Source organism: Amycolatopsis endophytica (assembly GCF_013410405.1).
Classification (GTDB): Bacteria; Actinomycetota; Actinomycetes; order Mycobacteriales; family Pseudonocardiaceae; genus Amycolatopsis_E; species Amycolatopsis_E endophytica.
The window spans coordinates 618337-1076589 of the sequence record NZ_JACCFK010000001.1; the positions used below are offsets into that span (position 1 = coordinate 618337).

A 458253-nucleotide genomic window follows, 5' to 3' on the forward strand; every position below is an offset into this window, starting at 1 on the left:
CATGGTATTTGCGCCTCCGGTCGCGGCGCCCTCATCCGTGCGGGATCGCCAGCTCCGCGTAGACCTTCACCTGCTGGAACTGCTCCAGCGCGCGCGGCCCACAGAGGAAACCTCCGTTGCCGCTCGCCTTGTAGCCGCCCTGTTCGAACTTCTCGTTCAGCAGCCCCCACGTGTTGATCCACACACCCGCCGCCTGCAGTGCCCGGCCCAACGCGCGTGCACGACCGGTGTTCCGCGTGAAGATCGCCGCACCCAAACCGTATTCGGTCGCGTTCGCCCGGCGCACCGCCTCGGCGTCCGAATCGAACACCTCGAAGGTCTGCACGGGACCGAACAGTTCCTCCTGGACCACCGGAATGTCCAGCCGCTCGACCTCGAGCAGGGTCGGCCGGTAGAACGCCCCGGCGGCGAGCGGGCCGTCGGTGATCAGCCCGCCCCGGACCAACGGCATTGCATCCGGCAGGGCGTCTTCCACCAGCCGGTCGACCCGTTCGGCGCTTGCCCGGTCGATCAGCGGGCCGATCTGGCTGCCGGGCTCGTCACTCGGGCCGGGCCGGACCGCCGACAACGCTTCGCTGAGCCGCTCGCGCGCTTCGCCGGCAATCGCACGATGGACCAGTACCCGTGATCCGGTCACGCAGAACTGCCCGTTCAACATCGTCACCGCGGACACCGCAGTGGGGATCGCCACGTCGAGGTCGGCGTCGTCGAGCAGGATCAGCGGGGTTTTGCCGCCCAGTTCGAGATTGAGCCGCTTCAGCGTGGCCGCGCTCGCTTCGACGATCTTCCGGCCGACCGCGGTGCTGCCGGTGTAGCTGAGCACCGCCACGTCCGGTGACGTCGCCAGCAGTTCGGCGCCCTCGCTGCCCGATTCCGTGAAGACGTTCACCACCCCGGGCGGAATTGCCGTGCAGTGCGCGATGATCTCGGCGAAGAACGAGTTGGTCAGCGCGGTTTGCGCCGGCATTTTGACAACCGCTGTGCATCCCGCGGCCAGCGCCGGGCCCAATGCCCTGGCAGTCAACGTGATCGGCGCGTTCCACGGCGTGATGATTCCCGCGACTCCGAGTGGTTCGGGACTGGAACGGAAGTGTATCTCCTGGCTGATGTCGGCATGCCGTCCGACATCGGAGCCGACGAGGCCCGCCGCGGCGTTGTAGCGCAGCCATCGCACCGCGGTGCCGACCTCGAACACCGCCTGCCACCGCAGCTTGCCGCTCTCCCGGCTGATTCTCGACGCCAGCTCCTGGGCGTTCGCCTCCACGCCGTCCGCGATCTGCGACAGGGCCCGTGCTCGCAGGTCGACGTCGCGGGCCCAGTCGCCCGCGGCGAACGCCGTGCCGGCGGCGGCGATGGCAGCCGACGCCTCGTCGGCACCACCGTCTTGGTAACGGCCGACCACCTCACCTGTCGACGGATTGATCGATTTCCCGGTCGCCGGTGCCTGCGCCCACTCGGCATTGATCCAGTGCCGGCCGGGAACAGCCGAACCGGTCGCGACCTCGGTTGTGCTCATGTCAGTACTCCTGCTGTCATTGGCGAGGCGACGGTGCACTACTCCGTGGCCGTCGGGCTTTCGAGAAGGCTCCGGACTGCCTTCTTGTCCGGCTTCCCCAAGCCGGTCAACGGAATCGAGTCCAGCACCACCACCCGCTTCGGGGACTGCACTGGCCCCTTCCGGTTGCGCACCGCGGCCTGGATCTCGGCAGTCAGCTCCTCGACGAACCCGGCGGCACGGCGGGCGGCTGAACGCACCACGACCACCGCGGTCACGGCTTCTCCCCATTTCTCGTCCGGCGTCCCCACCACGCAGACCTGCTCCACGTCGGGATGTTCGGAAATCACGTCCTCGACCTCCCGCGGGAACACGTTGAACCCGCCGGTGACGATCATGTCCTTGATCCGGTCGACGATGTACCAATAGCCGTCCTGGTCTTCCCGAGCGAGGTCTCCCGTGTGCAACCAGCCGGCACGGAACGTTTCCCCGGTCACCCGAGGTTGATTCCGGTAGCCGTGACCGAGCAGCGGTCCACTGACGCAGATTTCGCCCACCTCACCCGGGCGCACCAGCTCTTCGTCATCGCCGAGGATCGCGCAGCGGGCGAACTGCGTCGGCCGTCCACAGGAAGTGTGCCGAGGCCCCTCGTGGCGGTACGTGGGCAGGTACGTGATGGCCATCGGGGCTTCGGACTGGCCGTAGTACTGGGCGAAGATCGGACCGAAGTGCTCGATCGCCTCTGCCAGCCGCGCGGGGTTGATCGCCGCCGCTCCATAATAGACGATCTGGAGCGACGACACGTCACGAGTGCGCAGGTCGGGATGATCCAGCAGCGCGTAGATCATCGACGGAACCAGCATGAGTGCGGTGACCCGCTCCTTCTCGATCGTCTCCAGTACCGCGGCCGCATCGAACCGCGGCATCAGAACCAGCGTCCCGCCCTTGACCAGCACGGGGGTCACGAAGGCCGCCCCGGCGTGCGAGAGCGGCGTGCAGCTGAGGAACCGCGGCCGGTCCGGCCATTCCCATTCGGCCAGCTGGATCGTGGTCATGGTGAAGTAGCTGCCCGCCGAGAGCTGCACGCCCTTCGGCCTTCCCGTGGTGCCGCCGGTGTACACGAGGCTCGTGATGTGCTCGGGTGGCAGGGCGGCGGCGGCCGGCTGCCGCGGCGTGAACGTCGCGGCGTGCGCGACGATGTCGGTTGCGCTGTGCGCGAGCTCCGGCGGCACCGGACCGAACGTCAGGATCTGCCGTAGGGCTGCGACCCGGTCGAGGAGGGCCAGTGCGCGCTGCACGTACTCCGGGGTGGGTTCGATGATCAACGAGGTGACGCCGGCGTCGTCGAGAATGTAGGCATGGTCGTCCAGTGAACCCAGCGGATGCAGCGCCACCCGCTGGTACCCGCCGATGTGCGTGGCAGCGATGTCGATCACCACTTCGGGGCGGTTGCCGGAAAGGATCGCCACGGTCGACCCGGTTCCGGCCCCCAGATCCTCGAAGCCCTGCAGGTACCGGCTGACCTCGTCAGCCAGCTGGGCACCGGTGTAGGTACCGGACCCGGACGAGAGCACTGTCCGGTCCGCATGCCGGCGCAGCGACTCGGCGATCAGGTGCCCATTGTGGTTGGGCCGGTGCAAGCCGTCGGTCTGCATAGCGTTTCGAACTCCTCCAGAAGCGTGGCGAGCCGCTCGTGATAACGGTCCGCACTGTCGACTTTGATCTGTTCATAACCGCGGATCTCGTCCGGAAGCTTCGCCATCTCCACCGCGACAGGGTGATTGCGGGAGGTCAGCCCGGCCGACAGCTTGCGCAACATCGTGCTGTACTCGCCGATCAGGTCACGTTCCAGTCGGCGAACCCTGGTGTAGCCGAACAAGTCCAGTGGTGTCCCGCGCAGCCGGCGCATCGCCTTCAACACCCGGAACACCGGTGTGGCCCAGCTGCCGAGCTTCAGCTTGTTCCGCACGCCCCACGCGCGCAGCATGGGCGGATGCAGGTGAACGTACCTCTTGGCGCCGGTGCCGAACTGCTCTTCCACCTGCGATCTGAACTCGCGGTCCAGCGCGAGCCTGGCCACTTCGTACTCGTCCTTGTAAGCCATCAGCTTGTACAGGTACCGTGCCGCCGCCTCGGTCAGCGCGGTCGAATCCGGCACAGCGCGACTTTCCGCCTCGCGCACCTGATCGACCTGCCTGCGGTAGCGTCCGGCGTAGGCGGGGCTCTGGTACTCGGCGAGATCGGCGGCCCGCAACTCGATGAGGCGCTGGAGGTCGTCGCCGGAGGTGCCGTCGTCGGGTTCTGCGGCACTGTCCGTAGCCGAACCCGTGTTCGCCATCTGCCACCGGCCCAGCCGGAACGCCTGGCGGTTGCGGTCGACCTCGACCCCGTTGATGTCGATGGCGCGTTCGATCGCCTCGCTCGATACGGGCAGCCGGCCGGTCTGGAACGCCGCGCCGAGCAGGAGGACGTTGCTGAACTGCTCGTCTCCGAATGCGTCGAGGGCAAGCCGGCCGGCGTTCAGTGCGACGCAACGCCTGCTGTCCTGCGCGATTGCCGAGTGCAGGTCGGCGAAGTCCGGTAGCTCCAACGATGTGTCGGCGACCATCTGCCCGGTCGGGATCCGCGCCGACGAAACGATCGCCACCGTCCGCTGTGGGCTGAGCACGTTCAGGTTCGCGGGGTCGGCTCCGGCCAGCGGGTCGGACACCAGGTAGACATCGCAGGAACGTGCGCTGAGCTTGCCCGAACGCGGAACAGGTTCCGTCGAGATCTTCAGATCGGAGACCACGGCGCCGCCTTTCTGCGCCAGCCCGGTCTGGTCGAGACTTCGCACGTGCTTCTCGTCCAGTGCAGCGGCCGTCGCCAGTAGCTGGGCGATGGTGACGATTCCGGTGCCGCCGATGCCCACGATGCGGACCTGCGCTTCGGCGGGCGGTGCGCCGGTGGGCGACGGGATGGAGCCGGCATCGATGACGCTCGGTACTGCCGCCGGGTTTCCGCGCTCATCCGGGACCACCGTGACGAAGGAAGGGCAATCCCCGCGCAAGCACGAGAAGTCGAGGTTGCAGGAAGACTGGTGGATCTCGGTCTTACGACCGAACTCGGTCTGCACCGGCCGGACCGACAGGCAGTTCGACTGGACGCCACAATCACCGCATCCTTCGCAGATGCGCTGGTTGATGACGACGCGTTCGGCCGGGGACGGGGCCAGCCCGCGCTTGCGCTTCCGGCGCTTCTCCGCCGCGCACTCCTGATCATGAATCAGCACGGTGACGCCGTCGATGGAGGCCAGGCGCGCCTGCTCGGCGTCGAGCTCGTCACGATGCTTGACGGTGACGTCGCGGCCGAGCCGAGCCTCCTTACGGGTCCGCCGGACATCGTCAGTGGTGACGACGACCTCGGCAACTCCCTCCGCCCGGAGCGAATCGATCACGCGGCGCAACGCCATTCCGCCGGCCGGATCCTGTCCGCCGGTCATCGCCACGGCGGAGTTGTACAGGAGCCGGTAGGTGATGTTGGTGCCGGACGCGACCGCGGCACGCACCGCGAGGCTGCCCGAATGCGTGAAAGTGCCGTCCCCGATGTTCTGCACGAGCCGGTCCTGGTCGATGAACGGCGCCATGCCGAACCACTGGGCGCCCTCCCCGCCCATCTGTGTCACGCCGAGGACGTTCCCCGCCTGCTCCTCGTTCATCACCATCACGAGACCGTGACAGCCGATTCCGGCACCGACCAGGGTTTCCCTGTCGGTGCGAGTGGAACCGTTGTGCGGGCAGCCGGAACAGAAGTACGGTGTGCGCGCCATCACCGGCAGCTCGATCCGAGCGGGCGGCCGTGATTGCCCGAGCCATCGCCGGACCGGCTCCACCTCGTGGATCTCGCCGAGCCGCCGGGCCAGTCCGGTGATCACCCGGTCCACGTCGAGCTCGCCGGACGGGGAGAACAGTGTCCGTCCCTCGTGGTCATGCTTCCCGACCACGACGGGAGCGGCCACACCCGCGTAGAGAATGTCCTTGACCGCGGTCTCGAGGAAAGCGCGCTTCTCCTCGACCACGATGATTTCCCGGAGACCCTTCGCGAAGCGCCGGACGATCAACGGATCGACCGGGTTGACCATGCCCAGCTTGAGCAGCCGGATTCCGTGCCGGGCCAGTGTTGCCGGATCCCCCAGCCCCAGTCGCGCCAGCGCTTCCCGCACATCGAGGTAGGTCTTGCCTGCCGCGACGATGCCCAGGCGATCCGCACCGGTCGTCTCGGTGATGGCATCGAGTCCGTTCGCGCGTGCGTAGTCCAGGGCTCTCGGGAACCGCCGGGTGAGAAGACTGTGTTCGAGCGCGGCGAGGTTCGCCCCGATCAGCTTCGCGGACGGCCGGTGCCTGCTCGGCTCCAGATCCGCCACCGTCGGGCTCACTCGATCGGGGTGGACGACAGCGGTGCTCGCGCCGTCGGCGACCGCGGTGGTGATTTTGAGCGCCGACCACGTCCCGGTGAACCGGGACAGATGAGCGGCGTGGATGCCGTAGTCCAGGATCTCCTGCGAATCGGCGGGATACAGCGTCGGCAGGTACAGATCGGCGACGGCCGCCTCTGATGAACAGGGATAGGTCGAGGACTTTCCCGCCGGGTCGTCGCCGATGAGCGCGACCGCGCCACCCTGCGGGTCGGTGCCGATCAGGTTGGCGTGCCGGATGGCGTCGGAGGCACGGTCGAGCCCGGGGGATTTGCCGTACCAGTATCCGGTCACGCCGTCCGGACGCAGCGCACCGGCCTGACGGGCGAGCTGGGTGCCGGCGACGGCGGTCGCGGCCAGCTCTTCGTTGACCGCCGGGCGGTGCACGACCTCGACATCGTCGAAGAGCTCGAGCCGCCGCGCCAGCTCCAGATCGTAACCGGCGAGCGGGGACCCTTCGTAGCCGGTCACGAAGCTCGCCGAGCGAAGCCCCCGGCGGTCGTCGATCAGTGCCCGGTCCCGGATCATCCGAACCAGCGCCTGGATACCGGTGAGGTAGACGACGCCGTCGGAAGCCAGATAACGATCGTCCAGCCGCCACCGCGAATCCGCCGCGGCGCCCCGCCCGCCGCTCACCGTGCGAGGACCGTCTCGACGGCTGCGGCGAGCGTCACCGCAGGCTGGTCGTCACCGGACATACTGCGCCACGCGACGTGGTTGTCCGGGCGGACGAGCACGGCACCGTCCTCGCCGATCTGCCGCACGGCCTCCCATTGGCCGTCCACGTCGTGGTGCGTGTTCCCGACCTGAGCCGTCGCGATGGTGATGCCCAGTTTCTCCGCGACCTCCGCGGCCGCGGCAACCCATGCGCCGCCCCGGCTGCCCGTGATCAGAGCGACGGTGTCGTCGGCACCGACGAGGTCATGGGTCGACGACCGCTTGCCTTCCTTCTCCAGCCAGGCGTGCGGCAGCCGATGGCCCGGGCGGGTCGTGGGCTGGTAAACCTGCCCGAGCGGGTCGCCCGCGGCAGGCACCGACCCGTCCGGAACCACTGCGCCGCTCTCATACGCGAAGCCCATTTCGAGTTCCTGTGCGCAGAACTCGATGCACTGGGTTTCGACGACCTTTCGGAACCGGGTTCGCCGGGCCTGGCCCACCAAGCCCTCGGCGAAGAAGCCGCCGATGAGCAGCTGGTCCACTTCGGGCGGCAGGGGGAACGGGATGCGGCCGAATCCCGCATCGATGGCGAGGTGGTTCTGGGCCGCGAACATGGCCCACTCGACGTTGCGCAGACCGACCGGCTGCCGCTCCGCCCCATAGCTGTCCAGCAGGCGCGCCGGCGCGTGTCCTCGAAGGACGGTCGCGAGTTTCCAGACGAGGTTGTGCACGTCCTGGATGCCGCTGTTGAGGCCGAGACCGGTCGTCGGCGGCACTCGGTGCGCGGAGTCGCCGACCAAGAGAACCCGGCCGTCCTGATACCGCTCCGCAAGCACCGACTCGGCCCACCAATGACTGATCTTCTTGACCACGATGTCGACATCGGTGCCGATCAGCGCACCGATCTTCCGCACGATTTCGGCGTTGTCGGGCACGGGATCACCGGGGAACACCGCGAAGTGCGCCACCCATTCCTGCGAGCCCGCGCCCCAGGTGGGGCCCATCGGCACCAGTCGTCCACCGCTGGGCAGGAAGTGGGAAATGATCACCCCCTCGGTCCACCAAGGGGACAGATCGGCGGACACGTGGGCGGTGATCGTCTCGAAGACCTTGGATGCGCCGACCATGCCTATTCCGAGAAGCCTGCCGAGCGTCTTGCCACCGTCCGCGCCGACCATGTAGTCGGCGTGCACCGAATGCACCTCGCCGGTGGCGATCTCGCGTACCGACGCGTCGACTCCCTGATCGTCCTGGACGAATTCCAGGAGTTCATGACCGAACTTCACCGCATCGGCGTTTCGGTCCCGCGCTGCGGCGAGCAGCAGCGGTTCGAGGCGCAGCTGGGGCAGGTTCGTCGGTGGGCACACCGAGTGACGCCGGTACTCCACGGTGGAGTCGCCGGCACCGAAGCACTCCATTTCGAAGAGCTGCTTGCCGTCGAAAGGGCCGTCTCCCGCCAGCGTGGTACGCCACTCGACCTTCGACATGTCCTTCAGCGGAATGCCCTGCGCATAGACCGCATCGGCCAGGCCGAACTGCCGGAAGATCTCCATGGTGCGCGGATTCAGGTAATGTGCCTTGGGCAGTTCGGACGTCGACTCGTGGCGCTCGACGAGCAGATGGTCGATTCCGTAGCCGGACAGCATGATCGATGTCATCAGCCCGGTACCGCCGCCGCCGACGATCAGTACCGGTACCTCGAAGTGCGCCACTGCATTCTCCTTTTCGCACGCCGGAACGGACTCGCTGCCCGGCCGGTCACCGAGTCGTGGGCCTCAGAACTCACCGATGACGAAAGCCGGCGTCAGCGTCCGTTCGGCGATCCGCCAGTGTCCGTCGTCGCCGAGCCGGTACCGGTCCTCGACATCGGCGACGACCACCTGGGGAATCCCGGCGTCGCCGACCCGGCGGTAGACGGTGAGGATGATCGATCCGCGCACCCGGCCGGGGCTCTCGGCGCGCAGCCGGGTGTTGGATACGACGTGGCGGGAGCGAATGTCCCGATTGCGCGCCCGTTCTTCGAGGTGGCGGCGGATGTCGATGATCCCGCTGACCACCCGGTCCCCGGTCGACAGGATCGCGTCCTCGGTGAACAGCTCCGCCGCCCGGTCGGCGCTTCCGTGGTCGACGAGCCAGGAGTACTCGGTGGACAGTGCTTCGATCGCACGGCGCGTGTCACCGTCGAGGACGGCATCGGATCCGACAGCCATCGTCGCGCCCTTCACATCGTGCGGACGGCGTCGAGCCCGCCCGTCCCGGTCTCGGGCCGCTTGCGCAACTCGGTTTCCGGTACGCCGTCGTGGAATCGGCGGACGAATTCGTCCGCGTCGAGATTCACTCCGATCGGGTTCTTGGGGAATTCCGCGGTGAGGAACTCGTTGGTTTCCTCGATCGTGGCGAAGTTGTCGACCTGCAGCTCGAGCTGGTTGTTGTCCGGGTCGCGGTAGTAGAACGAGATCGTCGGCCCGTGGTTGATCGTCCAATACGGTTCGATGTCCAGTTTTTTCAACCGCTCATAGGTCGCCACGAGGTCGCCGAGCGTGGCGTAGGTGAAGGCGATGTGCTCGAGCCCGGCCGCCATGACCGGGCGTTCCGCCAGCGTCGGCACGCCCGCGATCGCCACGCGGTGGTGCTCCTCGTCAAAGGTCAGAAAGCACATGGCGCCCGGAGCCTCGAACGACGTCCGGGCGCCCAGCACTGTCCGGTACCACGTGACCATGTCGTCGTATCGCGTCGTACGCAACACGACGTGTGCGAGCCGGTCCGGACTGACGGACGCCCCCGCCGTCGCCGGTTGCGGCGACCTCTCCTGTGACACTGCGACCTCCCGATCTCCGTGTGGGGTTTGTCTGTCCTATCATTGTTCTTGATAGCAGTATCAAACTAGGATGTCGTCGTAGCCGGTGTCAAGCCTCCGGCCCGCACTCCGCGCCGGAGCCGGCGATCGTCAACCACAGGAAGGGCAAGGAAAAAGATGCACCTTTACCGGACGTCGCGAGGACTCGCTCGTCGCGACGGAGATGACCTGCTACTGCTCGACCTGCCCTATCCGGACGTGGCGGCGCTGTGTCGAGCCGGTGTCGACCAGGCGTCGACCGCGCCCGTCCTGGCGCGCGTCATGGTCGACGAGGTCGAATTGCTCGCGCCCGTGGAGAGGCCGTGCCGCATTGTCGTGGTCGGACTCAACTACCGCAGCCACGCGGCGGAGACCGGCGCCGAGATTCCCGCTGAGCCCACATACTTCTGCGTGGACGGTGGACCGACGGCCGGACCCGGCGACCCGATCGTCCTGCCGCCGGCCGCGCCGGACTTCGTGGATTACGAAGGTGAAGTCGGCGTGGTGATCGGACGTGCCGCGTATCGGGTACCGGTCGGCGAGGCGTGGAAGTTCGTCGGCGGGCTGACGTGCGTCAATGACGTTTCGGCCCGGGACCTGCAGGCGGCCGCTTTCGGTGAGCCGGGATCACCGGGCCTCGGCCTTTCGAAGGCGCTGGACACGTTCAAACCACTCGGCCCGGCAGTCGTCACCACCGATTCGTTCTCGTCGCCGCTGGACCTCCGCGTGACGACCTCGGTGAACGGCGAAATCCGGCAGCGGTCCAGTACCGCTGATCTGATCTTCGACATCCCGCAGCTCGTGTCGACGATCTCGCGAATGGTCACCCTGCTGCCGGGCGATGTGATCTGCACGGGCACGCCATCCGGGGTCGGGGCGGCGACGGGCCGCTTCCTCCGGTCCGGTGATGTCGTCGAGGTCGACGTCGAGGGCATCGGCACCCTGCGCAACCACGTCGTCGACTACCAGCCGGTGACCACGCCGTCGTGATCAGTCCGGCCGGGAGGTCAGCAAGCCGCCCAGCGTCAGGTCGATGGTGACCCGCGCGTGAGTCTCGACGGCATCCGGGTCCGCGTTGTCGATGCCGTGCATCCGATCCATCAACGCACCGGTCATGAAGAACGACGAGGCGCTGCCGACGAGGAAACGGGCGACGTAGGGCGTCGGAAGGTCGTCCCGGATCCGGCCCGCTTCCTGGCCGAGTTCGATCAACTTGGCGAAATGCCGCTCGAGCGGTGCGATGTAGGTGTCGGTCAGCCAGCGGACCCGGTCCGTCGCGAACTGCGATTCACTCGCCAGCACCGGGGCGACGCTGGGATGCCGGGCGAGGAACGAGATGTGCCGCCGGATCAGCACCTGCAATGCCGATACCGGGTCCAACTCCTTGAGCTCGTGATTGAGTTCCTGCTGCACCAGCAGTTCGCTGAACGCCTTGCCGATCGCCTCGCGCCAGAGCTGGTCCTTTGACTCGAAGTAGTAATGCATCAACGGCTGCGCGACCCCGGCGCTGCGTGCCACGCCGGACATGGACGTGCCTTCGTAGCCGGAGCGGGCGAAGCAGTCGATCGCCGTCTCCAGAATCGCCTCTCGGGTGGCCGCGCGTCGCTGCGGCACTTCGGTGGACTTGGCCCCTTTGCCGCCGCGACGTGGTGCTGCAGCTGACATAGCCCCTTCCTCCTGGTATTTCGGCCTTCGCGCGAATCACTGCTCCGCCGTCCCGGCCAGGTGTGGCCACCAGCTAATCACGGTAGGCGGACGCGCCGGGCCGACGGTGCCCGGCGAGCCCCGGCAGCATCTTGCTTGCGTAATAAATATTTTGTATTACGCTATCAAACATGGAGTCATTGCGCGTCATCACGGTCGAGGAGCACTTCCACCATCCCGAGGTCAGCGCCGAGGTTCGTGCGCTCTCGGGGCCGCTGCCGGTGACGCCCGACGAAGGGTTCGCCACGTTCGTCCAGGACGAGTTCATGCCCGATCAGGACTCTGCCGAGCGCCTCGGCGGCAGTCGCCTCGCGCACATGGACAAGGCCGGGATCGACGTCCAGGTGGTGTCGCACGGCGCGTTCAGTCCCACCAACCTCGACCGCCCGGAGGCCGTCGACCTCTGCCGCCGGGTGAACGACCGTTTGGCACTGCAGATTTCCGAACATCCGACGAGGTTTCGCGGGTTCGCCACCATCCCCCTGCACGATCCGGCCGCGGCAGCCGACGAGATGAAACGATGCGTGCACGAACTCGGTTTCGTCGGCACCCTGATCACCGGAACCTGCGGCGGCCGGTTCCTCGACGACGAACGTTTCGACCCGGTCCTTTCCGCGGCCGAAGCGGTGGACCTGCCGATCTACGTGCATCCGGGCTTCCCGGACAACTCCGCGGTGGCCGGCTACTACGCGGGAAACTGGCCCGCGGCAGTCCAGTTCACGTTCGCCACGCACGGTTTCGGGTGGCACATGGAGGCCGGTGTCCACATCCTCCGGCTCATCCTGTCCGGCGCGCTGGACCGGCACCCCGGCCTGAAACTGCTGAGCGGGCACTGGGGCGAGTTCGCAGCGGGATGGCTGGACCGCTTCGACGGGACGTTCGCGAAGACCCGCTACCTCGAGCGCGATGTGAGTGACTACTACCGCGACCACGTCTGGATCACGCCTTCCGGCATGTACACCCACAACCAGCTGAACTATCTGCTGGGCGAGGTCGGGGCCGACCGCATCATTCATTCCGAGGATTTCCCGTACCTCGTGCGCGACGACGTCGCGGGCTTCCTGGCCGACGCCGATCTCCCGGACGACCAGCGGCACGCGATCGCGCACCGCAACGCGGAGCAGTTGCTGCGGATCTGAATCCGTTCCGCATCCCGCTGTGCATGTGAAACGAACAGGAGCCAACCCATGAAAGCAATCCAGATGACCGAAACCGGTACCGCCGACGTGCTGAAGCACGTCGAGCTCACAGACCCGGTTCCGGCGGCAGGCGAGGTGCTGATCCGCGTCGAGTCGGCCGCGGTGAACTTCGCCGACGTCGCACGTCGACGTGGGGATCGGTATCCCGATCCGACGCCACTGCCCTTCACCCCCGGCGCCGAGGTGGCCGGCACCGTCGCGGCCGTCGGCGACGATGTGACCGGGGTCGGAGTCGGGACCCCGGTGTTCGGTTCGGTGGGACCCTACGCCAACGGCGGTTACGCGGAATTCTCGCTGGCACGACAGTCCAACGTCATCCCGTTGCCCCCGGGCGTCGATCCGGATCTGGCGGCGGGCCTCCTGGCGGTCGGACTGACCGCGACGTTGATCCTGACCGAGACGGCCAACCTCGCCGAGGGCCAGTCCGTCTTCATCCCGGCCGCGGCCGGCGGAGTCGGCAGTTACGCCGTCCAGATCGCCAAGACGCTCGGCGCGAGCACGATCATCGCCGGCGCGTCGACCCCGGAGAAACGGGAAATCGCGCTGCGCCACGGCGCGCACCACGCCATCGACTACCGCCAGGAGAACTGGCCCGCACAGGTTCGCGAACTGACCGACGGCAAAGGCGTCGACGTCGGATTGGACATGATGGGCCCGAAGCACCTTCCGGCCACGCTGTCGGCCCTCGCCCCCTTCGGCCGGCTGGTCACCTACGGAGCAATCACCGGGCTGGACGGGCAACACCTCGACGGAGACGCGCTGACTCCGCTGATCTACGACCCCGCGCCCGGACAGTCGCTGACCGGGTTCAACCTGGGCGCCTGGTTCGCACTGCGCCCCGAGAGGGCGATCGGTGGGCTGGGCCGGCTGCTCGGCTGGATCTCCGAGGGCAAGGTCACCGGCCCGACGATCCACCCCATGCCACTGGCCGAAGCCGCCGAAGCCCATCGGCTGCTGGAAAGCGGTTCGGCGACCGGCAAGCTCATCCTGAAACCGTGACTCCGCGAGCACGCCTACTACGGCGACACGCCGGCCGAAGCCGCTTCCACGTTGCCAGGGCCTGCACGCGCGGCTCACAGCTCGGGGAAACGCCCCGAGCGCGTCGGCCCGGCCGGGTTCACCGCCCAGCAGCCGTCCATGCCCACCGCATGCCCGGACTGCTTAGCACTCCGCCTGTTCAGGTGAGACGAGCGACCCCACCGAGCAGCACGGCGGCGGCCTGGTCCCACCGATCAGTGCGGTGATGCGGGAGCGGGTGCCAGTCGGTCGCCCGAACCAGCCCCGGCGATACGAGTTCGGCGTCGCCGAAGAGCGCTGCCGCTATGTCTGGGCCAGTTCGGCCTGCTGCCTGCGTGCGCGCTCGTCTTCACGGGCGTGACGTGCGTAATCGCAAAGCCGGGGACGAACGGCAGCACCGATACCATCGGGAGCCCGACCTCGCCACAGCCGTCCACGACGCCGGCATGCGAATGGTCGCGGCGATGTCGCCGCCAGACAGCAGCCATCGGCGTACCTGTTGTTCGCCGCCGGAAACCTGACCCTCACTCATGTCCACGACCGCGAAGCCGCCACGACACCAGGCGAGACCGCGCAGGGACTCCAGGGTTTCGAGGACGAGGCCGAAGAGCGTGCGGGCGTCGCGGCGAAGCCCGGTTGCGCGAACGGTTCCGGCGCGGCGCTCGCCGGGCGCGCTCGTGCGGACGATCGCAGTGCGAAAACCGAGGTCTGGGTGCTGGCCAGGACCGCACGCGGTCGCCGCGCGTGCGCCTGCCGGCACTGCGGGGGTGTGCCACACCCAGTGACGCGGCGACCTGCCTCCCGGCCGCGGCCGACCCTAGCATCGATCGCGTACCCCCCACGAACCATCAACCGCTACGAGGAAAACGAATGCCGTACTCCGCTCGGGAAAACACCAACATCGAGCTCGTGAAGGCCGCGCTGAACGCCGGTGCAGCGGACTTCACGAAATTCTTCACCGAGCTCTTCACCGATTCCACGGAATGGACGATCGCCGGACACGGAGCCGTCGCCCGTACCTACAACGGTTTGCGGGACCTCCACGAGAACGCGGAAAAAGCGCTCTTCGACCGGCTCGACGGACCACTCGCCATCACACCGCGCGGGCTCTGGGCCGACGGCGACGACGTGATCGTCCGTATCGACAGCACCGGAAGGGCCATCGACGGCAAGCCGTATCACAATGGCTATCTCTACATTCTGACGATGAAAGAAGGAAAGGTAGCCGCGGGCATCGAATGGCTCGACTTGCACGCCTACTACGAGATCGTCGAGCGTGTGACGATCTGATTGGGTGGGCCCGCCGCGGCTACTCGCCGGGCAGGTCCCCGCGGGCCTGTCCCGGCCGTTGTCGGGACGAGGCGGCGATGCTGCCGAGCAGCCGCAGGGCCTGTTCGGCGTGGCTGCCGGCCTCGGCCTGGCACACGAGGAGGTACTGGCCGCTGACCCCGGCCACCTCGAAGGCGTGATAGTCCAGCTCGAGCGAACCGACCGCGGGATGGTCGAGGCTCTTCGTCTCGTGCGACTTGCCGGCCACGACATGCGAACTCCACAACCGTGCGAACTCGTCGCTGTGCGTCCGCAGCTCGTCGATCACCGGCTGGACCCGTCCTCGTGCCGCCGGCCGCCCCCATGTCTGTCGCAGCGTCGCGACCGTGCCGGCGGCGACCTTCTCCCATTCCACGAAGAATCGAGGCCCCTGACGGTCGAGAAACACCATCCTGGCGAAGTTGTCGGTGTGCTCGAATCCCGCATGCAACGCCACGCCGAGGGCGTTCGCGGCGAGGATGTCCTGAACGTCGTTGAAAATGAACGCGGGATTCACCGGCCACTGGTCGAGCAATCGGCGTAACGCCACGGGAATCGTCCTGCTCGTCGGCGCGGCAGCGCCCGTGGGATCGACACCCGCGAGCCGATGCAGGTGCAGCTGCTCGTCCGGACTGAGGCGAAGGACCCGGCCGAGCGCGCTCAGCAACGACGGCGAAGGGTGGTTCTCACGCCCCTGCTCGAGCCGGGTGTAGTAGTCCACGCTCACGCTCGCCAGCGTCGCGACCTCCTCACGACGTAGCCCGGCGACGCGTCGCCTGCCACGGGGAAGACCGACGCCCTCGGGATCGACCGCGGCACGCCGAGCGCGCAGGTAAGCTCCCAGCTCGCTGGAGTAGGTCGTGGGCATGCCTCCGATGTTAGCCTCCGGTCACGCCGCGATACGCCGTCACGGTCATGATCGCCGGTCCGGAAGCACCCGGGACGATCGGCCGCCCGTGTTTGTCCCGACATCTCGGCGGCGATGGTCCTCGATGGACCGCTGGGCACTCGCCGCGACCTCCGTCGGCCGGCGGGGCGCCGGACTGTTCCCGCTCAACCAGGTCCAGGTCAGGAAGCGAGCGGGGCTCAAGGCAAGCGCTCACCGCGACGGGAGGTCGCGATCGGCGCACCGCGTCGCCTCGCCTCGGAGGGTCACTACGACCTGTCCCGGACCGTCGTCGGGCCTTGTCGCTCGGGGTCCGAGCACATCGCGCGGTAGGAAGTGTGGGGTGTGGTTGCGCTGGGCGCTCGGCGGTGATCGGGAGGATCTCGTCGAGTCCCGTCAGTCGCAGGGGGCGCAGGACGCTGGCGGTGTTGGCGAGGAGGAGCAGTGACCGGCCTGCGCGGCGGCAGGTGCTGGCGGTCGACGGTCGCGTCGTCGGCCAGGTCGAGGGTGTCGCGGTAGCGGGCCGTGCGGCGCAGGATCGCGGGCGGGACGTGGGCCGCGGGCAGGTCCCGGCTGTCCCGCATGGCCTCGATGAGGATGTCCGGCCTGTCTTGGGGCGCGCCGACGTGGCTGTAGCCCCCGTCGCTGACCACGATCAGCCGGTCACCGGGTCGGAGCTGGAAGTGCTGGCTGTGGTACGGGTGTTTTCGAACATGCCCAGGGGCAGTTGCCGCTCGAACTTCACCGGCTCGACACCCTCCTCGCGGAGGAGCCACAGCTGGGGCGATCCGGCATCGACGACCTCGACTCTGCCGGTGTCCAGTTCGAACCGCAGCAGCAGGGTGGCGTAGGCCTGCTGCAGTAGCGCATCGATGCGGTATTCGGGCCGGGAACAGGACCGGCCGGGCAGCAGCTGCCACTGCAACTCGGCGGCGAGGGTGAGCCGTTGCGGTTTCCAGCCGACCCTCGCTAGGGCCTGCATACCGAAGTCATACCGCGCAGTCAGTCCCCGGCGGCGCCGCCAAGACGACCGGAACGGCAGGGCTCGTTGGTGCTGCTCGTCGAAGACGTCGGCGAGGATGTGCCCGACGGTGTCCTGCAGGCTGAAGGTCGGCGGGACGAGCTGCTCGCCGTCGAGTCCGAGCAGGTCCCGCTCGCGGTACCACTCGCGCATGTGTTCGGGACCGACTCGGCTGCGTGCGAACGGGTCGCGTGCCGGCGCAGCGACTCCTCGAACGAGACGTCAAAGTAGTAGACGCCGGTGCGGCCGCGATGATCGGCGGCGAGGTCGGCGAGCATGTCGCCGTAGCGCTCGGCGTGCAGGATGCCTTCCACGATGACGTGAAAGCCGTTGTCGAGGGCATGGCGCGCCACGGTCGAGACGAGTCACGCCTCCGGGCACGTCACGTTCTTTGAGGATGGTCCGCCGGACGACGTCCTGGGCCACGACGGCGCAGGTCCGGCCGAGGCGGGACCGGACGGCCAGCGCGACGGAGCTCTTGCCCGATCCCGAGTTCCCTCGCACGATCGCCAGGCACGTCGACTTCGATCCGGTAGGTGCCATCGGCAGCAGTCTAGGCAGCGGAACCGTCGCGACAGCCGCCGCGCGGGATGTGTCGCTTTCGCTGTATGTCCGCGCGGGGCCACCAGTGCACGGTGCCGTCGATGAGGTCGGCGGTGTGTTCGGGTGCGTCGTCCGGGTAGTTCTCCCAGTGGGATTCGCCCGGTCCGTCGTGGACGCGTATGCCTTCGGCGTAGATGGCGAACAGGAAGGCTCCGGCCGTGCCGTGAGGGCGCTGGTGGACCCAGTTTGGCATCGCGGCGGTGGGAAGGGTCTGCTCGATCCAGCAGCGGGCCTCGTCCTCAGTGGCGGCATCGTGTTCGGCGACGCAGGCGACGTTGTCGTCATCGCCGATGCCCAGCAGGATCGCTGCGCCGAATCCGGTGCGGACCTCGGCGGTGGTCGCGGTGCTCAATGCGGTTCCCCCTCGTGTGCTTCGGCAGGGACTTTGAGCATGCGCCCGTTCCGGTGATCCCGCCAACCACGCCCACGGGCTTGTTCTCGGCATTGTCGCCGGTCAGCGCGGGCGGGACACCGTCCACGCCGACGGTACGCGGCAGGTCACGGGGCGATTCCGCCGACGCAAAGCCGCTGGCCACAGTGCGGCGCCGGTGTCCGTGCCGGGATAGTCCTCGACAGTGGCCCGCCTCAGCTTCCAGCCGGTTTCGGGCCGGGTCACCGTAAGATTTCGGCAGGAAAGTCGGGATCGTCGAGCGCGATGCTGATCGCTGAGATGGCTTGGGCAACGGCGATCGCAGCGTGGGTTGTGGGCAAGCCGTCGAGTGCCCCGGCCGGTTCGCCTTCATCTGCCACTGCCGACTTGAACAGTGCTGCTCCCGGGTCGGGGCACGGTGGCTGTTCGCGGAGGAGTGCGGGCAGGCGCCGAAGGACCTCGACGGTGCGGCTCCACCAGATATTGATCTCGTTGCGGAGGGCAGGTTCGTCGCGGGGGTCGTTGCTGCGCAAGGCGGGCAGGTCGGCTGCGAAGCTTCCGGCGACGGCGGGGTCGAGAGCGGTTGCGGCGATGAGGATGTAACTGCGCAGGCGCTGCACTGTCCGGTTTTCGTCATCGGTGGAAAGCAGGACGCAGGCTGTTGCGGCGGGATCGAGGAACAGCTCGCGAGCGATCCGAGCCGGCGTGTCGGGTTGGGCGGCCGCCGCGGCCGTGATCAGCGACAGGACATCGCGAGCCTGCCGGACACGCTGGCTGGCGCTGCCCGAGGGCGGGAGTAGGTGCTCAAGCACGAGGTAGAGGTCGCTGTAGGGGTCGCCGTCAGGACCGTCGTCGTCCTCGCGGAGAGCTTCGATGGCCCGTAGCGGGGGCAGTAGAAGGCCCGCGATTCTGCTTTGCTTCTTGACGTCGGCTGCTTTCGCGATGGCGTCGGCGCCCAGGGTGATTAGTGCGTGGTGGACGACGTGGTGCAGCGGCCCGGCAGTGACTGTGATGTCGGAAAACGGTGACCCGGGTTCGTTCAAGGTTGGGCCGTCGAGCAGGTCGGGACGCAGCAGCGCTGCGCGGACGAGCACATGCGCCTCGGCCGCGGCAGCGAGCTCCTCGTCATCGTCTTCCGCAGCCATGGCGAGGCGTTCATCGTCGAGTTCGGCGAGGACGCCAACGGCGGGGCTGAGGTCGTCGCATTCCAGCTTGGCGAGCCAGAGCCACGGAGATTCGGCGTGGTCGGCGAGGTCGTGGGTCAGGGTCGCCAGGACGCGCAGTCCCGACCACAACAATGCCCGGAGCTGCTCGCGGCTACGCCGTTCATCTGCGTCATCGTCGAGGTCGTCGCTGCGGCGGTTCCATTGCAGGTCGTGGCGCTCCATGAAGTCTTCGACGAGCACATGGCCACGCATCCGGTCGTCGTCGTAGCCGATGGCCGGCTGGTCGATCTCGGCGCGGATCGCCTCCAGCAGCTGCTGCGCCAGTGCGGAATCGCCGCCGCCGTGGGGGGTCAGGGATCGTCTGGTGCCGGATACGGCCTCGTGGCGGCCGGCGGCGATCAGGAGGGTGCCGAGTTCACCCGCCAGTTCCCGACCCCAGGGGTGTTGCTCGGCACCGGCAACGAGGTCGGCTGCATCGACCGCTTCCGGGGTATAGCGGCTTTCGCCGGTAGGGTCGTGCAGCTCGCGCACGGCGCCAGCGATCAGGAACTGGGCGGCCATTCCGAGTAAGTCGTCGCGAAGGTGTTCCGCGACTGAGAATCGCGGACCGTCCTCGGGCAGCGGCGGTAGCCAGTCACCGTCGGCGTCCGGGGCGGCCAGTTTGACGGCGCGTAGCGATTCGGTCGTCCAGCCCAGCAGTGCGGGTGCAGCGTCAGCGAGGTGACGGCCGAGGCTCGCCCCGATGGCCGTGGCGATCTCCAAGACATCGGTGTCGACCGCGAGACCAATCATGGCGCCGTCGCGATATCCCACCACCCGCATATCGAGAAGGCCGGGACCGTCGTCAGTGTCGTCCTCGTCGGCAAGGGAAGGGTCGTCTTCGTGGTCGAGCCATGGGACCGCGGGTACGTCCCAACCGGCCTTCAGCAAGTCGACGATCAGCCCCGGCAGTTGCGCCCCGGCCGCCGCGTCCGCAATCGGCTCTGGTGCTGTCATTTCCAGCCACACGGCGTATGGCACACCCTCACCCCTCCACCCACCGGTTTCGCTGACCGGTGCCAGTTTAGGGCGAGAGCCGTATGCCACACGCCTACGTTTTCGGCGATGCCGGATTCGTGTGGAGCGGCTGGTCAAGCCCGGGCAGCGACGATCAGGGGCGGCAGGACTAACCAGGTCAGCCCGTGTCGCGCCCCCGATTGAGCACAGCAGAAAGAACGGAGACATAACGAAGCCCAGACTAACCGTTCGCAAACGCAAACATGACCTTGAATTCGCCGAAGTCGCAGGTAGAAGCCCTGCAAACAAAGAACGCTTCAAGATCACCACGACCGAGCCCGTGGGCTTTCAATCCCTGGGTTTCGCGCACCAACGGTGTCAGGTAGTGCCGCGCAAGGTTGTCTGCGCAGGCCAGGCTGAATTTCTCGCGATCGTTAGTGGCGAACAGAGTCGCGGCGTCGTGTCGAGTGCTGCGTGAGCAACGGGGCTCAATCGGAGACCTGGATCGGCCTGCGCGCGTACGTCGAAACGCGCGACTTACCCCGTTCCAAGCGGGACTACGCGGCACCCGAGCATGGCGGTTAGATCAGTCTGCGGCTGTTCCTCATTCGCTTCGGTGACCCGCGTTCGCCCCAACAGGTGCAACTCGACCTCGGCGAGAACCGTGGGGGCACTCAACGCCCGCTCCGGTTCGATCGGTCCTGACCACTCCGCGAACCACACGCCCTGCGTTGCCAGCGGCCGCCCACTCAGATGCTGACCGTCGACGTGACCGCGGCTGTCCCCGGACCCTCGCTGGCTCCGGCCGCAACCGAAACCAGCCGACGCCGAATCGAGACTGGACAAGGATGCCCGGCTGCCACAGGCCCGCATCAACCGGGCGCCACCAGAAGAAACCTTGACAACAACACCCGAATGGGTGAACAACCTGGGGCAGTTCGCGTGACCCCATTTCGCCCAAAATCAGCCACTGCCCCAGTTTTGCCCCAGTTACTGAAGGGTAACTGAAGCGAGATCCACAATGGACAAAAGTTTGGGCTACCGGAAAAAGACGCCTGACCTGCGAAAACTCGCAGGTCAGGCGATCTTGAAAACTGTGGAGCTAAGGGGACTCGAACCCCTGACCCCCACACTGCCAGTGTGGTGCGCTACCAGCTGCGCCATAGCCCCGGAGCGAAGGTGAACTCCGCATCTCGTCTGCGACTACAGTACATGACCCCCCGATGGCTCGTGCACGGGGGGTCGACCGCCTGGGGCCGACCCCCCGTGCACGTCAGCCGGCCTGGTTGACCAGGTTCGTCAGCCAGTTCTGCTGCGTCCAGTCGACCATGGTGCCGTTGTGCAGCACCGTCGGTGTGCCCTTGAAGTTCGGGTCGTTCTCGACCTCGGCGAGGGCCGCGTTGAGCTGCTGGTCGTAGGTGCCGCCGTTCACGCACGTGGCGAACTCCGGCGCGGTGATGCCCAGGTCCTGGCCCAGTTTGATCAGCTGCGCGTTGTCGTAGCCGCGTTTGCCCTCTTCGGGCTGGGACGCGAACAGGCTGTCGTGGTACGGGGTGAACTTGCCCTGGTCGGCCGCGCACAGAGCGGCGTTCGCCGAGGCCAAGGAGTAGCCTGCCGGGTCCGACTGGTTCACCAGCAGCGGGATCATGTGGTACGTGACCTGCACGGTCCCGGCCTGGATCTGCTCCTCGATCTGCTTGCCGGACTGCTGCTGGAGCTGACCGCAGTAGGGGCACAGGAAGTCGGCCCAGATGTCGAGCTTCACCTTGGCGTCGGCGTTCCCCGAGACCACCACGGCGCCCTGCCGCTCGTCCGCGGTGTCCAGCGCCGCCGAGGCCGTCTGGGGCGCGATGGTGGTGCCCTCGGTCTTGTTCTTCGACGCGTTCGTCCAAACCACCCCGCCGATGATCAGTGCGGCGAGCACCACCACGGCGATCACCGACACGATCGTCTTCCGGCCGGGGCCGCCACCACCACGGGCCTGCGTCACCGCCCTGGCCCCCGCGTTCTGCTGCTGGCGGCGCTTGCGCGCGGACCGTTCCGCTCCACCCACGTTCTTCAGATCCTCTCTTCCTCGGTCTCGAGCCGCGGCGCCCCGCCGCGCAGCCAGCCGTCCAGCGCGAACCGGGTCGACGGGCGCACGATCAGCCAGGTGGCCAGAACCAGGAAACCGACGTCACGGGCGATTTCCTGGGGGTACTGGGTCTGCCCCGCCGCCACCTCGCCGCCGCCGCCGAAACAGCCGCAGTCGATGGTCAGGCCCCGCGCCCACGACTGCGCGACCCCGGCGATGAACACCACGAGCAGCGCGGCCGAGGCGACACCCACCCAGCGCGTGACCAGCCCGAGCAGCAGGAAAGCGCCGAGGGCCAGTTCGAGCAACGGCAACGCCGTCGCGACCGGGTGCAGCAGCGCCCCGGGCAGCACGTCGTAGGCCTTGACGGCCAGGTACGTCTGCCCCGAATCGCTGATCTTGGCGACCCCGGAGACCAGCCAGACCGCGGCCAGACCGAGCCGCACCAGGGTGCCGACGGCGTCGAGCACGGAGGGGGACGGGCGGAACACGGTCCCAGGCTAACGGCCCGCCCTGAGAAACCTGTGAGGTCCGCCGCTCGCGGGCGAACGCCATACGACCGGGTGACCAGGAACGTGATGTCCGGCCGCGGGCTACGGTGGCTCCCGCCATGAACCTGCCCGATCTTCCCGTCCGCGCGGTACTCGGCGATCTCGCCACCGCACTGGACGCCCACGGCACAGCGGTACTGGTCGCACCGCCCGGAACAGGCAAGACGACGGTCGTCCCGCTGGATCTGATGACCCGGGCGGACGGCCGGATCGTGGTCGCCGAGCCGCGCCGCCTCGCCGCACGCGCCGCGGCCGCCCGGATGGCCGCGCTGCTGGGTGAACCCGTCGGCGAAAGCGTCGGCTACTCGGTCCGCGGTGACCGGAAGGTGTCCCGCCGCACGCGCATCGAGGTGGTCACCTCGGGGCTGCTGGTCCGGCGCGTGCAGAACGACCCCGAACTACCGGGTGTCGCGACCGTCCTGCTGGACGAGTGCCACGAACGCCACCTGGACGCCGACCTGCTGCTCGCGCTTCTGCTCGACGTCCGCGGCGGCCTGCGTGACGACCTGCGGCTGCTCGCGACCTCAGCGACCGTCGCGTCCGGACGCCTGGCCGAGCTGCTCGGCGGCGCCCCGGTGGTGACCGCACACGCCCGGACGTACCCGGTCGAGACCACGTACGTCCCGCCCGCGCGAGGCGAACGGGCGGAGGCGTGCGTGGCCCGCGCGGTGCGCAAGGCGCTCGCCGAGGGGGACGGCGATGTTCTCGCATTCCTCCCCGGCGCTGGTGAGATCGCGCGGGTGGCCGGAATGCTCGACCTTCCCGGTGTGGACGTCCTGCCACTGCACGGTCGGCTGTCACCCAGCAGGCAGGACGCGGCGTTGCGGCCCGGTGACCGCCGCCGGGTGGTGCTGGCGACGGCGGTGGCCGAATCGAGCCTGACCGTGCCGGGTGTGCGGGCCGTCGTCGATTCGGGGCAGGCCCGTGTTCCGCGCGTGGACCACCGCCGGGGGTTGCCCGGCTTGGCGACCGTACGGGTCTCGGCCGCGGTGGCCGAGCAGCGCACCGGGCGCGCCGGCCGCGAGGCGCCGGGACGGGCGTACCGCTGCTGGCCGCGACACGAGCAGGCGGGTCTGCCCGCCTACCCCGAGCCCGAGATCCGGACCGCCGAGCTGTCCCGGCTCGCACTGGAGCTGGCCTGCTGGTCGACGCCCGACGGCGCCGGGTTGTCCTGGTGGGACGCACCGCCGGCCGGGCCGTTGGCGGCGGGCCAGAACCTCCTCCGCACCCTCGGCGCCCTCGACGGCGACACCGTCACCGACCGGGGCCGTCGCATGGCCGAGCTGGGCCTGCACCCACGCCTGGCGCGTGCCCTGCTCGACGGCGCCGCCGAGGTCGGCCCCCGCCATGCGGCGGAGGTGGTGGCACTCATGGATGCCGGCGGCACCCTGGCGGACGTGGACGCCGAGCTGCGCCGTCTCCGTGACGACCGCGGCTCCCGCTGGCACACCGACACCCGCCGCCTGGAGCGGCTGGTGACCGCCCGTCTCGGCTCCGCGTTTGGCCAGCCGATCGCGGATCGGTCCCCCGCCAACCCGGTGGCTTCGTCGACACGTTCACCGCGAACGCCGAACGCGCCCGATCCGGCGCTCGTCGTCGCGCTGGCGCATCCGGAGCGCTTGGCACGTCGGCGGAGCCCGGACTCGCCGGTGTACCTGATGGCCGGTGGCACCGCGGCCGAGCTGCCGTCGGGGAGCGGGCTCGGCGACGCGGAATGGCTCGCGGTGGCGGAGGCGACCCGCGACCCCGGCCGCGCGCACGGCATCATCCGGCTGGCCGCGCGAGCGGACGAGGAGCTGGCCGTGCGGGCCGCACCGAATCTCGTCACCGAACGGGACGAGGTGACCTGGTCCGGCGACGTGGTCGCGCGGCGAGTGCGGAGGTTGGGAGCCATCGTCCTGCGTGACCGGCCCTTGCGCGAACCGGATCCCGCGCTCGTGCGCGAGGCGCTGGTCGTGGGCCTGCGCGATGGCGACATCCTGACCTGGACCGCGGACGCGGATCGCCTGCGGTCGCGGATGGCGTTCCTGCACGCCGTTCTCGGTGCGCCTTGGCCCGGGGTCGGCGACGACGCACTGCTGTCCAGAGTGGACGACTGGCTCGAACCCGAACTGTCCCGGGCCCGCCGCCGCGCTGACCTCGCCCGCCTCGACACCGCGGCCGCGCTGCGGCGGCTGTTGCCGTGGCCCGAGGCGGGCAGGCTGGACGAACTGGCACCGGACCGGATCGAGGTGCCCTCCGGGGGCCGCTTCCGCATCGACTACTCGACCGGGAGCCCGGTGCTGGCGGTGAAGCTGCAGCTCGCGTTCGGCTGGCGGGAAACCCCGAAGGTCGCGGGCGGGCGCGTGCCCGTCGTGCTGCACCTTCTCTCCCCCGCCGGACGGCCGGCGGCGGTCACCAGCGATCTGGAATCGTTCTGGGCGAACGGCTATCCCGCGGTACGGGCCGAGCTGCGCGGGCGCTATCCCAAGCACGCCTGGCCCGCGGACCCTCATGCGCCGTAGGAACGCTCCGGCGGCGACGGCAGTGTGCCCTCCAGCTCCTCGTCCTCGTCCTCGTGCAGCCCGAGGACGACCGCCTGGCGGATCTGTTCCCGGTTCTCCCGCACGACGTGGGCGAAGAACGCCTCGGTGCGTGGATCGATCAGCACCTCCAGCATGACACGCATCGTGGTGTCCACAAGGGACCTGAGGACCTCGTCGTGGAAGGGCAGGCGGGACAGGCGGCCCGCCTGCCGGTCGGCCTTGATCTTCTCGGTGACGATGGCGCGCAGCATCTCCTGATTTTCGCCGAGCGAGCGGGCCAGGTTCTCCGGGTAGTTGCCGGTCTCGATGACCTTGACGACCTCGTCGAGCACCGCGATGGTGATCGGCTTCTTGATGGCCAGCACGATCGGCCGGGACATCCGCTCGACCAGACGCTGGGTGAACAACTCGCCGAACGCCCTGTCCGCGGTGCGGGCCAGCCGCACGGCCACGATGACGATCCGCAGCAGACGGAAGCTGCGCAGCGCTGGGTGCGCGATCGGGATCATGCCGAGGATCTCGTACCAGTTCCGCAGGGGAAAGCGCTTGTCCCATCGGGCGCGGGACCACCGGTACAGGAACTCGATCAGGAACACCCCGCAGATCGAGGCGTCGATGACGAAGATGCGGTGCGCGGTCTGCGGTGAGTGCGGAAAGAACGTCACGTAGACGACCAGGCCGACGGAGACGACGGCCAGCGTCAGCATGGCCAGGTCGAGCGGGCTCACCCTGCGCCGAAAACTCATGCGCCGCATTCTGCCCTGCCGAAAGTGCAGGTGGCCGGATACCCTTCGGCAGATGTGCCCGGGCGTGTCCGGAACCTACGTTCGAGCGCATGATCACGGTAAGGGCGCTGACGAAGCGCTTCGGCGAAAGAATCGCCGTCGACCAGCTCACCTTCGCGGTCGAGCCGGGCAAGGTGACGGGCTTCCTCGGCCCGAACGGGGCGGGCAAGTCGACCACCATGCGCATGGTGGTCGGCCTCGACCGGCCCACCTCCGGCGAGGCACTCGTGGACGGCACGCGGTACGCCGAGTTGCGGTGGCCGCTGCGCGCGGTCGGCGCGTTGCTGGAAGCCAAGGCCCTGCACCCGGGCCGCTCGGCGGGCAAGCACCTGCTGGCGATGGCACGCAGCAACGACATTCCCGACCGGCGGGTCGAGGAGGTGCTGGCCACCGTCGGCCTGTCCGATGTGGCCGGCAAGCGTGCCGGGCAGTTCTCGCTGGGCATGGGCCAACGGCTCGGCATCGCCGGGGCGTTGCTCGGCGACCCCGGGGTGTTGCTGTTCGACGAACCGGTGAACGGGCTCGACCCGGACGGCGTGCGGTGGGTGCGGCAGTTGGTGCGGTCGCTGGCGGCGGAGGGCCGCACGATCCTGGTCTCCAGCCACCTGATGAGCGAGATGCAGCTGACCGCGGACCACCTCCTCGTCATCGGACGTGGCCGCCTGCTGGCCGACGCGCCGCTGAACGAACTACTCGCCGGCGGTTCGAGCGTGCGGGTGCGCTGCGCGGTCCCCGGCGACCGTCGGCGGCTGGCCGGGCGACTTCCCGGCGCGCACGTCGAGGGCGATTCGCTGCTGGTGCCGGGCGCGTCGGTGGAGTCGATCGGTGACCTGGCCTTCGAGCTGGGTGTCCGGCTGCACGGCCTGAGCGAGGAACGGGCCTCACTGGAGCAGGCGTACATGGAACTGACCGCGGACGCGGTCGAGTACGGCGCGGACTCCGCGCGGACGGTGGGTGTGCGATGACGACGACCGCGGCGATCCGTTCCGAGTGGACGAAGTTCTGGTCGGTCCGCTCGACCGGGTGGGGCCTGGCCGGGGCCGTGGTGCTGATGCTGGTGGTCGTGGTGCCCTCGGCTACCTCGCTGGCCTACAACCGCGACACCGAGGAGTCGGCCGCGGGGCTGGTGGCAGGCGGGACCTTCTTCCTCGCGCAGTGCGCGGTGATCGCGCTGGCGAGCCTGTTCATCGCGGGCGAGTACGCGACGGGCAGCATCCGCGCGACGCTGCAGTGGGTGCCGGTGCGGCACCGGATGCTGGCGGCGAAGGCGTCGGTGCTCGCGCCCGTGTTGTTCGTGCTCGGAATCGTCGCGGCAGCGGTGGCGATCGCGGTGGCGACACCACTCATGGACGGTTACGGCCGCCCAGCCTCTGCCGGTGAGGTCATCCAGGCATGTGCCGGTAACGGGGCCTACTTCGCGCTCACCGGCGTGCTCAGCCTCGGTATCGGCACCGCGTTGCGGAGCGTCGCGGTCAGCATCACCGTGTCGTTCCTGGTGATGCTGATGTCGGCGATGGTGTTCGGTTCGCTGGGTCTTGGTGTCGCCGACTACATGCCTGGCGTCGCCGGAGCGAGCGCACTGGTGGCGTCCGGGCAGCCGAACCCGGTCTCCGGGTCCGTCCCGCCCTACCCGTCGTGGGCCGGGCTGCTGATCCTCGCCGCATGGACCGCCGCGGCGCTCGCCGTGGGCCACGAGGTGCTGCGGCGCCGTGATGCGTGAGTTCACGGCACTATCCCCGCCTCGTAGGCGATGATCGCGGCCTGGACCCGGTTACGGACGCCGAGCCTGCCGAGAATGGTGCTGACGTAAGCCTTCACGGTGCCCTCCACTACGAACAACTGCTCGGCGATGTCCGCATTGGACAGTCCCGCTCCGACGAGTGCGAGCACCTCGCGTTCACGGGCGGTGAGGACGGTGACGCGGTCCCGGGCCGTGCTGGCCCGGGACACGCGGTCACCGGACAGCTGGGCGATCACCCGTTGCGCCACCTTCGGCGACAGGAAGGCCGCCCCGTCCGCGACCGCGTGCACCCCGGCGAGCAGTTCGCGGGGGTCGCCGGACTTGAGCAGGAACCCGCTGGCACCGCCCGCGAGCGCGCGCTCGATGTAGGCGTCCTCGCCGAACGTGGTCAGCATGATGACTCCGGTCTCGGGGAGCAGGCCCCGGATCTCCTCGGCCGCCGCGAGCCCGTCCAGGTGGGGCATGCGGATATCGACGAGCGCGACGTCCGGCCGGGTGCGCCGGGCCTGCTCGACGGCCTCCCGGCCGTCCCCGGCCTCGGCGACGACCTCGATACCGTCGTCGGCGGACAGGATCGCCGCCACGCCGGCCCGGATCATGGCCTCGTCGTCGGCCAGCAGTACACGGATCACGACAGTCCTTTCCTCACGTGGCCTCTCGCACGTCGGTCAGAAGTTCCTTGTGCACGAGTCGGTCACCGGCGAAGCAGAGCCGGTAGGCGTCGAACCGCAGCTGCAGGATGCTGCGGCCGGTGCCGTAGTACTCGCAGGTCACTCCAGGTGGCTCGGGCGCCTGGACGTGGGGGTCGCGTTGCCGCTCCGGGAGAACCGCCGCGACTTCGGCGCGGGGCTGCCCGACGCGCAGTCGCTCGTAATCGGCGGGTTCCAGCACGGAGGTCTGCCACTGGTAGAGGTTGACGGTCCCGACCACGCCCAGGAGCCCGGCCATGATCGACGGTGGCACGACGAGCGCGGCGACCAGGCGCCGTCGCACCTTGCGCCGGGCCTGACCGTGCTGCCGGGCCGACTCCGACTCGGTGGTGTCGACCGGCGCGGGCCCGGCCGCGTGCGGGAGGCGGGCCACCACTTCGAAGCCGCCGTCGCGGGGACCGGCGTGAAGCGTTCCGCCCAGGAGCCGTACCCGCTCCCCCAGCCCCGCCAGGCCCCGGCGACCGGAGACGGTGCCCGGAAGGGGCCCGGCCGGTGGCGGGCCGTTGCACACCTGGACGACGGTTTCGTCCGGCGCTCGTGCGATGCGGACGGTGACCCGCGCGCCGGGAGCATGTTTCGTGACGTTGGTCAGTGCTTCCTGGATCACCCGGTACGCGGCGCGCTCGACCATGGGCGGAGCCGGATCCTCCGGGACGGACCCGGGTGGAACCACCACAGCGCCGGAAGCACCCCGGCCATCCGGAGACGGATGGCTACCGGCGAAGACCCGTGCCGACGCAGGGGAAAGCACCGCGGTGCTGGACGAAGCCCGCTCACCCGGCGCAGATGGCTCTTCGTCGAACGCGATGTCCACACCGGATGCCCGGGCGCGTTCGACCAGCCCGGCAACGCCACCCTGCACCGGTTCGACCGGGACTGCGGCATCCTCGCGCAGGACGCCGATGATCTCGCGCAGACGCTCGGTCGCCGCGGCGGCGTTCTCGCGCAGGGCCTTGGCCTCTGCGCTACCCGACATCTCCAGCGCGGCCGCGCGGAGTGCGATCAGACTCAGCTCGTGCCCCAGCGAATCGTGCATGTCGCTGGCGATGCGTGCCCGCTCGCGCAGCCGCGCCTCCTCCGCGACGATCCGCTGCCGCAGCTCCAGCTCCTCCGCGCGCTGCCAGCCGGACCGCACCAGGTCCTCCCGCGTGCGCATGTACCGCCCGAGCTGCCACGGCAGCACCCCGGCGAACAACAGCACCCCGGCCATCGCGCCCCAGTCCGCCATGGCGTGGCGGCCGATCGCGAGCGACATCGGCACGGCGAACCCCGCCACCGACAGGAAGGTCACCAGTGCCGGACGCACCGACTCCATGCGCCTGCCCGCCAGGTAGGCGAACGGCACCATCAGCAGCACCGGCCACGCCGGGACACGACCGCCGAAGTTGAACAGCATCGCGGTGCTGGACGCCACGGCAGCGGTCAGTGACAACCACGGGCTGCGGCGCGCGACGCCGACCGCGACGACGATCGCGACCACACCGCCGATCTGCTCCCACGGCTGCGCGTTGTGCCTGCTCTCATAGAGCAGCAGTGCCACCACCGGCGCACCGGCCAGCACTTCGAGCGCTCGTCCCCAGACTCTCCCCATGTCACGGAACGTTACCGGCGGCCGTGGGCGAGCGGTATCTATCGAAAGTCAGATTTCGTGGTCGTCCGGACGAAGTCGAGCACCTGCGGCCAGGACAGCGCGAACGCCTCGGCGTTGACCGGGTTCCCGTGCCGCGTCTTACTGGAGAAGCCGTGTTCCGCGTCCGGGTACACGTGGATCAGGCTGGCGCCGGTCGCGCGGCCCTGCAGCGCTGCCTGCAGCTCGTCGAAGCGCGAGCGTGGCACCAGGTCGTCCGCCGTGGGGTACAACATCATCACGGGCGCCTTGATGAGCCCCGCGTGCGCGACGGCGTCCATCGTGTGATTCGGCGGGGTCTCGCCGGGCACCGTCGGGTGGTAGGCCACCACACCCGAGAGACGGTGATCCCGGCCACCCAGGATGAGCGCGAACCGCCCGCCGAGGCACCAGCCGATCACGCCCGCGCGGGTGCAGCCGAGGTCGCCAAGGAGGTGGTCCAGCAGCTGCCCCTGCTCGTCCATCGCGACCGCGTCGTCGAGTTCGGGCATCTTCGCCAGCAGATCGGGGATGGAGGTGTCGTCGCTGCTCACACCGTGCCACGGATCCCACACGAGTGCGGTGACACCGGTCGCGGCGATCGCCTCCGCCCACTCGCGGACCTGCTCGCCGACACCGGTGACCATGGGCAGCAGCAGCATGCCGGATTCGCTGCCGCCGACGGGCCGGGCGAGGTGGGCGCCGAGGCCGTTGACGGTGATCCGCGACGTTTCGATGTCCTGTGTCATGCCGCGACATTAGGCATGATGATCGGCATGGCCGAACGCACCCTGGCCGAGCAGCTCGGCGCCGAACCGCCCGCGGGCGTCGCCGCGCTGGACCCGGCACACCAGCAGGACCTGGCGGACGCGCTGCGCACCGCCCGGCGACGGCAGGCGGCGGCGCTGGCCAAGGCCGGCAACGACGCCCTCAAGTTCGTCCCGGCGCTGCTGCGGCCCGCCATCCGGAAGGCCGTCGGACTGTGACGCCCGCGGAAGCCGAGATCCGCAAGCTGGCCCGTGTGCTCGGCGTCGGCGGGGAACGACTGGCCTACCTCGCCGACGTGCCCGTCGAGGACCTGCGTGAGCTGCGTGAACGTGCGACGACCGTGCTCTTCGACGCGCACCTGGGCGTGCTGGAACGCATGGCGGGCGCGAGCAAACTGCTGCCGACGCCGGTGCTGGCGAAAATGGCCGAGCGAGTGTTCGGCCCGCTGCTCGCCGCGCGCATCGCCGGTCTGGTCGAGGCCTCGCGCGGAGCGGAGATCGCCGGCCGCCTGTCACCGGTGTTCCTGGCCGACGTGGCCGCGGAACTGGATCCACGCCGGGCGCGCGGGATCATCGCGAAACTGCCGGCGCCGGTGGTCGTTTCGGTGGCTCGTGAGCTGACCCGGCGGCAGGACTGGGTCACCATCGCGCGGTTCGTCGACCACCTGCCGGATTCGACGATCGTGACCAGCCTGGAGTTCATCCCGGACACGGCGCTGCCCGAGGTCGCCGCCCTGCTCGACGATCCGTCACGCATCGCGAAGGTGCGCGACCTGCTGCCGCCCGACCGGCTCGCCAAGCTGCCCGGACACCTCCGCTGACGCGCGGGTTCCGGTTCTTCCAAGACCGCGACCCTGGCCGCGCGGGACGATGTCGTGGTGATCAGGAGAATCTTCCCGTACGTCGAAGGAAAAGATCCCGCCGCCTCGCGTGACTTCTACGTCGAAGTCCTCGGGCTCGAGGTGGCGATGGAGGATCCGGTGCTCGGCCTGCGTGCCCCGGCCAACCCGTCCGCGCAGGTCCTCATCCCGCCCGCCGGGATGGACGAAATCGTGCCGCGGGTCGGCATCGACGTCGGGGAACCGGAAGCGGTCGACGCGGCACATGCCGAGGCGCTGCGCCGGGGCCTGCGGATCGTCTATCCGCTCACCGACGAGCCGTGGGGCGTGCGCCGCTTCTTCGTGGAGGATCCGGGCGGCACGGTGGTCAACGTGCTCGCGCACCGCCCTCAGGCGGCCACGATGAGGTAGATGCCGTACCCGACCACGGCCGCGCACACGACGAAGCACGTGCCCGCCGTGACCGCGCCCGCGGTGCCCGTCCCGCCGTTCTCGCGCGCGTCGGCCCGTGCGGCCACTCCGCGTACGCCGACCGCGAACAGCCCGGTCACCACCGCGACGGCGGCGAGGGCGACCACGAACACGCTGCCGAGTGAAGCCCAGTCGATTTCCATGGCGCTCCTCCTCAGGCCGCCGCGGGAACGGCTCGGTCGGGTTCGGTCATGGACTTCGCGGTCACCGGATTGCGCCGCGACCACATCCAGATGCCCAGCGCCGCGGCGAGGAGCGCGGCGACCACCACGACGGTGCCGACCGTGCCACGGGTCGCGATTTCGGCGGCGACCGCCCCGACCGCGGCCGCGGCGGGCAGGGTGAGCAGCCAGGCCAGCGCCATCCGGCCCGCGACGCCCCACCGGACCTCGGCCAGCCGTCGTCCGACGCCAGAGCCGATGATGCCGCCTGAGCACACGTGCGTGGTGGACAACGCGAAGCCGAGGTGCGAGGACGCGAGGATCGTGGCGGCCGCGCTGGTCTCCGCCGCGAAGCCCTGTGGCGTCTGCACGTCGGTGATCTTGCGGCCCATCGTCTGGATGATCCGCCAGCCGCCCAGGTAGGTGCCGAGCGCGATCGCCAGACCGGCGCTGAGCACGACCCACAGCGGCGGCCCGGATCCCGGGGCCAGCGAGCCGGACGAGATGAGCGTCAGCGTGATCACGCCCATGGTCTTCTGCGCGTCGTTCGTTCCGTGCGCGAGCGAGACCAGCGAAGCCGACAGCACCTGTGCGCGCTTGAACGACTTGCCCACCACGTCCTCCCGCACCTTCGCGGTGATCCGGTAGACGAGGTAGGTGCCGACGACCGCGACCAGCCCGGCGACGACCGGCGAGGCGACGGCGGGGATCAGGATCTTCTCCACGACCTCGGCGAAGTGCACCGCGTCGGCGCCGGAGGCGACCCACGTCGCGCCGATCAGCCCGCCGAACAACGCGTGCGACGAACTGGACGGGAGGCCGAACAACCAGGTCAGCAGGTTCCACAGGATCGCGCCGACCAGGCCGGCGAACACCACCACCGGGGTGATCCTCGTGTCGTCCACGATCCCCCCGGAGATCGTCTTGGCGACTTCGACCGACAGGAACGCGCCGACGAGGTTCAGCACGGCGGAGATGCCGACGGCGACCTTCGGTCTGAGGGCGCCGGTGGCGATGGAGGTCGCCATCGCGTTGGCGGTGTCGTGGAAGCCGTTGGTGAAGTCGAAGGCCAGCGCGGCGATGATCACCACGAGGACGATCAGGGAGAGGTCCACGATGCGAAGGTAACCGTCCGGGTGAACACGTACCCGGGAACGCCGATGAACTCTCGGTGAACGCGTTTCGCCTTACGCCACAAGCTTTCCCTTTCGCCACACTTGCCACGTCAACGGCACTCCCGGGCGATATGCGAGGTCTGTCCGGGATTTCGCTGCGAGCACGTGGAGATCAGCGCGTGCGCCGGGACGGATGACGCCGACGTCTCCGCGGCGAAGAGCCTGCGCACCCCCCAGCGTCGCGGCGCGGACGGCCTCTTCGACCGACAGTCCCATCTGCAGGACCGCCGTCGCCACGCAGAAGTTCATCGACGTGGTGTAGGAGCTGCCGGGATTCGCGTTGGTGGCCAAGGCGATCTTCGCTCCCGCGTCGAGAAGGCGCCGCGCCGGGGCGAGTGGTTGGCGGGTGGACAGGTCGCAGGCCGGGAGCAGCGTCGCCACCGTGCCGGATCCGGCGAGCGCTTCGATGTCCGATTCGGACAGATGAGAGCAGTGATCGACGCTGGCGGCGCCGGCCCGCACCGCCAGCCGGACCCCGGGACCGGCGCCGAGCTGGTTTCCGTGCACCCGCAAGCCCAGACCGCGCTGCTTCGCCGCGAGCAGGACCCGTTCGGACTGGGCCTCGTCGAACGCTCCGGTTTCACAGAACACGTCGGCCCAGTGCACGGAAGACGCGACCGCGTCGAGCATCTCGCCGCACACGAGGTCCGCATAGGACTCGGCGTCCGCGCCCGGCGGCACCACGTGCGCGCCGAGGAAGGTGACCTCGTCGACCACCTTCGCCGCGATCCGCGCAGAGCGCGCCTCGTCGGCGACCGTCAGGCCGTACCCGGTTTTGGTCTCCAGACAGGTCGTGCCCTGGCGCGCCGCCTCGGCGACGTGCCACCGCAGGTTCGCGGCCAGCTCCGCGTCGCCTGCCGCCCGGGTCGCTTCCACCGTGACCGCGATGCCGCCAGCCGAGTACGGCTCACCGGCCATCCTGGCCTCGAACTCGGCGGTCCGGTCGCCGGCGAACACGAGGTGCGTGTGGCTGTCGACCCAGCCGGGCAGCGCGGCGCGGCCCTCGACGTCCACGCGCTCGTCCGCGTCCGGTGCGCGGCTCGCCGGGCCGGCCCAGGCGACGACCGGACCGTCCACCACGATCGCCGCGTCGTGCACGGTGCCGAGCACTTCGTCGTTGGTGGTCAACTCGCCGATGCCGGTGATCAGGATCGCCACAACGCCTCCACCTCGTCCGCCAGCGCCGCCGCCGGGCGCTCGACCAGCTGGTGCACCCCGTCCCGCACGATCCAGCGACCACCGACCAGCACATCGGTCACGTCGGCGGCGGAGGCGGCGAACACCGCCCCGCCGGGCGCGGTTCCGGCCGTGCGCACCGAGTCCAGCGCGATCACGACCAGATCGGCGGGGGCTCCGCCGGTCAACGCGGCCGGGGGCTGCCCGATCGCGCTGTGATCGCTGGCCGCCGCCATCAACTCGCCGACGGCGAAGCACCCGCGTTCCTCGGCCGCGAGCCGTTCGTGCAGTTCGAGCGCCCGCAGTTCGGCGAACGGATCGATCACGGCCTGGCTGTCGCTGCCCAGGCACAACGCGGCACCCGCGTCCGCCAGCCGCCGCGCGGGGCCGATTCCGTCGCCGAGGTCCCGTTCGGTGGTCGGACAGAAGCAGACCCGGGACAACGAGCTGATGTCCGTGTCCGTGAGATGGGTGGCGTGCACGGCGACGGTGCGCGGTCCGAGGACACCGGCGCGGTGCAGCAGTTCGGTGGGCGTGCATCCGTGGCGGGCGCGGCAGTCGTCGTTCTCGGATCGCTGCTCGGAGAGGTGGACGTGCAGCGGGCCGTCGTAACCCGCGAAGAACGGCAGCTGCGCGGCGGGAACGGCGCGGACGGAGTGCACGGCCGCGCCGACCACCGCTGTCCCGGGCTTCAGCGCCGCGAGACGTGCGGCCCAGCCGTCCACGTCGCCGTCGCCGAACCGGAGCTGCACGCCGGACAGCTCACGGTCGAAACCGCCTGCCAGATAACAGGTGTCGAGCAGGGTGAGGCGGATACCCGCCTCGGCGGCGGCCTGGATCAGGGCGTGCCCCATCGCGTTCGGATCGTCGTAGTGCCGTCCGCCGGGCGCGTGGTGCAGGTAGTGGAACTCACCGACGGCGGTGTACCCGGCGAGCGTCATCTCGGCGTACACGGCGCGGGCCAGCCGGAGGCAGGAGTCCGGGTCGAGTTTCGCGGCCAGCTCGTACATGCGGTCGCGCCAGGTCCAGAACGTGCCGCGGTCGTGGTGCGTCCGTCCGCGCAGGGCACGGTGGAAGACGTGCGAGTGCGCGTTGGCGAAGCCGGGCAGCACGAGACCGCGCAGCACGGTCCCTTCCCGTGGCACGTTCGGTGTGACGGCCGTGAGCAGACCGTCCGCGGTCTCGATCCGCACGTCCGAGGCGACTCCGCCCGGCAACCACGCGTGCTCGGCCCACAAGATCGTCATCTCGACAACGACTCCAGAACCCGGGTCAGCGCGACCACACCCGCCTCGATGTCGGTGTCCTCGGCGAACTCCTCCGGCGCGTGGCTGATGCCGGTCGGGTTGCGCACATACAGCATCGCGGTGGGCGCGTGCGCGGCCAGGACCGCGGCGTCGTGCCCGGCACCGGTCGGCAGCTCGGGTGCGCCGAGCAGGTCCGTCAGACGGTCCCGCAGCGTCGGGTCGAACGTGACTGTCCCGCTGTAGGACTCCTCGGTGACGGTGAGCGTGCACCCTTCGGCGGCAGCAGCTCGCTCGGCCACTCCGGTCAGTTCCGCCACCACGTCGCGACTGTGCCCCCGCGCGTCCAGCCACAGGTCCACGGTGGACGGGATGACGTTGGTGCCGCCCGGATGCGGGACCAGACGACCCACTGTCGCGCGTGCGTCCACAGTAGACGCGATGCGGCGCGTGGCGAGAACGGTTTCGGCGGCGGGCAGCATCGGATCGTGGCGGTCGCCCAAAACTGTCGTACCCGCGTGGTTCCCTTCTCCCATGAACGAGAACCGCCACCGCCCGTGCTCGATCACGGTGCTGCCGACGCCCACCGGCACGTCCAGGCCCCGCCCCTGCTCGACGTGCAGTTCGACGAACGTCCCGATGCGGCTCAGTGCCTCCTCGTCCCGTCCGATGTGCACCGGATCCACTCCGGCGGAGGCCGCGGCCTCGGCGAGTGTCACGCCATCCGCGTCGCGCAGAGCCCGCGCGCGGTCGGGCGCGAGAGCACCCGTGAGGAGGCGCGAGCCGAGGCACGGCACGCCGAACCGGCCGCCCTCCTCCTCGGTGAACACGATCACGGCGAACGGCCGCGCCGGACGGTCCATCCGGGACACGGCTTCCAGCGCGCTGATCACGCCAAGCGGGCCGTCGAAGGCGCCACCGCCGGGAACGGAGTCGAGATGACTGCCGGTCACCAACGCGTCCGGCCCCGGTGTACCCCACCACGCCCAGAGGTTGCCGTTGCGGTCGGTTTCCACGTCCAGGCCACGACGCCCGGCCTGCTCGCGGAACCAGTCCCGCATCTCGGCTTCGGCCCGGTCGAAACCGTGCCGGGCATAGCCGCCGCCGGGAGCGCGACCCACGTCGGCGAGGTCGTCGAGCAGGCTCACGGCTCCTCCCGCATCGGCACCCGCATCCCGCGCTGCGCCGCGACCTCGGAGGCGCGTTCGTACCCGGCGTCGACATGCCGGAGCACGCCCATGCCCGGGTCGTTGGTCAGCACCCGCTCGATCTTCTGTGCGGCAAGCGGAGTTCCGTCGGCGACGCACACCTGGCCGGCGTGGATCGAGCGGCCCATGCCGACGCCGCCGCCGTGGTGCAGCGACACCCAGGTGGCGCCGGAGGCGGTGTTGACCAGCGCGTTGAGCAGTGGCCAGTCCGCGATGGCATCGGAGCCGTCGGCCATCGCCTCGGTCTCGCGATACGGCGAGGCGACGCTGCCCGCGTCCAGGTGGTCGCGGCCGATCACCACCGGCGCGGACAGCTCGCCACTGGCGACCATCTCGTTGAACCGCAGCCCCGCAAGGTGCCGTTCGCCGTAGCCGAGCCAGCAGATCCGCGCCGGAAGTCCCTGGTACGCCACACGTTCACCGGCGAGCCGGATCCATCGGACGAGAGAATCGTTGTCCCCGAACAGATCGAGGATGGCGCGGTCGGTGGCGGCGATGTCGGCCGGGTCGCCGGAGAGCGCGGCCCAGCGGAACGGTCCCCTGCCCGCGCAGAACAGCGGCCGGATGTAGGCGGGCACGAAACCCGGGTAGTCGAAGGCCCGTGCACAACCGCCCAGTTTCGCCTCACCACGAAGGGAGTTGCCGTAGTCGAAAACCTCTGCACCGGCGTCGAGGAAACCGATCATCGCCTCGACGTGCTCGGCCATCGATTCGCGTGAGCGGTCGGTGAACTCGTCGGGTTTCGCGGCCGCGTAGTCGGGCCAGTCGGCGACGTCGACACCGCGTGGCAGGTACGCGAGCGGATCGTGGGCCGAGGTCTGGTCGGTGACGATGTCCGCTTCGAGTCCGCGCCGCAGCAGCTCGGGCAGGACGTCGGCGGCGTTGCCGATCACGCCGACCGACACGGCTTCGCCGGCCTTCCTCGCGGCGGTCACCCGCCGGACCGCCCCGTCCACATCGGAGGCCAGCTCGTCGAGGTACCGGGTGTCCAGACGGCGCCGCGCCCGCGCCGGATCGCATTCGACGACCAGAGCCGTTCCCCCGTTCATCGTGATCGCCAGCGGTTGCGCACCGCCCATTCCGCCCAGTCCGGAGGTGAGAGTCAATGTTCCGTTCAGCGAACCGCCGAACCGTTTCGCGGCCACCGCCGCGAAGGTCTCGTAGGTGCCCTGCAGGATCCCCTGCGTGCCGATGTAGATCCACGAACCGGCGGTCATCTGCCCGTACATGGTCAGGCCGAGCTTCTCCAGCCTGCGGAACTCGGGCCACGTCGCCCAGTCACCGACGAGGTTCGAGTTCGCGATCAGCACACGAGGTGCCCACTCGTGCGTGCGCAGGACGCCTGCCGGCTTGCCAGACTGCACCAGGAGCGTCTCGTCCTCGGTCAACGTGGTGAGGCAGCGGGTGATCGCGTCGAAGCTCGCCCAGTCGCGGGCGGCCTTTCCGGTGCCGCCGTACACGACCAGGTCCTGTGGTCGTTCGGCGACATCGGGGTCGAGGTTGTTGTGCAGCATCCGCAACGCGGCTTCGGTCTGCCAGTTCCCGGCCGTCAGCGTGGTTCCGCGGGCGGCACGGACGGTGCGGCTCATGCTTCCTCCAGTGCGGTCAGGACGGCTCCCGAACGGACGAGTTCCTCGGCGGCCGCGATCTCCGGTGCGAGGTGGCGGTCCGGGCCCGGCGCGGGCACGCGTTCCCGGAGCAGGTCGCGGGCCGCGGCCGTCACCGGCGCGGGGCGCAGCGGCGCGCGGAAGTCGAGCGCGCGGGCGGCGGTCAGCAGCTCGATCGCCAGCACGGACGTCAGCCCGTCGACCGCGCGACGCAGCTTGCGGGCGGCGGACCAGCCCATCGAGACGTGGTCCTCCTGCATGGCGCTGCTGGGAATCGAGTCGACCGAGGCGGGCACGGCGAGCCGCTTGAGTTCGCTGACGATCGCCGCCTGCGTGTACTGGGCGATCATGTGCCCCGAGTCGACGCCGGGGTCCTCGGCGAGAAACGCGGGCAGCCCGTGCGAGCGGGTCACGTCGAGCATGCGGTCGGTGCGGCGTTCGGCGATGCTGGCGACGTCGGCGATCGGGATGGCCAGGAAGTCCAGGACGTAGGCCAGTGGCGCGCCGTGGAAGTTGCCGTTCGACTCCACCCGTCCGTCGGCGAGGACGACGGGGTTGTCGATCGCCGCGGCCAGTTCCCGGTCGGCGACCGCCTCGGCGTGCGCGACGGTGTCACGGGCGGCGCCGTGCACCTGGGGCGCGCAGCGCAGTGAGTAGGCGTCCTGCACGCGGGTGCACTCCGGGCCGCGGTGGCTGGCGACGATCTCCGAACTGGCGAGCGCGGCGAACATGCGGCGCGCGGACGCGGTCTGACCCGGGTGCGGGCGCAGCGCCTGCAGGTCGGCGGCGAAGGCTCGGTCGGTGCCGAGCAGAGCCTCGACGCTCATCGCGGCTGTGAGGTCGGCCGTGTCGAGAAGGCGGTGGAGGTCGTCCAGGGCGAGGACGAGCATGCCGAGCATCCCGTCGGTGCCGTTGGTCAGCGCCAGGCCCTCCTTCTCGGCGAGGGTGACCGGTTCGAGGCCCGCCTCGGTGAGCGCTTCGGCAGCCGAGCGGCCGTCGACAAGCTCGCCCTCACCCATCAGGGCGAGCGCGACGGCCGCGAGCGGCGCGAGATCGCCGGAACAACCCAGCGAGCCGTATTCGTACACGACCGGAACCATGTCCGCGTTGAGCATCGCGGCCAGCGCTTCGGCGGTGGCCGGACGGACACCGGTGTGCCCGGAAGCGAGCGTGCGCAAGCGGAGAAGCATCAGGGCGCGCACCACTTCCGGCTCGACGGCGGTGCCGGTGCCGGCGGCGTGTGAGCGGATGAGGGACCGCTGCAGTGCGGTGCGCCGGCCGGCCGGGATGTGGCGGATCGCGAGGGCGCCGAAGCCGGTCGAAATGCCGTAGGTCGGCCGGTCGGCGTCCGCGAGCGCGTCGATGTGGCGGCGGATCTCGCCGAGGTTCTCGCGCACCTCGTCGGACAGCTCGACCCTCGCACCGTTCCGTGCGACCGCGACGACCTGCTCCCGGTCGAGGGGCCCGTGGTCCATCCGCACTGTGCGCGTCATGTGCCTATTGGACCTCGCCCGGCGGGTGACCGGAGGTCACCGCGGAGTGGTTGTGTCTGGTATTCCAGACAGATGAGCGACGTCCCCGCCCTGCGCCGCGGTCTGGCGGTACTGCGCGTCCTGGCGACCCGTCCAGGGCCGATCTCGGCCGTCGCGCTCGCCCGCGATCTGGACCTGCCGCGCTCGACGACCTACCACCTGCTGGCGGAGCTGGAAGCGGCGGGTTTCGTCGTGCACCTGCCGTCGGAACGCCGCTACGGGCTGGGCATCGCCGCGTTCGAGCTGGGATCGGCCTATCTCCGGCACGACCCGCTGGAGCGGCTGGCGGCACCGTTGCTGCGGAAGCTCGCCGACCGGACGGGGCACACCGCGCAACTGGGGGTCCTGCACGGGAACGAGCTGGTGTACCTGCTGAAGGAACGCCCGCCGGCGCCGGAGACGCTGGTGACCGACGTCGGTGTCCGGCTGCCCGCGCACCTGCCTGCCAGTGGGCTGGCGCTGCTGGCGCATCTGCCGCACGCGCACGTCCGGGCACTGTACCCGCGTGCGTTCGTCACCCGGACCGGGCGAGGCCCCGCGTCACTGGCCTCGCTACGACGCGCACTGGCCGCGGTGCGCGCCCGGGGCTGGGCGGTCGAGGACGGCCACGTGACCGCCGACTTCGCCTCGGTGGCGCACGCGGTGTTCGACCACAACGCCCACCCGATCGCCGCCGTGGCCCTGACCTTCCGGCACCACTGCGACCCGCCGTGCGACGGCACCTGGCCCGAGCCGGCGGCACAGGTCATCGCCACGGCGCGGACGCTCACGGACCGGATCGGTGGCCGCCGGCCCGGTGCGTGACGATTTTCCCACCGCACAGCGGAACCTCGAACGTCCAGGACGGAGCGACATGACGGCGGTTCTCCATCAGCCCCTCGCGCCGACGCGGTCGCAGGTCCTGGCCCGGGAGCGCGAATCGCCCTGCACCGGCACGAGGAACACCAGGTGATCTACGCGAGCAGTGGGCTGCTCGCGGTCACGACGGCCGCCGGTTCCCGGGTGGCACCACCGGATCGTGCGATCTGGGTGCCCGCCGGAGTCGATCATGAACACGACGCGTACGGCATCGTGTCCCTGCATCTCGTCGCGACACCCGAGGACATCGACGGACCCGACCCGGGTCCTGCGGGTCACCCCACTGTTGCGGGAGCTGCTCAAGGAGCCCGCGGGAGCCGTGACCACCGACGCGGAGACCCAGCAGCGCCTGCACGCGGTCCTGCGGGACCAGCTGCGCATGGCGCAGCACATGCCGGGTTTCCTCCCCGCGCCGACCACACCGCTGCTTCGCGACGTCGCCGCGATCTTCCTCGCCAACCGGCCGACACCCGGACGCTGGCCGAGCTGGGGCGAAGCGTCGGGGCGAGCGAACGGACGCTCTCCCGTCTGTTCCGCACCGACCTCGGGATGAGCTTCCCGCAGTGGCGGGGCGGCTGCGGCTGCATCACGCGCAGGCCCTGCTCGCCGAAGGTGTCCCCGTGACGACGGTGGCGCACCGGTCTGGCTGGTCCTCGGCCAGCGCGTTCATCAGTACGTTCAAGGGGACCTTCGGCTACACGCCCTCGCTGAGTGAGGCGCAGGGCGCTCACAGCTCCGACGTTCCCCATTCCCGGACGGTCACCGCGTCCCCGACCGACACCGTTCCCGGGCGGAGAACAGCGAATTTCGCGCCGAAGGCCACACCGCCGCTGGTCCGCCGGTACCCGGCGAGCGTGCGGAGCGGCTCCGGACCACGCTTGCCGGCCGTCTCCTGATCCACGGTGATGACGACACAACGCAAGGCGAGCTTCGCGTAGCCCAGTTCGCATCCGCCGATGGTCACGCTCCGCACCAGGTCTTCGACATGGGCGTCGGCCCAGCCGTCGACGACGATGTTCGGCCGGAACCGGTCCATGGGCACCTCGGGTTTCCCGGCCGCCCGCAGCTTCTCGTTGAGCAGGTCCACGGTGCGCCGCGACAGGACGTGGACGGCGCAACTGTCGGCGTACCCCGACGTTCCCGGCGTGTGCCCGTCAGTGACGCGCTGGTGGTCCGGCGGCACGCGAACCAGCCGGCAGCGTTCCCCGATCGCCTCGGAAAGCCACTCCGCCGCGGCCGCACCCTGGTCGATCCCGCGGAAGGGCGCGCCGAAGAGGTCCACCGGCCGTGTCGGCCCGGTCGCGTCCACGGCGAAGGTGATCGGCTCCAGGTCCGGATGACGCAGCGACATCTTGGCGCCGTCCGCACTCACGTCCGGCGCGATGAGCGCCAGCCGCGGGTGGCGGCGCTGCGTCCGGTAGACGCCCTCCTCGCTGATCACCAGGAAGCCGCGGTCATGCGTGAGCCCAGCCGGAGTGACCTGCGCGGTGGCGGGGTACGTCGCCGCGCACCCCTTGATCGGGTAGTACGCCAGCTGGGTCACCCGTGCCGTGTCGGGTGCCACGGAGTCAGTCCGTGACCAGCGCGAGGAGGAAACCGTCGTGGCCCTTGTCGCCGACGGTCTGGACCGCGGTCGCCGACAACCCGCTCTCGGCGGAGACCATCTCCGTGAACTTCCGGACTCCGCGCACGCGGGGATCCGTGTCACGGGCGTCGGCGACGGCGCCGCCCCGCACGACGTTGTCACCGACGATCACGCTGCCTGGTGCCGTGAGCCGCAGCGTCCACTCCAGGTACCGCGGGTTGGACGGCTTGTCCGCGTCGATGAAGACCAGGTCGAACGGCGCCAAACCCTCCTCGGCGAGCGACGGCAGCGTGGTCAGCGCGTTGCCGACCCGGACCTCGACCCGCGGCGCGAGATCGGCGTTCGCCAGGTTTTCGGTCGCGACTCGCGCGTAGTCGGCATTGGCCTCCAGCGTGATCAACCGCCCGTCGGCAGGCAGCCCGCGTGCGAGGCAGATCGTGCTGTACCCGCCGAGTGTGCCGATCTCCAGTACGGTGCGCGCGCCACGGATCCGCACGAGCAATTCCAGCAGCTTCCCCTGGTTCAGGGCGACCTGGTGCGCGGGAAGCCCGGCTTCCTCGCTGCGCCGGGCCGCCGCCGTCAGCACCGGGTCTTCGGGCAGGAGGAGGTCGTTGAAGTAGCTGTCGACGGCGGTCCATGTCGCCAAGGTCACCGGCGGTGTCCCTTCACTGTGCGGTCAGAGCGGGTCCATGACCCGTGATCATCCTGTGAGTGGCACCGGACCCGCGCTTTCAGGAATCCGACAACGCGTGTCGCGAACCCGCCAGATCACCGCCGGGGTGTCGCGCCGCCCGTGCTGTTCCGGGCAGGCTGGCCGGACCGCCACACGAAGGAGATCAGGTCCATGGGACGTGTCCACCCCCAGATCACCCCCCAGCTGCGGGACTTCATCTCCGCACAGCACGTGTTCTTCGTGGCCACGGCCCCACTGGCGGACGACGGGCGCGTCAACGTGTCGCCGAAGGGCGTCGACGGCACGTCCCTCGTCGTCGACGCGCACACGTTCGCCTATCTCGACATCACGGCCAGTGGCGCCGAGACGATCGCGCACCTCAGGGAGAACGGCCGGATCACGGTGATGTTCTGCGCCTTCGAAGGCAAACCCAAGATCGTGCGGCTGCACGGGCGCGGCAGGGTCGTCCAGTCCGACGCCCCGGAGTTCGCCGCGTGGGCCTCGCGGTTCGAGGGGGTGGCCGCGTCTCCCGCTCACCGCGCGGTGATCGTCGTCGATGTCGCCCGCGTGAGCGATTCGTGCGGGTTCGGGGTTCCGTTCATGAGCTTCGAGGGCGAGCGCCGGATGCTCGTCGCCCATGCCGAACGCCACGGCGCCGAGGGTGTACGGGCCTACCAGCGACAGAAGAACCTGACCTCGATCGACGGCCTCCCCGCGCTGAACCTGCCCACGCCCCACCCCTGACAGCAAGACCGCACCCGCCCGGCCCGAGGGCCCCACGCCCGAAACACACGACGAAGGCCGAGCCCTGCGAACGTTCTCCGCGAGCAGCCCCCGGCACGACAACCACCCAACGCAACCACCCACCCATGGGGGTCCAGGGGGCGAAGCCCTCCCGGCGAGGGCCCGGGGGTCCGACCCCCGGGAGACACGACGAAGGCCGAGCCCTGCGAGCGTTCTCCGCGAGCAGGACTCGGCCTTCGGCCGAGTGGAGGTGCCGGGAATTGAACCCGGGTCCTCTGGCGCCTTGCCTAGGCTTCTCCGTGCGCAGTTCGCTGTGCCTCTACTCGGCCCCACCGGTCACGCGAACAAGCCGGTGTGACGGGCCCAGCCGCTGTGGGTGTCCCGTCCGGACCCCGCGGCCGGGTCCGGACAGTGAGCCTCCTAGCTGATGCCGGCTACCGGGACGGAGGCTCTCCCGGGCCGACAGACTCGCACTCGCTCAGGCGGCGAGGGCGAAGTCGCGCTGACTATTAGTCTTGGCGCTTAATTGGTTGCGGCGACGCTTACGGTGGTCTCTCGCCTGCACCGGCACGCTTCCCTTGACTCAACGTCCAGAGTCGAAACCGTTCACCCCCTTGATGGTGTTTCGCAACCAGCATAACGCCCTCGGCAACCGCATTTGTTCCCGCCGGGTGGGGCTACCCCCACCCCGGTGACGCCCGCGCACCCCATGGTCCACCAGCGTGAACGCGACGATGCTGGTCAGGTGCTTCACAGAGAGGAACGGACCATGGCGGCGACCTTTTCCGACGGCACCCGGCCACATCCGCCGGTGCTCGGCTCGCTGGGGTACCTGCTGTCGAACCTGCCGCTGGGCATCGCGGGGTTCACGGCGATGGTGACACTGTTCACCGTCGGGGCCGGCACCGCGATCATCTGGGTGGGTCTGCCGGTGCTGGCCGCCGCGATCCTGCTGGCGCGTGCCGGTGGCCAGTTCGAGCGGGCCCGGGTGCACCGGATGCTCGGCGCCTACATCGCGAACCCGTACAAGCCACTCCCACCGGAGGGCGCCAAGGCCCGCTGGAAGGCCAGGGTCAGCGACGGCGCGACCTGGCGGGACGTCCTCTACCTGGTCCTGCTGCTGCCGCTGGGGATCGCGGACTTCACGGTGGTGGTCACGGTGTGGTCGGTCGGTCTCGCGGCGACCTTCCTGCCGTTCTACTGCACCTACCTTCCCGGTGGGGCCTACTTCTTCCCCGAGTACGACCTGCGCTGGATCGTCGTCGACTCACCGGTCGACGCGCTGCCGTGGGCCGCGCTGGGCCTCGTCATCCTCGCGCTCGCGGTCGCGCTGACCCGCGGCCTCGGCACCCTGCACGCCCACTTCGCCCGTGCCGTGCTCGGCCCCGGCCCGCGGGCCCGCCGTCTCGCCGAAGAGCCCACCGGGCACCTCGGCGCGGTGGCATGATGAGCGTCGTGGCCAGTGAGCAGGCGCCGATCGAGCAGCCGCGACCGGGGGCCGCGAAGACGATCGCCTTCATGGTCACCTCTTTCGCGCTGCGCCTGGTCCAGTTCGTGCTGATCGTGACGCTCTCGCTGGTCGGCATCGCGACCACGGTGATCTGGGTGGGCATCCCGATCCTGCTGTGGACGACGAGCATGGTGCGCGGCTTCGGCGACCTGGAACGCCGCTGGGTGCGCACGATGCTCGGCACTCCCCTGCCGCCCGCCGATCGCGCGCCGGTCGACGGCGGTGTGCTCCGGCGTTGGCGGATGCGCCTGGTCGACCGCACGACGTGGCGGGACCTGGCGTATCTGCTACTGGCGTTCCCGCTGGGTGTCGTGGAGTTCGCGGTGGGCCTCGCGTCGATCATCCTGGTGCCGATGGCCATCTGGGTCGCGCCGTGGATCGGCTGGATGCATGGCGCGCTGGCGCTCTCGTTCCTGGGCCCGGACAGCAATGAACGGCTTCGCGTGAAGGCTCAGCAGCTGCAGGCGTCGCGGGCCCGCGGGGTGGACGCGGCGGAGGCGGAACGGCGCCGCATCGAGCGGGACCTGCACGACGGCGCCCAGCAGCGGCTGGTGGCCGTCGCGCTGAACCTGGGCCGGGTGAAGAACAAGCTGGACCGCGAACCGGACGCGGTGCGCGCGCTGATCGAGGAGGCGCACACCGACGCCAAGCTCGCCGTCTCGGAGTTGCGGGACCTGGCTCGCGGCATCTACCCCGCGGTGCTCGGTGACCGCGGCCTGGACGCGGCCCTGTCCGCGCTGGCGGCGAAGACGCCGATCCCGGTCGAGGTGACGGTCGACATCGAACCGCGCCCACCTGCCGCCGTGGAGACCACCGCGTACTTCATCGCCGGTGAGACGCTGACCAACGTCGCCAAACACTCCGGCGCCACGGAAGCACAGGTCAAGGCGTGGCGCACGGACGACAAGGTGGTCATCGAGATCACCGACGACGGGCACGGCGGCGCCGAAGTGCGTCCCGGCGGCGGGCTGGCCGGACTGGCCGACCGCGCCGCGACGATCGACGGCGTGATGACCGTCGTCAGCCCGCAGGGCGGCCCCACCGTGGTCCGGGCCGACCTGCCCTGTACCTGGTGAACGGTTCGTGAGTGAATAAGGCGGATTCACTCACGAACTGGGGGTTGCGGGATGCGGGTGGTGATCGCGGAGGACGCGGTCCTCTTGCGGGCGGGGGTCGAGCGGCTGCTCGGCGACGAGGGCATCAAGACGGTCGCCGCGGTCGACAACGGTGACGCACTGGTCGGTGCGGTCACCGAGCACCGTCCGGACCTGGCGATCGTCGACGTCCGGATGCCGCCGACGTTCACCGACGAGGGCCTGCGGGCCGCGCTGGCCGCCCGCGAAGCGGTGCCGGGACTGCCGGTGCTGGTGCTTTCGCAGTACGTCGAGGAAAGCTACGCGGTCGAGCTGCTGTCCGGCGGCGCGGGCGGCGTGGGCTACCTGCTCAAGGAACGCGTCGCCGACGTGGCCGACTTCCTCGACGCGGTCCGCCGTGTCGCACGGGGTGGCACGGCCATCGATCCGGAGGTGATAGCGCAGGTCATGGCTCGCGGCCGGAAGAACCCGCTGGACGCGCTGACGGCGCGGGAATCCGAGGTGCTCGGGCTGATGGCGCAGGGCCTGTCGAACTCGGCCATCGCCGCCTCTCTGGTCGTCTCGCACGGCGCGGTCGAGAAGCACATCGGCAACATCTTCGCCAAGCTCGGGCTGGAGGCCAGCGCCGAGGAACACCGCCGGGTCCGCGCGGTCCTCACCTACCTCGGCCGCCCCTAGCGGTAACCCGTGCACCCGTTGTGGTGAACCATCCCTCACCCGTTCTGACGGCGGCGCGAGGTCGAACGGTCACCTACCATGGGCGGACGTCGATATCGTTTTCCCGGATCGAGGAGGGCTCCATGACCGAAGAGAACGTCCGGTTCTTCGGCGGCCCACTCGACGGCCGGGTCCAGACCCTCGACGACCCGGTGTCCGGCTCGGTCCTGCGGCACGTGCACCTGCACGAGGGGCCCAAGATCGAGACCTTCTACCAGCTCGGTTTCACGACGGAAACCGGCTGGGAGTACCGCCTCTGCGGCGTCCCCTCCCCCGCGAACGACGAAGCCCGCGAGCACTAGGTAGGGACAGCCCCACCACCTTCCTGCACTGGTCCCCCGCCCGAAGACGGCGGTCTGCCTCGCTGTGCCGGAAAGCCGTTTCGACCAGGCTGAACGCATGCGATCAAGCCTGCGGCAGGCCCCGGCGGGAGCCCGCGACACCTTCCTCGACGTGGTCCGTGCGACGGCCATCCTGGCGGTCATCGGACAGCACTGGCTGATGCCGGTGCTCAGCTACGACCACGGCCGCCTGGCCACCGGCAACGCACTCACGACCCCCGGCTGGTGGGCGCTGACCTGGCTGTCGCAGGTGATGCCGATGGTCTTCTTCGCCGGCGGCGCGGCGAACCTGATGTCCCTGCGGCGTGCGGCGTCCACGCGGGACTGGCTGTCCGCGCGGCTCAAGCGCCTGCTGATCCCGGTGCTGCCGCTGTTCGCGGTGTGGCTGCTCGCGCCGGACCTGTTGCGTGATCTGGGCGCACCGGAACAGCCGGTGCAGATCGCCGGGGCGATCGCGGGCCAGCTGCTGTGGTTCCTCGCCGTCTATGTGCTCACCGTCGCCGCGACGCCGCTCATGCTCGCCGCCCACCGCCGGTGGGGTCTGGCGGTCCCGCTGGTCTTCACGGGGCTCGCGGTGATCGTCGACTTCGGACGGTTCGAGGTGTTCGGCCCGATCGGTTACGTCAACGCTGTGTTCGTCTGGCTCGCGGTGCACCAGCTCGGCTTCCACTACGCCGAGGGCCGTCTCGGCACACTGAGCCGCCGCGGCGCGGCCGGGCTGGCGGCAGCCGGGTTCGGCGTCACCGCGCTGGCCGTCGCATTCGGTCCGTACCCGGCCAGCATGATCGGTATGCCGGGCGCGCCGGTTTCCAACATGAGCCCGCCGACCGCGGTGATGATGAGCCTCGCGATCGGGCAGATCGGGTTCTGGCTCGCGCTCAAGCCCACACTGACCGCGCTCGCCGAACGCCCCGCCGTCGCCGCCGTGCTGCGCTGGAGCGGGCCGCGGTTCATGAGCCTGTACCTGTGGCACATGCCGGCGCTGGTCGTCGTCGCGGGCGTCACGGTGCTCGGGTTCGGCTACGCGACCCCGGACCCGGGCAGCTCCGACTGGTTCGCCGTCGCGCCGCTGTGGGCCGGCACGGCCGCGGTGGTGCTCGCCGGGCTGCTGAGGGCGTTCGGGCGGTTCGAGACGAAACCGGGCTCGGGCAGCTCCGTTCCGGTGAAGCAACTGGTCGCGGCGACCGTGCTGGCCTCCGGCGGGCTGCTCGGCCTCGCGGCGCGCGGGTTCACCACCCCGCTGGACGGCGGCCTGCTGTCCGGTCCAGTGCCGTGGGTCGCGCTGGTGCTGGCGGGGCTGCTGTTCGCGACGAAGCCGGTGAGCGTGCGGCCGTTCGTCAGAGGTTGAGCAGCTTCGCCGGGGTGTCGTGCAGGACGGCCCGCAGGAAGTCGTCCCCGAGGCGGTCGTCGGCGGCCCAGTCGGCGACCGCCCGCAGCTGTGTCGCGTAGGAGTAGGGGATGTTCGGGAAGTCGGTGCCGAGCACGATCCGGTCGGCGATGTCGGCCAGCCGGTCGGTCCAGTACGACGGCAACGGCATCAGCGCCTCGGTGAACGGCACGCCGACCATCGTGGTGTCGAGGTGCACCCGCGGGTACCGCTCGACGAGTGCGAGAGCCTCGTCGTACTCGGGCATCCCGGCGTGGGCGAGCACCGCGGTGAGCCGTGGATGCCGGGCCAGGACCTCGCCGAACACGTCCAGCCCGGTGTGCGGGCCGCGCTCGGGCCCGTGCCCGGCGTGCACGACCACCGGCACCCCGGCCTCGGCGAGCGCGCCCCACGCCGGGTCGAGCAGCTCGTCCCGTGGGTCGTACGCGCCGACCTGGACGTGAGCCTTGAAGCAGCGGGCACCGGCCCGCAGCGCCTCGGCGACGTACTTCCCCGCCGACGGTTCGGGGAACAACGTCGCGGTGTGCACGGCGGCCGGGACGCGCTCGGCGAACTCGCTCAACCAGCCGTTGAGCCACTCCGCCATGCCCGGCTTGTGCGGGTAGGCCAGCGGCGCGTACCGCAGCACACCGAACGACTCGAGCAGCGCGACGCGCTCGTCCTCGGCCACGCGGTACTGGATGGGCCAGTCGTAGCCGGTGCGCTCACCGATCCGGTCGAAGTAGGCCCAGACCTTGACCAGCATCCGCTCCGGCAGGAAGTGCAGGTGCAGGTCGACCAGGCCGTCCAGCCCCAGCGACCGCACCCACCCCGGGATGTCCTCGTCCCGCTCCGGCCCCACCTAGCGGCGGCCCTTCAGGGCGCGGCCGAAGGCGCGGCTCATCTCACGCTGGGCGTCGCGTTTGGCGAGGTCCTGGCGCTTGTCGTAGGACTTCTTGCCCTTGGCCAGTGCGAGTTCGACCTTGACCTTGCCGTCCTTGAAGTACAGGGACAGCGGGACGAGCGAGAGCCCGCCCTCCTTGGTCTTGCCGATCAGCTTCTCGATCTCGCCCTTGTGGAGCAGCAGCTTGCGCTTGCGCCGCGACTCGTGGTTGGTCCACGTGCCGTGCTCGTATTCGGCGATGTGGACGTTGCGCAGCCACACCTCGCCGTCGTCCACCGTCGCGAACGCGTCGACCAGCGAGGCGCGGCCCTCGCGCAGGCTCTTCACCTCGGTGCCCACCAGCGCGATACCGGCCTCATAGGTGTCCAGCACCGCGTAGTCGTGCCGCGCGCGGCGGTTCGACGCGATCACCTTGGAGCCTCGTTCCTTGGGCATACGTCCAGGTTATCCCACACGTCCCGGCTGGAGCACGGCGTTAATGCCGCACGTAGAGCCGCAGGGTCGCATACCCGGTGGAAGCCGAGATGATGATCGACGCCAGCAGCAGCCACGGCGCCACCACGACCACGTCGAGCACCTGGATGTTCGGGATGATTCCGCCGGTGACGGACAGGATCCGGTCGATGAACGCGAACTTCGCCGCGATCAGGCCGCCGACCGCGATCGCCCAGCCGATCACGCCGGTCACGACCGCTTCGAGGAGGAACGGCAGCTGCGTGTACCAGCGGGTCGCACCGACCAGCCGCATGATGCCGACCTCCTTGCGGCGCGTGAACGCCGAGATCTGCACCGTGTTGGAGATCAACAGCAGCGCGGCGAGCGCCTGGATCAGGGCGATGACGAACACCCCGTCGCGGACGCCGCCGAGTACGCCGAAGAACCGGTCGAGGAACTGCTTCTGGTCGTCGACCCTGGCCACGCCGGGACGGGTCCCGTAGTCCTGGGTGATGACGTCGCTGCGGCTGGGGTCGTGCAGCTTGACCTGCAGCGACGCGGGCAGCGCCTCGGGCCGGGCCGACTGGACGAGGATCGGGTTGTCCTGGAAGAGCTTCTTGAACCGCTCGTAGGCCTGGTCACGGTTTTCGAACACGACGGACTCGACGGCCGGGTTGCTGTTCAGGTCGGCCAGCAGTCCGCGGCACGGGTCCTGGGCGCAGGTCTTGTCGTTGGCGCTGACGTCCTGCGTGAGATACAGCGAGACCTCGACGTCGGCCATGTAGTTGACCTGCATCTTGTCGATGGTCCGCACGATCAGCAAACCACCACCGAGCATGCCGAGCGAGATGGCCGTGGTGATGATCATCGCGATGGTCATCGTGATGTTGCGGCGCAGGCCGGTGAAGACCTCGCTGAACACGAAACTGGCGCGCATCGGGGGGTTGGTTCCTCAGGTCGGGGGCAGGCGGAGGTGGGGTGCTTATCGGCCGACGCCGTACACGCCCCGGGCATCGTCGCGGATCACCCTGCCGAGCTGGAGCTCGACGACCCGGCGTCGCATGGAGTCCACGATGGAGTGGTCGTGGGTGGCCATCAGGACGGTCGTGCCGGTGCGGTTGATCCGCTCCAGCAGCAGCATGATGTCCTGGCTGGTGTCGGGGTCGAGGTTTCCGGTGGGCTCGTCGGCGAGCAGCACGAGCGGCCGGTTGACGAATGCTCGGGCGATCGCCACCCGCTGCTGTTCACCCCCGGAGAGCTCGTTGGGCATCCGGTCGGCCTTCCCTTCCAGCCCGACCAGTTCGAGGACCTCCGGCACCACCTTCTTGATGGTGTGCTTCGGCTTGCCGATGACCTCGAGGGCGAACGCGACGTTCTCCGCGACGGTCTTGTTGCCGAGCAGCCGGAAGTCCTGGAAGACGCAGCCGATGGTCTGACGCAGTCGGGGAATCCTGCGGCGGGCCATCTTGGCGACGTCGAAGTTGGACACGAAGACCCGGCCCTTGGAGGGGACCTCCTCGCGCAGCAACAGGCGCAGGAACGTCGACTTGCCCGACCCCGAGGGACCGATCAGGAAGACGAACTCGCCCTTGTCCACGTCGACCGACACGTTCTCGAGTGCGGGACGCGTCGACGTCTTGTAGACCTTGGAGACACTGTCGAGCCGAATCACGGTGCGCCATCCTACCCATGAACCGGGTTAAGCCCGGGTTGGCCTATTGCCCACGCCACGGTGATTACTCCCACCGTCGCCCACCCCCACCCACACAAGGAGGCGCTCCGCGCCGCTGATTACGCAGCGTTGACTTGCTTGCGCCAGCGGATCCCGGCCTCGAGGAAGTCGTCGATCTCGCCATCGAGCACGGAGCTGGGGTTACCGACCTCGTGCTCGGTGCGGAGGTCCTTGACCATCTGGTACGGATGCAGAACGTAGTTGCGCATCTGGTTGCCCCAGCTGGATCCGCTGTCCTTGAGGGCGTCCAGCTCGGCGCGCTCCTCTTCCTTCTTCTTGAGGAGCAGTTTGGCCTGGAGGACCTTGAGCGCCGCGGCCTTGTTCTGCAGCTGCGACTTCTCGTTCTGGCAGGAGACGACGATGCCGGTCGGGATGTGGGTGAGGCGCACCGCGGAGTCGGTGGTGTTGACGCTCTGCCCGCCGGGGCCGGAGGAGCGGAACACGTCCACGCGGATGTCCTTCTCCGGGATCTCGACGTGGTCGACCTCTTCGACCTCGGGCAGCACCTCGACGTGGGCGAACGACGTCTGGCGCCGGCCCTGGTTGTCGAACGGCGAGATGCGCACGAGCCGGTGGGTGCCCTGTTCGACGGAGAGGGTGCCGTAGATGTAGGGGGCCGCGACCTTGAAGGTGGCGGATTTGATGCCCGCTTCTTCCGCGTAGGAGATGTCGTAGACGTCGGTCGGGTAGCCGTGGCGTTCGGACCAGCGCAGGTACATGCGCAGGAGCATCTCGGCCCAGTCGGCCGCGTCGACACCGCCCGCTTCGGCGCGGATGGTGACCACCGCGTTGCGGTCGTCGTACTCGCCGGAGAGCAGGGTGCGGACCTCGAGGGCGTCCACTTCCCTGGCGAGGCGGACGAGGTCGTTCTCGGCCTCGTCCTTGCTGGCGTTGTCGCCCTCGGCCTCGGCGAGTTCGTGGAGCACCTCGAGGTCGTCGACGCGCTGGCGCAGGTCGGTGACCCGGCGTAGTTCGGACTGCCGGTGGGACAGCTGGCTGGTGACCTTCTGCGCGGCCTCCGGGTCGTCCCACAGGTTGGGGTTGGACGCCTGCTGTTCGAGGTCTGCCACCTGCGCGCGCAGGCCGTCGAGGTCCATGACGGACTCGACCTGCGTCAGCTTGCCGGCGAGGTCCTTGAGGTCGGCTGCGAAGTCACCACTCACAACCTTCAAGGTTACGGCACGGGGCGCGGCCGGTTCCGGGAACCGGCCGCTTGCGGCCTCGTGGCCGTCCGAGCTGCCGGTCAGGCGTCCGGGATCGCGTCGATCAGCTTCAGCGCCGCGCGGGCGTGCGCCTGGCCGAACTCGGCGATGGCCTTGCTGTAGGGGTCCCCGGCGGCCTTGACGGCGGCCTTGGCCTCGTCGAGGTCCTCCTGGTAGCTGCTCCGTGCCGCGTCGACGAGCGAGCCGCGTTGTTTCGCGGTGAGCGAGCCGGCGTGCACGAGGCGCAGGATGAGCGGGCTGCGCAGGTGGTCGGGGCCGGCGTCGGAGGTGAGCCAGCCCTTGAAGGCTTTTTTGCCCGCGGCGGTGATCACGTACTGCTGGCTGGAGCGGGGTCCCTGCTTGCCGAGCCGGACGAGCCCTTCTTTGGCGAGGGCGGGCAGCTCACGGTAGACCTGGCTGCGGGTCACGCTGAAGAACGTCCCGAACCGCTCCTCCGCCGCCGCAACCAGCTGCCCCCCGGTGGCCGGGCCGTCCTGGAGCAGGCCGAGCAGTGCCGCTGCTGTTGCATTGAGTTCAGACACCCCTACACGGTGCCACTCTTCCGGCGTTCTGTCCACTGTGGTCACGCTCAATGTCCACAAAGGTCATTACCTTCCCCCGTCCGGCCCAACGGCGGGTGCCCCAAGCGCACGAAAAAGGCCCGGTTCGGATCGAACCGGGCCTTTTCCCTGTAGTAGCGGGGACAGGATTTGAACCTGCGACCTCTGGGTTATGAGCCCAGCGAGCTACCGAGCTGCTCCACCCCGCGCTGTGAGTACCACTATACACACCCCACTCTGACCCCCACAGCGCCCCCTTTCAACGTCCCGATTGGACCCCGACCCGAATTGGGAAGCACGCCGACACCACAAGGCAGGCTCCGCCCACGCCAGGCACACCAGCCCACCAAACCCGCACCGAGAGGGAGCGCAGGGGCCTCACCCACGCCAGGCACACCAGCCCACCAAACCGGCACCGGGAGGGGGTGCAGGGGGCTCGCCCCCTGCCGGGGGCCTGGGGGTCGACCCCCAGAAGACACGCGAAAGAGGCCCTGTATCCGCGCTTTCCGCGGATACAGGGCCTCCCGACTCTGTAGCGGGGACAGGATTTGAACCTGCGACCTCTGGGTTATGAGCCCAGCGAGCTACCGAGCTGCTCCACCCCGCGCTGTGAGTACCAGTTTACGCGTTGGTTGCGGGGCGGTGCACACCGGGTGCCGGATCGGGTCCGGCACCCGGTGTGCCCAGGTCAGCCGCCTGGCTGGGGCGGTGCGGACGTCGTCGTCTCGGATTTGGCGTTCTCGTAGGCCCTGGCGGCGGCGTCGAGTGCGGCGAGCGCGGCACCCTGGGCCTGGAAGTCGCCGTTCTGCTGGGCCTGCCGGAGCTGTTCGAGCGCCGACTGGATGCCGGCGACGGCCTGGTCGAGCACCGGGCTGCTGCCGGTGCCGCCCGTGGCCGGCGGTGTGGTGGTCGGCGTTGTCGGGGTGGTGGTGGGCGTGGTCGGCGGTGTGGTGGGGTTGGTCGGCGAGGTCGCCGCCTGTCCCGCCTGGTCGCCGAACACCTGTTTCAGGGCGTCGCCGAGTGTGGAGGCGAATCCGACCTTGGAGCCGTAGGACACCAGCACGCGGGCCAGCTGCGGGTAGCTGTTCTGGTTGCGTTGCTGGATGTAGACCGGTTCGACGTAGAGGAAGCTGCCGCCGACGGGCAGGGTGATCAGGTTGCCGAAGATCACCGTGACGCTCTGGTTGCTGAACAGCGTCCGTTCCTGCGCGAAGCGCGAATCGCTCTGGAACCTGTTCTGGACCTGCACGGGACCGTCGACCTGACTGTTGCCCGCGGCTGTCGTGGGTAGTCGGAGGACCTTGATGGCGCCGTAGTCCTTCGGATCCGACGACACCGTCATCCAGGCCGCCAGGTACTGCCGTTGCAGCGCGGTGAGCGGACTGGTCAGCTGGAACGTCGTGCCGGTCTGTCCCGGCGCCTCGGCGAGGACGTAGTAGCCGGGCTGGTTGGCCAGCCCGGAGGCGTCCAGGTTGGTTCCGCCCTCCTGGGTCGGATCCTGGGGGACGTTCCAGAAGGTGTTGGTGGTGTAGAACTCCTGCGGGTCGGTGACGTGGTATCGCGTCAGGAGTTCCCGCTGGATCTTGAACAGGTCCTCCGGGTACCGGAAGTGCGCCTGCAGGTCGGGGCTGATCTCGCTGCTCGGCTTCACCAGGCCGGGGAAGACACCCTCCCACGCCTTGAGCACGGGGTCCTGGTTGTCGACCGAGTACAGGCTGACGGTGCCGTTGAACGCGTCGACGGTCGCCTTCACCGAGTTGCGAATGTAGTTGATGTTGTTGTTCGCCTGCCTGGCGACACCGGCGAGGGTGTCCTCCGTGGCCGCGCCCAGCTGGGTGCGCTGGGAGTACGGGAAGTTGTTCAGCGTGGTGTAGCCGTCGACGATCCAGACGATCTTGCCGTCCACGACCGCCGGGTACGGGTCGCCGTCCACGGTGAGCCACGGCGCGACCTTGCTGACGCGCTGGCGCGGGTCGCGGTTGTACATGATCTTCGAGCCGTCGCTGATGGCGTCGGAGAAGAGGATGTTGCGTTCGCCGTACTTCGCGGCGAAGGCCAGGCGGTTGAACCAGTTGCCGAGGTTCACCCCGCCGGCGCCCTCGTAGCGGTAGTCGTTGCTGCTGGCGCTGTCGTACTCGCCGGGCGCCTTGCCTTCCTGGCCGCCGACGATCGCGTAGTCGTTGGTCAGCTCGCCGTAGTAGATCCGCGGCTCGTCGACCGCGATGCCCGCCGCGGTCGGGTTGGCCGGGTCGATGCCGGCGCCGGTGGGGTTCTGGGTGTCGCTGGTGACCGCGATCGGGTAGCCACCATCGCTGTTGGCGCTGCTCACGGCGCGGTCGATCGTGTTGGCCGGCGCCGCCACGAACCCGTTGCCGTGGGTGTAGACGAGGTGCTTGTTGATCCAGTTCGTCTGGTTGCCGGTGAGGTTCGCGGTGTTGATCTCACGGGCCGCGACCACGTAGTCCTGGGTCTTGCCGCCGATGTCGTAGCGGTCGATGTCGAGCTTGGCGGGGAAGCCGTAGAAGTTCTCCCGGCCGACCCGCTGCGTGAACGTCGGGGCCAGCACGTTCGGGTCGAGCAAACGGATGTTGGGCACGGTCGAGGTGTCGGCGCTGATCTGCGCGGCGGTCGCCTGTCCCGTGCCCGTGTAGTCCTCGTACTGGACGTCGTCGAGCCCGTACGCGGACTTGGTCGCCTCCATGTTGCGGCTGATGGAAAGCGCTTCCTTCTGGTTGGCGTTCGGCTTCACCGAGAACTGCTCGAGGATCGCCGGCCACGCCACCCCGACCAGCACACCGGACAGGATCAGCAGCACCAGCGCGATCGCGGGCAACTGGATGTTGCGCAGGAACGCGCCCGCGAAGAACGCGACCGCGCAGATCGCGGAGATGCACAGCAGGATCAGCTTCGCGGGCAGCACCGCGTTCAGGTCCGTGTACGTCGCGCCGTTGAACAGCGGGTTGCGGTCGGAGAAGAGCAGGTTGTACCGGTCGAAGTAGTACTCGACCGCCTTCAGCAGGACGAACAGGCCCGCGGTGACCGCGAGCTGGACGCGCGCCGATCCGGCGAGCTGACCGCCACGGCCCGCGAGCCGGATGCCGCCGAAGAGGTACTGCGCGATCAGCGCGCCGATGAACGAGATCGTCACCGCGACGAACAGCCAGCCGAGCAGCCACTGGTAGAAGGGCAGCGTGAAGGCGTAGAAGCCGATGTCGTTGCCGAACTCGGGGTCGGTCTGGCCGAAGCTCGTGCCGTGCAGGAACAGCTGGATGCGCTGCCAGTCGCCCTCGCCGGTGGCGCCCGCGATGAGGCCGGTGACCACCGGGATGCCGATGCCGATCAGCCGGATCCGGCCGACCACCGCCGAGCGGTAGCGCGCCAGCGGATCGTCGGCGCCGGAGACCGGGACGAACACCGGCCGCGTCCGGTAGGCGATCCACAGGCTCAGCGCGAGCGACCCGCCGACGAGCAGGCCGATCGCGAAGAACAACACGACACGGGTCAGCACCATCGTGTTGAAGACCTGGCGTGCGGCGACCTCGCCGAACCACAGCCAGTCGACGTAGGTGTCCAGAAGCCGCGCCCCGAGCAGCAGAGCCAGCACGACCACCGCGGCGATGATCAGCAGTATCCGGCTGCGTTTGGACAGCTTCGGCAGGCTCACTGGGGGCCGACTGGCCACTGCGCACGCTCCTGTTGTCGTGGTCCGCTGGCGAGGGGGCGGTCATGCACGCCACCCCCTGAACCCCTAACTCTAGGAGGGCCGCTCCGGGTTCCCCGACCGGCCCGAATCGGACATGCCCGGCGGGCACCTGACACGATGAGGAGATGGCATCGGAAGTCAACCCCGCCGCTGGTCCGGCGATCGCCGCGCTCGCCCGCGAGGTCGAGGAGTTCGTGGCCGCCGCCGGGTGGGACCAGCAGCCCCAGCTGTTCGCGCTGGTCCCGACCGAGGCGCTGCTGCGCGAGCAGCCCGAGCTGGCCGGGCAGCTCGATCCGTCGAGCGCGCTGACGCCGGTGGCGCAGGAGCCGCTGCCGGAGAGCGATCTGGCGGAGGCGCTGGGGCGGATCGCCTGGCCGGACGCGGTCATCGGCTGCGCGCTGGCCCAGGAGATCATCATCCTGCCGCCGAGCGCGGAGTCCGAGCTGCCCGAGTCCGAGGCCGGCGACGTGGCGCGGCTGCGCCAGGCGGCCGCGGACCACCCCGATCGCACGGAGGCCCGGCTGGTCGCCGCCGTGCTGCGGGACGGCCCCGCCGCGTGCGTCATGCGGCTGCGCGGCTACACCCAGACCGAGGACGCCGAGCCCGCCGACGAGATCGTCGAGCACCCGGACCTGGCGCCGAACCTGGTCGAGGCCCTGCGCGCCACCCTGACCCCGTAACCCGCGAGTCCCCCGCTCCCGTCGGCGAGTCCCACCCTCCCGCGCCCGAGTTCCGCGCTCGGCGTCAGCAGGACGGGGTCGGCTGCCCGGCCTTGAGCGCGTCCAGCGCGGACAGGGCGCTGTTCAGGTCGGTCACCTTGACCAGCTGGAGCCCGTCCGGGGCCGCGGCCGACGCCTCGGCGCAGTTCGCCTCCGGCGTGAGGAACACGGTGGCGCCGGCCTCGCGGGCGGCGACGACCTTGAACGAGATGCCGCCGATCGGGCCGACCACGCCCTTCTCGGTGATCTCCCCGGTGCCCGCGACGTGCTCGCCGGCCACCATCTCGCCAGGAGTGAGCCGGTCGACGATCGCCAGCGCGAACATCAGCCCCGCGGAGGGGCCGCCGACGTCCTGCAGGGAGATCTTCACCTCGAAGGGCACGTCCGCGCGGTCGATCGGCTGCAGGCCCATGAACCCGTTCTTCTTGTCCGGGTCCGGGTTGGCGGCGAGGGTGATCTGCTCGGTGCGGGCCGGGTCGGTGCCGTGCTGGAAGGTGATCGGCACGGTCTGGCCGGGGGTCGTGTCGGCGACCGCGGCGGTGACGTCGTCCTCGTTGGTGATCGTGCGGCCGTTGACGTTGAGCAGCCGGTCGCCCGCGGCGAGAACCTTGCTGGCCGGCGTGTCCTCGACGATCGTCTGGGCGAGCACCTTGATCGGGAAGCCGAGGTGACGCAGCGCGGCGACCTCGGCGTTGCTCTGCGAGTCCTGGAACTGCTGGACGTTCTCCTGCTGGACCTGCTCGTCGCTCTCACCGGGACGGAAGTACTCCTCGCGGGGCGCGAGCGCGTAGCGGCCGCTGACCCACAGCCCGAGCGCGCCGAAAAGGCTGATCTCGTCGTTGAGGGAGACCGTGGTCATCCGCAGCTCGCCCGCGGTCGGGTAGGTCTGCTGGCCGTCGATCTCGACCACCTGGGCGCCGTCGACCTGGCCCAGGGTGTCGTAGGTGGGACCGGGCCCGATCGCGACGTAGGGCACCCGGACGAACGCGCCGATGAGCCCGAAGACCACGATGAGGACACCGCTGACCACCACGGTCCAGCCGCGCCGGCTCATGCGGACGCGCGGAGGCTGCCGTGTCGCGCGGTGACCGTTGCGGTCCTGGTCGGCGCCATCGGGCTTGGTGCCCGTCGCGGCGCCGGGAGCAGTGCTTTCGTCGCGGGACTCGCTCACGGCCCACAGCGTACGGTGACCGGCCCGTGCCACCGATCACCAGGCCATGATCGCGTCGAGCGAAATCGGACACCTCTGGCGCGGTCACGGCAGCCCGGTCCGCGTACGGTGGTGATATGAGCAATCCCCCGTTCGGCTTCGGGCCCCCGGATCCCGACAAATCCGGCGACAACGGGCCGTCGGAAGGCGGCCAGCCGTCCGGTGCCGAGGCGTTCAACCAGCTGGGCCAGATGCTCAGCCAGCTCGGGCAGATGATGAGCCAGGCGGGCAGCTCGTCCGGGCCGGTGAACTACGACCTCGCCAAGCAGATCGCGCTGCAGAAGCTGGGCAGTGGTGGCGGCGGGCAGATCGGGTTCGCCGCGAGTGGCGACTCGGACAGCGCCGTGCGCGACGCCGGCCACCTCGCCGAGCTGTGGCTCGACGCGGCGACGATCCTGCCCGCCGGCGCGAGCGTCACGACGGCGTGGTCTCCGCGCGACTGGGTGCAGAAGACGCTGCCGACCTGGCAGCGGCTGTGTGATCCGGTGGCCCACCAGGTGTCCGGCGCGTGGGTCGAGGCGCTCCCGGCGGAGGCGAAGCAGGCGGCCGGGCCGCTGTTGTCGATGGTCGGCCAGATGGGCGGCATGGCCTTCGGCTCCCAGCTGGGCAACGCGCTGGCGCAGCTGGCGGCCGAGGTGCTGACCTCGACGGAGGTCGGTTTGCCGCTGGGCCCGGAGGGCACGTCGGCGCTGCTGCCCGCGAACGTCGAGAAGTTCACCGAGGGCTTGGAGCTGCCCAGCAGCGAGGTCCTGGTGTTCCTGGCCGCGCGGGAGGCCGCGCACCAGCGGTTGTTCTCGCACGTGCCGTGGCTGCGGCAGCGGCTGCTGGCGACGGTCGAGGAGTTCGCGCACGGCATCAAGGTCGACACGTCGGCGCTGGAGCAACTGGCGGGCCAGGTGGACCCGTCCAACCCGGCGAGCATCGAAGAGGCGCTGTCGTCGGGCCTGCTCGAGCCCCAGACGACGCCCGAACAGCAGGCGGCGCTCAACCGTCTGGAGACGTTGCTCGCCCTGGTGGAGGGCTGGGTGGACGTGGTGGTCGCCGAGGCGGTCGGCGACAGGCTCCCCGGCGCCGACGCCCTGCGCGAAACGCTCCGCCGCCGCCGCGCGACGGGCGGCCCGGCCGAACAGACGTTCGCCACGCTGGTCGGGCTGGAACTGCGCCCCCGCCGGATGCGCGCGGCGTCCGCCCTGTGGAAACTCGTGGGCGACCAGCACGGTGTCGACAAAAGGGACGGCCTGTGGTCCCATCCGGACCTGATGCCCTCCGCCGCGGACCTCGACGACCCGATGGAGTTCTCCGACCGCCTCGGCAAGCCCGGGGAGCTGGACGGCCTGGACCCGCTCGCCGAGCTGGAACGCACGGACGCCGAGGCCAAGGCCGACCGCGAGGACAAGCCCGAGGACGGCGACGCGAAGGAGTAGGCGACTCCTGGTCGATGCCGCACCTGGACCGGCGCCCGTGCGGGGTGCATGTTCAGGTGTCGGTGGGTGTCGGTAGGCGTTCGGCCCCGGTCGGGGTTCCGGCAGGCGGTTAACGCCAACAGGGTCTTCGGCGACAGCCGGATGCGGCGGCCGCTCGGCACCGCGCCACACAACCGACGCTTGCCGGCTCCGGCAAGCGTCCGGCGCCGGTCGGTCCAGCAGGCGCCCGGCTGGCGCCGGACCGGGTTCCGGCAGGGGCCCGGACCGGCCCGTACCCGATGTCGGTCGAGTTCTGACAAGGCGCCCGGATCCGGGCCCGTCCCCTTCCCCGACCCGATCCAGCACGTCCGCCCACCCAAAGGCGGGTGCCGCGTCGAGGCCGGCGCATCGGGTCTCGCGCCGCTGCCGACCCGGCCCGGACGCAACCGGGGACCACACCCAACGGGCACGGCCCCCGGCTCGACCGGACTGCTCAATCTTCGTCCAGCTCGCTGATCCCCCATCCGGCAGCCGCGGACAGGCCCTCGAGGTAACCGATGGCCCGCTCGGTCTTCGGATACCGCCGGACCAGCTCCCAGAACTCCGCGTTGTGCGCTGCGACCCGCAAGTGTGCCAGCTCGTGCACCAGCACGTAGTCCAACACCCATGCGGGCACGTTCTGCAACCGGTCACTCACCCGGATCGTCCGGTCGACCGGCGTGCAGGACGCCCACCTGGTCCGCATCGGCGGGACCCAGCGGACACTCGCCGGCAGCGCCTGCCCGTCCAGATACCGCGCGGACAGTTGCGCGCAGCGCGCGAGCAGCGCAGCATCCGATTCGCGCGCCGGAGACGCCCGTTTGGTCTCCGTGCGCTGGAGCTTGCGCTCCATTTCTGCCACCCAGTGTTTCTCCTCGGCTCGGCTCATGCTCGCCGGGATGAGCACCACGAGGGTGTCGCCGTCCCGGTACGCGCTGACCGTCCGCCTTCGTCGTGCACTACGCCGTACTTCGACCTTGAGCTGCGGGTTCGATGACTGCCCGGTGTTGTCCCGGTTCCTCAGAGAGGGCACCCGTGCGTTCGCCACCCGTCCACGGTAAGGCCAGGCACCGACAAGTCGGGAGAGTCGGCTTCGAGATCGCCCGAGTTGTCCACATGTCCACGCACCTGTGGATAACTCGGGGTTGCGGTTAGCGGATTCTTAGCCACCTTCCGTCACTCTGTGCGCCATGACGAACACAGCGATCACACCGCGCCCGGTCTTCCTGCCCGAACGGCCCTGGCTCCGGCCAGGGCTCGAGATCTTCGACCGCGGTCCGGGCGAGATCCAGATCGGGGTCGACCCACGCCACGCGATGATGGCCCGGGACTTGCCGCCGGACGTGGTCCGGGTCCTGCATCGCCTGGACGGGAGCCTGCGCCTGGAGAGCCTGTTCGCTCTCGCCGAGAGCGAACACGTCGAGCTCCTCCGCGATCTGCTCACCCAGTTGACCCACCTCGGTCTGGTGGAAGAGGCGTGGGCGCCTGCCGCGTACAACCGCATCGCCAACGAAGCCGGTCTCTGGTCGCTGTCGGCGAGGCAGAGCCACGGCGAAACCGTCGCGCGTCGCCGCCACAGCGCGATCGTGCTGTACGGGTCGGGGCGGGTGACGGTGGCCATGGCGGTGCAGCTCGCCGCGGCCGGTGTGGGACACGTCCGCGTCGAGGCCGCGGGCAAGGTCGCCGACCACGACACCGGTAGCGGCTACACGGACACGGACATCGGCCGGTCGCGGACCGCCGCCGCGGCCGACGCCATCCGACGGGCGAATTCGGCGACGGTGACGCGCAGGCTGCGCGACGGGCGGAACCCGGAGCTCGCCGTCCTCGCGGACGCGGTCGTTCCGGCCCCTGAGCTGGTTCGGCAGCTGATGCAGGAGAAGATTCCGCACCTGGCCGTCCGCGTCCGGGAGGGCATCGGCATCGTGGGCCCGCTCGTCTATCCGGGCCGGAGCAGCTGCCTGGGCTGCGCCGACCTGATCCGGCGCTCGATGGACGAGCGCTGGCCGACGGTGGCCGGCCAGCTGGCCGGGCGCAGCCAGCCTGCCGACCTGGTGAGCGTGCAGGCCACCGCGGCCCTGGCGACCGGGCAGGTGCTTCGGGCGCTGGGTCGCGCCGACGGGATCCCGCCGGGCTGGAACACGACGCTCGAAATCGATCCGTACGAATGCACGATCTACCACCGTCCGTGGCCGCCGCACCCGTCCTGTTCCTGCGGCGCCCGCCCGGAGCCGCTGGTCAGGGGCGTGGCTCCGCGGACGGCTGCGGAAGGCGCGGTCGGCAAGGCACAATCGCAGGAGTGACCGACTTTCCCGAAGAGACCGACGACCGTGCCGATCCCGGGATCCCCCGCCGCACCGCCGCCCGCGCCGCCAAGCTGGCGAGCCTGCCGCTCGGCATCGCCGGCCGCGCGGTGGGCGGCTGGGGGCGGCGGCTGACCGGTCAGAACGCGGAAGAGGTCAACGCGAACCTGTCGGCGAAGGCTGCCGAGCAGCTGTTCGAGGTGCTGGGCACGCTCAAGGGCGGCGCGATGAAGTTCGGCCAGACCTTGAGCGTGTTCGAGGCGGCAGTGCCGGACGAGATGGCGGCCCCGTACCGGGACGCCTTGACGCGGCTGCAGGCCGCGGCGCCGCCGATGCCGGCGAAGCAGACCCGGCGCGTGCTGGCCGAACAGCTGGGCCGGTCGTGGGAGAAGCGTTTTCTCCAGTTCGACGAGGCGCCCACGGCCGCGGCAAGCATCGGCCAAGTGCACCGCGCGGTGTGGCACGACGGCCGCGAGGTCGCGGTCAAGGTCCAGTACCCGGGGGCGGATGAGGCACTGCGCAGCGATCTGCGGCAGTTGCAGCGCTTCAGCAGGCTGTTTCAGGCACTGGTGCCGGGGACCGAGGTCAAGCCGCTCCTCGCCGAACTGTCCGCGCGGATGGACGAGGAGCTGGACTACCGCGGCGAGGCCGACAGCCAGCGCGAGTTCGCGAGGGCCTTCGACGGCGACGACCACGTCCTGGTGCCGAAGGTCGTCGCGAGCGCGCCCAAGGTCCTCGTGACGGAGTGGGTGACCGGCACTCCCCTGGCAAAGGTCATCGCCGGCGCGGACGCCGAAACCCGCAACCACGTCGGCGCCCGCCTGGCCGAGTTCCACTTCTCGTCACCGGCCCGGGCGAAGCTCCTGCACTCCGACCCGCACCCCGGCAACTTCATGCTGCTCGACGACGGGCGCCTCGCCGTCATCGACTTCGGCGCGGTAGCCCGCCTGCCCCACGGCATCCCCCGCCAACTCGGCGAGATGACACGCCTCGCCCTAAACCGGCGCTCGGACGACCTCATGGATCTGCTGCGCTCGTCCGGGTTCATCCGTCCCGGAACGGAACTCAGCGCCGAGGACGTTCTCTCGTACCTGGCCCCGTTCACGGAGCCGCTGGCCACCGAACGCTTCCACTTCACACGCCGCTGGATGCAGCGTCAGGCGATGCGAGTCGGTGACACGCGCGGCCGGGACTTCCGCACGGGCCGGTCCCTCAACCTTCCTCCGGAATACCTGCTGATCCACCGCGTGACGGCGGGTTCCACCGGCATCCTCTGCCAGCTCGACGCGGAGTTCCCCGTGCGTGCGATCGTGGAACGGTGGCAGCCGGGTTTTGCCGACTGACTCGATACCCCCTTTCGTCCTGTCTTCTTCTGGCCCATCGCCGCGTCTCCGAGCATCCGGCACCCCGCGGACAGCCGGGTTGATCCACGCCCGGCCACACACGCGAGTCCCGGTCAGCCGCGAGGACGTCTCGCCAGGCACCTGATTCCGGCCGAACGGCCAGCATCCCGCCCCAGGATCCTGACCCGACACCGGCATCGGCGCTCGCGCTACCCAGCGCTCGTCGTGCGATCCGCCAGTTGACACCTTCCGCCGTCACAACATCCCCGTCACTCCCTCATCTCCTCGTCATTGCCCGTCGCGCCCCGGCCTCGTCCGATCTCCAGAGTGCCGCAAACCTGCGACTTCCGGGTTCACGGGAGACGTCAACCGGCCCAGTTATCCACAATTTCGCCGCAAACGACACGAGATCGCCATTCGCACCACCAAGTTGTCCACAGTTGCCGGTCACACCTTCCCCCATCGGCCCTCCGGTTCCACAGTGGAACCATGACCGAAACCATCGACGCCACCACGACGCGAGACCGCGCCCACGAGGACGGGGTCACCACCAGCATCCGGCTGCGCAGAGCGGGACTCAGCCAGCACGTCATCTCCTCCCGATGCCGCCCGGGCGGCCCGTGGCGCAGGCTCCTGCCCGGCGTGATCCTGCTGAGCAACCGGGAACCCAGCCGGGACCAGCAATTGCGTGCGGCCGTCTACCATGCGGGCGACGGCGCGGTTGTCAGCGGAACGGACGCCCTGCAGGCACAGGGAATACCGCTGTCCCCGTCCCGGCGCGTGCACGTACTGATCCCTGTGGGACGACGCATCGCCTCACACGAGTTCACCTGGCTCGAACGCACATCGCGGGTTCCCCCTCCGGTCGTCGTCGACGAAATTCCCTTCGCCCCACCGGCTCGCGCCACCATCGACATCGCACGGCACGAGAGGGATCCGGACAGGTTGCGCCGGCTGCTCACCCTGCCGGTCTACTACGGACTGTGCACCGCTGAGCAGTTGCGCGACGAGCTCGACGCCGGCAACCAACGCGGCACCTCGGCAGTTCGGCAGACGTTGCGGAGCCTCGGTTCTCTTCGGGACACCTACCAGCAGGGTGTGGCGCGGGAGCTGCTCGGCGGTGTACCGCTGCCGCCGCCGTTGTGGAACGTGACCGTTTGCGATTCGCGAGGAAGGCGACTCGGAGTGGTCGACGCGTGGTGGGACGAAGTGGCGTTCGGCTGGATCCTCGATCCGATGACCGCGCGATCGGACAGCCCTGTCGTGAATCACCTGCCACTCACCGGCGCCGGGGTGACGTTGGTCCGCACCACGCCGAGCCGATTGCGAGGTGACGCGGACAGCGTCGCGCGCGAACTCACCAGTGCCTTCGCGGCCGCGGCTCGCCGACGTCGGCCGAAAGTACAGGCGCTTACGGAGGTGGCTGCATGAACGACGATCACCAGTACTCGGTCGGCAGTTTGCCTTCGATGTCACGGACGTGCTCGCGGGCGCAGCGAGGACACAGCCAGCGAAGAGCGCCCCCCTCACGCTCGCTGACCCACGCCAAGGCCACGACCGGATCTTCGTCCGACTTTCGGTGCGCCCCACACCGAGAGCACACGACGGGCTCGGTCACGGGAGAAATCCGAGGTGGACGGTCCGCGCACCGAGCACGTAGACATCGTCCCGAAGGCCGAGGTACGCCGGATCCACGGGATCGAGCAGGACACGCAGGGCGTCCCGATCCTCCTGCGTGACTAGTTCGTCGACGGTCGAGCCCAACCAGGCGATGTGCTGGACGACGTAGTCGCGGACGGCCGCATCCAGTGGCGCAGGGAAGTCGACAAGGCGACTGAAGGACGCGGTCCGCTCCAGCCCCGCCTTACCGAGCGCCAGGTTCCAGCCATAGGGCATTCGGACGGCATCTGCCATCCCAGCGCGCATCTGTCCGAACCAGTGATCCCGAGCCGCGAGCAGGCGGCGTTCGAGCCCCGGGGTGCCGACGCCCAGGTCCCAGGGCAGGCAGTGAGTGGGCGGGCTCCCCTCGACCAGGGCGAGCATGCCGCCCGGTTTGAGGGCGCTGACGAGACCGGCGACGCCGGCTTGCTGATCAGGGAGGTGATGCACCATCGAAGCGGCCCACACGAGATCCGCGCGCGGCACGACTTGATCGAGTGCCACGGATGCGACATCCGCTAGCACGCTGTCGATCTCGACCGTCGCCAGTGCTGTGGGCGCGGCGCCTGGTCCGGGGTGCCCGCGTCCGACAGTCGCGGCTGCGGCGGCGCCGTCGATCTCCGCGCGCGCCTGCTCGACCTCGGCCTGCTCCGTGCCGAGCGAGACCGACGCCGAGGGTGCGACCGAGACGCCCGGCGAGTCCGAGAGCGCAGAGACCGCCTCCGCAGGGGGACCGGTCGCCTCGGCGGCGGGAGCCTGCTCGATCGCGACCCGCGCAGCGGTGCAGGCGACATCGAGCAGCTCCGGTACGGCGTCGACCAGCACGAGTTGCCCACCACCATGGCGCGCGAGCGCGACGGCGAACGCGGCGCTCATCCCGCCGGCTCCACTACCCGCATCGACGATGACCGGCGTTGGGCCGAGCTGCTCGACCAGCCGTGCGGCGATCTCCTCGTGGATCGGCGCGTGCAACTCGTCGGCGCGGCGCAGGGCCGTGATCCGCCCGGCCCAGTCGATGTCGTCATGCGTGTGCGCGGCCATACCCGCCATTCAAACACCGGAGGTGAAAACACGCCGAAGCTTCCGCGATGAGCAGCCGCCACTCGACGCCGGCCCGAATCGCTGAGGACGCGCCTGTTTGAGCAACAGCGGAGCCGCTTGGTGGGGGCAGGAGCGTTCAGGCTGCGCTGCCGCACGTGCAATCGCTTGCGGACCGACCGCGGCCGGAGAGCGGTGCGGCGGCCCAGCCACGCCGCCAGCGTGGCCGTAAACAGGAGCGCGGCCGCGCGGGCAAACGTGGCAACGCGGGCAACGTGGCAGCGCGGGCAACGCGGCAACGCAGCACCGCGGCAACACGGTCAACGCGGCAATACGGCAACGCAGCACCGCGGCAACGCGGCACTGGGGCAACGCGGCACTGCGGCAACGTCAGCACGGGCTCACGTGCCCGACCAGTCAGCTCTCGGTGCGGCGGCAGCGCGCCTCATTTCGGAGCGGGCCTCGTTTCGCGAACGTGGCTCGAAGAGGGGGTAGCCGGCGAGGGTGACGCAACTTGGCTTCCCGCGATCACGACCGATCGCCAGCGTCAGCCGGCGATCGGTCGGGTATGACGGCGGTCGGGTCCTGCACTACGGGCAACCACCGGTCGGCCCCTGGCGCCAGTTCAGGCCGGTGATCGTCGAGCCGACAGCCAGGCGCGCCCGGCGCCGCCCGGCTGTGACCATCGAACAGGCACGGTGATCACGCCAGACGACACCAGGCGGCACCCGGCGACCGGTCAGGGGCGGTGACGTCCGGCGCGTTGGGAGGCCCATCGGGCGATTCGGTCCCAACGGCGGGCCGCCCTGGGGTTGCCGCGCGGCAGCCGCGGGCGGACGTCGTCGTGCAGAGATTGTATTCGGGCTCTCGCCAGTTCTTCGTTGAGCAACATTCGGATGGTCTCCTTGGTCATGGGCGCGACCCCGGCGCGGGGACGCGGCGTGCTCGGATGCTTCGTCCAGCTCACCGGGACGAAAGGGGCTTCAGTACTCATGCGGCTGCACTCTGCTGGTCAGTGCGGTTGCGGCGCTCGAGGCGCTTGTCCGCGACGGGCGTTTCCACCGGGTTCTTACGAGGGCGTCCCCGCGGGCGCTTCCGCGCGACCACGGCACCGCGCTCGAAGATCTCGCCTCCCCAAACCCCCCAGGGCTCCCGCCGGGCGAGCGCGCCGGACAGGCACGCACTCCGGATCGGGCAGTCGGCGCACCGGCTTTTGGCCAGTTCCAGATCCGCCGGTGACTCCGCGAACCACAGGTCGGCGTCGCCCGACCTGCAGGGCAGGTCCGCCTCCGGCGAGGCCACGGCATCGAAAAGCTCACCGATCCCGGATCCCGAGAGGGCGGCGAGTGCGTCGGGTAACGCCTTCTCTGACGCGAAGGCGGTTGCCGATGACATTCCCGTTCTCCTTTGTGTAGTAACGGTTCTTCGGTTGTGAGGTGGGTACAAAAACACGAGGGCCGCGGATCCGAAACTCGGTTCCGCGGCCCTCGTGAGACCTTGCTCTGACTTGTGGTCAGAGTCTGAGCTCCGGAGGAGCCTGCGGAACATGGAGTCGGGTCTGCTGCTTGACGGCCGGGAAGTACGCCGGCTTGACGGCGGACACACCGGTCCCCTGAACACGGTCACGCAGCCGGGCGAGAATCGGCAGTTCGGTGCCGACCAGCACGGCACCCCAGCCATTCGCGCGCGCCATCGCCGAGCGGGCGAAGGGCAGAGCGGTGCCGGGGTTCGTGACCGTCGTCGAAATGTTCACGTTCCAGCACCTCCTCTCTCGACCTTCGCTCATCGCCGGCGGGCGATGAGGCCTTGCGCTCGCGGGCACTTCTCACCCGCTCCTGCAGGCTATTCGCCCTGCCCAGCGCCGTGCAACTCATTTTTCGCAGAACTTTCCCCAGCGACGAAGATCGTCCCCATGCAGCGGTTCCGCCGCGCGAAGCCGCCCTCCGGCGCGGTCAACCGTGCTCGCCGCGGACGACCGCCAGCACGTCGTCCCCGAACCGCTGCACCTTCGTCGGCCCGATACCCGAAATCGCCACCAGCCCGCGCTCATCGTCCGGCCGCTGCTCGGCGATCGCCACCAACGTCGCGTCCGTGAACACCACGAACGGCGGCACCCGCAGCTCCCGCGCCCGCCCGGCACGCCACTCCTTCAACCGGTCCAGCAGACCCTCGTCCAGATCGGACGGGCACCGCGCGCACCGCCCGAGCTTGACCTCCAGCGTGTTCGCCAGCTGCTCACCACACATCCGGCAACACGGCTTCGTCCGGGTGGCCTGCTGACGTCGCGGCACCCGCGCCGCCGGGTGCTCCTCCGGGATCAGCCCGTACAGGAACCGGCTCCGCCGCCGGTGCCGCCGCCCACCAGGGTGCCGCGACAGCGACCACGACAACCACAGGTGCTCCCGCGCCCGCGTCACTCCGACGTAGAACAGCCGCCGCTCCTCCTCGATCGCGGCCTCGTCCCCGTCCGCGTGCTGGATCGGCATCGTGCCCTCCGCCAGCCCGACGAGGAACACCGCGTCCCACTCCAAGCCCTTCGCCGCGTGCAGCGACGCCAGCGTGACGCCCTCGACCGTCGGCGGGTGCTGTGCCGCCGCGCGCTGCTCCAGCTCCGCGACATACCGGCCGATCGACGCGCCCTCGACACTCGACGCCAGCTCCTCGGCCAGCTCGACCAGCGCCAGCAGCGCGTCCCACCGCTCCCTCGCCGCGCCGCCCGACGGCGGCTGCTCGGTCAGCCCGACCCGCGCCAGCACCGACCGGACCGTCGTCACCAGATCGGACGACGGCGGATCACCCGCCGCCGTGCGCAGCGCCATCACCGCCTGCCGGATTTCCCGCCGCTCGAAGAACCGCTCGCCGCCGCGCACGAGGTAGGGCACTTCGAGATCGGTCAGCGCCTGCTCGAAGACCTCCGACTGGGCGTTGATCCGGTAGAGGACCGCGATCTCGCTCGCCGGAACCCCGGAGTCGAGCAGCTGCCGCACGCGCCCCGCGACCGCGCCGGCCTCCGTCGGCTCGTCCTCGAACTCCCCGAACCGCGGCTGCGGACCGGACGGCCGCTGCCCGGTCAGCTTCAGCCGTGATCCCGCCGGACGTCCACGCGCCGCGCCGATCACCTTGTTCGCCAGCTCCACGACCTGCGGCGTCGAGCGATAGTCGCGCTCCAGCCGGACGACCGTGGCCTCCGGGAACCGCCGGGTGAAGTCCAGCAGCGGCCGCGGCGACGCCCCGCCGAACGAATAGATGGTCTGGTTCGCGTCGCCGACCACGGTGATGTCGTCCCGCCCGCCGAGCCACGCGTCGAGCAGGCGCTGCTGCAGCGGGGTGACGTCCTGGTACTCGTCGACCACGAAACACCGGTACCGGTCGCGGAACTCGCGCGCCACGTCCGCGTTGTCCTCCAGCGCCGCGGTGGTGTGCAGCAGGAGGTCGTCGAAGTCGAGCATCCGCGCCGCGTTCTTGACCTCTTCGTACTGGCGGTACACCTCGGCCACCTGTGCCGCCTGCATCGGCGTGTCCCGCTGCAGGCGGGCCGTCTGCGCCGGGTAGTCGTCGGGGCTGATCAGCGATGCCTTCGCCCATTCGATCTCGCTCGCCAGGTCCCGGAGGATGTCGGTGTCGCTGGTGACGCGCGAGCGCTGCGCCGCCTGGGCGACCAGCCGCAGCTTGCGGTCCAGCAGGTCCCACATCCGGTCGCCCACCACCCGTGGCCAGAAGTACCGCAGCTGGCGGCGCGCGGCCGCGTGGAACGTGAGTGCCTGTGCACCGTCGACCCCCAGCGACCGCAGCCGCGTCCGCATCTCACCCGCCGCGCGCGCGGTGAACGTGACTGCCAGCACCTGACCTGCGGAAACGTGCCCGGACGCGATCAGGTGCGCGATGCGGTGGGTGATTGTGCGGGTCTTGCCGGTGCCGGCACCGGCGAGGACGCAGACCGGACCGCGCGGGGCTGCTGCGGCGGCACGCTGCTCGGGGTCCAGCCCGTCCAACAGGCCCGTCGGGGACTTGGTCACAGGTGCGCTAGCCACCCCGGCATCCTCGCAGAGGGGACCGACAGGATCGCGCCGCCCTGCCCGGCCGTATCCTGGTTCATATGGCGGGAAAGCAGGACAAAGAGGCTGCCAAGCAGGCCAAGGCGGAACGGCGCGCCGCGGGCAAGGCCCGGCGCGGTCAGATCTGGGAAGCGTTCAAGATGCAGCGCCGCGACGACAAGGCGCTGCTGCCCTGGATGATCGGCGCGTTCCTGGTCGTGGCAGGCGTGTTCGTCGTGATCGGGCTACTGCTGGGCATGCTGTGGGTTCTGCTGCCGCTGGGCATCGTCCTCGGCGCGCTCGCCGCGGTGATCATCTTCGGCCGCCGGGTGCAGCGCAATGTGTTCGCGAAGGCCGACGGGCAGCCCGGAGCCGCGGGCTGGGCGCTGGACAACCTGCGCGGGCGCTGGAAGGTGACCCAGACGGTGGCCGCGACCACGCAGCTCGACGCCGTGCACCGGGTACTCGGCGGCCCTGGCGTGGTGCTCGTCGGTGAGGGCGCGCCGCACCGGGTGAAGAACCTGATCACGCAGGAGAAGAAGCGGGTGGCCCGCCTGGTGGGCGACACGCCGATCTACGAGGTCGTGGTCGGCAACGAGGAGGGCCAGGTCCCGCTGCGCCGCCTCTCGAACCACATGATGAAGCTGCCGCGCAACCTCCGCCCGCCGCAGGTCGACGCGCTGGAGGCCAAGCTCGCGGCGCTCGGCAACCGTGGTGGCGCGGCGCTGCCGAAGGGCCCGATGCCCCAGGGCGCGAAGATGCGCAGTGTGCAGCGTGTCATGAAGCGCCGCTGACCGGACACGGAAATGGCCCCGACCGCGTGGTCGGGGCCATTTTTTGTGCACTCAGCGGGTTCGGATGACCACGGTTCCGGTGGCCCGGTCGAGCCAGCTGCGGCCGTCGGCATTGCGGATCACCGCCGGAATGATCACGAACGTGAGCGCGCCCCGCACGATGGCCCGTGGCACACCGACCATCTGCGCGCCGTCCAGCCGGGCAACGCGGATTCCCACCGCCGCCATTCCGAGGGTGAATCCGAAGAACGACACCGGAATGACCGTGATGACCGCCCACACCGCGACCGACCACAGGTTGTAGGTCTGCATCGTGGCGGTGTCCTGCAGGTCGGGACGGATGAACAGCGACGTCAGCAACGAAGCGGCGACGAGGTCGAGCACCAGCGCGAGCAGGCGCGCTCCGCCCCTGGCGACCGATCCGCCGCCCTCCTCGGGCAGCCCGAGCCGTTCCCCTCGCCAGCGCGGCGGCTCTTCCGCGCCGGGACGGGGATCGGACAGCCACTCACCGGTCCATCTCGCCACCCGACCAGGGTATGCCGGTGGCGCACACCACGTTCGCCCTGGTCTGCTGGGGGATATCGCCCCGCCCGTTAACCTCCGCGAAACATACGGGTGACGGTCGGGCAACACCGCACTCTTAGCGTGAGCCGAAGAGAGTACTGCCACCGGCAATGCACATGAAGGAGTTACAGAGGGTGTCCACTACTCCAGACGATATCCAGCGTCTCATCGCGGATGAGAACGTGCAGTTCGTTGACGTTCGGTTCTGTGATCTGCCGGGTGTGATGCAGCACTTCACCGTTCCCGCGAAGGCGTTCGACGCCGACGCGTTCGAAGAGGGCCTCGCTTTCGACGGTTCCTCGGTGCGCGGCTTCCAGTCGATCCACGAATCGGACATGCTGCTGCTGCCGGACGCCGAGACGGCGCGGATCGACCCGTTCCGCAAGGAGAAGACCCTCTCCCTCAACTTCTTCGTGCACGACCCGTTCACCCGCGAGGCGTATAGCCGCGACCCGCGCAACATCGCGCGCAAGGCCGAGCAGTACATCGCCGAGTCGGGCGTCGCGGACACCGTGTTCTTCGGTGCGGAGGCCGAGTTCTACATCTTCGACTCGGTGCGCTTCAACTCCGCCGAGAACGGCTCCTTCCACGAGATCGACTCGGTCGAGGGCTGGTGGAACACCGGCCGCGAGGAAGAGGGCGGCAACCGCGGCTACAAGACTCGCTTCAAGGGCGGCTACTTCCCCGTCCCGCCGGTCGACCACTTCGCCGACCTGCGTGACGAGATCAGCCAGTCGCTGATCGGCTCCGGCTTCACCCTCGAGCGCGCGCACCACGAGGTGGGCACCGCGGGTCAGGCCGAAATCAACTACAAGTTCAACACGCTGCTGCACGCTGCCGATGACCTGCAGCTGTTCAAGTACATCGTGAAGAACACCGCGTGGAACGCGGGCAAGACCGCGACCTTCATGCCGAAGCCGCTGTTCGGTGACAACGGTTCCGGCATGCACTGCCACCAGTCGCTGTGGAAGGACGGCGCGCCGCTGTTCTACGACGAGTCCGGTTACGCCGGCCTGTCGGACATGGCTCGCCACTACATCGGCGGCATCCTGGCGCACGCGCCGAGCCTGCTGGCCTTCACCAACCCGACGGTGAACTCCTACCACCGCCTGGTACCGGGCTACGAGGCGCCGGTCAGCCTGGTGTACTCGCAGCGCAACCGCTCGGCGTGCGTCCGCATCCCGATCACCGGCAGCAACGCGAAGGCCAAGCGCATCGAGTTCCGCTGCCCGGACTCGTCCGGCAACCCGTACCTGGCCTTCGCCGCCATGATGATGGCCGGCCTGGACGGCATCAAGAACAAGATCGAGCCCGCGGAGCCGATCGACAAGGACCTCTACGAGCTGCCGCCGGAGGAGGCCAAGGATGTCAAGCAGGTCCCGGCAGACCTGGGCACCGTGCTCGACAACCTGGAGGCGGACCACGACTTCCTCACCGAGGGCGGCGTGTTCACCCCGGACGTCATCGACACCTGGATCTCGCTGAAGCGCGAGACCGAGATCGACCCGCTGCGGCTGCGCCCGCACCCGTACGAGTTCGCGCTGTACTACGACGTGTGATCTCGTAACAACCCTGAGCGCGCCGGCGGCGAGGAGCGGAAAACGCCCTCGCCGTCGGCGTTCGTTATTCGCCGGGCCGGTACCCCTGCTTCGCCTGCTGGATGCGCTCGTACACGTGCGCGCGCAGTTCGGCGAACTTCGGGGTGGACCGCGTCGACAGCTGGTCGCGTTCGTCGGGCAGGTCGACCGGCACGTCTTCGAGTACCACCGTGGGCCGGTCGGACAGCACCAGCACGCGGCGGCCGAGGTAGATCGCCTCGTCGATGTCGTGGGTGACGAACAGGATGGTCACCCCGAGGCGGTGCCACAGGGAGCGGACGAGGTCTTCGAGTTCGGCGCGGGTCTGGGCGTCCACGGCGGCGAACGGCTCGTCCATCAGCAGCACCGTCGGTTCGTAGGCGATGGCGCGTGCGATGGCGACCCGTTGTTGCATGCCACCGGAAAGCTGCCACGGATGCTTGGCCGCGCTGTCCGCGAGCCCGACCGCCTCCAGCGCCTCGTCCACCTTCGCCGCGCGAGCGGCGCGCGGAACCTTCTTCTCCTTCAACGGGAGTTCGACGTTCTGCCGCACGGTCATCCACGGGAACAGGCTGCGCCCGTACTCCTGGAAGACCACCGCCATCCCCTCCGGGGGTCCGGTCACCTTCGTGCCGTCGAGGACCACCTGGCCGCCGGTGAGGTCGAGCAGGCCGGCGATGCAGCGCAGCAACGTGGTCTTGCCGGCGCCGGAAGGGCCGACCACACAGAGGAATTCGCCGCGCGGGACCTGGAAGGTCAGCGTCCGCACGGCTTCCACGTCGTCCCCGTGCCCACGGTAGACCTTGTGCAGGTCGCGGACGTCGAGGGCGACTTCGTCCGTACCAGGCATCAGTTCTCCTTCTCGGCCCGGCGCAGGCCGCGGTACCACGCGAGCGCCCGGTGCTCGACGACACGGAACAGGACGGAAAGCACCACGCCGAGCAGGCCGAGCAGGATGATGCCCGTCCACATCTGCGGGATCGCGAAGCTCCGCTGGAACTGCACGATCGACGCGCCGAGGCCGCGGTTGGCGCCGAACAGCTCGCTGATCACCATGAGGATCACCCCGATGGACAGCGCCTGTCGCGCGCCGGCGGCGATCTGCGGGCTCGCCCCGTGCATCACCACGCGCACCAGGCGGGTGCGGGCGCGGAACCGGTAGGAGCGCGCGGTGTCGAGCAGTACCTCGTCCAGTCCGCGTACGCCCTCCACGGTGTTGAGCAGAATCGGCCACAGGCAGCCGAGTGTGATCGTAACGATTTTCGGGACCACGCCGGTGAATCCGGTGAACAACGCGATGATCGGGACCAGCACCGGCGGCGGGATCGCGCGGAAGAACTCCAGCACCGGTTCGCACAGCGCGCGCACCGTGCGGGACAGCCCGATCACCGTGCCCGCCAGCACCCCGACGACCAGCGCCAGGAGGTAGCCGGCGAGGAGGTTCCCGAGGCTGGGCAGTACGTCCCCGGTCCACTTGTCCGCCGTCCACGTCTCGCCGAACGCCTCGACGATGTCGGTCAGGGGCGGCCAGAAGTAGTTTTCGCTGCCCGCACTGGCGAACCACCACACGATCACGAGGATGACCGGCAGCGCCAGTGCGAAGGCGATCTGTTTCGCCACGCTCCGAAGGCTCATCCGACGTCCTTCCGTACCGAACTGTGCCAGCGCAGCACCCGCCGTTCGACGAGGCGCGCCAGCACGTTGACCGCGACACCCACCAGCCCGACCACGATGACCAGCGCGTACGTCAGCGGCACCGCACCGGAACTCTGCGCCACCCCGATGTCGCGGCCGAGGCCGGGCACGCCGATGATCAACTCAGCGGTGATCTCCAGGATCAACGCGACCGCGGCGGCCAGCCGGAAACCCGTGACCACGTAGGGCAGGGCGGTCGGCCAGATCACCGTGCGGATCATCGACCAGCGGGAGAACCGGTACGAGCGCGCGGTGTCGCGCACGACCGGATCGACGTCGGCGACCCCGTACAGCACCTGGACGAGCACCTGCCAGAACGACGCGTACACGACCAGCACGAGCGCGGACTGCGGTTCGCTGCCGTAGATCAGCACCACCAGCGGGATGAGCGCCACCGACGGGATGGGCCGGAGGAACTCGATGGTGGACGCGGTCAGCGACCGCAGGAACGGGACGCTCCCGATGATCACCCCGACCACGGTGCCCGCCACCATGGAGAGGGCGAGCCCGGTCGCCCAGCCGAGCAGCGTCTGCCCGAAGGATGTCCAGAACGCCCCGTGCCCCAGCTCGGCCCCGAGCTCGCGGGCGATTTCGCTTGCCGGAGCGAGGAAACGCGCGTCGATGATGCCCGAGCGCGGCAGGATTTCCAGCAGTGCCACCACGATCACGAGCCCGGTGACACCGAGCACGGCGTCCCGGCCGCGGCGGATCGAAAACCCGCCGCGCCGGGATGTCGCGACGTCGGTCGTCAAGGCAGCAGCGCCTTGACGTCGGGGCGTTGGTCACCAGGCCGTCCTGCTGGGCGAGGGTGGCGAGCTTCTGCACCGCGTCGGCGTCGATGTTCGCCGTCCACCGGGGCAGGACCATCGCGGCCTGCACCTCCAGGGCGATCTTGGTGTAGCTGGCGAGGATCGCGCGCGCCTCGTCCGGGTGTTCCTGGGCGTAGGTCAGGGACGTCCGCATCGCGGCGGTGAACTGCTGGACCACCTGCGGGTTCTTCTGGATGTAGGACTGCGAGCTGAAATACATCCCGACCTCCAGGTCCGGGTCGGTGCCCGCGTAGTTGGACGCCACCTGGCGATCGCCCTGCCGGGTCGCGATGGTCAGGAACGGCTCCACGACCTGGCCCGCGTCGACGTCGCCCTTGGCCACCGCGGCGGCGATGTCCGGGAACGCCAGCTCCACGTACTGGATCCCCGACGGGTCACCGCCGGCCTGCCGGACGACCTCGTTGATCGTGGTGGTGTTGATGTTCTTCAACGTGTTGACCGCGACCTTCTTGCCCGCGAGGTCCGCCGCGGTCCTGATCGGGCTGTCGGGTTTGACGACGACGGCACCGAAGTCCTTGCCCTGCATGCCGGTGGAGGAGTTGCCGGAGCTGACGACCTTCACCGGCAGGCCCTGGGACTGGGCCAGCAGCAGCGACGTCGTGTTGCTGAAGCCGAACTGGAACTGCCCGCTCATCACGCCGGGCACGATCGCCGCACCACCCTGCGCAGTCTCCAGTGTCAGGTCGAGGTGCTGCTCCTTGAAGAACCCCTTGCTGACTCCGAGGTAGATGGGCGCCACGTCGACGATCGAGATGACACCGACCTTGAGCGCCGTGTCGCCCTCGGCGTTGGTGGTCGACGTGCCGCCACCGCCGCCGCAGGCTGTCGCGGTCACGGCCAGCGCGAGCGCGGCCGCCGCGGCGATCACGCGTCGCGCGAGTGGGCCGCGGCTGAGGAACCGGTGCACATGGTGACGCAGGTTACAGCGATTGTGAACAATTGTGAAGCCAATCATGATCACAAAAATCCGCAAGATCCTCGCCGGTCACTCAGGAAAACCCCACGTCACCCGACCGGATGCTCCGACAAGTAACGATGTTGTGCACAATTTCGTTCGCGTTTACGCTCACCGGACACGGCACCGAGGAGCCCACGTGAGCACCAGCACGAGCGCGGCGGGGCCCGGCGACGTGGCCGAGCGGATCAGGACCGCCATCGTCGCCGGTGACTTCGCCCCTGGCCAGCGGCTCGTCGAGGCGGAGCTGAGCGAGTTGTTCGGCACCACCCGCGGAGTGGTGCGCGCGGCCCTGGTCGACCTGAGCCACCAAGGCATCGTCGAGCGGATCGCGAACCGCGGCGCGCGGGTGCGCGAGGTGACACCGGCCGAGGCCATCGCGATCACCGAGGTGCGGATGGTGGTCGAAGGTCTGTGTGCGGCGAAAGCGGCCGAGCGGATCACCGACGCCGAGATCGCGGAGCTGCGTGAGCTGGGCCGGCGCATGGAGGACTCCGTGCGCTCCGGCGAGGTGATGACCTACTCCCAGCTCAACACCGCGCTGCACGACCGGATCCGGGACATCGCCGCGCAGGAGGTGGCCGCGGAGGTGCTGGTGAACCTGCGGGCCCGCAACGTGCGGCACGCCTTCCGGCTCGCGCTCCGCCCGGGACGTCCGCAGGTGTCGCTGCCCGAGCACCTGGCCATCATCGACGAGCTGTGCGCGCGCAGCCCGGAGGGCGCGGAACGCGCCGTCCGCCGTCACCTCGGCAGCGTGATCACCGCGCTGCGCGAGGCGGAAGCTTCCGGGTGAACGGCTATTCGGCTCCGAGGACAGACAGGTCGACGCCGGCGCGCTCGAAGCGGCCGCGCGGGTCCTCGACCAGCTTGCGCAGTTCGAGGTCCATCAGACCCAGCGTGGAGCTGATCTCGGCGGACAGGGTGCCGTCCGCCTTGTAGATGTTGTTCGTCATCTGGAAGGTCTTGCCGCTGCCGAACTTCGCCTCGCAGGCCACGTAGACGGTTTCACCGGCGCGGATCTCGCGGCGGAAGACGATGTGTGACTCCAGAAGCACCGGCGAGACGTTCTCCTCGCGGAGCTTCGCGCTACCCGCCCGGTCCATCGCCTCGATGCGGGCGACCTCCCCGTACGAGTGGTAGACGGCGTGGTTGAGGTGGCCGAGCGTGTCCAGCTCGTAGTGCCTGACCTTGATCTCCACCCGGAACGGTTCGCGCTGAGTCACCGATTCACTGTAAGGCCGCCTTCCACGTCGACGAGTGCCCGCGCCGTGGGAGATTCGCCACGTCAGACTTCGTAGAAGAGCCTCTCGACGATGGCGTGCGCCCGCCGGGTGGTGCGGCGGTAGGAGTCGAGGAACTCACCGGGATCGTCGTCGGCGCTCTGACCGAGGATCCGGGCCACCGCGGCCAGGTCACGGCCGGAACCGGGAACCTGGTCGACCGCCTTGCCGCGAACCAGCATCGCGGCGTTGCGCACCCGGGTCGCGAGCAGCCACGCCTCGGTGAGCGAGGCCGTGTCCTCGACGTCGGCCAGACCCGCTTCGGCCAGCGCGGCGAGCGCCCGCGGCGTCGAGGTGGTGCGCAGGTCCGGGACCTCGAAAGCGTGCCGGAGCTGGAACAGTTGCACGGTCCATTCGACGTCGGCCAGACCACCGCGACCCAGTTTGGTGTGCAACGTCGGGTCCGCGCCCCGTGGCATCCGTTCGGTGTCGACCCGCGCCTTCATCCGCCGCACCTCGCGCGCGCGGCCGTCGTCGAGCCCGCCGCCGGGGTAGCGGATCGGATCGATCATCTCGATGAAACGCTCCCCCAGGTCCTCGTCACCGGCGATGAACCGGGCCCGCAGCAGAGCCTGGCTCTCCCACACCTCGCCCCAGCGCGCGTAGTAGGCACGGTAGGAGTCGAGCGTGCGTACCAGCGGCCCGCCGCGGCCCTCGGGCCGCAGGTCGGCGTCGACCTGGAGGGGCGGATCGGCGCTCGGCGCGCCGAGCATCTTGCGGACGGTCTCCGCGACCGACGACGCGTACCGCACGGCCTCGCCGTCGGACACCCCCTCGGCCGGTTCACAGACGAACAGGACGTCGGCGTCGGAGCCGTAGCCGAGTTCCGCGCCGCCGAGCCTGCCCATGCCGATGACGGCCAGCTTCGCCGCTTCCCCGCCGAGCTCCGCGGTGCGCTTGCGGATCGCCGCGGACAGGGCACTCTGCAGAACGGCGACCCACACCGACGACAGCGCCTCGCACACCTCGCGGACATCCAGCAGACCCAGCAGATCCGCCGCGGCCACCCGCAGAACCTCGTGACGCCGCAACGATCGCGCGGCCGCCACGGCGGCGTTGAGTCCCGGCTGCCTGCGCACGGTCGCCCGCAACGACTTCGCCACCTCCGCCGGCGCGCGACCGGCGAGCCGGGCCGGGTCACCGAGGAGCTGCAGCACCTCCGGTGCGCGCACGAGCAGGTCCGGCACCAGTTTCGAGGTGCCGAGCAGCAACGCCAGCCGCTCGACGACCGCGCCCTCGTCGCGCAGCACCCGCAGGTACCACGGGGTGCCCTCCAGCGCTTCGGACACCTTCCGGTACGCGAGCAGGCCCCCGTCCGGGTCGGGGGTGTCGGCCAGCAGGTCCAGCAGTACGGGCAGCAGCGCCTTCTGGATCGAGGCGCGGCGGGAAACCCCGGCGGTGAGGGCCCGGATGTGCTGCAGCGCGCCGTCGGGTGCCCCGTAGCCGAGCGCGGCGAGTCGTTGCGCCGCCTGCTTCGTGGTCAGGCGGAGGTCCTCTGTGGACACGTTCGCGACGGACTGCAGCAGCGGGCGGTAGAACAGCTTTTCGTGCAGCCGCCGGATGCGCTGGACATGGCGGCGGAACTCGACCAGGAGGATGTCGCCCTCACCGCGGCTCATCTCCGGGCGGATGCCGATCGACCGCCCGAGCACGCGCAGCTCGGCGGAGTCGTTCGCGTCGGGGAACAGGTGGGTGCGGCGCAGGCGGCGCAGCTGCAACCGGTGCTCGACGGTGCGCAGGAACTCGTAGGACGTCTCCAGTTCGGTGGCGTCACTGCGTCCCACGTAGCCGCCGGCGCCGAGGGCAGCCAGCGCCTCGACGGTGGACGCCGAGCGGAGCCGGGAATCGGCGCGGCCGTGGACGAGCTGGAGCAGCTGGACCGCGAACTCGACGTCACGCAGACCGCCGCGGCCGAGTTTGAGTTCCCGCTCCGCCAGCTCGGACGGGACGTGCCCCTCGACGCGCCGGCGCATCTGCTGGACGTCGGCGACGAAGTTCTCCCGCTCCGCGGCCGCCCAGACCATCGACGTGACCATTTCGGCGTACTGGTCGCCGAGTTCCCGGTCGCCCGCGACCGGGCGGGCCTTGAGGAGTGCCTGGAATTCCCACGTCCGTGCCCACTTCTCGTAGTACGCGGTGTGACCCTCCAGGGTGCGGACGAGCGCTCCGGCCTTGCCCTCGGGGCGCAGCGCGGCGTCGACCTCGAAACACGCCTTGCCGACGGCGCGCATCATGGTGCTCGCGAGGCGGGTGGCGAGCTGAAGATCGCCCTCACCGACGAAGACGACGTCGACGTCGCTGACGTAGTTGAGTTCGTGGCCGCCGCACTTGCCCATCGCGATGACGGAGAGCCGGGTGTCCCCCAGCCCGTCCGGGGCGAGTTCGGTCCGCGCGATCTCGAGACCGGTGATGAGCGCGGCCTCGGCGAGGAGCGTGAGCTGTTGCGCGACCTGGGCGTAGCGGGGCCGGTCGAGACTGGTCTCGACGAGGTGACCGAGGTCCGTGCCCGCGATCTCCAGGAGCAGGCCCCGGTAGCCGGCTCGCAAAGCCGTTTCGGCCTCGGCGCCGGTGTGGACCTTCTCGCCGTGACGGACGGCGTCCCGTAGAGCGTCGGCGTAGCAGGCGGCCTCGGTGCACTGGTCGGCGGTGAGCCGCTTCCACTCGTCCGGGTGGCCGACGAGGAAGTCGCCGAGCGCGCTCGACGTACCCAGAACAGCGACGAGTCTGCCCCGCAAGATCTTGTTGTCCCGCAGCGCTGTCGCCAGTTCGGGCCAGCCCTGCTCGTCGGCTTCGCGGATGCGGTCGAGGCTGCGTAGCGCCAAGTCCGGATCGGCACTGCGGGACAGCGCGACGAGGACGTTCCGGGCTTCGGGATCGGGTCCGGCGTCGGTCCACCAACCTGCCGCGCGAAGTTGTTCCTCTGCCCGGTCGTCGGTGAAGCCATAGCGCGCTGGGGACGCCGCCCCTCGTGACTGGTCTGCCATCAGCGTCCACCGTATCCGTTGTCGGGCGGGATGTTCTCGTTCAAGTCAGCGGAAGTGACGGCGGCGGCGCGACTTCGAGCGCGCCGTTGGCCAGCTGCACGAACCTGGCCGCGAACGGGCGCCAGGTTTCCTCGAGGTCGGCGTGGTTGCGGTCGAGGGTTTCGGTGTCGAAGGCGCTCGGCGGGCGGGTGGCCGCGATCTCGGGCGCCTCGTCCGCCCAGGTCTGGACGATCTGCGTGGTGGTCTCGATGTGGAACTGGACGGCGTAGGCGCAGCGGTGCAGGCGGAACGCCTGGTTCTGGTACCGGGGTGCGGAGGCGAGCAGGACGGCGCCACCGGGGAGCCGGGTGATGGTGTCGGTGTGGAAGTGCATGACGTCCTGCATGAGGGGCAGGTCCGCGAAGAGCGGGTCGCTCCAGGCGGCGTCCTTCTTGGCGACGAGGGACGCCCCGACCTCGGGTCCGGCCTCGCCGGTTTCGACTCGTCCACCGGTGGCGACGGCAAGGAGCTGCGCGCCGAGGCAGATCGCGAGGGTAGGCACGTTGGTGCGGGCGGCGGTCGCGAGGAGCCCCCGGACGTCGGCGAGCCACGGGTGCTGGGTGTCGTCCTCGGCGCCCATGCCGCCGCCCAGGCAGATCACCCCTTGATGATCGTCGAGTGTGGCGGGGAGTGGGTCTTCGGGCAGTCGGCGGATGTCCAGTTCGGCGCCCGCCTCGGTGAGCCAGTCGCCGAGGGGCCCTACCGGGTCGGTGGGATCGGGTTGCAGGACCAGGAGGCGTGCCGTCGTCATTCAGTCAGGATAAGGGCATAAAAAAAGCCCGAGGCCCCGGGAGAACTGTGACGGTTCTCGACCGGGGCCTCGGGTGTGAGATTGTGTTCGGCGGTGTCCTACTCTCCCACACCCGCGGGGGTGCAGTACCATCGGCGCTGGCAGGCTTAGCTTCCGGGTTCGGAATGGGACCGGGCGTTTCCCTGCCGCCATGACCACCGAAACTCTATGAAACAACCACACAACCACGGTGTGGTGTTTCAGAGTTGCAGAGCGGATGCGTAGCAGCTTTGTGGGCAAGTCCTCGGCCTATTAGTACCAGTCCACTCAAAAACACATTACTGTGCGTCCATGTCTGGCCTATCAACCCAATCGTCTCTTGGGGGCCTTAACCCACAAAGGGGTGGGAGACCTCATCTAGGAACAGGCTTCCCGCTTAGATGCCTTCAGCGGTTATCCCTTCCGAACGTAGCCAACCAGCCATGCCACTGGCGTGACAACTGGCATACCAGAGGTTCGTCCGTCCCGGTCCTCTCGTACTAGGGACAGCCTTCCTCAAGTCTCCTACGCGCGCGGCGGATAGGGACCGAACTGTCTCACGACGTTCTAAACCCAGCTCGCGTGCCGCTTTAATGGGCGAACAGCCCAACCCTTGGGACCTACTCCGGCCCCAGGATGCGACGAGCCGACATCGAGGTGCCAAACCATGCCGTCGATATGGACTCTTGGGCAAGATCAGCCTGTTATCCCCGGGGTACCTTTTATCCGTTGAGCGACATCCCTTCCACCAGGAGATGCCGGATCACTAGTCCCTACTTTCGTACCTGCTCGACCTGTCAGTCTCACAGTCAAGCTCCCTTGTGCACTTACACTCAACACCTGATTGCCAACCAGGCTGAGGGAACCTTTGGGCGCCTCCGTTACTCTTTGGGAGGCAACCGCCCCAGTTAAACTACCCACCAGGCACTGTCCCTGAACCCGATCAGGGTCCTAAGTTAGATTCCCAATCCGACCAGAGTGGTATTTCAACAACGACTCCACCAACACTAGCGTGCCAGCTTCACAGTCTCCCACCTATCCTACACAAGCCGAACCGAAAACCAATACCAAGCTATAGTAAAGGTCCCGGGGTCTTTCCGTCCTGCCGCGCGTAACGAGCATCTTTACTCGTAGTGCAATTTCACCGGGCCTGTGGTTGAGACAGCCGGAAAGTCGTTACGCCATTCGTGCAGGTCGGAACTTACCCGACAAGGAATTTCGCTACCTTAGGATGGTTATAGTTACCACCGCCGTTTACTGGCGCTTAAATTCTCAGCTTCGCCCCACAAGGGAGCTAACCGGTCCTCTTAACGTTCCAGCACCGGGCAGGCGTCAGTCCATATACCTCGTCTTACGACTTCGCATGGACCTGTGTTTTTAGTAAACAGTCGCTTTCCGCTGGTCTCTGCGGCCAACTCACCCTAGCCCGCACGGGGCTTCAAGTGCTTTGGCCCCCCTTCTCCCGAAGTTACGGGGGCATTTTGCCGAGTTCCTTAACCACAGTTCACCCGACCGCCTTAGTATTCTCTACCTGACCACCTGTGTCGGTTTGGGGTACGGGCCGCACATGTTCTCGCTAGAGGCTTTTCTCGGCAGCAGAGGATCACCCTACTTCGCCTCAACGGCTACGCATCACGTCTCAGACTCCATGAGTGACGGATTTACCTACCACTCGTCCTACACGCTTACACCAGTACAACCACTCACTGGCGGAGCTACCTTCCTGCGTCACCCCATCGCTTGACTACTACTGGTTCAGGCTCCACGCTCACCGCCCTTGGCCCGAAGGCCGCCGACAGCTCGGGTGGTTAGTATCACCAGCCTCGTCATGGGCGAACATACGCGGGTACGGGAATATCAACCCGTTGTCCATCGACTACGCCTGTCGGCCTCGCCTTAGGTCCCGACTTACCCTGGGCAGATTAACTTGACCCAGGAACCCTTGGTCATCCGGCGGCAGAGTTTCCCACTCTGCATTCGCTACTCATGCCTGCATTCTCACTCCCACACCCTCCACGACTCGCTTCCACGGCCGCTTCCCTGGATGCAGGACGCTCCCCTACCCAACAACACCACTACACACCACTCCCGAAGAGTGATGCGGATGTATCTGTGTCATTGACACGGCTTCGGCGGTGTACTTCAGCCCCGCTACATTATCGGCGCAGGACCACTTGACCAGTGAGCTATTACGCACTCTTTCAAGGATGGCTGCTTCTAAGCCAACCTCCTGGTTGTCTCGGCGACCCCACATCCTTTCCCACTAAGCACACACTTAGGGGCCTTAGCCGGTGTTCTGGGCTGTTTCCCTCTCGACGACGAAGCTTATCCCCCGCCGTCTCACTGCCGCACTCTCACGTGATGGTATTCGGAGTTTGGTTGACTTCGGTAACCCGGTAAGGCCCCTAGGCCATCCAGTAGCTCTACCCCCACCACGAAACATGCGACGCTGCACCTAAATGCATTTCGGGGAGAACCAGCTATCACGGAGTTTGATTGGCCTTTCACCCCTACCCACAACTCATCCCCCAGGTTTTCAACCCTGGTGGGTTCGGCCCTCCACACCGTCTTACCGGCGCTTCAGCCTGGCCATGGGTAGATCACTCCGCTTCGGGTCTAGACCACGCGACTCCATCGCCCTCTTCAGACTCGCTTTCGCTACGGCTACCCCACACGGGTTAACCTCGCCACGCAGCACTAACTCGCAGGCTCATTCTTCAAAAGGCACGCCATCACAAAACATAATGTTTGCTCTGACGGCTTGTAGGCACACGGTTTCAGGTACTCTTTCACTCCCCTCCCGGGGTACTTTTCATCTTTCCCTCACGGTACTCGTCCGCTATCGGTCACCAGGAAGTATTTAGGCTTACCGAGTGGTCCCGGCAGATTCACAGCAAATTCCACGAGCTCGCTGCTACTCGGGAACACCACCACACCACACCAACACAGCTTTCGCGTACGGGACTCTCACCCACTCCGGTCCACCATCCCAGGTGATTCCACTAGCCATGCAGTAACTGATGCCAGAAGTGTCAGCTTCTGGAAGGCAGGTCCCACAACCCCGCACACACAACCCCTGACAGGTATCACATGCGCACGGTTTAGCCTCCTCCGCTTTCGCTCGCCACTACTCACGGAATCACTAAAGTGTTTTCTCTTCCTACGGGTACTGAGATGTTTCACTTCCCCGCGTTCCCTCCACACCAGCTATATATTCACCGGCGGGTAACACCTCATAACAGGTGCTGGGTTTCCCCATTCGGACACCCTCGGATCACAGCTCGGTTGACAGCTCCCCGAGGCTTATCGCAGCCTCCCACGTCCTTCATCGGCTCCTGATGCCAAGACATCCACCATGTGCCCTTAACAACTTGACCACAAAGATGCTCGCATCCACTCTGCAATTCTCAAACACCACACCCAGAAACAACACACCGTGTTGCCTCAGGACCCAACAGCGTATCAACAAGCACCCACCATCCGGTCTCGATGACTCCGTTCCACGCCGTTGCCGGCAGTACTAGACAGTCACCTCCACCTTCCGATGAGCATCAAACCAGTCGTCCACAATTCCTTGAGCAACCGAGCAGCACCACAGTCGGGCACTAGACTCAGCCACTCCACCCGCCAGGGGCGGGTGGATGTGTTGTGCTCCTTAGAAAGGAGGTGATCCAGCCGCACCTTCCGGTACGGCTACCTTGTTACGACTTCGTCCCAATCGCCAGTCCCACCTTCGACCACTCCCTCCCACAAGGGGTTGGGCCATGGGCTTCGGGTGTTACCGACTTTCATGACGTGACGGGCGGTGTGTACAAGGCCCGGGAACGTATTCACCGCAGCGTTGCTGATCTGCGATTACTAGCGACTCCGACTTCACGCAGTCGAGTTGCAGACTGCGATCCGAACTGAGACCGGCTTTAAGGGATTCGCTCCACCTCACGGTATCGCAGCCCTCTGTACCAGCCATTGTAGCATGTGTGAAGCCCTGGACATAAGGGGCATGATGACTTGACGTCATCCCCACCTTCCTCCGAGTTGACCCCGGCAGTCTCCCGCGAGTCCCCGCCATTACGCGCTGGCAACACAGGACAAGGGTTGCGCTCGTTGCGGGACTTAACCCAACATCTCACGACACGAGCTGACGACAGCCATGCACCACCTGCACACCGGCCACAAGGGGGCCGACATCTCTGCCGGTTTCCAATGCATGTCAAGCCCAGGTAAGGTTCTTCGCGTTGCATCGAATTAATCCACATGCTCCGCCGCTTGTGCGGGCCCCCGTCAATTCCTTTGAGTTTTAGCCTTGCGGCCGTACTCCCCAGGCGGGGCGCTTAATGCGTTAGCTACGGCACGGACAACGTGGAAGTCGCCCACACCTAGCGCCCAACGTTTACAGCGTGGACTACCAGGGTATCTAATCCTGTTCGCTCCCCACGCTTTCGCTCCTCAGCGTCAGTATCGGCCCAGAGACCCGCCTTCGCCACCGGTGTTCCTCCTGATATCTGCGCATTTCACCGCTACACCAGGAATTCCAGTCTCCCCTACCGAACTCAAGCCTGCCCGTATCCACTGCAGGTCCGGAGTTAAGCCCCGGATTTTCACAGCAGACGCGACAAGCCGCCTACGAGCTCTTTACGCCCAATAATTCCGGACAACGCTTGCACCCTACGTATTACCGCGGCTGCTGGCACGTAGTTAGCCGGTGCTTCTTCTCCAGGTACCGTCACTTGCGCTTCGTCCCTGGCGAAAGAGGTTTACAACCCGAAGGCCGTCATCCCTCACGCGGCGTCGCTGCATCAGGCTTCCGCCCATTGTGCAATATTCCCCACTGCTGCCTCCCGTAGGAGTCTGGGCCGTGTCTCAGTCCCAGTGTGGCCGGACACCCTCTCAGGCCGGCTACCCGTCGTCGCCTTGGTAGGCCATCACCCCACCAACAAGCTGATAGGCCGCGGGCCCATCCCGTACCGCCGAAACTTTCCACCCAGAACCATGCGGAACTGAGTCATATTCGGTATTAGACCCCGTTTCCAGGGCTTATCCCAAAGTACAGGGCAGGTTACCCACGTGTTACTCACCCGTTCGCCACTCATCCACACCCGAAGATGCTTCAGCGTTCGACTTGCATGTGTTAAGCACGCCGCCAGCGTTCGTCCTGAGCCAGGATCAAACTCTCCAACAATGTCAGAAAATCAAACCCAGCTATACATGATAGCCTCAAAGGAACCCACAAAGGGTTCTAACTCATCAACTGGCTTTTAGCTCATCAATACACTGTTGAGTTCTCAAACAACACGAAGCTGCCGCTTCTTTCAAGCTTTGTTGTGCTCACGGAGGGCGTCAGCAACCCTACTGGTTTAGTAGTAGTAGTTGGCGACCCACCCGCGAGCCGACCAAGAACTTTACCCGGTTCGGTTCGCGGTGTCAACCCGCCCGACCCTGGTCCCGTCCGCCGGGGCTTTTCGGCCCCGTCGGCCCGGTCTCCCTGGCGACGAAGAGAAGATTACATGCCCTGGAACCCCCCTGAAACAGGGGGGTCCGTTAAGTGCGAAACCCCTGCTCAGAGCACCGGGAGGAGCGTGCGGAGCTCGTAGGGCGTGACTGCCCGCCGGTAGGCGTCCCACTCCGCGCGCTTGTTCCGGAGGAAGAAGTCGTAGACGTGCTCGCCCAGTGCGTCGGGGAGCAACTCGGACTTCTCCATCTCCGCGAGCGCCTCCCCGAGGTTCTGCGGCAGCTGCTCGTAGCCGGCGGCCTTGCGCTCGGCGTCGTTCATCGACCAGATGTTGTCCTCGGCCGCCGGTGGCAGCTCGTAACCCTTCTCGATGCCCTTCAACCCGGCGGCGATGATCACCGAATACGCCAGGTACGGATTGCACGCGGAATCGAGCGTGCGGATCTCGACCCGGCGCGAGGACGCCTTGCCCGGCGAGTAGTTCGGCACCCGGACCAGAGCGGACCGGTTCGCACGGCCCCACGAGACCGTCGTCGGGGCCTCTCCCCCGCTGATCAGCCGTTTGTACGAGTTCACCCACTGGTTGGTCACCGCGGAGATCTCTCGGGCATAGTGGAGCAGGCCCGCCACGAACGCCTTACCCGTTTCCGACAGTTCGTACGGGTCCTCGGGGTTGTGGAACGCGTTGCGGTCACCCTCGAACAGCGACACGTGCGTGTGCATCCCCGAACCGGGCTGCTCGGTGAACGGCTTGGGCATGAAGCTCGCGCGCACCCCCTGGGTCAGCGCGACCTCCTTCACCACGTACCGGAACGTCATGACGTTGTCGGCCATGGTCAGGGCGTCGGCGTAGCGCAGGTCGATCTCCTGCTGCCCCGGCGCGCCCTCGTGGTGGCTGAACTCGACCGAGATGCCCATCGCCTCGAGCGCTTCGATGGCGTGGCGGCGGAAGTGCGTCGCGGTCGCGTGGCTCGCCTGGTCGAAGTACCCGCCGTTGTCCGCGGGCTCCGGTTCGGTCCCGTCCACCGGCATCGTGGACAGGAGGAAGAACTCGATCTCCGGGTGGACATAGCAGGTGAACCCGGCCTCACCGGCCTTCGACAGCTGACGCCGCAACACGTGCCGAGGGTCGGCCCACGACGGCGATCCGTCGGGCATCGCGATGTCGCAGAACATCCGCGCGGAGTAGTGCCCGCCCTCCGGGGTCTCCCAGGGCAGCACCTGGAACGTCGAGGGGTCGGGCTTCGCGACCATGTCCGATTCGTACACGCGCGCGAAGCCTTCGATGGCGGACCCGTCGAACCCGATCCCGTCGCTGAACGCGCCTTCGAGCTCGGCGGGTGCCACGGCCACCGACTTCAGGAATCCCAAGACGTCGGTGAACCACAGACGGACGAACCGGATGTCACGTTCTTCCAGCGTGCGCAGCACGAACTCCTGCTGGCGATCCATGGCCGCACCCTACGCAGAACGTGTTAACGGCATGTTTCGTGGTTCGCCGGATGACACCACCGAGGGAATGAGCAGCGACATCACCGCCGCCAGCGCGCACAATCCGCCGGCGAGGTACCACGCGAGGTCGTAACTTCCGGCGTGGTCGTGGATCGCCCCGGCGCCCACCGCGGCGATCGACGCGCCGACCTGGTGGGCGGCGAAGACCCACCCGAACACGATCGGCCCGGACATCCCGAACCGCTCGCGTGCCAGCGCCACCGTCGGCGGCACCGTGGCCACCCAGTCCAGGCCGTAGAAGATGATGAACGCCCACATCGGCGGCTCGGTGGTCGGCGCGAACAGGTGCGGGAGCAGCAGCAGCGAACCGCCGCGCAGGAAGTAGTACGCGCCGAGCAGGATGCGCGGATTGACCCGGTCGGTGAACCATCCGGACGCGATCGTGCCGGCCACGTCGAAGACGCCGACCAGGGCGAGCAGCGAGGCCGCGGTGGTCGGTGGCATGCCGTGCTCGTGCGCGGCGGGCACGAAATGGGTGCCGACCAGGCCGTTCGTGGACGCGCCGCAGATCGCGAATCCGGCCGCGAGCAGCCAGAACGTGCGGGTCTTCGCGGCCTGGGCGAGTACCCCGAGTGCACGCCGGGCCGCACCGGAAGTCGGCGTCGGGGCCTCCTCGCCCTCGGTCGCGCCGTACGCGGTCAGGCCGAGTTCGCTCGGATGGTCGCGCAGGAAGATCAACGTGATCGGCACGACGGCGAGCGCGGCGAAGGCCACCACCAGCGACGCCGTGCGCCACCCGTCGTTCGTCGCCAACGCCGCGAGCAGGGGCAGGAACACCAGCTGCCCGGCCGCGCCCGCGGCGGTGAGGATGCCACTGACCAGGCCCCGGTGCCGGACGAACCACCGCGAGGTCACGGTCGCGACGAACGCCAGCGCCATCGACCCGGTGCCCAGCCCGACCAGCACTCCCCAGCACAGCAGCAGCTGCCAGCTCGCGGTCATGAACACCGTCAGCCCGCTGCCCGCCGCGACCAGGACGAGCGCACCGGTCACGACCTTGCGCATGCCGAGCCGCTCCATCAGGGCCGCCGCGAACGGGGCGGTCAGGCCGTAGAGCAGGAGGTTGATCGAGACGGCGGCCGAGATCGTGGTCGTCGACCAGCCGAACTCCTCGTGCAGGGGGTCGATCAGCACGCTCGGCGTGGCGCGGAAACCGGCGGCGCCGACCAGCGCGACGAAGGCCGCGAAGGCGACGAACCAGGCCGGGTGGATACGGGCGCGGGACTGCGTTCGGGTCACCGGGACAGCCTCGTCTTTCGTCAAGTCCTCGACGAGTGGCCGGAGAGCCAATATGTGCAAGAATCCGGCCATGCAGCGTGTCGTCGTCCTCGCGGTCTCCGAAGTGGTCGGATACGACCTGAACATCACCCCGCTCGTCTTCGGCGCCGCCCGTCAGGACGGCGAACCGGTCTACGACGTGCGCGTGTGCGGCGTCGACGACCGGCCGGTGCGGGTCAGCTACGGGTACGAGGCGCGTTTCGAGCACGGACCGGAAGTCCTGGATGACGCGGACATCGTCGTCATCCCGGGCACCCGCGACGTCAGTCCGCGCCGCCACGGCACGATGTCGCCGGAACTCGCGGCCGCGATGACCCGGATCCCGTCGTCGGCGCGGCTCGTGTCGATCTGCACCGGCGCGTTCGTGCTCGGCGCCGCCGGTGTCCTCGACGGGCGCCGCGCGACGACGCACTGGGCTCACGCGGCCGACTTCCGGCGGCTCTACCCCGGCGTCGACCTGGACGAGAACGTGTTGTTCGTGGACGACGGCGACGTGCTGACCTCGGCCGGGCTCGCCGCCGGAACGGATCTGTGCCTGCACATCGTGCGGTCCGACCACGGCAGCGCGGTCGCCAACCACGTCGCCCGCTACTGCGTGGTGCCGCCGTGGCGCGACGGCGGCCAGTCGCAGTTCATCGAGCAGCCGCTACCCGACAGCGAGGGCAGCACCGCGGCCACGCGCGCCTGGGTGCTCGAGCGGCTGGGCGAGCCGCTCGACCTGGCGACGCTCGCGCGGCACGCGGGGATGAGCGTGCGCACGTTCAGCCGCCGCTTCCGCGCCGAGACCGGGGAGTCACCGCGGGCCTGGCTCAACCAGCAGCGCATCCTGCACGCCCGGCACCTGCTGGAGACCACCGATCTGCCGGTCGAGCGGGTGGCGGCCGAATCCGGGCTCGGGTCCGCCGCGTCGCTGCGGCAGCACCTGAACTCGGCCATCGGCGTCGCGCCGCTGGCGTACCGGCGCACGTTCTCCCGTCGCTGATCGCTACCGTTGGGGCATGCTCCGCCGACGCACCGCCGGTGTCCTCGCTCTGGTCTTCGCAGTGTCCGCCGCCTGCTCACCTGCTCCCGAGGAACCGCTGCCCGACGGGCGCGCACTCGTGGACGCCGCCGAGACCAGCCTCAACGGCGTACGCAGCGTGCGCTTCGATTTCAGCGTCAGCTCGACCATCCCGGGACTGGACATCCGCGAGGTCAAGGGCCAGGCGAGCAAGGACGGCGGACCGCACGGCACGGCCATCGGGCAGGCCGACGTGCAAGCCTCGGCCGACCGGTTCGAACTGGACTACGTGCTGGTCGGCGACACGGTGTTCCTGACCGACAAGAAGGGCGCGCAGACGCAGGTCCCGGTGCCCGCGGACTACAACCCGATGACGATGCTCGACCCCGAGCACGGCCTGCCGAAGCTCCTGGCGGACGCCACGGCGCTCAAGACCGAGACCAAGGAGGACGTCCTCGGCGTCGAGGCGTACCGGGTCACCGGTGAGCTCGCGAAGAACGTCATCTCCGACGTGATCCCCGGCATCCAGGCCGACGTGGACGTCAAGTTCTGGGTCACGCAGGCCGAGCCACGCAACCTGGTGCGGGTGTGGATCCAGGTGCCGCCGCGCCAGCCGAACGAGGGCGCGATCCAGCTGGAACTGGCGCTGTCCGACCAGAACGTGCCGGTCGGGAGCAACAGCTAGCTGTTGCGGGTGCACTGCCTCGCGTGAGAGGGCTTGCCGGCCCGCGGCCGGGGCGCCTACGGCGCCGGGTGGTCGGCTTGGGATCGGGGCGGGAGAGGTCTGGGGCGGTCGTGGGTCGGCTTTCGTCGCCGGGTGGCGGGTTCTTCGGTGCGCCGTGGGGCTCGCCGAGCGGCCTCAGGCGCGGCAGCGGGTGCCGGGCGCGGGCTGGGTGTTGTCGACCAGGTAGTCGAGGCCGGCGACGTCCACGCACATGTTCCCGTGCAGGAACGCGGTGTGCTGGGTGCCCTCGACGGTGAGCAGCCCGCCGCGGAACAGGTTCGCGAGCCGCACGCCCGCCTGGTACGGCGTGACCGGGTCGTTGGTCGTCGAGATGACCAGTGGTGGCGCGGCGGAGGTGACGGTGGGCCGGTGGGGCCGGGACGTGCTCGGCACCGGCCAGGACGCGCACACGTCCAGTTCGCCCTGGTCGGGACGGCCCCAGCCGAGGAACGGCGCCGCCGCGATCATCCGCGAGCGCGCCGAGGACACCGCCGCCGGATCGGTGACGCGCTCGTTGTCGACGCACCGGACGGCGTAGTACGCGGCCTGCAGCGACGAGTACTTCCCGTCGGCCGCGCGCTCGTAATAGGCGTCGGCGAGCCGCAGCAGGATCGAGCCGTCGCCGTGGCGCAGCAGCCCGAGGCCGGTGTTCAGGAACGCCCACGACTGGCTCGAATACATGGCCTCGACGACACCGGTGATCGCGTCGCGGTAGGACAGCACCCGGCCGTCCCCGGTCTTCGCGGGCGCGGTGACCAGCGGCTGGACCAGGCCCTCGAACATCGCGCGTGCCCGAGCCGGGTCGGCGCCCAGCGCGCAGCCGTCGTGCCGCGCGCACTCGGTGGCGAACTGGTCGAACGCGCGGGAGAAGCCCTCGCCCTGCGCGACCAGAGAATCCGGATCGTTCTCGCCAGGGTCGATCGCGCCGTCGAGCAGCAGTGCGCGGACCCGCTCCGGGAACGCTTCCGCGTAGCTGTAACCGATCTGCGTGCCGTAGGAGTAGCCGAGGTAGCTCAGCTTCGCGTCGCCGAGCGCAGCCCGCAGGACGTCGAGGTCTTTGACCACGTCCCGGGTGCCCATGTTCGCGAGCATCGCCGCGCCGTGTTCGGTGCGCTGGGCGCATTTCGCGGCGAAATCCCTGGCCTGGCCCGCCCACGCGACATCCGCTGTACCCGGGTTGCCACCGCGGTCGGCGTCGCGCTCGGCGTCGGTCAGGCACTGGATGCGGGGTTCGCTCGCGCCGACACCGCGTGGATCGAATCCGACGAAATCGAACCGCAGGCCGATCGCGTTGTTGACCACCGTGGGCACCAGGCGCGCGGCCGCCTCCATGCCGGAACCGCCCGGTCCGCCCGGGTTCATCACCAGCGAGCCGATCCGGTTGGCCGGGTCGAGCGCCCTGTGCCGCAGCACGCCGACGGTGATCGTCTGCCCGTGCGGGTCCGCGTAGTCCAGCGGGACCGTCAACCGGGCGCATTCGACGCCGGGCGTGCGGAACGCGTCCTGGCTCTGCTGCCCCGTCGCGTACGCGCCGCAGTCACCCCACGCGAGCTTCTGGTCGTAGAAGCGGTCGAGCGCGTGGCCGTCCGCGACCGGTGACGGAGAAGGCGGCGGTGCGGTGACCTGGGTGGTGCACGCCGTCAGCACGCCGGCCAGCAGGCCCGCGGCGAGCAACGTCCGGCGGCGGGAGAAACGCATCTCTCACATCGTGCCAGTCCGGTCACTGAGAGGTACAGCGCGTGCCCTCCGCGGGGAGGTCACCGTCGACCAGGTAGGCGGTCCCGATGTCGTCCACGCACGGGATTCCCTGCAGGAAAACGGTGTGCTGCGTGCCCTCGAACGTCAGCAGCGAACCCTTCATCGCCTTCGCGAGGTTCACCCCCGCCTGGTACGGCGTGGCCGGATCGTTCGTGGTCGAGATCACCAGTACCGGCGGGACACCCTCGACGTTCGGCTCGTGCGGCTCGGAGGTGTTGGGTACCGGCCAGAACGCGCACGCGTCCAGCGCCGCGCCGTTGGGCCTGCCGTCGTCGAGGAAGGGGGCCACCTGGTCGTACCGGTTCTCGGCCTCCAGTACCTCGGCGCGGTCGGTCACCGGCGGGTCGTCGACGCAGCGGATCGCGGTGAAGGCGTCCTGTGTGTTGGCGTAGTGCCCGCTGCTGTCGCGCTCGTTGTACTGGTCCGCCAGCGCCATCAACGTGGCGCCCTGACCGGTCCTGAGCTCGTTGAGGCCGGCGTTCAGCGGTTGCCACAGCTGCTGCGAGTACAGCGCCTGGATCGCGCCGAGGGTGGCGTCGTCGTAACTCAGCTCGCGGCCGTCGCCGAGCCGGACCGGGTTGTCGATCAACGGGCGGACCAGGTTCTGGAACGCCTGCGTGGCGGCGCCCGGGTTCGTGCCGAGTGCGCAGTTGCGTTGCGCGGCACACCACTTCGCGAAGTCGTTGAAGGCGGTGCCGAAACCCTGGCCCTGCGCGACCAGCGACTCGACCTCGTCCTGGTTCGGGTCGAGCGCGCCGTCGAGCACCATCGCCCGCACGTTGCCGGGGAACGCCTCGGCGTAGGTGTAGCCGATGCGGGTGCCGTAGGAGTAGCCGAGGTAGGTCAGCTTCTCCTCGCCCAGCGCGGAGCGGAGCACGTCCATGTCCTTGACGACGTCACGGGTGCCGAGATTGGCCAGCATGTCGGTGCCGAACCGGGTCCGCTCGGCGCATTTGGCCCCGAAGTCCTTCGATTCGGCGTCCTGGCGGGCCACACCCGCGGGCGAGCCGTCGGCTTCGAGGTCTTCGGCGCGCTGCTCGTCGCGCTCGGCGTCGGTCAGGCAGGTCACCTCGGGCTCGCTGGCGCCGATGCCGCGCGGGTCGAAGCCGACGAGGTCGAACCGTTCGCCGAGTTCGGTGTCCCCGACCTGCGAGGCGAGACCGGCGGCGGCGGACATGCCGGAGGCGCCGGGACCGCCGGGGTTGATCACGAGCGACCCGACGCGGTTGCTCGTGGCGGCGGCCTTGTGGCGGAGCACCCCGATGGTGATGGTGTCGCCCCGCGGCTTCGTGTAGTCCAGCGGCACGGTCAGCCGTGCGCACTGGAGATCATTACTGCCGAAGGCGGACCTGACATCGTCCGAAGTCGCGTAAGGTGCACACTCGCCCCAGGTCAACGGCTGTGCGTAGAACTCCTCCAGCCCGGCGGGCACCGCGCCGGCCGGGCCCGCCGTCTCGGTCGTCGGCGCCGGTGCCGGAGCCTCGGCCGGCTCCGGCGAGGTGCAGGCGGCGACCGGCACCAGCAGGCAGGCGCCGAGGACGGCGGCTCGTACGGAAGAGGACCTGGCTCGCTGAAGGAGGCGCACGTCGTGATCGTGCCATCCTGAGGGGGAACCGAGGTGCACCGCCACCTCGTTGGCAGGTGGGTTGCGCGCGAACAGGACAGGAGACCACGGGTGCCAGCACTGATCAGCCGAATGGGCAAGCGGCTTCGCAGGCTCATCGAGCGGCCGGGCAGCGTCGAGCTGTCCCGGTACGAGGCCCTGCTGCCCGACATCGAGGCACTCGAACCCGAGCTGGAGAAGCTGAGCGACGCCGAGCTGACCGAGCGCGCCGGCAAGCTCCGGCCGGAGGCCGAGCTGGGCGACCGGCAACTGGTCGAGCTGTGCGCGCTGGGCCGGGAGGCCGCGCGGCGCGCCCTGGACGAGCGCGCGTTCGACGTCCAGCTTCTCGGCACGATGGGCCTGCTGAGCGGTCACGTGGTGCAGATGCAGACCGGTGAGGGCAAGACGCTGGCCGGTGCGCTGGCCGCCGCCGGATACGCGCTGCAGGGCAAGCGCGTGCACGTCATCTCGGTCAACGACTACCTCGCCCGCCGCGACGGCGAGTGGATGAAACCGGTGTACGACCTGCTCGGCGTGTCCGTCGGCTGGGTCGACGGCAGCCTGACCCGCGAGGAGCGGCGCGCGGCCTACGACGCCGAGGTCACCTACGGCGCGGTCAGCGAGATCGGGTTCGACATGCTGCGCGACCGTCTGGTCACCGGCGCGGCGGAGGTCGTCCAGCCCGAGCCCGAGGTCGCGATCGTCGACGAGGCCGACTCGGTGCTGGTCGACGAGGCACGGGTCCCGCTGGTCATGGCCGGTTCGGTGGACCAGGCGACGGCCGACACCGAGGTCGCCAACGTGGTCCGGCGGCTGCGGCTGGGCCTGCACTACGAGACCGACACCGACGGCCGCAACGCCTGGCTGACCACGGCCGGCGCGTCGGTCGTGGAGAAGGCGCTCGGCGGCATCGACCTCTACAGCGAGTCCGGCTCCGACCGGCTCGCCGCGGTGAACGTCGCGCTGCACGCGCACGCCCTGCTCACGCGCGACGTCGACTACCTGGTGCGCGACGGCAAGGTCGAGCTGATCAACGCCTCCCGTGGCCGGGTCGCCGAGCTGCAGCGCTGGCCGGACGGGTTGCAGGCCGCGGTCGAGGCGAAGGAGCAGGTCGCGCCCACCGATCGCGGCGAAATCCTGGACTCGATCACCGTGCAGGCGCTCATCGCCCGGTATCCGCAGGTGGCGGGTATGACCGGGACCGCGGTCGCGGTCGCCGAGCAGCTGCGCGAGTTCTACTCCCTCGAGGTCGCCGTCATCCCGCCGAACAAACCGAACGTCCGCGAGGACCTCGACGACCGGATCTTCGCCTCCCCGTCGCACAAGCTGCGCGCGATCGTCGCCGAGATCCGCGAGGTGCACGAGACCGGGCGGCCGATCCTGGTCGGCACGCAGGACGTCGCCGAGTCCGAGGAGCTGGCCGAGAAGCTGGCGAAGGCCGACCTGCCGTGCGTCGTGCTGAACGCGCGCAACGACGCCGAAGAGGCGGCGATCATCGCCGACGCGGGCAAGCACGGCGCGATCACCGTGTCCACCCAGATGGCCGGGCGCGGCACCGACATCCGGCTGGGCGGCGCCGACGGCCAGGACCGCGAGCGAGTCGCCGAACTGGGTGGTCTGCACGTCATCGGCACCGCCCGGTACCCGTCGAGCAGGCTGGACGGGCAGCTGCGTGGCCGGTCGGGACGCCAGGGCGACCCGGGCAGCGCGGTGTTCTTCGCGAGCCTCAACGACGAACTGGTCGTGTCCAACTCGCCCGACGTGCCGGACGGCATCGGCTCCGACAGCGAGACCGGGGAGATCACCGATCCGGCGGCGAAGCGGCACATCGACCACGCCCAGCGCGTCGCCGAAGGCGTCGACCTGGAGATCCACCGCAACACCTGGCGCTACACGCGGCTGATCGAACACCAGCGGCGCGAGCTGCTGGAGTACCGCGACAAGCTGCTGCGCACGGACGAGGCCGCGGAGGCGCTGGAGGGCGAGAAGCGCTACGACGAGCTGGTGGAGAAAGCCGGCGAGGAGCGGGCGAAGCAGACCTGCCGCGAGATCACGCTGTACCACCTGGACCAGCTGTGGTCGGACCACCTCGCGTTCCTCACCGACGTGCGGGAGAGCATCCACCTGCGGGCACTGGCGCGCGAAACCCCGCTGGACGAGTTCCACCGCATCGCGATCCCGGAGTTCCGCAAGATCGTGCCACGGATCAAGGAACGGTCGGCCGAGACGCTCGCGGACGCCGAGATCGCCGAGGACGGCATCGACCTGGCCGCCTCCGGGGTGCGGCGGGCCAGTTCGACGTGGACGTACCTGGTGCACGACGCGCCGTTCGACGCCGGTTTCGAGGAGACACTGCGGCAGGTGCGCAGCCTGATGCGGCGCAAGAAGAACTGAGCCCGCCGGCGGTCCGTGGCCGACAATGACGTCATGCTCCGGATCGCACTGGCCCAGGTGAACCCGACCGTCGGCGACCTCACGGGCAACGCCGCCCAGACCGTGGAGTGGGCCCGCAAGGCCGCCGAGGCGGGGGCGCATGTCGTCGTGTTCCCCGAGATGTCGCTGACCGGGTATCCGGTCGAAGACCTCGCGCTGCGGTCCACGTTCGGGGAGGCGTCGCGCTCCGCGTTGCTCGGGTTGGCCGCTTCGCTGGCCGAGGCGGGATGCGGTGAGCTGCTCGTGTACGTCGGCTATCTCGACGTGGACGACGTGGGGCCGCGCGACGCGGCGGCCGCGCTGTACCGCGGCGAGGTCGTGGCGCGGCAGTTCAAGCACCACCTGCCCAACTACGGCGTGTTCGACGAGCAGCGGTGGTTCAAGGCCGGACGGACGCTGGACGTGCTGCGGTTGCACGGCGTCGAGATCGGCATGGCGATCTGCGAGGACCTGTGGCAGGCGGGCGGCCCGGTGACCGCGCTGGGCGCGGCCGGGGTGGATCTCGTGGTGTCGCCGAACGCGTCGCCGTACGAGCGGTCCAAGGACGACATCAGGCTGCCGCTCGTCGCGCGGCGGGCCGCGGAGGCCGGTGCCGCGCTGGTCTACGCGAACCAGGTCGGCGGGCAGGACGACCTCGTGTTCGACGGCGATTCGTTCGTCGTCGGCGCGGACGGGGAACTGCTCGCACGGGCTCCGCAGTTCACCGAGCACCTGCTGGTGGCGGACCTGTCGCTGGAGTCGGGTGGTTGCACGACTGGGACTTTCGAGGGCATCGAGGTGCGACGGCGGGTGTTGTCCGCGGATCCGGTGCCCGCGTACGAACCGTTGGCGCCGGTGCTGAGCGAGCCGCTGTCCGACGAGGCGGAGGTGTGGTCGGCACTGGTTGTCGGGTTGCGGGATTACGTGCACAAGAACGGGTTCCGCTCGGTGGTGTTCGGGTTCTCCGGCGGGATCGACTCGGCGGTGACGGCGGCGCTGGCGGTCGACGCGCTGGGGCCGGATTCGGTGCACGGGGTGTCGATGCCGTCGGAGTACTCGTCGGCGCATTCACGGGACGACGCGGCCGAACTGGCGCGACGGCTGGGGTGCCACTTCCGTGTCGAACCGGTGGCCGAGATGGTGCGGATCTACGTGGAACGGCTGGGCCTGTCCGGGATCGCCGAGGAGAACATCCAGGCGCGGGTGCGCGGAATGCTCCTGATGGCACTGTCCAATCAGGAGGGGCATCTGGTGCTGGCGACGGGGAACAAGACCGAACTGGCCGTCGGGTACTCGACGATGTACGGGGACGCGGTCGGCGGGTTCGCGCCGATCAAGGACGTGTTCAAGACGCAGGTCTGGACGCTCGCGCGGTGGCGCAACGCCGAGGCGGAGAAACGTGGTGAGGTGCCGCCGATCCCGGAACACTCGATCACGAAGCCGCCGTCGGCGGAGCTGCGGCCGGGCCAGCTGGACACGGATTCCCTGCCGGAGTACGGATTGCTGGACGACATCCTCGACGACTACGTCGAGGGCGATCGCGGGTACGCGGATCTGGTCGCCGCGGGTTTCGCACCGGAAACGATCGACCGGGTGATCCGGATGGTCGACCGGTCGGAGCACAAACGCCGCCAGTACCCGATCGGCACGAAGATCGCGTTCAGGGCTTTCGGGCGGGACCGGCGGTTGCCGATCACCAACTGCTGGCGCGAAGGCGAGTTCTGAGACCGGAAACTGTCGTACCAGGGTGAGACGATCCTCTTCGTCAGCGGTGGGAAGGGGTTGGTTGTGATGTTCGTTCCGCGGGTCGGCGATGAACGCGATGGTCTGCTTGCTTTTCTTGCCCAGCAACGGGATGCGCTGCGCATCGCCGCGCACGGGCTGACCGACGAGGAGGCGTGGCTCGTGCCCACGCGCAGCGCGCTGAGCATCGGCGGGCTGGTCAAGCACGTGGCCGGGACGGAACAGTCCTGGATGGACAGTGTGCGGCAACGGGAGAGACCGGCGCTTGCGCTCCCGGATTCGCTGGAGTCGGTGCTGGACGCCTACGCGGAAGTGACGCGGGAGACGGAGGAGACCGTCGCGGAGGTCGCGGATCTCGGGACGCGGGTACCAGCACCCCGCGGCGTTCGGGGCTTCCTGGACGACGGCGGCGCGTGGTCGGTGCGGTGGGTACTGCTGCACCTCATCCAGGAGACCGCACGACACGCCGGGCACGCGGACATCCTCCGGGAACACCTCGACGGAGCGACGCCGTACCCACTGCTGGCGGCGGCGCAGGGGTGGGTGGACGAAGGGTGAGTGGGGGCGGGCTTTCTGAGGGCGAGGTGAGCGGCGCGAAGTGAGATGAGATGAGGTGAGGCGGAGGCGGAGCGGCGCGAGGCGAGGCTGAGCCGGGCGAGGCTGAGCCGGGCGAGGCTGAGCGGAGCGAGGCGAAGCCGAACCGGTCGAGGCCGGGTGAAGCGAAGCCGGGGCGGGCCGCCCTGCCAGACCGAGCGAGGCCGGGTCGGGTGTGGCCGGGCCGGGTGTGGCCGGGCCGGGTGTGGCCGGGCCGGGTGTGGCCGGGCGCAGCTCAGCCGGGTCACGGGTGGCGCGGGGCAGGGGTCGCCTGCCCAGCCGGAGCCTGCCCTGCCCAGCCGCGCAGGGCAGGCCGGGCTCCAGGGCCGAGACCGGGGTGCGAGCCGAGGTGCGAGCCGAGGTGCGAGCCGAGGTGCGAGCTGCGGGAAGCCCGGGGGCGAGTTGCGGGCGGTTCCCGCTCGCCAGGGCGGGTATCCGGGGCGGCATGGAGAGCCTGCGCGTGGGTGTCGTCGCCTCGTTCGACTTCACCCGGGACGACGAAGTGCGCCGCTGGGTGCCCGACGGCGTCGCCCTGGAGATCCGTCGCACGGCGGACGCGCCCGCCGATGACAACCTGACCATGGTGTCCGCGCTGGCTGCTCCCGCCTGCCTCACCGAACCCGTTCGCGAGCTGTGCGCGACGGGCGTCGCGGCGATCGGTTATGCCTGCACCGCCTGCAGCTTCGTGCACGGCGCCGAGCGTGAACGGGCCCTGCGGGAGGCCATGGAGTCCGTCGGCGCTCCGCGCGCGTTGACCACGTCCGGCGCAGTGGTCACCGCCCTGCAAGCAGTCGGGGCCAAGCGTGTGGCCGTCGTGCACCCGTACTCGCCGCCAGTCGCGCGGCGTTTGCACACCTTCCTGGCCGGGGCCGGGTTCGGCATCACCAGGACCACCGGCTTCACCCTCGCCGTCGACGAGGTACCCGACGTCCAGCCGGACGAGGTGACCGACCTCGTCCGCCAGAGCGACACCGCCGACGCCGACGCGGTCTTCGTCAGCTGCACCGGCCTGCCCACCTACGACGTCATCGCACCACTCGAAGCCGAACTGGGGAAACCAGTGGTCACCGCCAACCAGGCGACCCTCTGGGCACTGCTGCGCGCGGCCGGAACCAAAGCAGCCGGACCGGGACAGCAGCTCCTCGCCAGCTGAAAATCACCGCCGTGTGAAGCTCATCGCAGCCGCTTGGGACGGCGTCCGGTCGGTGACACGCTGGGTTTCCCAGATCCACGACCCGGGGACTCGGCAAGGGCCTCGAGGGAAGGACGGTCGACGAAGATGTCCACCACCAGCGGCGAAACCGCGGCCCCGTACGGCACCGGCCCGGCAACCAGCGCCGCACCGGCCAAGAAGGTCCGCATCCCCCACCTCCAGGAGATGAAGCGCCGCGGCGAGCCGTGGCCCATGCTCACCACCTACGACATGTACACCGCCGAACTGTTCGACGAGGCGGGCATCCCCGTACTCCTCGTCGGCGACTCGGCCGCGAACAACGTCTTCGGCTACGAAACCTCGCTGCCCGTGACCGTGGACGAGCTGCTGCCGCTCGTCCGCGCCGTCACCCGCGCGACCAAACGGGCCCTCGTCGTCGCGGACCTGCCGTTCGGCTCCTACCAGCTTTCCCCCGAACAGGCACTGGCCACCGCCGTCCGGTTCATGAAGGAAGGCCGCGCCCACGCCGTCAAACTCGAAGGCGGCCGCCGGTTCGCGCCCCACGTCGAAGCACTCACCGGCGCCGGTGTGCCCGTCATGGGCCACATCGGATTCACCCCGCAGAGTGAACACAATCTGGGTGGCTACCGGGTGCAGGGCCGCGGCGAGGCCGGTGCCGAACTGGTCGCCGACGCGCTCGCGCTCCAGGAAGCCGGGGCGTTCGCCGTGGTCATGGAAATGGTGCCGGCCGAAGTCGCCAAACAGGTCACGCACGAACTGACGATCCCGACCATCGGCATCGGCGCCGGCCCGGACTGCGACGCCCAGGTGCTGGTGTGGCAGGACATGGCGGGCCTGCGCCGCGGCAAGGCTCCACGCTTCGTCAAGCGCTACGCCGACCTCGCCGGGGCACTGTCCGGCGCGGCGACGGCCTTCGCCGACGAGGTCCGCCGCGGAGAATTCCCCGCCTCCGAGCACGCCTTCCACTGATCACTTCCCGGGGTGCGGCGAACACCGACGCACCCCGGGAATCAGGCCAGGAAATACGCCAGGCTGCCCAGTCCGGCGACCACGCAGTAAACCGCGAACGGCGTCAGCGTGCGCGTTTCGAAATACCGCGTCAGGAAACGCAACGCGAGATAAGCAGCCACACCGGCGACCAGGCTGCCCACCAGCGCAGGCCCCAGCGACGCCTGGTTCTCCGGCGCGAACAGCGACGGTATCTTCAGCACACCCGCGGCCAGGATCACCGGCGTGGCCAGCAGGAACGCGAACCGGGCGGCGTCCTCGTGCGACAGTCCGCGCCGCAATCCGGCGACCATCGTGATACCGGACCTGCTGATGCCCGGGAACAACGCCAAGATCTGCGCCGCGCCGATCAGCACCGCCTCGCCGACACCGAGCCGCGCCAGGCGCCGGTCCGCGGCCTCCTCCGCCCGGATGACGCGGATCGGCATGGTGATCTCGGCCGAGAAGTCGTGCGTGATCTCCGACGGCTCCGGCACCGGCGCGACCGGCACCGGTTTCCGCGCCCCGCGGGCGGACCGTTCCACCGCCAGCAGCACGAGACCGTTGAGCGCCAGGAAGATCGCGGTCGGCACCGGCTTGCCGAGGAAATCGCGCAGCAGGCCCTCCAGCAGCAGCCCGGCGATGCCGACCGGGATCGTGGCCAGCACCAGCAGCCAGGCGAGCCGCTGGTCGGCATCGGCGATCCGGCGGTCGCGCACCGACGTCCACAACCCGCGCACGATGCGCACCCAGTCGCGCCGGTAGAACACCACCAGCGCGATCGCGGTCGCCACGTGCATCGCGACCAGCACAGCCAGATACGGCGAGTCCTCGCCCATGCTCAGATCGTGCGCCCAGGAACCGCCCAACCAGGCCGGAATGAGGATGCTGTGCCCGAGGCTGGACACCGGAAACAATTCCGACACACCCTGCAGAGCGCCGACGACAATGGCCTCGAAATAGCTGACAGCGGACATTTGCGGACCTCTTTCCGACCGCCTTGTGGCCCGCTGAAAATACCTGAGCCCCTCAGATGCGGCCGCCACTGGCCGTGTCACCGGACAGCCGCTGCGCGAGGTACACCGGCAGCGTCGACACCACGATCAGCACCGCGGCGACCACGTTGACCACCGGCGCCTGGTTGGGCCGGAACAGGTTGTCCAGGATCCAGATCGGCAGCGTCTGCAACCCGGCACCGAGGGTGAACGTGGTCACGATGATCTCGTCGAACGACAGCGCGAACGCCAGCAGCCCGCCCGCCAGCAGGGCCGAGCGCAGCATCGGGAAGGTGACGAGCCGGAACGTGGTGATGCCGTCGGCGCCGAGGTCCATCGACGCCTCCTCCAGGTTGCCGCCCATCCGGCGCAGCCGCGCGACGACGTTGTTGAACACCACCACGATGCAGAACGTGGCGTGCGCGACGATCGCGGTGAACAGCCCGAGGTCGATACCCAGGATGGTGCGGAACGCGTTGTTCAGCGCGATGCCCGTGACGATGCCGGGCAGCGCGATCGGCAGGATGATCAGCAGCGACACCGTGTCCTTGCCGAAGAACCGGTACCGCTGCAGCGCGAACGCCGCCATCATGCCGAGCGCCAGCGCGATCGCGGTGGCCGCGAGACCGGCTTCCAGGCTGGTGACCAGCGCGTCCAGCACGCCCTGGTTCTCCGCCGCGCGGCCCCACCATTCGAGCGTGAACCCGGACGGCGGCCAGCCGAACGTGGTGTCGCTGTTGAACGAATTGAGCAGCACCACCAGCAACGGCAGGTAGATCACGGCGAGCCCGAGCACCAGCGCGGCCAGCAGCAGGTACTTGGTCTTCTTCGACAGCATCATGGCGGCCGCCTAAAGGTTGTCGAGTGCGCCGGTGCGGCGGACCACGAAGAGGTACACGAGCATGATCACTACCGGCACGGTCGCGACCGTCGCCGCGAAGGGGAGGTTGTTCGCCGCGCCGATGTTGTCGTAGACGACGTTGCCGAGCATCTGGTTGGCGCCGCCGACGATCTTGACCGTGATGTAGTCGCCCAGCGTCAGTGAGAACGTGAAGATCGACCCCGCCACGATCGCCGGGAACGTCAGCGGCAGCACCACCGACCGGAACGTCCGCCACGACCGGGCGCCGAGGTCACCGGAGGCTTCGACCAGCGAGTTCGGCAGCCGGTCCAGGCCCGCGTAGATCGGCAGGATCATGTACGGCAACCACAGGTAGGACAACGTGATGATCGTGGCGGCGAGGCCGTAGCCGGGGGTGGCGCCGAACAGCCACCCCACCAGGCCGTTGCCGGACAACATGACCCGCCACGAGTACGCCTTCACGAGGTAGCTGGCCCACAGCGGCGTCATCACCGCGATCACCAGGATCCGCTGCGCTCTCGGCGAGGCGAACTTGGCCATGTAGAAGGCCATCGGGAACGCGATCACGGCGTCGACCACCGTCACCGCGACCGCGATCCCGAGCGTGCGCAGGGTGATCGTGCGGTAGACCTCGTCCGAGACGAGTGTGGCGAAGTTGTCCAGCGACCACTCGGTCACGACCTGGCCGGTGAACGTGTCCGTGTGCCAGAAGGCGGTGACGAACAACGCCGCCAGTGCGCCGAGGTAGGCCAGGCCCAGCCACAGCAGCGGCGCGCTGAGCAGCATGCCCAACCGCAACCGGGGTTTGCGGTACAGGTATCCCGACACACTGGCGGCGATGCTCATGTCAGCCCTTGATCTCCGTCCAGGCACGCGTCCACTCGCCGTAGTCCTTGCACTGGACGTCGGTGCGGCCGTCGATGCACTGGGTGATCGGTGTGGTCCAGTACCAGATCTGGCTCGCGTAGGCCGAGTCACCGGCGTGGTAGGTCTCGCAGTGCTTGGCGTCCGCGGTCAGCGAGCAGGCCTTCGGGTTGGCGGGCGCCTCACCGAAGTACTCGGCGACCTTCGCGTTGGCCTCGGGGGAGATGATGTGGTCCATCCACTTGTAGGCGCAGGTCTTGTGCGGCGACTTCGCCGAGACCATCCACGTGTCGGACCAGCCGGTCGCGCCCTCGGTCGGCAGCGTGGACTCCAGCGGCGCGCCCTCGGACTGGGTCAGGTTGACGGTGACCTGCCACGCGGTGCCGACGACGGCGTCGCCGTTCTTGAGCGCCTGGCTTTCCTTGAGGTAGTCCGACCAGTACTCCGACACCAGGGGGCGCTGCTGCTTGAGCAGGTCGACCGACGCCTGGAACTGCTTGTCGTCCAGTGCGTAGGGGTTCTTGATGCCCAGCTCCGGCTTGGTCTTCATCAGGTACAGCGCGGCGTCGGCGATGTAGATCGGCGAGTCGTAGGCGATGACCTTGCCCTTGAACGGCGAGTTCGGATCGAACATCACCGACCACGAGGTGGGCGCGGGGCTGACCTGGTCGGTGCGGTAGGTCAGGACGTTGGCGCCCCAGCCGTGCGGCACACCGTAGGCGGTGTTGTGCACGCTGTTCCACGGCTTGTTCTTGAGGAAGTCGTAGACGTCGGCGTAGTTCGGCACGAGGCTGGTGTTGACCGGTTCGACGTCACCGGCCGCGATGAGCCGCAGCGACGCGTCACCGGAGGCGGAGATGACGTCGTACTGGCCGGTCTTCATCAGGCTGACGGCCTCGTCGGAGGTGCCGAACGTCTTGACGTTGACCTTGCACCCGGTCGCCTGCTCGAACGGGGTCACCCAGTCGACGGCGGGGTCGTTGGACCCGTTCTCCGCATAACCGGGCCAGGCCAGGATGTTCAGCGCGCCCTCGGGTTGCCCGAGCTGGGACATCGCTTCGAGCTTGGGCGGGGTGAATCCCTGCCCGCCCCCGCTGGACGAGCTGGTGCTCGACGTGCCGCAGGCCGCCACGGCGGTGCCCGCACACATCAGCCCCGCGATCAGGCGCAGGGTCCGGCTGTTGCGCATTTCGGTGGCTCCTTACTCGGTGATGCGGAAGTTGTGTTCTTGCCGCCAGACGAGGCGAACGCGGTTGTCGGCAAGTTCGAGTGGTGCTCCGGCGTTCTGCCGGACCACCGAAAGCTGCCCGCCCAGATCCAGCGACACGACGTAGCGGACGGTGGCTCCGGCGTAGGAGGTGCTGGTCACCGTCCCGGTCGCGCTCACCTCACCGACCGCCGCGGGCTGGGAGAGATCAGCGTCGAGGCGGATCTTTTCCGGGCGGATGCTGAACACGCCGCGGGTGCCGAGCACCGCCTCCGCGCTGTCACCGGAGAGCAGGTTCGACGTGCCGACGAAACCGGCGACGAACGCGCTGGCCGGCTTCTCGTAGACCTCGCTCGGCGTGCCGACCTGCTCGATGCCGCCCGCGTCGAACACCGCGATCCGGTCGCTCATCGTCAGCGCCTCGTCCTGGTCGTGCGTGACGAAGATGAACGTGATGCCGACCTCGCGCTGGATCTGCTTCAGCTCGGTCTGCATGGCGTGCCGCAGTTTCAGGTCGAGCGCGCCGAGCGGTTCGTCGAGCAGCAGCACCTTGGGCCGGTTCACCAGCGCCCGCGCCAGTGCGACCCGTTGCCGCTGACCGCCGGAGAGCTGCGTGGGCTTGCGGTCGGCGAACCCTTCCAGGTGGACGGTGCGCAGCGCCTCACGGGCGCGTTCCCGGCGCTGCCCGCGCGGCACCTTCTTGACCCGCAGCCCGTACTCGACGTTCTGCTGGACGCTCATGTGCGGGAAGAGGGCGTAGTCCTGGAACACCGTGTTGACGTCCCGCTCGAACGGGGCGAGGCGGGTGACGTCGCGGCCGGCCAGCTCGACTGTTCCCGCGGTGGGCAGTTCGAACCCGGCGATCATGCGCAGCACGGTCGTCTTGCCCGAGCCGGACGGCCCGAGCATCGAGAAGAACTCGCCCTGCGCGATGTCCAGGTCGATGCCGTCGACGGCGACCACGGAGCCGAACTCCTTGCGCAGCCCGGTCAGCCGGATCGCGCTCGTGGTCACGACGGGGGCGGCCTGCTCGGCCAGCGCGGGAGCCTGGTTCGGGGACATCGCGCTCACCACGCCGTCATGACGTGCTTGACGCGGGTGTAGTCCTCGAGCCCGTACAGCGAGAGGTCCTTGCCGTAGCCGGACTTCTTGAACCCGCCGTGCGGCATCTCGGCGATCAGCGGGATGTGCGTGTTGATCCACACGCAGCCGAAGTCGAGTTTGGCGGAGAACCGCATCGCGCGGCCGTGGTCGGCGGTCCAGACCGAGGACGCGAGCCCGTATTCGACGCCGTTCGCGGCGGCCAGCGCCTCGTCGTCGCCGCCGAACCGCTGCACGGTGATGACCGGTCCGAACACCTCGTTCTGCGTGATTTCGTCGTCCTGCCGGACACCGGAAACCACGGTGGGCTGGAAGAAGTACCCCTCGTCGCGGGCCCGTTTCCCGCCGGTGTGGACGGTCGTGTGGGACGGCAGCCGCTCGATGAACCCGGACACCTTCGCGAGGTGCCCGGCGCTGTTGAGCGGCCCGTACAGCACGTCGGGGTCGTCGGGCAGGCCGGTCTTCGTCGCCTCGGCGTTGCGGGTCAGGGCGGCGACGAACTCGTCGTGGATGTCGTCGTGCACCAGGACGCGGGTGGCGGCGGTGCAGTCCTGCCCGGCGTTGAAGAACCCGGCCGTCGCGATGTTCTCGGCGGCGTTGTCCACGTCGGCGTCACCGAAGACGATCACCGGTGCCTTGCCGCCGAGTTCGAGGTGGACGCGCTTGAGGTCGGCGGCCGCCGAGCCCGCCACCTCGACGCCGGCCCGGACCGATCCGGTGATCGACACCATCGCCGGGATGTCGTGCTCGACCAGCGCCCGGCCGGTGCCGCGGTCGCCGCACACGACGTTGAGCACGCCGGGCGGCAGGAACTCCGCGGCGATCTCGGCCAGCAGCAGGGTCGACGCCGGGGTGGTGTCGGAAGGCTTGAGCACCACGGTGTTCCCGGCGGCCAGCGCGGGCGCGATCTTCCAGATCGCCATCAGCAGCGGGTAGTTCCACGGGGTCACCTGGGCGCACACGCCGACCGGCTCGCGCCGCACGTAGGAGGTGTGCCCGGTCAGGTACTCCCCCGCGGCCCGCCCTTCCAGCGCGCGGGCGACGCCGGCGAAGAACCGCAGCTGGTCGGTGATCATCGGGATCTCTTCGGCCGTGGTGACGGCGAGCGGTTTGCCGGTGTTCGCCGACTCGACGCGCACGATCTCCTCCGCCCGGCGCTCGATCGCGTCGGCGATCTTGAGCAGCGCGAGCTGACGGGTGCCGGGCGTTGTTTCGCGCCAGTCCTCGAACGCCGTCGCGGCCGCCCGCAGGGCCCGGTCCACGTCACGGGCGCTCCCGACCGGCGCGGTGCAGTACGGCCGTCCGGTGACCGGATCGACGATCTCGGCGACGGCTCCGTCGGCGGAATCGGCGTGTTCGCCGGCGATGAAGTGCTTCAGCTGGTGCACGGCAGGCTCCTGGCTCGGGCGGGGACGGTGCGGGTCGGTACCCCGATGGCCGGAAAACATATAAGACCATATTTCATAGGACAAGGTGTTGAGGCAGGATTGATCGCGGCAGCACCCGAAAGAAGGAGCCCGATGCGCAGGCCGCTGACGTCCCCCAGCGCGCGATCAGTGCTGTTCGCGCCCCTGGACCAGACCGGGCGGGCCGAACTCGTCGCCCGGCGGCTGGTGGACGCGATCACTCTGGGTGTCCTCGCCGACCGGGAGCAGCTGCCGAGCGAAGCCGAGCTGGCCGAGCAGTTCGGGGTGTCGACCGTGACCGTGCGGGAGGCGCTGGTGGCCCTGCGGCAACAGGGCCTGGTGCGGACGAAGAGAGGCCGCGGCGGTGGCAGTTTCGTCTGCGCGCCGCCGGAGGAGAACGACGACACCTGGCGGACGCGGTTGCGCGAGGTCTCGCTCAGTGAACTCCGCGACATCGGCGACCACTACGTCGCGGTCGCCGGTGCCGCGGCCAGACTGGCCGCCGAACGCAGCTCGACCGAGGACCTCGCCCGGCTCCAGCTCGCCGCCGAAGACCTCGACGGCGCGGCAGGCACCGCCGCGACCCGCGCGGAGCGGCAGTTCCACCTGGAGGTCGCCGCGGCGTCCCAGTCGCCGCGGCTGACGCACCAGGAGATCCGGTTGCAGAGCGAACAGGGCGCGCTCCTGTGGCTCCCGCTCGGACACCACGATCCGGTGATGGCGTGCAGCGAGCACCGCGCGATCTCCGCGGCCATCGCCCAGGCCGACGGCGAACTCGCGCGGAAGTTGACCGAGCGGCACATCCTCGACACCATCGACCGATTGGGTGAGGTGCATCTTGACCTACTCGGGTCCTAAGCTTCGACACCTCGACTACACGAGGGGCGGCATGGTCAACAACGCGGCCGGTGCGGACATCGTCGAGGAAGTGTCCGGAATCGTCGAAGGCGTTTTCGGACGGTTGACACCGCTCGCCGCCGCGGCGAGCGCGATCCTCGGCAGATCCGGCCCGGTTCGCGCCGCCGAACTGGACGCGCTGCGGCCCGACGTGCGCGCCGCGCTCGGCGGACGGGTGGTCGGCGCCGGGTTCATCGCCGCCCCTGGCACGCTCGCCGACCAGCGGTTCGGCTTCGAATGGTGGACCTGCACGCCCGGTGGGCCGCCCGCCCAGCTGTTCATCAGCCTCGACCCGGCCAGCGACCACTTCCTCGACTACACGCGGCAGTCCTGGTTCACCGTGCCGCGTGATTCGGGCCGTCGCCACATCACCGGTCCGTATGTCGACTACCTGTGCACCGACGAGTACACGCTGACCTTCACGGTCCCGGTGCTGCGCGGCGGCGGGTTCGCCGGTGTCGTCGGCGCGGACGTGTTCGTGGACGAGATCGAGCGGCTGCTGCTGCCGAAACTGCGCCGGGTCGACGGGCGCGCGGCCGTGATCAACGCGCAGGGACGGGTGATCGCGGCGAACACCGCGCGTCAGGCGACCGGTTCACTGGTGCGCGATCCGGACATCGCGTCGTGGTGGAACGCCGGGGCACAGCCGGTCCACGACGGCGCGACCGAACTGCGCCGCTGCGGTGACGCGCCGATCGCGCTGCTCGTCACCGCTCGTTGAAGGCGCGCGTCAGCTCGCGGTGCGCGTCCACGAGGGACGGTCCGTACCAGGTCAGGTACCGGCCGGAGATCAGCACGTACGGCACGTCCGGGAACGACTCGGGACCGTCGATCCCGGTGAACAGATACGGCTCGTCGGGCAGCACCAGCAGGTCGGCCTCGCCGTCGGTGAACCGTGCGCGCAGCTCGTCGATCTTCGGCCGCGGGTACCGGTCCTCGTGTCCGGAGTAGACGTTCGCGACGCCGAGCCGGTGCAGGACGTCGCCGCCGAAGGTCTCGCACCCCAGGACGATCCACGGCCTGCGCCACACCGGGACGACCGCGCGAACCCGTTGCGGTGCCGTGTCCCGCCACAACTCCTCTGCCGTGACCAGCCAGTCCGGTTCGGACACTTCCAGTGCCTGGGTCAGCACGCGGCGCAGTGAGGCCAGCGCGTGCGGAACCGTCGCCGGCGCCTCCATCACCCACACCGGCGTTCCGTTGGCGCGCAGGCGTTCCACGTCCTCCGGCCGGTTCTCCTCGGAGTTGGCGAGCACCAGATCCGGTCGCAGCGCGAGCACGTCGTCGACCTTCGGGTACTTCGACCCGCCCACGCGCGGCACTTCGAGCCCGTCCGGGTGCGTGCAGTAGTCGGTGGCGCCCGCGATCAGGCCCGGCGCGCTGACCTCGACCGCTTCGGTCAGCGCCGGGACCAGGGAGACCACGCGCCCGGGCGCTCCGCGCAGCGGGACGTCTTCACCGAGGTCGTCGAACAGTGTCATCGTCCCTCTTCGAGGTGTTCCAGCAGGACGTGGCCGTGGCAGGGTTGCGGCGCGCACCAGCAGCCGAGCGCGCGGCCGTCCAGTTCACCGATCCTCTTCAGCAGGTCCGGCCGCCCGTCCAGGTACTCGCGGTAGTGCCGCACCATCGCCTCGCGGTCCTGCTTCGCCTCCTTGACGAACGGGTTGGCGAACGGCGATTCGGGCCACGAGTGCCGGTTGCCCTTGTGCCCGATGTAGGTGATCAGGTCGTGCTCCACGAGCCACGGCACGAGGTGCTTGTGCGGTCCGGACTTGCGGACGTTGACCAGCACCGCGTGGCCGTCCCGCACGCGGTCGGCCAGCTCGCGCTCTTCGTCGGTCCAGTCGGTCATGCCCGTTCGAACGACACCTTTCGCTTGTCGACGTCCACCGCGGTCAGCCGGACCGCGATGCGCCTGCCCTCCGGCAGGTTCTCCCCCGCGCACTTCGCCATCACCGGCGGATCGGCCAGCATGATTTCCGCCCGGTTCTCCTCCGCACGCAACACCACGGCCTCGAACGTCTCGCCGGTGCGGCCCGCGAGCGTCCACGCCTCAACCTGGTCCAGACAGGCCTTCTCGACCCGCGCGGCGAGCAGGTCGGAGGCGCTCATCTGACCGGGCAGCCCGGCCAGCGCGTCACGCGCCCAGGCAGGCACCGGCTCGCCCGCGCTGACGGCGACGCAGATCTCCGCGGCGAACCGGTCCGCCAGACGGCGGATGGGCGCGGTGACGTGCGCGTACGGCGCGCCGATACCCGCGTGCGTGACCGTCTCCGGGAGTTCGCCGTCGAAGCTGGTGTACCCGGCGCCACGCAGCAGACGGGTCGTGTCGGTGTAGAAGGCCATCGACTCGGGCTGGCGCGGATCGAGTCCGGCCAGCAGCTCCGCGACGCTGGTGCCCGACGCCCAGTCGATACCCAGCGCGCGCCCGGCGCCACGCAACCAGTCGAGGGTTTCGGCGTCCGGTTCGGGCAGGGTGCGCAGCAGGCCGATCTTCGCGTCGATCATCATCCGCGCCCCGGCCATGCCGGTGAGCAGGGAGATCTCCGCGTTCCACGCTTCCAGCCGGGTGCGCGGGCGCATGCCGAGCACCCAGTCGCCGCCGTTCGCGCCGATCATCCGGTCCGGCAGCTGCGGTTCCACGGCGCCCCGCCGCACGGCCAGCTCGCGACGGAGCGTGCCCACTTCGGGCAGGGCGGCGATCGACGGATGCAGCGCGACCGGGTCGGAGCTGGCGTAGTCGAGTTGTTCGGTCGAGCGGACCAGCGCGCGACGCACCTCCGCGTCGAGGAGTTCACCGTCGCGGTCGAGGTGCAGCGTCCACAGCACCGCGGGCCGGATCTCGCCGGGCAGCAGGCTGGCGGCGCCCTCGGACAGCACCGGCGGGTGCAGCGGGACCGTGCCGTCGGGCAGGTACAGCGTCTGGCCGCGGCGGCGCGATTCGCGGTCGATCGGTCCGCCGGGAGCCACGAAAGCGGCCAGGTCCGCGATCGCGTACCGCACCCGGAACCCGCCCGCGCTTCGCTCGATCAGGACCGCCTGGTCCAGGTCCTTCGCGCCCGCCGGATCCAGCGTGACCAGTGGCAGGTCCGTCTCGTCGGCGCGGTCGGCGGCCAGCACGGACGGATCCATCACGACGGTCTCGGCCTCGGCCAGCACGGACGGGTGGAAGTCCTCCGGCAGCTCGAACTCGGCGCGCAGCCGGGCGAAGCCGCCGTCCGCCGAATTCGTGCTGGTCACCCCGTGGGACACACCTAGACCCTAACGCGGTACGGGCTCCCCCGTCGCCTGATCGGCGTTCGGCCCACCCGCCAGCCCGCCACCACCCTCAACGGAAGCCCCTTCGGGGCTCAGTTAGACCAGGCGGGTGTATCTTGCCCACACCTCATCGAAAAAGGATATCGTTTTCAACTGGACTGAAGGGTGCGCATACTGTGAAGGTCGCCTTCGTGGGCAAGGGCGGAAGCGGGAAGACGACGCTGACCTCGCTGTTCGCCGCATATCTCACGGGTACCGGTCACCCGGTGCTGGCCATCGACGCCGACATCAACCAGCACCTCGCCGTGGCGCTCGGCGCCTCCGCCGGAGAGGCGTCGGCGCTGCCGACGCTCGGCGAGCACCTCCCTCTGATCAAGGACTGGCTGCGCGGCGACAACCCGCGGATCACCAGCGCCGAGGCGATGATCAAGACGACCCCGCCCGGCCGTGGTTCGCGGCTGGTGCGGCCGTTCGAGGACAACCCGGTCATGGACGCGTGCTTCCGCGACGTCGCCGGCGTCCGGCTGGGTGTCACCGGCCAGTTCACCGAGGACGACCTTGGTGTGTCCTGCTACCACTCCAAGGTCGGAGCGGCGGAGCTGCTGCTCAACCATCTGGTCGACGACGCGGGCGAGTACGTGGTGATGGACATGACCGCGGGCGCGGACGCGTTCGCCTCGGGCCTGTTCACCCGCTTCGACGTGACGTTCCTGGTGTGCGAGCCGACGCTGCGCAGCGTCGGCGTGTACCGGCAGTACGCCGAGTACGCCCGCGACTTCGGGGTGCGGCTCGCGGTCGTGGGCAACAAGGTCACCGACGACGAGGACGTCGAGTTCCTGCGTGAGCAGCTCGGTTCCGATCTGGTGTGCTGGCTGCGGACTTCGGGCCACGTGCGCGCCGCCGAACGCGGCCGGGCCCGCCCCATCGACGCGCTGGAGCCGCACAACCTGGAGGCTCTGGCCACCATCCGGTCCACTGTGGACTCCGCGTCGCGGGACTGGGCGAAGTTCCACCGCCAGGCGGTCGAGTTCCACCTGCGCAACGCCCGGTCGTGGGGCAACGAGCGCACCGGAGAGGACCTCGCCGGCCAGGTGGACCCCGAGTTCGTGCCCGGCCCGCCCGCGCTGGCCGGCGCGTAAGGAAAATCGAAAGGAGCACGATGTCCCTCGATGTACCCGCAGACCTGCTCGCCCGCGCCGAAGCCGGTGACGTGACCGACGCCGAGTTCGTCGCCTGCGTACGCGACTCGCTGCCCTACGCGTGGCAGGTGATCAGCACGGTGGCCGCGGACCTCGACGGCGGCACCGCCGACTTCGCCGACCACGCCACCCCGCCGCCCAGCGAGAAGGAACGCGGCCAGCTCCTGCGGGCCCTGGCCTCCGACGCGATCCGCGGCGGACTGGAGCGGCACTTCGGCATGAAGTTCGCCTTCCAGAACTGCCACCGGGTCGGAGCCTTCCGCCCGGCCGCCGTGGACAGCGACGCCTACCGGGAGTTCATCTCACCGGCCGGCCAGCTGCGCAACCAGAGCCCCGCGCTACGGGACTGCTGAACCTTCGTTTTCCGGGCCCCGGACGGGATTTCTCGTCCGGGGCCTTCTCACGTCAGCGCCACTTGGCGTCTTCTTCGTCGGCCTTCCGGGTCCGCTCCTTGGCGATCTCCAGCGCCCTGCGCGCGGTGGCCTCGTCCGGATAGGGGCCGAGAAGGTCGATGGAGCGCGACCGTTCGAGGTGCTCGACTTCGCCGGTCCGCGTGTTGTAGTACCAGCCCTGGTCCGGGTTGGGGTCTTTGCTCTTCGCCATGCTCCGAGCTTCGCATCCGGTGCGCGTCGCTGTCACTCGCTCGACACCGGGCAGGCGACCTTCACCGAACGTGGGCCTATTCGGAGTAGCGGAACCCCCCTTTTTACCCACGAACGAGCGACCGCGATCGGGTGGCCACTGGAACGGCAAGCCGCGTCCCAGTGCTTCACTGTGCGCCATGTCGATGTTGATCACAACTGCCGCGGCCATCGGCCGCGGCCTGACCAGGCTCGGCCGGTCGAAGCGCCTCGCGATGGCGGCCCTCGCGATCCCGGCCTGCTGGCAGATCACGCAGATCCTCGCCTGAACCATTCCCGGCGTGGCGCTGTCCGGGCACCGTCCGGACAGCGCCTGTCTCCACGATCCGGGCCCGCACCCGCGCGACCCGGCTGTCGGTCAGCTCTTCGAACAAGCCGGCCGCGATCCTCCAGTGTCCGACCGCTTGGCCGCGATCGTCCAGCGCCTCCGCGCACACACCCATCCACTCGAACGCCGAGGCCCGCGCTCGCAGGTCACCGCAGCTCTCCGCGAGCCCGGCCGCCTCCTTCGCGCAGCTCATGCTCTCCTCATGCTCGGCGAGGCCGTGCAGGCCCTGCGCCAGGACGAGCAGATCGCCGCACACCGCCCGCTCGTGCCGTGCCTCCCGGTGCAGGCGAAGGGCCTCCCGGCCGTACTCCACCGCCACCCCCGGCTCACCGTTGCCCTGGTGGAACTGCGCCAGTTTGACGAGCACGTCCGCGTTGCGCTCGATGGCCAGCGCGTGCCGGTAACAGAGGGACGCGGCCGCCGTCTGTCCCCTCTTCCACTCGACATCCCCCAGGTGCAGGTAGGCCCGCCACTGACCGGCGGGGTGATCGAGACCGGTGAAGAGCGCGAGCCCCTCGGTGAACAACCGGCCCGCCCTGGCGAAATCCCCGCGAGCGAACGCGGCGGTCCCGCAGTTGTGCAACGAGGTGGCCTCCCCGAGTTCGTTGCCCAGTTCACGGCTCAGCCGCAGGGCACGCTTGAACGCGATCTCCGCCTGCTCGAAGTCGTCCACGCCGAGGAGAGCCGACCCCAGGTTGTTCGTGAGCATCGCCTCGCCCAGCCTCGACGCCGACACCTGGGCCGAACGCACAGCCACCTCGTGGATTTCGACCACCTCCCGCGGGTCACCGTTGCGTTTGAGGATCTCGCCGAACCGCCCGACAATGCGCCACACCTGCTCGTGCAGTCCCGCCTCGGCGGCCGCACGGCTCACCGCCAGCACCTGCGACCGCTGCTCCGCGCACCACGCCATGGCGTGCTCCCGGTCCGCGAGCTCGAGCGGCTCGACCTGAGCCGCAATGGCCAGGGCGGGCACTTCGGTGAGCGACGGCGCGATCGCCCGTACCGCGTTGTCCACGGTGCCCCGGTAGAACTCGACCATCCTCAGGACCGCGTCACGCCGTTCCTCCGCACCGAGGTAGCGGCGGGCACTGTCCGCCGCGTAGGCGTGGACGAGATCGTGCAGACGGTAACCGTCCACGGTCTTCTGATCCACCAGCCGGGCACCGAGCAGGACCGCGAAGGCGTCTTCGACGTCCGGCAACGGCAAACCGGTCATCGCCGCCGCGACCGGACTGGTGACGGAAGCACTGGGGTGCAGGCCCAGCCGGCGGAGCAACCGCTGGGCCTCCGGCCGCAGAACCGCGAACGACGACGTGAACACCGCCCGCAACGTCCGGTACTCGCTGTCACCCGGGCTGCTCAGATCCAGAAGGCGCTGCCGGGAACTGAGCTGGCCCACCAGATCGGCGATCGGCACGTCCGAGCGCGCGGCCACGTACTCGGCAGCGATCCGCAACCCGAGCGGCAAACCGCCGCAGAGGCGCCCGAGTTCACGCAGCGCGCCGGCCTCACGCCGGGCCCGGCCGTCGTGAATCCTGCGGTGGAGCATGTTCACGGCCTCCTCCGCGGACATGCTCGGCACCGTGAGATGGCGGCAGTCGGTGAGCCCGAGCCGGTTCCGGCTCGTCACCAGCACCGAACAGGGCGCGGTGGCGTCGAGCAGCGGACGCGCGTGCGCGGCGTCGCGGACGTTGTCGAGGACGACGAGCACCCGTCGTCCACGGAGCTTGTGCCGCAGCAGGGCCACCCGGTCGTCCGCATCCGGCGGCAGACCGTCCGGCGGCACCCCCAGCACCGTGAGGAACCGGGCCAGCACCACCGAGGGCGCCACCGGTCTCCCCGGTCCGAAACCCTCCAGGTCGGCGTAGAGCTGACCGTGCACGAAATGCTCGCTCCGCGTCCTGGCCCAGTGCCTGGCGATCGCCGTCTTTCCCGCTCCGGGCAGTCCGTCCAGCGCCGCGACGCCCGGTACGTCGTCGTCGACCAGCCAGCCGTCCAGCGTCGTGAGCACGCCGGTTCGTCCCACGAAATCGGGTACGTCGCGAGGCAGCATGCAGGGCGGCTCGGGAAGACCGTAGGCCGCGGCGGGTGGTTGCTCCTCGACGAGCCGCCGGGCGAGCGCGAGGAAACCGTCACTGGGGTCGGCGCCGAAGTGCTGGCGGAAGTCGCCGACGAAACGGTCGCGAAAGTCCGCGACCGCGCCCGCGTCCTCGACCACGGCCAGCGCACGGAGGTACACCGCCGCCAGGGACTCGCTGCGCTCCAGCAGGTCGGCACTCCGCCGCAGTTCGGAGACGACGAGATCGTGGTGTTCCAGCGCCAGATGGGTCTCGTAGTAGGCGCGGCACACGGGTACCAGCTCACGTTCGACCAAGCGGTCGCTGGTGCGCCGGGCCCAGGACAAGGGCACGTTCTCGAACGCCACCGGTTCCGGCCAGAGTTCCAGCGCCTTTCGCAGTAACGACAACGCGGCGTGGCGATCGCGTTTCTCCAGCGCTTCGGACCCCTGCCGGGACAGATCTCGGAAGACGTGGAAATCCACGAGCGCGGGGTCGACCCGGAGACGGAAATGATCACCTTCACGCGGTAGTTCGGGGTGGCTGGGGGTGTGCTTGAGAACGCCACGGACCTTGGTGACGGTGCGGCGGAGTTCCGCGAGGTTCTCGCTCCCGTCTTCGTCCCGCCACAGCCAGTTCAGCAGCTTTTCCTCGTGCATGCGCTGATTCGCGTGCAACAGCATGATCGCCAGCAGGCCACGGCGCTTGACGGAGCGCAGCTCACCGAGAGCCTCCGGCGGCGCCGACACGCGCACCGGTCCCAGAATTCGGAATTCCATTGGTATTCGCCCCCGCAAACCATCCGGATGCGGCCCCACACTCGGAAAAAGTGTCACTCCGGCGCTGATCTCCCGCCCGGCTTACCCGCTTCCGATACCCCATCGTTATCCGGCCGGCTTCCGGGCAATGCACTTCTCGTCCGTTGCAACTGTTTTGGTCGCCCCGCTCCCGAAGCTGAACCACATCGCCAGGAGAGGGGAGCGAACATGATCGACGGAAAGTGGTCGACGGTGCCGGTGGGACCGGACGCCGGCCGCTGGGTGACGAGGCCCGGATGCCGGACGGTTCTCGTCGTCGTGCACACGATCGTCACCGGACAGCGTCTCCTCGACGCGCTCGGGCTCATCGAGGAGGACGGTGCGATCCAGGCCGTCTTCACCCGTGCTCCGGATGTCTTCGGCGAAGGTGTCGGCGACTTCCTGCGCGGCGCCGGCGCACTGGAGATCCCCTGGGAGCAGGCGATCCGGGAACGGTTCGACCTCGCGATCGCGGCGGCCTACGGTGGCATCGACCAGGTACACGCACCGCTTGTCGTCCTGCCGCACGGAGCGGGCTACGCCAAGAAGACTCCACCCGCCCGGAACGGAACACCGGCACGGCGAAGTGTCTACGGCCTCGGGGCCGAGCACCTGGTGAAGGCCGGGCGCGTGGTTCCCGCGTCGATCGTGCTGTCCCACCAGGCACAACTCGCCGTGCTGCGCGAGCAGTGCCCGGAAGCGGCCGACATCGCGCTGGTCGCGGGCGATCCGTGCGCCGACCAGCTCGTCGCGAGCACCGGTCATCGCGAGGTCTACCGGCGCGCGCTGGGCGTCGGCTCCGGCAGGGAGCTGGTACTGGCCGCCTCGACCTGGGGGCGTCATTCGTTGTTCGGCCGGCACCGCGATCTGCTCGGTGACCTGATCCGGCAACTCGATCCACGTCGCTACCAGGTCGCGGCGATGCTGCACCCCGCGACGTGGGCGGCGCACGGCAGGCGCCAGCTCAAGGCGTGGCTCGCGGAGGAGCGGGGACACGGGCTCCTGCTCATCGAGCCGGAAACCGAGTGGAAGGCCGTCGTCGTCGCCGCCGATCACGTGATCGGCGATCACGGCTCGACGACGGTCTACGCCGCCGCGCTCGGCAAGCCGGTGCTGCACACCGATCTACCTCTGTCCGAACTGGACGATACCTCCGCACAGGCCCACGTCGGCAGGCACGCCCCTCGTCTGCTGCGCTTCCGGCCGATCGAACCGCAGCTGCACCGGACGCCCCCGGCGGGCTGGGGCGCCGAGGTCATGCGACGCCTGACTTCGCGGCCAGGCGAAGCACACCGGTTGATCCGGGAGGAGATGTACCGCCTGTTGCGGCTGCCCATGCCCGGAAAACACCGGGCCGTCCCCGCGGCGGCCCTGCTCGTGAACGGAGCACGTGATGTCTGAGGAACTACTGGCCCGGAGCAGTTTCGCGAACCGGCAGCACCTGCAGTGCGCCGACGTCATCCTCCTCGAAGCGGTCACCCTCGTACAGGCGTCGTGGCAGCTGTCGAGCACCTTCGCCCGCTACCCCGGCTGTCTGGTCGTCGCGGTTCGTCACGAGTGCGGGCAGTGGGCGCTCCTCGCCGTGCGCGAACACGGATTCCGGATGGTCCGGCCGGGCTTCGCCGAGCGCATCGGCTGGCCGGCACTGGAAGCACGCGCCAGGGACACCTATTCGAGGGCGGTGGCGTCATGATGCTCGTCGCGGGAGCGGTGACGGTGCGCATGGCCCGCCAGTTCGACTCCTTCCCGATCCCGCTGGTGTCCAGCACCACGCACCCCGGTGACATCAGCATCCGCCCGGCGGGGGTCGGGTGGACGGTCGCCCGCACACTCCAGCGACTCGGCGAGCACGTCACCCTCGCGACCTTCGTGGGCGACGATCTCCTGGGCCGGATGACCGAGAGCGAGCTGCGCCGCCACGGGCTGGCCGGACCGACGACGGTGACCTGTGCGAGCCAGCCCCGCTCACTGGTGCTCTACGACCGGCACGGCACCCGGTGCGGCGCGTCCGATCTGCGGGGCACTCCTCGTCTGGCCTATCCCGTGGACACCTTCGCCCGTGCGGTCGCCGAGGGGTGCACGGCGGCGGTCCTCACGAACATCGCCTACACCCGGCCGCTGATCCCGGTCGCGGTCGAGCGGCGCGTACCGATTATCACCGATCTGCATCTCGTCGACGATCCGGAGTCCCGCCACAACCACGACTGGATGTGCCACGCGCACGTCGTGGCCTGCTCGCACGAGCGACTGCCGATGTCGCCCGTGGACTGGGTGCGCGAGCTGTGGGACCGGTACGGCACCGAGGTGGTGCTCGTCGGGCGCGGACCGGATGGTGCCGTTCTCGGGATCAGGTCCCGCAGAAGCCTGTGGCACGTCGAAGCGGTCAGTCCACGCGGAGTCCGCTTCATGGCGGGCGCGGGTGACACGCTGCTGGCGGTGTTCACGCTGGGGTACTTCGCGCTCGGTGATCCCGGTTCGGCGCTCCGCCGGGCCGTGCTGGCCGCCGGCTGGAAGGTCGGCGGCTCGCCGGACGAGGAGCCTGGCATCGACGCGCACGCGCTGGACGAACTGCGCCTCTCCGCCGGGCTGCCGTCGATCACCAGGATCGGGTAGCCAGCAGCTTCCGCGCAAGGTCTTCGTGGCTCCGGGCCTGTTCCTCGTCACCGATCCGGCGTGCCAGCTGCGCGAGCAGCCGGTGCGCCCCGGCCCGTTCGTGACCGGACCCCAGCCGGGCGAACGTGGTCAGAGCCTGTTCGAGGAGTGGGCGCGCCTCGCTGATGCCCCCCTCGGCCAGATGCGCCTGCCCGAGAACGGCGACGGCACGGGCGACGTTGTACGGGTCGGGATCGTCGAGCGCGGACAGCAACTGACGCGCCCGGCGCGCCTGCTCGATCGCGGACCGGTGACGGTCGAGGCGCACGAGCGCTTCGCTCAGGTTGATCAGCACAAGGCCCTCGCTCCGGCGACGGCCCAGCGAGCGGAGGATCTCGGCGGTCTCCTGGAACGAGGTGACCGCATCCGCCAGATCGCCCCGCGCGAGCGCGACCAGGCCGAGGGTCTTGAGCGCGCCGGCTTCGCCCCGCCGGTCGCCGCGGATCCGGCTGCTGTCCAGAAGATCCACGGCGTGTTCCTGGGCTGCCGCCCAATCCCCGTGCGCGACGAGGGCTCGCGCCAGTCGTTTGCGCATCCGGTCGCGTGCCGTGGCGTCGCCGGTGGATTCGGCTGCCCGGAGGCCCAGTTCGCTGCTCGCGACGGCGTCTTCACGGTGTTTGTGGAGGATGAGCAGCGGCTGGAGTGCGTCGGCGAGTTCGTAGGCCAGTCGTGGCCAGGAACGGTGCAGCGCTTCCCTGGTCAGGGCGAGCAGCGTCGCCCGGTGCCCGGACAGCCAGTCCAGCGCCGGCGCGTGCGCCGAGAAGACCTGGGGCCAGGTGAAATCCGCCGGCTCCGGGACCGAGCAGATGATCCCGCGGGCGGGCATCACGACGCGGTTCGCGCGGTGCGCCGCGTGCAGGTACCACCGGGCCGCCCGCCGCACGATGTGCGCGCGTTCCTCCTCGCCGTCCTCGTCGAGCGTCCGGCCGCGCGCGTGCACCCGGACGAGTTCGTGCAGCCGGTAGCTGCCCTCGTCCAGTTCTTCGGCCAGACTGGCGTCCACCAGCGCGTCGAGGCCCGCCTGCGCGGCACTCACGTCCAGGGGGAGCATCGCGGCGGCCACCTCCGGCCCGAAACCGTCACCGGGATGCAGGCCCAGCGCCCGGTACAACCGCCGCAGATCAGCGGGCAGATCGTCGTATGCGGCGTCCAATGTGGAACGCACGGACAGGTCCCCCTCCGTGGAAAGGCCGTCGAGCCTGGCTCGTTCGTCGGACAGTTCGGCGACCAGCCTGGCGAGCGACCGGTGTGGCCGGGCGACGGCCCGCGCCGCCGCGACGCACAACGCGATCGGCAGACCGCCGCAGAACCGGACGAGATCGCTCGCCGCATCCGGCTCCGCCGCCACCCTCTCCCCACCGAGGCGCGCACGAAGGAGCGCCAGTGCCGGCTCCACCGGCAGCGGCTCGACCGTCACGATCTCCGCCCCGCCGGCGAGCAGACCGAGCAGCGCCCGGCGCGTCGTGACCACCGTGGTGCCGGAAACCGGTGTCAGTACCCTGGCCTGCGCGGCCGAGACGGCGTCGTCCAGCAGAACCGCCAGCGCCTTGCCGGTCGTCACCGAACGGTAGAGAGCGGTGCGTTCGGCCAGCCCGGACGGCACCTGCGCCGCCGGCACCCCGAGCGCGCGGAGGAACTGGCCGAGCACGTCCTCCGGCGCGACCGGTTCGCCGGAGGGCAGAGCCAGGTCGGCGTGCAGCTGACCGTCGGGGAAGCGTTCCCGGCCGCGGTCGAGCCAGTGCAGAGCCAGAGCCGTCTTGCCGACGCCGCCCGGCCCCTTGAGCACCGCGACACCGCCATCCCGCAGGACCTCGTCCATCCGGACCAGTTCCGCGTCCCGCCCGGCGAAGCCGGTGGGCGGCGTCGACAACTGCGCGGGCACGACGGTGAGCGGCACCGGCCCGGTGAGGTATACGTTCCCGTGCACCGAGCCTGCCTGCACGACCGGCCCTTCGACCAACCCGGACACGGCGTTGTCGGGATCACGCACCGTCAGCCCCCCGTCACGCTCGCCTCCACTCTAAATTAGCGGGACGGGCGTACGGCAGGTCCGGAAAGCGCAATCCGGCGCTCCGGGCCGCGGTCAGGGCCGGTAGCGGTAGGGCAGTTCGGTCGGCTGGCCGGTGGGTCCGAAGCCCTGCTCCGCGGGGTCCTCCTCGAACCAGTCGCGGTCCGACCGGGGGATGCCCTGCGGTGGCGTGGTCTCGGGGTCGCCGGTCCTGCCGAGCGGGATCCCGGCCGCCGGGGTGGGCTGGGGCTGCGGCGGGAGCGGCTCGGGGAACCGCGGCGGCGGCTCCGGTGCGTCCATCGTGCGCCAGGCCTGCGGGTTCCGGACCGGCTGGGCTGCCGCGGGCTGGGCCGACGACGGCTGAGCCGGTGCGGCCCGGGGCGGGGAGGGCGCGGCGGCGGGCTGGCCCGGGCCGGGCGGGCCGCCCGCGGGCGGCCCGGCGGCGGGCTGGCCGGACTGCGTGGGGGACTGTCCCGGCTCCGGCGGTGTCCTCGGTGCCGCCAGCTTCTTCGGCGGCTCGGGCAGGGGCGGCACCTCGGGCGACGGCGCGGTCGGGGTGGTCCGCCACACCGGCGCCGGCGGGAGGTTGATCGGTGCGGCGCGCGGGGCTTCCGGCTGCGGGGCGGGCGCGTCGGGCTGGCTGCGGGCCTGCCCGCGGTGCGGGATGGGATCGAGGCAGGGCACCAGTACCGTCGTGTTCTCCGGCTCCTCGACCTTCCGCCCGCTGCGCTCGCGGTAGATCATGTCGCCGTCGGCATCGATTTCGACCAGGTAGCCGACCTCGGCGAGCTGCTCCTCGTCCAGGTCGGTCAGCTTCTCGTGCCGCGAGGGCACCGTGCGGTAGACCGGCCAGTTCAGCGAACGGTGCGTCTGGTGGAACTGCGCCAGCAACCCGGCCAGTTGCTGCTGCCACGGCAGGGACATCGACTCGGCCAGCGAGCGCGGCAGCACGACGTAGCCCTCGTCCACACCGGGCAGTCCCTGCGCCAGGTAGTCACCCAGCGGCGTGCTGGACGCGGGCGGCCCCGGGCGCGGTGGGGGTGGCGGGGCGCCGAACAGGTCGCCCAGCTGCGCCGGCTTCTTCTTCTTACCGAACTTCTTCGCCACGGGGCATCACCTTCTACACGCCGGGCCGGACTGCCTGCGGCACGAGCTCGTCTTCGTCCCACGAAACCGACCGGGTGTGCACCGGCACGCCGGTCTGCTGGGCCTCCACCATCTTGCCGCCGCCAAGGTACATCGCGACGTGGTGGATGGTCGCCGGGTTGGAGGGGTCGTACGCCCAGAAGAGGAGGTCGCCGGGCTGCGCGTCCCGCACCGGGAGCATCGCGCCGTTCTTGTACTGGTCCCGCGACACCCGGGACAACGTGATGCCCGCGGCCTCGTACGCCCGCAGCATCAGACCCGAGCAGTCGTAGGAGTTCGGGCCGGTTGCGCCCCACACGTACGGCTTGCCCTGCTCCCCCAGCGCGAACTGGATCGCGGCGGCCGCGGCGTTGTTCGCGGGCAGCGCCAGGCCGGCGCTTTCCCCGCAGCCGACCATGTCCTCGACCTGGCCGAGGTTCTCCACCAGGTGCGCCGCCATCGGCTCCCACTTGTGGTAGCGCTCGGGGAAGGCGGACCGCTCGACGTCCTGCGCCGACGCGCCGGGGCGTTGCTTGTCCCAGTCCGGCACGGTGAGCAGGACGTCGTAGAACTTGTTGATCTGGTACGGGATGTCCTGCAGCTGCGCGACCGTGCCCCACCCCATCGACGGCCGCATCTGGAAGATGCCGAGCGAGTCTCGGTCACCGTGGTCGAGGTTGCGCATGTTGGATTCGGTCATCCCGGCCTGGATCGCGATCTGCCACGCCCGCGGCGCGAGGTCGCGCTGCTTGCCGATCTCGATGATCGCCTTGATGATGGCCTGCTGCCCGAGGTCGAGCCGGGCGGCCTGCGCGGCGCCCTGGTTCGAACCGGGCACGCTCGGCCCGATCGCGGCGTCGCAGCTGACGTTGGTGTAGGCGGCCTGCATCTGGGCCTGCTGCTGGTCGGTGACGACCTTCGTGACCACGCCGACGGTCGCGACCCCGGCGAACAGGACGGCGACCAGAACGCCGACGAGGACACCGATCCGCATCTGTCAGCTCGCCTGGTCGTAGCCGGTCACCAGCCAGCCGGACGATGTCCTGGCGACCGTGATGGACAGCTTCGGCCCGTCGGTGGGGACGAGCACCTCGAGCGAACTGGTGTAGGACTTGGTGACGGTGGGCTCGCCGGTCACCTTCGTGGCCGGGATGTTCGCCGGGTCCACAGTGGACATCTCCGGCAGGTACTCCTCCGTCGTGAGTGGACGGAGGCCGTCCAGCCACTGCGCGTTGGTCATCCCGTCGGGGTGGGTGGCCCACGCGGTGGCCCACTGCTTCGCGACCGTCAGCGCCGCCGGGTCCGGCGCGGCGGAGGTGGGTTGCACGAGCGGCGCGGTGAGCCGGGTCGACATCGGCGCCGAGGTGGTGCTGGTCGGGCTGGCGGCGCCGCTGCTGCCGGGGTCCTGGATCCGCACGGGTTCCGGGCCGGAGCGGTTGGGGTTGCCCAGCAGCTGCGGCACGACGACGCCGATCGCGACGATCAGCGCGATCACCGCGACGGCGGTGCCGACGAGGTGGGCGGGCGAGCGCAGGGGAAAACCCCAGATGCGGCGGTAGACGGCGGCGCGGCCACGGTTGGTCCGGATCGGCATCTAGATCACCGCACGATCCGGTCGGTGTCACGGGAGTCGTCCCGCACTTCGAGCCCGCGGGAGGGCCGGTACAACACGTGGACCGGCTTGCCACCGACGAGTTCCTGCCCCGCGCGGCGCGGGGCTGGGCGCTGCGACGGCGTGGCGGCGACACCCGGCCGCGAAATCCGCGACGGCACGACGACGGGGTCGGGTTCGTCCCAGCCCCGGTCGTACACCGGCGAGGTGTCGACCCGCCTGCTGGGCGGCTGCGCGACGGGCGGCGCCCAGCCATCGGAGCGGCGCGTGGTGCCCGGCGGGGCGGAGTAGACGAACGCGTCCGGGTCGGCACCCGCCGGGGCGTAGCCGGAGAGGGCTGGCTGGCTGCTCCCGCCCGCGGGCAGCGCGGCCCGCGTCTGGTTGCCGATGGCGGGGCCACCGCCGGGCCACGGCGCACCGGACCAGGCGGCCGCGGGACGAGCGGCCATCGCACCGGCCCCGTCGAGGCGCTGGGCGTTGGCGAAAACGGTGGCTTCGGGCCGCCCACGCCCGGCCGAGCCGGTCGGGCTGGCGACTTCGCTCTCTTCGCCCTCCTTGACGCTCTCCCAGAACGCGTCCTGCGGCGTGGGCCCCTGCTTGCGGCGGAAGCGGCTGAACAGGCCACCGCTGGGCGCGGGCACGGAGCTGCCCACCATGCCGACGGACATCTCGACCATCTGCCACAGACGGCGCACCGGCCGCCCGACGAGGAAGAGCAGCACCGTCACGAGACCCGCCATGACCATCTGGGTGAGGATCGACAGCGAATTCCCGGCGGCGAAGATCGCCTGCAGGAGCAGGGCGTGCACCCCGGCGAGCACGGAGAGGACGAGCAGGTTGAACCCCACCGCGCCGAGCAGGCGCGCGACGCGCCGGAGAATGTCGTGGTGGACCAGCGCTACCAGGCCGATCAGCGGTGCGGTCAGCACGAACAGCCGGATCAGGACCTGGGCGAGCAGCACGGAAGCCTTGGCCAGCAACTGGAACAGCGCGTAGACAAGGCTCTGGCCGAGCGCGAGGAAGCCGGAACCCGTACGGCTCCCGCCCTCGCCGGTGAAGTACTGGGTCGCCGGGCCGAGTTGCGTGGAAATGTTCTTGTAGGCCGCCTTCTTCTGGTCGACGATCGCCTGATTGGCGTCGTCCCCGTTGCGAATCTGGTTCCAGGTGAAGGCCTGAGCGTCGAGCAGCTGCCGCCCGAACTGCTGTGCCTGCGGCGCGTCCGGCGCGCCGAACTCACCCCGCAACCAGTTGTTGTAGATGACCTGGTTGTACAGGTCGGTTGGCAGGACCTCACGCACGATCCGGTCACCCGAGTTGTCGACGAAACCGGCCTGGATGTTCGTCGAGGTCTGCACGATCGCGCGGTCGATCGGATCGAAGTACTGCAACATCGCCATGGACGAGGCCGCGAGCCACACGGCCCCGAGCGCATACAGCCCGCGTTTGCTCACCGTGGACAGGTCGCCGCGCCAGATGTTGCGGAACATCATGATGGCGAGCACGAGGGCGAACAGGCCGAAGAGCTGCGCGTAGACGTTGTTGTAGACCTTCTCCGCACCCGATTTGACCGCGTTGTAGATCGGGTTGAGGAGACCGCCCTCCATGACCGTGTAGTGCAGGGAGTTGGTGGCACCGACGATGTTCTTGCCAATGTTGAACAGCTGGTTGCCGGCCCAGGTGTCGATGGTGGTGTTCGGGCTGGTGATGCCGCTCAGCGGGCCGCAGTCGGTCTCGTAGACGTTCCAGACCGTGCCGGCGTAGCTGTAGTCCAGGTATCCGCTGCCGTTCTCGCCGTGCCGGGCGGGCGGATCGAGCGCGCCCACCAGACCGGAACCTGGTCGCTCGGGGTTCGGTGCCTCACCGCAGGCCGCTGCTGACGCGGAGGGCGCCATCACCGTGGCCTGCAGACCGACGAGCAGCGCCACGGCCACGAGCGAAGCCCACCGCGACGGTCTCTTGCGCCGACCACCCCGGTTCTTCAACCCCCGCCTCAGCGCGTGCCATCCGGCGGCCACCGCGAGCACGCTCAGGACCGTCAGGAGCGTCATGCGGCGTCCCAGCCGCCGCGTTTGCCCGCGCCCGCGCGTTCGCCGTCCCGCTTGCCCGCGTCGTCATCGGGGCCGCCGGGGACGTCCTCCGACAGGATCTGCTCCTCGGTGAGTCCCACTTCGCGTTCGGCGGCCAGTTCCAGGTCCGGCTCCAGCTCGTCGTCCGGGGGCGGGGCCGGGATGTGCTGCTCCTCGACCGCCGGCTCGGCGTCGCGGGCGTGGGTGTCGGCGGGCAGGGCGTCCTTCGAACCCGGCGTCGTGTCCAGTGCGGCACGCAGGTGCTGCAGATGCGGGCCCGAGAAATCCACCCGGATCCGCTCCACGCCACCGGCACCGTCGCCGAAGATGAACTGCCGCGGCTCGCGGTCGCGCTCCAGACCGCGCTGCGCACCGGGACGGCGGCCCAGCGACGCGACCACCTGCTCGTACCCGACGCCGACCGGCACCTTCAACAGCCGCAGCGCGTCGGCCTGCGCCTCGTCGTCGTCGAGGCGCCCGACGAACACCGAGTCCAACAGCGCCACGAAACCCTGGATCTTCAGGAAGTCCGCCGGGATCTGCGAGGACAGCAGGACACGGACGTTCCACTTCCGCGAGTCACGCGCGAACCGGTTCATCAGCACGCGACCGGTCGGCACCTCGGACAGGAAGAACGCCTCGTCGATCCACACGCCCTTGCGCAGATCCTTCGGCTTCTCGTACACCGACCGCTGGGTCAGCCACGCGGCCAGGTTCAGCATCTCCACACCGAGCGCCTCGGCGTCGGTCCAGTGCTCGCGCCCGACACCGTCCTTGGGCAGCGTCAGCCCGGCCATCGTCAGCACCGTCAGCCGGTCGTCGCGCGTCTCCGAGTACGGGTCGGCGTCGTTCTCCGGGATCAGCAGCGACATGCGCTCGCGCATCTCGTCCAGGAAGTCCGCCACCACCACCGCGTGCTCGTGGTGCTCGCTGGAATCCCGCCGCAGCGCGTCGATCACCTGGCCAGGGTCGGCGTCGTACCGGCCGCCGACCGCCCGCACCGCCCGCAGCAGCACGATCCGGCTCTGCGGCATCCGCGCCACTTCATACGGCAGCACACCGGTCAGCACGTCGAGCACGAGCCGCCGCCGGGTCGCGCCTGCCAGCGCGCGCTCGCGCCGCCACGCCCGCTCCGGGTCCTCCTCGTCCATGAAGTGCTCGAGCAGCGGCTCGGCCACCACGCGGTAGGGGTTGAGAATCCCGGGTTGTGCATTCAGCAAGTTGATGGGCCGCGCGTACGGCCGGATCTCCGGCAGATCGCACAAGCGGGACAGCGGCCCGGACGGGTCCAGCAGCGTCCAGTGCGCGCCCGCGCGCAGCGTCTTGTAGACAATGCCGCCGCCGAGGAACGACTTGCCGCCACCGAGACCGGCCACCATCGCGGTCAGACCGGACCCGTCGCGGATCTCCTGCGCCATCCACGGGTCCCAGGCCACCGGGCGCCGCGTCGCGGTGACGGTCTCGCCGAGCAGGATGCCGCGCCGGTCGCCGACCTCCGCGGTCGCCGTCGGCACCGCGGCCGCCGCCCACACCACCGACCCGCGCCGCATGTACGCGGCCGAGGACAGCTGCTCGCCCGGGATGAACTCCCTGGCCAGCGAGTACTGCGCCTCCGGGTGCTCGATGGCGATCTTCGGCTTGTACAGGTCGAGCAGCTGCTGGGCGTAACGCAGCGCCTCGCGCTCGGTGTCGCCGGACACCGCCAGGCGCCACCACGACCGCACGCGCGTGGCCAGCGCGGTGAAGCCCGACGTCATCTCGTCGTCGATCTCCAGCACCCGGGTGGCCTGCCGCGCCAGCGACTGCGGCGGCTCCAGCTCGTGCTCGTCGGTGTAGTGCTTGACCTGCGAGCGCACCTTGTTCATCTGGCGCTGCAGCTCGCCGGCGACCTCCTCGGGCCTGCGCACGTAGATGCGGGCGGACCACTCCACGTTGGCGGGCAGCCGGTCGGCGTGCTGCATCCACGGGTCGTCGACCTCGGGGATCTGCAGACCGTGCATCTGCCCGACGGTCAGCACCGCGAGGTGCCGCTGCACCCCGGCGTTCGATCCGGTGCGGCCGCGCACGGTCAGGGTCGGGGCGTAGGGGTCGGCGTGGAAGTCCGCCGCGTCGGTGAAGCTGGCCAGATCCTCCGGCTCCCAGGCCGCGCCGGGCACGGCGGGCAGATGCCGGGGCGCGGGCAGGCCCAGCGAGCACGAACGGTGCATCAGCCAGGACATCTCCTCGGCGTGCACCGGGCGGCCCTCCAGACCGGAGGAGCCCATCACCTGGTCCAGGTGCTCGACCTCGGAGTCCAGCGCGGTCAGCTCGGCGTCGACGGCCTCCGGCAGGATCCGGCGCAGCAGCGGCGCGGCGCGCTCCACCGCGCGGTCCACCACGCGCCGGGTCTGCACCTGGACGCCGATGTAGACCTCTTTTTCCGCCATCGACCGGCCGAGAAGCTGCTGCTGCTCACCGATCAGGTAGTCGTCGAACGACAGCGCGCCCGGGGTGTCCGGCGGGCGGCGGACGGCGTTGTGGACGTGCGCCTCGGCCCACATCCGGATCGGATACGGCCGGGTGGTCACGCGCAGGTGCAGCCAGCGGCCCTGCAACTCGGCGTACTGGCCCGCGATCGCGGCGATCAGGTCGCGCCGCTGCGAGTCCGATCGGAACGACCACCGCTGCGGCGCCAGCCGGTACCACGCGTAGACCTCGTTCTCGGTGCGCACCAGGTGGCCGTCGATGGTGCGCAGCGAAATCGACGGGGTGTAGCTGGGGATGGCCTGCTCACCGGGCAACCGGCGGCCGGACTGCGTGCCGGAGGCGCGGCCCGACCGCGGTGGCCACTGCGTGGCACCGCTGGCGTCGGCCTGCTGGGCCTTCCGGCGTCCGCCGCTTCCGAACAACCTCTACCTCCTACCGTGGCGCCGGGGTGCGCGCGCCACGCGGTCGTGCTGTCTGGTGGTGAGGGTGAGCCCCCGCCGCGGCGGGGCGCCGTTTGTGCTTGGGGAGCGGCCGCTCGTGCCGCACGCGGATCTTCGTCGCCGTGACGGCACCGCCCTCCCCGGAGGTCTTCTCGCGAGGCGCCTGCAACTCGCGCAGCCACATCGTCATGACCGCGCCGAGCGGACGCTCGTGACTGATCTTGGCGGTGATCATCCGGGTGATCAAGATCGTGAGGACGAACGCCCACGCCGTGGAGAAGAAGCCGAACCCGAAACCGAGCTGCCGCTCGATCGCGAGGACGACGAGGAAGACCGGGATGCCGACGCCCCAGGCCACGTACCGGGCCCGCCACGGGAACGTCGCCTTCGGCGGGCCGAGCCAGACCGCGTCGACCCGGTAGACCTCGTCATCGGTTCGAATCCGCACGCGCGCTACCCCGCGCCGTCAGCTGGTGAACAAGCCGGCGATCCACTCGCCGACGTTGACGCCGAGCCCGCTCACGGCGAGGCCGACGATCGCGAGCGCGATCACCACACCGGCCAGGCGGCGCATGACCCCGGCGTTGTCGCCCTTGCCGCCTCCGAGCCAGAGCAGCAGCAACGCGACGGCGAGCAGGACCAGCGGGATGATGTTGTCCAGCAGCCACTGCTGGACGCCCCGGGTCTTGATCTCGCCCTGCGCCAGGTGCTGCACAAGTGTCATCATGGTCATCGCGTACTCCAGGTGCGAGGAGTGTGGGTGTCGGGTGGGTCGGCGCGGGGCAGGCCCACGAGGTCGGAAAGTCCGGTCCGGTCTGTCTAGCCCATCATGGCGTCACAAGTTGTGACGGTCAAAGCGCTCTCTGTCGAACGGCAGTCCATTCACACCAGGCACAGTACGGCCACTTCCACTGAACTCGTCGCCCTCCATCATCGTGGCAAGACCGCTCAGGGTTAACCCCCTGCACCCGGATTTCCTAGTGTGGGCAGGGACTCACCCACAGGCGCAGTCGTGCTTCACTCTGGGTGTGCGGTATCGCTCGTCGATGGCGCGGACAACAGTGTGGCATGACCCGATCGGCCGCAGAGCACGTACCCGGGCGTGACGACTTCTCCGCGCGAGTCGATCAGCCGATCCGGCGAACGCGGTCACACAGCGCCCGGGTGGACCCCCGTTGCACTCACCTTGCGTGACCAGAATGCACTTTCGGGCGAACTCGGGTGTAAACGCTCCCTGCGACGGGGGCGCGGCAGGACGCGGTACCCCGATGACGGCTCGTGAGCGCGAACGCGGTCGTGCTCACGAACCGTGACACTCAGGCCTTCGGTGTCGCGAAAACGCCGTCCGGGAAGGCGCCGTTCGCGACCGCGTGACGGGACAGTTCACGGCCCAGCTCGTGCAACCGCCCGGCCTTCTCCGCGCCCAGGTGCCGCCACGGCGCCACCGCGGACGCGTTCGTCTGCTCCTCGACGCTGTCCCGCAGCACCGTGCCCTCCGCCGTGAGGGCGCCGCCGTCGTCGAGCAAGCCCTGCTCGCGCAGGTCCGCGCATCCGGCGTCCCACTGCTCGTCGGACCAACCGCGCGTGGCCTTGGCGGCCGCGACCAGAAAGCCCTTCCCGGTCGCTGTGTAGGTGATCAGCGCCGCCAGCCCGCTCAGGCCGTGTCCGACCAGGGCGGCGATGTGCCCGTCACCGCGGTACTCGCGCAGCAGGGTCACGGCGTGCCAGAACACGAGGTGCGGTTCGGACGGCCAGTCCAGCCCGGCGTGGCCCGCGTACAGCGGACGGCCCTCGGCGGTGCACGCCTCGGTGGCCTCGCGTGCCAGCTCGGCCGCTTCGGCCAGCCGGGAGGAGGTGACCAGCTCGTCGCCCAGCAGGCGGCGCAGCCCGGCGTCCGCGGCGGCGACACGGGCCTCGACGATCCCCGCCGGCCCGGCCAGGCTCCAGGCGCGCGGGATGTACTTGGCGATCAGGTCCGGGTTGAAGTTGTAGAACGTGGCCGCGACGACATCGGCGGTGACCGGTCCCATCGGGGCGGAGCGGCTCGCGAAGTAGCCCATCCGGCCGGGCCGCAGCCCCGCGCCGGTCAGGGCCTGCTCGGCCTCGGGCGCGAAGTAGAGGAACGAGTGCAGCGGTTCGAGCGCGCGGTGGCACCGGTACGCGAGGGCGCGGGCTTCTTCGTGATCCACGACTGCGACCGTAGGCGCTGCGGCTCCGGCGCGGAAGGGGCGGACGAGTTGGCGTGTAAGCCGGATCCTGTCCCGCGGCGAACCGCGGTGGCGGCCATCCATCTAGGCCTGCCGTTGCCGGCAGGCTCGAGCGGCCTACCCGCAGGCATCGGGCGGGCCGCCCTCGATCGCCTGCGCAGGCACCTGACGGCGCCCTCTTGGCCTTGCTCCGGGTGGGGTTTACCGAGCCACCCCGGTCACCCGGGATGCTGGTGGTCTCTTACACCACCGTTTCACCCTTACCCCGGCCGTGCGGCCGGGGCGGTCTGTTTTCTGTGGCACTGTCCCGCGGGTCGCCCCGGGTTGCGGTTAGCAACCACCCTGCCCTGCGGAGTCCGGACTTTCCTCGAGGGGCTGGCCCTCGCGGCCGCCCGGCCAACTCGTCCGCCTGCCCAGGGTAGCCGTTCCCAGCGCGTGGACGTCGATTGCCCCCGCCCGCACCGCGCGGCTGCACTCGGAATCGGCTCGCGTGCCGTCCGAAAACCATTCCGAGACACCGCGAACTGGCCGTGCTCGCGGAGAACAACGGTTCGAGTACGCACGAGTCCACCGGGTTCAGCCTCGCCCTGCTGCTGGCGACGCAGCGGCTCAAGGTGATCGCGGCCGTCCACCCTGGACTGTGGCAGCCGGGGGCGCTCCGAGGAGTTCCAGGGCGGCAATTCGACCGCGGCGCGCCGGCTGGCCGGACGCGTGCCGGACTGGTGTTTCAGCAACGGCACGGACTTCGACGGCTTCAGCGAGCAGGTCGCCGAGGTTCGCGGCGGAGAACGACCGCACCGTCCGGTTCGGGCTCAACGGTTTCGTGATCGCCCGCGACACCGAAGCGCAGGCCCGTGAGGTGCTGCGGGAGATCGTGGACAAGGCCGACGTGCAGGCCGTCGAGGGCTTCCGCTCCGCGGTCAGGCAGGCAGGTCCACTTCGGACGGCAAGGGTAGGTGGGCGGACTCGGAGTTCGCAGATCGCGCGGCGCGTGGTGGAGTACAAGCGGCGCGGGGCGAACCTCCTGCTGCTCGGGTTCCTGCACGCCGCCGAACCCGTGGGAAGTTTCCCGTGACCGGCTGGGTCGTGCGGACCGGCTGGGCCTAATGTGAAGCCATGATCGCGGCGCTGTGCAGCCTCGGCGCACTCGCCGCGGTTCTCGGCTTCGCCACGGTCCGGCCGCGTGGCCTGCCGGAAGCTCTCCTGGCGGTCCCGGCCGCGCTCGTCGTCCTCGCCACCGGCCTCGTCCCGCTCCACGAGGCCCGCGACGAAACGATCACCCTGGCACCGACACTCGGGTTCCTCGCCGCCATCCTCGTGCTCGCCGATGTCACCGACCGGGAAGGCGTCTTCACCTGGCTCGGCACGCGTCTGGCGTCCGCGTGCCGGGGACGGCCGCCGGTGTTGCTCGCCCTCACGTTCGCCGCCGCGGCGGGCACCACGGCGGTGCTCAGCCTCGACGCGACCGTCGTGCTCCTGACGCCTGTCGTGCTGGCCACCACGAAGACGCTCGGCCTGCCCCCGAAGCCGCACGTCTTCGCGTGCGCCCATTTGGCCAACTCCGCCTCGACCCTGTTGCCGGTCTCGAACCTGACCAACCTGCTGGCCTTCGCCGCGTCCGGGCTCACCTTCACCGGCTTCGCCGCGCTGATGGCGTTGCCGTGGCTCGTCACCCTCACGATCGAACTCGCGGTCTTCCTCTGGTTCTTCCGGCGCGACCTCGCCCCTCGACCGACACCACAACCGGACGACGGCCGGCCCGCACCGGTCTTCACGCTGGTCGTCCTGGCCCTCACGCTCGCCGGGTTCGCCACCGGTCAGCTGATCGGGCTCGCCCCGGGCTGGGTGGCCGCCATCGCCGCCGCCGTGCTGGGGGTCCGGGCGCTCGTCCGCCGCGAGACGACGCCGTGGCGGATCGTCGTCGCCGCGAACCCGCTGCTCACACTGTTCGTGCTGGGGCTCGCGGTCGTCGTGCAGTCGGTGTCCGACCACCTGCTCGGCGGCCCGCTCGGCGCGCTGCTCCCGGAGACGGCCGGGTTGCCCGAACTGCTGCTCACCGCGTTCGTCGCCGCCGTGCTGGCCAACGTGCTCAACAACCTGCCCGCGACGCTGATCCTGCTGTCCGTGCTCGGCCCGCACCCGGCCACCGGCGTGCTGCTGGCGGTCCTGCTGGGCGTGAACATCGGCCCGAACGCCACCTACCTCGGCTCGCTGGCGACGCTGCTGTGGCGCCGGGTGCTGGGCCGCGACGCCCCCGGCGTCGGCGAGTTCACCCGGCTCGGCCTCGCAACAGTGCCGGTCAGCCTCGCCGCCGCGACCACCGCGCTGTGGCTCGTGCTCTAACCGAGGTGCGAGATGTCGTTGACCAGGCGCACGGAGGCGTTGCCGTCCGGGTAGAACTCGACGATCGACACCGACGCCAGGTCCAGGTGCAACCGGAACAGCAGTGACGGCCCGGCGTCCAGGCCCAGCCGCAGCAGCGATTTGATCGGCGTGACGTGGCTGACCACGATGATCGTCTGCCCGCCGCGGGCCTCGATCAGCTCGTCGCGTGTCTGCCGGACCCGGCGCAGCACCGCGTCGAAGCTCTCCCCGCCCGGCGCGGGCACCGACGGGTCGCGCAGCCAGCGGCCGTGCAGCGCGGGATCACGCTCCGCGGCCTCGGTGAAGGTCAGTCCTTCCCACTCGCCGAAGTCGGTCTCCAGCAGGCCCGGGTGGGTTTCGACCCGGCTGCCGAGCGCGTCGGCGACGGCCTGCGCGGTCTGCTTCGTCCTGGTCAGCGGGGACGCGACGATCGCCGTGTCGCCACCCAGGTCCGGCAACCCGGCCAGGCGTTTCGCCGCGGCCGCGACCTGCTGCAGGCCGTGCTCGGTCAGCGGCACGTCACCGCGGCCGGAGTAGCGGCGCTCGACCGACATCGCGGTCTGACCGTGCCGCAGCAGCAGCATCTTCGTCGGCGTGCCCTGGGCCCCGGTCCACCTCGCCGGGGAGGTGCGGTCCGGGCCCGGCTTGCCTGCCTGCGTGTCCATGGCTTCGTTGGCCAGCCGGTCGGCGTGGGAGTTCTCGGCGCGCGGAATCCACTCGTAGGTCACGCTCGCGAACCCGGCCGCCAGCTCACGGGCCTGCTCGGCGAGCGGGCGCAGCGCCTCGTGCTTGATCTTCCACCGGCCGGACATCTGCTCGACCACCAGCTTGGAGTCCATCCGCACGGCGACCTCGCTCGCGCCCACGCCGGACGCGGCACGCAGCCCGGCGATCAGGCCCGAGTACTCGGCGACGTTGTTCGTCGCCACGCCCAGACCCTCCTGCCGCTCGGCCAGAACCTCACCGGTGCCGGCGTCGCGGACGAGCGCGCCGTAGCCGGCCGGACCGGGGTTGCCCCGCGAACCGCCGTCGGCCTCGACGACGACCTTCACAGGCCCGACTCCATGGTGCGGACCAGGATCGCGCCGCAGTTCTCGCACTGCACGACCTCGTCCTCCGCGGCGGCCTTGATCTCGGCGACGGTGTTGCGGTCGAACTCCATGTTGCAGGCCAGGCACTTCCGCTGCCGGATCAGCGCGGCGCCGATGTTCTTCTGCGCGCGCACCCGCTCGTACAGCTTGAGCAGGCCCTCCGGGAACCGCGGCAGCAGCTTCGCCCTGTCCTCGTCGCGGCGCGCCTTCGTGGTGTCCAGATCGGTGAGCGTTTCGTCGCGGCGGCGCTCCGCCTCGGCCAGCGTTTCCTGCGTCTTGTCGACCTCGGCGCCGGTGCGCTGCACGTCCAGGCCCAGCGCCTCGCGGCGCTCCATCAGCTCCAGCAGGTCGTCTTCGAGCGCGCTCTGGCGGCGCGCCAGGGTCTCCAGCTCGTGCTGCAGGTCGGCGACCTGCTTGGCGTTGACGCTGCCGCCGTCGATCAGTGTGCGGTCGCGGTCCTCGCGCGCCCGGACGGACTCGATCTCCTTCTCCTGGCGTGCGATCTCGCGGTCCAGGTCCGACGCCGCGGTCTCGTGGCGGATCGCCGTGTCACGCAGCTCGCGCAGGGTCTTCTCGATGCCCTCGATCTCCGCCGTCTCGGGCATGGTGCGGCGGCGGTGCTCGACCCGGGACAGCTCGGCATCCACTTTCGCGAGCTCGAGCAGCTGACGCTGGACGGCTGGCTCTGCCTTCACTGGTACTCCCTCGGTTCACACACGGATGGTCCACGGATCGGTGCGGCGCCCGGACACGTGAACGTCGACGTTACCCGCAAAGGCGGTACGCAGGACCGCCGAGGCTTGACCACACCACGGCCATTCGCTGGCCCAGTGGGTCAGGCCGACCAGAGCGGGCGCGTCCGGCCCGGTCTCCAGGTGCTCCCCTGCGGGGTGATGCCGCAGGTCGGCGGTGACGTAGGCGTCGACCCCCGCGCGCCGGGCCGTCTCCAGAAAACTGTCGCCGGCCCCGCCCGACACCGCGACGGTCCTAATCAGACGGTCCGGGTCGCCCGCGCCGAGAACGCCGGGTTCGGTGCGGGGCAGTGCGGCGGCGACCCGCCGCACGAACGCCGCGAACGGCTCGGGCACGGGCAGCTCCCCGATGCGCCCCAGTCCGGTGCCGCCGTCCGGATGCGGGTCGAGCGGGCGGAGCACCCGCAGCCCGATCGCCTCGGCGAGCGCGTCCGAGACACCGGGGTTCGCCGAGTCGGCATTGGTGTGCGCGCAGTAGAGGGCGATGCCGGCACGGATGAGCCGGTGCACCAGCGCACCCTTCGGAGTGTCCGCAGGCACACCGTGCACGCCGCGCAGCAGCAACGGATGATGCGCGACGACCAGCTGCGCCCCGGCCTCGATCGCCTCGTCGATGGTGTCGGCGACGGGGTCGACGCAGACCAGGACCTTCTCCACCGTCTCGGCGGGATCCCCGCACACGAGACCGACGGCGTCCCAGCTCTCGGCCAGCGCGGGCGGGTAGGCGTCCTCCAGAACGGCGATCACTTCGGCGAGCGCGGGCATGGGGCGATCTTTTCACGTCCGGCAGACTGCGGGTGTGAGTGAGCCGTCCCTGCACCTGTGCTTCGTCTGTTCCGGCAACATCTGCCGCTCCCCGATGGCGGCCGTCGTGTTCCGCGCTCACCTTGAGCGCGCCGGGCTGGCCGACCGGGTGCGTGTCACCAGCGCCGGCACCGGCCCGTGGCACGTCGGCGAGCCCGCCGACGAGCGGGCCCGCGACACGCTGCGCGCGCACGGCTACCGCGCCAAGCACGTGGCCGCCCAGGTCGACGGCGACCACCTGGCCGCGGACCTCCTCCTCGCCGCCGACCAGGGCCACCTCCGCGCGCTGCGCCGCATGGCCGACGACCCCGGCCGGGTCCGGCTGCTGCGCTCGTTCGACCCCACCGCCCCGGCGGACGCCGAAGTGCCCGACCCGTACTACGGCGGCGACGACGGCTTCGACGACGTGCTCGCGATGATCGAGCGCACCGTCCCGGCGCTGCTCGACTGGGTGAACGCGAGACTGTGACCACCCCCACTCGGTCCGATACCGTGCTCAGGATGCGGCCGAACTGGGTATCCGGACTTCGATGAGCGCACGTGAAGCCGTCGAACGACTGCTGGGCGTCTCCGTCACCGGGGTGCGGCGCAGCAGCGGCGCGGTGTGCCTGGTCACGGCGGAGGGCCGCGGCGTTCTCGTCGCCAAGCAGGGCGTCGGGCCGGGCGCCGCCGATGCCGAGGCCGCCGGCCTGCGCTGGCTTGGCGAACACGGCGACGTCCCGGTGCCGCACGTCCACGCCCACGACGACGAGTGGGTGGTGATGGACCATATCCCGCCCACCTACCCCGAGGCGACCGCGGCGGAGGCGTTCGGGCGCGGCCTGGCGCGGCTGCACCTGCGGGGCGCGCCGTCCTACGGTTCGCCCCCGCCGGGCGGCCCGGCCGACGCGTGGATGGGCATCGCGCCGATGCGCAACGAGCCGTGCCCCGACTGGCCGTCCTTCTACGCCGCCCACCGAGTGCTTCCGTACCTGCGGATGTGCGTCGACCAGGGCCTTTACGACGCCGACCAGGCCACGGTGTTCGACCGCCTGTGCGAACGGCTGGACGAGCTGGGCGGCCCGCCCGAGCCGCCGTCCCGTCTGCACGGCGACGCGTGGAGCGGCAACGTCCATTGGGCACGCGAGGGGGTGTGGCTGATCGACCCCGCCGCGCACGGCGGGCACCGCGAGACGGACCTGGCGATGCTGCGGCTGTTCGGGACGCCCCTGCTGGAGCACATCCTCGGCGCGTACGAGGAGGCGGCGAAGGAGTTCGAGTCCCCGCTGGCCGACGGCTGGCAGGACCGCGTCGAGCTGCACCAGGTGTTCCCGCTGCTCATGCACGCCGCTGTCTTCGGCGGCGGGTACGCACGGCAGGCGCTGCAAGCCGCCCGTACGACACTCGGCTGACTGTCCGTCCGGTTCGTCCTGTGACGCCGCACGCTGCGGCGACCTCCCCGCACCGCCCGCCGCGGCGACGGCTTACCGTAGGGGTGTGCGGCTGAAGTTCCTCCTCCGGCCGAGCTGGCTCGCCCTCGTGGTGGGCGTGCTCGCGTTCGCGTTCGCCTGCTTCACGCTGCTGTCCCCGTGGCAGTTCAGCCGCAACGACCAGCGCGAAACCCAGAACAACGCCATCGAAGCCTCGCTCAGCGCCGATCCACGGCCGCTCAACGACGTCCTCCCGCCCGGCGCCGTCCCGGACAGCCGCACCGAATGGACGAACGTCACCATCACCGGCACCTACCTGCCCGCGCACGAGGTCGTCGCGCGCCTGCGGACCGTGCAGGGCCAGCCCGCGTTCGAGGTGCTCACCCCGCTGCGCACCACCGACGGGCAGGTCGTGCTCGTCGACCGCGGCTACCTGCAGCCGGACTCCCGCACCGAGGTGCCGCCCTACGCCGCGCCACCGGACGGCACCGTGACGATCGTCGCGCGGATCCGGCAGGACGAGAACGACCCGAAGAACCGGGACGCCTTCGCCGACGCCTCCACGCACGGCAGGCTGCAGAGCTACGTGGTGGACTCGCGGGTCGTGGCGCGGTCGAGTGGTCTGGACATCCGGCCCGGCTACTTCCAGCTCGACCAGGACCAGCCGGGCGTGCTCGACGCGCTGCCGCTGCCGCAGACCGACGCCGGGCCGTTCTTCTCCTACGCGCTGCAGTGGATCGCGTTCGGGATCATGGCGATCGCGGGCCTGGTGTACTTCACGGTTCGGGAGATGAAGCCCGGCGGCGTGCTCAACGAGATGGCGCAGCGCGAGAAGAACCGGCGCAGGCGGAAGTCGGTCGCCGAAATCCTGGCTGAGGACGATGCAGCGGCGCGCGGCGCCACCGTTGAGGGTGGCGGTGGGCGACGGGCAGACAAGACAGCGGCGCGCAGCGCCACCGTTGAGGGTGGCGGTGGGCGACGGGCAGACAAGACAGCGGCGCGCAGCGCCACCGTTGAGGGTGGCGGTGGGCGACGGGCGGGCGGAGCTAGCGGGACCGCCGGAGACCGAGAAGAGCAGCCAGTACGGCGGAGCTGACCCCGGCCAGCCATCCGACCACCCGGGACAGCTCGACCGCGCGGGTCACGTGCCCGGCGTCCGGGTTGCGGCCGTCGCCGAGCACCGGCAGTTCCTCCACCCCGTGCGGGTACACCGTGCGGCCGCCGAGGCGGATCTCCAGCGCACCGGCGAAGGCCGCCTCCATGCGCCCGGCGTTGCGGCTCGGGTGCGCCCCGGTGTCGCGCCGCCACGCGCGCCACGCCCCGGCCGCCGAACCGCCGACGACCGGTGCGCTCGACACGGTCAGCGTCGCCGCGAAGCGGGTCGGCAGCAGGTTGACCAGGTCGTCCAGGCGCCGCCCGAACCAGCCCGCCGGACGGGTCGGGTCGCCGAGGGTGCGCAGCACCGACACCGTCCGCGCCGCGAGCAGACCGGGCACGCCGGCGACCGCGCCCCAGAACAGCGGTCCGACGACGGCGTCCGCGGTGTGCTGGGCCACCGACTCCACCGACGCGCGGGACAACCCGACCACGTCGAGGTCTTCGGTGCGCCTGCTGTCCAGTTCGGACAGCGTCGCGCGGGCGGCGTCGAGTTCGCCCTCTTCGAGGTCACGGGCCAGCTCGGTGCCGTCGTCGGCGAGACCCGCGCCACCGAGGACGGCCCACGTCGCGACGGCCGTGCCCAAGGCCTGGACGACCGGGCTGCGGCGCGCGGCCCGTTCCGCGAGGAGCCCGGCGAGCACCGCCGACCCGGCCAGCCCGCCGGCGAACGCGACACCCGCGGCGCGGCCTTCGGGAAGCTTGGCGTCCAGGGCCCGGACGGTGCGCGTGAACACGGTGACCGGCCTGCCCCGCTTCGGCTCGCCGATCACCCCGTCCGCCGCCGCCCCCAGCAGCAGTCCGATCGCCCGTGCGGCACTCACTCCGTTGCTCCCCGAGGTCCGAATTGCTTGTCGAAGCGGCGAAGCCGCTTGCTGTGGGCCGTCAGCCCGCACCGCCTCAGGTTCCGCCACCCGCACCGCAAAGCAAGCCACTTCTGACCGGTATTCAGTCCGCCGTCAGGCTACTGGAACTGCTGGGCGACCTCGTCGCGAGCCTGGACCATGATGTCGCGCATGGCGCGCTCGGCCCGGTCGGCGTCGGCCAGGTCGACCGCGCGGGCGACCTCCAGGTGCAGCGCGACGGCCTCCGGCTGCGGCTCGGGCGGCATCAGGCCGTGCTCGGTGCGGCCGGTCAGCACCTGCGCGACCACCTCGGAGAGCTGCCCGAACATCGGGTTGCCGGAGGCCGCGAGCACCAGGTGGTGAAAAGCGATGTCGTGGCCGAGGAAGGCGATGAGGTCGCGGGCGTGTGCGGTGACCTCCAGCCGGGCACCCAGGGCCCGCAGGCGTCCGCGCTCTTCGGGGGTCGCCCGGAGCGCGGCGAACCGGGCCGCGCTGGGTTCGACGGCCCAGCGCAGCTCCATCAGGTTGCGCAGGGCGACCGGGCGTTGCTCACCGTCGAGCTGCCAGCGGATCAACCGGGGGTCGTAGTGGTTCCAGTCGGCGCAGTCCCGCACCGTGACGCCGACGCGCCGCTTGCTGGTGGTCAGCCGCATCGCCTCCAGTGCCCGCACGACCTCGCGGGCCACGGTGCGCGAGGCACCGAAGTTCCGCTGCAGCTCCTCCAGCCGCAGCACCGATCCCGGCGACAGCTCGCCACAGGCGATCGCGGTGCCCACCGCGTCGAGCATGCGTTCGTGCATTCCTTCGGCCACGGTCGTGACGCTAACCCACTGATTCGATTAAGTATTACTTGTGGCTTAAATAAGTAGTACTTTTGCGTTGCACTGATCGAGTGACAGCGAGGTCTGGAGAGAGCCAATGACGGTCATCGTCGTGATGGGTGTGGCCGGGTCGGGCAAGACGACCGTGGGCTCGGCGCTGGCCGGGCGCCTCGGCGTCGTGTACGCCGAAGCCGACCAGTTCCATCCGGCTGCGAACATCGAGAAGATGTCGTCCGGTCACCCGCTGAACGACGAGGACCGGCAGCCGTGGTTGCACGCGATCGCGGCCTGGATCTCCGAGCACCAGGACAGCGGGGGCGTCGTGTCCTCGTCCGCGCTCAAGCGACGCTACCGCGACGTGCTGCGTACCGGCGGCGACGTGTGGTTCCTGCACCTCGACGGTCCGCGGGACATCCTGGCCGAGCGCATGCGCGGGCGGTCCGGGCACTTCATGCCGGTGTCCTTGCTCGACTCCCAGCTCGCCGACCTCGAACCCCTCGAAACCGATGAGCGCGGCATGATCGCCGACATCTCCGAACCCCCCACCGGGATCGTGGACCGCGCGCTCACCGAGCTGGCAAAGGAGCAGCCGTGAGTAACCTCGCCGCCGCATGGACCGGGACCGACACCCGGCTCGTCGTGGCCACCCTGATCGGCATCGCCGTGATCGTGGTGCTGATCAGCAAGGCGCGCATGCACGCCTTCCTGTCCCTGATCATCGGATCGGTCGTGGTCGGCCTGCTGGGCGGACTGCCGGTCGACAAAGTGATCAAGAGTTTTTCCAGCGGGGTCGGCTCGACCGTCGCCTCCGTCGGGCTGCTGATCGCGCTGGGCGCGATGCTCGGCAAGCTGCTTGCCGACTCCGGCGGCGCGGAACAGATCGTCGACACGATCCTGTCCCGCACCTCGTCCAAGGCGCTGCCGTGGGCGATGGCGCTGGTCGCCGCGCTGATCGGGCTGCCGATGTTCTTCGAGATCGGCCTGGTCATGCTGATCCCGGTGGTGCTGCTGGTCGCCAAGCGCAGCCAGAAACCGCTGATGCTGGTCGGCATTCCGGCGCTGGCCGGCCTGTCGGTGCTGCACGGTCTGGTGCCACCACACCCGGGTCCGCTCGCCGCGGCGGGCGCGCTCAACGCGAGCGTCGGCATCGTGCTCGGGCTCGGGCTGCTGGTCGCGATCCCGACGGTGATCATCGCGGGGCCGCTGTTCGGCAGGCTCGCCGCGCACTGGGTGCCGGACGCCAAGGCGCCGGAACACCTGGTCCCGGCCGGCGGTGACGAGGAGGAGGACGTGCGCCGCCCGAGCTTCGGCGCGACGCTGGTGACGGTGCTGCTGCCCGTGGTCCTCATGCTGGGCAAGGCGATCGCGGATATCGTCGCCGACGACGGCAACACGGCCCGGCGCGTCCTCGACTTCATCGGTGACCCGCTGATCGCGCTGCTCGCGGCGGTGCTGCTGGGCATGTTCACGCTGGGCCGCGCCGCCGGTTTCACGCGCGACAAGCTGTCCTCGACGGTCGGCGATTCGCTCGGCCCGATCGCCGGGATCATCCTGATCGTCGCCGCGGGCGGCGGTTTCAAGCAGATCCTGGTCGACGCGGGCGTCGGCAACGTCGTCACGCAGCTGGCCGAAGGGGCCCACATCCCGGCGCTGCTGCTGGGCTGGCTGGTCGCGGTCCTGATCCGGCTCGCCACCGGTTCGGCGACGGTGGCGACGGTGTCCGCGGCCGGGCTGGTGTCCGGTCTGGCGGCCACGATGTCGCCGACCGAAGCGGCACTGCTGGTGCTCGCGATCGGCGCGGGATCGCTGTTCTTCTCGCACGTCAACGACGCCGGGTTCTGGCTGGTGAAGGAGTACTTCGGGCTCAGCGTCGGTCAGACCATCCGGAGCTGGTCGCTGATGGAGACGGTGATCTCGGTGGTCGCGATCGTGATCATCCTGCCGCTGGGCGCGCTGCTGGCGTGAGCACGGAGGCGACGTGGACCGGCCGGGTCCACGTCGCCTTCAGCCACGGTCGGCGTAGGCCCAGGCTTCCAGCATCACGCGGGCGATCGACGAATTGCCCGGAAGCTGCAGTTCCCCCGCGCCGTCCAGCATCGGCACCGGGCTGCCGTTCGCCTCGAACGCCGCCCGCACGTCGGCGCGCGGCACCCACAGTGCTTCCTCGATCTCGCCGTCCGCCGGGATCAGTGCGCGGGACGCGTCGGCCCGCGCGGTGAAACCCAGCATGATCGAGCGCGGGAACGGCCAGGGCTGGCTGCCCAGGTACCGCACGTCGTGGACGTCGGCACCGACCTCTTCGCGGATCTCCCGCACACAGCAGCCTTCGAGCGACTCGCCCGCCTCGACGAACCCGGCCAGCACCGAGTACCGCCCCGGCGGCCACACCGGCTGGCGCGCGAGCAGGACCTGCTCGCCGTTGACGCCCTCGTCGTCGTGCACCAGGCAGATGATCGCCGGATCGGTGCGCGGGTACTCCTCGCGACCGCACGCCTCGCACTTCGACGCCCACCCGAACTGCACCAGGTGCGTCGGGCTGCCGTCGCGCACGCAGTGACGCGCCTGCCGGTGCCACACGCGCAGCGCCTGCGCCGTGGTGAACAGCCCGGCCGCGGTGTCGTCGAGCTGGTCACCGTGCGCGCGCAGGGTGACCCACAGCTCGCCGTCGGCCAGCGGCGCCTCCTCGGCGACGCCCCAGCTGCCGGGGACCTCGACGATCTCCGCATCGCCGTCCGGCTCGCCCGGCACCGTCCAGTAGTCGACGCCCTGCCACTCGCCGAGGAACGCCGCCTCGGCGGGCGGTTCCGCGCCGAACGTCAGCGCCTTGCGGGTGGCCAGCACCGGCTCTCCGCGACGGACCGGCGTACGCAACTGCTTGTCCAGCAGCATGACCTGGGCGTCGGACCACCGCGACCGCAGGCGCTCGGGGTTGGTACGCAACGTCTCCTGACGATCCACAGTGGACCGGGAGAGTGTCGGCAGACGGCTCAGCGTGAACGGAACGACGCTCACTTGCCGGGCTCCCCCACCACGAATCCGCCCAGCGCCGTCAGTTGTGGTGCGAGGATCTGCGCGTCGCCGACCACCACACCGGTGAACCGGGCGGGCGCGAAGAACTCCAGCGCGGCCCGCGCGACGTCGTCGACCGTGACCTCGGCCAGCCGCGCCGGATGCTCGGCCAGCCACTCCTCGCCGAGGCCCGCGGCGGTCAGCGCGGCGAGCTGGCTGGCCAGGCCCGCCTGCGAGGACGTCGCGGTGAGCAGCGACCCGATGGCGTACTGGCGGACCGATTCGACCTCATCGGCCGTCGGCGGCACGACCCCGAGCCTGCCCAGCTCGTAGCGGGTCTCCAGCAGCGCCGCCGCGGTGACCTCGTTCGCGGTGTCCGCGTCGACTCCGACCGTGGCGGTCGGGCCGGTGAACTCGAACCCGGAGTGCGCGCTGTAGGTGTAACCCTTGTCCTCGCGGATGTTCTCCACCAGCCGGGACGAGAAGTACCCGCCGTAGGTGAGGTTCGCGAGCTGCAGCGCGGCATAGCGCGGATCCGTGCGCGGCAGGGACTGCGCGATGAGCCGGATCTGCGACTGCACCGCGCCCGCGCGCGGCACCAGCAGCACGTCACCGCCCGCGACCTCGGGCAGACCGGGCATGCCGATCGCATCCCGGTCGGAGGCCCAGCCGGACAACGCGCGCTCGACGTCGCCGACGATCCGCTCCGGGTCGATGTCGCCCACGACCACCAGCACCGAACCACGCGGAAGCACCGACGCGGCGTGCAGGGCGCGCACCGCCTCCGGCGTCACCCGCTCGACATCGGCTGCCTGCGGGACCTCCCGCGTGGCCGGGTGGTCACCGTAGACGTGCGTGAGCAGCGCTTCGCGCGCGATCACCCGCGGCTGCGTGCGGGACACGGCCAGCCGCTCGACCAGCCGTCCCGACTCCCGCCCGACCTCGTCGTCCACATAGGACGCGGCGGTGAGCGCGTCGGCCAGCACGTCCAGCAGGGTCGGCAGCCCGGAGGCCAGCGCGTTGCCCGCGATGGTCAGCCGCTCCGGGTCGACCACGGTGCTCAGCTCGCCGCCGATCAGCGCCAGCTCGGTGTCGATCGCGACGCGGTCGCGCCGCGCGGTACCGGTCAGGATGGTCTCGGCGAGCACCTCCGCGGTGGCCGCGTGCAGCGGCTCGCCGCCACCGAACGGGATGCGCAAGCGCAGCTCGACCAGCGGCACCGTCGCCTTGCGGACCGCGAGCAGCCGCAGCCCGTTGGACAACACGGTGTCCACATGCGACAGATTGGCGGCCGCGGTCTGGCCGCCCAGCTCCGGAACCGGGCGGGGTCCGGTGGCGGTGCGGCCGATCTCCTCGGCACTGCGGTGTCCGGCGGTAGTCACTTCGCTCCCCCTTCGGGCTCGACCAGCAGGACCGCGCGCGAGTCCGGCCGCAGCGCCTTGGCGGCGGCGGCCACGTCCTCGGCGGTGACGGCGGCCATCCGCTCCGGCAGCCGGTTCACCAGCGACGGGTCCCCGTAGAGCAGTTCGAACGCGCCCAGCGACAGCGTCCGGGACATCAGCCTGTCGTGCTCGGCGTGCAGGCTCGCGCTCCAGCGCGCGGTCACCTTCGCCAGTTCCCGCGCGTCCGGCGGCGTGGCCGCCACCCTCTCCAGCTCCTCGTCCACCGCGGTGAGCACCCGGTCGGCGGGCACGTCCGGCGAGTGGATCGCGGTGATCGAGAAGGTGTCCGGGTCACGCGCCTCGAACGGGCCGAACAGGCCCGCGCCCGCCCCGATGTCGGTGACCAGCGGCTCGCGGTGCACCAGGCGCTGCTGCAGCCGGGACCCGTCACCGTCGCTCAGCACACCCGCGAGCACCAGGTGGGCGAGGTAGCCGTCGAGCTCGCCCACCGGATCCGGCATGCGGTAGCCGATGGCCAGCGCCGGAAGCGGCGCGTGCGGGTCGGTGTGGGTGCCGCGGATCTCGCCGGAGGGCGGCGGCTCGGCGAACGAGCGCTTCGGCGGCGCCGGGCGGTGCGGCACGTCACCGAAGTGCTTTCCGATCAGCTCGCGCGCGCGGTCCGGCTCGAAGTCACCGGCCACCGTGAGCACCGCGTTGGCGGGCGAGTAAAAGGTGTCGAAGAAGGCGGCGCAGTCGTCCAGGCTCGCCTGCTCCAGATCGGTGAAGTCGCCGTACCCGTTGTGCGCGTTGGGGAACGTCTGGTACAGCACCGGCGGCAGGAGGATCCAGGGGAACCCGCCGTAGGGCCGGTTCAGCACGTTGAGGCGGATCTCCTCCTTGACCACGTCGATCTGGTTGGCGAGGTTCTCCCGCGTCAGCTTCGGCGCGCGCATGCGGTCCGCTTCCAGGAACAGCGCCCGCTCCAGCGCCGCCGAGGGCAGGACCTCGTAGTAGTCGGTGTAGTCCGGGTGGGTCGAGCCGTTGAAGGTGCCGCCGCTGGACTGCACGATCTTGAAGTGCGCGAGCTTCTCCAGGCTCTCGCTGCCCTGGAACATCAGGTGCTCGAACAGGTGGGCGAACCCGGTGCGCCCCTCCGGTTCGGAGCGGAAGCCCACGTCGTAGTGCACGGCGACACCGACGACCGGAGCGGTCGGGTCCGGCGCGAGCACGACTCGCAAGCCGTTGTCCAGGGTGAACCGGGAGGTCCGGGAAATCTCCGCCATGCGCCCCACCATACGGCCCTCAGCCGGTGCGGGTCCGGCGGCGGTCCCGCAGCGCGACGAGGAATTCACCGAGGGCGAACGCGGTGGCGGGCACCGGTCGGCCGAGGGCGAGCGCGTAGGGCGCGAAGCGTTCCGTCGCGGGCAGTTCGGCCGGGTCCGCGAGGCGGCGGAGGAGCGTCCGGCCGCGACGGGTGGTCGACGGCAGGAACCGCGCGCCCAGGGCCAGCGCCGCGCCCGCGAGCGTGAGGACGACGCCGAGCTGCGCGTAGCCGACGGTGAGCGCGAGGACGATCGTGAGGAACAACCCGTAGCAGACGATCCGGATTCCGGCGCGGCGCGCGCGTCCGGGCGACCGGAGCCAGCCGCGGCGGATCGCGTCGCGTTCGACGGCGTCGCCGGGGGCTTCGCCGTCGAGGACCCGGCGCTCGAACCCGGTGAGCTGGTCGTCGGCGTCGTGGAGTCGTTCGCCCGCGGGGCCGAGATAGCCGCGGACGGCCAGGTCGACGGCGGTGACGGCCTCCGCGTCTTCGTTGCGCAGCAGGGCGATGTGCCCTGGCAGGACACCGTCCGGTGTCGCGAACGGCTCGGCGGTGAACCCGGACGGCAGCGGCTCGCCCTCGCGACGGGTGCGCCACAGCGCCGCCATCCCGGCGAGGAGGAGAAGCCCGAAGGCGAACCAGCCCGCGGCGACCGGCGCGGTGAAGACGAACGCACCGGCGAGGGTTCGCGCGGGCTCCAGCCGGGCGTTGGCCGCAACGGTGCCCGGCGGAAGGTCGACCGCGATGTGCAGTCGCCCGCCGGTATCGAGGCGTTGCGCGGAGAAGCGGGTGAGGCCGGTCTGGTCGTTCTGGGCGGCCGTGCACGCGTCACACCGGACGCCGACGGCGATGCGGGGCGCGGCGAAGCTCGCGCGGACGAGGGTGAGCGCGGCGTTCCAGCCGGTGAGCTGCCAGCTGACTTCGAGGTGGTCACCGACGTTCCGGACGACACCGTCCACTGTGTACCGGATGGTGGTGGTGCCGCGGACGGTGACGCGGACGGCGTCGCCGGTCTGCTCCGCCGTGCCGGCCCCCTCGATGGCGAGGTCCCGGATCGAGTAGACGCGCTCGCGGTTGCGCGCGCTGGGCACGCGGAGCGGGATCGTGCGCGTGGCGGGCTCGGAGACCGAGACCGCCTCGGCGACCGACAGCGAGCCGTCGCGCTGCAGCTTCATCTCGATCTCGGCGCTGTCCGGCAACGTCGGCAGCGGCGGCTCCTGCGCATCGGCGGTGCCGGTGGTGACCAGCACCAGCAGCAGCGCGCACAGCCATCGCACCCGCGCAGGTTACCGGGCGAGCAGGCGCGCGACGGCGGCGGTGATCTCGGCGGCCAGCCGGTCGTCGACGGGCGCGTGACGGCTCAGCAGCCGGTACCACATCGTGCCGAACGCGAAGTCGACGACGAGCGGGAGCGGGACGTTCTCGGCCAGCTCACCCGCCTCGACGCCGTCCAGGAGGATGTCACGCAGCACGTCGCGGCGCGGACCGATCACGGTGCCCTGCAAGCGGTCCGACAGTCCGGGGTCGTCCTGGGCGTCGGCCATCAGCCCGACCAGGGCGGGGCCGGTGCTTTCGTGTGTGAGCTCGAAGGTGCGCGCCAGGATCCGCTCGACGTCGCGGAGGGTGTCGCCCGTCCGGCGGTCCAGGCCGGGCTCGCGTTCGCGGAGCTCGATGAGGGCGTCGAGCAGCACCTGGGCGCGATCGGGCCACCAGCGGTACACGGTCTGTCTGCCGACGCCCGCCTCGTCCGCGATCGCCTTGATCGTGACCTGCCGGTAGCCGTCGCGGTGGCAGATGCGCAGTGCCGTGTCCAGGATCGCGCGCCGGGCCTCTTCGCTGCGGGGACGTCCTCTCATGCGGCGCACTTTACAAGACACAGTGCCTCGTATATATTTTCGATGCACAGTGTCTCGGAAATAGGAGAAGATCGTGACCGAACGAGCCGTGATCCTGGGTGGCACCTCCGGCATCGGCCTGGCGACCGCGCACCGGATGGTCGACAGCGGGCGGGAGGTGATCATCACCGGGCGGTCCGCGGGCAAGCTGGAGACCGCGCTCGGCAAGCTGGGCGGTTCGGCGCGGGGCTCGCTCGTCGACGCCCGTGACTACACGGCGCTGCAGGAGTTCTTCGCGTCGACCGGACCCGTGGACCACGTGGTCGTCACGGTCACCGGAGCGCCCGGCACCCGCGCGTTCGCCGACCTGACCATGGACGGCCTGCGCGAGGGCGTCGACGGGAAGCTGGTCCCGCACACCGCGGCGGCACGCGCGGCGCTCCCGGTACTGCGTGGTTCGCTGACCTTCGTGTCCGCCGCCTCCGCCGGTGCCGCGATGCCCGGGACGGCCGCACTGGCCGCGGTGAACGCCGGCATCGAGGCGATGGTGCCGGTGCTGGCGGTGGAACTGGCGCCGGTGCGGGTCAACGCCGTCTCGCCGGGCGTGATCGACACGGCGTGGTGGGACTTCCTGGACGCCGACGCCAAGGCGCAAACGTTCGCGGGCATCGCGGCCGGGTTGCCCGCGGGCCGGGTGGGCACCGCGGACGACATCGCCTCGGCGATCGCGTTCCTGGCGGACAACACGTTCACGACCGGCATCGTGTTGCGCGTGGACGGCGGCGGACGGCTGGGGTCGGCGGCGTGACGGCCGGTCAGCCGGGCGGGGCGAAGCCCGTCGGCGGGGTGGGCTCGCCCGGCTCGGCCGGCGGCTGAACCGCGGGGCGGTCGGCCGGAACCGGCGACCACCCGGTCACGCCGTATCCGCCCGCGCGACGGCGGCGTTCCGCCAGCACCGCCTGCAGGTAGGCCCACGCCGGGACGCCCCACGGGGGCGGCGCGCCGATGCGCGTGGCGACGTCGTGCATCAGCTGCTGCCCCAACGGTTCCCGCGCCCGCGGGCTCAGCTCGCCGTAGCGCGCGAGGTACTGCCGCATCGCCAGCGCGAGGTCGTCGCCGAGGCCGGTCAGGTCGAGCTGCGCCGCCCAGCCCGCCAGTGCCGGCGGCATCGCGATGTGCGGCGCGGGGACCCGCGGAGCGCGTTCGCGGATCACCACGGTGCCGGCCAGGTAGTCCCCGGCCCGCTTGGACCTCGGCGAGAACAGCGACACGAACAACGCCACGGCACTCCACGCGAGCACCGGTCCGAAGTCGACGATCGCGCCGGACAGGGCCCGCGTCAGCGCCTGGCGGAACCGGACCGGCCCGCCGTCGTCGCGCACCACGCGCAGTCCCAGCGCCATCTTGCCCAGCGTGCGGCCGCGGCTGAGTGTTTCGAACAGCACCGAGTACCCGACCCGCACCAGCACGAAGAACCCCAGCGCCAGCGCGGCGATCAGCGCCCCGTCGGCCACCCCGGACATGGCCAGCGCCAGCAGGAACAGCAGGAGCGCGGCAGCCTGCACCGACACGTCGATCGCGAACGCCGCGGCGCGGCTGGCGAGCTGCGCGATCGGCAGCTCCAGCACGACGGCCTCGCCGGTCACCAGATCGGGTTCGGTGGACACCGGCTCACTGTAATCTGCCCCCATGGACGTGGACCTGTTCGTCGCGGCCCACCGCGCCGAATGGGCCCGGCTGGACCGGCTGCTGGCGACCCGCAGGCTGACCGGCCCGGAGGCCGACGAGCTGGTCACGCTGTACCAGCGGGCCGCGACGCACCTGTCCGTCGTGCGATCCTCGGCGCCCGACCCGGCGTTGCTGTCCTGGCTGTCGTCGCTGGTCACGCGCGCCCGATCGGCCGTCACCGGCTCACACACCCCCGCCTGGCGGGAAATCGGGCTGTTCTTCGCGCGCCGCTTCCCCGCCGCCGTCTACACCTCCGCCCGCTGGTGGGTGCCGACCGCGCTGGTGACGATCGTCGTGAGCGGTCTGCTCGGGGTGTGGATCGCCACCGATTCGCGGGTGCAGGCGAGCATCGCGGCCCCGGAGGCGATCCGCGCGCTCACCGAGCCCGGCGGGCGGTTCGAGACCTACTACTCCAGCAATCCCGCCACCTCCTTCGCCGCCCAGGTGTGGACGAACAACGCGTGGGTCGCCGCGATGTGCCTGTTTTTCGGGGTGCTGCTGGGAATCCCGGTGCTGATCGCGTTGTGGCAGAACGCCCTCAACGTCGCCGTGTCGGCCGGGCTGATGGCCGCGGCGGGGCGGCTCGACGTGTTCTTCGGGCTCATCACCCCGCACGGCCTGCTGGAGCTGACCGCGGTGTTCGTCGCGGCGGGCACCGGTCTGCGGCTGGGGTGGACGGTGATCCAGCCGGGACGCCGATCACGGTCGGCGGCGCTGGCGCGGGAGGGCCGGTCGGCGGCCGGGATCGCGCTGGGGCTGGTGTGCGTGCTGCTGGTGTCCGGGATGATCGAGGCGTTCGTGACACCCTCGGGGCTGCCGACGTGGGGGCGCATCGCGATCGGCGTGGCCGCCGAGGTCCTGTTCCTGGTCTACGTGTTCGTCTTCGGACGGCGGGCGGTGCGGGCCGGGATCACCGGCGACGCCGACTCGCGCGACACCGGTGACCTGCGTCCCGAGGCGGGTTGACACGCCGTTGCCCGGAATTGTCGGTGGCGGGTTTTAGGGTGGGATCATGCGACTGACACTCTCCGACGACACCTACGCGCAGGTCAGGGCCCGTGCCGAGGAAGCGGGGCAGTCCGTGGACGAGTGGGTGCTGGCCGCGGTCGAGCGGGAGGCGTACCGGCAGCTGTGCGAGCAGCAGGCGCGGTGGAACGCCGAGCACCCCGACCAGGTCCGCGCCGCGGCGGACGACTGGCGTGCCCGTGGCTCTTCGGCCGCGTAGGGGCCAGATCTGGGCGGTCGGCGACGGCCCGCGACGCGTGCTGATCTTCTCCGGCAACATGCTCAACGACATCGACGACGAGCACGTGGTGACGATGGAGGTCATCGAACACGCCGTGCCGCTCAGCGTCGCCACCGGCAGCGGCGGGTGGGTGCGGTACACGTGGCTGGACCACGTGCCGAAGACGTCGCTGACGCGCCACACCGGTGAGGTGCCCGGAGACTTGATGCAGCGCCTGAGCACCCGCCTGTTCATGGTGATCGCCACCGACTGATGTCCTTTCGGGCCGTAGAGCCCGCGCGCGCCCCCGGAGCGGCAAACACAGCGCCCGCAACGGCAAACACAGCGCCCGGAGCGGCAAACACAGCGCCGTGCGCGGCGTGTTTGCCGTTCCCGCTGGCGTGTTTGCCGCTCCGGCACGCCACCCACCGACGCAACCGCCACCCGGCAACGCAACCCAGCCACCAGGCCGCCCACACCTCCCCCGCACCCGATCCCCAGCCCGGTTCTACGGACGATCAGGCGGAGTCAAGGTACTCTTTCCCGCCTTGACACCGCCTGCTCGGCCGTAGAAGCCCTGAAAAATCGGGGCGGCCACGGCTCAGTCCAGCCGCGCGCAGCGCGACAACCCGCGTAGCGGCTGCCGAACACCTCACAACCGCCCAGCCGCCTTCAACGCCAGGTACCGATCGGCGAGCGCCGGAGCCAGTTCCTCCGGCACCGCATCCACCACCTCGACCCCACGCCGCACCAAGGTAGAAACCACCGACCGCCGCTCACCCAGCGTGCGTTCCGCCGCGGCCGCCCCGTAAACCGCCTCCGCATCCCCCCGAGCCCGAGCCATCGACGCCACGGAAGGATCCGCCACCCCGGCCACCAGCAACTGATGCCGCCCGACCACGGACGGCAGCACCGGCAGCAGCCCCGACTCCAGCGGCGCGGCATCCAACCCGGTCAGCAGCACCACCAAGGACCGCCGCCGGGCCCGACGAAGCACCTCCGCCACCATCCCTCGTGCATCGGTCTCGACGAGGCTCGCCTCCAACGGCGCCATGGCGTTCACCAGCGCGGGCAGCTGCGCACCGGCGACGTGGGCGCGGACCTGACGGTCGTAGGCCAGGAAGTCGACCCGGTCTCCCGCCCGCGACGCCAGCACGGCGAGCAGCAGGGCGGCGTCCATCGCCGCGTCCAACCGGGGCACGTCGCCGACGCGGCCCGCCGCCGTGCGACCGGTGTCCAGCACCAGCAGCAGGTGCCGGTCCCGCTCCGGACGCCACGTCCGCACCATGACGTCCGCCGCCCGCGCCGAGGCCCGCCAGTCGATCGAGCGTACGTCGTCACCGATCACGTACTCGCGCAGCGAATCGAACTCCGTCCCCTCGCCCCGCACCAGCGCGGCCTGACGCCCGTCGAGTTGCTGCAATCGTGCCAGCCGCGACGGCAGGTGCTTGCGGCCGGCGAACGGCGGCAGCACCCGCACGGTCCCGGGCACGCGGTGCGAACCCTGCCGCCCCGCCAGCCCGAGCGGCCCCAGCGCCCGCACCGTGACCCGCTCCGACGACCGGTCGCCCCGCCGCACCGGACGCAACCGCACGACCACCGACCGCCGCTCCCCCGGCGGCACCGCGACAGCGAACCGGTCCTGCTCCACCCCGGCGCTCGGCGGCCACGCGTCACGCAACAGGCCCCGCAGGTGCCGCGACGACAGGTTGGTCACCGACAACGTCACCTCGGCCGTCTCGCCCAGCCGCGCCGAGGTCGCGCCCGTCCGCGAAAACGACAGCCCTCGCACGGAAGCCGCGAGCAGCAGGTCCACCACCACGCCGAGCGCGATCACCGCCAGCACCAGGAGAACCCCGGTCCACGACGGAATCCCGAGCGCCACCACGACGATGCCCACGAGCGCCAGCAGGCCGGCGCGGCCGGTGATGGCCATGTCAGCGCGGCACGGGGACGGTGGCGAGCACGCGTTCGACCACGCCGTCCGCGGTCGCGCCCTCCAGTTCGGCCTCCGGCCGCAGGTCCAGCCGGTGCCGCAACGCGGGTCGCGCAAGCGCTTTCACGTCGTCCGGAGTCGCGAAGCCACGCCCGGACAACCAGGCCCACGCGCGCGTCGCGGCCAGCAGCGCCGTCGCCCCGCGTGGCGACACCCCGAGCCGCACCGACGGCATCGCCCGCGTCGCCCGGCACAGGTCGACGATGTAGCCGAGCACCTCCGGCCCGACCGTCACCCCGGCCACCGCCGCCCGCGCGTCCGCGAGGTGCGACGGCCCGGCGACCGGCCGCACCCCGGCGGCACCGAGGTCGCGCGGGTCGAAGCCCTGGGCGTGCCGGGCCAGCACGCCCAGCTCATCCTCGCGGCCGGGCAGCGGAACCGTGAGCTTGAGCAGGAACCGGTCCAGCTGCGCCTCGGGTAGCGGGTAGGTGCCCTCGTACTCGACCGGGTTCTGCGTGGCGATCACGATGAACGGGTCCGGCAACGCCCGTGGGCGGCCGTCGACCGACACCTGCCGCTCCTCCATGGCCTCCAGCAGCGCGGACTGCGTCTTCGGCGGGGTGCGGTTGATCTCGTCGGCGAGCAGCAGGTTCGTGAACACCGGCCCCTCGCGGAAGGAGAACTCCGACGAGCGGGCGTCGTAGACGATCGAACCGGTCACGTCGCCCGGCATCAGGTCGGGCGTGAACTGGATGCGCGAGGTCTGCACGTCCAGCGCCGCCGCGAGTGCCCGGACCAGCAGCGTCTTCGCCACGCCCGGCACACCCTCGACGAGCACGTGACCGCGGCACAGCAACGCGATGATGAGCCCGGTGACCGCGGCGTCGTTGCCGACCACCGCCTTCCCGACCTCGGCGCGCAGAGCGATCAGCGCTTCGCGCGCGTGGACACCGGTCTCCGTCAACTGATCTCCCTCTCGATGCGGTCCAGCTCGTCCGCGAGCCGGACCAGTCCCGCGTCGTCGGCGGGCGCTGGACCGTACAGAAGTTCCCCGACCGCCGGAGCGGGCCATCCGGTGCGGTCCGCGGCCGCGGCGACCACCGCCGCCGGTTCCGCGCTCGCGCCCAGGCCCAGCAGGGGCCGCATCCGTCCGATCGCCGCCTGCCGCAGCGTAGCCGCGGCGTGGTCGACGGCGCCCGAGCGGCGGTAGAGCCGGGCCCGCCCCTCGGTGGTTTCGGCGGCGCGCACGGCGACCGGCAGCCGTTCGGTCACGACCGGCCCGAGCCGCCGCGCCCGCCACACCGCGAACAGCACCGCGGCGACCGCGAGCTGGATCGCGCCGAACATCCAGGCGCGGGGCAGCAGGTCCATCGGCGAGCGCTGCTCGATGCCGGCGCCGGTGTCGCCCGGCGACGGCACGTACCAGACGAGCGTCGCGTTGCGCCCCAGCAGCCGCAGCATCAGGGCGGCATTGCCTTCGTCGTCGAGGCGGTCGTTGGTCATGAGATCGCCGTTGCCCAGGAGCGTCGTGCTGCCGTCCTCGCCGGGAAGCTGCAGCATCGTGCCGTCGTAGCAGCCGCGGGCCCGGCTGTGCGCGGAGTAGGTGAGGCCGCCGAGGACGACGTCGCCTGCCGAGACAGCGCCCGCGACGGTGCACCGCGGCGCCCGGACCGACAAGGGCACGCCGACTCCGACGACCACGCCGGGGGTGAGGAGGTCGAGCGTCGCGTCACCAGGGGCGATGACCACGGCTTCGCCCGCCCGCGCCCGCAGCGCCGCCAGGCGACCCGGTTCGACCAGGTCCGGGCCCGTCACCAGCAGCGTCGTGTCCTCCCGCACCGCGGCGTCGGCTTCGGCGTAGGTCCGGGCGGCGACGACGCGCACGCCCTGCCGCTCCAGCAGCCGCGCGAGCGCGCGCGAACCGGTCGGGTCCGGCGAGCCGGGGTCGAGCGCGCCGTGCTGCCGCCCGGCCGACCCGAGCAGCACGATCACGGCACCGACCAGCAGGATCAGCGCGACCACCAGTGGTGCCCGCGCGGCACGCCAGATCCGGCGGGCGTCCGGCGAAACACTGGTCACGCCGGGACTCCGGGACGGCTGTGGCCGACCACGTCGTCGAGTCCGGCGACGACGCGGTAGTCCTCGACCGTGGCCGCGCGGCCGCCGTAGTGGACCGCGTCGAACAGCTCCGCACCCGCCCGCAGGGCGTCCCGGACGGCGGGCAGCCTCCCGCCCGCCTCGCGCGCGGCCTCGTCGGCGGTGCGCCCGGCGCGTTCGTCGAGCACGCCGCGCTCCTCCAGCGTCCGGACCACCGCACGGAACCGGTCGCGCACCGCCGCCCCGACGTCACCGGCGGCGAAGGCGCGCTCGGCGGCGTCCCGGTAGTCCCGCGCGGACCGCGACCGGCCCTCGAAGACCGTGCCCGGCCGTCGCGCCGACCGCGCGAGCCGACCGACCCGCAACCGCACGACGACGATCACCAGTACCACCACCGCGAGCATGACCAGCACCCCGGCCCCGCCGCCGGGCACGATCCCGGACGCCGCGTCGAACAGGTCCACGATCCGCTGCGCGACCCAGCCGAGCGCCCGGTCGAACCAGTTCGGCTGGGCCGCCGCGTACACCGGATCGGACAGTTCGGCCTCCGCGGCGCGGCGCGCGTCGTCCCGGCCGATGTCGACCGGGACGTCGGCGAGCCAGGCGGCGATCAAGCCGTGCCCGCCGCCCGCGCCAGCTGGAGGTCCATGCCCTCCTTGCGCATGCGCTGGTCGATGTAGAGCAGCGCGGTGGTGTTCGCGGTGAACGGCGCGACGATCGTCATCGAGATCACCTGGCCCAGCGCGACGAGCAGCAGACCACCCCAGCCCGCCGGGACACCCTCACCGGTCAGCACACCGGTGCCGCCCGCGGCGAGGCTGAACGGGATGTCGATCAGGTAGGACAGCACCGTGCCGATCACGCCGGCCAGCAGCAGGACCCCGAAGCAGCGCCACCAGGAGCCGCTGACCAGTTCGCGCGACCGGGTCAGCGACTGCCCGACCTTCGCGCGCTCCAGCACCAGCGCCGGGGTGGTGAGGCCGAACAGGGTGTAGAGCCAGATACCGGGGATCAGGCACAGGATCGAGCCGGCCGCGACCAGCAGGCTGTAGACGATCGTGGCGCCGAGCAGCGGCAGGAACCGCGGCCGCGCCTCGGCCATGGCTTCGGCGAACGAGACCGGCTTGCCCAGCACGGCCTTGCCGATGACGACGGTCAGGAAGCCGGACAGGAAGGTCTGGGTCAGCACCGTGATGATCAGCGTGACACCGGTGACCGCCGCGGTGTCGCCGAGCACGTCCAGCGCCGCGTCCTGGATCTGCTGGTCGGTGGCGGCCGGGCCGAGGTTCTGCAGCGTCTCCACGTCCGGCAGGAGGTAGCGGCTGGCCAGCAGCTGGAGCACGGCGCCGATCACCGCGACGACGGCCGACGCGCCGAACACCAGAGCCGGGTGGCGCCGCATGGTCGTGATGGCCCCGTCGAGGATCTCGCCGACCGACAGCGGGCGCAGCGGGATCACGCCGGGTTTGCCGTAACCGGGGCGTGGCCCCCAGCCCTGCTGCTGGTAGGGCTGACCGGGCGGCGGCTGCTGGTTCCAGCCCTGCTGCCCGGTCACCTCCGGCGGCGGTGGCGCCGGCGGCATCGGGCTCCCGGCGGGAGGCGTCGCGTCGCCGGGCCTGTCCTTCGGATCGGGGCCGGCCCAGCCGCCACTGTCGCTCATCGGGTCGTCTCCACTCGGTGCGGGTCGTTTCGCCGCCCACTCTCGCAGAGCGGCCCGGCACCGGCCACGGGTGGCGCGCCGACGCCGCCGAGTCGTGATCTCACCCGCCCGGCACACGTGCTGACTATGCTGGCGGCCGATGACGCCACCGCCGCAGCGACCACGGGAACCGTTGCCGCCGCCGCGTCCGGCACAGCCGGCCGCGCGGCACCGGGCGCGCGGCCGCTCGTCGAGGCCGGTCACCGCGTTCGTGCTCAGCGCCGTGGCGGTGCTGCTCGCCGGGCTGGTGGTGTTCGTCGCGGTCCGCAACGGATCGGAGCCGTCTTCCCCCACGGTGGCCGCGCCGACGACGACAGCGGTCAGCGGCGGCAACGCGGCAGGCGCGGCGACCAGTTCCGCGGACGGCCAGAAGGTCCTGGAACTGGCGTCCCACCCGATCCTGCAGAACAGCGAAGACGGGTTGCAGAACTTCGCCTGCACGCTCCCGGAGTGGCACAGCGACCAGGATTCGGCCGAAGCCTTCTTCACCGCCGCCGCCCAATGCCTCAACGAGGCGTGGGGCGGTTTCCTCGAACGCTACGACCTGCCCTTCACCCCGCCCAGCCTGCACTTCCCGACGGGCACCTCGTTCACCACCGCGTGCGGCACGATCGCGGTGAGCGTGGCGACCGCGGCCTACTACTGCGACGACAACCTGTACGTGCCCTTCCGCGGGTTGCAGACCGACCAGTACGGCGACAACCCCGGCGTCTACCTGGCGCTGTTCGCGCACGAGTACGGCCACCACGTGCAGGAGGTCGCCGGGATCATGGACGCGGTGTGGCAGCAGATCTACGCCGCGGGCCAGAACAGCCCGGCCGGGCTGGAGCTGTCACGCCGCAAGGAACTGCAGGCCCAGTGCTTCTCCGGGATGTTCCTGGGCGCGGTGGTCGACCAGGGCGGCTCCATCACCCGCGACATGTACTCCAAAGCCTGGCGGGACCAGGACACCCGCGGCGACAACACCTCCGGCAGCATGGACCACGGCAGCAACGACCACTACGCGATGTGGTGGCGGCTGGGCGCGCAGTACAACCGGATCGCGCGGTGCAACACCTTCGCCGCCCCCGCCGCCGAGGTCAGCTGACCCGTCAGCCCGCGGGGGTCCGGCGCGGGCCGCGGTGGACGAGGAAGGCGTAGGTGCCGCCGCCGAGGCAGCTCAGCGCCAGCAGGGCGAGGCCGATCGGGCGGCGCAGATCGTCGTGGCCGGTGACGACGTCGGCCAGGTGCACCTCGAGATCGCCGTCACCGGCGGCGGCGGGCACCCTGACGTCCACCCGGTCGTCCTGGTCGTGCCCGCACGCGTCGAGGACACCGGTGCGCTGCTGCCCGTCGAGGGTGATCTCGACCGTTTCCTGCGGCTCCGGCGCCGAACACTCGGCGCCCCGCGTGACCGTGGCCTGCGCGGTCGTGCCCTGCGCGGCGGCGGCGGTCCCCAGCATGCCCGGACCGGCCCACCACACGGCGGTCACGATGGCGATGCCGGCGAGCACGGCGACGGCGAGGGTGTTCCAGCGCAGCACGATCCCCATGCTTCCAGAAGGTCCGGGCGAATCACAGCCGCCGCCGGACTCCGGAGATCTATCACTCAACCTGGTCGGCGGGGGTCACTTTCTTCACGTAGAGCAACCGGTCACCGGGTTCGATCGCGTCCACGGCGGGTGAATCGACCCGGTACAGCTCACCGTCGCGGACCACGCCGAGCACGATGTCGGGCAGGTGCCGCGGCGAGCCGCCCTCCTCGGACTTCTCCGCGGGCCGCTCCGCGATCGCCAGCCCGGACTCCGGGGTCAGCAGGTCCTCGAACATGTCGACGACCACCGGGGTGGACGTGGCCATGCCGAGCAGCCGCCCCGCGGTCTCGCTCGACACCACGACCTGGTTCGCGCCGGACTGCTTGAGCAGGTGCACGTTCTCGGCCTCACGCACCGACACGACGATGTGCGTCTTGGGCGCGAGCTCACGCGCGGTGAGCGTGGCCAGCACGGCCGAATCGTCCCGGTCCGCGGCCACGATGACCGCCTTGGCCCGCTGCACCGCCGCGACCCGCAGCACGTCGGACCGGGTGGCCGACCCGTGCACGGTGACCAGGCCCATCGCGGCGGCCGCGTCCAGCGCCTGCTGGTCGGTGTCCACGACGACGATCCTGTTCGGCTCGACGGCCTCGTCACCGAGGAGGGTCTTGACGGCGGACCGGCCCTTCGTGCCGAAGCCGACGACCACCACGTGGTCCCGCACCCTGGACCTCCACTTCTGAATCCGGAACGCCTGTCGAGACCGTTCGGTCAGCACCTCGAGTGTGGTGCCGACCAGGACGATGAGGAACAGCACCCGCAGCGGCGTGATCACCAGGACGTTGATCAGCCGGGCGGAACTGGTGACCGGGGTGATGTCGCCGTAGCCGGTGGTCGAAAGCGAGACCGTCGCGTAGTAGAAGCAGTCCAGCAGCGACAGCCCGTCCTCGTTGACGTCGCGGTAGCCGTCTCTGCCCAGGTAGACCAGGAAGACGGCGGCCACCAGGGCGATCAGCGCCCAGAGGACTCTCTTGCCGATGGACCGGATGGGGCTCGCCGCCGGCTCGGGCATCCGGACGACCCCGACGAGCGACGGGTCCGGTTCCTCCGCGACACGCACCCGCGGATCCTAAGCGATCACCACCAGGCCCGCTAGGGCTGCGGGACGCTGCGGAGCAAGTCACGGAGGCCGTCCGCGTCGAGCAGGTCGACCGGGCGCAGCGTGTGGTCGTGGCGCACGTAGTGGAAGGCCGCGCGCACCTTCTCCAGCGGTGTGCCGGACAGCGACGCCCAGGCGAGGCGGTATGCGGCGAGCTGCACCGCGAGCGCGGCCATCCGGCCCTCCTCGGGCACGGCGCCGGTCTTCCAGTCCACGACCGTCCAGCCGCCGTCGGCGTCGGCGAACACGGCGTCCATCCGCCCGCGCACGGTGACGCCGTCGACCTCCGTCGAGAACGGCACCTCCACCTCGTGCGGGGTGCGCACGGCCCAGCCGCTGCGGTCGAAGGCTTCCTGCAGCGCCTCCAGCGCGTCGTCACCGGCTTCGTCGGGGTCGGCCGCGCCGGGGAGTTCGTCGAGGTCGAACAACCGGTCACCGGCGAAGCGGCGCTCCAGCCAGCCGTGGAACGCGGTGCCGCGCCGGGCGAAGGTGTTGGGCGGCACCGGCAGCGGGCGGCGCAGGCGCCGGGCCAGCCCGCCGGGGTCGGCGGCCAGTTCGACGAGCTGGCTCACCGACAGGTGGTCGGGCAGCGTGACCTGCTCGGCCGTGCCCTGGCGCCGGGCGTACTCGGCGAGCAGGACGTCGGTGTCGGCGATCCAGCCGTCCGGGTCGTCCTCGTCGTCGTCCTCGGTGACCTCGGTGATGGTGCCTTCGGCGAGCGCGGTGCGGACCAGATCGGCGCCCTCGGCCACGGCGTCGCGGCGCCCGCCCAGCGGATCGGTCGGCCACTGCGCCGACCGGGCCTCGCTGACCAGCGGATTCTCCTCGTCGGCAGGCGGTTCTTCGGCCCAGGTGGCGACCCGGCCGACGCCGTCCTCGACCAGCGCACCGACCTCGACCAGGAAGTCCGACGGGCCCTTGGGGCGCGTGCTCGTCTCGTTCCACCAGTGCCCGGACACGATCAGGGCCCGCTCGGAGCGGGTCAGCGCGACGTAGCAGAGGCGGCGTTCCTCCTCGGCCTCGCGCTCGGCGAAGTCCTGCTCGTGGATCTCGAAAGCCTCGATGACCTCCTTGCGGTCCATACCGTCCGACACGCGCAGCTCCGGCAGGTCCTGCGAGTCGCCGCGCAGGGCCGCGGGCAGGGATGTGACGGTGCGCAGCCAGGACGACGACCGGCGCTTGTTGGGGAAGACCTCCCGCGCCAGGTGCGGCACGGCGACGACCTCCCACTCCAGGCCCTTGGCCGAATGCGCGGTGAGCACCTGCACGCGGTCCGGCACGACCTCGACCTCGCCGGGAGTCAGGCCGTCCTCGGCGTGGGCCGCGGTGGCCAGGTAGTCCACGAAGGACATCAGCGTCGCGGTCGGCGAGGTCTCGGCGAAGTCGGTGACGACGTCGGCGAAGGCATCCAGGTGCGCGCGGCGGGCACTGCCGGGGCGGGCCTGCGCTTCGACGTCGAGCAGCAGGGTCCGCTCGACGTCGGCGACGAGTTCGGGCAGCGACTGGTCGAGCCTGCGCCGCAGGGACGCCAGTTCGTGGCCCAGCTCGCGGATCCGGCGGTACCCCTCCGGCGAGTACCGCCGCGGGTCGCCCGGATCGTCGAGCGCGTCGATCAGGCCGGTCTGCTCGGCGCGTTCGGCGAACAGGCCGTCCATTCCGGACTCTTCGGTGGGCGGCGGCCCGGAGATCTCGTTGGCGCGGCGCCACAGTCTGGCGAGGTCGGCGGCCGCGATGCGCCAGCGGGCACCGGTGAGCAGGCGCGCGGCGGCCGTGCCCGCGAGCGGATCGGCGAGGACACGGAGGGTCGCGACGAGGTCGGCCACCTCGGGTTCGTCGAGCAGCCCGCCGAGGCCGACGACCTCGACCGGCAGGCCGCGGGCCCGCAGCTCGGCGGCGATCGGGGCCATGTCGGCGCGGCGGCGGACGAGAACGGCGGCCGTGGGCGGTGCCCCGTGTTCTTCCTGGTGGGCGAACCACCGGGAAGCGAGCGCGTCGGCGACCCACTCGCGTTCGGCGCGGATGTCGGAGAGCAGCGCGACTTCGATGTCGGCGTGCCCGGCGCCGTCGCGGGCGCGGAGACGTTCGACGCCGAGGCCGCGGGCGCGCAGCGGTTCGGCGATGCCGTTGGCGAGCACGAGGACTTCGGCGGGGTTGCGGAAGCTGGTGAGCAGGCCGTACTCGTGGGCGGGCCGGAGCCCCTCGCGGGGGAAATCGGTGGTGAAGCGCGGCAGGTTCGCCGCGCTCGCGCCGCGCCAGCCGTAGATCGCCTGTGCCGGGTCGCCGACCGCCGTGACCGGGAGCGGTTCGTTCTCGACGCCGCCGAAGAGCGCGCGGAGGAGGATGCGCTGGGCGTGGCCGGTGTCCTGGTACTCGTCGAGGAGCACGGCGCCGTAGCGGGCACGTTCCCCCTCGGCGACCTGCGGATGACCGGCCGCGAGGGTCGCGGCGAGCGACATCTGGTCGGCGAAGTCGAGCGCGCCCTCGGCTCGCTTGCGGCGCTGGTACTCCTCGATCAGCGGGATGAGGGACAGCCGGAACCGCTGGGCGGCGACGATGTCGAGGAGTTTGCCGGGCATGGCGGCACGCTGTCCCTTGGCGCGCGGGGCGGTCTCGATCAGGTCGCACAACCAGCGGCTGTACTCGGCGAGCTTTTCTTCGGTGACCAGGTGTTCGCCGAGCTCGCCGGTGAGCGCCAGCAGCTGGGCGGTGACGGAGGCCGGGACGCGATCGGTGTCCAGGTCTTCGTCCCAAGTGGACACGACGCGGTGCGCCAGTTGCCAGGAGGAGGTCTCGGACAGCAGCCGGACGCCGGGTTGCACCGGCAGGCGGAGGCCGTGTTCGGCGAGGAGGCGGCCGGCGTAGGCATGGTAGGTGAGGACGGTGGGTTCGCCCGCCTGGATCGCCGCGCGGAGCGCGCCGCCCGGATCGAGGCGGTCGAGCAGCTGCGACCCGGCGAGGCGGCGCAGGCGCGCCCGGACGCGTTCCCCGAGCTGGCGGGCCGCCTTGCGGGTGAACGTGAGGCCCAGGACGCGTTCCGGGGTGACGATCCCGTTGGCGACCAGCCACACCACCCGGGCGGCCATGGTCTCGGTCTTGCCCGCCCCGGCCCCCGCGACGACCAGCGCGGGCTCGATCGGCGCCGCGATGACCGCCGCCTGCTCCTCGGTGGGCGGGTGCAGCCCGAGCGCGTGGGCGATCTCGACTGGCGTGGCGCGCGGGCTCATGCTCCGGCTCCGTCGCGCGTCACGGGCCCGTCACCTGCCTGCCCTCGGGGCGGAGCGGGCAGGAGCCGCGCGCGGGGCAGCGGTCGCAGTCCGGGTTTTCGGTGGCCGTGTAGTCGGGGCCGGTGGCGGAGATGGCGACCTTGCGGACCAGCTCCAGCCATTCGCGGCCACTCTCGTCGTCCAGCGGGGGCTGGTCGCGTTGCGTCGCGCCGGTCTTGTTGTGCGACTTCGACAGGTACACCAGCTTCGCACCGCCGGGACGGGCGCCACTGCCGAAGGCGCCCAGCAACACCGACAGCTGGTAGGCGGCCAGCTGCGGGTTCACCTCGGCGTCCGCGGCGCTCACCGCGGTCTTGCCGGTTTTCAGGTCGACGATCACCGGGCGGCCTTCGCGGTCCTGTTCCAGCCTGTCCACGCGGCCGCGCAGTTTGACCAGCAAGCCATCCGAGCCGACCGGCAGCTCGACCTCGATGTCCTGCTCGATGCCCATCTGCTGGAGCTCGTCACGGCTCGTCGACAGCCACGCCAGGAAGTTGCGCACCATCTGCTCGACGCGGTTGCGTTCCCGGCGGGAGAACCACGGCGCACCCGCGTCGACCTTCGCCCACGCCTCGTCCAGCGCGCGGCGCAGGCCCTCGTCGTCCATGCCGCTCGCCGCGGCCTGCGCCAGCTCGTGCACCAGGGTGCCGGTGATCGCCGCGAGCTGGGCCGGGTCGCTGCCGCCGTGACGCTCGATCAGCCACCGCAGCGGGCACTTCTTCAAGGTGTCCACAGTGGAGGGCGAAATACGGACGACGTCGCCCTCGCCGTACAGCGGTGTGTCCGTCGAGGCGGACATGATGCCGTACCAGGAATCCGGGTCAGCACCCGGAATCCCGGCGCGGGCCAGCCTGGCCAGCTGCCGCGCTGCCCTGGCCCGGCGCGCGGGCTCGACGTCGGGATCGCACACCGCCCGGCGCAGGTCCCCCACCAGTTCGGCCAGTACCAGCGACCGGCCCGGCGGCTTGATCCGGGAGTCCACACCGGACTCGTCCGCGGCGTTCGGCTCCAGGTCGTCGACGAACCGGGACGGCTGCTCGTCCTCTCCGGTCACCGCGCTGACCAGCAACGTCCGCTTCGCCCGGCCCAGTGCGACGTAGAACAGCCGCCGCTCCTCGGCCAGGATCGGCGCCGTCGCCGAGACCGTCTCCTCCTCCAGACCGGACAGCAGGTCCACCAGCCGCTCGACACCGAGCAGTGAACCCCGCAACCGCAGGTCCGGCCAGCTGCCCTCCTGCACGTTCGCCACCGCGACAACCGTCCACTCGCGACCGGCCGCACCGTGTGCCGTCAGCAGCGAAACACCTTCCCCGCGCAGCGCGACCGGCGCGAGGCTGTCGCCCGCGATGTTCTGCGACGACAGGTAGTCCGCGAACGCCGCGACGCTCGCGCGGGGCAACCTGTCGACATAGTTCCCGGCGGCGTGGAACAACGCGACCACCGCGTCCAGATCGCGGTCGGCCTGGGAGCCCAGCGTCCCGCCGCGCGCGGACAGCCGCACCCACCGCCGCTGCAGATCGCTTTCCTGCCACACGTCCCACAGCACCTGCTCGACACCCGCGCCCCGGTCGATCGCCGCGCGCGCGGTCGCGATCAGGCCACCCACCCGGCGGATCGGCGCCGCCTCGGCCTCCGCCAGGCCACCGAGCTTGTCGTTGTCCCGCAACACTTCCACGAGCAGCTCGTCACTGGACCGCTCACCGCCGCCCGCCAGCTCCAGCCGTCGCAGGCCGCGCCGCATCCGGCGCAGCGCCAGCGGATCCGCGCCGCCGAGCGGGGAGGCCAGCAGCATCTCGGCGATCTCGGGATCGAGCAGCTCCGGGTCACCGGCCACCCGCAGCACCGCGAGCAACGGCCGCACCGCGGGCTGGCGGGCCAGCGGCAGCTCCTCGGCCGCCGACGCGATCGGCACCCCCGCCGCGCGCAACGCCCGCTGCAGCACCGGGAACGACCGCCCCGGCGAACGCACCAGCACGGCCATCTCCGACCACGGCACCCCGTCGACGAGGTGCGCGCGGCGCAGCTGGTCGGCGACCCAGCTCGCCTCGGCCGACGGCGTGGGCAGCAACCGGACCTTGACCTCGCCCGGCTCGGTCTCCGGGTCGACGTCGATCGCGCGATGGCGGTTGCGGCCCGGCAGGGTCCCGCCGAGCCGGGTGACCGCCTCGTGCACGGTCAGGCTCATCCGGTGGGACCGGGTCAGCGTGACAGTGCGGCCGCCGTCGGAATCGGCACGGGACAGCAGGCCAGGGTCGGCGCCGCGGAAGGAGAAGATCGCCTGGTCCGGATCGCCGGTCACGACGAAGTCCTCGGCCGCCGTGCCGAGCAGCTTCAGCAGGCGGAACTGCAGGTGGTCCAGGTGCTGGGCGTCGTCGACGAACACGTGCCGGATCCGCGCCTGCTCCCGCGCCAGCAGGTCGGGATCGCCCTCCAGCTCGACGAGCGCGCTCGCGACCAGCTCGGCCGCGTCCAGTGCGGGCGATCCGGGCGCGCCCAGCGCGTTGCCGCCCGCGCCCTGCAGGACGGTGACCTCTTCGTACTGCCGCCAGAACACACCGGCCGCGACCCACTCCGGACGGTCCTTGCGCCGCCCGAGCTTGACCAGGTCCTCCGGCCCGAGCCCGCGCTCGGCGGCACGCAGCAGCAGGTCACGCAGCTCCTCGGCGAATCCGGGCACGGGCAGTGCGGGCCGCAGCTGCTCCGGCCAGCCGAGCGCACCCCCGGCGAGGTCACCGGCCAGCAGCTCGCGGACCACGACGTCCTGCTCCGGGCTCGACAGCAGCCGCGGCGCGGGCAGGTCCTGCAACCCGGCCTGCAACCGCAGCAGCGAAAAGGCGTACGAGTGGACCGTTCGCACGATCGGTTCGCGGATGGTGCGGGGCATCCCGTCGGCGGCGCTGGCGGTGACCCGCCGGGTGATGTCCGCGCGCAGGGCGTTCGCGGCGCGGCGGGACGCGGTGAGTACCAGCAGGCGTTCCGGGTCGGCGCCACCCGCGATGCGGTGGGCGGCCGCGCTGGTGATCAGCGTCGTCTTGCCCGTGCCCGGTCCACCGAGGACCCGCACGAACCCGTGGGGCGCCTCCAGCACCGCCCGCGCACCCTCGTCCCAGTGTTCCGGGCGCGCCTGCGCCGCGGGCGGCCGCACCAGCCGCGCGCCCGCCCGGGACCGGGTGCCCTCTGGACTCACGTCTCGCATGGAATCACGACCCGCCGACAGAACCGGGGACCGGCACACCTTGACGGTAGGTTGGTCACGTGGACGAGGAGCTGCACGAGCGCGTACGCGAGGTGATCGCGACCGTACCGGCCGGCAAAGTCGCGACCTACGGCGACATCGCGGCCATCGCCGGAGCACCCTCGCCGCGGCTGGTCGGCCGGATCCTGTCCGAGGACGGCGAAGACCTGCCGTGGCACCGGATCCTGCGCGCCAACGGCACGCCCGCGCCCCACCTCGTGCACCGGCAACTGGAACTGCTGCGCACCGAGGGCGTCCTGGCGGATGGACACAAGGTCGATCTGCGCACGTATCGCTGGCAGCCCTGACATCGAGATATCGTGGTCTGTCGAAGCAGAAGGCAGAGAGGCGGACCATGATCACGAACACCGACCTGGTCGAGGTCTTCAAGGCGCTCGGCAACCCGGCCCGCCTGCAGATCATGCGGTGGCTACGGGACCCGGAAACCCATTTCGCGGAGTACGAGCCGATCGCGGACCGCGAGGAGGTCGGCGTCTGCGTCACGCACATCCAGGCGAAGTCGGGCCTCGCGCAGTCCACGGTCTCCAGCTACATGAGCACGCTCGAACGGGCGGGCCTCGTGCACCCCACCCGGATCGGCAAGTGGACCCACTACCGGCGCGACGAGGAACAGCTCGCACAGGTGTCGCGGATGATCACCGACACAGTCTGATTGACGTACCGCGATATCTCGATATGATGATGCCATGACAACCGACGCCGCTCCCACCGCTCTGATCGTCCACGCGCATCCGGAACCCCACTCGTTCAGCACCGCCCAGATGACCACCGCGGCACAGGCCCTGCGCGACGCCGGGTACCGGGTGGACGTCCTCGACCTCTACGCCCAGGCGTGGGCCCCGATCCTCGCGCGCGACGAGTTCGCGCCGGTGGAGGGACATTTCAAACCGCAGGCGGAGCAGATGCGCGCGATCGCGGACGGCACGCTCGACGCCGCCGTCCGCGCTCACCTCGACCGGCTGCTGGCCGCCGACCTGCTCGTGCTGTCGTTCCCGATGTGGTGGTTCTCGATGCCCGCCATCCTCAAGGGGTGGGTGGACCGCGTGTTCGTGATGGGCGGCGTCTTCGGCGGCGATCACGGGCTCTTCGACGACGCAGCACTCGCCGGTAAGCGCGCGATGCTGCTGATCACCACCGGAGGGCGCAGCGAGTCGTTCCGGCCCGGCGGCAGCTTCGGGCCGATGGACGACTTCCTGTTCCACATCCGCCGCGGGATGCTGGAGTTCGTCGGTTTCCGGGTGCTCGACCCGGTGGTCACCTACGGGCCCGCGCACCTGTCCGAGCGGGACCGCGCGAAGGCGCTGGAGAAGGTGCGGGAGTCCGTCACCCGCGCGGCGGCCCGAGTTCCGACACCAGCAGCTTGACCAGCGCGCCCAGCCGCTGCCGCTCCGGTTGCAGCGTCGGCACGCCCGCCTCGGTGAACGGGGCGGCGGTCACCGGGCCCACGCACGCGCACACCACGTCCCCGCGCAGCGCGCGCAACAGCTCGTCGTAGGCGCCGCGCTCGCGGGCGAGGTCCAGCATGTTCGCGCTGGCCGGGGCGCTCGTGAAGGCGAGCGCCTGCACCCGGCCGTCGAGCACGCCGGCCAGCAGTTCGTGCGCCGGGTGCAGGTCCGAGGGCCACTCCCAGCGGTAGGGCTGGACCTCGATCAGCCGCGCCCCGGCCGCACGCAGCCGCGACACGTGCTCGGTCAGCGGCGACCCGTGCAGCTGGACCGCCACGCGCGCGCCCACCACACCCGCCTCCAGGAGGTGGCCGAACAGCTCGCGATTGCTCTCCTCCGGCGCGGCCCATTCCTCGGTGAGACCGAGCCCGCGCACCGCGCCCTTGCCTTTCGGGCCGCGGACGAACACCCGCGCCCTGGTCAGCGACGCGAGCAGCGGATCACGCAGCCCCCAGCCCTCGGCGGCCTCCATCCAGCCGCGGAAACCGGCGCCGGTGGTGACCGCGAGGAGGTCCAGCGGCTCGGCCAGCACCTCCTCGGTCGCGGCGCGCAGCCGCTCGTCGCCGGGCAGCGGCACGATGTGGATCAGCGGCGCGTGCCGCACGGTGGCGCCGTTGCGTTCCAGCGCGCCGATGAACTCCTCGGCACGCCGTTCCGCGGTGACGCCGATCGTGATCCCGCTCAGATCACCCATAGAACGCACCCATCCGGTCGATCGCCGCCGCCACCTGGTCGCGGAGGTCGGCGGGTTCGAGCACCCGCAGTTCGGGCCCGAACCGCAGCAGCTCCCCGAGCGCCGGGGCGCCGGGCTCCACCGGTAACTCCACGCGCAACCACCCGTCCTCGTCCGGGACCTCGGTGCACTCCCGCAGCGCGCGGGCACCCACCGCTCCCAGGTAGAACGGTACGAGGTCGCGGCCGAGCGGGGAAAGCCGCACCACGGCCACCCGTGGGTACAGGCGCCGTTCGAACTGCTCCGACCACTCCCGCCAGTAGGCGGTGAGGTCGAAGTCGGGGCGCTCGAAGGGAGCGCCGGGTTCGAGGTCGTGGATCCGCGAGACCCGGTAGGTCCGGTTCGCGCCGTCGCAGCGCGCGGCGAGGTACCAGTTCCCGGCCTTGAGGATCAGCCCGAGCGGCTCCAGGACGCGGTCCGTCTCGCTGCCGTCCCACCGGCGGTACCGCACGGTCACCCGCCGCGAGTCCCACACCGCCTGCGCCACCTCGGCGAGCACCGGCAGGCTTTCGATGCCGCGGAACCAGCCGGGCACGTCGAGCAGGAACCGTTCGGCGACCTTGCCCGCGCGGGTGCGCAGCTCGTCCGGCAGCGCGGCGTAAAGCTTGAGCTGCGCGGCCGTCAGCACCGTGCCCAGGCCCAGTTCGGCGGCCGCGTCCGGCAGCCCGGCCAGCGGCAGCGACTGGGCCTCCTCCCCGGTCAGGCCGGTCAGCCGCGTGCGGTAGCCGTCGAGCAGCCGGTAGCCGCCGGCCCGCCCGCGCTCGGCGTACACCGGCACCCCGGCGGCCGACAGCGAGTCGATGTCCCGGTACACGGTCCGCACCGACACTTCGAGCTCGTCGGCCAGCTCCTCGGCGGTCATCCGGCCACGGCTCTGCAACAGCAGCAGCACCGACAGCAACCTGCTCGCACGCACCGATCCAGTATCTCCGAAAAACCTGACAGAAGATGTCAGGTCAGGATCGCAGACTGGGGGCATGACGAACACTTTCACCATGCGCAGCTGGGACGAGACGGTTGTCAGCGGCCCTGCGGATGGCCCGCGTTACGCTCACGCGCACTGCACGTTCACGTACTCGGGCCTGATCGAGGGCGAGTCGGTGTGCGAGTACCTGCTGTACTACCCGGGCGAGGGTTTCACCGGCAGCGGGCAGACCGCGCCGGGATTCGAGCGGATCGAGGGCAGTGTGGACGGGCGGAAGGGCAGCTTCGTGATCCGGCACGACGTGTCCTACGGCGCGGACGGGGTCCACGGCACGTTCACCGTCGTCGAGGGCTCGGGCACCGGTGAGCTGGCGGGCCTGCGCGGCACCGGCACGATCGGAGGAGCGAGCGAGACGATGAACTACACCTTCGACCACCAACTGTGATGCCCGAGGTCGGCCGCGAGCAGGTGCTCGCCCACCGGATCGCCGCACAGGGCCTGCACCGCGACCGGCCGGACCCGGCCGGGCTCGCGGTGTTCGACCTCGGCCTGCAGAGCACCCAGCGGGACACGGCGGCGATCTCCCTCGCGGCACGCCTGCCCGGCCCGGTCACCGAGGAGTCCATTGTGGAGGACTCGCGGTTCGTGCTGGCGTGGACGCACCGCGGGGCGCCGCATTTCCACCGGGCCGACGGGATCGGCCGGGTCGCCGCGGCGCTGGTCCCGCTCGGCGAGGACGACGCGATGGCGCGGATGCAGTGGCAGCGCAAGCAGGTCGAGGCCGCCGGGATGGGCGCGCTGGACGGGTTGTTCACCGCGGCGAAGGCGTTGCGGAAGGTCGTCACCGGTGTGATGAGCAAGGGCGCGGCGAGCGAGGCGATCACGAAGATCATCCCGGACGGCCTGTCGTACTGGTGCCGGGTTTGCGGGGCGACGCACGTCCTGGAACAGCTCATGCGGCTGGCGGCGATCCACGGCGGCGTGCGTTTGGAGGCGGGCGCGCAGCCCGCGACGCTGGCGCCGCTGGACGGGCGCCCCCGGATGCGGACCACACCGGACCCGGCCGCGGCGGCGTCGGTCGTGCGCGACTACCTGCACCTGCATGGCCCGGCGACGGCGAAGGAGGCGGCGGGGTTCGTCGGCACGACGGTGTCCGTGGTGAAGCGCATATGGCCGGACGAGCTGACCGAGGTCCGGGTGGACGGGCGGAAGGCGTTCCTCCCGGTTCGCGACGTGGCCGCGCTGGAGAACCCGCCGGAGCCGGACGTGGTGCGGTTGCTGCCGCCGTGGGACCCGTTCCTGCAGTCCCGCGACCGGTCCCTGCTGGTGCCGGACCGCGCGCGGCAGAAGGAGGTGTGGCGGATCCTGGGCAATCCGGGCGTGCTGCTCGCCGACGGTGAAGTGGCCGGGGTGTGGCGGTCCAAGGGCAGTGGCCGGAAGCGGCTGGACTTCACGATCACCGCGTTCGACCCGCTGCCGCCCGCCGTCCGCAAGGCCGCGGAGGACGAAGCCGAGCGCGTGGCGAAGACACGCGGGTTCGCCGATCTGCGGGTGAGCTGGGACTGAGTCCTGCTCACAACCAGTCGCCGAAACCGTGGTGGTGGAAGCCGTCGAGGAGGGTGTCGGCCAGGATCGCGCCGCCGACGCCCGCCACGAGCGCCGTCTTCCACCACGGCGTGCTGTACCCCGCGCGTCCCCCGACGTGCCGCCCGGACAGCAGTAGGGCGTCGCGTCGCCGGGGCGCGGTAAGGCGATGAGCGTGAGCTACGAGTGAACCATGAGTCAGCGCAGGGCACTGCCGACGCTGATCCCGCCGTCCACGTCGAGCACGACGCCGGTCACGTACCCGGCCGCCTCGGAGCACAGGAAGGCCGCGGCCTCGGCGATGTCGGCCGGGTCGCCGATATGGCCCACCGGCACCCGCGCGGCGAGCTTCGCGCGGGCCGCGTCGTCCATGGAGGCCAGCATCGGCGTGTCGATCAGCCCGGGCGCGATGGCGTTGGAGGTGACGCCGTGCGCTGCCCCTTCCAGCGCGATGGTGCGTGCCATCCCGACCACTCCGGCCTTCGCGGCGGCGTAGTTGGCCTGCCCGAAGTTGCCGCGCCAGCACATCGACGAGAACGACAGGAGCCGCCCGTACCCGCGCCGCTTCATCTCCGGGAACACGGCCCGGCTGCAGTTGAACATGCCGCGCAGGCTGACGTTCAGCACCGCGTCCCACTCGTCGTCGGTCATGCGCTCCAGGCGGTTGTCCCGGATCACGCCCGCGTTGTTGACCAGCACGTCGATCCGGCCGAACTCGAACATCGCCTCGGCCACCCACGCGCTGACCTGCTCCGCGTCGGACACGTCGACCGCCGAGGCCCGCACGTCGATGCAGTCGGCCGCGGTCTCCTTGACCGCGCCCTCGTTGACGTCGCACAACGCGAGCGACGCGCCCTCGTCGGCGAACCGGTGCGCCATGGCACGGCCGAGCCCCTGCCCGGCGCCGGTGATCAGAACGACCCTGTTCACGTAACGCATCACAAAAACAGAAACTACTGTTTCATCTACCGAACCACAAGGGTCAAGCCGCCACTGCCGGTTCCCGCCGCGCCCGCCGGTACCGCGCCAGCACCAGACCGGCCACGTCCGGGTGCACGCCGAGCGGGTCCGCGACCACGTCGGCACCCGCCTGAAGCACCTTGCGCTGGAACAGCCCCGGCGCGAGCAGCCACGAAGCCACCGCCACCCGGCGCCCGCGCGCCTGCGCCACCGCTTCGGCGATCGTCGGCCGGGCGGTCGCCACGTAACCGGCCCGGACCGGCGTACCCAGCAGATCCGCCAGTTGACCGGCCGCGCACCGGACCTCGGCCAGCGCACGCGGATCACTGGACCCGGCCGCGGCGAGCACCACCGCGTCGCCCTCGCGATAACCCGCCCGGGCGAGCCGGTCACGCATCACGCCGACCAGCTCCGGCGCGGGACCGAACGGATCGGCCAGCAGGGCGTCGCGGTGCTTGCTCGCCGCCATCTGCGCGGGAATGTCGGTCCGCACGTGGTAGCCGGCCGCGAGGAACGCGGGCACGACGACCGCCTGGTGGCCACGTACCGAGTCGAGCACCGTGGTCACGTCGGGCTGCCGGACGTCGGCGTAGGCGACGCGCACCGGCACCGGCGTCTCCGCCCGCACCAGTTCCGCCAGCTCCTCCACCACGCGCGCGCCGTGCGGGTCGCGGGTTCCGTGTGCCGCCAGGACGATCACCGTTCCACCGCCAGCCGGTATCCGCGCTTCACCACGGTCTGCACGAGCTTCCCCTCCCCGAGCGACGTCCGCAGCCGCCCGATCGCGGTTTCCACCGCGTGTTCCTCACCACCGCCGGGCAGTGCTGCCGTCAGCTCGCGCCGCGACACCACCCGGCCCGGCTCACGGGCCAGCGCCCGCAGCACCGCCATCGGCGCCGGCGGCACCTCCCGCAGCTGACCGTCCACAATGACCGCCTGCCCGCGCAGCTCGACCACACAACCAGCTGCGCACAGCCTCGGTGACCGTTCCACCAGCGCCTGCGCCACCGTCCGCGCCAACGCGCCGATCCGCGCCCGCTCCGGTTGCATGGTCGGGATTCCGACCGCGGCCAGCGGCGCCGCCGTGATCGGGCCGACGCACGCGACCAGCACCCGGTGCGTCAGCGCCCCGACCAGCGGCCCGAGACGCCCGGTGCGCCTGGCCATCGCCAGTGTGCTCGCCGCGGCCGGTGCGCTGGTGAACGGCATCGCGTCCACCGAGCCGTCCAGCACGGCATCGATCAGCCGGTCCAGCGGTCCCGGATCGGACGGCCCGACCCAGCGGTAGACCGGCACCTCGATCACCTCGGCGCCCGAGTCCCGCAACGACTCCACGAAATACGGCAGCGGTTCGCCGTGCAGCTGCACCGCGATCCGACATCCCTCCACTCCGGACTCCAGCAGGTGCTGCAACAGTTCGGCGCTGCTCTCCGACGCGGGTGAATAGACCTCCGACAGCCCGGCCGCGCGGATCGCCCCGCGTGCCTTCGGGCCGCGGGCCAGCAGCGACGCCTTGTCCAGGCAGCCGACCAGCTCCTCGCCCAGCCCCCAGCCCTCCGCGGCCTCGACCCAGCCGCGGAACCCGATCCCGGTGGTCGCGACCACGATGTCGGCCGGCTCCGCCAGCATCCGCACCGTCGCGGCGTGCAGTTCGGTGTCGTCGGCCAGCGGCACGATCCGGATGGCGGGCCCGTACCGCACGGTCGCGCCCTTGCGCACCAGGAGCGCACCGAGCTCGTCCGCCCGGCGCGCGGCGGTGATGCCCACCGCGAAGCCGGCCAGCGGATGGGTCGGCGCGGGGTCGGTCATGGCTGGAGGTACACCATGCCCTCGACCACGCTCACCGGATACGTGCGCACGGCCACCGTCTCGTCCTCCAGTGAGTGGCCGGTGGCCAGCTCGAACCGGTGCTTGAGCATCGGCGACGCGACGTACGGCACACCACGGACGTCACCGATGATCCCGCGCGACAGCACCGCTGCCCTGGTGAACGGATCCACATTGGACAGGGCGTAGACGTCACCGCCCACGGTCCGGAACACCGCCACCTGCCGCCCGTCCGGCAGCAGCGCGGCGGCCCCGCGCCCCGGAACCAGGCGGTCGACCGGGCAGATCTCCACCACCGTCTGCACAGCCGTCATCGCGACACCACCTCCGGAACACCCAGCAGGACGGGAACTTTCTGGTCCCGCTCCGCGCGGAACGAAATCGTCGGATCGGGCGTGCCCGGCGCGTTGACGAACGAGGTGAACCGGGCGAGTTTCTCCGGGTCCTCGATCACGCCGCGCCACTCGTCGGCGTAGTTCTCCACGTGCTTGGCCATCGCGGCGTCCAGCTCGTCGCGGATGCCGAGCTTGTCGTCGACGATCACCGCACGCAGGTGGTCGAGCCCGCCGTCCATCTCCTCGATCCACGGCGCGGTGCGCTGCAGCCGGCCGGCGGTGCGCACGTAGAACATCAGGAACCGGTCGATGTAGGCGATCAGCGTGTCCTTGTCCAGATCGGACGCCAGCAGTTCGGCGTGCCGCGGGAGAGCTCCGCCGTTGCCGCCGACGTAGAGGTTCCAGCCCTTCTCGGTCGCGATCACGCCGAAGTCCTTGCCACGGGCCTCCGCGCACTCGCGGGCGCAGCCGGAGACGCCGGACTTGAGCTTGTGCGGTGACCGCAGACCCCGGTAGCGCAGCTCCAGCTCCACGGCCAGCCCGACGCTGTCCTGCACGCCGTAGCGGCACCACGTCGACCCGACGCACGATTTGACCGTGCGCAACGACTTGCCGTACGCGTGCCCGGACTCCATCCCGGCGTCCACCAGCCGCTTCCAGATGTGCGGCAGCTGGTCCACGGTCGCGCCGAACAGGTCGATCCGCTGCCCGCCGGTGATCTTGGTGTAGAGGCCGAAGTCCTCGGCCACCTCGGCGATCACTTTCAGCTTCGCCGGGGTGATCTCGCCGCCGGGAATCCGCGGCACGACCGAGTAGGTGCCGTTGCGCTGCATGTTCGCCAGGAAGTGGTCGTTGGTGTCCTGCAGCGTGGCCTGTTCGCCGGCCAGGACGTGACCGCCGTCGCGGTCGGTCGTGTCCAGGGTCGCCAGGATGGAGGCCACCGCGGGCTTGCAGATCTCGCATCCGGAGCCGGTGCCGTGCTTGGCGATCAGCTCGCCGAACGTGGTCAGACGGGTGGCGCTGATGATCTGGAACAGCTCCTGGCGCGAGTGGGTGAAGTGCTCGCACAACGCCTTCGACTGCTCGACACCGCACGCGTCCAGCAGCTTCGCCAGCATCGGCACACACGAACCGCACGTCGTGCCCGCCTTGGTGCAGCCCTTGATCTTCGCGACGCTGTCGCAGCCCTCGTCGTGGATCGCACCGGTGATGGTGCCCTTGCTGACCGCGTTGCAGGAACAGATCTGCGCCTCGTCCGGCAGCGCGTCAACCCCCACCGCACCGGAGCCTTCGGGCGCGAGCATCGCGGCGGGATCGGCCGGAAGCGGGCTGCCGACGAGCGGGCGGAGCAGGTTGTACGCGCTCGCGTCGCCGACCAGGACACCACCGAGGAGCAAGCGCCTACCGTCCTGTTCGGCGGACACGACGAGCTTCTTGTAGTACCCGCCGACCGCGTCCGAGAGCACCACTTCGACGGCGTTCTCGGTGGTCGCGTGGGCGTCGCCGAAACTGGCCACGTCCACACCCATCAACTTGAGCTTCGTGGACAGGTCGGCGCCGGGGAACTCGCCGGTGCGGCCGAGCAACCGCGCGGCGACGATCTCGGCCATCGTGTAGCCGGGCGCGACCAGGCCGTAGCAGCGGCCCTCGACCGCGGCGCACTCGCCGATGGCCCAGATGTCCGGATCGCTGGTGCGGCAGGCGAGGTCGGTGACGATGCCGCCGCGCTCCCCGACCTCCAGACCGGACTGACGGGCCAGATCGTCGCGCGGCCGGACACCAGCGGAGAACACGACCAGGTCCAGGTCCAGTTCGGTGCCATTGGTCAACTTGGTGAACAGCCGGTCGCCATCCTGCGCGATCCTCTCCGCCGACGTCGAGGTGTGAACGGTCAGGTCGAGGTCGGTGACCAGCTCGCGCAGCAGGCTGCCGCCGCCGTCGTCGACCTGGATCGGCATCAGCCGCGGCGCCATCTCGACCACATGCGGCGACAAGCCCATGTCCCGCAGCGCCTTCGCGGCCTCCAGGCCCAGCAGGCCACCACCGACGACCATCGCCGCGGCCCGGCCCCGCTTCGTCGCCTTCGCGTGCTCGACCGCCGCCCGGATCGCGTCCAGGTCCTCGATCGTGCGGTAGACGAAGCAGCCCGGCAGGTCATGCCCTGGCACCGGCGGCACGAACGGGCGCGAACCGGTGGCGAGCACGAGTGCGTCGTAGGACTGCACATGCCCGGAAGCGGTGGTGACCGTCCGTGCCGCGCGGTCGACACCCGTCACCGGGTCGCCCAGCCGAAGCTCGACCTGGTCGTCACCCGCGTAGTCCGAACCGGACAGCGTGAGCGCGGCGACGTCCCAGCCGTCCACATAGGAGGTCAGGGCCACCCGGTCGTAGGCCGGGTGCGGCTCCTCGGCCAGCACGACCACGCGCCAGTCGTCGGCGGTGTCCTCGTCCCGCAGCGCCTCCACCAGACGGTGGCCCACCATCCCGTTCCCGACGACCACGAGTGTGCGCATTCTCCAACCCCCTTCAGACCCGCGCACCGGCGAGTGCCAGCCCGCGCTCACTCACCGGGGCGTCCGACTTGCGGAGGTAGACCGCCCAGGTGACCACGAAGCAGATCCCGTAGAAGGCGAGGAACCCGGCGAACGCGGGCACCCCGCTCCCGGTGTCCAGGAACGACTGGCGGAACGCCAGGTTGATGAACAGCCCGCCCAGCGCACCGAACGCACCGGCCAGCCCGATCAGCGCGCCCGAACGCTTGCGGGCCCTGAGGAGTTCGGCCTCCTCGTCGGCGCCTGCGGCGATCGCCGCCCTGGCCTTGGTGCGGAAGATGGCCGGGATGCTCTTGTAGGTGGAGCCGTTGCCGACGCCGGTCAGGACGAACAACACGATGAAGGCAACGGTGAACAGGGCGAGCGACTGGGTGTTCGACGCGATGACCAGGATCGCGGTCATCACGGCCATGCTCACGAACGTCCAGAAGGTGACCCGCGCGCCGCCGATCCGGTCGGCCAGCCGTCCGCCCGCGGGCCGGGACAGCGAACCGAGCAGCGGGCCGAGGAAGGTGACCGCGGCGGCCTGCAGCGGGGTGCGGCCGAACTGGTTCTGCAGCACCAGGCCGAAGGCGAAGCTGTAGCCGATGAACGACCCGAACGTGCCGATGTAGAGGAACGACATCACCCAGGTGTGGGCGTCGCCGAGGATTTCCCGCATCGCCTTCTGGTCGTTGCGCACGGAGGCGAGGTTGTCCATGTACAGCGCGGAACACAGCGCGGCGATGACGATCAGCGGGAGGTAGACGTAGAGGATGATGCGTGGCGCGGTGGTGCCCGCGGTCGCGATGATCAGCAGGCCGACCAGCTGGATCACGGCGACGCCGAGGTTGCCGCCGCCCGCGTTGAGGCCCAGCGCCATACCCTTGGCCCGTTCCGGGAAGAACGTGTTGATGTTGGTCATGGACGAGGCGAAGTTGCCGCCGCCGACGCCACCGAGCGCGGCGACCAGCAGGAACGCCCACAGCGGGGTGCCCGGCTCCATCACGATCGCCGCGCCGACGCTGGGGATCAGCAGCAGGCTCGCGCTGATGACCGTCCAGTTGCGACCGCCGAAGCGGGCCACCGCCCAGCTGTACGGCAGCCGCGCCAGCGCGCCGACGAGTGTCGGGGTGGAGGTCAGCAGGAACTTGTCGGCGGCCGAGAACCCGTACTGCGGGCCCATGAACAGGACCATGACCGACCACAGTGTCCAGATGGAGAACCCGATGTGCTCGGAGAAGATCGAGAACCACAGGTTGCGGTGGGCGATCTTCTTCCCGGTCGATGCCCAGAACGACTCGTTCTCGGGCTCCCAGCGCTCGATCCAGTGCCTGCGCGCGGTGGTGGTCGTTGTCAATGTGGTCTCCCTAAGCGGTGGTGGCGAGCCAGTCGGCGATGCCGCGGACGGCGTCGCGGCAGCTGCCACATCCGGTTGTCGCTCTGGTCACGGACGCGAGTTCGGTGACGTCGGTGGCACCGGCGCGGAACGCCTCGACCAGGCGTCCCTTCGTCACGGAGTTGCACCGGCAGACGACGGCGGCCGCCGGGAGGTCGGCGGGGCTCGACGCGGCGGTCGCCCCGCCCGGCAGCGCGCGTCCGAGCAGGACGGCGAGCCGGTCCTGGGGGACCGGGGTGCCCCGGTCGAACAGGTGCGTGATGTTCGCTGCGGCGTCCGGCGCGCCGAGCAGGATCGCCCCGGCCACGCGCTCTTCACGCACGATGAGCTTCGCGTAGCGACCGCGGGACGGGTCGTCGAGGCACACGACCTCGGCGTCCGGGTCGGTGGCGTCGGTGTGCACGTCGCCGAGCGCGGTGAGGTCGATGCCGCGGGCCTTGAGCTTGGTGATGACCCGCGTGCCGCGGTAGCGCGACGACACGTCGGCGCCGGTCAGCAGATCGGCCAGCACCTGTGCCTGCTGCCAGGCCGGTTCGACCAGCCCGGACGCCGTGCCGGGGTGCTGCGCGCAGTCGCCGATCGCGTGGATGCGGCCGTCGCTGGTGCGCAGCGCGTCGTCGACCACGACGCCGCGGTCGACCTCCAGCCCGGCGTCCGCGGCGAGCCCGGTCTCGGCCCGCACCCCGGTGCTGACCACGACGAGGTCGGCGTGCACCTTGCTGCCGTCGTCGAGCTTGAGCCCGTCACCGGGCAGGTAACGGGCCGCGCCCGCGCCGAGCCGGAAATCGATGCCCAGCTCACCCAGCACGCGGGCCAGCACCCGGCCCGCACCGGGATCGAGCTGGCGTTCCATCACGTGGCCGACCGGGTGCACGACGGTGACGAGGTTCCCGCGCCCGGCCAAGCCGCGGGCCGCCTCCAGGCCGAGCAGGCCACCGCCGAGCACCGCGACCGGGGCACCGGCCTCGGCGGCTTCGAGGATGCGGTCACAGTCGTCGAGGGTGCGGAAGGTGAGCACACCGGGCGCCGGGGATCCGTCATCCTGCGTGAGTCCTTCGACCGGCGGCATCCACGGTTTGCTGCCGGTGGCCAGCACCAGCGCGTCGTAGTCCACAGTGGATCCGTCGGTGAGCCGGACCCGCCGCATGGTGCGGTCGATGTGCTCGGCGCCGACGTCCGTGCGCAGGTCGACGTGATGCCGCGCGGCCCAGTCCGCGTCGTGCAGCCGGACCGTCTCGGGGCGCATCGTGCCCGCCACGACGGCGGAGAGCAGGACGCGGTTGTACGCGGCATGCGGCTCCTCGCCGATGACGGTCAGCGAGACGCGCGTGCCTTCCGGATCGCGCGCCCGGATCTCGTCGGCGAGGCGGGCCCCCGCCATGCCGTAGCCCAGCACCACCACCCTGCGGGTCATACCGCACCGTCCTCCGTGGTCAACCGGACCGCGCACACCTTGAACTCGGGCATGCGGCTCGCCGGGTCCAGGGCCGGGTTGGTGAGCAGGTTCGCGCGCTGCGCACCGGGGAAGTGGAACGGCAGGAACACCGTGTCCGGCCGCATCGAGGCGACGCAACGCACCCGCGCGGTGGTCTCCCCGCGCCGCGAGACCACCCGCGCCCAGTCCCCGTGCGCCAGGCCGCTGCGGGCGGCGGTGTCCGGGTGGACCTCGACGTAGACCTCCGGCACGAGCGCGTTCAGCTCGTCGGTGCGGCGGGTCTGCGCGCCGGACTGGTAGTGCTGCAGAACCCGGCCGGTGGTCGCGATCAGCGGGTATTCGTCGTCGACGGGCTCGGCCGGGCCGCGGTGCTCGACCGGGACGAACCGGGCGCGGCCGTCGGCGTGGGCGAAGGAGTCCAGGAACATCCGCGGCGTTCCGGCGTGCCCGGTGCCGGTCACCGGCCAGTACAGCGCCTCACCCTCGTGCAGCCGGCCGTAGGTGACACCGGAGTAGTCCGCGAGACCGCCCCGCGACGCCTCACGCAGTTCGGTGAACACGATCTCGGCGTCGATCGGGAAGCGTTCGGCGGGCTGACCCAGGCGCTGCGCCAGTCCATTGAGGACTTCCAGATCGGTGCGCACCCCGTCCGGAGCGTCGATGGCCTTGCGGCGCAGCAGGATCCGGCCTTCGAGGTTGGTCATCGTGCCGCTCTCCTCGGCCCACTGCGTGACCGGGAGGACGACGTCGGCCATCGCGGCGGTCTCCGACAGCACGAAGTCCGCGACGACGAGCAGGTCCAGGCTCTTGAGGCGTTCCGCGACGTGCGCCGAACGGGGCCCGGAGACGACGACGTTGCTGCCGAAGACGAGCATCGCCTTCGGACCGGACTCGGTGCCCAACGCGTCGAGGAGCTCGTACGCGGAGCGGCCCGGACCGGGCAGGCTCGCCGGGTCGACACCCCACACACGCGCGACGTGCTCGCGCGCGGCCGGGTCGTCGATCTTGCGGTAACCGGGCAACTGGTCGGCCTTCTGACCGTGCTCGCGGCCACCCTGCCCGTTGCCCTGCCCGGTGAGGCAGCCGTACCCGGAACCCGCGCGACCCGGCAGGCCCAGCGCGAGGGCCAGGTTGATCCACGCGCTGACGGTGTCCGAGCCGCTCGCGTGCTGCTCAGTGCCGCGCGCGGTGAGGATGTAGGCGCTGCGGGCCTTCGCCAGCAGCGTCGCCACGCGACGCTGGTCCGCCGCGGCGACGCCGGTGATCCGTTCGACGCGCTCGGGCCACCAGCGGGCGACAATCTGCCACACGGCCTCGAAACCGCGGGTCCGGCGGTCCACATAGGACATCGCGGCCAGACCGTCGGCGACCAGTGCGTGCAGGATTCCCAGCGCCAGCGCGAGATCCGTGCCCGGCGCGGGCGCCAGATGCAGGCGCGCCTGCTCCGCGGTCGGCGTGCGCCGCGGGTCCACCACGACCAGCCCGCCGGAGTCGATGGCCTTGCGCAGGTGCTGCATGAACGGCGGCATCGTCTCGGCCGGGTTGGCGCCGACCAGCAGCACCGCGTCGGCGTCACCGACGTCGGTCAGCGGGAACGGCAGGCCGCGGTCGAGGCCGAACGCCCTGTTCCCGGCGGCGGCCGCGGACGACATGCAGAACCGTCCGTTGTAGTCGATCTGCGACGTGCCCAGGGCGACGCGTGCGAACTTGCCCAGCAGGTAGCTCTTTTCGTTGGTCAGGCCGCCGCCACCGAAGACGGCGACCCCGTCGCGGCCGTGCCCGGCCTGCACCTCGGTGATGCGCCGGGCGATCAGGTCGAGCGCGTCGTCCCAGGTCGCGGGCACCAGTTCGCCCTCGACCCGGACCAGCGGCGTGGTCAGGCGAGCCGGGGTGGTGAGCAGGCTGCCCGAAGTCCAGCCCTTCTGGCACAGGCCCCCGCCGTTGGCGGGGAACTCGCGGGGTGCGACAGCGGTGCCGGACAGGCTCATCCCGCACTGCAGGGCGCAGTAGGGACAGTGGGTGGCCACGGTGACCTGCGGTTCTGCCGTGAGCGTCACGCGCACCTCCTTCCGTCGTGGGGATGACGGTAGGAACGGCGTGTTACCTGGAAACGCCCGAATGTTTCAGGCGTTTGACATTGCTACGGCGTTTCGGGCGATGCCCGGTGAGAAGTGATGCGCGCTACAGGATCTCGCTGACAGCGGCGGCCGCGGCACGGAGACCGTCGAGAGAAGCGGCGGTGGCGCGCGGGTTGAGGGCGTTGCCCGCGAGGCGGAACAGCACGGCACGCAGCAGGAGCTGGGGCCACTGCGGCAGATGGGACCAGCGCTCGAAGAACTCCGGCGGAGCGTCACCCCAGGCGACGGCGTCCACGGCGGCGACCGCGGCGCCCCATTCCGCGGGCCGGTGGAACGGATCGAAGTCGACGATGCCCGGCGCCGCGTCTTCGTCGAACAGCACCGCGCCGAACAGGTCACCGGGCACGACCTGGTCCGGCAGGTCCACGGGTCTTCGCGCGACGGCGAGGACTTCGAACCAGCGCCCGCCCTTGGCCTCGTCGACCGGCACGTCCACGTCACCCCAGGCGACGCGGTCGGCGAGCGCGTCCGGGTCGGTGCGGCGGGCGAGGTACTTCGGCGGCGGCACCCCGTCGAGCGCGTGCGCGAGCTTGAGCGCGGCGAGCATGATCTCGTCGTGCCGGTGCTCGGGAGTGCCGGAGAGGAACCGGCGAGCCGACCAGCCCCCGACGATCCAGCGGCCGTCCCGCGACCGCAGCGGACGCGCGATACGCAGGTCCGGGACGTCGAGCGCGTGCAGGGTGCCGGCGATCCAGAGCGCCTTCGGCCTGTCCTCGACCGGGGTCAGCACCACGTCTCCACAACGGTGCACCCGCCCGCCCGCCAGCGGCTCCGGTTCGAGCCCGCTGAGCCCGAACGCCATCAACACCGCGCCCGGCGGGCTGTGACGGGCTCTCGGACCTGCGGACACGCGCTGAGATTACCCCGAGCGTCCGACCTTTTTCCGGCGTTCAAGCAGCCGGTTCCGCGCGCGGTGTCCGGTGTTCGGTGCCGACCGAACACCGGACAGCAGAAAGGCCCGCCGCGACCACAACCGCGACGGGCCTTCCCCGCGAAACCTGCTCAGTAGGTCGGCAGGCTCTTGTCGATCTGGTTGGCCCAGGCCAGCACGCCGCCACCGAGGTGGGTGGCGTCCTTGAAGCCAGCCCGGTGCAGCGCCGCGAGCGCCTCGGCCGAACGGGCACCCGACTTGCAGTGCAGCACGATCGGCTTGTCCTGGGGCAGCTCCGCCAGCGCTTCGCCGGACAGGATGCGGTCCTTGGGGATCAGCTTGGCGCCCTTGATGTTCACGATTTCGTACTCGTGCGGCTCGCGGACGTCGATGAGCGCGAAGTCCTCACCCGCGTCGAACTTGGCCTTCAGCTCCGCCGGGGTGATGGTGCTGCCCGACGCGGCCTGCTGGGCCTCGTCCGAGACGACACCGCAGAACGCCTCGTAGTCGATCAGCTCGGTGATCTTCGGCGTCTCCGGATCCTTGCGGATCTTGACCTCGCGGTAGCGCATCTCCAGCGCGTCATAGGAGATGAGACGGCCCAGCAGCGGCTCACCGATGCCGGTGAGCAGCTTGATCGCCTCGGTCACCATGATCGAGCCGATCGAGGCGCACAGCACGCCCAGCACGCCACCCTCGGCGCACGAGGGGACCATGCCCGGGGGCGGCGGCTCGGGGTAGAGGTCGCGGTAGTTGAGGCCCTGGCCGTTCGGCGCGTCCTCCCAGAACACGCTGACCTGGCCCTCGAACCGGAAGATCGAACCCCACACGTACGGCTTGCCCAGCAGCACGGCGGCGTCGTTGACCAGGTAGCGGGTCGCGAAGTTGTCCGTGCCGTCCAGGATCAGGTCGTAGCCGCGGAAGACGTCGAGCGCGTTCTCGGTCGTCAGCTGCTCGGTGTGCAGGATGACGTCGACGAACGGGTTGATCTCGGCGATCGACTCCTTGGCCGAGACGGCCTTGGGCTTGCCGACGTCGGACACGCCGTGGATGACCTGGCGCTGCAGGTTCGACTCGTCGACCACGTCGAAATCGATGACACCGAGCGTGCCGACACCCGCGGCGGCCAGGTACAGCAGCGCGGGGCTACCGAGGCCACCCGCGCCGATCACCAGGACCTTCGCGTTCTTCAGCCGCTTCTGCCCCACCATCCCGACATCCGGGATGATCAGGTGCCGACTGTAGCGGGCCACCTCTTCCTTGGTGAGTTCGGCCGCCGGCTCCACGAGCGGCGGCAGTGTCCCTGCCATCGGTCCTCCAAAGATCGCGGCTGTTCAGTGTCGCACCCCCAAGTATCCACAACACGCAGCGCGACGGGACTCTTCCCGCCGTCCCACGATCTGGACGCCGGGTCGCTTCCCGGAGTCAGCCTGCCTCGGGGGCGTGCTGGAGGGGAAAGCCACCGCCGATGCCGCGCCAGGCGAGCGTGGCCGTCAGGCCCACGGCCTCTTCACGGCTCATCGTGCTGTGGTGCGCCAGCCAGAACCGGGCGCTGACCTGGCTCAACCCGACCAGCCCGACCGCCAGCAGGCGCGCGCGGCCCTCGTCGAGGCCCGCGTCGGCGGTGATGGTGTCGGTGATCGCGTCGACGCACTCGGTGGTCGCGCGGTCGACGGCCTCCTGCACGACGGGCTCGCCGCGCAGGTCGGACTCGAAGATCATCCGGAAGGCGCCGGTCTCACTGGCGACGAAGTCGAAGAAGGCGCCGACGGCGGCACGCACGCGCAGCTTGTTGTCCGTGGTCGATTCGAGCGCCTCGCGCACCCGGCCGACCAGCTCGTCGACGTGGTTCTCCAGCAGCGCGGTGTAGAGGTCGAGCTTGCCGGGGAAGTGCTGGTACAGCACCGGCTTGCTGACGCCTGCCTGTTCGGCGATCTCGTCCATGGCCGCCGCGTGGTACCCGTTGGCCGAGAAGACGCGCTGCGCCGCGGCCAGAAGCTGGGCACGCCGTTCGGTCCGGGGTAGCCGGACTCCCCGCTGCCCTGCTGCCGCAGTCTCCGTCATGCTTTCCTCCCAAAGAACCCGTTTGAGATTACTCGCCGGTATCGCCGAGTCGCCAAGGGACGGGTCGGTAGGCATCCTGAAACCATGACCGACACCGTCCCGGATTCCCGGCGGGCCCCGGATGCCGGGGCGCCCCGGGTGCCCGTCACGCACGTACCGCTGTCCACTCGTGAGCTACCCGAGCTGGACCCGAAACTCCCGCCGTGGCCGGGCGAAACCGAGGACGTCGGCGGCGTGTCGCTGCACGTGCGCCGCACACCGGGCGCCGAAGCCGAGACCGTGCTCTACGTGCACGGCCTGGGCGGATCGTCGACGAACTGGACCGATCTGTCCGCGCTGCTCGCGCCGAGCGCCGGTGGCGCCGCGATCGACCTGCCCGGGTTCGGGTTCTCCGAGCCGGAGCACGCCTTCGATTTCAGCCTCGACGCGCACGCCGAGGTCGTGCGGAAGTTCGCCGACGGCCTCGGGGCCGGGCCGGTGCACCTCGTCGGCAACTCGATGGGCGGCGCGGTCTCGCTGCTCGTCGCGGCACGGCACCCCGAACTGGTGCGCACGTTGACGTTGATCTCGCCCGCGATGCCCGATCGACGGCCCGACCCGCGGCGGCTGTCCGATCCGCTGATGGCGCTGGCGTACCTGCCGCTGCTCGGCCGCAAGGCGCGCCGCAGGCTGGCCGCCTACACCGCCCGTGAGCGCGCGCAGCAGGTCATCAAGCTGTGCTTCGCCGACCCCGGCTCGTTCCCGGAACACCGGATGGCCGAGCTGGTGGAGGAGCACTCCGCGCGGGCCGAGCTGGCGTGGGCGGGCTCGGCGATGTCGCGCAGCACGTTCGGGATCTTCCGGACCTGGTTCGCGCGCGGGGCCGCGTCGCTGTGGCGGGTGGCGCCGAACGTGACGGTTCCCACGCTCGTGGTGTGGGGCACGGAGGACAAGGTGATCTCGGTCCGCCGCGCGACCCGGACGGCGAAGCTGCTGCCGCGGGGGCGGTTGCTCGTGCTTCCGAGGACCGGGCACGTGGCGCAGATGGAACGCCCGGTTGTCGTAGCCAAGGCGATTTTGGGTATGTGGGAGGAAGTGGCGGCCGGTTCGTGGTAGCCCGTTCGAGTTACGCGAAGATCAGAGCGTGACGGTTTGGTCGCGCGTTGCGTAGCTCTGCGCATGTGGCAGTCTGGACGCCGTGAACGGGGCGAGTGGCGGCGATCGTGGCGAGGGGAAGCGGACGCAGTACGCGCCTTCCTCCAGCCGGTCGTCGGTGCGCGTGAGCGAGGACCGCTACCGCCCGCGCTCCCGCCGCGCGCAGGGCGAGCCGCTGGCCGCGTCGTGGAAACCGCCGCAGGCGCAGCTCGAACAGGATCCCCGGCAGGCCCGCGAGGCGCGCCGCCGCCGCGGCAAGGTGCGCCGCCTCGTCGGCACGTACGGCTGGCGGGTGTACGCGCTCCCGGTGCTCCTCGTGATCACGGTGCTGGTCGCGGTCAACGTGACGGGTGAAGCGCCGCCGTCGCCGACGAACTCGTCGCAGGCCAGCGACGGTGTGGGGGTCGAGGACCCCGGGCCGGAGGAACAGCCCGCCCTGCCGCGCGATCTGAACATCCCCACCGCCGAGCTGCCTGCCGGCGGTGATTTCACGCAGAGCGGCACGATGGCCTACCACGTGGTGCCGGTGCCCGACGACGGCGTGAGCGGCAAGGAGGTCGGCACCGGCGCCACCGAGTACCACTACACGATCGAGGTCGAAAACGGCATCGACGCGTCCAGCTACGCCGGTGACGACGCGTTCGCGAGCGCCGTCGAAAAGACCCTGTCGGACGTGCGCAGCTGGATCGGCACCGGCCAGGTCAAGCTGCAGCGCGTCGGCGCGGACGCACCGGACATCGACTTCCGCGTGAGCCTCACCACGCCGGACACCGCGAAACGGCCGGACGTGTGCGGGTTCGACATCCAGTTCCCGACGTCCTGCTACTCGCGGTCGTTCGACCACCGCGTGGTGATCAACCTGTCCCGCTGGGTCCGCGGCGCGCTCGCGTTCACCGACCTGGGGCTGTACCGCCAGTACGCGATCAACCACGAGGTCGGGCACGCGCTGGGCAACAGCCACGTGGGCTGCCAGGAGAACGGCGCGCTGGCGCCCGTGATGATGCAGCAGACCTTCGGGGTGTCCAACGACTACGTGGCCCAGCTGAACGCGGTCGACAAGTACAACTCGAAGGCCGTTCCGGCGGACGGGAAGACGTGCGTCCCCAACGCCTGGCCGGTCCTGCAGTTCGGCGACAAGGCCCCGAATTAGCCCGTCATCGCGCTCCGGCGGGCTACGAAACCAGTCGCCCCAACCGCGCCGCCACCGCGCGGGTCCGTTCGTAGGTCAGTTCGTGACCGGCGCCGGGGAAGAGCACGTACTCCGCCGACGGCAGCTCCTCGGCGATCACGCGCGCGTGGTGCACGGGCGTGATCCGGTCCCGCTCCCCCACCAGCACGACGACCGGCTTGTCCCGCAGCGTCGCCAGGGCCTTGCGGCGGTCGTGGCCGGACATCGAGTCGCGGAAGCCGCCGACGCTGCGCGGGTGCGCCCGCAGGAACTGCGCCGTCATCGCCCGCACGTCGGCCCGCGCGACCTTCTTCCCGAACGCCAGCCACTTGACCGACGGCCGGGCCAGCGGCGCCGGGATGGGCACGTGCTCGGCGCCCCACCGGTTCAGCAGCCGTCCGAACGTCTTGTCGACCCGCGCCGCCACGCGCCCGGCCCGCCCGTTGAGGCCCAGCGTGAGCCGGTCCATGTCGCAGGACGACGTGGCGATGAACGCGACCCCGCGCACGCGCGCGGCGACCAGTTCCGGGTGCCGCTCGGCCAGCGCCATCACCGTCATTCCGCCCATCGAGTGACCGGCGAGGACCAGTTCACCCTCCGGCGCCAGCTCCGCGATCAGCTCGGCGAGGTCGTCCGCGAGCTGTGCGACCGTCGCCGTGCCGGGGCGGGCAGGCTCGGACCAGCCGTGGCCGCGGTGGTCGTAGCGCACCACCCGGATGCCGGTCGGCAGCAGCGGCAGAACGGGATCCCACTCCAGGTGGTCCTGTGTCCACGCGTGCACCAGGACCAGGGTCACCGCGGCGTCGCGCGGGCCGGAAACGTCGACGTGCAGCGCGGTACCGTCGCTCGTGGTGAACCCGGCCCGCCGGATCGTGGCCGTCACCGGGCCCCCAGCAGGAACGACTTGCGCCACCAGTACGTGCCCGGCTGCCCGACCAGCCCGGCCTCGTCCAGGAACGCCATGATCCGCTCACCGGACCAGCGCAGCGTTTCGTGCCAGTTCGGGTTGGCCAGCGCGGTTTCGAACGCTTCCCGCGGGTTGAGACCGACGGCCTTGTAGACGCGCGGGTTGATGAGGCTGCGCGTGATCGCGAAGCTGACGATCGCGATGAGCCAGCGCTGGTAGAGCAGTTCGGGCTTGGACAGCTTCGCCATGCCGCGCGTGACCTCCTCGCGCGCGAAGGTCACGTGCCGCGCCTCTTCGAGCACGTGGATACGGTTGACCATGCGCACGAGCGGCTGGATGTTCTCGTCGGCCATGCTCTCGCGCTGGATGCGGTCGAGGATCTCCTCCGCGACGAGGATCGAGCCGTACAGCGCCGGGCCGTAGCCGATGAACGGCAGCAGCTTGCCCAGCCGGTGCACGATCTTGACCGGACCGTAGGCGGGTGCGCCGACCGTTTCGACCGAGCGCGCGAACATCGTCGAGTGGCGGCATTCGTCGGCGATCTCGGTGAGCGCGTACTGGACGTGCCGGGACGTCGGGTCGGAGTTGTAGACCTCCTTGAGCAGCAGCTGCATCAGCAGCACCTCGAAGAAGATGCCGTTGCTGGCGATGCTGGCGAGCTCGTGCCTGCCCAGCTCGATGCGCTGCTCTTCGGTGAGCCGGTCCCACAGGTGCGTGCCGTAGAGCGAGCTGCGGTGCTCCAGCTGGAACGGCTTGCCCTCGTCCAGCGGGGCGCCCCAGTCGATGTCGACCTCGGGGTCGTAGAACTTGTTCGCCGAGGATTTCAGCAACCGCTCCGCGGTCTTCTCCCGGCCGTGGTCGTCCAGCGTTCGCGTCATCGCGTGCTCCCCACTGATTATGTAACCCGTGGTAACAGTTACCTCTGGTAGCTTGAAGTGCGTGACGGATCGTGTCAAGCGCGGAAAGCACCCCAAGGCCGACGAGCCCGCCACCGGCGACGCCCGGCGCGACCGCTGGCGCAAACACCGCGTCGAGCGACGAGCGGAGTTCGTCGAGGCGGCACTCAAGGCGCTGGACGAACACGGCCCGGACCTGGCGATGGACGACGTCGCGGTCGCGGCAGGCGTCACGAAACCGGTGCTGTACCGGCACTTCGCCGACAAGGCCGACCTGTACGACGCACTCGGCCAGCGCGGCACCGAACTGCTGTTCTCGCGACTGGTCCCGGCGATCAACGCCGAACTCGCGCCGGTCCCCCGCATCCGGATGGCGCTGGACGCGTTCTTCACCGTCATCGAGGAACACCCCAACCTCTACCGGCTCCTGGTGCGCGGCTCGTTCGCGGGCAAGCAGGCCGACGCCGACGTGGTGGCCGAGGACAAGGAACTCATCGCCACCGCGCTGACCGCCCTGCTCGGCGACTACATGCGGATGTTCAACATGGACTCCGGGGCGGCCGAACCGTGGGCCTACGGCATCGTCGGGATGGTCCAGAACACCGGTGAGTGGTGGCTGGAGCGCCGGTCGATGAGCCGGGACAGCGTCGTGGAGTACCTGACGCAGATCATCTGGGCCGCGATCGACGGGCTCGCCCGGCAGCAGGGCGTCGAGATCGCCCCGAACAAGCCGCTGGAGGAGAACAAGATCGCCCAGTTCACGCGGGCGCACCCGAAGGAGGAGACGGATGTCGGCTGACGACGAAGACGGCTACACCGGCCCCGCGCAGGTCGTGGTCGAGGGCACCGAGATCGCGGTCGAGGTGGAGCTGCGCGGCCATTTCCAGCCCATCGACGGCTACTACCGCTGGTACGGCCGCATCGCGCCGAACGCCGAACTGGACCGGTTGTGCGGCGGCCGCAGGAAGAAGGGTGAGATCCGCACCCCGGACGGCTCGGCGACGGGCGAGCTGTCCGACCCGGACCCGTGGGGCCGCTACCGCATCCTCGGCACGAGCACGCCACCGTTCACGGTGCCCACGACCCTGGCCGCCGTGCCCGAGTAACCGAACGAGAACGTGGGACTCGCCGGCCCTTCGGCGAGTCCCACGCTCCCGCGCGCGAGTTGACCATTCACGCCAGCAGCAGGCGCCCGCAGCCGCGCGCAGCGCAACAACCCGCGTAGCGACCCACCCACAACGCGAAAAGGGCGCCCACCAGCCGGTGGACGCCCTTCTTTTCGAATGACTACGAACCGACCGCGAAGCCGACCCGGCGCACGTCCGAGGGCGCGATCTCGACGTAGGCGATCCGGTCCGAGGGGACCAGGAACTTGCGGCCCTTCTCGTCGGTGAGGCTGAACAGGCCGTCCGCGGTCTTCAGCGCGTCGGCGACCAGCTTCTCGACCTCCTCGGCGGACTGGCCGCTGGACACCACCAGCTCACGCGGGGTGTCCTTGATGCCGATCTTGACCTCCACCTGTACCTCCGCCTTGTTCTGCCACGTTCTCCGCCACCCAGGCTAGCCCAGCCCGAGCACCTGCATCCGTTTGGTGTGCCCCTGCTGCAACCGGCGGAACAGGCCGGCGATTCCCGACAGGTCGCCCGAGCCGGACACGATCAGCTCGGCCAGCGGGTCCCGCTCGGCCACCACGTACTGCGCCTGCGTGAGCGCTTCGCCCAGCAGCCGCCGCCCCCACAGCGCCAGCTTGTCCCGCGTCTTCGGGTCGGCCTTGATGCCCGCCGCGACCTCGCGCTCGGCGAACGCCGAGTGACCGGTGTCGGCGAGCACGGTCACGACCAGGTCCTTGGTCTCCGCGTCCAGCCAGCTGCCGACCTCGCGGTACAGGTCGGCCGCCAGCCCGTCACCGACATAGGCCTTGACCAGCGACTCCAGCCACGACCTGGGCGCGGTGGACGCGTGCCAGGCGTCGAAGCGGCCGACGAACGGCGCCATCGCGTCCTCGACGCGCCTGCCGTGGTCGGCGAGGAACTTCGCGAGCAGGTCGTAGTGCCCGATCTCGGCGGCCGCCATCGTCGACAGCGCCGCCCGGCCGGACAGGGTGGGGGCCTGGCGGGCGTCCTCCGCCATCCGGTCGAACGCGGACAGCTCGCCGTAGGCGAGGACTCCGAGCAGGTCGACGACGCCTTCGCTGATCTCTCGTGTCACGGCCGTGAGCGTACCGCCGTGACGGCGAGACGAATCTAACGTGGACACACCGGGCCGAAATGCCGAGGCAGGGGGCTCACCGGTTACAATTGGGGAGGAAAGCTACCGCATCCGCTCATGATGCGCCCCACCCGAGGCACACCCGCCTCGACTCGCCGGAGGACGAGCAGACCCGGGCGCAGGGCGAGCGGCAGATGATGCGCGTGCACGCCGTCCAGGCATTCCCGGCGGACCTTCCCGCAGGTTGAGTGCCCAATCTCGACCAGGCCGTGCGCGCTGGTACGAGAGAGGCGATCACACTGACCGCAACCGAAAACCAGACCGACCCGGTGGCCCTGGAGCACAGCGAGACCGGCGTTCCGGACACCGACACCTCCCACCCACTGCAGGCCGACCACGTCGAACCGGCCACCCCCACCTTCGCCGAGCTGGGCGTCCGCCCCGAGATCGTGCGGGCGCTCGCCGAGGCCGGCATCGAGCACACCTTCGCCATCCAGGCCCTCACGCTGCCGCTCGCGCTGGCGGGCGAGGACCTGATCGGCCAGGCCCGCACCGGCATGGGCAAGACGCTGGGCTTCGGCGTCCCGCTGCTGCAGCGCGTGGTCAGCCCCGGCGACGGCACCCCGCAGGCGCTCGTCGTCGTCCCCACACGCGAGCTGTGCCTGCAGGTCACCCGCGACATCACCGACGCGAGCAAGCACCTGGGCGTGCGCACGCTGGCCATCTACGGCGGCCGCCCCTACGAGCAGCAGACCTCGGCGCTGCGCAAGGGCGTCGACGTGGTCGTGGGCACTCCCGGCCGCCTGCTGGACCTGGCCGAGCAGAAGTCGCTGGTGCTGGGCAAGGTCCGCGCGCTCGTGCTGGACGAGGCCGACGAGATGCTCGACCTGGGCTTCCTGCCCGACATCGAGCGCATCCTCGGCATGGTGCCCGACGAGCGGCAGACCATGCTGTTCTCGGCCACGATGCCGGACCCGATCATCAAGCTGGCCCGCACCTTCCTCAACCGCCCCACGCACGTGCGGGCCGAGGAGAACGACTCCAGCGCGGTGCACGAGCGCACCACCCAGTTCGTCTACCGGTCGCACTCGCTGGACAAGCCGGAGCTCATCGCCCGTGTCCTGCAGGCGAAGGACCGCGGCCTGACGATGATCTTCACCCGCACCAAGCGCACCGCCCAGAAGGTGGCCGACGACCTCGCCGAGCGTGGTTTCGCCGCCGCCGCGGTGCACGGTGACCTGGGCCAGGGCGCCCGCGAGCAGGCGCTGCGCGCGTTCCGCTCCGGCAAGGTGGACGTGCTGGTCGCCACCGACGTCGCGGCCCGTGGCATCGACGTCACCGACGTGACGCACGTGATCAACTACCAGACGCCCGAGGACGAGAGCACCTACGTGCACCGCATCGGCCGCACCGGCCGCGCGGGCAAGACCGGTGTCGCGATCACCCTCGTCGACTGGGACGACCTGCACCGCTGGCAGAGCATCAACGACGCGCTCAAGCTCGACCTGGCCGAGCCCGCCGAGACGTACTCGACCTCGAAGCACCTGTTCAGCGACCTGGACATCCCGGAGGACGCCACCGGGCGGCTGCCGCTGTCCAAGCGCACCCGCGCCGGCCTGTCGGCCGAGCCGGAGGAGCAGATGGGCGGACGCCGCCGGTCCGGTGGTAGTGGTGGCAGCACGCGCAACCGCCGCCGCACGCGGGGCGCCAAGGCCGACACCGAGCCGGCCGAGGCAGGCGAGACGAGTGGTGAGGAGCGCAGGCCGCGCCGCCGCACCCGTGGCGGCAAGGCGAACGGCGAGGCGTCGGGTCCCGCGGACAAGGGCGCGGCCGAGCGGGAGACGGGCGAGTCCGCGGAACGTCCCGCGCGCCGTCGCCGCCGTCGCCGTTCGGGCTCGGCCAGCGCGACGGCGAACACGTCTGATACACCGGGTTCGGCAGACTGAGGTCGACCGGCGCCGACGGCGCCATCGAACACCGGGAGCAGGAACGTGAGCGAGCCCGCGGAGGGGGGGCGGCACCGCCGTCCCGAGGGCGGCGAGGCCCCCGGCGACAACGGAGGCCCGGCCCGGATCGGCGCGGAGGACGTGCTGGCAGGCCCACCGCCCGCGGTCGCTCCCGCGGAGCGGCGCCGCGACCGGCCCTCACCGTGGAGCCGCCCGCGTGACCGGGTGATCGTGGTCCTGATCGTCGTGGTGGCCGTGGTCGCCGGGGTCGTCGTATGGGCCGGTAGCGCGAGCCGCGCGACGATCCAGGAAACCTCCGCGCCCGGCACTCCCCTGCCGCCCTCGCCCCCGACCGTGCCCGCGACGCTGCGCGAACTGTGGCAGGCGCCCAGCAGCGCCGCGCCGGTGCCGATCGCCGAGGGCACCGCCGTCGCCACCGCCGAGGGCGGCGAGATAGCCGGCCGCGACCCGATGACCGGCGACATCCGCTGGCGCTACTCCCGCGACCTGCCGCTGTGCACAGCGACCGAGGTCTGGGGCCGGGTGCTGGCGGTGTTCCGCAAGGACGGCGTCAACGGCGAGTCCGGCTGCTCCGAGGTGATCGGGCTGGCCATCGACACCGGACAGCGCAAGGCGCAGCGCACCGGCAGCGCGCAGCTGGGCACCGGGCTCGTCACCGACGGCAGCCAGGTCACCGCGACGGGACCGGACCTGCTCGTGACCTGGCGGGACGATCTGGTGGAGACCAACGAGTACGGCCGGGTCCCCGCGCTGATCAACCCGGACAAGCAGCCGCGGACCGGATGCACCTACGGCTCGGTCGCCATGGCGTCGAGCCGGATCGGCGTCATCGAGCGGTGCCCCGGCGACCCCGGCGACCGGCTGACGGTGATGAAGTCCGTGCCGAAGGAGGCCGACCAGCCGCAGGTGTCGTTCAGCGCGATCATGCCCGGCCGGGACGCGAAAGTGGTCGCCATGTCCGGCAACTACACCGCGGTGGCGATGCCGCACCAGAAGCTGCTCGTGCTCTACGACGAGGACGGTGAACAGACCGCCGCGTACCCGCTGGATCTTCCCGGATCGGACCTGGCGCAGGACCCGGAGGGCCGGGTGGCGCCCACGACGAGCACGACGTCGAACGTGTACTGGTTCACCGGGTCGAAGATGATGGCCCTGTCCCGGGACGACCTCACTCCACTGTGGACCCTGAACGGCGCGGTGGGGCCGGGGGTGACGTTCGCGCACCAGCTGGTCGTGCCGATCGAGGGCGGGCTGGCGGTGCTCAACGAGTCCGACGGCTCGACGATCCGGACGATCGCGGTGGACCGGCACGGCTACACCGGCCCGGTCCGCCTGACCGCGATGGGGCCGGTGCTGCTGGAACAACGCGGCGACACGCTGGTCGCCCTGTCGTGACCGGACAGCTGACCCCGCACGGCGCCGAGAAGGTGCGTGCCGGGGATCTGGCCGCGCTGCGCACGCCGGGCCCTGCCGGTGCCTGCGCGCTGCTGGTTCCGGGATACACGGGGTCCAAAGAGGACTTCGCGCCGCTGCTGGACGGCTTGGCCGCCGGTGGTTTCCGCGCCGTGGCCATCGACCTGCCGGGCCAGTTCGAATCGCCAGGACCGGACGACGAAGCGGCGTACCTGCCGTCGGCGCTGGGCGTCGTCGTGGCGAAGCTGGTCGAGAACCTGGACGGACCGGTCGTGCTGCTGGGCCATTCCTACGGCGGCCTGGTCGCCAGGGCCGCGGTGCTGGCCGGCGCGCCGGTCGCCGGGCTGACCCTGCTCGACAGCGGCCCGGGCGAACTCCCCGATGGCGCCCGGCGGCAGGCGCTGGGGGCGGGTGAGCCGGTGCTGCGGACGTCCGGCCTGGACGCGGTGTACCGGGTGCGGGAGCAGGTGAGCGCCCGTTCACCGCTGTGGGCCACGCTGCCCGGCGAGATGAAGGACTTCCTGCGGATGCGGTTCCTGGCGTCCAGCCCCGCGGGCCTGCTGGGGATGGCCCAGGGGTTGCGGACCGAGCCGGACCGGGTCGCGGAACTGGCCGCGACCGGCGTTCCGACCCTGGTGGTGGCAGGCGAACGGGACGACGCGTGGAGCGTGGATTCACAACGCGACATGGCCTCGCGGCTGGGCGCGCCGTTCCACGTCATTCCGGGCGCCGCGCACTCCCCGAACACGGAGAACCCGGCCGCGTTGCTGCGCGTGCTGCTACCCGCGTGGCGGGAGTGGGTCGGCTAGCGCACCCCGGCCGACGGCCGCGAGCGGCGGCAACGGGCAGTGCAGCATCGCGCAGACCATCCGGAGCAGTTCGCTCTCCGCCACTTCCACGACGCCGTCGTGCCAGACCACCGTCGCCAGCCCGTCCACCACGAGAGCCTTCGCCCGGCCGTCCAGCCCGTCCAGGGCGGGCCACACGCCGTCCAGCGCCTGCCACGCCCGCGGCGGCGGCTGGAAGGGCAGCATCGTGGTCGGCAGCACCCGCGCCAGCCCGGCCTGGAACGCGGCCGCGGCAGTGGCTGGCGCCCGGTGCCCGACGGCCGCCACCACGGCCAGCAACGTGGCCACCGCGGGAGCGGCCTGCCCCAGCGAACTGCCGCGGACGGTCCACGGCGGTTTGCGGAACATCGTCTCGAAGAGGTCACGGTGCACCAGCGCGGACAGGCAGTACTCGAACACGTCCACGTTCCCGTCCGCGCGGACCAGCTCGCCGAGAAGTGCCTGCACGGCCTGCAACTCCTGGGATGACCGGTGCCGCAACGCGGGGAACGCCAGCTGCGCCAACGGCAGGCGCAGCGCCGGGTCGAGCCGCCCCAGCGCGTCGGCCTCGGTCCAGGCGGCGTCCGCGACCGGGCGGCCCAGCCGGGCCTCGACCAGACGGCACTGTCCCGTCCGTGTCGGCTGGTCCCGGGACAGCACCAGTCCCAGCACGAGCGCGACCACGGTGTCGGCACGCAATGCCCGCGCGTGCACGTCCTCCGGGATCGCGCGCAGCAACGCGCCCGCGTGGTCGAAGGAACCCGCGGCCGGAGTGCCGATCGCGGCGACGACCGCGGCCGGCCACGCCAGGACCGGAGCGGACACGGACCGCGGGGCCGGTGAGGTGAACCCGAGCGCCCTGTCTTCGTCCATTCCGGACGGAAGGGCTCCCGCCCAGCGGGCGCTCAGTCGTTCGAGCTCGCCGGGGTCGAACGTCGGGTCGAGCCGCCGGATGCGCTCGGTCAGCGGCGGATGGGTGGCGAACAGTGAGGAGAACTTCCGGCCCTCGCCGAACAGCATGTGGCTGACGTCCTCCGCCTTCGCGGAGCGCAGCCGGGATCCCGCGGGCAGTCCGCCGATCTTCTTCAACGCTCCGGCCAGGCCCTCCGTCTGCCGGGTGAACTGCACGGCGGAGGCGTCCGCGAGGTGCTCGCGCTGACGGGACACGCCCGCTTTGATCAACCGTCCGATGAGGACACCCACGTACCCGCCGATCATCGCGACCGCGGCCGGGAGGACCAGCGGCCCGAGACCGGCGGCTCGTTTGCTCCCGCCGCGTGGCACCAGCATCCTGCCGAGGATCGCGAGCCCGACGATTCCGGTGAGCACCCCGATCAGACGGATGTTGAGCCGCATGTCGCCGTTGACGATGTGGCTGAACTCGTGCGCGATCACACCCTGCAGCTCGTCGCGGTTGAGCCGGTCGAGCGCGCCCTGGGTGACCGCGATGGCCGCGTCACCGGGCGTCCACCCGGCGGCGAAGGCGTTGATCCCCTGCTCGCCCGGCAGCACGTACAGCTCCGGGACCGGCGTGCCCGAGGCGATCGCGATCTCCTCGACCACGTTGCACAGGCGGCGCAGCGGCGGGTCGACGGTGTCCTGGGGAACGAGCCAGCCACCGAGCCCCGAGGCGATCTTGCCACCGCCGCCCCTGCGCAGCAGCAACGTGCGGATCCACGAGGTCAGTCCGATGACCAGCACGGTGAGCACGCCCGCGACCACCAGCACGCGCACGGCGGTGGCGGCGGGCCGGTGATCCAGTTTGAAGCCCACCCAGACGGCCAGTTCGACCAGCGCGACGAGGACCACGACCGCGAGGACGAACAACCAGACCAGGCGCGCGGACGCACGGCGGACCTCGATCTGCCGTTCGAAGAAGTTCATCGCCGGTCAGAAGGAGATTCGCGGCGCCTGACGCGCCTCGGGCGTCTCGGCCGCCAGCAGGGCGGCGGGAGCGAACCCGAACATGCCCGCGATCAGGTTACCCGGAAAGACCTCGCGCTTGGTGTTGTAGCCCATGACCGAGTCGTTGTAGCCCTGCCGCGCGAACGCCACGCGGTTCTCCGTCGAGGTCAGCTCCTCGGACAACTGCATCATGTTCTGGTTGGCCTTGAGGTCCGGATAGGACTCGGTGAGCGCGAAGAGCCTGCCCAGCGCCTGCGACAGCACGTTTTCGGCTCCGTCGAGCTGCTGCATCGCGCCCGGATCACCAGGATTGACCCGCGCGGCCTGCTGCGCCTGCATCGCGCCACCGCGTGCCGCGACCACGGCCTCCAGCGTCTGCCGCTCGTGCCGGAGGTACGCCTTCGCGGTCTCGACCAGGTTCGGAATCAGGTCGTGCCGCCGAGTCAGCTGCACGTCGATCTGTGCGAACGCGTTTTGGTAGGCGTTGCGGCGGCGGACCAGCCCGTTGTAGGCAGCGATGGTCCCGATCAGCAACGCCAGCACGACGACGACCACGATCACGATCGCCACGATGCCCCCGGTACCCACGGTTTTTCCTCCCCCTTGAACGGCGTACAGACGGCAGCTTAGCGGATCAAGGCGGCCAGGCACACCAGGTGGCGGGAGGGGACCGCCGGAATCCGGTTGCCTCGCCGCCGTGGTTCGGCGAGTGTGTCCGGCGTGGACGAGATCTCGGGAACGTTGCGGATGTGGAAGCCCTCCGACGCGCCGGTCGTGCTGGCCGCCGCCAGGGAACCGTTGATGGCCCGCCAGTTCGCGACGTCCGTCGACACCCTCGACGACGCCGAAGCATGGGTGGCCGCGCGGCGCGATGACCACGCCGCGGGCCGGGCGTTCGCCTTCGCCGTGCTGGACGAGGCGGGTTCAGCGGTCGGCAACGTGGCGGTGTCGAACGTGGAGCGACGTCATCAGACCGGGTGGGTCTCCTACTGGCTCCTCGAGCGCGGGCGCGGGCAGGGCCTCGCGGCGGGAGCGTGCCGGGTGCTCGCCCGGTGGGCGTTCGAGGAGCAGCAGCTGTTCCGGCTGGAACTGGGACACCGCGTGGACAACCCGGCATCGTGCCGGGTAGCGGTGTCGGCGGGGTTCGCCGTGGAGGGGCTGGAGCGCGCCAAGCTCCAGTACGGGGGCACGCGCTTCGACGTGGAGCGCCACGCGCGCCTGGCGACGGATGCCTGAGACCTGAGCCCCGGAGACACCCAAGCCGCTTCCGGCACCGTCTCTACCCCCACCAGAAGGTCCACAACGCCACAGCGAGGATGGCGACGACCAGGATTCCGGCGACTCCGGCCAGCGACCCGTTCCGCCGGTCCGCGACGCGCTGTGCGAGCAGGGCCAGCACGGCGGCGACCGGGTGGGCGATCATCGGTTCCGCGCCCGGGCCCGGCACGTCGAGGAACGCGCACAGCATCCCGGCTCCCAGGACGAGCACGGCCAGCGCGACGAGCCCGGCCGCGAGCGAGCCGGTGAACCCGCGCCACCACCGGGCTGTCCGGCTCCGGCCGCGAGCCGGGGCCAGCTCCAGCTCTTCGGTGTTCGTCATGTCCTCGCTCACCCTGCTCCACCAGTTCGTCGCATGCCGGCCTCGATTGCACCACGCTCGCGCGTCCCGGCAGCACCACCCACCACGGGGATTCACCGCACGACCGAGCACCGGCTCGCGGTCGGGCCGACCCGGCCCGGCGCGCCGTTCGGCCCACCTAGGGCGCCAGCAGCTCCCAGGGCTTCGCCGCCGGGGCCGCCCGCTGTCCGGTCTCGCAGCTGGGCCGGAAATCGCACCAGGAGCAACGCCTTCCCGGCCGCGCGGGGAACAGCACGTCGGCGTCGCCGCCCGCGTCGAGGGTGTCGGTGGCCAGGCGGACGTCCTCCGCTGTTTCCTGCGCACGGCTCAGATGGCGGCGGAGGCTTTCCGGCGTGTGCGTGGCCTCGGCGACCGTGCCGCTGGGCAGGTGGTGCAGCTCGACCTTCCGGCACGGCCGCCGCAGGGTGCGCTCGGCCGCGACCGCGTACATCGCCAGCGCCTGCGAACTCCGGGCCTCGTACTCGTCCGGCGCGCGGCGGCCCGTCTTGTAGTCGACGATGACCAGTTCGCCGCCGCGCTGGTCGATCCGGTCCGCACGCCCCTCGATGATCATCGACGCGGGCCGGCCGGGCTCGGGGTTCACCGGCGCCGAAACCCAGCGCTCGATGCCGACCGGGTCGCTGGCCACGTCGTGGTGCTCGACGTACCCGGCGACCCACTCCTTGGCGCGGGCGCGGTAGACCGCCGCCTGCTCGCCGTCCGCGAAGCCAGCGTCCTGCCAGTGCTCGGACAACAGCGCCGCCGCCCGCTCCGGCGTGCGCCGCCCGGGCGGGAGGTCGAACAACGCGCGCAGGGCGTTGTGCACGACCGCGCCCAGGGTGCTGTGCGCCCAGGGACCGGTGCGCGGCGGGGTCGGCCGGTCGAGGTAGGACAGCCGGTACCGGCGCGGGCAGTCGCCGAAGGTCGCCAGTCGCGCCGGGCTCACCTTCGTCAGCCTCCGCGGCTGCACCGCGAACTCGAACCCCAGTTGCTCCACGTCCACTACGGTACGCACCCCCACCGACACTTTCGGCTCCGGCAGGCGCCCGCGCGGCATATGATCTCGCCGTGTTGACGTTCGAGACGGCACCGGCCGAGCTGGACATCCTCGACGAGGAACTGGGGCTCGGCAGGTTCGTCTACCCCCATCGGATCCCGTACGTGAGCGCGACGTTGTCCGGCAGGGAAACGCAGCGTCGCGAGGTGTTCGAGCGCCTCCGGCGCGGCGGGACGATGCGGCGGGACCGTCTGCGCGACGATGTCGAGGACCTGCTCCGGCTGTGGGCCCGCCCCGACGTGCTGGTCACGCAGGTCGCGACCGAACCGGCGACCGCCTCGAAGGTCCTCTCCCGCGGCGGGTGGACCGGCGAACACGGCGTGCTGAGCCGCCAGAGCGCGGACAGCGTGACCTTCACCGAACTCCGGGCCGCGCAGGTGGTCGCCGCGATCCTGGACCCGTTGCCGGAGGTGCCGCCGGTGCGGATCGCGCCGGTGAGCTACGTCTCGCAGAAGCAGGGCGGTGACCTGTTCAGCGGCGCCGAACCGCCGCGCGAGAAACGCGCCGCCGACCGGTACTTCAGCGCGCCCCCGCTCCGCGTGGGAGTCGTGTCCTGCTCCGTCCGCGGGGCCGACGCGGGCCGTCTGACCTGGTTCGACACGCCCGACGGCCGGTTCTTCACAACCGTCGACCACCTGTCCGACGGCGCACGCAGGCACACCTTCACACCCGCCGACCGCGCCCGGATCGGCCAGTGGGTGCGGGACCGGATCAACCAGCGGCTGTCCGGCTACTGATCGCGGTGAACCGGTCACGCGAACGGACCGGACGCGCTACCGTTGTCCGCCGGGAGCAGGGGAGGGACACATGACGCAGCCCGACAGCGGTTACTCCGCCCGCAGATACGAATCCGAGGTCTACGCGCAGGTCGCGGGGGACCGCAAGTTCTTCGGCCCGGATCCCGGGCAGGCCGCGAGTGCCTATTCGACCGCGTCGGCCCAGAAGTACACCCAGAAGCTGCAGTCCGAGGGCGGCGGGTACCGCGACGGGCTGTCTCCCACGAACGTCGACTACCGCAGGGTGCCGCACGAGCAGCTCGCCACCATGGTGCAGGACGGCGCCTCACCCGAGGAGGTCGACGAGCAGGGCATCATCGTCAACGACCTCGGCAACGCGTTCGGCGAAATGGCATCCACGCTGCGCCAGGGTGTCGCGAAGGAGCAGGCTGGCTGGCAGGGCGGTGGCGCGTCGTCCGCGCTGGGGTACTTCGGCACCCTCGCCACCTGGGCGGACGGCTCCCGCGACTCCGCCTACCTGTCGTCGAACCGCTATTCACAGACCTCCGCGGCGCTGTCCGACGCCCGCAACAAGATGCCGGAGCCCGCCGGCCGGTCGGTCGACGACACGCTGGCCGCGGCCCAGAAGCAGTTCACCAGCGGCGACTGGGAAGGCGCGAGCGCGACGCTCGACGACATGGAGAACCAGGCCGCGCTCCAGCAGCAGGCCCAGCAGCAGGCCGCGGCCGTGCTGGCGCAGCGTGACGTGATGCTGCATTCCGGCGGCTCGACGCAGCCCGTCTACACGACGCCCTCCACGCGGCCGGACACCGACCAGACCACCGCCCCGTCCTTCGCCGCGAACGACAACACCAGCGCGTCCAGTTCGAGCGGTGTCGGCGCGATGGGCGGCTCGCCGGGCGGCGTCCGGACGACCGCGGGCATCGCGCCGCCGACCACTCCCCTGCCCGGCGCGGGAGTCGCCACCGGCGCGGCGCCCGGCCTGACCGACAACGCCGGTGGCGGCGGTTGGGGACGGACCCCGGGCACTGTCCCCGGCAGCTCCGGCGCCACCGCGGGCGGCGGGATGATGCCCGTCGCGCCGGGGCAGACGGACCAGACCAGGGGCACGTCACCGCGTCCCGGTCCGGGCCGGACCGGGACCTCACCCCGCGCGGGCGTCGGCGCGCGGACGGCCGGTGGCGGCTCCGCGCGCCCCGGTGGCGCGTCCGGCCGCCTCGGTGGCGCCGCGGGCCAGGAAGCCGCGGGACGCAAGGCCGGGGTCGCCGAACCGGGTGCCAGGGCCGCGGCGGAAAGCGCGAACAGCGGCCGCGCCGGCGCGGCGGGCAAGCCGGGGGCGGCGGGCACGGGCATGGCAGGCGGAGCGGGAAACCGCAAGAAGGAAGACGACGCCGAGCACGAAACCCCGGCCTACCTGCTGGAAGACGATCCGGACAGCGTCTTCGGCCTCGACGGCCCCACCGACGAGAACGGCAACCGCATCAGCCCGCCGGTGATCGGCGGCTAGGTCGTTTCACAAGCGGCGGAGCCGCTTGCTGTGGGCCGTGCGCTGGCACCGCCGCGGGTTTGGTTCAGCGGGGTCGCGCGGAGCGCGTCCGTTGAGGGTGGCGGTGGGCAGGCGGGAGGGGCCGCTGCTTGCACCGCCACGCAAGCCACTTCCCCACAGTCCCTAACCGCCGTCGATGAAGCCGCGGACGGAGTTGGCGACGAGCTCGACGGCGATCGCCGCCAGCAGGAGGCCCGCGATCTTCGCCAGCAGCGTGATACCGCTTTCCCTGATCAGGCGGATCACCACGCCGGAGAACCGCATGCACGCGTAGATCACCACGTGCACCGCCACGATCGCGCATCCCAGCGCGACGTACGCGCCCACGTGACCGGACGCCTGCCGCACGAAGACGATCGTCGCGGCGATCGCGCCGGGGCCCGCCAGCAGTGGCGTGCCCAGCGGCACCAGTGCCACGTTCACGTCCTCGACCACGTTCGGCTCGCTCGTCGCGCCCCTGCCGGTCAGCAGGTCCAGCGCGATGAGCAGCAGGAGCAGCCCGCCCGCGCCCTGCAACGCGGGCACGCCGATGCCGAGGTAGGCCAGGATCGCCTGCCCGGCGATCGCGAACAGCGAGATCACCAGCAGCGACACCAGCACGGCCTGGCGCGCCGCCTTCGCCCGCACCGCCGGCGGTTTGCGCCCGACCAGGCTCAGGAACACCGGCACGGTCCCCGGCGGGTCCATGATGACGACGAGCGTGATCGAGGCTTCCAGGAACAGCTTGGCGTCGAAGAGGTCCGCCAAGTCAGCCCACCGCGATCTGGGCGCCGGACGCCTTCTCGATGAGCGCCTCGAACTGCTCGGGATCGGTGTTCTCGGCGCCGATCGGGATCGTCTTGTTGGTGCCGTGGTAGTCGCTCGACCCCGTCTTCACCAGGCCCAGGCCGTCGGCCAGTTCGCGCAGCTCGGCGCGGGTCGCCTCGTCGTGGTTCGGGTGGTCGACCTCGAGCCCGGTCAGCCCGATGTCCGCCAGCTCGACGATGGCCTCCGGTGACACGATCCGCCCGCGGCTGCGGGCGAACGGGTGCGCGAACACCGTCACCCCGCCCGCCTCGGCGATCATCTCGATCGCGGTCTCCACGGGCGTGTCCTGCCGCGGCAGGTAGTAGCCGCGGCCGCTGCCCAGGTACTCGGCGAACGCCTCGTCCACGCTGGTCACCAGCCCGGCCCGCACGAGTGCCTGCGCGAGGTGCGGGCGGCCCGCGGGCGAATCCGGCCCGAGGGAGCCGAGCAGCTCGTCGGCGTCGATCGGCAGGCCGTCGGCGGCCATCCGCACCGCCATCGCGCGCAGCCGGGTGCGGCGCTCCTGCCGCAGCCGCGTCTGCTCCGCGACGATGGCCGGTGACGCCGGGTCGAACAGGTACGCGAGCAGGTGGATGCTGATGCCGAAACTGCTCACGCAGGACAGCTCGGCGCCGGGCACGAGGGTGAGGCCCGGTGGCAGCGCCGCGGTCGCCTCGGCCCAGCCTGCCGTGGTGTCGTGGTCGGTCAGCGCGACCACGTCGAGCCCGGCCGAGGCCGCGACGGCGACCAGCTCGGCCGGGGTGTCCGTGCCATCCGACACGGTGGAATGGGTGTGCAGGTCGATGCGCATCGGGTTCATTGTCGCCTACCCGGCCCGCACGCGGCGGACCAGGCACGACGACGTGTCAACCGACGATCTTCTTGCCGCGCGCGAGCCGCTGCGCCTTGATCATGGAGAAGCGCTCGCTCTGCTTGTGCTTGTCGCCGAAGACGAGCTCGGAGATCGTGTCGTAGAAGTCTTCCGGGGCAGGCAGGAACTCGATGCGGTTGAGCGCCTGGATCTGACCGGCCGACTCGACCACGACGGTGCCGTAGCCGAACATCCGGCCCCACGCCGAGCGCTCGTAGGTCAGGTCGGTGACCTTGGAGATCGGCATCATCGCGACCTTGGTGGTGATGACGCCGCTGGTGAGCACGAACCGTTTGTCGGTCACCACCAGCCGTTCGACCCACCATTCGATGACCTTGAACGCGTAGACGACGACCACGAGCAGCGCCGCGTACCAGAGGATGTTCTGCACGATCCACAGGGACGGCGGCAGCAGGTAGGACACCATCACGGCGATGGCGAGCAGCGCCGCCGACTCGAAGGTGTCCCAGGCGAGGTACGCCCAGTGCCTGCGGACCCGGACCACGCGCCGCTCGGTGTCGAGCAGGTACTCGTCGGGGTCCCGTGGGGCGAACATCAAGTCAGCCTATCCGGCCGCCTACGAAGTGAACACGTTGCTGACGAAGGTGATGACGGCTTCGGCCGACTCACGGAGGAAGTCGACGATGTTGCCGACCAGGTTGGCCGCGTTGCCCGGCTGGGCGATCACGAAGAACAGCACCAACGCGATACCCACGAGCCCGGCAATCTTCTTCGCGTTCACAACGATCAATCCCGTCTCTTACTCCGACATCGGACTGGCAAGCTCACCAGTAACGTTGTACCGCACTCCGCAGGGTTACGGGAGGTAAGTCCCGCGCTTGGGTCAGTGTCCGGCTGTGATCTACTCGGTTGGTTACTCTCCGCTCTCGGCGGTCCCGGGTTAGGCTGCCCTCATGAGCGCGAACGGTGCGGCTTCCGTGCGCTGCGTAGGCGGCATCTTGCACGATCAAGAAGGTCGGCTGCTGCTCGTCCGGCGCGCGAACGATCCCGGACGCGGACTGTGGTCGATCCCCGGCGGACGCGTGGAACCAGGCGAAACGGACAGCGCGGCGCTCGTGCGGGAGATGCGCGAGGAGACCGGGCTGCTCGTGCGGCCGGAAGCGCTGGTGGGCCATGTGGTCCGCGGCCGTTACGCCATTTACGACTACACCTGCACGATCGAGGGCGGCTCCCTGCGGGCCGGCGACGACGCCGCGGAAGCCCGCTGGATCGACTCGGCGGCCTTCGCGACCCTCGCCCTGACCGACGGCCTCGCCGACACCCTCCGCGACTGGAACCTGCTGCCCCGCCACTGAGAGCGCTTCCCCCATGTGGCATCGGGGAAGCCATCAGCCCTGGATGCGCGTCTGCGTCTCACCCCAGTCGCGGTCGCGGAGCTGGAACTTCTGGATCTTGCCGGTCGACGTCTTGGGCAGCGCGTCGACGAACTCGATGTGGTCGGGGACCTTGTAGCGGGCGATCTGCGAGCGCACGTGCTCGCGCAGCTCCTCCGCCGTCACGGACGCGCCCGGTCGCAGCACGACGTAGCCCTTCGGCCGCTCGCCCCACTTCTCGTCGGGCACGCCGACCACCGCGACCTCCGCGACCGCCTCGTGCGAGTCCAGCGCCGCCTCGACCTCGATCGTCGAGATGTTCTCGCCCCCGGAGACGATGATGTCCTTCGCCCGGTCGCGCAGCTGGATGTAGCCGTCCGGATGCCACACACCCAGATCGCCCGAGTGGAACCAGCCGCCGCGGAACGCGTGCGCGGTCGCCTCCGGGTCACCGAAGTAGCCGGACATCACGTTGTTCCCGCGCATCACGACCTCGCCCATCGTGACACCGTCGCGCGGCACGTCACGCATCTGCTCGTCGACCACCCGGATGCCGTCGGTGACGACCATGCCGACGCCCTGCCGCGCCATCAGCGTGCTCCGCTCGGCGATGTCGAGCTTCGTCCAGCCCTCCTGCGGCTCGCACACCGTGTACGGGCCGTACGTCTCGGTCAGCCCGTACACGTGCACCAGCCGCGCGCCCAGGTCGGTCATGCGGCGGATCACCGTCGGCGAAGGCGGCGCGCCCGCCGTCGTGACCACCACTTCGCGGCCCAGCGGATGCGCCCCGGAGTACCCGGCGATCGTGTTCAGCACCGTCGGTGCGCCGTTGAGGTGCGTGATGCCCTCGCTGTCCAGCAGGCGCCAGATCTCCGCCGCGTCGACCGCACGCAGGCACACGTGCGTTCCGCCGATCGCGGTGACCGCCCACGGGGTGCACCAGCCGTTGCAGTGGAACATCGGGAGTGTCCACAAATACCGGGACTCCGGCGAATGGTCCGAATGGATGATCTCGGCGAGTGAGTTCAGGTAGGCGCCACGATGGTGGTACTGCACGCCCTTCGGACGGCCCGTCGTCCCGGACGTGTAGTTGATCGAGATCGTGGAACGCTCGTCCTCGACCGTCCACGGCAGCGGCTCGTCGCTCCCCCGCGCCAGCAGCTCGTCGTAGGAAATCCCGCCGACGGCCGGGTCGGGCGACGCGCCGTCCACCACCGTCACCACGGACACCCCGTGGTCCGCGGGCACCGAGGAGTGCAACGCGGCGTCGACGACCAGCACCTTCGCCCCGGAGTGGTCGAGGATGTAGCGGATCTCGGCCGGCGCGAGACGCGTGTTGATCGCCACCAGCACCGCACCGGCCAGCGGCACCGCGAAGTGCGCGACCAGCATCTCCGGGATGTTCGGCAGTAGGTAGGCGACCCGGTCACCCGGCTCGACGCCGCTCGCGCGCAGCGCACGCGCCACGCGGGTCGCCTCGGCCGCGAACTCGCGGTAGCTCACGCGGCGCTCGCCGTGCACGATCGCGTCCTTGTCGGGGAAGACCTCGGCGGCGCGTTCCAGGAAGGCCAGCGGGGTGAGCGGGGTGAACCACGTGTCCATGGCCCACATCCTCACCGCACCGGGCCCTGCCGCACAACAGCTACGAGGCCAGCCAGGTCATCCGCGCGCCGTAACGCGTCGTCCGGGCCAGTGCGGTCGCCTCCCAGCCGTCGGCGGTCCGGCGCGCGAGACCGAGCGTCGTCAGCCCGTCACCGGAGAAGGCCAGGTCGTCCCGTCCCGGCAGCACCTCCCCGAGGCCGTGCTCGTACGTCTCGTCCATGACCCACCACAGTGGACGGGAAGCGCCGAGGACGGCCAGGCGGGACAGGAACTCCGCCCGGCCCTCGTCACCCACGTGGCCCAGCGTCCGGCTGGTGAGCACCACCAGCGGCGCGTCCGCGGGCAGCCGGGACAGCGCCTCGTCCAGGCCGCCGACCGCGTCCCCTTCGACGACCTCCGGCGGCGACTTCCGCTGCGCCAGCGCGGCCGCCCGCAGCAGCCGCACCCGGTCCGGCTGGTCGGCCCACACGCAGGCCTCCAGCCACGCCAGTTCATCCTCATCGGACAGATCCAGCGGCCGCGTGTCGAGACCGGCGCGCGCCACCACGGTCAGCTTCTTGGGCAGTTTCGGCAGCACCGCACCGGGAGCGAGATCCAGCGCGCAGTGCAACCCGACCGCCGCCTTCGCCGGGCCGGCGACCAGCTGCTCACCGCCGTCGCACTGGTAGCGGAAGGCGTACTTGTCCATCCCCAGCAGCAATCCGCCCGCGGCACCCACCTCGAGCAGCGCGATCTTGCCGCCCGCCTGCTTGGCCGCCATCGCGACCGCCGGGTACGCGCACGCGGCCCGCCGCACCTCGTTGTTCGCCAGCGACCGCGACGCGAGCATCCCGGCCGCGGCGTCGGCGTTGGCGAGCAGGAACTCGCGGAACACCGGCCACGTCTGGCCGTCGACGCCGTCGAATCCGCCCAGCGACGGGTAGTAGCGGGACAGCGGGTGGATCGGATCGGCCTGGATGAGCCGGTGCGCGACCGCGAACAACAGCGCCGGGCTCGCGCTGTCCGGGGCGGCGGCCAGCAGTCCGGCGACCTCGTCGTCCCCGGCGGCCTCCGACGCGAGGTGCTCGTAGAGCGGGGACTCACCCGACGCGCCCCCGGCGAACTCGTTCAGCTGCCGTTTGGCCTCGGCCAACCCGATCGTCACCCGGTCTCCTCACTCGTGCGGCACGGGGCGACCCGGTTGTTCGCCCCCGCGCACCTCACCGTAGCTCTGCTTGGGCACCAGAACCTTGCGCCGGAAGATGCACACGATCGTGCCGTCCTGCTTGTAACCGCGGGTTTCCACGTACACCACACCGCGGTCGTCCTTGGACTTCGACGGGGTCTTCTCCAGCACCTCGGTCTCACCGTAGATGGTGTCACCGTGGAAAGTCGGCTTGACGTGCCGCAGTGACTCGATCTCCAGGTTCGCGATCGCCTTGCCCGACACGTCCGGCACGGACATGCCCAGCAGCAGCGAGTAGATGTAGTTGCCCACCACCACGTTCTTGCCGAAGTCCGTGGTCTCGCCCGCGTAGTGGGCGTCCAGGTGCAGCGGATGGTGGTTCATGGTGAGCAGGCAGAACAGGTGGTCGTCGTATTCGGTGACCGTCTTGCCGGGCCAGTGCTTGTACACCGCACCCACCTCGAACTCCTCGAAGTACCTCCCGAACTGCACTGGTCGACCTCCCTGCGGGTAACGCCACACCGACCTGGAGCGACGTCAACTGATGTTGAGGAGTACCCTCGACCACTGGCGGCGGTGCGTCAACGCGACAGCCGCCACGTTGCCGGTCCGGCTGGAGGAGGTGAGGAACGCACGATGAGTAGTGGCGATAGTCCGCTCCCTAGTAAACCCAGCGTTTCCCTCCGCACGGCCGGATCCACTCCTCGCCGTTAGGCCTCATCTCGCCCTGGGAAGCGCTGGTCAGCGCCGGGCGGCCCACCACGTGCCCGTCCCGGCGGTCGTAGTACGCAGTGCGAAAGCCAGGAGATCCCATGCCTGCGATTCCCTCCCTCGGTGGCCTGCGCGGCCGCGGCAACGGCCGGTCGGCCCGTGTCGAGCCGCCGGTCCCGGCGCCGGTGTCCGCCTACATCGTCGACTGCGCCGTGTACGTCGACGGCGAGCGCCTGCCCGGGCGCTGGACGCACGCCGAGGCGATCAAGGAGGTCCGGCGCAGGCGGGACGGGTTCGTCTGGATCGGCCTGCACGAGCCCGACGAGCAGCAGATCCAGGGCATCGCGGACGTCTACGGCCTGCACGAGCTGGCGGTGGAGGACGCCGTCCAGGCGCACCAGCGGCCCAAGCTCGAACGCTACGACGACACGTTGTTCATGGTGCTCAAGACGGTCCGCTACGTCGAGCACGAGTCGCCGACCACGGCCAACGAGATCGTGGAGACCGGCGAGCTGATGGCGTTCCTCGGGCTGGACTTCATCATCACCGTCCGGCACGGCGCCCACTCCGGGCTCGCCCGCCTGCGGCGCGAACTCGACGAGGACGCGGAACGCCTGGCCGGCGGACCGGCCGCCGTGCTGCACGCCATCACCGACCTGATCGTCGACCAGTACCTCGACGTCACCTCGGCGATCGAGGAGGACATCGACGAGATGGAGGCGCGCGTGTTCGCACCCCGCTCGGCGGTCAGCGCGGAGCAGATCTACCTGATGAAACGCGAGGTGCTGGAGCTGCGCCGCGCGGTGCTGCCGCTGGTCACGCCGGTGCGGCGGCTGGCCGAGGGCTTCACCCGGCTGGTGCCCGACGTCGTCCGCTCCTACTTCCGCGACGTCGACGACCACCTGACCACCGTGTCGGAGCGGGTGGGCAACTTCGACGAGCTGCTGACCACGCTGGTCAACGCGACGGTCGCGAAGATCACGCTGCAGCAGAACACCGACATGCGCAAGATCACCGCCTGGGCGGCGATGATCACGGTGCCGACGATGATCGCCGGTATCGAGGGCATGAACTTCGACTACATGCCGGAACTGCGCTGGCAGTTCGGCTATCCGGCGGTCCTGATCCTCATCCTCGGGATCTGTCTCCTTCTCTACCGAATATTCCGGAAGAACAAGTGGCTCTGACCCATTCCTGAACTGTTCACCGGAAGGAGTTTCGCCATGACCAGACTGCTCACGAGCCTCAAGTTCTGGGCCCTCGCCATGGCAGTCGTGTGGATCGCGGTGGTGGCCGTCCTGATCGCGGGCCATCCGGAACTCGCGCAGTCGCACTGACGAGTCCCTATCGTTGGACCCATGCGTGCGCTGGTGGTCGCCGACGAGGTCGACGAAGCGCTGTGGGCCGGTCTCGGTCCCGGTTGCGACGTCGGCCTCGTGCTGGCCGCCGGCGACCTGCCCTTCGACTACCTGGAGTTCCTGACCGACGCGCTGGGTGGCGTGCCGTGCGTGTTCGTGCCCGGCAACCACGACCCCGACCTGTCCGGGTTCACCCGTCACGGCGGGCTGTCCCTGCGGGCCGGGTTCCCGCAGCACTGGCCCGGCCCGGCGGGCGGGATCGACGCCGACGGCCGGGTGGTCGACGTGTGCGGCCTGCGGATCGCCGGACTGGGCGGCTCCCTCCGCTACAGCGACGGCCCGAACCAGTGGACGCAGGCGCAGCAGGCCCGCCGGGCCCGGCGCCTGATGCGCCTCGCCGCACGTCGGCGGCGCCGGGACGGGCGCGGCGTCGACGTCCTGCTCACCCACGCGCCACCGCGCGGCGTCGGCGACCGCGAAGACCAGCCGCACCGCGGCTTCGACTGCCTGCACGCCACGGTCGAGCGGATGCGGCCGGACTGGTTGCTGCACGGCCACATCCACCCCTACGGCGAGCGCCCGCGCGAGCACCGGATGGGCGGCACACGCGTCCGGAACGTGGTGGGACGGCACGTCATCGAGTTCACCCCGCACGAGGTGCGCACATGAACGCACGCGACACGGGTTTCCCCCGCGCCGACGCCGAGCACGACTTCCTGCGCGCCCGGCGGCGGCAGGTGCTGGGCAGGCTCGCGAACTGGCTGCGCCGGGAACCCGACGACGTCAACATCATGCTGCCGTTCGACGAGGTCGTGGAGGCACTCGGCTACGTCGGCGAGCGGCGGATCGGGATGCGCATGGTCCCGCTCGGATCGATCGTCGGCAGCGTCGACCGCAGCCGCGACTTCGATCGCCGCTTCCGGCCGACGTCGGGCCGGGTGCGGGAACGCTGGGAGCGGCTCGCGCTGGCCGCCCGCCGGGGCGAGCACATCCCGCCGATCGAGGTGTACCGGGTCGGTGACCTGCACTTCGTGATCGACGGGCACCACCGGGTGTCGGTGGCCTACGCTCTCGGCCTGGACGCCATCGAGGCCGCGGTGACCGAGGTGCAGACGAAGCTCAAGCCGAAGGGCATCCGCTACCGGGGCGACCTGATCGTCAAGGACTACCGGCGGCTGTTCCTCTCGCGGGTCCCGCTGACCGGGGAGGCCAGGGCGGCGATCGTGGTGGGCGATCCGTGGGACTACGCGCACCTCGGCGAACACGTCGAGGCGTGGGGTTTCCGGCTGATGCAGTCCGAGGGGAAGTTCCTCGACCGGGCCACGATCGCGCGGCGCTGGTACACCGAGGAATACCTGCCGGTGGTGGAGATGATGCGGCAGGCGGAGCTGGTCGGCGACCGCACCGAGGCCGAGGCCTACCTGTGGGTCGCGGGCGAACGCTACCGGCTGATCCGGCAGCACCGCTGGGACGACGAGGTCATCGAGCAGCTACGGGCCCGCCGGCACTGAGGTCCGGCGGGCCCGCGGCCGCTACGCGTGGACGACCGGCAAGTCCGTGTCGATCTCCTCGGGCACGCCGGGCTTGATCAGCGCGCCGCAGATGACCGCGCCGAGCAGGAAGATCCCCGCGGCCCAGGTGAACGCCGTGGTGTAGCTGTGGATCGCGGCGTCCACGGCCAGCTGCTCCGTCGGCGTCTTGCCGACCGTGAACGAGCTGGCGGCGTTGGCGGCCACCGAGCTGAGCAGCGCGGTGCCGATCGAGCCACCGATCTGCTGACCGGTGTTGACCGTCGCCGAGGCGACACCGGCGTCATGCGGGTCGACGCCCGAGATGGCGACGTTCATCGACGGCGCCATCGACAGGCCGATGCCGACGCCTGCCACCAGCAGCGGGAACAGCACACCACTGGTGTAGGTGCTGCTGGAGTCGATGCCGCTGAGCCAGAACAGGCCCGCGGCGGCGATCACCATGCCCGTGCCCACCAGGATCTTCGGCCCGATGCGCGGCAGCAGCACGCTCGTGGACAGCGTCGCGGCGATCATCAGCGTGCCGACCATCGGCAGGAACGCCAGCCCCGACGTGATCGGCGTGAACTGCAGGTTCTGCTGCATGTAGTAGGTCAGGAACAGGAAGATGCCGAACATCCCGATGCCCATCAGGAACACCGCGATGTACGCGCCACCCCGGTTGCGGTCGAGGACCACACGCAGCGGCAGCAGCGGGTGCGCGACCCGCATCTCGATCCGGACGAACACGCCCAGCAGCACGACGCCGGCGGTCAGGAAGCCCCACACCAGCGGCGACGACCAGTCGTGGGTTTCCGCGTTGGCAAACCCGTAGACCAGGGCGAACAGGCCGGCGGCCGAGGCGATCGTGCCCGGGATGTCCAGCTTCGGGCGGTCCTCCGACGGGCGGTGCCGCAGCAGGGACGAACCGCCGGCGAAGGCGATCACGGCGAAGATGATGTTGACGAACATGCACCAGCGCCAGTCGAGGTATTCGGTGAGCACGCCGCCGAGCAGCAGGCCGACCGCGGCGCCCCCGCCCGCGATCGCCCCGAAGATGCCGAACGCTCGGCCGCGTTCCTTGGGGTCGGTGAACGTCGTGGTCAGCAACGACAGCGCGGCCGGCGCGAGCAGCGCACCGAAGACACCCTGCGCCGCACGGGCGATGATCAGCATTTCGATGCCGTTCGCGGCGCCCCCGACCGCGGACGCGATGGCGAACCCGGCGAGCCCGATGAGGAAGGCGCGCTTGCGGCCGAACAGGTCGTTGACGCGTCCGCCGAGCAGCAGGAGACTGCCGAAGGCGAGCGCGTAGGCGGTGACGACCCACTGGCGGGCGTCACTGGAGAAGCCCAGCTCGTGCTGGGCGGTGGGCAGCGCGATGTTCACGATGGTCGCGTCGAGCACGACCATCAGCTGCGCCAGCCCGATCATCACCAGGATCAGCCAGCGCCGCGCGTGGTGCGGATCGGCCGTCGAGCCGGCTGGACTCCCCCCGGCGGGCTCGACGTAGGTGGTTTGCGTCATGAGTCCTCGCAGATTATGTGGAGTAGGGACCTCCCCTTTCGTCACCACCGTACCCAAAAACCGGAGGACTTACCTCCCGTTTGGTATACTGGGTTTCATGACGCGGGACACACTGCGCGCCGCATCGCCGCGGCCGCTGCGGCGCGACGCCGAACGGAACCGGTTGCGGATCCTGTCGGCGGCCAGGGACGTGTTCCGGGAGCGTGGCTTCGACGCGACCCTGGACGACGTGGCGCACGCGGCGGGGCTGGGCGTCGGCACGGTCTACCGGAGGTTCCCGAACAAGGAACACCTCATCGACGCGATGTTCGCGCGACGGCTGGAGGAGATCGAAGAGAACGTCCGCGTGGCGCTGGCCGATCCGGACCCGTGGGAGGGCTTCCGGAAGTTCGTGTGGGACGCGGTCGGGATGATGGCGGCCGACCGCGGGATGCGGGACACGTTGCTCAGCAACGCGTTCGGCCAGATCGAGGTGGCCCGGGTGAAGGACCGGATCATCCCGGTCCTCACGGAACTGGTGCAGCGCGCGAAGGACAGCGGGCAGCTGCGCGCGGACTTCGCCGAGACCGACTGTCCGGTGCTGTTCAAGATGGTCGCCTCGGTGGTGGAGTATTCGCACGAGGTGGCACCGGACCTGTGGCAGCGGTACCTGACCATGCTGCTGGACGGCCTGCGGGGTGATTGCGGGGCGAGGCAGCCGCTGCCGGTACCGCCGCTGGACCACGAAATGCTGGACTGCGCGATGAACGCGTGGCACGCGCGGCGCTGAGTCCGCTGCGCCGCACGGCGAGCACGGCGATGCCGGCGACGGCGACGGCTCCGCACGCGGCGAGGGTCGGCAGGTCGAGTTCGGGCGCCTCACCGAGTGCGGTCATGCCGAGCGCTGTCGCGACGACGGGGTTGGCGACCGTCTGACAGCCCACGACGACGTCCGGCGGGCCGCTGGCGTAGGCGTGCTGCACGAGCCACGCGGCGGTGGCGAACGCGAGTACCGCGCCGAGCAGCGAAAGCCACGGCAGGCCCGGCGCGTGGAGGACGTCTCTCGTGAGGACCGCGACGAGCCCGTAGCTCGCCCCGGCGGCGGCGGCGAGAGCGGCACTGCGTGCGATCTCCCGGGTGAGCATCGCGACGGCGAGCAGGGCGACGACGAGGACAGCCACGAGCCGCCCCGCCTCGACGACGGCGCCCGGTGGGATGGTCGTAGTGGCCGGGGAGCGAGCGGTGAGGGTCACGAAGACCGCCACGGCGAGCGCGACCGCGGCGACGGCGCCCTGCGTGACCCGGTCGCGAGGTCCGTTGAGGACGGTCAGGACGGGCAACGCCAGCACGACGACCGGTGCGACGACGGTGACGGGCGCGAACGCCAGCGCCAGGATCTGGAGGAGCGTGCAGGCGGTGAGGACGACGACGCCGGTCCGCCAGGCGCGGTTGCGAAGCAGCGCGATGGGCTTGGTGCCTGCCCTGCTGACCCCGCGATGCTGCAGCCATGCCCCGACCGCCGCGGCGACCGCGGAGAGCACCGCGAAAACCACCCCGAGAGCGATCACCGCGGCACGCCCGTCCGGCTCATCGCCACCTCCTCCGTTGGAGGCGAGGATGCCCGCTGCCGCCTGAGAAACCCCTCAACCATCCCGAGCGTCACCGGAGGAACGCTCAACGCCACAGGGGAACCGGGCAGCACGTCAGGACAGTGGCTGGAAACCTTCACCGGCGGCGGCGTCCGCCAGTGCCTTGTCGAACGCGGCGAACGTGCGGCAGTCCGGATCCGCGGAGGCGACGAGTTGCGCCGTGGCCAGCTGGAGCGCGTCGTAGGCGCGCAGGCCGTGCACCCCGGTCAGCCGGGCCGCCACGTCCACCACGATCGGCGACACCGGAACCACCGCGAAACGGGGCGCCTCGTCCGGCGTGCCGAAGTAGTCGGCCTCGAAGGCCGACACCAGCAGCCGCGCGTCCGCGGCCGAGATCGCGCCCAGGCGGTACTTCCGCCAGATCGCCGCCGGAACCTCGACCCGCGCGAGCTGCGACACGACGAGCCCGCGCAGCGCCTGGACCCGCTCACTGCCCGGCTCGTCCACGTAGAGCTTGACCAGCGCCGACGAATCGGCGAACACACTCACCGCGGGCCGCGCTCCTCGGCGACCAGATCCGCCGCGTGCGGCCCAGCCGCACCGGCCCGGCGCGCGGCTGCCGCGACCGCGGCCGGATCGGGACGAGCCACCCCGGCTTCCGGCTCCCACAGCAGCCCGCCACGACGCAAGCGCTCGCGCAGACGCTCGTTCTCGTCACCCGCGAGATCCGGATCCGTCGCCACATCCAGGACACGCGTGATGAACTCGTTCATGCTCTCCCCCCGTTGAGCGGCGGCCTGCCGCACGCGCTGCACCAGTTCGTCCGCGGCACGCCAGCTGACCTGACTCATGACAGCATGCTAGCACGCTTGCTTCCAGACAGGGCGGCACGCACGCGGCGTCACACGGTGCCGGACCCACGCGAAGCCACCATGGAGTCGGAGTGGTCCCGCGCCGAGCGCGGGCGCGGGACCACTGCCCGCTCAGCCCTCGAAGGTCAGGTTCTTCCCCGAAGACGGGTCGAACAGCTGCACCTTCTGCACGTCGAACCAGACGTCGAGCGTGCCGCCCTCCCTGGCGCCGGACACGGGCGACAGCCGGGCCGTGATGGAGGCTCCACCGCCGGGCACGTCGTCCGCGCCCGTGTCGGCCGCCAGTTCGGCCAGCTCGGAGGTCGTGGCCAGCTCGCCTTCGACCGTGAAGTACGCGTACTTCTCCGAGCCCATCGACTCCAGCACGTCGACGTGTGCGCTGAACACACAACCGCCGCCCTTCGCGCTCTCGTCCAGCAGCGCCGCATCCTCGAAGTGCTCCGGACGGATACCGACGATCACCTCGCGGGGCGCGTCCGCGGCCTCGGCCAGGCGGCGCAGGCGGTCCGGCAACGTCACCGTCCCCAGTGGACTCTTCAGGCTGCCGTCTTCGAGCGTCGCCGGGACGAAGTTCATCGACGGGGATCCGATGAAACCGGCCACGAACAGGTTCGTCGGGTGATCGTAGAGGAACTGCGGCGAACCGATCTGCTGCACGTACCCGGCCCGCAACACGACCACCCGGTCGCCCAGGGTCATGGCCTCCGTCTGGTCGTGCGTGACGTACAGCGTCGTCGTGCCCAGCTGGCGCTGCAGCTTCGACACCGACGTCCGCATCTGACCACGCAGCTTGGCGTCCAGGTTGGACAGCGGCTCGTCCATCAGGAACGCCTTGGGGCTGCGCACGATCGCGCGGCCCATCGCCACCCGCTGCCGCTGCCCGCCGGAGAGGTTGGACGGTTTGCGGTCCAGGTGCTGGGTCAGATCGAGGATCTCCGCGGCCTCCTCGACCTTCGACTTCACCGTCGCGTCGTCCACTTTGGCCAGTCGCAACGGGAAGGCCATGTTCTCCCGCACGCTCATGTGCGGGTACAGCGCGTAGGACTGGAACACCATCGCGATGTCCCTGTCCTTGGGCGCGCGCTCGTTCATCCGCTGACCGTCGATGCGCAGCTCACCGGAGGAAATGTCCTCCAGGCCCGCCACCATGTTCAGCGTGGTCGACTTCCCGCACCCGGACGGGCCGACCAGGATGATGAACTCCCCATCGGCCACCTCCAGCTCCACCTCGGACACGGCGAGCGCACCGTCCGGGTAACGCTTGCTCACCTTGTCCAGCACGATCTCAGCCATGGCGCCTACCCCTTCACCGCACCGGAGGTCAGCCCCGCGACGATGCGGCGCTGGAAGAACAACACGAACAGGATGATCGGGACGGTGATCACCACGGCCGCGGCGCAGATCGTCCCGGTCGGGTCCTCGAACTGCGAGGCCCCGGTGAAGAACGACAACGCCGCCGGCACCGTCCGCGACGCGTTCGTCGAGGTCAGCGAGATGGCGAACAGGAAGTCGTTCCAGCAGAAGATGAACACCAGGATCGCGGTGGTGAACACACCCGGCGCGGCCAGCGGCGCGATCACTCGCCGGAACGCCTGCCCCGGCGTCGCGCCGTCCATTTTGGCCGCCTTCTCCAGCTCCCAGGGGATCTCCCGGAAGAACGCCGACAGCGTGTAGATCGCCAGCGGCAGCGCGAAGGTGATGTAGGGCAGGATCAGCCCCGGCCAGGTGTCGAACAACCCGAGTGTGCGCTCGATGTTGAACAACGGGCTCACCAGCGACACCTGCGGGAACATCGCGATCAGCAGCGAGATCCCGACCAGCAGCTGCTTGCCGGGGAAGTCCAGCCGCGCGATCGCGTACGCCGCCATCGTCCCCAGCACCACCGCGATCAGCGTCGCGATGAGCGAGATGCCGATCGAATTGATCAGCGCCCGCACGAAGTCCAGCGTCTGGAAGATGTCGGCGTAGTTCTGCAGCGTCCACGAACGCGGGATGAACTTCCCGTCGTCGATCGTGTCCTTGGTCTTGAGCGACAGCGACAGGATCCACAGCACCGGCACCAGCGCGTAGACCACCACGATGACGTTGACGATCGTCCACCGCGTCCTGCGGCCGGTGGTGACCGCTCCACCCATCACCATCAGCGCTTCCCCTCCTTGTCGCTGCCCGGCGCCGCGGTGCCGAACAGCTTGATGAAGATGAACGCGATGATCGCCACCGTGATGAAGATCAGCACCGACATCGTCGACCCGACGCCCAGGTTCAGGCCCTTGATCAGGTTGTTGTAGGTCTGCATGGACACCGACGACGTGTCGTTCTGCCCGCCGGTGAGCACGTAGATGTTGTCGAAGATGCGGAACGCGTCCAGCGTGCGGAACAACAACGCGACCAGGATCGCCGGCTTCATCACCGGCACCATCACCTTGATGAACCGCTGCCAGCCGTTCGCGCCGTCCATCGCCGCGGCCTTGAGCAGGTCGTCCGGCACCAGCGCGAGCCCGGCCATCAGCAGCAGCGCCATGAACGGCGTCGTCTTCCACACCTCGGCCAGGATGATGATCGCCAGCGACGGCAGGTACTGCGTCAGCGGCGCCGAATCGCCCGCGAGGATGTTCGCCAGGTACCCGGTGTCCGGTGTCCACGCGTAGTACCAGGAGAACGCGGCCACCACGGTCACGATGCCGTACGGGATCAGCGAAACCGTGCGGACCAGGCCGCGTCCGAGCAGCGTGCGGTGCATGATCAGCGCCAGCGTCATGCCGAGCACCAGTTCGATCGCCACCGACACCACGGTGAGCGCCACGGTCGTGCCGAACGCCGTCCACCAGTAGGAGTCCGACAGCACCGCCGCGTAGTTGGCGAACCCGACGAACTCGGTCTGCTGCGGGAACCGCAGGTCGTAGCGCTGCAGGGACAGCCAGATCGAGTAGACGATCGGGTATCCGGTGACCGCGACCATCACGATCGCCGCGGGCGCGCACAGCAGCCAGCCCAGCCGCCGCTCCGCCCGCTTGCCCTCGCTCAGCGCCGGTTTCCCCGGTTTCGCCGTGGTCTGCTGGGGCGCGGAAACGTCTTCGACCGTGCTCACGGGATCACCCCTTTCGAGTCCAGCGCGTCGGTCAGCTTGCTGCGCAGCTCCTCGGCCGTCTGCTGTGGATCGATCTCCGACGGCGGCGAAAGCACCTTCGAGATCACCGTCGACAGGCTCTGGTACGCCGGGGTCAGCGGGCGCACCGCGGGATCCTTCAGCGCGGCGAAGATCGCTTCCCGCATCGGGTACGCGGTCGCCATGCTCGGGTTGTCGTCGGCGTCGACCGGCTTGGCCGGGTCGAGCGGGGTGTCGTCGGTGTAGAGGGCCTCCAGGCTCGGCGGCACGCCGTCGTTGAGGGCCGAGAACTTCTGGCTCTCCTCGCTGCGCAGGCACAGCGCCGCCTCGAACGCCTCCGGCTTGTGCTTGGAGGTGGAGCTGACCGCGAGGTCGTAGCCGCCGATCGTGGTCTTGGCCGGGACACCCGGATCGACGGCCGGGTACGTCGACCACTTGAAGTGCGGCAGGTCCTGCGGCTGCTCGTCGGCGTAGGAGGCGTAGACGAACGGCCAGTTCAGCTCGAACGCGCCGTTGCCGCGCTGGAACGCCTGCCGGGTCTCGTCCTCCTTCATGTTCGTCAGCGACGGATCGGTGATGCCGCTGGAGGTGACCCGCTTGAGGATCTCCAGCGCCTGCACCGCGCCCTCGTCCATGACCACGGACTTGCCGTCCTCGGACAGGATGTGCCCGCCCGCGGAGGCGACGAGCGTGTTGTAGATGACGACCAGGCCCTCGTACTGGGCGCCGGTGAACAGGATGTTGTGCGGCTTGCCCTCGGCCTTGAGCCGCTCGGCCTCGGAGATCATCTCGTCCCAGGTGGCGGGCGGCGTCGGCGTGATCCGGTCGTCGTACCAGAGCAGCTGGACGTTGGTGTTCTTCGTCGCCGCGTACAGCTTGTCGTTCCAGGTCGCGGTGGCCAGCGGACCGGGCAGCACACCGGCCTCGGCCTGCGCCTTGTTCGACCCCGTCCACTCCTGCGCCCAGCCCGCCTCGGCGAACTCCGGCACCCAGGTGACGTCCAGGCCGAGGATGTCCAGGCCGTCGTCACCGGCGGCGAGACGGCGCGCCATCTGCAGCCGCTGGTCGTCGGCACCGCGCTGGAGCTTGTTGTAGACGATGTTGTAGCGCCCCGCCGCCTTGGCGTTGCAGTTGTCCACGACCGTCTGGAACGTGTCCTCCGGCGCGTAGTACAGGTTGAGCGTCAGGCCCTGTTCGGACCCGCACGCGGTGACCAGGCCGGCGGTCATCATGCTCGCACCGAGCACCGCGGCGATCCTGCCGGGCGGGCTGCCCCGGCCCTTCCCGTTCCCCATCAGGCCTCCTCCTCGGCACGCGACCGGCGGGAGACCCCACCCGCACGGCGTCGTGCATGCAACCAAACAACCCGGTGGTGTCAACCCGGATCGCGCGATCGGTGGGAAGTCAAACTATGCCCGGCGATCACGCCCCGCAAGCGCCTGAGGTCACGATTCAGTCGGTTGACCCGGATGGCCGCATCGCGAGCTTCGCCAGCAGGTCACGGCCCTGCTCCGCGTTGCGCGGCTGGCACAGCACGTCGTAGCGGCCCGCCACCAGCTGGCTGGCGGAGGAGAAGTCGCGCCGCCCGCGCGAGGAGGCGTAACTGATGGCCGCGAACACCAGGCCGAACAGCACACCGGAGGCCAGTCCGACCAGGATCGGCTGGTAGGTGACCTCCGCACCGGAGGCGAACATCGCCAGCAGGAAACCCACGAACAGGCCGAACCAGGCGCCGGAGATGGCGCCGGTCCACAGCACCCGCCCCCACGAGAGCCTGCCCAGGACCCGCTCGACGAGCATCAGGTCGACGCCGACGATGGTCACGTCCTCGACCGCGAACTGGCTTTCAGCGAGGTGGTCGACCGCCCGCTGCGCCTCCTGGTAGGTGGAGTAGGACCCGATCGGCCACCCGCTGGGCGGCGTCGGCAAGCGCGGCAGACCCTGCGCGGGACGGCCTCCGGAGGAGAACGGGCTGGTCACGGTCATCACCTGTGCTGTCGTAGTGATCGAGTGACTTCATCCTGCCAACCCCCATGAAACCACGCGAACCCGACACTCCAGGTTTGATCAGCTCTTGACCCGGTACTCGCGCAGCAGGCCGCGGCTGATGATGGTCTTCTGGATCTCGCTGGTGCCCTCGCCGATCAGCAGGAACGGCGCCTCGCGCATGAGGCGCTCGATCTCGTACTCCTTGGAGTAGCCGTAGCCGCCGTGGATGCGGAACGCCTCCTGGGTGACCTCGGCGCAGTACTCGCTGGCGATGAGCTTGGCCATGCCGGCGGCCACGTCGTTGCGCTCGCCGGTGTCCTTGAGGCGGGCGGCGTTGACCATCATCAGGTGCGCGGCCTCGACCTTGGTGGCCATCTCGGCGAGCTTGAACGCGATCGCCTGGTGCTGCGCGATCTGCTTGCCGAACGTCTTGCGCTGCTGCGCGTACTCCACGGCCAGCTCGAACGCCCGGATCGCGATGCCACAGGCGCGGGCGGAGACGTTGACGCGGCCGACCTCGATGCCGTCCATCATGAACGAGAAGCCCTGGCCCGGCGCCTCGCCCAGGACCTGCGAGGCGGGGATGCGGAAGCCGTCGAACACCGCCTCGGTGGTGTCGACGCCCTTGTAACCCATCTTGTCGATCTTGCCGGGAATGGTGAGGCCGGGAGCGACCTCGCCGTAGCCCTCGGGCTTCTCGACCAGGAACGTCGTCAGGTTCTGGTGCGCCCTGTCGGCACCCTCGTCGGTCTTGACCAGGAGCGCGATCAGGTTCGAGGTGCCGCCGTTGGTCAGCCACATCTTGGAGCCGTCGATGACGTAGTCTTCCCCGTCCCGGCGAGCCTTCGTCTTGATCGCCGCGACGTCCGAGCCCAGGTCGGGCTCGGACATCGAGAAGGATCCGCGGATCTCCCCGGTCGCCATCTTCGGCAGGTAACGCTGCTTCTGCTCCTCCGTGCCGTGCCGGGAGATCATGTGCGCCACGATGAAGTGCGTGTTGATGACCCCGGAGACGCTCATCCAGCCGCGCGCGATCTCCTCGACCACCAGCGCGTAGGTCAGCAGCGACTCGCCCAGCCCGCCGTAGGACTCCGGGATCGTGATCCCGAACAGGCCCATCTCCTTCATGCCCTCGACGATGTCCGCCGGGTAGGTGTCGGAGTGCTCCAGCTCCTGCGCGCGCGGGATGATCTCCTTGTCCACGAACGAGCGGACCGTGGACAGGATCTCCGACTGCACTTCGGTGAGACCGTGGGTCTGGGCCAGACGGGCCATGGGGCGACTCCTGTGTCTGCGGGACGAATTACCCGCGAGTATGGCCGTCGTGCCACCCGCCCGCATATGAGGCGCCTCACCCGGATGCGCTGTCCTCCGGCTGCCGTGGAGCGGGCGCGTGACCGTTCACGGACGGCTCGGCGGCGGGCTTGTCGGCGGTGTGGTGTTCGAGAAAGCGCAGCAGCTCCACCGGGAACGGCAGCACCAGCGTGGAGTTCTTCTCCGCCGCCACCTGCACCACCGTCTCCAGCAGCCGCAGCTGCAGCGCCGCCGGGGTGTCGGCCATGATGCCCGCGGCCTCGGACAGCTTGTGCGACGCCTGCAGCTCACCGTCGGCGGAGATGACCCGCGCCCGGCGTTCCCGTTCGGCCTCCGCCTGGCGCGACATCGACCGCTTCATCGACTCCGGCAGCGCGACGTCCTTGATCTCCACCCGGTCGATGTGCACGCCCCAGTCCAGGGCCGGGCTGTCGATCATCAGCTCCAGCCCCTGGTTGAGCCGCTCGCGGTTGGACAACAGGTCGTCCAGGTCGCTCTTGCCGATGATCGAGCGCAGCGACGTCTGCGCCACCTGCCCGACGGCGAAGCGATAGTCCTGCACGTTGACCGCCGCCACGACGGGATCGATGACCTTGAAGTACACGACCGCGTCGACCCGGACCGTCACGTTGTCACGGGTGATGCCCTCCTGCGCCGGGACCGGGAGGGTGATGATCTGCATGTTCACCTTCTGCAGCCGGTCCGCGCCCGGCAGCAGAAGGGTCAGGCCGGGTTCGCGGACGGTGGAGACGACCCGGCCGAACCGGTAGACCAGACCGCGCTCGTACTGCCGGACGACACGGACGCTGGCGGCGAGCCCGGTGACGCCCACAGCAGCGACGACGGAGACGATTTCAGCCCACATGGCGGCTCCCCGGGGTACGTATCCCTTGACGCGATGTTACCCCCGTCACAGCGGCTGGGAAGGGTCCGGTCACTGGCAGAGTGGTGCGGTGCAGGTGCCAGGGGACTTCGCGAAACGGCTGATCGGCAGCGAGGGCGACGGGGTGCGGCCGTGGCTGGACGGCCTCCCGGACCTGGCCCGGTGGCGCTGCCGCGAGTGGGGGCTGCGGATCGAGGGCCCGCCCTGGCACGGTCACACCGCGCTCGTCTTCCCGGTACGCCGGGACGGTGCGCGGGCGGTGCTGAAACTCGCCTGGCAGAACGACGACACCCGCGACGAACCCGTCGCACTGTCCACCTGGGATGGCCGGGGTGCCGTGCGGTTGCTGGAAAGCGGGCACGGCACGCTGCTGCTGGAGCGGCTCGACGCGTCCCGGTCACTGCTCACCGAGCCACTGGACGAAGCGGCGGGTATCGCCTCCGCGCTGCTGCGGCGGCTGACCGTGCCCGCACCCCCTCTCGTCCGGACCCTCCGTGCCGAGGCGATCCGGCTGGCCACTGAGCTGCCCGCGGAATGGGCCCGGCTGGGCCGTCCGCTGCCGAAGCGGTTGCTGGACGCCGCCGTGGCCGTGTGCCGGGACCTGGGCCCGGAAGCCGGATCACATCTGGTCAACCAGGACCTGCACTACGAAAACGTGCTCGCCGGGACTCGGGAGCCGTGGCTGGTGATCGATCCGCAACCGATCGCGGGTGACCCCGAATACGGCGTGATCCCCCTGCTGTGGAACCGGTTCGGTGAGTCCACAGTGGAGGAGCGCTTCGCCGCCGTGACCGAGGGGCTGGACGCGGACCGCGCGCGGGCGTGGACGCTCGTGCGAGCGGTGGAGAACTGGTTGTGGGCCGTCAAGTCCGGCGGTTTCCCCAGCACGCCGATCCTCGCTGCGATCGCCGAGCGCGTAGCACTCGAATAGTGTTGGCGACATGGTGAACAGGGTCTTCGCCGCCCAGCTGGCCGGCCTGCCGGTCTTCGGACCGGACGGGGAGTCGATCGGCAAGGTGCGCGACCTGGTCGCCGGCCTGCGGCTCGACCAGCAGCCGCCACGCGTGCTCGGTCTCGTGGTCGAGCTGGCCACCCGGCGCCGGGTGTTCGTGCCGATGCTGCGGGTCACCGCGATCGAGCCGAACGCCGTCACGCTCGCGACCGGTTCGGTCAACATGCGTGCCTTCCACCGCAGGCCCAACGAGGTGCTCGTGCTCGGGCAGCTCATCGACGCGCACGCCCGGCTGGCGGACGGCGACACCCGCGTCACGGTCGCCGACGCGGCGATGGAACCGATCCGCACCCGCGACTGGGTACTCGCCCGGCTCGCCGTGCGGGAGCGCGCGGGACGGCTCGGGCTCACCCGCAGACGCTCGTCGCTGCGGGTCCTGCCCTGGTCGGAGGTGCGCGGTCTCGGCCTGACCGACCTGTCCGGCCAGCCGCAGGGCGCCGGGCAGCTGCTCATGCTGTTCGACACCATGCGCGCCGTCGACATCGCCGCCACCGTGCGCGACCTGCCGACCAAACGACGCCACGAGGTGGTCGACTCGATGGACGACGAACGCCTCGCCGACGTGCTGGAGGAGCTGCCCGAGGAGGACCAGAAGGAACTGCTCGCGCACCTGGCCGAGGAACGCGCCGCCGACATCCTCGAAGCGATGAACCCCGACGACGCGGCCGACCTGCTGGCCGAACTGGCCCCCGCCGACCAGAACCGCCTGCTCGACCTGATGCACCCCGACGAGTCCGAGCCGCTGAAACGCCTGCTCACCTACTCGTCGGACACCGCGGGCGGGCTGATGACACCGGAACCGGTCATCCTCACGCCGGACGCCACCATCGCCGAGGCACTCGCCCACATCCGCAACCCCGATCTGCCCGCCGCGCTGGCCAGCCTGGCGTTCGTCTGCCGTCCACCGACCGAGACCCCGACCGGCCGCTACGTGGGCTGCGTGCACTTCCAGCGCCTGCTGCGCGAACCGCCCGCGGAGCTGGTCGCCAGCGCCGTCGACACCGACCTGCCCGCCCTGCGCCCGGACGCCGAGCTGTCCGAGATCACGCGGTACTTCGCCGCGTACAACCTCGCGTGCGGCCCCGTCGTCGACGACCAGGACCACCTGCTGGGCGCCGTCACCGTCGACGACCTGCTCGACCACCTGCTGCCCGACCACTGGCGGGAGACCGGGCTGCACGACGTCACCGAGGGACAGGAGATAGACAGTGCCTGAGCTGCCCACCCGACGCCGCCTCGACCAGCCGCGGGCGGGCCGCGGGCCGGTGCTGTCCATCGACCCGGACAGCTTCGGACGGCTGTCCGAACGGCTGGCCCGGTTCCTCGGCACCGGCAAGTACCTGTTCTGGCAGACGCTGATCGTGGTCGTGTGGATCATCGTCAACCTGAGCGCGGTCGCGCTGCAGTGGGACCCGTACCCGTTCATCCTGCTCAACTTGGCGTTCTCCACGCAGGCCGCGTACGCCGCGCCGCTGATCCTGCTCGCGCAGAACCGCCAGGACGACCGTGACCGGGTGTCGCTGGAGGAGGACCGCAACCGCGCGGCCCAGACGAAGGCCGACACCGAGTACCTGGCGCGCGAGCTGGCGGCGCTGCGCCTGGCTGTCGGCGAGGTCGCCACCCGCGACTACCTGCGGGGAGAACTCGACAAGCTGCGTGAGGACCTCAACACCAAGCCGCGGCGCGGCAAAAACACCAGGGCCCAGTCGGAGGCCATTACCGGTCCGTAGCATGGTGGGGTGACCAGTACGCAGCAGGTTCCCAGTGTCGAGGACGTCCGCGCGGCGCTGAAGAACGTCCAGGACCCCGAGATCCGCAAACCGATCACGGACCTCGGCATGGTCAAGGACGTGACGGTCGACGCGGGCGTCGTGACGGTCGCGGTGTACCTGACGGTGGCGGGCTGTCCGCTCAAGGACACCATCACCAAGGACACCCAGGCCGCCGTCGGCAAGCTCGACGGTGTGCGCGAGGTCCGGGTCGAGCTCGACGTGATGAGCGACGAGCAACGCACGGAGCTGCGGAAACAGCTGCGCGGGGACTCCGCGGAACCGGTCATCCCGTTCGCCCAGCCCGGCTCGATGACGCGGGTGTACTGCGTCGCGTCCGGCAAGGGCGGGGTCGGCAAGTCGAGCGTGACGGTCAACCTGGCGGTGGCGATGGCCGAGCGCGGGCTGTCCGTCGGCGTGGTCGACGCCGACATCTACGGCCACTCGGTGCCGCGCATGCTGGGCGCGCGCGAGAAGCCGACGAAGGTCGAGCAGATGATCATGCCGCCACAGGCACACGGCGTGAAGGTCATCTCGATCGGCATGTTCACGCCGGGCAACACCCCCGTCGTCTGGCGCGGGCCGATGCTGCACCGCGCGCTGCAGCAGTTCCTGGCCGACGTGTTCTGGGGCGATCTGGACGTGCTGCTGCTGGACCTGCCGCCCGGCACCGGCGACATCGCGATCTCGGTCGCGCAGCTGATCCCGAACGCGGAGATCCTGGTGGTGACCACGCCGCAGCAGGCCGCGGCCGAGGTCGCCGAACGCGCGGGCGCGATCGCGATGCAGACGCGGCAGCGGCTGGCCGGGGTCATCGAGAACATGTCGTGGCTGGAGACACCCTCCGGGGAGCGGATGGAGATCTTCGGCTCCGGCGGCGGCCGGACGGTGGCGGAATCGCTGTCCAAGTCGACCGGCTCCGAGGTGCCGCTCCTGGGCCAGGTGCCGCTCGACCCGCGACTGCGTGAGCAAGGCGACGCCGGGACGCCGCTGGTGCTCGCTGCACCCGAGGCACCCGCCTCCGAGGTGCTGCGCGAGGTGGCGAAGAAGCTGTCCGTGCGGGCACGCGGGCTCGCCGGGAAGATGCTGAACCTGAGCCCCACCGGCCGCTGATCCACCGCGAGTCCCACGCTCCCGCGCGCGAGTCCCACGCTCCCGCGCGCGAGTCCCACGCTCCCGGGCGTGAGTTGCGCGCTCGGGTGTGGGAGTTCGCGCTGTCCGTCGTCTTTCTTGGGGTGGAAGCGCCTCCGGCGCGGGCTGGTTCCGTTGGCGGCCGGTAGGTGGTTGCGTTGGGTGCGACCTGCGTTGCCGGGTGGTGGTTCTCGGGGGCAGAGGCGGCACATTGGGGTAGCGCGGCGGGGCTCAGGTGGCGTCGGGGTCCACGGGGGGTTTTTCGCCGGGCTTGAGGGATTCCGGTTCCGTCTTGGTGGCCGGGGTGGTGCTCGGCGTGGGGTAGCCGTTCGGCTTCGTGCTGCCGCCTGACGTGCCGTTCAGGCCGAGGGGGTCCGGGTCGCCGTCGAAGAGGTGCTGGGTCACGGCGCGGCGCGGGTCGAAGTTGCGCAGCTGCCGCAGATCCTCCAGGGGCTTCTGGAACTGCTCGAAGTCCGAACCCATCTCGTCCTTGAGCTGCTGCCGCGCGCCGCTCGCGAACTCACGCACCTTCCGCACGCTGCGGCCCAGCCAGGCCGCCGCCTCGGGGAGCCGCTCCGGGCCGAGGATGAACAGGCCCGCGACGATCAAGACGAGGATCTCGCCCCAGCCAACGCTTTCGAACATTCGCGAACCTCCGCCTCACACGGCCCAGCACTCCCACCCTACCCCGGCCCGCCCCCCGATCGGATACTCCGCGAGGAGTTCACGGCCCGGCCATCCGGAGGTCAGTCCGAGCCGAGCGTCACGTCGACCATCAGCGTCCGGCCCTGCCGCACCAGCTGCACCGGCACGGTCTCACCGACCTCGTGCTGCCGGACCGCGACCGTCAGCTCGGCCGCGTTGCGGACCAGCCGGTCGCCGACCCTCGTGATCACGTCACCTTCCGTGACACCGGCCCTGGCGGCCGGACCACCATCGGCGACGTTGAGCACCTGCGCGCCCTCCGAGGTCTCCGCCGCGACCGACGCCGCGTTCACCCCGATGTCGGCGTGCTTGACCTGGCCACTGCTGATCAGCGTGCGCGCGATCTTCATCGCGTCGTCGGCCGGGATGGCGAAACCGATGCCGATGCTGCCGCCCGAACCACTCTCACCGCCGTCCGTGCGGATCGACGAGTTGATGCCCACCAGCGCACCCGTCGAGTCGACCAGCGCACCGCCCGAGTTGCCGCGGTTGATCGGCGCGTCGGTCTGGATCGCGTCGTAGGTGACCGGCGGTTCGCCGTTCTCCCCCGCCGCCGTGACCGGCCGGTGCAGCGCGCTCACGATGCCCGAGGTCACCGTGTTCTCCAGACCCAGCGGCGAGCCGACCGCGATCACCGAGTCACCCGGCTCCAGGTTCGACGGGTCACCGACCTGCAACACCGTCGGGTTCGACACCGCCACCTTGATGACCGCGAGATCGGTCTTCGGGTCGGTGCCGACGACCCGCGCCTCCGTGCGGGTGCCGTCGGTGAACACCGCGGTGATCTTGGCCTCCGGATCACTGGTGGCCAGCGAGATGACGTGGTTGTTGGTGATCGCGTAGCCCTGCGGGTCGATCATCACGCCCGATCCGACACTGCCCGACTGCCCCGACTTGACCTCGATGGACACGACCGCGGGCGCGACCCGCTGCGCGATGTCGGAGATCGAACCGGGCGCGCGCTCCTTGCCCGCCTCGGCCTCCGCGATCGTCGCCGAACCGGTCAGTGAATCGCCCGCGCCGCCGAGCCACCAGCCCACCAGGCCGCCGATCGCGCCGATGAGCAGGCAGACCACGCCGAGCAACCCCAGCGCGACGGGCTTGACCCGCCGGCCGAACAGCAACTCGGGCAACGACAGCTGCGCGCTGCGCGGCCGGTCGGCATCCTCGTCGTCCTCGGCGCCGGGTTCGAGCGCCGGCCGGGACAGCACCGCCGCGGAACCCGGATCACGCCACGGGTCGGTCATGCGGGACCACAGCGGCGACTCGTGCTCAGCCGGCCGCCGGCCGTTGTCCTCCGCGGGTCGCTGGAGCCGGACGTCCTCGGCGCCGGGCGGGCGGCCGAACGCCTCGGCCAGCGACTCCGGGGCGGGTGGCGCGGACACGATCTTGTCGCCGTTGCGTGTGCCCGGGGTGTAGAGCTTGTCGAAGGCGCCTTCCACACCCTGCGGACGGCCGAACGCCCCGGCCTGCGCGGGATCCACCGCCGGCCGGTCCAGGGGCCGCGGTGCCAGGCGCGGCTCGGTCCGCGGCGCACCGGCGCTGTCCTGTGGTGGGTTGGGCTCGCTCATCGTTCCCCGGGTGGCTGGCTCGTCGTGCTGTCGGCGCGACCCTACGCCACCGAGTGTCCCGCGCAGGCGGTGAAGGGCGCGTCAGCGACCGGCCACGGAGGTGGGCGCCGGGGTGGTGGTCGTGGCGCTCGTGGTGGTGGCCGGTGCGGTCGGCTCGCCGCCGAGCTGCGCACGCAGCACACCGGGCGCGGGCGCCTGGCCCGGCTCGGGGTTGGCGCGTCCCGGATCGGTGCTGCTCGCGGAGGTGGCGACGAAGGCCAGCGCGCTCAGGACCAGGCCGGACACGGCCACGCCTGCCCCCTGCGCGACTCGGCGCCGCACCGACGGGTGGCGCTGCGCACCCAGCACGGCCGGGCCGCTACCGAGTGGCGCGCTCGACCCCAGCGGAGCCGACGAACCGAAAGGGGACGATTTGAGACCGGCGACGCGGTCGGGCCGCTGGATGGCGACGAGCTGGCCGTCCTCGGTCATCGCGAGGTTGTCCGGTGTGGTCGGCAGGTCGGTGTCCTGCGGGATGTTGCGCAGGCTCGCCAGCAGGCCGGCGGGCATCGACGGGGCTTCCGCGTGCCGGACGGCCGCGCGCACCTGGCGCTGCGAGGACACCTCGGCGGCGCAGATCGGGCAGCGGGCGACGTGCGATGCGGCACGCTCGCGGGCGCCCAGGCCCATCTCGCCGTCCACGAAGGCGACGACGGCGTCGGGAAGCAGGTGAGACTCGGGAAGCCCCCAGCCCCGCGGTTCGCTCATGCGGAAACCCCCACCGATTCCTCCTTGGCCGCCCGGCGCCGTTCGAGCGAGGCACGCAGCGCCTGCCGGCCGCGGTGGATCCGGCTGCGCACGGTGCCCAGCTTCACGCCGAGCGTCGCGCCGATCTCCTCGTAGGAAAGCCCCTCGACGTCGCAGAGCACCACGGCGGCGCGGAACTCCGGCGGCAGCTCGTCGAGCGCTGCCTGCAGGTCCGGGTCGAGGTGGGTGTCGCTGTAGACCTGCTCGGGGCTCGGGTCGTCACCGACGATGCGGTCGGTGTCCTCCGGCAGCCCCTCCATCCGCACGCGCGAGCGGCGGCGGGCCATGTCCAGGAACAGGTTGGTGGTGATGCGGTGCAGCCAGCCCTCGAAGGTGCCCGGCTTGTAGGAGGCCAGCGAGCGGAACACCCGGATGAACGTCTCCTGGGTGAGGTCTTCGGCGTCGTGGGTGTTGCCGGTCAGGCGGTAGGCCAGCCGGTAGACCCGGTCACCGTGCTCGCGGACGACCTCGTCCCACGACGGCGGCGTCCACTCGGACTCGTCCACCGTGACCGGGCGGCCCTCGGCGACCTGCTCGTTCTTCAGGCTGTTCTGCATCGTGGGGGACGGCACCTCCATCAGGCTGTTCTCCCAACTGATCTGTCCAACGCGGGCCATCCGCACTGTGTTCCCGGAAAACCCTTGTCGCCGGTTGAGACCCAGCTTGGCCCCTCTCCTTATGGTGATAGTGAGACGAGACTGAGAGCCGCCTGAGAGAAGTGTGCACGTCTTCCACGGGTTTGGCGACGACCAGCGCTAACCTTTGCCGCGTGACCTCCGAGACGCTCGCGGCGAGTGGCGGCGACCACGCCGAGGGCTACCTGCCCGGCCACCCCACCGACGCCGCGCTGCTCGCCGCGCGGGCCCGCTCGGCGGAACTCGGCTGCCTCGCGCTCGGCCCGGCCACCGGCGCCGCGCTGTGTTTCCTGGCCACCAGCCTGCGGGCCCGCGCGGTGGTCGAGATCGGCACCGGCATCGGCGTGAGCGGGCTCTACCTGATGCGCGGCATGGCGCCGGACGGGGTGCTGACCTCGATCGACATCGAACCGGAACACCACCAGGCCGCCCGCCGCACCTTCCGCGACGCGGGGTACCCGCCGGGGCGGACGCGGCTGATCATGGGCAGGGCGCTGGAGGTGCTGCCGCGGCTGACCAGTGGCGGCTACGACCTGGTGTTCGTGGACTCGGCGCGCGCCGAGTACCCGCGGTACTACGAGCACGGAGTGCAGCTGCTCCGGCCGGGCGGGGTGATCGCCTTCCACGGCGTGACCGACGCGGCCCGCGGTGAGCGGCGGGATCCCGGGACGCTCGCGGCGCGGGAGCTGGCCAGGTCGATCCGGGAGGACGAGCGGCTGGTGCCGGCGCTGCTGCCGGTCGGCGGCGGGCTGCTGGTCGCCGCCGTGCAGTGACGGCGGTCCACGCGTCACCCACATGACCGGTCCTGCTCAGCGCAGCGTCGCACGTCGCTGGCTGGCAGTCACGGGTCTCGAAAAGTGTCGTACCCCTGGGGCAGGATCTCCCTCACACGAAATGTCCGGTTCGGCGAGGGGGTCGTCATGCGTGAGGCAGTAGTGAGTGCCGCGCGGTTCATCAGCACGCGCGCGCAGGAACCGATAGGTCTGGGGGACGTCGCCGACCACGTCGGCTACAGCCCGTTCCACCTGGCGCGCACGTTCGAGCGGGAGCTGGGGCTGCCGCCGGGGCAGTTCCTCACCGCGCACCGCTTCCAGCGGGCCAAGCAGCTGCTCCTGCGGACCGACGAGCGGATCATCGACATCTGCAACGAGGTGGGCTTCTCCGCGGTCGGCACGTTCACCACCCGGTTCGCCACCGCGGTCGGCATCACCCCGGTCCAGTTCCGGCGGCTGCCCGACATGCTCACCGGCTCGCCACCGCGGCCGGTTTCGGTTCCGGGACCGGACGACGCGGGTGGCACCGTCGTGGGCACGGTCCGGCTCACCCCGGCCGCGTTGACGGTGCTGGGCCCGAATCCGGCCGTCTACGTCGGGCTGTTCCCGAAACGGGCCGCGCGCGGCTACCCGGTCAGCGGCACCCTGCTGGCCGAACCGGGCGACTTCCTGCTCACCGGCGTCCCACCGGGCACCTACTGGGTGCTGTCCTCGGCACTGCCGAGCAGCGCCGACGCACTGGGCCAGCTCATCCCCGGCCGCAGCGTGCTCGGCGCCTGCCCGCGTGCGGTACGGGTGTCGGCCGAAGCGCCGGTGCACCAGCGTGACGTGACGCTGGACGTCGCCGCGGACTGGTCGCAGCCGGTCGTGGTCGCCCTCCCCGCGCTGGCCTCGGCGGGTGCGCGAGAACGGCGAAGACGGTGAAGCGGGCGTGTGGCGGATCAGTGCGAAGGCGCCGTGGCGCGAACGCGTCCGGCTCGGAGGCTGAGCACCGCGAACCCGGCCAGCGCCAGCCAGATCACCGCCGCGAACACCAGCCACGTCCAGCCGGCGTGGGCGAACACCACGCTGCCGAGCGTGCCGCCGACGCTGCTGCCCAGGTAGTAGCAGAGGTTGTAGGTGCCGGACGCCTGCCCGCGCGCACCCTCCGGCGCCTCGGCCGCGGCCCAGCCGTTCGCCACCGCGTGCGCGGCGAAGAACCCGCCGGTCAGCACCACGAAACCGGCCACCACCAGCGGCAGCGAGTCCGGCAGGGTCAGCAGGATCCCGGCGGCCATGATCGTCAGACCGCCGAGCACCGCCCGCGGCCTGCCGAAACGGGCGACCAGCCTGCCCGCGTTCGACGAGGACACCGAGCCGACCGCGTAGGCGAGGAACACCAGCGACGCGATCGCCGGGGACAGGTTCAGCGGTTCGCTGGTCAGCCGGAAGCCCGCCACGTTGTACATCGCGACGAAGGCGCCCATCGCCACCAGCGCCACGCTGTACTGCACCAGCAGCACGGGCCGCCGCAACGCGGTGCCGATACCGGTGAGCACGCTCCGGAAGCCGTCCCCGGCCGGGCGCGTGGTCGAAGCGGGCAACGCGAGGATCGTCACCGCGCTGCACACCAACGCCACGCCCGCGACGACGGCGAGGGCGCCGTGCCAGCCGAACGCCTCCGCCGTGAACCCCGCGGACAGGCGGCCGAGCATGCCGCCGACGGTGTTGCCGGCGATCATCGCCCCGACAGCCGCGGCCACCCCGGTCCTGCCGAGCTGCTCCACCAGATAAGCCGACGCGACGCCAGGGAACCCGGCGATCGCGATCCCCTGCAGCGCCCGCAGCACCAGGAGCAGCGGGTACGAGGGCGCGAGCGGCATCAGCAGCCCCAGCACCACCGACAACGTCACCGAAGCGACGATGATCGGGCGCCGCCCGACGATCTCCGACAACGCCGCGATCGGCAGTACCGCGATCGCCAGCGCGCCCGTCGCGACCGACACCGCCAGCGACGCCGAGCCCGGGTCGAGGTGGTACTGCTCGGCGAGCTGCGGAAGGACCGGCTGCGGCGCGTAGAGCAGGGCGAACGACGAGATCCCGGCGGCCGCGACAGCGAGCTTCACACGCCGGGTGTCCGAACGGGCGGGGGCGGGCACGGCGACTGACACGCACTCGAAAGTAAGCCGCGCTAACCAATACTTCCAATACAACGAGCTGACATCATTCATACCGTGGCGTATGACTCCGTCGAAGAATCGCCTGACCAGGAGCTTGCCGCTCGGCTGGCCCCCCATCTGGCGCTGCTCGCCGCCCTGGGTGAAACACGCAACATCACCCGTGCGGCGGAGCGGCTGGGCGTCCCGCAGCCCACGGTGAGCAGGCGACTCGCGGCGTTGTCCGGGGCGGCGGGCGCGCCGCTGACCCGGCCGGACGGACGCGGGGTGCGCTTGACGCGGGCGGGCGAGATCCTCGCGGCGACTGCGGTCCGGGCACTCGGGGTGGTCGAGACGGGTGCACGCCAGACGCGGGAGGAAATCGCGGCGGACAGCGGGCACGTGGTGCTCGGGTTCCTGCACCTGCTGGGCCGATGGCTGGTCCCGTCGCTGCTGCGCGATTTCCGCACCGACCATCCGGGGGTGCGGTTTTCGCTGGTCCAGGGCTCGCGGCAGCACGTGCTCGACCGGCTGGCCGAGGGTGAGCTGGACCTGGCGCTGGTCGCGCCATTGCCGGACGATCCGGCGCTGGACCGGTTCGCGCTGTCGGAACAGGAGCTGCTGCTGTCGGTACCGGAGGCGCACCCGCTGGCCCGTCGCCACCGCATCCGGGTCGCCGAGCTGGCCGACGAGCCGTTCGTGACGCTCGAACACGGCTACGGGCTACGGCAGATCATCGACGAGTTGTGCGCGGCGGCCGGGTTCGCCCCGAAAATCGCGTTCGAGAGCCAGGAATCGGACACCGCGCGCGGCCTCGTCGCGGCCGGCCTGGGCGTGGCGCTGCTCCCCCGGTTCGGGCCCGCGCCACCGGCCGGGGTCGTCGAAGTGCCGCTGTCCCCGCGGGTCAGCCGCACGATCGGCCTGACCTGGCGCGCGGGCGAACACCTCACCCCGGCGGTCCACGCCTTCCGCGACTACGTCCGCGCGAAGGGCCCCCGCTACGCCTGATCGCTGCCGAACGCCTCCGCGAACGCGACCAGCGTCCGTGCCGCGAACCCGGTCGCACCGGGGACGACCTCCGCGTACGGCTGCTCCGCCCGCGCGGGGCCCGCGATGTCGAGGTGCGCCCACGGCAGGCCCTCGGTGAACTCCTTCAGGAACAGCGCCGCCGTGATGCCGCCCGGCCCGCCCGGCGCCTGCTTGACGTCGGCCAGCTCGCCGCGCACCGCGTCCGCGTGGGCCTCCAGCAGCGGCATCCGCCACCAGGCTTCGCCGACGCTCGCGCCTGCCTCGCGGATCCCGTCGGCCAGTTTGTCGTCCGTCGCGAACAGCCCGCCGGTGCGCAGGCCCAGCGCGACCTTCATCGCGCCGGTCAGGGTGGCGACGTCGATCGCCGCGTCCGGGGTGAACCGGCGGATCCCGTACGCCAGCGCGTCCGCCATGACCATGCGGCCCTCGGCGTCGGTGTTGGCGACCTCGGCCGTCCGGCCGCCGTAGTGCCGCACCACGTCGCCCGGCCGGTAGGACGAACCGGACACGTGGTTCTCCGCCGACGGCACCAGCGCCGTGACCCGCACCGGCAGCCGCAGCGAAGCGATCGCGCGCGCCGCCGCGATGACCGCGCCACCACCGGCCATGTCGGTGCGCATCAGGTGCATCCCGTCGGCGGGTTTGATCGACAACCCGCCGGTGTCGAACGTGATGCCCTTGCCGACCAGCAGCAGGTGCCGGACGGCGCCGCGCGGGCGGTAGGTCAGCTCGATCAGCCGTGGCGGGCTCGCCGAACCGCCGCCGACCGCGAGCACCCCGCCGAAGCCCTGGGCGGCCAGCCACTGCTCGTCCCGGATCGTCACGCTCAGGCCGGGCACCTCGCCCGCGACGCGCGCGGCGGTGTCGGCCAGCCACGCCGGGTTCTTGACGTTGGACGGTGTGTTCGCCAGGTCGCGGGCCAGCGCCGACGCGGCGGCCAGCACGCGGACCCGCTCGACGACGCGCTCATGGGAGGGAGCGACGCGCGTCACCAGGCGGATCGTGCGCAACCCGGACTTGGCTGTGTCCGCGCCGACCTTGAAGCGGTACCCGCCGAGGAGGGCTCCGAGCGCCAGCTCGGCCACCTGTTCACCGGTGACGCCGTCGTCCAGCTCGATCTGGACCGCCTTGGCCGTGTCCGCGGCTTCGCGGGCGAGCGCGGCGCCCGCCGCGCGCCAGTCGGCGGGCTCGCCCGCGCCGATCCCCACCAGCCAGCCGTCACCGGCTCGCCGGACCTCACCGGCCTTGCCGGAGTGTTCCGGCTCGTCCGCACCGGCGGGCACGAGCACGGCCAGCTCGGCGCCGCGACGCCGCTCGCCGGCGACCTCGACGTCGATCAGCCTGCTGGGAACGGACGGCAGGGGAAAGCGCGCCATCTGGCGACCTCCTGGAAACTTGGGACTACGGCCGCGTCAGCCGGTGACGGGATCAGGTTCTGCCACCCGCACCGCCACGCAAGTCACTCCGATGAACCAAGAGCAGCTCAGCTGGTGGCCTCCTGCAGGGCGACGCCCAGGTCCTTGGCCTCTTCGGCCGACAGCTCGACGACAAGTCGCCCACCGCCCTCGAGCGGAACGCGCATCACGAGGCCCCGCCCCTCCTTAGTCACCTCGAGGGGACCATCTCCGGTCCGGGGCTTCATGGCCGCCATAGCGTGCTCCCTCCGTCTCAACCGGCGCGCCCGGGTCGCGCTCCTCAAGCCAACCGGGTGAGGCCCATTCTCCCTCATCAGGATGGGGGCGCGAACGCGGACCGATCTTTTCGTGTTTGCTTAGGTGCTGGTATCAGCCTTACCCCGACATAACAGGAGGACCTGCGGTGACGACCGAGGACGTGCTGCTGACCGCCGACGCCGACGGCGTGCGCACCGTGACGCTCAACCGCCCCCATGCCTACAACTCGCTCACCGTCGAGTTGAAGGAACGCCTGCTGGCGTCGTTGCGCGAGGCGTCGGCCGACCCGGCGGTGCGCGCGGTCGTGCTGACCGGGTCCGGCAAGGCGTTCTGCGCGGGCCAGGACCTCAAAGAGCACGTCGGGCTGCTGCAGGCGGGCGATCCGGCGCCGCTGCGGACGGTGCAGGACCACTACAACCCGATCGTCCGGACCCTCGTCGAGATGCCCAAGCCGGTGATCGCCGCGGTCAACGGCCCGGCCGCCGGGGCAGGGGCCGCCTTCGCCTACGCCGCCGACCTGCGGATCGCCGCGTCGTCGGCGAACTTCCTGATGGCCTTCGCGAACGTCGGGCTCGGGCCGGACTCGGGCGCGTCCTGGACGCTGCAGCGGCTGGTCGGCTACGGCAGGGCGGCCGAGCTGATGTTGCTCGCACGCACTGTCGGGGCCGAGGAGGCGCAGTCGCTGGGCCTGGTCACCGAGGTCGTGCCGGACGAGGAGCTGGCCGGCCGGGCACAGGCGCTCGCGGCGAAACTCGCCTCCGGGCCGACGATCAGCTACGCCAAGATCAAGCAGGTCCTGACCGTCGCCGCGGAGGGCACTCTGGAGGACGCCCTCGCCGCGGAGGACGCGGCGCAAACGGTGCTCGGCTCGACGGCCGACCACCGGGAGGCGGTCGAAGCCTTCGTCGCCAAGCGCAAGCCCGACTTCCAGGGCAAGTAGCGCCCGCCCCAGCTGCTCCGGCGCCCCTTGGGGCAGCTGGGGCGCCGGGCGGTCAGGACGCGCGGAAGCAGGTGGCCAGGTGGTCGTCGACCATGCCGGTGGCCTGCATGAGCGCGTAGCAGGTCGTGGGGCCGACGAAGGCGAACCCGCGCTTTTTCAGCGTCTTCGCCATCGCCGTCGACTCCGGGGTGATCGCCGGGACGTCGGCCGACGTCTCCGGCCGCCGTCGCTTCCCGGACGGCGCGAACGACCACAGCAGCTCGTCGAGGGGCTGGTCGAGCGTCGTGATCGCGCGTGCGTTGGTGATGGCGGCCAGGATCTTCGCCCGGTTCCGCACGATGGACGCGTCGGCCATCAGGCGTTCGACGTCGTCGTCACCGAACTCGGCCACCCTCTCCGGCACGAACCCGGCGAAGGCGCGCCGGAAACCCTCCCGCTTGCGCAGGATCGTGATCCACGACAGCCCCGACTGGAACGCCTCCAGGCACAGCCGCTCGTACAGCGCGTCCTGTCCGTGCAGCGGCACGCCCCACTCCGTGTCGTGGTACTCGGCGTAGTCCGGGGCCGAGTTCCCCCACGGGCAGCGCGACACCCCGTCGCTGCCGACCAGTTCCGTCATACCTGCCCCACCGAGTAGCTCTCCGCGAACTTCGCGAACCGTTTCAGCGAATACCTCAGCCCGACCACGAAAGCCGGTTTCACGACCGGCCACCCCAGCTGCCCCGCGGGCCCCAGCGGCGGCACCAGGCTCTCCGACCAGACGAACGTCGAACGGTGCGCGCCCTTCGCGTGCACGTGGAACGCGCCGGTGCCCTTCACGACCCCGCCCAGGTGCCGCACCGTGCACCGCACCGGCGGCTCCCAGCTGGTGATCTCCATCGGATCGGTGACGCCGACCCCGCGGACCCCGGTGAACGCGCTCAGCTTCGACCCGACGCTGCGGCCGTCGCCCTCGGTGACCTCCACGTGCGTGCCCAGCATCCACTCGTGCTGGCGTTCCCAGTCGGTCAGCGCCAGCCACGTGGTGCCCGCGCCCGCGTGCACGTCCACGGACAGGACCAGATCGATCATCCCGACGTCTGCCGTTCCGACTCGAGTTCGGCCACCCGCTCACGCAGCGTGTCGATCTCGGTGCCGAGTCTGCGCATCACCCAGTCCACTTCGGACATCTTGTACCCGCGCAGCACCAGCTGGAAGCGCACCTTCTGCACGTCGTCGCCGGAGATGTCGCGGACCGGCAGCCGCGTCGGCGAGCTGCCCGGCGGCAGCGGCGCGAGCTCCTCGCCGCGGCCGAACACGACAGCGGCCAGCAGGAACACCACCGCCGCCACGAGCAGCATGATCACGAGGTAGATCAGGGCGGTCGTCACCTCAAAATCCTGGCACACCCGGCCGCGGTTCGTCCCGCGAGCGCATCGGCGGCCGGTCGGCGACCAGGACGTCGGTGTTCCGCGGCACCCACGCGCCCGCCTCCGGCACGAACTGGGTCAGCTCCCCGGAGCCGCCCGCGTCGATCCCGCACCGGGCCAGCGCCGTCCCGAGGATCTGCCGCGCCATGACGCCCAGCTGTTGCAGCGACCGGTTCCGGTGCTTGCGGACACCGAGGTTGACCTGCGCGAGCCCGTCCATGCCGTAACGGGCCTCGGCGTCGAGCAGCAGGCCGATCTCGACCCCGTACCCGGCGGCGAAGGGCACCGATTCGAGGAACTCCCGCGTGGCCGCGTACTCGCCGCCGAGCGGCTGGACCACCGACGACAACGCGGGCCGCAGCGCGGACAGCACCGGGCGGGCGAGCAGCTCGGTGACCCGGCCGCCGCCGGTGCCCTCCTCGGCCGATTCCAGCCGCAGCGGCCGCCGGTAGAAGCCCTTGACCAGGTGCACACCCTCGGCCAGCAGCAACGGGCCGAGCAGGGCCGGCACGAACCCGGGGTCCGGATCGACCAGATCGGAGTCGAGGAACACCACGAGGCCCCCGCTCGTGGCGGCCAGTGACCGCCACAGCACCTCGCCCTTGCCGGGCAGCGGCTCCAGGCCGGGCAGGACGTCCTCTCGCCGCACCACGCGGGCGCCGGCCTCGGCGGCGACCTTGATCGTGGCGTCCGTCGAGCCGGAGTCGACGACCACCAGCTCGTCGACGAGCGTGCCGACCAGCGGCCGCACCGAGGAGACCACGTCGCCCACGGTCTCCTCCTCGTCGAGCGCGGGCAGCACCACCGACACGGTGCGGCCCGCCTTCGCCCGGACCAGCTCACCGGGGTCGAAGCCGGGTTCCTGCCAGGTGCGTCGCGCGAACCAGCCGGTATCCATGACCGCCGATCGTGCCATGCTGGACGTGACGACGAACTGGAGGAACCGTGCTGTACCAGCTGATCCGTCTCGCGTCCGTTCCGGTGGTCAAGGGGATCTACCGGCCGGAGGTCCGCGGCGCGGAGAGGGTGCCCGAGCACGGCCCCGTCATTCTGGCCCCCAACCACCGCGCGGCGATCGACACGACGGTGTTGTCGCTGGTCAGCCCACGGCGGGTGCGGTTCCTCGGCAAGGCCGAGTACTTCACCGGCAAGGGTGTCCGGGGCCGGTTGATGGCCGCGTTCCTCGACGCGCTCGGGTTCGTGCCGGTCGAGCGCGGCAACGCCAAGGCCGGACTGGCGGCGCTGGAGTCGGGCCGCAAGGTGCTCGACGACGGTGGCGTCTTCGGCATCTACCCGGAGGGCACGCGCTCCCTCGACGGACGGCTGCACCGCGGGCACACCGGCGTCGGATCGCTCGCGCTGGCCACCGGCGCGAAGGTCGTTCCGGTGGCGCTGACCGGCACCGAAAAGGTCCAGCCGATCGGCAAGCTGATGCCGCGCGTGGCGAAGGTCACCGTCGAGTTCGGGGAGCCGCTGGACTTCTCGCGGTACGCCGGGCTGGAGGCATCACCCGCGATCCGCCGGGCTGTCACCGACGAGGTGATGTACGCGATCGCGGAGCTGTCGGGGCAGGAGTACGTGGACAAGTACCACAAGCGCCCCGGCGAGGCCGCGTAGCCGCTGCGCCGCTCCACGCGAACGGGGAACTCGCGGAACGCAGAGTTCGCCGGCCGGAGCGTGGCACTCCCCGCGTAGCGGCTACTGCCACTTGGCGATGTCCGGCGCCTCATAAGCCGAGAAGGAATCCAACAGCACCGCCGGGTCCTCGTCGACGAAGATCAGGTCCCGGTGCTGCTCCCGCAGGAACTTCTCCGTCACCATGTGGTCGATGAACTCGCCGAACGGGCGGTAGTACCCGGCCACGTCTACCAGGCCGATGGGCTTGCCGTGCAGTCCCAGCTGGGCCCAGGTCCAGACCTCGGCCAGCTCCTCCAGCGTCCCCGCGCCACCGGGCAGGGCGAGGAACGCGTCGGCCAGCTCGGCCATCTTCGCCTTGCGTTCGTGCATGTCGGCGGTGACGATCAGCTCCGACAGGTCGTGGTGGGCGATCTCGACCCGCTTGAGGTGCTCGGGGATGACGCCGATCACCTCGCCGCCCGCCTGCAGCGCGCCGTTGGCGACCGCGCCCATCAGGCCGACGCTCGCGCCGCCGTAGACGAGTCCGATGCCCCGCTCGGCGAGCAGCTTGCCCAGTCCGGTGGCCGCGTCGGTGTAGACCGCGTCACCGCCCGCGGACGAACCACAGAACACACAGATCCGCTTCACTTAGTGGGTGTCCTCCCATGCCTTGTAGGCCTCCTCGACCATGGCCACCGCTTCGTCGACGTCGTCGGTCAGGTGCAGCAGCGCCAGGTCCCGGTCACCGATCTTGCCCTGGGCGTGCACCGAGTCCCGGACCCAGTCGTAGAGCCCGCCCCAGTAGGACCGTCCGAAGAGGACCACCGGGAACTTCGTCACCTTCTTGGTCTGGACCAGGGTGAGCGCCTCGAAGAGCTCGTCCAGTGTGCCGAAACCACCGGGCAGGCAGATGAACGCCTGCGCGTACTTGATGAACATCGTCTTGCGGGTGAAGAAATACCGGAAGTTCACACCCAGATCGACCCACGGGTTGAGCCCCTGCTCGAACGGCAGCTCGATGCCCAGCCCTATCGACAGCCCGCCGGCCTCGGACGCGCCGCGATTGACCGCCTCCATCGCACCCGGACCGCCACCGGTGATCACCGCGAACCCGGCGTTCGCCAGTCCGGAGCCGATCTTGCGGCCCAGCTCGTACTCGGGGTGCTCCCGCGGGGTGCGCGCCGACCCGAACACGGTGACCGCGCGCGGCACCTCGGCCAGCGCCCCGAAGCCCTCGACGAACTCGGCCTGGATGCGCATGACCCGCCACGGGTCGGTGTGCACCCAGTCGCTCGGCCCGCGCGAGTCCAGAAGTCGCTGGTCGGTGGTGGTCGGTTCGATGCGGCGCTCCCGGCGCAGCACGACCGGCCCACGCTGCTTTTCCCGCGGGCGCTCGGGATACTCGGACGTTCCGTCCACTTCTTCCCCTGTCACGCCGCCGAGCTTACTGGCCCAGGAAGTCCCGCAGCACGCGCGTGACCTGCCGGATCTCACCGGCCGCGACGTGCTCTTCGCGGGTGTGCGCGAGCGTGGGGTCACCGGGGCCGAAGTTCACCGCGGCCATACCCCGCGCGGCGAACCGCGCGACGTCCGTCCACCCCAGCTTCGCGGCCGCCGTGCCGCCCGCCGCCCGGACCAGTTCGGCCGTCGCCGGCGCGGTCAGCCCGGGCAGCGCGGCCGGTGAAAGGTCCACAACGGACAGGTCATAGCCGTCGAACACCTCGCGCACGTGTTTTTCGGCCTCTTCGGCGCCGCGGTCCGGGGCGAACCGGAAGTTGACCGCGAGCACCGCCTCGTCCGGGACGACATTGCCCGCCACGCCGCCGGAGACCCGCACCGCCTGCAGGCCCTCGCGATAGGTCAGTCCGTCGATGTCGACGACCCGCGCCTGGTATGCCTCCAGCCGCCGCAGCGGCTCGCCGAGCGCGTGGATCGCGTTGACGCCCATCCACGCCCGCGCGGTGTGCGCGCGCTTCCCGCCCAGCCGCAGCTCGACCCGCATCGTGCCCTGGCAACCCGCCTCGATCACGGCGTTCGACGGTTCGCCGACGATCGCCAGATCACCCGCGAGCCAGTCCGGCATCTCCCGCTCGATCCGGCCGAGACCGTTGCGGACGGCCTCGACCTCCTCGCAGTCGTAGAAGACGAACGTCACGTCGTGACGCGGCTCGGCGACGGTGGCCGCGAGGTGCAGGAACACCGCGTCACCGCCTTTCATGTCGACCGTGCCGAGCCCGTGCAGCACCTCGTCGTCACCGGAACCCTCGCGGCGCACCGGCAGGTTCTCGTTGACCGGCACCGTGTCCAGGTGACCGGCGAGCACCACCCGGGAGGGCCGCCCGAGGTTCGTGCGGGCCAGCACCGCGTCGCCGTTGCGCACCACCTCGAGGTGCCCGGCCTGCCCTCGCAGCGCCGCTTGGACGGCGTCGGCGATCGCTCCCTCGTTTCCGGAGACGCTCTGGATGTCCACCAGCGCGGCGGTCAGGTCGACCGGGTCGGCGTGCAGGTCGAGAGTGGTCATGTGCCGACTCTAGGCGGTGTCGTACGGTGGGCGGATGCGCACGTGGAAGCCACTCCTCGCCCTCGGGGCGCTGGCACTCGTGCTGGCCGGATGCTCGAACGAGGCCGGCCCGACCCCGAAGGGCGGCGGCGGTCAGGCCGACACGCCCTACGCCCTGTCGATCAAGCTCAACGCCCTGACCGCGGATCCGTGCTTCCGCGAACCGGCCGGTTCGACGCCGCGCGGCTGCGGCAAGTACGTCACCGAACTGGGCAGCACGCCGGGTGTGGTGCGTGAGCAGGCGGGCACCAAGCACCCGGACCTGGTCGCCCTGTCCGGTGACCTGGACAAGGGCATCGGCGCGTACCGCGACAACCGCTGCGACACCGTCGCCGAACCGGGTGATCCGTGCACCGCGGCGCTGACCACGATCGCGGACAGCCTGCGATCCATCAAACACCTGGTGGACACCCAGCTCGTCGCGAGCTGAGTTACGGTTGGGGCCGTGAGCGAGCAGACCCCGAACCCCGAGACCACCGGCGCGCACGGCATCGGCCTGGCCACCGTCACCACCGACGGGACCGTGCTGGACACCTGGTTCCCGCAGCCCAAGCTCGGCGAGCCCGCCACCAGCGGCACCGAACGGCTGACGCGCGAGCAGGCCGTCGAGGTCCTCGGCGAAGCCGCCGCCGCACTGCTCGGTCCGGACGAGGCACGGGGTGTCGAGGTGGTCGCGGTGCGCACCACGATCGGCACGCTCGCGCAGGCCCCCGCCGACGCGCACGACCTGTACCTGCGCCTGCACCTGCTGTCGCACCGTCTGGTGCAGCCGCACGGCCAGAACCTGGACGGCATGTTCGGTCTGCTGTCCAACGTCGTGTGGACCAACCACGGCCCGTGCCCGGTCGAGGGCTTCGAGCAGACCCGCCTCCGCCTGCGGGCGCGTGGCGCGGTCACCGTGTACAGCGTCGACAAGTTCCCGCGCATGGTGGACTACGTCACGCCCACCGGTGTGCGTATCGGCGACGCCGACCGCGTGCGCCTCGGCGCGCACCTGGCGAGCGGCACCACGGTCATGCACGAGGGCTTCGTGAACTTCAACGCGGGCACGCTCGGCGCGTCGATGGTCGAGGGCCGCATCTCGGCGGGTGTGGTCGTGGGCGACGGCACCGACGTCGGTGGCGGCGCGTCGATCATGGGCACCCTCTCCGGTGGCGGCAAGGAGGTCATCTCGCTCGGCGAGCGCTGCCTGATCGGCGCGAACGGCGGGGTCGGCATCTCGCTCGGGGACGATTCGGTGGTCGAGGCCGGGTTGTACGTCACGGCGGGCACGAAGGTCGTGGTCGAGGGCAAGATCGTCAAGGCCCGCGAGCTGTCCGGGATTTCCGGGGCGCTGTTCCGGCGCAACTCCGAGACCGGCGCCGTCGAGGCCGTGCAGCGCGCGGGTTCCGGCATCGAGCTGAACGAGATGCTGCACGCGAACTGACGGGACGCGGATCTCGTTCACCTATCATTCACCTGGTGAGCACCGCGACGCTGTCTTCCCGTGTCCTGACCGTGGGCGATCTCGGGCTGTCCGAGGCGCCTCCGGCCGTCGGGCCGCGAGATACGCCGGAGGCCGTGCTCCGGGCACGGATCGACGGCCAGTTGCGCGAGATGCTCGACCACGAGGCGGGCACGCGATCCGGGGCCGATCCGGAGGATCTGCACCAGATGCGGGTCGCGGTCCGGCGGCTCCGCAGTGTGCTGAAACTGCTGGGGCCCGCGGGCGACGACGTGCGGGCCGAGCTGAAGTGGCTCGCCGCGGCGCTGGGCGAGGTGCGTGATCACGACGTGCTGATCGGGCACCTGCGGTCGACGGTGGCGTCGTTCGACGCGGCCGACCAGCCCGCCGCGGCGCGCCTGATCCGGATCTTCGTCGCCGAGCGCGCCAAGGCGAAGCGCCGCCTCAACCGGGTTCTGGGCAGCGCCCGCTACACCGCGCTGTTGCGCTCGACGGCGCGGCTGGTGCTCACGGAGCTGCACCTGGTCCAGGGCAACGGTTCCCGGCCCCAGCCGCTCGACGTCGGCGCCGTGATCCGCAAGCCGTACCGCAAGCTGACGAAGGCCGTGGCCGCGCTGCCCACCGACCCGCCGGACGACGAGCTGCACGAGCTGCGGATCTACGGCAAACGCTTGCGCTACGCCGCCGAGACGGCGAAGCAGGCCGCGCGGAAGAAGCAGATGGCACAGGTGAAGCCCCTGATCAAGGCGACGAAGCGACTGCAGGACGTGCTGGGCGACCACCAGGACGCGGTGGTCGCCGCCACCCGCATGCGCGACCTGCTGGACACGGCCGACGAGCCCGCCGTGGCTTTCATCGCGGGCCGCATCGCCGAACGCGAACTGGGCCGCCGCGCCTCGGCCCGCGAAGTGTGGCCGAGCGCTCTCTCGAACGTGCACGCGGCGGTGGCGAAGCTCTGCGGTTGACCGGGGTCGATGTGCTGGAACGAACCGCGTACTTTCGTCGCGGCCGGTAAACTTGACGGTGACAACCGGTCGAGAACGGGGAGGTGCACCAGCGTGGCCGAAGTGAATGACGTGGCCGCCGCTCTGCTCTCCCAGACTGGCCAGATCACGACCATGAAACTTCAGAAGCTGGTGTACTACGCGCAGGCTTGGCACCTGGTGTTCCATTCCGAGCCATTGTTCGCCGACACCATCGAGGCTTGGCCGCAGGGCCCGGTCACCCGTTCTCTGTACGAGAAGCACCGGCGCCGCCGCGCCGTGAACGAGTGGCCCGACGGCGATCCGGATCACCTGTCGAGCGGTGAACGTGAGACTGTCGACTGGGTTCTGTCCAAGTACTCCCATTTCTCGGCCGAGGCACTTTCGAAGATGACGCACATGGAAAGGCCGTGGCGTATAGCCCGGGGTTTGCTCGCCGATGACGAGAAGTCGTCAGAGCCGATCAGGCTCGAAAACATGCAACACTTCTACTCGCGTCAGCGATCGGACCCCGATATCGCCGTTTCCCAGGCGGCAGCAAGCGCCGCCATGGAAGGCATCGAACTGGACGACGACTGGCAATCCCGATTGCGTTCGGTGGCGAGCGGTACACTTTCAGCCGAAGATGCGATTGCGGAAGAGTTGCGCAGGGCCTCGCAACAGTGAAAGACCCCTACGCCACGCCGGACGGCAGGCGTCTCCAGACTCCTGTTCCAGGACGTGTATGAATGGGCGAGCCGAACACGAACGGTCAACATCTCGAAGGAACAATCGACTTTCTGCGCATGGCAATTCGTCGATGACGAGATTTCGGCAATTCTCGCTCAACTCGAGCAGGACCGCTGGCTGGTCGGCCTCAACCGCGAGAAGTTCGTGGAGCGGTTGGCCCACTACTACGGCGAGATCAACGCCCGCCATCCCTTTCGCGAGGGCAACGGTCGCACCCAACGCGCGTTCCTTCGCCAACTCGCGGCAGCCGCCGGCTGGCGCCTTGATTGGTCCGCACTCAACCGCGATGACAACCTCACAGCGTCGAGGGAGAACTTCCGCACAGCCGGCACCGGCCTGCTTATCCGGGTACTGAACCCCGTTGTCGTCCGGATCTGACCCGCCGTCCGCTATCGGCTCAGGGCGCCCACGTACCCGTCCGGCCGCACCGTCACCCGCACCGCTTCGTAGGCTTTGAAGGCGTGTCCCTCCACGTCGGTCACGGAATTGCCCGCCGAGGTCTCTCCCGAGCGCAGCACCGTGTACGTGTGCGGCTGCGTGGACACCGAGCCGTCGAACAGCAGCGTTGTCGCGTGGGGGCCGCGGAACAGGTCGAACAGCCGCACCGCCTTGCCGTCCGCGCCCACGAGCGGGGCGTCGGGTGCACGGTCGCCCACCGCGAGGCCCGGTGAATCGGTGGTCCGGTAGCTGATGTCCAGCTGCTGGGTGTCCTCGCCGCGCTCGTGGGCGCTCTCATCGCCCTCCGTGTACTTCCGCATCAGCTCCGACGACAACCCCAGCACGTGGGCGGCCACCGCGCGTCGCTCGATTTCGTAGCTGTCCAACAGCTCCGGTGAGCCGTCGGCGAGCTTCCAGCCCAGGTTGTACGCGTCCTGCACCCCCGTGTTGAGGCCCTGCCCGCCGGTCGGCGGGTGGACGTGCGCCGCGTCGCCCGCGAGGAACACCCGGCCGTCCCGGAAACGCTTCGCCAGCCGCACGTTCGGCCGCCACACCGTCGACCACGTCATCTCCCGCAGTCGCACCCCGGCGTCGAGCGCGTCCAGTTTGGACTGAAGCGTCGCCACGGTCGGCTCGACGTCCTCCTCCCCCAGCGGCGCCCCGAACTGGAACAGCCCGATCCCCGGCAGCGGGCTCATCATGATCCCGCGCATCGGGTTCGCCGAATTCGAGAACCAGTACCCGAACTCCGGATCGAGGTCGGCCGCGACATCGCCCAGCAACATGCGGATCGACTCGTCCGTCACCCCCTCGAACTCGATACCGAGCGCCTTGCGCACGAAACTGCGCCCACCGTCGGCACCGACCAGGTAGTCCGCCCGCACCGTCTCACCCGTGGACAGCTGCGCGGTGACCCCGCCCTCGTCCTGCGTGAACCCGGTCAGGCCCGCGCCCAGCTCGACCCGCACCCCGAACTCGGCCAGCCGGTCCCGCAGGATGCCCTCGGTCTGCGCCTGCCCCAGCATCCGCGCGTTCGGATACGGCACGTCGGGCATCGGCTCGCGCCGTTCGAACATCACGCGCTCCATCACGAACTTCCCGTCCATGTACGCGTGGAGCGCCGGCGCCTCGCGGCTGGCGGCCAGCACGGCGTCGATCACGCCCAGGTCGTCGAACACCTCCATGGTCCGGGGCTGCAGCCCGTCACCCCGCGAACCGGGGAAGAACTCGGTCGCTTTGTCGACGATCCGGACGTCGACGCCGCGGCGGGCGAGGTCGATGGCCAGCGTCAGCCCGGTCGGGCCGGCTCCCGCGATCAGCACGTCCATTTTGAATCTCCATTCACTGAATTTTGATTCAAGTTTGCTCTTGTCGGCGTTCGCTGTCAAGAGCAATGGATGACACGAGCCCGCCGGCGAGCGGGACCGGTGTCGGGGGTCGGACATCGCCACAATCGCGGCGGGACTGTCCGGGCACGCGTCTCCGGCGGCAGACTGTCGGCGGGCAATCGCCGTCGGCCCAGGACCGAGGCCGGGCCCCCGACGAAGTGATCCACTTCGCTACAGTCGGCGCACTCCGCATCCGGGCCTTCGCCGCCGCGCGTGCCGACTCAGTCGGTGGGCGCTCTCGGCGCGGTTCTGGCCGCTGGTTCCCCTCGGAAGGACTGATGTGATGAAAGCAGCCGTACGCCAGTTGGTCACCTTCGCCGCCGCAGCGGCCGCGGTGACGTCGCTGTCGACAGGCCCGGCTTCTGCCGACGATCTGGACGGAGCCGACGGCCTGCTCGGCGCTTCCCCTGCGTTGTCCGGGCTGCCGCTCCTGGAAAACGGGTTGCCGGAGCTTCCGTTGAGTGTGCTTCAGAACCCCGTGGGCTCGACGGGACAGACCGACACCCGCAACTTCGGCACACCCACCGTCGCGCGGGGAAAGGTGTGCCCGTTCACCGGCAACGTTCCGGTCGACATTCCACTCGTCAACATTTCCGCCGGCAGTTCACTACCGGGCCTCGGTGGGTACACGCTCGATCAACCCTCGGTGCCGAGTTCGGTCTACAGCGAACTTTGCATGAGCGAGAAGACCTATCGGGACGCGCGAGCAGGCAAGGCGCCCGCGGTGCTGGTACTGGTGCACGGGATCACCTACGGCACCTGGTACTGGGATTCGCCGTACCAGCCCGAGAAGTACTCCGTGGTCAACGACCTGGTCGACCACGGCTACGCGACACTGAACATCGACCGGATCGGCGAGGGGCGCAGTGGGCATCCGTTGAGCGCGCTCGTCACGCCGGACACCAACGCGGAGACCGTGCACCAGCTGATCACCAAGCTCCGCGGCGGGGAAATCGGCGGGACGAAGTTCGGCCACGTCGGACTGGTCGGGCACTCCTACGGCACGATCACCTCCTGGCTCGAAACGGCGAAGCACAACGACGCCGACATGGTGATCGGCACGGGCTACGGCAACCGCTTCAAACTCGATCAGGGGGGACTGCTGTTCTCGGGGTTGATCCCGGCCGCACTGCAACCCAACTTCCCCCACGCGTCCTGGAAGTTCGACCCCGGGTACCTGTCGTTCCGCCCGGGAGCACGCGCGAACTCGCCGTTCTTCTACAAGCCGAACACGGATCCGGCGCTGCTCACCCTCGACGAGCAGTTGCAGAGCCCGGTCACCGCGACGGAGCTGGGACTCTTCCTGCCGCGGGACTACGACGGCACGCACAAGAACATCAAGATCCCGAACTTCATCATCAACGGCGAGCACGACTCGTTCTTCTGCGGAGCCGGCGACAAGGAGTGTGCGAACGAGGCGTCCCAGCAGGCGACGCCGCAGGAACTCGAGGCGGCGGCGGCAAACCAGACGGCCTATGAAGCACCGGGTTTCGGTCCGCAGGCCTGCCTGCGGACCGCGGTGATTCCGGACGCCGGACACAACATCAATCTGCACCAGAACTCCGACCAGGTGTCCGCCCAGATCATCTACTTCGCCGACGAGGCGATGGGGGTGACGGGGCAGAACAACCAGCAGTACCGCGGGAGCTGTGTCACCCGGGACGAGGGGCTGTCCGATCTGTTGCCGGACCTCACCAGGGTCATCCCGCCAGCGACGAACCTGCTTCCGGTCGGCTGACCGGACGCCAGGGCTCCACCGCCCCTGGTGGAGCCCTGGCTCGAACTACGGGTACGACGTGCCGGACAATCTGACAGCTGTCAGGGTCGCGTGCCACACGCTGGCAGCGCCACCAGCAGGGTTGGGGGTAGCGGTGGGTTCGCGGCCGACACGGCGCCGATCACCCTGACGCTTGCTAGCGTTCCCGTCAAGGAGGTGCCGTGAAGCGCAAGGAGAAGGCGGCGGAGACCGAGACCGCGTTGAAGGCCGCCGCCCAGCGGCTGTTCGCCACGCGCGGCTACCTGAACACGAAGATCACCGACATCACCGCGGAAGCGGGCCGTGCGGCCGGCTCGTTCTACAACCACTTCGCGAGCAAGGAAGAGCTGCTCGAATCGCTGCTGGGTGATCTGGAGTCGGCGGGCGACGACGACGCGCGGAAGGCCGAACACAGCCCGGACTTCAGCGACCCCGCCGCGATCCGCTTCCACATCAGGGCGTTCTGGTCGTTCCACCGCGAGCACACGGCGACGATGCGCGCGCTGCGTCAGGCGGCGCTGGTGAACGAGGACTTCGCCCGCACGCTGGGCGAGTTCAGCCGGGCGCAGAGCGAGGAGATCACCGGCCACGTCGACTACGTGACCAAGGCCGGGTTCGAGCTTCCCGGCCCGCCGGCGGCGAGCGTCGCGATGATGAGCGCGCTGATCGACAACTTCGTGCAGATGTGGCACGACGGCCTCGTCGACCTCGCCGAGGAGGACGCGATCGACGCGCTCACCCGGTTCGTCTACCGGGGCTTCACCGGCCGCGACTACTGACGCGAAGACCGGTCATGGAGGACCGGTGACCCCGCTAGCTCAGGCGCTCGGCAGCCGCTTCGATCCGTTCGTCGGTCGCCGTGAGGGCCACTCGCACGTGTTCGCCGCCACGTGGGCCGTAGAACGTGCCGGGCGCGACGAGGATGCCGCGCTCGGACAGCCACGCGACGGTCTGCCAGGCGTCCTCACCGCGGGTGGCCCACAGGTACAGCCCGGCCTCCGAGTGGTCGATCCGGAAACCGTTGTCCTGCAATGCCTTCTGCAGCACCAGCCGACGGCGCGCGTACCGCTCGCGCTGCAGCGCCAGCGCGTCGTCGTCGGTCAGCGCGGCCGTCATCGCCTCCTGCACCGGGCGCGGAACGATCATGCCGGCGTGCTTGCGCACCGCCAGCAGACCCGCGACCAGCTCCGGGTCACCGGTGACGAAACCGGCGCGGTAGCTGGCCAGGTTCGCCGACTTGGACAGCGAGTGCACGGCCAGCAGGTTGTCGAGCCGCCCACCGCACACCGAGGGGTGCAGGATCGACACCGGATCGGCGTCCCATCCGAGCGCGAGATAGCACTCGTCGGACACGACCAGCACGTCCCGCTCGCGCGCCCACTCGACGATCCCGCGCAGCGCCTCGGCACCCAGCACACGACCGGTCGGGTTGGACGGCGAATTCAGCCACAGCACCGCGGGCGGTTCGGCGAGACCACGCGGGTCATCGCCGCGCACCACCGAGGCGCCGGCCAGCAGCGCGCCGACCTCGTACGTCGGGTACGCCAGTTCGGGGATGGCCACGGTGTCGCCCGGCTCGGCGCCGAGCAGGCGCGGGAGCCAGGCGACGAGCTCCTTCGAACCGATGGTGGGCAGGACGGCCGCTGGGTCGACCCCGGCGATCCCGTGCCTGCGGTTCAGAGCTTCGACCGCGGCCGCGCGCAGCTCCGGCGTGCCGTGCGTGGTCGGGTACCCGGGGATTTCCGAGACCGACGCCAGCGCGGCCCGGATCGAGCCGGGGACCGGATCGACCGGAGTGCCGACCGACAGGTCGACGAGCCCGCCTGGGTGTGACTTCGCCCGCGCCGTGGGCTCGGCGAGCGAGTCCCACGGAAAGTCGGGCAGTCCGGTGCCGCCGCGTTTCATTCGCCCTGCGGAGGCAGGTCCTTGACCCACTGCGGATCGTTGCTGGTCTTGCCGACCTTGGAGGCGCCACCGGGCGAGCCAAGGCTGTCGAAGAAGTCGACGTTGGCCTTCGTGTACTGCGCCCACTCGTCCGGCACGTCGTCCTCGTAGTAGATCGCCTCGACCGGGCACACCGGTTCACACGCGCCGCAGTCCACGCACTCGTCGGGGTGGATGTAGAGCATGCGGTCGCCCTCGTAGATGCAGTCGACAGGGCACTCGTCGATGCACGCCTTGTCGAGCACGTCGACGCAGGGCTCGGCGATCACGTACGTCACTGCGGTCTCCTGCTAGGTCTGCGTAATCCAACGGAATCCACTACCGACTCTGGACATTACGCGCCGACGTCGGAACCTTCCAAAGTAAGGCCACCCTTAATCGCAGGATCGGCGAGCACAATGTGAACCGTGGACGCCTTCGAAACGCTCGAACTGCGCTGTGCCGACGCCTGGCCGGCGGTGACCGAGGACAAGATCGGTGACTGGCGGCTTCGCGCCGCCGGCGGATTCACCGGACGGGCCAACAGCGCGCTGGCCGTCGGGGACCCTGGAGTGCCGGTGGAGCACGCCTTACGAGACGTGTGTGACTTCGCCCACGCCCAGGGAATCCCGCCCGTGGTGCAGGTCGTGGACGGCAGCGAAAACGAGCGCGCGATCGGGTCGGCGGGCTGGGTGCCCAACAGCGCACACGCGGCCGGGCACGTCGTGTCGGTGCTCACCGGACCGCTCGGCGAGGGCGCCGAGGGAATCTCCGTGCTCGCGACGCCGACAGCGGGCTGGTGGGAGCTGACCGTCGGACGGTCCGCGCCCACCGAGGCCGAGCGGCACGTGCTCACCACCGGCGAAATCGGCTACGTGACCGCCGACGTGATGGGTGTCACGGCCGGCGCGGTGCGCGCCGCGGTGGTCGGCGACGTCCTGCACATCGCCCGGCTGGCCGTCCGGCCGGAGTACCGGCGCCGTGGTCTGGCCTCGGCGTTGATGGCCGCGTGCGGGCCGTGGGCAGCCGAACGCGGGGCCACCCGCTGCGCGCTCCAGGTCGCCGTCGACAACGACGGCGCGCTGGCGTTCTACGACCGGCTCGGCTTCACCGGACACCACAGGTACCGCTACTGGGTTCCCGGACCCCGGGCGTGCGAGGATCGGCCGCTGTGAAGGTTGTCGTAGTTGTCGGCGGGGTGGGCGGCGCCCGCTTCCTGCTCGGAGTCAAAGCCGCGCTGGGCCTGCCCCCGATCGGCCCTGGGGAATCGCCGCACGAGGTCACGGCGCTGGTCAACACCGGCGACGACGTGTGGATGCACGGCCTGCGCATCAGCCCGGACCTGGACACCTGCATGTACACGCTCGGCGGTGGCATCGACACCGAGCGCGGCTGGGGTCACCAGGGCGAGACGTGGGCGGTCAAGGAGGAGCTGGCGGCCTACGGCGCCGAGCCGACCTGGTTCGGGCTCGGCGACAAGGACATCGCCACCCACCTGATCCGCACGAGGATGCTGCGCGCGGGCTACCCGCTGTCCGCGGTCACCGAGGCGTTGTGCGACCGGTGGAAGCCGGGCGTGCGGCTGTTGCCGATGAGCGACGACCGCGTCGAGACGCACGTCGTGATCGACGATCCGGACGACGTGGGCAACCGCAAGGCGATCCACTTCCAGGAGTGGTGGGTGCGGTACCGCTCCCAGCCCGAGGCGCACTCGATCGTCCCGGTCGGCGTCGAGGAGGCCAAGCCCGCGCCGGGTGTGCTGGACGCGATCGCGGAGGCCGACGCCGTCCTGTTCGCACCGTCCAACCCGGTCGTCTCGGTCGGCACCGTGCTGTCCGTGCCCGGCGTGAAGGAAGCGCTGCGGAAGACCGAGGCCGGGGTGGTCGGTGTGTCACCGATCATCAGCGGCAAGCCGGTGCGCGGCATGGCCGACGCGTGCCTGGCCGCGATCGGGGTGGAGACGTCGGCGGAGGCCGTCGGCATCCACTACGGATCGCGGCAGACCTCCGAGGACGGGCTGCTCGACGGCTGGCTGGTCGCCGAGGGCGAGACGGTGCACGTGCCCGGTGTCGCCGTGCGGGCCATCCCGCTGCTGATGTCCGATGTGGACGCCACGGCCGCCATGGCGCGGGCGGCGCTGGAACTCGCGGGAGCCGACGTTGAGTGACCATTCCACCCGTCGGCTGGAGATCCTCCCGGTCGAGGGCCTGCCCGAGTTCCGGCCCGGTGACGACCTGACCGGCGCGATCGCGACCGCCGCGAAGTGGCTGCGCTCCGGCGACATCCTGGTCGTGACCAGCAAGGTCGTCTCGAAGATCGAGGGACGGCTGGTGCGCGTGCCCACCGATCCGGAGGAACGCGACGCGACCCGCCGTGAGCTGGTCGAGCAGGAGTCGGTGCGGGTGCTGGCCCGGTTCAACCGGACCCTGATCACGCAGAACCGGATCGGCGTCGTGCAGGCCGCCTCCGGCGTGGACGCGTCCAATGTGGCCGGTGACGAGATCGCGTTGCTGCCCAGCGATCCGGACGCCTCCGCGCTGGCGCTGCGCAACGGCCTGCGGGAGCGGCTCGGCGTCGAGATCGCGGTCGTCATCACCGACACCATGGGGCGCGCGTGGCGGGTCGGGCAGACCGACAACGCGATCGGCTCCAGCGGGCTGCGGGTGCTGCACTCCTACGAGGGCGAGGTCGACGCACAGGGCAACGAGCTGCAGGTCACCGAAATCGCGGTGGCCGACGAGGTCGCGGCGGCCGCGGACCTGGTCAAGGGCAAGCTGACCGCGACGCCGGTCGCGGTGGTGCGCGGTCTGCGGCTCGACGACGACGGGTCGACGGCGCGGAAGCTGGTGCGGCCCTCCGAAGAGGACATGTTCTCGATGGGCACGCGTGAGGCGATCGCGCGGGGGCGCCGCGAGGCCGTGCCCGCCCGCCGGTCGGTGCGCTCGTTCACCGGCGAGCCGGTCGATCCCGATGCGTTGCGCCGGGCGATCGGCGCGGCACTGACCGCGCCCGCGCCGCACCACACGCATCCGGTGCGGTTCGTGTGGCTGCGTGACCGCGGGCTGCGGACGAAGCTGCTGGAGGCGATGCGCGAGGCGTGGCGGGCCGACCTCTCCGGCGACGCGTTCACCGAGGAGCAGATCGCGAAGCGGACCGCGCGCGGCGACATCCTGTTCGACGCGCCCGAGGTCGTGATCCCGTTCCTGGTGCCCGAAGGCGCGCACACGTACCGCGACGAGCGGCGCAACGACTGCGAGCGGACGATGTTCACCGTCGCCGGTGGCGCGGCGGTGCAGGGGCTGCTGGTGGCGCTGGCCGCCGAGGAGCTGGGCTCGTGCTGGATCGGGTCGACGATCTTCGCCGCGGACCTGGTGCGTGAGGTGCTGGGGCTGGAGCCGTCGTGGCAGCCGCTGGGCGCGGTCGCCATCGGGCACCCGGCCGGGCCCGCCGCGCCGCGCGAACCCTCGACCGAGGGGTTGATCGAGCTGTGAGCCCGCACTCGGACGTCGTCGAGACGCTGGAGAAGTGGCAGCCGGGGACGGCCGGGCAGGAGGCGTTGCGGCACGCGTTCCTGGGTTTTCTCGCCGCGCGGGAGGACGCCTGCCTGCGGTCGTGCGAGGCCGGGCACGTCACGGCGTCGGCGGTGGTGCTGAACGCGTCGCGTTCGCACGTGCTGCTGACGCTGCACCCGCGGGTCGGGCGGTGGCTGCAGCTGGGCGGGCACTGCGAGGTTTCCGACGTGTCACTGTCGGAGGCAGCCCTGCGGGAGGCGTCGGAGGAGTCCGGGATGAGCGGGCTGACGATCTCCGCGGAACCCGTGCACCTCGACGTGCACCCGATCACGTGCTCGCTCGGAGTGCCGACGCGGCACTTCGACGTGCGGTACGTGGTGGTCGCGCCGGACGGGTCGGAGCCGGTGCGCAGCGACGAGTCGGACGACCTGCGCTGGTGGCCGCTGACCGCGTTGCCGCCCGGTTCGGAGGACCTGACCGAGCTGATCGCGGCGGCGTGCGGATGATCGTCCCGGTCGATTCCTCGTCCTCGGTGCCGCCGTTCGAGCAGGTGCGGTCGGGGCTGGCGGAGCGGATCAACTCCGGCGCGCTCGCGGTGGGCACGAAGCTGCCGACCGTGCGTGGCCTGGCGGAGGAGCTGGGGATCGCGCCCAACACGATCGCCCGCGCGTACCGGGAGCTGGAGGAGGCGGGCCTGATCGAGACCCGCGGCCGGGCGGGTTCGTTCGTGGCCTCCTCCGGCGACGAGTCCCTGTCACGCGCCCGTGAGGCCGCGCAAACCTACGCCGCGGTGACGCGGGCTCTGGGCTTGTCCGCCGACGAGGCACTGGCCATCGCGCGCGCCGCCCTACGACTCGCGCGGTAACCCAGCGAGTCCCACGCTCCCACGCGCGAATCCCCCGCTGCGGGCCGCGAGTTCGGCGTTCCGGAGCGCGAGTTCCGCGTTCGGGCGGGGTCAGATCGCGCGGTAGTCGCGGGGCGAGAAGCGCGGGCCGAACCGGGGGCGGGTGAATCCCGCCGCCTCCAGGTACCGCACCGCGCGTTGCCGTTGCGGCGCATAGGGGGCCAGCACCTCAGCCAGGCCCTCGTCGTCGAGTGGCTCGCCCAGCAGCGCGTACCCGACGACCGCGGGGATGTGGAAGTCGCCGAAGCTGACCGCGTCCGGGTCGCCCCACGCGCGCTGCGCGATCTCCGACGCGGTCCAGACCCCGATGCCCGGCACCTTCCGCAGGAACGCCCTGCCCTCCGCGCCGCGCATCCCCGCCGCCCGCTCCAGCCGGTGCGCCACCTGCGCCGAGTGGATCAGCGCCTTGCGCCTGCTCAGGTCCACGCCGGCCCGGTGCCAGGTCCAGTCCGGAATGGACATGATCGCCTTCGGTGACGGCGGCACCCGCGTCCCGGCAGGCGCCGGGCCCGGCGCTTCCTCGCCGAACCACCGGCACAGTTCACGCCACGACCGTCGCGCCTCGTAGCCGGTGACCTTCTGCTCCAGCACCGCCGGGATCAGCGCGTCCCACACCCGCCCGGTCGAGCCGAGGCGCAGCCCCGGCATGCGGCGCCGCACCTGGGCGACCTGGTCGTGGTGCGATACGAACTCGCTGTCGTCGTCCTCGGCGCCGAGAAGCGCCGGCACGCCGTCGAGCAGCCGGTCCGCGCCCGGCCCCCACGCCGCAGCCTCGATCTCGCCGTCGGAGAACCGGCGCAGCGCCAGCGTTCCCGGGCCGTCCGGGGTGTTGCCGGTCAGCCACGTGGTGCCCGTCTCGTCCGCGCGCAGGCACGGGTCGCCCTTGCCCCGCCGGTGCGGCCGGAGGACCGCATCGAGGTCGAGGGGGAACGGCGGGCGATACCGCATCAGGCGTCGCTGGAGAACCGGATCGATCCGTCGGCCAGCGTCGCGTCCGGCCACACGCGGGCGCCGTCGAGCAGTTCGCACCCGGCGCCGACGGTCGCGCCGTCGCCGAGCACCACGCCCTTGAGCACGGCACCCTTGCCGACGCGCGCGCCCACGCCCAGCACGGAGTTCTCCACGACCGCATTCTCCGCCACGGACACCCGGTCGAACAGCACCGCCCCGTCGATCCGCGCGCCGGAGGCCACGTGCGACCCCGCGGCGACGGTCGATCCGCCGGTGACCGTGGCGTCCGCGGCCACGTCCGCGCCCTCCAGCACGAGGGATTCGCCGGCCGGGCCGGGCAGGGCCGAGGTCGGGGCGAGCCCGCGCACCAGGTCCGCGCTGCCGCGCACGAACGCCTCCGGGGTGCCGACGTCGAGCCAGTAGGACGCGTCGACGAACCCGTGCAGGTGCGCGCCGTTCTCCAGGAGGCCGGGGAACGTCTCACGCTCGACCGATACGCGGCGACCTGCCGGGATGGCCTCCAGCACCGTGCGACGGAACACGTAGCAGCCGGCGTTGATCTGGTCGGTCGGCGGGTCGGGGGTCTTCTCCAGGAACGCGGTGACCCGCCCGTCGGCGTCGGTGGGCACCGAGCCGAAGCGGCTGGGGTCCTCGACGCGCTGCAGGTGCAGGGTGACGTCCGCGTTCGTGTCCCGATGGGTCTGGACCAGTGCGCGCAGGTCGGCGCCGGAGAGGATGTCGCCGTTGAAGATGACCGCGTGGTCGGCGCGCAGACGGTCGGCGACGTTGCGGATCGCGCCGCCGGTGTCCAGCGGTTCGTCCTCGACGACGTACTCGAGTTCCAGCCCCAGCGACGCGCCGTCGCCGAAGTGCTCCTCGAACACCTCGGCGCGGTAGGACGTCCCGAGCACCACATGCCTGATGCCCGCGGCGCGGATGCGGGACAGCAGGTGGGTCAGGAACGGCACGCCCGCGGTGGGCAGCATCGGTTTCGGGGCGGACAGGGTCAACGGCCGCAGGCGGGTGCCCTTGCCACCCACGAGCACAACGGCATCGACGTCCAGTTCCGAGGTCACGTGAAGATCCTTCCCTTTATCACGCACCGGCGGGCGACAAGCCGCGGGAAACAATGACGGCGACGGCCCGGAGGGCCTACCCTAGACAGCACACGCCGGGCCCCGTTCGGAGAGGGCCTTACGTCGAGTCGGGAGGCCTAGGGGATGGACCCCCGCGATCGAGCGGATGCTCTGCTGGCCAGGGCACAGTCCCGGGGTGCGTTCGTGGTGACACCGGACGCCGCGGTTTCGCCGATGGACGCCTCGACCACCCAGCAGATCCCGAGGTCGGTCGTCGACAAGATCGACGAGGACGACCCGGACACGACGGCCGTGGTGCCCGCGTCGGTGATCGAATCGGTGCAGGGCAGTCTGGAAGCCAAACCCGACACGCGAGTCGGGATGGCCCCGGTGCAGACCGAGGAAGAGGTCGACGGCCTCGTCCCGACGACCAAGACGCAGAACGGAAACTCCGACTTCGCACGCCGGCTGGAAGGGCTGTAGGCGGGCGCGGCAACGCACGCCGCACAGACCCGCGCCCTGAACCGGCGAGCTGGCTCCGGGATGACCACCCAGCTCGATTTGTCGCAGCTCGCTACTTGCCCCGCGTCTCGAACTTGAGCCGCAGTTTCAGTCCGGCCTTCACCGCCGCCAGCACGGGCTTCCAGGCGAGCCCCCGGTGCCGGTCGGCGAGGTAACGGTAAGCGCTCTCATGGTGTGCTGCCAGCATCTTCTTCGGGGCACGAGAGGTCGCCTTGCCGCCGATGTGCGTGACCGCCGCCGAGGGGATGTAGACGTTGTGCCACCCGGCACGCCCGATGCGGTCGCCGAGGTCGACGTCCTCGAAGTACATGAAGTAGCGGGTGTCGAAGCCGTCGACGGAGTCCCAGGCGGCGCGGCGGATGAGCTGGCACGAACCGGACAGCCAGCCGGACGTGCGTTCGATCGGGGCGCCCTGTTCCTGACGGTAGGCGCGGGTCCACGGGTTGGCGGGCCAGATCTTGCCGAACACGGCGTGCCCCATGCCGCGGCCCAGGGAGGGCAGCAGGCGGGCGGAGGGGTAGACGGTGCCGTCGGGGTCGCGGATGAGCGGCCCGAACGCGCCGCCGCGGGGCCAGCGCTGCCCGGCGTCGAGGAGGGTGTCGAGGGAGCCGGGTTCCCATTCGAGGTCCGGGTTGGCGATGACGATCCACCCGTAACGATCGTCGAGCTCCACCACGCCGCGATTGGCGCCACCGCCGTAGCCCAGGTTTTCGCCGATCCGCAGAACCTGCACGCCCGCGCGCCCCTCGGCGCGGTCAAGGGCTTCGTCAGTCGAGTCATTGTCGGCGACGATCACCTGCACGTCGCGGGAGGTCGCCTTCTCCAGGCTGTCGAGGAAGCGGTCGAGGTCCTCACCGGGGAAGTACGTCACGACAACCACGGCAACCCCGTCGCCGTAACGGCTCGGCTCGGTCACGGCGCCATTGTGCCCCCACCACTCAGCGCAACGAGGCGACCCCCTCGCCGAACCTGCCGCGGCAGGTCGCTACCGCGCGCGGTCGTGCGCGTACTCCTCGTCCAGGATGACCTCGTGTCGCTACACGCCTTCATCGACGAGTCAGCCCGGGCGCAGATCTATCCGATCTGCGTCGCGGTCGTGGATCCCGCGCAACTCGCCCCTGCTCGCAAGCAGCTTCTGAAGCTGCTGCTGGCCGGTCGAATCGCCAGCCTTCCCGTCACCAGCCACATCTACGGCGCGGGCGGGGACTGGCGCAGAAGGATCATGCCGGTCGTGCAGAATGTGATCGAGGTCTAGACAGCGCAAAGCCCGTGACACGACCGTCTGGACGCACCACGGGCTCACTTCTCGGCCCTACGGGGGCCTCGAGCCACCCACTGTACCCCATCCGGCCGAACAGTGTCCAACAACCACGGGTCCAACAACCACCGGACCAACGGGCTATTGCTCCCGCTTGTGCAGATGCCACGCCTTGCCATACGCCTCACGATGTTTCTCGGCGCTCGTGGACCACGAGAACTCCTTCGCGCGGCGCTGGGCGGCCGAGGCGAGGAACGCGCGCCGGGCCGGGTCGTCCAGCAGTTCGCTCAGCGCGGCGGCCACGTCGCCGGGCCCGACGCCGCAGTAGGCGACCGCGTCACCACCCACCTCGGGCAACGACAGGCGCCGGGTGGTCAGCACGCAGGCCCCGCAGGCCATCGCTTCCAGCACCGGCAGGCCGAAACCCTCACCGAGGCTCGGGTAGGCCACCATCTCCGCCCCACCGAGGAAACCGGACAGCGTGTCGAACGGCAGGTACCCGGCTCGGATCACCCGCAGCCGCAACGGAGCCGCCGCCAGCGCCTTCTCCACCTGCGTGTCCCAGCCCGGCTGACCGGCCAGCACCAGTGCGGGCGGGTCCGGCCGGTGCTCGACCGCCTTCACGAAACCCCGGATCAACGCGGGCACGTTCTTGCGCGGCTCCAGCGCACCGAGGAAAGCCACGTACGGCGTCTGCTCGAGTCCGATCGCCGCCCGCGCCGCCTTGATCTCCTCCGGTGTCGGCGGGTGGAACCTCTCCACGTCGACCCCGTGCTCGATGATCTCCAACTGCTTCGCCCGCGCCACCCGTGTCAGCTCCGAGGCGGTCGCCTTCGACGGGACCACACACAGGGTCGCCCGGTTCAACGCCGTCCGCGTCCAGCCGCGGAAGAACCGCGCCTTCACCGACGAGTGCAACACCGCGTCGGTGAAGAACGTCGCGTCGTGCAGGGTCACCACCGACGCGGCGGGCCCCGCCAGCGGCATCGTGTAGTGGGGCGAGTGCACGACGTCCACGCCCAGCCGCCGGGCCAGCGACGGCAGCGTGGTCTGTTCCCAGATCAGCCGCGCAGTGCGGGTCGCGGTGGACTGGACCGCCGGGACGACCCGCGAGCGCGGCGCGAGCCGGTCGAACAGCCGGAAGTCGCGTGGCTGGCAGACGACCGTGACAGGCGCACCGTCGTCGTCCAGCGCGGCCACCAGCGAGTCCACGTATCGACCGACCCCACCCCGGTCCGCGGGCACGGCCGTGGCATCGATCAGGACGCTGGGTTCGCCTCTTCCCACTCGTGCAGGGTACGGCTGATCGCTACCGCCGTGGTCGGGAACTCACGAAGTGGCATCTTCGTGAACGGCCCAAACGGCCTCCGCTGCCCGCTCCCACGAGAACTCCGCGGCTCGCGCACGGCCGAGACTCACCAGGTCAGCCGCCCGTTCCGGACCGGACAGCACGCCGTTCAACGCTGCTGCCAGTGCCTCCGCGTCCCCGCGCGGCACCTGGACGCCCGCGCCTCCCGCCACCTCGGCCAGCGCCGGAGCGTCCGAGTGCACCACCGGCACCCCGGCCGCCATCGCCTCCAGCACCGGCAGCCCGAACCCCTCCGCGCGGCTCGGCGCCGCGAGCACGGATGCCCGCCGCACCACCGCCGCCAGCGAAACGTCGTCCAACCGCCCCAGAACCCGCACGTCCACGCGGTCGCCGGCGAGCGCGACGGGGTCCAGACCACCCCAGCCCGGCTGCCCGGCCAGCACCAGCGGGACGCCGACCCGCTCCATCGCCGCGATCAGCACGTCGATGCCCTTGCGCGGCTCGATCGTCCCGACGGCGAGCACGTACCGCGGCGGCACATCCACATCGGGCAGGTCGTCGCGCGTGAACACCTCCGCCACGCCATGCGCGGCGACCGTCACCGGCGCCCGCAGCCGCACCCGCTCCACCAGGTCGTCCGCGACCGCCCGCGTCGGCACCACGAGCCCCGTCGCCCGGCTCGCTGCCCGCCCGATCACCGTCCGGTGCCAGCGCACTCCGCGTGCCGTCAGGGTTTCCGGGTGGGTCCACGGCACGGTGTCGTGCACGGTGACCGACAGGGTCCGTCCCTTCGGCACCCGCGGCGGGGCCAGCGGCGTCGGCGCGTGCACCGCGTCCCCGCCGGGCCACCACGGCAGGCCCAGCTGCCACGCGGCGATCAGCGCGCGCGGCGGCAACGGCAGCATTCGCGCGCCGGGCAGCCCGGCAGGATGCCGCGCGGTCACGGTCGACACCGTCCACCCGGGCGGTGCGGTCGCGACCAGCGCGGGCAGCAGCTCGGCGGTGTAGCGGCCGGTCCCGCCGGGGACGGGCGCGAGCAGTTGCTCGGCGATGACCACGAGTTCGGGCACGGCACGTATTCTTCCCGCGTGCCGATCCGCAGCACCGTCGTGGTGGTCACCTGGCGCGGTCGCGCGCACATCACCGCCTGTCTGGACGCCCTCGCCGCCCAGACCCGGCCGCACCGGCTGCTGGTGATCGACAACGCCTCCGACGACGGCACCGCCGCGATCCTGGCCCGCCACCCCAGCTCCCCCGATGTGCGGCGCCTGCCGCGCAACACCGGTTACGCCGGGGCGATGGAACACGCACTGTCCGCAGTGGACACCGAGTTCACGGTGTGGCTCAACGACGACGCCGCCCCGGCGGAGGACTGGCTCGCCGAGCTGGAGGACCACCTCGGCGACGCCGCGGCCGCCGCGTCGCGCCTGGAGTACGCCGACGGGCAGGTCCAGTCACTCGGCGTCGGTCTCACCGCGGACGGCCACGGCTACGACCGCACGCAAACCCCGGTGTTCGGCTTCTGCGGCGGCGCCGCACTGATCCGCACGCGGATCCTCCGCGACATCGGCGGTGTTCCGGGCAGCTTCTTCTGCTACTACGAGGACACCGACACCGCGTGGCGGCTGCGACTGGCCGGGCACGACATCGTCACCGTCCCCACCGCGCGGGTCACGCACCGCCACGGCGCCAGCACCGAGCCCGGTTCGGCGAACTTCCACCGCTGGAACGAGCGCAACCGGCTGCTCACGCTCCTGCGCTGCGCACCGGCCACGGCCGCGGCGCGCGAGCTGGCGCGGTTCGCCGCGATCACCGCCGTTCTGCCGCTCAAGCGGGCCGCGCCCGAAGCGCCCAATTTCCGCGTCGGCCTGCGGTGCCGGGTGTTGTCCGAGATCATCACCCGGCTGCCGTCCACGCTCGCTGCCCGGCGCGCGATCACGCGCCGCTCGACGATCGGCCGAGGCGCGGTCTGGACGGCCTGGACCTCCCGATAGTCTCTCCGCACAGGAGCGAGTACGGAGGTCGGGCGTTGGTCCAGGGGGATGCACCACTGCCGCTGGTCTCGGTGATCTTGGTGAACTACCGGGGCGCGGAACACACGATCACCTGCCTGCGCGCGCTGCGCGAGGATCTCGACTACCCGAACCTCGAAGTGCTGGTGGTCGACAACGCCTCGGGCGGTGACGACGTCGCCCGCATCAAGGCCGCCGCCGGTGACGCGCACGTGATCGAGTCGGGCACCAACACCGGCTTCGCGGGCGGCTGCAACCTCGGTGCCCGGCACGCCCGGGGCAGCGTGCTCGCGTTCCTGAACAACGACGCGCGCCCGGACGCGGCGTGGGCGAAAGCCGCGGTCGACGTGCTGCGTGCCGAGCCGGCCGTCGCGGCCGTGGCCAGCAAGGTCCTCGACTGGGACGGCACCGGCGTCGACTTCGTGGACGCGGGCCTGACCTGGTTCGGCATGGGCTACAAGCGGCACGCTGGCGGTCCGCTCGCCGGCCTCGCGCCCGGCGAGCACGAGGTCGCCAAGGACGTGCTGTTCGCCACCGGTTCGGCGATGTTCGTACGGGCCGACGTGTTCAAGGCCCTGGATGGGTTCGACGAGCGCTTCTTCATGTTCTACGAGGACGTCGACCTGGGCTGGCGGCTGAACCTGCGCGGCTGGCGCGTGCGGTACGTGCCGGAGTCGGTGACCTACCACCGCCATCACGGCACGATGTCCGAAGTGGACGCCCCGGACACCGGACGCGAGACGTTCCTGTTGGAGCGCAACGCACTCGCCGCGCTGTACAAGAACCTTTCCGACGAGACGCTGGCGAAGGTACTGCCCGCCGCGCTGGCGCTGGGCGTGCGCCGGGCGACCGCGCGCGGCGAGCTGGACGCGACGCAGCTGGACCTCGCCAAGGCCGGAGCGGTGGAGACCGCCCCGGTCGAGGTCCCGCGCACCACGCTGGCCGGGGTGCTGGCGATCGACCAGTTCGTCGAGCTGCTGCCGTCGCTGGCCGAGTCGCGCGCCGCCGAGCAGGCCGCGCGGGTGCGCACGGACGCCGATCTGATCCCGCTCATGCGCAAGGCGCTGGAGCCGGCCTACCCCCTGCCCCGGTACCTGGCCGCGCACGACATCCTGGCCGAGGTCTTCGGCATCGAGGCGGTGTTCGGGCAGCGCCGGAAAGTGCTGGTCATCACGGGTGACGCGATCACCGACCGGATGGCGGGCCCGGCGATCCGGGCGTGGAACATCGCCACCGTGCTGTCCGCCGAGCACGACGTCCGGCTGGTCACGGTCAACCCGCTGGCCGCGCCGCCGCCCGCGCCGTTCCCGGTCAGCGCCGCGCGCAAGCGTGACCTGACCGAGCCGGTGGCGTGGGCGGACATCGTGATCCTGCAGGGCCACGTGCTGGAGATGGCGCCCGCGCTGAAGGCGCAGGATTCCAGCAAGATCGTGGTCTGCGACCTGTACGACCCGATGCACCTGGAGCTGCTGGAGCAGGGCAAGAGCGCGCCCGACGACCGGCGCGCCGCCGACCTCGCCGGGGTCACTCGGGTGCTCGACGCGCAGCTGCTGCGGGGCGACTTCTTCCTGTGCGCCTCGGAGCGGCAGCGGTTGTTCTGGCTGGGGCACCTGGCCGCGCTGGGACGTCTGTCGCCACGGCTCTACGACGCCGACCCGACCACGCAGTCGCTGCTGTCGGTCGTTCCGTTCGGACTGTCGCCGGAACCGCCGGCGCGGACCGGGCCGGGGCTGCGGGCGACGCTGGACATCGATCCGGGCGACCGCGTCGTGCTGTGGGCGGGTGGCGTCTACAGCTGGTTCGACCCGTTGAGCCTGGTCAACGCGATCGACCGGCTGCGGCAGCGGCGGCCGGACGTGAAGCTGGTGTTCCTCGGGATGAAGCACCCGAACCCCGAGGTCGCCGAGATGGACATCGGCGCGCGCACGATCCGGCTCGCGGACCGGCTGGGGCTGACCGACAAGCACGTGTACTTCAACGAGCACTGGGTGCCGTTCGGGGAGCGGCAGAACTGGCTGCTCGACGCGAACTGCGGTGTCACCACCCACTTCGAGCACGTGGAGACGACCTTCGCGTTCCGCACCCGTGTCCTGGACTACCTGTGGGCGGGGCTGCCGATCGTCACCACGGACGGTGACGCGTTCGCCGACCTGGTCCGCGACGAGCAGCTGGGTGTCGTGGTACCGGCCGAGGACGTGGACGCGCTCGCCGACGCCCTGGAGAAGGTGCTCTACGACGAGGAGTTCGCCGCGGGCTGCCGTGACCGCATCGAGGTGGTCGCGAAGCAGTTCGCCTGGCCCACCGCGCTGGCGCCGCTGGTCGAGTTCTGCCGTGACCCGCGCCCGGCCGCCGACCGGTTGGTCGGCGCGGCCGAGCTGACGGTGGAGGAGCCGCCGCGCGGGGCCGAGGCGGTGCGGCGGGATCTGGCTCTGGTGAAGGAATACCTCGCCGACGGCGGCCCGAAGGAGCTGGCCCGGCGGGTCGCCGGACGGGTGCGGAAGGTCGCCCGCCGTCGTGGCTGAGCGAGCGCTTCGGGTCCTGCTGGACGGGACGCCCCTGCTCGGTGACCGGACCGGCGTCGGGCGCTACACCGCGTCACTGGCCGAAGAGCTCGCCTCGATGTCCGATGTGGACATGCGCGCTGTCGCGTTCACGCTGCGCGGCTGGCGACGCTTGCGGTACGTGCTGCCGCACGGCGCACGGGCCCGTGGCATGCCGGTGTCCGCGCGGATGCTGCGCAAGGCGTGGCTGCGCTCGACGTTCCCGCCGATCGAACTGTTCGCGGGCCGGGCGGACGTGGTGCACGGCACGAACTTCGTCCTGCCCGGCGCGCTGCGGGCCGCGGGCGTGCTCACCATCCACGATCTGGCCTTCCTGGACGCCCCGTCGGAACTGCCACCCAGCGACCGCGAGTTGCCGGAGCTGGTGCGACGCAGCGCCATCCGGGCCGACGTGATCTGCACCCCCACGGAAGCGGTCGCGGACGCGGTCGCCACCCGGCTCGACGTCGAGCGGAACAAGATCGTGGTCACCCCGCTCGGCGTGGACGCGGCGTGGTTCACCGGCCACTCCCCCGACGACGCGATGCGCGAGCGGCTGGGGTTGCCGGAGCGGTACCTGCTGTTCGTCGGAGCGGCGGGCCCGCGCAAGGGCATGGACTGGCTGCTGAAAGCCCACGCGGCGGCTGATGACCTGCCGCCGCTGGTGTTCTCCGGCCCCGGCCCCGCTCCCGGCACACCTCGCAGTCGGCGCCTCGGGTATCTGTCCGAACGCGACCTGCACAACGTGATGGCCGGTGCAACGGCGCTGGTTCTGCCTTCGCGCGACGAGGGTTTCGGCTTGCCGGCGCTGGAGGCGCTGGCCTCGGACGTGCCCGTGGTGTGCTCGGACATCCCGGCATTGCGGGAGATCGCGGGCGGGTACGCCCATCTCGCCCCCTACGGCGATGTGGATGCGCTGATCACGGCACTCCGGACAGCGGTGACCGAGCCACCGTCGGCTTCGGTGTCCAGTGAGCGACGTGCTCACGCCGCAGGGTTCACGTGGCGGCGGACGGCTGAGGCCACGCTGGAGGCTTACCGGCTGGCGTCTCGGCGGTGAGCGCGCGGCGGCGGCGAGCGCGCAGCGGCGAGCGTCAGCGAGCCTGCTGGGTGGTCGTTCCGTCGCCTGAGGCCGTCTCGATCATTGTGAGCGAGGCCCGCACCCTGCGCCGGGTCGCGAGTTGAAGGACCAAAGCGTGCGGGCCTGGCTCACAGTCTTGATCTTCGAACTCGCGCTGCCTTCGGCTGGTGGGGAAGCGCCTTCGGCGCTGACCGCTGGGCGCGTTGGCGGCCGGTAGGTGGTTGCGTTGGGTTCGACCTCCCCCGCCCCTCCTCGCGGAGGGTTTCAGTCGCTGAGCAGCGACCAAATGACGGCTTGGGATCGGGGCGGGGGAGGTCCGGGTACGTCTTGGTTCGGCTTGGGTTGCCGGGTGGGCGTTTTGTGGCGGGGTGGGTGTGCGGGAGCGGCAAACACGGCGCCCGGAGGAGCAAACACGGCGCCGGCGTCGGCGTGTTTGCCGTTCCGGGCAGCGTGTTTGCCGCTCCCGTCAGCGTGTTTGCCGCTCCGGGAGCGTGGGGGTCAGGTAGGTGTGCAGGGCGTCTCGCCAGGGGCGCAACTCTGTCAGGCCCGCCTTGGTCCATGCCTCGTTGGACAGCACCGAGTAGGGGGGCCTCGGGGCGGGGCGGGGGAATTCGGCCGTCGTGCAGGGCTTTACGCGATCCGGGTCGGCTCCGAGTTCCTCGAAGATCGCCCGGGCGAAGCCGTACCACGTTGTTTCGCCCGCGTTGGTGCAGTGCAGCACCCGGCGCTGCGGGGGGTGGCCCTCGGCGATCGTCCGGGCCAGGTTCAGCAGACCGGCCGCCAGGTCCGCGGACCACGTCGGCGAGCCGCGTTGATCGTCCACAACGGACAGTGTGTCCCGTTCGGATTCCAGGCGGCGCATCGTCTCGACGAAATTCGTACCGCTCGCGCCGTACACCCACGCCGTGCGGACGACCCACACCTGCGCGCCTGATCCCAGCACGGCGTCCTCGCCCGCGGCCTTCGTCCGGCCGTAGGCGCTGCGCGGCCCCAACGGGTCTTCCGGCTCGTACGGGCGGGTCGAGTCGCCGGGGAAGACGTAGTCCGTCGACAGGTGGATCAAGGGGACGCGGCGTGAGGAGCAGGCCGCGGCGAGCACCCGGGCACCGTCGGCGTTGACCCGGAACGCTCGTTGCTCGTCGGTCTCCGCCGCGTCGACCGCGGTGTAGGCGGCGGCGTTGATCACCAGCGGGTGACGGCCCGCCTCGGCGGCCGCCGCGGCCAGTGCGTTGACCGCCGCGATCACCGAACCGGCGCTGGTGACGTCCAGTTCGGACGACGACGGCGCGACCACCTGGACCTCGGGCGAGGCCAGCGCGGACAGGTCACCGCCGAGCTGACCCGATCCGCCGGGCACGAGCACACTGAGCATTCGTCACTTCCCCACCAGCGTGGCACGACCCTTCAACGGCTCCCACCACGCGCGATTGTCGGCGTACCAGCGCACCGTATCCGCCAGCCCCTCGTCGAAGGAAACCCTCGGCGCGTACCCGAGCTCCGAGCTGATCTTGGTGATGTCCACCGAGTACCGCCGATCGTGCCCCTTGCGGTCGGCGACCTGCTCGACCCGCTCCCAGCCTGCCCCGACCGCCGCCAGCATTCGCTCGGTCAGCGCGCGGTTGGTCAACTCGGTGCCACCGCCGATGTTGTAGATCTCCCCCGGACGGCCGCCGTCGGCCACCAGCTGGATGCCGTGACAGTGATCGTCCACGTGCAGCCAGTCACGGACGTTCAACCCGTCGCCGTAGAGCGGGACGTTGTGCCCGTCCAACAAGTTGGTAACGAAAAGCGGGATGAACTTCTCCGGAAACTGGTACGGACCGTAGTTGTTCGAGCACCGCGTCACACAAACAGGCAGCTCGTGTGTCCGGAAGAAGGACCGGGCCAGCAGGTCCGATGACGCTTTCGAGGCCGAATACGGCGAATTGGGCTCCAGCACGTGATCCTCCGACCACGAGCCGCTCTCGATCGAGCCGTACACCTCGTCGGTCGAGACGTGCACGAACTTGCCCACCCCGGCCTCGAGCGCGGCCTGCAGGAGCGTCTGGGTGCCGAGCACGTTGGTCACCACGAAGTCGGCCGAACCGAGGATCGAACGATCCACATGGGACTCCGCGGCGAAGTGGACGACCAGGTCGACGCCCTTCATGACCTCGGTGACCACCTCGGCGTCGGCGATGTCCCCGCGCACGAAACGCAGCCGCGGCGAGTCCGCGACCGGCGCCAGATTGGCCTCGTTGCCCGCGTAGGTGAGCTTGTCGAGCACCACCAGTTCGGCGTCGGCGAGCGCCGGGTAGGCCCCCGACAGCGCCTGCCGGACGTAATGCGAGCCGATGAAACCCGCACCGCCCGTCACCAGGACCCGCATCCCCTCGTCCTCCTCAAGATCGTCAAGACCCGGCCCACGGCCGCTTCACTCACCCGAACAGTAATCTGGAGACGTTCACTCGGGTCGGGGGCTGGGAGGAGCGAGTGTGACCGACGGGCTTACCACCCGCATGGAAGCCGCGGACGAGGTCGCGTGGCCCGCGGCGCCCATCCCGTCTCCCAGGCGGCGGCGCAACCGTATCGCCGTTTTCGCGCGCCGCGGTGGCAAGGTGGTCGTGGCGCTGGTGTCGACCGTGGTGCTGGCCATCACCTGGTACGGCTGGCAGTTCATCGGCGACCCCAACTCGGGGCTGTCCACCACCGGCGTCTTCGACGACGAGGAACTGCACGCGGTGCCGCTGGACGGCGCGGTCGACATCCTCCTGGTCGGTATGGACAGCCGCACCGACAACCAGGGCAACCCGCTGCCGCGCGAGGTGCTGGACATGCTGCACGCCGGTGACGCCGACGGCGAGAAGCAGACCGACACGATGATCCTCGTGCACATCCCGCAGGACGGCCGCCACGCGGTGGCGATCTCGTTCCCCCGCGACTCGTGGGTCGAGCTGTCCGGTGGGTTCGGCAAGCACAAGCTCAACGGCGCGTTCGTCTACGCCTACAACGACAGGTTCAAGGAGCTGCAGCAGGAGGGCAGCGACCTCGCCGACGCCGACGAGCAGGCCAAGGTCGCCGGGCGGAAGAACCTGATCTCCACACTGGAGACGTTCATCGGCAAGCCCGGCATGATCGACCGCTACGCCGAGGTGAACCTCGCGAGCTTCTACGAGGTCACCAGGGCACTGGGCGGCATCGAGGTGTGCCTGAACGCGCCGGTGCACGAACGCAGGTCCGGCGTCGACCTCCCCGCCGGACGGCAGACCGTCGAGGGCGTGCAGGCGCTGGCGTTCGTCCGGCAGCGCTACGACCTGCAGGGCGGTGACCTCGGCCGCATCGCGCGGCAGCAGGCGTTCCTGTCCGGGCTCGCGCGCAAGGTGCTGTCCCGGGAGGTCCTGACCGACCCTGGCAAGCTGGGCGACGTGCTCGACGCGGTCAAGAAGTCGGTCGTGCTGTCGGACAACTGGGACCTGCCGGAGTTCGCGGCGCAGATGCGCGGGCTGAACGGCGGAAACGTCGAGTTCCACACCATCCCGGTGATCGGCAACGCGAACATCGGCGGCGCGGACGTGGTGCGCGTCGACCCGCAGGCGGTGCACACGTTCGTCGACCAGCTCACCGCCGACCCCGGCCAGCAGACGTCCGCCTCCACCACCACGGCGCCGCCGACGTCGACCGGTTCGCCACCCACGTCAACCCGTCGAGGCAGCACCTCGTCGGCGTCGTCCACCTCGTCGTCCACCTCTTCGGCCGTCACCTCGACCTCGGCCGCACCGCCGATCACGGCCGGGGACGTGCCGTGCGTGAACTGACGCCCGAAGTCACCTAACCTGGGACTCCGGGGTCTTGAGGAGGGGGAGACACGGGGATGGACGACGAGGACAAGCCGACGCCCTACCCGCGGCCGAAGCCTCCGGCGGACGAGCCGGAAGTCGCGGCGGCTCCGCGCCGCCGACGACGGCCGGTGCGCGCGACCGGGAAGGCCCTGCTGGCGCTCGTGTCGGTCGCCGCGCTGGTCGCGACGGGGTATGCGTGGGCGACCTACCACCAGGTCCAGGGCAACGTGCACACGACGGACGCGCTCGACCTGCCGGACGACAAGCCGGCGCCGCCCGCGGACGACGGTGCCGACGACATCCTGCTGGTCGGGGCGGACGCGCGCACCGACATGCAGGGCAACGCGCTGCCGCTGACGGTGCTCAAGACACTGCGCACCGAGCAGACCAGCGGTGTGAACACGGACACGATCATCGTCGTGCGGATCCCGAAGAACGGCGCGAAACCGTACGCGCTGTCGATCCCGCGCGACACCTGGATCGACGTGCCCCGCGGCGGCCAAGGCAAGATCAACTCGGTGTACGGCCTGGCCAAGCAGGCCAGAGTGAACGAGCTGCGACGCGACGGCGAGCGCGACCCGGCCGAGATCGAGCGGGATTCCGACCAGGCCGGCCGGCAGTCGCTGGTGCAGGCGGTGCAGGACTTCACGCAGGTCCGGGTCGACCACTACGCCGAGGTGAACCTGCTCGGGTTCTACCTGATCACCGAGGCGCTCGGCGGGGTCCAGGTGTGCCTGAACCACGCGACCGAGGACAAGGACTCCGGCGCCGACTTCGCCGCCGGGGTGCAGACCGTGTCCGGCGGCGAGGCACTGTCCTTCGTACGCCAACGGAAGAACCTCCCGCACGGTGACCTGGACCGGATCGTGCGGCAGCAGGCGTTCCTGTCGTCCGCCCTGCACAAGGTGCTCTCGGCCGGGGTCCTGACGAACCCGGGGACGCTCGGCGAGCTGACCGACGCGCTGCACCGGTCGCTGGTCCTGGACGCGAACTTCGACCTGCTGCAGTTCGCGGACAGGGCGAAGGGCCTGGCCTCCGGCGACGTCACGTTCACGACGATCCCGGTGATCACGATCAACGGCCGCAGCCCCGACGGGCAGCAGAGCATCGTCGAGGTCGACCCGGTCGCGGTGCGGCAGTTCTTCGCCGGACTGGCCGGGCGGGCCCCCTCCGGCGGCGGCGCGTCCGGCGGTGGCGCGTCCGGCGGTGGCGCGTCCGGCGGCGGCGCGGTGTCGCGGGCCGTACCCGCGGGCGTGACCTGTGTGAACTGATTCCCGGGCCGGTGCGGCGGTTGCGCAAAGGGGGGCGCGGCGGGCGATACCGCCACGTTCCCTTGAAGTGGGTACCCGTCCCACGGCGACCATTCGGTGACCAGGCACAATCGAGTCCGTGAGCCTGACCGACGCGCTGTTCCGCCCCCTGCTCGCCCAGCCGGGGAAGCCGCTGATCACCCACTACGACGACGCGGCGGGCACCCGGGTGGAGCTGTCGGTGGCGACCACCGCGAACTGGGCCGCGAAGACGGCGAACTGGCTGGTCGAGGAGTTCGACGTGGAGCCGGGCGATCCGGTGGCCGTGGTGCTGCCGGCGCACTGGCAGACCGCGGGTGTGCTGCTGGGCGCGTGGTGGTGCGGGGCTGACGTCGTGGCGTCCGCCACGGGCGCGCGGGTGGCGTTCGTCGGGCCCGGCGGTTCGGGCGAGGGCGCCGAGGCGACGGCCGTGGTGGCACTGGACCCGATGGGGCGCGGACTGTCCACACCGGTCGAGGGCGCGCTGGACTACCTGAACGAGGCCCGCGCCTACGGCGACGACTTCTCCCCCATGATACCGATCTCCGGCGACACACCCGCGCTGGCAGGGTCCACTGTGGACGAGGTGCTGACGGAAGCCCGCTCCCGAGCGGATTCACTGGGGCCCGCCGCCCGTGTGCTGTCCACTGTGGAGTGGACCGTGCCGGAGGGAGTCCTGGGCGGCCTGCTGACCCCGTTGTCGGCAGGGGCCCACCTGGTGCAGGTATCGAATCCCGATCCGGCCAGGCTGGACGACCGCCGCAACGCCGAACGCACGACGGTCGACCTGCTCGGCTAAGCGGTTTCCAGCTCGGCCTTGCGCACCCGCCGCCTGCCGAGAAGCAGGTGGTCCAGCGAGAAGCGCCCGCCGTTGAACCCGAGCGCGAGCGCCGCCGCGCCCAGGACGAGCACGAGTTCGTAGCCGCCCTGGCCGGTCAGTCCGTTGTCGACGTGGACGAAGAAGATCGCGCCGACCATGTCGACCGCGAGCAGCACTCCCAGCGCCGGCAGCGCGATGCCCGCGATGAAAGCGACCGCGCCGACGGTTTCGATGAAGATCAGGAAGAGCGCGGACACGGTCGGCAGGGGAACTCCGATGCCGCTCATCATGTCCGTCACGCCGCCCACACCCATGTCCCACTTCTGCAGCCCGTGGGCGAGCATGACCACACCCACCCCGATCCGGCCGATCAGCGCAGCCACATCCCTGAACCGGTCGTACATGCCGCTCCCCTGGTTGAAGTTTCAACTAGAAGGTTCACGGTACCGGACCGGCGTGAGCAGGTTGTGAAAAACCCACATTCTGGACATGACGGCGCGACAACGGATCGGACACGGCGTTGAACTCCCGACCGGGTACTCCGACCAACGGGTGACCCGGTTGGACAGTTCGGCGAGGCCGCGGACGGCCCGGTCGCCGAGGAAGTTCGCCACCGCGGTCGGCACCGGGGACCGCTCGGGCCACACACCCCACGCCTGCGCGGCCGACTCGAAGTACAGGCGGGCGGCCGAGCCGGCCGTCCCGGTCAGCCAGAAGATCGTGACGTTCGTGAGGATGGCGTCGCGGTCGACCGGCGTCCGGCCGGACCGGGTCGGGTCCCAGTCCACGAACCACTCCAGGTTCCACGCGAGCTGACCGGCCGGGGAGTCGTTGAGCGCGTAGGCGAGGGTCTGCGGCCGGGTCGAGATCCGGGTGGCGTAACCGGAATGCGGGTACCACCACTTCTGGTTGGCCGTGGCCCGATCACGCTCCGCGGGCGACAGCGCGGCCACCGCCCTGCACGCCGTAGCGCTCGTATCCCAGGCGGCGCATCAGCTCCGCCCACGCGCGCGCCACCCGGTCGACACCCCAGCCGCGCTCGCGGGTCGGCCCGGAGAACGCGAAGCCCGGAACGGACGGCGCGACCACGTGGAACGCGTCGGTGAGCGGGCCGAGGATGTCGAGGAAGTCGTGCACCGTGCTGGGCCAGCCGTGCGTGAGCAGCAGCGGGATCGCATCCGGGTGCGGCGAGCGGGCGTGCAGAAAGTGGATGTTCTGCCCGTCGATCATCGTGGTGAACTGCGGAACCGCGTTCAGCCTCGCCTCGTGCACGCGCCAGTCGTAACCGGTGCGCCAGTAGCGGACCAGGTCGGTCAGGTAGTCCTTGTCGACGCCGTAGTCCCACCCGGCGCCGGGCAGCTGATCCGGCCAGCGGGTGCGGTCGAGACGCTCGGCCAGATCGTCGAGATCTGCTTGCGGTATGTCGAGGTGACAAGGTCGCACGGATACGGGCTGGCCCCCGGTCAGGACAGATTCTGTCCTGATGGGCCGCTGCTTGTGCCGGACCTCGGCCCAGCGGGCTATTGCTGCTCGGGCAACAGAGGTTCCACCTTGGCCGCCAAGTCCCGGGCGGCCGGGCAGGCCTTCGCATCATCGCCCGGCCGTGTCATCGTCGCCGCGGTCAGGGCACGCGCGTGCTCCCCGACCTCGAGAGCGACTTCACACATCCCCGCGATGCCTGGCTTCCCCTCGCGCCCCTCACGGCCGTTGATCTGCAACGGCACGATCTCGGTCGCCTGACCTTCGAACTCGGCCAGCCCCTGGTAGGGATCGAGAGCCAGGGAATACGTACCGTAGTCAGCCTTGCTCGCATGGCACTCGTTCCGGACGGTCTTGCGCACGCCAGGCTCGAATCCCTGTCCCTCGACCAGTTGGGCGAGCACAGCGCAAGCATCAAGTGCTTTCAAGGAGTCCTCGACACTCACATTCGCCGACGGGTGCGGCTCCGGCGAGGCCGTTCCCGACACCGTTTGCGAGCAACCGGACAACGTCACCACCGCAGCAGCGGCAGCCGCCAGGAGAACAATCGAGCGTGGCATCTCTGTCACTCCTTGAACTGCCCCAGATGCCTGGTGGCGGCCTCGTCAGCAGCATCGTAGTTCCGCACAGCCGTGTCCAATGCCTGCCGGAGACTCTCCAGGCCCTCTCGAAGCGCCTCGAACACGGGAACCAGCGATTGATCGTCCGAGTCCATAGCCGCTCGCATGTGCTCCGCAACTGTACGAGCGTATTCGTCGTTGCCGAGTTTCGGGGCTTGCTTGAGGAAGCCGACTCGTGGTGCGAGTTGATCGAGCCGGTGCTGCATCGTCACGATCGCACTGCGCAGGTGAATCCCGGTTTCTTCGTCGACCGCCCAGCGGCCCGCTTGGGCATCACCCAGCATCTGCCGAGCGCCTTCGGCGAATGTTTTGACCTGCTCAGGGCCGCCTACGACGTTGGCGATCGCGTCGCCGATCTGCTCGCGTTGCCTGCGCAGCGTACACCGCGGCCGGGTGCGGCTCGGCGCGATTCACCTCGCCGAACGCACCAAAAACGGCGCGGCACCCGAATCCGGGTACCGCGCCGTTTGCGGAAGAACCTCAGCCCTTCAACAGCGAACGCGCCATGACCATGCGCTGGATCTGGTTCGTGCCCTCGTAGATCTGGGTGATCTTCGCGTCGCGCATCATGCGTTCCACCGGGAAGTCGCGGGTGTAGCCGGCGCCGCCGAAGAGCTGCACCGCGTCGGTGGTCACCGACATCGCCACGTCGGACGCGTAGGACTTCGCCGCCGACGCCATGAAACCGGCACGCGCGTCGCCCCGCTCCGAGGCCGCCGCGGAGGCGTAGACCAGGTGCCGGGCCGCCTCGATCTTCGTGCCCATGTCCGCCAGCATGAACTGCACGCCTTGAAAATCACTGACGAACCGTCCGAATTGCTTGCGCTCCTTGACATACGCGACCGCCGCGTCCAGCGCGCCCTGCGCGATGCCCAGCGCCTGCGCCCCGATCGTCGGGCGCGTGTGGTCCAGCGTCCGCAACGCGGTCTTCAACCCGGAGCCCGGCTCACCGACGATGCGGTCCGCCGGAATGGTGCAGTTCTCGAAGTAGATTTCCCGCGTCGGCGAGCCCTTGATACCCAGTTTCTTCTCCTTGGGCCCGACCGAGAAACCCGGGTCGTCCTTGTGCACCACGAACGCCGAAATCCCGTTCGACTTCTTCGGCGCGTCCGGATCGGTCACCGCCATCACCGTGTACCACGTCGACTCGCCCGCGTTGGTGATCCACGCCTTCGTCCCGTTGAGCACCCACTGGTCACCGTCCAGCCGCGCCCGCGTGCGCATCGACGCCGTGTCCGAACCGGCCTCCCGCTCCGACAGCCCGTACGACGCCGTCGCACCGGCCGCGATCTCCGGCAGCACCAGCTTCTTCAGCTCGTCCGACGCCGACAGGATGATCGGCTGCGTCCCGAGCTTGTTCACCGCCGGGATCAGCGACGCCGACGCGTCGACCCGCGCGACCTCCTCGATCACGATGCACGCCGCGATCGCGTCCGCGCCCTGCCCCTCGTACTCGTCCGGGATGTGCACGGCATTGAACCCGGAGGCGTTCAGCGCCTTGAGCGCTTCGGCGGGATACCGCTCCTGCTCGTCCACCTCGGCGGCGTAGGGCGCGATCTCCTTCTCCGCCAGCGCACGCACGGCGGCACGCAGCTCCTCGTGCTCCTCGGCCAGCTGGTAGAGGCCCGGGGTCTCCGACACCTGCGTCACCTTCCTCATACGGGTAAGAAGTCCGTCATCCATGTTAGTGCTCGTTCACCAGCCGGAATTGTGTTCTGGGCCGCAGATCCGCTCTATGGTGGAGTGATGCCGATCACTGCTGGGTCATGGCCGCCCCACTTCCCGAGATCGCTGGACTACCCCCTCGTCCCCGCCGGTTCGATACTGGCCGGTGCCGCCAAGAGGTACGGGGACCGAATCGCGTTCGCCCATCACGACCGCTCCCTGACCTACGCGCAGACCTACCGCGCCGCGTGCCGGTTCGCCAACGCGCTGCGGGCACAAGGGATCGGGCCCGGCGCGACGGTCGCCATCCACCTGCCGAACTGCCTCGCCTACCCCGTCGCCTATTACGGGATTCTGCTCGCCGGCGCCACCTTCACCCCGGCGAACCCGCTGCTGCCGCCCGCCGACCTCGCGCACCAGCTTGCCGATTCGGGCGCGGTGGCCGCGGTCACGCTCGGCAAGGTCGCGCCGGTGCTGAGCGCGATCCGCGGGCAGACCGCGGTCGAGCTGGTGGTGGTGGTCGCGCCGGACGACCTGACCGACGGCCAGGCCGAGTTCCAGACCTTCCACGCCGATCAGCCGGACAACCGCCCCGAACTGGACATCGACCCGCGCACCCACCTCGCCCACCTGTCCTACACCGGCGGCACCACCGGCCGGTCGAAGGGCGTCCGGCTGCCGCACCGCAACGTCGTGGTCAACACGCTGCAGTACGCCTGCTGGGGCACGGGATCGCTGCCCGCGCTGGACGAGGACGGCGACCTCACGCTCGACCAGGTGGGCAGCGAGGAGGAGTGGACGGTGCGGCTGGGCACCGGACGCGGGATCAACCTGACGCCCTGGTTCCACGCGATGGGCACCATCGGCGGGCTCAACGCACCCGTGATGGCCGGCGGCTCGACGACGCTGCACGACCGCTTCGACCCGATCGCCTATCTCGCCGACGCCGAACGTCTGCGGGTCACGTCCATCGGCGGTGCACCCGCCCTGTTCGCGGCGCTACTGGCCAGTCCCGACCTCGCGACCCGTGACCTGTCGTCGGTGCGCGGGCTCAGCTCCGGTGCCGCTCCCCTGCCGCACGAAATGCTCAAGGCGCTGGCCGCGCGCTTCCCGGACGCGGTGATCTCCGAGGGCTACGGGCTCACCGAGGTCACGATGGGCGCGACGAGCAACCCCTCGTTCCGGTCCGGCCTGCGCAAACAGGGTTCGGTGGGCGTGCCGGTGTTCGACACCGAGATCAAGATCGTGCCGCTGGAGGGCGGCGACGAGCCGGTGCCCGACGGCGAGCAGGGCGAGGTGTGCATTCGCGGGCCGCAGGTCATGGAGGGCTACCACCACCGGCCCGACGAGACGGCCGCGGTGCTGGTGGACGGGTGGCTGCACACCGGCGACATCGGCGTCCTCGACAAGGACGGTTACCTGTCCATTGTGGATCGCAAGAAGGACATGCTGCTCTACAAGGGGTACAACGTGTACCCGCGGGAGCTGGAGGAGCTGCTGATCGCGCATCCGGGGGTCGCTGCGGCGGCCGTGGTGGGGCGCAAACAGGTCGAGGTCGGCGAGCTTCCGGTGGCGTTCGTGGTGCGCGCCGGTGAGAGCGTGACCGAGGAGGAAATTCTCTCCGCGGTCAACGACAACGTGCTGCCCTACAAGCGGATCCGTGAGCTGCGGTTCGTCGAGGAGATCCCGGTCTCGGCAGCGGGCAAGATCCTCAAACGGGAGCTGCGGCAGCGGCTCTAGATCCGGGGCAGGACCCGGGCGCGGTAGAACTCGACGGCCGCGCCCGGGTCCTCCTGCGGGAAGTGCAGGAACGGCGTCACGCCCGCGTCCAGCAGCTTGCGTACGGCCGCGACGTGCACCTCGGGATCCGGGCCGACCGCCCACCGCGACGCGACCTTCGCCAGTGGCGTGGCCTGCGCGGCCTCCTGGATCGCGACCGGGTTCGGCAGATCGGCCGGCTGCACGGTGAACCGCCACCGCCGCGCGGCCAGGTCGGTCTCCCGCTGGTCGCCCGCCACCGCGAACAGCTCGGCCCACTTCGGCATCGTGTCCGGGTTCTTCCCCGCCGTCCGCAGCGCCGGGTCCAGAGCGGCTCCGGCACCGGCGGTGGCTGCGCCGGGAGGTCGTACAGCTTGAGCTGGTCCGTGGAGAAGAACCGGCTCGTTGACCGACTCGCCGGTGCCGAGCCCGAGGAACGTCCGTCCGGGCGCCAGCAGCTCCAGGGAGGCAAACGCTTGCGCCACCTCGCTCGGGTGGTGCCGGTAGCTGGGACACGTGACGCCGGAACCGAAGCCGACCCGCCGGGTGCGCTCGCCGACCAGCGCGAGCGTCAGCCACGGGAACATCGAATGCCCCTGGTTGTCCTGCCACGGCTGCTGGTGGTCGCTCGCCCACACGTGGGGGAACCCGGCGTCCTCGGCCTGGCGGGCGAACTCCAGCAGCCGGGCCGTCGGGAACTGCTCGTGGGACAGCACCAGCCCGACGGGCGCCCGCGCCGACGGCGGCTCGAACCGGACGAACCCGGCCGAGGCAGCGAACATCCCCAGGCCCCGGCGAGAGATTTCCATGATCGGCGAATACCCGGCGCGGCCCCGGCTGTGGCGGAGTTCACCTGTTCGAGGTCCCCACACTGGCGATTTCACCGATGCCGAGGCAACCGGGTCTCACGACACTTGGTGAATGACCCACAATCTCCGCAACGCGATCCTCCTGGCCTGCGCCGCGCTCGGGGTGGCGGGTACCGCCGCCGTCGGCACCGCGAGCGCGGACACGAAGGCCGCCTGCTCCGACCTCGAAATCGTCTTCGCCCGGGGCAGCGGAGAGGCGCCCGGCCTCGGCATCACGGGCACCCCGCTGGTGTCGGACGTGAAGTCCGCGCTGTCGTCGGACTCGGTGTCGTCCTACGCCGTCAACTACGCCGCGAGCTACGACCAGACCAGCGCGGGCCCCGGCGCCACCGACATGAGCAATCACGTCAAGTCCACCGCGGCCGCCTGCCCGGACACGAAGTTCGCGTTCGGCGGCTACTCGCAGGGCGCGAGCGTCACCGACATCGCGATCGGCATCCGGACCGCTCTCGGCACCGGCGGCACGATCCCGGAGGAGCTGGCGCCGCGCGTGGTCGCCGTGATCGCGTTCGGCAACCCGCTCGGCCTGTACGGGCAGACGATCGGCACCGCCAGCCCGACGTACGGCCCGAAGTCACTGGAGTTCTGCAACCGCGGCGACAACGTGTGTGGCGGTACGGGCACCGGCCCCGGCTACGGCCACCTGAGCTACGCCCGCGACGGCAGCGTCGACGCCGCCGCGGAGTTCATCGCCAAGCAGTACACCGCGAGCTAGGACTGCACCCGGGCGCGGAGCTTCGCGTCCTTGTCGAGCACGAGCTGTTCCAGATCGGCCTGGAAGGCGGCCATCTTCTCCCGCAGCGCCGGGTCCTGCGCGGCCAGGATCCGCACGGCCAGCAGTCCGGCGTTGCGGGCGCCGCCGACCGACACCGTCGCCACCGGGACACCGGCGGGCATCTGCACGATCGACAGCAGCGAGTCCATGCCGTCCAGGTATTTGAGCGGCACCGGCACGCCGATCACCGGCAGCACCGTCGCCGAGGCGACCATGCCGGGCAGGTGCGCCGCTCCCCCGGCCCCGGCGATGATCACCTTGATCCCGCGCTCCGCCGCGGTACGGGCGTAGTCGAGCATCCGCTGCGGCGTCCGGTGCGCCGAGTACACGCCGACCTCGTAGGACACGCCGAACTCGTCCAGCGCCGTCCCGGCCGCCTCCAGCACGGGCCAGTCCGAATCGCTGCCCATGATCACGCCGACGTCGGTCACGCGCGCGCTCCTTTGCCGTGGATGTCGTAGCCGTCGGGCCATTCGGCGTGCGACAGCCAGTGCGCGGCCAGCTTGGCGCGGGTCCGCAGGTTCTCCAGGTCGCCGCCGACGAAGTTGACGTGCCCGAGTTTGCGACCGGGCCGTTCGCCCTTGCCGTAGAGGTGCACGCGGGCGTCCGGGAAGCGCGCGAACAGGTGGTGCAGCCGCTCGTCGGGCGTCATCTCGGGGGTTTCCGGCGCGCCGAGGACGTTCGCCATCACCGTCGGCGCGATCAGGTCGGTGACCCCGAGCGGGTAGTCCAGCACGGCACGCACGTGCTGCTCGAACTGCGAAGTCGCCGAACCGTCCATGGTCCAGTGGCCGGAGTTGTGCGGGCGCATCGCCAGCTCGTTGACCAGCAGGCCGCCGTCGGTCTCGAACAGCTCCACGGCCAGCAGGCCCACCACGTTCAGCTCGTTCGCGATCCGCAGGGCCAGCTCCTGCGCCTCGTGCACCTGACGCGATGTGAGGCCCGGCGCGGGCGCCAGCACCTCGGTGTTGATGCCGTTCTCCTGGACGGTCTCCACGAGCGGCCACGCCGCGCCCTGCCCGAACGGCGAGCGCGCGACCAGCGCGGACAGCTCGCACTTCATCTCGACGCGCTGCTCGGCCAGCAGCTCGGTGCCCGCGGCCAGCAGCTCGGGGATCAGCATGCGCGCCTGCGCGTCGTCGTCGACCATCCACACGCCACGGCCGTCGTAGCCGCCGGTGGCCGCCTTCACCACGACCGGCCAGGAGTGCTCCGCGCCGAACTTGAGGACGTCCTCCACATCGGACACCTCGGCGTAGGGCGGGCACGGGAAGCCGAGCGCGGACAGGTGGTCGCGCATGACCAGCTTGTTCTGCGCGAACGCCAGCGCGTCGGGACCGGGCCGCACCGTGAAACCCTCGTTGACGAGCGCGAACAGGTGCTCCCACGGCACGTGCTCGTGGTCGAAGGTGACCACGTCGACGGTCTTCGCGAAGTCGCGCAGCGCGCCCAGGTCGGTGTGGTGACCGATCTGGACACTCCCGGCGACCATCGCGGCCGAGTCGTTCTCGTCGACGGCGAGGATCCGCATCGACTGTCCCAGGGAGATCGCGGCCTGATGTGTCATCCTGGCGAGCTGGCCGCCGCCCACCATCCCGACGACCGGGAGCCCTGTGCGCTTGTCCATAAGGACTACGAGTTTATGCGGAGACGCAGCTCACGGGCCGTCAGGCCGAGTATTCCGAGCGCCGCGGCCAGCACATAGGCGTTGCCGGGCACGAACAGCTCCGGACCCCAGCCGAACTCCGTGTCGCCACCGTTGGGCACCAGCATCACCACGCAGCTCGCGAAGAACACCGCGACTAAGGTGGCCCAGGCCCGGCGGCCCTTCGACGCGAGCAGCACCACCAGCGGCACCGCCCACACCCAGTGGTGCGACCACGACACGGGCGAGACCAGCAGCCCGAAGAACGCCGTGACCAGCAGCGCCGCGAGCGTGTCGCCGCGCTGGTGCCACCGCCGGACCAGCCACACCGACGGCACCGCGAGCACCGCCCCGATCGCCAGCGCCACCGGGGTCGACCAGGCCGCCTCGTGGGAGGCGCGGTTGACCAGACCACCGAGCGACTGGTTGAAGATCCACGACACGCCGCCGACCCGGTCCGGGTCGAACGCCGCCTCCGCCCAGTACCGCGAAGCGTCACCGGGCATCAGCGCGAACATCACGATCTGCAGCCCCGCGAACGTGCCCAGCGCCCGCAGCCCGTCCCGCCACCGCCCGGTGACGAACAGGTGCGCCACGAACACCAGCGGCGTCAGCTTGACCGCGGCCGCGACCCCGGTCAGCACCCCCGACCACCGCGATCCGGCCAGCACCAGCACGTCCAGCACGACCAGCGCGAGCAGCACCAGGTTGATCTGCCCGAGGAAGATCGTCTTCCACACCGGTTCCAGCGCCAGCGCCGCCACCGTCAACCCGGCCACCGCCCAGCCGCGGAAACGTCCGCTGACCCGGATCACCACGGCCAGTGCCAGCACCGCGACCGCGGCCAGGATCCCCCAGGTCAGACCGCTGGGCAGGGCGGTCAGCGGCACGAACAGCAGCGCCGCGGCCGGCGGGTAGGTGAACGGCAGCGACACCCACGAGGGCAGCGTGGTCAGGCGCTCCGGCGTGTAGACGTCGTCGCCGTGCAGGAACGTCAGCGCACCGGCGCGGTAGACGGCGCTGTCCGCGCCCAGGTGCCAGCCCGCGAGCCAGCAGACCACCCCCACCGCGAACGCGCCCAGGACGAGGGCGCCGACGAGTGCGGGCTCAGCCCGCGACCGTAACGTCGTCACGCGCCCGCTCCCGCCGGCGCTGCAACGCCCAGCGCGCCACCAGCACCACCGTCAGGACCAGCGGCGTCAGGATGTAGGCGTTGCCCAGCACGCTCTGCCAGAACTTCCAGTGCAGCTCGATGTTGCGCCCGTTCGGCAGCGCCAGCAGCACGCAGCTGATGAACACCGCGACCACCGCGCCGGTGGCGACCCACCGCTTCCAGGCGGTGGCGAGAGTGGTCTGCGGCAGCCGCGACACGAGCAGCACGATCAGCGGCACCGCCCACACCCAGTGGTGCGACCACGAGATCGGCGAGGCCAGCAGCCCGAAGAACGCCGTGACCAGCAGCGCGGCCAGCGCCTGCCCGCGGCGGTGGAAGCGCAGCATCAGCCACACGGCCGGGATCGCCAGCAGCACGGCCACGCCCATCGCCGCCTTCGACGCCCACGGCGCCAGATCGGTGAGCCGGTTCATCAGGCCGTTCAGCGACTGGTTGCCCGCCCAGTGCACCGGCCCGATGCGGCCGGTGTCGGAGATCGTCTTGGTCCAGTAGCGGATGGTGTCGCCGGGGATGAGCAGCAGCATCAGCAGCTGCATACCGAGGAACACACCCAGCGCGCGCATCGCCTCGCGGCGCTTGCCGGTGAAGAACAGGTGCGCCACGAACACCAGCGGGGTCAGCTTGACCGCCGACGCGACGCCGACCAGCACGCCGCCCCAGCGCGTGTTCCGCGTGCTGATCACCAGCACGTCGAGCACCACGACCGCCATCAGGATCAGGTTGATCTGACCGAGGAAGATCGTCCGCCACACCGGCTCCAGACCCAGCATGACCAGGGAGAACAGCAGCGTCGCGCGGGCGGGCGAGGACCACCAGCGGCGGACGGCGGGCGGGGTCGGCAGCGAGCCGATCGCCACGCGGACCACCAGTGCCATCGCGAGCACCGAGATCGCGGTCAGCACACCCCAGGCGACCTGGACCGGCAGGATCCCCAGCGGCACGAACAGCAGCGCGGCCGTCGGCGGGTAGGTGAACGGCAGCAGCGCCCACCACGGTTCCGGCGGCAGCGTGTTCGCGTCGTAGAGCGGATCGCCGTGCAGCAGGGTGATCGCCCCGGCCCGGTACACCGCGCTGTCCACGCCGAGCCGCCAGTCCAGCACCCAGCCGACGACGCCGAACACGATGGCGAGCAGCGGCACGAGCGACAGCAGCAGGATCGAGCGCGGCCGGACCGACAGCCGGACGAGCGAGGTCCGCAGGGCCAGGCGCGGGTGCGCCGGCTCGCCGAGCGGTTCGCCGCCGGTGGCGGGCACTGACTGGGTCACCCTTTCAGGAAATCACGAATCGGTGTCGAAGGGGTAAGGAGGGTACGGCGCGCGGTCAGGTGTGCGCCAGGCCCTGCAGGAGATTGCACGCGGACTCGTGCGTCGCGGGCAGCCGGACCAGCTTGATCTTCGGCGGTCCGACGTGTTCCAGCTGGTCGTCGACCGACAGGCGCTCGTGCAGTTCGCGCCGCAGCAACACGGCCTTGTTCGCGATCCGGCCGTCGCGCGGCACCGCGGCGGCGACCGTCGACGGCCCGAGCGAGGCGACGCTCTCGCCGCCGTCGAACACGACACGCAGTGCCTCGGCGATCAGGATCATCGCGGTGAGACGCGGCCAGCCACCGATCCCGGACAGATCGACCGAGACGACCAGCAGGGTGTGGTCCTCGGAGGCTTCGTGCCCTGGCCGGCCGTACAGCTCCCGCAGACGGGTCCGGAGGTAGGCCGCGGTCGGCAGGCCGGTGAGCGGATCGATCACCTCGACGCTGGCGAGCTTGTCCATCGCGACGTCCGCCCACGCCAGGGCGGCCACTCGGAGTAACCGCGAGGGCAACGCATCGACGTCCGCACTCACCAGACCGTCGGAAGTTCCGGGCGTGGTGATCACCGCGTGCAATGCCGCGAGGTCAGCCAGGGTCTCCGGAAGACCGGCACCGGCGGCGGCCCTGGCACGGGCCAGTGCCGCGATCGGGATTTCCGGCGGTGCGTCGCGCAGCAGCGTCGCGCAGACGGTGTCGACCTCGGGCAGGGCCCAGTCGCTGGGGAAACGCCATCCGGCGGCCAGGCTCGCGGCCCGCCACCGCGACCGCAGCGCGCGCAGCGACCCGCCGGGTTCCGGTTCGAGCCGCACACCCCTGGCAGGCATGTCCACTGACAACCGTCCTCTCGTCCGGCGACGCTCTTCTGGAGTAGTGACGAACAGGGCGGCTCACCGTGACGGAAATACACCATGCGGGTCAACACGGCGAGGTCCCGCGTGACGGAACGGGACGGGTCAGTCACACTGTTCCCGCGAAGACTGGGGATAGGAGAGCGGTGTCGACCCTTCCGGCCGATTTCGAGGGCATGAGCGACGCGGAGCTGATCAGCGACGTGCGTTCCGGGACTCTGGCCGCGTACGGCACGCTCTATGAACGGCACGTCGGCGCGGCCTACAACCTGGCGCGCCAGCTCGCGCGGTCCACCGCCGAGGCCGACGACCTGGTCTCCGACGCGTTCGCCAAGGTCCTGGACACGTTGCGCGCCGGTAAGGGCCCGGACAGCGCCTTCCGTGCGTACCTGCTCACCGCGCTGCGGCACACCGCCTACGACAAGACACGCAAGGACAAGCGCGTCGACCTCAACGAGGACATGACCACGGTCGGCGCCGAGGCGCTGACCGTCCCGTTCTCCGACACCGCGGTCGCCGGGCTGGAGCGGACGATGGCGGCGAAGGCGTTCGCGTCGCTGCCCGAACGGTGGCAGGCGGTGCTCTGGCACACCGAGATCGAGCAGCAGAGCCCGGCCGAGGTCGCGCCGCTGCTCGGCCTGACGCCCAACGGCGTGTCCGCGCTGGCCTACCGTGCCCGCGAGGGTCTGCGGCAGGCCTACCTGCAGGTCCATCTCGCCGAGACGTCCGCGGACAAGTGCCGGGCCTGTGCCGACCGGCTGGGTGCCTGGACCAGGGACGGACTGTCCAAGAGGGAACGCGCCCAGGTCGAAACCCACCTCGACGAGTGCGCGGACTGCCGTGCGCTGGCCGCCGAGCTGGCCGAGGTCAACGGCGCCCTGCGGGCGATCATCGCGCCGATCGTGCTGGGCGGGGCCGCGCTGGGCTACCTCGCGACCGCGGGCAAGGCGACGGCGGCCACCGTGGCGACCGCGGGAGCGGCGGCGGGCTCCGCCGGTGGCGCCGCTTCGCTCGCGGCCGCCGGGCCGCGCCAGTTCGTGGGCGTCGGCGTGTCCGGTGTCGCGGTGGCTGCCGCGGTGGCGGCGGCGCTGGCCGCGGGCGGCGGTGACCAGGAGATCCCGGCGGCCGCCGCCGCGCCGGCGCCGCCACCGGCCGTCGCGCCCGCGCAGCCCCCGGCCGCGCCACCGCCCGCCGCTCCCCCGGCCGCGCCACCGCCGGCTCCGGCCGTCGAACCGGCGCCACCTCCGGTCGCGCCCGCGGCGCCCGCCCCGGAACCGCCCCCGCCGCCGGGCGCGGCGCCCGCGAGCATCACCGCGGAGGGGCCGACCTCGACGGTCGAACTCGAACCGGGCGGTGACCCGGTCGCGCTGCCGATCACGGTGCGCAACAACGGCGGCACGGTGTCCGATCCCGTGTCGGCGACGCTGAACCTGCCGCAGGGCATCCGGGCGGTGCCCGCCGGCGGCGGTGGCGGGGGCGCAGGCGGTGCCCGCGCCTTCGGCACGCAGGCGCAGGCCGGGCCGCTGCTGGTCGACTGCCCGCCGGGCACCGGCACGGTCACCTGCACGACCCCGCGGGGGCTGCAGCCGGGTGAGAGCGCGGTGCTGACCTTCCTGCTGAAGGCCGACGAGGGCGCGACGTCGGGTCAGGTCACCGGATCGGTGAACGCGGGGACGAACGTCCGCGTCTCGGTCAACGTGCCCGTCTCGGTGTCGGAGGCGCCGGACAAGCTGGCGCTGGACGCGAAGGCGGTGTGGAGCGGCCAGCCGCTGTGGGGCCACTCCGTGTGGCTCTCGGTCGACGTGACCAACAACGGCCCCAACACGAAGCCGGTCACCCTCCTCGTCGACGACGACGCCCGCCTGATCCTGGGCGGCTTCCGCGCCGCCTGTTCGAGCGGCGAAACGACCACGTGCACCAGTCTGAGCGCCCTGAAACCGGGCGAGCACCTGCGGTTGTGGTTCGAGGTGGACCGGCCGCACAAGCAGGTACGCACGCTCACGGTCTCGGCCACGCTGGGCACGGCGAACGTCTCCCGCACGGTGACCTTCGACTGCGGTTTCCCGTTCTGCCATGTGCCCACGCCGGGGCTGCTGCCGACGAAGACCACCACTGCGCCGACCACCACGTCGAAGCCGGAGACGACCACCTCGCGCGAGCCGACGACGACCACGCCCACCACGACGCCGACCACCACCATCACGACGCCGACGCCGACGCCGACGCCGAGCAGCACGACGACGACCACGTCGGAGTCCAAGCACCACGACCGCCCGTGGTGGTGGCTGCCGTGGATCCCGTACCCGAATTGATCTCCGGCGGATTGGGATGAAACCGGCTCACCCGCCGCCTGACGATCCGGTCTTCCGCGGACTACGTAGACTGCGCACGTGACCGTTGTGGAAAGCGTGTTGTCGCACACGCCTGAGCCATTACGCGCAGTGTTGATCAAGCATCGCGAGCTGCTCAAATTCGCGTTGGTCGGCGGAACGACATTCGTGGTCGACAACGGTGTCTGGTACCTGCTGAAACTCAGCGTGCTGGAAGACAAGCCGACCACCGCGAAAGCGATCGCGATCATCGTCGCGACGATCGTGAACTACGTTCTCAACCGCGAATGGTCGTTCCGGACCCGCGGTGGCCGGGAAAGGCACCACGAGGCCGCGTTGTTCTTCGTGATCAGCGGGCTGGCCGTGGCCGTGAATCTGGTCCCGTTGTGGGCGTCGCGGTATGTGTTCCACCTGGAATTGCCGCACGTGAGCAGGTTCGTGCAGGAAACCGCGGACTTCGTCAGCGGATCCATCATCGGCATGCTGCTGGCCATGGTGTTCAAGTTCTGGGGTTTCAAGAAGTGGGTTTTCCCGGACGAGCTGGGCCAGCGCCGCCGGGACTCCCACCGCACCGACACCACCGCCTAGCGCGGCACGCGTTCCGCGGGCCAGCGCACCTCCGGCACGTCCCCCGGATACGGCACCCGCAGGAACAGCGAGAACACCGCGGGCCGGCGGCTCGACAGCTCCAGCCGCCCGCCGTCCGCCTCCGCGAGGGCTCGCGCCAGCGCCAGCCCGACGCCGGTCGACCCGCCGCCGGAGAAGCCGCGCTCGAAAATGTGCGGTGCCAGGTCGTCGGGGATCCCGGAGCCGGTGTCGCTCACCTCCACCACCACCGTCGCTTCCGTCTCGCCGCGGCGGGCCGCCAGCGTGACCGTTCCGGCGCCGTGACGCAGCGCGTTGTCCAGCAGCACGCCGACGACCTCCCGCAGCCTCCCCGGCGTCGCGCGCGCCATCAGACCCTCGCCGATCCGCAGGCGCAGATTGCGGCCCTCCGCCCGCAGCAACTGCCGCCACTCCTGGGCCACCTCGGGCAGTTCGGCCGCCAGCTCCAGCGCCTCGGCGTCGACCTCGCTCGCCGCGCGGGCCGCCGCCAGCAGCTCCTCCAGCGCCTCCGACAACCGGTCGGCCTGCTCCTGCGCCGCCCGCGCCTCCTCCGCGATGTCCGGATCGTCCGACACCGTCAGCGATTCCAGCCGCAGCTGCAACGCCGTCAGACGGCTCCGCAGCTGGTGCGACACGTCCCCGACCAGCTGACGTTCCCGCTGCACGAGCTGCGCCAGCGCGGTACCGGAGGTGTCCAGCGCCTCGGCCACCATGTCCAGCTCGCCGATGCTGTACCGGCTCGGGTCCGGCCGGAAGTCACCACCGCCGAGCCGTGCCGCGCGCTCCGCGACATGCCGCAGCGGTTTCGCCAGACGGCGCGCGGTCACGGTCGCCACCACGGTTCCGATCGTCACCGAGAACACGACCAGCAGCAGCACCGCGAGCGTCACCGTCGTCTGCCGGGACCGCAGCGGCCCGGACGGGATCGACAGCTCCAGGTGCCCCTGCCGCGCCAGTTGCACGGTGGCCGTCACCGGGTCCGCGCCGGGGTCGGCGCCCTCGGTCATCCGGTCCTGACCCGGCACCTCGACCAGGAGCTTGCCGCCCTGCGGGATCGCGACCGACACCTGCACGAGGTCGTTCTGGTCGAGCGCGCCGTCGGCGAGTTCGGTGTCCAGCGTCGCGGCGATCTGGGCGGCGCGGCCGGCGAGGTCCTCGTTGTAGATGCTGTCGACGAGCTTCCACGCGGTGACGCCGAGCGGGATGCCCAGCGCCGCCGCGGTGACCGCGACGGCCAGCAGGATGGCGAGCAGGATCCGGCGGCGCACTAGTCTGCGTTGAACCGGAAGCCGACGCCGCGGACGGTCGCGATCCGCCGTTCACCGTCGCCGTGGTGGATCACCGAGCCCTTGCCGTCGCTCGACACGGACAGCTTCCGGCGCAGCCACGACATGTGCATGTCGAGCGTCTTCGACGTCTTGGACTCCAGGTCGTTCCACACCTCGGACAGGATTTCGTCGCGGCTCACGACCTGCCCGGCGTGGCTCATCAGCACACGCAGCAGCTCGAACTCCTTGTTCGCCAGCTGCACCTCGCGGCCGTCGACGAGCACCATCCGCGCGCCCAGGTCCATTCGCACGCCGCCGGCTTCGAGCACCTCGGGGGCGCGGCGGCGCAGCAGCGCGCGGATGCGGGCGAGCAGCTCGGCCAAGCGGAACGGTTTGGCCACGTAGTCGTCGGCCCCGGCGTCGAGACCGACCACGAAGTCGACCTCGTCGGTGCGGGCGGTGAGCATCAGCACCGGCAGTTCGCTGCCGTTCGCGCGGAGCCTGCGGCACACTTCGAGGCCGTCCATGCCGGGCAGACCGAGGTCGAGTACGAGCAGGTCCACCCGCTTGGCTTGCGTGACGTCCAGTACCGCGGGACCGTCCGCGACGACCTCGACGTCGTAGCCCTCCCGTTCGAGCGCGCGCGACAGCGGGTCCGCGATCGCCGGGTCGTCCTCGGCCAGCAACACCATGCTCACCTGGCCAACTCTACGACCGCGCTCCGTGAAACCATCGTGGCGTGGCAGGCTACTCGGACGATCTCATCCTGGCGGGGAAGCTGGCGGACGCGGCGGACGCGATCACCACGGCCCGGTTCCGCGCGCGCGACCTCAAGATCAGCAGCAAGCCGGACCGCACCCCGGTCACCGACGCCGACACCGCCGTCGAGGACGCCGTGCGCGAAATCCTCGCCGCCGAGCGCCCGGACGACAACGTGGCGGGCGAGGAACGTGGCGGCACCGCGTGGGAGTCGGGCCGGGCGTGGGTGCTGGACCCGATCGACGGCACCAAGAACTTCCTCCGGGGCGGCCCGGTGTGGGCGACGCTGATCGCACTGGTGGACGAGGGGCGGCCGGTGGCCGGGATGGTGAGCGCACCACTGCTGGGCCGCCGCTGGTGGGCCTCGGCGGGCGGGGGCGCGTGGATGAGCGACCAGGCCGGCGAGCGCCGGATCTCGGTCTCGGCCGTGTCGTCCCTGTCGGACGCCTACCTGTCCACCACCGACCTGAACTCGTGGATCGAACACCACTCCCGCGAGGCGTACCTGGGGTTGGTCGACGCCTGCTGGGAAACCCGCGCCTTCGGCGATTTCTGGCACCACTGCCTGGTGGCCGAGGGCGCCATCGACCTGGCGGCGGAACCGATCGTCAACCCGTGGGACGTCGCGCCCATGCAGGTTCTGCTGAGCGAGGCCGGCGGCCAGTTCAGCGACCTCACCGGCGCGGTGCGCTTCGACGGCGGTTCAGCACTGTCCTCGAACGGCCACCTGCACGACGAGGCCCTGCGGCACGTGCGGCGATAGCCACCCACCCACGCACCCAGCGGCCCCGCGCCCTGAACCGGCAGCCTGGCACGCAACCGAACCACGACCTCACCCACACCCCGGTCAGGGTCCTTTTCGCACGCAGCGCTCAGCCTTATTGCAGCTCGCTGACGCTCGCCTCACGCGGGCGCGGGCAGCAGTCCGACGGCGCCGCGGGCAACCTGTGACCAGGCCAGCCTGCCGAACAGGTAGTGGCAGGCGACCTGTTCGTTGGTGAAGCGGGCCCAGTCGTAGCGGTTGCCCTGCTCGCGCCAGAACACCTCCCACACCGGGCCGCCCTCCTCGGACTCCTCGACCCGCAGCAGGCACCACGCGTTGTCGGCTTCCGCGCCGACCGAGATCACCTCGCGCGGCACTCCGAGGGCCGCCAGCCACCGCACGATCGACTCGACGTTCACTGCGCAGCGTCCTCCTCGAACGTGATGTCCGCCAAATATCCCAGGGTGACCAGCTCGTCGGCGGAGTAGACACCGCGGTACCGCTCACCACCGCCGGGCTGCCCGAACCACGGCGCCGACACCGCCCGCCACACCGGCAGATCCCGCAGCACGCGGTAGCGCCGGTAACCGGCCTCACGCGCCGGTGGCGGCAGCGACCGGGAAGCGAACGCCGTGCCGTCGGGGGCGAAGACGCGGCCCCGCGGGTCACCGAACCGGTCGATGACCGTGCCCTCGGCCAGCACCTCGGGCTCGCCCTCGGCACTGCCGCCCTCGGGATACCGCTCGCCGGGCGGCCACGCGTACTCCGCCACCTCTCGGCGCTTTCCGGCGAGGAACCGGCGGTCCCAGTCGCGCTCGGGCAAGCCGCCCAGCGGGTCGTAGCCCGCGAGCAGCTCGGCGGGCGGTGGGGCGGACGGCGACGGCAGCCGGCCGTACCCGGCCTGGACCTTCGCCAGCGCGTCCTCGGTCTCGATCAGATCCGAACGCGGGTGGTCGTGCGGCGGGAACCGCAGGCCAGGCGCGAAATCGACCTCGCACGGCGGCACCGGCAGCTGTCGCGCGGGCTTGTCGGCGGCGACCGGCAGATGCCCGATCGGGAACATGTGGACCCGGAACAGCGCGACGATCGTCTCCTGCTCCTGACGCGGCGCACCCATCGGCGGCTGCGTCGGCTCCGGTGCCACGGGCTCGGGCTCGGGCGCGTAGTGCTGGTAGAGCTGCCGGGGCCCCGGCGCGACGGGCGCCGCGCCGCGGGCGATCGGCGGCACGGCGGGAGCGGGCGAGGCGTGCTGCGGGGGCGGGGCATAGGCCGACGGCCCCGGCGGCCCCACGACCGGCGGCGCAGGTGGCGGCGACGGCACCGCCGATTCCGAGAAACCCGCCGCGACGGTGGCGTTCGGCAGGCCCGTGGACGGCGTCGGCACGTCGTCGAAACCGGCCGAGTCCAGCAACCCGCCGTACTGCGGCATCGCGGGCGGTGTCAGCGGATCCGGCAGCTCGAGCGGGCCGGTGTCGCCGTCGGCGAAGGCGGGCTCCGGCACCACGGGAGGCACGACCGGCGGGGTCAGCGCACTACCCGGTGCCGCGGACGCCGGAGTCATCAACGGTGGCAACGGTGCGGACGGTGCGCTGCCGAGCACCGCGGGCGAGGGCGCGACCACCGGCGTCACCAGCTCCGGCGCCAAACCCGTCACCACCCCGAGCAGCGCGCCCTGCCCGTCCGGGGTGCGGGCGCCGGGATTCGGCTCGACGACGGGGGTGACCAGCGAGCCCACCGGACCCGGACCGAGCGTCGAGACCAGGCCGTGCGTGACGACGGCCAGGTTCGCCGCCGCGCCTTTCAGCACCGTGTCGACACCGAGGGCCGCGGTCGGGTGCCCGCTTTCGGCCGCGGCCAGGCTCGCGTCCCGGTTCTTCGCGGCCTCCGCCAGCTGCCGTACGAGCTCGACCTTCGCGGCGCCGACCTGCTCGGCCGCGTTCTCCAGCCGGTCCGCGGCCTCGGCGGCGCCGCGGGCGGCGACGGTCAGATGCCCCTTCTCCGGATCGACGAACCCGGACCAGGCGTGCCCCGCGGCCTCGCCCGCGTCGCGGGACAGGGCGGCCACAGCGCTGCCCGCGTGCTCGTCGGCTTCGGCGGCGAGCGCGGTCAGTTCACGGTGCGCTTCGCGCCAGACGCCGGCCTGCTCACGCAACCGGTCCTCGTCCGCATGCGGCCACGACAGGCCCGCCCGGGCGGCGAGACCGGCGAATTCCCGCGGTAGCTCGATACCCATCCGCTACTCCCGCGCCGCGTCGGTGATCGCCTGCTCAGCGTCCTCTTCGGACCCACGGTAGCGGCCGGAGGCAGCACCGACGGTGCCGCCGAAGCGGGTCAGCCGGGTGGACAGGTTCCGCAGCCCGGCCAGTGTCTCGTCGGCGTGGGCGACGTGCGACGCCGCGAAACTCCGCCCGGCGGCGTCGTCGCCCCACGCCTCCTCGGCGCCGTCGAGGGCACGTTCGAGCCGTTCCGCGACCGCCGCCGCGCGGACGGCGAGGCTGTCGAAGTCGCCGGAGGAGACCGCGAGCCGGTCGGCGTCGGCCTCGAACCCGGCGGTCATCGGGTCATCCAGGTCTGGTCTTCGAGGCTTTCCTCGTCCGGCGCGTGACGGGGCTTCGCCGGCGCGATCTCGGTCGCGTCCAGGTCACCGGTGCCGAGCAGCAGCGCCTGCGGGTCCGTCCCGGCGGGCAGTACGGGCGCCAGCACCTCACCGGCCCGCGCGAGCGCCCGCACGGTGGCCTCGGCCGTGATCCGCACGATCTGCTGGGCCAGCTCGCTCGGCCGGTAGCGCCAGTACGCGCCGTCGGCGACGGTGAGGGAGGTCAACGTGCCACGCGGGCCCACGGTCGCCGTGATCAGGCCGTCGGCGTCGGACGCCGAGGCGGTGACGGCGGCGAGAGCACGCTGCGTCGAGGCGAGGTCCTCGCGGCTGCGGCGGTAGTCGGCGAGCAACTCCTCCACCTGTGCCCGATGCTCGGTCACGGCACCCCTCCTCGCGAGTACAGCAGTCGGCTCGGACTCGGACGCGCGGCGAGGCGCTCCGGTTCCCCCTGGGATCAAGGTTGCCTCACGGCACCGGAGTACGCATGGCGCCGGGGGCGGTTTCCGAGCAGCCCCAACGGTTTCCCGACGCCCTGTGATCACCGCTGAGCAACAATCGCTGGATCGGGTGACGCTCAGCGCACGCCACGTCCGTGTGGCTGCGGTCCCTGCTCGCCGGGGAAGTCGTCGTACGGGTTGTCGTTGACCTGCCGGTAGATCATCGTGTGCACGCGCTCGACGCGCGGGATGTCCTCGAAGCGCAGCGGCTCGTCCGAAGCGGACTCGATCACCAGGGTGCCGCAGCCGAAGAGCCGGTCGACGATGCCGTGCTCGAACTGCACGCTGCTGATCCGGCCCAACGGGATGTCGATGCCGGTGCGCTTGATCACGCCCTCGCGCACGATCAGCCGGTCGGTCGTCACGATGAAGTGGGTGGTGCGCCACCGGATCAGCGGCACCAGGAAGAACCAGACGATCAGCACGACGGCGACCACGGCGACGGCGATGCGCGCGACGTCGTTCCACGGCGACGGCGCGTCACCGGCGAGCGTGACGAGCCAGATGCCCAGCCCCAGCGTCACGAGGAACCCGGTCACCGGCCAGATCAGCATCTTGGCGTGCGGATGGCTGTGCACTATGACCTGCTCGTTCTCGCTGAGCAGATCGTCGGGGTAGGCCACTGCGAACTCCTCTCGCGACCGCTTCACCGTACCGGGCGAAGGTGGACGACGTCTCCGGCGAACACGGTGTGCCGCTTGCCGTCGTGCCCCCGCACATCGAGCTGCCCGGTCGCGTCGACGTCCTCGGCGGTGCCGACGATCGAGGCGTCACCCGGCAGCAGCACCCGGACCTCCTGTCCCAGCGTCTCGCACCGGGCCCGGTAGTCCTCCAGCAGCCCGGCCCGTACGAGGTCGCCGCCCGCCGCCCGCCAGCGGTCCTCCCGGTCGGCGAGCGCGGCGAGCAGCAGCGCGGCGATGTCGGTGCGGTCGGTGGTGCGCGCGCCCTGTTCGGCCAGCGACGTGGGCAGCAGTCCGCCCGCGCCCGCTTCGACGCCGGGGCCGAGGGGCCGCACGTTGAGCCCGATGCCGAGCACCACGGCGAGCTCGTCCCCGGCGACGGCCTCGGACAGGATGCCGGCGCACTTCCCGCGGTCCGGTCCGGCGAGCACGTCGTTGGGCCACTTGAGGACCGCGTCGACGCCCAGTTCGGCGGTCACGTCGGTCACCGCGAGCCCGGCCGCGACCGCGAGCGAGCCCAGTCCGCTGAACGGCACCTCGGCCGGGCGCAGCAGCACGCTCAGGTAGACGCCACTGCCCTTGGGCGAGGCCCACAGCCGGGCGCGCCTGCCGACGCCGGAGGTCTGCTCCTCGGCGATCAGCACGGTCCGGTCGGCAGCGCCCTCGACGCCGGCTCTGCGCAGGTCGGCGTTGGTGGATCCGGTGCTGGGCACCACGTCCAGAGCCGCGTACGGCCCCTGCGGGGCGAGCAGTTCGGCACGCAGCCGCCCGGCGTTGATGGCGTTCATGGGAGGCAGCCTAGAAGTGCCGTTCGTGACTCCACGAGGGGTCCACTCGTTGGATCTCCGTGACTCGAGCACTCGTTGTCTTTTAGTGTTGGCGAGGTGACCATGCGTTTCGGATCCTGGGGGAGGGCGGCCGCCGGGCGCGCCCTGATCGCGCTGATCCTCGTCGCGGCCGTCGGCACCTGCGGCTGGCTGCTGCTCGAACCACCGGAGGAACAGGTACGGGCGGCCGCCGACGTCGTGCCGCCCGCGCAACCGGAGGGCAACGCGGCGGTCGCCGCCGCGCCCACCACGCTGGAGCCGAACGCGCCGGTGCAGGCACAGGCGCCACGGGAACAGGGCCCGAGTGAGCTGGAGAAGTGGGCGGCCGGGCTGAGCGGTCCGCTGGACATCCCGGAGCGCGCGCTGATCGGGTACGCGACGGGCGAGCTGACGCTGCGCGACGAGGACCCCGGCTGCCACCTGTCGTGGGTCACGCTCGCGGGGATCGGCAAGGCCAGTTCGGACCACGGCCGCTTCGGCGGCGGTTCCCTGAACGCCGACGGCACGCTCGCGAAGCCGCTGGGCGCGGTGCCGCTGACCGGTGCCGCCGGTGAGGCCGCCACCGAATCGCGCGGCGGTCCCATGCAGCTGACGCAGGCGGAGTGGCAGCGCGCGGGTGGCGAGGGGAACCTGCAGGACATCGACGACGCGTCGGTCGCGGCCGGCCGCACGCTGTGCGCGGACGGCACGGATCTGCAGTCGGGCCAGGGCTGGTGGAACTCGATCGACGACTACCGCGACTCCGACCTGTTCCGGCAGCAGGCGCTGGGCAACGCGCAGCTGTACGCGCAGCTCTCGCTCGACCCGGCGTCGGCGTCCACGCCCTCGGTGCGGGCCACCCGGTTCGCCCTCGACCAGCTCGGCCTGCCCTACGTGTGGGGCGGCAACGGCCCGGACACCGGCGCGGCCGGGTTCGACTGCTCGGGCCTGACGAAGGCCGCCTACGACGCGGCCGGCCTGGACCTCCTGCGCACGGCCGACATGCAGTTCCGGTCCGTGCCATCGGTCACCGAGCCGGAGATGGGCGACCTGGTGTTCTACGGCAACCCCGCGACGCGCATCCACCACGTCGGCCTCTACCTCGGCAACGGCCTGATGATCAACGCACCGCAGCAGGGCATGGCCATCCAGATCGCGACGTACCGCAAGGCGACCGACGACTACGCGGGCGCGGGACGACCGTCGATTTAGGACCCGCCCGGTCGTGCGCGGACCAGCCGACACCGACGTTCACCGTCGGCGTGGACCTGCATGGAGGCGTTGTCGTGTTCGGGTCGCACGGAGCCGTCGACGACCGCGTAGTGGACTGCCGAGACGATCACCGCGGCTGGTCGACCGAGCGGCCACGCGCACCCCCGACACCGACCACGCAGCAGCCGAGAGCCTGCTCGCTTCGCTGGCCACGGTCGCCCGGCAGGTCGTGACCACCACCCCGGACAGCGACCGGACCCGCGCCGGTGACGGGCACTGGTAGCCCAAGCCCGCACCGTGATCAGCGGTGGTCATCCCGCGGGTCGATCACACCGCCATGGCCAGCGCGGTAGGTGCAACCGATGTGGTCCCACTGGCCATGGAAGCTCCGGCAGTCGCGGAGCCCGCGGTCTCGGCACCTCTCACGAGATGGAACGCAACCGCCCGCTGGACTGGCGGTGGAGCTGCTCGACGGTCTGGGCCGTCGGGTCGTCCGCGGGCAGGAAGACGACGAGTTGCTGGTCGTCGGCGGGCAGTTCCAGCGTCTCGCGCGTCAGCCGCAGTTCGTGACCTGACGGGTGGTTGAGCCGCAGATCGCCACGTCGTGGCAGCTCGTGGCGGTTCAGCCTGCGGGTGAAGTCGGAGCCGGCAAGGGGAATGAGCTCGGCGGTGAGCCATTCGAGGTTTTCGGCGGAGGGTGCCAGCCACAGGTCGAACGCCTGCTCGTCGGCGACGGCCTCCCAGTCCGGGAAGAAGGCACGGGCCCTGGGGTCGGTGAAGACGTAGCGGGTGACGTTCGGCGGGTCGGCGTCGAGCAGTCCGGTTCCACTGGTGAGCGCCGCGTAGGTACTGGTGTGGGCGAGGATGTCGCCCAGCCGGTTGGTCACGATGGCGATGCCCGGTTCGAGCATGCGCAGCGTGTCCATAACGGACGGTCGCACGTGACGGCGCGGCGGCGCGGGCTTGAAGTGGGCGGAACATTCGTCGCCGGTGATCTTCGCGAGGTAGCGCAGGTGGTTGCGCTCCGAGGCAGCGAGGCTGAGCGCGTCGGCGATCGCGTTCACGACCGCGGCCGACGGATTGCGGTCGCGCCCTTGCTCGATGCGGGCGAGGTATTCCACGCTGATACCCGCCCGCGCGGCGAGATCAAGGCGGCGCAGTCCTGGTGACCGACGGCGGCCGCGGTCCGGCAGTCCCACGGATTCCGGCTGGGTACTGTCGCGCTTGGCCCGGATGAAATCCCCCAACGGCGTACCCATGCCACTCAATGTACGGCGCCGCCCGCCGAGTGCGCACCAGTCAGGGTAGCCCTGTGCGGGCCAGCCCAAGCACGGCCTGGTTGTCGCCGTAGTGTGGCTCGATCATCGTCGTATGGAGAACAGTCACACGATGACGGCCTGCTGACGTGAGTTCCGCGGTGGACACGACGCAGCCGGCGCGGCGTTCCGGTCAGGCGCTGCTGGTCTGGGGATTACTGGTGGTAGCGGCGAACCTGCGGCCGAGCCTGACCGGCGTCGGGCCGTTGCTGGATCGCGTGCAGGCCGGCCTGGGATTGTCCCCGGCCGTGGCCGGACTGCTGAACACGGTGCCGCTGCTGGCGTTCGCGGTGGTATCGCCCATGGTTCCGCGGCTGGCCGCGCGGCGCGGACCGGAGCGGGTCCTCGCGGGTGGGCTCGTGGTGCTGACACTCGGGATCGCGATCCGATGGATCCCGGCGACAGGCAGCGTGTTCGCCGGGACCGTGCTGGTCGGGGCGGGCATCGCGGTGGGCAACGTGCTGCTGCCGAGCCTGATCAAGCGCGATTTCCCCACCAAGGTGGGCCTGCTGACCAGCGCGTACGCCACGGTGATGGGCGGGGTTGCGGCCGTGGCCTCCGGGATCGCGGTGCCGGTCAGCGAGGTCGTGCCTGGCGGGTGGTACGCCGCGCTGGGCTGCTGGATCGTGCTCGCGCTGGTGGCCATCGTGCTGTGGCTACCCCAGCTGCGGACCCCACCACCGGTCCCGGCGACGGTTCGCGGCGGACACCGGCTGCCATGGGGATCAGGACTGGCCTGGGCGGTCACGGCGTTCATGGGACTGCAGTCGCTGGGCTTCTACGTCATCGTGACGTGGCTGCCCGGAGTGGTCCAGGACACCGGGCTCAGTCCGGCGGAAGCGGGATGGCTGCTGTTCCTGTTCCAAGTTGTCGCGGTACTGACCAGCCTGGTCGCACCCGCGATGCTGCGGTGGGCACGTGACCAGCGCGCGGTGGCGGCGGTGAACTCGCTGATCATGCTCGTCGGCTACGTCGGCCTGCTGACGGCACCGGAATGGGCACTGGTGTGGACGATCGTCCTCGGGCTGGGCGGCGGCGCCTGCCTGGTGCTGGCGTTGGCCTTCCTCGGCCTGCGCGCGCGCGATGCGGCCGGAGCGGGCGCGTTGTCGGCGATGGCACAGTCGATCGGTTACCTGCTGGCGGCGGTCGGGCCGGTGCTCTTCGGTCTGCTGCACTCCGTCGGTTCGGGCTGGCGCGCACCGCTGATCCTGATGTGTGCCGCCGCGGTCGGCCAGGCCACCGTCGCGATGGTCGCCGGCGGAGGCACAGTACCCGCAGCCGACGACCACCGGACACCCGATCACACGCCTTCGCCCGCACGTTGAGGCGGTCCTCGTGGCTCCTCTGAAACAGTCGAGCAGTCAGGGGCGCACGCGGATGACGGTCTTGCCCTTGCGTCGCTGGGCGGGGTTGAGCGCGGGGATGGCGTCGTCGAGGGTCGCGACGGTTCCGATGTGCGTGCGAAGGCGTCCGTCCCGCACCCGTTCGACGATCTCCGCCAGCTGGCCCGGGACCGACTCGACGACGAAGTCGATCGCGAGGCCGTCGGTGGGGCGGGCCTCGGCGGGCCCGACCACCGACACCAGCGTCCCGCCGGGCCGGACGATGCGCGCCGAGCGCCGCTGGACGTCGCCGCCGATGACGTCGAAGACCAGGTCGACCCCGCCGATGTCGTCGAGATCGTCGTGGTCGAGGTCGAGGAACTCGTTCGCGCCGAAGTCGAGCGCCGCCTGACGGTCCGCCGCCCGCCCGGTGCCGATGACGTGGGCGCCGAACTCCCGGGCGAGCTGTGTCACCACGGAGCCGACCGCGCCGGCGGCGCCGTGGGCGAGGACGGTCTGCCCGGCCCGAAGGCGACCGTGCTGCAGCAGACCCTGCCACGCGGTCAGGCCGGAGATCGGCAGACTCGCGCCGACCGTGAAGTCGACGTTCCCTGGCAACGGCGCGAGATTGCGTGCCTCCACGGCCGTGTGCTCGGCCAGGGTTCCGTCGCGGTGCCAGTCGGTGATCCCGAACACCCGCTGTCCCAGCGAAAGTCCCGTCGTGCCGTAGCCGAGAGCGGTGACGACCCCGGCGAACTCGTGGCCGATGATCGCCAGGACCCGATCGTGACCGGAGCGATCGACCCAGGTCGAAGGCCACTCCCACTCCGCGGGGACGAAGCCCGACGCCTGGACTTCGACGACGACGTCATTGATCGCCGGCGATGGCTCGGGCCGGTCCATCAGGGTGATTCCGGCTGCTTCCGCGGCCTGATCCGTCGCGACGATGGCTTTCATCGGTACCTCCATGTATCCGATCCATATTTTGGGCCTCTCAGCCCATTAATGGCAGTGAACACGCCCCCGAGTGGGCTGTCAAGCCCAATTCGCGGTATCGTGTGAGCCATGGAAGCCACAACGGAGGCCCGAGTACCGCAGAAGCTCACGAGCAAGGGGCGGGCGACGCGGGCCCGCATCCTCGAGCACGCCGCGGAACTCATCTACACGAAGGGCGTCCACGCGACGAACAACGAGCAGCTCCGTCGCGCGGCAGGCGTCAGCGGCTCGCAGCTCAACCACTACTTCCCGACCAAGGAAAGCCTTGTCCTCGCGGTCATCGAGTGGCAGGCGGAGCGCGTCCTCGCGTTCCATCGCAGTGAGCGGTTCGCCCACTTCGAAAGCCTCGACTCGCTCCGGGAGTGGGCCGGCTTCTACATCGCCTACGAGCACTCCTACCGGGAAGGCTGCACCCTCGGCTCGCTCGCCAGCGAGATCATCAAAACCGACCTCGACGTCCGCGCGGACCTCGCGAACGCGTTCGAGCAGTGGAAGGACCTCTTCCGGGACGGACTCGAACGCATGCAGAGGCTCGGCCGCATCAGCGCCGAGGCCGATCCTGCTCGCCTGGCCCACCTCCTGCTGTCCGCCTTCCAGGGCGGCATGCTCCTCGCCCAGGTCGCCCGCGACATCACTCCGCTGGAAGACGCCCTGCGGGCAGCCATCGACCACGTGCAGACGTTCGCCGTGCTCCCCGCTGCCGACGCACCCGAAGATCGGTAACAGTCGCTCGCCGAAGACAGGGGACCTGGTCGCGCCCGTCCTGCCGTGGGACGCGAAAACTCGTCACCGCAGGAACGCGGCGTGCAGGTCGTCGCCGAGTCCGCGGAGCACCGCGACGTCGAGCGCATGGACCACGTGGCGCCCCTGTCGTTCCGAGCTCGCCAGCCCGGCCTCTTTCAGCACGGCCAGATGCCGCGAAACCTCGGCGCTGGAGTAGTTCCACAGCTCGGCCAGTTCGCTCGTCGTGCGCGGGCCGCGGGCGAGACTGCGGGCGAGGCGGAGCCGGATGGGGTTGTCGAGAGCGCGCAGACGGCGCCGCACCTGCGTCGAGTCGGGCCCGGGGCCGGGGGAAACACCGGGCACCGGGTACTGGATCACCGGCGCGGGCGCGGGCGCGTGGACGACCAGCAGGTGCGGGCTGCCGAACACGCTCGGGAGAAAGGTGACACCGGTGCCGACGGCGGTGGCGAACCCGTCCTGAACCTTGTCGACGAGAAGCCGGGATCCGTCGTCGCTGAGCCCGATCCACGGCGACACCTCGGCCAGCGTCGGTCCAGGTGCCGACGTGGCGCGGAGCAGGTCCCGTTTGCGCCGCACGTCCCTGGCGAGCTGCGGCTCGACCCGCTGCCACACCGTGGCGAAGAACGCCGACTCGCAGCCCTCGAACAGCGCGCGGACCGCGCGGCGGACCTCGGGTGGGTCCGTCAGGACGTTCTCGGCGAACCGGGCCGCCCGCGCGCCACGGGCCCGTGCCCGGTCCAGCGCGATCCGCCGGACACCGGCGTCGGAAAGGGGCGACGCCGCACCGTCGACCAGCGGGATCGAACCGCAGCTGCTGGTCAGCAACGCCGACGAGACCCATGCTTCGTCGCTGAGCCGGTCCAGCGCGTCCAGTTCCCCGGCGACGGAAGCACCCGGCTGGTGCGGCAGGAACATGTCGGGGCGCGACGTGCGGAACAGGTAGTCCATGCGACGCAGTTCGTGGACCAGTTCGACCGGCAGCCGGTCCACCGCCGAACTGATCCACTCCCGCTGCTCGGGATGGTGCCCCGGCTCGGCGATGACGTGCAGTACCGCGCACAACTCGGCAAGCGGCGAGACCGCGAACCGGTAGCCGGCGGAACGCACGCCGCGTACATCGATCGCGATGGCCATCCGGCCCCCTTCCGACGATTGATGATATCCGTCAAACGTCCGAGTCAGGGCGATCCCGGCGAGAACAGTGAAACCGTGCTCACCCCATCGACATCACGGCTCGGTTCCCGGTACTGGCGGCTCTGGTCGGCCGCTTCGCTGTCCAGCCTTGCCGACGGCACCCTCAAGATCGCATTGCCACTGCTCGCGCGAGCGCACACCGACGCGCCGGTGCTGATCGCCGGTGTCGGGTTCACCGCCGCGCTGCCGTGGCTGCTCTTCTCGTTGCCCGCGGGCGCCATCGTCGACCGCGCCGACCGGCGGCGGGTCCTGATCGGCGCCAACCTGGCGCGGGCGGCGCTGCTGTCCGTCGCGGCGGTGGCCGGTGTGGCCGGAGCCGGTTCGATCGCGGTGCTGTACGTCGTGGCCTTCGGCGCCGGCGTGACGGAAACGCTGTACGCGTCGGCGGCGCAGGCAGTCGTGCCCCGGCTCGTCGAGCACGACCGCCTCGACCGGGCCAACTCCCTGCAGCAGATCGCGGACCAGGCGGCCAACCAGTTCGCGGGCCCGGCACTCGGCGGGCTGCTCGCCGGTCTCGGGGTCGGGGCCGCACTCGGCGGACCTGCCCTCGTCTGGTCGCTCGCCGCCGGCATGCTCGTGACCCTGCACGGTGCCTTCCGGGCCCGGCCGGCCGCACGGGGCAGCCTCGGCGCGGACATCGTTGCCGGACTGCGGTTCCTGGCCGCCAGCCGGGTGCTCCGGTCGGTGAGTTTGTGCGTCGCGATCACGAACTTCGCCGGGGCGGCGGCCAGTGCGGTGTTCGTGGTGTACGCGGTGGGCCCCGGTTCCGCCCTCGGGCTGGCGCCGACGGGCTTCGGACTGCTCATGACCGCGTCCGCGGTGGGCAGCGTGGCCGGCTCGGCGCTGATCACGGCCGCGACCGCCCGGCTCGGCCTGCGTGCGTTGCTGATGATCAACAGCGGTTCGCAGGCCGCCCAGATCCTGGTTCCGGTGCTCACCCACGACCTGTGGGCGATCGGAACCGCCTACGCGCTGGGCGGTCTCGGCGTCGCGCTGTGGAACATCGGCACGGTCACCCTGCGCCAGCGGCTGGTCCCCGAGGCCCTCCTCGGCCGCCTGATCAGCACCCACCGGCTCATTTCCTGGGGCAGCCTCGCGCTCGGTTCACTCGCGGGCGGCGTCGTCGCCCAGACCGTCGGCCTGGCCGCGCTCTTCTGGGCCGCCACCGCGCTCACGCTGACGGGGATGCTCGCTCTGACACCGCTGACCACCGCCCTGGTCGACGGGGAGGTTTCTCGCCGCGAAAGCTAGAGCGCCGTGGCCAGCCAGGCCGCCGCCAGTGCGGTGAGCTGCGCGGCTCCCCGGTCGTTGAGGTGGATGTGGTCGATGAGCAGTTCCCGCCCGGCACTGCTCGCCACGTCGTCCCAGCTCTGCCCGAAAACGTAGTGCCGGGTCGCCGCCATGAGCGCTGTCAGGAAGCCGAAGTCGTAGGGCTGGCCGCCGTCGCGCCCGAGTAGTTCGACCATCCGTTCGTGCACCGGCAGGTAGTCCACTCCGGACTGTGCGGCCGTATCCCTGATCGCGGCGTTGTACCCGGCCAGCGAGTGGTTGATCTCGGTGTCGAGGTCCTCGCCGAGCGGCGGCAACGACATCAGCGCGATGCGGGCGGTCGTCCGCTGCTGGAGCGTGGCCACGATCGCGGCGAGGTTGTCGCGGTACTGGTCCAGCGGCGTGCCGTTCCGGACGTCGTTGGTGCCGACGAGGATCATCACCGCCGCGGGAGCGCACGCCACGATGTCGGTCTCGACGCGAGCGAGCAGGTCAGCGCTGGTGTTGCCGTTGACCCCGGCGTTGACGAACTCGTGCCCCGCGAATTCCGGTCTGCCGCGCAGCGCGCCGATCCAGTCGCCACCGAGCGTGCCCTGGGTCATGCTGGCCCCGGCGCCGACCACGGCGGGCCGGGTGCTCTCCGCGGCGCAGGCTTCGGCCGGGGTGTTCTCCGGCGAGCGCACGAACGCGAGGTACCCGGCGGTGCCGACGATTCCCAGTGCCGCGACCAGCACCAGGCAGGCCGTGACGATGACCCGCTTCTTCGTGAAGATCCGCATGGTTGCCCTCCAATTGGTGAGTGTTCACTAACCATAGCGCAAGTAAGTACTCACCAACCTCGTGGACGAGGTCAACGTCACGCGGTGGCCGGTTCGGCTACCGGCGGAGGCCGTCCAGGGTGACCCGGAGGTTGCGGCGCCACTGGTCGTCCTTTCGCACGCAAGCCGATCGTGTGATCGGCCGGGATGGCGGTGGCCAGGACGAACGGAACGTCGCGCCAGTCGAGGTCGCGGATCGCCCCGGCTTCCTGGGCACGCCGGACCAGCCGGCTCATCGCCCCGCGAAGGCGTTCGAGACGGGACTCCAGGTCCAGCCGGCAGCCCGACAGCGGGTCGTACAGCCCGCAACACGACCGCGCGGGCGGTCATCTCGTCGATGGTGTCCAGGAGGATCGCGGTGAGCAGGGCGTCCGGGGACGGCAGGCGCCGGCAGAAAGTGCCTAGCCCGACACCGGCACGGCTCGCGATGTCCCGCGTCGTGATCGCGAGCCCCTGCTCGTCGAGCGTTTCACGGGCGGCGACGACCAGCGGTCCGGCGTTGCGGCGCGCGTCTGCCCGAGGAACGCCCTGCGCCAGCAGCGCCTCCACCGCGGATCGACGAAGTGGAACAACATGACCCGTTTCGTGTCGGACTGCTCGGCGCCAATCCGGAGCGCGGATGGGGCGCCACCGCCCACGTTCCGGCCATCGCCGCCTCGCCCGACTTCGTACTGACGGCCGTGGGAACCACGCGCCCCGACAGCGCCGAAGCCGCGCGACAACGCTTCGGCGCACGTCACGCCTTCACCGACGCTCACGCGCTCGCCGCACACCCCGAGGTCGATCTCGTGGTCGTCTCCGTGAAGGTTCCCGCCCACGTCGAACTCGTCACCGCGGCGCTCGATGCGCGCAAGCACGTGTACTGCGAATGGCCGCTGACCCAAACCGCTGCCGAAGCCGACGCGCTGGCCGCGGCTGCCGACCGCGCCGGTGTGCACGCCGTCGTCGGCCTGCAGGCCCGCTTCTCCCCCGCGGTCCAGGCCGCGCGGGAAGCCATCGGCAGGCTGGGCACCGCCCGGTCCGCGACCGTCTTCAGCTCACGCGGCAAGGGCGGCGCACGCGAGGTGCCCGCCTGGACCGCCTACACCTACGACAGCGCGAACGGCGCCGGGATGGTCGAGGTGTCGGGCGGGCATGTGCTCGACCTCGTGGAACATCTGCTCGGCCCGATCCGGGCCATCGGCTGACCGGAAACTGTCGTACCCCCTCGGCACGATGCTTCCCATGACCGAGACAACGACACACCAGCACCACGCCATCGACTACATCGAGCTGACCGTCACCGACATGAGCGCCGCCCAACAATTCTACGGCGAGGCGTTCGGATGGACGTTCACCGACTACGGGCCGGGTTACGCGGGGATACGGAACCCGCTGGGCGGGGCGGCGCCCGAGGTGGGTGGGCTCGCCGCCGGTACACCCCCGGGCCAGGGCGGCCCGCTCGTGCTGCTCTACTCGGCGGATTTGGACCGGTCGGTGGAGGCGGTGCGCGCGGCGGGCGGCCAGGTGGTGCACGGGCCGTACGACTTCCCGGGCGGCAGGCGGTTCCACTTCACCGATCCGAGCGGCAACGAACTGGGCGTCTGGTCCGCCGGTTAGCGGTGCCGTCGGAGCTCGTCGAGGTACCGCTCGACCGGTCCGAGTGTGAGCAGGCCGCTTCCCGCACCGGCGAGTTCTTTCGCCGCGGGCAGCAGTTCTTCGTACAGCCGGGCCATCACGCGCCGATCGCCGCGCCGGACGGCGGTCAGGGCGTGCAAGCAGGTCCGGGCTTCGAAGAGCAGGTCGGGCGGCGAGTCCGGGATCTCGGCGCCGTCGTCGGCAAGGAGGGGGCGGCACCACGGCTCGTAGGCGCCGAAATCCAGATCGTGTCCCGGATCCGCACCGCGCCGGATCCGGTCGCACAGCAACGCGAAACCGAGGAGGCCATTGTCCAAACCAGACATTCCTGATCCGTTCAGGCGAGCGGCCGCGGCCCGGTAGGCGGCTTCCGCGGGTTGGCCGGACGCGGCCAGCCGTAGTGCCCGGAACCACTGGGTGAACACCCCGACCAGCGGGATCCCGTACTTCTCGCCGAGCCGGTCGGCCGCGTCCGCGTGCCGGGTGGCGGTGGTGAAGTCGTCGAGCGCGGAGCACGCCTGGGTCAGGATCAGGTGCCCGAGCACTTCGAAGGGCACCATCTCGTGCCGGGACGCCAGGTCGACGAGCTCGCGCCCGAGCCGGGCACGCTCCGGCGCGAGCCCGGCGCGCTCGAAGGACTGCATGAAGCGAGCATTGAGCGCGAACGCCAGGACGGCTGGTTCGTCGAGCTCGCGCGCCAGTGCCTCGGCTTCGCGGGCCGCTGCTGCTCCGCGGTCGCTGTCGGTGTTGCGGAGTTCGAGGGCAAGGGTGGCGAGAAGCCGGCTGCGAACCGCATCCTGCCCCGGCGGCAAGGCGAGCAGGGTCCGCTCAGCGACATCCACGACGCGCCGCGCGAGCGCGGGATCGTCGTTTTCGGTCCACACCGCAGGCACGTCGAAGGCGACCAGCACACGCGCAACCAGCGCCGGTTCACCAAGGCCCTCGGCAAGCGCAAGAGCCTCCCCCCGCCCACGACGGGCCTCGTCGAGCCTGCCGCTCACAGCCAGAGCCCGCACAAGCCCCATGAGCAGATCGAGCCGCTCCCGCACGCCCACCCCCGAGCCGGACCCCACACGATCACGCCCGTCCCGCGGGTCCGGCCCCACACCGCCGGGCCCGTCGCGTGGGTCCGATTCCGCGGCGCCGGGCCACTCACCCACCCCCGGCTTCACACCGGCAGGCTCCTCACCCGCGCTCGAATCCGCATCACCGGCCCCACCGCGAGACTCCGAGCCCACACCACCGCGTCCCTCACCCGCGCCGGCGGCAGCGTGGTCGAGCGCGGCTTGCCACAGGCGGGCGGCCTCGTGCGGGGCGAAGCGTCGTTCGGCGTCCTCGGCGGCCGCTCGGGCGTACCGAACCGCCTCCGGGGCCCCTGCCAGCAGGAAGTGGTGCGCGAGCGCGGCGACGTCATCGGGGCGGAGTTGTTCGATCGTCCTGCCGATCTCCGCGTGCAGCCGGGCCCGGCGGGAGCGGGAGAGGTCCTGGTAGAGCGTGTCGCGGACGAGAGCGTGCGCGAAGCGAAACCGCCCGGGCCCGTGCTCGGTGAGAAATCCTCGCGAGGCCGCGAGTTCGACGGCGTCCAGCGCGTCGCCGGGCAGGAGGTCGAGGTCGATTTCCGTACCGACGACGGCGGCGTGACGCAGCACCGTCTGCACGGCCTCGGGCAAGTGCGTGACGCGGTACCGGACCACGTCGCGCACCCCCGCGGGCACCCCGGTCAGCGCGCCGTCCGTGTCGAGTACCCGGGCGAGTTCCCGCACGAAGAACGGGTTGCCGCCGCTGCGCTGGTGGATCGTGCGGGCGGTGTCGGCGTCGACCTCCCTGCCGGTGGTGGCGCGCACGAGCGCCGGAACCGCGTCGGCGGGCAGTCCGCCGAGGTAGATCCGCACCGGCTCGCTCCGGGCGGCCTGCCCGAGGAAACCGGCGAGCGCGGCGGACACGTCGGTGCTGCGGTAGATCGCCAAGACCAGCGCCGGGCCGGGCTCCTCGGCCAGCGCGGACAGCATCGCCAAGGTCTCCTCGTCCGCCCAGTGCAGGTCGTCGAGGACCAGCAACAGCCGGTCCCGCCCGGCCAACCGCTCCCGCACGGCCTGGTGCCACCGGAAGCGGGCCGTGGCCGGGTCACCCGCCTCGACCGGCACCGAAACGCCGAGCTTGTCGAGGATCCGCGTCCACGGCCACCCGGCGGGGACACCCTCGTGCTCGGGACTGACACCCCAGGCGGTGGTCCAGCCGCGTGCTTCGAGAGTCGCCGTGAACGCCTCGGCGAGCGCGGTCTTGCCCGAACCGGCCTCACCCGAGATCAACACGAGTCGTGGCCGCGCGGTGACGTCGGCGAGCCGCGCCAGTTCGGCGTCCCGTCCGACCAGACCGGACACCCGTGGAACGGCAGTCAGCTCGGGCGCCTGCGCGAGGATGGCGGACTCCAGTTTTCGCAGCTCAGGGCCGGGATCGACACCCAGTTCACCGTTGAGGACCTGCCGGGCGCGGCGCAGGGCGGCGAGCGCGTCGCCCTGGCGTCCGGCCCGGTAGAGGGCGAGCGCGAGCAGTCGCCAGGCGTCCTCGCGCAGAGGATGAGCGTCGGTGTGCGCCTCCAGATCCGGCACGGCCTCGGCGGCGCGGCCGAGGTCCAGCAACGCCTCCGCCCGGCGTTCCCCGGCCAGCAGGCGCAATTCGTCCAGCCGGGCGATCTCCGTGCGTGCCCAGCGCTCGTCGGAGAACTCGGCGTAGGCGGGACCTCGCCACAGCGCCAGCGCCGAATCCACCAGGGACAGTGCATCGGCCGCAGCCAGTTCGCGTGCCCTCGTCACGGCCTCCTCGAACCGCCACGCGTCGACGGACTCGGCCCGCAGGGCGTAACCGGGTCCGGTGGTGACCAACAACCGGGCAGGCGCGCGAGGCGGCCGACCGGGTTCGAGCGCGCGGCGGAGGGTGGAGACGAAGGTCTGGATGGCGCCGACCGCGCCGTCCGGCGGGTCGGCCCACAGGTCGTCGACGAGGCGGTCGACGGGGACGACCCGGCCGCGCGCGATCAGCAGGCGCGCGAGGACCGCCCGGTGCCGCGGTCCCTTGAGGTCGAGCGGGCCGTGCCCGGCCTCGGCGGCCAGCGGGCCGAGCACCGCGAACCGTACCGGCGAGCCCATCACCGCGCACTGTAGCCGTTCAGCCGGCGCTGACCGGATGCTGATTCGTTCCGGGCACGCTCGCCGGTATGCAGATCACCGGATTCGACTACCAGCGGGTTCCCGTCGCCGATGGCGTCTCACTCAACGTGGCGATCGGCGGCTCCGGCAGCCCGATCGTGTTGTTGCACGGGTTCCCGCAAACCCATCTGATGTGGCGGCACGTGGCTGCCGACCTGGCCAGCGACCACACCGTGCTGGTGCCGGATCTGCGTGGCTACGGCGACAGCGACAAGCCCGTGGACACCGGAGAGACGTACTCGAAACGCACGATGGCCGCGGACGTGGTGGCGCTGGCCCGCGCGTTCGGGCACTCGCGCTTCGCGCTGGCCGGCCACGACCGCGGCGCGCTGGTCGCGATCCGCGCGGGCCTCGACCACCCGGACGCGGTCACGCATCTGGCGTCACTGGACGTGCTGCCGACCCTGGACACGTGGGACGTGATGCACGGCGCGAGCGCGGCGGTCGGTTTTCACCTCTACCTGATGGCACAGCCGCCGGGCCTGGCGGAGAAGATGATCGGCGCGGTGCCGGACGAGTTCTTCGGCCATTTCCTGGACGGCTGGGCCCGCAATCCCGACGCGATCCCGGCGGACGTGCGAGTGGAATACCTGCGCGCCTCCCGCGAAGCCGTGACCTCGATCGTCGCCGACTACCGCGCCACCGCGACGATCGACATCACCCACGACACGGCGGACCGCGAGGCGGGCAACCAGCTGACGATGCCGGTGACGGTGCTGCAGCAGGACTGGGGCGCCGCCCTCGGCTACGACGCCGAGGCGGTGTGGCGGGCGTGGGCGCCGGACCTGCTCCACCAGACGGTGACCTCCGGGCATTTCATGGCGGAGGAGTCCCCGGCGGACGTGATCAAGGCGTTGCGCACCCTCCTGGCGCGATGATGGCGAGATGACCGATGACGTCCTGACGCGCCCCGCCCATCACGGGGAGGAGGACGTCGTGCTGGACCTGCTCGCGGACGCCGCGGCCCGGCTGCGCGGGCGAGGAATCGTCCAATGGCCGCGGCGCTTCCCGTTCGACTCGGTGGCGGGGCCAAATCACCGCCGGGGAAGCGCTGCTGGCGGTGCGGGACGGCGAACCGGTCGCGACCGTCCGCCTCGCCACGGCCCGCGACAACGCAGCTTTGCGCGGCTACTACGAACGCGCCGGATACCACCACGTGGCCGACCCACCCGACGCCAAGTGGCCGACGAGCCTTGACGAGCGCGCGGTGGTTCACGAGCGAACGACCCCGCAGCTGCCGACGTAGGACGACTGGCCGCGCCGGTCCGCCACGTGCCGCGCGGTCGTCGTCGAGACGCCGAAGCCCCAGCCGCGGGTGCCGAAGTAGCCGGGGCAGAAACCGGAGATCGCCTTCTCCCCCGGTGAGAGCTGGTCGGTCGCCATCGCCTCGACCGTGGGTCGCCAGCAGCCGGTCGGCGGTGCACCGGGGGTCGGCCATTCCGAGCGGGTCAGCACCGTCTCCCGCAGCACGTCCTCCAGCGAAGGGCCCGCCAGCAGGACGCCCAGCACGTCCGATGCGGAACAGGTGCCCCGGCGCGGCGGTGGCCCGCCTGTCCTCATCGTCCGATGAGCGCGGAGCGGCGGCCGCCTGTCGTCAGGGACTCGACGAGGGTGCGCAGGTCATCCAGATCGGCCTCGAACTCGGCGTCCCAGTCCACGGTTCGATCCAGGTGCTCGGCCAAGCGGTAGTGCGCCGGGACATCTTCGGGGGCAAGTTGCGCACGACGGGCACGTGGGTTGAGCGTCCCCTTGCTGAAACGGCCGTTGACGTTCGAGGCGGTGAAACCGATGACGAATGTGGTGAACAGGCGCTCGACCCGCGCCACCTGGTCGTCGGGCACCCCAGCGTCGAGAAGCGCCTGGTAGACCAGGTCGGTCGCCCGGATGGCGTCGGGCGTGACCGACGGGCGCGCGATCAGCAGGGAGAAGGCGCTCGGATGGCGGGCGGAGAGCTCTCGTGCGGCATACGCCACGGTGCGCAGTCTGGTCCACCAGCCGGCCTCGGCGGGCACCGGTTCTCGCAAGGACAGCAGCTCCGCCAGCAGTACGTCGACCATCCCGTCGAGCAGCGCTTCCTTGTTGGAGACGTGGGGGTAGAGCGCCATCGCGCTCACCCCGACCCGCTGCGCGACCGCCCGCATGGACACGGATTCGAGACCGCGCTCGTCGGCCACGCCCAGCGCCGCTTCGAGGATCTTGTGACGCATGTCATTCACCTCCTACAGTGTAGATCTATACGCTGTAAATACAAAGTATAGGTGCATGACGTCGCAGGTGCGGCTTCCGGCCGGGGGAAGGGGAACGACATGACGTCCGACCACGGGGACGGAAAAGCCGGAAGTGAGGCCAGATGGAGCGCCGCCCGGCGCGGCCGGATCGGCTGGTACGGCTACGACTGGGCGAACTCGGTCTTCACGACGACCGTGACGTCGATCTTCTTCGGCCCGTTCATCACCGGCATCGGTGAACGAGCCGCCGACGCCGACGGGTACCTGCGCCCGCTGGGGTTCCCGGTGTTCCCGAGTTCGTTGTTCCCCTATCTGGTCACGCTGTCGGTGTTCCTGCAGATCTTCGCGCTGCCGACGGCCGCCGCGCTGACCAGGCGGTATCCGAAGGGGGTCCTGCTGGGGCCGCTGTCCTCGTGCGGCGCGATGGCCACGATCGGCATGTACGGGATCGGGGACACCGACTACGCGCTCGGTGCTGCGCTGTACCTGATCGCCACCATGGCGCTGGGAGCCTCGATCACCGTCGCCAACACGTACCTGCCCGTCCTCGCGCCTCCGGAACACCAGGACCGGACGTCCGCTCAGGCTTCGGCCGCCGGGTTCCTCAGTGGCGGAGTCGTGCTCGTGGTCGCTCTCTACGTGTACGCCAACCACGAGGCCTGGGGGATGCCGGAAGACCGGGCGGTACGGCTCATCATGCTCAGCGCGGGACTGTGGTGGCTCGTGTTCGGCGCCGTGGCGGTGTGGCTGCTGCGAGGCTACGGCAGCCCTCCTGTGCCGGAACCGAAAACGAGGCGGACCGGCACCTACCGGTCCCTGTTCGCGGCCCTCCGCCTGCTGCGGAGATTCCCGGGGGCGGCCTGGTTCCTGGTGGCGTTCCTGTTCTACAACAACGGCTTGCAGGCGGTGACCTCGCTGGTCGGGACCTACGCGGCGGAAGAGCTCCGGCTCCCCGAGGACGACGTGGTCACCGCCGTGCTGCTCGTCCAGTTCGTCGCCTTCGCCGGTGCGGTGCTCGCCGGACGGCTGGCCGAGAAGTTCGGCGGCCGCCGGATCTTGCTGGTGATCGTGCTCGTGTGGTCGAGCGTCGTCGTCGCGGGCGGCCTGATTCCGGACTCCTCGTTCGGCGCGTTCATGACGTTGTGCGTGAGCGCGGGCATCGTCGTCGGCGGCACGTACGCGCTGTCCCGGTCGGTCTTTCTCGGCCTGGTTCCGGGCGACCGCGTCTCGGAATTCTCCGGCATCTTCGAAACGGTCAACCGGTGCCTGGGTTTCCTCGGTCCGGCCGCCTTCGGCGGTGTCCTGCAGTGGTCGGGGAACTACCGGGCGGCGTGGTCATCGATCCTGCTGTTCTTCCTGGCCGGCGCGCTGGCACTGATGCTCGGCTCGCTGGCGAGGCGAGGCCGGGAACGAGGACGGCACCAAGAGAAGGAAGCGACCACCCATGTCTGAGGTCCCCCCGGCGAACGGCCGGCTCCGCGTTCTGCTCACCGAAGCATCCAGCAACTCGGCGAGGGAGGTACTCACCGTCCTGGGCGGACAGGGACACGAAGTGGGTGTGATGGACAGCGGCGGCATCTCCTTCACCGCCCTGTCGCGATGGGTCGAGCACCGGCACCCGAGCCCGCCGTTCGCCGCCGACCCGCTGCGCTACCTCGACGCCCTCCGGGAAGTGCTGGCCGGCCACTCGTACGACGTCGTGCTGCCCACGCACGAACAGCTCGTCGCACTGGCCCGCCACCGCGACGAGTTCAGGAAGCTGGTGCCCGGCCTGGCCGTGCCCGGTTTCGACGCCGTACGCAGAGTCCAGGACAAGGCCGCCGCCGCCCGTCTGCTCGACGAGCTGGGACTGCCACAACCGGACACCACTCTGGTGACGAGTGAGCCGGAACTCCTCGCCCAGGCCGACCGGCTGCCCGCCTACGTCAAGCTGCCCGTGGCAACTTCCAGCAGAGGCGTATGGCTCGCCGAAAACCCGGGGCGGTTGTCCGAGATCGCCAAGACGCCCGCCGTGCGGGAAGCCCTCACCGGCGGCGAAACGCTGCTGGTGCAACAACCTCTGGCCGGTCCACTGATCATGGTCTCGGCATTGTTCGACCACGGCGTGTTGTCGGGCGCGCACGTGAGCATGCGGAAACGCGAAGGCGTGCAGGGCAGTGCATCGGCCAAGGAGTCGGTCGTGCTGCCCGACGTCACCCAGCACCTCGCCACACTCGGTGCCGCGCTGGACTGGCACGGCCCGCTCTCCATCGACGCCGTCCTCGACGAACCCTCCGGCACGGTCCGCTACATCGACATCAATCCGCGCCTTGTGGAACCGATGAACGCGGAGCTGGCCGGCGCCGACCTCGTCCGGCGCTGGCTGGCCGTCTCGCGGGGCGAGAACGCCGGGCCGCGTCCCGAGCCGCGCGCGGGGATACGCACGCACATGCTGCTCACGGCGGTCGTACGCCACGCGGAAGTGGGGCGGGGACGGCGAGCCATCCTGCGCGAACTGATCCAGGCAGCGGCCCGGCGCGGTTGGTACGCGGGCAGCAAGGAGGAGTTGCTGCCGGTCCGGTCGGATCCCGCCGTCGCCCTGCCACTGCTCGCGATCAGCGCCTTGCTGTTGCTCTCCCCCCGGCTGTGGCAGCGCCTCGCCCCCACCGGCGCGCCCGCTCATGCCCTGACACCGCAGGGCTGGCAGCAACTGACCGCGTGACCCGGCTACTGCTGGGAGAAAACCTCCGGCCCGGCGCGGCGCACCGTCGCCAGGACGGCTTCCCGCGAGCCCGCGCCCTCCGGCATCAGGATGATCCGCCCGGCGCCGAGCAGCTCTTCCCGCTCCGCGAGCTGCCGTGCGCACTCGTCCGGGTCACCGGCGACGAAGTGGCCGACCACCTGGCGCGCCATCGCGCCGGCGCTCTCGGGTGTCATCTCGGGCTGCTCGATCAGCGGGCGCGACCCTGGAGCACCACGCAGGACGAGCGCCCGCACCCCGTCGACCAGGAGCTGCTGGGCCGCTTCCGTGGTGTCGCCGATCGCGAAGTAGGTCGAGTCGATGTTCTCCGCTGGGTCGATCCGGTGCCCGTTTTCGGCGGCCGCCTCCGCGTGGGCGTCGAGCATGGCGCGCTTGTCAGCGAGGCTCGCGAACGGGGCGAGGATGACCGGCACGCCGACCTGCCCGGCAAGCCACGCGGACGACACCGACGCCACCGACAGCGCGATCGGCGGTCGCTCCGGCACCTCGGGCACCACTCGCACGTCGTCGAACCCGCCTTTCCGCAGCGTCGATTCCAGCGACGTCAGCTTCGCCGTGATGTCGGTGTACCCGGCCAGCCCGTCGCCGAAGATCTCCAGATCGACGCGCGGTTGCCCGCGTCCGACGCCGAGCGTGAACCGTCCGTCGCTGAGGTGGTGCAGCAGCGCGGTCTGCTCGGCGAGCGCGACCGGGTGGTGGTTGGGCAGGACCGCGACGGCCGTCCCGACGCCGAGGCTCGTGCGGCCGAGCAGGAACGCGGCCATCGCCACCGCCGACGGGTTCTGCACCACGGACGTGAAGTGGTGCTCGGTGGTCCACACCTCGTCCCATCCGCCGCGTTCGGCCTCGCGCACGTACTCCAGCGACCAGTCCAGCACCTCCTTCGACGCGGCATCGGTGCCGAACGTGTCGGTGAACAGCATCAGGCCGTGCTTCATCGGACCGCCTCCGTCCGCGCGAGGGCCAGCAGTTCGTCGACCGACCACTGGTCGTCGGCGTGCTCGCCGTATTTGTGCGCCAGGACATGGCCGCCCGGGTCGACGAGGAAGTCGGCGGGCAGGCCGAGCCGCCCGCCCTCCTGCTTGACCGCGGGCGGCCGGTACTTCCCCACCAGCGTCAGGGCGGAGCCGCGCACGATCGCGCCCCACGCGCGAGGGTCCAGCAGCGCGCGGCGGCCCGATTCGACGCCGAACTCGCGGTAGTGCCGCCTGCCCGGATCCGCGATGACCGCGAACGGCAGGCCGTGATCGCGCAGTTCGTCCTCGGGCGAGTGGAAGAACACCACTTCGCGGATGCCCGCGGCGACGATCTCGTCGTGCCGCCGGACGACCGAGCGCAGGTGCAGGTTGCAGACCGGGCAGCCCGCGAACCGGCGGAATTGCAGGTGGACCAGGCGTTCGGGATCGGGGACCGGCACCCGTTCGCCGGTGACGGTGACCAGCTCGCGCTCGTCGACGCGCATGCGCTCCTCCTCGGTAGGCGTGCGGTGTACACCTACGAACGTATGCGCGTATGCTGTACGCTGTCAACCGCCATGCCACGACCCCGTTCCCTGACACCGCACCAGATCGCCACGGCGGCCCTGAACGTTCTCGACCGCGAGGGACTGGAGGCCCTGTCGATGCGCACGGTCGCCGGGGAGCTCGGGATGAGCACGATGTCGCTCTACCGCTACGTCTCCGACCGTGGTCAGGTCGAGGAGCTGGTGGTCGACCTGGTGCTGCAGGAGATCGACCTGACGGTGCCGCGTGGTTCGGCGGGCAGGCGGCTGAGCGTGCTCGCCGACCGCGTCCGCGTGGCGGTCTCACGGCATCCGGCGGTCGTGCCGCTGCTGCTGATCCACCGGCACGGGGTGCCCAGCTCGACGCGCTGGGGCGAGGTGATGCTGACCGTCCTCACCGGCGCGGGAATCACCGGTAAAGCGCGGGCGATCGCGTTCCGGGCGATCATGGGATACGTGTTCGGAGCACTGCAGGTCGAGCACTTCGGCGCACTGGCGGGCCCGGGAACGGCCGCGCTGGCCGGTCTGCCGCCCGAGGAGTTCCCGATCCTGTCCGAAACCGCCGCGCAGGCCAGGACGATCCCTCCGGAGGAGGAGTTCCGGCGGGGCTTCGACCTCCTGCTGCGCGGCCTCGGTCTCTAGTCCGGCTCGGGCGGGAAACCGCACACACACGACACCGGAACCCGGACCACCGCGCGCTGTGCGTCGGCCATCTCCCGCCCGGTCGCGTCACCGGGTTCGGTGCTCACCGGTGTCACAGGTGCAGCGCGAGCCCTTCGAGCGCCTTGTCGCGCGCGGCGGACAACTCCGCGCCGTCCGCGGTGTAGACCAGCACGGGCTGCCCGAACATCGGCAGGTACGCCCGGCCGGAAGCGTCCTCGTAGTCCTGACCGTCCGGGCCGGCTACTGGCGTGCGCCCGACCGCCCGCCGGAGGCGATGCACGCCCACTTCGAGCGGCACGTCTACCACCGGCACAGCCACGAGTCCCACTCGTTCGGCGTCACCGAAACCGGCCTGCAGGGCTTCACCTACCGGATCGTGCACCTGGGGCCGGACCTGGTGGCCGGCGTGCTCGCCGACGCCGCCGAGCGCCCGGCCGGGCTGCCGCTGTTCGCCGACCCGGTCCTCGACGACCCCGGCCTGGCCGCCGCGCTGCGCCGCCTGCACGACGCCTTACGCACCGGAAGCCGGCTGACGCAGGATGAAGCGCTCGCGGCGACCGTCCGCGGCATGGTGCGCCGGGGCTCCACCCGACCGCAGCCGACGCGCGGGGGCAAGGTGCCCGCGGGTGTCCACCGCGCGCGGGAACTGCTCGACGCCGAGTACGCGCGCGACCTGAGCGCGGACGAACTCGCCGCGGTCGCGGGCCGCAGTCGCTACGCCCTGCACCGCGGGTTCCTCAAGGCGTGCGGCCTCGCGCCGAGCGACTACCAGCGTCAGGTCCGGCTCCGCGCGGCACGGCGGCTGCTCGTCACTGGACACACCCCCGCCGAGGCCGCGGCGGAAGCCGGATTCGCCGACCAGAGCCACCTGACCCGATGGTTCGGCCGCTACTACGGCGTCACGCCCGGGGTGTTCCGCTCCGCTTGAGCTATATTCCAGATTGGTTATATTGCTCGTATGGCATCCACGTTCGAGGTCCTCGCCGAGCCGCGGCGCCGGGAGATCCTCGACCTGCTCCGCACGTCCGAGCGGCCGGTCGGGGATCTCGTCGAGCGCCTGCGCCTCACCCAGCCCGCGGTGTCCAAGCACCTGAAGGTGCTGCGGGAGGCTGGCCTGGTCGAAGTCCGGCAGGACGCGCAACGGCGGTGGTACCGGCTGCGCCTGGAACCGCTGGCCGAGATCGACGCGTGGCTGGCGCCCTACCGGCGGATGTGGAACACCAGCCTGGACGCACTCGAACGGCACCTCGACTCGACACCGGAGGGACCACAATGACCGAACTGCGGACGATCGCCGGAAAACCCGTGCTGCGCTTCGAGCGGCGGCTCGCACACGGCCCGGAACGGGTGTGGCGGGCGGTGACCGATCCGGCCGAGCTGGCGCACTGGTTCCCGGCGCGAGTCGAAACCGAAGCGCGGGTGGGCGCGCCGATCCGGTTCGTCTTCCCCGACGAAGCGCCGGTCGACGACGGCGGCAGCGGCGAGGTCCTGGAGTTCGACCCGCCGAAGGTGTTCGTGTTCAGCTGGAACCTCGACGTGCTGCGGTTCGAACTGGTGCCGGACGGGGACGGCTGCCTGCTGGTCTTCACGCAGACGATCGGCGGCGGCGACATCGGCCGGCTCTCCGGTGGCCGCAACGCGATCGGCTGGAACGCCTGCCTCGACGGCCTGACCGCGCGACTGGACGGCGCCGAGCCGCCGCCCGCGCCGGACTGGCTGACGGGCATGGAGCGCTACATCGACCAGTTCGGCCTCGGCGACGGCTCCGCGCACGAGACGGCCGAGGGCTACGAGCTGCGCTTCGCCCGCGACCTGGTGTGGAAGCCCGCGGCGGAGGTCTGGCGGCTGCTGACCGAAGACGAGTCCGAGCCCGGCGGCCCGGCCCCGCTGCCCGCGACGAACGGCTACGTGCCCGCGGGCAGGGTGATCACCGCCTCGGCGCCGCACGTGCTGGAGTACGAGTGGCTGCACGACGGCGCCCCAGCGGGACGCATCCGCTGGGAGGTCGTGGCCGATCCGGAGCTGGGCACACGCATCGAGCTGACGCAGACCATGCCGTTCGCGCTGAAGCACCTCCGGGCCGAAGCGCTGGCCGCCTGGCACACCCACCTGGAACTCTTCTTCGCCGCCACCTTCGGCGACGTCCGCTGCCCCTGGCCGGAGGAGCGCACCAGCTACCTGGCGAAGAAGTACGCCGAGCAGCTGAAGGACTGAAAGGTTCGCGCAGAGTTCACCCGATCGGACGCCACGCCGCATTAGGTTGTCGATCATGACCAACTCGGTGACCCGGCGCTCGGTGCTCGGCGGGGCGCTCGCGCTCGCCGCCCTCGGCGGCGGCACAGCGGTCGCCTCGCGTTCCCCTCGTGTCCTGATCGCGACCAACGAACCGTGGGGCACCTACCACGTCAAGCCGCTGCTCACCGAGGCCGCGCGGCGCGGCTGGCGGCTGACCCAGCTGGTGCCGGACCTCAGCCAGATCACCCCGGGTGATCCGGTGCCCGTCGCGACCCCGGAGACCGCTCCGCGCGCCGATCTGCTGGTCGTCACCGGCGCCGGTGACTGGCCGGCCGACTGCGCCAGGCGGTTCCGGTGGGCACCTCGGGTCGCCAGTTCGCTCGCCTACCAGCAACCCGTCGAGGCGCCGCGGGCCAAGGAGCTCCACCCGTGGGCGATCACGTCGTCCTCGGCGGCGGAGGCCCGCGCGTTCCGCTCCTACCTCGGCCTGTCGCGCTGGCGGCGGATCCAGGTGGTCGGTTCGCCGCAGACCGACGACCTGCCGAAGCGCGCCCCGGAGACCGATCTGGTCCTGGTGCTCACCAGCGTCACGCACCCGGACGGCACCGGCTCGGCCGCACCGGGCACCGAGCTGCTGCTGGCCTCCGCCGAGAAGCTCGCCGCCTCGGGCAAGCGGATCCTGGTCGGGCTGCACCCGCGAGAGGACCGCTCGCTGTGGGAGCGCTACGAAATCAGCGACGTGGCGTCGGTGCGGGCGGCGGCACGCGCGGAGGCGGCCATCGGCATCCCCGGCACGGTGTTCCCGCTGGTCGCGGCGGTCGGCACCCCGGTGGTGGGCGTGACCGATCCGGCGCTGAGCGTGCCCGACTACCTGCTGTCGATCTGCTCCTCGACCATTTCCGACGCCGGGCAGGCGGTCGAGGCGGTCGGCTCCGCCCACCTGCCGGACGCGGACACCCTCGCCGACGCGGTCGGGCCGGTCGGCGGATCGGCCCGGCGGCTGCTGGACACCTGGTCGTGGTTCGCCAGGTGAGGTTCACGCCACACACGCGCCCCTTGCGCAGTAGATAGGCTCCCGGCATGAGCAGCGCGACGGAGCCGATCGGGACGCCTCCGGCGGAGGAGCCGGACATCCACACCACGGCCGGGAAGCTGGCCGACCTCTACCGCCGGAACGACGAGGCGGTGCACGCCGGGTCCGCCCGTGCCGTGGAGCGTCAGCACGCGAAGGGCAAGAAGACCGCCCGCGAACGCATCGACCTGCTGCTCGATCCCGGTTCGTTCGTCGAGCTCGACGAGCTGGCCCGGCACCGGTCGACGAACTTCGGGCAGGAAAAGAACCGCCCGTACGGCGACGGCGTGGTCACCGGGTACGGCACCATCGACGGCCGCCCGGTGTGTGTGTTCAGCCAGGACGTGACCGTGTTCGGCGGTTCGCTCGGCGAGGTCTACGGCGAGAAGATCGTCAAGGTCATGGACCTGGCGATCAAGACCGGCCGCCCGATCATCGGCATCAACGAGGGCGGTGGCGCGCGCATCCAGGAGGGCGTGGTCTCGCTCGGCCTCTACGGCGAGATCTTCACCCGCAACGTCAAGGCATCCGGCGTCGTCCCGCAGATCTCGCTGATCATGGGCGCCAACGCGGGCGGGCACGTCTACTCCCCCGCGCTCACCGACTTCGTCGTGATGGTCGACCAGACCTCGCACATGTTCATCACCGGCCCGGACGTGGTGAAGACCGTGACGGGCGAGGAGGTCACGTTCGAGGAGCTGGGTGGCGCGCGGACCCACAACACCAAGTCGGGCAACGCGCACTACCTCGGCTCGGACGAAGAGGACGCGGTCGCCTACGTCAAGGAACTGCTGTCGTTCCTGCCGTCGAACAACCTCTCCGACGCGCCGGTGTTCGACTCGCCGGAGCCGACCGAGGGTTCGATCGCCGATGGCGTGACCGACACCGACGCCGAGCTGGACACGCTCATCCCGGACTCGCCGAACCAGCCCTACGACATGCACGAGGTCGTCACCCGGATCCTGGACGACGGCGAGTTCCTGGAGGTCCAGGAACTGTTCGCGCCGAACGTGGTCGTCGGGTTCGGGCGGGTCGACGGGCACGCGGTCGGCGTGGTCGCCAACCAGCCGACGCAGTTCGCCGGCTGCCTCGACATCGACGCCTCCGAGAAGGCGGCGCGGTTCGTGCGGACGTGCGACGCGTTCAACGTGCCGGTGCTGACCTTCGTCGACGTGCCGGGCTTCCTGCCGGGCACCGACCAGGAGTGGAACGGCATCATCCGCCGCGGCGCGAAGCTCATCTACGCCTACGCCGAGGCGACGGTTCCCCTGGTCACGGTCATCACGCGCAAGGCATACGGCGGGGCGTACGACGTCATGGGTTCCAAGCACCTGGGCGCGGACGTCAACCTGGCGTGGCCGACCGCGCAGGTCGCGGTGATGGGCGCCCAGGGCGCGGCGAACATCGTGCACCGCAAGACGCTCGCCAAGGCCGCCGACGAGGGCAAGGACGTCGAGGCGCTGCGGGCCGAGCTGATCCAGGAGTACGAGGACACGCTGCTCAACCCGTACGAGGCGGCCGAGCGGGGTTATGTCGACTCGGTGATCGTGCCGTCCCACACCCGCGGCCACGTCGCCCGCGCGCTGTCCATGCTGCGGGACAAGCGCGAGACGATGCCGCCCAAGAAGCACGGAAACATCCCGCTGTAAGGGGGCCTTGTTCGATGAGCGATTCCGAGACGGACCGCCCGTTGCTGCGCGTCGTACGGGGCAACCCGGACGACGCCGAACTGGCGGCCTTGACCGCGGTGGTGGCCGCCGCTTCGTCCGGCGAACCCGAGCCGGAAAAGCCCGAACGCACGTCGTTGTGGGCCGACCGCGCCTCCCTGGTCCGGCGCCCGTTGCCGCAGCCCGGCTCCGGCGCCTGGCGCGCCTCAGCCCTCCCGCGCTGACCCCACCGAACGCGGAACTCGCCGACGGGAACGTGGAACTCGCGGGCGGCATCGGCGAGTCCCACGCTCTCGCGCGCGAGTTCTGCATTCGCGCAGCCCGATACACAGCCCAGTTCTACGATGAAGAATCGGGGCGGCCAAGCCCGCGTAGCGGCTACGGAACCGCCACCAACGGCGAACGAACCCCGGCGTGCGAGTTCAACGCCAGCAACCGCACCGTCCCCGCCAGCCCCATCACCAAGGCGACGAGGAACGACAACCGATAAGCCAGCGCCACGTCGACCCCGTGGCGCAACAGCTCATCCAGCAACACCCCAGCCCCCAGCTCGGCGACGACGGCGAAGGTGAAGCCACCCATGTTCGCCACCCCACTGGCCACCCCGGCCTGATGCCCGTGATTGGCCGACCGCGCCAGATCGAACGCGAGCATGCTCACCGCGCCGGCGGCCCCGATCAGGAACAACACGGGCCCGAGCACGGCAACCGGCAACGGCCCCGGCACCACGACGAGAACCGCCCAGCACAGCACGCTCACCACCGCCGACGCGGCGACCAGTGCCCCACGCGACGACGGACGGCGTGAGCCCAGCTGCCCGGCAATCGTCCCCACCAGCACGAACCCGACGACCACCACCGTCAGCAGGGCGCTCGCTTCCGACGACGACCGCTCTTGCGCGTGCACCAGGTACGGCTGCCCGAGCACGGCGGTGAAGGTGACGAACGCGCCCATCAGCGTGAAGTGCGTCCACATCGCGTGCCGGGTTCCGCGGTTGCGCCACGCGTGTCGCAGGCTGACGCGCAACGGCTCCTCCGACGCCGAGCGCTCGACGGCCACCGGACCGTCCCGCAGCGCGACACCGACCACGACCAGCAGGACGGCCGTCACGACACCGGCCACGAGGAACGCGGACGTCCAGCCGAACCCGGTCAGCAGCGCGGCCAGCGGCGCCGTCGCGATCAGCTGGCCCAGCCCGCCGATGATCCCGGTCAGTGCCGCGACCAGGGCGTACCGGTGACCGGGGAACCAGTTGTGCGCCAGGCGGAGCACGTTGACGAACAGGAAGGCGTCGCCGGCGCCGATGAGCGCCCGTCCGGCCATCGCCGCCGGGTATGCCTCCGCCACAGCGAAGACGATCGAACCGGCGGCCATCAAGGCCATCCCGAGCGACAGCAGCCGCCGCGGCCCGAACCGGTCGGCCGCCGCGCCGACGGGCACCTGGAGCAGGGCGTAGAGCACGAGCTGCACCACGGAGAAGGCGGCCAGCCCGGTCGCGTCGATCGAGAACCGCTCCTGCGCGGTGAGACCCGCTACCGACAGGCTCATCCGGTGGAACAGCGCCGTCAGGTAGCACAGCGCCCCCAGCCCCCACATCAGCCAAGCCCTGCCCGCGGACACCGGCTCACCTCCTGTTGCATCTATCTTGTATCTAACAGCGTCCTGGCTACGATGCGCCCATGTCAACGAGGGACCGCTCACAGGCGGCCGGCGACCGGGCCTACCAGTGGACCAAGGACCGCATCCTGGACGGGCGCCTCGAAGGTGGGCGGCTGATCAGCGAGGGCGAGGTCGCCGAAGCCCTGCGGTTGTCCCGCACCCCGGTCCGCGAGGCGTTCCTGCGCCTGTCGGCCGAGGGGCTGCTCCGCCTGTACCCGAAACGTGGCGCGCTGATCGTGCCGGTTTCGCCGAACGAGGTGCACGACATCGCCGAGGCGCGGATCTTCCTGGAGCGGCACGCGATCGCGAAGGTCGTCGCCGCGGGCATTCATCGCGAGGTGGCCGAGAAGATGCGCGGCGTCCTCGACGAGCAACGCGCGGTGTCGCTGCCCGAGCACACGTCGCGCTTCACCCAGCTCGACCGCGAGTTCCACGCCACCCTCATCGCGGCCGCGGGCAACGCCCTGTTCGACGAGTTCTACTCCGGCCTGCGCGACCGCCAGCTGCGAATGGTCAACACCGCGCTGCGCGACAACACCGTGCGCCCGCCGATCATCCTCGACGAGCACTCCCGGATCTGCGATCTGCTGGCCGACGGCGACGCCGAGGCCCTGCACACCCTGATCGGTGACCACATCGCCGCCGTCCGGGACGAAGCCGCGCACTGACACCCCTGTTCCCGTTTTACCCGGTGCCGTATAGTCCATGTGGAATAAACGGACTGGAGCGATCATGGCTGCCGCGAAACTCACCCCGATGGCCCTCGCCATCCTCGAACTGCTGCACGAACGGCCGATGCACCCGTACGAGATGACCCAGCTCATGCGGGACCGGCACCTGGAACACCGCGTCGCCGTCAAACCCGGCTCGCTGTACCACACGGTCGACCGGCTGCTGGCCGCCGAACACATCGAGGTGGTCGGAACCCAGCGCGAGGGCAGGCGCCCGGAACGGACCGTCTACGCCCTCACCGAGCAGGGCCGCGACGCGTTCGTCGACCGCGCCAAGACCATGCTCGGCACCATCGCCACCGAGTACCCCGAGTACCTCAGCGGGCTCGGCGCGTTGGACGACCTCGGGCGCGATGCCGGGCTCGAACAGCTGGAAACGCGCCTCATGCGCCTGGAGGCGAAGGCCGCCTCGCAGGAGGTCATCACGCGCAGGCTGGTCGCCGAGGTCCCGGAGATCTACTGGGTCGACTGGCGCTACACCACCGCACAGGTGCGGTTCGAACTCGACTGGACCCGGCAACTCGTCCACGACATCAAGACCGGCCGCCTGGACTGGTCCACGCGGGACCGCCACCCGGCCAGGCTCTCCGCAGTCCCCACCGAATCCACTGAGGAAAGACCGAATGAACAGGCAAGCTAACCCGTGGGCGGCGCTCGGCGCGCTGTGCATCGGGTTCTTCATGATCCTGCTGGACACCACGATCGTGTCCATCGCGATCCCGTCGATGGTGAAGGGCCTCGACACCGACCTCAACGCCATCGTCTGGGTGATCAGCGTCTACCTGCTCACCTACGCGGTGCCGATGCTGTTCACCAGCAGGCTCGGCGACCGGTTCGGGCCCAAGCGGTTGTTCCTCGCCGGACTGGCGGTGTTCACGCTGGCCTCGCTCTGGTGTGGCCTGTCCGGCACGGCCGAGACGCTGATCGCCGCCCGCGCCGTCCAGGGGCTGGGCGCCGCGTTGATGACACCGCAGACACTGGCGTTCATCACCCACCTGTTCCCGCCCGCCAAACGCGGTCCGGCGATGGGCCTGTGGGGCGGTGTCGCGGGACTCGCCACCATCACCGGCCCGCTGCTCGGCGGCGTGCTGGTCGACCACCTGGGCTGGGAGTGGATCTTCTTCGTCAACGTCCCGGTCGGCGTGGTCGGCCTGGTGCTGGCGATGGTGCTGGTGCCGGACTGGCAGCCGCGGAACTCGCACTCGTTCGACATCCCCGGCATCCTGCTCTCGGTCGCCGGGATGTCGCTGGTGGTCTTCGGTCTGCAGAACGGCCAGCACTACGACTGGGGCACGGTGGCCGGGCCGGTCACCGTCGTCGAGGTGATCGGCGCGGGCGTCCTGCTGCTGGCCGGGTTCGTGGTGTGGCAGCACTACAACCGGCGTGAACCGCTGCTGCCGCTGCGGGTGTTCGCCAACCGCAACTTCTCCGCGGGCACCCTGACGTCGGCGACGATCGGGTTCACGATGACCGCGATGTTCCTGCCGCTGGTGATCTACATCCAGGACGTCCTGCTCCTCACACCGACCCAGGCCGGCCTGGTCACCGCGCCCATGTCGCTGTTGTCGGGGATCATCGCGCCGTTCATCGGCCGGATGTCGGACCGGGTGAACCCGAAGTACCTGGTGATCACCGGGATCGTGGGGCTCGCCGCCGGTCTCGGGCTGATCGCGCTGATGGCGGACGAGACCAGCACGTGGTGGGTCACCTTCCCCGGTCTGCTGCTGTGCGGGGTGGGCACCGGGTGCGTGTTCGCGCCGATGAGCAACGCGACGATGAGCTCGGTGGAACCACGGCTGGCCGGTACCGCGTCGGGCATCTTCAACACGGCCCGGCAGGTCGGCGGGGTGCTGGGCAGCGCGGCCTGTGGTGTGCTGCTGCAGGCCCGGATCAGCGCGGGCATGGCGAGCACGCACGGCAACGCCCCGCAGGCCCTGACCGACGCCGCGCGCGAGACGCTGCTGCTGCCCATCGCGGTGCTGCTGCTGGGGATCCTCGCCGCGGCCGCATTGCGCCGCCCGCCGGTCCGGCAGGCCCCGGCCACGCCCGACCCGGCGGTGGCCCGCGCCTGAGGCGATACCCTCGCGGCGTGCATTTCGTGCTGGCTTCGCAGTCCCCCGCCCGTCTCGCGGTGTTGCGCGCCGCGGGGGTCGAACCGAGTGTCGTGGTCTCCGGCGTCGACGAGGACGCCGTGGCCGCGGCCCTGACCGACCCGTCGCGGGAGGAGCTGGTCACCGCGCTCGCGCTCGCCAAGGCAGAGGCCGTGCTCGGCATGATCACCAGCACGGACACGGTCGTCGTCGGCTGCGATTCGATGCTGTCGTTCCAGGGCGAGATGCTGGGCAAGCCGGGTGACGCCGAGACCGCGCGCAAGCGGTGGGCACAGATGGCGGGCGGCACCGGCGACCTGCTGACCGGCCACGCCGTGCTGCGGATCGAGGGCGGTTCCCGGGTCACGCGCTCGACGGGCACGCAGATCACGCGGGTCCGGTTCTCGGCCCCGTCACCGGCGGAGGTCGACGCCTACATCGCGACCGGTGAACCGCTCCAGGTCGCGGGGGCGTTCACGCTCGACGGGCTCGGTGGCTGGTTCGTCGAGGGCATCGACGGCGATCCGTCCAGCGTCGTCGGCATCAGCCTGCCGCTGACCCGGCGGCTGCTGGCGGAGGTCGGTGTGAGCGTCACCGACCTCTGGTCTCCCACATCCTGAGAACTCGCCCACACGAACGGGTTGCGGGGAAGAGTCCGGTGACGTCACGTGTTGACCACACGCGGCACAACCAGTGACTTTCACGCCCCGGAGCGAACCCGTGTCCCTGTTACGCAGTTACACCAAACCCAAGGTGTTCGGCCTGATCGTGGTCGTCGCCCTCGTCGTGGGCGCCCTGCTGGGCATCCTCGCGAAGCAGACCGGCCAGGACTGGCTGGTCACGACCCTCGACACGATCGGGTCGATCTTCACGAACCTGCTGCAGGTCACCGTCCTGCCGCTGGTGTTCACCGCCATCGTGCTCGGCATCGTGAGTCTGCGTGGCCTCGGCGGCGCGCGCACCGCGGCCCGGCTCGGCGGCAAGACCGTGCTGTGGTTCGCCACCACCTCGCTGATCGCGGTGCTCATCGGCATCGTGCTCGGCAGGATCGTCAACCCGGGCAGTGGCGTGTCGCTGCAGGCCCAGCCGTCGACGGTGGACAAGCTCGCGGCGCGTGACCAGGGGTCCTGGCTGGATCTGATCAACAACCTGGTGCCGAGCAACCTGTTCGAGGCGTTCGCCGACGGCGAGATCCTGCAGGTCGTGCTCGTGTCGCTGGCCGTCGGGCTGGCGGCGTACGCGCTGGGCGACCGGGTCGAGCCGTTCGTGAACTTCAACCGCGCGGTGTTCGACATCGTGCAGAAGGTGCTGGGCTGGATCATCCGGCTCGCGCCGCTGGGTGTGCTCGGCTTGATCGGGAACGCGTTCGCGACCTACGGCGACCAGTTCGTGCGGCCGCTGCTGTCGCTGATCGTCACCGTCTACGCGGGCACGCTGCTCGTGCTGTTCGTGGTGTACCCGCTGCTGCTGCGGTTCGTCGGCAAGGTGAGCCCGGCGCTGTTCTTCCGCAAGGCGTGGACGGCGCTGCAGTTCGCGTTCGTGTCCCGCTCCTCGGGCGCGACGCTGCCGCTGAGCCGTCAGACCGCGGTGAACCTCGGCGTCGACCCGGGCTACGCGAGCTTCGCGGTCCCGCTCGGCACGACGACCAAAATGGACGGTTGCGCCGCTGTTTATCCGGCCGTGGCCACGATCTTCATCGCGAACCTGTTCGGGATCTCGCTGTCCTTCGGCGATTATGTGCTGATCGTCGTGGTGGCGGTGTTCGGCGCGATCGCGACCGCCGGGGTGACCGGCTGGTTCACCATGCTCACGCTGACGCTGAGCACGCTGAACCTGCCGCCCGAGGTGATCGCGACCGGAATCGCCGTCATCTACGGCATCGACCCGATCCTGGACATGATGCGCACGGCGACGAACGTCGCGGGCCAGATCGCGATCCCCACGTGGATCGCCCGCACCGAGGGCCTGCTCGACGACGAGATCCTGAACTCGAAGACCCCGGCCCCCCTGCTCGACAGCCCCGCGACCGCGCCCACCCCGGTCCGCGCCTGACGACGCAGACTTCACGCGCCGGAACGTGGAACTCGCGCGCGGGAACGTGGAACTCACGCGCGCGAACCCCACGCTCGCCAACCGCCACCCGGCAACGCACCGCGCCCACCTCCCGAACCAGCCCTCTCCCGCAACCCGATCCCAGCCAGCTTTGGCGGCCAACGACACTGAAAGATCGGGCTCGGGAGGGGCGATGGGCGTAGCGAAGCGAAGCCCGGCGCCCTGGATACCCGCGTAGCGGCAACCCCCAACCGGAACTAACTACAACCCCGCAGATCCGACGAACGCACCTGCACCTCGGGCCACCCGCGCAACTGCCCCACCGACGTGTACTGCCGCGTACACCCCAACGCGCTCCCGTCCAGCGCGAACACCCGAGCAAGCACCGGCGCCGTCTGGACCACCACGACTTCGGGCGCGGAATCCCCGCTCACGTCGTCCAGGCGCACCACCCCTGCGCTGGAGTAGTACGGCTTGTCCACGGATCGCCACGTCCCGGCCCGGTCCACCACGAGCTGGGCGATCATCGCGCCGTTCTGTCGCGCATGGACCAGGCATGCGGACACCGCGCCGTCCACGCAGCTCAGCGAACCAGCGTCCAGCCGTCCGCCCAGCGCGCTCACCGTCACTTCGAGCAAGTTGCCGCCGGCCTGAAATCGCCCGTTGCCGCCCTGCGCATCGGCCAGGAGTTCGACCAGTGCACCGTCGACGCTCGCCTGCGCGATCACCCGGCACGGCGCTTCGCCGCAGTTGACGCCCGCCGTCGGTGCACTGCCCGCGGCCCCGTCGGCCGACGTCGGCGCGCTGCCACCGTCCTCGCGCAGCAGCCGCACGGTGACCAGCGCGGACAGCGCCACCACGGCGGCCAGTACCGCTGTCACGGCAACCGAACGAGGTGCGCGTCCCCTGCCCACGTACCCACCCCTTTCACGACCAGGGTAAGCGTGAGCCGGGTCTCACCGCAGCCGGACTACTCCGCCGTAAACTCCGGGAAAGGCCCGCGGAAGCGCCGCGCGACGCTCCGGGGGGATTGCGTGAAGGACCAGATGGAGGTAAGGGCGTGCCCGAGCAGGCCAGCGCGACCCAGGGCGGACCGGTGACGAAGATTCTCGTCGCCAACCGGGGCGAAATCGCGGTCCGCGTCATCAGAGCGGCCAAGGACGCCGGGCTCGCGAGTGTCGCGGTGTACGCCGATCCCGACCGCGACGCGCCGCACGTCCGGCTCGCCGACGAGGCGTTCGCCCTCGGCGGCACCACCGCGGCGGAGAGCTACCTCGTCATCGACAAGCTGATCGACGTCGCCAAGCGGTCCGGCGCCGACTCCGTCCACCCCGGCTACGGCTTCCTCTCCGAGAACGCCGACTTCGCGCAGGCGGTCATCGACGCGGGCCTGACCTGGATCGGCCCCAGTCCGCAGGCCATCCGCGACCTCGGCGACAAGGTCACCGCGCGGCACATCGCGCTCAAGGCCGGTGCCCCGCTGGTCCCGGGCACCAAGGACCCCGTGTCGGGCGCCGACGAGATCATCGCCTTCGCCGACGAGCACGGCCTGCCGGTGGCCATCAAGGCCGCTTTCGGCGGCGGTGGCCGCGGTCTGAAGGTCGCGCGCACCAAGGAGGAGATCCCGGAGCTGTTCGAGTCGGCCACCCGCGAGGCGGTCGCCGCGTTCGGCCGGGGCGAGTGCTTCGTCGAGCGCTACCTCGACAAGCCGCGGCACGTCGAGGCGCAGGTGCTGGCCGACCTGCACGGCAACGTCGTGGTCGTCGGCACCCGCGACTGCTCGTTGCAGCGCCGCCACCAGAAGCTGGTCGAGGAGGCGCCCGCGCCGTACCTGAACGACGAGCAGCGCCGCACGATCCACGAGTCGGCCAAGGCGATCTGCCGCGGCGCCGGCTACTCCGGCGCCGGCACGGTCGAGTACCTGGTGGGCCTGGACGGGACCATCTCGTTCCTGGAGGTCAACACGCGCCTGCAGGTCGAGCACCCGGTGTCGGAGGAGACCACCGGCATCGACCTGGTCCGCGAGATGTTCAAGATCGCCCGTGGCGAGAAGCTGTCCTTCACCGAGGACCCGGAGCCGCGCGGCCACTCGATCGAGTTCCGCATCAACGGTGAGGACGCCGGCCGCAACTTCCTGCCCGCGCCCGGCACCGTCACCAGGCTGGTCTTCCCGGAGGGCCCCGGCGTCCGCGTCGACTCCGGTGTCGTCACCGGCAGCGTCATCGGCGGCCAGTTCGACTCGATGCTCGCCAAGGTCATCGTCAGCGGCTCCGACCGGCAGAACGCGCTGGAGCGCAGCCGCCGCGCGCTGGACGAGATGGTCGTCGAGGGCATGGCCACCGTGCTGCCGTTCCACCGCACGGTCATCAACGACCCCGCGTTCGTCGGCGACGACGAGGGCTTCCGCGTCCACACCCGCTGGATCGAGACCGAGTTCGACAACAGGATCGAGCCGTTCACCGCGGCCGCGGAGGCCGATGAGGAGGCCGGGCCGCGTCAGACGGTGGTCGTCGAGGTCGGCGGCCGTCGCCTGGAGGTCTCGCTGCCCGGCGACCTCGCGCTCGGCGGCGGTGGCGGCAAGGCCGACGGCGGCGCCAAGGCCAAGCCACGCAAGCGGGGCGGCGGCACGAAGGCCGCGGCGAGCGGTGACACGGTGGCCGCGCCGATGCAGGGCACCATCGTCAAGGTCGCGGTCGAGGACGGCCAGCAGGTCGAGGCGGGCGAGCTCCTCGTCGTGCTCGAGGCGATGAAGATGGAAAACCCCGTCACCGCGCACAAGTCGGGCACCGTGACCGGACTTTCCGTCGAGGTGGGCGCCGCGGTCACGCAAGGCGCTTCCCTGCTCGAAATCAAGGACTAACCTGGCGGTGTGACCGAGGTTCCCCAGCCCGATCTGCGCATCGGCGACGACGACCGGGAGTCCGCGCTGAAAGCGCTCGGCGAGCACCTGAGCGCCGGTCGGCTCGACCTCGACGAATACGGCGACCGTTCGGCGAAGATCACCGCCGCCCGCACGCGGCGGGATCTCGCCGAGCTGTTCGCCGACCTGCCGCAGCCGCACCCGGTGTTCGAGAAGCCGGAACCGGCCACGGCCGTCGCCAAGCGGGCCCAGAAGTCACCCCAGTGGGGCGACCGGCCGCTGCCGCAGCGCGTCGCGGCGGCGGCCGTGCCGTTTCTGTGGCTGGCGGCCGTGGGGCTGTTCATGTTCTTCGGCGGCTGGTGGTGGTTCGCGTTGCCGTTCGTGTTCAGCGCCGCCGCCAGCGCCTTCTGGGGCAAGGAGTGGGAGCGGGACCGGCACGGCGCCTGCGACCGCCGCGACCGGCGGGACCGGTACCGGTGAGCGACCAGCCGGACCTGCGGCTGTCCGACCAGGAACGCACGGAGGCCCTGGACGCGCTGTCCGAGCACGTCCGCACCGGCAGGCTGGACATCGACGAGTTCGGCCTGCGCTCGGCGAAGGTGACCGCGGCCCGGACGATCTCGGAGCTGGCGCCGGTGTTCGCCGACCTGCCCGCGCCCCGACCCCGCGTGCTGGACCGGCCCGCCCCGGCGGCCCGGCCGCCCGCGCGCAAGGTCGGGCTGGGCCTGCTGCCGCTGCTGCTCATCGCGGCGGGCGCCCTGCTCGTGCTCACCCGCGGCATGTCGCTGGTGCTGCTGGTGCCGATCGCGATCGCGGTGGTCCTGCTCGCCCGGCGGCGCTGATGGAGCCGGTCGAGATCAACGCGGGCCGGTACTACCTCCGGCAGTTGCGTGCCGACGACCTGCTGGACGACCGTCCCCTGCTGCGGGAGGCCGGAGTGACCGCGCCTGCCCAGTACGTCGCCCGCCGGGCCCGCGAGTGGGCGCGCGACGAGAGCTACTCGTGGGCGATCGCCGAACCGACGACCGGTGAACTGCTGGGTGAGGTGGTGCTGGGCACCGACGGCACGGTCGAGGTCTGGAGCTTCCCGGAGAACGCGGACGCGGCACGGGACGTGACCGCCGCGGTGGCCCGTTTCGGATCCGGGGCGCTGGGACTGCGCATCCGATTGCCCTAGCCGAATGTGTTCCAGTCCTCTTGTGCTCGCTGACACAATTCCTCGCACCGCGGCGCGGCTTGTGGTGATCTGGTTGCAGATTCCGATTCAGCGCTGAACGGGGGGAACGTGGGCGAGTCCAGTGTCTTCCTGACCCGCATCCTCGACGTGCTGTTAGATGGCGGCGACCAGATCGCTTTCGCCCATCGTGGCCGGTCGATGACCTACCGAGAGACCTTTGACACATTACGGCGGCTGCATGCGACACTGAAAACCGAGGGCATTGTTCCCGGACAGCTCGTCGCAATTGGCGGGGGAAACACGCCGGAAACAATTCTTCTGCAGTTTGCCTCCCAGTTACTCGGCGCCCGCGTGGTGCATGTGGACGGTCCGCGCACCGATCTGCTGGAGCTGCTGGAGGTCGACCACGTGCTGTCCACCGAACCCGGTGACCCGCTGGTGACGTCCCGCGTCGCCCGCGGCCCGCGCCGTGAGGAGGACACGGCCCTGCCGCGCACGGTGGAGACCATGTTCTCCGGCGACGGCACGAACCTGGTCTGCTACCGCGACCTGTACGAGGAGATGGCCCGCACGACGACGCCGGACCCCGACGGGCCGCAGCGGGTGCTGTTGATAGCGCCCCTGTCGCACCCGATCGGCAACCGGCTCACCTGCAAGGCGCTCCTGGCCGGCAAGACCGTGGTGCTGCACGAGCGCGCGAACGACAGCGGCACTCTCGCGACGGCGCAGCTCGCCAACGAAGCCTGACCGAAGTCCGACAAAGGCGAAGCGGGGCGGTCACCACGGCCACCCCGCTTCGCGCGCGCTGTCCGCCTATCCGACCGGCTCCATCAGGCGACCGCGGACCTCGGGGGCGTTGGAGCGCCGCTCGTCGGCCGCCTCGTCGCTGGGCTGCGTCTGCGAATCCCGCTCCGCCGTGACACGCGCGGTGTAGACCTCGACCTCGTGGGCGATCGTCTCCTCCGACCACCCCAGTGTTCCGGCCACCAACCGCGCCACCTGTCCGGCGCAGTCGACACCCCGGTGCGGGTACTCGATCGAGATGCGGGTGCGCCGGGCGAGCACGTCCTCCAGGTGCAGCGCGCCCTCGTGGCTCGCCGCGTAGACCGCCTCGACGCCGAGGTAGTCGGGCGCGCGCTCGATCGGCTTGAGCAGTTCCGGCTTGCCCTCGGCCAGCGCCAGCACCTCGTGCACGAGCGAGCCGTAGCGGTCGAGCAGGTGCCGGACGCGGTACGGGTGCAGCCCGTGCTCCGCGGCGAGGTGATCGGCCTGGTTGACCAGCGCGTGGTAGCCGTCCGCGCCGAGCAGCGGCACCTTGTCGGTGATGGACGGCTGCAACCGGCCCGGCAGGTCGACCGCGGCGGCGTCGACCGCGTCGGCCGCCATCACGCGGTACGTCGTGTACTTGCCGCCGGCGATCGCGACCAGCCCGGGCGCCACCCGCGCCACCGCGTGCTCGCGCGACAGCTTCGACGTCTCCTCGCTCTCACCGGCCAGCAGCGGCCGCAGCCCGGCGTAGACACCCTCGATGTCGTCGTGGGTCAGCGGAGTCGCGAGCACGGAGTTGACGTGTTCGAGGATGTAGTCGATGTCGTTCTTCGTCGCCGCCGGGTGAGCGAGGTCGAGGTTCCAGTCGGTGTCGGTGGTGCCCACGATCCAGTGGTTGCGCCACGGGATCACGAACAGCACCGACTTCTCGGTGCGCAGGATCAGCCCGGACTCCGACACGATCCGGTCCCGCGGCACCACGATGTGCACGCCCTTGCTGGCCTGCACCCGGAACCGTCCGCGGCTGCCGGACAGGCGCTGCAGCTCGTCGGTCCACACGCCGGTGCAGTTGATCACCGCGCTGGCGTGGACCTCGGCCTCGCGGCCGTCCTCGACGTCACGCACCCGCACCCCGGACACCCGGTCGGCCTCCCGCAGGAACTCCACGACCTGCGTACTGGTCCGGACCACCGCGCCGTAGTGGGCGGCGGTGCGGGCGACGGTCATCGTGTGCCGGGCGTCGTCGGCCTGGGAGTCGTAGTAGCGAATTCCCCCGATCAGGGCATCCCGCTTGAGCGCCGGGACCATCCGCAGCGCGCCCGCGCGGGTGAGGTGCTTCTGCCCGGGAACGGACCGCGCGCCGCCCATCGTGTCGTAGAGGAACAGCCCGGCCGCCGTGTACGGGCGTTCCCAGCCGCGGTGTGTCAGCGGATACAGGAAGCTCACCGGCTTCACCAGGTGCGGCGCGATGCGGGTCAGCATCAGCTCCCGCTCCCGCAGCGCCTCGCGCACCAGGCCGAACTCCAGCTGTTCCAGGTACCGCAGACCGCCGTGGAAGAGCTTGCTGGAACGGCTCGACGTTCCGGACGCGAGGTCTCGGGCCTCCACCAGCGCCACGCGCAGCCCGCGCGTCGCGGCGTCGAGCGCGGTGCCCGCGCCGACCACCCCGCCGCCGATCACCACGAGGTCGAACGTCTCCGCACCGAGCCGTCGCCAGGTCTCCTCCCTCGCCTCCGGCCCCAGCTTCGCCTCAGTCACTCCGGTTTCCCTTCCTCACGGACACGGGCAGTACACCTCCAGCATGGCACGGGTGGCGGTACCGGCGCGGTCTTGGGACGCGTGTCCCGACGCACATGAATTGCCTTCACAAAGTTCGCCGGGGGCTTGGACTAGTCGTCACGGACCGTTAGGTTCAGGCGACGTGGGTCGGCAGGGGCGCCGGAGTGCACTGCGGCGCCCGACCCTTGGGGACGTTGGGAAGGGGCAGGATGAGTGCACTGGGAATATTCGTCTGGGAGCTGCTCGGTACCGGAACCCTGATACTGCTGGGCAACGGCGTGGTCGCCAACGTCGTGCTCCGCAAGAACAACGGGCACCAGGCGGGGACCCTGTTCATTACCTTCGGCTGGGCCTTCGGTGTGTTCACCGGCGCGAGCATCGCCGCGCCGAGCGGGGCGCACCTGAACCCCGCCGTGACGCTCGGACTGGCCATCGCCGACAAGACACCGTGGAAGGACGTGCCGTTCTACGTCGCGGGTCAGCTGGTCGGCGCGATCATCGGTGCGATCCTCTGCTGGGCCACCTACAAACTGCAGTTCGACGACCACCCGGAGCCGGAGGGCACGCTCGGGATCTTCTCGACGGCTCCGCAGATCCGCAGCTACGGGTGGAACGTGGTCACCGAGGTCATCGGCACGTTCGTGCTCGTCGCGTGGATCCTGCTCAGCCCGACCGTGAAGGCCGGTGACGGCGGCGTGCCGGAGTTCGGCAACTCGGCACTGGGGTACGCGGGTGTGTCGTTCGTCGTACTGGTGATCGGTATCTCGCTGGGTGGCCCGACGGGGTACGCGATCAACCCGGCGCGCGACCTCGGTCCGCGCATCGCCTACGCGTTCATCCTGCCGATCCGTGGCAAGCGCGACGGGGACTGGGGCTATTCGTGGGTTCCCGTCCTCGGTCCGCTGGCGGGCGGTGCGCTCGCCGCGTTGCTCTACCTGGCCGTGCACAACCTGACCTGATTTGGAGATCAGCATGACTTCCTACGTCGCCGCGATCGACCAGGGAACCACCTCCACCCGGATGATGATCTTCGACCACTCCGGCCGGGTGGTCGCCGTCGACCAGAAGGAGCACGAACAGATCTTCCCGCAGGCCGGGTGGGTCGAGCACAACGCGGAAGAAATCTGGGAGAACACCCGCGCCGTCACCGCGGGCGCGCTCGCGAAGGCCGATCTGCAGGCGGGCGACATCGTCGCCGTCGGCATCACCAACCAGCGCGAGACCACGCTGGTGTGGGACAGGAAGACGGGCAAGCCGGTCTACAACGCGATCGTCTGGCAGGACACCCGCACCGACCGGATCGTCGACGAGCTCGGCAACCTCGGCGGCGGCCAGGAACGCTACCGGCCGAAGACGGGCCTGCCGCTGGCGACGTACTTCTCGGGCCCGAAGGTCAAGTGGATCCTCGACAACGTGGACGGCGCACGGGCCCGCGCCGAGGCGGGTGACCTGCTGTTCGGCAACATGGACACCTGGCTGGTGTGGAACATGACCGGCGGTCCGGACGGCGGTGTGCACATCACCGACCCGACGAACGCCTCCCGCACCCTGCTGATGGACCTGGACACGTTGAGCTGGGATGCCGACATCGCCGGCGACATGGGTGTTCCGCTGTCGATGCTGCCGGAAATCCGTTCCTCGTCCGAGGAGTACGGCAAGGTCCGCCCGCGCGGGGCGCTGTCGGGTGTGCCGATCGCCGGCATCCTCGGCGACCAGCAGGCGGCGACCTTCGGGCAGGCGTGCCTGTCCCCCGGCGAGGCGAAGAACACCTACGGCACCGGCAACTTCGTGCTGCTCAACACCGGCACCGAGAAGGTGATGTCGGAGAACGGTCTGCTCACGACGGTCTGTTACAAGATCGGCTCGAACGACACGGTCTACGCGCTGGAGGGTTCCATCGCGGTCACCGGTTCGCTGGTGCAGTGGCTGCGCGACAACCTCGGGATCATCCGCAACGCCGCCGAAATCGAGTCGCTCGCCCGCAGCGTGGACGACAACGGTGGCGCGTACTTCGTGCCCGCTTTCTCGGGCCTGTTCGCCCCCTACTGGCGCTCCGACGCGCGCGGCGTGATCGCCGGGCTGACCCGGTACGTCAACAAGGGCCACCTCGCGCGCGCGGTGCTGGAGGCCACGGCGTTCCAGACACGTGAGGTGATCGAGGCGATGAACGCGGACTCCGGGGTACCGCTCAAGTCGCTCAAGGTGGACGGCGGGATGGTCGTGAACGAGCTGCTGATGCAGTTCCAGGCCGACATCCTGGACGTGCCGGTGATCCGCCCGGTCGTGCCCGAGACGACGGCGCTGGGCGCCGCCTACGCCGCGGGCCTGGCGACCGGGTTCTGGAAGAGCGAGGACGACATCCGCAACAACTGGGCCCAGGACAAGGAATGGACCCCGTCGATGGAGGCGAAGCAGCGCGACGAGCAGTACCGCAACTGGAAGAAGGCGGTGACCAAGACCTTCGACTGGGTCGAGTGATCCGTGGTGTGCTTCCCCGGTGCCGCCGGGGAAGCACACCGTCTACTCGGGACTGTCAGTCCAGGTCGTCGTGCCGCATCAGCTGCCGGGCGGCTTCGGTGATGGAACCGGACAGCGACGGGTAGACGGCGAACGTGAGCGCCAGGTGGTCGACCGTCAGCTGGTTCTGCACCGCCAGCGCGATCGGCAGGATCAGCTCACTCGCCGTCGGCGCCACCACCACGCCACCGACGATCACGCCGGTCGCCGGGCGGCAGAACAGCTTCACGAAACCACGCCGCAGGCCCTCCATCTTGGCACGCGCGTTGGTGGCCAGCGGCAGCATGATCGTGCGGGCGGGCACCTCGCCGGAGTCGATCGCGCTCTGGCTGATGCCGACCGTCGCGATCTCCGGGTGCGTGAACACGTTCGCGGCGACGGTCTTGAGCTTGATCGGCGCGACACCCTCGCCCAGGGCGTGCCACATCGCGATGCGGCCCTGCATGCTGGCGACCGACGCGAGCATCAGCACACCAGTGCAGTCGCCTGCCGCGTAGATGCCGGGGACGCTGGTGCGGGACACGCGGTCGACCGTGATGAACCCGCCGGGGCCCGGCTCGATGCCGACCTTGTCCAGGCCGACGTCCTTGGTGTTGGGCACCGAACCGACGGTCATCAGCGCGTGGCTGGCCTCGATCACCCTGCCGTCCTGCAGGTGGACGGCCACACCCTTCTCGGTGCGCTCGACCCGCTCGGCTCGCGCATGCTTGACGACGGTGTTGCCACGCTGGGCGAACACCTCCTCCAGCACCGCGGCGGCGTCCGCGTCCTCGTGCGGCAGGACGCGGTCACGGCTGGACACGAGGGTGACCTTCACGCCCATCTCGGTGTAGGCGGAGGCGAATTCGGCGCCGGTGACCCCGGATCCGACCACGACCAGGTGCTCGGGCAGTTTCGGCAGGTCGTAGAGCTGGCGCCAGTCGAGGATCCGCTCGCCGTCGGGCACCGCGCCGGGCAGGACCCGCGGAGTGGCGCCGGTGGCGATGAGGACCACGTCGGCGTCGAGCACGTCGACGTCGCCGGTGGCCTTCGTGACGCGGACCTTGTGGGTGGCCAGGCCCGGCTCGTCGTCGTCGAAACGGCCGGCGCCGGTGAGGATCTTCACACCTTCGCGTTGCACGCGGGCGCGGATGTCAGCCGACTGGGCGAGCGCGAGACCTTTGACGCGCCCGTGCACGGTGCGCAGGTCGACGCTCGTGTCAGCCATGTCGGTGACGATCCCCAGCTCGGCGAGTCCGTGCATGTTGGCTCGGGCGCCGGACGAAGCGATGAACGTCTTGGACGGGACGCAGTCGTAGAGCACGCACGCGCCGCCGAGCCCGTCCTTCTCGACGATCGTGACGTCGGCGCCGTGCTGCGCGGCCACCAAAGCCGCCTCGTAGCCCGCCGGTCCGCCGCCCATGATCACGATCCTGGTCACGTGCTTCCTCCTCCTCACGCTCACCTCGCGCACAACCTTAGGCCGCGACACCTGGAGTACGTCCGGTCGGGTGAGCGATGGGCGGCTAGGCTGTGCGCGTGCCGTTGTATGCCGCCTACGGGTCCAACATGGATCCGAATCAGATGATGGAGCGGGCGCCGCATTCGCCCATGGCCGGCTCCGGCTGGCTGGAAGGCTGGCGGCTGACCTTCGGGGGCGAGGACCTCGGTTTCGAAGGCGCGCTGGCGACCATCGTCGAGGACCCGGGCTCACGGGTGTTCGTGGTGCTGTACGACGTGACACCCCTGGACGAAGCCGGTCTGGACCGCTGGGAGGGCGGCGAACTCGGCCTGCACAACAAGATCCGCCTGCGCGTCCAGACGATGGACGGCGCCTCACTCGCGTGGCTGTACGTCCTCGACGCCTACGAGGGCGGCCTCCCGTCCGCGCGATACCTCGGCGTCCTCGCCGACGCCGCCGAGGCGGCCAGCGCCCCGACGGACTACGTCGACGACCTCCGCACCCGCCCCTGCCGCGGCATCGCCCCCTGACCCATCCGCCCCCGGCACGCGTGTTGGCCCCTCCCGTCACCGTGTTTGCCGTCCCGGTCAGCGTGTTGGCCCCTCCGGTCAGCGTGTTGGCCGCTCCGGTCAGCGTGTTGGCTCGTCATGACTCGAAGCGGTAGCCACGGTCCCGGAAAACCTGTCTCAACTCGGCGAGAAAGCGCACTGGATCCGCGAGTTCATCCTTTCGCACCCGGAGGATGTGCCACCCCCGGTCGGCCAGTCGCCGGTCCCGCTCCGCATCTCGATCCTCCCTGCCCTCGTGAGCCTCGTAGCCGTCGTACTCGACACCGATCCGCAGCGCGGGCCAGGCGAGATCCAGGCGGTACAGCAGCTCGCCCCGCAGAGTGACGATCGGGTGCTGGGTCACCGGGATCGGAAACCCGTCGTCAACGATCGTCAGCCGCAGTCGGCTCTCCTGCGGTGACTCGGCGCCCGTCGTTCCCAAAGCGATCAGCGCTTCCGCGTTTCTGATCCCTCGCCTGTCGTCCCGATCCATCAAGCGCCGGTCCACCTCTTTCCGGAAGTCCGCGACATCCCGCGGCGGTTGTTCCGCCAGCGCCTGGTCGAGGTATGCGAGCGCCTTCCAGCGTTCCTCGGTGCAGAGCAGGTCGGCGAGGACCAAATCGAGCGAGAGCACCGGCAATCCCTGCAATCGCGTGACATCGCTCGTATCGAAACGATCGTGGTGCACCACGAGCCCCTGCTTCGATCGCACCCAGACGGAATAGGGCACGGTCACGTGCGTCTGGGTGGATTGCGCCGCAGTGCATCCGTGCAGCCAGGCCGCGGTGTGGTACGAGAGCACCGCCTCAGGACCGCCGGCCAGGACGGCGGCCGCTGCACGAGTAAGGGGGTCGAGGGCGCGGCGAGCATCGATGATGACGCCGCGCCACAGATGGATCAGGACCTTGTCGCGGATGGCCCCTCGCAGGGTCCGCTCGCCGAGAGCTTCAGCCAGGTCACTTCGGCGCGCTGCGCCGTGGTCAGAGTCAGGTATGCCGAACATGGAAACAGAATGCGTCGATGCGGCGACATTCGGTGACCACTGACGAAATCTGTGGATAACTCAGCGGCTTGTGGATAACTGTGCAGCGCGAGCTTTGCCCTCACCGGCCAACACGGTGACCGGAGCGGCCAACACGGTGACCGGAATGGCAAACACGGTGACCGGAGCGGCAAACACGGTGCCGCGGGGTCAGGCGAGGGTGGCCAGGGCGGCGTGGACCATCACGCGGACGCCGACGTGCAGGGCGCGTTCGTCCAGTTCGAAGGTGGGGCGGTGCAGGTCTCGCTGGTCGCCGTCGCCGGACCACACGCCGAGGCGGCAGAAGGCGCCCGGCACGTGTTCGAGGTACCACGCGAAGTCCTCGCCGCCCGACGACTGTTCGGTACCGGTCATCGCGTCGTCGCCGAGGGCTGCTTCGATACCGGCCTGCAGCAGCGTCGTGCTTTCCTTGTCGCCGACCACCGGCGGCACGCCCCGGCGGTAGTCCAGCTCGAAGCCGACCCCGGTGGGCGCCAGCAGCGACTCCACCGACGACTGGACCAGCGGCTCCAGCGCCTTCCACGTCTCGTGGTCGGCCGTCCGCAGCGTTCCGCGCAGCACGCCTTCCTCGGGCACCGCGTTGGCGGCCTGGCCGGCATGCACGGCGCCCCACACCAGCACCGTGCCGGACCGCGGGTCGACCCGACGGGACAGCAGCGAGGGCAGCGAGGTGATCACGACACCGAGCGCGTGCACCAGGTCGGCCGTCAGGTGCGGCCGGGACGTGTGCCCGCCGGGCGAGGTCAGCCGCAGCTCGATCAGGTCCGCGGCCGAGGTCAGGGCCCCGACGCGGGTGCCGATCTTGCCGACCTCGACGCGCGGGTCGCAGTGCAGGCCGAAGATGCGGTCGACGCCGTCGAGCCCGCCGGCGGTGATCACGTCGAGCGCGCCGCCGGGCATGACCTCCTCGGCCGGCTGGAAGATCAGCCGCACGCGGCCGGGCAGCTCGGGCGCCGAGGCCAGCGCCTTCGCCGCACCCAGCAGGATCGCGGTGTGCGCGTCGTGGCCGCAGGCGTGCGCCGCGCCGTCGACGGTGGACGAGTAGGGCAGGCCGGTGGCCTCGGTGAGCGGCAGCGCGTCGATGTCGGCGCGCAGCGCGACGCAGCGGTCACCGCTGCCGACGTCGCAAACCACCCCGGTCCCGCCGGGCAGGACCTCCGGGTGCAGGCCCGCCGAGCGCAGGATGTCGCAGATCAGCTCGGTGGTCGCGAACTCGTGGCGCGCCAGCTCGGGGTGGGAGTGGATGTGGCGGCGCCAGGCGACCAGGTCGGTACCGCCGCGCTCGAGCCATTCGTCCAGCCAGAACGGGCCGCGGCCCGCACCAAGATCGGTCACGGGAGCCATGCTGACGCCGTCCGCTGTGATCAGCGCGTTGGGCGCCTCGAACGAGGTATGGCGACCACCCTGATCGCCGGGCACCTCCGGGCGGGAGTCCAGCACGGTCACGCCGCACCTCCATACACAGTGAGAACTACGTAACCCATTTGCCGCAATCCTGCACCATGCAAGGAGCAATCTTCGAACAAGATCTCACGCTGGGCGATGGCCGGTAGTGGATCTGCGTTGAGCGGCTCTAGTGAATACGGCCTAGCCGAATACGCCGCACGCCACTCACCCGGCTGCCTTGCGCTTCTTCTTCCGGACGCTGCGGCCCCAGATGACCAGCAACGCGAGCACCGCCGCGAGCACTCCGACGATGATCTTGTTCTTCGTCTTCTCCTGGCCGGCCTTGTTCGTCTGCTCCGGGTCGATCTTCGGCCCCGGGTCCACGTCGTTCTGCTGCACCACCACTCCGGGCGCGACCGCCTGCACGGCGACCGGGGCGGCGAGCGCGGGCGCGGCGGGCACGGCGAACGCCACCGTCGTCGCCAGCAGCAGACCCGTCAGCACCGCACGCACCTTGACCATGGCACCCAGTGTGCCGGTTCGGTTACGCCGCAACAAGGAAGACTCACGCTCCGAAGGCATCCAGAATGCGCTGCGCGGCCAGAGTCGCGGTGAGCCGTCCCTCGCGGACGTCCTCCTCGACCTCCGGCACCAGCGCGCGCACCCCGGGGTGCTCGGCCAGCCGCGCCTGGAGCTGCTCACGCACCATCGCCCACGTCCAGTCGACCTGCTGCTGCTGGCGCTTGCGGTCCAGCTCGCCGGAGCCGGAAAGGGCTTCCCGGTGCCGTTCGATCTGCTGCCACACGGTGTCCAGGCCGATGTCGTTGAGTCCGCTGCAGGTCAGTACGGGTGGCGTCCACGCGGCGTCCGGTCCGTAGATCATCCGCAGCGCCCCGGCCAGCTCCCGCGCGGCCCGCTTGGCGTCGCGTTCGTGGTCGCCATCGGCCTTGTTCACGGCGATCACGTCGGCCAGCTCCAGCACGCCCTTCTTGATGCCCTGCAGCTGGTCCCCGGTCCGGGCCAAGGTGAGGAACAGGAAGCAGTCGACCATGTTGGCGACCGTCACCTCGGACTGCCCGACGCCGACGGTCTCGACCAGCACGACGTCGTACCCGGCGGCCTCCATCAGCACGATCGTCTCGCGGGTCGCGCGGGCGACGCCGCCGAGCGTGCCGGATGTCGGGGAGGGGCGGATGAACGCGGCCGGGTCGTTGGCCAGCCGCGCCATACGGGTCTTGTCGCCGAGGATGCTGCCTCCGGTCCGCGTCGACGACGGGTCCACGGCCAGCACCGCGACCCGCGAACCGGCCGCGGTCAGGTCGGTGCCGAGCTGGTCGATGAAGGTCGACTTGCCGACTCCGGGCACGCCGGTGATCCCGACCCGTCGCGCGCCACCGGCGTGCGGCAGCAGCTCGACCAGCAGTTCCTGGGCCTGCTGCCGGTGGTCCGGCCGGTGCGATTCCACCAGCGTGATCGCCCTGGACAGCGTGCCGCGGTCACCCGCGAGCACGCCCTTGGCGTAGGCACCGACGTCGATCTTGCGCGGCAAGGGCTCAGGACTCCCGCTGTTCGAGCTGGTCGAGCAGGTCCAGCGCGGCGTCCGCGATGACCGTGCCGGGACCGAAGATCGCGGCGGCACCGGCGGCCCGCAGCTCGTCGTAGTCCTGCGGCGGGATCACGCCGCCGCACACGATCATGACGTCCTCGCGGCCGAGCTGGGCCAGCTCCTCGCGCAGCGCGGGCACCAGCGACAGGTGCCCGGCCGCCAGCGACGACACGCCGACGACGTGCACGTCCGCCTCGATCGCCTGGCGCGCGACCTCGGCCGGCGTGGAGAACAGCGGCCCCACGTCGACGTCGAAGCCGAGGTCGGCGAACGCGGTGGCGATCACCTTCTGGCCACGGTCGTGCCCGTCCTGCCCCATCTTGGCGACGAGGATGCGCGGACGGCGCCCCTCGGCCTCGGCGAACGCCTCGACCCGCGCGCGTGCCTCGTCCACGTTCCCGGATTTCCCGACCTCGTCGCGGTACACGCCGGAGATCGTACGAATCTGGCCGGAGTGGCGGCCCCACACCTTCTCCAGCGCGTCGGAGATCTCCCCGACCGTCGCCTTGGCACGGGCCGCGTCGACGGCCAGCGCGAGCAGGTTTCCCTCGCCCTCCGCGGCGGCCGTGAGGCGCCGCAGCGCGTCCTGTGTGACGTCCTCGTCGCGTTCCTCGCGCAGCCGCCGCAGCTTCTCCAGCTGCTGCGCGCGAACTCCGGCGTTGTCGACCTTGAGCACGTCGATCTGCTGGTCGTCGGTCACCTGGTACTTGTTGACGCCGATCACTGGCTGGCGTCCGGAGTCGATCCGCGCCTGCGTGCGGGCCGCGGCCTCCTCGATGCGCAGCTTCGGGATACCGGCGTCGATCGCGCGGGCCATGCCGCCCGCCGACTCGACCTCGCTGATGTGGCCCCACGCCTTGCGGGCGAGGTCGTAGGTCAGCTTCTCGACGAACGCGCTGCCGCCCCACGGGTCGATCACGCGCGTGGTGCCCGATTCCTGCTGCAGCAGCAGCTGGGTGTTGCGGGCGATGCGCGCGGAGAAGTCGGTCGGCAGCGCCAGCGCCTCGTCGAGCGCGTTGGTGTGCAGCGACTGCGTGTGGCCCTGCGTGGCGGCCATCGCCTCGACGCAGGTGCGGATGACGTTGTTGAACACGTCCTGCGCGGTCAGCGACCAGCCACTGGTCTGCGAGTGCGTGCGCAACGACAGGGACTTCTCGGACTTGGGGTCGAACTGCTTGACCAGCTTCGCCCACAGCAGCCGGGCCGCCCGCATCTTGGCGACCTCCATGAAGAAGTTCATGCCGATCGCCCAGAAGAACGACAGCCGCGGCGCGAACTTGTCCACCTCAAGGCCGGCGTCCATCCCCGCGCGGATGTACTCCACGCCGTCGGCCAGCGTGTACGCCAGCTCCAGATCGGCGGTCGCCCCGGCCTCCTGCATGTGGTAGCCGGAGATCGAGATCGAGTTGAACCGCGGCATCCGCTGCGAGGTGTAGCCGAAGATGTCGGAGATGATCCGCATCGACGGCTGCGGCGGGTAGATGTAGGTGTTGCGGACCATGAACTCCTTGAGGATGTCGTTCTGGATGGTCCCGGCCAGCTGCTCGGGCTGCACGCCCTGCTCCTCGGCCGCCACGATGTAGAGCGCCATGACGGGCAGCACCGCGCCGTTCATGGTCATCGACACGCTCATCCGGTCCAGCGGAATGCCGTCGAAGAGCTGGCGCATGTCGTAGATCGAGTCGATCGCCACACCCGCCATCCCGACGTCGCCGCCGACGCGCGGGTGGTCGGAGTCGTAGCCGCGGTGAGTGGCCAGGTCGAAGGCCACCGACAGGCCCTTCTGCCCGGCCGCGAGGTTGCGCCGGTAGAAGGCGTTGGACTCCGACGCGGTGGAGAACCCGGCGTACTGGCGGATCGTCCACGGCTGGTTGACGTACATCGTCGGGTACGGCCCGCGCAGGAACGGCGCCATCCCCGGATACGTGCGCAGGAAGTCCAGTCCGGCCGTGTCCTCGGCGGTGTAGAGCGGTTTGACGCCGATGCCCTCGGGGGTTTCCCAGGCCAGCGCGTCGGCGCCCTTGCCCGTGCTGGAGTGCAGCGCCTCGGCCCAGTCGCTCTGGCTGCCCGGGTCCGGGACACCCAGCTCGACATCGGAGAAGTCGGGGATGGCCATCACTTCACTCCCAGCGTGTCGAGGATGCTGGTCAGGGCGGCGAGGGCGTCACAGCCGGCGTGCACGACGGCGTCGACGCCCGGGTACTCGGATTTCCCCGCCAGGAGCACCCGAATCGCCCCGGCTTCCTTGAGCTTCTTCGCGCTTTCGGCCGCGTGCTCGTCGTAGAGCTGGTCGCTACCGCACAGGCAGGCGACCTTCGCACCGCTCTCCCGGAACGCTGCGACGACGTCCTCGGGCGCGCCCGGGTTCACCGGCTCGATACCACCGGCCTGGAACAGGTTGGACGCGAAGGTGGCGCGCGCGGTGTGCGCGGCGACGGGACCGAGCGTGGCGAGGAAGACCTTGGGCCGCTCACCGGTCTCGGCGAGGTGCGCGTCGGAGCGGTCGCGCAGGGCCTCGTAGTCCTGGGCGTAGCGCCGCCGTGGCAGCCCGCCTTCGTCCACAACGGACGGAGCCGGGGCGCGCTCGACCGGTTTCTCGCCCAGATCGGGGAACTCGCTGACGCCGGTGAGCGGGTCCTTGCGGGTGGCGAGGCGCTGCTTCCGCCGCTGCCAGGTCTCGTCGACGCGTGCGGCGAGCGCGCCGGAGTCCAGCACCGCCTCGATGCCGCCCTGGCGCTCGATCTCGGTGAACTCCCGCCACGCCGCGTTGGCCAGCGCGTCGGTGAGGTTCTCGACGTACCAGGAGCCGCCCGCCGGGTCGATCACGCCGGACAGCTTCGACTCCTCCAGCAGGATCGCCTGGGTGTTGCGGGCAATGCGGCGGGAGAACGGGTCCGGCAGGCCGATCGCGTGGTCGAACGGCAGGACGGTGACCGCGTCCGCGCCGCCGACACCGGCGGCGAAGCAGGCGACCGTGGTCCGCAGCATGTTCACCCACGGGTCGCGGCGGGTGAACATCATCGGCGAGGTGACGGCGTGCTGGCGCATGCCCCGCCCGGCGGTCGCGCCCGAGACCTCGCACACTCGCGCCCACACGCGCCGCGCGGCACGCAGTTTCGCGATGGTGAGGAACTGGTCCGCGGTCGCGGCGAACCGGAATTCCAGCTGGTCAGCGGCGTCTTCGACGCTCAGCCCGGCGTCGGTGAGGGCCCGCAGGTAGGCGACGCCCGCCGCGACCGCCGCGCCCAGCTCCTGGGAGTCGGATCCGCCCGCCTCGTGGTAGGGCAGGGCGTTCACGACGAGCGTGCGCAGCTTCGGGTGCTTCGGCGCGAGACGCGCGGCCAGCGCGGCGGCGGGCGCGATCTCGTGCGGTTTGCCCGTGCGGGCACGCAGCGTGATCGGGTCGGCACCGAGGTTGCCGGTGACCTCGCTGTCCGGAATGTTCTTCTCGGCGAGCAGGCCGAGCAGCGCGTCCGCGGCCGCTTCGTAGTCGGCGCCGGGATCGAGGACGATCGGCGCGAGGTCCAGGTACACCTCGTTGAGCGCGTCGGCCAGCGACTCCGGTGGCAGAGCGTCACCGCCGACGCGCAGCCACACGGACGAGGCACCGTGCTCCAGGTCCGCCAGGATCGCCTTGTTGGTTGCGGCCGCGTCCGCGCCGCCGTGCAGGACCCGCACGTCCCAGCCGGTGCCCTCGGGGCGCGCGCCCCGCACGTACGGGGGCAGGCCGGGGAAGCCGGAGGGCGCGGCCGCGTCGTCGGCGGTGTAGAGCGGCCGGATCTCGATACCGTCGTAGGTCTTGCTGGTCAGGAGGCTTTCCGGGGCTCCGTCGAAACCCTCCGGCAGCACCCCGCTCTTGGTGAGCACCCCCGCGACGAGGCGTTGCCAGTCCTCCCGCCGCGGCGTCTCGAACTCGGCGGCGAGGGTCAGCTCGTCCGGTGAGTCCGGGGTGGGCGCCGTTGTCCCAGCCTGAGTCATGCGTCTGATGGTAGGGCGCCCGCAAGGGACGCGATTGTGACTCTGCTCGCGGCGCGGAAGCGCCCGCAGTCACCGAGCGCGCATCCGCAACAATGGGCGCGTGGCGAGTGCGAGTGAGGAAACCAGGGTGGTGGCCGGACGGTACCGGCTGCGCTCCGTGCTGGGTTCCGGCTCGATGGGCACGGTGTGGTCGGCCTACGACGAGTTCCTGCACCGCCCGGTGGCCGTCAAGGAGATCCTGCTGCCGCCGGGGGTGACCGCCGGGCAGGCCGACGAACTGCGGGAGCGGACGCTGCGCGAGGCCCGCGCCATCGCCGTGCTGTCTCACCCGAACGTGATCACCCTGCACGACGTCGCACGTCAGGACGGCGAACCGTTCGTCGTGATGGAGCTGCTGCCCTCGCACAGCCTCGCCGAGTTGATCCGCGAGCACGGGCCGCTGTCGGTGCAGCAGGCGGCTGCGGTGGGCGACGCGGTCGCGGCGGCGCTCGGGGCCGCGCACAACGCGGGCATCACGCACCGTGACGTGAAACCGGGCAACGTCCTGGTCGCCGACGACGGCCGGATCAAGCTCACCGACTTCGGCATCGCCCGCAACGTGTCCGACGCGTCCATGACGCGCACCGGGATGACGCTGGGTTCGCCGGCGTACATCGCCCCGGAGGTGGCTTCCGGCAAAGCGGTCACCCCGGCGGCGGACCTGTGGGGTCTGGGGGCCACGCTCTTCTGCGCCGTCGAGGGCCATCCGCCCTACGACGCCGACGGTGACCCGCTGGAGACGATCGGCAAGGTCGTCAAGGGTGAGGTGCCACGTCCGTCGCCGGGCCCGCTCGCGCCGCTGATCGCCGCGTTGATGGCGAAGGAGCCGCGGGACCGGATGCCGTTGCGGCAGGTGCGCCGCCAGCTGTACCCGATCCTGGCGAAGGCGCCGCGTGTGTTGTTCGGCCCGGAGATGTTCGCCGCGGCGGGCAGCACCCGCGAAGACGCCTCGGACACGCGCGAGATCTCCGCGAGCCCCGTGGTGAACGAGACGGCGGAGGCCAGTGGCGAGCTGGCCGCGGATCCCGGACCGCTCCCGTTCGCCCCGTCGGCTGCCACCGACGCACTGGCAGCGGCCCCGGGCCCGCTGCCGTTCGGCCCGCCATCCCCGGCGAAGCCCGGCGGCACCCTGTCCCCCGCGCCCGGCCCACTGCCGTTCGGGCCTCCTCCGGGCCGACGCACGTCGGTGACGGTGGCACTCGTCGCGGTGTCGATCGTGTTGTTCCTGGCGGCGGCCTTCGGCGGTTTCGTGGCGGCCAGGGTGATCGGTGCACAGCCGGTGGCGCCCCCGTCGCGTTCGGACACTTCGGGCCCCGCCGCCCCACAGCCGACGGTGTTCGAACGCCGGACGGGCGAGGCTTCGAGCGTGAAGGGCGCCGAAAACGGCACCTTCACCGTCGACGTCCCGGCCGAATGGACGCGTTTCACCAGCTCACAGGCGGGCGACGACCTGCCGTTGTCGACGCTGGTGCAGTTCGTGTCGGCGGACGGTTCCCAGATGCTCGCCGTGAACCACTTCCCCCAGTACTACCCGGGCAACGACCTCGACGATTACGTGAAGGCCCTGGAACGCAGCCGTTCCGGTGGCGAGTTCCGCTTGGTGTACCAGGCGAAGCTGGCCGAGCAGGAGGGCCTCACCCTGATGTACCGCACCATCGACCGGGCCCCGTCGGGCTCCGTGAGCCGCACGACCTACGCCAAGGTCTACCGCCAGAGCACGAGCCTCTGGGTGGTCAGCGTGACCGTGCCGACCGAGCAGGAGGAGACGGCGAAGGCCGCCCTCTACGACCGCATCCTGCCCACCTTCTCCACCAGCGGCAGCTAGCCAGCGCCGACCGCCCCAGACCTCCCCCGACCCTCATCCCAAGCCCGCCAGAACACTCCAACCGGGGCGGGGCGGTCGCACCCGACGCAGCCATCTACCGGCCACCAGCGCGCCCAGCCACCACCACCGGCCACCAACCCACCGCACGCTGCCAAGATGGTCCCCATGACCGAAAATGACGTGGCGGCCGCTGCCGCGGCCACCATTGCCGAGCGCACCGGGTTCGCCAAGCACGACATCGCGGTGGTTCTCGGTTCCGGATGGCGTCCGGCGGCGGACGTGATCGGCGAGCCGGAGGCGGAGATTCCGCTCGGCGACCTGCCCGGTTTCGAGACCCCGACCGCGGTGGGCCACGGCGGCACCGTCCGCTCGGTGGACGTGGATGGCAAGCGCGCGCTCGTCCTCCTCGGCCGCACCCACCTGTACGAGGGCAAGGGCGTCGGCCGGGTCGTGCACAACGTGCGTACCGCCGCGGCCGCCGGAGTGAAGTCGGTTCTGCTGACCAACGCCGCGGGCGGCCTGCGTGAGGACTACCAGGTCGGCCAGCCGGTGCTGATCTGCGACCACCTCAACATGACCTCGACCTCGCCGATCACCGGCGCGAACTTCGTCGACCTGGTCGACCTGTACTCGCACCGCCTGCGGGACCTGGCGCGCGAGGTCGACCCCGGCCTGACCGAGGGCGTGTACGCCGGCCTGCCCGGCCCGCACTTCGAGACCCCCGCCGAAATCCGCATGCTGCGCACGCTCGGCGCGGACCTGGTCGGCATGTCGACCGTGCTGGAGGCCATCGCGGCCCGTGCCGCCGGGGTGGAGGTGTTCGGCCTGTCCCTGGTCACGAACCTGGCCGCGGGCATGACCGGCGAACCGCTGAGCCACCAGGAGGTTCTGGAGGCGGGCCGAGCATCGGCCGAGAAGATGGGCACCCTGCTGCGTGAGCTCGTGACCCGCGCATGACCCGTCTCGAGCCTGACCTGCGGGATCGCACCATCCGCTGGATCGCCGACGACGTCGACCCGGCCGCCCGCCAGGAATTACAGGTCGTGCTGGCCGCTGCGATGAACGGCGCCCCCGATGCGGTGACCGACCTCACCGACCGGATGGCCGGTCCGCTGGAGTTCGGCACCGCCGGGCTGCGCGGGCCGGTCCGCGCCGGACCGAACGGCATGAACACGGCCGTCGTCGTACGCACCACCGCGGGGGTCGCGGCGTGGCTGTCCGCACACGGCAAGGGCGGGCAGATCGTGGTTGTCGGGCGGGATGCCCGGCACGGCTCGGAGGAGTTCGCCACCGCGGCGGCGGAGGTGCTGCACGCCGCCGGGTTCGACGTGCGGATGCTGCCCCGGCCACTGCCGACGCCGGTGCTGGCGTTCGCGACCAAGTACCTCGGCGCGGTTGCCGGTATCCAGATCACCGCGTCGCACAACCCGCCCGCCGACAACGGCTACAAGCTCTACGACGACCTCGCGATCCAGATCGTCCCGCCGTCCGACTCCGAGATCGAGTCCGCGATCGCCGTCGCGCCGGGCGCGTTCGGCGTGCCGCGCCAACCCGGCGCGACCGTGCTCGGCGAAGAGATCGTGGACGAGTACCTGTACCGGGTCTCGCAGGTGCCGCGGTCCGCGGCCCGCGGTTTGCGGGTCGCCGCGACAGCCCTGCACGGGGTGGGCGCCGAGGTGCTGCGCGCCGCGCTGTCCCGTGCCGGGTTCACCGACGTCCACCTGGTGGCCGAGCAGTCGACACCCGATCCGGACTTCCCGACGGTGTCGTTCCCGAACCCGGAGGAGCCCGGCGCGACGGATCTGCTGCTCGCACTGGCCGCCGAGGTGGACGCCGATCTGGCCATCGCGCTGGACCCGGACGCCGACCGCTGCGCCGTCGGAGTACCGGACCCGTCCGGAACGTGGCGCATGCTGCGTGGTGACGAGACCGGGGTGCTGCTGGGGGATTACGTCCTGTCGATGACGTCCAACCCGGACCCGCTCGTCGCGACCACCATCGTGTCCGCGTCCATGCTCGGCGACATCGCACGTGCTCACGGCGCCCGGTACGCGGAGACGCTGACCGGCTTCAAGTGGCTGACCCGCTCCGGCGAGGGCCTGGTGTTCGCCTACGAGGAGGCGCTGGGGCTGTGCGTGAACCCGGACTTCGTGCGGGACAAGGACGGCATCGCCGCCGCGACCCTGGCCTGTGACCTGGCGGCGAAGTTGGAGGCCGAGGGCCGTTCTCTGCTCGGCGAGCTGGACCGGCTCGCGCTCGCGCACGGGGTGTACGTGACCGATCAGGTGTCGTTGCGGGTCACCGACCTGTCGGTGCGGGGACGGCTGATGTCTCGTCTGCGGCGAAACCCGCCACCGGAGCTGGCGGGGGTGGATGTGGCGATGGAAGACCTGATGCCGGAAACGGACGCGTTGCGCATCGCCGGTGAGGGTGTGCGGGTGGTGATCCGGCCGTCGGGGACGGAGCCGAAGCTCAAGGCTTATCTGCAGGTGGTGCGGACGGTTCCGGACGCCGGTTCGCTCGCCGGATGTCGTGCGGAGGCGGAGGCCACCATGGCGGCGCTGCGTTCGGGTGTGGAGGCTCTGCTCGCCTGACGCGGCGGGGGGCGGAACGATGAAAAGCCCGAGACCCCGGGAGAACCGTCAAGGTTCTCGACCGGGGCCTCGGGTGTGAGATTGTGTTCGGCGGTGTCCTACTCTCCCACACCCGCGGGGGTGCAGTACCATCGGCGCTGGCAGGCTTAGCTTCCGGGTTCGGAATGGGACCGGGCGTTTCCCTGCCGCCATGACCACCGAAACTCTATGAAACAACCACAATCATGGTGTGGTGTTTCAGAGTTGCAGAGCGGATGCGTAGCAGCTTTGTGGGCAAGTCCTCGGCCTATTAGTACCAGTCCACTCAAAAACACATTACTGTGCGTCCATGTCTGGCCTATCAACCCAATCGTCTCTTGGGGGCCTTAACCCACAAAGGGGTGGGAGACCTCATCTAGGAACAGGCTTCCCGCTTAGATGCCTTCAGCGGTTATCCCTTCCGAACGTAGCCAACCAGCCATGCCACTGGCGTGACAACTGGCATACCAGAGGTTCGTCCGTCCCGGTCCTCTCGTACTAGGGACAGCCTTCCTCAAGTCTCCTACGCGCGCGGCGGATAGGGACCGAACTGTCTCACGACGTTCTAAACCCAGCTCGCGTGCCGCTTTAATGGGCGAACAGCCCAACCCTTGGGACCTACTCCGGCCCCAGGATGCGACGAGCCGACATCGAGGTGCCAAACCATGCCGTCGATATGGACTCTTGGGCAAGATCAGCCTGTTATCCCCGGGGTACCTTTTATCCGTTGAGCGACATCCCTTCCACCAGGAGATGCCGGATCACTAGTCCCTACTTTCGTACCTGCTCGACCTGTCAGTCTCACAGTCAAGCTCCCTTGTGCACTTACACTCAACACCTGATTGCCAACCAGGCTGAGGGAACCTTTGGGCGCCTCCGTTACTCTTTGGGAGGCAACCGCCCCAGTTAAACTACCCACCAGGCACTGTCCCTGAACCCGATCAGGGTCCTAAGTTAGATTCCCAATCCGACCAGAGTGGTATTTCAACAACGACTCCACCAACACTAGCGTGCCAGCTTCACAGTCTCCCACCTATCCTACACAAGCCGAACCGAAAACCAATACCAAGCTATAGTAAAGGTCCCGGGGTCTTTCCGTCCTGCCGCGCGTAACGAGCATCTTTACTCGTAGTGCAATTTCACCGGGCCTGTGGTTGAGACAGCCGGAAAGTCGTTACGCCATTCGTGCAGGTCGGAACTTACCCGACAAGGAATTTCGCTACCTTAGGATGGTTATAGTTACCACCGCCGTTTACTGGCGCTTAAATTCTCAGCTTCGCCCCACAAGGGAGCTAACCGGTCCTCTTAACGTTCCAGCACCGGGCAGGCGTCAGTCCATATACCTCGTCTTACGACTTCGCATGGACCTGTGTTTTTAGTAAACAGTCGCTTTCCGCTGGTCTCTGCGGCCAACTCACCCTAGCCCGCACGGGGCTTCAAGTGCTTTGGCCCCCCTTCTCCCGAAGTTACGGGGGCATTTTGCCGAGTTCCTTAACCACAGTTCACCCGACCGCCTTAGTATTCTCTACCTGACCACCTGTGTCGGTTTGGGGTACGGGCCGCACATGTTCTCGCTAGAGGCTTTTCTCGGCAGCAGAGGATCACCCTACTTCGCCTCAACGGCTACGCATCACGTCTCAGACTCCATGAGTGACGGATTTACCTACCACTCGTCCTACACGCTTACACCAGTACAACCACTCACTGGCGGAGCTACCTTCCTGCGTCACCCCATCGCTTGACTACTACTGGTTCAGGCTCCACGCTCACCGCCCTTGGCCCGAAGGCCGCCGACAGCTCGGGTGGTTAGTATCACCAGCCTCGTCATGGGCGAACATACGCGGGTACGGGAATATCAACCCGTTGTCCATCGACTACGCCTGTCGGCCTCGCCTTAGGTCCCGACTTACCCTGGGCAGATTAACTTGACCCAGGAACCCTTGGTCATCCGGCGGCAGAGTTTCCCACTCTGCATTCGCTACTCATGCCTGCATTCTCACTCCCACACCCTCCACGACTCGCTTCCACGGCCGCTTCCCTGGATGCAGGACGCTCCCCTACCCAACAACACCACTACACACCACTCCCGAAGAGTGATGCGGATGTATCTGTGTCATTGACACGGCTTCGGCGGTGTACTTCAGCCCCGCTACATTATCGGCGCAGGACCACTTGACCAGTGAGCTATTACGCACTCTTTCAAGGATGGCTGCTTCTAAGCCAACCTCCTGGTTGTCTCGGCGACCCCACATCCTTTCCCACTAAGCACACACTTAGGGGCCTTAGCCGGTGTTCTGGGCTGTTTCCCTCTCGACGACGAAGCTTATCCCCCGCCGTCTCACTGCCGCACTCTCACGTGATGGTATTCGGAGTTTGGTTGACTTCGGTAACCCGGTAAGGCCCCTAGGCCATCCAGTAGCTCTACCCCCACCACGAAACATGCGACGCTGCACCTAAATGCATTTCGGGGAGAACCAGCTATCACGGAGTTTGATTGGCCTTTCACCCCTACCCACAACTCATCCCCCAGGTTTTCAACCCTGGTGGGTTCGGCCCTCCACACCGTCTTACCGGCGCTTCAGCCTGGCCATGGGTAGATCACTCCGCTTCGGGTCTAGACCACGCGACTCCATCGCCCTCTTCAGACTCGCTTTCGCTACGGCTACCCCACACGGGTTAACCTCGCCACGCAGCACTAACTCGCAGGCTCATTCTTCAAAAGGCACGCCATCACAAAACATAATGTTTGCTCTGACGGCTTGTAGGCACACGGTTTCAGGTACTCTTTCACTCCCCTCCCGGGGTACTTTTCATCTTTCCCTCACGGTACTCGTCCGCTATCGGTCACCAGGAAGTATTTAGGCTTACCGAGTGGTCCCGGCAGATTCACAGCAAATTCCACGAGCTCGCTGCTACTCGGGAACACCACCACACCACACCAACACAGCTTTCGCGTACGGGACTCTCACCCACTCCGGTCCACCATCCCAGGTGATTCCACTAGCCATGCAGTAACTGATGCCAGAAGTGTCAGCTTCTGGAAGGCAGGTCCCACAACCCCGCACACACAACCCCTGACAGGTATCACATGCGCACGGTTTAGCCTCCTCCGCTTTCGCTCGCCACTACTCACGGAATCACTAAAGTGTTTTCTCTTCCTACGGGTACTGAGATGTTTCACTTCCCCGCGTTCCCTCCACACCAGCTATATATTCACTGGCGGGTAACACCTCATAACAGGTGCTGGGTTTCCCCATTCGGACACCCTCGGATCACAGCTCGGTTGACAGCTCCCCGAGGCTTATCGCAGCCTCCCACGTCCTTCATCGGCTCCTGATGCCAAGACATCCACCATGTGCCCTTAACAACTTGACCACAAAGATGCTCGCATCCACTCTGCAATTCTCAAACACCACACCCAGAAACAACACACCGTGTTGCCTCAGGACCCAACAGCGTATCGATGAACACCCATCACTCCGACCACCAACCCCCGTTCCACGCCGACAAGCAGCAGTACTAGACAGATCAATGATCATCGCGATGAGCATCAAGCCAGTCGTCCACAATTCCTTGAGCAACCAGACAGCGCCACAGTCGGGCACTGAGCCTGGCCACTCCACGTCCCACCGAAGCGAGCGTGGATGTGTTGTGCTCCTTAGAAAGGAGGTGATCCAGCCGCACCTTCCGGTACGGCTACCTTGTTACGACTTCGTCCCAATCGCCAGTCCCACCTTCGACCACTCCCTCCCACAAGGGGTTGGGCCATGGGCTTCGGGTGTTACCGACTTTCATGACGTGACGGGCGGTGTGTACAAGGCCCGGGAACGTATTCACCGCAGCGTTGCTGATCTGCGATTACTAGCGACTCCGACTTCACGCAGTCGAGTTGCAGACTGCGATCCGAACTGAGACCGGCTTTAAGGGATTCGCTCCACCTCACGGTATCGCAGCCCTCTGTACCAGCCATTGTAGCATGTGTGAAGCCCTGGACATAAGGGGCATGATGACTTGACGTCATCCCCACCTTCCTCCGAGTTGACCCCGGCAGTCTCCCGCGAGTCCCCGCCATTACGCGCTGGCAACACAGGACAAGGGTTGCGCTCGTTGCGGGACTTAACCCAACATCTCACGACACGAGCTGACGACAGCCATGCACCACCTGCACACCGGCCACAAGGGGGCCGACATCTCTGCCGGTTTCCAATGCATGTCAAGCCCAGGTAAGGTTCTTCGCGTTGCATCGAATTAATCCACATGCTCCGCCGCTTGTGCGGGCCCCCGTCAATTCCTTTGAGTTTTAGCCTTGCGGCCGTACTCCCCAGGCGGGGCGCTTAATGCGTTAGCTACGGCACGGACAACGTGGAAGTCGCCCACACCTAGCGCCCAACGTTTACAGCGTGGACTACCAGGGTATCTAATCCTGTTCGCTCCCCACGCTTTCGCTCCTCAGCGTCAGTATCGGCCCAGAGACCCGCCTTCGCCACCGGTGTTCCTCCTGATATCTGCGCATTTCACCGCTACACCAGGAATTCCAGTCTCCCCTACCGAACTCAAGCCTGCCCGTATCCACTGCAGGTCCGGAGTTAAGCCCCGGATTTTCACAGCAGACGCGACAAGCCGCCTACGAGCTCTTTACGCCCAATAATTCCGGACAACGCTTGCACCCTACGTATTACCGCGGCTGCTGGCACGTAGTTAGCCGGTGCTTCTTCTCCAGGTACCGTCACTCGCGCTTCGTCCCTGGCGAAAGAGGTTTACAACCCGAAGGCCGTCATCCCTCACGCGGCGTCGCTGCATCAGGCTTCCGCCCATTGTGCAATATTCCCCACTGCTGCCTCCCGTAGGAGTCTGGGCCGTGTCTCAGTCCCAGTGTGGCCGGACACCCTCTCAGGCCGGCTACCCGTCGTCGCCTTGGTAGGCCATCACCCCACCAACAAGCTGATAGGCCGCGGGCCCATCCCGTACCGCCGAAACTTTCCACCCCACGAGATGCCTCGAAGAGTCATATTCGGTATTAGACCCCGTTTCCAGGGCTTATCCCAAAGTACAGGGCAGGTTACCCACGTGTTACTCACCCGTTCGCCACTCATCCACACCCGAAGATGCTTCAGCGTTCGACTTGCATGTGTTAAGCACGCCGCCAGCGTTCGTCCTGAGCCAGGATCAAACTCTCCAACAATGTCAGAAAATCAAACCCAGCTATACATGATAGCCTCAAAGGAACCCACAAAGGGTTCTAACTCATCAACTGGCTTTTAGCTCATCAATACACTGTTGAGTTCTCAAACAACACGTTTTGTTGTGTCACCCGACGACCCAGCCAGCAAGCGTGAAGTCTCGCAACTTCCATCTCACTGTGGTTTCGTCCGGCGGCGGTCACCCACTCTACCAGCCTCGCTGGGAGCTTGGTTCGTGACCCCCCGCCCGGTTTCCCGGCCCCTTGGGGCTTTTCGGCCCCGCCGGCCCGGTCTCCCTGGCGACGAAGAGAAGATTACATGCCCGGAAAACCCCTCGAAACAGGGGGGTCCCTTAACGGTAAAAGCGCTGATCAACTGCCTGGACGGGTGGTTGCGGCGGGCCGGACCCGGCCGGCGCACGCGAACGGGGGATGGCCGGAACTCCGCCCTGCCGTGTGGCGACCAGGTCTTCGGAAAGCGCATCCGACGGGAGGAGAACCATGGAGACACCCGGTAACTGCAACTGCGGTAACTGCTGCGACTGCGGTGGCGAGTACGGCCGCAACTGACGGCGATCCGGAACGCCCTGGCACACGCGCCGGGGCGTTCCGCGTGTCCGGATCGGGCATCCTGGCCCCATGCCGACGCTGCTGATCGTGCACCACACGCCCTCGCCGAACCTGCAGGCCATGTTCGAGGCCGTCGTCTCCGGCGCGACCACGGACGAGATCGAGGGAGTGACCGTCGTGCGCCGGGCCGCACTCGCGGCCACTCCGCCCGACGTGCTGGACGCCGATGGCTACCTGCTCGGGACCACGGCCAATCTCGGCTACATGTCGGGCGCGCTCAAGCACTTCTTCGACCAGGTCTACTACCCGTGCCTGGACTCGACGCGCGGCCGCCCGTTCGGGTGTTACGTGCACGGCGGCAGTGACGTCTCCGGGACGATCCGTGGCATCGAATCGATCACCACCGGTCTCGGATGGGAGAAGACCGCGGAGTTCGTGACCGTGACGGGTGAACCTTCGAAGGCCGACCTCGGGCGGTGCTGGGAGCTGGGTGCCGCGGTCGCGGCGGGCCTTATGGATAACGACGTTACATAACAGTGTTACGATCGTCGCCAGTCCTTCGAGAGAGGAAGCTCGCGATGATCGTCCTGTCCGGTCCGGCCCAGCTCTTCACGGTGATCGCCCTGGTTTCGCTGCCGACGGTGATGTTCGGCGGGTACTCGCTGCTCGGCCTGTTACGCAAGCGGAAGCTGACCGAGGAGCAGCGGGCGTACTTCCGCGCCGGCCACGCGCACGCCGGCGTGCTGCTCGTGCTCGCGCTGATCACGCTGCAACTCGTCGCGGCCGGCGGGCTCGGGGCCGCGGGACAGTGGGTGGTGTGCGTCCTGCTGCTGGCCGGAATCCTCGCCCAGTCCGGCGGGCTGTTCCTGAACCTGCTGCCCGGGCGCACATCGCTCGCGCACGGCGTCACGGCGAGCGGCGCCGTGCTGCTCGCGGCCGCGATGATCACGACCGCCGTCGGGGTGGCGGTGGCCTGAGCCACCGCCCAGCCTCACCTGCCGACGTTGCGGGCCAGTGCCGCCGGGTAACGCTCCCCCGCCACCGCATCCGCGGGAACAGCGGACTCGATGCGCGCTATGTCCTCTTCGGACAGTTCGAGCGTCGCGGCGGCGACGTTCTCCTCCAGGTACTTGCGGCGCTTCGTGCCGGGGATCGGAACGACGTCCGCGCCCCGGCTCTGCACCCAGGCGAGCGCCAGCTGCCCGGCCGTCACGCCCTTCTCGGCGGCCAGCTTCCGCAGCGCCTCGACGATGAGCAGGTTCCGGTCGAGGTTCCCCTCGGCGAAGCGCGGCAGGTTGCGGCGCATGTCGTCGGGGGGCAGCTCGTCGACCCCGGTGATGCTTCCGGTGAGGAACCCACGGCCCAGCGGGGAGAACGGCACGATGCCGATGCCCAGCTCACGGCAGACAGGCACGACCTCGTCCTCGATACCGCGCGTCCACAGGCTCCACTCGCTCTGCAGTGCCGTCACCGGGTAAACGTCGTGGGCGCGACGGATCGTGTCCGCGGACGCCTCGGAGATCCCCAGGTACCGGACCTTGCCCTCGGCGACCAGCTCGGACAGCGCGCCCCACGTCTCCTCGACCGGGACGTCCGGATCGACGCGGTGCTGGTAGTAGAGGTCGATGTGGTCGACGCCGAGCCGGCGCAACGAGGCTTCGGCCGACTCGCGCACATGGGCGGCGTCGCCACGCGCCGACTGCTTGCCGTCGTCGAAGACCACACCGAACTTCGTGGCCAGCACGACCCGGTCCCGCTTGCCCGCGATCGCGCGGCCGACCAGTTCCTCGTTCGTGCCCGCGCCGTAGACGTTCGCCGTGTCCAGCAGCGTCACGCCGAGTTCCAGCGCGCGGTGGACCGTCGCGACGGACTCCGTGTCGTCGTCGCGCACGCCGTAGGCCTGGCTCATGCCCATGCAGCCCAGGCCCTGCGCGGCGACCACGAGCTCGCCGAGCTTCCGGGTCCCGATCACGCCGAGATCTCCTCCCTGACCACGCCGGTGGCGCCCGGGATGTCGGCGCAGATCCGGTCGTAGTTGGTGATCTTGTAGTTGAGGACGTCCATGCACGCCTGCAGCTCCGCGATGCGGTCGGCCACCGAGCGGCGCTGCTCGACCAGGATCGCGCGCCGCCGGCCTGCCCCGGCGTCACCGGCGGACCGCAGCTGCGCGTACTCCCGCATCATCTTGATCGGCATGCCGGTGGTGCGGAGCTTGGTGAGGAACTCCAGCCAGGCGAGGTCCTCGTCGGAGTAGGCCCGCCTGCCCGCGGCGTCCCTGGCGGGCGGATCCAGGAGTTTGATGCGCTCGTAGTAGCGGAGGGTGTCGATCGACAGCCCGCTGCGACGTGCGGCTTCCGCTATCGAGTAGCTCATGCAGCGACAGTACGACCTGGAGTGCACTCCAGGTCAAATCTTCGCCGAACGAACGATAACAGTGTTGCGATAGCCTGGCGGGATGCCACGACCGCGGACCCACGACGAAGCGCTCCGGCTCAAACTGCTCGACCGGGCCGGTGAGCTGCTGTCCACGGACGGCCCGAACGCGCTCAGCCTGCGCAAGCTCGCCGCCGACGCCGGGACCTCGACGACCGCGATCTACTCGCTCTTCGGCGGCAAGCCCGAACTGGTCAACGCCGTCTTCCTGGAGGGGTTCCGGCGGTTCGGCGCGCGCATGCGCGACGTCGAGCGGACCGGCGACCCGGCCGGGGACCTCGTGCGGCTCGGGCTGGCCTACCGGGAAAGCGCGCTGGCCGACCCGCACCTGTACTCGATCATGTTCACCAAGGCGGTGCCCGGGTTCGAACCCGGGCAGGAGGCGTCGCGGACCGCGCGGGAATCACTGGCACCACTGGTCGAAACCGTGCGCGCGGCGATCTCGGCGGGAGTGTTCCGGCAGGTGGCGCCGGAGGTGATCGCGGTCAGCGCGTGGGGCATCGTGCACGGGCTGGTGTCACTGGAACTGAACGGGAGCCTGCCGCCGGACTTCGACGTCGCCGCCTCGTACGAGGCGGCACTGCGCGCGCACGCGGACGGGTGGCGCGCCTAGGGTTTGCGCCAGGTCAGTGAATACCGGCGGAGCACGTGGCGGCGGTAGCGCACGCCGGGCAACATCCGGCGCGCCGCCTCGCGAACCTCTCCGTAGCTCATCGCCGGGTTCGTTGCCGGCATGCCGTCCGGACCGCTCGCGCGGCGCAGAACCTTGGTGATCCGCACGACCGGGGTGGCCGCGGCCCACCACGCCCAGTCCGCGGCGGTCGCCTCGCGGGCGAGGCCGACCACCACGAGCGTGCCGCCGGGCCGGAGGAGATCGCGCATCCGTCGGAGAGCGGGTTCGAATCCCATATGGTGGATCGTGGCGACCGAACAGACGAAGTCGAAGCCCTCCGCGGGGAGGTCGGCGTCGAGGAAGTCGCCCTCGACGAAGCACGGACCGCCGGCCTGCTCGCGGGCGCGGGCGATCATCGCCGGTGAGCGGTCGATACCGGTGACCACCGTCGCCCGCCCCATCAGCTTCCGCGCCAGCAGTCCGTCCCCGCAGCCGACGTCCAGCGCGTCACGGCAGCCGATGGGCACGGCACGGAGGATGTCCGGGTGCCGGGCGACGTTGGTGTTCCAGTAGGACAATCACCGCGCCCCGTACTGGCGGTCACCCGCGTCGCCGAGACCTGGGACGATGAAGCCGGAGTCGTTGAGCCGTTCGTCGATGCTCGCGGTGACCACGCGGACCGGCAGGCCGGAGTCCTCCAGGTGCTTGATGCCCTCCGGCGCGGCGAGCGCGCAGATCGCGGTGACGTCGGTGGCGCCGCGGCCGGTCAGCAGCCGGATCGTGTACTCCATCGAACCGCCGGTCGCGAGCATCGGGTCGAGCACGAACACCGGGCGGCCGGACAGGTCCTCCGGCAGCGACTCCATGTACGGCGTCGGCTGCAGGGTCTCCTCGTCGCGGGCCAGTCCGACGAACCCCATCTGCGCCTCGGGGATCAGCTTGTGCGCCTGGTCGGCCATGCCCAGGCCCGCGCGCAGGACGGGCACCAGCAGCGGCGGGTTCGCCAGCCGGACGGCGTCGGTGCGGGCGACCGGCGTGTGGATCCGCTCGGTGCGGACCGGCGCCTCCCGGGTGGCCTCGTAGATCAGCATGACGGTCAGCTCGTGCAGCGCCGCCCGGAAGGCCGCGCTGTCGGTGCGGGCATCCCGCATGGTCGACAGCCTGGCCGCGGCCAGTGGATGATCGACGACAAGCACGTCCATGGAGCGTCACGGTAGCCGACGAGGCGATGCCGATGCGGATGGTCGTCGCGGTCGCGGGACTCGGCCTGGCGATGGCGGGGTGCGCGCGGGTGACCTGCCCGGCCATCGGCTCCGTGCACCACTCGCACATCTCGTTCCCGGCCGCCCCGGAGGTCGCGACCGTGGAACTGCGGCTGTGCCGGTCGGGCACGTGCCACGCCACGAGTGCCGCACCGGACACCTCCACCGCCGGACCCGAGCCGTGCACGCAGCACCTGGTGTGGGTGGACGTGGCCGTGGCCGCGGCGGGAGCCGTCTCCGGAAGGTGACCCGGAAACGACGTCCGGCTCGGTACGCTCGCGCGGTGGAACAGCCTGGGACCCCCGAGCAGCCGCCGATGCGGGCCTCCGACGCGGACCGTGAACGCGTCGCGCAGATCCTGCACAACGCGCTGTCCGAAGGGCGCATCACGGTGCAGGAGCTGGAAGAGCGGCTCGACACCGTGTACGCCGCCAAGACGCTCGCCGAGCTCGAACCGCCCGTCGCGGATCTGCCGGGCGTCTCCGCGGGCGCCGTCCAGCCCGCCACGCCGCGGGCGCTGAGCCCGGACACCCGGATCGGCGGGGTACCCGGCTCGAAGACGTCCATCGCCGTGATGTCCGGCGCCCAGCGCAAGGGTCCCTGGACCGTGCCGCCCCAGCACACCAGCTTCGCGTTCTGGGGCGGCGTCGAGATGGACCTGCGCAACGCGCGCTTCGCCGAACGCAACACCACCATCACGGCCGTCGCGATCATGGGCGGGATCGACATCGTGGTGCCGGACGACATCATCGTCGAGGTCACCGGGTTCGGGTTCATGGGCGCCTTCGAGTCCCAGGAGCGCGGCGAGGTCTCGCCGGAGCCCCCGCCGCCGGGCGCGCCGGTCGTCAAGGTCACCGGCTTCGCGTTCTGGGGCGGGGTCACGGTCACCCGCAAACGGCGGAAGGGTCAGCCCCCGCAACTACACTCGGGCGCGTGAGCGCACCCACTCTGCCTGCCGCTCTCGCCGACGCCACCCGCGACGACGCGAGCCTCCGGCGGTTCCTGCACGGTCTGCCCGGCGTGGACCAGGTCGGGGTCGAAGCCAGGGCCACCGCACTGGCCACCCGCAGCATCAAGAAGTCCAGCAAGCTCTGGGCCATCGACACCGCGATCTCCATGGTCGACCTCACGACCCTGGAGGGCGCGGACACGCGCGGCAAGGTCCGTGCGCTGACCGCGAAGGCCCGGCGCCCCGACCCCGACCGCCCGGACACGCCGCGGGTCGCCGCGGTCTGCGTGTACCCGGACCTCGTCGCGACGGCCGTCGAGGGACTCAAGGGCACGGACATCGGCATCGCGAGCGTCGCCACCGCCTTCCCGTCCGGACGCTCGTCACGGCAGGTGAAGCTGGCCGACGTGGCGCTGGCCGTCGAGTCCGGCGCGACCGAGGTCGACATGGTGATCGACCGGGGCGCGTTCCTCGAAGGCCGCTACGGCGAGGTGTTCGAGGAGATCCAGGCGATCCGAGAAGCTTCCGCGCATGCTCATTTGAAGGTCATCCTCGAAACCGGCGAGCTCGCGACCTACGACAACGTGCGCCGCGCGTCCTGGCTGGCCCTGCTCGCGGGCGGGGACTTCATCAAGACCTCCACCGGCAAGGTCTCCCCCGCCGCGACGCTGCCCGTCACGCACGTGATGCTGCAGGCGGTGCGCGACTGGTTCACCGCGACCGGCGAGGTGCGCGGCGTGAAACCGGCGGGCGGTATCCGCACCACCAAGGACGCGATCAAGTACCTGGTCGCCGTGCACGAGGTCGCGGGCGAACAGTGGCTCACCGCGGAGAAGTTCCGCTTCGGCGCCTCCAGCCTGCTCAACGACCTGCTGCTGCAGCGGCGCACCCAGCACGACGGCCACTACAGCGGCCCCGACTACGTGGCGGTGGACTGATGCCTGCCTTCGAGTACGCGCCCGCACCCGAATCGCGGGACCTCGCCAACCTCAAACCGTCCTACCGCCCGTTCATCGACGGCGAGTTCCGCGACGGCGGCGGTGAACCGCTCAAGACCCTCAACCCGGCCACCGAGGAGGTGCTCGCCGAGGTCTCCACCGCGAGCGACGCCGACCTCGACGCCGCGGTCAAGGCCGCGCGCAAGGCGTTCGAGAAGATCTGGGGCCCGATGCCGGGCAGCGAGCGCGCGAAGTACCTGTTCCGCATCGCGCGACTGATCCAGGAACGGTCGCGGGAGCTGGCCGTCCTGGAGACCCTGGACAACGGCAAGCCGATCAGGGAATCACGCGATTCGGATCTGCCGCTGGTCGCCGCGCACTTCTTCTACCACGCCGGCTGGGCCGACAAGCTCGACTACGCGGGCTACGGACCGGACCCCAAGCCGCTCGGCGTGGCGGGCCAGATCATCCCGTGGAACTTCCCGTTGCTGATGCTGGCGTGGAAGATCGCGCCCGCGCTGGCCACCGGCAACACCGTGGTGCTCAAACCGGCCGAGACGACGCCGCTGACCGCGCTGGTGTTCGGCGAGATCTGCCAGCAGGCCGGGCTGCCGCCGGGCGTGGTCAACATCCTGCCCGGCGCCGGTGACCTCGGCCCGAAACTCGTCGAGCACCCCGGCGTCGACAAGATCGCGTTCACCGGATCGACCGAGGTCGGCAAGCTGATCCAGCGCCAGGTCGCGGGCACGCCCAAACGCCTGACGCTGGAGCTGGGCGGCAAGGCGGCCAACGTGGTCTTCGACGACGCGCCGCTGGACCAGGCCGTCGAGGGCATCGTCAACGGCATCTTCTTCAACCAGGGTCACGTGTGCTGCGCCGGTTCGCGGCTGCTCGTGCAGGAGTCCGTCGCCGACGAGGTGCTGGACAAGCTGCGGTACCGGATTTCCACGCTGCGGCTGGGCGATCCGCTGGACAAGAACACCGACGTCGGCGCGATCAACTCCCGCGAACAGCTGGGCCGGATCCGCGAGCTGGCCGACTCCGGTGAGGCCGAGGGCGCGCAGCGGTGGACCAGTCCGTGCCCGGTGCCCGACCGTGGGTTCTTCTTCGCGCCCACGATCTTTTCCGGCGTGCACCAGTCGATGCGGATCGCGCGCGAGGAGATCTTCGGCCCGGTCCTGTCGGTGCTCACCTTCCGCACGCCGGACGAGGCCGTCGCGAAGGCCAACAACACGCCCTACGGCCTGTCCGCCGGGATCTGGAGCGAGAAGGGCTCCCGGATCCTGTGGACGGCGAACCGGCTGCGCGCCGGGGTCGTGTGGGCCAACACGTTCAACCGCTTCGACCCGGCCGCGCCGTTCGGCGGCTACCAGGAGTCGGGCTTCGGCCGCGAGGGCGGCCGCACGGGGCTGGAGGGGTACCTGGATGTCTGAGCGGGTCACCGTCGCGAAGACGTACAAGTTGTTCATCGGCGGGAAGTTCCCGCGCTCGGAGTCGGGCCGGGTGTACCCGGTGACCGACGGCAAGGGCCGCTTCCTCGCCAACGCCGCGCACGCTTCGCGCAAGGACGTCCGCGATGCGGTGGTCGCCGCGCGCAAGGCGTTCGGCGGCTGGTCGGGTGCCACCGCGTACAACCGCGGGCAGGTGCTGTACCGCGTCGCGGAGATGCTGGAGGGGCGCCGGGACCAGTTCGTCGCGGAGGTCTCGGCTGCCGAGTCGCTGGCGACGCGGCGGGCGGAGGCCGTCGTGGACGCCGCGATCGACCGCTGGGTCTGGTACGCGGGCTGGACGGACAAGGTCGCGAGCGTGCTGGGCGCGGCGAACCCGGTCGCCGGGCCGTACTTCTCGTTCACCGTGCCGGAGCCGACCGGGGTGGTCGGGATCCTCGCGCCGCAGAAGTCCTCGCTGCTCGGGCTGGTGAGCGTGCTGGCGCCCGCGCTGGCGGCGGGCTGCACGACGGTCGTGGTGAGCAGCGCCGACCGCCCGTTGCCCGCGATCACGCTGTCCGAGGTGCTCGCGACCTCCGATCTGCCGGGCGGGGTGGCGAACATCCTCACCGGGCGGGCCGCGGAGCTGGGACCGTGGCTGGCCTCGCACGCCGACGTCAACGCCCTGGACCCGACGGGCGCCGAGGACCGCGCGGAACTGGCGCGCGAGGCCGCGGGGACGGTGAAGCGCGTGCTGGCGGTTCCGGCGGAGGAACCGGACTGGACGAAACGCCCGGACATCGCGCGCCTGCGCCGCTACCTCGAAGCGAAGACCGTCTGGCACCCGATGGGCGTCTGACCGGGTGGTCAGCGGTCGCGGTGGCGACCGCGGGGGCGGTGGTGGCGGCCACGCTCCCGCTCCCGCGCGACGGGGAAGTCCGGGTGGATTTCGGCGAACTCGCTGTCCGTGATGCCCATCAGCACGAGGTACTTGACGCCGTCGCGGGACAGTTCCAGGTCGCGCACCCGGCCTTCCTCGCGGAAGCCGAGCCCGGCGTGCAGCGACAGCGACGCCACGTTGCCGCCGTAGATGCTGACCTGGCACGTGGAGTAGCCGCGCTCGCCGAACATGAACCGGAGCAGGGTGATCACCGCGTCGCCGGCGTAGCCGCACCGCCGGTGCTGCGGTCCGATCCCGATGCCGTAGCTGAACCGGTCCGGGGAGTCCGCCTCGGTCGCCGACAGCGATCCCACCACCAGGCCACCACGCAGGGTCTCGATGCCGAAGTGGAAATCGGCCTCGGCGCGGTGCGCCGCCCAGTGCCGGTACTCGCCGACCCGACGGGTGTCCGCGCTGTCGCGGTCGAACCCGGCCAGCGTGCGCCGGTCCGCTGGGCCGATCTCCCGCAGCCGCACCTTGCGCCCGGCCCTGGCGGGCACGAGCGCACGGCCGTGTGCCGGGTCGAGGCGGGTCGGGGGCGGAACCATCGCGAGCACCATACCGGTACCCGTCAACGGATTCGGATGTCCTCACCGGTGATGGGCCGCCCCGGCAGCGGGGTGGCGGGGCGGGCTCGCAGGCCGTCGAGCATGAGCGCCGTGGCGCGTTCGAACGCGTACAGGGCCGGGTCGTGCAGCACCGGCGGCTGGCGCAGGACCAGCGAAAACAACAGGGCGACGTCCCCGGATCCGATGTCGCCGCGCACCGTGCCCTCGTCCTGCCCCGCCCGGACGATCCGGTCCAGCTCGACGAGCAGCGCGTCGCGGAACTGGCCGGTTTCCGGATCGTCCTTGAGGGCTTCCCTTGCCCGTTCCGACACCAGCGCGAGCTGCACGCTGGCCTGCAGCGGATGCGTCCGGCCGACCAGGCGCAGCAGCGCGTCCCACGCGGTCGGTTCCTCGGCCAGCGCCGCGCGCGCCGCGGCGAGCACCTGGGCGAAACTCTCCCTGGCGACAGCGAGGATGAGCGCTTCCCGATCGGGGAAACGCCGGTAGAGCGTGCCGACGCCGACCCCGGCGGCGCGGGCGATCTCCTCCATCGGTACGTCCGGCCCCAGAGCGGCGAACACCTCGCGGGCGGCGGCGACGATCTGGTCGCGGTTGCGTTGCGCGTCGGCCCGCAGCCGGGTCTCCGAAACCGTCATCGCCGCTCCTCTCCGTCACCGCGGCCAGATTCTCTCACCCGAACGCAGGTGGACGAAAACCTTCCACATCACTACCTTGGGCCATAAGTGGAAGACATCCTTCCACATTTGTCCGGAATGGGGTGGACCCGTGACTGCTCAGCTTCCCGCCACACTGCCCATCACACGCGGCTGCCCGTACGCGCCGCCGGAAGAACACCGCAAACTGCAGGAAGACTCGCCCGTCTCCCGGGTGACGCTGCCCAGCGGCACGACCGCGTGGGCCCTGAGCCGCCACGAGGACATCCGCAAGATGCTCACCGACCCGCGGTTCAGCTCCGACCGGCGCAACCCCGGGTTCCCGCTGCTCATCAAGGGACAGCGGCTCGACACCCCCTTCCGCGCGTCCCTGATCGGCATGGACCCGCCGGAGCACGGACCGGCCCGCCGCATGGTGGTCGGCGAGTTCACGGTGAAGCGGATGGCCGCGCTGCAACCCCGCATCCAGGAGATCGTCGACGAGCACATCGACGCGATGCTCGCCGGCCCGCGCCCGGCCGACCTGGTGAAAGCGCTCTCCCTGCCGGTGCCGTCGCTGGTCATCTGCGAGCAGCTCGGCGTTCCCTACAGCGACCACGAGTTCTTCCAGGCCAACTCGTCGACGCTGCTGAGCCGCACGGCCTCGCCGGAGGAACGCCAGGACGCCGTCGAGGCGCTGCGGAACTACCTGCGTGACCTGATCGCGGAGAAGGAGAAGGCCCCGGCCGAAGACCTGCTCAGCCGCCAGCTCGCGAAGCAGGAGGACCGCGAGGAGCTGGTCAGCCTCGCGTTCCTGCTGCTCATCGCCGGTCACGAGACCACGGCGAACATGATTTCGCTGGGCGTCATGACGTTCCTGGAACACCCGGAGAACATCCGGACGATCACCGACGACCCGTCGAAGACGCTGCTCGCGGTCGAGGAGATGCTGCGCTACTTCACCATCGCCGAGTTCGCGACCTCACGAGTCGCCGTCGAGGACGTCGAAATCGGCGGCGTGACGATCAAGGCGGGCGAAGGCGTCGTGGCGCTGAGCAACACCGCCAACCGCGACCCCGAAGTGTTCGAGCACCCCGACGAGCTGGACATCGAGCGCGGCGCGCGCCACCACCTCGCCTTCGGCTTCGGCGCGCACCAGTGCCTCGGCCAGAACCTGGCGCGGATGGAGCTGCAGATCGTGTTCGACACGCTGTTCCGGCGGATCCCCGGCCTGCGGTCCGCCGTGCCGATGGACTCCCTGCCGTTCAAGGACGACGCGAGCATCTACGGTATCCACGAGTTCCCGGTGACCTGGTAGGAGGAACCATGCGCATCGTCGCGGACACCGACACCTGCATCGGCGCCGGTCAGTGCGTGCTGACCGAGCCCGAGGTGTTCGACCAGGACGACGACGGCACCGTCGTCCTCCTGGAGGAGAACGTCGAGGGCGGACACGCCGAAAGCGCCCGTGAGGCAGTGAAACTCTGCCCGGCCCAGGCGCTGTCGACCTCGGAGGACTGACACCACCACTGTGGCGTCGGGAGCGCCCGGCGCCCCCAACGCCACAGTGGGCAACGCCGGATGCCTACTTCACCGCGCCCATCGACAGGCCGCGGACCAGGTGGTTCTGCGCGATCCAGCCGACGATCATCACCGGCAGCGAGGCCAGCAGCGCGGCCGCGGACAGCTGCGCCCAGTACAGGCCCTCACTGGTGATGAAGCCGACGAGGAACACCGGCACGGTGCCGGCCCGCGCCGCCGTCAGGTTGACCGCGTAGAAGAACTCGGTCCACGAGAAGATGACGCAGATCAACGCGGTCGCCGCGATGCCGGGCGCGACCACGGGCAGGATCACCCGGTACAGCAGTGTCGGGAGGCTCGCCCCGTCGACGCGCCCGGCCTCGATCATCTCGGTCGGCACTTCGAGGAAGAACGAGCGCATCATCCAGATCGCCAGCGGCAGGTTCATCGCCGTGTAGAGGATGACCAGCGCCCACACGTTGTCCAGCAGCTGCGTGCGCTGCGAGATGACGTACAGCGGGATGATCGCGGCCACGATCGGCAGCATCTTCGTGGACAGGAAGAACCCGAGCACGTTGCTCGTCTTGGGCACCGGGGCGAGCGACAGCGCGTACGCCGCCGGCACGCCCAGTGCCAGCACGATCAGCGTGGACAGGACCGTCACGAACGCCGAGTTGCCCAGGTAGGGCAGGAAACCGCGCTCGAAGATGCTGGCGAACTGGTCCAGCGTCGGGGTGAACGCGATCCGCGGCGGATCGGTGTAGGCGTCGGCCTCCTGTTTGAAGGCCGTGATCACCATCCAGATCAGCGGGAACACGAACAGGATCGCGATCACCCACGTCGCCGTGGTCAGTGAGGCGGGACCGAGCCGCCTGCGTACGGTGCTCACTTCACGACCCCCTTGCTGACGTCGAAGGCGCGGAACATCAGCCGCAGCGCGAAGGTCGCCACGATCAGCGTCAGGATCACCACGATCACGCCCATCGCCGACGACTGGCCGATGTCGAAGCCCTGGAAGGCCCGCTGGTAGATGTAGTACGGCAGGTTGGTGCTCGCGGTGCCCGGACCGCCCTGCGTCATCAGGAAGATCGCGTCGAAGCTGTTCACGATGTAGATCGCGCCCAGCAGCACCGACAGCTGCAGGTACCGGGACAGGTGCGGCAGCGTGATCGACGCGAACGTCCGCCACCGGCCCGCGCCGTCGACCTGCGCGGCCTCCAGCACGTCCTTCGGCTGACTCTGCAGACCGGCCAGGATCAGCAGCATCATGAACGGCGTCCACTGCCACACGACCTGCGCCATCACCGAGCCGAGCGGGAACTCCGACAGCCAGTCGGTCTCCCCGCCGAAGACGAAGTTCAGCAGCCCGTAGGTCGGGTCGAACATCGTCGTCTTCCACAGCAGCGCGCCCGCCGCGGGCAGGATGAGGAACGGCGTGATCAGCAGCGTCCGCACGACGCCGCGGCCGAGGAACTTGCGGTCCAGCAGCAGCGCCAGGCCGAGCCCGAGCAGCAGCGCGACGAGCACGCACACCACCGTCAGTACCACGGTGTTGAGCATCGCGCCGCGGAACTGGGAGTCGGCGAACACGTCGACGTAGTTGCCGAAGCCGACGAAGTGCTGCGAACCCGGCCGCACCAGGTTCCACGACTGGAACGAGTAGACCACCGTGAGGATGAACGGGATCTGGGTCACCACGATGGTGAACAACAGCGCGGGCAGCAGGGGCGCCCGGCGTGCCCAGGCCCCGGTTCCCTTGCGCTTCTCCGGTTTCGCTTCGACCTTCTGTCCACTGTCCACAGTGGGCGCCACAGCGGTCATTTCGTCTCCCGGTAGGAATCGCCGACGGTCTGCGCGTACTCCTGTGACTGGGCGATGGCCTCGTCGACGGTGATCTGACCGGCTATCGCGGCCGAGAGCTCCTGGCTGACCCGGGTGCCCAGGTCCTGGAACTCGGGAATGCCCACGAACTGGATGCCGGGGTAGGGCACCGGCTTCGTCATCACGTTGCGCTGGTCGGCCGCGTCGATCCCGTCCAGCGTCGGCTGCGCGTAGGCCTTCGCGGCGTCCGCGTACTCGGGGATCCGGTAAGTGGACAACCGGCACCCCGGCGGGACACGGTTCCAGCCGTAGGTCTTGCCCACGGTCTGCACGAACTCCTTGTTCGTCATCCACTGCAGGAACTTCCACGAGTCCTGCTTGTTCTTCGCGACCTTCGGGATCGCCAGCGACCAGGTGTAGAGCCAGCCGCTGGCCTCGGTCTTGTTCACCGGCGCGGCGACGTACCCGGACTTGCCGACGATCTTGCTGGACTCCGGGTCCTCGTTCGTCCCGGCCATGACCGTCGCGTCGTACCACATCGCGGCCTGGCCCTGCCCATAGCGCGTGCCGCATTCGGAGAACCCGGCGCTGGAGGCGCCGACCTCGCCGTAATCGCGAACCAGGTTCACGTAGAAGTTCGCGGCCTCGCGGAACTCCGGCGAGTCCAGCTTCGCGTTCCAGTCCTGGTCGAACCACTGCGCGCCGAAGGTGTTGGCGACCGTGCTGAACGGGGCCAGGCTCTCGCCCCAGCCGGGTTTGCCGCGCAGGCAGATGCCGGATACCCCGGCGGCCTTGTCGTCCAGCTTCGCGGCGAAGTCGGCGATCTGCTGCCACGTCGGATGGTCCGGCATGGTCAGCCCGGCCTGCTCGAACAGGTCCTTGCGGTAGGCCAGGAACGACGACTCGCCGTAGAACGGCACCGCGTACATCGAGCCCTCGTAGGACAGCGAGTCGCGGATGCTCGGGATGAAATCGTCCGGGTCGTAGCCGGGACTGGAGTCGATGTAGGGCTGCAGGTTCTCCAGCCAGCCGTTGGCCGCCCACTGCGGGGTCTCGTAGTTGCTGACCATCACCGCGTCGAACTCGCCGCCCTGGGTGGCGGTCGACGCGGTGATCTTCGCGCGCGCCTGGTTCTCCGGCAGCGACACGAACTTGAGCTTGATGCCCGGGTTCGCCGCCTCGAACTCGTGCGACAACGAGATGGCGTCGTTCATCTGCGGGTTCGCCACGATGGCGATGACGAGTGTGTTGCCGCCGGCGCCGAGCGCGCCGGCGCCCGCGCAGCCGGTGAGGGTCAGCAGCGCGGCGACCGCGAGGAGTGCCAGGCGTTTACGCATTCGGGGCCCCCGGCAACACCTGGACCTTCAACCCCGCGCCACTGCGCATCAGTTCCAGCGCGTCGAGGAAGCGTTCCAGCGGCAACGCGTCGGTCAGCAGGGCGTTCGTGTCGACCGCGCCGGACGCCACGAGGTCCAGCGCGGCACCGTAGGAGTGCAGAACAGCCATCGAACCCACCACCGTGATCTCGTCGTTGTAGATCCGGAACGGCGAAAGCGCGACACGTGCCTCCGCCGGGGCGACGCCGAAGACGAGCAGACGCCCGCCGCGGCGCAGCGAATCGAAGGCGGCCTCGATCGCCGGGGCCGCACCGGTGCAGTCGGCCGCCGCGTCGAACCGCTCGCCGTCCAGTTCGGACACGTCGGCGGCGACGGCGTGCGCGCCGAGGTCCTTGGCCCGCGGCAGGCGGGACGCGTTGCGGTCGACGACCGTGACGCGGGCACCGGCCCGCTGCAGGAGCATCTGCATGATCAGGCCCATGGTCCCGGCGCCGACGACGAGGAAGTGCTCGCCCGCCTCGACCCCGACGCGGCGCACGCCGTGCACCGCGCAGGACACCGGCTCGACCAGCGCGCCCTCCTGCCAGGACAGGTGGTCGGGCAGGCGGTAGCAGGTGCTCGCGGGAACGCTCACGTATTCGGCGAAGGCGCCGTCGACGGTGTCGCCGGTGGCGCCCCAGTTCTCACACAGGTTGCCGTGCCCGGCGCGGCACGGGTCGCAGTAGCCGCAGAACAGCGAGGGGTCGACGGCCACGCGGTCGCCGACCTTCCAGCCGCCGGGGACGTTCCCGCCGAGTTCGACGATCTCGCCCGCGAACTCGTGACCGGGGACGATCGGGTACGGCGTCGGCGGGAAGTGGCCGTCGGCGATGTGCAGGTCGGTGCCGCAGATGCCGGTGGCCCCGACCTTGATCACGACGTCGCGCTCCCCCGGTGCCGGATCGGGCACCTCGCCGACCCTGATGGAACCCGGTTGATCGACGATGGCGGCGCGCATGCCGTGTCACCTCTCCCTGCGCTCAGCTGAGCGCATCACGACTCTGTGGTCCTATGCTCGGTTGTGAATTAGAGGCTTTTGCCGGGGCTTGCGTCAACGGTTCGCGCGCTATCATGCTCAGATGAGCGAGTCTGGCGTGCTGAACGGCCTCACCGCGACGCTGGTCGCGTACCGGTTCTACGTGCTGGGCCAGTCCAAGATCGAGATCGCCGCGGACTTCGGGATCAGCAGGTTCAAGGTGGCGCGGATGATCGACGCGGCGCTCGCGCGGGGCCTGGTGCGGGTCGAGTTCGCGCCGCCAGCGCCGGTCGATGTGCGACTGTCCGACGAGCTGCGGTCGGCGTACGGCCTTCGGCAGGCGTTCGTGCTCAACCGAGCGGCCAGTGCCGGACAGCGGCCGCAGGTGCGGCAGCAGGTCGGCGCGTTCGCGGCCCAGTTGCTGGCGGAGACGGTCACCGAGGACGACGTGCTGGGCCTGTCGTGGGCGCGGTCGGTGAACGCGATGGCGGTGTCGGTGCGGCGGCTGCCGAAGTGCCCGATCGTGCAGCTGTGCGGGGTGCAGGCGGGCATGGACATGCGGGACCGGTCGGTGGAGACGGTGCGGCGGGTGGCGGAGGTGTCCGGTGGTGACGCGTTCCCGATCTTCGGCCCGCTGGTGCTGCCGGACCGGCGGACCACCGAGATCCTGCGGCGGCAGCCGGGCATCGCCGAGACGTTCGCGCAGTTCCCGCGGCTAACGAAGGCCGTGGTGAGCATCGGCGCGTGGCTCCCGGGCGAGTCGACGGTCTACGACGCGGTCTCCCCGGCCGAACGCGAGGCGATCAGCGCGCGCGGCGCGAAGGCGGAGGTCGCGGCCCGCCTGTTCGACGCCGACGGCAGGCCGCTGTCGACGGGCCTCGCCCACCACGTGCTGGCCATCGACACGGCGGAACTGCTGCGCGTACCGGAGGTGATCGCCCTCGGCTACACGGCCCCCAAGGCCGAGGCCATCGACGCCGTGCTGCGCTCGGGCCTGGTGTCGACGCTGATCACGGACACTCCGGCGGCCGAACGCGCACTGCAGCTCCGCGGCACCTGACCGTCGGCCTGCTCGGTTACGGAGATCCGCGCCCGGTACGGGATCGCCGAATTGCTGATCTTCGGTTCCACCGGGCGTGGCGATGGCGGACCGTCGAGCGGGCCCCTCTCTGCGGCGTGATCACCTGCTGATCGCGGAGATGACCGATGCCGCCGAGCAAGCGCAGCTCCTCGCGGCCGGCGCGGACATGGAGCGCCTCGAAAACGACCGGCAGCGGCGGGACGCGCTGCTGGGGAACTTCACGGTCCTCGGCGAGGCCAACATCCCGAAGTGCCCTGGCGTCGCCCTGCCGCTCTGCGGAACCGCATCGTCCACGGCTACTGGTCGATCGACCTCGCCGTTCTCCACACCACCGCGAACGAGCAGCTCGGCGAGCTGATCAAGGCCCTCCGCGTGGTGCTCGACAAACTTACCTGACCCGCACCGGCAGCGTGTCCACCCCGTAGACGATCGACGTCTGGCGGTAGCTCAGCTGCTCCGGCTCGATGTCCAGGCGCAGGTCCGGGAAGCGCCGCACCAGTGCCGGGTACGCGGCGCGCAGTTCCATGCGCGCCAGTTCCGCTCCGATGCACCGGTGCGCGCCCCAGCCGAAGGCCAGGTGCTGCGTCGCCGGGCGGGTGGCGTCGAAGGTTTCCATGTCGGCGCCCAGGTCGGCGTCGCGGTTGGCTCCGCTCAGCGACACGAACACGATGTCGCCCTTGGCGATCTGCTGTCCGCCGACCGTGACGTCCTCGCGCGCGAACCGCGGGAACGCCACCTGCACCACGGTGAGGTACCGCAGCAGCTCTTCGACGAAGTTGTGCGCCGCCTCGTCGGAGGCGCGCACCAGCTCGAACGTCTCGCGGTCGCGCAGCAGCACGATCGCCCCGAGAGCCAGCATGCTCGCCGTCGTCTCCAGGCCACCGGTCAGCACACCGTCGGCGAGACCGGCCAGCTCCTGATCGGAGATGCGGTCACCGTGCTCCTTGACCAGCATGCCGAGCAGCCCGTCACCGGGCGACTCGCGCTGCTTCTTGACGATCTCCAGCAGGTAGGACAGCGACTCGGAGATCGCGCCGAACGACGCGCCCGCCCCGGCGAACAGGTCGAACCGGACCGTACTCAGCCGCTGGAAGTCGTCCCTGTCCTCGTAGGACACACCGAGCAGCTCGCAGATCGTCAGCGACGGGATCGGCAACGCGAACGACTGCATCAAATCGACCGGCCCGTCGGCCTTCTCCATCGCGTCGAGCTGGTCGGCGATGATCTCGTCGATCCGCGGCGTGAGCCGGCTCAGCCGCCGCATCGTGAACTCCGGCGTGAGCATCTTGCGCAGCCGCGTGTGGTCCGGCGGGTCGGCGAACCCCAGACCGCCCGGGTTCTGCTCGGCGGACAGCCCCGCCTTGCCGACCAGGTTCGTGTAGTCGTTGCTGAACTTGTCGGTGGCGGCGAGCACTTCCTTCGCCTCGCCGTACCCGGTGACCAGCCACGCGGTGATGCCGAACGGCAACGGCAGCTTGCTCACCGGCGCCTCGTCCCGGCTCGCGCCCAGCTCCGGCACCGGATCCAGCCCGTCGCGGCGCAACGGCATCAGCGCGGAATCAGGCAGGACCGACAGGTCGAAGCCCTTCTTCTGCGCTCTCGCCAGGTAGCGCCGTCCCACCCAGGAAACCACACGCGCGCGAAGCCCCATGACCGCAGATTACACGCGGCCACCGACCGTCCCGGGGCCGCGAGTGATGTCACTCTCGCAGGTGGTGCGGGTCACCCGGTAGGTCGGCGTCCGGTCTGGACCCCGCCGTCCCGGGTACATCGTGGCATCACCACAACCAGGGGAGTGAGCCGAGATGTCTGACAGGGCCCGCCTCGGGATGACCGCCGCGCTGTGCGTCCTCCTGCCGTTCGGACCGGCCGTGGCGCACGCCGCGCCGTCCGGGAACCAGCCCGCGATCGCGCAGGAGCAGATGAGCGACCTGCCGCAGGGACTGTGGGGACTGCTGGGCCTGCTCGGGCTCTTCGGCCTGCTGGGCCTGGCCCGGCGCGGCCCGAAGCGGAACGCGAAGAATCCGCTGGCCGGCTACGGCGGCGAGGACGAGATGAGCCGCGGACGCCATCAGGCACCGCCGGCGCCACGCGCCGGCTCGCCGATGGACATTCTGCCCGGCGCCCAGACCGACCGGAACCCGCAGGTGGAGCGCCCGCCGCTGATCGACCAGCCAGCCATGCCGCGAGCCGACGCGGCGATTCCGCATGCTCCGAACCGGCCCGCGATGCCCCGCGAGCCGATGCCCGAGCCCGGGTCCCGGCCCGCCATGCCGCAGGCGCAAGCCGAGCAGATCAGGCCGTACGCCAGCTACACCGAGATGGCTCCTCCGGCGCCGCAGGCCGAGGTGGACGCGCCCCTCGCCCCCGCCGACGCGGTACCGTTCCCCGACTACACCGCCGCCTCGGCCGACCCGGCCCAGCGCATGCCCGCCGAGGAGGCCACGCCCTACCCCGAACACAGCGGGTCCGCCGCGGCGCCCCAGTCGGCACCACGCGCACCGGCCATGCCCTACGGCGCCTACGCCGAGGTGCCCGCTCCGGCCCAGCCCGTGCAGGGCGAGCTGAACCCGCCGCGGACGGCGACGTCCTACCGCACCCATGGCGAAATCCCGCCAGCCGCGCACCAGGTGGGGCCGCGGGTCGACTCGCCGATGGACACCGCGCCCACCACCCCGACACCGGTCCAGTACCGGCACGGCCAGGACGCGTACCCGCAGACCGACCAGGACCCACCGCCGCAGCGACCGGTGGTACCGCAGCAGCAGGGCGGCAGCGGCGGCCCGACCTTCGCCGGCCTGCCCCGCTACCCCGAAACCACGACACCGGACCCAGGCCCGGTCGACGCCGGGCCCCGACACCGGCGTTGACCGTCGCTCCCCGCCGCGGGGTCCACACCCCCGGGACGCCGCGGCGGGGGGCCATCCACACCCGCTCGGGCCCCGGGCGTCAGAGCTGGTCGACCGCCGTCACCCGCAACACCGCCGTGCCCGCCTCGTCGGAAGCCGCGAGATCCACCTCGGCGCTGATGCCCCAGTCGTGATCGCCCGCCGGGTCGTCGAAGATCTGCCGCACGCGCCACACGTCCGGTTCCTTCTCGATCATCAGCATCGCCGGGCCGCGCGCGTCCGCGTCGATCCCCAGCGTGCCGTGCTGCTCGAAGTAGCCCTCCAGCGCTGCTTCCCACTCGATGTCGTTCCAGCCGGCCGCCGAGTCCAGCTCGCCCAGCTCCGCGTACGCGCGCCGCGCGGCCAGCTCGACCCGCCGGAACATCTGGTTGCGCACCAGCACCCGGAACGCCCGCTCGTTGCCCGTCACCGGCGGCGGCTTCTCCGGCAACGTCTGCGTGACAACCGGCTCCTCCCCCGGATGCCGCAGCGCCTCCCACTCGTCCAGCAGGCTCGAATCGACCTGGCGCACCATCTCGCCGAGCCACGCGATGAGGTCCTCCAGCGGCTCGGTCTTCGCCTCGTCGGGCACCGTCCGCCGCAGCGCGTCATACGTATCGGCCAGGTAGCGCAGCACCAAGCCTTCCGACCGGGCCAGCGAATAGAAGTTCACGTACTCGACGAAGTTCATCGCACGCTCGTACATGTCCCGCACGACCGACTTCGGTTTCAGCTCGTAGTCGTCGACCCACGGGTGCCCCTGCCGGTAGGTCGAGTACGCCGCCTCCAGCAACTCCTCCAGCGGCTTGGGGTAGGTGACATCGTCGAGCAGCGCCATCCGCTCCTCGTACTCGACACCCTCCGCCTTCAACGCCGCGACCGCTTCGCCGCGCGCCTTGAACTGCTGCTGCGACAGCACCGGCCGCGGGTTCTCCACAGTGGACTCGATCACCGAGACCACGTCGAGCGCGTACGTCGGCGACTCCGTGTCCAGCAGCTCGATCGCAGCCAGCGCGAACGGCGACAGCGGCTGGTTGAGCGCGAAGTCCAGCTGCAGGTCCATGGTCAGCCGCACGATCCGGCCCGTGGAGTCCGGTTCGGACAGCCGCTCGACCACTCCCGCGGCCACCAGCGCGCGGTAGATCGCGATGGCACGGCGGATGTGCCTGCGCTGCGCCGGCCGGTCCTCATGGTTGTCCTCCAGCAGGTGCCGCATGTGGTCGAACGCGTTGCCCGGCCTGGAGATCACGTTGAGCAGCATCGCGTGGCTGACCGTGAAGCTGGACGTCAGCGGCTCGGGCGCCGAGGAGATCAGCCGCTCGAACGTGCTCTCGGTCCAGTTGACGAATCCCTCGGGCGCGTTCTTGCGGACGATCTTGCGCTTCTTCTTCGGGTCGTCGCCCGCCTTCTGCAGCGCCTTGGCGTTCTCGATGACGTGGTCCGGCGCCTGCACGACGACGTACCCGTCGGTGTCGTACCCGGCGCGGCCCGCGCGGCCGGCGATCTGGTGGAACTCGCGTGCCTTCAGGTGCCGCTGGCGCACCCCGTCGTACTTGGTCAGCGCCGAGAACACCACCGTGCGGATGGGCACGTTGATGCCGACGCCGAGCGTGTCGGTCCCGCAGATCACCTTGAGCAGACCGGCCTGCGCGAGCTGTTCGACCAGACGGCGGTACTTGGGCAGCATGCCCGCGTGGTGCACGCCGATGCCGTGCCGCACCAGCCGCGACAGGGTCTTGCCGAAGCCGGCGGAGAACCGGAAGTCGCCGATCGCCTCGGCGAGCGCGTCCTTCTCGGCGCGTGTGGTGACGTTGATGCTCATCAGCGCCTGCGCCCGTTCGATGGCCGCCGCCTGCGAGAAGTGCACGACGTACACCGGGGCCTGTCCGCCGTGCAGCAGCTCCGTCATCGTCTCGTGCAGCGGCGTCAGCGCGTACCGGTAGGTCAGCGGGACCGGGCGCTGTGCGGAGGTGACGACCGCGGTGGCCCGGCCGGTTCGGCGGGTCAGGTCCTTCTCGAAGAACGTGACGTCACCGAGCGTAGCCGACATCAGCACGAACTGTGCGCCCGTCAGCTCCAGCAGCGGCACCTGCCACGCCCAGCCGCGATCCGGCTCGCTGTAGAAGTGGAACTCGTCCGCCACGACCTGGCCGACGGGGGCGTCGGCACCGAACCGCAACGCGATGTTCGCCAGGATTTCCGCCGTACAGCAGATGATCGGCGCGTCCGGGTTGACCGCGGAGTCGCCGGTCATCATCCCGACGTTGTCGGCACCGAAGATTTCGATGAGCTGGAAGAACTTCTCCGAGACCAGCGCCTTGATCGGCGCGGTGTAGTAGGACCGCTTCCCCTGTGACATCGCGGTGAAATGCGCACCGACGGCCACCAGGCTCTTCCCCGAGCCCGTCGGGGTGGACAAGATCACGTTCGCGCCGGAGACGACCTCGATCAGCGCCTCTTCCTGCGCCGGGTACAGCTCGAGCCCGCGTTCGGCCGTCCAGGCCGAAAACGTCTCGAACAGCGCGTCGGGGTCGGATTCCGCAGGCAGGAGTTCTGTGAGGGTCATTGTGGGTACCATCGTGCCACCCGCGGCCGGAGAGCAGATGGGGCCCATCGCGGGCGGTCCCGTCAAGCCGTAGGCTTCCCGCACACAGGTGTAATCCGGAGGGCTGGCATGGCACAGGACATCGTCCCGATCGAACTCGGGCTGCCGCAGGGGGACCTGGTGACCCTCTGGGCCCCGCGCTGGCGGGAGGACGGTGAGGAGTGGGAGGCGTTCCTCGGCGACGAGGAAGATCTGTACGCCTTCCCCGACGCCGCGCACCTGGCCGCGTTCGTCCGGACCGCCGAGCAGCACGACCTGATCGACCACCCGGCGTGGAACGCGGTTCCGGCGCTGAACGTGCCGGAGCTGATCCCGGACGACGACCACTCCTACGACCTGGTCGGCGTGCCCGAGCTGGTGGCCGAGGACCCGGATTCGTGGACGATCAGCGAGCTGGCCGAGATCGTCGGCATCGTGCGCTCGCTGGCCGACGTCTGCGAGCTGGAGGAGGTCCACGAGGTACTGGACGCCACCGAGGGCTTCTCGCTGCTGGAGCAGGGCCGCCTGCCGTTCACCGGCCGCGAGGGCGAGCGGCTGTGGAACGACCTGTCCGAGGCGGTGTCGGAGAAGTGGGACACCGTGCTGGACGCGATCGACGGCCTGGTGACGGTGCCCGGTGTGGACGCCGCGGTGCTCGACCAGACCGCCGAGGAGCTGGCCACGTTCCTGGAGGAGTCCGCCGAGGCGGAGGTCGAGTCCGAGAAGGACGACGACCTCGACCCGGTCGAGGGCGCGGACACCGATGAGGACGACGAGGAAGAGGACGTCCCGGTCGGGTTCTGGGGTGAGGTCGGCATCGACCCGATCAAGATCATCACCGCCGACCGCGAGCACTACACGCTGCGCTGCTACCTCGACGACGAGCCGGTCTTCCTCGGCAGCGACGGCAAGATCGACGTGTTCAAGTCGGAGAAAGCCCTCGCGCGGGCACTGGCCGACGCCGGGGCCTTCGCCGACTCCGACCTGGCCGAAGTGTCCACTTGGGACGAGGTCCTGTCGAAGGCGACCGCGGGCGAGCTGGAGATCGAGGTCGACACCGAGAACACCTACGTGCTCACCGGCCTGGACGAGGACCTGGCCGAGGGCCCGGACGCGATCGACCCGACGCAGCTGGACCTGGCGGTCGAACTGATCACCGACGCGGCGGACTGGGCCGGCGACGACACGGTGGCCACCGCACTGTCCACTTCGGAGAGCCTCGGCTGGCTGGTGTCGTTCGTGCTCAAGCCGGACCCCGGCCGTCTGGCGCCGAGCGCCCCGTTCGACACCGAGCAGAGCGAGTGGCGCAAGCTGGTGGAGGCGTTCGAGAACCGGTTGCGGACCCACTGAGTCCCCACGAGCGCGCCGCGGTCCCGTCGAGGGCCGCGGCGCGCTTTTTCGTTCGCGTCAGCGGCTCTCGGCTCGGACGGGCGTGAGGCCGATCGCCAGCACCGGGAACACCGCCGCCACGCAGAAGGCCAGCGCGTACCGCGAATCGCCGATCACCAGCCCCAGCAACGGCGGCGTGAGCGACGACGCGACGTTCTGCGCCGTGTTCTGCGCGCCCATCGCGCGCCCGGCCCAGTCGATCCCGGCCAGCTCCGCCGACGCGGTGAAACCGAGCCCGTTGTCGGCCACCGTGATCACCGCCGCCAGCGCCAGCGCCAGCAGCACCACCCACGTCCAGCTCGCGTCGCCCGCGGCGACCAGCAGCATGACGGCCGCGCTGGCCACCGCCAGCTGCCGCATCGGGCGGAGCCTGCTGCCCACCCGGTCCGACCACCACCCGGACACCAGTCGCCCGGTCGCGCCCAGCACCTGGACCGCGGCCAGGAACCAGCCCGCCGCCAGCGCGCTCCACCCGTGCGACGACACCAGGTACACCGGCGCGAACGCCGACACCGCGAACTGCGGGACCACCAGCAACGCGCTGGCACCGTGCAGCCGCCACAGCGTCGGCGTCCGGTACGGCGAGGCCGGCTTGGGCGCGCCCGCCTGCTTCGCGGGCCGCGGCGGGTCGATCACCAGCCACGCCACCAGCACGGCGACGACCATCCCGAAGACCGCGGGGAACAGCACCGCGGCGTGGAAACCCCAGTGCTGCGCCAGCGGCGGCAGGGCCAGCGCGGCGACCCCGACGCCGAGCGGCTGCGCGGTCTGCCGGATGCCCATCGCCGTGCCGCGCTCCGCGGGCCCGAACCAGCCCATCACCGCCCGGCCGCTGGCCGCGTTCACCGACGCCGTCAGCGCCCCGGCGAGCAGGAACAACGCGAACAGCGGGCCGGTCGACGGCTGGACGAGCCCGGTGACCAGCAACAGCACCGACGACGAACCCAGCCCGAGCGCCATCACGACCCGCTCGCCGAAGCGGTCGGCCGCCGCACCCCACGCGATCAGCGTGAACAGCAGGCCGATGCTGGGCGCGGCGACGATCGTGCCCGCCTGGGCCAGCGTCAGGCCGCCCGACCGCATCTCCGGCACCAGGAACGGGATGCCGTAGAGGAACGTGCAGCTGGCGGTCTGCGCGGCGAGGCCGAGCGCGAGGATGCCCCACCGGCGCCTACTCCTCGTGTCCAGTGCCACGCCGCCACCCATCGCCACCATCCCAAGATATGAGAACGAGTTCTTACATCCTGGACTTTACTTGGCATGGCTAACGATCACAAGGTCGTTTCAGATCAGCGGGGCGTACCCCGGTTTGATCACCCTGTCGATGATGTCGAGCCGTTGATCGAAATCGAGGAACGCCGACTTCATCGCGTTGATCGTGAACCACTGGAAGTCGGCCCAGCCGTAGCCGAAGGCGTCCGCGAGCGCCGCGAACTCGCTCGACATCGAGCAGCCGCTCATGAGCCGGTTGTCGGTGTTGACGGTCACCCGGAAGCGCAAGCCCGCCAGTAACCCGATCGGATGGTCGGCGATCGACGCGGCAGCCCCCGTCTGGACGTTGGAGGACGGGCAGATCTCCAGCGGGATGCGGCGGTCCCGGACGTAGCCGGCGAGCCGGCCGAGATGGACGGTGCCGTCCGGATCGCGCTTGATGTCGTCCACGATCCGGACACCGTGCCCGAGCCGTTCGGCGCCGCAATGCTGAATCGCCTCCCAAATGGAAGCGAGCCCGAACGCCTCACCGGCGTGAATGGTGAAATGCGCATTGTTCGTCCGCAAATACTCGAATGCGTCGAGGTTACGGGTGGGCGGGAATCCCGCTTCCGGTCCGGCGATGTCGAACCCCGCGACACCCGAGTCGCGGTAACGCACCGCGACCTCGGCGATCTCCTGCGCCCGGGCGTGCTGACGCATCGCACACAGCAAAGTACCCATTCGGATGACTTTCCCCTGCTGGGCGGCGCGACGCTCACCCTCCGCAAACCCCGCCTGGACGGCTTCGACGACCGCGTCCAGGGAGAGCCCGCGCTCGACGAACAGCTCCGGCGCGTACCGCACCTCGGCGTAGGCGACACCGTCCGCCGCGAGGTCCTCGACGCACTCCGCGGCAACCCTGACCAGGGCTTCCTCGGTCTGCATGACCCCGCAGGTGTGGGCGAAGGTCTCCAGGTAGGACTCCAGCGAGCCGGAGTCGGCCGCGTCGCGGAACCACTGGCTCAGCTCGGCGACGTCCGTGGTGGGCAGATCGCGGTATCCGAGGGCGTCGGCGAGTTCGATCACGGTCCCCGGACGGAGTCCTCCGTCGAGGTGATCGTGGAGCAGGACCTTGGGCGCCCGGCGGATGTTTTCCATGGTCAGGGGCGCGGCGGCAGAGGTGTCAGGCATGCTCTGACGGTACTCCGCGGACGGTCACCTACATGGACGCGCGGTGGCAACTCTCAGGCTCCACTCAAGGCTCAGACCGCCACTCGGCCCAACCGCATTCGGCCAGTTGGGGCGGGCTCCTTTACGGGGGCGATACCGACAGCAATTCCGCAATGGTTAAGCTTCGCCCACGTCCCTCTTTCCCCGCCGACGAAGGACACCGAAGTGACCACTGATAACCACATTGGAGCTCCGTCCTTCGACCGGATGCGCAACATGCTGGTGCGTGCGGCCGAAGTCCGCGAGAGCGAGCAGCAGCAGATCTTCGACGCGCTCGACGACATCTACGCGCGGCTTGCCCCGGTCGACTCGCTGGGCGCGGTGCGCAAGCGCCTGTCCGAGCTGCCCGACCGCACCGAGGTCGGCGTTCTCGCCGAGCGTCTCGACGAGGCGATGACGCGGCTGGAGTCGCAGGACAACGCGCTGGCGGACCTCGCGCGTGCGGTGGAGAGCATCGTCGACAAGCTGGCGAAGCCCTTCGCGCAGCTCGACGGTCGTCTGGACGGTGTCGCCGCCCGCTTCGAGGGCGTGGCCGGCCGGATGGACGGGCTCGAGGACAAGCTGGAGAACATCCACCGCCGCCTCGACGACCTGAACGGGCACCTGGACAAGCAGGACGCCAAGCTGGACGCGCTGCCGCAGGCGGTGCACGGCCCGGTGAAGGAGCGCATCGAGATGGCGGAGTCCATCCTGCGCGACCGCGTCGACTCCGGTCTGGGCGAGCTGCGTGAGCGGGTGGACAACGGTGTCGGCGAGCTGCGTGACCGGGTCGAGAGCGGCCTGACCGATCTGCGTGGCCGGGTCGACGAGGCCGAGACCCACAACCGCGAGCGCGTCGAGGCGGCCACGCAGTCGCTGCGCGGGGCGATCGACGAGACCGGCGAGATGCTGGATCCGACCGAGCGGCTGGAAGCGCTGTCTTCGCGGCTGGAGCAGATCAGCGGGCGCCTGGACGACCTGGGCAACCGGATCGACAAGGTCGACGAGGGTGTGGCCGCGCAGTTCGGCGATCTGGGTGGTTCGGTGAAGAGCGGGTTCTCCCGGGTGGAGAGCACGCTGTCCAGCCAGCCCGACACCGATTCGGTGAGTTCGGTGGTGCGCCGCAGCAACGAGGAGTCGGAGCGGCGCATCGGCGGCCAGCTCGACGAGGCGATGGCCACGTTCGCGGAGCTGATGCTCGGCGGTGGCCCGTCCGTGCCGCAGATCGCCCCGCCGCCGCCCGCGCAGCGCCAGCCGCGCCGCGCCCGCAACGGCCGGGCACCGAAGAACGCCGACGTGAAGCCCAAGTCCGACGGCGACGACTCGGACGCCTGAGTTTTTCCGGCCGGAGCCCCGGGCACGCTTGCCGTGCCCGGGGCTTCTCGCGTCTCTAGGCTGCTTCCCATGCTGAGGCTCGGATTCCCGGTGATCGGCGTCGACGACGTGGAGCGCGCGACGACCTTCTGGACAGCCGCACTGAACCTGACCCCGACCGGCGAGTGGGCGAGCGACACCTGGCGCACCCTGAACGACGGCGATCGACGAGTGCTGGCGCTCATGCGGAGCGAGACTCCCGTGCAGTCGCATCCCCGCACGCACCTGGACCTGTTCGTGGACTCGCGGGAGGAGCAGGAGGCCGAGGTGGAGCGCCTGGTGGCCCTCGGCGCGCACCGGGTGGCGTGGGACAGCTACCCGGCAAACCCCGACTTCGTCGTACTGGCCGACCCCGAGGGCAACATCTTCTGCGTGGTCGACCTGAGCCACGCCCCCTCAACCTGAGCCACACCCCCCGCCACGGCCAACACGGCGCCCGCAACAGCAAACACGGCGCCCGCAACGGCAAACACGCCGCTCGGAGCGGCAAACACGCCGCGCCGAGCCGTGTTGGCCGCTCCCGCTGGCGTGTTGGCCGCTCGCGGCAGCGTGTTGGCCCTTCCGGGACCGCCACCCGGCAACGCGAGCCGAACCAAAGACGTGCCCGGACCCAACGCAACCACCTAACGGCCGCCCACGCGCCCAGCGGTCACCCTCGCCGCGCGGAGGCGGCAGCCGAAGGCGACGGGCCAGCTCGTTTTTACTGCGCGTCGCTCACGCGCCTCAGCACCAGGGTTCCGCTGGACGGCGCCGAGTCCGCGACCTCGACGGCCCCGGTCAGGGCTTCCAACGCCCCGCCGACCGCGTCCGCCGTGTCCGTGTGCAGCTCCAGCAGTGGCTGCCCCTGGACGACCGGCTCTCCCGGCTTGACCAGACACCGAACGCCAGCCGCGTGCTGCACCGGATCCTCCCGCCGAGCCCGCCCAGCACCCAGTCGCCAAGCGGCGACACCCACGGCGTAAGCGTCCAAACGGGACAGGTACCCGGACGACCCGGCTTCCACCACGTGGACGTGAGCAGGGCGTGGCAGAGCCGCCGAAGGATCGCCGCCCTGCGCCGCGATCATCCGGCACCACGTCTCGTATGCCTCGCCGGAAGCCAGCACCGCGGCCGGGTCCGCCGACAACCCGGCCAGTGCCAGCATCTCCCGCGCCAGGGCCACCGTCAGCTCGACCACGTCCGCCGGACCGCCGCCCTGCAGGACCTCGACGGCCTCCGCGACCTCCACCGCGTTGCCGACCGCGGCACCCAGCGGTGTCGACATGTCGGTCAACAGCGCCGTCGTCGCCACCTCGTGCGCGGATCCGATCGAAACGAGCGTCCGCGCCAGCTCCAGCGCCTGCTCAGGTGACTTCATGAACGCCCCGGAGCCCGTTTTCACGTCCAGGACGAGACCCGACGCTCCTTCCGCGATCTTCTTGCTCATGATCGAGCTGGCGATCAACGGCACCGACTCGACCGTGCCCGTCACGTCCCGCAGCGCGTACAGCTTCCGGTCCGCCGGCGCCAACCCCGAGGTCGCGGCGCAGATCACCGCGCCGACCGAATTCAACTGCGCGGTGATCTCGTCGACCGACAGCGCGGCCCGCCAGCCCGGGATCGATTCCAGCTTGTCGAGCGTCCCGCCGGTGTGGCCGAGGCCGCGCCCCGACAGCTGGGGCACGGCCGCGCCGCAGGTGGCGACCAGCGGGGCCAGCGGCAGGGTGATTTTGTCACCGACCCCGCCGGTCGAGTGCTTGTCCACCGTCGGCCGGTCCACGCGCAAGGACAACCGCGAACCGGAGTCGATCATCGCGCCGGTCCAGGTGGCCGTCTCGCGGGCGTCCATTCCGCGCAGGAATACCGCCATCGCCAGCGCGGACATCTGCTCCTCCGCCACGTCACCGCGCGTGTAGGCGTCGATGACCCACCGGATCTGCTCGTCGCTGAGCACACCTCCGTCCCGCTTCGCGCGGATGACGTCGACCGCCGCAAACGCTTTCACGGCAGGTCCGCGGGACCGAAGGCGTCCGGCAGCACCGAGGTCATCGGCAGGATTCCGGACGGGGTGTCCACCAGGCACGAACCGCCGCCCAGCTCGAACAGGATCTGACGGCAGCGGCCGCACGGCATCAGCAGATCACCGGCACCGGACCGGCACGCCACCGCCGTCAGACGGCCGCCGCCGGAGAGCCGCAGCTGCCCGGCCATCGTGCATTCCGCGCACAACCCGACGCCGTAGGAGGCGTTTTCCACGTTGCACCCGGTCACGACCCGGCCGTCGTCCACCAGCCCCGCGACGCCGACGTGCAGCCCCGAGTAGGGCGCGTACGCGCTCTTCGCCGCCAGCACGGCCCGGGCACGCAGCGCCTCCCAGTCGATCCCGCTCATCAATCCCCCTCGCCGCGGCGATATCGCATGCCGCCGGCCTTGGGCGGTCGCAATCGTTGCGAGGCCACCGCGAGCACGATCAACGTCACCACGTGCGCGGTGTACGGGGTCAGCTCGCTCGGCAGCGAATCGTTGGACCAGTAGATCCAGTACAGGATCCCGGCCCCGACGACACCGAGCGCCGCCGCGATCCACTGCCGCCGGATCAGCTGCACCACGACGATCACGAACAGCAGCAGCACCACGCCGTACAGCAGCGCGAGCACCGCCGTGCCACCGCCGGAGAGCTGCAGACCGTCCGCGTACCCGAACAGCGCCGCACCGCCGAGCAGTCCGCCCGGCCGCCAGTTGCCGAAGATCATCGCGGCCAGACCGATGTACCCGCGGCCGTTGGTCTGGTTCTCCAGGTAGCCGCCGCCGCCCTGCAGCAGCACCAGCGAGGCACCACCCATGCCGGCCAGCCCGCCGGAGATCAGCACGCCCAGGTACTTGTGCGCGTACACGTTGATCCCCAGCGACTCGGCCGCCACCGGGTTCTCGCCGCACGACCGCAGCCGCAGCCCGAGCCGCGTCCGCCACAGCACCAGGTAGCTCACCGGCACCAGCAGGATCGCGATCATCGTCAGCGGCGCCACTCCGGTGACCAGCCCGTTGAGCAGGCCGGCCGCGTCCGAGATGAACACCCGCTGCTGGTCTTCCAGATCGGTGAGCCAGTCCGACAGGAACGTCGCCGAGTAGGTGTCGAACGTCGGCACCGTCGGCGACTGCCGCGGATTGCCGGACAGCGGTTCGAAGATCAGCGTCGCCAGGTACTTCGCGATACCGAGCCCGAGCAGGTTGATCGCCACACCGGACACGATGTGGTTGACGCCGAACGTGACCGTCGCGATCGCGTGCAGCAGACCGCCCAGCGCACCGAACACGATCGCCGCGCCAAGGCCCGCCCACGGGCCGCCGTAGTAGGCGCCCCACGCCGCACCCCAGGTGCCGAGGATCATCATGCCCTCGAGCCCGATGTTGACCACACCGCCGCGCTCCGACCACAGACCGCCGAGCGCGCACAGCAGGATCGGCAACGCCAGCCGCAGCGCGGTCTGCGCGGTGTTCGTCGAGGTCAGCGTGTTGACCCCGGTGAAGTACGACGCGGTGGACAGCACCGCGACGATCCCGACCGCCCAGACGATCCCGCGTGCCCAGCCGGGGATCCGGCGCTTGCGCGGCGTCGGCGGCACCGTCAGCGCCGTCGTCTCCGTCGCGAGACTCATACCGCTCCCCCTTCACTGACCGAGCCGGGACGGCCCCCGGACAACGCGCGCCCGACGCGGCGCTGCGCGGCGGCCAGGTCGGCCCGCTTCACGATTTCGTAGGCCACGACGACCGACAGCACGATGGCGCCCTGCATGATCGTCGCGATCTCCTTCGGCACGTCGACCTGTTCCAGTGACACCGCCGACTTGTCCAGGAACGCCCACAGCAGCGCGCCGAGCGCGATCCCGCCGGGGTGGTTGCGGCCCAGCAGCGCGACCGCGATGCCGGTGAAGCCGTAGCCCTGGGTGGAGGTGATGGCGTAGGTGTAGTCGCGGCCGACCAGCTCCGGGATGGCGACCAGTCCGGCCACCGCGCCGGAGAGCAGCATCGCGATCAGTGTCATCTTCTTCGCGTTGACGCCGCCCGCGGCGGCCGCCGTGGTCGACTCGCCGCTGGCCCGCAGCTCGAACCCGAAGCGGGTCCGGTTGAGCATGAACCAGTACGCGAACCCGATGACCGCGGCGATGATCACGAACCCGAACATCTCGCCGCCGCCGATCGGGATGTTCGGCACCCGCCCGGACGGCGCGATCTCCTCGGTCTTGAGGTTGTTCCCGGTCAGCACCCCGAACTGGTCGGGGTTGATCAGGAACGCCACGATGCCGCCGACGACCGCGTTGAGCATGATCGTCGAGATGACCTCGCTGACCCCGCGGGTCACCTTGAGGATCGCGGGCACCGCCGCGTAGAGCGCGCCGGCGAGCGCGGCCACCACGATGATGAACACGACGTGGATCACCGGCGGCAGCGCGAACGCCCCGCCGACGATCGCGGCCACCACACCGGCGAAGCGGTACTGGCCCTCGACACCGATGTTGAACAGGTTCATCTGGAAGCCGATGGCGACCGCGAGCCCGGACAGGTAGTAGACGACCGACAGGTTCACCGTGTCCACGGCGGTCGTGCCCTTGAAGAGCTGGCCGATCATGGTGCCGTAGGCCTGCAGCGGATCGGATCCGGAGATCAGCAGCGCGATCGAGCAGATCAGCACCGAGAACACGATCGCCAGCAGGGGCGGCAGCACCTTGGTGCGCCAGGAGGTCACGCGGCTTCCTCCGCTCCGGTCATGGCCGAGCCCAGTTCCGTCGGCGTGACGGTGGCGGGGTCGGCTTCGCTCACGAGACGTCCGCGCAGCATGACGCGGATGGTGTCGGACAGGCCGATCAGCTCGTCGAGGTCGGCGGAGATCAGCAGCACCGCGAGGCCGTTGTGCCTGGCCTGGCGGATCTGTTCCCAGATCAGCGCCTGCGCGCCGACGTCGACACCGCGGGTGGGGTGCGAGGCGATCAGCAGCGCGGGTTCGCCGGACAGTTCGCGGCCGACGACCAGCTTTTGCTGGTTCCCGCCGGACAGCGCCGCCGCGGGCACCTCGATGCCGGGTGTCCGGACGTCGTAGTCGGAGACGATCCGTTCGGTGTCCTTGCGGGCGCCCGCGATGTCGAGCAGCTGGCCCTTCGCGACCGGGCGCCGGGTCTGGTGGCCGAGAATCCGGTTGGCCCACAACGGTTGCGTCAGCAGCAGCCCGTGCCGGGTGCGGTCCTCGGGTACGTACCCGATGCCTGCCTCGCGCCGGGCGAGCGTGCCCAGACCGGTCAGGGCACGCGCGGTGCCGTCGGGGCCGACCAGCTCGATCGAACCGCCGCCCGCCTTGCGCATGCCCATGATCGTTTCGACCAGCTCGGTCTGACCGTTGCCCTCGACACCGGCGATGCCCAGCACCTCACCGGCGTGCACGGTGAAGGTGATGTCGGAGAGGATCGCACGGGCGGTGTCATCGGGACCTTCGGCGACCAGCCGCAGGCCCGAAACCCGCAGCACATCGCGATCGGTGACGGTGGACTCGCGGGTCTCCGGGCTCGGCAGCTCCGAGCCGACCATCATCTCGGCCAGCTCCCGCGAGGAGATCTTCTTCGGGTCGGCCGTGCCGACCGTGGTGCCCCGCCGGATCACGGTGACCGAGTCGGCGATCGCGCGCACCTCGTCCAGCTTGTGCGAGATGAAGATGAAGGTGAAGCCCTGCGACTGCATGCCGCGCACCGTCTCGAACAGCGCGTCGACCTCCTGCGGCACCAGCACCGCGGTCGGCTCGTCGAGGATGACGATCCGCGCGCCGCGGTAGAGCACCTTCATGATCTCGACGCGCTGCCGGTCGGCGACACCGAGCGTCTCGACCAGCGCGTCCAGCGGCGCGGACAGGCCGACCTGCTTCTCCAGCTCGGCCAGCTGCACGCGGGCGGCGCGGCCGATGCCGTTGAGTTTCTCGGCACCGAGCAGGACGTTCTCCCGCACGGTCAGGTTGTCGGCGAGCATGAAGTGCTGGTGCACCATGCCGATCCCGGCGCGGATCGCGTCCTGCGGGTTGCGCAGCCGGATCTGCTCGCCGTTGATCGTGATCGTGCCCTCGTCCGGCGGCTGCATGCCGTAGAGGATCTTCATCAGGGTGGACTTGCCCGCCCCGTTCTCGCCGCAGATGGCGTGGACCTCGCCGGACGCCACGGTCAGGTTGACGTCGGAGTTGGCGACCACGCCGGGAAAGCGCTTCGTGATGCCGCGCAGCTCGACGGCCGGTGGTGAGTTGGTCATGAGACCCCCGGAAACGGCGTACGGGGCCCGGGAGGGGTCACCCTCCCGAGCCCCGGACGCGGCTGATGCTGGTTACTTCTGCGGTGTGGTCGGGACGTTGATCGAGCCCGCGATGATCGCCTGCTTGTAGCCGTCGAGCTGCGGCTTGATGTCGTCGACCTGCCCACCGGAGGTGGAGTAGCCGACACCGTCCACCGACAGGTCGAACCGCTTCGGCAGTTCGGCCAGCTTGCCGCCCGCCAGCGCCTGGATGTAGTCGTACACGGCCACGTCGACCCGCTTGAGCATGGAGGTCATGATGACGTCCTTGTACTCGGCGACGGTCGACTGGTTGTACTGGTCGGAGTCGACCCCGATGGCCAGGCCCTTGGCCGCGCTCGCGGCCTGGAACACACCCTTGCCGGAGGCACCGGCCGCCTGGTAGACGACGTCGGCGCCGGCCGAGAACTCGGCCGCGGCCTTGATGTTGCCCTTGGCCGGGTCCTGGAAGCCGGTGTTGTCACCGGCCGGGGTCAGGTAGTCGCTGGTGATCTGGACCTTGTCCGACGCGGCCTTGGCGCCCGCGATGAACCCGGCCTCGAACTTCTGGATCAGCGGGGTGTTCACACCGCCGACGAAGCCCACGTGGCAGTTCTTGCTCTTGTAGACCGCCGCGACACCCACCAGGAAGGAGCCCTGCTCCTCGGAGAACACCAGCGGAGTGACGTTCGGCGCGTCGATCGAGTCGTCGTCCACGATCGCGAACTGGGTGTTCGGGAACTTCGGCGCGACGGCCTGCACGGCGCTCGCGTAGGCGAAGCCGATCGCCAGCACCGGGCTGTACCCGTCCTGGGCCAGCTGGGTCAGGCGCTGTTCCTTGGCGGCCTCGTCCTCGGTCGGCGACGCGGTGCTCTCCCGGACGTCGGTGACGCCCATCTCGGCCTTGGCCTTGTCCACCCCCGCGGCGGCGGCGTCGTTGAACGACGCGTCACCGCGGCCGCCGATGTCGAAGGCGAGCGCGATGCGCAGCTTGCTGCCGTCGACCTTCTCGCCGGCGGCGCTCGCACTGGTCGACGCCGCCGTGGCCGGGGGCGCCTGTGCCGTGACGCAGGATCCGGCCGCGGCGTTGTCGTTGTTGCTGCTCCCGCTGTTGCCGGAGTCCTTCGCACACCCCGCCAGCGCGAGCGCCGCCGCCATCGCGGTGGCGGCCAGCGTGGTGGCACGCGTCTTACGCACCCTGTCTCTCCCTCCCCGCTGTGTTCCAGCGGACCCGAGAACGGCCCGGCTCACTGCCGGGCTCGACGGGCGAACGGTACCCGCCTGTGAGCAAATGGCCATGCCAGAGCCACAGCACGTAACCTAAATGTTTGCTTGTCCTCCGGCACGGCGACAGTTCAATCACATCGAGTCACCCCACCCCGTTCGAGTGGGCGAAATTCACCTCTGCGCGACGTCTGCCGACCCGGACGTAACGGGATGAGACGCACGACACGCGCAGGGTGTCTGGTCGATCACACACACCAACCACAGGTTGAGTGCGCTATGGCGACCGGGTCTAGCATCCCTTTATCCAAGCTCGATGGCCTTGACAACCCCACCGGGGTGACTCGCGAAGTCCCAGGTGGACGCTCCCCGCGCCCGGTGGATTCGCAGGTCAGCCGGGCACAGTCCAACCACGACGTTGGAGGCCGTACACCGATGTCCACCACGGCGAGCACCGCCGCCGACCAGACGGCGGCGGAGGCGAGCGATCGGGCGGGTGCCTCACGCCGGAACGGGACCTTCTACCGGGGCGACCCCGGCATGTGGTCCTGGGTCCTGCACCGGATCACGGGCGTGCTCACCTTCTTCTTCCTGTTCGTCCACGTTCTCGACACCGCGCTGGTCCGGGTTTCGCCCGACACCTACAACGAGGTCATCGAGACCTACAAGACCCCGCTGGTCAACCTCATGGAGGTGGGCCTCGTCGGCGCCGTGCTGTTCCACGCGCTGAACGGCATCCGGGTCATGCTGGTCGACTTCTGGTCGAAGGGCACCAAGTACCAGAAGCACATGCTGTGGACGATCGCCGTCGTGTGGGTGGTCGTGATGATCCCCGGCGCGATCTCGATGATGTGGCGCACGGTGTCGGTCATGTTCGGAGGCGGAGAGTAGAGATGGCTACCGAGACCCTCGCGCTCGACAAGCCGCGCTCGCCGCGGCGCCCCGCCGCCCGGCGGAGCAACTTCGAGCTCTACAGCTGGCTCTTCATGCGGATCTCCGGCCTCGCGCTGGTCGTCCTGGTGCTCGGCCACCTGTTCATCATGAACATCCTCGACGGCGGTGTGCACCGGATCAACTGGGGCTTCGTCGCCGGCCGCTGGTCGTCGCCGTTCTGGCAGTTCTGGGACCTGGCGATGCTGTGGCTGGCGCAGCTGCACGGCGGCAACGGCCTGCGCACGATCATCGACGACTACGCCCGCAAGGACAGCACGCGCTTCTGGTTGAAGATCGTGCTGTACGTGGCGATGGCCATCATCCTGTTCGTCGGGACCCTGGTGGTCTTCACGTTCGACCCCGACATGGCCGGCAGCTGACCCACCACCACACGCACCCGAGGAAGAAGCGGACATGCAGTTCCACAAGTACGACGTGGTGATCGTGGGCGCCGGTGGCGCCGGCATGCGCGCCGCCATCGAGTCGGGCCAGCGCGCCCGCACCGCGGTCCTCACCAAGCTCTACCCGACCCGCTCCCACACCGGCGCGGCTCAGGGCGGCATGTGCGCCGCGCTGGCCAACGTCGAAGAGGACAACTGGGAGTGGCACACGTTCGACACGGTCAAGGGCGGCGACTACCTGACCGACCAGGACGCGGCGGAGATCATGGCCAAGGAGGCCATCGACGCCGTGCTCGACCTGGAGAAGATGGGCCTGCCCTTCAACCGGACGCCGGAAGGCAAGATCGACCAGCGGCGGTTCGGCGGTCACACCCGTGACCACGGCAAGGCCGCGGTGCGCCGCGCCTGCTACGCGGCCGACCGCACCGGCCACATGATCCTGCAGACGCTGTACCAGAACTGCGTCAAGCACGGCATCGAGTTCTTCAACGAGTTCTACGTGCTCGACATGATCACGACCGAGACCGAGAACGGGCCCGTCGCCACCGGCGCCGTCGCCTACGAACTGGCCACGGGCGAGATCCACGTTTTCCAGGCCAAGGCGATCGTGTTCGCCACCGGTGGCTTCGGCAAGGTCTTCAAGACCACGTCCAACGCGCACACCCTCACCGGTGACGGCATGGGCATCTACTACCGCAAGGGCCTGCCGCTGGAGGACATCGAGTTCTACCAGTTCCACCCGACCGGTCTGGCCGGCCTGGGCATCCTGCTCACCGAGGGTGCCCGCGGCGAGGGCGCGATCCTGCGCAACGAGTCCGGTGAGCGGTTCATGGAGCGCTACGCCCCCACCATCAAGGACCTCGCGCCGCGTGACATCGTCGCCCGGTCGATGGTGCTGGAGGTGCTGGAGGGCCGCGGCGCCGGACCGCACAAGGACTACGTCTACCTCGACTGCACCCACCTGGGCGCCGAGGTGCTGGAGACGAAGCTGCCGGACATCACCGAGTTCGCCCGCACCTACCTGGGTGTGGACCCGGTGAAGGAGCCGGTGCCGGTGTTCCCGACCGCGCACTACGCGATGGGCGGGATCCCGACCAACGTGCACGGCGAGGCCCTGCTCGACAACGACACCGTCCTGCCCGGCGCCTACGCCGCCGGTGAGGTCGCGTGCGTGTCGGTGCACGGCGCGAACCGGCTGGGCACCAACTCGCTGCTGGACATCAACGTGTTCGGCCGCCGCGCCGGCATCGCCGCCGCGGAGTACGCCAACGGCCACGACTTCCTCGAGCTGCCGGAGGACCCGGCGAAGATGGTCGAGGGCATGGTCGACCACCTGCGCACCGCGCACGGTGGCGAGCGGGTCGCTGATATCCGCAGCGAGCTGCAGCTGACGATGGACAGCAACGCGGCGGTCTACCGCACCGAGGACACGCTGAAGACCGCGCTGACCGACGTGCAGCGGCTCAAGGAGCGCTACGGCCGGATCGCCATCCAGGACAAGGGCAAGCGGTACAACACCGACCTGCTCGAAGCGATCGAGCTGGGCTTCCTGCTCGACCTGGCCGAGGCACTGGTCAACGCCGCCCTGGCGCGCAAGGAGTCCCGCGGCGGCCACGCCCGCGAGGACTACCCGAACCGCGACGACGTCAACTTCATGCGGCACTCGATGTCGTACAAGATGCTGCCGGAGAAGGCGGATCCGGACGCCCCGCTGGGCATCAGCGGGTTCTCCTCCGACATCCGGCTGGACTACAAGCCGGTGACCTTCACCCGGTACGAGCCGATGGAGCGTAAGTACTGATGACCGCGGTAGCCGAACCGAAGACCGTCAATGGGATCCCCGCGCCGGATGGCTCGGTCACCATCACGGTGAAGATCCAGCGCTTCAACCCGGAGATCGACGACGCACCGCACTGGGAGTCCTACGATGTCCCGGCGCTGCCGACCGACCGGGTGCTGAACCTGCTGTTCAACATCAAGAACTACGTGGACGGCACGCTGTCGTTCCGCCGCTCGTGCGCGCACGGCATCTGCGGATCGGACGCGATGCAGATCAACGGCATCAACCGCCTGGCCTGCAAGGTTCTGGTGAAGGACCTGCTGGCGAAGGAGGGGAAGGAGACCACGGTCACCATCGCCCCCATCAAGGGCCTGCCGACGCTCAAGGACCTCTACGTCGACATGGAGCCGTTCTTCGAGGCGTACCGGGCGGTGAAGCCGTACCTGATCACCTACGGCAACGAGCCCACGCGCGAGCGGATCCAGTCGGCCGCCGACCGCGAGCGGTTCGACGACACCACCAAGTGCATCCTGTGCGCGGCCTGCACCTCGTCGTGCCCGGTGTACTGGAACGACGGGTCGTACTTCGGCCCGGCGGCGATCGTCAACGCGCACCGCTTCATCTTCGACTCGCGTGACGAGGGTTCCGAGGAGCGGCTGGACATCCTGAACGACGCGGAGGGCGTGTGGCGCTGCCGCACGACCTTCAACTGCACCGACGCCTGCCCGCGTGGCATCCAGGTGACGAAGGCGATCCAGGAGGTCAAGCGCGCGCTGCTGTTCAAGCGCGTCTGATTCTTCATGGGCGATTGCGAAACGCTCGGCTGGGATGTCCCGGCCGAGCGTTTTTTCGTGGGCGGCCCCGTGTCGGCGCTGGCTGGTCCCGTGGGCGTGGTCAGGGTCGGCGGCCGCGGATCAGCAGGATGACGGCGGCGGCCAGCACGACCAGGGTGGCGCCGCCGACCCAGATCGGCCAGGTCACCGGATCCTTGTCCGCGACCGGAACGAACGCCGGGGCCGCCTCGGTAGGTTCCTTGTCGCCGAAGATGCCGCCGGACGGGGACGCGTAGGCCGGGCCGCTCTCCTCGGTTCCGGCGACCGTCAGGTCCAGCGTGACCGGGACCGGAACGTTGTCACCGTCGTCGAACGTGGCGCCCAGCTTGACCGCGATGTAGTACCAGCCTGCCACGCTCTGGGTGCGCACGTTCGAATTGTCGGCGTCGCGGTTGTGGTACCGGACCGGGGCCGTCGCGATGGCCGTGTCGTTCGCGGGCAGGGTTCCGCCGGAGCCGGTGAACACCGTGGTGTCGGAGTCGATTTCGGTGCGGTTGGGGTTGTGCAGGCTGGTCGCGATGTTCGAGACGTTGTCGATCCCGGCGCCGCCCGCCTGTCCGAAGTGGACGCGATACGCCAGACCCCGACCCCAGCCCAGCCACACCCGGTAGAAGACGTACTCGCCGCGCTGCAGGGTGTCGGTGTAGCGGCCGCTGCCGTCCAATGGCGCGGCGACGTTGAACGAGCCGCCGCCGACGACCGGTGCGCCCTGGCCGGACGGCTCCGCGAACGTGGTGGTGGGCAGCACCGCTTCCGAGCCGCCGTCGGTGACCGCGGGCTCGACGCCGACAAGCAGTTCGATGGGCAGCCGTTCGGGCACCCCGGCCGACACGCGGTCCCAGGTGAGGGCGAAGAAGTACCGGCCGGCGCCGCGGCAGTTGTCCGAGCTGCCGCTGCCCTTCTTCGGCTCGGTCGCGCCGTCCCACGCCTTGGCGATGGTCAGGGCGACGCCGTCGCTGGACATCGTCGCCTGCTCGGACGCGAACGCATGGCAGTCCTCGCCGCCCGCGCCGTACACGCGCGCCTGGAGGCTGTTGATGTCGTCGAGCCGGTCCACGTCCGGCAGGCGCGGGAAGGAGATCGTGCCACTGAAGTAGGCGGTGGCGCCCTGCGGGACGTCGACCGCGTAGTAGCGGGTTTCCTTCTGGCCCAGGGTGTCCAGGTACTGGCCGGGGTCGGCGACGGGTGCGTGCTTCCAGTCCGGGCGGCCGGCGATCGGGGTGCCGGCGGGTTCGTACGTCCGCAGGGCGGTCGCCGACACACGCGGCAGGATCCGTTCCAGCGTCCTGCCGTCGGGCGCGTCGCTGTAGGTGCCGCCGGTCGCCTGCGCGATGCAGGTCAGCTGCTGCCGGGACCGCTCGTCGACGTTGAAGCCCACCGCGTGCACCACGATCTCGGCGCCCCGGGCGGTCAGCTCCTTCGCCACCTCGCACGGGTCGGGTGGCGCGCAGGTGTCCTCACCGTCGGAGACCAGGACGATCGCGCGCGGCCCTTCCTCGGGCAGTGCCTCGGCGGCGGCGCGCAGGGCGTTGCCGATCGGGGTGTAGCCGCTGGGCCGGATGCCGTCGACGGCCGCGGTGAGGGCCGGCTTGTCGACGGTCCGCGGCGGGCGCAGCACCCGGACGTCCTGGCAGCCCGCGGCTTTCTCGGCGTCGGAGGAACCGGTGCGGGTGCCGTAGACGGTGAGCCCCACCTCGGCCTCCGGGGGCGCCGAGTCGATGAACCGGTGCATCGCGTTCTTCGCGGCGTCCATCTTGGTGCCGCCCGAGGGGTCGCCCTGTTTCATCGAGCCGGACCCGTCGAGCACGAGCATGGTCGGCGCGTACCCGGCCTCCTGCGCGAGAGCCGGGACGAGCCCGAGGCCCAGCAGACCCGCGAGAACCACCGGGAGAAGCTTCGAAAGCCGGAACATGACCCACCGTCCGTGTCAGCGATGCGCCTTGGATGCGATCGCAAACGGATGGGTTCCGGCGAGTTTGGTCAGCCCCCCGCGTCCACCTTCTCGCGGCGCCTGGCGCGCAGCCCGCGCCAGCCGATGACCCCGATGATCGTGCCCAGGGCAAACGACACGATCGCCAGGATGAGGTGCACCACGAAGAACCCGGTGGCCGATCCGTCCGCCGCCCAGGAGTTGTCGCTCGCCCACAGGTTCTTCACGAACGTGATCCAGATGATCCACGACCAGATCCCGAAACCGAGCAGGAACAGCGCCGTACGTCGAGACATGGGTCGAGTATCCCCCGATCGGATCGGGGCGCCGCGCGGGGGAACCCGTACGCGCGTCCTCTAGCCTGCTTTGGTGCGACGCGGTTTCCTGCTCTCCCTCGTTCTCGTTCTGCTGTCCGGTCTCGTGCCGTTCACCGGCACCGCGGCTGCTGCTCCGGCCGTGTGCCCGGACGCGGTCGCGCCGCCGCCACCCGTGGACACCTCCGAGGAACCACCGCCGGGTGTGGCCGCGCCCGCTCCCCTGCCCGTGCCCGAAACCGCCGTCGGCGGGGCGCGCATGGGCGAGTGCGGTGTGGTCACGCCGACCGGCTCCGCGAACGCGCTGGACACGACGGCGGCCTCCTGGGTGTTGCAGGACCTCGACACCGGCGAGGTGCTCGCCGCCAAGAACCCGCACGCCCGTGAGCGCCCCGCGTCGCTGATCAAGACGCTGCTCGCGCTCGTGGTGCTCCGCGAGATGACGCCGGACCAGGTGATCGTCGCGACCGCCGAGGACGCCGACCAGGAGTGCACGTGCGTCGGCCTCGTCGCCGGCGGGCGGTACACCGTCGACCTGCTGCTGCACGGCCTGCTGATGCATTCGGGCAACGACGTGGCCCACGCCTTCGCCACCGCACTGGGTGGTGTTCCGGTCGCCGTCCGGAAGATGAACGCGCTGGCCGCGGAACTGGGCGCGACCGACACCCGCGCCGCGACCCCGTCCGGTCTGGACGGACCGGGCATGTCGGCCTCGGCCTACGACATGAGCCTGATCTTCAACTACGCGATGAAGCAGCCGGAGTTCGCGACGTCGATCCTGACGCGGGCGGTGCAGATTCCGGACCAGCCCGGCAAACCGGCGTTCTCGATCGTCAACGACAACAAGCTGCTCGGCACTTACCCGGGCTTCCTCGGCGGCAAGACCGGCTTCACCGACGACGCCCGCCACACCTACGTCGGCGGCGCCGAGCAGGGCGGCCGGCGCATCGCGGTGGTCATGATGCGCGCCGAGAACCGCCCGACGCCGGTGGTGAACCAGGCCAAGGCGCTGCTGGACTACGGCTTCGCCCTGATGAAGACCGACGCCTCCCCGGTCGGCCAGCTGGTGTCCCCGCAACAGGCCGCCGAGGCGACCGGGTCCGGTTCGTCCGGGGTCGACGGTGTGAGCAACGCGAACGCGGCCGGCCAGGACCCGTTCGGTGTCACCGGGTGGATCCTCACGGTGGTGGTGGCCCTGATCATCGTGGCCGGTTTCGTGATCGGGCACTACCGCAAGAAGGGTCAGCAGGCCGCACACCGTTGACCCGGCCCGAGGCGAACCTGCCCTAAAAACGAGCTGGGTGGTCATCCCGTCGCCTGAGGCCGTCTCGATCACTGTGAGCCAGGCCCGCAACATCCGCTGCCAGCGCGCAGCCGACGACGCAACCTTGCGGGCCTGGCTCACAGTGATAGGCCTCAGATCAGGCGACGGGATGACCACCCAGCGACCACCCACCCGAGGTGAGCCGGACTGCGAAAGCCCTGGTCATCCCGGAGCCAGCCCGTCCGGCGAGGACGCTTTTGATCTTTGAACCCGCCGCCTTCGGCTGGCGAAAAGAGAGGCGCTGCGCGCAAAAGACGACCTGGGCTTTCCCCCGAGCCGCGATCGTCTAACGGCCGAGCCACCGCGTCAAGCCGGGAAAGCGTGGCTTGACCCGGCGTCTCGACCGTTAGGGCGGCTGTGTATCGGGGGCCGGGGAGGTGTGGGTGAGGCGGTGGTCCCGTTTTGATGTCAGGGCGCCGGTTTTAGGGCACGGGCGACTGGGGGCCGGGGAGGGTTGCGTTGCCGGGTGCCGGTTCCGGACAGCTCCGTGTGTTGACTTCGCAGTTTTCCTGACACTAGCGTCCGCTCGAACAGGTGAAACACTGACGGAGCGGGGCGCGCGTGCGGCAATCGTCAACGGGCTTTTTCGGCCACCCCCGTGGTCTGGCGACTCTGTTCTTCACCGAGGCGTGGGAACGGTTCTCCTACTACGGGATGAAAGCGATCCTGCTGTACTACATGTACGACCGCGTCGCCGACGGCGGGCTCGGCATGGACAGCGCGCAGGCCCGCTCGCTGGTGTCCGTGTACGGCGCCGCGATCTACCTCGCCGCGATCGGCGGTGGCTGGCTCAGCGACCGCCTCCTCGGCCCGGCCCGGAGCACGCTCTACGGCGGCATCCTGATCATGTTCGGGCACCTCTGCCTCGCCCTGCCCGCCGGCGCGAGCGCCCTCTACGCGTCGATGCTGTTCATCGTCGCGGGAACCGGCCTGCTCAAACCGAACGTGTCGACGTCCGTGGGCGACCTCTACCCGGAAGGCGACATCCGGCGCGATTCGGGCTTCACGATCTACTACATGGGTATCAGCGTCGGCGCACTGATCGCCCCGATCGCGGTCGGCACCCTCGGCCAGGAGTTCGACTACCACCTCGGGTTCGGCCTCGCGGCGATCGGCATGGCCGCCGGGCTGATCGTGTTCGTCCTGGGACAACGGAACCTGAGCGAACGCAGCAAGGGGCCGCGCAACCCGTTGCGGCGCCAGGATCTCTCGCCGGTCTGGATCGCCGTCGTCGTGGCCATCGCCGCCGCCATCGTGATCACCGCGGTCACCGGGGTCCTGACCGCCGGGCTCGTCGTCGACGGGGTGAGCGCGCTCGCGATCGCCCTGCCGGTCGCCTACTTCACGGTGATGCTGCGCAGCCCGCGCACCACCAAGGTCGAACGGGCCCGCGTCCGCGCCTACATCCCGCTCTTCCTCGCCGCGGTGTTCTTCTGGATCATCCAGGAGCAGGGCGCGACCGTCCTGGCCCAGTACGCCGACGAGGACACCGACCTGGGCGCGCTGGGGTTCGCGATCCCGTCGTCGTGGTTCCAGTCCGTCGGTTCGGCGGTGCTGATCCTGATCACGCCGTTCTTCGCGACGCTGTGGATCCGGCTGGCCCGCCGCGACCGGCAGCCCTCGACGCCGGCCAAATTCGGGCTCGGCCTGCTCATCGCCGGGCTGTCGTACGCGGTGCTGGTCATCCCCACCCTGTCCGAGGGCAAGACGAACCCGCTGTGGTTGGTGCTGAGCTTCGCGCTGGTCACGGTCGGCGAAATCTGCCTGTCACCGATCGGGCTGTCCGCCACGACCCAGCTCGCGCCCGCGGCGTTCGCCACGCAGACGATGGGGCTGTGGCTCGCGGCGAGCGCGGCCGGGCAGGGGGTTTCCGCGCAGATCGTCGGCCTCTACAGCCGCGAAAGCGCGCCCGCGTACTTCGGTTTCATCGGCGCCGTCGCGATCGTGCTCGGCGCGCTGCTGCTCGTGGTCGCTCCTGTCATGCGGCGGCGGCTGGCCGCGCAACTCAGTTCCGCCGGCGCCCCAGCCACGCCAGAACCGCACCCGCGCTGAACGCGCCGGCCACCGCTCCGGCACCGGGTCCGCGACGCACCTCGACCGTCGGGCGGATGACGGCCGGGGGCGGCGGCGCGACCCGATCGACGATGTTCTCCCGCGCCGTCGCCGTCCACGCGGTCACGAACAGCAGGAACCGTGACACCAGGTTCGCGAACACCAGCAGACCGATGATCGGCCCGAACAGCGCACCGCTCGGCGAACTCGTGACGCTGGCCAGGTAGATCGACCCGACCTGCTTGAGCACCTCGAACCCGATCGCCGCGATGGCCGCGCCCTTGACCGCGCTGCGGGCCGACACCCGTTCGCGCGGCAGCCGCGACAGCACCCACAGGAACACCAGCATGTTCGCCAGCAAGGACAGCACGATCGTCGCCAGCCGGAGCAGGAACTGGGCCCACCCCTGATCGTCGAGGCCGACCAGCCGCAGCAGCGTGCTGCCCAGGCCACTACCCGCCGCGGTCAGGCCGAACGACACCACCAGCGCCAGCCCGAGCCCGCCGAGCGCGAGCAGGTCCTTGATCGTCGTCGACACCAGCGGGCGGTTCTTCTTCTCCTGACCCCACTGCGCGGTCAGGGCGTCCCGCAGGTTGCTCATCCAGCCGATGCCGGAGTAGAGCGCGAGCAGCAGACCCAGAATCCCGGTCCCGCCGCGCGAGGCCAGCGCCGCGTCGACGATCTTCGTGACGAAGTCACCGATGCCCGGCGGCGTCGACGAGATGATGCCGTCGCGCAGCTCGTTCAGCGCCGTCGCGTTGTTCGCCAGCACGAACCCGGCGATCGAGAAACCCACCATGAGCAGCGGAAACAACGACAGCACGCTGAAATACGTGATCGCCGCCGCGTAGTGGTTCCCGTAGCGCTCGCCGAACGCCTCGTTGGCGCGCACCAGGTGGTCGAGCCACGGGTACTTCCGGCGCAGCCTGGGGACCAGCTTTTCCTTTTCTTCCGCCACGGGAAAACGCTAACCACCCGGCCCCGACCTCGCAATTCGGGGACGGGGACGCTCCATTGTGGACGTCAGCGCGCCGGCGGCAGGAACCCGACCCGGTCGAACACGCGCTCCAGGGTGCCCGCGGACACCGCGCGGGCCTTCTCCGCGCCCCTGGCCAGGATCTTGTCCAGCTCGGGCACGTCGTCCAAATAGGACTGCACGCGTTCCTGGATCGGCGTGACCCACTCGACGAGCACCTCGGCGAGGTCCTTTTTCAGGTCGCCGTACCCCTTGCCCTCGTACGCCGCTTCGAGGTCGGCGATCCCGCGGTCGGTCAGCGCCGAGTAGATCGAGAGCAGGTTGGACACGCCCGCCTTGTTCTCGCGGTCGAAGACGACCTCACGGCCGGTGTCGGTGACCGCGGAGCGGATCTTCTTCGCCGAGCGCTTCGGGTCCTCCAGCAGTTCGATGATGCCGTTCGGCGAGGACGCCGACTTGCTCATCTTCACCGTCGGGTCCTGCAGGTCGTAGATCTTCGCGGTGCCCTGCACGATGTGCGGCTCCGGCACGGTGAACGTGCGGCCGAAACGCTGGTTGAACCGCTGCGCGAGGTTGCGGGTCAGCTCAAGGTGCTGGCGCTGGTCCTCGCCCACCGGCACCGCGTCCGCCTGGTAGACCAGGATGTCCGCGGCCATCAGCACCGGGTATGTGAACAACCCCACACTGGCGTGATCGGTGCCCTGTTTGGCCGCCTTGTCCTTGAACTGGGTCATCCGGCTGGCCTCGCCGAAGCCGGTCAGGCACTCCAGGACCCAGGACAGCTGGGCGTGCTCGGGCACCTGGCTCTGCACGAACAACGCGCTGCGCTCCGGGTCGACGCCGAGCGCGAGCAGTTGCGCGGCCGAGACGCGCGTGCGCTGCCGCAGCACCTTCGGGTCCTGCTCGACGGTGATCGCGTGCAGGTCGACCACCATGTAGAAGGTCTCGTGCGTGTCCTGCATGCGCACCCACTGCCGCAGGGCACCGAGGTAGTTGCCGAGGTGGAACGAGTCGGCCGTCGGCTGGATCCCCGACAGCACACGCGGACGGGCGGTGGTCTCTGGCGCTTCGGACACGCCGCCGATTCTCTCAGGCCCCGCGGACGGCGATGGCAGCGAGGTCGGCCCCGCGAGCGGGTTCAGGCGTGCGGGCGCCGGTAGGGAGTGAGGGGCCGCGTGGGCTCCTCGGAGGTTTCCACGGTGACGGGAACAGCAGCGGCCGCCTCCGCCTGGGCCTTGCGGCGCTGACGCAGGATGCCCAGCGCCATCCCGACGATGCCGAGCAGCACGGCGGCCAGGCCGACGGGGCCCAGCAGCCCGAACGAGATGCCCGCGGGCTCGGCCTGCGTGGCCGGTGCCGCGTTCGCGGTGCCGGCGGTGACCGCGGTCGTCATGACCGCCAGCACCAGGCCGGCTCGCAGTACGTGCACGGTTCGGTTGCGCACCGGTGTGCCTCCTGAGACGAGACTGCCGTTCCACGGACGCCGTCACCCTAATGGGTGTTCATTGCCAGCGTGAAAACTACCGAGCGTGTCAAGTCCTGTCGTTTTTGATCACGCGCGGGGCAGAGAGTAGCGCCCATCGGAGTGCCGGGGACACGGGGGGCTTCACCTTCTCGACAACTCTTCTTTTCGGTGCGATGGTTCGTGGATGCTCGATGTGGCAGTGATCGACGACCCGTCCGCCGCCGAGGTGTCGCTGGACCCCGTGCGGTCCCGGCTCCTGGCCGCCCTGACCGAACCCGGCTCGGCGACGACGCTGGCCGCCCAGGTCGGGCTGACACGGCAGAAGGTCAACTACCACCTGCGGGCACTGGAGCGGCACGGGCTGGTGGAGCTGGTGGAGGAACGCCGGAAGGGCAACGTGACGGAGCGGGTCTTGCAGGCCACGGCCGCCTCGTACGTCATCTCCCCCGCCGCGCTGGCCGCCGTCGCCCCCGATCCCGGGCGGGCGCCGGACCAGTTGTCGGCCCGGTGGCTGCTCACACTGGCCGCGCGGCTCGTCCGCGAGGTCGGCGACCTGATCAACGGCGCGACGGCGGCGCGCAAACGCCTGGCGACCTTCGCGATCGACTCCGAAATCCGGTTCGCCACGGCCGCCGACCGCGCCGCGTTCGCCCGCGAACTCGGCGACACGGTCAAGAATCTGGCGGCGAAGTACCACGACGAGTCCGCCGAGGGCGGGCGGCGGCACCGGTTGGTGGTCGCCCTGCACCCGGCACTCAAAACCGTTGAGGGGGAAGAGGGTTGAGCCGATCCGATGTGGAGTGTCGCGGATGGACGAGACGCGGTTGACTACTCGCCGACCTTGGGAGCGACGAAGGTTTCGCCGCTCGGCCACCTCCAGTTCATGGACGGCTTCCATCGCGCTGGAGCGGACCTTCCACTGCCCCGCACGGCAAGAGGCTCGGGATCGACGTACACCTCCGCTGTGTGCCGCCAGAACGCGATCACCTGCGCGGGGTTCCCGTGCGCCTGCTCCGTGAACTCGACGAGCACATGCACGTCACTGGTCTCGACGTTGAAGGCCCCACCGGCTGCCGACCGGCGGCGTGATCTCACGGCCAGTCGAACGTGGCGGTGACCGGGGCGTGGTCGGACCAGCGTTCGGCGTAACTGGGCGCCCGTTCGACGACCACCGAGGTGCACGTGGCGGCCAGACCGGGCGTCGTGGCGAGGTAGTCGATCCGCCAGCCGGCGTCGTTGTCGAAGGCCTTGCCGCGGTAGGACCACCACGTGTACGGGCCGGGCCCCTCCGGGTCGAGCTTGCGCTGCACGTCCACGTACCCGGCCTCGCCGAAGACACGGCCCATCCAGGCGCGCTCCTCGGGCAGGAAGCCGGAGTTCTTCTGGTTGCCCTTCCAGTTTTTCAGGTCCACCTCGGCGTGCGCGATGTTCCAGTCACCACCGACGACGACCTCGCGGCCGGCCGCCTCGGCCTTGCCGCGCAGTTCGACCAGGTACGGCAGGAACGCGGTCATGAACCGCTCCTTCTCGTCCTGCCGCGGGGTGCCGACGTCACCACTGGGCAGGTACAGGCTCGCCACGACCACACCGGGCAGGTGCACCTCCAGGTACCGTCCGCTGTCCTCGAACTCCGCCTCCCCGAACCCGACCCGCACCTCCGACGGCTCTGCCCGGCTGTACACGGAGACGCCGTTGCGGCCCTTCACCGCGGACGGCGCGTGGTGGGCGTGCCAGCCGTTGGGCGCGACGACGTCCCGCGGCAGCTGCCCCTCCTCGGCGCGCACCTCCTGGCAGAGGATCACGTCGGACCCGCTCGCGGCGAGCCACTCGACGAAGCCCTTCTTGGCGGCGGCACGCATGCCGTTGACGTTGACTGTGGAGATCGTGAACACGTCCCGCAGGCTACCGGCGCCCACCGACAATCCTGGCGCGACTCAGCAGTTGGTGCCGCTGACCGGCTGCAGGTAGTCCGTGCTGGCCCACTTGTCGTCGGCGAGCTTGCGGAAGCCGTTCTGGACCTCGACCTGCGCGTCGGTTTCGGCGTTCTGGTTGAACTTGCCGACGATCTCGGAACCGGCGTCGGGCGCCGCCCGCACGTTCAGGACGTCCGCGGTGACCGTGACGCGGCAGCCGCTCGACCCGCCGCCCTCGGCACCCTCGGGCGACTGCTTGTCGGTGCCCATCACGTAGATCAGGCCGATGCCGGCCAGGACCGCCACGATGATCAGTGCCCGCTTAGGGATTCCCAGGAACACGGGTACTCCTCACCAGCTCAAGTGCGTTCCGGGTAAGGGTAGCCACACTTCACCAGCACCGACAGGCCCACGCGGGCGAACCACCCGAGCGGCGTCACGACCCGACCACGCTCGGTGATTTCAGGGCGCCCCAGACGCTGTCGTGCCGCACCACGTGGGTGCCGGTCCGGGACAGAAGAGCGACGACGGCCGGATCCCGGTACGGACCGAACGGGCGCCGCGCCTTCCCCAGGTGGTCCGACAGCGCCTTGGCGAGAGATGCCCTGCCGCGCCGGACCCGGGGACGGCGAGGACGGGCTGCGGCACGATCTTCTCGCCCGGAACCCGGCACACGACGTCCACCCGGCCGCGGACCACGCCGATCAGGCGCAGCACCGACATCACGAGCCCGCACAGCACCTGCGCGAGCATCTCCAGCAGCGCGAACGGCACCAGCACGAGCCACAGCAGGATCTGCGCGCCGACGACGACCGCTTCACGATCTGCCCGGCCAGCCCGACGACCAGCAGCAACGGCGCGAGGCAGAGCCAGTGCCAGCCGCTGGTCCCGCGGTCCTGCCTGCCGGTTTTCCGCTGCTCGCGGCGCTCCTTCCGCCACTCCGCCGTCGTGCGCCGCGGATCGGCGGGCAGGGCGCGGTAGCGGTGGTACTCGCCGGGCGCGATGTTCATCGGCTGCACGAGACTCTTCCACGGCGCGAACCCGCGCGTGAGCGTCCAGACGTGGTCGTCGAGGTGGATCACCTGCACCCCGGCGGTCTTGCCCGACGGCGGTCAGCGCGGGGTGCGGACCCGGAGGCCGTTGTGACGTGCCGCCCCGGCGAGACGGTCGTCGTAGGTGACCAGGACATCGACGTCGAGCATCAGCGCCGACGCGAGGTGGATGGCGTCCAGTGACCGCGACTGGTTCGGGTTGAGGTGTCTGCCGAGGCTCACGACCTCGCTCCCGATGGGGTGTTCGGCCACCCCGGACAGTGCCGCGTCGACCTCGTCGGCCACCTCGGCGAAATCCAGATCGCCCCGGACGCGCAACGCCCGGGAGACCTCCACCCAAGCCAGCGAAGACGAGACCAGGAGCGCGTTCCGCTCGTGGTACCGATCGATCTCGTCCACGAGCTGTTCGGACCCCTGCTCCACGATCACTCGCTTGATGAGGGCACTGGTGTCGAGGTAGACGCGCATCAGACCCGATCGTTCCGATCAAGGAGCTCGAGCGAGTCCACGCCCCCTTCGAGCTTCTTCTCCGGCACGACCTTCCGGTACGGGGTCCTCGGCGGCCGGACCTTGCCTGCGAGCACCAGGGGATCCTCGCCCGCCACCCGCGGCTGCTCAGACACCAGGCCGAGGTACCGGTCGACCGCATCGCGCAGCAGATCCTGTTGTGACCGTCCGGTCCGTTCCGCTTCCGCCCGCAGCGCCTCCTCAGCGTCGGGGCGCAGCCGAAGGTTCATCGCCATACCGTCGATGGTACCAAGTTGGTACCATCTGTCGACAACGGAAAAAGCCCGGTCACCGAAGCGGTGACCGGGCCTCTCGCTGTGGCCGGAAAAGCGGACTCAGGCCTGGGCGATCTTCGCCGCCAGGTTTTCGTCCAGGGTCGCCAGGAACTCCTCCGTCGTCTGGAACGGCTGGTCCTTGCCGACGAGCAGGGCGAGGTCCTTGGTCATCTTGCCGCTCTCGACGGTCTCGACGACGACCTGCTCCAGCTTGTTGGCGAAGCCCACCAGCTCGGAGTTGCCGTCCAGCTTGCCGCGGTGCTCGAGGCCCCTGGTCCACGCGAAGATGGACGCGATGGGGTTGGTCGAGGTCGGCTTGCCCTGCTGGTGCTGGCGGTAGTGCCGGGTGACCGTGCCGTGCGCGGCCTCGGCCTCCACGGTCCTGCCGTCCGGCGTGCGCAGCACCGAGGTCATCAGGCCCAGCGAGCCGAAGCCCTGCGCCACGGTGTCGGACTGCACGTCACCGTCGTAGTTCTTGCACGCCCAGACGTAGCCGCCCTCCCACTTCAGCGAGGCGGCGACCATGTCGTCGATCAGGCGGTGCTCGTAGGTCAGGCCCTTGGCGTCGAAGTCCGCCTTGAACTCGGCGTCGAAGATCTCCTGGAAGGTGTCCTTGAACTGACCGTCGTAGGCCTTCAGGATCGTGTTCTTCGTCGACATGTAGACCGGCATGCCGCGGTCGAGGCCGTACTGCAGCGAGGCACGCGCGAAGTCCTCGATGGACTTGCGGTAGTTGTACATGCCCATCGCGACGCCGCCACCCTCCGGGTAGCGGGCGACCTCGAACTCCATCGGCTCGGAGCCGTCCTCGGGCACGTACGTCATGGTCACCGTGCCGGGGCCGGGGACCTTGAAGTCGGTGGCCTTGTACTGGTCACCGTGCGCGTGACGGCCGATGATGATCGGCTTCGTCCAGCCCGGGACCAGCCGCGGGATGTTCTGGATGATGATCGGCTCACGGAAGACGACACCGCCGAGGATGTTGCGGATCGTCCCGTTCGGGCTCCGCCACATCTTCTTCAGGCCGAACTCCTCGACCCTGGCCTCGTCCGGCGTGATGGTGGCGCACTTGACGCCGACGCCGTGCTTCTTGATGGCGTTCGCGGAGTCGACCGTGACCTGGTCGTCGGTCCGGTCGCGCTCTTCGATGCCCAGGTCGTAGTACTCGAGGTTGATGTCGAGGTACGGGTGGACCAGCTTGTCCTTGATGAACTTCCAGATGATGCGAGTCATCTCGTCGCCGTCGAGTTCTACGACGGTGCCCTCGACCTTGATCTTGGCCATGAGCCGCGGTGCTCCTCTCGCGGATCTGCGCGGATCTGCGCGCGTCTGTGCAGCACGTCTAATGCGGTACAAGCGTACTGCTACCGGGTGGCGGACACCTCAATTGGTGACGTACCTCAGTCTTGCAAAGTGGATGAGTGTCCGAACTCACGGCCTCCTCCGAGCGGGCGGGGCGCCAGTGCCGCCAGGGTGTCACTATTGGTCCATGCCCAAAGCGCTGCGCCTGACCGGCGACCCCGAGGCCGACGCCCTCCTGTCCAGGGACCCGTTCGCCCTGCTCACGGGCATGCTCCTGGACCAGCAGATCGCGATGGAGACGGCCTTCATCGGACCGCGCAAGATCGCCGACCGGATGGACGGCTTCGACGTCCGCAAGATCGCCGAGTCGGACCTGGACCACTTCGTCGAGCTGTGCGTGACCCCGCCGGCCATCCACCGCTACGGCGGATCGATGGCCAAGCGGGTGCACGCGCTGGCGAACCACGTCGTCGAGCACTACGACGGCAAGGCCGACCGCATCTGGAAGACGGGCAAGCCGGACGGCAAGGAGGTCCTGCGCCGCCTCAGGGAACTGCCCGGGTACGGCGACCAGAAGGCGCGGATCTTCCTCGCGCTGCTCGGCAAGCAACGCGGCGTGCGGCCCGAGGGCTGGCGCGAGGCCGCCGGCGCGTATGGCGAAGACGGCTCGCGCCGTTCCATCGCGGACGTCGTCAGCCCGGAGACCCTCGCCGAGGTCCGGGCGTTCAAGAAAGCCGCGAAAGCCGCCGCGAAGAACTGATCAGCCCGGGTGGGCGCCGACCGTGTCGCGGATTTCGGCGCCCAGCCCGGACCCGCCCTCGCGCGCGCAATGCGCACAGCAGAAGAACCGGCCCTCGACCTCGACGCCGTGGCCGAGAATCCGGCACCGGCAGTGCTCGCACTGGGGCGCGATCTTCTGCGCGGCGCATTCGAGACTGTCGAAGGTGTAGCTGTCCCCGCTGACCGTGCGGACCTCGAAGGACATCCAGTAGTCGTTGCCGCAGACCACGCACATCGCCATGGTCCCGCTCCTTTTCGTCCGGGGGGTTTTCCGGAAAGCCTCCTCGCCGGCCGGGCGAGGAGGCAAATTGATCAGTTCCCCTTTCAGTGACAATTTCCGCGCGCCCGATTTACCCTGGTTGCCGCGGGAGGTGGTCGGTGATGCACGCAGCCGTTGGAGACCGGATCCTCGTCCACGGTCGCACCGTGGGCGCGTCCGACCGGCGAGGCGAGATCGTCGAGGTCCGCGGGGACGACGGCGGGCCGCCCTACCTGGTGCGCTTCGCCGACGGGCACGAAGGCCTGATCTTCCCCGGATCGGACTGCGAGGTCAGCCCCGCGGAAAACAACGCCTGACCAGGCGCGTTACGTGGGGTTGCTCACCCTGTCGGCGGGATGACAAGAGGGCCCCGCGCGGTTGAAACTGGTCGAGGGACAGCTCGCGCCGCCATGGACTGGAACCGGGCTGTCCTTATTCGTGCCCCTGCACTGTATCGATGCAGACCCTCGAAAGGAGAACCGTGCCCATCGCGCTGCTCGCGCTCGCCGTCGGAGCCTTCGGTATCGGCACCACGGAATTCGTCATGATGGGTGTCCTTCCGCAGACGGCCGCGGACTTCGGGGTCGACATCCCGACCGCGGGCCACCTCATCTCCGCCTACGCGCTCGGCGTCGTGGTCGGTGCGCCGCTGCTGACCGCGGTGGCCGTCCGGCTGCCACGCAAGACCATGCTGCTGGCGATGATGGCGCTGTTCACGGCGGGCAACCTGCTGTTCGCCGTCGCCCCGAACCAGGAGTTCGGCGTGGTCTTCCGGTTCCTCGCCGGACTGCCGCACGGCGCGTTCTTCGGTGCCGGCGCGGTCGTCGCGTCGAGCCTGGTCAAGCCCGGCGACCGCGCCAAGGCCGTGTCGATGATGTTCCTCGGGCTGACGCTGGCCAACGTGGTCGGCGTGCCGCTGGGCACCCTGCTCGGCCAGCAGGTGGGCTGGCGGTTCACCTTCGGCGTCGTCGCGCTGATCGGGCTGGTCGCCGCGCTGGCGATCGCGAAGCTCGTACCGCACCAGGGCCGCCCCGAATCACCGTCGCTGCGTGGTGAACTCGGCGCGTTCCGGCGCCCGCAGGTGTGGCTGGCGCTGGCGATCGTCACGTTCGGCCTCGGCGGCGTGTTCGCCTGCCTGTCCTACGTGACGCCGATGATGACCGACGTCGCCGGGTACCAGCCGGGCACCGTGACCCTGCTCCTCGCGCTGGCCGGGGTCGGCATGACCATCGGCAACCTGCTCGGCGGCCGCCTGGCCGACAAGGCGCTGATGCCGAGCCTGTACGTCGCGCTGCTCGCGCTGGCCGCGGTGCTGGCCGTCTTCACCGTCACCGCGCACGACAAGGCCGGCGCCGCGATCACGATCTTCCTGGTCGGCATCGCCGGGTTCATGATCGGCCCGATGATGCAGACGCGCGTCATGCTCAAGGCCGGCGGCACCCCGTCGATGGTGTCGGCCGCGGTGCAGTCGGCGTTCAACGTCGCCAACTCGATCGGCGCCTATCTCGGCGGCCTGGTGATCGCGGGCGGGCTCGGCCTCGTCTCGCCGAACTGGGTCGGTGCGGGACTGGCGATCATCGGACTGACGATCGCGATCGTGTCCGGCTCGCTCGACCGCCGCGAGCAGGCCGCCCGTGTCCCGGCGATGGCCGACGCCTGAGTCAGGAACCGAACGGGCCGTCGGCGATCGTGAACGCCAGGAAGAGGATGAGCACGCCGAGCCCGGCGTAGCTCAGAACGTCCACCGGGCGGCCGCGGATGGCCAGCAGTCCCGCCCGCACGCCCGGCAGGACACCCCGCAGGATCGCCGCCACGAGCAGGGCGCCGCCGATGATCGCGGCGCCCTGCCTCCAGTGGTACTGCAGGATCCGCAGCCCCGCGATCGCCACCAGCAGCATCACCAGGAGGAACGGCACCTGCTCGAGCAGGGCCGACCGGTCACGCCGTGGCGAGTGCACGCTCGGCCGCCTCGACGACGTTGGTGACCAGCATCGCCCGCGTCATCGGGCCGACACCGCCAGGGTTGGGCGAGAGCCACCCGGCGACCTCCGCGACCGCCGGGTCGACGTCGCCGGTCAGCTTGCCCTCGACGTGCGAGACGCCGACGTCCAGCACCGCGGCGCCGGGCTTGACCATGTCCGGCCCGATCAGGTGCGGCACCCCGGCGGCGGCGATCACGATGTCCGCGCGCTTCACCTCGGCCGCGAGGTCGCGGGTGCCGGTGTGGCACAGCGTCACGGTCGCGTTCTCGCTGCGGCGGGTCAGCAGCAGGCCCATCGTGCGGCCCACGGTGACACCACGGCCGACGACGGTGACGTTCGCGCCCTTGATCGGCACGTCGTGGCGCTTGAGCAGCTCCAGGATCCCGTAGGGGGTGCACGGCAGCGGGCCCGGTTCGTTGAGCACCAGGCGGCCCAGACTGACCGGGGCGAGACCGTCGGCGTCCTTCTCCGGCGCGATGCGCTCCAGGATCCGGCCGGCGTCGAGGTGCTTCGGCAGCGGGAGCTGGACGATGTAGCCGTGGCAGGCCGGGTCGGCGTTGAGCTCGTCGATGACCGCCTCGAGCTTGTCCTGGCTGATGTCCGCGGGCAGGTCGCGGCGGATCGAGTTCACCCCGATCCTCGCGCTGTCCGCGTGCTTCATCCGCACGTACGAGTGCGAGCCCGGATCGTCGCCGACCAGCACGGTTCCCAGGCCGGGCGTCACGCCACGCGCGGCGAGAGCGGCCACCCGCGGCTTGAGCTCTTCGAAGATGGCGTTCTTGGTCGCTTTGCCGTCGAGAACCGTCGCAGTCACGTGCTCCATTCTGGCAAAGGAAAGGTCCGGCCCTCACGCGAGGACGGCGGAGGACACTATGGGTAGCGCCGCTGAAACGCTTAGTACCTCGATGGATGTATAAGCACTGGTCATTGACCCTATTGGTGCGGGCGGTGTGCATTCGGATCAGTGACCAGTCAAAATGGCCTGGTGGCGCAACCGACGACCCAGCTGAACGCGACCGAGCAGGACACACTGGTCAAGCAGATCGGACTGGCCCTGCTGCGGGCCGCTCCACGGGACTGGCGACGGGTGACCGCGACCTACCGTGCGGTCGGCCGCTACCACGAGCTGACCGGTGAGGTCGTGCTCGAGGACGGCTCGGCCCAGGAATGGATGGCCACCCACGACATCGCCACCCTGTTCGGCCGGCTGCGCGGCGGCATGTACCGCGAGGGCCGCGGCACCTGGTTCAACGCCCGCTACCAGCTCGACCACCCATCGAGTTACAACCTCGAGTACGACCGCGACGAGCCGCGGTGGGACCTGATGCCCCCGCCGCAGGCGTACGCCGACGAGCTGCGGATGTTCCCCCGCTCCGAGGACAACGTGCCGGAGTGGCTGATGCGGCGCATGGCCGGCCTCGCCCCCGAGCAGCCCGGCCCGCGCTTCCGGCTGGCCCGGATCTTCGATGGCCACGAGCCCGGCGGCCGCCCGGTGCTCAACCGGCCCGACCTGGACAACGACGAGCAGCACAAGATCCTCGAGTACCTGAACAACGCGCCGGTAGTGCGTGCCGAGCGCGGCTTCGACCTGGACCGGCTGGCGCAGCAGCCCGCGGCGACGGTGCCGGTGGCCTTCCACACCGACGGCACGTGGATCTGGCCGGCCGCGGTCAACTACTACCTGCAGGAGTACGGCGTCGCGCCGGAGGCCGAGCTGGTCGCGCACATCGCCGGCGCCGGGTACGCGCTGCCCGAGGTGCCGGAGCAGACCGTGCAGGGCGCCGCCGGGTTCCTCAACCGTGGTGCGCCCCCGCGCCGGGTGCCGGAGCAGGCTCCGCCGCCTCCCGCCCCCGCGGCCGAGACGTCGCCGGAGTTCGAGCCGCGGCAGGAGGAGCCGGAGGAGCCCGCGCGCCCCGCCGACGTGGAGCAGCCGACGACGTTGACGCCGGTGATCGCACCGGACGCGGGCCCGCCGACGATGCTCGTCCAGCCGGTGACCAAGGACACCGAGCCGGAAACCGGGCCGGGCGACTGGGACACCGAGGACGCTCCGTCCGGGCAGGACGAGCCGGAGACCCGGAGCTGGGACGCGCGGGACGGCTTCGCCGCGCCGGAGGGTCCCGGCCGCGGCTGGGACCAGCGTGAGGCGTTCGCGCAGGAAGGTGCCGCCTGGGACGGGCCCGAGGCACGCGGTGAGCGCGAGGGGCTCGCGCCGGAAGGCACCTGGGACGAGGCACGCGGGCGTGAAGCAGCACCCGAAGGCGCCTGGGACGAGGCACGTGGACGCGCGGCGGCGCCGGAAGGCGCCTGGGGCGACGCGCGCGGGCGTGAGGCAGCGCCGGAAGGCGCGTGGGATGACGCGCGCGGGCGTGAGGCAGCGCCGGAAGATGCCTGGGATGGCGCACGCGGGCGTGAGGCGGCGCCGGAAGGCCACGAGCGCGGCGGCGGGCGCAGGGCGCTCGCGGAACCGGAGGGTTCCGGTGGCCGGGTATCTGCCGAGCCTGAGGGTTTCAGCGGCAGGGCACCCGCCGAATCAGCGGGTCCCGGGGGGCGCAGGGCGCTCGCCGAACCAGAGGGCCCCGGTGGCAGGCCACCCGCCGAGTCGGAGGGTCCCGGGGGGCGCAGGGCGCTCGCCGAGCCCGAGGGGCCGGGCGGCGGTAGCGCGTCGGCCGAACCGGAGGGTCCCGGCGGACGGCGGGCACTCGCCGAACCGGAAGGTCCCGGCGGACGGCGCGCGCTCGCCGAACCGGACGACTCCGGCCGCAGGGCATTCGCCGAGTCCGCACGGCCCGGTGAGTGGGACGCGTCCGATGCCCGCGGCACACGTGAGGTCCCGCCGGGGCAGGAGTCCCGCGGCTGGGAGCCCGCGGCCGGTCAGGAAACCCGTCCCGCGGAGCCGCGTGGGTGGGAACGCGAAGCCGCCCTCGGCCAGGAAGCGCCCGGCGGCCGCGAACCGCAGGAGCCCCGCGCCTGGGAGGCCCCCGGCAGCCGCGAAGCGCGGGAACCTCGCGCGTGGGAGCCGCCCGGCGAATCGCGGGACCAGGAGTCCCGCGGCTGGGAAGGACCCGGTGGCCGCGCAGGTCAGGAACCCGACGGACGTGGGCGGGCCTTCGCCGGCCCGGAGCGCGCGTTCGGCGGTGCGGAGCGTGGGCGCCGTCAGGATCCGCGGGAGAACCGTCCGGCGCCGGAGGTCAGCCCGCCGACCATGTTGTCCCGTCCGGTCGCCCCGCCGTCCGGGGAGCCCGCGCTGGACAACCTGCGCTCGAAACTGTCCGACCTCGGGGTTTCCGACGCCACCTACCGGATCGGCGAGCCCGCCGAGCACGGCTGGAGCCTGGAGAAGGTCGACGAGGGGTGGCGCGTCGGCTGGTACGACGAGACGCTGACCAGCCCCGCGGTCTTCGGCGACGCCGACGACGCGGCCGCGTTCATGCTCGGCAAGCTGATGCTCGACGCGGGCGGCCGGGTCGCCCCGCCCGCGCGGCCGGAGATGGACGCCAACGAGGTTCCGCTGGCCCAGCCCCAGCAGCGCGAGGAACCGGCCGAACCGCCGCGGCGCGCGCTGCCGGACCGCCTCGACGAGCCGGAAGGGCCGCCCACGATGTTGAGCGCGCCCCCGGTCCCGCCGCCGGTGCGCAGGGAACCGCCGCCGCGCCGAGTCGAACCGGCCGCGCCCGCCCCCGCGGCGGCCGCGGCGCCGGCCTCCGCGGCGTCCGGTGGCGGCAACCAGCAATGGCCGATCCAGCCGATGCAGGGTGAGCCGCCGCTGACGTTGTTCCGCGGCAAGGAGATGCGGGAACTGCCCGCCGGCAGCGAACTGGACCGCTTCGGCGGCCCGGCGGGCAACCTGCTCTACGCCGCCGGGACACCGTTCGAGGAGCGCTCGCTGGTGCCGGAGTGGGTCGGCCGCCCGTACCACGTGTACCGGGTGCAGCGGCCACTCGAAGCGCTCGCCGGGGTCGCGATCCCGTGGTTCAACCAGCCCGGCGGCGGCGCCGCGTACCTGCTGCCCGCCTCGATCGAAGACCTGCTCGCCTCCGGCGACCTGATCGAACTCGACCCCGGCGAACCCCCGATCGACTAGACACCACCCGCCACCCCCGCCCGGAACGGCCAACACGGCGCGCCGCCCGTGTTGGCCGTGGGCGGCGGTGGCGCGAGGAGGTCAGTCGACCACCAGGCCGTGCGCGGCGGCGAAGGCGATCGCGGTTTCGAGGTCGACTCGGGCGCCGCGCAACTTGGCCTGCACCAGGCCGTGCGCGTCGAGCTTCGCGCCGCGCAGGTCGGCGCCCGCCAGGTCCGCTCCGTGCAGCCGGGCGCCGCGGAAGTCGCTGTCGCGCAGGTCGGCCTCCGTCAGGTTGGCGTCGGTGAAGTTCGCCTCGCGGAACCGCAGCCCGGACAGCGTTCGGCGACGCAGGTTCGACCGGCTGAGGTTGGCGAGCGAAAAGTCGCTGTCCCGGACCGTCATCCCGCGCAGCCCACTGTCCGCAAAGGACGATCCGAGCAGCGAGCACCCGCTCCACGAACTGTCCGCCAGCACCGTCCGGTCGAACACGCACGACCGGAACGCGCTCGCCCGATGCCGGGACTCGCCCAGGTCGGCGCCGGAGAAGTCGCACTCGTCGAAGGTGCAGCCCTGCGTCACCAGCCGCCGCAGATCAGCGCCGCTGAAGTCACACCCGCTGAACTGCCGCTTCTCCCACGTCGTCCCGGGCAGCACGGCGTCCCGGTAGTCCTCGGCGATCTCCATCCGGCGAGCTAACCACACGGCTCACCGCGCCGAGACCAGCCGGGCGATCGCGGCGTCCAGCTCGCTCTGCTCGCGCAGCATCGGCGCGCCCGGGTGCCACCACGCGATCGCGGACACCTCGTCCTCCTGGGGCGTCACCGACGGCTCGACCGCGAACCCGGCGCGGTACACGGCCGCGTACTCGCGCCGCACCGGGTCCCGCAGCACGAACCCGGCGACGGCGGCGAAGCGCAGCCCGCTCACGACGATCCCGGTCTCCTCGGCCAGCTCCCGCACCGCGGCGCGGTGCGGCGTCTCCCCCGGCTCGATCATCCCGCCGGGCAGCTCCCACCGCTCCCGCCGCCGGTCGAACACCAGCAGCACCCGCTCGTCGACCTCGACGACCACCAGCGCGAGCGGCATCGGCACGGACAGGTCCCGTTCCGCGCCGAACCTCAGGCTGACCAGCGTGTCCCCGCGCGCGTCGGTGACCGGCAGCCCGGTCACGGAGCCACCGCGCCAAGGGTTCGCGGACAGCCTGCCCGTCCCCGCCGACGACGAGCGCGACGACCCAGGGCTTCCGACGGGTGTGCAACGGACCTCCCGGTGTGGTCGTCGACGCCGATCCGACCGGGTGATTGTGGCGGATCGGGCACCATCGCACTCACCGGAAGTCCCGGGACTTCGAGGGCACCCGCATCGACAGGTGCTGCAGTTTCTCCGCCCGCACGCTCACCACCCCGTCCGCCCGTTCGACCACCCCGCGGATCAGCATCGCCGCGCTGCCCCGCGCCACGCGGTGGTACCGGCGCCACAGCCCCGCCGAGCACACGACGTTGACCATCCCCGTCTCGTCCTCGATGTTGAGGAACGTGACGCCGCCCGCGGTCGCCGGGCGTTGCCGGTGGGTCACCGCACCACCGATGAGTACCCGGGCACCGTCGTCGACGTCCATCAGTTTTCCCGTCGGGACCACGCCGAGCGCGTCCAGCCGGTCGCGGATGAACTCCGTCGGGAAGCTGTCCGGCGACAGCCCGGTGGCCCACACGTCGGCGACCGCCACGTCGACCTCGTCCATCCCGGGCAGCGTCGGCGCGTGCGCTCCGGCCAGGGTGACCGGCAGCTTCTCGGGCCGTTCCTGCGCGACCGCACCGGCCGCCCACAGCGCGCGGCGCCGGTCGCCGTCGATGTCGGCGAACCGCCCGAACGCACCGGCCGTGGCCAGCGCCTCCATCTGCGGCGTGGTGAGCCGCACCCGCCGGGCCAGATCGGCCATGTCGGCGAACCGCCCGTGCGCCCGTTCGGCGACGATCTCCTCCGCGGGCTTCTGCCCGATCATCCGGATGGCCGCCAGCCCGATCCGCACCGCCAGACCGTCGTCACCGGGTTCGAGCGTCGCGTGCGGCAGGCTCGCGTTGACGTCCGGACCGTGCACGGTGACGCCGTGCCGCCGGGCGTCGGCGACCAGCGACTGCGGCGAGTAGAACCCCATCGGCTGGGCCCGCAGCAGCGCCGCGCAGAACGCCGCCGGGTGGTAGTGCTTGAAGTAGGCGCTGGCGAACACGAGGTAGGCGAAGCTCAGCGCGTGGCTCTCCGGGAAGCCGAAGTTGGCGAACGCCATCAGCTTGTGGAAGATCGTGCCGATCAGCTCGTCGCCGAGCCCGTTGCGGCGGGCGCCGTCGTAGAACCGTTCCCGCAGCCGCTCCATCTTCCGCGTCGACCGCTTCGACCCCATCGCGTGCCGCAGCTCGTCGGCCTCGGCCGCGGTGAAGTCGGCGACGTCGAGCGCGATCTGCATCATCTGCTCCTGGAACAGCGGCACACCCTTGGTCTTGCTCAGCGCGTTCGCCAGCAGCGGGTGGTCGTAGTCCCAGTCCTCGCGGCCACCGGCGCGCCGGATGTAGGGGTGCACCGAACCGCCCTGGATCGGGCCGGGCCGGATCAGCGCGACCTCGATCGCCAGGTCGTAGAACGTCTTCGGTTTCAGCCTCGGCAGGGTCGCCATCTGCGCGCGGCTCTCCACCTGGAACACCCCGATCGCGTCGGCGCGCTGCAGCATTTCGTAGACGTTGCGATCCTCCAGGTCCAGGTTCGCGAGGTCGACCTCGACGCCCTCGAACTCGCGCACCAGATCGAGCATGTAGTGCAGCGCGGAAAGCATGCCCAGGCCCAGCAGGTCGAACTTCACCAGCCCGACGGAGGCGCAGTCGTCCTTCTCCCACTGCAGCACGCTGCGGTCGGCCATCCGCGCCCATTCGATCGGGCACACCTCGCTCACCGGCCGGTGGCAGATCACCATCCCGCCGGAGTGGATGCCCAGGTGCCGCGGGAAATCCTCCAGCGCGCCCGCCACCTGCAGCACCGGCAGCGGGATGTCGTGATCGGTGTCGTCCTTGGTGTCGTGCAACGGGCCCCACCGGTCGATCTGCTTGCTCCACGCGTCCTGCTGCCCCGGCGAGTGACCGAAAGCCCGTGCGGCGTCGCGGATCGCGGACTTGGCGCGGTAGGTGATCACGTTCGCCACCTGCGCGGTGCGCAGCCGCCCGTACTTGCGGTAGACGTACTGGATCACCTCCTCGCGGCGGTCGGACTCGATGTCCAGGTCGATGTCGGGGTAGCCGTCGCGATCCGGGGCGAGGAACCGTTCGAACAGCAGTTTCCAGCGCACCGAGTCGACCTTCGTGATACCGAGCGCGTAGCAGACCGCGGAGTTCGCCGCCGAACCGCGGCCCTGGCACAGGATGTTGCTCTGCCTGCAGAACTCGACGATGTCCCAGACGATGAGGAAGTAGCCGGGAAAGTTCAGCTGCTCGATGATCCGCAGCTCGTGCTCGATCTGCTCCAGCGCGGCCGGGTTGTCGCGGTAGTGGTGCGCGGCGCCGCGGTAGACCTCCGCACGCAGGAAGGACGCCTCGGTGTAGCCGGCCGGAACGTCGTAGGGCGGCAGCTCGGGCGCGACCAGTTTCAGGTCGAAGGCGCACTCCAGCCCGAGCAGCGCGGCCCGCTGCACCGCGCCGGGGTAACGGGCGAACCGCTGCGCCATCTCCTCACCGGACCGCAGGAACGCGGTGCCGGACGCGGGAAGCCAGCCCGCCATGTCGTCCAGGCCGCGGCGGGCGCGGATGGCGGCCATCGCACCGGCCAGCCGCCCTCGGTCGGGAGTCGCGTAGTGGGCGGCCGTGGTGGCGACGGTCGGCAGGCCCTGTTCGGCGGCCAACGCGGCCAGGATGTCGTTGTGCACCCCGTCCTCGGGGTAGCCGTGGTCGGTCAGTTCGACGTACACGCTGTCGAACCTGTCGCGGAGCCGCCGCAGCTCCTGGCCCGCCGCGTCCGGGCCGCCGCGCGCCAGCGCCTTCCGCACCGCGCCCTTGCGGCACCCGGTGAGCGCCACGACACTGCCCGCGACCTCGTCGGCCACGGCGTCCAGGTCGTACACCGGGCGGCCCTTCTCCGCCCGGTCCGTCACGGCGTGGTCGTGCCCGGCGAGCTGGCCCGCGGTGATCGCGCGGCACAGGCTCGCGTAGCCGTCCTGCTGCTTCGCCAGCAACAGCAGGTGCTCGCCCTCCGGATCGGCGGCACCGTTCTGCGGTGCGGACAGGCCGAAGCTCAGCTCGGTGCCGAACACCGTCCGCACGCCCAGGTCGCGGGCCGCGTCGGCGAAGCGCACCACGCCGTACATGCCGTCGTGGTCGGTGAGCGCGATCGCGTCGAGCCCCAGCCGCGACGCCTCCTCGACCAGCTCCTCGGGGTGGCTCGCGCCGTCCAGGAAACTGAAGTTGGAGTGGCAGTGCAGCTCGGCGTAGGGCACCCGGTGGCGCCCGCCCGCGTGGTCGTCGCCACGCGGGGCGTCGACGGTGCTGGGCCGGACGTAGCCCTCCCGTTTCCGGCTCCAGGCGGGACTGTCCCCGCCGTCGGCCTGCTCGGGTTTGCCGGACAGCGTCCGTTCCAGTTCCTTCCACGGGACGGGCGGGTTGTTGAAGCCCATCGCTAGTCCACGGGCCGCCGCGGGACGGGGATCGGCAGCAGCATCTGCTCGTCCTCGACCGGGTCCAGCGACTCCACCACCTCACGCGGCAGGGCCAGCCAGTGCCGCAGGTCCCGGAAGTACTCGTCCTCCATCAGTCGTACACTCCCTCCACTGTCCATTGCGGACTCGGTCCGCCCAGTCTCGTCAGCAGGACCGCTGTTTCCCCTTCGCCGTCCAGCACGGCCTGCAACCGGGTGCGCACGCCGTCACCACCCGGCGTCCACCAGTGCGCGTCGACCAGCCACGGGCCCGCCCAGTCGAGGACGTCCCGCAACGGGCCGTCGCCCACCGCGACCCGGTGCGGTGGCGCGGAAAGCTCCCGCCGCCGGGTGATCCGCACCTCCGCGCCGGTCGCGTCGAGGACGCGGGCGGGCACCGGTCTCGCGTGGACCGTCGCGGGGGACGGCGCGGGCAGCCGTCCCGGCCACGGCAGGTCCGGCGGGTTCCGCGGCGTCCGCGGATCGCCCCACGGCACCAGCCGGACGCGTTCGGCCGGGCCGCGGCCGCCGTCGAGCACCGCGGTGTGCACGCTGTCCGGGCCGAGCAGGCCCTGCACCCGCACCAGTGCGCGGCCGGCTTTCTCCGCGGCCGGGCCGTGTTCGTCCGCGAGACCACGGATTCCGTCCTGCCACAGGCCCAGTTGCAGCGAGTTGCCCTCGACGGTCTCCTCGGGCGCCAGCCGCAGCCGCTCCACGCCCGCGGTGGGCCGCTCGCCCGGCGCGGCGCGCAGCCAGCCGTCGAACTGCCAGCGCACCCGGTCCGCGATGCCTTGCGGTGTCAGGGGTTCGGCGCAGCGCCACACCCGGCTGAGTTCCTCGCCGTTCTCGGTGGTGGCGTAGATGCCCAGGCGGGTGCAGGCCAGTCCGTGGCGGGCCAGACCGCCGTGGAACTGTTCGGCGAGCATGCGTGCCACGAACGCGGCGGCGTCGATCCGGTCGAGGGGCGGGTCGAAGGTCTTGGTGACGGTGAGTTCGGGCGGCGGGCGGCGCCGGTGCGGCGGACGTTCGGACAGGCCGCGCGCCAGCCGGTGGGCGATCATGCCGTCCCGGCCGAACCGCGCGGCGACGTCCCGTCCGGCCAGCTTCGCGAACGCGCCCAGGGTGCGCAAACCCAGGCGCCGCACCAGGTCCACCAGCTCGGCGCGGTCGGTGTCCGGCTGGTCCAGCTCGTTGACCGGCAACGGGGCGAGGAACTCCGCGGCCCTGCCACGCTCGATGATCGTGGATCGGTGCGCGGCGAGTGTCGCGGCGAACAGCCCGTCGGAGACGCCGATCTGGCACTCCACACCGGCCCGCTCGGCGAGCAGTTCCGCGAGCCGCAACTCGCCGCCGAAGTAGCCGGACGCGCCGTCGGCGGGCACCGCGATCAGCCCCGGCCGCACGACCTCGACCCCCACGACCAGCTCCTCCACCGCGGCCGCGACGGGCTCGAACAGGCGCGCGTCACGATCCTCGTCCGGCGCGAAGACAACGAGCTCCGGGCAGCGGGACTGCGCGTCCCGGCGCCGCATCCCGCGCCGGACCCCGGCCGCCCTGGCGACCGCGGTGCACGCGACGACACGGTTGGCGTGGAACACCGCGGCGGGCAGGTGCAGGGGCGTGCCCTCGGCCAGGCACGCGGCGACCGCGGGCCAGTCCGGGCACCAGAGGACCAGCATGCGTGGTGGGGTGCCCTGGGGGTCCTGGGGGTCACCACGCCGGTGGCGCCGCGCCGCGCCACCGGCGTTCGTGTCTACTGTGGACATGCTGCCCCCTCGGCGCGGGTGGAGCAGCAGGGCAGCGGCCACGCCCCGGCGCCGAGCACCGGCAGGTGTGGAACCCGCCCGCCGGGGTGTGGGACTCGCGCGCGGGAACGTGGGACTCGCGCGGTGGGCATCAGCTTGCCTCCCGGGCCAGGTCCAGTTCCCGCACCGGCTCGGGTGGTGCTGCTGCCGGGGCCCCCGCAGACCCCGGCAGCAGCAGATCCGCCTGCCTGGGCCGCGTCGCCGCGCCCCGGCCGGCACCCTGGACACGGACCCGCCGCTCACGCAGGTACCCGTGCCCGCCTTCGAGACCTGCCCACCGGCCGGCCTCGCAGTTCAGTTCCACCTCGGCGCCGGGCCACGGGCCGAGGGAGAGCAGCACGGCGCCCCGGTGCCGTGCCCGCGCCGAAAGGCGCCGCGCGTCCCGCGGCGCCGCACCCCGCGCGGCGACCGCCACCACATCCACCCCGTCCAGCAGCGCCGCCGTGACCGCGGTGAACTCCACCCCGGGCCGCGGCACCAGCGCGAGCCGGCTCACCTCCACCCCGAGTTCCGCGGCGGCCACCAGACCGAGGTCCGGCATCCCCACCGCCGCGGCCCACGATCCGGTTGCCGTCGCCTCCGCCAGCAACGCCAGCAGCAACGACGTCGATCCACGCACCGCGACGGTGCTCCCCCGCCGCAACCCCGACGACGGCAGCAGGCAACGCAGCTCCGGCCGCACCGGCAGCACCTGACCGGTCAGCTGCGCGTGCTCCGCCGCCGCGGCCACGCTGGTGGCCGTGTTCACCCCGGGCAGAGCAGCCAACGTCGCGACCGACATGCCACCTCCCCACGACGCGCCTGCGAGACCCTGCTGACGTCACCGTGGGGAAGCCGGCGACTCGTCGAACGCGTGTTCGACTTGTTCAGTCTGCCTCGAACACCTGTGCGATGTCAAGGTGAAGCGCGGACGGGGAGAACCCGAGGTGATCCCGCTACGAGGCGCGCCGCGTGAGCACCAGCGGGTCGCCCTCGGTGATCGCGACCGTGTGCTCCGAATGCGCCGTGCGGGAGCCATCCGCCGAGCGGATGGTCCAGCCGTCCGGGTCGAAGACGATCCGGTCGGTCGTGCGGGCGAACCACGGTTCGAGCGCGACGGTCAGGCCCGGCCGGAGCTTCATGCCGCGCCCCGCCTTGCCCTTGTTCGGGACGTGGAGGTCTTCGTGCATGGTGCGGCCGATGCCGTGGCCGCCGAACTCGGTGTTCACCGGGTAGCCGTAGTCCTGGGCCACCGCACCGATCGCCGCCGAGATGTCGCCGAGACGGTTGCCGGGGCGGGCCGCCTCGATCGCCGCTTCCAGCGCTTCCTCGGTGGCGCGGATGATCCGCAGGTCCGCCTCGTCGGGCGTGCCGACGACGAGCGTGTGCGCCGAGTCCGCGGCCCAGCCGTCGATGCTGACCGCGAGGTCCGCGGTGAGCACATCACCGTCGCGCAGGACGTAGTCGTGCGGCAGGCCGTGCAGGACGGCGTCGTTGACCGACAGGCAGATCACGTTGCGGAACGGGCCCCTGCCGAAGGAGGGGGCGTAGTCCCAGTAGCAGGACTCGGCGCCGCGGCGTTTGATCATGCCGCGCGCGTGGTGCTCCAGGTCCATGAGGTTGACGCCGACATCAGCCAGCCTGCCGACCTCGGTGAGCACCTCGGCGACGAAACGCCCGGCCACGTGCATGCGTTCGATTTCGGCGGGCGTCTTCAGTTCGATCACGGATACCTCGCGTCACAGGATTGGTATAACTATACCGACACGGTAGCACGTGCCGGTATAGTTATACCAGTTCCGGGAGCGTCAGTGCGCGAAGTGGCGCGTGCCCGTCAGGTAGAGCGCCACGCCGGCCTCCTCGGCCGCCGCGATCACCTCGGCGTCCCGCACCGAGCCGCCCGGCTGGACGACGGCCTTCACACCGGCGTCGATCAGCACCTGCAGCCCGTCCGGGAACGGGAAGAACGCGTCGGACGCCGCCACCGCGCCCTTGACCCGGTCGCCGGCGCGCTGCACGGCCAGCCGTGACGAGTCGACGCGGTTGACCTGCCCCATGCCGACCCCGACCGTCGCCTGGCCGCTGGCCAGCAGGATCGCGTTCGACTTCACCGCGCGGATCGCCCGCCACGCGAACACCAGGTCCGCGAGCGTGTCGGCGTCGGCGGCCTCGCCGGTGGCCAGCGTCCAGTTGGCCGGCGAGTCACCGGGCGCGTCGATCCGGTCGACGGTCTGCACGAGCATCCCGCCGGAGATCGGCCGGAACTCGATCGGGTCCGCGTCGGTGAGGGCGGGCAGCTTCAGCAGGCGCACGTTCTTCTTGCGCTTGAGCACGTCCAGCGCCTCGTCCTCGAAGTCCGGCGCCAGCACGACCTCGGTGAACACCTCGGCGATCTGCTCCGCGGCCTCGCGGGTGACCGGCCGGTTCGCCGCGATCACGCCGCCGTAGGCCGACACCGGGTCGCACGCGTGGGCCTTGCGGTGCGCTTCGGCGATGTCCAGTCCGACCGCGATGCCGCACGGGTTGGCGTGCTTGATGATCGCGACCGCGGGGCCCTCGAAGTCGTAGGCGGCGCGGCGCGCGGCGTCGGTGTCGACGTAGTTGTTGTAGGACATGGCTTTGCCGTGCAGCTGCTCGGCGTGCGCCAGCCCGCCGCGCCAGTGCCGGTACACCGCGGCCCGCTGGTGCGGGTTCTCGCCGTAGCGCAGGACCTCGCCGCGCTCCCAGGTGGCACCGGTGAAGTCGGGAAAACCGGAGTCGTCCGCGGGCGCGTAGGCGTTGGCGAACCACGCCGCGACCGCCGTGTCGTAGCTCGCGGTGTGCGCGTACGCCTGTGCCGCCAGCCGCTTGCGGTCGGTCAGCCCGAACCCGCCCGCGCGGACCTGCTCCAGCACCCAGCCGTACCGGGCCGGGTCGACGACCACGGCCACGTTGTTGTGGTTCTTCGCCGCGGCGCGCACCATCGCCGGGCCGCCGATGTCGATGTTCTCCACGCAGTCCTCGGGGCTCGCGCCCGAGGCGACCGTCTCCCGGAACGGGTAGAGGTTGACGACCAGCAGATCGAACGGCGCGATGTCCAGCTCACGCAACTGGTCGACGTGCTCGGGGCGGTCGCGGTCGGCCAGCAGCCCCGCGTGCACCCGCGGGTGCAGCGTCTTCACCCGGCCGTCGAAGGACTCCGGGAACCCGGTGACCTGCTCGACCGGCGTGACCGGCACACCCGCGTCGGCCAGTGTCTTCGCCGTGCCACCGGTGGAGACGATCTCCACACCCGCCGCGTGCAGCGCGGTGCCCAGCTCCAGCAGGCCCGTCTTGTCCGAAACGCCGATCAGCGCGCGCTTCACCGGACGCCGGTCTTCCACCGTCACCGCAACCTCACCTTCCGTCCCTCGACCGTGGCACCGGCCCGGCCGAGTCGTTCCACCACGTCCACGAGCAGCCGTCGTTCCACGACCTTGATCCGCTCGTGCAGCCTCGCCTCGTCGTCGTCCGGCTCCACGGTCACCGCCTCCTGGGCGATGATCGGCCCGGTGTCCACCCCCGCGTCCACGAAATGCACCGTGCAGCCGGTCAGCTTGACGCCCAGCTCCAGCGCGTCGGCCACGGAGTGCATCCCCGGGAACGACGGCAGCAGGGCCGGATGCGTGTTGATCACGCGGTTCGGGAAGCGCGCGAGGAAGTTCGTCCCCAGGATCTTCAGGAAACCCGCCGACACCACCAGGTCCGGCTCGTAGGCCGCGACGGCCTCGGTGAGGGCCTTGTCCCAGGCGTTGCGATCCGGGTGGTCGGCCAGGCGGACCGTGAAGTGCGGCACGCCGGCGCGCTCGGCGCGGGTCAGCGCCTCGGCGCCCGCGCGGTCGGTGCCCACGGCGACGATCTTCGCCGGGAAGCCGCTGCGCTGTGTCGCGTCCAGCAGCGACTGCAGCAGCGTGCCCGAACCGGACGCGAGTACCACCAGCTTGACCGGGACGGGCAGGTCCAACCGGCTGGAGTTCAACGCCTCTCCTTCGCCCGTGCCGAATGCGTACAACCCACCCTAGCTGGGCTCTTCGGGCTTCCCGGAGGCGGGCGGGGGCTCTTCGGAGTCCTCCGGATCGGCTTCGGGCTCGTCATCGGCGGGCTCTCCGGGCTCGGCCTCGGTGTCCTCGTCGATGTCCTCGTCGGCGTCCTCGGTGTCCTCAGCGTCCTCGGTGTCCTCGCCGGACTCCTCGATGATCTCTTCGAGTTCGGCGTCGAGGTCTTCGAGTTCGGCCTCGATCTCGGGCTCGACCTCGGGTTCTTCCCCGGGATCGGGCTCCGGTTCCGGCTTCGGCCGGGCGTGCGGTCCGGCGAACCAGGCGACCAGTCCGCCGGGCACCGCGATCCAGCCGAACGCGGCGACCGACAGCAGCCCCACCGGAACGCTCACCGGATCGAAGGCGCCGCCGCCGAGCCGTCCGCCCGCCAGCGTGCCGAGCACCACACACCCGAACCCGACCAGGGCGCCCGCGATGCCGACGATCCGCAGCCGCGCCACCGGGTTCTCGTCACCGCGCCGCAGCGACCAGCCGAGCAGCGCACCCACCGCGGCGGGCAGCAGCATCAGCACCGGCCACCAGAACGCGTGGTGTTCCGGAACACCGGCGAGCACCGGCAGTCCGGGCACCGGGCCGCCGTCGAAGGCGAACGCGGTGATCGAGAACGACCCGATCGAAAAGCCCGGTCCGGCGACGAAGGCCAGGCCGCCGATCACCGCATTGGGGAGGTACCCCAGCGACAACAGCAGCATCCCCACGCCGCTGCCGAATCCGGGCGCGTTCGACGCGAACAGGTCGCGGGTCGTGCCCGAGGCCAGGACGAGCCCGACGGTGTGCACCAGCGCGCCGACGGCCAGCAGCCCGGCCAGCCCGAGCGCACCGGCCCGCAGTCCGCGCACCGCCAGCGGATCCAGGTACTCCCGCAACGCGGCGGCGACCCCCGACCGCGACGCCGCCCCGGCCGCGGCCGCGACCCCCGCGACGACCGCGGGCACGGCGAACGCGGACAACGGCTCGACACGCAGCCCCGCGGTGTTGTCGAGCAGCGCGACCACCAGCCCGGCCACGGCGTGGGCGCCGGTCACGGCACCGATCAGGGGCACGGTGGAGCCGGGATCGCGGAGGCCGAGGCGCTGCGTGGCGTTCGCGGCGGCCCGCGCGACCAGCGCGAACACACCGACCGTCGCCAGCAACGGCAACACGCCCAGCGGCCGCCCGGCGATCGTCACGGGCACCTGGTGGGCCGCGAGCCAGCCCGGCCCGGCGGCTCGCAGCACACCGGCAACCGAGAACTCCGCGGCCGAAGCCATGGCGGTGACCAGCCCGAACAGGGCGGCCACCACGACATACCCGGTCACGAGGGGCCCCAGGACCGCCGCGGCGAACACCTTCGCGCGCCCCACCGGAGAAGGTTCTCCCCGGTGCGCCCGGTCCCTCACCCCTTTCGCGGACCGGCCGTACGAGGTGAGCATGCTTCGCACCCTCGCACCCTCACTCGGCCAACCGGGTGAGCCACGCCGTTCGTCCCTCGCGCGGGTTAGCGCACACCACGAAAAAGCACCCCTCCCAGGCGAAACCCGGGAGGGGTGCTGTCAGGTGAAGATCAGCTCTGCTGGCCGCCGCCACCGAAGCCGCCGGGCGGGGTGCCGGGCTGCTGACCCGGCTGGCCCTGCTGGCCCGGCTGGCTCTCGGGCTTCGCGGCCGGGTTGTAGAACTGGCCCTGCTGCGGCGCGTACACCGTCGACTGCGCCTGCGGCGGGTTCACCGGCGGACCGTACTGGGTGCCCGACGGGCCACCCTTCTGCTCGCCCGGCCCCTGGCCGAACTGGCCCGGCTGACCGTAGGGCTGGCCGTACTGCGGCGCCCGCGGCTGCGGCATCTTCAGCACGCCCGCGTCCAGCAGCAGCGCGGCGATCGCGACGAGCATCTGCAGGATGCCCAGGATCAGGATCACCGTGAGAATGCCCGGGGTGTCCTGGAGCTCCGGGATGTGGACCATCACCAGGATCGCGCTGAGCGCGCCGAGCACGCTGAACAGCGCCGCGAACGGGAGCGTGCGCGGCCCCTTCGGCATCACCGACAGCCCCGCGAGCAGACCACCCACGAGCAGGAAGAGCACCGACTGGCTGGCGCCCTGTGCCTCGTCGGAGAACGCGATGAAGTAGTTCACCAGGCCCAGCAGGGCGATGAACAGGGTCAGGATCATGCTCAGGTTCGCCGGGGACAGACCGGCGCCCGGCTGCTGCGCCGGGGGCTGCTGCTGGGGGAACCCGCCGGTCCCCGGGGGCTGGGGCTGCCCACCTCCGCCCTGCTGCGGGTATCCCGGTCCACCACTGGGGAACGTCATCGCGCTTGCTCTCCTGTCTTCGCCCGAACCGGGGTGCCGATATGTCCGGGAACGGTTTAGCGCACTCCGGGGTTCCCGGCCACCCCATCCGGCTATCCGACGTGCCGGAGCGGGAAACGGTTGCGTCCGGTTCCGGTGCCGGAAACCACACCGGCCGGGCACCGAAAGTCGGTGCCCGGCCGGTGTGTGAACCGCGTGTGCGTCAGTGCAGGTTCTCGTACAGCTCCCGGGCCAGCGCGGCGGTCTCGGACGGCGTCTTGCCGACCTTCACGCCCGCGGCCTCGAGGGCCTCCTTCTTCGCCTGCGCGGTACCGGCCGAGCCGGACACGATGGCGCCCGCGTGCCCCATGGTCTTGCCCTCGGGTGCGGTGAAGCCCGCGACGTAACCGACGACCGGTTTGGTCACGTTCTCCTTGATGTAGGCCGCGGCCCGCTCCTCCGCGTCGCCACCGATCTCACCGATCATGACGATGACCTCGGTCTCGGGGTCGGCCTGGAAGGCTTCGAGCGCGTCGATGTGGGTGGTGCCGATGACCGGGTCGCCACCGATGCCGACGGCCGTGGAGAAGCCGATGTCACGCAGCTCGTACATCATCTGGTAGGTCAGCGTGCCCGACTTCGACACCAGACCGATCTTGCCGGGGCCGGTGATGTTGGCCGGGATGATGCCGGCGTTGGACTTGCCGGGCGAGATGACGCCGGGGCAGTTCGGGCCGATGATGCGGGTCTTGTTGCCCTTGGCGACGGCGTGCGCCCAGAAGTACGCCGAGTCGTGCACCGGGATGCCCTCGGTGATGACCACGGCGAGCGGGATCTGGGCGTCGATCGCCTCGACGACCGCGTCCTTGGCGAACTTCGGCGGCACGAAGATGACCGACACGTCGGCGCCGGTCTCCTTCATGGCCTCTTCGACCGTGCCGAACACGGTGAGGTCCTTGCCGGCGATGGTGACCGTCTGGCCCGCCTTGCGGGCGTTGACGCCACCGACGATGTTCGCGCCGGCCTGCAGCATCTTGGTCGCGTGCTTGGTGCCCTCGGACCCGGTGATGCCCTGAACGATGATCTTGCTGCTGGAATCGAGGAAGATCGACATGTCTCTTACGCTCCTGCCGCCGCGAGCTCGGCAGCCTTGTCCGCCGCGTTGTCCATGGTGTCCACCTGCGTCACGAGCGGGTGGTTGGCGTCGTCGAGGATCTTGCGGCCTTCCTCGACGTTGTTGCCGTCCAGGCGGACGACCAGCGGCTTGGTGGCCTCGTCGCCCAGGATCTTGAGGGCCTCGACGATGCCGTTGGCGACCGCGTCACACGCGGTGATGCCACCGAAGACGTTGACGAACACCGACTTGACGGCCGGGTCGTTGAGGATGACGTCCAGACCGGCCGCCATGACCTCGGCCGAGGCGCCGCCACCGATGTCGAGGAAGTTGGCCGGCTTCACGCCGCCGTGCCTCTCACCGGCGTAGGCGACCACGTCCAGGGTGGACATGACCAGGCCCGCGCCGTTGCCGATGATGCCGACCTCGCCGTCGAGCTTGACGTAGTTGAGGTCCTTGGCCTTGGCCTTGGCCTCCAGCGGGTCCTCGGCCTGCTTGTCGACGAGCTCCTCGTGCGCCGGGTGGCGGAAGGAGGCGTTCTCGTCGAGCGTGACCTTGCCGTCGAGGGCGACGATCTTGTCCTGCGGGTCGCGGACCAGCGGGTTGACCTCGACCAGCGTGGCGTCCTCGGCCACGAAGGTCTCCCACAGCTTCACGACCACGTCGGCCGCCTGGTCGCGGATGACCTCGGGGAAGTTGCCCTGGGTCAGGATCTCCAGGGCCTTGGCCTTGTCGACACCGGCGATCGCGTCGACCGGCACCTTGGCGAGCGCGTCGGGCCGCTCCACGGCCAGCTGCTCGATCTCCATGCCGCCCTCGGCCGAAGCCATGGCGAGGAAGGTGCGGTTGGCGCGGTCCAGCAGGAAGGAGAAGTAGTACTCCTCCGCGATGTCGGACGCCTCGGTCACCAGCACGCGGTGCGTGATGTGGCCCTTGATGTCGAGGCCGAGAATGGCTTCCGCCTTCTCCTTGGTCTCGGCCGGGTTCTGGGCGAGCTTCACACCACCGGCCTTGCCGCGGCCACCGGTCTTGACCTGGGCCTTGACGACGACCTGGCCACCGATCTCCTCGGCCGCGGCCTGGGCTTCTTCCGGGGTGCTCGCGACGGCGCCGGGCAGTACCGGCACGCCGTGGGCGGCGAAGAGATCCTTCGCCTGGTATTCGTAGAGGTCCACTACTCCAGTCTCCTGACGACACACGCCGCTTGCGGTTACCGGTCGCCTCGCGAGGGGTGAACCGAGAGCGGGTGCTTGTTGCAAACCATGCTGCCGGACGGAGACGACCCTAGCGACCTGCGCTTTGGCACGGGGCGGCGCATCCGGTGAACTCGGTCACCGTATGGATCCAGAGCGTGTTTTCGGAGTGTGAATCGAACCACGCGCGGCCAGCACGGCCGCGATGACGAGCGCCAGCGCACAGCCGAGGGCGAGCCACCAGCCGAGCCCGGCGCGCGCACCGGCGATCTCGTCACCGGCGAGCGGCAGCTCGGCCGCGCGCAACCCCGCGACGCAGGCCGCGCCCGCGAGCAGCGCGGCGGCGCGGGCGGGGCGGCAGCGCGGGGCCAGGACGCAGACGCCCAGCACGGTCAGCAGGGCGACGAGGAGTCCCCAGGACGGCGTGCCGAAGCTCGACCAGAGCGCGGGCTCGACGTAGTCCGTGGCGAGGATCGACGGTGTGCCGAAGGCGCCGATGGCCAGGATTCCCGCCGCGACCAGCGGCGTGATCAGGTCGGCGCCGGGCAGGGACGGTCCGTCGCCGAGCGCCGTGGCCGGGTCGGTGGTCTCGTCGCGTTCGACCATGCCGGCGACGACGGAGCAGCAGGCGGTGATCGCCGAGCCGACGATCGCCAGCGCGGTCCACAGGACGCCGGGGCCGGGCGTGAGGCCGGCGCCGAGTTCGGTGGCGGTGACCGCCATGGTCAGCACGGCCGTGCCCGCCAGCGGGACACCGACCCAGGCGACGGACAGTGCCGGCCGCACCCACGCGGCGGGGCCCGCGGTGAACATCACGAGCCCGAGGACCCCGACGAGCAGCCCCGCGACGAGGAACGCCGAGCGGGACGGGCTCTGCGGCCCGTCGAGCCCCTCGGCGATGACGACCTGCGGGGTGAGCGCCCCGGCGACGGCGGCCGCCGCGGTGAGCACGGCGAGTGCGCCGGTGACGATCCGCAGGCGGCGGATGCCGGGCAGGGTGATCTCGCCCGCCTCGTCGTCGTCACGTGCGTCGCGGGTGGCCGCGGTCGGCAGGAAGGCCGCCGCGATCAGCCCGGCCGCGCCGACGAGCACGAGGATCGGCCCCGCCGAGAGCCGCACGCCCGGCAGGCTCAGCCCGGACACGAGGTTCGGCAGCCCGAGGACCGCCGCGGTGATGCCGAGCCCCAGCAGGCCGCCGCGCGCGACCGCCGTTCCGGACCCGGCGAGCAGCACGGTCGCGACAGGCAGGGCGAAGGCCAGCAGGAGGCTGCCGGTCAGCACCAGCGCCGGGCTCTCGAACGCACTGCCCGCGGGCAGGAACGCGTCGGTGGACGTGAAGGGCGCCATCATGACCCCCACCGCCGCGACGACGGCCGCGAACATGCCGAAGACCAGCCCGGCCCTGCCGACCTCGGCACCCTCCGGCCACGCGTCGGCGCCCGCGCCGCCGTCGACGGCGGCGGTGACGCCCCCGTGGGCCTTATGGGACGGCACAGCTCCGCTCGCTGCGCGACCAGCAACGCCGCCCGCGCCCGACGCGGTGCCGCCCGCGCCGGCCCCGGCGGCGGTGTCACCGTCCGCCGACGCCGAGCCGACAGTGCCGTCAGCGGCGGCACCTGAATCGGTGGCAACCGGCTCGGCCGCAGCCGGTGAGGCCGAGCCTTCGCCGCCGCCAGCAGCCTCGCGTGCGCTCGTGGCAGCGTCGAGCTCAGGTGCTGTCCCGCCGGTCGTGCCGTTTACGCCACGGCGGGCCGCGAGGGCCTCGGCCGCCGCGGAGGTCGCCGGGGTCCACGGAGCGTCCGCCTTCGGCGCCGCGGCGCGCGTGGCCATCACGCCTGCCGCGATCGCGGCCACGTGCCCGGCCAGCAGGCACCACAGCCCGGCCCCGGCGGCGGGCTCGGCCAGCGAGTGCAACCGGAACAGCTCGGGCCGCGCCGCGCCGACCGGGTCCGTCAGCAGCATCAGGTCGAGCACCAGGCGTCCCGGCGCGAGCGCCGCCACGGCGGCCAGCACACCGGCCGCTGTCTGGTGACGGCCGCGCAGGGCCAGCACCGCCACGACGACCATCGGCGCCACGGCCAGCACCACCAGCAACGGCGCGCTGCCGAACCCGCGCTCGGCACCGCCTGCCACCGGCAGGACGGCGCCGGCGGCGAGCAGCACGGCCGAGACCGCACCCGCCACGTACGCCGGGACGGACGGGGACCGGCCGGCTGTGGCCGGATCGGGATTGACGGGAAGCTGCACGGCAGCCGCACCGCCGGTGCTGTCAGTGTCCATGTGATCTCACGTCGTCGGGGTCGGAAGAGCGGTCAGGACGGCCGGCCTCGGCGGCCGAGAGCCGCGGGACGACCGAAGCCCGCGCGACGCGTCAACGTCGAGCGCCGACCGCCGCACACCGGCGATCACGTTCCCGCGCGGCCTCGCTACCAACACCGGCGCCGACGCTAGCAAGCCGCCGAGGTTGCCCTCGGGACCCCAGGAAAAAACGAACCGTGTCGCACATCACACCGACGGCGGAATATCCCGTCTACCCAGTGTCATCTCTCCGGCCGACCTGTCGCACTCCTGGCCACGTTCGGCCCATACGACGGCGGGATCTTGCCGAGAACCACATCCCTTCGTTACTGTCCCCCGGTCCCCATCACGGTCAGGTCACGATGCGGGCAGCGGGCAACCACCCCCCGAACGGTTGTCCACCGGGTCCCCCCGCCCGGTGCCCGCGGTCTGACCCCCCGAGTAACGGAAGGCCCTGTCTTGGCTCGATACCGCTCCCCCGGCGGCCAAGCTCCTTCCCCGGAACTCGATGACGACGCTGTGGACGGCGCCGTCGTCCGTGTCCGGGGCGCCCACCGGCTCCCCGCGCCCTCGTCGGCGCTGCGTGGCCGGGTCGTGGTCGCCGCCGTCGCCGCAGGCGCTTTCGCCGCCGCTGCCGCGGGACAGACGCTGCAGGCCGTGCAGACTTCCGACGCCGACGTGACTCCACTGGCCAACGCCGAGGACGCCAGCGCTTCGTTCGCCGTCGGCAGTGACGCCCCCACCGGCGCGCCCGAGATCCTGCCCGCCTCCAACTTCACCGACGCCTCCGCCGAGGTCCAGCGCCTCACTGACAGCGAGAACGTCACGATGGCCCGGCAGGCCCGCGACGCCGAGGCGGCCCGGATCGCCGCCGAAGAGGCCGCCCGCCCCAAGACCTGCCTGCCGGCCAAGGGCACCTACACCTCGGGGTTCGGCGCCCGCTGGGGCGCGAGCCACTACGGCATCGACATCGCCAACTCGATCGGCACCCCGATCTACGCCGCCTCCGACGGCGTCGTGATCGAGGCGGGCCCCGCCAGCGGTTTCGGGCTGTGGGTGAAGATCCAGCTCGACGACGGCACCGTGCAGGTGTACGGCCACATGAACAGCTACTCGGTACGCAAAGGCCAGAAGGTCAAGTGCGGCGAGGAGATCGCGGAGATCGGCAACCGCGGCCAGAGCACCGGACCGCACCTGCACTTCGAGGTCTGGCAGAACGGCACCAAGAAGATCGACCCGCGCCCGTGGCTCGCCGCGCGCGGCGTCTACATCTGACGGCCCCTCACGAGGCCGGCCGCAGGAAACAGGCCACCGCGACCTGCCACACCCCGCACAGCCTCCGCGACCCCCGGCGGCACAGCTCACACCGCCCGTCCTGCGCGCCGTGGCGCTCCAGGAGCAGCCGCCAGGCACCGAGGAGGACCAGGGCCTCCGCGGCCGGTAACGCCCCGTCCCGGACCGTGCTCGCCACCATGCGCTCGACGCGCTCCAGGACGCCTGCCCGCACGTACGGGTACCACTGTTTCGCCACACCATGCCCTCCCGAGGGTTCGAACTTCCGTTCGAGACAGGTATAGCGGAGGGGTCTGACAGTTTTCGGCACGTGCCCGGCAGCCCGTCCGGAACGGCCAACACGCCAACCGGAGCAGCCAACACGCCGACCGGAGCGGCAAACACGCCAGCCGGAGCGGCCAACACGGCCAGCGCGTTCGCGGTGGTGCGGTCGTGGACAGTGGCTCGTCAGCGGACCCGGCGCCCGCCCTGCCACACCGCCCGCACCCGGCCGGCCAGATCGGTCACGTCGAGCCCGGAACCGTGCAGCAACACCAGATCCGCCCGCGAGCCCGGCACGATCGCGCCACGATCGTCGAGCCCCAGCAGACGCGCCGCCTCCGAAGTCGCCGCACGCAGCGCGCCCACGGGCCCGAGCCCGGCCGCGGACAGGTGCGCCACCTCGTCCAGCACCTTCTCGTAGCCGGACACCGCGTCCGCGCCCGCGGCGATGGGGATTCCCGCCTCCAGCGCCAGACGCACCGAGCGGACATGGGCTCCGGCGGCGTCGGAACCGTGCGTCACCGACAGAGTCGGCACGTACCAGGCTCCCTGCGCCGCCATGACCGCCACCGCGGAGGCGTCCAGGAAGGTCCCGTGCTCCACGCTGCGCACACCCGCCGAAGCCGCCGCCTCCGCGGCACGAGCGCCGTGCGCGTGCGCCATCACCCGGCGCCCGCCCTGACGCCCCGCCTCGTCCACGAGCGCGGCCAGTTCACCGTCGGTCATCTGGACGTCATGGGCGCGTGCTCCCTCGGACAGCGACCCGCTCACGGCCACCTTGATCCAGTCCGCGTCCGCGCGCACCATCCGCCGTACCGCAGCCCGCGCGCCGGAGGGACCGTCGAAGACGGGTGAAGGCATCGACGGGTCATCGAAGCGCTCCACCGGCCCGTGTGCGGGATCCCAGTGATCCCCGATGCCGCCCGTGGTCGACAGCTGACGCAGGCTGATCAGCAGTTGCGGCCCCTCGATCCAGCCACGCGCGAGTGCCATCCGCAGACCGGCGTCGGCGCCCCACGCGTCCCGCACCGTCGTCACCCCGAGGTTCAGCAGTGTCCGCAGCGCCGCTACCGCCGCCAGCGTGCGGGCGCTGCGCGGGCCGTACTCCTGGAACGCCACGTGCACGTGACAGTCCACGAACCCGGGCACGAGCAGACCCCCGGAGCAGTCCACCCGCTCCGGCCCGTCCAGCGCCGGGCCCACCGCCGCGATCCGTTCGCCGGACAGCAGGACATCAGCGCGCGTCACGTCACCGGTGACGACGTCCAGGACCGATCCCCCAGCGAGCAGCATCTACAACTTCACCATCGGAACGCTGCCGATCAGCATCAGCTTCACCTTGCCCGCGCTGCCGAAGTCGATGGTGGCCGTCGCGCGGGGGCCTTCGCCGGAGGCTTCGACCACCGTGCCGAGACCGTACTTGTCGTGGTTGACCCTGTCGCCTACGTCGAGCTTCAGCGCGACCGTGTTCTGCCAGCCCTTGACCGGCGTGGTCCGCATGCCGCGGGCCGCGAGTCCGGCCTGTGCGGAGTCCTCGCCGAAGCGTGAGCGACGACCCCAGGTGGTCGCGGCGCGTGGTGACCCGAACGACGACTCCGCCGCCGGTTCCTCGCGGCGCCAGTCCAGCAGGTCGGCGGGAACCTCGTCGAAGAAGCGCGACGCCGGATTCGTCATCGGCTGGCCCCACGCCGACCGCGTGATCGCCCGGCTCAGGTACAGCCGCTGCCGTGCACGCGTGATCGCCACGTACGCCAGCCGCCGCTCCTCGGCCAGCTCGGCGGGCTCACCCAGCGCACGCAGGTGCGGGAAGACGCCGTCCTCCCAGCCGGTGCAGAAGACCACCGGGTACTCCAGGCCCTTGGCGGTGTGCACGGTCATCAACGTGACCACGCCGGCGTCCTCTTCCTCCTCTTCTTCGGAGTCGGGGCTGGGGATCGAGTCCGCGTCCGCGACGAGCGACACCCGCTCCAGGAAGGCAGGCAGCGAGCCCGGCTCGGGCGCGCCCGCGTCGACGTCCTCGGTGAGCGGGCCCAGCTCGGCCGCCTGCTCGGCGAACTCCCGGGCGACGGTCACGAGCTCGGTCAGGTTGTCCACCCGCGAGGCGTCCTGCGGGTCGTCCGACTCCTCCAGCTCGGTGCGGTAGCCCGTGCGCTCCAGCACGGCCTCCAGCACGTCGGCGACCTCGGCGCCGCCGTCGACCAGCTCGATCAGCCCGTCGAGCAGCTCGACGAACCCGGCGATCGCCTTCTGCGAGCGCGGGTTGAGCAGCGCCACCTTGCCCGCCACGGCGTCGCGCAACGCGGCCGCGAACGAGATCCGCTCCCGCTCGGCGTGCGTGGCGACGACCGCCTCCGCGCGGTCGCCGATGCCGCGCTTGGGCACGTTGAGCACGCGCCGCAGGCTCACCGTGTCCTCCGGGTTGGCCAGCACCCGCAGGTAGGCCAGCGCGTCCCGGACCTCGCGGCGCTCGTAGAACCGGACACCGCCGACCACCCGGTACGGCAGCCCGAGCCGGATGAAGATCTCCTCGAACACCCGTGACTGGTTGTTGGTGCGGTAGAAGACCGCGACGTCGGAGTACTTCACCTCGCCCTGGTCGACCAGCGCGTCGATCTCGCCCGCGACGAACGCCGCCTCGTCGTGCTCGTTGTCGGCGACGTAGACGCCGATCTTCTCGCCGTCACCGGAGTCGGTCCACAGCCGCTTGTCGCGCCGGTTCGGGTTGCGCGCGATGACCGCGTTGGCCGCCGACAGGATGGTCTGGGTGGAGCGGTAGTTCTGCTCCAGCAGGATCGTCCGCGCGTCCGGGAAGTCCCGCTCGAACTCCTCGATGTTGCGGATGGTCGCACCGCGGAAGGCGTAGATCGACTGGTCCGCGTCGCCGACGACGCACAGCTCCGCGGGCTCGACCCCGGACTCGGTGCGCTCGGTGCCCGCCAGCTCCCGCACCAGCGTGTACTGCGCGTGGTTGGTGTCCTGGTACTCGTCGACCAGTACGTGCCGGAAACGGCGCCGGTAGTGCTCGGCGACGTCCGGGAATGCCTGGAACAGCTCGACCGTGCGCATGATCAGGTCGTCGAAGTCGAACGCGTTGGCCAGCCGCAGACGGCGCTGGTACTCGGTGTAGACCTCGGCGACCCGGCGCTCCAGGTCGTTGGACGCCTTCGCGGTGGCGTCCTCCGGGCCGGTCAGCTCGTTCTTGTGGTTGGAGATGTGCACCGCCAGCGCGCGGGCCGGGTAGCGCTTGGCGTCGATGTCGAGATCGCGCGCCACGAGCGTGACCAGGCGCCGCGTGTCGTCGGAGTCGTAGATGGAGAAGTTCGACGACATGTCCAGCGTCTTGGCCTCGCGGCGCAGCAGCCGCACGCACATCGAGTGGAACGTCGACACCCACATCGCGTTCGCCCTGCGCCCGACCAGCTCGCCGACGCGCTCACGCATCTCGGCGGCGGCCTTGTTGGTGAACGTGATCGCCATGATCTCGCCGGGGTGCACGCCGCGCTGGGCCAGCAGGTAGGCGATCCGGCGGGTCAGCACACGGGTCTTGCCCGATCCGGCGCCCGCGACGACCAGCAAGGGCCCGCCGGCGTGCGTGACCGCTTCCCGCTGCGCGGGGTTGAGGTCGGCGAGCAGATCGGCGTGGCGGCCCGGCGCGGGGCGTGCGGGCGGCTCGGCGGGGAGGTCGAACAGGGTGCTCATCGGTTGTCCACGCTACTCGGGGGGTCCGACTGTTTACCGCGGTGGACGTACTCCGCGGTGACGTCGCCCGACGGACGCGCGAGGACCCGCCGCGGCGGAGCATCGGTGGCATGAACGCACCGACGAACCGGGTTCGAGCCGGGGACCAGGACCGGGACCGCGTGGCGGTCCGGCTGCAGCAGGCGAGCGGCGAAGGCAGGCTGACGCTCGCGGAGACCGAGGAGCGCCTCGCGACCGTCTACGCCGCGACCTACCTCGACGAACTGGACGGCGTCACCGGCGACCTGCCGGAACCGGCGCCGCCGAAGCCGCCGCGCTTCCCCGTGCCACTGCGGGTGCACGCGGCGGTCGTGGCCGTGTTGTCGGCGCTGCTGATCGTCCGCTTCGCCGCCTCGGACGCGCCGTTCTTCTGGCCCGCGATGCCGATGTTCTGGCTGGGCGTGAGCCTGGTCATCCACGCGGCCGTACGCAACCGGAGGCGCCTTGTGACATACTGATCCCGTGCAGCGCCACGCGTACCGATTTTTCTACGGGACCCGGACTCCGGCTCCCGTGATCGCGTAGGTGCGCACACCACCATCACCAGAAGCCCCGGAGTCCACGGACCCGGGGCTTTCGTCGGCTTCGGGGCCACGGGGGTCCGGAAACCGTCCGGAGGGCCCGATGAACGCACAGACCAACGAGAAGGACAGCGCGCCGGAGACGTCGGGGGAACCCGTGGCCTCGGCCGAGGAGATCGCCGAGCTGCGCAAGGAGATCGACTGGCTCGACTCCGAGATCCTGCGGCTCGTCAAGCGCCGGGTCGAGGTCTCCCAGACGATCGGCGCCGCGCGGATGGCCGCGGGCGGTACGCGGATCGTCTACAACCGCGAGATGGACGTGCTCGCCCGCTACCGCGAACTCGGGCCGGACGGGCGCCAGCTCGCCATGGCCCTGCTCCAGCTCGGCCGCGGGCGCCTCGGCCGCTAGAAAAGTCCGAATTCGGGGGCTTCCCTGAGGCCCGGTGGCGGAGTTCGCGGGCACACTGGAGACATGATTAACGTCATCGCGGTCATCATCGCGATCGCCAGTGTGCTCGCCTCGCTAGCCCATGTGGGTTACCTGGCGCTGCTGAACAACGCCGCGAACAAGCGGGCCGGTGGCGCGCCGGTCGCGCAGTACGTCCGCGGCCGGTGGGCGGTGGCGGGCGGAACGACCGCCGCTTCCCTGCTCGCGTGGCTGTTCACCGCGGGGCCGGGCGTCATGGACGTCCTCGCGATCATCCTCGCCGCGGGCAGTGGCGCGGTCGCCACCAAGGCGCTGCAGTCCACCCAGGCGCGCTACCGAAGCGGTGGGTGAAAAATTCACCGCGGACCCGACAGAGTGAACTTGCGAGTCCGGGCTTGGACGACCGGCCCGGGCTCTTACCCTTGAGGCGTGGGACTGCCCAGATTCGTCAGCGCGCGCCCGGCCACAGGTCGTGCGCGTGCAGATGAACGTGCAGAAGCACGTGCGTTCGCTGCTCCATTCGATCGAACCGGCCCGTTTCCGGCGTCAGACGACGCGGAAGGCGGTGTCCACTCGGCATGACAAGCTGGGCCGAATTCGCGGACACCCCTGGCTCCCGGGCCGGCCGGCACCGACGTGGCGCCGGCACCTGGACCCCGGTCGTACCGGCACGCCGGCAGGCCGTCGGGCGCGTTCCGGAACCCTTCGACGCCCCGTCCCGCGGTTCCCTGCCGCTCGACTGGTTCGTCGACGAGCCGGTCACGGTCCCCCAGCCCGCCACCGAGGCGTTCCCGTCCGCGCACGGTGAGCTGCCCGTCCCGCCGCCCGCGAAACCGCCGCAGCGCACGAGGGTCAAGCTGACGCCGCCCCGCCGCCGCACGGAGGCGCTGGAGGACACCGACGTCCGCGTGTACGAGGCCGCGCCGGTCACCGGGCTCGGCTCGTTCGACCTCGGCAACGTGCCCGCCTCGGTCACCCCGCCACGCAGCTGGCGCAAGGCGGCCTGGTTCGCCACCGCCTCCTCGGGCGGCGTGGTGCTCGCCCTGGTGTTCGCCGGGTCGGCGTTCGTCGCGAAGCCGGGGCCGGACCAGGCCGGCGACGCGTGGGTCCCCGGACTGGGCGGCGGCGTGCCGACCCTGTCCGGCGAGCGGATCGCCCCGCCCAGTTCCGGCGAGGCCCCCAGCGACACGTCGAGCACCTCCCGCGAGGACCTGACCGGCGATCGCGGGCCCGGCGTCGAGCCGACCGCGGCCGCCGACCTGCGCGCGCCCACGACGAGCACGGTACGGGCGACGACCACAGACCCCTCCGAACCCGGCGGCTCGTCCGGCGGATCGACCAGCGCGAAGCCGACTCCCGACCCGGTGCTCGCGAAGCCGGCCCCCTCCCCGGCGCCCTACGACGCCGATCCGAACCGCTTCACCGACTTCGCCGAAGAGGACCCGAAGACGCTGGCGAGCACGTCGCAGAGCTTCCTGGACACCGTGACGGAGAACCCGCAGGCCGCGCACTCGATGACCGGTGGCGACCTGCAGCAGGAGGGCACCGACGGCCTCGCGCGCAAGTACTCCGACATCGCGTACTTCCAGGTCGAGTACATCCGCGTGCACCAGTACGAGGGCCGGACGGTGTGCACCGTGCAGGCGGTCTACAAGGACGGCCGCTCGGTCACCGAGGAGCGCACGCTCGAGTTCTCCGGGAAGAAGATCACCAGCGACGGCGCCTGAGCACTGGGCCAGGCGGGTGACGCCGGCTGCCGTTCGTCGTGCCCCGGCGCCCCTCCACCGATCGGGGGTGGCCGGTAACGCGCGGCGGGGGTTCGCTGATGAACAGCACGACAGCCCCCGGCCAGTCCCCGAGACGGAAGATCCAGACGAGTCGTCCATGAGAGTCGCACACGAACGGCGTCGCACCCGCACGCCGGACGCGCTCCGCGTCGAGGAGCTGATCTCCCCCGAGATCCTCGACACCGGGATCGCCGACCGCGAGTACCTCACGCGGGTGCTCCGCGAGCCGCGGAAGTACCTGCCGCCGCCGCGCGGACGGGTGCGGGACGAGAACGAGCCGAGCCGGGAACCGGAGAGCCGGGGCGCGAAGCTCGCCAAGCTGACCGGCCTGACCATGGCCGGCACGCTGCTCGTCGGTGCCGTCGTGGCGTCGTCACTGGTCAGCAGGGGACGGGACGGGGTGGCGGCCCCGGCAGGCCCGCCGCCGCAGATCACCGGCGCCGCCGCACTCGGCGGGTTCGTCTCCGGCGGCGCGGCGGGAGCCGGGCACGGTGACGAGGCCGTCGGCCACGCCGAGGCGAGCACGCCGCCGGCCTCGCAGGCCCCGGTCGCCCAGACCCAGCCGACGGCCCCGGACACGCCGTCGAGCGCATCCGGGACGGCCCCGGCGACCACCACGGCCGAACCGGCCGACGCCGACAAGCTCGCCGTGGTCGACGAGTTCTACCGGCGTGTGGCCTCGGCGCCGGAGCAGGCGCTGGACCTGCTCAGTCCCGCGCTGGCCGGTGAGGAGGCCGGTGACCTGGTGCGCGCGTGGAGCACCATGCGCGAGGTCGAGGTGCTCGACACCCAGGTCCAGCCCGGCGGGTCGGTGCGCGCGGTGGTGCTCATGCACCGCGACGACGGCACCCGCCTGCGCGTCACCCAGCAACTGGGGCTCGACGAGTCCGCTCACAGCATCTCCGACGCGATCCTGCTGGCCGCCGAGGAGCTGTAACGCCCGCCATAGCAGGCGCGTCCGCACCGCCCCCAGACAGTGCCGGATGTATGTGCGCAGAGTGAGCACCCTAGCCTTGACTGAACGGATCTGGCCCAACCCCGGCCCACGGGCCGAGCTACGTGCATAGGCTCCCAGGCGTGCGGCACTGCGTCGCGCCCTGAAACAGCCCCCGAAGGAGGTCGCGTGAGCGACGAGGGTCGCCTGGTCGCCGGCCGGTACCGGATCGAGCGGCGAATCGGCAGCGGCGCCATGGGTGCCGTGTGGCAGGCGCACGACGACGTACTCGGGCGGACGGTCGCGATCAAGCAGTTGCTTCTGCAACCGGGGCTGGACCACAACGAGGCCGAGGACGCCAAGCAGCGCACGATGCGCGAGGGCCGCATCGCCGCGCGCCTGCACCACCCGAACGCGATCACGGTGTTCGACGTCGTCACCGACGACAACGGGCACCCGTGCCTGGTCATGGAGTACCTGGCCTCGACGAGCCTCGCCGAGATGCTGCGCGACCGGAAGACGCTGCCGCCGCGTGAGGTCGCGCGGATCGGCGCCCAGATCGCGGCCGCGCTCAAGGAGGCGCACGCGGTCGGGATCGTGCACCGGGACATCAAGCCGGGCAACATCCTGCTCGCCGACAACGGCGTGGTGAAGATCACCGACTTCGGTATCTCGCGCGCCAAGGACGACGTCACCGTCACCAAGACCGGGATGATCGCCGGAACCCCGGCGTACCTGGCGCCGGAGGTCGCGATCGGCGGCGACCCCGGTCCGGAGGCGGACGTCTTCTCGCTGGGCTCGACGCTGTACGCGGCGTGCGAGGGCCAGCCCCCGTTCGGGCTGAGCGAGAACACGCTGAGCCTGCTGCACGCCGTCGCCGCGGGGCAGATCAACCCGCCGCGGCAGTCCGGGCCGCTGGCCAGCGTGCTGGCGGTGCTGCTGCACCCCGAGGTCCAGCACCGGCCCACGGCGGAGGAGGCCGAGGAGCTGCTGGCCGCGGTCGCACGGGGCGAGACCCCGCTGGGCGGACCCGCCGACGAGACCCAGTTCTCCCCCTCGGGTGGCGCGCTCGCGGGCGGGCTGGCCGGTGGCGCGCTCGGAGCGGCCGCCGCCGGTGCCGGTGCGACCCGCGCCTTCCGCGGCGACGACCTGGGCGCGCACTCCGGCACCCTCGGCGCCAGCGACCCGTTCTACGACGAGTACGACGACTACGCGGACGACCCGTACGCCACCACCGCCGCGTACCCCACCGACGACTACGACCGCCAGGGCGCGACGCGCGCGGTGCCCGCCGGGTACGACGGCTACGACGACGAGCCGCCGCCCGCCGAGGTCGACGAGGACGAGAAGCGGGGCAACTGGAAGGTGCCCGCCGCGATCGGCGCGGTCGTGGTGGCCGGTCTGGTGGCGCTCGGCATCTGGCTGTTCAGCCCGGCCGGCAACAACACCCAGAACACGACGGAGACCAACCCGCCCGTGGTCCCGCCGCCCGCCACCACCTCGTCGGTCGTGACCACGACGGAGAGTCCCACGGCGAGCGCCACCAAGTCGAGCGACAACGACGAGCCGACCTCGTCGCGCTCGTCGAAGCGCAGCACGCCGAAGACGTCGGATGACGAGCCGTCGTCGAGCAGCAGTCCGACTTCGAGCCCGACGAAGACGACGTCGCCGTCAAAACCGTCCGACACCCCGAGCAGCACTCCGACCACCGGGGCCAACGGCTGAGGCGACTGGCGGAAACGAGAGGGTGTAGTGGGTACTGAGGGCGCACTCGTCGGCGGCCGGTACCGGCTGGATCAGCCGATCGGTCGCGGCCGGGCCGGAATCGTCTGGCTGGCGTACGACACGCAACTGAACCGCACGGTGGCCGCGAAGCGGATGCCGGTCGCGCCGGGGCACAGCGAGCAGTCGGTCGCGACCGCGCTGGCGGAGGGCCGCGCGGCGACGGGGATCCAGCACAACTGCGCGATCGGCGTGTACGACGTGCTCCTCGACGGGCAGGACCCGTGGCTGGTCATGGAGTACGTGCCGTCCCGGAACATGGCGGACTTCCTCGGCGACCACGGCACGCTGACGCCGGACCAGACCGCGTTCCTGGGCATCCAGCTCGCTTCGGCGCTGGCCGCCGCGCACCGCGCCGGGGTCGTGCACCGCGGCCTGGAGCCGGGCAACGTGCTGCTCGCGGACGACGGCGGCGTCAAGGTGACCGACATCGGTTTCACCGGCGCCGGCTTCAACCCCGCCTACCGCGCGCCCGAACTGTCCCGCGGCGCCGCGGCCGCCCCCGCCACCGACGCGTTCTCGCTCGGCGCCACGCTCTACACGGCGGTCGAGGGCGTGCCCCCGTTCGGCGATCACGGCAACGGTCCGCTCCGTCAGCCCGAGAAGGCCGGTGTGCTGGCCCCCGCGCTGATGAAGCTGCTGCGCGAGGACCCGCTGAGCCGCCCCACGCTGTCCGACAGCATCACCTCGTTCCAGGCGATCACGCAGGGCCGCCAGACCGCTTTCATCCCGCCGACCGCGCCCGCGCTGCCGACGGTGCCCGCGTTCCGCCCGCAGCAGCCGCCACCCCCGCCGCCGAAGCAGCCGGTCGTCAAGCTCTCCCCGGTGCGGGTGCGGCAGTTGATCCTGGCGACGATGGCCGTCCTCGTCGCCGCGGCGATCGGGATCGGGGTTTCGCAGCTGCTGTTCCTGTGAGTTCCGGCGCGGCGTGCGGCCTGTTTGCTGTTCCCGGCAGCGAGTTGGCGCGACCGTGACAGCCGATTCGCCGTCCGGCAACGCAACCCGGCCACCAGTCCGCCCAAAAACCAGGGCGGCCACCGGACCTCACACGAGCCGTCGGTCCGAGGCCCACCTCGACAACTCGTAGCGGTTGGACAGCTGGGTCTTGCGCAGCACGCTGGACACGTGCGTCTCGACCGTCTTCACCGAGATGAACAGCTCCGACGCGATCTCCTTGTAGGCGTATCCGCGGGCGAGCAGGCGCAGGACGTCCCGCTCGCGCGGGGTCAGCAGGTCCAGCTCCGGGTCGCTGATCGGCGCCGAACCGGGCCGGTCGGCGAACGCGTCCAGCACGAAACCGGCCAGTCGCGGCGAGAACACCGCGTCGCCGTCGGACACGCGCGCGATGGCCCGTACCAGTTCCTTCGACGAGATCGTCTTCGTGACGTAGCCGCGCGCGCCCGCCCGGATGACCGCGATGACGTCCTCCGCCGCGTCCGACACCGACAACGCCAGGAACACCACGTCCGGCAGCTCGGTGCGGGCCCGGCGCAGCACCTCGGCGCCCCCGCCGTCGGGCATGTGCACATCCAGCAGCACGACCTGCGGCTTGGTGCGCGCGATCCCGGCGACCGCCTCCGCGACCGAACCGGCCTCGCCGACCACCCGCACCTCGTCGGTGATCGAGTCCAGCTCCGTGCGCACCCCGGCCCGGAACAACGCGTGGTCGTCCACCAGGAACACGCTGATCGGGGCCTTCTCCTGTGCTGTCTCCGTCACCGTGTTCCTCCAGAATCGGCCTTGACCGGCATCTCCAGCTGCACTTCGGTGCCGTCCCCCGGCGCCGTGCGCAGCCGGGTCGTGCCCCCGTTGCGTTCCATCCTCCCCCGGATCGAGTCCGCGAGGCCATGCCGGTCCTCCGACACGCTGTCCGGGTCGAAACCCTTGCCCCGGTCCCGCACGAACACGGTGACCGCGGTGGGTTCCACCTCGGCGTACACGCTCACCTCGTCCACGCCGGCGTGCTTGGCCGCGTTGACCATCGCCTCCCTCGCCGCCAGGACCAGGGCCGTGAGCCTGTCGTCCAGTTCCGCGTCCCCGACCACGACCTGCGACACCGAGATCGCGAAGGTGTCCTCGACCTCGCCGCATGCGCCCGCGATCGCTTCGGAGAACCGCCCGCGCGCGGTCTCGTTCCTGGGCGTCCCGTAGCCGGACGGTCCGTACAGCCAGCCCCGCAGTTCGCGCTCCTGGCTGCGCGCGAGGCGGGCCACCTCCTTCGGCGCCTCCGACTGCTTCTGGATCAACGCGAGTGTCTGCAGCACCGAGTCGTGCAGGTGCGCGGCGATCTCCGCGCGCTCCTCCGTGCGGATCCGGGCGCGCCGCTCCTCCCCCAGGTCACGCACCATCCGCAACCAGAACGGCACCGTCAGCACGGCCACCCCGACCAGCGTCGCCAGCACCGCGAGCAGCGCGAACTGCACCTGATCGAGCGAACCGGAGCGCAGCACGACGACACCGATCCCGGTGATGACCAGCGCGACGCCCGCGAGGATCCGGACCGCGGCCGACCATCCCCCGCCGCCGAGCACCATGCCCGCGACACCGGAGCGCGCCCCGTCGCGCCAGCGCCGTCGCTGCGACTCGTCGGCCTCCCGCCAGACGACCGCCGCACCGATCAGCGCCAGCGCCAGCGGCACCGCGACCCACCCGTTGATCGCCCCCGTGATGGCGCCCCCGGCCACCAGCAGGCCGACCCCGAGGATGAGCAGACCGACCGCCTGCTGCTTCTCCTTCGGCGTGGCAGGCGCCTCGGTCTCCTCGCGGCGCCGCTGCGGCACGAACACCCACAGCAGCCCGTAGGCGACCGGCCCGGCGCCGCCGAACGCGGCGAGCACCGCGAAGACGGCCCGCACCCACAGCACGTTGACACCGAGGTGGTCGGCCAGACCGGAAGCGACACCCGCCACCACGCGGCTCGACCGCCGCCGGTACATCCTGGGCCGCTCTTCGGCCTCCGTCAGCGCGCTCCCGGTGGCAGGCACCACCGCGCCCTCGCCCGCCGGGCGTGGCATCGGCATGCCGGTCTCGGTCCGGGGTTTCTCCTGCACGTGATCCATGGTTCTGCCATGGTCACATGCCCGCAAGCACGATTCATCAGGGAAAACCCCCGGGTTCTCGGTCCGCGAAACCTCAGGGTCGTTCCCCGATGTGCCGACCGCCGCGCTCCCGCATGCTGGTCACCATGAACGACACGGCAGAGGCTCCGAAACCGCAAGGCCTGGGCGGGTTCGAAGAGACCGTGAAGGACTTCTGGGCCAGTCGCCCGCGGCGTCCCGCCCGTGGCGGCAAGATCGGCGGTGTCGCGGCGGCCATCGGCAACCGGTACGGCATCGACCCGGTGGTCGTGCGGGTCGCGTTCGTGACCGCCACCGTGTTCGGTGGCGTCGGCCTCTCGCTGTACGTGCTGTGCTGGCTGGTCTTCGCCGCGGAGGGCGACGAGGTGTCGCCGGTCGAGGCGCTGTTCGGCAGGGGCCGCAGCTCGTTGTCGAAGCCACTGACGATCGCGCTGGGCATCCTGTTCTTCCCGCTGTCCAGCTGGGCGTTCGCGGGCGGCTGGTTCGACGGGGGCGGCGTCATCGGGGCGGCCATGATGGTCACCGCGCTGTACCTGCTGCACCGCAGTCGCGGTCACCTGAACCGGCCGGCGCCGACGGTCCGCGCGGTCACCGACGTGGGACCCGCCGCGTTCTCGATGAGCGCGCCGGGCACAGCGGAGAAGAGCGAGTCCGGATGGGACCCGCTCGGCGCGGACCCGATGGCGTGGGACCTGCCGGATCCGCAGCCCGCTCCGGCCCCGCCACCGCCTCCGTCCCCGCCGTCGGCGCCGCGGCGCAAGAGCAAGATCGGGATCGCCACCCTCGGGGTCGCGCTGCTGGTCGGCGGCATCGGTGCGGCGATCGCCTCGGACGGCCACACCTGGTTCTCGGCGCAGCACGTCATCGGACTCGTCCTCGGTGTGCTGGGCGTGGGCATGGTGGCGGGCGCGTTCGCCGGTGGCGGCCGCAAGCTGGCCATCCTCGCGGTGCCGCTGTCCATCATCGGCGTGGCGCTCACGACGCTGCCGGTCAACGACTACTCGGGCGGGCTGGGCGATCTGCGGGCGACGCCGCTGACCGCGGCCGAGGTCCAGCCGACCTACGAGCGCACGGCGGGAACGGTGGATCTGGACCTCACCCAGCTGCCCGCGGACGTGCCGGTGGCGACGGAGATCCACGTCGGCGCCGGTGACACCACGGTGCTGGTGCCGGAGACGGCGGACGTGACCTATTCGTGCGAGTCGCACGCCGGTGACGTGCAGTGCCTTGGCCGCGGGACCAGCGGTGTCGGGACGGGGCCGACCACCGGGGTCGACTACGGTCCCGACGGCGTGGGCGGGCTGCAGCTCACCGTGAAGATCGACCAGGGCGTGGGAACCGTGGAGGTGAACCGTGGCTGAGCAGGAGAACCCGTACAGCTACGACGGGGAAACGACCCAGGTGCAGCCGGAGCCCCGGCGACGCGGGGTGGACGTCTTCACCCTCGTCCTCGGTATCGCGACGCTGCTGGTCTCGGGCTACGTGCTCAGCGACGGCTCCAGCTGGCTGCCCTCGTTCGACCTGAAATGGGTGCTGGCCGGGGGTGCGGTGTTCGTCGGGATCCTGATGCTGGGAGCCTCGATGCGAGGGGGCAGGCGGGACTGAACCGGGGACCAGGCCGAACGACGGAGGGAGCCGCGATGCTCGGCTCCCTTTTTCGTGCTCAGAAGAGCCAGAACCCGGCGACCAGGCACGCGAGGCCACTGACCAGCGCCGCGATCGCGCCGGTCAGGAGCAGGCGGTACCGGGTGGTGTCCTTCGCGCGCAACTCGCCCTCCGGCTTGGCGGCGATGACGAAATCACGGCCGTCCTCGGGCCGCGCGATGGTCAGCGGGCCGTCCACGTCGCGCGCCTCGCCCAGGACGTACAGCCACGTGCCGGGCCGGATGACCCGCTCCTCGTACTGGAAGCCGAGCGTTCCGCGGCGGGAGGGCAGCCGGACGCCGAAGACCTCGACCGGCTCGGGACGGAAGTCGCGCTCATACCGGTCGACAGGCTGGTCGACGCCCTCCACGCGGGCACCCGCCGGAAGGACGCCGATGGTCCAGCCCCACCGGTCGGTGAGCGGGAAAACCTCCGACGACGAACCCTCGGCGACGGTTTCCCAGCGTTTGTGGCGGTCACCGTGGTGGTTGTGGTAGTACGAGCGCCGTCGGATCCGGTAGCTGTACCAGACACACGGGATCTTGCCGAGTTCCGAGATCAGCGGACCGCCGGGCCCGGGCTGGGCCACACCGACCACCTCGGTGACGCGGCGGAAGCCGCCCTCGGCGTGCGGCCGGACGACCTGGCGGCGCATCTCCTCGAGCTGTCCGATCGGCAGCGTCGGGGTGCCCGCCATCGACTTCACCCTGGCGCCCGCCACGCGCGCTCGCCGGTACACGAAACCCGCCACGGCGAACAGCACGAACCCCCACAGCAGCACATCGCCCCCAGATTTCGGTTCACTCCCACTCGATGGTGCCCGGCGGCTTGCTGGTCACGTCCAGCACGACCCGGTTGACCTCGGCTACCTCGTTGGTGATGCGGGTGGAGATGCGTTCCAGCACCTCGTAGGGCAGGCGGGTCCAGTCGGCGGTCATGGCGTCCTCGCTGGACACCGGGCGCAGCACGACCGGGTGACCGTAGGTGCGGCCGTCGCCCTGGACGCCGACGCTGCGGACGTCCGCGAGCAGCACCACCGGGCACTGCCAGATGTCGCGGTCCAGCCCGGCCGTGGTCAGCTCCTCGCGGGCGATGGCGTCGGCCGCGCGCAGTGTCTCCAGCCGGTCCGCGGTGACCTCGCCGATGATGCGGATGCCCAGGCCGGGACCGGGGAACGGCTGCCGGTGCACGATCGTCTCCGGCAGGCCCAGCTCCAGTCCGACCCGGCGGACCTCGTCCTTGAACAGCAGCCGCAGCGGCTCGACCAGCTCGAACTGCAGGTCCTCGGGCAGGCCGCCGACGTTGTGGTGGCTCTTGATGTTGGCCGCGCCGGTGCCGCCGCCGGATTCGACGACGTCCGGGTACAGCGTCCCCTGCACGAGGAAGCGGTAGTCGCCCTCGGCCTTGAGGTCGCGCTCGGCCTGCTCGAACACGCGGATGAACTCACGGCCGATGATCTTGCGCTTCTGCTCCGGATCGGTGACGCCGGCGAGGGCGTCGAGGAAGCGCTCGCGGGCGTCGACGGTGACCAGCTTGACGCCGGTGGCGGCGACGAAGTCGCGCTCGACCTGGGTGCGCTCACCGCGGCGCAGCAGCCCGTGGTCGACGAACACGCAGGTCAGCCGCTCGCCGATGGCGCGCTGGACGAGCGCGGCCGCGACGGCGGAGTCGACGCCGCCGGACAGGGCGCAGATCGCGCGGCCGTCCTCGCCGATTTGCTCGCGGATGCGGGCGATCTGGTCCTCGACGATGGAGGCGGTGGTCCACTGCGGTTTGAGGCCGGCGATGTCGTGCAGGAAGCGGCGCAGCACCTCCTGGCCGTGCGGCGAGTGCAGCACCTCGGGGTGGTACTGAACGCCGGCGATCCGGTCCTCGGGGTTCTCGTACGCGGCGACCGGCGCGCCCTCGGACGTCGCGGTGACCTTGGCGCCGGCCGGCGGCTTCGTGACGCTGTCGCCGTGGCTCATCCAGACCTGGTGCCGCTCGGGCAGCTCGCGGTGCAGAATGCCGCCGTCATCGCAGAGCCGGAGGTCCGTGCGGCCGTACTCGCGGGCACCGGTCGCCTCGACGGTGCCGCCGAGCGCCTGAGCGAGAACGTGGAAGCCGTAGCAGATACCGAACACGGGGACGCCGGTCTTCGCCAGCTCCGGGTCCATGCCCGGGGCGTCCGGCGAGTAGGCGCTGGACGGGCCGCCGGAGAGGATGATCGCGGAGGGGTTCTTCGCGAGGATCTCGTCCACCGTCGCGGTGTGCGGCACCACCTCGGAGTAGACCTGGGCCTCGCGGACGCGGCGGGCGATCAGCTGCGCGTACTGCGCGCCGAAGTCGACGACGAGCACCGGACCGCTCGGATTGGACACCGGACCTCCATCAGGACGACGTGTGTCTTCCATCGTCCCAGGTGGGCTGGGTCACGTGCGCCCCGGGACGGGGTTGTTCGAAGGTTGAGGGGCCGGCGCGGCGGTCGCCTCTCGGCGAGATATCCGAACAGGGCTCCGGGCGAACCGGTGTTCCCTGACGGTGCAGGTGTGAGGCCCGGGGGACACGAACCGCACCGACCAGTCCGTACAACCGGGCGGGTGCGCCGGCTATTCCGCCGCCACCCTGGCTTTCTCGTCCGCCGGGGCGAGCCACAGGAACACCGGCGGCAGCAGGACCTCGATCACGGTCAGCACCAGCTGGAACCACTGCGGCTGCCCGTGCACGGCCAGGGACACCAGCCGTCCCGCGGCGCCGAGCCAGAAGATCCCCGCGAACCACCGTACGGCCGACGCCGGGATCGGGACCCGCCGCGCCGCCCAGATCCACAGCAGGCCGTAGCCGAAGAACAAGGCGCCGTAGAAGCGTTCCCTGCTGTCCACGGTGGCTCCCGTCGCGCCTTCGCCGGGGACCGACGCGATGCCGCCGACGAAGTGGAACACCCCGATCGCCGCGCACACCACGCCCATCGCCAGCATCAGCCATTTCAGAGTCCGGGCCATGACAGCTCCCTTAGTAGACGCGTATCTACTAAGACTAGACGCGTGTCCAGTAGCGTGTCACCCGTGACCCGCCGTCGCCTCGATCCCGCTGCTCGTCGCGCCGAACTCGTCAGCACCGGCGCGCGCCTGTTCTCGGCCAAGCCCTACGACGAGGTCCTGATGGAGGACGTCGCCGACGAGGCGGGCGTCTCGCGGGCGCTGCTCTACCGCTACTTCCCCACCAAGAGCGACCTGTTCGCCGCCGTCTACCGCCAGGCCGCCGACAGCCTCCTGAGCCGGGCGCACTTCGATCCGGACGCCTCGATCCCCGGCCAGATCTCCGCGGCGCTGGAAGCCCACTTCGACTACTTCGCGGCCAACCGCAACACGGTGCTCGCGGCCAACCGGACCCTCGCCGGTGACCGGGGGGTGCAGGCGGTCATCGACGACGAACTGGCGGTGCTGCGGGAACGGCTGCTGGACGCGGGCCGGATCCCGGACGAGGTGCGCGGCGCCGTCTCCGCGGTGGTGCTGAGCTGGCTGGTGTTCGTGCGCACGTTGTGCATCGAATGGCTCACCGCGGAGTCGTTCACCCGCGAGCAGCTGCACGACATGTGCGTCGGCTCGCTGCTGGGTGCGCTGCGGAACATCGTGGAGTTGGAGTAACCCGATCGGGGAGCAGGCGCCGACGGTGAAACCACGCTCCGTCAGGCGCTCTAAGTTGTCAGGCATGGACACCATCACGCCGGAACCGCGGCCGGCCTGGATCGCAGGCCGGGCGGAGCAGGGCACCGCCACCCTGACCGTGCATCACCCGTTCGACGGCAGCGAGGTGGCGACCGTCGCCGTGCCGGGGCCGGACCAGGTCGAGCGCGCGGTGGCCGCCGCGGTCGCCGCCGCTCCCCGGCTGCGCAGGTCGCCCGCCCACGTCCGGGCGGCCGCGCTGGAGCACACCTCACGGCAGCTCGCCGCGCGCGCCGAGGAGCTGGCCGAGCTGATCACCGCCGAGAACGGCAAGCCGTTGAAGTGGGCCGAAGCCGAGGTGCGGCGGGCCGTTTCGGTCTTCCGCATCGCCGCCGAGGAGGCCCGCCGCTTCTCCGGTGACCTGCAGCGCCTGGACACCGACGCGGCGGGCGAACACCGCCTGGCCGTGGTGCGCCGGATCTCTCGCGGCCCCGTCCTGGGCATCGCGCCGTTCAACTTCCCGCTGAACCTGGTCGCGCACAAGGTCGCGCCCGCGCTGGCCGCCGGGGCACCGATCATCGTCAAGCCGGCGCCGCGGACCCCGCTGTCCGCGCTGGTCCTCGGCGAGATCCTGGCCGAGACCGACCTGCCCGAGGGCTCGTTCTCGGTGCTGCCGCTGGGCAACGAGGACACCGCGAAGCTGGTCGCGGACCCGCGGCTGCCGGTCGTGTCGTTCACCGGGTCCGGACCGGTCGGCTGGTCGCTGGCCGAAGCCGCCCCGCGCAAGCACATCGTGCTCGAACTGGGCGGCAACGCGGCCGCGGTCGTGCTGGGCGACTGGACGGACCTGACCGGCGCCGCGCGGCGCATCGCCACCTTCGGCAACTACCAGGCGGGCCAGTCGTGCATCGCGGTGCAGCGCGTCATCGTCGAGCGCACGGTGGCCGACGAGTTCGTCCCCGCGCTCGCCGAGGCCATCGCCGCGCAGCGCACCGGTGACCCGTACGACGCATCCGTGGACGTCGGCCCGGTGGTCGACGAGGCGGCCGCCGAGCGGATCATCACCTGGGTCGACGAAGCGGTCGCCGGTGGCGCCAAGCTGCTGGCGGGCGGCGCACGCCAGGGCGCGACCGTCGAGCCCACCCTGCTCACCAGCGTGCCCGCGGACGCCAAGGCGTGGTCCGAGGAGATCTTCGGCCCGGTGCTGGCCGTTTCGGTGGTCGACGACGCCGACGAGGCGTTCGCCGCGGTGAACGCCTCCGCCTACGGGTTGCAGGCAGGGGTGTTCACGCGTGACATCCGCCTCGCGTTCCGCGCCTCCGCCGAACTGGAGGTCGGCGGCGTGATCATCGGCGACGTGCCGTCCTACCGCGCCGACCAGATGCCCTACGGCGGCGTGAAGGGCTCCGGGGTGGGCCGCGAAGGCGTGCTCGCCGCCATGCACGACCTCACCGAGGAGCAGGTCACCGTGTTCGCCGGGATCGACGTGTAGACACCAGGGGCAGTCGGAGGGCGGCCGGTGCGTCGGACGGGACCGCCGGGGTCTTCGGCGCGACCGGCTTGATCCGCCGGTAGCCCTTCGACTGGTCCGGCCGCTGGTCGGCCTCGCCCTTGTTGGGCCAGAACGAGAACGCCCGCTCGGCCTGCGCGGTGATCGTCAGCGACGGGTTCACACCGAGGTTCGCCGAGATCGCCGTGCCGTCCACGATGGACAGTCCGGGGTAGTTGAACACCCGGTGGTAGGGGTCGATCACGCCGTCCGCGTCGCTCGTGCCGATCGGCGCGCCGCCGATGAAGTGCGCGGTGAGCGGGATGTCGAAGATCTCGCCCCAGGTGCCGCCCGCGATGCCGTCCATGTGCTTGGCGGTCAGCTCGTTGGCCTGGTGCCCGGCCGGGATGAACGACGGGTTCGGCTCGCCGTGCCCCTGCTTGGACGTGTACTTCCGCCGCCCGAACAGTCCCCGCTTGGTGTAGGTGGTGATCGAGTTGTCCAGGCTCTGCATCACCAGCAGGATGATCGTCCGCTCGCTCCACCGGTAGCCGTTGAGCAGTTTCGCGCTCTGCAGCGGGTGTTTGGCGAGGAATCGCACGGCCTGCAGCCAGCGCGGCGCCTGCGCCGACCCGTCGGTGGCGATCGTCTGCAGCAGGCTCATCGCGTTGCTGCCCTTGCCGTAGCGCACCGGCTCGATGTGGGTGGTCTCGTCGGGGTGGATCGAGGACGTGATCGCCACGCCCCTGCTGTAGTCGTGCTCGGGGTCCACCGACGGGCGGCCCGAGCCGATGAGCGCTTCGGAGTTGGTGCGGGTCAGCTCGCCGAACTTCGGCGACAGCCGCGGCAGCACGCCCTGGTCACGCATCTCGTGCAGCAGCCGCTGCGTGCCCCAGGTGCCCGCGGCGAGCACGACCTGCCCCGCGGTCAGCGTGCGGCGGAACTTCTTCGACTTCGTGCCGGTCTTGCGGACGTCGACCTCGAACGAACCGTCCCCACGCGGGCGCACCGCGGTGACCGTGGTGAGCGGGATGACCTGCGCGCCGCCCTGCTCCGCGAGATAGAGGTAGTTCTTGACCAGCGTGTTCTTCGCGCCGACGCGGCAGCCGGTCATGCACGAGCCGCATTCGGTGCAGCCCGTCCGCTCCGGGCCGGCGCCGCCGAAGAACGGGTCGGCCACCCGCTCACCCGGCTTGCCGAAGTACACCCCGACCGGCGTCGGGTGGTAGCTGCCGGCCACGCCCATGTCGGCGGCGACCTTCTGCATGACCTCGTCCGAGGGCGTCACCGTCGGGTTCGTGACCACCCCGAGCATGCGGCTCGCCTGGTCGTAGTAGGGCGCGAGCTCGGACTCCCAGTCGGTGATGTGCGCCCACTGGCGGTCGGCGTAGAACGGCTTGAGCGGCCGGTAGAGCGTGTTGGCGTAGACCAGCGATCCGCCGCCGACCCCGGCTCCGGCGAGGATCATCACGTCGCGGAGCAGGTGGATGCGCTGGATGCCGAAGCAGCCCAGCGCCGGCGCCCACAGGTAGCGCTTGAGATCCCAGGACGTCTTGGCGAACTCGTCGTCGGCGAACCGGCGGCCCGCCTCGATGACGGCCACCCGGTAGCCCTTCTCGGTCAGCCGGAGCGCGGCGACACTGCCGCCGAACCCCGATCCGACCACGATGACGTCATAGTCAGCGGCATTGCTGTTACGCGTGGTCACAGGTAAAGCGTAACCGCCGTCCCACGGTTCTGACCAGTAGTAAGTTACCGATCAGTTCGGGCAACCTCGCGACGACCCGTAACGTATTTCCCCCATAAGAGTGATTCTTCTTGTACATCACATCACATCAATTGGGGAGATGACGTTGTCGCAACCGCCCTCGCTCGCCCGGGTCCGTCGCCTGATCACCGACGGTTCGTGCGGGGCGCTTTCCCTGGATGTCTTCGACACCATCCTGTGGCGCCGCACGCCGCGGCCGACCGACCTGTTCGCCGTGCTGGGCGCCCGGCTCGCCCGCGACGGCCGCTGCCCGGACTGGGTCACGCCCGCCGCGTTCCGGCGGATGCGGATCGCCGCCGAACAGGAGGCGAGACGCAGAGACGAGGAGACGCTCGGCACCGAGGTGACGCTGACCGACATCTGGCAGCACCTGCCGCTGAGGATCTTCAACGCCGAACTGCCCGAACTGGTCCGCGCCGAGGTGCTGTGCGAGCGCGAATTCACGGTGCCCGACCTCGACATCGCCGAACTCGTGGAGCTGGCCGCGAAGCACCACGTGCCGACCGTACTGGTGTCCGACACCTACTTCACCGAGGAGCACCTCGCCGAGCTGCTCGACCGCCCCGGCCTCGGCGCGCTGCGCGGGGCCCGGATCTTCCGCTCGCACCAGCACGGCCTCGACAAGGCATCCGGACTGTGGGAGATCGTCCTGGACGCGCTGGACCTGAACCCCGAGCAGGTCGTGCACATCGGGGACAACGAGGTCGCCGACGTCGAGGTCCCGCGGGACCTGGGCATCCGCACGGTCCACTACGAGCGGCTGGACGAGCAGTTCCGCGCCGTGCTGGACCGGGAGCGCGAGCCGCTCGGCCTGGCGGACCCGGTCGCTGAGCACCTCGACACCGAACAGGGCGACTACGGCCTCACCAGCCTGCGCGCGAAGACGCTCCAGCGGGCCGATCCGGGCGCCCAGATCCCGGTCCGCACCGCCTGGCGTTACGGCGCGTCCGTGCTCGGCCCGGTGCTGACCGGGTTCGCCGAATGGGTCGCGCTGCGGGCCCACCAGTCCGGCACGCGCGTGCTGTGGTGCCCGATGCGCGAGGGCACGATGCTCTCCGCGCTGATCAACAACGCCGCACAGGCCCGCGGCCGGGACGTCGAGGCACGACCGGTGTGGCTGTCCCGGCACGTCACCTCGATCGCCGCGCTCGACCCGGCCGATCCCGGTTCCCTGCGCGAGTTCATCCGGCAGCGCTACGCGCTCACCGTCCGCCAGCTGCTGCAGGCGCTGCACCTGCGTCCGGGCGACGTGCCGCCGCTGGCCGAGCTACTCGACACGGTGCTGGACAACGACCGCACGGTCGATCTCGTCAGCGACGTCCTCACCGAGACCGCCCACCTGCGCAACCAGCTGACCGTCACGGTGACCCGCATCCGGGAGCGCGTCGTGCGGGAGCTGCGCCGCGTGGGGATGCTGGAGGAGCCCGAGCCCGCGCTGGTCGACCTGGGCTGGGGCGGCACCATCCAGTACTACCTCGGCCAGGTCTGCGAGCTGGCCGGCACCGGCGTCCGTCCGGCGGGCTTCTACCTCGCCACCGACGACCGGTCGACCAGGGTGTTCCGCGCCGGGCTGCGCATCGAGGGCTACCTCAGCCAGGGCGGGCACCCCGCGGAGGTCGCCCGCACCATCAGCCGCAGCCCGGAGGTGCTGGAGCAGTCGGTCAACGACTTCTGCGGCTCGCTGCTGGACTTCGCCGACGACGGTTCCCCCGTGCTCGGCCCGGCCTCCGACGGCGAGGCGCAGCTGGCGCAGCGCCGTGCGGTCCAGGACGGCATCCGCGAGTTCCAGGCCCAGTGGAACCGCTACGCGGGCACCGGCTGGCCCGACCTGACCGGCAGCGCGCGGCACCGGCTGGCGAACATCCTGGTGTCCGCGCTCAAGGCACCCACCGCGGAGGAGGCCGCGGTGTTCGGCAACTGGGCGCACGAGGACAACTTCGGCTCCGCGCTGGTCACCCGGGTCGTGCCGGAGGACCTGGTACCCGCGATCCCCTACCTCTCCCCCGGCGACCTCGCCGACCTGGAGATGCGCGACGCGTTCTGGCCCGCGCTGCTGGCCGCCTCGGACACCCACCTGGCCGCGGGTGCCCGCGCGCTCGCGGAAAGGCAGGTGGACGCGGACCTGTTCGAGCCGTCCGGCGACCCCGCCGAGACGCGGCTGAGCTGGCGGTCCGGCGACGGCGAATGGCACGACGGGCCGCGCCGC

At 70.5% G+C, this 458253-nt stretch carries 424 protein-coding genes, 3 tRNA genes, 6 rRNA genes, 2 other RNA genes and 6 pseudogenes (1 of these 441 only partly in view); 178 read left to right on the top strand and 263 right to left on the bottom strand.

The features are described 5' to 3' along the window. Positions 1-31: 31 nt before the first annotated feature. From HNR02_RS03025 to HNR02_RS03050, 6 genes are all read right to left on the bottom strand, one after another. Positions 32-1516, bottom strand: a complete 1485-nt coding sequence (locus HNR02_RS03025; RefSeq protein WP_179771702.1) for an aldehyde dehydrogenase family protein — start codon at positions 1514-1516, stop codon at positions 32-34. Between the two features lie 38 nt (positions 1517-1554). After that, positions 1555-3150, bottom strand: coding sequence for an AMP-binding protein (locus tag HNR02_RS03030; protein WP_179771703.1), 1596 nt, complete (start codon positions 3148-3150; stop codon positions 1555-1557). Continuing rightward, the gene (locus HNR02_RS03035) at positions 3105-6584 is read right to left on the bottom strand and encodes an indolepyruvate ferredoxin oxidoreductase family protein (RefSeq protein ID WP_179771704.1); all 3480 of its coding nucleotides are present in this window, start codon (positions 6582-6584) and stop codon (positions 3105-3107) included. The genes HNR02_RS03030 and HNR02_RS03035 overlap by 46 nt, the downstream gene beginning before the upstream one ends. Continuing rightward, on the bottom strand, positions 6581-8317 hold the full coding sequence (locus HNR02_RS03040) for an FAD-dependent monooxygenase (protein ID WP_179771705.1): 1737 nt from the start codon (positions 8315-8317) through the stop codon (positions 6581-6583). Before HNR02_RS03040 ends, HNR02_RS03035 begins: the two co-directional genes overlap by 4 nt. A gap of 63 nt (positions 8318-8380) precedes the next feature. Beyond that, positions 8381-8815, bottom strand: coding sequence for a nuclear transport factor 2 family protein (locus tag HNR02_RS03045; RefSeq protein WP_179771706.1), 435 nt, complete (start codon positions 8813-8815; stop codon positions 8381-8383). 11 nt (positions 8816-8826) lie between these two features. Continuing rightward, positions 8827-9423, bottom strand: coding sequence for a VOC family protein (locus tag HNR02_RS03050; RefSeq protein WP_218902619.1), 597 nt, complete (start codon positions 9421-9423; stop codon positions 8827-8829). A 156-nt stretch (positions 9424-9579) separates the two neighbouring features. Between HNR02_RS03050 and HNR02_RS03055 the strand changes: the two genes are divergently transcribed. Then, a complete protein-coding gene (locus HNR02_RS03055) occupies positions 9580-10431 on the top strand; it encodes a fumarylacetoacetate hydrolase family protein (protein WP_179771707.1) in 852 nt (283 codons plus the stop codon). Here the strand turns inward: HNR02_RS03055 and HNR02_RS03060 are convergent, their stop codons facing one another. Beyond that, positions 10432-11106 (bottom strand): TetR/AcrR family transcriptional regulator, encoded by a 675-nt coding sequence (locus HNR02_RS03060; protein WP_179771708.1) that lies wholly within the window; start codon positions 11104-11106, stop codon positions 10432-10434. A gap of 170 nt (positions 11107-11276) precedes the next feature. Between HNR02_RS03060 and HNR02_RS03065 the strand changes: the two genes are divergently transcribed. Together HNR02_RS03065 and HNR02_RS03070 are read left to right on the top strand one after the other, a co-directional pair. Then, entirely contained in the window at positions 11277-12284 is a 1008-nt protein-coding gene (locus HNR02_RS03065) for an amidohydrolase family protein (protein ID WP_218902620.1), read from the top strand. Positions 12285-12332: 48 nt separating this feature from the next. Beyond that, positions 12333-13343 (top strand): quinone oxidoreductase family protein, encoded by a 1011-nt coding sequence (locus tag HNR02_RS03070; RefSeq protein WP_179771709.1) that lies wholly within the window; start codon positions 12333-12335, stop codon positions 13341-13343. 178 nt (positions 13344-13521) lie between these two features. Here the strand turns inward: HNR02_RS03070 and HNR02_RS36715 are convergent. After that, positions 13522-13686 (bottom strand): annotated as a pseudogene (locus HNR02_RS36715) (SAM-dependent methyltransferase); the annotation flags it as partial. A 584-nt stretch (positions 13687-14270) separates the two neighbouring features. Here HNR02_RS36715 and HNR02_RS03080 point away from each other — a divergent pair. Further along, on the top strand, positions 14271-14651 hold the full coding sequence (locus HNR02_RS03080) for a nuclear transport factor 2 family protein (RefSeq protein WP_179771710.1): 381 nt from the start codon (positions 14271-14273) through the stop codon (positions 14649-14651). Between the two features lie 19 nt (positions 14652-14670). On the opposite strand, the gene HNR02_RS03085 is transcribed toward HNR02_RS03080, so the two are convergent. From HNR02_RS03085 to HNR02_RS03120, 7 genes and pseudogenes are all read right to left on the bottom strand, one after another. Next, positions 14671-15537 (bottom strand): helix-turn-helix transcriptional regulator, encoded by an 867-nt coding sequence (locus HNR02_RS03085; RefSeq protein WP_179771711.1) that lies wholly within the window; start codon positions 15535-15537, stop codon positions 14671-14673. Between the two features lie 287 nt (positions 15538-15824). Further along, a pseudogene (locus tag HNR02_RS36720) lies at positions 15825-16729 on the bottom strand (SpoIIE family protein phosphatase). Positions 16730-17129: 400 nt separating this feature from the next. After that, positions 17130-17531 carry a hypothetical protein gene (locus tag HNR02_RS03100; protein WP_179771712.1) on the bottom strand — a complete coding sequence of 134 codons (402 nt, stop codon included), beginning with the start codon at positions 17529-17531 and terminating at the stop codon, positions 17130-17132. A gap of 260 nt (positions 17532-17791) precedes the next feature. Then, positions 17792-19735 (bottom strand): hypothetical protein, encoded by a 1944-nt coding sequence (locus HNR02_RS03105; RefSeq protein ID WP_179771713.1) that lies wholly within the window; start codon positions 19733-19735, stop codon positions 17792-17794. A 1073-nt stretch (positions 19736-20808) separates the two neighbouring features. Continuing rightward, positions 20809-20881: transfer RNA gene (locus tag HNR02_RS03110), tRNA-Ala, on the bottom strand. A gap of 103 nt (positions 20882-20984) precedes the next feature. Beyond that, positions 20985-21764, bottom strand: a complete 780-nt coding sequence (locus HNR02_RS03115) for a DsbA family protein (RefSeq protein WP_179771714.1) — start codon at positions 21762-21764, stop codon at positions 20985-20987. Positions 21765-21769: 5 nt separating this feature from the next. Next, entirely contained in the window at positions 21770-22276 is a 507-nt protein-coding gene (locus HNR02_RS03120) for a MauE/DoxX family redox-associated membrane protein (protein ID WP_179771715.1), read from the bottom strand. A gap of 119 nt (positions 22277-22395) precedes the next feature. Between HNR02_RS03120 and hrpB the strand changes: the two genes are divergently transcribed. Continuing rightward, positions 22396-24840 (top strand): ATP-dependent helicase HrpB, encoded by a 2445-nt coding sequence (hrpB, locus tag HNR02_RS03125; protein WP_179771716.1) that lies wholly within the window; start codon positions 22396-22398, stop codon positions 24838-24840. Here the strand turns inward: hrpB and HNR02_RS03130 are convergent. After that, entirely contained in the window at positions 24828-25607 is a 780-nt protein-coding gene (locus HNR02_RS03130; protein ID WP_179771717.1) for an ion transporter, read from the bottom strand. The genes hrpB and HNR02_RS03130 overlap by 13 nt on opposite strands. Positions 25608-25696: 89 nt before the next feature. Here HNR02_RS03130 and HNR02_RS03135 point away from each other — a divergent pair, with 89 nt between their 5' ends. Both HNR02_RS03135 and HNR02_RS03140 read left to right on the top strand, forming a co-directional pair. After that, positions 25697-26611, top strand: coding sequence for an ATP-binding cassette domain-containing protein (locus HNR02_RS03135; protein WP_179771718.1), 915 nt, complete (start codon positions 25697-25699; stop codon positions 26609-26611). After that, positions 26608-27366 (top strand): ABC transporter permease subunit, encoded by a 759-nt coding sequence (locus HNR02_RS03140; protein WP_179771719.1) that lies wholly within the window; start codon positions 26608-26610, stop codon positions 27364-27366. The genes HNR02_RS03135 and HNR02_RS03140 overlap by 4 nt, the downstream gene beginning before the upstream one ends. 2 nt (positions 27367-27368) lie before the next feature. Here the strand turns inward: HNR02_RS03140 and HNR02_RS03145 are convergent, their stop codons facing one another. The 3 genes from HNR02_RS03145 to HNR02_RS03155 are packed head-to-tail and all read right to left on the bottom strand — an operon-like array spanning position 27369 to position 30452. Further along, the gene (locus HNR02_RS03145) at positions 27369-28019 is read right to left on the bottom strand and encodes a response regulator (protein WP_179771720.1); all 651 of its coding nucleotides are present in this window, start codon (positions 28017-28019) and stop codon (positions 27369-27371) included. Positions 28020-28032: 13 nt separating this feature from the next. Continuing rightward, on the bottom strand, positions 28033-29688 hold the full coding sequence (locus HNR02_RS03150) for a sensor histidine kinase (RefSeq protein ID WP_179771721.1): 1656 nt from the start codon (positions 29686-29688) through the stop codon (positions 28033-28035). A gap of 38 nt (positions 29689-29726) precedes the next feature. Beyond that, entirely contained in the window at positions 29727-30452 is a 726-nt protein-coding gene (locus HNR02_RS03155; RefSeq protein ID WP_179771722.1) for a dienelactone hydrolase family protein, read from the bottom strand. A gap of 27 nt (positions 30453-30479) precedes the next feature. Between HNR02_RS03155 and HNR02_RS03160 the strand changes: the two genes are divergently transcribed. Genes HNR02_RS03160 through HNR02_RS03170 form a run of 3 tightly spaced genes read left to right on the top strand, consistent with a single transcriptional unit; the run spans position 30480 to position 31720 of the window. Then, positions 30480-30689 carry a hypothetical protein gene (locus HNR02_RS03160; RefSeq protein WP_179771723.1) on the top strand — a complete coding sequence of 70 codons (210 nt, stop codon included), beginning with the start codon at positions 30480-30482 and terminating at the stop codon, positions 30687-30689. Continuing rightward, the gene (locus HNR02_RS03165) at positions 30686-31291 is read left to right on the top strand and encodes a hypothetical protein (RefSeq protein WP_179771724.1); all 606 of its coding nucleotides are present in this window, start codon (positions 30686-30688) and stop codon (positions 31289-31291) included. Before HNR02_RS03160 ends, HNR02_RS03165 begins: the two co-directional genes overlap by 4 nt. Positions 31292-31348: 57 nt before the next feature. Next, a complete protein-coding gene (locus HNR02_RS03170; RefSeq protein ID WP_179771725.1) occupies positions 31349-31720 on the top strand; it encodes a VOC family protein in 372 nt (123 codons plus the stop codon). Here HNR02_RS03170 and HNR02_RS03175 read toward each other — a convergent pair. From HNR02_RS03175 to hutH, 7 genes are all read right to left on the bottom strand, one after another. Further along, positions 31699-31923, bottom strand: coding sequence for a hypothetical protein (locus HNR02_RS03175; protein ID WP_179771726.1), 225 nt, complete (start codon positions 31921-31923; stop codon positions 31699-31701). The genes HNR02_RS03170 and HNR02_RS03175 overlap by 22 nt on opposite strands. A gap of 11 nt (positions 31924-31934) precedes the next feature. Then, positions 31935-33056: an inorganic phosphate transporter gene (locus tag HNR02_RS03180; protein WP_179771727.1), complete on the bottom strand. Its 1122-nt coding sequence runs from the start codon at positions 33054-33056 to the stop codon at positions 31935-31937. 72 nt (positions 33057-33128) lie between these two features. Further along, positions 33129-34274 carry an imidazolonepropionase gene (hutI, locus tag HNR02_RS03185; RefSeq protein WP_179771728.1) on the bottom strand — a complete coding sequence of 382 codons (1146 nt, stop codon included), beginning with the start codon at positions 34272-34274 and terminating at the stop codon, positions 33129-33131. Next, the gene (locus HNR02_RS03190; RefSeq protein ID WP_179771729.1) at positions 34262-35539 is read right to left on the bottom strand and encodes a formimidoylglutamate deiminase; all 1278 of its coding nucleotides are present in this window, start codon (positions 35537-35539) and stop codon (positions 34262-34264) included. Before HNR02_RS03190 ends, hutI begins: the two co-directional genes overlap by 13 nt. Continuing rightward, positions 35536-36684 (bottom strand): allantoate amidohydrolase, encoded by a 1149-nt coding sequence (locus tag HNR02_RS03195; protein ID WP_179771730.1) that lies wholly within the window; start codon positions 36682-36684, stop codon positions 35536-35538. Before HNR02_RS03195 ends, HNR02_RS03190 begins: the two co-directional genes overlap by 4 nt. Continuing rightward, positions 36681-38333 (bottom strand): urocanate hydratase, encoded by a 1653-nt coding sequence (gene hutU / locus HNR02_RS03200; RefSeq protein WP_179771731.1) that lies wholly within the window; start codon positions 38331-38333, stop codon positions 36681-36683. The genes HNR02_RS03195 and hutU overlap by 4 nt, the downstream gene beginning before the upstream one ends. Beyond that, positions 38330-39844 carry a histidine ammonia-lyase gene (gene hutH, locus HNR02_RS03205; RefSeq protein WP_179771732.1) on the bottom strand — a complete coding sequence of 505 codons (1515 nt, stop codon included), beginning with the start codon at positions 39842-39844 and terminating at the stop codon, positions 38330-38332. The genes hutU and hutH overlap by 4 nt, the downstream gene beginning before the upstream one ends. A 72-nt stretch (positions 39845-39916) precedes the next feature. Between hutH and HNR02_RS03210 the strand changes: the two genes are divergently transcribed. Further along, entirely contained in the window at positions 39917-40687 is a 771-nt protein-coding gene (locus tag HNR02_RS03210) for an IclR family transcriptional regulator (RefSeq protein ID WP_179771733.1), read from the top strand. A gap of 373 nt (positions 40688-41060) precedes the next feature. Then, the gene (locus tag HNR02_RS35265; RefSeq protein ID WP_246338487.1) at positions 41061-41294 is read left to right on the top strand and encodes a hypothetical protein; all 234 of its coding nucleotides are present in this window, start codon (positions 41061-41063) and stop codon (positions 41292-41294) included. A gap of 174 nt (positions 41295-41468) precedes the next feature. On the opposite strand, the gene HNR02_RS03220 is transcribed toward HNR02_RS35265, so the two are convergent. Next, entirely contained in the window at positions 41469-42305 is an 837-nt protein-coding gene (locus HNR02_RS03220; protein ID WP_179771734.1) for an MOSC domain-containing protein, read from the bottom strand. A 4-nt stretch (positions 42306-42309) separates the two neighbouring features. Beyond that, on the bottom strand, positions 42310-42978 hold the full coding sequence (locus HNR02_RS03225; protein ID WP_179771735.1) for an O-methyltransferase: 669 nt from the start codon (positions 42976-42978) through the stop codon (positions 42310-42312). 192 nt (positions 42979-43170) lie between these two features. On the opposite strand from HNR02_RS03225, the gene HNR02_RS03230 reads away from it, so the two are divergent. Continuing rightward, positions 43171-43743, top strand: a complete 573-nt coding sequence (locus tag HNR02_RS03230; RefSeq protein ID WP_179771736.1) for a pyridoxamine 5'-phosphate oxidase family protein — start codon at positions 43171-43173, stop codon at positions 43741-43743. Between the two features lie 242 nt (positions 43744-43985). Here the strand turns inward: HNR02_RS03230 and ssrA are convergent. Then, positions 43986-44357, bottom strand: a transfer-messenger RNA (tmRNA) gene (gene ssrA / locus HNR02_RS03235). A 155-nt stretch (positions 44358-44512) separates the two neighbouring features. Between ssrA and HNR02_RS03240 the strand changes: the two genes are divergently transcribed. From HNR02_RS03240 to HNR02_RS03260, 5 genes are all read left to right on the top strand, one after another. Further along, a complete protein-coding gene (locus tag HNR02_RS03240; RefSeq protein WP_179771737.1) occupies positions 44513-45190 on the top strand; it encodes a sensor domain-containing protein in 678 nt (225 codons plus the stop codon). After that, on the top strand, positions 45190-46329 hold the full coding sequence (locus HNR02_RS03245) for a sensor histidine kinase (protein WP_179771738.1): 1140 nt from the start codon (positions 45190-45192) through the stop codon (positions 46327-46329). Before HNR02_RS03240 ends, HNR02_RS03245 begins: the two co-directional genes overlap by 1 nt. Before the next feature lie 51 nt (positions 46330-46380). Next, positions 46381-47025 (top strand): response regulator transcription factor, encoded by a 645-nt coding sequence (locus tag HNR02_RS03250; protein WP_179771739.1) that lies wholly within the window; start codon positions 46381-46383, stop codon positions 47023-47025. 122 nt (positions 47026-47147) lie between these two features. Then, on the top strand, positions 47148-47366 hold the full coding sequence (locus HNR02_RS03255; RefSeq protein ID WP_179771740.1) for a DUF8847 domain-containing protein: 219 nt from the start codon (positions 47148-47150) through the stop codon (positions 47364-47366). A 97-nt stretch (positions 47367-47463) separates the two neighbouring features. Then, positions 47464-48753, top strand: a complete 1290-nt coding sequence (locus tag HNR02_RS03260; protein ID WP_179771741.1) for an acyltransferase family protein — start codon at positions 47464-47466, stop codon at positions 48751-48753. On the opposite strand, the gene HNR02_RS03265 is transcribed toward HNR02_RS03260, so the two are convergent. From HNR02_RS03265 to HNR02_RS03305, 9 genes are all read right to left on the bottom strand, one after another. Next, positions 48743-49633 carry an amidohydrolase family protein gene (locus HNR02_RS03265; RefSeq protein WP_179771742.1) on the bottom strand — a complete coding sequence of 297 codons (891 nt, stop codon included), beginning with the start codon at positions 49631-49633 and terminating at the stop codon, positions 48743-48745. The genes HNR02_RS03260 and HNR02_RS03265 overlap by 11 nt on opposite strands. Next, on the bottom strand, positions 49634-50110 hold the full coding sequence (gene smpB, locus HNR02_RS03270; RefSeq protein ID WP_179771743.1) for an SsrA-binding protein SmpB: 477 nt from the start codon (positions 50108-50110) through the stop codon (positions 49634-49636). A gap of 40 nt (positions 50111-50150) precedes the next feature. Then, positions 50151-51047, bottom strand: coding sequence for a permease-like cell division protein FtsX (gene ftsX / locus HNR02_RS03275; RefSeq protein WP_179771744.1), 897 nt, complete (start codon positions 51045-51047; stop codon positions 50151-50153). Between the two features lie 45 nt (positions 51048-51092). Next, positions 51093-51782 (bottom strand): cell division ATP-binding protein FtsE, encoded by a 690-nt coding sequence (gene ftsE / locus HNR02_RS03280; protein WP_179771745.1) that lies wholly within the window; start codon positions 51780-51782, stop codon positions 51093-51095. 119 nt (positions 51783-51901) lie between these two features. Beyond that, positions 51902-53005 carry a peptide chain release factor 2 gene (prfB, locus tag HNR02_RS03285; RefSeq protein WP_179771746.1) on the bottom strand — a complete coding sequence of 368 codons (1104 nt, stop codon included), beginning with the start codon at positions 53003-53005 and terminating at the stop codon, positions 51902-51904. 80 nt (positions 53006-53085) lie between these two features. After that, on the bottom strand, positions 53086-53586 hold the full coding sequence (locus HNR02_RS03290; RefSeq protein ID WP_179771747.1) for a PadR family transcriptional regulator: 501 nt from the start codon (positions 53584-53586) through the stop codon (positions 53086-53088). A 153-nt stretch (positions 53587-53739) separates the two neighbouring features. Then, positions 53740-53813, bottom strand: a tRNA-Met gene (locus HNR02_RS03295). 324 nt (positions 53814-54137) lie between these two features. Continuing rightward, positions 54138-54211 (bottom strand) — tRNA-Met (locus HNR02_RS03300). An 81-nt stretch (positions 54212-54292) separates the two neighbouring features. Next, positions 54293-57268, bottom strand: coding sequence for a UPF0182 family protein (locus HNR02_RS03305; RefSeq protein WP_179771748.1), 2976 nt, complete (start codon positions 57266-57268; stop codon positions 54293-54295). A 164-nt stretch (positions 57269-57432) separates the two neighbouring features. Here HNR02_RS03305 and HNR02_RS03310 point away from each other — a divergent pair, with 164 nt between their 5' ends. Beyond that, on the top strand, positions 57433-57987 hold the full coding sequence (locus HNR02_RS03310; protein ID WP_179771749.1) for a PPA1309 family protein: 555 nt from the start codon (positions 57433-57435) through the stop codon (positions 57985-57987). A 64-nt stretch (positions 57988-58051) separates the two neighbouring features. Here HNR02_RS03310 and HNR02_RS03315 read toward each other — a convergent pair whose 3' ends face one another. After that, a complete protein-coding gene (locus tag HNR02_RS03315; protein ID WP_312860888.1) occupies positions 58052-59197 on the bottom strand; it encodes a YlbL family protein in 1146 nt (381 codons plus the stop codon). A gap of 116 nt (positions 59198-59313) precedes the next feature. On the opposite strand from HNR02_RS03315, the gene HNR02_RS03320 reads away from it, so the two are divergent. Beyond that, positions 59314-60660 carry a zinc-dependent metalloprotease gene (locus HNR02_RS03320; RefSeq protein WP_179771750.1) on the top strand — a complete coding sequence of 449 codons (1347 nt, stop codon included), beginning with the start codon at positions 59314-59316 and terminating at the stop codon, positions 60658-60660. A 472-nt stretch (positions 60661-61132) separates the two neighbouring features. Here HNR02_RS03320 and HNR02_RS03325 read toward each other — a convergent pair whose 3' ends face one another. Beyond that, on the bottom strand, positions 61133-61702 hold the full coding sequence (locus HNR02_RS03325) for a M48 metallopeptidase family protein (RefSeq protein WP_179775672.1): 570 nt from the start codon (positions 61700-61702) through the stop codon (positions 61133-61135). 166 nt (positions 61703-61868) lie between these two features. Between HNR02_RS03325 and HNR02_RS03330 the strand changes: the two genes are divergently transcribed. The 3 genes from HNR02_RS03330 (at position 61869) to HNR02_RS03340 (ending at position 65755) form a co-directional block, all read left to right on the top strand. Further along, positions 61869-62981 carry a TOMM precursor leader peptide-binding protein gene (locus HNR02_RS03330; RefSeq protein WP_179771751.1) on the top strand — a complete coding sequence of 371 codons (1113 nt, stop codon included), beginning with the start codon at positions 61869-61871 and terminating at the stop codon, positions 62979-62981. Then, positions 62978-64324 carry an ABC1 kinase family protein gene (locus tag HNR02_RS03335; protein WP_179771752.1) on the top strand — a complete coding sequence of 449 codons (1347 nt, stop codon included), beginning with the start codon at positions 62978-62980 and terminating at the stop codon, positions 64322-64324. Before HNR02_RS03330 ends, HNR02_RS03335 begins: the two co-directional genes overlap by 4 nt. 642 nt (positions 64325-64966) lie before the next feature. Next, the gene (locus HNR02_RS03340) at positions 64967-65755 is read left to right on the top strand and encodes a hypothetical protein (RefSeq protein ID WP_179771753.1); all 789 of its coding nucleotides are present in this window, start codon (positions 64967-64969) and stop codon (positions 65753-65755) included. A 183-nt stretch (positions 65756-65938) separates the two neighbouring features. Here HNR02_RS03340 and HNR02_RS03345 read toward each other — a convergent pair whose 3' ends face one another. From HNR02_RS03345 to HNR02_RS03360, 4 genes are all read right to left on the bottom strand, one after another. Beyond that, positions 65939-67024, bottom strand: coding sequence for a class I SAM-dependent methyltransferase (locus HNR02_RS03345; RefSeq protein ID WP_179771754.1), 1086 nt, complete (start codon positions 67022-67024; stop codon positions 65939-65941). A 987-nt stretch (positions 67025-68011) separates the two neighbouring features. Then, on the bottom strand, positions 68012-68416 hold the full coding sequence (locus HNR02_RS03350; protein ID WP_246338488.1) for a WhiB family transcriptional regulator: 405 nt from the start codon (positions 68414-68416) through the stop codon (positions 68012-68014). A 118-nt stretch (positions 68417-68534) separates the two neighbouring features. Continuing rightward, the gene (locus tag HNR02_RS03355) at positions 68535-68774 is read right to left on the bottom strand and encodes a hypothetical protein (protein WP_179771755.1); all 240 of its coding nucleotides are present in this window, start codon (positions 68772-68774) and stop codon (positions 68535-68537) included. A 199-nt stretch (positions 68775-68973) separates the two neighbouring features. Further along, complete coding sequence (locus tag HNR02_RS03360) at positions 68974-71037, bottom strand: ATP-dependent DNA helicase UvrD2 (protein WP_179775674.1); 2064 nt, start codon at positions 71035-71037, stop codon at positions 68974-68976. Between the two features lie 80 nt (positions 71038-71117). Between HNR02_RS03360 and HNR02_RS03365 the strand changes: the two genes are divergently transcribed. Next, positions 71118-71849, top strand: a complete 732-nt coding sequence (locus HNR02_RS03365; protein ID WP_179771756.1) for a DUF4191 domain-containing protein — start codon at positions 71118-71120, stop codon at positions 71847-71849. Positions 71850-71900: 51 nt separating this feature from the next. Here HNR02_RS03365 and HNR02_RS03370 read toward each other — a convergent pair whose 3' ends face one another. After that, positions 71901-72374 carry an RDD family protein gene (locus HNR02_RS03370; protein ID WP_179771757.1) on the bottom strand — a complete coding sequence of 158 codons (474 nt, stop codon included), beginning with the start codon at positions 72372-72374 and terminating at the stop codon, positions 71901-71903. A gap of 173 nt (positions 72375-72547) precedes the next feature. Between HNR02_RS03370 and glnA (HNR02_RS03375) the strand changes: the two genes are divergently transcribed. Continuing rightward, positions 72548-73972: a type I glutamate--ammonia ligase gene (gene glnA / locus HNR02_RS03375; RefSeq protein WP_179771758.1), complete on the top strand. Its 1425-nt coding sequence runs from the start codon at positions 72548-72550 to the stop codon at positions 73970-73972. A gap of 64 nt (positions 73973-74036) precedes the next feature. Here the strand turns inward: glnA (HNR02_RS03375) and HNR02_RS03380 are convergent, their stop codons facing one another. The 4 genes and pseudogenes from HNR02_RS03380 to HNR02_RS03395 all read right to left on the bottom strand — a co-directional run. Then, a complete protein-coding gene (locus HNR02_RS03380; protein ID WP_179771759.1) occupies positions 74037-74840 on the bottom strand; it encodes an ABC transporter ATP-binding protein in 804 nt (267 codons plus the stop codon). Beyond that, positions 74840-75625 carry an ABC transporter permease gene (locus HNR02_RS03385; protein WP_179771760.1) on the bottom strand — a complete coding sequence of 262 codons (786 nt, stop codon included), beginning with the start codon at positions 75623-75625 and terminating at the stop codon, positions 74840-74842. The genes HNR02_RS03380 and HNR02_RS03385 overlap by 1 nt, the downstream gene beginning before the upstream one ends. After that, on the bottom strand, positions 75622-76437 hold the full coding sequence (locus HNR02_RS03390) for an ABC transporter permease (protein WP_218902628.1): 816 nt from the start codon (positions 76435-76437) through the stop codon (positions 75622-75624). The genes HNR02_RS03385 and HNR02_RS03390 overlap by 4 nt, the downstream gene beginning before the upstream one ends. 214 nt (positions 76438-76651) lie before the next feature. After that, a pseudogene (locus HNR02_RS03395) lies at positions 76652-77470 on the bottom strand (ABC transporter substrate-binding protein); the annotation flags it as partial. A gap of 139 nt (positions 77471-77609) precedes the next feature. Between HNR02_RS03395 and HNR02_RS03400 the strand changes: the two are divergent. Then, the gene (locus HNR02_RS03400) at positions 77610-78263 is read left to right on the top strand and encodes a GntR family transcriptional regulator (protein ID WP_312860890.1); all 654 of its coding nucleotides are present in this window, start codon (positions 77610-77612) and stop codon (positions 78261-78263) included. Between the two features lie 4 nt (positions 78264-78267). Here HNR02_RS03400 and HNR02_RS03405 read toward each other — a convergent pair whose 3' ends face one another. From HNR02_RS03405 to HNR02_RS03440, 8 genes are all read right to left on the bottom strand, one after another. Continuing rightward, entirely contained in the window at positions 78268-78693 is a 426-nt protein-coding gene (locus tag HNR02_RS03405; RefSeq protein ID WP_179771762.1) for an acyl-CoA thioesterase, read from the bottom strand. Positions 78694-78755: 62 nt separating this feature from the next. Further along, positions 78756-81734 carry a bifunctional [glutamine synthetase] adenylyltransferase/[glutamine synthetase]-adenylyl-L-tyrosine phosphorylase gene (locus tag HNR02_RS03410; protein WP_179771763.1) on the bottom strand — a complete coding sequence of 993 codons (2979 nt, stop codon included), beginning with the start codon at positions 81732-81734 and terminating at the stop codon, positions 78756-78758. Positions 81735-81774: 40 nt separating this feature from the next. Beyond that, complete coding sequence (locus tag HNR02_RS03415; RefSeq protein ID WP_179771764.1) at positions 81775-82524, bottom strand: type 1 glutamine amidotransferase; 750 nt, start codon at positions 82522-82524, stop codon at positions 81775-81777. Between the two features lie 85 nt (positions 82525-82609). After that, positions 82610-82726: ribosomal RNA gene (rrf, locus tag HNR02_RS03420) — 5S ribosomal RNA — on the bottom strand. A 69-nt stretch (positions 82727-82795) separates the two neighbouring features. Beyond that, a 23S ribosomal RNA gene (locus tag HNR02_RS03425) occupies positions 82796-85919 on the bottom strand. A 282-nt stretch (positions 85920-86201) separates the two neighbouring features. After that, positions 86202-87721 (bottom strand): 16S ribosomal RNA (locus tag HNR02_RS03430). The 16S, 23S and 5S rRNA genes sit together here, the layout of an rRNA operon. A 378-nt stretch (positions 87722-88099) precedes the next feature. After that, entirely contained in the window at positions 88100-89443 is a 1344-nt protein-coding gene (glnA, locus tag HNR02_RS03435; RefSeq protein ID WP_179771765.1) for a type I glutamate--ammonia ligase, read from the bottom strand. A 9-nt stretch (positions 89444-89452) separates the two neighbouring features. Next, complete coding sequence (locus HNR02_RS03440) at positions 89453-90814, bottom strand: MFS transporter (RefSeq protein WP_246338489.1); 1362 nt, start codon at positions 90812-90814, stop codon at positions 89453-89455. Here HNR02_RS03440 and HNR02_RS03445 point away from each other — a divergent pair. Together HNR02_RS03445 and HNR02_RS03450 are read left to right on the top strand one after the other, a co-directional pair. After that, positions 90813-91763, top strand: a complete 951-nt coding sequence (locus HNR02_RS03445) for a GlxA family transcriptional regulator (RefSeq protein ID WP_179771767.1) — start codon at positions 90813-90815, stop codon at positions 91761-91763. The two genes, HNR02_RS03440 and HNR02_RS03445, sit on opposite strands and share 2 nt — an antisense overlap. A 16-nt stretch (positions 91764-91779) precedes the next feature. Beyond that, complete coding sequence (locus HNR02_RS03450; protein ID WP_179771768.1) at positions 91780-92466, top strand: LppX_LprAFG lipoprotein; 687 nt, start codon at positions 91780-91782, stop codon at positions 92464-92466. A gap of 174 nt (positions 92467-92640) precedes the next feature. Here HNR02_RS03450 and HNR02_RS03455 read toward each other — a convergent pair whose 3' ends face one another. Both HNR02_RS03455 and HNR02_RS03460 read right to left on the bottom strand, forming a co-directional pair. Beyond that, positions 92641-94203, bottom strand: coding sequence for an alpha/beta hydrolase (locus tag HNR02_RS03455; protein ID WP_179771769.1), 1563 nt, complete (start codon positions 94201-94203; stop codon positions 92641-92643). A gap of 22 nt (positions 94204-94225) precedes the next feature. Beyond that, positions 94226-95782: an alpha/beta hydrolase gene (locus HNR02_RS03460; RefSeq protein ID WP_179775676.1), complete on the bottom strand. Its 1557-nt coding sequence runs from the start codon at positions 95780-95782 to the stop codon at positions 94226-94228. Between the two features lie 156 nt (positions 95783-95938). Here HNR02_RS03460 and secA2 point away from each other — a divergent pair, with 156 nt between their 5' ends. The 5 genes from secA2 (at position 95939) to panB (ending at position 102758) form a co-directional block, all read left to right on the top strand. Then, positions 95939-98260, top strand: a complete 2322-nt coding sequence (gene secA2 / locus HNR02_RS03465) for an accessory Sec system translocase SecA2 (protein ID WP_179771770.1) — start codon at positions 95939-95941, stop codon at positions 98258-98260. Between the two features lie 33 nt (positions 98261-98293). Further along, the gene (locus HNR02_RS03470) at positions 98294-100003 is read left to right on the top strand and encodes an NAD+ synthase (protein ID WP_179771771.1); all 1710 of its coding nucleotides are present in this window, start codon (positions 98294-98296) and stop codon (positions 100001-100003) included. Positions 100004-100069: 66 nt separating this feature from the next. Beyond that, the gene (locus HNR02_RS03475; RefSeq protein ID WP_179775677.1) at positions 100070-100579 is read left to right on the top strand and encodes a DinB family protein; all 510 of its coding nucleotides are present in this window, start codon (positions 100070-100072) and stop codon (positions 100577-100579) included. Positions 100580-101060: 481 nt separating this feature from the next. Further along, complete coding sequence (locus tag HNR02_RS03480) at positions 101061-101768, top strand: maleate cis-trans isomerase family protein (RefSeq protein ID WP_179771772.1); 708 nt, start codon at positions 101061-101063, stop codon at positions 101766-101768. 126 nt (positions 101769-101894) lie between these two features. Next, complete coding sequence (gene panB / locus HNR02_RS03485) at positions 101895-102758, top strand: 3-methyl-2-oxobutanoate hydroxymethyltransferase (RefSeq protein WP_179771773.1); 864 nt, start codon at positions 101895-101897, stop codon at positions 102756-102758. Between the two features lie 41 nt (positions 102759-102799). Here panB and HNR02_RS03490 read toward each other — a convergent pair whose 3' ends face one another. From HNR02_RS03490 to HNR02_RS03515, 6 genes are read right to left on the bottom strand one after another with little or no spacing between them, the layout of a single operon-like run. Beyond that, a complete protein-coding gene (locus tag HNR02_RS03490; protein ID WP_179771774.1) occupies positions 102800-103753 on the bottom strand; it encodes an undecaprenyl-diphosphate phosphatase in 954 nt (317 codons plus the stop codon). Positions 103754-103805: 52 nt separating this feature from the next. Next, positions 103806-104612 (bottom strand): ABC transporter permease, encoded by an 807-nt coding sequence (locus tag HNR02_RS03495; protein WP_179771775.1) that lies wholly within the window; start codon positions 104610-104612, stop codon positions 103806-103808. A gap of 9 nt (positions 104613-104621) precedes the next feature. Next, positions 104622-105479 carry an ABC transporter permease gene (locus HNR02_RS03500; RefSeq protein WP_179771776.1) on the bottom strand — a complete coding sequence of 286 codons (858 nt, stop codon included), beginning with the start codon at positions 105477-105479 and terminating at the stop codon, positions 104622-104624. Between the two features lies 1 nt (position 105480). Continuing rightward, a complete protein-coding gene (locus tag HNR02_RS03505; RefSeq protein WP_179771777.1) occupies positions 105481-106686 on the bottom strand; it encodes an ABC transporter substrate-binding protein in 1206 nt (401 codons plus the stop codon). Positions 106687-106698: 12 nt separating this feature from the next. Beyond that, positions 106699-107766 carry an ABC transporter ATP-binding protein gene (locus HNR02_RS03510; RefSeq protein WP_179771778.1) on the bottom strand — a complete coding sequence of 356 codons (1068 nt, stop codon included), beginning with the start codon at positions 107764-107766 and terminating at the stop codon, positions 106699-106701. Between the two features lie 5 nt (positions 107767-107771). Beyond that, positions 107772-109193 carry a gamma-aminobutyraldehyde dehydrogenase gene (locus HNR02_RS03515; protein ID WP_179771779.1) on the bottom strand — a complete coding sequence of 474 codons (1422 nt, stop codon included), beginning with the start codon at positions 109191-109193 and terminating at the stop codon, positions 107772-107774. A gap of 132 nt (positions 109194-109325) precedes the next feature. Between HNR02_RS03515 and HNR02_RS03520 the strand changes: the two genes are divergently transcribed. After that, positions 109326-110069, top strand: a complete 744-nt coding sequence (locus HNR02_RS03520) for a FadR/GntR family transcriptional regulator (protein WP_179771780.1) — start codon at positions 109326-109328, stop codon at positions 110067-110069. Between the two features lie 31 nt (positions 110070-110100). Next, positions 110101-110829 (top strand): PDC sensor domain-containing protein, encoded by a 729-nt coding sequence (locus tag HNR02_RS03525; protein WP_179771781.1) that lies wholly within the window; start codon positions 110101-110103, stop codon positions 110827-110829. Here the strand turns inward: HNR02_RS03525 and HNR02_RS03530 are convergent. Genes HNR02_RS03530 through HNR02_RS03540 form a run of 3 tightly spaced genes read right to left on the bottom strand, consistent with a single transcriptional unit; the run spans position 110816 to position 113348 of the window. Next, on the bottom strand, positions 110816-111589 hold the full coding sequence (locus HNR02_RS03530; RefSeq protein ID WP_179771782.1) for a helical backbone metal receptor: 774 nt from the start codon (positions 111587-111589) through the stop codon (positions 110816-110818). The genes HNR02_RS03525 and HNR02_RS03530 overlap by 14 nt on opposite strands. Then, complete coding sequence (locus HNR02_RS03535; protein ID WP_179771783.1) at positions 111586-111960, bottom strand: DUF4326 domain-containing protein; 375 nt, start codon at positions 111958-111960, stop codon at positions 111586-111588. The genes HNR02_RS03530 and HNR02_RS03535 overlap by 4 nt, the downstream gene beginning before the upstream one ends. Beyond that, positions 111957-113348, bottom strand: coding sequence for an RNB domain-containing ribonuclease (locus HNR02_RS03540; protein ID WP_179771784.1), 1392 nt, complete (start codon positions 113346-113348; stop codon positions 111957-111959). Before HNR02_RS03540 ends, HNR02_RS03535 begins: the two co-directional genes overlap by 4 nt. 194 nt (positions 113349-113542) lie before the next feature. Here HNR02_RS03540 and HNR02_RS03545 point away from each other — a divergent pair, with 194 nt between their 5' ends. Both HNR02_RS03545 and HNR02_RS03550 read left to right on the top strand, forming a co-directional pair. Continuing rightward, positions 113543-114505, top strand: coding sequence for an ATP-binding protein (locus HNR02_RS03545; RefSeq protein ID WP_179771785.1), 963 nt, complete (start codon positions 113543-113545; stop codon positions 114503-114505). A 20-nt stretch (positions 114506-114525) separates the two neighbouring features. Beyond that, entirely contained in the window at positions 114526-114918 is a 393-nt protein-coding gene (locus HNR02_RS03550; RefSeq protein WP_179771786.1) for an SCO5389 family protein, read from the top strand. A gap of 52 nt (positions 114919-114970) precedes the next feature. Here HNR02_RS03550 and HNR02_RS03555 read toward each other — a convergent pair whose 3' ends face one another. Together HNR02_RS03555 and HNR02_RS03560 are read right to left on the bottom strand one after the other, a co-directional pair. Continuing rightward, positions 114971-115168, bottom strand: a complete 198-nt coding sequence (locus tag HNR02_RS03555) for a hypothetical protein (protein WP_179771787.1) — start codon at positions 115166-115168, stop codon at positions 114971-114973. 166 nt (positions 115169-115334) lie between these two features. After that, entirely contained in the window at positions 115335-118373 is a 3039-nt protein-coding gene (locus tag HNR02_RS03560; protein WP_179771788.1) for an ATP-binding protein, read from the bottom strand. Positions 118374-118580: 207 nt separating this feature from the next. Here HNR02_RS03560 and HNR02_RS03565 point away from each other — a divergent pair, with 207 nt between their 5' ends. The 3 genes from HNR02_RS03565 to HNR02_RS03575 are packed head-to-tail and all read left to right on the top strand — an operon-like array spanning position 118581 to position 121004. Beyond that, positions 118581-119792: a hypothetical protein gene (locus HNR02_RS03565; RefSeq protein ID WP_179771789.1), complete on the top strand. Its 1212-nt coding sequence runs from the start codon at positions 118581-118583 to the stop codon at positions 119790-119792. Further along, positions 119785-120084 carry a hypothetical protein gene (locus HNR02_RS03570; protein WP_179771790.1) on the top strand — a complete coding sequence of 100 codons (300 nt, stop codon included), beginning with the start codon at positions 119785-119787 and terminating at the stop codon, positions 120082-120084. The genes HNR02_RS03565 and HNR02_RS03570 overlap by 8 nt, the downstream gene beginning before the upstream one ends. Then, a complete protein-coding gene (locus tag HNR02_RS03575; RefSeq protein ID WP_179771791.1) occupies positions 120081-121004 on the top strand; it encodes a carbohydrate kinase family protein in 924 nt (307 codons plus the stop codon). Before HNR02_RS03570 ends, HNR02_RS03575 begins: the two co-directional genes overlap by 4 nt. Here HNR02_RS03575 and HNR02_RS36415 read toward each other — a convergent pair. From HNR02_RS36415 to rnpB, 10 genes are all read right to left on the bottom strand, one after another. Beyond that, positions 120988-123033 carry a tetratricopeptide repeat protein gene (locus HNR02_RS36415; protein WP_179771792.1) on the bottom strand — a complete coding sequence of 682 codons (2046 nt, stop codon included), beginning with the start codon at positions 123031-123033 and terminating at the stop codon, positions 120988-120990. The genes HNR02_RS03575 and HNR02_RS36415 overlap by 17 nt on opposite strands. A gap of 93 nt (positions 123034-123126) precedes the next feature. Next, positions 123127-124158, bottom strand: a complete 1032-nt coding sequence (locus HNR02_RS03585) for a hypothetical protein (RefSeq protein WP_179771793.1) — start codon at positions 124156-124158, stop codon at positions 123127-123129. Positions 124159-124171: 13 nt separating this feature from the next. Further along, complete coding sequence (locus tag HNR02_RS03590; RefSeq protein ID WP_179771794.1) at positions 124172-125170, bottom strand: C40 family peptidase; 999 nt, start codon at positions 125168-125170, stop codon at positions 124172-124174. 3 nt (positions 125171-125173) lie between these two features. Then, positions 125174-125770 carry a hypothetical protein gene (locus tag HNR02_RS03595; protein ID WP_179771795.1) on the bottom strand — a complete coding sequence of 199 codons (597 nt, stop codon included), beginning with the start codon at positions 125768-125770 and terminating at the stop codon, positions 125174-125176. Positions 125771-125775: 5 nt separating this feature from the next. Then, positions 125776-127836, bottom strand: a complete 2061-nt coding sequence (locus HNR02_RS03600; protein ID WP_179771796.1) for a magnesium transporter — start codon at positions 127834-127836, stop codon at positions 125776-125778. Next, positions 127833-130742 carry an ATP-binding protein gene (locus HNR02_RS03605; protein WP_179771797.1) on the bottom strand — a complete coding sequence of 970 codons (2910 nt, stop codon included), beginning with the start codon at positions 130740-130742 and terminating at the stop codon, positions 127833-127835. Before HNR02_RS03605 ends, HNR02_RS03600 begins: the two co-directional genes overlap by 4 nt. A 10-nt stretch (positions 130743-130752) precedes the next feature. After that, positions 130753-131208, bottom strand: a complete 456-nt coding sequence (locus tag HNR02_RS03610) for a hypothetical protein (RefSeq protein ID WP_179771798.1) — start codon at positions 131206-131208, stop codon at positions 130753-130755. Positions 131209-131226: 18 nt separating this feature from the next. Next, complete coding sequence (locus HNR02_RS03615) at positions 131227-131493, bottom strand: hypothetical protein (RefSeq protein WP_179771799.1); 267 nt, start codon at positions 131491-131493, stop codon at positions 131227-131229. A gap of 583 nt (positions 131494-132076) precedes the next feature. Then, positions 132077-132949 (bottom strand): SCO6745 family protein, encoded by an 873-nt coding sequence (locus tag HNR02_RS03620; protein WP_179771800.1) that lies wholly within the window; start codon positions 132947-132949, stop codon positions 132077-132079. Positions 132950-132989: 40 nt separating this feature from the next. Next, positions 132990-133371, bottom strand: an RNA gene (gene rnpB, locus HNR02_RS03625) — RNase P RNA component class A. Positions 133372-133482: 111 nt separating this feature from the next. On the opposite strand from rnpB, the pseudogene HNR02_RS03630 reads away from it, so the two are divergent. Both HNR02_RS03630 and HNR02_RS03635 read left to right on the top strand, forming a co-directional pair. Then, a pseudogene (locus HNR02_RS03630) lies at positions 133483-134042 on the top strand (LLM class flavin-dependent oxidoreductase); the annotation flags it as partial. A gap of 41 nt (positions 134043-134083) precedes the next feature. Further along, positions 134084-135310, top strand: coding sequence for an SLC13 family permease (locus HNR02_RS03635; protein ID WP_179771801.1), 1227 nt, complete (start codon positions 134084-134086; stop codon positions 135308-135310). On the opposite strand, the gene HNR02_RS03640 is transcribed toward HNR02_RS03635, so the two are convergent. Genes HNR02_RS03640 through HNR02_RS03650 form a run of 3 tightly spaced genes read right to left on the bottom strand, consistent with a single transcriptional unit; the run spans position 135307 to position 137939 of the window. Continuing rightward, positions 135307-136383 carry a bifunctional RNase H/acid phosphatase gene (locus tag HNR02_RS03640; RefSeq protein WP_179771802.1) on the bottom strand — a complete coding sequence of 359 codons (1077 nt, stop codon included), beginning with the start codon at positions 136381-136383 and terminating at the stop codon, positions 135307-135309. The two genes, HNR02_RS03635 and HNR02_RS03640, sit on opposite strands and share 4 nt — an antisense overlap. Next, positions 136380-137117 carry a zinc ribbon domain-containing protein gene (locus tag HNR02_RS03645; RefSeq protein WP_179771803.1) on the bottom strand — a complete coding sequence of 246 codons (738 nt, stop codon included), beginning with the start codon at positions 137115-137117 and terminating at the stop codon, positions 136380-136382. Before HNR02_RS03645 ends, HNR02_RS03640 begins: the two co-directional genes overlap by 4 nt. 15 nt (positions 137118-137132) lie before the next feature. Further along, the gene (locus tag HNR02_RS03650) at positions 137133-137939 is read right to left on the bottom strand and encodes a Nif3-like dinuclear metal center hexameric protein (protein WP_179771804.1); all 807 of its coding nucleotides are present in this window, start codon (positions 137937-137939) and stop codon (positions 137133-137135) included. Here HNR02_RS03650 and HNR02_RS03655 point away from each other — a divergent pair. The 3 genes and pseudogenes from HNR02_RS03655 to HNR02_RS03665 form a co-directional block, all read left to right on the top strand. Then, complete coding sequence (locus HNR02_RS03655) at positions 137938-138447, top strand: low molecular weight protein-tyrosine-phosphatase (protein WP_218902634.1); 510 nt, start codon at positions 137938-137940, stop codon at positions 138445-138447. The genes HNR02_RS03650 and HNR02_RS03655 overlap by 2 nt on opposite strands. Positions 138448-138508: 61 nt before the next feature. After that, positions 138509-139369 carry a fructosamine kinase family protein gene (locus tag HNR02_RS03660; protein WP_179771806.1) on the top strand — a complete coding sequence of 287 codons (861 nt, stop codon included), beginning with the start codon at positions 138509-138511 and terminating at the stop codon, positions 139367-139369. Positions 139370-139454: 85 nt separating this feature from the next. Next, positions 139455-140285 (top strand): annotated as a pseudogene (locus tag HNR02_RS03665) (SURF1 family cytochrome oxidase biogenesis protein); the annotation flags it as partial. A gap of 148 nt (positions 140286-140433) precedes the next feature. On the opposite strand, the gene HNR02_RS03670 reads toward HNR02_RS03665, so the two are convergent. Both HNR02_RS03670 and HNR02_RS03675 read right to left on the bottom strand, forming a co-directional pair. Next, positions 140434-141366: a cobalamin biosynthesis protein CobD/CbiB gene (locus HNR02_RS03670; protein WP_179771808.1), complete on the bottom strand. Its 933-nt coding sequence runs from the start codon at positions 141364-141366 to the stop codon at positions 140434-140436. A gap of 140 nt (positions 141367-141506) precedes the next feature. Further along, positions 141507-142175, bottom strand: coding sequence for a FadR/GntR family transcriptional regulator (locus tag HNR02_RS03675; protein WP_179775678.1), 669 nt, complete (start codon positions 142173-142175; stop codon positions 141507-141509). Between the two features lie 130 nt (positions 142176-142305). On the opposite strand from HNR02_RS03675, the gene HNR02_RS03680 reads away from it, so the two are divergent. Together HNR02_RS03680 and HNR02_RS03685 are read left to right on the top strand one after the other, a co-directional pair. Further along, the gene (locus tag HNR02_RS03680) at positions 142306-142803 is read left to right on the top strand and encodes a gluconokinase (RefSeq protein ID WP_179771809.1); all 498 of its coding nucleotides are present in this window, start codon (positions 142306-142308) and stop codon (positions 142801-142803) included. After that, entirely contained in the window at positions 142800-144173 is a 1374-nt protein-coding gene (locus HNR02_RS03685; RefSeq protein WP_179771810.1) for a GntT/GntP/DsdX family permease, read from the top strand. The genes HNR02_RS03680 and HNR02_RS03685 overlap by 4 nt, the downstream gene beginning before the upstream one ends. A 39-nt stretch (positions 144174-144212) precedes the next feature. On the opposite strand, the gene nudC is transcribed toward HNR02_RS03685, so the two are convergent. From nudC to HNR02_RS03710, 5 genes are read right to left on the bottom strand one after another with little or no spacing between them, the layout of a single operon-like run. Continuing rightward, positions 144213-145220: an NAD(+) diphosphatase gene (nudC, locus tag HNR02_RS03690; protein ID WP_179771811.1), complete on the bottom strand. Its 1008-nt coding sequence runs from the start codon at positions 145218-145220 to the stop codon at positions 144213-144215. After that, complete coding sequence (locus HNR02_RS03695) at positions 145217-146599, bottom strand: M16 family metallopeptidase (RefSeq protein ID WP_179771812.1); 1383 nt, start codon at positions 146597-146599, stop codon at positions 145217-145219. The genes nudC and HNR02_RS03695 overlap by 4 nt, the downstream gene beginning before the upstream one ends. After that, entirely contained in the window at positions 146596-147882 is a 1287-nt protein-coding gene (locus tag HNR02_RS03700) for a M16 family metallopeptidase (protein WP_246338490.1), read from the bottom strand. Before HNR02_RS03700 ends, HNR02_RS03695 begins: the two co-directional genes overlap by 4 nt. A 19-nt stretch (positions 147883-147901) precedes the next feature. Further along, the gene (locus HNR02_RS03705) at positions 147902-149197 is read right to left on the bottom strand and encodes a DUF2207 domain-containing protein (RefSeq protein ID WP_179771814.1); all 1296 of its coding nucleotides are present in this window, start codon (positions 149195-149197) and stop codon (positions 147902-147904) included. A gap of 9 nt (positions 149198-149206) precedes the next feature. Next, a complete protein-coding gene (locus tag HNR02_RS03710; protein WP_179771815.1) occupies positions 149207-149776 on the bottom strand; it encodes a TetR/AcrR family transcriptional regulator in 570 nt (189 codons plus the stop codon). Between the two features lie 73 nt (positions 149777-149849). Between HNR02_RS03710 and HNR02_RS03715 the strand changes: the two genes are divergently transcribed. After that, positions 149850-150563: an SDR family oxidoreductase gene (locus tag HNR02_RS03715; protein ID WP_179771816.1), complete on the top strand. Its 714-nt coding sequence runs from the start codon at positions 149850-149852 to the stop codon at positions 150561-150563. Between the two features lie 7 nt (positions 150564-150570). On the opposite strand, the gene HNR02_RS03720 is transcribed toward HNR02_RS03715, so the two are convergent. After that, positions 150571-151422, bottom strand: coding sequence for an RDD family protein (locus HNR02_RS03720; protein ID WP_312860891.1), 852 nt, complete (start codon positions 151420-151422; stop codon positions 150571-150573). A 22-nt stretch (positions 151423-151444) separates the two neighbouring features. On the opposite strand from HNR02_RS03720, the gene HNR02_RS03725 reads away from it, so the two are divergent. The 3 genes from HNR02_RS03725 to HNR02_RS03735 are packed head-to-tail and all read left to right on the top strand — an operon-like array spanning position 151445 to position 152982. Next, the gene (locus tag HNR02_RS03725; protein WP_179771817.1) at positions 151445-152449 is read left to right on the top strand and encodes a stage II sporulation protein M; all 1005 of its coding nucleotides are present in this window, start codon (positions 151445-151447) and stop codon (positions 152447-152449) included. A 46-nt stretch (positions 152450-152495) separates the two neighbouring features. After that, positions 152496-152708: a hypothetical protein gene (locus tag HNR02_RS03730; RefSeq protein WP_179771818.1), complete on the top strand. Its 213-nt coding sequence runs from the start codon at positions 152496-152498 to the stop codon at positions 152706-152708. Beyond that, entirely contained in the window at positions 152683-152982 is a 300-nt protein-coding gene (locus HNR02_RS03735) for a hypothetical protein (protein ID WP_312860892.1), read from the top strand. The genes HNR02_RS03730 and HNR02_RS03735 overlap by 26 nt, the downstream gene beginning before the upstream one ends. Before the next feature lie 378 nt (positions 152983-153360). On the opposite strand, the gene HNR02_RS03740 is transcribed toward HNR02_RS03735, so the two are convergent. From HNR02_RS03740 to HNR02_RS03760, 5 genes are read right to left on the bottom strand one after another with little or no spacing between them, the layout of a single operon-like run. Further along, complete coding sequence (locus HNR02_RS03740; RefSeq protein WP_179771819.1) at positions 153361-154644, bottom strand: DUF58 domain-containing protein; 1284 nt, start codon at positions 154642-154644, stop codon at positions 153361-153363. Between the two features lies 1 nt (position 154645). Then, the gene (locus HNR02_RS03745; RefSeq protein ID WP_179771820.1) at positions 154646-155608 is read right to left on the bottom strand and encodes an AAA family ATPase; all 963 of its coding nucleotides are present in this window, start codon (positions 155606-155608) and stop codon (positions 154646-154648) included. After that, positions 155605-156723, bottom strand: a complete 1119-nt coding sequence (locus tag HNR02_RS03750) for a DUF4350 domain-containing protein (RefSeq protein ID WP_179771821.1) — start codon at positions 156721-156723, stop codon at positions 155605-155607. Before HNR02_RS03750 ends, HNR02_RS03745 begins: the two co-directional genes overlap by 4 nt. Continuing rightward, positions 156720-157355: a DUF4129 domain-containing protein gene (locus HNR02_RS03755; RefSeq protein WP_179771822.1), complete on the bottom strand. Its 636-nt coding sequence runs from the start codon at positions 157353-157355 to the stop codon at positions 156720-156722. Before HNR02_RS03755 ends, HNR02_RS03750 begins: the two co-directional genes overlap by 4 nt. Beyond that, positions 157352-158401: a DUF7847 domain-containing protein gene (locus HNR02_RS03760; RefSeq protein WP_179771823.1), complete on the bottom strand. Its 1050-nt coding sequence runs from the start codon at positions 158399-158401 to the stop codon at positions 157352-157354. Before HNR02_RS03760 ends, HNR02_RS03755 begins: the two co-directional genes overlap by 4 nt. A gap of 250 nt (positions 158402-158651) precedes the next feature. On the opposite strand from HNR02_RS03760, the gene HNR02_RS03765 reads away from it, so the two are divergent. Beyond that, a complete protein-coding gene (locus HNR02_RS03765) occupies positions 158652-159527 on the top strand; it encodes a neutral zinc metallopeptidase (RefSeq protein WP_312861135.1) in 876 nt (291 codons plus the stop codon). 4 nt (positions 159528-159531) lie between these two features. Here HNR02_RS03765 and HNR02_RS03770 read toward each other — a convergent pair whose 3' ends face one another. From HNR02_RS03770 to HNR02_RS03785, 4 genes are all read right to left on the bottom strand, one after another. Then, positions 159532-159972: a hypothetical protein gene (locus HNR02_RS03770; RefSeq protein ID WP_179771825.1), complete on the bottom strand. Its 441-nt coding sequence runs from the start codon at positions 159970-159972 to the stop codon at positions 159532-159534. A gap of 52 nt (positions 159973-160024) precedes the next feature. Continuing rightward, complete coding sequence (locus tag HNR02_RS03775) at positions 160025-161026, bottom strand: potassium channel family protein (RefSeq protein WP_246338721.1); 1002 nt, start codon at positions 161024-161026, stop codon at positions 160025-160027. A gap of 80 nt (positions 161027-161106) precedes the next feature. Continuing rightward, the gene (locus HNR02_RS03780; protein WP_179771827.1) at positions 161107-164337 is read right to left on the bottom strand and encodes an ATP-dependent helicase; all 3231 of its coding nucleotides are present in this window, start codon (positions 164335-164337) and stop codon (positions 161107-161109) included. 19 nt (positions 164338-164356) lie between these two features. Then, entirely contained in the window at positions 164357-167572 is a 3216-nt protein-coding gene (locus HNR02_RS03785) for an ATP-dependent helicase (RefSeq protein ID WP_218902636.1), read from the bottom strand. Between the two features lie 59 nt (positions 167573-167631). Here HNR02_RS03785 and HNR02_RS03790 point away from each other — a divergent pair, with 59 nt between their 5' ends. From HNR02_RS03790 to HNR02_RS03800, 3 genes are read left to right on the top strand one after another with little or no spacing between them, the layout of a single operon-like run. Beyond that, entirely contained in the window at positions 167632-167919 is a 288-nt protein-coding gene (locus HNR02_RS03790; RefSeq protein WP_179771829.1) for an MGMT family protein, read from the top strand. Between the two features lie 47 nt (positions 167920-167966). Continuing rightward, the gene (locus tag HNR02_RS03795; RefSeq protein ID WP_179771830.1) at positions 167967-168284 is read left to right on the top strand and encodes an ArsR/SmtB family transcription factor; all 318 of its coding nucleotides are present in this window, start codon (positions 167967-167969) and stop codon (positions 168282-168284) included. 34 nt (positions 168285-168318) lie between these two features. Continuing rightward, positions 168319-168996 carry an NAD(P)H-dependent oxidoreductase gene (locus HNR02_RS03800; RefSeq protein ID WP_179771831.1) on the top strand — a complete coding sequence of 226 codons (678 nt, stop codon included), beginning with the start codon at positions 168319-168321 and terminating at the stop codon, positions 168994-168996. Here the strand turns inward: HNR02_RS03800 and HNR02_RS03805 are convergent. Both HNR02_RS03805 and HNR02_RS03810 read right to left on the bottom strand, forming a co-directional pair. Continuing rightward, entirely contained in the window at positions 168956-169771 is an 816-nt protein-coding gene (locus HNR02_RS03805; protein WP_179771832.1) for a uroporphyrinogen-III synthase, read from the bottom strand. The genes HNR02_RS03800 and HNR02_RS03805 overlap by 41 nt on opposite strands. Beyond that, positions 169764-170726 carry a helix-turn-helix transcriptional regulator gene (locus HNR02_RS03810; RefSeq protein WP_179771833.1) on the bottom strand — a complete coding sequence of 321 codons (963 nt, stop codon included), beginning with the start codon at positions 170724-170726 and terminating at the stop codon, positions 169764-169766. Before HNR02_RS03810 ends, HNR02_RS03805 begins: the two co-directional genes overlap by 8 nt. A gap of 61 nt (positions 170727-170787) precedes the next feature. Between HNR02_RS03810 and HNR02_RS03815 the strand changes: the two genes are divergently transcribed. After that, a complete protein-coding gene (locus tag HNR02_RS03815; RefSeq protein ID WP_179771834.1) occupies positions 170788-171180 on the top strand; it encodes a DUF3224 domain-containing protein in 393 nt (130 codons plus the stop codon). Next, complete coding sequence (locus HNR02_RS03820; protein WP_179771835.1) at positions 171180-172301, top strand: winged helix DNA-binding domain-containing protein; 1122 nt, start codon at positions 171180-171182, stop codon at positions 172299-172301. The genes HNR02_RS03815 and HNR02_RS03820 overlap by 1 nt, the downstream gene beginning before the upstream one ends. A 216-nt stretch (positions 172302-172517) precedes the next feature. Here HNR02_RS03820 and fabG read toward each other — a convergent pair whose 3' ends face one another. The 11 genes from fabG to HNR02_RS03875 all read right to left on the bottom strand — a co-directional run bounded on the left by fabG (position 172518) and on the right by HNR02_RS03875 (position 185879). After that, positions 172518-173258, bottom strand: a complete 741-nt coding sequence (gene fabG / locus HNR02_RS03825; protein WP_218902637.1) for a 3-oxoacyl-ACP reductase FabG — start codon at positions 173256-173258, stop codon at positions 172518-172520. 43 nt (positions 173259-173301) lie between these two features. Continuing rightward, positions 173302-173979, bottom strand: coding sequence for a sirohydrochlorin chelatase (locus HNR02_RS03830; RefSeq protein ID WP_179771837.1), 678 nt, complete (start codon positions 173977-173979; stop codon positions 173302-173304). After that, complete coding sequence (locus HNR02_RS03835; RefSeq protein ID WP_179771838.1) at positions 173976-175088, bottom strand: uroporphyrinogen-III synthase; 1113 nt, start codon at positions 175086-175088, stop codon at positions 173976-173978. Before HNR02_RS03835 ends, HNR02_RS03830 begins: the two co-directional genes overlap by 4 nt. Next, on the bottom strand, positions 175085-175420 hold the full coding sequence (gene nirD, locus HNR02_RS03840) for a nitrite reductase small subunit NirD (protein ID WP_179771839.1): 336 nt from the start codon (positions 175418-175420) through the stop codon (positions 175085-175087). The genes HNR02_RS03835 and nirD overlap by 4 nt, the downstream gene beginning before the upstream one ends. Next, positions 175417-177954 carry a nitrite reductase large subunit NirB gene (nirB, locus tag HNR02_RS03845; protein ID WP_179771840.1) on the bottom strand — a complete coding sequence of 846 codons (2538 nt, stop codon included), beginning with the start codon at positions 177952-177954 and terminating at the stop codon, positions 175417-175419. Before nirB ends, nirD begins: the two co-directional genes overlap by 4 nt. A 13-nt stretch (positions 177955-177967) precedes the next feature. Next, positions 177968-179332, bottom strand: coding sequence for a nitrate/nitrite transporter (locus tag HNR02_RS03850; RefSeq protein ID WP_179771841.1), 1365 nt, complete (start codon positions 179330-179332; stop codon positions 177968-177970). Between the two features lie 10 nt (positions 179333-179342). After that, positions 179343-180785: an FAD-dependent oxidoreductase gene (locus HNR02_RS03855; protein WP_179771842.1), complete on the bottom strand. Its 1443-nt coding sequence runs from the start codon at positions 180783-180785 to the stop codon at positions 179343-179345. Then, positions 180782-182794 (bottom strand): molybdopterin oxidoreductase family protein, encoded by a 2013-nt coding sequence (locus HNR02_RS03860; RefSeq protein WP_218903387.1) that lies wholly within the window; start codon positions 182792-182794, stop codon positions 180782-180784. Before HNR02_RS03860 ends, HNR02_RS03855 begins: the two co-directional genes overlap by 4 nt. 193 nt (positions 182795-182987) lie before the next feature. After that, positions 182988-183794 (bottom strand): TIGR02569 family protein, encoded by an 807-nt coding sequence (locus HNR02_RS03865; protein WP_312860893.1) that lies wholly within the window; start codon positions 183792-183794, stop codon positions 182988-182990. Positions 183795-183946: 152 nt separating this feature from the next. Beyond that, positions 183947-185125 carry an adenylyltransferase/sulfurtransferase MoeZ gene (moeZ, locus tag HNR02_RS03870; protein WP_179771844.1) on the bottom strand — a complete coding sequence of 393 codons (1179 nt, stop codon included), beginning with the start codon at positions 185123-185125 and terminating at the stop codon, positions 183947-183949. 115 nt (positions 185126-185240) lie between these two features. After that, a complete protein-coding gene (locus tag HNR02_RS03875; RefSeq protein WP_179771845.1) occupies positions 185241-185879 on the bottom strand; it encodes a TetR/AcrR family transcriptional regulator in 639 nt (212 codons plus the stop codon). A gap of 84 nt (positions 185880-185963) precedes the next feature. Between HNR02_RS03875 and HNR02_RS03880 the strand changes: the two genes are divergently transcribed. Continuing rightward, a complete protein-coding gene (locus HNR02_RS03880; RefSeq protein WP_179771846.1) occupies positions 185964-186974 on the top strand; it encodes an alpha/beta fold hydrolase in 1011 nt (336 codons plus the stop codon). A gap of 82 nt (positions 186975-187056) precedes the next feature. Continuing rightward, complete coding sequence (locus HNR02_RS03885) at positions 187057-188163, top strand: DUF3152 domain-containing protein (RefSeq protein ID WP_312860894.1); 1107 nt, start codon at positions 187057-187059, stop codon at positions 188161-188163. 22 nt (positions 188164-188185) lie between these two features. Here HNR02_RS03885 and HNR02_RS03890 read toward each other — a convergent pair whose 3' ends face one another. Both HNR02_RS03890 and HNR02_RS03895 read right to left on the bottom strand, forming a co-directional pair. Continuing rightward, entirely contained in the window at positions 188186-189064 is an 879-nt protein-coding gene (locus HNR02_RS03890; protein ID WP_179771847.1) for an alpha/beta fold hydrolase, read from the bottom strand. Continuing rightward, positions 189061-189966, bottom strand: coding sequence for an AurF N-oxygenase family protein (locus HNR02_RS03895; RefSeq protein ID WP_179771848.1), 906 nt, complete (start codon positions 189964-189966; stop codon positions 189061-189063). Before HNR02_RS03895 ends, HNR02_RS03890 begins: the two co-directional genes overlap by 4 nt. Positions 189967-190027: 61 nt before the next feature. Between HNR02_RS03895 and HNR02_RS03900 the strand changes: the two genes are divergently transcribed. Both HNR02_RS03900 and HNR02_RS03905 read left to right on the top strand, forming a co-directional pair. After that, entirely contained in the window at positions 190028-190783 is a 756-nt protein-coding gene (locus tag HNR02_RS03900) for a TetR/AcrR family transcriptional regulator (RefSeq protein ID WP_179771849.1), read from the top strand. Further along, on the top strand, positions 190773-191090 hold the full coding sequence (locus HNR02_RS03905) for a DUF4873 domain-containing protein (protein WP_179771850.1): 318 nt from the start codon (positions 190773-190775) through the stop codon (positions 191088-191090). The genes HNR02_RS03900 and HNR02_RS03905 overlap by 11 nt, the downstream gene beginning before the upstream one ends. Positions 191091-191271: 181 nt before the next feature. Here the strand turns inward: HNR02_RS03905 and HNR02_RS03910 are convergent, their stop codons facing one another. Next, positions 191272-191502 carry a DUF3107 domain-containing protein gene (locus tag HNR02_RS03910; protein WP_179771851.1) on the bottom strand — a complete coding sequence of 77 codons (231 nt, stop codon included), beginning with the start codon at positions 191500-191502 and terminating at the stop codon, positions 191272-191274. Between the two features lie 42 nt (positions 191503-191544). Continuing rightward, entirely contained in the window at positions 191545-192192 is a 648-nt protein-coding gene (locus HNR02_RS03915) for a ferritin-like fold-containing protein (RefSeq protein ID WP_179771852.1), read from the bottom strand. A gap of 329 nt (positions 192193-192521) precedes the next feature. Between HNR02_RS03915 and HNR02_RS03920 the strand changes: the two genes are divergently transcribed. The 3 genes from HNR02_RS03920 to HNR02_RS03930 are packed head-to-tail and all read left to right on the top strand — an operon-like array spanning position 192522 to position 196381. Continuing rightward, a complete protein-coding gene (locus tag HNR02_RS03920; RefSeq protein WP_179775683.1) occupies positions 192522-194138 on the top strand; it encodes a DEAD/DEAH box helicase in 1617 nt (538 codons plus the stop codon). Positions 194139-194183: 45 nt separating this feature from the next. Further along, complete coding sequence (locus tag HNR02_RS03925; RefSeq protein ID WP_179771853.1) at positions 194184-195554, top strand: Rv3212 family protein; 1371 nt, start codon at positions 194184-194186, stop codon at positions 195552-195554. After that, entirely contained in the window at positions 195551-196381 is an 831-nt protein-coding gene (locus tag HNR02_RS03930; protein ID WP_179771854.1) for an alpha/beta fold hydrolase, read from the top strand. Before HNR02_RS03925 ends, HNR02_RS03930 begins: the two co-directional genes overlap by 4 nt. Here the strand turns inward: HNR02_RS03930 and HNR02_RS03935 are convergent. Both HNR02_RS03935 and HNR02_RS03940 read right to left on the bottom strand, forming a co-directional pair. Continuing rightward, positions 196352-198283: a M48 family metallopeptidase gene (locus HNR02_RS03935; protein WP_179771855.1), complete on the bottom strand. Its 1932-nt coding sequence runs from the start codon at positions 198281-198283 to the stop codon at positions 196352-196354. The genes HNR02_RS03930 and HNR02_RS03935 overlap by 30 nt on opposite strands. A 6-nt stretch (positions 198284-198289) precedes the next feature. Beyond that, entirely contained in the window at positions 198290-198892 is a 603-nt protein-coding gene (locus HNR02_RS03940; RefSeq protein ID WP_179771856.1) for a LemA family protein, read from the bottom strand. 132 nt (positions 198893-199024) lie between these two features. On the opposite strand from HNR02_RS03940, the gene HNR02_RS03945 reads away from it, so the two are divergent. Next, positions 199025-199540, top strand: coding sequence for a GNAT family N-acetyltransferase (locus HNR02_RS03945; RefSeq protein WP_218902640.1), 516 nt, complete (start codon positions 199025-199027; stop codon positions 199538-199540). Positions 199541-199583: 43 nt separating this feature from the next. On the opposite strand, the gene HNR02_RS03950 is transcribed toward HNR02_RS03945, so the two are convergent. Both HNR02_RS03950 and HNR02_RS03955 read right to left on the bottom strand, forming a co-directional pair. Then, positions 199584-199904 (bottom strand): hypothetical protein, encoded by a 321-nt coding sequence (locus HNR02_RS03950; protein WP_218902641.1) that lies wholly within the window; start codon positions 199902-199904, stop codon positions 199584-199586. A 157-nt stretch (positions 199905-200061) separates the two neighbouring features. Next, positions 200062-200919 carry a RecB family exonuclease gene (locus tag HNR02_RS03955; protein WP_179771858.1) on the bottom strand — a complete coding sequence of 286 codons (858 nt, stop codon included), beginning with the start codon at positions 200917-200919 and terminating at the stop codon, positions 200062-200064. Between the two features lie 71 nt (positions 200920-200990). On the opposite strand from HNR02_RS03955, the gene HNR02_RS03960 reads away from it, so the two are divergent. Further along, positions 200991-201716 (top strand): ESX secretion-associated protein EspG, encoded by a 726-nt coding sequence (locus tag HNR02_RS03960; RefSeq protein ID WP_179771859.1) that lies wholly within the window; start codon positions 200991-200993, stop codon positions 201714-201716. A gap of 70 nt (positions 201717-201786) precedes the next feature. After that, the gene (locus HNR02_RS03965; protein WP_179771860.1) at positions 201787-203223 is read left to right on the top strand and encodes a hypothetical protein; all 1437 of its coding nucleotides are present in this window, start codon (positions 201787-201789) and stop codon (positions 203221-203223) included. Between the two features lie 162 nt (positions 203224-203385). Here the strand turns inward: HNR02_RS03965 and HNR02_RS03970 are convergent, their stop codons facing one another. From HNR02_RS03970 to HNR02_RS03985, 4 genes are read right to left on the bottom strand one after another with little or no spacing between them, the layout of a single operon-like run. Further along, positions 203386-204009 carry a MarC family protein gene (locus HNR02_RS03970; RefSeq protein WP_179771861.1) on the bottom strand — a complete coding sequence of 208 codons (624 nt, stop codon included), beginning with the start codon at positions 204007-204009 and terminating at the stop codon, positions 203386-203388. A gap of 1 nt (position 204010) precedes the next feature. Beyond that, positions 204011-204868 carry a PHP domain-containing protein gene (locus HNR02_RS03975; protein WP_179771862.1) on the bottom strand — a complete coding sequence of 286 codons (858 nt, stop codon included), beginning with the start codon at positions 204866-204868 and terminating at the stop codon, positions 204011-204013. A 46-nt stretch (positions 204869-204914) separates the two neighbouring features. Beyond that, positions 204915-205475 carry a PH domain-containing protein gene (locus HNR02_RS03980; protein WP_179771863.1) on the bottom strand — a complete coding sequence of 187 codons (561 nt, stop codon included), beginning with the start codon at positions 205473-205475 and terminating at the stop codon, positions 204915-204917. A 21-nt stretch (positions 205476-205496) separates the two neighbouring features. Continuing rightward, positions 205497-205670: a hypothetical protein gene (locus HNR02_RS03985; RefSeq protein ID WP_179771864.1), complete on the bottom strand. Its 174-nt coding sequence runs from the start codon at positions 205668-205670 to the stop codon at positions 205497-205499. Positions 205671-205833: 163 nt separating this feature from the next. Here HNR02_RS03985 and HNR02_RS03990 point away from each other — a divergent pair, with 163 nt between their 5' ends. Then, the gene (locus HNR02_RS03990) at positions 205834-206235 is read left to right on the top strand and encodes an NUDIX hydrolase (protein WP_179771865.1); all 402 of its coding nucleotides are present in this window, start codon (positions 205834-205836) and stop codon (positions 206233-206235) included. Between the two features lie 33 nt (positions 206236-206268). On the opposite strand, the gene HNR02_RS03995 is transcribed toward HNR02_RS03990, so the two are convergent. The 3 genes from HNR02_RS03995 to HNR02_RS04005 are packed head-to-tail and all read right to left on the bottom strand — an operon-like array spanning position 206269 to position 209512. Continuing rightward, on the bottom strand, positions 206269-207855 hold the full coding sequence (locus HNR02_RS03995) for an acyl--CoA ligase family protein (protein ID WP_179771866.1): 1587 nt from the start codon (positions 207853-207855) through the stop codon (positions 206269-206271). A 40-nt stretch (positions 207856-207895) separates the two neighbouring features. After that, entirely contained in the window at positions 207896-208999 is a 1104-nt protein-coding gene (locus tag HNR02_RS04000) for a DUF2332 domain-containing protein (RefSeq protein ID WP_179771867.1), read from the bottom strand. Positions 209000-209008: 9 nt separating this feature from the next. After that, positions 209009-209512 (bottom strand): MaoC family dehydratase, encoded by a 504-nt coding sequence (locus HNR02_RS04005; RefSeq protein WP_179771868.1) that lies wholly within the window; start codon positions 209510-209512, stop codon positions 209009-209011. A gap of 320 nt (positions 209513-209832) precedes the next feature. Between HNR02_RS04005 and HNR02_RS04010 the strand changes: the two genes are divergently transcribed. The 3 genes from HNR02_RS04010 to HNR02_RS04020 all read left to right on the top strand — a co-directional run bounded on the left by HNR02_RS04010 (position 209833) and on the right by HNR02_RS04020 (position 212600). Beyond that, positions 209833-210918 (top strand): magnesium and cobalt transport protein CorA, encoded by a 1086-nt coding sequence (locus HNR02_RS04010; protein WP_179771869.1) that lies wholly within the window; start codon positions 209833-209835, stop codon positions 210916-210918. A gap of 171 nt (positions 210919-211089) precedes the next feature. Continuing rightward, on the top strand, positions 211090-211758 hold the full coding sequence (locus HNR02_RS04015; protein WP_179771870.1) for a metallophosphoesterase family protein: 669 nt from the start codon (positions 211090-211092) through the stop codon (positions 211756-211758). After that, entirely contained in the window at positions 211755-212600 is an 846-nt protein-coding gene (locus HNR02_RS04020) for a chromosome partitioning protein ParB (protein ID WP_179771871.1), read from the top strand. The genes HNR02_RS04015 and HNR02_RS04020 overlap by 4 nt, the downstream gene beginning before the upstream one ends. A 21-nt stretch (positions 212601-212621) precedes the next feature. On the opposite strand, the gene HNR02_RS04025 is transcribed toward HNR02_RS04020, so the two are convergent. Next, positions 212622-214124 carry an MFS transporter gene (locus tag HNR02_RS04025; protein WP_179771872.1) on the bottom strand — a complete coding sequence of 501 codons (1503 nt, stop codon included), beginning with the start codon at positions 214122-214124 and terminating at the stop codon, positions 212622-212624. A gap of 97 nt (positions 214125-214221) precedes the next feature. Here HNR02_RS04025 and HNR02_RS04030 point away from each other — a divergent pair, with 97 nt between their 5' ends. After that, positions 214222-214893 (top strand): TetR/AcrR family transcriptional regulator, encoded by a 672-nt coding sequence (locus HNR02_RS04030; protein WP_376772815.1) that lies wholly within the window; start codon positions 214222-214224, stop codon positions 214891-214893. A gap of 913 nt (positions 214894-215806) precedes the next feature. On the opposite strand, the gene HNR02_RS04035 is transcribed toward HNR02_RS04030, so the two are convergent. The 9 genes from HNR02_RS04035 to HNR02_RS04075 form a co-directional block, all read right to left on the bottom strand. Further along, positions 215807-216241 (bottom strand): type II toxin-antitoxin system VapC family toxin, encoded by a 435-nt coding sequence (locus HNR02_RS04035; protein WP_179771873.1) that lies wholly within the window; start codon positions 216239-216241, stop codon positions 215807-215809. Further along, the gene (locus HNR02_RS04040) at positions 216238-216543 is read right to left on the bottom strand and encodes a transcriptional regulator (protein ID WP_179771874.1); all 306 of its coding nucleotides are present in this window, start codon (positions 216541-216543) and stop codon (positions 216238-216240) included. Before HNR02_RS04040 ends, HNR02_RS04035 begins: the two co-directional genes overlap by 4 nt. Before the next feature lie 132 nt (positions 216544-216675). Then, complete coding sequence (locus HNR02_RS04045; protein ID WP_179771875.1) at positions 216676-217857, bottom strand: ABC transporter ATP-binding protein; 1182 nt, start codon at positions 217855-217857, stop codon at positions 216676-216678. Positions 217858-217862: 5 nt separating this feature from the next. Then, on the bottom strand, positions 217863-218705 hold the full coding sequence (locus HNR02_RS04050; RefSeq protein WP_179771876.1) for a carbohydrate ABC transporter permease: 843 nt from the start codon (positions 218703-218705) through the stop codon (positions 217863-217865). Next, complete coding sequence (locus HNR02_RS04055; RefSeq protein WP_312860895.1) at positions 218705-219652, bottom strand: carbohydrate ABC transporter permease; 948 nt, start codon at positions 219650-219652, stop codon at positions 218705-218707. The genes HNR02_RS04050 and HNR02_RS04055 overlap by 1 nt, the downstream gene beginning before the upstream one ends. After that, on the bottom strand, positions 219649-220965 hold the full coding sequence (locus HNR02_RS04060) for an ABC transporter substrate-binding protein (RefSeq protein ID WP_179771877.1): 1317 nt from the start codon (positions 220963-220965) through the stop codon (positions 219649-219651). Before HNR02_RS04060 ends, HNR02_RS04055 begins: the two co-directional genes overlap by 4 nt. A 157-nt stretch (positions 220966-221122) precedes the next feature. After that, the gene (locus HNR02_RS04065; protein WP_179775687.1) at positions 221123-221656 is read right to left on the bottom strand and encodes a YflT domain-containing protein; all 534 of its coding nucleotides are present in this window, start codon (positions 221654-221656) and stop codon (positions 221123-221125) included. 81 nt (positions 221657-221737) lie between these two features. Beyond that, the gene (locus HNR02_RS04070) at positions 221738-222934 is read right to left on the bottom strand and encodes an acyl-CoA dehydrogenase family protein (RefSeq protein WP_179771878.1); all 1197 of its coding nucleotides are present in this window, start codon (positions 222932-222934) and stop codon (positions 221738-221740) included. A 76-nt stretch (positions 222935-223010) separates the two neighbouring features. Further along, complete coding sequence (locus HNR02_RS04075) at positions 223011-223838, bottom strand: slipin family protein (protein ID WP_179771879.1); 828 nt, start codon at positions 223836-223838, stop codon at positions 223011-223013. Between the two features lie 88 nt (positions 223839-223926). Here HNR02_RS04075 and HNR02_RS04080 point away from each other — a divergent pair, with 88 nt between their 5' ends. The 4 genes from HNR02_RS04080 to HNR02_RS04095 are packed head-to-tail and all read left to right on the top strand — an operon-like array spanning position 223927 to position 227750. After that, positions 223927-224787 (top strand): aminoglycoside phosphotransferase family protein, encoded by an 861-nt coding sequence (locus tag HNR02_RS04080; RefSeq protein WP_312860896.1) that lies wholly within the window; start codon positions 223927-223929, stop codon positions 224785-224787. Positions 224788-224797: 10 nt separating this feature from the next. After that, positions 224798-226084, top strand: a complete 1287-nt coding sequence (locus HNR02_RS04085) for a magnesium transporter MgtE N-terminal domain-containing protein (RefSeq protein ID WP_179771881.1) — start codon at positions 224798-224800, stop codon at positions 226082-226084. Beyond that, entirely contained in the window at positions 226077-226598 is a 522-nt protein-coding gene (locus HNR02_RS04090; RefSeq protein ID WP_179771882.1) for a DUF1003 domain-containing protein, read from the top strand. The genes HNR02_RS04085 and HNR02_RS04090 overlap by 8 nt, the downstream gene beginning before the upstream one ends. 9 nt (positions 226599-226607) lie before the next feature. Then, a complete protein-coding gene (locus HNR02_RS04095) occupies positions 226608-227750 on the top strand; it encodes an Mrp/NBP35 family ATP-binding protein (RefSeq protein ID WP_179771883.1) in 1143 nt (380 codons plus the stop codon). 249 nt (positions 227751-227999) lie between these two features. Here the strand turns inward: HNR02_RS04095 and tatB are convergent, their stop codons facing one another. The 4 genes from tatB to sigE all read right to left on the bottom strand — a co-directional run bounded on the left by tatB (position 228000) and on the right by sigE (position 231387). Further along, positions 228000-228413 carry a Sec-independent protein translocase protein TatB gene (gene tatB, locus HNR02_RS04100; RefSeq protein ID WP_179771884.1) on the bottom strand — a complete coding sequence of 138 codons (414 nt, stop codon included), beginning with the start codon at positions 228411-228413 and terminating at the stop codon, positions 228000-228002. A 101-nt stretch (positions 228414-228514) separates the two neighbouring features. Next, positions 228515-230044, bottom strand: coding sequence for a S1C family serine protease (locus HNR02_RS04105; RefSeq protein WP_179771885.1), 1530 nt, complete (start codon positions 230042-230044; stop codon positions 228515-228517). 81 nt (positions 230045-230125) lie between these two features. Next, entirely contained in the window at positions 230126-230791 is a 666-nt protein-coding gene (locus tag HNR02_RS04110) for an anti-sigma factor family protein (protein WP_179771886.1), read from the bottom strand. After that, positions 230788-231387 carry an RNA polymerase sigma factor SigE gene (sigE, locus tag HNR02_RS04115; protein ID WP_179775688.1) on the bottom strand — a complete coding sequence of 200 codons (600 nt, stop codon included), beginning with the start codon at positions 231385-231387 and terminating at the stop codon, positions 230788-230790. Before sigE ends, HNR02_RS04110 begins: the two co-directional genes overlap by 4 nt. A 212-nt stretch (positions 231388-231599) precedes the next feature. Between sigE and HNR02_RS04120 the strand changes: the two genes are divergently transcribed. Next, positions 231600-232238 (top strand): O-methyltransferase, encoded by a 639-nt coding sequence (locus HNR02_RS04120; protein ID WP_179771887.1) that lies wholly within the window; start codon positions 231600-231602, stop codon positions 232236-232238. 147 nt (positions 232239-232385) lie between these two features. Next, entirely contained in the window at positions 232386-233162 is a 777-nt protein-coding gene (locus HNR02_RS04125) for a helix-turn-helix transcriptional regulator (protein ID WP_179771888.1), read from the top strand. A 17-nt stretch (positions 233163-233179) separates the two neighbouring features. On the opposite strand, the gene HNR02_RS04130 is transcribed toward HNR02_RS04125, so the two are convergent. Continuing rightward, complete coding sequence (locus HNR02_RS04130; RefSeq protein ID WP_179775689.1) at positions 233180-234343, bottom strand: MFS transporter; 1164 nt, start codon at positions 234341-234343, stop codon at positions 233180-233182. A gap of 108 nt (positions 234344-234451) precedes the next feature. On the opposite strand from HNR02_RS04130, the gene HNR02_RS04135 reads away from it, so the two are divergent. Further along, positions 234452-235381: a LysR family transcriptional regulator gene (locus HNR02_RS04135; RefSeq protein WP_179771889.1), complete on the top strand. Its 930-nt coding sequence runs from the start codon at positions 234452-234454 to the stop codon at positions 235379-235381. Here HNR02_RS04135 and HNR02_RS04140 read toward each other — a convergent pair. Both HNR02_RS04140 and HNR02_RS04145 read right to left on the bottom strand, forming a co-directional pair. Then, complete coding sequence (locus tag HNR02_RS04140) at positions 235372-236778, bottom strand: leucyl aminopeptidase family protein (RefSeq protein WP_179771890.1); 1407 nt, start codon at positions 236776-236778, stop codon at positions 235372-235374. The two genes, HNR02_RS04135 and HNR02_RS04140, sit on opposite strands and share 10 nt — an antisense overlap. Before the next feature lie 107 nt (positions 236779-236885). Further along, positions 236886-237053: a DUF3117 domain-containing protein gene (locus HNR02_RS04145; protein ID WP_081617745.1), complete on the bottom strand. Its 168-nt coding sequence runs from the start codon at positions 237051-237053 to the stop codon at positions 236886-236888. A gap of 167 nt (positions 237054-237220) precedes the next feature. Between HNR02_RS04145 and HNR02_RS04150 the strand changes: the two genes are divergently transcribed. Further along, positions 237221-238015, top strand: coding sequence for an enoyl-CoA hydratase-related protein (locus HNR02_RS04150; protein ID WP_179771891.1), 795 nt, complete (start codon positions 237221-237223; stop codon positions 238013-238015). Between the two features lie 52 nt (positions 238016-238067). Here HNR02_RS04150 and HNR02_RS04155 read toward each other — a convergent pair whose 3' ends face one another. From HNR02_RS04155 to HNR02_RS04170, 4 genes are read right to left on the bottom strand one after another with little or no spacing between them, the layout of a single operon-like run. Further along, positions 238068-238634: a DNA-3-methyladenine glycosylase I gene (locus HNR02_RS04155; protein WP_179771892.1), complete on the bottom strand. Its 567-nt coding sequence runs from the start codon at positions 238632-238634 to the stop codon at positions 238068-238070. Next, on the bottom strand, positions 238631-239086 hold the full coding sequence (locus HNR02_RS04160) for an SRPBCC family protein (RefSeq protein WP_179771893.1): 456 nt from the start codon (positions 239084-239086) through the stop codon (positions 238631-238633). Before HNR02_RS04160 ends, HNR02_RS04155 begins: the two co-directional genes overlap by 4 nt. Beyond that, complete coding sequence (locus tag HNR02_RS04165; RefSeq protein ID WP_179771894.1) at positions 239083-239385, bottom strand: DivIVA domain-containing protein; 303 nt, start codon at positions 239383-239385, stop codon at positions 239083-239085. The genes HNR02_RS04160 and HNR02_RS04165 overlap by 4 nt, the downstream gene beginning before the upstream one ends. Position 239386: 1 nt before the next feature. After that, entirely contained in the window at positions 239387-240322 is a 936-nt protein-coding gene (locus tag HNR02_RS04170; RefSeq protein ID WP_179771895.1) for a glucosyl-3-phosphoglycerate synthase, read from the bottom strand. 47 nt (positions 240323-240369) lie between these two features. Here HNR02_RS04170 and HNR02_RS04175 point away from each other — a divergent pair, with 47 nt between their 5' ends. Continuing rightward, on the top strand, positions 240370-241041 hold the full coding sequence (locus HNR02_RS04175; RefSeq protein ID WP_179771896.1) for a lysophospholipid acyltransferase family protein: 672 nt from the start codon (positions 240370-240372) through the stop codon (positions 241039-241041). A gap of 81 nt (positions 241042-241122) precedes the next feature. On the opposite strand, the gene HNR02_RS04180 is transcribed toward HNR02_RS04175, so the two are convergent. From HNR02_RS04180 to dapE, 3 genes are read right to left on the bottom strand one after another with little or no spacing between them, the layout of a single operon-like run. After that, positions 241123-241689 carry an LOG family protein gene (locus HNR02_RS04180; protein WP_179771897.1) on the bottom strand — a complete coding sequence of 189 codons (567 nt, stop codon included), beginning with the start codon at positions 241687-241689 and terminating at the stop codon, positions 241123-241125. Continuing rightward, positions 241690-242460, bottom strand: coding sequence for an LOG family protein (locus tag HNR02_RS04185; RefSeq protein ID WP_179775690.1), 771 nt, complete (start codon positions 242458-242460; stop codon positions 241690-241692). A gap of 25 nt (positions 242461-242485) precedes the next feature. Further along, positions 242486-243562, bottom strand: a complete 1077-nt coding sequence (gene dapE, locus HNR02_RS04190) for a succinyl-diaminopimelate desuccinylase (protein ID WP_179771898.1) — start codon at positions 243560-243562, stop codon at positions 242486-242488. Between the two features lie 34 nt (positions 243563-243596). Here dapE and HNR02_RS04195 point away from each other — a divergent pair, with 34 nt between their 5' ends. From HNR02_RS04195 to HNR02_RS04215, 5 genes are all read left to right on the top strand, one after another. Next, positions 243597-244031, top strand: a complete 435-nt coding sequence (locus HNR02_RS04195) for a hypothetical protein (RefSeq protein WP_179771899.1) — start codon at positions 243597-243599, stop codon at positions 244029-244031. Positions 244032-244046: 15 nt separating this feature from the next. Then, the gene (dapD, locus tag HNR02_RS04200) at positions 244047-245027 is read left to right on the top strand and encodes a 2,3,4,5-tetrahydropyridine-2,6-dicarboxylate N-succinyltransferase (RefSeq protein WP_179771900.1); all 981 of its coding nucleotides are present in this window, start codon (positions 244047-244049) and stop codon (positions 245025-245027) included. A 65-nt stretch (positions 245028-245092) separates the two neighbouring features. After that, positions 245093-246010 carry a CHAD domain-containing protein gene (locus tag HNR02_RS04205; RefSeq protein ID WP_179775691.1) on the top strand — a complete coding sequence of 306 codons (918 nt, stop codon included), beginning with the start codon at positions 245093-245095 and terminating at the stop codon, positions 246008-246010. Positions 246011-246103: 93 nt separating this feature from the next. Then, the gene (locus HNR02_RS04210; protein ID WP_179771901.1) at positions 246104-246694 is read left to right on the top strand and encodes a Panacea domain-containing protein; all 591 of its coding nucleotides are present in this window, start codon (positions 246104-246106) and stop codon (positions 246692-246694) included. A 42-nt stretch (positions 246695-246736) separates the two neighbouring features. Beyond that, positions 246737-247135 (top strand): Fic/DOC family protein, encoded by a 399-nt coding sequence (locus HNR02_RS04215; RefSeq protein WP_246338733.1) that lies wholly within the window; start codon positions 246737-246739, stop codon positions 247133-247135. Positions 247136-247146: 11 nt separating this feature from the next. On the opposite strand, the gene HNR02_RS04220 is transcribed toward HNR02_RS04215, so the two are convergent. Further along, positions 247147-248523, bottom strand: a complete 1377-nt coding sequence (locus HNR02_RS04220) for an FAD-dependent monooxygenase (RefSeq protein WP_179771903.1) — start codon at positions 248521-248523, stop codon at positions 247147-247149. Positions 248524-248866: 343 nt separating this feature from the next. On the opposite strand from HNR02_RS04220, the gene HNR02_RS04225 reads away from it, so the two are divergent. Then, on the top strand, positions 248867-250321 hold the full coding sequence (locus tag HNR02_RS04225) for an alpha/beta hydrolase (RefSeq protein WP_179771904.1): 1455 nt from the start codon (positions 248867-248869) through the stop codon (positions 250319-250321). A gap of 200 nt (positions 250322-250521) precedes the next feature. Beyond that, a complete protein-coding gene (locus HNR02_RS04230) occupies positions 250522-251118 on the top strand; it encodes a TetR/AcrR family transcriptional regulator (RefSeq protein ID WP_179771905.1) in 597 nt (198 codons plus the stop codon). A 34-nt stretch (positions 251119-251152) separates the two neighbouring features. On the opposite strand, the gene dapC is transcribed toward HNR02_RS04230, so the two are convergent. After that, the gene (dapC, locus tag HNR02_RS04235; RefSeq protein WP_179771906.1) at positions 251153-252244 is read right to left on the bottom strand and encodes a succinyldiaminopimelate transaminase; all 1092 of its coding nucleotides are present in this window, start codon (positions 252242-252244) and stop codon (positions 251153-251155) included. Then, the gene (gene fdxA, locus HNR02_RS04240) at positions 252241-252561 is read right to left on the bottom strand and encodes a ferredoxin (RefSeq protein ID WP_179771907.1); all 321 of its coding nucleotides are present in this window, start codon (positions 252559-252561) and stop codon (positions 252241-252243) included. The genes dapC and fdxA overlap by 4 nt, the downstream gene beginning before the upstream one ends. Positions 252562-252690: 129 nt before the next feature. Between fdxA and HNR02_RS04245 the strand changes: the two genes are divergently transcribed. Genes HNR02_RS04245 through HNR02_RS04265 form a run of 5 tightly spaced genes read left to right on the top strand, consistent with a single transcriptional unit; the run spans position 252691 to position 256639 of the window. After that, positions 252691-253437 (top strand): GNAT family N-acetyltransferase, encoded by a 747-nt coding sequence (locus HNR02_RS04245; protein WP_179771908.1) that lies wholly within the window; start codon positions 252691-252693, stop codon positions 253435-253437. Further along, the gene (cofD, locus tag HNR02_RS04250; protein WP_179771909.1) at positions 253434-254429 is read left to right on the top strand and encodes a 2-phospho-L-lactate transferase; all 996 of its coding nucleotides are present in this window, start codon (positions 253434-253436) and stop codon (positions 254427-254429) included. The genes HNR02_RS04245 and cofD overlap by 4 nt, the downstream gene beginning before the upstream one ends. Further along, positions 254422-255753 carry a coenzyme F420-0:L-glutamate ligase gene (locus HNR02_RS04255; protein ID WP_179771910.1) on the top strand — a complete coding sequence of 444 codons (1332 nt, stop codon included), beginning with the start codon at positions 254422-254424 and terminating at the stop codon, positions 255751-255753. The genes cofD and HNR02_RS04255 overlap by 8 nt, the downstream gene beginning before the upstream one ends. Continuing rightward, a complete protein-coding gene (locus tag HNR02_RS04260) occupies positions 255750-256280 on the top strand; it encodes an NUDIX hydrolase (RefSeq protein WP_179771911.1) in 531 nt (176 codons plus the stop codon). Before HNR02_RS04255 ends, HNR02_RS04260 begins: the two co-directional genes overlap by 4 nt. After that, positions 256277-256639: a GntR family transcriptional regulator gene (locus HNR02_RS04265; protein ID WP_179775692.1), complete on the top strand. Its 363-nt coding sequence runs from the start codon at positions 256277-256279 to the stop codon at positions 256637-256639. Before HNR02_RS04260 ends, HNR02_RS04265 begins: the two co-directional genes overlap by 4 nt. Before the next feature lie 90 nt (positions 256640-256729). Here HNR02_RS04265 and HNR02_RS04270 read toward each other — a convergent pair whose 3' ends face one another. Then, on the bottom strand, positions 256730-257626 hold the full coding sequence (locus HNR02_RS04270; RefSeq protein ID WP_179771912.1) for a DNA-3-methyladenine glycosylase family protein: 897 nt from the start codon (positions 257624-257626) through the stop codon (positions 256730-256732). Then, on the bottom strand, positions 257626-258705 hold the full coding sequence (gene manB / locus HNR02_RS04275) for a mannose-1-phosphate guanylyltransferase (protein WP_179771913.1): 1080 nt from the start codon (positions 258703-258705) through the stop codon (positions 257626-257628). The genes HNR02_RS04270 and manB overlap by 1 nt, the downstream gene beginning before the upstream one ends. Positions 258706-258909: 204 nt before the next feature. On the opposite strand from manB, the gene HNR02_RS04280 reads away from it, so the two are divergent. Continuing rightward, positions 258910-259188, top strand: a complete 279-nt coding sequence (locus HNR02_RS04280; protein WP_376772816.1) for a hypothetical protein — start codon at positions 258910-258912, stop codon at positions 259186-259188. 91 nt (positions 259189-259279) lie between these two features. On the opposite strand, the gene HNR02_RS04285 is transcribed toward HNR02_RS04280, so the two are convergent. Continuing rightward, positions 259280-260143, bottom strand: coding sequence for a glycosyltransferase family 2 protein (locus tag HNR02_RS04285; RefSeq protein ID WP_179771915.1), 864 nt, complete (start codon positions 260141-260143; stop codon positions 259280-259282). Between the two features lie 84 nt (positions 260144-260227). On the opposite strand from HNR02_RS04285, the gene HNR02_RS04290 reads away from it, so the two are divergent. Next, the gene (locus tag HNR02_RS04290) at positions 260228-260482 is read left to right on the top strand and encodes a hypothetical protein (RefSeq protein ID WP_218902648.1); all 255 of its coding nucleotides are present in this window, start codon (positions 260228-260230) and stop codon (positions 260480-260482) included. Positions 260483-260626: 144 nt separating this feature from the next. Here HNR02_RS04290 and HNR02_RS04295 read toward each other — a convergent pair whose 3' ends face one another. Both HNR02_RS04295 and HNR02_RS04300 read right to left on the bottom strand, forming a co-directional pair. After that, a complete protein-coding gene (locus HNR02_RS04295; RefSeq protein WP_179771916.1) occupies positions 260627-261772 on the bottom strand; it encodes a glycosyltransferase family 4 protein in 1146 nt (381 codons plus the stop codon). Between the two features lie 42 nt (positions 261773-261814). After that, positions 261815-262864, bottom strand: coding sequence for a glycosyltransferase family 4 protein (locus tag HNR02_RS04300; RefSeq protein WP_179771917.1), 1050 nt, complete (start codon positions 262862-262864; stop codon positions 261815-261817). 18 nt (positions 262865-262882) lie between these two features. On the opposite strand from HNR02_RS04300, the gene HNR02_RS04305 reads away from it, so the two are divergent. The 3 genes from HNR02_RS04305 to HNR02_RS04315 are packed head-to-tail and all read left to right on the top strand — an operon-like array spanning position 262883 to position 267406. Beyond that, positions 262883-263788, top strand: a complete 906-nt coding sequence (locus HNR02_RS04305; protein ID WP_179771918.1) for a glycosyltransferase family 2 protein — start codon at positions 262883-262885, stop codon at positions 263786-263788. Positions 263789-263823: 35 nt separating this feature from the next. Further along, complete coding sequence (locus HNR02_RS04310) at positions 263824-266328, top strand: glycosyltransferase (RefSeq protein WP_179771919.1); 2505 nt, start codon at positions 263824-263826, stop codon at positions 266326-266328. After that, positions 266321-267406 carry a glycosyltransferase family 4 protein gene (locus HNR02_RS04315; RefSeq protein WP_179771920.1) on the top strand — a complete coding sequence of 362 codons (1086 nt, stop codon included), beginning with the start codon at positions 266321-266323 and terminating at the stop codon, positions 267404-267406. The genes HNR02_RS04310 and HNR02_RS04315 overlap by 8 nt, the downstream gene beginning before the upstream one ends. A gap of 487 nt (positions 267407-267893) precedes the next feature. On the opposite strand, the gene rfbD is transcribed toward HNR02_RS04315, so the two are convergent. Both rfbD and rfbB read right to left on the bottom strand, forming a co-directional pair. After that, positions 267894-268799 carry a dTDP-4-dehydrorhamnose reductase gene (gene rfbD, locus HNR02_RS04320; RefSeq protein ID WP_179771921.1) on the bottom strand — a complete coding sequence of 302 codons (906 nt, stop codon included), beginning with the start codon at positions 268797-268799 and terminating at the stop codon, positions 267894-267896. Between the two features lie 3 nt (positions 268800-268802). Then, positions 268803-269795, bottom strand: coding sequence for a dTDP-glucose 4,6-dehydratase (rfbB, locus tag HNR02_RS04325; protein WP_179771922.1), 993 nt, complete (start codon positions 269793-269795; stop codon positions 268803-268805). Positions 269796-269925: 130 nt separating this feature from the next. On the opposite strand from rfbB, the gene HNR02_RS04330 reads away from it, so the two are divergent. The 3 genes from HNR02_RS04330 (at position 269926) to HNR02_RS04340 (ending at position 273333) form a co-directional block, all read left to right on the top strand. Further along, positions 269926-271221, top strand: coding sequence for an LCP family protein (locus HNR02_RS04330; RefSeq protein WP_179775694.1), 1296 nt, complete (start codon positions 269926-269928; stop codon positions 271219-271221). A 56-nt stretch (positions 271222-271277) separates the two neighbouring features. Further along, positions 271278-272516 (top strand): LCP family protein, encoded by a 1239-nt coding sequence (locus HNR02_RS04335; protein ID WP_179771923.1) that lies wholly within the window; start codon positions 271278-271280, stop codon positions 272514-272516. Positions 272517-272634: 118 nt separating this feature from the next. Continuing rightward, the gene (locus tag HNR02_RS04340) at positions 272635-273333 is read left to right on the top strand and encodes a TIGR03089 family protein (RefSeq protein ID WP_179771924.1); all 699 of its coding nucleotides are present in this window, start codon (positions 272635-272637) and stop codon (positions 273331-273333) included. On the opposite strand, the gene HNR02_RS04345 is transcribed toward HNR02_RS04340, so the two are convergent. The 6 genes from HNR02_RS04345 to HNR02_RS04365 form a co-directional block, all read right to left on the bottom strand. Continuing rightward, the gene (locus HNR02_RS04345) at positions 273330-273758 is read right to left on the bottom strand and encodes a DoxX family protein (RefSeq protein ID WP_179771925.1); all 429 of its coding nucleotides are present in this window, start codon (positions 273756-273758) and stop codon (positions 273330-273332) included. The two genes, HNR02_RS04340 and HNR02_RS04345, sit on opposite strands and share 4 nt — an antisense overlap. A gap of 21 nt (positions 273759-273779) precedes the next feature. Next, on the bottom strand, positions 273780-274307 hold the full coding sequence (locus HNR02_RS35280) for a hypothetical protein (RefSeq protein ID WP_246338491.1): 528 nt from the start codon (positions 274305-274307) through the stop codon (positions 273780-273782). Then, positions 274279-274797 carry an epoxide hydrolase family protein gene (locus tag HNR02_RS35285; protein WP_312860897.1) on the bottom strand — a complete coding sequence of 173 codons (519 nt, stop codon included), beginning with the start codon at positions 274795-274797 and terminating at the stop codon, positions 274279-274281. Before HNR02_RS35285 ends, HNR02_RS35280 begins: the two co-directional genes overlap by 29 nt. Before the next feature lie 77 nt (positions 274798-274874). Further along, positions 274875-275393: a DUF3558 family protein gene (locus HNR02_RS35000; protein ID WP_246338493.1), complete on the bottom strand. Its 519-nt coding sequence runs from the start codon at positions 275391-275393 to the stop codon at positions 274875-274877. A gap of 5 nt (positions 275394-275398) precedes the next feature. Beyond that, the gene (locus tag HNR02_RS04360) at positions 275399-275737 is read right to left on the bottom strand and encodes a hypothetical protein (RefSeq protein ID WP_246338495.1); all 339 of its coding nucleotides are present in this window, start codon (positions 275735-275737) and stop codon (positions 275399-275401) included. 196 nt (positions 275738-275933) lie between these two features. Beyond that, positions 275934-277112 (bottom strand): acyl-CoA dehydrogenase family protein, encoded by a 1179-nt coding sequence (locus HNR02_RS04365; protein ID WP_179771926.1) that lies wholly within the window; start codon positions 277110-277112, stop codon positions 275934-275936. Between the two features lie 87 nt (positions 277113-277199). Here HNR02_RS04365 and HNR02_RS04370 point away from each other — a divergent pair, with 87 nt between their 5' ends. Then, positions 277200-278858 carry a class I adenylate-forming enzyme family protein gene (locus HNR02_RS04370; RefSeq protein WP_179771927.1) on the top strand — a complete coding sequence of 553 codons (1659 nt, stop codon included), beginning with the start codon at positions 277200-277202 and terminating at the stop codon, positions 278856-278858. On the opposite strand, the gene HNR02_RS04375 is transcribed toward HNR02_RS04370, so the two are convergent. After that, entirely contained in the window at positions 278855-279685 is an 831-nt protein-coding gene (locus HNR02_RS04375; protein ID WP_218902652.1) for an LLM class flavin-dependent oxidoreductase, read from the bottom strand. The two genes, HNR02_RS04370 and HNR02_RS04375, sit on opposite strands and share 4 nt — an antisense overlap. A 112-nt stretch (positions 279686-279797) precedes the next feature. On the opposite strand from HNR02_RS04375, the gene HNR02_RS04380 reads away from it, so the two are divergent. After that, positions 279798-280460 carry a cutinase family protein gene (locus HNR02_RS04380; protein WP_179771928.1) on the top strand — a complete coding sequence of 221 codons (663 nt, stop codon included), beginning with the start codon at positions 279798-279800 and terminating at the stop codon, positions 280458-280460. Here HNR02_RS04380 and purE read toward each other — a convergent pair. The 5 genes from purE to HNR02_RS04405 are packed head-to-tail and all read right to left on the bottom strand — an operon-like array spanning position 280457 to position 285469. Beyond that, the gene (gene purE / locus HNR02_RS04385; RefSeq protein ID WP_179771929.1) at positions 280457-280993 is read right to left on the bottom strand and encodes a 5-(carboxyamino)imidazole ribonucleotide mutase; all 537 of its coding nucleotides are present in this window, start codon (positions 280991-280993) and stop codon (positions 280457-280459) included. The two genes, HNR02_RS04380 and purE, sit on opposite strands and share 4 nt — an antisense overlap. Continuing rightward, positions 280948-282147: a 5-(carboxyamino)imidazole ribonucleotide synthase gene (locus HNR02_RS04390; protein WP_179771930.1), complete on the bottom strand. Its 1200-nt coding sequence runs from the start codon at positions 282145-282147 to the stop codon at positions 280948-280950. Before HNR02_RS04390 ends, purE begins: the two co-directional genes overlap by 46 nt. A 5-nt stretch (positions 282148-282152) precedes the next feature. Then, positions 282153-283298, bottom strand: coding sequence for a glycosyltransferase 87 family protein (locus HNR02_RS04395; protein ID WP_179771931.1), 1146 nt, complete (start codon positions 283296-283298; stop codon positions 282153-282155). After that, complete coding sequence (locus HNR02_RS04400) at positions 283273-284604, bottom strand: glycosyltransferase 87 family protein (protein WP_179771932.1); 1332 nt, start codon at positions 284602-284604, stop codon at positions 283273-283275. The genes HNR02_RS04395 and HNR02_RS04400 overlap by 26 nt, the downstream gene beginning before the upstream one ends. 55 nt (positions 284605-284659) lie before the next feature. Continuing rightward, positions 284660-285469: a GGDEF domain-containing protein gene (locus tag HNR02_RS04405; RefSeq protein WP_218902654.1), complete on the bottom strand. Its 810-nt coding sequence runs from the start codon at positions 285467-285469 to the stop codon at positions 284660-284662. A 170-nt stretch (positions 285470-285639) separates the two neighbouring features. Between HNR02_RS04405 and HNR02_RS04410 the strand changes: the two genes are divergently transcribed. Beyond that, on the top strand, positions 285640-287805 hold the full coding sequence (locus tag HNR02_RS04410) for a sigma-70 family RNA polymerase sigma factor (protein ID WP_179771934.1): 2166 nt from the start codon (positions 285640-285642) through the stop codon (positions 287803-287805). A 78-nt stretch (positions 287806-287883) separates the two neighbouring features. Continuing rightward, positions 287884-288411 (top strand): GtrA family protein, encoded by a 528-nt coding sequence (locus HNR02_RS04415; protein WP_179771935.1) that lies wholly within the window; start codon positions 287884-287886, stop codon positions 288409-288411. On the opposite strand, the gene HNR02_RS04420 is transcribed toward HNR02_RS04415, so the two are convergent. Together HNR02_RS04420 and HNR02_RS04425 are read right to left on the bottom strand one after the other, a co-directional pair. Further along, a complete protein-coding gene (locus tag HNR02_RS04420) occupies positions 288408-289697 on the bottom strand; it encodes a sensor histidine kinase (protein WP_179771936.1) in 1290 nt (429 codons plus the stop codon). The two genes, HNR02_RS04415 and HNR02_RS04420, sit on opposite strands and share 4 nt — an antisense overlap. Beyond that, the gene (locus HNR02_RS04425; protein WP_179775697.1) at positions 289697-290389 is read right to left on the bottom strand and encodes a response regulator transcription factor; all 693 of its coding nucleotides are present in this window, start codon (positions 290387-290389) and stop codon (positions 289697-289699) included. Before HNR02_RS04425 ends, HNR02_RS04420 begins: the two co-directional genes overlap by 1 nt. 47 nt (positions 290390-290436) lie before the next feature. Between HNR02_RS04425 and hisN the strand changes: the two genes are divergently transcribed. Continuing rightward, positions 290437-291219, top strand: a complete 783-nt coding sequence (gene hisN, locus HNR02_RS04430) for a histidinol-phosphatase (RefSeq protein ID WP_179771937.1) — start codon at positions 290437-290439, stop codon at positions 291217-291219. Between the two features lie 140 nt (positions 291220-291359). Here hisN and HNR02_RS04435 read toward each other — a convergent pair whose 3' ends face one another. The 6 genes from HNR02_RS04435 to HNR02_RS04460 form a co-directional block, all read right to left on the bottom strand. Next, the gene (locus HNR02_RS04435; protein ID WP_179771938.1) at positions 291360-291638 is read right to left on the bottom strand and encodes a hypothetical protein; all 279 of its coding nucleotides are present in this window, start codon (positions 291636-291638) and stop codon (positions 291360-291362) included. Further along, a complete protein-coding gene (locus tag HNR02_RS04440; RefSeq protein WP_179771939.1) occupies positions 291635-293452 on the bottom strand; it encodes a glycohydrolase toxin TNT-related protein in 1818 nt (605 codons plus the stop codon). The genes HNR02_RS04435 and HNR02_RS04440 overlap by 4 nt, the downstream gene beginning before the upstream one ends. 3 nt (positions 293453-293455) lie before the next feature. Beyond that, positions 293456-293776 (bottom strand): hypothetical protein, encoded by a 321-nt coding sequence (locus tag HNR02_RS04445; RefSeq protein ID WP_179771940.1) that lies wholly within the window; start codon positions 293774-293776, stop codon positions 293456-293458. Then, positions 293773-294198: a YbaB/EbfC family nucleoid-associated protein gene (locus HNR02_RS04450; protein WP_179771941.1), complete on the bottom strand. Its 426-nt coding sequence runs from the start codon at positions 294196-294198 to the stop codon at positions 293773-293775. The genes HNR02_RS04445 and HNR02_RS04450 overlap by 4 nt, the downstream gene beginning before the upstream one ends. Positions 294199-294392: 194 nt before the next feature. Beyond that, positions 294393-294938, bottom strand: a complete 546-nt coding sequence (locus HNR02_RS04455) for a PH domain-containing protein (protein ID WP_179771942.1) — start codon at positions 294936-294938, stop codon at positions 294393-294395. Between the two features lie 23 nt (positions 294939-294961). Further along, positions 294962-295783 (bottom strand): biotin--[acetyl-CoA-carboxylase] ligase, encoded by an 822-nt coding sequence (locus HNR02_RS04460; RefSeq protein ID WP_179771943.1) that lies wholly within the window; start codon positions 295781-295783, stop codon positions 294962-294964. A 102-nt stretch (positions 295784-295885) separates the two neighbouring features. Here HNR02_RS04460 and HNR02_RS04465 point away from each other — a divergent pair, with 102 nt between their 5' ends. Further along, positions 295886-297013, top strand: coding sequence for a C40 family peptidase (locus HNR02_RS04465; RefSeq protein WP_179775698.1), 1128 nt, complete (start codon positions 295886-295888; stop codon positions 297011-297013). A 422-nt stretch (positions 297014-297435) separates the two neighbouring features. Here the strand turns inward: HNR02_RS04465 and HNR02_RS04470 are convergent, their stop codons facing one another. After that, a complete protein-coding gene (locus HNR02_RS04470) occupies positions 297436-298272 on the bottom strand; it encodes a helix-turn-helix domain-containing protein (RefSeq protein ID WP_179771944.1) in 837 nt (278 codons plus the stop codon). 146 nt (positions 298273-298418) lie between these two features. Between HNR02_RS04470 and HNR02_RS04475 the strand changes: the two genes are divergently transcribed. Further along, positions 298419-299654 carry an MFS transporter gene (locus HNR02_RS04475; RefSeq protein WP_312860899.1) on the top strand — a complete coding sequence of 412 codons (1236 nt, stop codon included), beginning with the start codon at positions 298419-298421 and terminating at the stop codon, positions 299652-299654. Positions 299655-299690: 36 nt separating this feature from the next. Here HNR02_RS04475 and HNR02_RS04480 read toward each other — a convergent pair whose 3' ends face one another. Continuing rightward, complete coding sequence (locus HNR02_RS04480; RefSeq protein ID WP_179771945.1) at positions 299691-300608, bottom strand: NADP-dependent oxidoreductase; 918 nt, start codon at positions 300606-300608, stop codon at positions 299691-299693. A gap of 108 nt (positions 300609-300716) precedes the next feature. Here HNR02_RS04480 and HNR02_RS04485 point away from each other — a divergent pair, with 108 nt between their 5' ends. Further along, entirely contained in the window at positions 300717-301370 is a 654-nt protein-coding gene (locus tag HNR02_RS04485; RefSeq protein ID WP_179771946.1) for a TetR/AcrR family transcriptional regulator, read from the top strand. 63 nt (positions 301371-301433) lie between these two features. Here the strand turns inward: HNR02_RS04485 and HNR02_RS04490 are convergent, their stop codons facing one another. After that, a complete protein-coding gene (locus tag HNR02_RS04490; RefSeq protein ID WP_179771947.1) occupies positions 301434-302525 on the bottom strand; it encodes a DUF5937 family protein in 1092 nt (363 codons plus the stop codon). 75 nt (positions 302526-302600) lie between these two features. Here HNR02_RS04490 and HNR02_RS04495 point away from each other — a divergent pair, with 75 nt between their 5' ends. Then, a complete protein-coding gene (locus HNR02_RS04495) occupies positions 302601-303836 on the top strand; it encodes an MFS transporter (RefSeq protein ID WP_179771948.1) in 1236 nt (411 codons plus the stop codon). Here the strand turns inward: HNR02_RS04495 and HNR02_RS04500 are convergent. Together HNR02_RS04500 and HNR02_RS36725 are read right to left on the bottom strand one after the other, a co-directional pair. After that, complete coding sequence (locus HNR02_RS04500) at positions 303833-304633, bottom strand: SGNH/GDSL hydrolase family protein (protein WP_179771949.1); 801 nt, start codon at positions 304631-304633, stop codon at positions 303833-303835. The two genes, HNR02_RS04495 and HNR02_RS04500, sit on opposite strands and share 4 nt — an antisense overlap. Positions 304634-304660: 27 nt before the next feature. After that, the gene (locus HNR02_RS36725; RefSeq protein ID WP_218902656.1) at positions 304661-305221 is read right to left on the bottom strand and encodes a TetR/AcrR family transcriptional regulator; all 561 of its coding nucleotides are present in this window, start codon (positions 305219-305221) and stop codon (positions 304661-304663) included. A gap of 14 nt (positions 305222-305235) precedes the next feature. Here HNR02_RS36725 and HNR02_RS04510 point away from each other — a divergent pair, with 14 nt between their 5' ends. Continuing rightward, complete coding sequence (locus HNR02_RS04510) at positions 305236-305859, top strand: Gfo/Idh/MocA family protein (RefSeq protein WP_179771950.1); 624 nt, start codon at positions 305236-305238, stop codon at positions 305857-305859. Between the two features lie 37 nt (positions 305860-305896). Then, positions 305897-306271, top strand: a complete 375-nt coding sequence (locus tag HNR02_RS04515) for a VOC family protein (protein ID WP_179771951.1) — start codon at positions 305897-305899, stop codon at positions 306269-306271. Here the strand turns inward: HNR02_RS04515 and HNR02_RS04520 are convergent. Further along, positions 306268-309435: an ATP-binding protein gene (locus tag HNR02_RS04520; protein WP_179771952.1), complete on the bottom strand. Its 3168-nt coding sequence runs from the start codon at positions 309433-309435 to the stop codon at positions 306268-306270. The two genes, HNR02_RS04515 and HNR02_RS04520, sit on opposite strands and share 4 nt — an antisense overlap. Before the next feature lie 68 nt (positions 309436-309503). Between HNR02_RS04520 and HNR02_RS04525 the strand changes: the two genes are divergently transcribed. Continuing rightward, positions 309504-310373: an alpha/beta fold hydrolase gene (locus HNR02_RS04525; protein ID WP_179771953.1), complete on the top strand. Its 870-nt coding sequence runs from the start codon at positions 309504-309506 to the stop codon at positions 310371-310373. 334 nt (positions 310374-310707) lie between these two features. Here HNR02_RS04525 and HNR02_RS04530 read toward each other — a convergent pair whose 3' ends face one another. Next, complete coding sequence (locus HNR02_RS04530) at positions 310708-311055, bottom strand: hypothetical protein (RefSeq protein ID WP_179771954.1); 348 nt, start codon at positions 311053-311055, stop codon at positions 310708-310710. Further along, positions 311052-311702, bottom strand: coding sequence for a TetR/AcrR family transcriptional regulator (locus HNR02_RS04535; protein WP_218902658.1), 651 nt, complete (start codon positions 311700-311702; stop codon positions 311052-311054). Before HNR02_RS04535 ends, HNR02_RS04530 begins: the two co-directional genes overlap by 4 nt. Positions 311703-311801: 99 nt before the next feature. Here HNR02_RS04535 and HNR02_RS04540 point away from each other — a divergent pair, with 99 nt between their 5' ends. Both HNR02_RS04540 and HNR02_RS04545 read left to right on the top strand, forming a co-directional pair. Continuing rightward, the gene (locus HNR02_RS04540; protein ID WP_179771956.1) at positions 311802-313175 is read left to right on the top strand and encodes an MFS transporter; all 1374 of its coding nucleotides are present in this window, start codon (positions 311802-311804) and stop codon (positions 313173-313175) included. Next, the gene (locus tag HNR02_RS04545; protein ID WP_179771957.1) at positions 313168-314424 is read left to right on the top strand and encodes an ATP-grasp domain-containing protein; all 1257 of its coding nucleotides are present in this window, start codon (positions 313168-313170) and stop codon (positions 314422-314424) included. The genes HNR02_RS04540 and HNR02_RS04545 overlap by 8 nt, the downstream gene beginning before the upstream one ends. 5 nt (positions 314425-314429) lie before the next feature. Here HNR02_RS04545 and HNR02_RS04550 read toward each other — a convergent pair whose 3' ends face one another. Both HNR02_RS04550 and HNR02_RS04555 read right to left on the bottom strand, forming a co-directional pair. Further along, positions 314430-315401, bottom strand: a complete 972-nt coding sequence (locus tag HNR02_RS04550; RefSeq protein WP_179771958.1) for an LLM class flavin-dependent oxidoreductase — start codon at positions 315399-315401, stop codon at positions 314430-314432. Next, positions 315398-315925 carry a peroxiredoxin-like family protein gene (locus HNR02_RS04555; protein ID WP_179771959.1) on the bottom strand — a complete coding sequence of 176 codons (528 nt, stop codon included), beginning with the start codon at positions 315923-315925 and terminating at the stop codon, positions 315398-315400. Before HNR02_RS04555 ends, HNR02_RS04550 begins: the two co-directional genes overlap by 4 nt. Positions 315926-315997: 72 nt before the next feature. Between HNR02_RS04555 and HNR02_RS04560 the strand changes: the two genes are divergently transcribed. Further along, entirely contained in the window at positions 315998-316606 is a 609-nt protein-coding gene (locus HNR02_RS04560) for a TetR/AcrR family transcriptional regulator (RefSeq protein ID WP_179771960.1), read from the top strand. Between the two features lie 112 nt (positions 316607-316718). Here HNR02_RS04560 and HNR02_RS35005 read toward each other — a convergent pair whose 3' ends face one another. Next, positions 316719-316907, bottom strand: a complete 189-nt coding sequence (locus tag HNR02_RS35005; protein WP_218902660.1) for a DUF2000 family protein — start codon at positions 316905-316907, stop codon at positions 316719-316721. Here HNR02_RS35005 and HNR02_RS04570 point away from each other — a divergent pair. From HNR02_RS04570 to HNR02_RS04595, 6 genes are read left to right on the top strand one after another with little or no spacing between them, the layout of a single operon-like run. Then, positions 316902-317555: a helix-turn-helix transcriptional regulator gene (locus HNR02_RS04570; protein WP_179771961.1), complete on the top strand. Its 654-nt coding sequence runs from the start codon at positions 316902-316904 to the stop codon at positions 317553-317555. The genes HNR02_RS35005 and HNR02_RS04570 overlap by 6 nt on opposite strands. 30 nt (positions 317556-317585) lie before the next feature. Further along, a complete protein-coding gene (locus HNR02_RS04575; RefSeq protein WP_179771962.1) occupies positions 317586-317903 on the top strand; it encodes an ArsR/SmtB family transcription factor in 318 nt (105 codons plus the stop codon). Beyond that, on the top strand, positions 317900-318841 hold the full coding sequence (locus tag HNR02_RS04580) for an SRPBCC family protein (RefSeq protein ID WP_179771963.1): 942 nt from the start codon (positions 317900-317902) through the stop codon (positions 318839-318841). Before HNR02_RS04575 ends, HNR02_RS04580 begins: the two co-directional genes overlap by 4 nt. 55 nt (positions 318842-318896) lie before the next feature. Then, entirely contained in the window at positions 318897-319895 is a 999-nt protein-coding gene (locus tag HNR02_RS04585) for a hypothetical protein (protein WP_179771964.1), read from the top strand. A gap of 47 nt (positions 319896-319942) precedes the next feature. Beyond that, positions 319943-321583 carry an acyl-CoA carboxylase subunit beta gene (locus HNR02_RS04590; RefSeq protein WP_179771965.1) on the top strand — a complete coding sequence of 547 codons (1641 nt, stop codon included), beginning with the start codon at positions 319943-319945 and terminating at the stop codon, positions 321581-321583. 14 nt (positions 321584-321597) lie between these two features. Further along, positions 321598-321825, top strand: coding sequence for an acyl-CoA carboxylase subunit epsilon (locus HNR02_RS04595; protein ID WP_179771966.1), 228 nt, complete (start codon positions 321598-321600; stop codon positions 321823-321825). Between the two features lie 154 nt (positions 321826-321979). Here HNR02_RS04595 and HNR02_RS04600 read toward each other — a convergent pair whose 3' ends face one another. Beyond that, a complete protein-coding gene (locus HNR02_RS04600; RefSeq protein WP_312860900.1) occupies positions 321980-323221 on the bottom strand; it encodes an MFS transporter in 1242 nt (413 codons plus the stop codon). A gap of 59 nt (positions 323222-323280) precedes the next feature. Here HNR02_RS04600 and HNR02_RS04605 point away from each other — a divergent pair, with 59 nt between their 5' ends. From HNR02_RS04605 to HNR02_RS04625, 5 genes are all read left to right on the top strand, one after another. Further along, on the top strand, positions 323281-323928 hold the full coding sequence (locus HNR02_RS04605) for a GntR family transcriptional regulator (RefSeq protein ID WP_179771967.1): 648 nt from the start codon (positions 323281-323283) through the stop codon (positions 323926-323928). 64 nt (positions 323929-323992) lie between these two features. Continuing rightward, the gene (locus HNR02_RS04610; RefSeq protein ID WP_246338499.1) at positions 323993-324631 is read left to right on the top strand and encodes a PadR family transcriptional regulator; all 639 of its coding nucleotides are present in this window, start codon (positions 323993-323995) and stop codon (positions 324629-324631) included. After that, the gene (locus HNR02_RS04615; protein WP_179771968.1) at positions 324615-326063 is read left to right on the top strand and encodes an MFS transporter; all 1449 of its coding nucleotides are present in this window, start codon (positions 324615-324617) and stop codon (positions 326061-326063) included. Before HNR02_RS04610 ends, HNR02_RS04615 begins: the two co-directional genes overlap by 17 nt. Before the next feature lie 17 nt (positions 326064-326080). Next, positions 326081-326701 (top strand): Maf family protein, encoded by a 621-nt coding sequence (locus HNR02_RS04620; RefSeq protein WP_179771969.1) that lies wholly within the window; start codon positions 326081-326083, stop codon positions 326699-326701. Between the two features lie 100 nt (positions 326702-326801). Then, a complete protein-coding gene (locus tag HNR02_RS04625; RefSeq protein ID WP_179771970.1) occupies positions 326802-328133 on the top strand; it encodes a dicarboxylate/amino acid:cation symporter in 1332 nt (443 codons plus the stop codon). Between the two features lie 257 nt (positions 328134-328390). Here the strand turns inward: HNR02_RS04625 and HNR02_RS04630 are convergent, their stop codons facing one another. After that, complete coding sequence (locus HNR02_RS04630; protein ID WP_179771971.1) at positions 328391-329014, bottom strand: hypothetical protein; 624 nt, start codon at positions 329012-329014, stop codon at positions 328391-328393. A 179-nt stretch (positions 329015-329193) separates the two neighbouring features. On the opposite strand from HNR02_RS04630, the gene HNR02_RS04635 reads away from it, so the two are divergent. The 5 genes and pseudogenes from HNR02_RS04635 (at position 329194) to HNR02_RS04655 (ending at position 332917) form a co-directional block, all read left to right on the top strand. After that, positions 329194-330993 carry an acetyl/propionyl/methylcrotonyl-CoA carboxylase subunit alpha gene (locus HNR02_RS04635; protein WP_179771972.1) on the top strand — a complete coding sequence of 600 codons (1800 nt, stop codon included), beginning with the start codon at positions 329194-329196 and terminating at the stop codon, positions 330991-330993. A gap of 9 nt (positions 330994-331002) precedes the next feature. Continuing rightward, on the top strand, positions 331003-331473 hold the full coding sequence (locus HNR02_RS04640) for a DUF1707 SHOCT-like domain-containing protein (RefSeq protein ID WP_179771973.1): 471 nt from the start codon (positions 331003-331005) through the stop codon (positions 331471-331473). Next, positions 331470-331835, top strand: a complete 366-nt coding sequence (locus HNR02_RS04645) for a DUF1707 SHOCT-like domain-containing protein (protein WP_179771974.1) — start codon at positions 331470-331472, stop codon at positions 331833-331835. The genes HNR02_RS04640 and HNR02_RS04645 overlap by 4 nt, the downstream gene beginning before the upstream one ends. Next, positions 331835-332155: pseudogene (locus HNR02_RS04650) on the top strand (hypothetical protein); the annotation flags it as partial. The gene HNR02_RS04645 and the pseudogene HNR02_RS04650, both read left to right, overlap by 1 nt. A gap of 123 nt (positions 332156-332278) precedes the next feature. Then, the gene (locus HNR02_RS04655; RefSeq protein ID WP_179771976.1) at positions 332279-332917 is read left to right on the top strand and encodes an AMP-binding protein; all 639 of its coding nucleotides are present in this window, start codon (positions 332279-332281) and stop codon (positions 332915-332917) included. A gap of 66 nt (positions 332918-332983) precedes the next feature. Here HNR02_RS04655 and HNR02_RS04660 read toward each other — a convergent pair whose 3' ends face one another. Beyond that, complete coding sequence (locus tag HNR02_RS04660; protein ID WP_179771977.1) at positions 332984-334696, bottom strand: glycerol-3-phosphate dehydrogenase/oxidase; 1713 nt, start codon at positions 334694-334696, stop codon at positions 332984-332986. A gap of 230 nt (positions 334697-334926) precedes the next feature. Between HNR02_RS04660 and HNR02_RS04665 the strand changes: the two genes are divergently transcribed. Together HNR02_RS04665 and glpK are read left to right on the top strand one after the other, a co-directional pair. Beyond that, entirely contained in the window at positions 334927-335676 is a 750-nt protein-coding gene (locus HNR02_RS04665; protein WP_179771978.1) for an MIP/aquaporin family protein, read from the top strand. A 13-nt stretch (positions 335677-335689) separates the two neighbouring features. Further along, positions 335690-337195, top strand: a complete 1506-nt coding sequence (gene glpK / locus HNR02_RS04670; protein WP_179771979.1) for a glycerol kinase GlpK — start codon at positions 335690-335692, stop codon at positions 337193-337195. Between the two features lie 55 nt (positions 337196-337250). Here glpK and HNR02_RS04675 read toward each other — a convergent pair whose 3' ends face one another. Beyond that, on the bottom strand, positions 337251-338654 hold the full coding sequence (locus HNR02_RS04675) for an NAD(P)H-quinone dehydrogenase (RefSeq protein WP_179771980.1): 1404 nt from the start codon (positions 338652-338654) through the stop codon (positions 337251-337253). 98 nt (positions 338655-338752) lie between these two features. On the opposite strand from HNR02_RS04675, the gene HNR02_RS04680 reads away from it, so the two are divergent. Then, positions 338753-339205, top strand: a complete 453-nt coding sequence (locus HNR02_RS04680; RefSeq protein WP_179771981.1) for a gamma-glutamylcyclotransferase family protein — start codon at positions 338753-338755, stop codon at positions 339203-339205. Positions 339206-339320: 115 nt separating this feature from the next. Here HNR02_RS04680 and HNR02_RS04685 read toward each other — a convergent pair whose 3' ends face one another. From HNR02_RS04685 to mutA, 6 genes are all read right to left on the bottom strand, one after another. Then, a complete protein-coding gene (locus tag HNR02_RS04685) occupies positions 339321-340226 on the bottom strand; it encodes a DUF559 domain-containing protein (RefSeq protein WP_179771982.1) in 906 nt (301 codons plus the stop codon). 189 nt (positions 340227-340415) lie between these two features. Next, positions 340416-341711 (bottom strand): M20 family metallopeptidase, encoded by a 1296-nt coding sequence (locus HNR02_RS04690; protein ID WP_179771983.1) that lies wholly within the window; start codon positions 341709-341711, stop codon positions 340416-340418. Positions 341712-341876: 165 nt separating this feature from the next. After that, positions 341877-342173 (bottom strand): hypothetical protein, encoded by a 297-nt coding sequence (locus tag HNR02_RS04695; RefSeq protein ID WP_179771984.1) that lies wholly within the window; start codon positions 342171-342173, stop codon positions 341877-341879. Between the two features lie 43 nt (positions 342174-342216). Continuing rightward, a complete protein-coding gene (meaB, locus tag HNR02_RS04700; protein WP_179771985.1) occupies positions 342217-343200 on the bottom strand; it encodes a methylmalonyl Co-A mutase-associated GTPase MeaB in 984 nt (327 codons plus the stop codon). Between the two features lie 4 nt (positions 343201-343204). Continuing rightward, a complete protein-coding gene (gene scpA, locus HNR02_RS04705; RefSeq protein ID WP_179771986.1) occupies positions 343205-345373 on the bottom strand; it encodes a methylmalonyl-CoA mutase in 2169 nt (722 codons plus the stop codon). After that, on the bottom strand, positions 345373-347235 hold the full coding sequence (gene mutA, locus HNR02_RS04710) for a methylmalonyl-CoA mutase small subunit (RefSeq protein ID WP_179771987.1): 1863 nt from the start codon (positions 347233-347235) through the stop codon (positions 345373-345375). Before mutA ends, scpA begins: the two co-directional genes overlap by 1 nt. Before the next feature lie 127 nt (positions 347236-347362). Here mutA and HNR02_RS04715 point away from each other — a divergent pair, with 127 nt between their 5' ends. The 3 genes from HNR02_RS04715 to HNR02_RS04725 all read left to right on the top strand — a co-directional run bounded on the left by HNR02_RS04715 (position 347363) and on the right by HNR02_RS04725 (position 351693). After that, positions 347363-349099 (top strand): serine/threonine-protein kinase, encoded by a 1737-nt coding sequence (locus HNR02_RS04715; protein ID WP_179775703.1) that lies wholly within the window; start codon positions 347363-347365, stop codon positions 349097-349099. Positions 349100-349264: 165 nt separating this feature from the next. After that, positions 349265-350056: a purine-nucleoside phosphorylase gene (locus HNR02_RS04720; RefSeq protein WP_179771988.1), complete on the top strand. Its 792-nt coding sequence runs from the start codon at positions 349265-349267 to the stop codon at positions 350054-350056. Continuing rightward, positions 350053-351693, top strand: a complete 1641-nt coding sequence (locus tag HNR02_RS04725; RefSeq protein WP_179771989.1) for a phospho-sugar mutase — start codon at positions 350053-350055, stop codon at positions 351691-351693. Before HNR02_RS04720 ends, HNR02_RS04725 begins: the two co-directional genes overlap by 4 nt. 85 nt (positions 351694-351778) lie before the next feature. Here the strand turns inward: HNR02_RS04725 and rrf (HNR02_RS04730) are convergent. From rrf (HNR02_RS04730) to HNR02_RS04740, 3 genes are all read right to left on the bottom strand, one after another. After that, positions 351779-351895: ribosomal RNA gene (rrf, locus tag HNR02_RS04730) — 5S ribosomal RNA — on the bottom strand. A gap of 67 nt (positions 351896-351962) precedes the next feature. Next, positions 351963-355086 (bottom strand): 23S ribosomal RNA (locus HNR02_RS04735). Positions 355087-355373: 287 nt separating this feature from the next. Further along, positions 355374-356893 (bottom strand): 16S ribosomal RNA (locus tag HNR02_RS04740). 636 nt (positions 356894-357529) lie between these two features. Between HNR02_RS04740 and HNR02_RS04745 the strand changes: the two genes are divergently transcribed. Both HNR02_RS04745 and HNR02_RS04750 read left to right on the top strand, forming a co-directional pair. After that, a complete protein-coding gene (locus HNR02_RS04745) occupies positions 357530-357994 on the top strand; it encodes a flavodoxin family protein (RefSeq protein WP_179771990.1) in 465 nt (154 codons plus the stop codon). Positions 357995-358047: 53 nt separating this feature from the next. Then, complete coding sequence (locus HNR02_RS04750) at positions 358048-358437, top strand: hypothetical protein (RefSeq protein ID WP_179775704.1); 390 nt, start codon at positions 358048-358050, stop codon at positions 358435-358437. Positions 358438-358451: 14 nt separating this feature from the next. Here HNR02_RS04750 and HNR02_RS04755 read toward each other — a convergent pair whose 3' ends face one another. Beyond that, entirely contained in the window at positions 358452-359432 is a 981-nt protein-coding gene (locus HNR02_RS04755) for an aldo/keto reductase (RefSeq protein WP_179771991.1), read from the bottom strand. Next, the gene (locus HNR02_RS04760; RefSeq protein WP_179771992.1) at positions 359429-359833 is read right to left on the bottom strand and encodes a MerR family transcriptional regulator; all 405 of its coding nucleotides are present in this window, start codon (positions 359831-359833) and stop codon (positions 359429-359431) included. Before HNR02_RS04760 ends, HNR02_RS04755 begins: the two co-directional genes overlap by 4 nt. 82 nt (positions 359834-359915) lie before the next feature. Between HNR02_RS04760 and HNR02_RS04765 the strand changes: the two genes are divergently transcribed. Then, complete coding sequence (locus HNR02_RS04765) at positions 359916-360506, top strand: TetR/AcrR family transcriptional regulator (RefSeq protein WP_179771993.1); 591 nt, start codon at positions 359916-359918, stop codon at positions 360504-360506. Here HNR02_RS04765 and HNR02_RS04770 read toward each other — a convergent pair. Together HNR02_RS04770 and upp are read right to left on the bottom strand one after the other, a co-directional pair. Then, positions 360503-361084 (bottom strand): class I SAM-dependent methyltransferase, encoded by a 582-nt coding sequence (locus HNR02_RS04770; RefSeq protein ID WP_179771994.1) that lies wholly within the window; start codon positions 361082-361084, stop codon positions 360503-360505. The genes HNR02_RS04765 and HNR02_RS04770 overlap by 4 nt on opposite strands. Beyond that, positions 361085-361708: a uracil phosphoribosyltransferase gene (gene upp, locus HNR02_RS04775; protein WP_179771995.1), complete on the bottom strand. Its 624-nt coding sequence runs from the start codon at positions 361706-361708 to the stop codon at positions 361085-361087. It abuts the gene before it with no gap. 26 nt (positions 361709-361734) lie between these two features. Here upp and HNR02_RS04780 point away from each other — a divergent pair, with 26 nt between their 5' ends. The 5 genes from HNR02_RS04780 (at position 361735) to HNR02_RS04800 (ending at position 365941) form a co-directional block, all read left to right on the top strand. Next, complete coding sequence (locus HNR02_RS04780; protein WP_179771996.1) at positions 361735-362016, top strand: hypothetical protein; 282 nt, start codon at positions 361735-361737, stop codon at positions 362014-362016. Positions 362017-362084: 68 nt separating this feature from the next. Continuing rightward, the gene (locus HNR02_RS04785) at positions 362085-362705 is read left to right on the top strand and encodes a DUF1707 SHOCT-like domain-containing protein (RefSeq protein ID WP_179775705.1); all 621 of its coding nucleotides are present in this window, start codon (positions 362085-362087) and stop codon (positions 362703-362705) included. After that, positions 362702-363655: a deoxyribose-phosphate aldolase gene (gene deoC, locus HNR02_RS04790; RefSeq protein ID WP_179771997.1), complete on the top strand. Its 954-nt coding sequence runs from the start codon at positions 362702-362704 to the stop codon at positions 363653-363655. The genes HNR02_RS04785 and deoC overlap by 4 nt, the downstream gene beginning before the upstream one ends. Continuing rightward, positions 363655-365088, top strand: coding sequence for an aldehyde dehydrogenase family protein (locus HNR02_RS04795; protein WP_179771998.1), 1434 nt, complete (start codon positions 363655-363657; stop codon positions 365086-365088). The genes deoC and HNR02_RS04795 overlap by 1 nt, the downstream gene beginning before the upstream one ends. After that, complete coding sequence (locus HNR02_RS04800; protein ID WP_179771999.1) at positions 365081-365941, top strand: aldehyde dehydrogenase family protein; 861 nt, start codon at positions 365081-365083, stop codon at positions 365939-365941. Before HNR02_RS04795 ends, HNR02_RS04800 begins: the two co-directional genes overlap by 8 nt. A gap of 8 nt (positions 365942-365949) precedes the next feature. On the opposite strand, the gene HNR02_RS04805 is transcribed toward HNR02_RS04800, so the two are convergent. Both HNR02_RS04805 and HNR02_RS04810 read right to left on the bottom strand, forming a co-directional pair. Beyond that, positions 365950-366582 carry a GNAT family N-acetyltransferase gene (locus HNR02_RS04805; RefSeq protein WP_179775706.1) on the bottom strand — a complete coding sequence of 211 codons (633 nt, stop codon included), beginning with the start codon at positions 366580-366582 and terminating at the stop codon, positions 365950-365952. An 11-nt stretch (positions 366583-366593) separates the two neighbouring features. Continuing rightward, positions 366594-367226, bottom strand: a complete 633-nt coding sequence (locus HNR02_RS04810; RefSeq protein WP_179772000.1) for a TetR/AcrR family transcriptional regulator — start codon at positions 367224-367226, stop codon at positions 366594-366596. 130 nt (positions 367227-367356) lie between these two features. On the opposite strand from HNR02_RS04810, the gene HNR02_RS04815 reads away from it, so the two are divergent. Continuing rightward, positions 367357-368541, top strand: coding sequence for a cytochrome P450 (locus HNR02_RS04815; RefSeq protein WP_179772001.1), 1185 nt, complete (start codon positions 367357-367359; stop codon positions 368539-368541). Positions 368542-368549: 8 nt separating this feature from the next. Next, positions 368550-368744 (top strand): ferredoxin, encoded by a 195-nt coding sequence (locus HNR02_RS04820; RefSeq protein ID WP_179772002.1) that lies wholly within the window; start codon positions 368550-368552, stop codon positions 368742-368744. Between the two features lie 64 nt (positions 368745-368808). Here the strand turns inward: HNR02_RS04820 and HNR02_RS04825 are convergent, their stop codons facing one another. Genes HNR02_RS04825 through HNR02_RS04840 form a run of 4 tightly spaced genes read right to left on the bottom strand, consistent with a single transcriptional unit; the run spans position 368809 to position 372899 of the window. Continuing rightward, positions 368809-369633 carry a carbohydrate ABC transporter permease gene (locus tag HNR02_RS04825; protein WP_179772003.1) on the bottom strand — a complete coding sequence of 275 codons (825 nt, stop codon included), beginning with the start codon at positions 369631-369633 and terminating at the stop codon, positions 368809-368811. Continuing rightward, positions 369630-370565, bottom strand: a complete 936-nt coding sequence (locus HNR02_RS04830) for a carbohydrate ABC transporter permease (RefSeq protein WP_179772004.1) — start codon at positions 370563-370565, stop codon at positions 369630-369632. The genes HNR02_RS04825 and HNR02_RS04830 overlap by 4 nt, the downstream gene beginning before the upstream one ends. Further along, positions 370562-371902, bottom strand: coding sequence for an ABC transporter substrate-binding protein (locus tag HNR02_RS04835; RefSeq protein ID WP_179772005.1), 1341 nt, complete (start codon positions 371900-371902; stop codon positions 370562-370564). The genes HNR02_RS04830 and HNR02_RS04835 overlap by 4 nt, the downstream gene beginning before the upstream one ends. Beyond that, complete coding sequence (locus HNR02_RS04840) at positions 371895-372899, bottom strand: zinc-dependent alcohol dehydrogenase family protein (RefSeq protein ID WP_179772006.1); 1005 nt, start codon at positions 372897-372899, stop codon at positions 371895-371897. The genes HNR02_RS04835 and HNR02_RS04840 overlap by 8 nt, the downstream gene beginning before the upstream one ends. Before the next feature lie 121 nt (positions 372900-373020). On the opposite strand from HNR02_RS04840, the gene HNR02_RS04845 reads away from it, so the two are divergent. Further along, complete coding sequence (locus HNR02_RS04845) at positions 373021-373977, top strand: sugar-binding transcriptional regulator (RefSeq protein WP_179772007.1); 957 nt, start codon at positions 373021-373023, stop codon at positions 373975-373977. A gap of 270 nt (positions 373978-374247) precedes the next feature. Next, a complete protein-coding gene (locus HNR02_RS36730) occupies positions 374248-374394 on the top strand; it encodes a HepT-like ribonuclease domain-containing protein (RefSeq protein WP_218902664.1) in 147 nt (48 codons plus the stop codon). Here the strand turns inward: HNR02_RS36730 and HNR02_RS04855 are convergent. Continuing rightward, a complete protein-coding gene (locus HNR02_RS04855; RefSeq protein WP_179772008.1) occupies positions 374387-375649 on the bottom strand; it encodes a cytochrome P450 in 1263 nt (420 codons plus the stop codon). The two genes, HNR02_RS36730 and HNR02_RS04855, sit on opposite strands and share 8 nt — an antisense overlap. Positions 375650-375803: 154 nt before the next feature. Here HNR02_RS04855 and HNR02_RS04860 point away from each other — a divergent pair, with 154 nt between their 5' ends. Further along, a complete protein-coding gene (locus HNR02_RS04860) occupies positions 375804-376868 on the top strand; it encodes a hypothetical protein (protein WP_179772009.1) in 1065 nt (354 codons plus the stop codon). Between the two features lie 79 nt (positions 376869-376947). Here the strand turns inward: HNR02_RS04860 and HNR02_RS04865 are convergent, their stop codons facing one another. After that, positions 376948-379452 (bottom strand): DEAD/DEAH box helicase, encoded by a 2505-nt coding sequence (locus HNR02_RS04865; protein ID WP_179772010.1) that lies wholly within the window; start codon positions 379450-379452, stop codon positions 376948-376950. A gap of 108 nt (positions 379453-379560) precedes the next feature. Between HNR02_RS04865 and HNR02_RS04870 the strand changes: the two genes are divergently transcribed. Beyond that, positions 379561-380820, top strand: coding sequence for a SatS C-terminal domain-containing protein (locus HNR02_RS04870; RefSeq protein WP_179772011.1), 1260 nt, complete (start codon positions 379561-379563; stop codon positions 380818-380820). A 57-nt stretch (positions 380821-380877) separates the two neighbouring features. Here the strand turns inward: HNR02_RS04870 and HNR02_RS04875 are convergent, their stop codons facing one another. Together HNR02_RS04875 and HNR02_RS04880 are read right to left on the bottom strand one after the other, a co-directional pair. Beyond that, positions 380878-382074 carry an MFS transporter gene (locus HNR02_RS04875; protein WP_179772012.1) on the bottom strand — a complete coding sequence of 399 codons (1197 nt, stop codon included), beginning with the start codon at positions 382072-382074 and terminating at the stop codon, positions 380878-380880. A 69-nt stretch (positions 382075-382143) separates the two neighbouring features. Then, the gene (locus HNR02_RS04880; protein WP_179772013.1) at positions 382144-383244 is read right to left on the bottom strand and encodes an adenosine deaminase; all 1101 of its coding nucleotides are present in this window, start codon (positions 383242-383244) and stop codon (positions 382144-382146) included. A gap of 204 nt (positions 383245-383448) precedes the next feature. Here HNR02_RS04880 and HNR02_RS04885 point away from each other — a divergent pair, with 204 nt between their 5' ends. Beyond that, the gene (locus tag HNR02_RS04885; RefSeq protein ID WP_179772014.1) at positions 383449-384597 is read left to right on the top strand and encodes a coiled-coil domain-containing protein; all 1149 of its coding nucleotides are present in this window, start codon (positions 383449-383451) and stop codon (positions 384595-384597) included. A gap of 69 nt (positions 384598-384666) precedes the next feature. Further along, positions 384667-385041, top strand: a complete 375-nt coding sequence (locus tag HNR02_RS04890) for a VOC family protein (RefSeq protein ID WP_179772015.1) — start codon at positions 384667-384669, stop codon at positions 385039-385041. Positions 385042-385336: 295 nt separating this feature from the next. Here the strand turns inward: HNR02_RS04890 and HNR02_RS04895 are convergent, their stop codons facing one another. The 6 genes from HNR02_RS04895 to HNR02_RS04920 form a co-directional block, all read right to left on the bottom strand. Then, positions 385337-386620, bottom strand: coding sequence for a thymidine phosphorylase (locus HNR02_RS04895; protein ID WP_179772016.1), 1284 nt, complete (start codon positions 386618-386620; stop codon positions 385337-385339). Then, positions 386617-387006, bottom strand: coding sequence for a cytidine deaminase (locus HNR02_RS04900; protein ID WP_179772017.1), 390 nt, complete (start codon positions 387004-387006; stop codon positions 386617-386619). The genes HNR02_RS04895 and HNR02_RS04900 overlap by 4 nt, the downstream gene beginning before the upstream one ends. Continuing rightward, positions 387006-388271, bottom strand: coding sequence for an ABC transporter permease (locus tag HNR02_RS04905; RefSeq protein WP_179772018.1), 1266 nt, complete (start codon positions 388269-388271; stop codon positions 387006-387008). The genes HNR02_RS04900 and HNR02_RS04905 overlap by 1 nt, the downstream gene beginning before the upstream one ends. Then, positions 388268-389359, bottom strand: coding sequence for an ABC transporter permease (locus HNR02_RS04910; RefSeq protein WP_179772019.1), 1092 nt, complete (start codon positions 389357-389359; stop codon positions 388268-388270). The genes HNR02_RS04905 and HNR02_RS04910 overlap by 4 nt, the downstream gene beginning before the upstream one ends. Further along, the gene (locus HNR02_RS04915) at positions 389356-390897 is read right to left on the bottom strand and encodes an ABC transporter ATP-binding protein (protein WP_179772020.1); all 1542 of its coding nucleotides are present in this window, start codon (positions 390895-390897) and stop codon (positions 389356-389358) included. Before HNR02_RS04915 ends, HNR02_RS04910 begins: the two co-directional genes overlap by 4 nt. A gap of 72 nt (positions 390898-390969) precedes the next feature. Continuing rightward, positions 390970-392073: a BMP family lipoprotein gene (locus HNR02_RS04920; protein WP_179775707.1), complete on the bottom strand. Its 1104-nt coding sequence runs from the start codon at positions 392071-392073 to the stop codon at positions 390970-390972. Between the two features lie 501 nt (positions 392074-392574). Here HNR02_RS04920 and sdhC point away from each other — a divergent pair. The 4 genes from sdhC to HNR02_RS04940 are packed head-to-tail and all read left to right on the top strand — an operon-like array spanning position 392575 to position 396047. Next, positions 392575-393030, top strand: a complete 456-nt coding sequence (sdhC, locus tag HNR02_RS04925) for a succinate dehydrogenase, cytochrome b556 subunit (protein WP_179772021.1) — start codon at positions 392575-392577, stop codon at positions 393028-393030. 2 nt (positions 393031-393032) lie between these two features. After that, positions 393033-393452, top strand: coding sequence for a succinate dehydrogenase hydrophobic membrane anchor subunit (locus tag HNR02_RS04930; RefSeq protein ID WP_179772022.1), 420 nt, complete (start codon positions 393033-393035; stop codon positions 393450-393452). Positions 393453-393486: 34 nt separating this feature from the next. Further along, entirely contained in the window at positions 393487-395274 is a 1788-nt protein-coding gene (gene sdhA / locus HNR02_RS04935; protein WP_179772023.1) for a succinate dehydrogenase flavoprotein subunit, read from the top strand. Then, positions 395274-396047 (top strand): succinate dehydrogenase iron-sulfur subunit, encoded by a 774-nt coding sequence (locus tag HNR02_RS04940; protein ID WP_179772024.1) that lies wholly within the window; start codon positions 395274-395276, stop codon positions 396045-396047. Before sdhA ends, HNR02_RS04940 begins: the two co-directional genes overlap by 1 nt. Before the next feature lie 100 nt (positions 396048-396147). On the opposite strand, the gene HNR02_RS04945 is transcribed toward HNR02_RS04940, so the two are convergent. Next, the gene (locus HNR02_RS04945) at positions 396148-397971 is read right to left on the bottom strand and encodes a vWA domain-containing protein (RefSeq protein WP_218902665.1); all 1824 of its coding nucleotides are present in this window, start codon (positions 397969-397971) and stop codon (positions 396148-396150) included. A gap of 95 nt (positions 397972-398066) precedes the next feature. Beyond that, the gene (locus HNR02_RS04950) at positions 398067-398312 is read right to left on the bottom strand and encodes an SCO4848 family membrane protein (RefSeq protein ID WP_179772026.1); all 246 of its coding nucleotides are present in this window, start codon (positions 398310-398312) and stop codon (positions 398067-398069) included. A gap of 73 nt (positions 398313-398385) precedes the next feature. Here HNR02_RS04950 and HNR02_RS04955 point away from each other — a divergent pair, with 73 nt between their 5' ends. Both HNR02_RS04955 and HNR02_RS04960 read left to right on the top strand, forming a co-directional pair. Further along, complete coding sequence (locus tag HNR02_RS04955; protein ID WP_179772027.1) at positions 398386-399594, top strand: D-alanyl-D-alanine carboxypeptidase family protein; 1209 nt, start codon at positions 398386-398388, stop codon at positions 399592-399594. A 621-nt stretch (positions 399595-400215) separates the two neighbouring features. Beyond that, the gene (locus tag HNR02_RS04960) at positions 400216-401706 is read left to right on the top strand and encodes a peptide MFS transporter (RefSeq protein ID WP_179772028.1); all 1491 of its coding nucleotides are present in this window, start codon (positions 400216-400218) and stop codon (positions 401704-401706) included. Here the strand turns inward: HNR02_RS04960 and yhjD are convergent. From yhjD to HNR02_RS04975, 3 genes are all read right to left on the bottom strand, one after another. Further along, positions 401660-402664 (bottom strand): inner membrane protein YhjD, encoded by a 1005-nt coding sequence (gene yhjD / locus HNR02_RS04965; protein ID WP_179772029.1) that lies wholly within the window; start codon positions 402662-402664, stop codon positions 401660-401662. The genes HNR02_RS04960 and yhjD overlap by 47 nt on opposite strands. 65 nt (positions 402665-402729) lie before the next feature. Continuing rightward, a complete protein-coding gene (trpS, locus tag HNR02_RS04970) occupies positions 402730-403758 on the bottom strand; it encodes a tryptophan--tRNA ligase (protein WP_179772030.1) in 1029 nt (342 codons plus the stop codon). 62 nt (positions 403759-403820) lie between these two features. Next, positions 403821-404126 carry a hypothetical protein gene (locus HNR02_RS04975; protein WP_376772818.1) on the bottom strand — a complete coding sequence of 102 codons (306 nt, stop codon included), beginning with the start codon at positions 404124-404126 and terminating at the stop codon, positions 403821-403823. A 205-nt stretch (positions 404127-404331) separates the two neighbouring features. Between HNR02_RS04975 and HNR02_RS04980 the strand changes: the two genes are divergently transcribed. Beyond that, positions 404332-404931 (top strand): ArsR/SmtB family transcription factor, encoded by a 600-nt coding sequence (locus HNR02_RS04980; protein WP_179772031.1) that lies wholly within the window; start codon positions 404332-404334, stop codon positions 404929-404931. Between the two features lie 307 nt (positions 404932-405238). On the opposite strand, the gene HNR02_RS04985 is transcribed toward HNR02_RS04980, so the two are convergent. From HNR02_RS04985 to HNR02_RS05010, 6 genes are all read right to left on the bottom strand, one after another. Further along, positions 405239-406063, bottom strand: a complete 825-nt coding sequence (locus HNR02_RS04985; RefSeq protein WP_376772819.1) for an exodeoxyribonuclease III — start codon at positions 406061-406063, stop codon at positions 405239-405241. An 18-nt stretch (positions 406064-406081) separates the two neighbouring features. After that, the gene (locus HNR02_RS04990; RefSeq protein ID WP_179772032.1) at positions 406082-406402 is read right to left on the bottom strand and encodes an SH3 domain-containing protein; all 321 of its coding nucleotides are present in this window, start codon (positions 406400-406402) and stop codon (positions 406082-406084) included. 380 nt (positions 406403-406782) lie between these two features. Next, positions 406783-407148, bottom strand: coding sequence for a hypothetical protein (locus HNR02_RS04995; protein ID WP_179772033.1), 366 nt, complete (start codon positions 407146-407148; stop codon positions 406783-406785). A 24-nt stretch (positions 407149-407172) separates the two neighbouring features. Continuing rightward, entirely contained in the window at positions 407173-407580 is a 408-nt protein-coding gene (locus HNR02_RS05000; protein ID WP_179772034.1) for a type II toxin-antitoxin system VapC family toxin, read from the bottom strand. After that, positions 407580-407855: a ribbon-helix-helix protein, CopG family gene (locus tag HNR02_RS05005; RefSeq protein WP_179772035.1), complete on the bottom strand. Its 276-nt coding sequence runs from the start codon at positions 407853-407855 to the stop codon at positions 407580-407582. Before HNR02_RS05005 ends, HNR02_RS05000 begins: the two co-directional genes overlap by 1 nt. Positions 407856-407954: 99 nt before the next feature. Continuing rightward, the gene (locus HNR02_RS05010) at positions 407955-409178 is read right to left on the bottom strand and encodes an NADP-dependent isocitrate dehydrogenase (RefSeq protein WP_179772036.1); all 1224 of its coding nucleotides are present in this window, start codon (positions 409176-409178) and stop codon (positions 407955-407957) included. Between the two features lie 205 nt (positions 409179-409383). Between HNR02_RS05010 and HNR02_RS05015 the strand changes: the two genes are divergently transcribed. Then, positions 409384-409956, top strand: a complete 573-nt coding sequence (locus tag HNR02_RS05015) for an HhH-GPD-type base excision DNA repair protein (RefSeq protein ID WP_179772037.1) — start codon at positions 409384-409386, stop codon at positions 409954-409956. Here HNR02_RS05015 and HNR02_RS05020 read toward each other — a convergent pair whose 3' ends face one another. Then, entirely contained in the window at positions 409957-410217 is a 261-nt protein-coding gene (locus HNR02_RS05020; protein WP_179772038.1) for a metallothionein, read from the bottom strand. Positions 410218-410357: 140 nt separating this feature from the next. On the opposite strand from HNR02_RS05020, the gene HNR02_RS05025 reads away from it, so the two are divergent. Beyond that, positions 410358-410552: a DUF1918 domain-containing protein gene (locus tag HNR02_RS05025; protein WP_179772039.1), complete on the top strand. Its 195-nt coding sequence runs from the start codon at positions 410358-410360 to the stop codon at positions 410550-410552. 164 nt (positions 410553-410716) lie between these two features. Beyond that, positions 410717-411895: an MFS transporter gene (locus tag HNR02_RS05030; protein ID WP_179772040.1), complete on the top strand. Its 1179-nt coding sequence runs from the start codon at positions 410717-410719 to the stop codon at positions 411893-411895. Position 411896: 1 nt separating this feature from the next. Here the strand turns inward: HNR02_RS05030 and HNR02_RS05035 are convergent, their stop codons facing one another. Together HNR02_RS05035 and HNR02_RS05040 are read right to left on the bottom strand one after the other, a co-directional pair. Beyond that, the gene (locus tag HNR02_RS05035; protein WP_179772041.1) at positions 411897-412193 is read right to left on the bottom strand and encodes a DUF3017 domain-containing protein; all 297 of its coding nucleotides are present in this window, start codon (positions 412191-412193) and stop codon (positions 411897-411899) included. Continuing rightward, positions 412174-413040: a bifunctional methylenetetrahydrofolate dehydrogenase/methenyltetrahydrofolate cyclohydrolase gene (locus HNR02_RS05040; RefSeq protein ID WP_179772042.1), complete on the bottom strand. Its 867-nt coding sequence runs from the start codon at positions 413038-413040 to the stop codon at positions 412174-412176. The genes HNR02_RS05035 and HNR02_RS05040 overlap by 20 nt, the downstream gene beginning before the upstream one ends. Before the next feature lie 162 nt (positions 413041-413202). On the opposite strand from HNR02_RS05040, the gene HNR02_RS05050 reads away from it, so the two are divergent. Then, positions 413203-416301 (top strand): glycohydrolase toxin TNT-related protein, encoded by a 3099-nt coding sequence (locus tag HNR02_RS05050; RefSeq protein ID WP_312860901.1) that lies wholly within the window; start codon positions 413203-413205, stop codon positions 416299-416301. A gap of 81 nt (positions 416302-416382) precedes the next feature. Here HNR02_RS05050 and HNR02_RS05055 read toward each other — a convergent pair whose 3' ends face one another. The 14 genes from HNR02_RS05055 to HNR02_RS05115 form a co-directional block, all read right to left on the bottom strand. Further along, positions 416383-416967, bottom strand: a complete 585-nt coding sequence (locus HNR02_RS05055) for a pentapeptide repeat-containing protein (RefSeq protein ID WP_179772043.1) — start codon at positions 416965-416967, stop codon at positions 416383-416385. A gap of 21 nt (positions 416968-416988) precedes the next feature. Further along, on the bottom strand, positions 416989-417453 hold the full coding sequence (locus HNR02_RS05060) for an NUDIX hydrolase (protein WP_179772044.1): 465 nt from the start codon (positions 417451-417453) through the stop codon (positions 416989-416991). Positions 417454-417610: 157 nt separating this feature from the next. Further along, positions 417611-420931 (bottom strand): error-prone DNA polymerase, encoded by a 3321-nt coding sequence (locus HNR02_RS05065; RefSeq protein ID WP_179772045.1) that lies wholly within the window; start codon positions 420929-420931, stop codon positions 417611-417613. 2 nt (positions 420932-420933) lie between these two features. Further along, on the bottom strand, positions 420934-421065 hold the full coding sequence (locus HNR02_RS36025) for a hypothetical protein (protein ID WP_281377180.1): 132 nt from the start codon (positions 421063-421065) through the stop codon (positions 420934-420936). Then, a complete protein-coding gene (locus HNR02_RS05070) occupies positions 421065-422630 on the bottom strand; it encodes a DNA polymerase Y family protein (RefSeq protein ID WP_179775711.1) in 1566 nt (521 codons plus the stop codon). The genes HNR02_RS36025 and HNR02_RS05070 overlap by 1 nt, the downstream gene beginning before the upstream one ends. A 217-nt stretch (positions 422631-422847) precedes the next feature. After that, complete coding sequence (gene imuA' / locus HNR02_RS05075; RefSeq protein WP_179772046.1) at positions 422848-423537, bottom strand: DnaE2-dependent mutagenesis accessory factor ImuA'; 690 nt, start codon at positions 423535-423537, stop codon at positions 422848-422850. 154 nt (positions 423538-423691) lie between these two features. Next, positions 423692-424462 (bottom strand): type I methionyl aminopeptidase, encoded by a 771-nt coding sequence (gene map / locus HNR02_RS05080; protein ID WP_179772047.1) that lies wholly within the window; start codon positions 424460-424462, stop codon positions 423692-423694. 81 nt (positions 424463-424543) lie between these two features. Next, positions 424544-426103, bottom strand: a complete 1560-nt coding sequence (gene purH / locus HNR02_RS05085; protein WP_179772048.1) for a bifunctional phosphoribosylaminoimidazolecarboxamide formyltransferase/IMP cyclohydrolase — start codon at positions 426101-426103, stop codon at positions 424544-424546. Further along, the gene (purN, locus tag HNR02_RS05090) at positions 426100-426717 is read right to left on the bottom strand and encodes a phosphoribosylglycinamide formyltransferase (protein ID WP_179775712.1); all 618 of its coding nucleotides are present in this window, start codon (positions 426715-426717) and stop codon (positions 426100-426102) included. The genes purH and purN overlap by 4 nt, the downstream gene beginning before the upstream one ends. Before the next feature lie 54 nt (positions 426718-426771). After that, on the bottom strand, positions 426772-428154 hold the full coding sequence (locus HNR02_RS05095; protein WP_312860902.1) for a cell division protein PerM: 1383 nt from the start codon (positions 428152-428154) through the stop codon (positions 426772-426774). A gap of 200 nt (positions 428155-428354) precedes the next feature. Further along, complete coding sequence (locus HNR02_RS05100; RefSeq protein ID WP_179772049.1) at positions 428355-429098, bottom strand: DUF5336 domain-containing protein; 744 nt, start codon at positions 429096-429098, stop codon at positions 428355-428357. Positions 429099-429300: 202 nt separating this feature from the next. Then, the gene (sucD, locus tag HNR02_RS05105; protein WP_179772050.1) at positions 429301-430191 is read right to left on the bottom strand and encodes a succinate--CoA ligase subunit alpha; all 891 of its coding nucleotides are present in this window, start codon (positions 430189-430191) and stop codon (positions 429301-429303) included. A gap of 5 nt (positions 430192-430196) precedes the next feature. Continuing rightward, positions 430197-431366, bottom strand: coding sequence for an ADP-forming succinate--CoA ligase subunit beta (gene sucC, locus HNR02_RS05110; protein WP_179772051.1), 1170 nt, complete (start codon positions 431364-431366; stop codon positions 430197-430199). A 156-nt stretch (positions 431367-431522) separates the two neighbouring features. Continuing rightward, positions 431523-433664 (bottom strand): hypothetical protein, encoded by a 2142-nt coding sequence (locus HNR02_RS05115; RefSeq protein ID WP_179772052.1) that lies wholly within the window; start codon positions 433662-433664, stop codon positions 431523-431525. 612 nt (positions 433665-434276) lie between these two features. Here HNR02_RS05115 and HNR02_RS05120 point away from each other — a divergent pair. After that, a complete protein-coding gene (locus tag HNR02_RS05120; protein ID WP_179775714.1) occupies positions 434277-434957 on the top strand; it encodes a M23 family metallopeptidase in 681 nt (226 codons plus the stop codon). A 7-nt stretch (positions 434958-434964) separates the two neighbouring features. On the opposite strand, the gene HNR02_RS05125 is transcribed toward HNR02_RS05120, so the two are convergent. The 3 genes from HNR02_RS05125 to pcrA form a co-directional block, all read right to left on the bottom strand. Next, positions 434965-435213 (bottom strand): hypothetical protein, encoded by a 249-nt coding sequence (locus HNR02_RS05125; protein WP_179772053.1) that lies wholly within the window; start codon positions 435211-435213, stop codon positions 434965-434967. 209 nt (positions 435214-435422) lie between these two features. Next, positions 435423-436529 (bottom strand): amidohydrolase family protein, encoded by a 1107-nt coding sequence (locus HNR02_RS05130; protein ID WP_179772054.1) that lies wholly within the window; start codon positions 436527-436529, stop codon positions 435423-435425. Next, a complete protein-coding gene (gene pcrA / locus HNR02_RS05135) occupies positions 436530-438935 on the bottom strand; it encodes a DNA helicase PcrA (protein WP_179772055.1) in 2406 nt (801 codons plus the stop codon). A 110-nt stretch (positions 438936-439045) separates the two neighbouring features. Here pcrA and HNR02_RS05140 point away from each other — a divergent pair, with 110 nt between their 5' ends. The 7 genes from HNR02_RS05140 (at position 439046) to HNR02_RS05170 (ending at position 445340) form a co-directional block, all read left to right on the top strand. Further along, positions 439046-439432 carry a DUF1707 SHOCT-like domain-containing protein gene (locus HNR02_RS05140; RefSeq protein WP_179772056.1) on the top strand — a complete coding sequence of 129 codons (387 nt, stop codon included), beginning with the start codon at positions 439046-439048 and terminating at the stop codon, positions 439430-439432. 166 nt (positions 439433-439598) lie between these two features. After that, positions 439599-439904 (top strand): chorismate mutase, encoded by a 306-nt coding sequence (locus HNR02_RS05145; RefSeq protein ID WP_179772057.1) that lies wholly within the window; start codon positions 439599-439601, stop codon positions 439902-439904. A gap of 63 nt (positions 439905-439967) precedes the next feature. Continuing rightward, positions 439968-440273, top strand: coding sequence for a hypothetical protein (locus tag HNR02_RS05150; RefSeq protein WP_179772058.1), 306 nt, complete (start codon positions 439968-439970; stop codon positions 440271-440273). 227 nt (positions 440274-440500) lie between these two features. Then, positions 440501-441649 carry a hypothetical protein gene (locus tag HNR02_RS05155; RefSeq protein ID WP_246338501.1) on the top strand — a complete coding sequence of 383 codons (1149 nt, stop codon included), beginning with the start codon at positions 440501-440503 and terminating at the stop codon, positions 441647-441649. A gap of 157 nt (positions 441650-441806) precedes the next feature. After that, positions 441807-442646 (top strand): hypothetical protein, encoded by an 840-nt coding sequence (locus HNR02_RS05160; protein ID WP_179772059.1) that lies wholly within the window; start codon positions 441807-441809, stop codon positions 442644-442646. 186 nt (positions 442647-442832) lie between these two features. Further along, on the top strand, positions 442833-444368 hold the full coding sequence (locus HNR02_RS05165) for a serine/threonine-protein kinase (RefSeq protein WP_179772060.1): 1536 nt from the start codon (positions 442833-442835) through the stop codon (positions 444366-444368). A gap of 27 nt (positions 444369-444395) precedes the next feature. Continuing rightward, on the top strand, positions 444396-445340 hold the full coding sequence (locus HNR02_RS05170) for a serine/threonine-protein kinase (RefSeq protein WP_179772061.1): 945 nt from the start codon (positions 444396-444398) through the stop codon (positions 445338-445340). A 129-nt stretch (positions 445341-445469) separates the two neighbouring features. Here the strand turns inward: HNR02_RS05170 and HNR02_RS05175 are convergent, their stop codons facing one another. Beyond that, positions 445470-446144 (bottom strand): response regulator, encoded by a 675-nt coding sequence (locus tag HNR02_RS05175; protein WP_179772062.1) that lies wholly within the window; start codon positions 446142-446144, stop codon positions 445470-445472. Beyond that, complete coding sequence (locus HNR02_RS05180) at positions 446141-447484, bottom strand: ATP-binding protein (RefSeq protein ID WP_179772063.1); 1344 nt, start codon at positions 447482-447484, stop codon at positions 446141-446143. The genes HNR02_RS05175 and HNR02_RS05180 overlap by 4 nt, the downstream gene beginning before the upstream one ends. Before the next feature lie 113 nt (positions 447485-447597). Here HNR02_RS05180 and HNR02_RS05185 point away from each other — a divergent pair, with 113 nt between their 5' ends. Both HNR02_RS05185 and HNR02_RS05190 read left to right on the top strand, forming a co-directional pair. Beyond that, the gene (locus HNR02_RS05185; protein WP_179775716.1) at positions 447598-448863 is read left to right on the top strand and encodes a PspC domain-containing protein; all 1266 of its coding nucleotides are present in this window, start codon (positions 447598-447600) and stop codon (positions 448861-448863) included. Next, positions 448856-449107, top strand: a complete 252-nt coding sequence (locus HNR02_RS05190; protein ID WP_179772064.1) for a hypothetical protein — start codon at positions 448856-448858, stop codon at positions 449105-449107. Before HNR02_RS05185 ends, HNR02_RS05190 begins: the two co-directional genes overlap by 8 nt. 58 nt (positions 449108-449165) lie before the next feature. Here HNR02_RS05190 and HNR02_RS05195 read toward each other — a convergent pair whose 3' ends face one another. The 3 genes from HNR02_RS05195 to HNR02_RS05205 form a co-directional block, all read right to left on the bottom strand. Then, entirely contained in the window at positions 449166-449927 is a 762-nt protein-coding gene (locus HNR02_RS05195) for a GIDE domain-containing protein (RefSeq protein ID WP_179772065.1), read from the bottom strand. A 19-nt stretch (positions 449928-449946) separates the two neighbouring features. Beyond that, positions 449947-451506 (bottom strand): glutamine-hydrolyzing GMP synthase, encoded by a 1560-nt coding sequence (gene guaA, locus HNR02_RS05200; RefSeq protein WP_312860903.1) that lies wholly within the window; start codon positions 451504-451506, stop codon positions 449947-449949. Positions 451507-451734: 228 nt separating this feature from the next. Next, positions 451735-452127, bottom strand: coding sequence for a DUF4345 domain-containing protein (locus HNR02_RS05205; RefSeq protein WP_179772067.1), 393 nt, complete (start codon positions 452125-452127; stop codon positions 451735-451737). Between the two features lie 63 nt (positions 452128-452190). Here HNR02_RS05205 and HNR02_RS05210 point away from each other — a divergent pair, with 63 nt between their 5' ends. Next, positions 452191-452772: a TetR/AcrR family transcriptional regulator gene (locus tag HNR02_RS05210; RefSeq protein ID WP_312860904.1), complete on the top strand. Its 582-nt coding sequence runs from the start codon at positions 452191-452193 to the stop codon at positions 452770-452772. Between the two features lie 64 nt (positions 452773-452836). Beyond that, the gene (locus HNR02_RS05215; RefSeq protein WP_179772068.1) at positions 452837-454282 is read left to right on the top strand and encodes an aldehyde dehydrogenase family protein; all 1446 of its coding nucleotides are present in this window, start codon (positions 452837-452839) and stop codon (positions 454280-454282) included. Here the strand turns inward: HNR02_RS05215 and HNR02_RS05220 are convergent. Further along, the gene (locus HNR02_RS05220) at positions 454254-455987 is read right to left on the bottom strand and encodes a GMC family oxidoreductase (RefSeq protein ID WP_179772069.1); all 1734 of its coding nucleotides are present in this window, start codon (positions 455985-455987) and stop codon (positions 454254-454256) included. The genes HNR02_RS05215 and HNR02_RS05220 overlap by 29 nt on opposite strands. A 139-nt stretch (positions 455988-456126) precedes the next feature. Here HNR02_RS05220 and HNR02_RS05225 point away from each other — a divergent pair, with 139 nt between their 5' ends. Next, positions 456127-458253 carry the 5' portion of an HAD family hydrolase gene (locus tag HNR02_RS05225; RefSeq protein WP_179772070.1) on the top strand. The gene runs 495 nt beyond the window's last position, so the window shows 2127 of its 2622 coding nt (coding positions 1-2127); it begins with the start codon at positions 456127-456129; the stop codon falls past the right edge of the window.

What these genes read in the sequence shown, in the direction of transcription:
- HNR02_RS05010 (WP_179772036.1), bottom strand. Translation starts at nt 409,178, where the DNA reads ATGGCCAAGATCAAGGTCGAGGGCACCGTCGTAGAACTCGACGGCGAC.
- HNR02_RS03410 (WP_179771763.1), bottom strand. Translation starts at nt 81,734, where the DNA reads ATGGCAGACCAGTCACGAGGGGCGGCGTCCCCAGCGCGCTATGGCTTC.
- HNR02_RS04265 (WP_179775692.1), top strand. Translation starts at nt 256,277, where the DNA reads ATGATCGTCCCGGTCGATTCCTCGTCCTCGGTGCCGCCGTTCGAGCAG.
- HNR02_RS03800 (WP_179771831.1), top strand. Translation starts at nt 168,319, where the DNA reads ATGACAACCGACGCCGCTCCCACCGCTCTGATCGTCCACGCGCATCCG.
- HNR02_RS03045 (WP_179771706.1), bottom strand. Translation starts at nt 8,815, where the DNA reads ATGGCTGTCGGATCCGATGCCGTCCTCGACGGTGACACGCGCCGTGCG.
- HNR02_RS04905 (WP_179772018.1), bottom strand. Translation starts at nt 388,271, where the DNA reads ATGAGTCTCGCGACGGAGACGACGGCGCTGACGGTGCCGCCGACGCCG.
- HNR02_RS03230 (WP_179771736.1), top strand. Translation starts at nt 43,171, where the DNA reads ATGGGACGTGTCCACCCCCAGATCACCCCCCAGCTGCGGGACTTCATC.
- HNR02_RS03520 (WP_179771780.1), top strand. Translation starts at nt 109,326, where the DNA reads ATGCGCAGGCCGCTGACGTCCCCCAGCGCGCGATCAGTGCTGTTCGCG.
- HNR02_RS03565 (WP_179771789.1), top strand. Translation starts at nt 118,581, where the DNA reads ATGATCGACGGAAAGTGGTCGACGGTGCCGGTGGGACCGGACGCCGGC.
- HNR02_RS04160 (WP_179771893.1), bottom strand. Translation starts at nt 239,086, where the DNA reads ATGATCGATCTGGTCCTGTCCGTGGACGTGCACGCGGGCGCGGGCACC.
- HNR02_RS04015 (WP_179771870.1), top strand. Translation starts at nt 211,090, where the DNA reads ATGCGTGCGCTGGTGGTCGCCGACGAGGTCGACGAAGCGCTGTGGGCC.
- HNR02_RS04195 (WP_179771899.1), top strand. Translation starts at nt 243,597, where the DNA reads ATGCGCACGTGGAAGCCACTCCTCGCCCTCGGGGCGCTGGCACTCGTG.
- HNR02_RS03835 (WP_179771838.1), bottom strand. Translation starts at nt 175,088, where the DNA reads ATGACCGACCCCGCGCCGACCCATCCGCTGGCCGGCTTCGCGGTGGGC.
- HNR02_RS05130 (WP_179772054.1), bottom strand. Translation starts at nt 436,529, where the DNA reads ATGCTGCTCGCTGGGGGATCGGTCCTGGACGTCGTCACCGGTGACGTG.
- HNR02_RS03250 (WP_179771739.1), top strand. Translation starts at nt 46,381, where the DNA reads ATGCGGGTGGTGATCGCGGAGGACGCGGTCCTCTTGCGGGCGGGGGTC.
- HNR02_RS04070 (WP_179771878.1), bottom strand. Translation starts at nt 222,934, where the DNA reads ATGGCCCGTCTGGCCCAGACCCACGGTCTCACCGAAGTGCAGTCGGAG.
- HNR02_RS04360 (WP_246338495.1), bottom strand. Translation starts at nt 275,737, where the DNA reads ATGCTGGGTGATGCCCAAGCGGGCCGCTGGGCGGTCGACGAAGAAACC.
- smpB (WP_179771743.1), bottom strand. Translation starts at nt 50,110, where the DNA reads ATGCCCAAGGAACGAGGCTCCAAGGTGATCGCGTCGAACCGCCGCGCG.
- HNR02_RS04010 (WP_179771869.1), top strand. Translation starts at nt 209,833, where the DNA reads ATGCCTGCGATTCCCTCCCTCGGTGGCCTGCGCGGCCGCGGCAACGGC.
- HNR02_RS05215 (WP_179772068.1), top strand. Translation starts at nt 452,837, where the DNA reads ATGGACACCATCACGCCGGAACCGCGGCCGGCCTGGATCGCAGGCCGG.
- HNR02_RS04465 (WP_179775698.1), top strand. Translation starts at nt 295,886, where the DNA reads ATGCGTTTCGGATCCTGGGGGAGGGCGGCCGCCGGGCGCGCCCTGATC.
- moeZ (WP_179771844.1), bottom strand. Translation starts at nt 185,125, where the DNA reads ATGGCAGGGACACTGCCGCCGCTCGTGGAGCCGGCGGCCGAACTCACC.
- HNR02_RS04585 (WP_179771964.1), top strand. Translation starts at nt 318,897, where the DNA reads ATGACCAACTCGGTGACCCGGCGCTCGGTGCTCGGCGGGGCGCTCGCG.
- HNR02_RS03760 (WP_179771823.1), bottom strand. Translation starts at nt 158,401, where the DNA reads ATGAGCGACAGTGGCGGCTGGGCCGGCCCCGATCCGAAGGACAGGCCC.
- HNR02_RS04745 (WP_179771990.1), top strand. Translation starts at nt 357,530, where the DNA reads ATGCCGACGCTGCTGATCGTGCACCACACGCCCTCGCCGAACCTGCAG.
- HNR02_RS04785 (WP_179775705.1), top strand. Translation starts at nt 362,085, where the DNA reads ATGCGGGCCTCCGACGCGGACCGTGAACGCGTCGCGCAGATCCTGCAC.
- HNR02_RS04365 (WP_179771926.1), bottom strand. Translation starts at nt 277,112, where the DNA reads ATGAGGAAGGTGACGCAGGTGTCGGAGACCCCGGGCCTCTACCAGCTG.
- HNR02_RS03240 (WP_179771737.1), top strand. Translation starts at nt 44,513, where the DNA reads ATGGCGGCGACCTTTTCCGACGGCACCCGGCCACATCCGCCGGTGCTC.
- HNR02_RS03935 (WP_179771855.1), bottom strand. Translation starts at nt 198,283, where the DNA reads ATGAACTTCTTCGAACGGCAGATCGAGGTCCGCCGTGCGTCCGCGCGC.
- HNR02_RS03730 (WP_179771818.1), top strand. Translation starts at nt 152,496, where the DNA reads ATGCGACTGACACTCTCCGACGACACCTACGCGCAGGTCAGGGCCCGT.
- HNR02_RS04685 (WP_179771982.1), bottom strand. Translation starts at nt 340,226, where the DNA reads ATGTTCGGCATACCTGACTCTGACCACGGCGCAGCGCGCCGAAGTGAC.
- imuA' (WP_179772046.1), bottom strand. Translation starts at nt 423,537, where the DNA reads ATGTCGGTCGCGACGTTGGCTGCTCTGCCCGGGGTGAACACGGCCACC.
- HNR02_RS05100 (WP_179772049.1), bottom strand. Translation starts at nt 429,098, where the DNA reads ATGACGTTCCCCAGTGGTGGACCGGGATACCCGCAGCAGGGCGGAGGT.
- HNR02_RS03505 (WP_179771777.1), bottom strand. Translation starts at nt 106,686, where the DNA reads ATGCGCAACAGCCGGACCCTGCGCCTGATCGCGGGGCTGATGTGTGCG.
- HNR02_RS03055 (WP_179771707.1), top strand. Translation starts at nt 9,580, where the DNA reads ATGCACCTTTACCGGACGTCGCGAGGACTCGCTCGTCGCGACGGAGAT.
- HNR02_RS04500 (WP_179771949.1), bottom strand. Translation starts at nt 304,633, where the DNA reads ATGCGGATCTTCACGAAGAAGCGGGTCATCGTCACGGCCTGCCTGGTG.
- HNR02_RS03650 (WP_179771804.1), bottom strand. Translation starts at nt 137,939, where the DNA reads ATGCCCGCGCTCGCCGAAGTGATCGCCGTTCTGGAGGACGCCTACCCG.
- HNR02_RS04830 (WP_179772004.1), bottom strand. Translation starts at nt 370,565, where the DNA reads ATGACCGCTGTGGCGCCCACTGTGGACAGTGGACAGAAGGTCGAAGCG.
- HNR02_RS04865 (WP_179772010.1), bottom strand. Translation starts at nt 379,452, where the DNA reads ATGACCCTCACAGAACTCCTGCCTGCGGAATCCGACCCCGACGCGCTG.
- HNR02_RS04780 (WP_179771996.1), top strand. Translation starts at nt 361,735, where the DNA reads ATGCCGATGCGGATGGTCGTCGCGGTCGCGGGACTCGGCCTGGCGATG.
- HNR02_RS04440 (WP_179771939.1), bottom strand. Translation starts at nt 293,452, where the DNA reads ATGGGTATCGAGCTACCGCGGGAATTCGCCGGTCTCGCCGCCCGGGCG.
- HNR02_RS03415 (WP_179771764.1), bottom strand. Translation starts at nt 82,524, where the DNA reads ATGACGACGGCACGCCTCCTGGTCCTGCAACCCGATCCCACCGACCCG.
- HNR02_RS03385 (WP_179771760.1), bottom strand. Translation starts at nt 75,625, where the DNA reads ATGAGCCTTCGGAGCGTGGCGAAACAGATCGCCTTCGCACTGGCGCTG.
- HNR02_RS03450 (WP_179771768.1), top strand. Translation starts at nt 91,780, where the DNA reads ATGCTCCGCCGACGCACCGCCGGTGTCCTCGCTCTGGTCTTCGCAGTG.
- HNR02_RS04980 (WP_179772031.1), top strand. Translation starts at nt 404,332, where the DNA reads ATGCTCGATGTGGCAGTGATCGACGACCCGTCCGCCGCCGAGGTGTCG.
- HNR02_RS04050 (WP_179771876.1), bottom strand. Translation starts at nt 218,705, where the DNA reads ATGGTGATGGGTGGAGCGGTCACCACCGGCCGCAGGACGCGGTGGACG.
- HNR02_RS04900 (WP_179772017.1), bottom strand. Translation starts at nt 387,006, where the DNA reads ATGAGCGGGATCGACTGGGAGGCGCTGCGTGCCCGGGCCGTGCTGGCG.
- HNR02_RS04335 (WP_179771923.1), top strand. Translation starts at nt 271,278, where the DNA reads ATGGACGACGAGGACAAGCCGACGCCCTACCCGCGGCCGAAGCCTCCG.
- HNR02_RS04570 (WP_179771961.1), top strand. Translation starts at nt 316,902, where the DNA reads ATGCACGCCCACTTCGAGCGGCACGTCTACCACCGGCACAGCCACGAG.
- HNR02_RS03025 (WP_179771702.1), bottom strand. Translation starts at nt 1,516, where the DNA reads ATGAGCACAACCGAGGTCGCGACCGGTTCGGCTGTTCCCGGCCGGCAC.
- HNR02_RS04610 (WP_246338499.1), top strand. Translation starts at nt 323,993, where the DNA reads ATGGCTGCCGCGAAACTCACCCCGATGGCCCTCGCCATCCTCGAACTG.
- HNR02_RS03210 (WP_179771733.1), top strand. Translation starts at nt 39,917, where the DNA reads ATGAGCGACGTCCCCGCCCTGCGCCGCGGTCTGGCGGTACTGCGCGTC.
- HNR02_RS04800 (WP_179771999.1), top strand. Translation starts at nt 365,081, where the DNA reads ATGTCTGAGCGGGTCACCGTCGCGAAGACGTACAAGTTGTTCATCGGC.
- HNR02_RS04485 (WP_179771946.1), top strand. Translation starts at nt 300,717, where the DNA reads ATGGAAGCCACAACGGAGGCCCGAGTACCGCAGAAGCTCACGAGCAAG.
- HNR02_RS03320 (WP_179771750.1), top strand. Translation starts at nt 59,314, where the DNA reads ATGAGCAATCCCCCGTTCGGCTTCGGGCCCCCGGATCCCGACAAATCC.
- HNR02_RS05205 (WP_179772067.1), bottom strand. Translation starts at nt 452,127, where the DNA reads ATGGCCCGGACTCTGAAATGGCTGATGCTGGCGATGGGCGTGGTGTGC.
- HNR02_RS04390 (WP_179771930.1), bottom strand. Translation starts at nt 282,147, where the DNA reads ATGGACAAGCGCACAGGGCTCCCGGTCGTCGGGATGGTGGGCGGCGGC.
- HNR02_RS03030 (WP_179771703.1), bottom strand. Translation starts at nt 3,150, where the DNA reads ATGCAGACCGACGGCTTGCACCGGCCCAACCACAATGGGCACCTGATC.
- HNR02_RS03820 (WP_179771835.1), top strand. Translation starts at nt 171,180, where the DNA reads ATGCCCGAGGTCGGCCGCGAGCAGGTGCTCGCCCACCGGATCGCCGCA.
- HNR02_RS03365 (WP_179771756.1), top strand. Translation starts at nt 71,118, where the DNA reads ATGGCGGGAAAGCAGGACAAAGAGGCTGCCAAGCAGGCCAAGGCGGAA.
- HNR02_RS04930 (WP_179772022.1), top strand. Translation starts at nt 393,033, where the DNA reads ATGGCTACCGAGACCCTCGCGCTCGACAAGCCGCGCTCGCCGCGGCGC.
- HNR02_RS03135 (WP_179771718.1), top strand. Translation starts at nt 25,697, where the DNA reads ATGATCACGGTAAGGGCGCTGACGAAGCGCTTCGGCGAAAGAATCGCC.
- sdhA (WP_179772023.1), top strand. Translation starts at nt 393,487, where the DNA reads ATGCAGTTCCACAAGTACGACGTGGTGATCGTGGGCGCCGGTGGCGCC.
- HNR02_RS03065 (WP_218902620.1), top strand. Translation starts at nt 11,277, where the DNA reads ATGGAGTCATTGCGCGTCATCACGGTCGAGGAGCACTTCCACCATCCC.
- HNR02_RS05180 (WP_179772063.1), bottom strand. Translation starts at nt 447,484, where the DNA reads ATGGATCACGTGCAGGAGAAACCCCGGACCGAGACCGGCATGCCGATG.
- HNR02_RS03660 (WP_179771806.1), top strand. Translation starts at nt 138,509, where the DNA reads ATGAGCGCACGTGAAGCCGTCGAACGACTGCTGGGCGTCTCCGTCACC.
- HNR02_RS04915 (WP_179772020.1), bottom strand. Translation starts at nt 390,897, where the DNA reads ATGACCAACTCACCACCGGCCGTCGAGCTGCGCGGCATCACGAAGCGC.
- HNR02_RS03555 (WP_179771787.1), bottom strand. Translation starts at nt 115,168, where the DNA reads ATGGCGAAGAGCAAAGACCCCAACCCGGACCAGGGCTGGTACTACAAC.
- HNR02_RS05065 (WP_179772045.1), bottom strand. Translation starts at nt 420,931, where the DNA reads ATGGGCTTCAACAACCCGCCCGTCCCGTGGAAGGAACTGGAACGGACG.
- glnA (WP_179771765.1), bottom strand. Translation starts at nt 89,443, where the DNA reads ATGGATCGCCAGCAGGAGTTCGTGCTGCGCACGCTGGAAGAACGTGAC.
- HNR02_RS04890 (WP_179772015.1), top strand. Translation starts at nt 384,667, where the DNA reads ATGCTGAGGCTCGGATTCCCGGTGATCGGCGTCGACGACGTGGAGCGC.
- HNR02_RS03980 (WP_179771863.1), bottom strand. Translation starts at nt 205,475, where the DNA reads ATGTTCGCCCCACGGGACCCCGACGAGTACCTGCTCGACACCGAGCGG.
- HNR02_RS04110 (WP_179771886.1), bottom strand. Translation starts at nt 230,791, where the DNA reads ATGAGCGAACCGCGGGGCTGGGGGCTTCCCGAGTCTCACCTGCTTCCC.
- HNR02_RS05025 (WP_179772039.1), top strand. Translation starts at nt 410,358, where the DNA reads ATGCACGCAGCCGTTGGAGACCGGATCCTCGTCCACGGTCGCACCGTG.
- HNR02_RS03060 (WP_179771708.1), bottom strand. Translation starts at nt 11,106, where the DNA reads ATGTCAGCTGCAGCACCACGTCGCGGCGGCAAAGGGGCCAAGTCCACC.
- HNR02_RS04125 (WP_179771888.1), top strand. Translation starts at nt 232,386, where the DNA reads ATGCGTGAGGCAGTAGTGAGTGCCGCGCGGTTCATCAGCACGCGCGCG.
- HNR02_RS03635 (WP_179771801.1), top strand. Translation starts at nt 134,084, where the DNA reads ATGATCGCGGCGCTGTGCAGCCTCGGCGCACTCGCCGCGGTTCTCGGC.
- nirD (WP_179771839.1), bottom strand. Translation starts at nt 175,420, where the DNA reads ATGACGGCTGTGCAGACGGTGGTGGAGATCTGCCCGGTCGACCGCCTG.
- HNR02_RS04855 (WP_179772008.1), bottom strand. Translation starts at nt 375,649, where the DNA reads ATGGGGCTTCGCGCGCGTGTGGTTTCCTGGGTGGGACGGCGCTACCTG.
- mutA (WP_179771987.1), bottom strand. Translation starts at nt 347,235, where the DNA reads ATGACTCAGGCTGGGACAACGGCGCCCACCCCGGACTCACCGGACGAG.
- HNR02_RS03725 (WP_179771817.1), top strand. Translation starts at nt 151,445, where the DNA reads ATGGACGTGGACCTGTTCGTCGCGGCCCACCGCGCCGAATGGGCCCGG.
- HNR02_RS03480 (WP_179771772.1), top strand. Translation starts at nt 101,061, where the DNA reads ATGGAGAGCCTGCGCGTGGGTGTCGTCGCCTCGTTCGACTTCACCCGG.
- HNR02_RS04695 (WP_179771984.1), bottom strand. Translation starts at nt 342,173, where the DNA reads ATGGTCAAGGTGCGTGCGGTGCTGACGGGTCTGCTGCTGGCGACGACG.
- HNR02_RS03330 (WP_179771751.1), top strand. Translation starts at nt 61,869, where the DNA reads ATGACGAACACAGCGATCACACCGCGCCCGGTCTTCCTGCCCGAACGG.
- HNR02_RS04370 (WP_179771927.1), top strand. Translation starts at nt 277,200, where the DNA reads ATGCCGATCACTGCTGGGTCATGGCCGCCCCACTTCCCGAGATCGCTG.
- HNR02_RS35000 (WP_246338493.1), bottom strand. Translation starts at nt 275,393, where the DNA reads ATGCCACGCTCGATTGTTCTCCTGGCGGCTGCCGCTGCTGCGGTGGTG.
- HNR02_RS03995 (WP_179771866.1), bottom strand. Translation starts at nt 207,855, where the DNA reads ATGGACACGTGGTTCACCCCGCTCACCCCGCTGGCCTTCCTGGAACGC.
- HNR02_RS03710 (WP_179771815.1), bottom strand. Translation starts at nt 149,776, where the DNA reads ATGAGAGGACGTCCCCGCAGCGAAGAGGCCCGGCGCGCGATCCTGGAC.
- HNR02_RS03740 (WP_179771819.1), bottom strand. Translation starts at nt 154,644, where the DNA reads ATGGCCATCACCGGCCGCGCCGGCCTGCTGGCGCTCGTGGGCATCGTC.
- HNR02_RS04060 (WP_179771877.1), bottom strand. Translation starts at nt 220,965, where the DNA reads ATGGGGAACGGGAAGGGCCGGGGCAGCCCGCCCGGCAGGATCGCCGCG.
- HNR02_RS03560 (WP_179771788.1), bottom strand. Translation starts at nt 118,373, where the DNA reads ATGGAATTCCGAATTCTGGGACCGGTGCGCGTGTCGGCGCCGCCGGAG.
- HNR02_RS03895 (WP_179771848.1), bottom strand. Translation starts at nt 189,966, where the DNA reads ATGACGCGAACGCTGGACGACCACGGCCGGGAGAAGACCGCGGAGCGG.
- HNR02_RS05000 (WP_179772034.1), bottom strand. Translation starts at nt 407,580, where the DNA reads ATGCGCGTCTACCTCGACACCAGTGCCCTCATCAAGCGAGTGATCGTG.
- HNR02_RS04840 (WP_179772006.1), bottom strand. Translation starts at nt 372,899, where the DNA reads ATGCGCGCCGCCATCGTCGATCAACCGGGTTCCATCAGGGTCGGCGAG.
- HNR02_RS03780 (WP_179771827.1), bottom strand. Translation starts at nt 164,337, where the DNA reads ATGAGCCCGCGCGCCACGCCAGTCGAGATCGCCCACGCGCTCGGGCTG.
- HNR02_RS03905 (WP_179771850.1), top strand. Translation starts at nt 190,773, where the DNA reads ATGTCGGCTGACGACGAAGACGGCTACACCGGCCCCGCGCAGGTCGTG.
- HNR02_RS03595 (WP_179771795.1), bottom strand. Translation starts at nt 125,770, where the DNA reads ATGCCGATCCGGACCAACCGTGGCCGCGCCGCCGTCTACCGCCGCATC.
- HNR02_RS04065 (WP_179775687.1), bottom strand. Translation starts at nt 221,656, where the DNA reads ATGACCGTGACCAGCCCGTTCTCCTCCGGAGGCCGTCCCGCGCAGGGT.
- HNR02_RS05160 (WP_179772059.1), top strand. Translation starts at nt 441,807, where the DNA reads ATGAGAGTCGCACACGAACGGCGTCGCACCCGCACGCCGGACGCGCTC.
- sigE (WP_179775688.1), bottom strand. Translation starts at nt 231,387, where the DNA reads ATGCAGAACAGCCTGAAGAACGAGCAGGTCGCCGAGGGCCGCCCGGTC.
- HNR02_RS04490 (WP_179771947.1), bottom strand. Translation starts at nt 302,525, where the DNA reads ATGGCCATCGCGATCGATGTACGCGGCGTGCGTTCCGCCGGCTACCGG.
- HNR02_RS03770 (WP_179771825.1), bottom strand. Translation starts at nt 159,972, where the DNA reads ATGGGGATCGTGCTGCGCTGGAACACCCTCGCCGTCGCCGTGCTCGCC.
- HNR02_RS04225 (WP_179771904.1), top strand. Translation starts at nt 248,867, where the DNA reads ATGAAAGCAGCCGTACGCCAGTTGGTCACCTTCGCCGCCGCAGCGGCC.
- HNR02_RS04590 (WP_179771965.1), top strand. Translation starts at nt 319,943, where the DNA reads ATGAGCAGCGCGACGGAGCCGATCGGGACGCCTCCGGCGGAGGAGCCG.
- HNR02_RS04140 (WP_179771890.1), bottom strand. Translation starts at nt 236,778, where the DNA reads ATGGCGCGCTTTCCCCTGCCGTCCGTTCCCAGCAGGCTGATCGACGTC.
- HNR02_RS03875 (WP_179771845.1), bottom strand. Translation starts at nt 185,879, where the DNA reads ATGACGGAGACTGCGGCAGCAGGGCAGCGGGGAGTCCGGCTACCCCGG.
- HNR02_RS04545 (WP_179771957.1), top strand. Translation starts at nt 313,168, where the DNA reads ATGTCTGAGGTCCCCCCGGCGAACGGCCGGCTCCGCGTTCTGCTCACC.
- HNR02_RS04530 (WP_179771954.1), bottom strand. Translation starts at nt 311,055, where the DNA reads ATGAGGACAGGCGGGCCACCGCCGCGCCGGGGCACCTGTTCCGCATCG.
- HNR02_RS03775 (WP_246338721.1), bottom strand. Translation starts at nt 161,026, where the DNA reads ATGCCCGAGCCGGCGGCGAGCCCCATCCGGTCCATCGGCAAGAGAGTC.
- HNR02_RS04330 (WP_179775694.1), top strand. Translation starts at nt 269,926, where the DNA reads ATGGAAGCCGCGGACGAGGTCGCGTGGCCCGCGGCGCCCATCCCGTCT.
- HNR02_RS04810 (WP_179772000.1), bottom strand. Translation starts at nt 367,226, where the DNA reads ATGACGGTTTCGGAGACCCGGCTGCGGGCCGACGCGCAACGCAACCGC.
- HNR02_RS05115 (WP_179772052.1), bottom strand. Translation starts at nt 433,664, where the DNA reads ATGGACACTGACAGCACCGGCGGTGCGGCTGCCGTGCAGCTTCCCGTC.
- upp (WP_179771995.1), bottom strand. Translation starts at nt 361,708, where the DNA reads ATGGACGTGCTTGTCGTCGATCATCCACTGGCCGCGGCCAGGCTGTCG.
- purE (WP_179771929.1), bottom strand. Translation starts at nt 280,993, where the DNA reads ATGGCCCGACGGCTACGACATCCACGGCAAAGGAGCGCGCGCGTGACC.
- HNR02_RS03150 (WP_179771721.1), bottom strand. Translation starts at nt 29,688, where the DNA reads ATGGGGAGAGTCTGGGGACGAGCGCTCGAAGTGCTGGCCGGTGCGCCG.
- HNR02_RS03530 (WP_179771782.1), bottom strand. Translation starts at nt 111,589, where the DNA reads ATGACACTGTTCGACGACCTCGGTGAAGACGTCCCGCTGCGCGGAGCG.
- HNR02_RS04220 (WP_179771903.1), bottom strand. Translation starts at nt 248,523, where the DNA reads ATGGACGTGCTGATCGCGGGAGCCGGCCCGACCGGGCTGACGCTGGCC.
- HNR02_RS03175 (WP_179771726.1), bottom strand. Translation starts at nt 31,923, where the DNA reads ATGGAAATCGACTGGGCTTCACTCGGCAGCGTGTTCGTGGTCGCCCTC.
- HNR02_RS04155 (WP_179771892.1), bottom strand. Translation starts at nt 238,634, where the DNA reads ATGACGGAACTGGTCGGCAGCGACGGGGTGTCGCGCTGCCCGTGGGGG.
- HNR02_RS04520 (WP_179771952.1), bottom strand. Translation starts at nt 309,435, where the DNA reads ATGGGCTCGCCGGTACGGTTCGCGGTGCTCGGCCCGCTGGCCGCCGAG.
- HNR02_RS03380 (WP_179771759.1), bottom strand. Translation starts at nt 74,840, where the DNA reads ATGCCTGGTACGGACGAAGTCGCCCTCGACGTCCGCGACCTGCACAAG.
- HNR02_RS04950 (WP_179772026.1), bottom strand. Translation starts at nt 398,312, where the DNA reads ATGTCTCGACGTACGGCGCTGTTCCTGCTCGGTTTCGGGATCTGGTCG.
- tatB (WP_179771884.1), bottom strand. Translation starts at nt 228,413, where the DNA reads ATGTTCGAAAGCGTTGGCTGGGGCGAGATCCTCGTCTTGATCGTCGCG.
- HNR02_RS04515 (WP_179771951.1), top strand. Translation starts at nt 305,897, where the DNA reads ATGACCGAGACAACGACACACCAGCACCACGCCATCGACTACATCGAG.
- HNR02_RS03155 (WP_179771722.1), bottom strand. Translation starts at nt 30,452, where the DNA reads ATGACACAGGACATCGAAACGTCGCGGATCACCGTCAACGGCCTCGGC.
- HNR02_RS03975 (WP_179771862.1), bottom strand. Translation starts at nt 204,868, where the DNA reads ATGAACCCGATGCGCATCGACCTGCACACCCATTCCACCGTGTCGGAT.
- HNR02_RS03440 (WP_246338489.1), bottom strand. Translation starts at nt 90,814, where the DNA reads ATGGCCGGATTCTTGCACATATTGGCTCTCCGGCCACTCGTCGAGGAC.
- HNR02_RS03260 (WP_179771741.1), top strand. Translation starts at nt 47,464, where the DNA reads ATGCGATCAAGCCTGCGGCAGGCCCCGGCGGGAGCCCGCGACACCTTC.
- scpA (WP_179771986.1), bottom strand. Translation starts at nt 345,373, where the DNA reads ATGGCCATCCCCGACTTCTCCGATGTCGAGCTGGGTGTCCCGGACCCG.
- hrpB (WP_179771716.1), top strand. Translation starts at nt 22,396, where the DNA reads ATGAACCTGCCCGATCTTCCCGTCCGCGCGGTACTCGGCGATCTCGCC.
- HNR02_RS04920 (WP_179775707.1), bottom strand. Translation starts at nt 392,073, where the DNA reads ATGGCGGCGGCGCTCGCGCTGGCGGGGTGTGCGAAGGACTCCGGCAAC.
- HNR02_RS03950 (WP_218902641.1), bottom strand. Translation starts at nt 199,904, where the DNA reads ATGACGAACACCGAAGAGCTGGAGCTGGCCCCGGCTCGCGGCCGGAGC.
- HNR02_RS04040 (WP_179771874.1), bottom strand. Translation starts at nt 216,543, where the DNA reads ATGAGTCAGGTCAGCTGGCGTGCCGCGGACGAACTGGTGCAGCGCGTG.
- HNR02_RS03550 (WP_179771786.1), top strand. Translation starts at nt 114,526, where the DNA reads ATGTCCCTCGATGTACCCGCAGACCTGCTCGCCCGCGCCGAAGCCGGT.
- HNR02_RS05145 (WP_179772057.1), top strand. Translation starts at nt 439,599, where the DNA reads ATGAACGCACAGACCAACGAGAAGGACAGCGCGCCGGAGACGTCGGGG.
- HNR02_RS03600 (WP_179771796.1), bottom strand. Translation starts at nt 127,836, where the DNA reads ATGACGCTCCTGACGGTCCTGAGCGTGCTCGCGGTGGCCGCCGGATGG.
- HNR02_RS04470 (WP_179771944.1), bottom strand. Translation starts at nt 298,272, where the DNA reads ATGGGTACGCCGTTGGGGGATTTCATCCGGGCCAAGCGCGACAGTACC.
- HNR02_RS04595 (WP_179771966.1), top strand. Translation starts at nt 321,598, where the DNA reads ATGAGCGATTCCGAGACGGACCGCCCGTTGCTGCGCGTCGTACGGGGC.
- HNR02_RS05150 (WP_179772058.1), top strand. Translation starts at nt 439,968, where the DNA reads ATGATTAACGTCATCGCGGTCATCATCGCGATCGCCAGTGTGCTCGCC.
- HNR02_RS03085 (WP_179771711.1), bottom strand. Translation starts at nt 15,537, where the DNA reads ATGCCCACGACCTACTCCAGCGAGCTGGGAGCTTACCTGCGCGCTCGG.
- HNR02_RS03860 (WP_218903387.1), bottom strand. Translation starts at nt 182,794, where the DNA reads ATGAGCCTGTCCGGCACCGCTGTCGCACCCCGCGAGTTCCCCGCCAAC.
- dapE (WP_179771898.1), bottom strand. Translation starts at nt 243,562, where the DNA reads ATGACCACTCTCGACCTGCACGCCGACCCGGTCGACCTGACCGCCGCG.
- HNR02_RS04085 (WP_179771881.1), top strand. Translation starts at nt 224,798, where the DNA reads ATGGTGAACAGGGTCTTCGCCGCCCAGCTGGCCGGCCTGCCGGTCTTC.
- rfbD (WP_179771921.1), bottom strand. Translation starts at nt 268,799, where the DNA reads ATGCTCAGTGTGCTCGTGCCCGGCGGATCGGGTCAGCTCGGCGGTGAC.
- HNR02_RS05015 (WP_179772037.1), top strand. Translation starts at nt 409,384, where the DNA reads ATGCCCAAAGCGCTGCGCCTGACCGGCGACCCCGAGGCCGACGCCCTC.
- HNR02_RS04540 (WP_179771956.1), top strand. Translation starts at nt 311,802, where the DNA reads ATGACGTCCGACCACGGGGACGGAAAAGCCGGAAGTGAGGCCAGATGG.
- HNR02_RS04460 (WP_179771943.1), bottom strand. Translation starts at nt 295,783, where the DNA reads ATGAACGCCATCAACGCCGGGCGGCTGCGTGCCGAACTGCTCGCCCCG.
- HNR02_RS04480 (WP_179771945.1), bottom strand. Translation starts at nt 300,608, where the DNA reads ATGAAAGCCATCGTCGCGACGGATCAGGCCGCGGAAGCAGCCGGAATC.
- HNR02_RS04020 (WP_179771871.1), top strand. Translation starts at nt 211,755, where the DNA reads ATGAACGCACGCGACACGGGTTTCCCCCGCGCCGACGCCGAGCACGAC.
- HNR02_RS04665 (WP_179771978.1), top strand. Translation starts at nt 334,927, where the DNA reads ATGAGTGCACTGGGAATATTCGTCTGGGAGCTGCTCGGTACCGGAACC.
- HNR02_RS04720 (WP_179771988.1), top strand. Translation starts at nt 349,265, where the DNA reads ATGACCGAAAATGACGTGGCGGCCGCTGCCGCGGCCACCATTGCCGAG.
- HNR02_RS03190 (WP_179771729.1), bottom strand. Translation starts at nt 35,539, where the DNA reads ATGACGATCTTGTGGGCCGAGCACGCGTGGTTGCCGGGCGGAGTCGCC.
- HNR02_RS04405 (WP_218902654.1), bottom strand. Translation starts at nt 285,469, where the DNA reads ATGCCTGCCAGGGGTGTGCGGCTCGAACCGGAACCCGGCGGGTCGCTG.
- HNR02_RS05055 (WP_179772043.1), bottom strand. Translation starts at nt 416,967, where the DNA reads ATGGAGATCGCCGAGGACTACCGGGACGCCGTGCTGCCCGGGACGACG.
- HNR02_RS04380 (WP_179771928.1), top strand. Translation starts at nt 279,798, where the DNA reads ATGACCCACAATCTCCGCAACGCGATCCTCCTGGCCTGCGCCGCGCTC.
- HNR02_RS03525 (WP_179771781.1), top strand. Translation starts at nt 110,101, where the DNA reads ATGGTCAACAACGCGGCCGGTGCGGACATCGTCGAGGAAGTGTCCGGA.
- HNR02_RS04805 (WP_179775706.1), bottom strand. Translation starts at nt 366,582, where the DNA reads ATGGTGCTCGCGATGGTTCCGCCCCCGACCCGCCTCGACCCGGCACAC.
- HNR02_RS36025 (WP_281377180.1), bottom strand. Translation starts at nt 421,065, where the DNA reads ATGGAGGACGAGTACTTCCGGGACCTGCGGCACTGGCTGGCCCTGCCG.
- HNR02_RS03785 (WP_218902636.1), bottom strand. Translation starts at nt 167,572, where the DNA reads ATGCGAGACGTGAGTCCAGAGGGCACCCGGTCCCGGGCGGGCGCGCGG.
- HNR02_RS04940 (WP_179772024.1), top strand. Translation starts at nt 395,274, where the DNA reads ATGACCGCGGTAGCCGAACCGAAGACCGTCAATGGGATCCCCGCGCCG.
- HNR02_RS04820 (WP_179772002.1), top strand. Translation starts at nt 368,550, where the DNA reads ATGCGCATCGTCGCGGACACCGACACCTGCATCGGCGCCGGTCAGTGC.
- HNR02_RS03245 (WP_179771738.1), top strand. Translation starts at nt 45,190, where the DNA reads ATGAGCGTCGTGGCCAGTGAGCAGGCGCCGATCGAGCAGCCGCGACCG.
- HNR02_RS03675 (WP_179775678.1), bottom strand. Translation starts at nt 142,175, where the DNA reads ATGCTCGACGCGGTGGGCACCGCGATCGCCTGTGGCGAGCTGTCGCCG.
- HNR02_RS04765 (WP_179771993.1), top strand. Translation starts at nt 359,916, where the DNA reads ATGCCACGACCGCGGACCCACGACGAAGCGCTCCGGCTCAAACTGCTC.
- HNR02_RS03795 (WP_179771830.1), top strand. Translation starts at nt 167,967, where the DNA reads ATGATCACGAACACCGACCTGGTCGAGGTCTTCAAGGCGCTCGGCAAC.
- HNR02_RS04835 (WP_179772005.1), bottom strand. Translation starts at nt 371,902, where the DNA reads ATGCGTAAACGCCTGGCACTCCTCGCGGTCGCCGCGCTGCTGACCCTC.
- HNR02_RS04870 (WP_179772011.1), top strand. Translation starts at nt 379,561, where the DNA reads ATGGCACAGGACATCGTCCCGATCGAACTCGGGCTGCCGCAGGGGGAC.
- HNR02_RS03655 (WP_218902634.1), top strand. Translation starts at nt 137,938, where the DNA reads ATGGGGCGATCTTTTCACGTCCGGCAGACTGCGGGTGTGAGTGAGCCG.
- HNR02_RS04760 (WP_179771992.1), bottom strand. Translation starts at nt 359,833, where the DNA reads ATGAGCTACTCGATAGCGGAAGCCGCACGTCGCAGCGGGCTGTCGATC.
- HNR02_RS04425 (WP_179775697.1), bottom strand. Translation starts at nt 290,389, where the DNA reads ATGGTGTTGCTGGCCGAGGACGACCCGGCGATCGCGGACCCGCTGTCG.
- HNR02_RS03990 (WP_179771865.1), top strand. Translation starts at nt 205,834, where the DNA reads ATGAGCGCGAACGGTGCGGCTTCCGTGCGCTGCGTAGGCGGCATCTTG.
- dapC (WP_179771906.1), bottom strand. Translation starts at nt 252,244, where the DNA reads ATGAAACGCGGCGGCACCGGACTGCCCGACTTTCCGTGGGACTCGCTC.
- HNR02_RS04105 (WP_179771885.1), bottom strand. Translation starts at nt 230,044, where the DNA reads ATGAGCGAGCCCAACCCACCACAGGACAGCGCCGGTGCGCCGCGGACC.
- HNR02_RS03965 (WP_179771860.1), top strand. Translation starts at nt 201,787, where the DNA reads ATGACGCAGCCCGACAGCGGTTACTCCGCCCGCAGATACGAATCCGAG.
- HNR02_RS03615 (WP_179771799.1), bottom strand. Translation starts at nt 131,493, where the DNA reads ATGACCATGATGACACTTGTGCAGCACCTGGCGCAGGGCGAGATCAAG.
- HNR02_RS04880 (WP_179772013.1), bottom strand. Translation starts at nt 383,244, where the DNA reads ATGCCTGACACCTCTGCCGCCGCGCCCCTGACCATGGAAAACATCCGC.
- HNR02_RS03880 (WP_179771846.1), top strand. Translation starts at nt 185,964, where the DNA reads ATGACCGACACCGTCCCGGATTCCCGGCGGGCCCCGGATGCCGGGGCG.
- HNR02_RS03130 (WP_179771717.1), bottom strand. Translation starts at nt 25,607, where the DNA reads ATGAGTTTTCGGCGCAGGGTGAGCCCGCTCGACCTGGCCATGCTGACG.
- HNR02_RS05140 (WP_179772056.1), top strand. Translation starts at nt 439,046, where the DNA reads ATGAACGCACCGACGAACCGGGTTCGAGCCGGGGACCAGGACCGGGAC.
- HNR02_RS04875 (WP_179772012.1), bottom strand. Translation starts at nt 382,074, where the DNA reads ATGGTGGCGATGGGTGGCGGCGTGGCACTGGACACGAGGAGTAGGCGC.
- ftsX (WP_179771744.1), bottom strand. Translation starts at nt 51,047, where the DNA reads ATGCGCGCCAGTTTCGTGTTCAGCGAGGTCTTCACCGGCCTGCGCCGC.
- HNR02_RS04445 (WP_179771940.1), bottom strand. Translation starts at nt 293,776, where the DNA reads ATGACCGCCGGGTTCGAGGCCGACGCCGACCGGCTCGCGGTCTCCTCC.
- HNR02_RS04725 (WP_179771989.1), top strand. Translation starts at nt 350,053, where the DNA reads ATGACCCGTCTCGAGCCTGACCTGCGGGATCGCACCATCCGCTGGATC.
- HNR02_RS03070 (WP_179771709.1), top strand. Translation starts at nt 12,333, where the DNA reads ATGAAAGCAATCCAGATGACCGAAACCGGTACCGCCGACGTGCTGAAG.
- HNR02_RS03310 (WP_179771749.1), top strand. Translation starts at nt 57,433, where the DNA reads ATGGCATCGGAAGTCAACCCCGCCGCTGGTCCGGCGATCGCCGCGCTC.
- hutH (WP_179771732.1), bottom strand. Translation starts at nt 39,844, where the DNA reads ATGACGCGCACAGTGCGGATGGACCACGGGCCCCTCGACCGGGAGCAG.
- HNR02_RS04605 (WP_179771967.1), top strand. Translation starts at nt 323,281, where the DNA reads ATGTCAACGAGGGACCGCTCACAGGCGGCCGGCGACCGGGCCTACCAG.
- HNR02_RS03510 (WP_179771778.1), bottom strand. Translation starts at nt 107,766, where the DNA reads ATGTCCCCGAACCAGGCTCCCGCGCTGGCCGAGCAGGCCGCCCCCGTC.
- HNR02_RS03455 (WP_179771769.1), bottom strand. Translation starts at nt 94,203, where the DNA reads ATGCGTTTCTCCCGCCGCCGGACGTTGCTCGCCGCGGGCCTGCTGGCC.
- HNR02_RS03475 (WP_179775677.1), top strand. Translation starts at nt 100,070, where the DNA reads ATGTTCGTTCCGCGGGTCGGCGATGAACGCGATGGTCTGCTTGCTTTT.
- HNR02_RS05155 (WP_246338501.1), top strand. Translation starts at nt 440,501, where the DNA reads ATGACAAGCTGGGCCGAATTCGCGGACACCCCTGGCTCCCGGGCCGGC.
- HNR02_RS04535 (WP_218902658.1), bottom strand. Translation starts at nt 311,702, where the DNA reads ATGCGTCACAAGATCCTCGAAGCGGCGCTGGGCGTGGCCGACGAGCGC.
- HNR02_RS04555 (WP_179771959.1), bottom strand. Translation starts at nt 315,925, where the DNA reads ATGCGCGTCGACGAGCGCGAGCTGGTCACCGTCACCGGCGAACGGGTG.
- HNR02_RS03470 (WP_179771771.1), top strand. Translation starts at nt 98,294, where the DNA reads ATGCTCCGGATCGCACTGGCCCAGGTGAACCCGACCGTCGGCGACCTC.
- HNR02_RS03680 (WP_179771809.1), top strand. Translation starts at nt 142,306, where the DNA reads ATGACGGTCATCGTCGTGATGGGTGTGGCCGGGTCGGGCAAGACGACC.
- HNR02_RS03445 (WP_179771767.1), top strand. Translation starts at nt 90,813, where the DNA reads ATGCAGCGTGTCGTCGTCCTCGCGGTCTCCGAAGTGGTCGGATACGAC.
- HNR02_RS04145 (WP_081617745.1), bottom strand. Translation starts at nt 237,053, where the DNA reads ATGGCGGCCATGAAGCCCCGGACCGGAGATGGTCCCCTCGAGGTGACT.
- HNR02_RS03350 (WP_246338488.1), bottom strand. Translation starts at nt 68,416, where the DNA reads ATGTCATCGGCAACCGCCTTCGCGTCAGAGAAGGCGTTACCCGACGCA.
- panB (WP_179771773.1), top strand. Translation starts at nt 101,895, where the DNA reads ATGTCCACCACCAGCGGCGAAACCGCGGCCCCGTACGGCACCGGCCCG.
- HNR02_RS04270 (WP_179771912.1), bottom strand. Translation starts at nt 257,626, where the DNA reads ATGCGGTATCGCCCGCCGTTCCCCCTCGACCTCGATGCGGTCCTCCGG.
- HNR02_RS05005 (WP_179772035.1), bottom strand. Translation starts at nt 407,855, where the DNA reads ATGGCGATGAACCTTCGGCTGCGCCCCGACGCTGAGGAGGCGCTGCGG.
- HNR02_RS05020 (WP_179772038.1), bottom strand. Translation starts at nt 410,217, where the DNA reads ATGGCGATGTGCGTGGTCTGCGGCAACGACTACTGGATGTCCTTCGAG.
- sucD (WP_179772050.1), bottom strand. Translation starts at nt 430,191, where the DNA reads ATGTCGATCTTCCTCGATTCCAGCAGCAAGATCATCGTTCAGGGCATC.
- nirB (WP_179771840.1), bottom strand. Translation starts at nt 177,954, where the DNA reads ATGCGCACACTCGTGGTCGTCGGGAACGGGATGGTGGGCCACCGTCTG.
- sdhC (WP_179772021.1), top strand. Translation starts at nt 392,575, where the DNA reads ATGTCCACCACGGCGAGCACCGCCGCCGACCAGACGGCGGCGGAGGCG.
- HNR02_RS04045 (WP_179771875.1), bottom strand. Translation starts at nt 217,857, where the DNA reads ATGGCTGAGATCGTGCTGGACAAGGTGAGCAAGCGTTACCCGGACGGT.
- HNR02_RS05040 (WP_179772042.1), bottom strand. Translation starts at nt 413,040, where the DNA reads ATGGAGCACGTGACTGCGACGGTTCTCGACGGCAAAGCGACCAAGAAC.
- HNR02_RS03815 (WP_179771834.1), top strand. Translation starts at nt 170,788, where the DNA reads ATGACGAACACTTTCACCATGCGCAGCTGGGACGAGACGGTTGTCAGC.
- HNR02_RS04575 (WP_179771962.1), top strand. Translation starts at nt 317,586, where the DNA reads ATGGCATCCACGTTCGAGGTCCTCGCCGAGCCGCGGCGCCGGGAGATC.
- HNR02_RS03490 (WP_179771774.1), bottom strand. Translation starts at nt 103,753, where the DNA reads ATGTCCGCTGTCAGCTATTTCGAGGCCATTGTCGTCGGCGCTCTGCAG.
- HNR02_RS05185 (WP_179775716.1), top strand. Translation starts at nt 447,598, where the DNA reads ATGCTGGTCACCATGAACGACACGGCAGAGGCTCCGAAACCGCAAGGC.
- HNR02_RS04560 (WP_179771960.1), top strand. Translation starts at nt 315,998, where the DNA reads ATGCCACGACCCCGTTCCCTGACACCGCACCAGATCGCCACGGCGGCC.
- glpK (WP_179771979.1), top strand. Translation starts at nt 335,690, where the DNA reads ATGACTTCCTACGTCGCCGCGATCGACCAGGGAACCACCTCCACCCGG.
- HNR02_RS03495 (WP_179771775.1), bottom strand. Translation starts at nt 104,612, where the DNA reads ATGATGCTGTCGAAGAAGACCAAGTACCTGCTGCTGGCCGCGCTGGTG.
- pcrA (WP_179772055.1), bottom strand. Translation starts at nt 438,935, where the DNA reads ATGAGCACCCTGTTCGACCTCCCCGCCGAGCCGCCCGCACGCCCCGCG.
- HNR02_RS03590 (WP_179771794.1), bottom strand. Translation starts at nt 125,170, where the DNA reads ATGCGGATCGGTGTCCTCGTCGGCGTTCTGGTCGCCGTCCTGTTCGCC.
- HNR02_RS03855 (WP_179771842.1), bottom strand. Translation starts at nt 180,785, where the DNA reads ATGACCCGCAGGGTGGTGGTGCTGGGCTACGGCATGGCGGGGGCCCGC.
- HNR02_RS04550 (WP_179771958.1), bottom strand. Translation starts at nt 315,401, where the DNA reads ATGAAGCACGGCCTGATGCTGTTCACCGACACGTTCGGCACCGATGCC.
- HNR02_RS03575 (WP_179771791.1), top strand. Translation starts at nt 120,081, where the DNA reads ATGATGCTCGTCGCGGGAGCGGTGACGGTGCGCATGGCCCGCCAGTTC.
- HNR02_RS03700 (WP_246338490.1), bottom strand. Translation starts at nt 147,882, where the DNA reads ATGGCGGAGATTTCCCGGACCTCCCGGTTCACCCTGGACAACGGCTTG.
- fabG (WP_218902637.1), bottom strand. Translation starts at nt 173,258, where the DNA reads ATGCGTTACGTGAACAGGGTCGTTCTGATCACCGGCGCCGGGCAGGGG.
- hutU (WP_179771731.1), bottom strand. Translation starts at nt 38,333, where the DNA reads ATGAGCCGCACCGTCCGTGCCGCCCGCGGAACCACGCTGACGGCCGGG.
- HNR02_RS04345 (WP_179771925.1), bottom strand. Translation starts at nt 273,758, where the DNA reads ATGTACGACCGGTTCAGGGATGTGGCTGCGCTGATCGGCCGGATCGGG.
- HNR02_RS04025 (WP_179771872.1), bottom strand. Translation starts at nt 214,124, where the DNA reads ATGACGCAAACCACCTACGTCGAGCCCGCCGGGGGGAGTCCAGCCGGC.
- HNR02_RS03535 (WP_179771783.1), bottom strand. Translation starts at nt 111,960, where the DNA reads ATGACCGACTGGACCGACGAAGAGCGCGAGCTGGCCGACCGCGTGCGG.
- HNR02_RS04075 (WP_179771879.1), bottom strand. Translation starts at nt 223,838, where the DNA reads ATGTGGGCTGAAATCGTCTCCGTCGTCGCTGCTGTGGGCGTCACCGGG.
- HNR02_RS03570 (WP_179771790.1), top strand. Translation starts at nt 119,785, where the DNA reads ATGTCTGAGGAACTACTGGCCCGGAGCAGTTTCGCGAACCGGCAGCAC.
- HNR02_RS04860 (WP_179772009.1), top strand. Translation starts at nt 375,804, where the DNA reads ATGTCTGACAGGGCCCGCCTCGGGATGACCGCCGCGCTGTGCGTCCTC.
- HNR02_RS03345 (WP_179771754.1), bottom strand. Translation starts at nt 67,024, where the DNA reads ATGGCCGCGCACACGCATGACGACATCGACTGGGCCGGGCGGATCACG.
- HNR02_RS03500 (WP_179771776.1), bottom strand. Translation starts at nt 105,479, where the DNA reads ATGAGCATCGCCGCCAGTGTGTCGGGATACCTGTACCGCAAACCCCGG.
- HNR02_RS04795 (WP_179771998.1), top strand. Translation starts at nt 363,655, where the DNA reads ATGCCTGCCTTCGAGTACGCGCCCGCACCCGAATCGCGGGACCTCGCC.
- HNR02_RS05070 (WP_179775711.1), bottom strand. Translation starts at nt 422,630, where the DNA reads ATGCTGGTCCTCTGGTGCCCGGACTGGCCCGCGGTCGCCGCGTGCCTG.
- HNR02_RS03160 (WP_179771723.1), top strand. Translation starts at nt 30,480, where the DNA reads ATGGCCGAACGCACCCTGGCCGAGCAGCTCGGCGCCGAACCGCCCGCG.
- HNR02_RS04845 (WP_179772007.1), top strand. Translation starts at nt 373,021, where the DNA reads ATGAGCGAGTCTGGCGTGCTGAACGGCCTCACCGCGACGCTGGTCGCG.
- HNR02_RS04375 (WP_218902652.1), bottom strand. Translation starts at nt 279,685, where the DNA reads ATGGAAATCTCTCGCCGGGGCCTGGGGATGTTCGCTGCCTCGGCCGGG.
- HNR02_RS04615 (WP_179771968.1), top strand. Translation starts at nt 324,615, where the DNA reads ATGAACAGGCAAGCTAACCCGTGGGCGGCGCTCGGCGCGCTGTGCATC.
- HNR02_RS04170 (WP_179771895.1), bottom strand. Translation starts at nt 240,322, where the DNA reads ATGGATACCGGCTGGTTCGCGCGACGCACCTGGCAGGAACCCGGCTTC.
- HNR02_RS03140 (WP_179771719.1), top strand. Translation starts at nt 26,608, where the DNA reads ATGACGACGACCGCGGCGATCCGTTCCGAGTGGACGAAGTTCTGGTCG.
- HNR02_RS04525 (WP_179771953.1), top strand. Translation starts at nt 309,504, where the DNA reads ATGCAGATCACCGGATTCGACTACCAGCGGGTTCCCGTCGCCGATGGC.
- HNR02_RS04030 (WP_376772815.1), top strand. Translation starts at nt 214,222, where the DNA reads ATGACGCGGGACACACTGCGCGCCGCATCGCCGCGGCCGCTGCGGCGC.
- HNR02_RS03255 (WP_179771740.1), top strand. Translation starts at nt 47,148, where the DNA reads ATGACCGAAGAGAACGTCCGGTTCTTCGGCGGCCCACTCGACGGCCGG.
- HNR02_RS04580 (WP_179771963.1), top strand. Translation starts at nt 317,900, where the DNA reads ATGACCGAACTGCGGACGATCGCCGGAAAACCCGTGCTGCGCTTCGAG.
- rfbB (WP_179771922.1), bottom strand. Translation starts at nt 269,795, where the DNA reads ATGCGGGTCCTGGTGACGGGCGGTGCGGGTTTCATCGGCTCGCATTAC.
- HNR02_RS03805 (WP_179771832.1), bottom strand. Translation starts at nt 169,771, where the DNA reads ATGGGTGATCTGAGCGGGATCACGATCGGCGTCACCGCGGAACGGCGT.